437 protein-coding genes, 1 tRNA gene, 4 pseudogenes and 1 riboswitch (1 of these 443 running past the window's edge) are annotated in these 450577 nt (G+C 64.9%); of the genes and pseudogenes, 194 read left to right on the forward strand and 248 right to left on the reverse strand.

Annotated features, from left to right (window positions below; genetic code table 11):
* Positions 1-57: 57 nt before the first annotated feature.
* Together hisI and folE are read right to left on the reverse strand one after the other, a co-directional pair.
* Positions 58-480 carry a phosphoribosyl-AMP cyclohydrolase gene (gene hisI / locus IC762_RS22575; RefSeq protein ID WP_195784423.1) on the reverse strand — a complete coding sequence of 141 codons (423 nt, stop codon included), beginning with the start codon at positions 478-480 and terminating at the stop codon, positions 58-60.
* A 27-nt stretch (positions 481-507) separates the two neighbouring features.
* Entirely contained in the window at positions 508-1185 is a 678-nt protein-coding gene (gene folE, locus IC762_RS22580; protein ID WP_195784424.1) for a GTP cyclohydrolase I FolE, read from the reverse strand.
* A gap of 243 nt (positions 1186-1428) precedes the next feature.
* Here folE and IC762_RS22585 point away from each other — a divergent pair, with 243 nt between their 5' ends.
* Complete coding sequence (locus IC762_RS22585) at positions 1429-1875, forward strand: iron-sulfur cluster assembly scaffold protein (RefSeq protein WP_195784425.1); 447 nt, start codon at positions 1429-1431, stop codon at positions 1873-1875.
* Between the two features lie 225 nt (positions 1876-2100).
* On the opposite strand, the gene IC762_RS22590 is transcribed toward IC762_RS22585, so the two are convergent.
* Both IC762_RS22590 and IC762_RS22595 read right to left on the reverse strand, forming a co-directional pair.
* Positions 2101-2526: a GFA family protein gene (locus IC762_RS22590; protein WP_195784426.1), complete on the reverse strand. Its 426-nt coding sequence runs from the start codon at positions 2524-2526 to the stop codon at positions 2101-2103.
* 17 nt (positions 2527-2543) lie between these two features.
* On the reverse strand, positions 2544-3461 hold the full coding sequence (locus IC762_RS22595) for a hypothetical protein (RefSeq protein WP_195784427.1): 918 nt from the start codon (positions 3459-3461) through the stop codon (positions 2544-2546).
* Between the two features lie 310 nt (positions 3462-3771).
* Between IC762_RS22595 and yidD the strand changes: the two genes are divergently transcribed.
* Entirely contained in the window at positions 3772-4086 is a 315-nt protein-coding gene (gene yidD / locus IC762_RS22600; protein WP_195790239.1) for a membrane protein insertion efficiency factor YidD, read from the forward strand.
* 205 nt (positions 4087-4291) lie between these two features.
* Entirely contained in the window at positions 4292-4465 is a 174-nt protein-coding gene (locus IC762_RS22605) for a hypothetical protein (RefSeq protein ID WP_195784428.1), read from the forward strand.
* 21 nt (positions 4466-4486) lie between these two features.
* On the opposite strand, the gene IC762_RS22610 is transcribed toward IC762_RS22605, so the two are convergent.
* Both IC762_RS22610 and IC762_RS22615 read right to left on the reverse strand, forming a co-directional pair.
* Entirely contained in the window at positions 4487-5692 is a 1206-nt protein-coding gene (locus IC762_RS22610; RefSeq protein ID WP_195784429.1) for a hypothetical protein, read from the reverse strand.
* A gap of 2 nt (positions 5693-5694) precedes the next feature.
* On the reverse strand, positions 5695-7065 hold the full coding sequence (locus tag IC762_RS22615; protein ID WP_195784430.1) for an APC family permease: 1371 nt from the start codon (positions 7063-7065) through the stop codon (positions 5695-5697).
* Between the two features lie 312 nt (positions 7066-7377).
* Here IC762_RS22615 and IC762_RS22620 point away from each other — a divergent pair, with 312 nt between their 5' ends.
* The gene (locus IC762_RS22620; RefSeq protein WP_195784431.1) at positions 7378-8676 is read left to right on the forward strand and encodes an alpha/beta hydrolase; all 1299 of its coding nucleotides are present in this window, start codon (positions 7378-7380) and stop codon (positions 8674-8676) included.
* Between the two features lie 5 nt (positions 8677-8681).
* Here the strand turns inward: IC762_RS22620 and IC762_RS22625 are convergent, their stop codons facing one another.
* Together IC762_RS22625 and IC762_RS22630 are read right to left on the reverse strand one after the other, a co-directional pair.
* Entirely contained in the window at positions 8682-9896 is a 1215-nt protein-coding gene (locus tag IC762_RS22625) for an MFS transporter (RefSeq protein ID WP_195784432.1), read from the reverse strand.
* A gap of 28 nt (positions 9897-9924) precedes the next feature.
* On the reverse strand, positions 9925-11172 hold the full coding sequence (locus tag IC762_RS22630; RefSeq protein ID WP_195784433.1) for a hypothetical protein: 1248 nt from the start codon (positions 11170-11172) through the stop codon (positions 9925-9927).
* A 173-nt stretch (positions 11173-11345) separates the two neighbouring features.
* On the opposite strand from IC762_RS22630, the gene thrS reads away from it, so the two are divergent.
* The 6 genes from thrS (at position 11346) to IC762_RS22660 (ending at position 15201) form a co-directional block, all read left to right on the forward strand.
* The gene (gene thrS, locus IC762_RS22635) at positions 11346-13388 is read left to right on the forward strand and encodes a threonine--tRNA ligase (protein ID WP_195784434.1); all 2043 of its coding nucleotides are present in this window, start codon (positions 11346-11348) and stop codon (positions 13386-13388) included.
* A gap of 88 nt (positions 13389-13476) precedes the next feature.
* Positions 13477-14040: a nitroreductase family protein gene (locus tag IC762_RS22640; protein WP_195784435.1), complete on the forward strand. Its 564-nt coding sequence runs from the start codon at positions 13477-13479 to the stop codon at positions 14038-14040.
* Between the two features lie 137 nt (positions 14041-14177).
* Positions 14178-14420, forward strand: a complete 243-nt coding sequence (locus IC762_RS22645) for a hypothetical protein (RefSeq protein WP_195784436.1) — start codon at positions 14178-14180, stop codon at positions 14418-14420.
* 30 nt (positions 14421-14450) lie between these two features.
* Positions 14451-14657, forward strand: a complete 207-nt coding sequence (locus tag IC762_RS22650; protein ID WP_195784437.1) for a cold-shock protein — start codon at positions 14451-14453, stop codon at positions 14655-14657.
* Positions 14658-14716: 59 nt separating this feature from the next.
* Positions 14717-14872, forward strand: a complete 156-nt coding sequence (locus tag IC762_RS22655) for a hypothetical protein (RefSeq protein ID WP_349629724.1) — start codon at positions 14717-14719, stop codon at positions 14870-14872.
* Between the two features lie 98 nt (positions 14873-14970).
* A complete protein-coding gene (locus tag IC762_RS22660) occupies positions 14971-15201 on the forward strand; it encodes a DUF6894 family protein (protein WP_195784439.1) in 231 nt (76 codons plus the stop codon).
* Positions 15202-15313: 112 nt separating this feature from the next.
* Here the strand turns inward: IC762_RS22660 and IC762_RS22665 are convergent, their stop codons facing one another.
* A complete protein-coding gene (locus IC762_RS22665; protein WP_246801682.1) occupies positions 15314-15679 on the reverse strand; it encodes a response regulator in 366 nt (121 codons plus the stop codon).
* Positions 15680-15864: 185 nt separating this feature from the next.
* On the opposite strand from IC762_RS22665, the gene IC762_RS22670 reads away from it, so the two are divergent.
* On the forward strand, positions 15865-17061 hold the full coding sequence (locus IC762_RS22670) for a GAF domain-containing sensor histidine kinase (protein WP_195784440.1): 1197 nt from the start codon (positions 15865-15867) through the stop codon (positions 17059-17061).
* 91 nt (positions 17062-17152) lie between these two features.
* On the opposite strand, the gene rpsU is transcribed toward IC762_RS22670, so the two are convergent.
* Both rpsU and IC762_RS22680 read right to left on the reverse strand, forming a co-directional pair.
* A complete protein-coding gene (gene rpsU, locus IC762_RS22675) occupies positions 17153-17434 on the reverse strand; it encodes a 30S ribosomal protein S21 (RefSeq protein ID WP_195790241.1) in 282 nt (93 codons plus the stop codon).
* Between the two features lie 436 nt (positions 17435-17870).
* Positions 17871-18248: a winged helix-turn-helix transcriptional regulator gene (locus tag IC762_RS22680; protein ID WP_195784441.1), complete on the reverse strand. Its 378-nt coding sequence runs from the start codon at positions 18246-18248 to the stop codon at positions 17871-17873.
* Between the two features lie 148 nt (positions 18249-18396).
* On the opposite strand from IC762_RS22680, the gene IC762_RS22685 reads away from it, so the two are divergent.
* From IC762_RS22685 to IC762_RS22695, 3 genes are read left to right on the forward strand one after another with little or no spacing between them, the layout of a single operon-like run.
* Positions 18397-18777, forward strand: a complete 381-nt coding sequence (locus IC762_RS22685; protein ID WP_195784442.1) for a DoxX family protein — start codon at positions 18397-18399, stop codon at positions 18775-18777.
* 41 nt (positions 18778-18818) lie between these two features.
* The gene (locus IC762_RS22690; RefSeq protein ID WP_195784443.1) at positions 18819-19562 is read left to right on the forward strand and encodes an SDR family NAD(P)-dependent oxidoreductase; all 744 of its coding nucleotides are present in this window, start codon (positions 18819-18821) and stop codon (positions 19560-19562) included.
* Positions 19563-19564: 2 nt separating this feature from the next.
* Positions 19565-19954, forward strand: coding sequence for an MAPEG family protein (locus IC762_RS22695; protein ID WP_195784444.1), 390 nt, complete (start codon positions 19565-19567; stop codon positions 19952-19954).
* Positions 19955-20286: 332 nt separating this feature from the next.
* On the opposite strand, the gene IC762_RS22700 is transcribed toward IC762_RS22695, so the two are convergent.
* The 3 genes from IC762_RS22700 to IC762_RS22710 all read right to left on the reverse strand — a co-directional run bounded on the left by IC762_RS22700 (position 20287) and on the right by IC762_RS22710 (position 25271).
* Positions 20287-21360 carry a TauD/TfdA family dioxygenase gene (locus tag IC762_RS22700; RefSeq protein WP_195784445.1) on the reverse strand — a complete coding sequence of 358 codons (1074 nt, stop codon included), beginning with the start codon at positions 21358-21360 and terminating at the stop codon, positions 20287-20289.
* A gap of 163 nt (positions 21361-21523) precedes the next feature.
* Complete coding sequence (locus IC762_RS22705) at positions 21524-24019, reverse strand: putative bifunctional diguanylate cyclase/phosphodiesterase (RefSeq protein ID WP_195784446.1); 2496 nt, start codon at positions 24017-24019, stop codon at positions 21524-21526.
* A gap of 178 nt (positions 24020-24197) precedes the next feature.
* Positions 24198-25271, reverse strand: a complete 1074-nt coding sequence (locus tag IC762_RS22710; protein ID WP_195784447.1) for a hypothetical protein — start codon at positions 25269-25271, stop codon at positions 24198-24200.
* 244 nt (positions 25272-25515) lie between these two features.
* Between IC762_RS22710 and IC762_RS22715 the strand changes: the two genes are divergently transcribed.
* Entirely contained in the window at positions 25516-26577 is a 1062-nt protein-coding gene (locus tag IC762_RS22715; RefSeq protein WP_195784448.1) for a patatin-like phospholipase family protein, read from the forward strand.
* A 20-nt stretch (positions 26578-26597) separates the two neighbouring features.
* Here IC762_RS22715 and IC762_RS22720 read toward each other — a convergent pair whose 3' ends face one another.
* Positions 26598-27026 carry a CBS domain-containing protein gene (locus tag IC762_RS22720; RefSeq protein ID WP_195784449.1) on the reverse strand — a complete coding sequence of 143 codons (429 nt, stop codon included), beginning with the start codon at positions 27024-27026 and terminating at the stop codon, positions 26598-26600.
* Positions 27027-27215: 189 nt separating this feature from the next.
* Positions 27216-28013 (reverse strand): rhomboid family intramembrane serine protease, encoded by a 798-nt coding sequence (locus IC762_RS22725; protein WP_195784450.1) that lies wholly within the window; start codon positions 28011-28013, stop codon positions 27216-27218.
* Positions 28014-28227: 214 nt separating this feature from the next.
* On the opposite strand from IC762_RS22725, the gene IC762_RS22730 reads away from it, so the two are divergent.
* From IC762_RS22730 to IC762_RS22745, 4 genes are all read left to right on the forward strand, one after another.
* Positions 28228-28521 (forward strand): GIY-YIG nuclease family protein, encoded by a 294-nt coding sequence (locus tag IC762_RS22730; RefSeq protein WP_195784451.1) that lies wholly within the window; start codon positions 28228-28230, stop codon positions 28519-28521.
* 465 nt (positions 28522-28986) lie between these two features.
* Positions 28987-29541 (forward strand): PAS domain-containing protein, encoded by a 555-nt coding sequence (locus tag IC762_RS22735; RefSeq protein WP_195784452.1) that lies wholly within the window; start codon positions 28987-28989, stop codon positions 29539-29541.
* A 93-nt stretch (positions 29542-29634) separates the two neighbouring features.
* Complete coding sequence (locus IC762_RS22740) at positions 29635-31368, forward strand: adenylate/guanylate cyclase domain-containing protein (protein WP_195784453.1); 1734 nt, start codon at positions 29635-29637, stop codon at positions 31366-31368.
* 162 nt (positions 31369-31530) lie between these two features.
* Positions 31531-32124 carry a tetratricopeptide repeat protein gene (locus tag IC762_RS22745; RefSeq protein WP_246801168.1) on the forward strand — a complete coding sequence of 198 codons (594 nt, stop codon included), beginning with the start codon at positions 31531-31533 and terminating at the stop codon, positions 32122-32124.
* 210 nt (positions 32125-32334) lie between these two features.
* Here the strand turns inward: IC762_RS22745 and IC762_RS22750 are convergent, their stop codons facing one another.
* A complete protein-coding gene (locus IC762_RS22750) occupies positions 32335-33492 on the reverse strand; it encodes an acyl-CoA dehydrogenase family protein (RefSeq protein WP_195784454.1) in 1158 nt (385 codons plus the stop codon).
* Positions 33493-33630: 138 nt separating this feature from the next.
* Here IC762_RS22750 and IC762_RS22755 point away from each other — a divergent pair, with 138 nt between their 5' ends.
* Both IC762_RS22755 and IC762_RS22760 read left to right on the forward strand, forming a co-directional pair.
* Positions 33631-35988, forward strand: coding sequence for an Orn/Lys/Arg decarboxylase N-terminal domain-containing protein (locus IC762_RS22755; protein WP_195784455.1), 2358 nt, complete (start codon positions 33631-33633; stop codon positions 35986-35988).
* Between the two features lie 18 nt (positions 35989-36006).
* Positions 36007-36567, forward strand: coding sequence for a GNAT family N-acetyltransferase (locus tag IC762_RS22760; protein WP_195784456.1), 561 nt, complete (start codon positions 36007-36009; stop codon positions 36565-36567).
* 290 nt (positions 36568-36857) lie between these two features.
* Here IC762_RS22760 and IC762_RS22765 read toward each other — a convergent pair whose 3' ends face one another.
* Positions 36858-37079 carry a dodecin gene (locus tag IC762_RS22765; protein WP_195784457.1) on the reverse strand — a complete coding sequence of 74 codons (222 nt, stop codon included), beginning with the start codon at positions 37077-37079 and terminating at the stop codon, positions 36858-36860.
* Positions 37080-37431: 352 nt separating this feature from the next.
* On the opposite strand from IC762_RS22765, the gene IC762_RS22770 reads away from it, so the two are divergent.
* Entirely contained in the window at positions 37432-37770 is a 339-nt protein-coding gene (locus tag IC762_RS22770) for a hypothetical protein (RefSeq protein ID WP_195784458.1), read from the forward strand.
* A 62-nt stretch (positions 37771-37832) separates the two neighbouring features.
* On the opposite strand, the gene IC762_RS22775 is transcribed toward IC762_RS22770, so the two are convergent.
* Complete coding sequence (locus IC762_RS22775; protein WP_195784459.1) at positions 37833-38213, reverse strand: COG4315 family predicted lipoprotein; 381 nt, start codon at positions 38211-38213, stop codon at positions 37833-37835.
* Between the two features lie 202 nt (positions 38214-38415).
* On the opposite strand from IC762_RS22775, the gene IC762_RS22780 reads away from it, so the two are divergent.
* Positions 38416-39360, forward strand: a complete 945-nt coding sequence (locus IC762_RS22780; protein WP_195784460.1) for an ornithine cyclodeaminase family protein — start codon at positions 38416-38418, stop codon at positions 39358-39360.
* Between the two features lie 63 nt (positions 39361-39423).
* Here IC762_RS22780 and IC762_RS22785 read toward each other — a convergent pair whose 3' ends face one another.
* On the reverse strand, positions 39424-40032 hold the full coding sequence (locus IC762_RS22785) for a hypothetical protein (RefSeq protein ID WP_195784461.1): 609 nt from the start codon (positions 40030-40032) through the stop codon (positions 39424-39426).
* Between the two features lie 401 nt (positions 40033-40433).
* Here IC762_RS22785 and IC762_RS35680 point away from each other — a divergent pair, with 401 nt between their 5' ends.
* The 3 genes from IC762_RS35680 to IC762_RS22795 all read left to right on the forward strand — a co-directional run bounded on the left by IC762_RS35680 (position 40434) and on the right by IC762_RS22795 (position 43100).
* Positions 40434-40880: a hypothetical protein gene (locus IC762_RS35680; RefSeq protein WP_349629725.1), complete on the forward strand. Its 447-nt coding sequence runs from the start codon at positions 40434-40436 to the stop codon at positions 40878-40880.
* Positions 40881-40899: 19 nt separating this feature from the next.
* Positions 40900-41052, forward strand: coding sequence for a hypothetical protein (locus IC762_RS35685; protein WP_349629726.1), 153 nt, complete (start codon positions 40900-40902; stop codon positions 41050-41052).
* A gap of 182 nt (positions 41053-41234) precedes the next feature.
* Positions 41235-43100 carry a DUF6119 family protein gene (locus IC762_RS22795; RefSeq protein ID WP_195784462.1) on the forward strand — a complete coding sequence of 622 codons (1866 nt, stop codon included), beginning with the start codon at positions 41235-41237 and terminating at the stop codon, positions 43098-43100.
* Positions 43101-43199: 99 nt separating this feature from the next.
* On the opposite strand, the gene IC762_RS22800 is transcribed toward IC762_RS22795, so the two are convergent.
* Genes IC762_RS22800 through IC762_RS22810 form a run of 3 tightly spaced genes read right to left on the reverse strand, consistent with a single transcriptional unit; the run spans position 43200 to position 46802 of the window.
* A complete protein-coding gene (locus IC762_RS22800; protein ID WP_195784463.1) occupies positions 43200-45458 on the reverse strand; it encodes a xanthine dehydrogenase family protein molybdopterin-binding subunit in 2259 nt (752 codons plus the stop codon).
* Positions 45455-45937, reverse strand: coding sequence for a (2Fe-2S)-binding protein (locus IC762_RS22805; RefSeq protein WP_195784464.1), 483 nt, complete (start codon positions 45935-45937; stop codon positions 45455-45457). The genes IC762_RS22800 and IC762_RS22805 overlap by 4 nt, the downstream gene beginning before the upstream one ends.
* A 4-nt stretch (positions 45938-45941) precedes the next feature.
* On the reverse strand, positions 45942-46802 hold the full coding sequence (locus tag IC762_RS22810) for an FAD binding domain-containing protein (RefSeq protein ID WP_195790243.1): 861 nt from the start codon (positions 46800-46802) through the stop codon (positions 45942-45944).
* Positions 46803-47053: 251 nt separating this feature from the next.
* Between IC762_RS22810 and IC762_RS22815 the strand changes: the two genes are divergently transcribed.
* Positions 47054-48664, forward strand: a complete 1611-nt coding sequence (locus IC762_RS22815; RefSeq protein ID WP_195784465.1) for an ABC transporter substrate-binding protein — start codon at positions 47054-47056, stop codon at positions 48662-48664.
* A 45-nt stretch (positions 48665-48709) separates the two neighbouring features.
* On the opposite strand, the gene IC762_RS22820 is transcribed toward IC762_RS22815, so the two are convergent.
* Entirely contained in the window at positions 48710-50719 is a 2010-nt protein-coding gene (locus IC762_RS22820; RefSeq protein ID WP_195784466.1) for an SPFH domain-containing protein, read from the reverse strand.
* A gap of 595 nt (positions 50720-51314) precedes the next feature.
* Here IC762_RS22820 and IC762_RS22825 point away from each other — a divergent pair.
* Both IC762_RS22825 and IC762_RS22830 read left to right on the forward strand, forming a co-directional pair.
* Positions 51315-52535, forward strand: coding sequence for an ABC transporter substrate-binding protein (locus tag IC762_RS22825; protein ID WP_195784467.1), 1221 nt, complete (start codon positions 51315-51317; stop codon positions 52533-52535).
* 330 nt (positions 52536-52865) lie between these two features.
* The gene (locus IC762_RS22830) at positions 52866-56507 is read left to right on the forward strand and encodes an AIDA repeat-containing protein (protein WP_195784468.1); all 3642 of its coding nucleotides are present in this window, start codon (positions 52866-52868) and stop codon (positions 56505-56507) included.
* Positions 56508-56815: 308 nt separating this feature from the next.
* Here IC762_RS22830 and IC762_RS22835 read toward each other — a convergent pair whose 3' ends face one another.
* The 3 genes from IC762_RS22835 to IC762_RS22845 all read right to left on the reverse strand — a co-directional run bounded on the left by IC762_RS22835 (position 56816) and on the right by IC762_RS22845 (position 61210).
* Positions 56816-57955 carry an amidohydrolase/deacetylase family metallohydrolase gene (locus IC762_RS22835; RefSeq protein ID WP_195784469.1) on the reverse strand — a complete coding sequence of 380 codons (1140 nt, stop codon included), beginning with the start codon at positions 57953-57955 and terminating at the stop codon, positions 56816-56818.
* A gap of 81 nt (positions 57956-58036) precedes the next feature.
* A complete protein-coding gene (locus IC762_RS22840) occupies positions 58037-59893 on the reverse strand; it encodes a patatin-like phospholipase family protein (RefSeq protein ID WP_246801172.1) in 1857 nt (618 codons plus the stop codon).
* Between the two features lie 165 nt (positions 59894-60058).
* Complete coding sequence (locus tag IC762_RS22845; RefSeq protein ID WP_195790244.1) at positions 60059-61210, reverse strand: zinc-binding dehydrogenase; 1152 nt, start codon at positions 61208-61210, stop codon at positions 60059-60061.
* A 156-nt stretch (positions 61211-61366) separates the two neighbouring features.
* Between IC762_RS22845 and IC762_RS22850 the strand changes: the two genes are divergently transcribed.
* From IC762_RS22850 to IC762_RS22870, 5 genes are all read left to right on the forward strand, one after another.
* Positions 61367-62335: an acyl-CoA desaturase gene (locus tag IC762_RS22850; protein ID WP_210338387.1), complete on the forward strand. Its 969-nt coding sequence runs from the start codon at positions 61367-61369 to the stop codon at positions 62333-62335.
* A 127-nt stretch (positions 62336-62462) separates the two neighbouring features.
* Entirely contained in the window at positions 62463-63080 is a 618-nt protein-coding gene (locus IC762_RS22855; RefSeq protein WP_195784471.1) for a PilZ domain-containing protein, read from the forward strand.
* Positions 63081-63413: 333 nt separating this feature from the next.
* On the forward strand, positions 63414-64028 hold the full coding sequence (locus tag IC762_RS22860; RefSeq protein WP_195784472.1) for a transglutaminase-like cysteine peptidase: 615 nt from the start codon (positions 63414-63416) through the stop codon (positions 64026-64028).
* 150 nt (positions 64029-64178) lie between these two features.
* Entirely contained in the window at positions 64179-64439 is a 261-nt protein-coding gene (locus IC762_RS22865) for a BrnT family toxin (protein ID WP_195784473.1), read from the forward strand.
* Positions 64420-64701, forward strand: a complete 282-nt coding sequence (locus tag IC762_RS22870; protein ID WP_195784474.1) for a BrnA antitoxin family protein — start codon at positions 64420-64422, stop codon at positions 64699-64701. The genes IC762_RS22865 and IC762_RS22870 overlap by 20 nt, the downstream gene beginning before the upstream one ends.
* A gap of 262 nt (positions 64702-64963) precedes the next feature.
* Here IC762_RS22870 and IC762_RS22875 read toward each other — a convergent pair whose 3' ends face one another.
* Together IC762_RS22875 and IC762_RS22880 are read right to left on the reverse strand one after the other, a co-directional pair.
* The gene (locus IC762_RS22875) at positions 64964-68158 is read right to left on the reverse strand and encodes an efflux RND transporter permease subunit (RefSeq protein WP_195784475.1); all 3195 of its coding nucleotides are present in this window, start codon (positions 68156-68158) and stop codon (positions 64964-64966) included.
* 283 nt (positions 68159-68441) lie between these two features.
* Positions 68442-68852 (reverse strand): hypothetical protein, encoded by a 411-nt coding sequence (locus IC762_RS22880; RefSeq protein WP_195784476.1) that lies wholly within the window; start codon positions 68850-68852, stop codon positions 68442-68444.
* Positions 68853-68951: 99 nt separating this feature from the next.
* On the opposite strand from IC762_RS22880, the gene IC762_RS22885 reads away from it, so the two are divergent.
* The 4 genes from IC762_RS22885 (at position 68952) to IC762_RS22900 (ending at position 71993) form a co-directional block, all read left to right on the forward strand.
* Positions 68952-69566, forward strand: a complete 615-nt coding sequence (locus tag IC762_RS22885) for a TetR/AcrR family transcriptional regulator (protein ID WP_195784477.1) — start codon at positions 68952-68954, stop codon at positions 69564-69566.
* A gap of 24 nt (positions 69567-69590) precedes the next feature.
* Positions 69591-70130, forward strand: a complete 540-nt coding sequence (gene fabA, locus IC762_RS22890) for a bifunctional 3-hydroxydecanoyl-ACP dehydratase/trans-2-decenoyl-ACP isomerase (protein ID WP_433995846.1) — start codon at positions 69591-69593, stop codon at positions 70128-70130.
* 140 nt (positions 70131-70270) lie between these two features.
* Positions 70271-70756, forward strand: a complete 486-nt coding sequence (locus IC762_RS22895; RefSeq protein WP_195784478.1) for a hypothetical protein — start codon at positions 70271-70273, stop codon at positions 70754-70756.
* A gap of 424 nt (positions 70757-71180) precedes the next feature.
* Complete coding sequence (locus IC762_RS22900; RefSeq protein ID WP_433995918.1) at positions 71181-71993, forward strand: dienelactone hydrolase family protein; 813 nt, start codon at positions 71181-71183, stop codon at positions 71991-71993.
* A gap of 107 nt (positions 71994-72100) precedes the next feature.
* Here the strand turns inward: IC762_RS22900 and IC762_RS22905 are convergent, their stop codons facing one another.
* The gene (locus IC762_RS22905) at positions 72101-72616 is read right to left on the reverse strand and encodes a hypothetical protein (protein ID WP_195784480.1); all 516 of its coding nucleotides are present in this window, start codon (positions 72614-72616) and stop codon (positions 72101-72103) included.
* A 158-nt stretch (positions 72617-72774) separates the two neighbouring features.
* A complete protein-coding gene (locus IC762_RS22910; RefSeq protein WP_246801175.1) occupies positions 72775-73071 on the reverse strand; it encodes a hypothetical protein in 297 nt (98 codons plus the stop codon).
* A 72-nt stretch (positions 73072-73143) separates the two neighbouring features.
* Between IC762_RS22910 and IC762_RS22915 the strand changes: the two genes are divergently transcribed.
* The gene (locus IC762_RS22915) at positions 73144-73380 is read left to right on the forward strand and encodes a hypothetical protein (RefSeq protein ID WP_195784481.1); all 237 of its coding nucleotides are present in this window, start codon (positions 73144-73146) and stop codon (positions 73378-73380) included.
* 6 nt (positions 73381-73386) lie between these two features.
* Here the strand turns inward: IC762_RS22915 and IC762_RS22920 are convergent, their stop codons facing one another.
* Together IC762_RS22920 and IC762_RS22925 are read right to left on the reverse strand one after the other, a co-directional pair.
* Positions 73387-73917: a gamma carbonic anhydrase family protein gene (locus IC762_RS22920; protein ID WP_195784482.1), complete on the reverse strand. Its 531-nt coding sequence runs from the start codon at positions 73915-73917 to the stop codon at positions 73387-73389.
* Positions 73918-74007: 90 nt separating this feature from the next.
* Positions 74008-74337 (reverse strand): DUF6949 family protein, encoded by a 330-nt coding sequence (locus IC762_RS22925; RefSeq protein WP_195784483.1) that lies wholly within the window; start codon positions 74335-74337, stop codon positions 74008-74010.
* A 218-nt stretch (positions 74338-74555) separates the two neighbouring features.
* Here IC762_RS22925 and IC762_RS22930 point away from each other — a divergent pair, with 218 nt between their 5' ends.
* Entirely contained in the window at positions 74556-75266 is a 711-nt protein-coding gene (locus IC762_RS22930) for a hypothetical protein (RefSeq protein WP_195784484.1), read from the forward strand.
* Positions 75267-75386: 120 nt separating this feature from the next.
* Here IC762_RS22930 and IC762_RS22935 read toward each other — a convergent pair whose 3' ends face one another.
* Both IC762_RS22935 and cysE read right to left on the reverse strand, forming a co-directional pair.
* Positions 75387-75599 carry a DUF3126 family protein gene (locus tag IC762_RS22935; protein ID WP_195784485.1) on the reverse strand — a complete coding sequence of 71 codons (213 nt, stop codon included), beginning with the start codon at positions 75597-75599 and terminating at the stop codon, positions 75387-75389.
* A 131-nt stretch (positions 75600-75730) separates the two neighbouring features.
* On the reverse strand, positions 75731-76558 hold the full coding sequence (gene cysE, locus IC762_RS22940; protein ID WP_195784486.1) for a serine O-acetyltransferase: 828 nt from the start codon (positions 76556-76558) through the stop codon (positions 75731-75733).
* A gap of 225 nt (positions 76559-76783) precedes the next feature.
* Between cysE and IC762_RS22945 the strand changes: the two are divergent.
* Positions 76784-78124, forward strand: a pseudogene (locus IC762_RS22945) (hypothetical protein); the annotation flags it as partial.
* Between the two features lie 9 nt (positions 78125-78133).
* Here the strand turns inward: IC762_RS22945 and IC762_RS22950 are convergent.
* Together IC762_RS22950 and IC762_RS22955 are read right to left on the reverse strand one after the other, a co-directional pair.
* A complete protein-coding gene (locus IC762_RS22950) occupies positions 78134-78886 on the reverse strand; it encodes an alpha/beta fold hydrolase (RefSeq protein ID WP_195790248.1) in 753 nt (250 codons plus the stop codon).
* 58 nt (positions 78887-78944) lie between these two features.
* A complete protein-coding gene (locus tag IC762_RS22955) occupies positions 78945-80090 on the reverse strand; it encodes a hypothetical protein (protein ID WP_195784487.1) in 1146 nt (381 codons plus the stop codon).
* Between the two features lie 251 nt (positions 80091-80341).
* On the opposite strand from IC762_RS22955, the gene IC762_RS22960 reads away from it, so the two are divergent.
* Both IC762_RS22960 and IC762_RS22965 read left to right on the forward strand, forming a co-directional pair.
* The gene (locus IC762_RS22960; protein ID WP_195784488.1) at positions 80342-80587 is read left to right on the forward strand and encodes a zinc-finger domain-containing protein; all 246 of its coding nucleotides are present in this window, start codon (positions 80342-80344) and stop codon (positions 80585-80587) included.
* A 12-nt stretch (positions 80588-80599) separates the two neighbouring features.
* Positions 80600-81808, forward strand: coding sequence for an FAD-dependent monooxygenase (locus IC762_RS22965; protein ID WP_195784489.1), 1209 nt, complete (start codon positions 80600-80602; stop codon positions 81806-81808).
* Positions 81809-81917: 109 nt separating this feature from the next.
* On the opposite strand, the gene IC762_RS22970 is transcribed toward IC762_RS22965, so the two are convergent.
* Positions 81918-82355 (reverse strand): twin-arginine translocation pathway signal, encoded by a 438-nt coding sequence (locus IC762_RS22970; protein WP_195784490.1) that lies wholly within the window; start codon positions 82353-82355, stop codon positions 81918-81920.
* 225 nt (positions 82356-82580) lie between these two features.
* Here IC762_RS22970 and IC762_RS22975 point away from each other — a divergent pair.
* Positions 82581-82667, forward strand: a tRNA-Leu gene (locus IC762_RS22975).
* Between the two features lie 187 nt (positions 82668-82854).
* Positions 82855-83034 (forward strand): hypothetical protein, encoded by a 180-nt coding sequence (locus IC762_RS22980; protein WP_195784491.1) that lies wholly within the window; start codon positions 82855-82857, stop codon positions 83032-83034.
* Positions 83035-83173: 139 nt separating this feature from the next.
* Here IC762_RS22980 and IC762_RS22985 read toward each other — a convergent pair whose 3' ends face one another.
* On the reverse strand, positions 83174-84412 hold the full coding sequence (locus IC762_RS22985) for a metallophosphoesterase family protein (protein ID WP_195784492.1): 1239 nt from the start codon (positions 84410-84412) through the stop codon (positions 83174-83176).
* A gap of 167 nt (positions 84413-84579) precedes the next feature.
* The gene (locus IC762_RS22990; protein ID WP_195784493.1) at positions 84580-84858 is read right to left on the reverse strand and encodes a PilZ domain-containing protein; all 279 of its coding nucleotides are present in this window, start codon (positions 84856-84858) and stop codon (positions 84580-84582) included.
* 205 nt (positions 84859-85063) lie between these two features.
* On the opposite strand from IC762_RS22990, the gene IC762_RS22995 reads away from it, so the two are divergent.
* Positions 85064-85207, forward strand: coding sequence for a hypothetical protein (locus IC762_RS22995; RefSeq protein ID WP_195784494.1), 144 nt, complete (start codon positions 85064-85066; stop codon positions 85205-85207).
* 68 nt (positions 85208-85275) lie between these two features.
* On the opposite strand, the gene IC762_RS23000 is transcribed toward IC762_RS22995, so the two are convergent.
* Positions 85276-86874 carry an ABC transporter substrate-binding protein gene (locus IC762_RS23000; protein WP_195784495.1) on the reverse strand — a complete coding sequence of 533 codons (1599 nt, stop codon included), beginning with the start codon at positions 86872-86874 and terminating at the stop codon, positions 85276-85278.
* Positions 86875-87139: 265 nt separating this feature from the next.
* On the opposite strand from IC762_RS23000, the gene IC762_RS23005 reads away from it, so the two are divergent.
* From IC762_RS23005 to IC762_RS23045, 9 genes are all read left to right on the forward strand, one after another.
* A complete protein-coding gene (locus tag IC762_RS23005) occupies positions 87140-88270 on the forward strand; it encodes a M20/M25/M40 family metallo-hydrolase (protein WP_195784496.1) in 1131 nt (376 codons plus the stop codon).
* 147 nt (positions 88271-88417) lie between these two features.
* A complete protein-coding gene (locus IC762_RS23010; protein ID WP_195784497.1) occupies positions 88418-89362 on the forward strand; it encodes an ABC transporter permease in 945 nt (314 codons plus the stop codon).
* Positions 89363-89365: 3 nt separating this feature from the next.
* Positions 89366-90253, forward strand: coding sequence for an ABC transporter permease (locus IC762_RS23015; RefSeq protein ID WP_195784498.1), 888 nt, complete (start codon positions 89366-89368; stop codon positions 90251-90253).
* A complete protein-coding gene (locus IC762_RS23020) occupies positions 90250-91905 on the forward strand; it encodes an ABC transporter ATP-binding protein (protein WP_195784499.1) in 1656 nt (551 codons plus the stop codon). Before IC762_RS23015 ends, IC762_RS23020 begins: the two co-directional genes overlap by 4 nt.
* A 195-nt stretch (positions 91906-92100) precedes the next feature.
* Positions 92101-93621 (forward strand): M81 family metallopeptidase, encoded by a 1521-nt coding sequence (locus tag IC762_RS23025; RefSeq protein ID WP_195784500.1) that lies wholly within the window; start codon positions 92101-92103, stop codon positions 93619-93621.
* Between the two features lie 6 nt (positions 93622-93627).
* Complete coding sequence (locus IC762_RS23030; protein ID WP_195784501.1) at positions 93628-94800, forward strand: M20 aminoacylase family protein; 1173 nt, start codon at positions 93628-93630, stop codon at positions 94798-94800.
* On the forward strand, positions 94793-96211 hold the full coding sequence (locus IC762_RS23035) for an amidase (RefSeq protein ID WP_195784502.1): 1419 nt from the start codon (positions 94793-94795) through the stop codon (positions 96209-96211). The genes IC762_RS23030 and IC762_RS23035 overlap by 8 nt, the downstream gene beginning before the upstream one ends.
* 118 nt (positions 96212-96329) lie before the next feature.
* Positions 96330-97220: a crotonase/enoyl-CoA hydratase family protein gene (locus IC762_RS23040; protein ID WP_195784503.1), complete on the forward strand. Its 891-nt coding sequence runs from the start codon at positions 96330-96332 to the stop codon at positions 97218-97220.
* 23 nt (positions 97221-97243) lie between these two features.
* On the forward strand, positions 97244-97891 hold the full coding sequence (locus tag IC762_RS23045) for an esterase/lipase family protein (protein ID WP_195790249.1): 648 nt from the start codon (positions 97244-97246) through the stop codon (positions 97889-97891).
* Positions 97892-97971: 80 nt separating this feature from the next.
* Here IC762_RS23045 and IC762_RS23050 read toward each other — a convergent pair whose 3' ends face one another.
* The 4 genes from IC762_RS23050 to IC762_RS23065 all read right to left on the reverse strand — a co-directional run bounded on the left by IC762_RS23050 (position 97972) and on the right by IC762_RS23065 (position 100714).
* Complete coding sequence (locus IC762_RS23050; RefSeq protein ID WP_195784504.1) at positions 97972-98190, reverse strand: hypothetical protein; 219 nt, start codon at positions 98188-98190, stop codon at positions 97972-97974.
* A gap of 93 nt (positions 98191-98283) precedes the next feature.
* Positions 98284-99258, reverse strand: a complete 975-nt coding sequence (locus tag IC762_RS23055) for an NADPH:quinone oxidoreductase family protein (protein WP_195784505.1) — start codon at positions 99256-99258, stop codon at positions 98284-98286.
* Complete coding sequence (locus tag IC762_RS23060) at positions 99258-99869, reverse strand: 2-hydroxychromene-2-carboxylate isomerase (protein ID WP_195784506.1); 612 nt, start codon at positions 99867-99869, stop codon at positions 99258-99260. The genes IC762_RS23055 and IC762_RS23060 overlap by 1 nt, the downstream gene beginning before the upstream one ends.
* 140 nt (positions 99870-100009) lie before the next feature.
* Positions 100010-100714, reverse strand: coding sequence for a glutathione binding-like protein (locus tag IC762_RS23065; RefSeq protein WP_195784507.1), 705 nt, complete (start codon positions 100712-100714; stop codon positions 100010-100012).
* A gap of 100 nt (positions 100715-100814) precedes the next feature.
* Between IC762_RS23065 and IC762_RS23070 the strand changes: the two genes are divergently transcribed.
* Positions 100815-101837: a methionine synthase gene (locus IC762_RS23070; protein ID WP_195784508.1), complete on the forward strand. Its 1023-nt coding sequence runs from the start codon at positions 100815-100817 to the stop codon at positions 101835-101837.
* A gap of 4 nt (positions 101838-101841) precedes the next feature.
* Here the strand turns inward: IC762_RS23070 and IC762_RS23075 are convergent, their stop codons facing one another.
* The 3 genes from IC762_RS23075 to IC762_RS23085 form a co-directional block, all read right to left on the reverse strand.
* Positions 101842-102456 carry a hypothetical protein gene (locus tag IC762_RS23075; protein WP_195784509.1) on the reverse strand — a complete coding sequence of 205 codons (615 nt, stop codon included), beginning with the start codon at positions 102454-102456 and terminating at the stop codon, positions 101842-101844.
* Between the two features lie 112 nt (positions 102457-102568).
* Positions 102569-103096 (reverse strand): xanthine phosphoribosyltransferase, encoded by a 528-nt coding sequence (gene gpt / locus IC762_RS23080; protein WP_195784510.1) that lies wholly within the window; start codon positions 103094-103096, stop codon positions 102569-102571.
* A gap of 6 nt (positions 103097-103102) precedes the next feature.
* On the reverse strand, positions 103103-103858 hold the full coding sequence (locus IC762_RS23085) for a competence/damage-inducible protein A (protein ID WP_195784511.1): 756 nt from the start codon (positions 103856-103858) through the stop codon (positions 103103-103105).
* A gap of 235 nt (positions 103859-104093) precedes the next feature.
* Between IC762_RS23085 and IC762_RS23090 the strand changes: the two genes are divergently transcribed.
* From IC762_RS23090 to IC762_RS23115, 6 genes are all read left to right on the forward strand, one after another.
* On the forward strand, positions 104094-105512 hold the full coding sequence (locus tag IC762_RS23090; protein WP_195784512.1) for a circularly permuted type 2 ATP-grasp protein: 1419 nt from the start codon (positions 104094-104096) through the stop codon (positions 105510-105512).
* 7 nt (positions 105513-105519) lie between these two features.
* Positions 105520-106464 carry an alpha-E domain-containing protein gene (locus IC762_RS23095; RefSeq protein ID WP_195784513.1) on the forward strand — a complete coding sequence of 315 codons (945 nt, stop codon included), beginning with the start codon at positions 105520-105522 and terminating at the stop codon, positions 106462-106464.
* A 174-nt stretch (positions 106465-106638) separates the two neighbouring features.
* Positions 106639-107481: a transglutaminase family protein gene (locus IC762_RS23100; protein ID WP_195784514.1), complete on the forward strand. Its 843-nt coding sequence runs from the start codon at positions 106639-106641 to the stop codon at positions 107479-107481.
* 137 nt (positions 107482-107618) lie between these two features.
* Entirely contained in the window at positions 107619-108044 is a 426-nt protein-coding gene (locus IC762_RS23105; protein WP_195784515.1) for a carboxymuconolactone decarboxylase family protein, read from the forward strand.
* Between the two features lie 114 nt (positions 108045-108158).
* Positions 108159-108920 (forward strand): peptidase, encoded by a 762-nt coding sequence (locus IC762_RS23110; RefSeq protein ID WP_195784516.1) that lies wholly within the window; start codon positions 108159-108161, stop codon positions 108918-108920.
* A gap of 13 nt (positions 108921-108933) precedes the next feature.
* A complete protein-coding gene (locus tag IC762_RS23115; RefSeq protein ID WP_195784517.1) occupies positions 108934-109695 on the forward strand; it encodes an SDR family oxidoreductase in 762 nt (253 codons plus the stop codon).
* A 275-nt stretch (positions 109696-109970) separates the two neighbouring features.
* Here IC762_RS23115 and IC762_RS23120 read toward each other — a convergent pair whose 3' ends face one another.
* On the reverse strand, positions 109971-111194 hold the full coding sequence (locus tag IC762_RS23120; RefSeq protein WP_195784518.1) for an MFS transporter: 1224 nt from the start codon (positions 111192-111194) through the stop codon (positions 109971-109973).
* Positions 111195-111310: 116 nt separating this feature from the next.
* On the opposite strand from IC762_RS23120, the pseudogene IC762_RS23125 reads away from it, so the two are divergent.
* Together IC762_RS23125 and IC762_RS23130 are read left to right on the forward strand one after the other, a co-directional pair.
* Positions 111311-112558: pseudogene (locus IC762_RS23125) on the forward strand (NupC/NupG family nucleoside CNT transporter); the annotation flags it as partial.
* 794 nt (positions 112559-113352) lie between these two features.
* Complete coding sequence (locus tag IC762_RS23130; protein WP_195784519.1) at positions 113353-113946, forward strand: DUF2335 domain-containing protein; 594 nt, start codon at positions 113353-113355, stop codon at positions 113944-113946.
* 238 nt (positions 113947-114184) lie between these two features.
* Here IC762_RS23130 and IC762_RS23135 read toward each other — a convergent pair whose 3' ends face one another.
* Both IC762_RS23135 and IC762_RS23140 read right to left on the reverse strand, forming a co-directional pair.
* On the reverse strand, positions 114185-114739 hold the full coding sequence (locus IC762_RS23135) for a cupin domain-containing protein (protein WP_195784520.1): 555 nt from the start codon (positions 114737-114739) through the stop codon (positions 114185-114187).
* A 161-nt stretch (positions 114740-114900) separates the two neighbouring features.
* On the reverse strand, positions 114901-115191 hold the full coding sequence (locus IC762_RS23140) for an usg protein (protein ID WP_195784521.1): 291 nt from the start codon (positions 115189-115191) through the stop codon (positions 114901-114903).
* A 391-nt stretch (positions 115192-115582) separates the two neighbouring features.
* On the opposite strand from IC762_RS23140, the gene IC762_RS23145 reads away from it, so the two are divergent.
* From IC762_RS23145 to IC762_RS23155, 3 genes are all read left to right on the forward strand, one after another.
* Positions 115583-115897, forward strand: a complete 315-nt coding sequence (locus IC762_RS23145; protein ID WP_038383333.1) for a co-chaperone GroES — start codon at positions 115583-115585, stop codon at positions 115895-115897.
* Positions 115898-115941: 44 nt separating this feature from the next.
* Positions 115942-117582 carry a chaperonin GroEL gene (groL, locus tag IC762_RS23150; RefSeq protein WP_195784522.1) on the forward strand — a complete coding sequence of 547 codons (1641 nt, stop codon included), beginning with the start codon at positions 115942-115944 and terminating at the stop codon, positions 117580-117582.
* Between the two features lie 113 nt (positions 117583-117695).
* A complete protein-coding gene (locus tag IC762_RS23155) occupies positions 117696-117995 on the forward strand; it encodes a GIY-YIG nuclease family protein (protein ID WP_195784523.1) in 300 nt (99 codons plus the stop codon).
* Between the two features lie 50 nt (positions 117996-118045).
* Here the strand turns inward: IC762_RS23155 and IC762_RS23160 are convergent, their stop codons facing one another.
* The 9 genes from IC762_RS23160 to IC762_RS23200 form a co-directional block, all read right to left on the reverse strand.
* A complete protein-coding gene (locus IC762_RS23160) occupies positions 118046-119542 on the reverse strand; it encodes an AMP nucleosidase (protein WP_195784524.1) in 1497 nt (498 codons plus the stop codon).
* 125 nt (positions 119543-119667) lie between these two features.
* Positions 119668-120018: a DUF779 domain-containing protein gene (locus tag IC762_RS23165; protein WP_195784525.1), complete on the reverse strand. Its 351-nt coding sequence runs from the start codon at positions 120016-120018 to the stop codon at positions 119668-119670.
* A gap of 66 nt (positions 120019-120084) precedes the next feature.
* Positions 120085-121602, reverse strand: coding sequence for an aldehyde dehydrogenase (gene adh, locus IC762_RS23170; protein WP_195784526.1), 1518 nt, complete (start codon positions 121600-121602; stop codon positions 120085-120087).
* A 168-nt stretch (positions 121603-121770) separates the two neighbouring features.
* The gene (locus IC762_RS23175; RefSeq protein ID WP_195784527.1) at positions 121771-122727 is read right to left on the reverse strand and encodes a helix-turn-helix domain-containing protein; all 957 of its coding nucleotides are present in this window, start codon (positions 122725-122727) and stop codon (positions 121771-121773) included.
* 186 nt (positions 122728-122913) lie between these two features.
* Positions 122914-124050, reverse strand: a complete 1137-nt coding sequence (locus tag IC762_RS23180; RefSeq protein ID WP_433995847.1) for a tlde1 domain-containing protein — start codon at positions 124048-124050, stop codon at positions 122914-122916.
* A gap of 434 nt (positions 124051-124484) precedes the next feature.
* Entirely contained in the window at positions 124485-125987 is a 1503-nt protein-coding gene (locus IC762_RS23185; protein WP_195784528.1) for a glycosyltransferase family 39 protein, read from the reverse strand.
* Positions 125988-125994: 7 nt separating this feature from the next.
* On the reverse strand, positions 125995-127128 hold the full coding sequence (locus tag IC762_RS23190; protein WP_195784529.1) for a glycosyltransferase family 2 protein: 1134 nt from the start codon (positions 127126-127128) through the stop codon (positions 125995-125997).
* A gap of 245 nt (positions 127129-127373) precedes the next feature.
* Positions 127374-127583 (reverse strand): hypothetical protein, encoded by a 210-nt coding sequence (locus IC762_RS23195; RefSeq protein ID WP_195784530.1) that lies wholly within the window; start codon positions 127581-127583, stop codon positions 127374-127376.
* Positions 127584-127673: 90 nt separating this feature from the next.
* Entirely contained in the window at positions 127674-128030 is a 357-nt protein-coding gene (locus IC762_RS23200; RefSeq protein WP_195784531.1) for a hypothetical protein, read from the reverse strand.
* 128 nt (positions 128031-128158) lie between these two features.
* On the opposite strand from IC762_RS23200, the gene IC762_RS23205 reads away from it, so the two are divergent.
* Complete coding sequence (locus tag IC762_RS23205; RefSeq protein ID WP_246801177.1) at positions 128159-129058, forward strand: DUF72 domain-containing protein; 900 nt, start codon at positions 128159-128161, stop codon at positions 129056-129058.
* 30 nt (positions 129059-129088) lie between these two features.
* Positions 129089-129550 (forward strand): DUF488 domain-containing protein, encoded by a 462-nt coding sequence (locus IC762_RS23210; RefSeq protein ID WP_195790252.1) that lies wholly within the window; start codon positions 129089-129091, stop codon positions 129548-129550.
* A gap of 333 nt (positions 129551-129883) precedes the next feature.
* Here the strand turns inward: IC762_RS23210 and IC762_RS23215 are convergent, their stop codons facing one another.
* The 11 genes from IC762_RS23215 to IC762_RS23265 form a co-directional block, all read right to left on the reverse strand.
* Positions 129884-130801, reverse strand: coding sequence for a PhzF family phenazine biosynthesis protein (locus tag IC762_RS23215; RefSeq protein WP_195784532.1), 918 nt, complete (start codon positions 130799-130801; stop codon positions 129884-129886).
* 92 nt (positions 130802-130893) lie between these two features.
* Entirely contained in the window at positions 130894-131790 is an 897-nt protein-coding gene (locus tag IC762_RS23220; protein WP_246801180.1) for an amidohydrolase family protein, read from the reverse strand.
* 12 nt (positions 131791-131802) lie between these two features.
* The gene (locus IC762_RS23225) at positions 131803-133047 is read right to left on the reverse strand and encodes an MFS transporter (RefSeq protein WP_195784534.1); all 1245 of its coding nucleotides are present in this window, start codon (positions 133045-133047) and stop codon (positions 131803-131805) included.
* Positions 133048-133092: 45 nt separating this feature from the next.
* The gene (locus IC762_RS23230; RefSeq protein ID WP_195784535.1) at positions 133093-133821 is read right to left on the reverse strand and encodes a GntR family transcriptional regulator; all 729 of its coding nucleotides are present in this window, start codon (positions 133819-133821) and stop codon (positions 133093-133095) included.
* Positions 133822-133881: 60 nt separating this feature from the next.
* Positions 133882-135195 carry an adenylate/guanylate cyclase domain-containing protein gene (locus tag IC762_RS23235; RefSeq protein ID WP_195784536.1) on the reverse strand — a complete coding sequence of 438 codons (1314 nt, stop codon included), beginning with the start codon at positions 135193-135195 and terminating at the stop codon, positions 133882-133884.
* Positions 135196-135235: 40 nt separating this feature from the next.
* Entirely contained in the window at positions 135236-136417 is a 1182-nt protein-coding gene (locus tag IC762_RS23240; protein ID WP_433995848.1) for an ABC transporter permease, read from the reverse strand.
* Positions 136418-136434: 17 nt separating this feature from the next.
* On the reverse strand, positions 136435-137397 hold the full coding sequence (locus IC762_RS23245; protein WP_195784537.1) for an ABC transporter ATP-binding protein: 963 nt from the start codon (positions 137395-137397) through the stop codon (positions 136435-136437).
* Positions 137394-138179, reverse strand: coding sequence for an HlyD family secretion protein (locus IC762_RS23250; RefSeq protein ID WP_195784538.1), 786 nt, complete (start codon positions 138177-138179; stop codon positions 137394-137396). The genes IC762_RS23245 and IC762_RS23250 overlap by 4 nt, the downstream gene beginning before the upstream one ends.
* Positions 138176-138901: a TetR/AcrR family transcriptional regulator gene (locus IC762_RS23255; RefSeq protein WP_195784539.1), complete on the reverse strand. Its 726-nt coding sequence runs from the start codon at positions 138899-138901 to the stop codon at positions 138176-138178. The genes IC762_RS23250 and IC762_RS23255 overlap by 4 nt, the downstream gene beginning before the upstream one ends.
* A gap of 304 nt (positions 138902-139205) precedes the next feature.
* The gene (locus IC762_RS23260) at positions 139206-139976 is read right to left on the reverse strand and encodes a hypothetical protein (RefSeq protein ID WP_195784540.1); all 771 of its coding nucleotides are present in this window, start codon (positions 139974-139976) and stop codon (positions 139206-139208) included.
* 262 nt (positions 139977-140238) lie between these two features.
* Positions 140239-140649, reverse strand: a complete 411-nt coding sequence (locus IC762_RS23265; protein WP_195784541.1) for a DUF2000 family protein — start codon at positions 140647-140649, stop codon at positions 140239-140241.
* A 137-nt stretch (positions 140650-140786) separates the two neighbouring features.
* Here IC762_RS23265 and IC762_RS23270 point away from each other — a divergent pair, with 137 nt between their 5' ends.
* Entirely contained in the window at positions 140787-141908 is a 1122-nt protein-coding gene (locus tag IC762_RS23270) for an alpha/beta hydrolase family protein (RefSeq protein ID WP_195784542.1), read from the forward strand.
* Positions 141909-141928: 20 nt separating this feature from the next.
* On the opposite strand, the gene IC762_RS23275 is transcribed toward IC762_RS23270, so the two are convergent.
* The 9 genes from IC762_RS23275 to IC762_RS23315 all read right to left on the reverse strand — a co-directional run bounded on the left by IC762_RS23275 (position 141929) and on the right by IC762_RS23315 (position 149605).
* Positions 141929-142279 carry a DUF4189 domain-containing protein gene (locus IC762_RS23275; protein ID WP_246801685.1) on the reverse strand — a complete coding sequence of 117 codons (351 nt, stop codon included), beginning with the start codon at positions 142277-142279 and terminating at the stop codon, positions 141929-141931.
* 277 nt (positions 142280-142556) lie between these two features.
* A complete protein-coding gene (locus tag IC762_RS23280; RefSeq protein WP_195784544.1) occupies positions 142557-144161 on the reverse strand; it encodes an NTP transferase domain-containing protein in 1605 nt (534 codons plus the stop codon).
* On the reverse strand, positions 144158-144859 hold the full coding sequence (locus tag IC762_RS23285; protein ID WP_195784545.1) for an XdhC family protein: 702 nt from the start codon (positions 144857-144859) through the stop codon (positions 144158-144160). Before IC762_RS23285 ends, IC762_RS23280 begins: the two co-directional genes overlap by 4 nt.
* A gap of 2 nt (positions 144860-144861) precedes the next feature.
* Positions 144862-145185, reverse strand: a complete 324-nt coding sequence (locus IC762_RS23290; protein WP_195784546.1) for an XdhC family protein — start codon at positions 145183-145185, stop codon at positions 144862-144864.
* Positions 145186-145213: 28 nt separating this feature from the next.
* The gene (locus IC762_RS23295; protein WP_195784547.1) at positions 145214-146416 is read right to left on the reverse strand and encodes a vWA domain-containing protein; all 1203 of its coding nucleotides are present in this window, start codon (positions 146414-146416) and stop codon (positions 145214-145216) included.
* Between the two features lie 184 nt (positions 146417-146600).
* Positions 146601-147506, reverse strand: coding sequence for an AAA family ATPase (locus tag IC762_RS23300; protein WP_195784548.1), 906 nt, complete (start codon positions 147504-147506; stop codon positions 146601-146603).
* Between the two features lie 63 nt (positions 147507-147569).
* Complete coding sequence (locus tag IC762_RS23305) at positions 147570-148376, reverse strand: FAD binding domain-containing protein (protein WP_195784549.1); 807 nt, start codon at positions 148374-148376, stop codon at positions 147570-147572.
* A 90-nt stretch (positions 148377-148466) separates the two neighbouring features.
* On the reverse strand, positions 148467-148952 hold the full coding sequence (locus IC762_RS23310) for a (2Fe-2S)-binding protein (RefSeq protein ID WP_195784550.1): 486 nt from the start codon (positions 148950-148952) through the stop codon (positions 148467-148469).
* A 206-nt stretch (positions 148953-149158) separates the two neighbouring features.
* Positions 149159-149605 carry an SRPBCC family protein gene (locus IC762_RS23315; RefSeq protein ID WP_195784551.1) on the reverse strand — a complete coding sequence of 149 codons (447 nt, stop codon included), beginning with the start codon at positions 149603-149605 and terminating at the stop codon, positions 149159-149161.
* Positions 149606-149815: 210 nt separating this feature from the next.
* On the opposite strand from IC762_RS23315, the gene IC762_RS23320 reads away from it, so the two are divergent.
* Both IC762_RS23320 and pcaD read left to right on the forward strand, forming a co-directional pair.
* Entirely contained in the window at positions 149816-151171 is a 1356-nt protein-coding gene (locus tag IC762_RS23320) for a 3-carboxy-cis,cis-muconate cycloisomerase (protein ID WP_195784552.1), read from the forward strand.
* 127 nt (positions 151172-151298) lie between these two features.
* On the forward strand, positions 151299-152081 hold the full coding sequence (pcaD, locus tag IC762_RS23325) for a 3-oxoadipate enol-lactonase (protein WP_195784553.1): 783 nt from the start codon (positions 151299-151301) through the stop codon (positions 152079-152081).
* Positions 152082-152100: 19 nt separating this feature from the next.
* Here pcaD and IC762_RS23330 read toward each other — a convergent pair whose 3' ends face one another.
* Positions 152101-152415: a transcriptional regulator gene (locus IC762_RS23330; RefSeq protein ID WP_195784554.1), complete on the reverse strand. Its 315-nt coding sequence runs from the start codon at positions 152413-152415 to the stop codon at positions 152101-152103.
* Between the two features lie 13 nt (positions 152416-152428).
* Positions 152429-152776 carry a type II toxin-antitoxin system RelE/ParE family toxin gene (locus IC762_RS23335; RefSeq protein WP_195784555.1) on the reverse strand — a complete coding sequence of 116 codons (348 nt, stop codon included), beginning with the start codon at positions 152774-152776 and terminating at the stop codon, positions 152429-152431.
* Positions 152777-152817: 41 nt separating this feature from the next.
* On the opposite strand from IC762_RS23335, the gene IC762_RS23340 reads away from it, so the two are divergent.
* On the forward strand, positions 152818-153210 hold the full coding sequence (locus IC762_RS23340) for a carboxymuconolactone decarboxylase family protein (RefSeq protein ID WP_195784556.1): 393 nt from the start codon (positions 152818-152820) through the stop codon (positions 153208-153210).
* Here IC762_RS23340 and IC762_RS23345 read toward each other — a convergent pair.
* The gene (locus tag IC762_RS23345) at positions 153190-153714 is read right to left on the reverse strand and encodes a hypothetical protein (protein ID WP_195784557.1); all 525 of its coding nucleotides are present in this window, start codon (positions 153712-153714) and stop codon (positions 153190-153192) included. The two genes, IC762_RS23340 and IC762_RS23345, sit on opposite strands and share 21 nt — an antisense overlap.
* Before the next feature lie 222 nt (positions 153715-153936).
* Positions 153937-154083: a hypothetical protein gene (locus tag IC762_RS23350; protein WP_195784558.1), complete on the reverse strand. Its 147-nt coding sequence runs from the start codon at positions 154081-154083 to the stop codon at positions 153937-153939.
* Between the two features lie 347 nt (positions 154084-154430).
* Here IC762_RS23350 and IC762_RS23355 point away from each other — a divergent pair, with 347 nt between their 5' ends.
* The 6 genes from IC762_RS23355 to IC762_RS23380 all read left to right on the forward strand — a co-directional run bounded on the left by IC762_RS23355 (position 154431) and on the right by IC762_RS23380 (position 160679).
* Complete coding sequence (locus IC762_RS23355) at positions 154431-155348, forward strand: ABC transporter permease subunit (RefSeq protein WP_195784559.1); 918 nt, start codon at positions 154431-154433, stop codon at positions 155346-155348.
* Between the two features lie 10 nt (positions 155349-155358).
* Positions 155359-156684 carry a high-affinity branched-chain amino acid ABC transporter permease LivM gene (gene livM, locus IC762_RS23360; RefSeq protein WP_283816271.1) on the forward strand — a complete coding sequence of 442 codons (1326 nt, stop codon included), beginning with the start codon at positions 155359-155361 and terminating at the stop codon, positions 156682-156684.
* Positions 156681-157511 carry an ABC transporter ATP-binding protein gene (locus IC762_RS23365; RefSeq protein ID WP_195784560.1) on the forward strand — a complete coding sequence of 277 codons (831 nt, stop codon included), beginning with the start codon at positions 156681-156683 and terminating at the stop codon, positions 157509-157511. Before livM ends, IC762_RS23365 begins: the two co-directional genes overlap by 4 nt.
* Before the next feature lie 8 nt (positions 157512-157519).
* A complete protein-coding gene (locus IC762_RS23370; RefSeq protein WP_195784561.1) occupies positions 157520-158260 on the forward strand; it encodes an ABC transporter ATP-binding protein in 741 nt (246 codons plus the stop codon).
* A 168-nt stretch (positions 158261-158428) separates the two neighbouring features.
* Entirely contained in the window at positions 158429-159547 is a 1119-nt protein-coding gene (locus tag IC762_RS23375) for a branched-chain amino acid ABC transporter substrate-binding protein (RefSeq protein ID WP_195784562.1), read from the forward strand.
* A 136-nt stretch (positions 159548-159683) separates the two neighbouring features.
* Positions 159684-160679 carry a P1 family peptidase gene (locus IC762_RS23380; RefSeq protein ID WP_195784563.1) on the forward strand — a complete coding sequence of 332 codons (996 nt, stop codon included), beginning with the start codon at positions 159684-159686 and terminating at the stop codon, positions 160677-160679.
* A gap of 153 nt (positions 160680-160832) precedes the next feature.
* Here IC762_RS23380 and IC762_RS23385 read toward each other — a convergent pair whose 3' ends face one another.
* Entirely contained in the window at positions 160833-161642 is an 810-nt protein-coding gene (locus IC762_RS23385) for an EF-hand domain-containing protein (protein ID WP_195784564.1), read from the reverse strand.
* 304 nt (positions 161643-161946) lie between these two features.
* Between IC762_RS23385 and rpe the strand changes: the two genes are divergently transcribed.
* Together rpe and IC762_RS23395 are read left to right on the forward strand one after the other, a co-directional pair.
* Positions 161947-162648, forward strand: coding sequence for a ribulose-phosphate 3-epimerase (gene rpe / locus IC762_RS23390; RefSeq protein WP_195784565.1), 702 nt, complete (start codon positions 161947-161949; stop codon positions 162646-162648).
* Positions 162649-162816: 168 nt separating this feature from the next.
* A complete protein-coding gene (locus IC762_RS23395; RefSeq protein WP_195784566.1) occupies positions 162817-162957 on the forward strand; it encodes a hypothetical protein in 141 nt (46 codons plus the stop codon).
* A gap of 76 nt (positions 162958-163033) precedes the next feature.
* Here IC762_RS23395 and IC762_RS23400 read toward each other — a convergent pair whose 3' ends face one another.
* From IC762_RS23400 to IC762_RS23410, 3 genes are all read right to left on the reverse strand, one after another.
* Complete coding sequence (locus IC762_RS23400; protein ID WP_195790436.1) at positions 163034-163204, reverse strand: hypothetical protein; 171 nt, start codon at positions 163202-163204, stop codon at positions 163034-163036.
* Positions 163201-163941, reverse strand: a complete 741-nt coding sequence (locus IC762_RS23405) for a metallophosphoesterase family protein (protein WP_195784567.1) — start codon at positions 163939-163941, stop codon at positions 163201-163203. Before IC762_RS23405 ends, IC762_RS23400 begins: the two co-directional genes overlap by 4 nt.
* Before the next feature lie 76 nt (positions 163942-164017).
* A complete protein-coding gene (locus IC762_RS23410; protein WP_195784568.1) occupies positions 164018-164680 on the reverse strand; it encodes a DUF2625 family protein in 663 nt (220 codons plus the stop codon).
* A 205-nt stretch (positions 164681-164885) separates the two neighbouring features.
* Here IC762_RS23410 and IC762_RS23415 point away from each other — a divergent pair, with 205 nt between their 5' ends.
* Positions 164886-165176 carry a hypothetical protein gene (locus IC762_RS23415; RefSeq protein ID WP_195784569.1) on the forward strand — a complete coding sequence of 97 codons (291 nt, stop codon included), beginning with the start codon at positions 164886-164888 and terminating at the stop codon, positions 165174-165176.
* A gap of 40 nt (positions 165177-165216) precedes the next feature.
* Here IC762_RS23415 and fdhF read toward each other — a convergent pair whose 3' ends face one another.
* From fdhF to IC762_RS23440, 5 genes and pseudogenes are all read right to left on the reverse strand, one after another.
* On the reverse strand, positions 165217-168126 hold the full coding sequence (gene fdhF / locus IC762_RS23420) for a formate dehydrogenase subunit alpha (protein ID WP_246801182.1): 2910 nt from the start codon (positions 168124-168126) through the stop codon (positions 165217-165219).
* A 27-nt stretch (positions 168127-168153) separates the two neighbouring features.
* Positions 168154-169869 carry an NADH-ubiquinone oxidoreductase-F iron-sulfur binding region domain-containing protein gene (locus tag IC762_RS23425; protein ID WP_195784570.1) on the reverse strand — a complete coding sequence of 572 codons (1716 nt, stop codon included), beginning with the start codon at positions 169867-169869 and terminating at the stop codon, positions 168154-168156.
* Between the two features lie 123 nt (positions 169870-169992).
* Complete coding sequence (locus IC762_RS23430) at positions 169993-170238, reverse strand: sulfurtransferase TusA family protein (protein ID WP_195784571.1); 246 nt, start codon at positions 170236-170238, stop codon at positions 169993-169995.
* Between the two features lie 9 nt (positions 170239-170247).
* Positions 170248-171501, reverse strand: coding sequence for a molybdopterin molybdotransferase MoeA (locus IC762_RS23435; protein WP_195784572.1), 1254 nt, complete (start codon positions 171499-171501; stop codon positions 170248-170250).
* Positions 171502-171574: 73 nt separating this feature from the next.
* A pseudogene (locus IC762_RS23440) lies at positions 171575-171742 on the reverse strand (molybdopterin-guanine dinucleotide biosynthesis protein B); the annotation flags it as partial.
* A gap of 93 nt (positions 171743-171835) precedes the next feature.
* Here IC762_RS23440 and fdhD point away from each other — a divergent pair.
* Both fdhD and mobA read left to right on the forward strand, forming a co-directional pair.
* On the forward strand, positions 171836-172732 hold the full coding sequence (gene fdhD / locus IC762_RS23445) for a formate dehydrogenase accessory sulfurtransferase FdhD (RefSeq protein WP_195784573.1): 897 nt from the start codon (positions 171836-171838) through the stop codon (positions 172730-172732).
* A 40-nt stretch (positions 172733-172772) separates the two neighbouring features.
* Positions 172773-173348, forward strand: a complete 576-nt coding sequence (gene mobA, locus IC762_RS23450; protein ID WP_246801686.1) for a molybdenum cofactor guanylyltransferase MobA — start codon at positions 172773-172775, stop codon at positions 173346-173348.
* 116 nt (positions 173349-173464) lie between these two features.
* On the opposite strand, the gene IC762_RS23455 is transcribed toward mobA, so the two are convergent.
* The 7 genes from IC762_RS23455 to IC762_RS23485 all read right to left on the reverse strand — a co-directional run bounded on the left by IC762_RS23455 (position 173465) and on the right by IC762_RS23485 (position 177335).
* On the reverse strand, positions 173465-173659 hold the full coding sequence (locus tag IC762_RS23455; protein ID WP_195784575.1) for a hypothetical protein: 195 nt from the start codon (positions 173657-173659) through the stop codon (positions 173465-173467).
* Between the two features lie 8 nt (positions 173660-173667).
* Complete coding sequence (locus IC762_RS23460; RefSeq protein ID WP_195784576.1) at positions 173668-174036, reverse strand: hypothetical protein; 369 nt, start codon at positions 174034-174036, stop codon at positions 173668-173670.
* 129 nt (positions 174037-174165) lie between these two features.
* Positions 174166-174759, reverse strand: coding sequence for a TetR family transcriptional regulator (locus IC762_RS23465; protein WP_195784577.1), 594 nt, complete (start codon positions 174757-174759; stop codon positions 174166-174168).
* Entirely contained in the window at positions 174756-174893 is a 138-nt protein-coding gene (locus tag IC762_RS23470; protein WP_195784578.1) for a hypothetical protein, read from the reverse strand. The genes IC762_RS23465 and IC762_RS23470 overlap by 4 nt, the downstream gene beginning before the upstream one ends.
* 390 nt (positions 174894-175283) lie before the next feature.
* Positions 175284-175892, reverse strand: coding sequence for a hypothetical protein (locus IC762_RS23475; protein WP_195784579.1), 609 nt, complete (start codon positions 175890-175892; stop codon positions 175284-175286).
* Positions 175885-176574 carry a hypothetical protein gene (locus IC762_RS23480; protein WP_195784580.1) on the reverse strand — a complete coding sequence of 230 codons (690 nt, stop codon included), beginning with the start codon at positions 176572-176574 and terminating at the stop codon, positions 175885-175887. Before IC762_RS23480 ends, IC762_RS23475 begins: the two co-directional genes overlap by 8 nt.
* On the reverse strand, positions 176571-177335 hold the full coding sequence (locus tag IC762_RS23485) for a MotA/TolQ/ExbB proton channel family protein (RefSeq protein ID WP_195784581.1): 765 nt from the start codon (positions 177333-177335) through the stop codon (positions 176571-176573). The genes IC762_RS23480 and IC762_RS23485 overlap by 4 nt, the downstream gene beginning before the upstream one ends.
* 254 nt (positions 177336-177589) lie before the next feature.
* Between IC762_RS23485 and IC762_RS23490 the strand changes: the two genes are divergently transcribed.
* The 5 genes from IC762_RS23490 (at position 177590) to IC762_RS23510 (ending at position 183427) form a co-directional block, all read left to right on the forward strand.
* Positions 177590-178963, forward strand: a complete 1374-nt coding sequence (locus IC762_RS23490; RefSeq protein ID WP_195784582.1) for a sensor histidine kinase — start codon at positions 177590-177592, stop codon at positions 178961-178963.
* Position 178964: 1 nt separating this feature from the next.
* Positions 178965-179618, forward strand: coding sequence for a response regulator (locus tag IC762_RS23495; protein ID WP_195784583.1), 654 nt, complete (start codon positions 178965-178967; stop codon positions 179616-179618).
* A 367-nt stretch (positions 179619-179985) separates the two neighbouring features.
* Positions 179986-181293 (forward strand): adenylosuccinate lyase, encoded by a 1308-nt coding sequence (purB, locus tag IC762_RS23500; RefSeq protein ID WP_195784584.1) that lies wholly within the window; start codon positions 179986-179988, stop codon positions 181291-181293.
* Between the two features lie 8 nt (positions 181294-181301).
* Positions 181302-182135: a HEPN domain-containing protein gene (locus tag IC762_RS23505; RefSeq protein ID WP_195784585.1), complete on the forward strand. Its 834-nt coding sequence runs from the start codon at positions 181302-181304 to the stop codon at positions 182133-182135.
* 119 nt (positions 182136-182254) lie between these two features.
* The gene (locus IC762_RS23510) at positions 182255-183427 is read left to right on the forward strand and encodes a M20 aminoacylase family protein (RefSeq protein ID WP_195784586.1); all 1173 of its coding nucleotides are present in this window, start codon (positions 182255-182257) and stop codon (positions 183425-183427) included.
* Positions 183428-183481: 54 nt separating this feature from the next.
* Here the strand turns inward: IC762_RS23510 and IC762_RS23515 are convergent, their stop codons facing one another.
* Positions 183482-185914, reverse strand: a complete 2433-nt coding sequence (locus tag IC762_RS23515; protein WP_195784587.1) for a DUF2235 domain-containing protein — start codon at positions 185912-185914, stop codon at positions 183482-183484.
* A 115-nt stretch (positions 185915-186029) separates the two neighbouring features.
* Entirely contained in the window at positions 186030-186593 is a 564-nt protein-coding gene (locus tag IC762_RS23520) for a cytochrome b (protein ID WP_195784588.1), read from the reverse strand.
* 195 nt (positions 186594-186788) lie between these two features.
* Between IC762_RS23520 and murI the strand changes: the two genes are divergently transcribed.
* Positions 186789-187586, forward strand: a complete 798-nt coding sequence (gene murI / locus IC762_RS23525; protein WP_195784589.1) for a glutamate racemase — start codon at positions 186789-186791, stop codon at positions 187584-187586.
* 28 nt (positions 187587-187614) lie between these two features.
* Here the strand turns inward: murI and IC762_RS23530 are convergent, their stop codons facing one another.
* The 4 genes from IC762_RS23530 to IC762_RS23545 form a co-directional block, all read right to left on the reverse strand.
* Positions 187615-188052: a DUF3147 family protein gene (locus tag IC762_RS23530; protein ID WP_195784590.1), complete on the reverse strand. Its 438-nt coding sequence runs from the start codon at positions 188050-188052 to the stop codon at positions 187615-187617.
* A complete protein-coding gene (locus tag IC762_RS23535; protein ID WP_195784591.1) occupies positions 188049-188396 on the reverse strand; it encodes a DUF3147 family protein in 348 nt (115 codons plus the stop codon). Before IC762_RS23535 ends, IC762_RS23530 begins: the two co-directional genes overlap by 4 nt.
* Entirely contained in the window at positions 188393-189043 is a 651-nt protein-coding gene (locus IC762_RS23540; RefSeq protein WP_195784592.1) for a phosphatase PAP2 family protein, read from the reverse strand. The genes IC762_RS23535 and IC762_RS23540 overlap by 4 nt, the downstream gene beginning before the upstream one ends.
* A gap of 122 nt (positions 189044-189165) precedes the next feature.
* The gene (locus IC762_RS23545; protein ID WP_246801184.1) at positions 189166-190533 is read right to left on the reverse strand and encodes a carbohydrate porin; all 1368 of its coding nucleotides are present in this window, start codon (positions 190531-190533) and stop codon (positions 189166-189168) included.
* 224 nt (positions 190534-190757) lie between these two features.
* On the opposite strand from IC762_RS23545, the gene IC762_RS23550 reads away from it, so the two are divergent.
* Entirely contained in the window at positions 190758-191564 is an 807-nt protein-coding gene (locus IC762_RS23550) for an HpcH/HpaI aldolase family protein (protein WP_195784594.1), read from the forward strand.
* A 34-nt stretch (positions 191565-191598) separates the two neighbouring features.
* On the opposite strand, the gene IC762_RS23555 is transcribed toward IC762_RS23550, so the two are convergent.
* A complete protein-coding gene (locus IC762_RS23555) occupies positions 191599-191778 on the reverse strand; it encodes a DUF2934 domain-containing protein (protein ID WP_195784595.1) in 180 nt (59 codons plus the stop codon).
* Between the two features lie 189 nt (positions 191779-191967).
* Here IC762_RS23555 and IC762_RS23560 point away from each other — a divergent pair, with 189 nt between their 5' ends.
* The 7 genes from IC762_RS23560 to IC762_RS23590 all read left to right on the forward strand — a co-directional run bounded on the left by IC762_RS23560 (position 191968) and on the right by IC762_RS23590 (position 196651).
* On the forward strand, positions 191968-192360 hold the full coding sequence (locus IC762_RS23560) for a PRC-barrel domain-containing protein (protein WP_195784596.1): 393 nt from the start codon (positions 191968-191970) through the stop codon (positions 192358-192360).
* Between the two features lie 92 nt (positions 192361-192452).
* The gene (locus tag IC762_RS23565) at positions 192453-193487 is read left to right on the forward strand and encodes a YihY/virulence factor BrkB family protein (protein ID WP_195784597.1); all 1035 of its coding nucleotides are present in this window, start codon (positions 192453-192455) and stop codon (positions 193485-193487) included.
* A 122-nt stretch (positions 193488-193609) separates the two neighbouring features.
* Entirely contained in the window at positions 193610-193993 is a 384-nt protein-coding gene (locus IC762_RS23570) for a cupin domain-containing protein (protein WP_195784598.1), read from the forward strand.
* 314 nt (positions 193994-194307) lie between these two features.
* Positions 194308-194925 carry a 30S ribosomal protein S4 gene (rpsD, locus tag IC762_RS23575; protein WP_195784599.1) on the forward strand — a complete coding sequence of 206 codons (618 nt, stop codon included), beginning with the start codon at positions 194308-194310 and terminating at the stop codon, positions 194923-194925.
* Positions 194926-195026: 101 nt separating this feature from the next.
* Complete coding sequence (locus IC762_RS23580) at positions 195027-195254, forward strand: hypothetical protein (RefSeq protein ID WP_195784600.1); 228 nt, start codon at positions 195027-195029, stop codon at positions 195252-195254.
* Positions 195251-195529 carry a type II toxin-antitoxin system RelE/ParE family toxin gene (locus IC762_RS23585; protein ID WP_349629727.1) on the forward strand — a complete coding sequence of 93 codons (279 nt, stop codon included), beginning with the start codon at positions 195251-195253 and terminating at the stop codon, positions 195527-195529. Before IC762_RS23580 ends, IC762_RS23585 begins: the two co-directional genes overlap by 4 nt.
* A gap of 54 nt (positions 195530-195583) precedes the next feature.
* Entirely contained in the window at positions 195584-196651 is a 1068-nt protein-coding gene (locus IC762_RS23590) for a threonine aldolase family protein (RefSeq protein ID WP_195784602.1), read from the forward strand.
* Positions 196652-196653: 2 nt separating this feature from the next.
* Here IC762_RS23590 and IC762_RS23595 read toward each other — a convergent pair whose 3' ends face one another.
* The 4 genes from IC762_RS23595 to grxD are packed head-to-tail and all read right to left on the reverse strand — an operon-like array spanning position 196654 to position 200135.
* Positions 196654-197913, reverse strand: a complete 1260-nt coding sequence (locus tag IC762_RS23595; RefSeq protein ID WP_195784603.1) for a serine hydrolase domain-containing protein — start codon at positions 197911-197913, stop codon at positions 196654-196656.
* 1 nt (position 197914) lies between these two features.
* Positions 197915-199195: a serine hydrolase domain-containing protein gene (locus IC762_RS23600; protein ID WP_195784604.1), complete on the reverse strand. Its 1281-nt coding sequence runs from the start codon at positions 199193-199195 to the stop codon at positions 197915-197917.
* A 45-nt stretch (positions 199196-199240) separates the two neighbouring features.
* Positions 199241-199786 carry an O-acetyl-ADP-ribose deacetylase gene (locus IC762_RS23605; RefSeq protein WP_195784605.1) on the reverse strand — a complete coding sequence of 182 codons (546 nt, stop codon included), beginning with the start codon at positions 199784-199786 and terminating at the stop codon, positions 199241-199243.
* A 16-nt stretch (positions 199787-199802) separates the two neighbouring features.
* A complete protein-coding gene (gene grxD / locus IC762_RS23610; protein WP_195784606.1) occupies positions 199803-200135 on the reverse strand; it encodes a Grx4 family monothiol glutaredoxin in 333 nt (110 codons plus the stop codon).
* 307 nt (positions 200136-200442) lie between these two features.
* On the opposite strand from grxD, the gene egtB reads away from it, so the two are divergent.
* From egtB to IC762_RS23625, 3 genes are read left to right on the forward strand one after another with little or no spacing between them, the layout of a single operon-like run.
* Positions 200443-201693, forward strand: a complete 1251-nt coding sequence (gene egtB, locus IC762_RS23615) for an ergothioneine biosynthesis protein EgtB (protein WP_195784607.1) — start codon at positions 200443-200445, stop codon at positions 201691-201693.
* A 53-nt stretch (positions 201694-201746) separates the two neighbouring features.
* Positions 201747-202715 (forward strand): L-histidine N(alpha)-methyltransferase, encoded by a 969-nt coding sequence (gene egtD, locus IC762_RS23620; protein WP_195784608.1) that lies wholly within the window; start codon positions 201747-201749, stop codon positions 202713-202715.
* A gap of 29 nt (positions 202716-202744) precedes the next feature.
* Complete coding sequence (locus IC762_RS23625; RefSeq protein WP_195784609.1) at positions 202745-203137, forward strand: DUF4345 domain-containing protein; 393 nt, start codon at positions 202745-202747, stop codon at positions 203135-203137.
* 4 nt (positions 203138-203141) lie between these two features.
* Here the strand turns inward: IC762_RS23625 and IC762_RS23630 are convergent, their stop codons facing one another.
* Both IC762_RS23630 and IC762_RS23635 read right to left on the reverse strand, forming a co-directional pair.
* A complete protein-coding gene (locus tag IC762_RS23630; protein WP_195784610.1) occupies positions 203142-204323 on the reverse strand; it encodes a low temperature requirement protein A in 1182 nt (393 codons plus the stop codon).
* 23 nt (positions 204324-204346) lie between these two features.
* Positions 204347-204583: a BolA family protein gene (locus IC762_RS23635; protein WP_021077843.1), complete on the reverse strand. Its 237-nt coding sequence runs from the start codon at positions 204581-204583 to the stop codon at positions 204347-204349.
* Positions 204584-204821: 238 nt separating this feature from the next.
* Between IC762_RS23635 and IC762_RS23640 the strand changes: the two genes are divergently transcribed.
* Positions 204822-205181, forward strand: coding sequence for a DUF427 domain-containing protein (locus tag IC762_RS23640; RefSeq protein ID WP_195784611.1), 360 nt, complete (start codon positions 204822-204824; stop codon positions 205179-205181).
* Between the two features lie 111 nt (positions 205182-205292).
* Here IC762_RS23640 and IC762_RS23645 read toward each other — a convergent pair whose 3' ends face one another.
* Complete coding sequence (locus IC762_RS23645; protein ID WP_044541507.1) at positions 205293-205466, reverse strand: DUF1328 domain-containing protein; 174 nt, start codon at positions 205464-205466, stop codon at positions 205293-205295.
* Between the two features lie 188 nt (positions 205467-205654).
* On the opposite strand from IC762_RS23645, the gene IC762_RS23650 reads away from it, so the two are divergent.
* Together IC762_RS23650 and IC762_RS23655 are read left to right on the forward strand one after the other, a co-directional pair.
* Complete coding sequence (locus IC762_RS23650) at positions 205655-206842, forward strand: acyltransferase family protein (protein ID WP_195784612.1); 1188 nt, start codon at positions 205655-205657, stop codon at positions 206840-206842.
* A gap of 135 nt (positions 206843-206977) precedes the next feature.
* Positions 206978-207235, forward strand: coding sequence for a GlsB/YeaQ/YmgE family stress response membrane protein (locus IC762_RS23655; protein WP_195784613.1), 258 nt, complete (start codon positions 206978-206980; stop codon positions 207233-207235).
* A 45-nt stretch (positions 207236-207280) separates the two neighbouring features.
* Here IC762_RS23655 and purL read toward each other — a convergent pair whose 3' ends face one another.
* A complete protein-coding gene (purL, locus tag IC762_RS23660) occupies positions 207281-209500 on the reverse strand; it encodes a phosphoribosylformylglycinamidine synthase subunit PurL (protein ID WP_246801186.1) in 2220 nt (739 codons plus the stop codon).
* 160 nt (positions 209501-209660) lie between these two features.
* On the opposite strand from purL, the gene IC762_RS23665 reads away from it, so the two are divergent.
* Together IC762_RS23665 and IC762_RS23670 are read left to right on the forward strand one after the other, a co-directional pair.
* Positions 209661-210155: a PaaI family thioesterase gene (locus IC762_RS23665; RefSeq protein WP_195784615.1), complete on the forward strand. Its 495-nt coding sequence runs from the start codon at positions 209661-209663 to the stop codon at positions 210153-210155.
* Between the two features lie 108 nt (positions 210156-210263).
* A complete protein-coding gene (locus tag IC762_RS23670; protein WP_195784616.1) occupies positions 210264-211718 on the forward strand; it encodes a metallophosphoesterase family protein in 1455 nt (484 codons plus the stop codon).
* A gap of 48 nt (positions 211719-211766) precedes the next feature.
* On the opposite strand, the gene pstS is transcribed toward IC762_RS23670, so the two are convergent.
* From pstS to IC762_RS23685, 3 genes are all read right to left on the reverse strand, one after another.
* Positions 211767-212831: a phosphate ABC transporter substrate-binding protein PstS gene (pstS, locus tag IC762_RS23675; protein ID WP_195784617.1), complete on the reverse strand. Its 1065-nt coding sequence runs from the start codon at positions 212829-212831 to the stop codon at positions 211767-211769.
* Positions 212832-212904: 73 nt separating this feature from the next.
* Positions 212905-213939 carry a D-alanine--D-alanine ligase family protein gene (locus IC762_RS23680; RefSeq protein WP_195784618.1) on the reverse strand — a complete coding sequence of 345 codons (1035 nt, stop codon included), beginning with the start codon at positions 213937-213939 and terminating at the stop codon, positions 212905-212907.
* Positions 213936-214919, reverse strand: a complete 984-nt coding sequence (locus tag IC762_RS23685; RefSeq protein ID WP_246801189.1) for a putative zinc-binding metallopeptidase — start codon at positions 214917-214919, stop codon at positions 213936-213938. The genes IC762_RS23680 and IC762_RS23685 overlap by 4 nt, the downstream gene beginning before the upstream one ends.
* A gap of 232 nt (positions 214920-215151) precedes the next feature.
* Between IC762_RS23685 and IC762_RS23690 the strand changes: the two genes are divergently transcribed.
* Positions 215152-215442: a putative quinol monooxygenase gene (locus tag IC762_RS23690; protein ID WP_195784620.1), complete on the forward strand. Its 291-nt coding sequence runs from the start codon at positions 215152-215154 to the stop codon at positions 215440-215442.
* Positions 215443-215500: 58 nt separating this feature from the next.
* On the opposite strand, the gene purQ is transcribed toward IC762_RS23690, so the two are convergent.
* The 4 genes from purQ to purC all read right to left on the reverse strand — a co-directional run bounded on the left by purQ (position 215501) and on the right by purC (position 217913).
* Positions 215501-216202 (reverse strand): phosphoribosylformylglycinamidine synthase subunit PurQ, encoded by a 702-nt coding sequence (gene purQ / locus IC762_RS23695; RefSeq protein WP_195784621.1) that lies wholly within the window; start codon positions 216200-216202, stop codon positions 215501-215503.
* Positions 216199-216783 (reverse strand): hypothetical protein, encoded by a 585-nt coding sequence (locus IC762_RS23700; protein ID WP_246801190.1) that lies wholly within the window; start codon positions 216781-216783, stop codon positions 216199-216201. Before IC762_RS23700 ends, purQ begins: the two co-directional genes overlap by 4 nt.
* A gap of 13 nt (positions 216784-216796) precedes the next feature.
* On the reverse strand, positions 216797-217039 hold the full coding sequence (gene purS, locus IC762_RS23705) for a phosphoribosylformylglycinamidine synthase subunit PurS (RefSeq protein WP_195784622.1): 243 nt from the start codon (positions 217037-217039) through the stop codon (positions 216797-216799).
* Between the two features lie 106 nt (positions 217040-217145).
* Positions 217146-217913 (reverse strand): phosphoribosylaminoimidazolesuccinocarboxamide synthase, encoded by a 768-nt coding sequence (gene purC / locus IC762_RS23710; protein ID WP_016843454.1) that lies wholly within the window; start codon positions 217911-217913, stop codon positions 217146-217148.
* Positions 217914-218261: 348 nt separating this feature from the next.
* Between purC and IC762_RS23715 the strand changes: the two genes are divergently transcribed.
* Complete coding sequence (locus IC762_RS23715; RefSeq protein WP_195784623.1) at positions 218262-218585, forward strand: DUF1476 domain-containing protein; 324 nt, start codon at positions 218262-218264, stop codon at positions 218583-218585.
* A gap of 34 nt (positions 218586-218619) precedes the next feature.
* Here IC762_RS23715 and IC762_RS23720 read toward each other — a convergent pair whose 3' ends face one another.
* On the reverse strand, positions 218620-219564 hold the full coding sequence (locus IC762_RS23720) for a LysR family transcriptional regulator (protein WP_195784624.1): 945 nt from the start codon (positions 219562-219564) through the stop codon (positions 218620-218622).
* Between the two features lie 111 nt (positions 219565-219675).
* On the opposite strand from IC762_RS23720, the gene IC762_RS23725 reads away from it, so the two are divergent.
* Positions 219676-220506 carry an isocitrate lyase/PEP mutase family protein gene (locus IC762_RS23725; protein WP_195784625.1) on the forward strand — a complete coding sequence of 277 codons (831 nt, stop codon included), beginning with the start codon at positions 219676-219678 and terminating at the stop codon, positions 220504-220506.
* A gap of 59 nt (positions 220507-220565) precedes the next feature.
* Here the strand turns inward: IC762_RS23725 and cynS are convergent, their stop codons facing one another.
* The 7 genes from cynS to IC762_RS23760 form a co-directional block, all read right to left on the reverse strand.
* A complete protein-coding gene (gene cynS, locus IC762_RS23730) occupies positions 220566-221048 on the reverse strand; it encodes a cyanase (RefSeq protein WP_195784626.1) in 483 nt (160 codons plus the stop codon).
* 59 nt (positions 221049-221107) lie between these two features.
* A complete protein-coding gene (locus IC762_RS23735) occupies positions 221108-222034 on the reverse strand; it encodes an ABC transporter ATP-binding protein (RefSeq protein ID WP_195784627.1) in 927 nt (308 codons plus the stop codon).
* A gap of 2 nt (positions 222035-222036) precedes the next feature.
* Positions 222037-222870 (reverse strand): nitrate ABC transporter permease, encoded by an 834-nt coding sequence (ntrB, locus tag IC762_RS23740; protein ID WP_195784628.1) that lies wholly within the window; start codon positions 222868-222870, stop codon positions 222037-222039.
* Between the two features lie 151 nt (positions 222871-223021).
* Positions 223022-224407 carry a CmpA/NrtA family ABC transporter substrate-binding protein gene (locus tag IC762_RS23745; protein WP_195784629.1) on the reverse strand — a complete coding sequence of 462 codons (1386 nt, stop codon included), beginning with the start codon at positions 224405-224407 and terminating at the stop codon, positions 223022-223024.
* 108 nt (positions 224408-224515) lie between these two features.
* Complete coding sequence (locus tag IC762_RS23750) at positions 224516-225394, reverse strand: sulfurtransferase (protein ID WP_195784630.1); 879 nt, start codon at positions 225392-225394, stop codon at positions 224516-224518.
* Positions 225395-225442: 48 nt separating this feature from the next.
* Positions 225443-226576: an acyl-CoA dehydrogenase family protein gene (locus IC762_RS23755; protein ID WP_195784631.1), complete on the reverse strand. Its 1134-nt coding sequence runs from the start codon at positions 226574-226576 to the stop codon at positions 225443-225445.
* Between the two features lie 38 nt (positions 226577-226614).
* Positions 226615-227157, reverse strand: a complete 543-nt coding sequence (locus tag IC762_RS23760; protein WP_195784632.1) for an OsmC family protein — start codon at positions 227155-227157, stop codon at positions 226615-226617.
* Between the two features lie 254 nt (positions 227158-227411).
* Between IC762_RS23760 and IC762_RS23765 the strand changes: the two genes are divergently transcribed.
* On the forward strand, positions 227412-228074 hold the full coding sequence (locus tag IC762_RS23765; RefSeq protein ID WP_195784633.1) for a TetR/AcrR family transcriptional regulator: 663 nt from the start codon (positions 227412-227414) through the stop codon (positions 228072-228074).
* Positions 228075-228187: 113 nt separating this feature from the next.
* Here the strand turns inward: IC762_RS23765 and IC762_RS23770 are convergent, their stop codons facing one another.
* Complete coding sequence (locus IC762_RS23770; RefSeq protein ID WP_195784634.1) at positions 228188-228916, reverse strand: SDR family oxidoreductase; 729 nt, start codon at positions 228914-228916, stop codon at positions 228188-228190.
* Between the two features lie 199 nt (positions 228917-229115).
* Here IC762_RS23770 and IC762_RS23775 point away from each other — a divergent pair, with 199 nt between their 5' ends.
* Positions 229116-229790: an O-methyltransferase gene (locus tag IC762_RS23775; RefSeq protein ID WP_195784635.1), complete on the forward strand. Its 675-nt coding sequence runs from the start codon at positions 229116-229118 to the stop codon at positions 229788-229790.
* Positions 229791-229807: 17 nt separating this feature from the next.
* Here the strand turns inward: IC762_RS23775 and IC762_RS23780 are convergent, their stop codons facing one another.
* Complete coding sequence (locus IC762_RS23780) at positions 229808-230797, reverse strand: AraC family transcriptional regulator (protein WP_195784636.1); 990 nt, start codon at positions 230795-230797, stop codon at positions 229808-229810.
* A 250-nt stretch (positions 230798-231047) separates the two neighbouring features.
* Between IC762_RS23780 and IC762_RS23785 the strand changes: the two genes are divergently transcribed.
* Together IC762_RS23785 and IC762_RS23790 are read left to right on the forward strand one after the other, a co-directional pair.
* Positions 231048-232553, forward strand: coding sequence for a hypothetical protein (locus IC762_RS23785; protein WP_195784637.1), 1506 nt, complete (start codon positions 231048-231050; stop codon positions 232551-232553).
* Positions 232554-232643: 90 nt separating this feature from the next.
* Positions 232644-234131, forward strand: coding sequence for a MauE/DoxX family redox-associated membrane protein (locus IC762_RS23790; RefSeq protein WP_195784638.1), 1488 nt, complete (start codon positions 232644-232646; stop codon positions 234129-234131).
* Between the two features lie 258 nt (positions 234132-234389).
* Here the strand turns inward: IC762_RS23790 and IC762_RS23795 are convergent, their stop codons facing one another.
* Positions 234390-235589, reverse strand: coding sequence for a TrmJ/YjtD family RNA methyltransferase (locus IC762_RS23795; protein WP_195784639.1), 1200 nt, complete (start codon positions 235587-235589; stop codon positions 234390-234392).
* A gap of 318 nt (positions 235590-235907) precedes the next feature.
* Between IC762_RS23795 and IC762_RS23800 the strand changes: the two genes are divergently transcribed.
* The 7 genes from IC762_RS23800 (at position 235908) to IC762_RS23830 (ending at position 244946) form a co-directional block, all read left to right on the forward strand.
* On the forward strand, positions 235908-237635 hold the full coding sequence (locus IC762_RS23800) for an alpha/beta hydrolase (protein WP_246801192.1): 1728 nt from the start codon (positions 235908-235910) through the stop codon (positions 237633-237635).
* A 126-nt stretch (positions 237636-237761) separates the two neighbouring features.
* Positions 237762-238976, forward strand: a complete 1215-nt coding sequence (locus IC762_RS23805; protein WP_195784640.1) for an NADP-dependent isocitrate dehydrogenase — start codon at positions 237762-237764, stop codon at positions 238974-238976.
* A 46-nt stretch (positions 238977-239022) separates the two neighbouring features.
* Complete coding sequence (locus IC762_RS23810) at positions 239023-239520, forward strand: DUF3455 domain-containing protein (RefSeq protein WP_195784641.1); 498 nt, start codon at positions 239023-239025, stop codon at positions 239518-239520.
* A 261-nt stretch (positions 239521-239781) separates the two neighbouring features.
* Complete coding sequence (locus IC762_RS35615) at positions 239782-240969, forward strand: hypothetical protein (RefSeq protein WP_195784642.1); 1188 nt, start codon at positions 239782-239784, stop codon at positions 240967-240969.
* A gap of 13 nt (positions 240970-240982) precedes the next feature.
* Positions 240983-242308, forward strand: a complete 1326-nt coding sequence (locus IC762_RS23820; protein WP_195784643.1) for a hypothetical protein — start codon at positions 240983-240985, stop codon at positions 242306-242308.
* 63 nt (positions 242309-242371) lie between these two features.
* Entirely contained in the window at positions 242372-243883 is a 1512-nt protein-coding gene (locus IC762_RS23825) for a hypothetical protein (RefSeq protein ID WP_195784644.1), read from the forward strand.
* On the forward strand, positions 243876-244946 hold the full coding sequence (locus IC762_RS23830; protein WP_195784645.1) for a hypothetical protein: 1071 nt from the start codon (positions 243876-243878) through the stop codon (positions 244944-244946). Before IC762_RS23825 ends, IC762_RS23830 begins: the two co-directional genes overlap by 8 nt.
* Positions 244947-244962: 16 nt before the next feature.
* Here IC762_RS23830 and IC762_RS23835 read toward each other — a convergent pair whose 3' ends face one another.
* Together IC762_RS23835 and alaS are read right to left on the reverse strand one after the other, a co-directional pair.
* The gene (locus IC762_RS23835) at positions 244963-246216 is read right to left on the reverse strand and encodes a cyclic nucleotide-gated ion channel (RefSeq protein ID WP_195784646.1); all 1254 of its coding nucleotides are present in this window, start codon (positions 246214-246216) and stop codon (positions 244963-244965) included.
* Between the two features lie 15 nt (positions 246217-246231).
* Positions 246232-248907 (reverse strand): alanine--tRNA ligase, encoded by a 2676-nt coding sequence (gene alaS / locus IC762_RS23840; RefSeq protein WP_195784647.1) that lies wholly within the window; start codon positions 248905-248907, stop codon positions 246232-246234.
* 201 nt (positions 248908-249108) lie between these two features.
* A riboswitch (glycine riboswitch) is annotated at positions 249109-249196 on the forward strand.
* A gap of 141 nt (positions 249197-249337) precedes the next feature.
* On the opposite strand from alaS, the gene gcvT reads away from it, so the two are divergent.
* From gcvT to IC762_RS23860, 4 genes are all read left to right on the forward strand, one after another.
* Positions 249338-250483 (forward strand): glycine cleavage system aminomethyltransferase GcvT, encoded by a 1146-nt coding sequence (gcvT, locus tag IC762_RS23845; RefSeq protein WP_195784648.1) that lies wholly within the window; start codon positions 249338-249340, stop codon positions 250481-250483.
* Between the two features lie 16 nt (positions 250484-250499).
* Entirely contained in the window at positions 250500-250865 is a 366-nt protein-coding gene (gcvH, locus tag IC762_RS23850; RefSeq protein WP_195784649.1) for a glycine cleavage system protein GcvH, read from the forward strand.
* Positions 250866-250874: 9 nt separating this feature from the next.
* Complete coding sequence (gene gcvP, locus IC762_RS23855; RefSeq protein ID WP_195784650.1) at positions 250875-253748, forward strand: aminomethyl-transferring glycine dehydrogenase; 2874 nt, start codon at positions 250875-250877, stop codon at positions 253746-253748.
* Positions 253749-253881: 133 nt separating this feature from the next.
* On the forward strand, positions 253882-254319 hold the full coding sequence (locus IC762_RS23860; RefSeq protein ID WP_195784651.1) for an acyl-CoA thioesterase: 438 nt from the start codon (positions 253882-253884) through the stop codon (positions 254317-254319).
* 221 nt (positions 254320-254540) lie between these two features.
* Here the strand turns inward: IC762_RS23860 and IC762_RS23865 are convergent, their stop codons facing one another.
* Together IC762_RS23865 and recA are read right to left on the reverse strand one after the other, a co-directional pair.
* Positions 254541-255515, reverse strand: coding sequence for a hypothetical protein (locus IC762_RS23865; protein WP_195784652.1), 975 nt, complete (start codon positions 255513-255515; stop codon positions 254541-254543).
* Between the two features lie 104 nt (positions 255516-255619).
* The gene (gene recA, locus IC762_RS23870; RefSeq protein ID WP_195784653.1) at positions 255620-256708 is read right to left on the reverse strand and encodes a recombinase RecA; all 1089 of its coding nucleotides are present in this window, start codon (positions 256706-256708) and stop codon (positions 255620-255622) included.
* Between the two features lie 880 nt (positions 256709-257588).
* Here recA and IC762_RS23875 point away from each other — a divergent pair.
* Complete coding sequence (locus tag IC762_RS23875; protein ID WP_195784654.1) at positions 257589-257777, forward strand: hypothetical protein; 189 nt, start codon at positions 257589-257591, stop codon at positions 257775-257777.
* A 51-nt stretch (positions 257778-257828) separates the two neighbouring features.
* On the opposite strand, the gene IC762_RS23880 is transcribed toward IC762_RS23875, so the two are convergent.
* From IC762_RS23880 to IC762_RS23890, 3 genes are all read right to left on the reverse strand, one after another.
* Complete coding sequence (locus tag IC762_RS23880; RefSeq protein WP_195784655.1) at positions 257829-258059, reverse strand: hypothetical protein; 231 nt, start codon at positions 258057-258059, stop codon at positions 257829-257831.
* Between the two features lie 84 nt (positions 258060-258143).
* On the reverse strand, positions 258144-258431 hold the full coding sequence (locus IC762_RS23885; protein ID WP_195784656.1) for a hypothetical protein: 288 nt from the start codon (positions 258429-258431) through the stop codon (positions 258144-258146).
* Between the two features lie 72 nt (positions 258432-258503).
* On the reverse strand, positions 258504-258635 hold the full coding sequence (locus IC762_RS23890) for a peptidylprolyl isomerase (RefSeq protein ID WP_195784657.1): 132 nt from the start codon (positions 258633-258635) through the stop codon (positions 258504-258506).
* A gap of 172 nt (positions 258636-258807) precedes the next feature.
* On the opposite strand from IC762_RS23890, the gene IC762_RS23895 reads away from it, so the two are divergent.
* The gene (locus tag IC762_RS23895; protein ID WP_195784658.1) at positions 258808-260283 is read left to right on the forward strand and encodes an amidase; all 1476 of its coding nucleotides are present in this window, start codon (positions 258808-258810) and stop codon (positions 260281-260283) included.
* A gap of 34 nt (positions 260284-260317) precedes the next feature.
* The gene (locus tag IC762_RS23900; RefSeq protein ID WP_195784659.1) at positions 260318-260773 is read left to right on the forward strand and encodes a PaaI family thioesterase; all 456 of its coding nucleotides are present in this window, start codon (positions 260318-260320) and stop codon (positions 260771-260773) included.
* On the opposite strand, the gene IC762_RS23905 is transcribed toward IC762_RS23900, so the two are convergent.
* The 4 genes from IC762_RS23905 to IC762_RS23920 all read right to left on the reverse strand — a co-directional run bounded on the left by IC762_RS23905 (position 260774) and on the right by IC762_RS23920 (position 265219).
* A complete protein-coding gene (locus tag IC762_RS23905) occupies positions 260774-261067 on the reverse strand; it encodes an HdeA/HdeB family chaperone (RefSeq protein ID WP_195784660.1) in 294 nt (97 codons plus the stop codon).
* Positions 261068-261281: 214 nt separating this feature from the next.
* Positions 261282-263306, reverse strand: a complete 2025-nt coding sequence (locus IC762_RS23910) for a pyrroloquinoline quinone-dependent dehydrogenase (protein WP_195784661.1) — start codon at positions 263304-263306, stop codon at positions 261282-261284.
* 68 nt (positions 263307-263374) lie between these two features.
* Entirely contained in the window at positions 263375-264853 is a 1479-nt protein-coding gene (locus tag IC762_RS23915) for a caspase family protein (RefSeq protein ID WP_195784662.1), read from the reverse strand.
* Positions 264854-264979: 126 nt separating this feature from the next.
* Entirely contained in the window at positions 264980-265219 is a 240-nt protein-coding gene (locus IC762_RS23920) for a hypothetical protein (protein WP_195784663.1), read from the reverse strand.
* 181 nt (positions 265220-265400) lie between these two features.
* Here IC762_RS23920 and IC762_RS23925 point away from each other — a divergent pair, with 181 nt between their 5' ends.
* From IC762_RS23925 to IC762_RS23935, 3 genes are all read left to right on the forward strand, one after another.
* Complete coding sequence (locus tag IC762_RS23925) at positions 265401-265826, forward strand: hypothetical protein (protein ID WP_246801197.1); 426 nt, start codon at positions 265401-265403, stop codon at positions 265824-265826.
* 323 nt (positions 265827-266149) lie between these two features.
* A complete protein-coding gene (locus tag IC762_RS23930) occupies positions 266150-267331 on the forward strand; it encodes a GNAT family N-acetyltransferase (protein ID WP_195784665.1) in 1182 nt (393 codons plus the stop codon).
* Between the two features lie 184 nt (positions 267332-267515).
* Complete coding sequence (locus IC762_RS23935; protein ID WP_195784666.1) at positions 267516-268919, forward strand: MFS transporter; 1404 nt, start codon at positions 267516-267518, stop codon at positions 268917-268919.
* Positions 268920-268988: 69 nt separating this feature from the next.
* On the opposite strand, the gene IC762_RS23940 is transcribed toward IC762_RS23935, so the two are convergent.
* The 3 genes from IC762_RS23940 to IC762_RS23950 all read right to left on the reverse strand — a co-directional run bounded on the left by IC762_RS23940 (position 268989) and on the right by IC762_RS23950 (position 271264).
* Positions 268989-269627 (reverse strand): NIPSNAP family protein, encoded by a 639-nt coding sequence (locus tag IC762_RS23940; RefSeq protein ID WP_195784667.1) that lies wholly within the window; start codon positions 269625-269627, stop codon positions 268989-268991.
* Positions 269628-269710: 83 nt separating this feature from the next.
* Positions 269711-270376, reverse strand: coding sequence for a DsbA family oxidoreductase (locus tag IC762_RS23945; protein ID WP_195784668.1), 666 nt, complete (start codon positions 270374-270376; stop codon positions 269711-269713).
* 63 nt (positions 270377-270439) lie between these two features.
* Complete coding sequence (locus IC762_RS23950; RefSeq protein WP_195784669.1) at positions 270440-271264, reverse strand: helix-turn-helix domain-containing protein; 825 nt, start codon at positions 271262-271264, stop codon at positions 270440-270442.
* Positions 271265-271358: 94 nt separating this feature from the next.
* Between IC762_RS23950 and IC762_RS23955 the strand changes: the two genes are divergently transcribed.
* Positions 271359-271583: a hypothetical protein gene (locus IC762_RS23955; protein WP_195784670.1), complete on the forward strand. Its 225-nt coding sequence runs from the start codon at positions 271359-271361 to the stop codon at positions 271581-271583.
* 30 nt (positions 271584-271613) lie between these two features.
* Complete coding sequence (locus IC762_RS23960; protein ID WP_195784671.1) at positions 271614-272012, forward strand: hypothetical protein; 399 nt, start codon at positions 271614-271616, stop codon at positions 272010-272012.
* A 63-nt stretch (positions 272013-272075) separates the two neighbouring features.
* On the opposite strand, the gene IC762_RS23965 is transcribed toward IC762_RS23960, so the two are convergent.
* On the reverse strand, positions 272076-272573 hold the full coding sequence (locus tag IC762_RS23965) for a group III truncated hemoglobin (RefSeq protein ID WP_195784672.1): 498 nt from the start codon (positions 272571-272573) through the stop codon (positions 272076-272078).
* Between the two features lie 83 nt (positions 272574-272656).
* On the opposite strand from IC762_RS23965, the gene IC762_RS23970 reads away from it, so the two are divergent.
* Entirely contained in the window at positions 272657-273082 is a 426-nt protein-coding gene (locus IC762_RS23970; RefSeq protein WP_195784673.1) for an RrF2 family transcriptional regulator, read from the forward strand.
* 92 nt (positions 273083-273174) lie between these two features.
* Here IC762_RS23970 and IC762_RS23975 read toward each other — a convergent pair whose 3' ends face one another.
* Positions 273175-273822 (reverse strand): SET domain-containing protein, encoded by a 648-nt coding sequence (locus IC762_RS23975; protein WP_195784674.1) that lies wholly within the window; start codon positions 273820-273822, stop codon positions 273175-273177.
* Positions 273823-273976: 154 nt separating this feature from the next.
* Here IC762_RS23975 and IC762_RS23980 point away from each other — a divergent pair, with 154 nt between their 5' ends.
* On the forward strand, positions 273977-274579 hold the full coding sequence (locus IC762_RS23980; RefSeq protein ID WP_246801198.1) for a hypothetical protein: 603 nt from the start codon (positions 273977-273979) through the stop codon (positions 274577-274579).
* Here IC762_RS23980 and IC762_RS23985 read toward each other — a convergent pair.
* A complete protein-coding gene (locus tag IC762_RS23985) occupies positions 274576-275301 on the reverse strand; it encodes a TetR/AcrR family transcriptional regulator (protein WP_195784675.1) in 726 nt (241 codons plus the stop codon). The genes IC762_RS23980 and IC762_RS23985 overlap by 4 nt on opposite strands.
* 115 nt (positions 275302-275416) lie before the next feature.
* Between IC762_RS23985 and IC762_RS23990 the strand changes: the two genes are divergently transcribed.
* From IC762_RS23990 to IC762_RS24005, 4 genes are all read left to right on the forward strand, one after another.
* The gene (locus tag IC762_RS23990; protein ID WP_195784676.1) at positions 275417-276820 is read left to right on the forward strand and encodes a carotenoid oxygenase family protein; all 1404 of its coding nucleotides are present in this window, start codon (positions 275417-275419) and stop codon (positions 276818-276820) included.
* A gap of 289 nt (positions 276821-277109) precedes the next feature.
* Positions 277110-277685 (forward strand): hypothetical protein, encoded by a 576-nt coding sequence (locus IC762_RS23995; RefSeq protein ID WP_195784677.1) that lies wholly within the window; start codon positions 277110-277112, stop codon positions 277683-277685.
* 45 nt (positions 277686-277730) lie between these two features.
* Positions 277731-278285, forward strand: coding sequence for an inner membrane-spanning protein YciB (locus IC762_RS24000; RefSeq protein WP_195784678.1), 555 nt, complete (start codon positions 277731-277733; stop codon positions 278283-278285).
* An 81-nt stretch (positions 278286-278366) separates the two neighbouring features.
* On the forward strand, positions 278367-278663 hold the full coding sequence (locus IC762_RS24005; RefSeq protein WP_195784679.1) for a hypothetical protein: 297 nt from the start codon (positions 278367-278369) through the stop codon (positions 278661-278663).
* Between the two features lie 9 nt (positions 278664-278672).
* Here the strand turns inward: IC762_RS24005 and IC762_RS24010 are convergent, their stop codons facing one another.
* Positions 278673-279347: a DUF429 domain-containing protein gene (locus IC762_RS24010; RefSeq protein ID WP_195784680.1), complete on the reverse strand. Its 675-nt coding sequence runs from the start codon at positions 279345-279347 to the stop codon at positions 278673-278675.
* Positions 279344-281014 carry a fumarate hydratase gene (locus tag IC762_RS24015; RefSeq protein ID WP_195784681.1) on the reverse strand — a complete coding sequence of 557 codons (1671 nt, stop codon included), beginning with the start codon at positions 281012-281014 and terminating at the stop codon, positions 279344-279346. The genes IC762_RS24010 and IC762_RS24015 overlap by 4 nt, the downstream gene beginning before the upstream one ends.
* 218 nt (positions 281015-281232) lie before the next feature.
* Between IC762_RS24015 and IC762_RS24020 the strand changes: the two genes are divergently transcribed.
* Together IC762_RS24020 and IC762_RS24025 are read left to right on the forward strand one after the other, a co-directional pair.
* Complete coding sequence (locus IC762_RS24020) at positions 281233-281547, forward strand: Kazal-type serine protease inhibitor family protein (RefSeq protein ID WP_195784682.1); 315 nt, start codon at positions 281233-281235, stop codon at positions 281545-281547.
* A gap of 127 nt (positions 281548-281674) precedes the next feature.
* On the forward strand, positions 281675-282163 hold the full coding sequence (locus tag IC762_RS24025; protein WP_195784683.1) for a hypothetical protein: 489 nt from the start codon (positions 281675-281677) through the stop codon (positions 282161-282163).
* Between the two features lie 14 nt (positions 282164-282177).
* Here IC762_RS24025 and IC762_RS24030 read toward each other — a convergent pair whose 3' ends face one another.
* Complete coding sequence (locus IC762_RS24030) at positions 282178-282618, reverse strand: SRPBCC family protein (RefSeq protein WP_195784684.1); 441 nt, start codon at positions 282616-282618, stop codon at positions 282178-282180.
* Complete coding sequence (locus IC762_RS24035; RefSeq protein WP_195784685.1) at positions 282618-282944, reverse strand: ArsR/SmtB family transcription factor; 327 nt, start codon at positions 282942-282944, stop codon at positions 282618-282620. The genes IC762_RS24030 and IC762_RS24035 overlap by 1 nt, the downstream gene beginning before the upstream one ends.
* Positions 282945-283090: 146 nt before the next feature.
* On the opposite strand from IC762_RS24035, the gene IC762_RS24040 reads away from it, so the two are divergent.
* Both IC762_RS24040 and IC762_RS24045 read left to right on the forward strand, forming a co-directional pair.
* Complete coding sequence (locus tag IC762_RS24040; RefSeq protein WP_195784686.1) at positions 283091-283765, forward strand: methyltransferase family protein; 675 nt, start codon at positions 283091-283093, stop codon at positions 283763-283765.
* 23 nt (positions 283766-283788) lie between these two features.
* Complete coding sequence (locus tag IC762_RS24045; RefSeq protein ID WP_195784687.1) at positions 283789-284148, forward strand: GFA family protein; 360 nt, start codon at positions 283789-283791, stop codon at positions 284146-284148.
* Positions 284149-284267: 119 nt separating this feature from the next.
* Here IC762_RS24045 and IC762_RS24050 read toward each other — a convergent pair whose 3' ends face one another.
* The 10 genes from IC762_RS24050 to flgB form a co-directional block, all read right to left on the reverse strand.
* Positions 284268-284975: a glutathione S-transferase gene (locus tag IC762_RS24050; protein WP_195784688.1), complete on the reverse strand. Its 708-nt coding sequence runs from the start codon at positions 284973-284975 to the stop codon at positions 284268-284270.
* Positions 284976-285061: 86 nt separating this feature from the next.
* Positions 285062-285739, reverse strand: coding sequence for a lectin (locus IC762_RS24055; RefSeq protein WP_195784689.1), 678 nt, complete (start codon positions 285737-285739; stop codon positions 285062-285064).
* Between the two features lie 162 nt (positions 285740-285901).
* Positions 285902-286861, reverse strand: coding sequence for a Tim44 domain-containing protein (locus tag IC762_RS24060; protein ID WP_195784690.1), 960 nt, complete (start codon positions 286859-286861; stop codon positions 285902-285904).
* A gap of 174 nt (positions 286862-287035) precedes the next feature.
* A complete protein-coding gene (gene cckA / locus IC762_RS24065) occupies positions 287036-289627 on the reverse strand; it encodes a cell cycle histidine kinase CckA (RefSeq protein ID WP_195790259.1) in 2592 nt (863 codons plus the stop codon).
* 147 nt (positions 289628-289774) lie between these two features.
* A complete protein-coding gene (flhB, locus tag IC762_RS24070; protein WP_195784691.1) occupies positions 289775-290848 on the reverse strand; it encodes a flagellar biosynthesis protein FlhB in 1074 nt (357 codons plus the stop codon).
* A gap of 9 nt (positions 290849-290857) precedes the next feature.
* Positions 290858-291628 (reverse strand): flagellar biosynthetic protein FliR, encoded by a 771-nt coding sequence (fliR, locus tag IC762_RS24075; RefSeq protein WP_195784692.1) that lies wholly within the window; start codon positions 291626-291628, stop codon positions 290858-290860.
* A gap of 18 nt (positions 291629-291646) precedes the next feature.
* Positions 291647-291910, reverse strand: coding sequence for a flagellar biosynthesis protein FliQ (fliQ, locus tag IC762_RS24080; RefSeq protein ID WP_195784693.1), 264 nt, complete (start codon positions 291908-291910; stop codon positions 291647-291649).
* A 37-nt stretch (positions 291911-291947) separates the two neighbouring features.
* Positions 291948-292262 carry a flagellar hook-basal body complex protein FliE gene (gene fliE, locus IC762_RS24085; protein ID WP_195784694.1) on the reverse strand — a complete coding sequence of 105 codons (315 nt, stop codon included), beginning with the start codon at positions 292260-292262 and terminating at the stop codon, positions 291948-291950.
* A 29-nt stretch (positions 292263-292291) separates the two neighbouring features.
* Positions 292292-292717 carry a flagellar basal body rod protein FlgC gene (gene flgC / locus IC762_RS24090; protein WP_195784695.1) on the reverse strand — a complete coding sequence of 142 codons (426 nt, stop codon included), beginning with the start codon at positions 292715-292717 and terminating at the stop codon, positions 292292-292294.
* 27 nt (positions 292718-292744) lie between these two features.
* The gene (gene flgB, locus IC762_RS24095) at positions 292745-293155 is read right to left on the reverse strand and encodes a flagellar basal body rod protein FlgB (protein ID WP_195784696.1); all 411 of its coding nucleotides are present in this window, start codon (positions 293153-293155) and stop codon (positions 292745-292747) included.
* Positions 293156-293527: 372 nt separating this feature from the next.
* Between flgB and IC762_RS24100 the strand changes: the two genes are divergently transcribed.
* The 4 genes from IC762_RS24100 (at position 293528) to IC762_RS24115 (ending at position 297393) form a co-directional block, all read left to right on the forward strand.
* Positions 293528-294466: a flagellar biosynthetic protein FliO gene (locus IC762_RS24100; protein ID WP_195784697.1), complete on the forward strand. Its 939-nt coding sequence runs from the start codon at positions 293528-293530 to the stop codon at positions 294464-294466.
* Positions 294463-295215 carry a flagellar type III secretion system pore protein FliP gene (gene fliP / locus IC762_RS24105; RefSeq protein ID WP_195784698.1) on the forward strand — a complete coding sequence of 251 codons (753 nt, stop codon included), beginning with the start codon at positions 294463-294465 and terminating at the stop codon, positions 295213-295215. Before IC762_RS24100 ends, fliP begins: the two co-directional genes overlap by 4 nt.
* A gap of 86 nt (positions 295216-295301) precedes the next feature.
* Positions 295302-296189, forward strand: coding sequence for a hypothetical protein (locus IC762_RS24110; RefSeq protein WP_195784699.1), 888 nt, complete (start codon positions 295302-295304; stop codon positions 296187-296189).
* A gap of 52 nt (positions 296190-296241) precedes the next feature.
* Positions 296242-297393, forward strand: a complete 1152-nt coding sequence (locus IC762_RS24115) for an aminotransferase class V-fold PLP-dependent enzyme (protein WP_195784700.1) — start codon at positions 296242-296244, stop codon at positions 297391-297393.
* On the opposite strand, the gene IC762_RS24120 is transcribed toward IC762_RS24115, so the two are convergent.
* From IC762_RS24120 to IC762_RS24140, 5 genes are all read right to left on the reverse strand, one after another.
* Entirely contained in the window at positions 297390-298616 is a 1227-nt protein-coding gene (locus IC762_RS24120) for a YbfB/YjiJ family MFS transporter (RefSeq protein ID WP_195790260.1), read from the reverse strand. The two genes, IC762_RS24115 and IC762_RS24120, sit on opposite strands and share 4 nt — an antisense overlap.
* A 96-nt stretch (positions 298617-298712) precedes the next feature.
* Positions 298713-299423, reverse strand: a complete 711-nt coding sequence (locus tag IC762_RS24125; protein WP_195784701.1) for an SDR family NAD(P)-dependent oxidoreductase — start codon at positions 299421-299423, stop codon at positions 298713-298715.
* A 230-nt stretch (positions 299424-299653) separates the two neighbouring features.
* Positions 299654-300598 carry a LysR family transcriptional regulator gene (locus IC762_RS24130; protein WP_195784702.1) on the reverse strand — a complete coding sequence of 315 codons (945 nt, stop codon included), beginning with the start codon at positions 300596-300598 and terminating at the stop codon, positions 299654-299656.
* Positions 300599-300828: 230 nt separating this feature from the next.
* Positions 300829-301065, reverse strand: coding sequence for a hypothetical protein (locus IC762_RS24135; RefSeq protein ID WP_195784703.1), 237 nt, complete (start codon positions 301063-301065; stop codon positions 300829-300831).
* Positions 301066-301194: 129 nt separating this feature from the next.
* Complete coding sequence (locus IC762_RS24140; protein WP_195784704.1) at positions 301195-304989, reverse strand: tetratricopeptide repeat protein; 3795 nt, start codon at positions 304987-304989, stop codon at positions 301195-301197.
* Positions 304990-305185: 196 nt separating this feature from the next.
* Here IC762_RS24140 and IC762_RS24145 point away from each other — a divergent pair.
* A pseudogene (locus IC762_RS24145) lies at positions 305186-305425 on the forward strand (type II toxin-antitoxin system HicB family antitoxin); the annotation flags it as partial.
* A 74-nt stretch (positions 305426-305499) separates the two neighbouring features.
* Here IC762_RS24145 and IC762_RS24150 read toward each other — a convergent pair.
* The 7 genes from IC762_RS24150 to fliL form a co-directional block, all read right to left on the reverse strand.
* Entirely contained in the window at positions 305500-306798 is a 1299-nt protein-coding gene (locus IC762_RS24150) for a dicarboxylate/amino acid:cation symporter (protein ID WP_195784706.1), read from the reverse strand.
* A gap of 99 nt (positions 306799-306897) precedes the next feature.
* Positions 306898-308079, reverse strand: coding sequence for an aminotransferase class V-fold PLP-dependent enzyme (locus IC762_RS24155; protein WP_195784707.1), 1182 nt, complete (start codon positions 308077-308079; stop codon positions 306898-306900).
* 185 nt (positions 308080-308264) lie between these two features.
* Positions 308265-309074 carry an IclR family transcriptional regulator gene (locus IC762_RS24160; RefSeq protein WP_195784708.1) on the reverse strand — a complete coding sequence of 270 codons (810 nt, stop codon included), beginning with the start codon at positions 309072-309074 and terminating at the stop codon, positions 308265-308267.
* 47 nt (positions 309075-309121) lie between these two features.
* Positions 309122-309952 carry a MotE family protein gene (locus tag IC762_RS24165; RefSeq protein WP_195784709.1) on the reverse strand — a complete coding sequence of 277 codons (831 nt, stop codon included), beginning with the start codon at positions 309950-309952 and terminating at the stop codon, positions 309122-309124.
* Positions 309949-310416 carry a DUF6468 domain-containing protein gene (locus IC762_RS24170; RefSeq protein ID WP_195784710.1) on the reverse strand — a complete coding sequence of 156 codons (468 nt, stop codon included), beginning with the start codon at positions 310414-310416 and terminating at the stop codon, positions 309949-309951. The genes IC762_RS24165 and IC762_RS24170 overlap by 4 nt, the downstream gene beginning before the upstream one ends.
* A complete protein-coding gene (fliM, locus tag IC762_RS24175; protein ID WP_195784711.1) occupies positions 310413-311615 on the reverse strand; it encodes a flagellar motor switch protein FliM in 1203 nt (400 codons plus the stop codon). Before fliM ends, IC762_RS24170 begins: the two co-directional genes overlap by 4 nt.
* Before the next feature lie 18 nt (positions 311616-311633).
* Positions 311634-312122 carry a flagellar basal body-associated protein FliL gene (fliL, locus tag IC762_RS24180; RefSeq protein ID WP_195784712.1) on the reverse strand — a complete coding sequence of 163 codons (489 nt, stop codon included), beginning with the start codon at positions 312120-312122 and terminating at the stop codon, positions 311634-311636.
* A 386-nt stretch (positions 312123-312508) separates the two neighbouring features.
* On the opposite strand from fliL, the gene flgF reads away from it, so the two are divergent.
* The 5 genes from flgF (at position 312509) to IC762_RS24205 (ending at position 316602) form a co-directional block, all read left to right on the forward strand.
* On the forward strand, positions 312509-313273 hold the full coding sequence (gene flgF / locus IC762_RS24185; protein WP_195784713.1) for a flagellar basal-body rod protein FlgF: 765 nt from the start codon (positions 312509-312511) through the stop codon (positions 313271-313273).
* A 15-nt stretch (positions 313274-313288) separates the two neighbouring features.
* Positions 313289-314077 carry a flagellar basal-body rod protein FlgG gene (gene flgG / locus IC762_RS24190; protein WP_195784714.1) on the forward strand — a complete coding sequence of 263 codons (789 nt, stop codon included), beginning with the start codon at positions 313289-313291 and terminating at the stop codon, positions 314075-314077.
* Between the two features lie 2 nt (positions 314078-314079).
* Positions 314080-315132: a flagellar basal body P-ring formation chaperone FlgA gene (gene flgA / locus IC762_RS24195; protein WP_195784715.1), complete on the forward strand. Its 1053-nt coding sequence runs from the start codon at positions 314080-314082 to the stop codon at positions 315130-315132.
* A gap of 5 nt (positions 315133-315137) precedes the next feature.
* On the forward strand, positions 315138-315890 hold the full coding sequence (gene flgH / locus IC762_RS24200; protein ID WP_195784716.1) for a flagellar basal body L-ring protein FlgH: 753 nt from the start codon (positions 315138-315140) through the stop codon (positions 315888-315890).
* A 271-nt stretch (positions 315891-316161) separates the two neighbouring features.
* A complete protein-coding gene (locus IC762_RS24205; protein ID WP_195784717.1) occupies positions 316162-316602 on the forward strand; it encodes a hypothetical protein in 441 nt (146 codons plus the stop codon).
* Here IC762_RS24205 and IC762_RS24210 read toward each other — a convergent pair whose 3' ends face one another.
* From IC762_RS24210 to IC762_RS24235, 6 genes are all read right to left on the reverse strand, one after another.
* Positions 316603-317022, reverse strand: coding sequence for a DUF1801 domain-containing protein (locus tag IC762_RS24210; RefSeq protein WP_195784718.1), 420 nt, complete (start codon positions 317020-317022; stop codon positions 316603-316605).
* Positions 317023-317056: 34 nt separating this feature from the next.
* Complete coding sequence (locus IC762_RS24215) at positions 317057-317290, reverse strand: hypothetical protein (protein WP_195784719.1); 234 nt, start codon at positions 317288-317290, stop codon at positions 317057-317059.
* Positions 317291-317350: 60 nt separating this feature from the next.
* The gene (locus IC762_RS24220) at positions 317351-317782 is read right to left on the reverse strand and encodes an SRPBCC family protein (RefSeq protein ID WP_195784720.1); all 432 of its coding nucleotides are present in this window, start codon (positions 317780-317782) and stop codon (positions 317351-317353) included.
* The gene (locus IC762_RS24225; protein WP_195784721.1) at positions 317779-318102 is read right to left on the reverse strand and encodes an ArsR/SmtB family transcription factor; all 324 of its coding nucleotides are present in this window, start codon (positions 318100-318102) and stop codon (positions 317779-317781) included. Before IC762_RS24225 ends, IC762_RS24220 begins: the two co-directional genes overlap by 4 nt.
* A gap of 963 nt (positions 318103-319065) precedes the next feature.
* Positions 319066-319851, reverse strand: coding sequence for a 2-keto-4-pentenoate hydratase (locus IC762_RS24230; RefSeq protein WP_195784722.1), 786 nt, complete (start codon positions 319849-319851; stop codon positions 319066-319068).
* An 87-nt stretch (positions 319852-319938) separates the two neighbouring features.
* Complete coding sequence (locus tag IC762_RS24235) at positions 319939-320967, reverse strand: SDR family oxidoreductase (protein ID WP_195784723.1); 1029 nt, start codon at positions 320965-320967, stop codon at positions 319939-319941.
* Positions 320968-321067: 100 nt separating this feature from the next.
* Here IC762_RS24235 and IC762_RS24240 point away from each other — a divergent pair, with 100 nt between their 5' ends.
* The gene (locus IC762_RS24240; protein ID WP_433995919.1) at positions 321068-321496 is read left to right on the forward strand and encodes a winged helix-turn-helix transcriptional regulator; all 429 of its coding nucleotides are present in this window, start codon (positions 321068-321070) and stop codon (positions 321494-321496) included.
* Between the two features lie 176 nt (positions 321497-321672).
* Here the strand turns inward: IC762_RS24240 and dksA are convergent, their stop codons facing one another.
* Positions 321673-322038 carry an RNA polymerase-binding protein DksA gene (gene dksA / locus IC762_RS24245; RefSeq protein WP_195784725.1) on the reverse strand — a complete coding sequence of 122 codons (366 nt, stop codon included), beginning with the start codon at positions 322036-322038 and terminating at the stop codon, positions 321673-321675.
* A gap of 210 nt (positions 322039-322248) precedes the next feature.
* Positions 322249-322860, reverse strand: a complete 612-nt coding sequence (locus tag IC762_RS24250) for an NAD(P)-dependent oxidoreductase (protein ID WP_195784726.1) — start codon at positions 322858-322860, stop codon at positions 322249-322251.
* Positions 322861-322965: 105 nt separating this feature from the next.
* Here IC762_RS24250 and IC762_RS24255 point away from each other — a divergent pair, with 105 nt between their 5' ends.
* Positions 322966-323352 (forward strand): winged helix-turn-helix transcriptional regulator, encoded by a 387-nt coding sequence (locus tag IC762_RS24255; protein ID WP_195784727.1) that lies wholly within the window; start codon positions 322966-322968, stop codon positions 323350-323352.
* A gap of 25 nt (positions 323353-323377) precedes the next feature.
* Here the strand turns inward: IC762_RS24255 and IC762_RS24260 are convergent, their stop codons facing one another.
* Positions 323378-323791 carry a flagellar assembly protein FliX gene (locus IC762_RS24260; protein WP_195784728.1) on the reverse strand — a complete coding sequence of 138 codons (414 nt, stop codon included), beginning with the start codon at positions 323789-323791 and terminating at the stop codon, positions 323378-323380.
* A gap of 296 nt (positions 323792-324087) precedes the next feature.
* Between IC762_RS24260 and IC762_RS24265 the strand changes: the two genes are divergently transcribed.
* From IC762_RS24265 to IC762_RS24280, 4 genes are all read left to right on the forward strand, one after another.
* Complete coding sequence (locus IC762_RS24265) at positions 324088-325179, forward strand: flagellar basal body P-ring protein FlgI (protein WP_433995920.1); 1092 nt, start codon at positions 324088-324090, stop codon at positions 325177-325179.
* Positions 325179-325556 carry a flagellar assembly peptidoglycan hydrolase FlgJ gene (gene flgJ, locus IC762_RS24270; RefSeq protein WP_195784730.1) on the forward strand — a complete coding sequence of 126 codons (378 nt, stop codon included), beginning with the start codon at positions 325179-325181 and terminating at the stop codon, positions 325554-325556. The genes IC762_RS24265 and flgJ overlap by 1 nt, the downstream gene beginning before the upstream one ends.
* The gene (locus IC762_RS24275) at positions 325556-326050 is read left to right on the forward strand and encodes a hypothetical protein (protein WP_195784731.1); all 495 of its coding nucleotides are present in this window, start codon (positions 325556-325558) and stop codon (positions 326048-326050) included. Before flgJ ends, IC762_RS24275 begins: the two co-directional genes overlap by 1 nt.
* 160 nt (positions 326051-326210) lie before the next feature.
* Positions 326211-326594, forward strand: coding sequence for a hypothetical protein (locus IC762_RS24280; protein ID WP_195784732.1), 384 nt, complete (start codon positions 326211-326213; stop codon positions 326592-326594).
* Between the two features lie 3 nt (positions 326595-326597).
* Here IC762_RS24280 and IC762_RS24285 read toward each other — a convergent pair whose 3' ends face one another.
* The 3 genes from IC762_RS24285 to IC762_RS24295 all read right to left on the reverse strand — a co-directional run bounded on the left by IC762_RS24285 (position 326598) and on the right by IC762_RS24295 (position 328704).
* Positions 326598-326963, reverse strand: a complete 366-nt coding sequence (locus tag IC762_RS24285; protein WP_195784733.1) for a hypothetical protein — start codon at positions 326961-326963, stop codon at positions 326598-326600.
* Between the two features lie 9 nt (positions 326964-326972).
* Positions 326973-327338, reverse strand: a complete 366-nt coding sequence (gene flaF / locus IC762_RS24290) for a flagellar biosynthesis regulator FlaF (protein WP_195784734.1) — start codon at positions 327336-327338, stop codon at positions 326973-326975.
* Positions 327339-327543: 205 nt separating this feature from the next.
* Positions 327544-328704: a flagellin gene (locus tag IC762_RS24295; RefSeq protein WP_195784735.1), complete on the reverse strand. Its 1161-nt coding sequence runs from the start codon at positions 328702-328704 to the stop codon at positions 327544-327546.
* Positions 328705-329065: 361 nt separating this feature from the next.
* Between IC762_RS24295 and flbT the strand changes: the two genes are divergently transcribed.
* The gene (flbT, locus tag IC762_RS24300) at positions 329066-329497 is read left to right on the forward strand and encodes a flagellar biosynthesis repressor FlbT (RefSeq protein ID WP_195784736.1); all 432 of its coding nucleotides are present in this window, start codon (positions 329066-329068) and stop codon (positions 329495-329497) included.
* 70 nt (positions 329498-329567) lie between these two features.
* On the opposite strand, the gene IC762_RS24305 is transcribed toward flbT, so the two are convergent.
* The 5 genes from IC762_RS24305 to IC762_RS24325 form a co-directional block, all read right to left on the reverse strand.
* On the reverse strand, positions 329568-331448 hold the full coding sequence (locus tag IC762_RS24305; RefSeq protein ID WP_195784737.1) for a flagellar protein: 1881 nt from the start codon (positions 331446-331448) through the stop codon (positions 329568-329570).
* A 1-nt stretch (position 331449) separates the two neighbouring features.
* Positions 331450-333333, reverse strand: coding sequence for a flagellar hook-associated protein FlgK (gene flgK, locus IC762_RS24310; RefSeq protein ID WP_195784738.1), 1884 nt, complete (start codon positions 333331-333333; stop codon positions 331450-331452).
* 39 nt (positions 333334-333372) lie between these two features.
* A complete protein-coding gene (locus IC762_RS24315) occupies positions 333373-335181 on the reverse strand; it encodes a flagellar hook-basal body complex protein (protein WP_195784739.1) in 1809 nt (602 codons plus the stop codon).
* Between the two features lie 190 nt (positions 335182-335371).
* Positions 335372-335872 carry a peptide-methionine (R)-S-oxide reductase MsrB gene (gene msrB / locus IC762_RS24320; protein ID WP_195784740.1) on the reverse strand — a complete coding sequence of 167 codons (501 nt, stop codon included), beginning with the start codon at positions 335870-335872 and terminating at the stop codon, positions 335372-335374.
* A gap of 61 nt (positions 335873-335933) precedes the next feature.
* Positions 335934-337430 carry an NAD(P)/FAD-dependent oxidoreductase gene (locus tag IC762_RS24325; RefSeq protein ID WP_195784741.1) on the reverse strand — a complete coding sequence of 499 codons (1497 nt, stop codon included), beginning with the start codon at positions 337428-337430 and terminating at the stop codon, positions 335934-335936.
* Positions 337431-337524: 94 nt separating this feature from the next.
* Between IC762_RS24325 and IC762_RS24330 the strand changes: the two genes are divergently transcribed.
* Together IC762_RS24330 and IC762_RS24335 are read left to right on the forward strand one after the other, a co-directional pair.
* Positions 337525-338067, forward strand: a complete 543-nt coding sequence (locus tag IC762_RS24330; RefSeq protein WP_195784742.1) for a SixA phosphatase family protein — start codon at positions 337525-337527, stop codon at positions 338065-338067.
* A gap of 141 nt (positions 338068-338208) precedes the next feature.
* Positions 338209-338634, forward strand: coding sequence for a universal stress protein (locus tag IC762_RS24335; protein WP_195784743.1), 426 nt, complete (start codon positions 338209-338211; stop codon positions 338632-338634).
* Positions 338635-338705: 71 nt separating this feature from the next.
* Here IC762_RS24335 and IC762_RS24340 read toward each other — a convergent pair whose 3' ends face one another.
* On the reverse strand, positions 338706-338882 hold the full coding sequence (locus IC762_RS24340) for a DUF1127 domain-containing protein (RefSeq protein WP_246801200.1): 177 nt from the start codon (positions 338880-338882) through the stop codon (positions 338706-338708).
* 247 nt (positions 338883-339129) lie between these two features.
* On the opposite strand from IC762_RS24340, the gene IC762_RS24345 reads away from it, so the two are divergent.
* Positions 339130-340470, forward strand: a complete 1341-nt coding sequence (locus tag IC762_RS24345; protein WP_195784745.1) for a PLP-dependent aminotransferase family protein — start codon at positions 339130-339132, stop codon at positions 340468-340470.
* 76 nt (positions 340471-340546) lie between these two features.
* On the opposite strand, the gene IC762_RS24350 is transcribed toward IC762_RS24345, so the two are convergent.
* Complete coding sequence (locus IC762_RS24350; protein ID WP_195784746.1) at positions 340547-341140, reverse strand: YdcF family protein; 594 nt, start codon at positions 341138-341140, stop codon at positions 340547-340549.
* A gap of 63 nt (positions 341141-341203) precedes the next feature.
* Positions 341204-341845 carry a hypothetical protein gene (locus IC762_RS24355; RefSeq protein ID WP_433995921.1) on the reverse strand — a complete coding sequence of 214 codons (642 nt, stop codon included), beginning with the start codon at positions 341843-341845 and terminating at the stop codon, positions 341204-341206.
* A gap of 55 nt (positions 341846-341900) precedes the next feature.
* Between IC762_RS24355 and IC762_RS24360 the strand changes: the two genes are divergently transcribed.
* Complete coding sequence (locus tag IC762_RS24360; protein ID WP_195784747.1) at positions 341901-342335, forward strand: hypothetical protein; 435 nt, start codon at positions 341901-341903, stop codon at positions 342333-342335.
* A 106-nt stretch (positions 342336-342441) separates the two neighbouring features.
* Here IC762_RS24360 and IC762_RS24365 read toward each other — a convergent pair whose 3' ends face one another.
* The 4 genes from IC762_RS24365 to IC762_RS24380 form a co-directional block, all read right to left on the reverse strand.
* Positions 342442-344841: an EAL domain-containing protein gene (locus tag IC762_RS24365; RefSeq protein ID WP_195784748.1), complete on the reverse strand. Its 2400-nt coding sequence runs from the start codon at positions 344839-344841 to the stop codon at positions 342442-342444.
* A gap of 149 nt (positions 344842-344990) precedes the next feature.
* The gene (locus IC762_RS24370) at positions 344991-346997 is read right to left on the reverse strand and encodes a S9 family peptidase (RefSeq protein ID WP_195784749.1); all 2007 of its coding nucleotides are present in this window, start codon (positions 346995-346997) and stop codon (positions 344991-344993) included.
* An 81-nt stretch (positions 346998-347078) separates the two neighbouring features.
* Positions 347079-348491, reverse strand: a complete 1413-nt coding sequence (locus IC762_RS24375; protein WP_195784750.1) for an MFS transporter — start codon at positions 348489-348491, stop codon at positions 347079-347081.
* Positions 348492-348662: 171 nt separating this feature from the next.
* Positions 348663-349169, reverse strand: coding sequence for a ferritin-like domain-containing protein (locus IC762_RS24380; RefSeq protein WP_195784751.1), 507 nt, complete (start codon positions 349167-349169; stop codon positions 348663-348665).
* Positions 349170-349576: 407 nt separating this feature from the next.
* On the opposite strand from IC762_RS24380, the gene IC762_RS24385 reads away from it, so the two are divergent.
* Together IC762_RS24385 and IC762_RS24390 are read left to right on the forward strand one after the other, a co-directional pair.
* Positions 349577-350653, forward strand: a complete 1077-nt coding sequence (locus IC762_RS24385; protein ID WP_195784752.1) for a lysylphosphatidylglycerol synthase transmembrane domain-containing protein — start codon at positions 349577-349579, stop codon at positions 350651-350653.
* 75 nt (positions 350654-350728) lie between these two features.
* A complete protein-coding gene (locus IC762_RS24390) occupies positions 350729-352699 on the forward strand; it encodes a hypothetical protein (protein ID WP_195784753.1) in 1971 nt (656 codons plus the stop codon).
* A gap of 17 nt (positions 352700-352716) precedes the next feature.
* Here IC762_RS24390 and IC762_RS24395 read toward each other — a convergent pair whose 3' ends face one another.
* Positions 352717-353283: a DUF2147 domain-containing protein gene (locus IC762_RS24395; RefSeq protein WP_195784754.1), complete on the reverse strand. Its 567-nt coding sequence runs from the start codon at positions 353281-353283 to the stop codon at positions 352717-352719.
* Positions 353284-353409: 126 nt separating this feature from the next.
* On the reverse strand, positions 353410-354438 hold the full coding sequence (locus IC762_RS24400) for an NAD(P)/FAD-dependent oxidoreductase (RefSeq protein WP_195784755.1): 1029 nt from the start codon (positions 354436-354438) through the stop codon (positions 353410-353412).
* A gap of 134 nt (positions 354439-354572) precedes the next feature.
* Between IC762_RS24400 and IC762_RS24405 the strand changes: the two genes are divergently transcribed.
* A complete protein-coding gene (locus IC762_RS24405; protein WP_433995849.1) occupies positions 354573-355064 on the forward strand; it encodes an acyl-CoA thioesterase in 492 nt (163 codons plus the stop codon).
* Positions 355065-355070: 6 nt separating this feature from the next.
* Here the strand turns inward: IC762_RS24405 and IC762_RS24410 are convergent, their stop codons facing one another.
* The gene (locus IC762_RS24410; protein ID WP_195784757.1) at positions 355071-355391 is read right to left on the reverse strand and encodes a 2Fe-2S iron-sulfur cluster-binding protein; all 321 of its coding nucleotides are present in this window, start codon (positions 355389-355391) and stop codon (positions 355071-355073) included.
* A gap of 144 nt (positions 355392-355535) precedes the next feature.
* On the reverse strand, positions 355536-355916 hold the full coding sequence (locus IC762_RS24415; protein ID WP_195784758.1) for an Hpt domain-containing protein: 381 nt from the start codon (positions 355914-355916) through the stop codon (positions 355536-355538).
* Between the two features lie 379 nt (positions 355917-356295).
* Between IC762_RS24415 and IC762_RS24420 the strand changes: the two genes are divergently transcribed.
* Positions 356296-362415 (forward strand): negative regulator of septation ring formation, encoded by a 6120-nt coding sequence (locus IC762_RS24420; RefSeq protein WP_195784759.1) that lies wholly within the window; start codon positions 356296-356298, stop codon positions 362413-362415.
* 275 nt (positions 362416-362690) lie between these two features.
* Here IC762_RS24420 and IC762_RS24425 read toward each other — a convergent pair whose 3' ends face one another.
* Complete coding sequence (locus IC762_RS24425; RefSeq protein ID WP_195784760.1) at positions 362691-363263, reverse strand: hypothetical protein; 573 nt, start codon at positions 363261-363263, stop codon at positions 362691-362693.
* A gap of 601 nt (positions 363264-363864) precedes the next feature.
* On the opposite strand from IC762_RS24425, the gene IC762_RS24430 reads away from it, so the two are divergent.
* Positions 363865-371286 carry an FG-GAP-like repeat-containing protein gene (locus tag IC762_RS24430; protein WP_195784761.1) on the forward strand — a complete coding sequence of 2474 codons (7422 nt, stop codon included), beginning with the start codon at positions 363865-363867 and terminating at the stop codon, positions 371284-371286.
* A 70-nt stretch (positions 371287-371356) separates the two neighbouring features.
* Here IC762_RS24430 and IC762_RS24435 read toward each other — a convergent pair whose 3' ends face one another.
* The 3 genes from IC762_RS24435 to IC762_RS24445 all read right to left on the reverse strand — a co-directional run bounded on the left by IC762_RS24435 (position 371357) and on the right by IC762_RS24445 (position 374247).
* Complete coding sequence (locus IC762_RS24435) at positions 371357-372229, reverse strand: MlaD family protein (RefSeq protein ID WP_195784762.1); 873 nt, start codon at positions 372227-372229, stop codon at positions 371357-371359.
* Between the two features lie 108 nt (positions 372230-372337).
* Positions 372338-373111 carry an ABC transporter ATP-binding protein gene (locus IC762_RS24440; RefSeq protein ID WP_195784763.1) on the reverse strand — a complete coding sequence of 258 codons (774 nt, stop codon included), beginning with the start codon at positions 373109-373111 and terminating at the stop codon, positions 372338-372340.
* Between the two features lie 2 nt (positions 373112-373113).
* Positions 373114-374247, reverse strand: coding sequence for an MlaE family ABC transporter permease (locus IC762_RS24445; RefSeq protein WP_195784764.1), 1134 nt, complete (start codon positions 374245-374247; stop codon positions 373114-373116).
* A gap of 142 nt (positions 374248-374389) precedes the next feature.
* On the opposite strand from IC762_RS24445, the gene dgcA reads away from it, so the two are divergent.
* Entirely contained in the window at positions 374390-375400 is a 1011-nt protein-coding gene (gene dgcA, locus IC762_RS24450) for an N-acetyl-D-Glu racemase DgcA (protein ID WP_195784765.1), read from the forward strand.
* Here dgcA and IC762_RS24455 read toward each other — a convergent pair.
* Positions 375370-376569 (reverse strand): MFS transporter, encoded by a 1200-nt coding sequence (locus tag IC762_RS24455; protein WP_195784766.1) that lies wholly within the window; start codon positions 376567-376569, stop codon positions 375370-375372. The two genes, dgcA and IC762_RS24455, sit on opposite strands and share 31 nt — an antisense overlap.
* A 75-nt stretch (positions 376570-376644) precedes the next feature.
* On the opposite strand from IC762_RS24455, the gene IC762_RS24460 reads away from it, so the two are divergent.
* A complete protein-coding gene (locus IC762_RS24460) occupies positions 376645-377889 on the forward strand; it encodes a hypothetical protein (protein WP_195784767.1) in 1245 nt (414 codons plus the stop codon).
* A 113-nt stretch (positions 377890-378002) separates the two neighbouring features.
* Here IC762_RS24460 and IC762_RS24465 read toward each other — a convergent pair whose 3' ends face one another.
* From IC762_RS24465 to thiD, 4 genes are all read right to left on the reverse strand, one after another.
* Positions 378003-378992, reverse strand: a complete 990-nt coding sequence (locus tag IC762_RS24465) for a threonine ammonia-lyase (RefSeq protein ID WP_195784768.1) — start codon at positions 378990-378992, stop codon at positions 378003-378005.
* Between the two features lie 42 nt (positions 378993-379034).
* Entirely contained in the window at positions 379035-380126 is a 1092-nt protein-coding gene (locus tag IC762_RS24470; protein ID WP_195784769.1) for a glycosyltransferase family 4 protein, read from the reverse strand.
* Entirely contained in the window at positions 380123-380935 is an 813-nt protein-coding gene (locus IC762_RS24475; protein WP_195784770.1) for a UDP-2,3-diacylglucosamine diphosphatase, read from the reverse strand. The genes IC762_RS24470 and IC762_RS24475 overlap by 4 nt, the downstream gene beginning before the upstream one ends.
* Before the next feature lie 318 nt (positions 380936-381253).
* Positions 381254-382051 (reverse strand): bifunctional hydroxymethylpyrimidine kinase/phosphomethylpyrimidine kinase, encoded by a 798-nt coding sequence (gene thiD, locus IC762_RS24480; protein ID WP_195784771.1) that lies wholly within the window; start codon positions 382049-382051, stop codon positions 381254-381256.
* A gap of 187 nt (positions 382052-382238) precedes the next feature.
* Between thiD and IC762_RS24485 the strand changes: the two genes are divergently transcribed.
* Positions 382239-382484 carry an Lrp/AsnC ligand binding domain-containing protein gene (locus tag IC762_RS24485; protein ID WP_195784772.1) on the forward strand — a complete coding sequence of 82 codons (246 nt, stop codon included), beginning with the start codon at positions 382239-382241 and terminating at the stop codon, positions 382482-382484.
* A 4-nt stretch (positions 382485-382488) separates the two neighbouring features.
* Here IC762_RS24485 and IC762_RS24490 read toward each other — a convergent pair whose 3' ends face one another.
* Together IC762_RS24490 and IC762_RS24495 are read right to left on the reverse strand one after the other, a co-directional pair.
* Positions 382489-383964, reverse strand: coding sequence for a caspase family protein (locus tag IC762_RS24490; RefSeq protein WP_195784773.1), 1476 nt, complete (start codon positions 383962-383964; stop codon positions 382489-382491).
* A 7-nt stretch (positions 383965-383971) separates the two neighbouring features.
* Complete coding sequence (locus IC762_RS24495) at positions 383972-384913, reverse strand: DUF4399 domain-containing protein (RefSeq protein ID WP_246801201.1); 942 nt, start codon at positions 384911-384913, stop codon at positions 383972-383974.
* 351 nt (positions 384914-385264) lie between these two features.
* Here IC762_RS24495 and IC762_RS24500 point away from each other — a divergent pair, with 351 nt between their 5' ends.
* Positions 385265-386017, forward strand: coding sequence for a formylglycine-generating enzyme family protein (locus IC762_RS24500; RefSeq protein WP_246801202.1), 753 nt, complete (start codon positions 385265-385267; stop codon positions 386015-386017).
* Positions 386014-386466, forward strand: a complete 453-nt coding sequence (locus IC762_RS24505; RefSeq protein ID WP_195784775.1) for a hypothetical protein — start codon at positions 386014-386016, stop codon at positions 386464-386466. The genes IC762_RS24500 and IC762_RS24505 overlap by 4 nt, the downstream gene beginning before the upstream one ends.
* A gap of 7 nt (positions 386467-386473) precedes the next feature.
* Here the strand turns inward: IC762_RS24505 and IC762_RS24510 are convergent, their stop codons facing one another.
* Positions 386474-387397: a c-type cytochrome gene (locus tag IC762_RS24510; protein ID WP_195784776.1), complete on the reverse strand. Its 924-nt coding sequence runs from the start codon at positions 387395-387397 to the stop codon at positions 386474-386476.
* A 165-nt stretch (positions 387398-387562) separates the two neighbouring features.
* On the opposite strand from IC762_RS24510, the gene IC762_RS24515 reads away from it, so the two are divergent.
* A complete protein-coding gene (locus IC762_RS24515) occupies positions 387563-387985 on the forward strand; it encodes a CHRD domain-containing protein (protein WP_195784777.1) in 423 nt (140 codons plus the stop codon).
* Between the two features lie 88 nt (positions 387986-388073).
* Here IC762_RS24515 and IC762_RS24520 read toward each other — a convergent pair whose 3' ends face one another.
* Both IC762_RS24520 and IC762_RS24525 read right to left on the reverse strand, forming a co-directional pair.
* Positions 388074-388520 carry a c-type cytochrome gene (locus tag IC762_RS24520; RefSeq protein ID WP_195784778.1) on the reverse strand — a complete coding sequence of 149 codons (447 nt, stop codon included), beginning with the start codon at positions 388518-388520 and terminating at the stop codon, positions 388074-388076.
* A gap of 103 nt (positions 388521-388623) precedes the next feature.
* On the reverse strand, positions 388624-390933 hold the full coding sequence (locus tag IC762_RS24525; protein ID WP_195784779.1) for a xanthine dehydrogenase family protein molybdopterin-binding subunit: 2310 nt from the start codon (positions 390931-390933) through the stop codon (positions 388624-388626).
* A 719-nt stretch (positions 390934-391652) separates the two neighbouring features.
* Here IC762_RS24525 and IC762_RS24530 point away from each other — a divergent pair.
* Positions 391653-392144 carry a hypothetical protein gene (locus tag IC762_RS24530; RefSeq protein ID WP_433995850.1) on the forward strand — a complete coding sequence of 164 codons (492 nt, stop codon included), beginning with the start codon at positions 391653-391655 and terminating at the stop codon, positions 392142-392144.
* Positions 392145-392233: 89 nt separating this feature from the next.
* Here the strand turns inward: IC762_RS24530 and murJ are convergent, their stop codons facing one another.
* The 4 genes from murJ to IC762_RS24550 all read right to left on the reverse strand — a co-directional run bounded on the left by murJ (position 392234) and on the right by IC762_RS24550 (position 397922).
* Entirely contained in the window at positions 392234-393763 is a 1530-nt protein-coding gene (gene murJ / locus IC762_RS24535; protein ID WP_195784780.1) for a murein biosynthesis integral membrane protein MurJ, read from the reverse strand.
* Positions 393764-393907: 144 nt separating this feature from the next.
* Positions 393908-395059 carry a DegT/DnrJ/EryC1/StrS family aminotransferase gene (locus IC762_RS24540; RefSeq protein WP_195784781.1) on the reverse strand — a complete coding sequence of 384 codons (1152 nt, stop codon included), beginning with the start codon at positions 395057-395059 and terminating at the stop codon, positions 393908-393910.
* A 45-nt stretch (positions 395060-395104) separates the two neighbouring features.
* The gene (locus IC762_RS24545) at positions 395105-396121 is read right to left on the reverse strand and encodes a Gfo/Idh/MocA family protein (RefSeq protein WP_195784782.1); all 1017 of its coding nucleotides are present in this window, start codon (positions 396119-396121) and stop codon (positions 395105-395107) included.
* Positions 396122-396509: 388 nt separating this feature from the next.
* Positions 396510-397922, reverse strand: a complete 1413-nt coding sequence (locus IC762_RS24550) for a mannose-1-phosphate guanylyltransferase/mannose-6-phosphate isomerase (protein WP_195784783.1) — start codon at positions 397920-397922, stop codon at positions 396510-396512.
* 347 nt (positions 397923-398269) lie between these two features.
* Between IC762_RS24550 and IC762_RS24555 the strand changes: the two genes are divergently transcribed.
* Together IC762_RS24555 and IC762_RS24560 are read left to right on the forward strand one after the other, a co-directional pair.
* Positions 398270-399235 (forward strand): lysylphosphatidylglycerol synthase transmembrane domain-containing protein, encoded by a 966-nt coding sequence (locus IC762_RS24555; protein ID WP_195784784.1) that lies wholly within the window; start codon positions 398270-398272, stop codon positions 399233-399235.
* Between the two features lie 8 nt (positions 399236-399243).
* Positions 399244-400260: a glycosyl transferase gene (locus IC762_RS24560; RefSeq protein ID WP_195784785.1), complete on the forward strand. Its 1017-nt coding sequence runs from the start codon at positions 399244-399246 to the stop codon at positions 400258-400260.
* Between the two features lie 60 nt (positions 400261-400320).
* On the opposite strand, the gene IC762_RS24565 is transcribed toward IC762_RS24560, so the two are convergent.
* The 6 genes from IC762_RS24565 to rfaD all read right to left on the reverse strand — a co-directional run bounded on the left by IC762_RS24565 (position 400321) and on the right by rfaD (position 408330).
* Positions 400321-401265, reverse strand: a complete 945-nt coding sequence (locus IC762_RS24565; RefSeq protein ID WP_195784786.1) for an NAD-dependent epimerase/dehydratase family protein — start codon at positions 401263-401265, stop codon at positions 400321-400323.
* On the reverse strand, positions 401262-402479 hold the full coding sequence (locus IC762_RS24570) for a glycosyltransferase family 4 protein (RefSeq protein ID WP_195784787.1): 1218 nt from the start codon (positions 402477-402479) through the stop codon (positions 401262-401264). Before IC762_RS24570 ends, IC762_RS24565 begins: the two co-directional genes overlap by 4 nt.
* A 57-nt stretch (positions 402480-402536) precedes the next feature.
* Positions 402537-404450 carry a nucleoside-diphosphate sugar epimerase/dehydratase gene (locus tag IC762_RS24575; RefSeq protein ID WP_195784788.1) on the reverse strand — a complete coding sequence of 638 codons (1914 nt, stop codon included), beginning with the start codon at positions 404448-404450 and terminating at the stop codon, positions 402537-402539.
* Positions 404451-404569: 119 nt separating this feature from the next.
* Positions 404570-405850 carry an O-antigen ligase family protein gene (locus IC762_RS24580; RefSeq protein WP_195784789.1) on the reverse strand — a complete coding sequence of 427 codons (1281 nt, stop codon included), beginning with the start codon at positions 405848-405850 and terminating at the stop codon, positions 404570-404572.
* 8 nt (positions 405851-405858) lie between these two features.
* Positions 405859-407331 (reverse strand): D-glycero-beta-D-manno-heptose-7-phosphate kinase, encoded by a 1473-nt coding sequence (gene rfaE1, locus IC762_RS24585; protein ID WP_195784790.1) that lies wholly within the window; start codon positions 407329-407331, stop codon positions 405859-405861.
* A gap of 18 nt (positions 407332-407349) precedes the next feature.
* Positions 407350-408330, reverse strand: coding sequence for an ADP-glyceromanno-heptose 6-epimerase (rfaD, locus tag IC762_RS24590; RefSeq protein ID WP_195784791.1), 981 nt, complete (start codon positions 408328-408330; stop codon positions 407350-407352).
* Positions 408331-408464: 134 nt separating this feature from the next.
* On the opposite strand from rfaD, the gene waaF reads away from it, so the two are divergent.
* Positions 408465-409529, forward strand: a complete 1065-nt coding sequence (gene waaF / locus IC762_RS24595; protein ID WP_195784792.1) for a lipopolysaccharide heptosyltransferase II — start codon at positions 408465-408467, stop codon at positions 409527-409529.
* On the opposite strand, the gene IC762_RS24600 is transcribed toward waaF, so the two are convergent.
* Complete coding sequence (locus IC762_RS24600; RefSeq protein ID WP_246801203.1) at positions 409511-410557, reverse strand: glycosyltransferase family 4 protein; 1047 nt, start codon at positions 410555-410557, stop codon at positions 409511-409513. The genes waaF and IC762_RS24600 overlap by 19 nt on opposite strands.
* A gap of 132 nt (positions 410558-410689) precedes the next feature.
* On the opposite strand from IC762_RS24600, the gene galE reads away from it, so the two are divergent.
* Together galE and IC762_RS24610 are read left to right on the forward strand one after the other, a co-directional pair.
* On the forward strand, positions 410690-411703 hold the full coding sequence (gene galE / locus IC762_RS24605) for a UDP-glucose 4-epimerase GalE (RefSeq protein WP_195784794.1): 1014 nt from the start codon (positions 410690-410692) through the stop codon (positions 411701-411703).
* A gap of 100 nt (positions 411704-411803) precedes the next feature.
* A complete protein-coding gene (locus tag IC762_RS24610) occupies positions 411804-413615 on the forward strand; it encodes an ABC transporter ATP-binding protein (RefSeq protein WP_195784795.1) in 1812 nt (603 codons plus the stop codon).
* 5 nt (positions 413616-413620) lie between these two features.
* Here the strand turns inward: IC762_RS24610 and IC762_RS24615 are convergent, their stop codons facing one another.
* Positions 413621-414799 carry a dipeptidase gene (locus IC762_RS24615; protein WP_195784796.1) on the reverse strand — a complete coding sequence of 393 codons (1179 nt, stop codon included), beginning with the start codon at positions 414797-414799 and terminating at the stop codon, positions 413621-413623.
* Positions 414800-414952: 153 nt separating this feature from the next.
* On the opposite strand from IC762_RS24615, the gene IC762_RS24620 reads away from it, so the two are divergent.
* Positions 414953-415654 carry a fumarylacetoacetate hydrolase family protein gene (locus tag IC762_RS24620; protein ID WP_195784797.1) on the forward strand — a complete coding sequence of 234 codons (702 nt, stop codon included), beginning with the start codon at positions 414953-414955 and terminating at the stop codon, positions 415652-415654.
* 67 nt (positions 415655-415721) lie between these two features.
* Here IC762_RS24620 and IC762_RS24625 read toward each other — a convergent pair whose 3' ends face one another.
* Entirely contained in the window at positions 415722-415940 is a 219-nt protein-coding gene (locus IC762_RS24625; protein ID WP_195784798.1) for a hypothetical protein, read from the reverse strand.
* A gap of 268 nt (positions 415941-416208) precedes the next feature.
* Here IC762_RS24625 and IC762_RS24630 point away from each other — a divergent pair, with 268 nt between their 5' ends.
* Positions 416209-416397 carry a hypothetical protein gene (locus IC762_RS24630; RefSeq protein ID WP_195790263.1) on the forward strand — a complete coding sequence of 63 codons (189 nt, stop codon included), beginning with the start codon at positions 416209-416211 and terminating at the stop codon, positions 416395-416397.
* A gap of 13 nt (positions 416398-416410) precedes the next feature.
* Here the strand turns inward: IC762_RS24630 and IC762_RS24635 are convergent, their stop codons facing one another.
* From IC762_RS24635 to IC762_RS24645, 3 genes are all read right to left on the reverse strand, one after another.
* Positions 416411-416788 (reverse strand): SPW repeat protein, encoded by a 378-nt coding sequence (locus IC762_RS24635; RefSeq protein ID WP_195784799.1) that lies wholly within the window; start codon positions 416786-416788, stop codon positions 416411-416413.
* Between the two features lie 151 nt (positions 416789-416939).
* The gene (locus IC762_RS24640) at positions 416940-418631 is read right to left on the reverse strand and encodes an NAD-dependent malic enzyme (protein WP_195784800.1); all 1692 of its coding nucleotides are present in this window, start codon (positions 418629-418631) and stop codon (positions 416940-416942) included.
* Positions 418632-418797: 166 nt separating this feature from the next.
* Complete coding sequence (locus tag IC762_RS24645; protein ID WP_195784801.1) at positions 418798-419727, reverse strand: aspartyl/asparaginyl beta-hydroxylase domain-containing protein; 930 nt, start codon at positions 419725-419727, stop codon at positions 418798-418800.
* A 328-nt stretch (positions 419728-420055) separates the two neighbouring features.
* Here IC762_RS24645 and IC762_RS24650 point away from each other — a divergent pair, with 328 nt between their 5' ends.
* Genes IC762_RS24650 through IC762_RS24660 form a run of 3 tightly spaced genes read left to right on the forward strand, consistent with a single transcriptional unit; the run spans position 420056 to position 423814 of the window.
* Entirely contained in the window at positions 420056-421258 is a 1203-nt protein-coding gene (locus IC762_RS24650; RefSeq protein WP_195784802.1) for an ABC transporter substrate-binding protein, read from the forward strand.
* Entirely contained in the window at positions 421237-422976 is a 1740-nt protein-coding gene (locus tag IC762_RS24655) for an FAD-dependent oxidoreductase (protein WP_195784803.1), read from the forward strand. The genes IC762_RS24650 and IC762_RS24655 overlap by 22 nt, the downstream gene beginning before the upstream one ends.
* 34 nt (positions 422977-423010) lie before the next feature.
* Positions 423011-423814: an IclR family transcriptional regulator gene (locus IC762_RS24660; RefSeq protein ID WP_195784804.1), complete on the forward strand. Its 804-nt coding sequence runs from the start codon at positions 423011-423013 to the stop codon at positions 423812-423814.
* 258 nt (positions 423815-424072) lie between these two features.
* On the opposite strand, the gene ahcY is transcribed toward IC762_RS24660, so the two are convergent.
* From ahcY to IC762_RS24675, 3 genes are all read right to left on the reverse strand, one after another.
* A complete protein-coding gene (gene ahcY, locus IC762_RS24665; protein ID WP_195784805.1) occupies positions 424073-425500 on the reverse strand; it encodes an adenosylhomocysteinase in 1428 nt (475 codons plus the stop codon).
* 124 nt (positions 425501-425624) lie between these two features.
* Entirely contained in the window at positions 425625-426821 is a 1197-nt protein-coding gene (gene metK / locus IC762_RS24670; RefSeq protein ID WP_195784806.1) for a methionine adenosyltransferase, read from the reverse strand.
* A gap of 60 nt (positions 426822-426881) precedes the next feature.
* Positions 426882-428237 (reverse strand): hypothetical protein, encoded by a 1356-nt coding sequence (locus IC762_RS24675; RefSeq protein WP_195784807.1) that lies wholly within the window; start codon positions 428235-428237, stop codon positions 426882-426884.
* A 173-nt stretch (positions 428238-428410) separates the two neighbouring features.
* Here IC762_RS24675 and IC762_RS24680 point away from each other — a divergent pair, with 173 nt between their 5' ends.
* A complete protein-coding gene (locus IC762_RS24680; RefSeq protein ID WP_195784808.1) occupies positions 428411-430144 on the forward strand; it encodes a caspase family protein in 1734 nt (577 codons plus the stop codon).
* A 9-nt stretch (positions 430145-430153) separates the two neighbouring features.
* Here the strand turns inward: IC762_RS24680 and IC762_RS24685 are convergent, their stop codons facing one another.
* The 6 genes from IC762_RS24685 to IC762_RS24710 form a co-directional block, all read right to left on the reverse strand.
* Positions 430154-431272: a cobalamin-independent methionine synthase II family protein gene (locus IC762_RS24685; RefSeq protein WP_195784809.1), complete on the reverse strand. Its 1119-nt coding sequence runs from the start codon at positions 431270-431272 to the stop codon at positions 430154-430156.
* A gap of 19 nt (positions 431273-431291) precedes the next feature.
* The gene (locus IC762_RS24690) at positions 431292-432008 is read right to left on the reverse strand and encodes an ABC transporter ATP-binding protein (protein WP_195784810.1); all 717 of its coding nucleotides are present in this window, start codon (positions 432006-432008) and stop codon (positions 431292-431294) included.
* A complete protein-coding gene (locus IC762_RS24695) occupies positions 432001-432753 on the reverse strand; it encodes an ABC transporter ATP-binding protein (protein ID WP_195784811.1) in 753 nt (250 codons plus the stop codon). The genes IC762_RS24690 and IC762_RS24695 overlap by 8 nt, the downstream gene beginning before the upstream one ends.
* Positions 432750-433781 carry a branched-chain amino acid ABC transporter permease gene (locus IC762_RS24700; protein WP_195784812.1) on the reverse strand — a complete coding sequence of 344 codons (1032 nt, stop codon included), beginning with the start codon at positions 433779-433781 and terminating at the stop codon, positions 432750-432752. Before IC762_RS24700 ends, IC762_RS24695 begins: the two co-directional genes overlap by 4 nt.
* A gap of 6 nt (positions 433782-433787) precedes the next feature.
* Positions 433788-434657: a branched-chain amino acid ABC transporter permease gene (locus IC762_RS24705; RefSeq protein WP_195784813.1), complete on the reverse strand. Its 870-nt coding sequence runs from the start codon at positions 434655-434657 to the stop codon at positions 433788-433790.
* 174 nt (positions 434658-434831) lie between these two features.
* On the reverse strand, positions 434832-436013 hold the full coding sequence (locus IC762_RS24710) for an ABC transporter substrate-binding protein (protein WP_195784814.1): 1182 nt from the start codon (positions 436011-436013) through the stop codon (positions 434832-434834).
* Positions 436014-436339: 326 nt separating this feature from the next.
* On the opposite strand from IC762_RS24710, the gene IC762_RS24715 reads away from it, so the two are divergent.
* Positions 436340-436624: a hypothetical protein gene (locus tag IC762_RS24715; protein ID WP_195784815.1), complete on the forward strand. Its 285-nt coding sequence runs from the start codon at positions 436340-436342 to the stop codon at positions 436622-436624.
* Here the strand turns inward: IC762_RS24715 and purU are convergent.
* Positions 436621-437484, reverse strand: coding sequence for a formyltetrahydrofolate deformylase (purU, locus tag IC762_RS24720; RefSeq protein ID WP_195784816.1), 864 nt, complete (start codon positions 437482-437484; stop codon positions 436621-436623). The two genes, IC762_RS24715 and purU, sit on opposite strands and share 4 nt — an antisense overlap.
* Positions 437485-437620: 136 nt before the next feature.
* On the opposite strand from purU, the gene IC762_RS24725 reads away from it, so the two are divergent.
* Positions 437621-438463 carry a uroporphyrinogen-III synthase gene (locus IC762_RS24725; RefSeq protein ID WP_195784817.1) on the forward strand — a complete coding sequence of 281 codons (843 nt, stop codon included), beginning with the start codon at positions 437621-437623 and terminating at the stop codon, positions 438461-438463.
* A 113-nt stretch (positions 438464-438576) separates the two neighbouring features.
* Here the strand turns inward: IC762_RS24725 and fcl are convergent, their stop codons facing one another.
* From fcl to IC762_RS24740, 3 genes are all read right to left on the reverse strand, one after another.
* The gene (gene fcl, locus IC762_RS24730; RefSeq protein WP_283816277.1) at positions 438577-439533 is read right to left on the reverse strand and encodes a GDP-L-fucose synthase; all 957 of its coding nucleotides are present in this window, start codon (positions 439531-439533) and stop codon (positions 438577-438579) included.
* The gene (gmd, locus tag IC762_RS24735; protein ID WP_195784818.1) at positions 439514-440599 is read right to left on the reverse strand and encodes a GDP-mannose 4,6-dehydratase; all 1086 of its coding nucleotides are present in this window, start codon (positions 440597-440599) and stop codon (positions 439514-439516) included. Before gmd ends, fcl begins: the two co-directional genes overlap by 20 nt.
* Positions 440600-440743: 144 nt before the next feature.
* Positions 440744-441418 (reverse strand): Crp/Fnr family transcriptional regulator, encoded by a 675-nt coding sequence (locus IC762_RS24740; protein ID WP_195784819.1) that lies wholly within the window; start codon positions 441416-441418, stop codon positions 440744-440746.
* Between the two features lie 378 nt (positions 441419-441796).
* Here IC762_RS24740 and IC762_RS24745 point away from each other — a divergent pair, with 378 nt between their 5' ends.
* The 5 genes from IC762_RS24745 to IC762_RS24765 all read left to right on the forward strand — a co-directional run bounded on the left by IC762_RS24745 (position 441797) and on the right by IC762_RS24765 (position 447991).
* Entirely contained in the window at positions 441797-442618 is an 822-nt protein-coding gene (locus IC762_RS24745) for an ABC transporter ATP-binding protein (protein WP_195784820.1), read from the forward strand.
* Positions 442615-444543 carry a long-chain fatty acid--CoA ligase gene (locus IC762_RS24750; protein WP_195784821.1) on the forward strand — a complete coding sequence of 643 codons (1929 nt, stop codon included), beginning with the start codon at positions 442615-442617 and terminating at the stop codon, positions 444541-444543. The genes IC762_RS24745 and IC762_RS24750 overlap by 4 nt, the downstream gene beginning before the upstream one ends.
* Positions 444544-444679: 136 nt before the next feature.
* Entirely contained in the window at positions 444680-445573 is an 894-nt protein-coding gene (locus IC762_RS24755) for a branched-chain amino acid ABC transporter permease (RefSeq protein WP_195784822.1), read from the forward strand.
* A gap of 3 nt (positions 445574-445576) precedes the next feature.
* Positions 445577-446650 (forward strand): branched-chain amino acid ABC transporter permease, encoded by a 1074-nt coding sequence (locus IC762_RS24760; protein ID WP_195784823.1) that lies wholly within the window; start codon positions 445577-445579, stop codon positions 446648-446650.
* A 57-nt stretch (positions 446651-446707) separates the two neighbouring features.
* Entirely contained in the window at positions 446708-447991 is a 1284-nt protein-coding gene (locus tag IC762_RS24765; protein ID WP_195784824.1) for an ABC transporter substrate-binding protein, read from the forward strand.
* 92 nt (positions 447992-448083) lie between these two features.
* Here the strand turns inward: IC762_RS24765 and IC762_RS24770 are convergent, their stop codons facing one another.
* The gene (locus IC762_RS24770) at positions 448084-449970 is read right to left on the reverse strand and encodes an FG-GAP-like repeat-containing protein (RefSeq protein WP_195784825.1); all 1887 of its coding nucleotides are present in this window, start codon (positions 449968-449970) and stop codon (positions 448084-448086) included.
* A 250-nt stretch (positions 449971-450220) separates the two neighbouring features.
* Between IC762_RS24770 and IC762_RS24775 the strand changes: the two genes are divergently transcribed.
* Positions 450221-450577 carry the 5' portion of an ABC transporter ATP-binding protein gene (locus tag IC762_RS24775; RefSeq protein ID WP_195790265.1) on the forward strand. Its footprint extends 441 nt past the window's final position, so the window shows 357 of its 798 coding nt (coding positions 1-357); it begins with the start codon at positions 450221-450223; its stop codon lies beyond the right edge, outside the window.

Consider the following 450577-nt stretch of genomic DNA (forward strand, 5'->3'; position numbering starts at 1 on the left):
GTGTCAGAATATGTCGGGTTCAGACTGCCGCAATTATGGTTAATGCCGCGTTAACACTCACTTGCGATAGACCTGCGCCGGATCGAACAGCCGCTCGGCGTCGACAAAGGCGAGGCTCACCGCACCGCCCTCGCCTTTCACCGCGCGATAGAAGCAGGAGCGCCGGCCGGTGTGGCAGGCCGCACCGATCTGCTCGACCTTGAGCCACACCGCGTCCTGGTCGCAGTCGAGCCGGATCTCGACCACGCGCTGGGTCTGGCCCGAGCTCTCGCCCTTGCGCCACAGCGCGCCCCGGGAGCGGCTGAAGTACCAGGCCTCGCCGGTCGCGATCGTCTTGCGCAAGGCCTCGTCGTTCATATGCGCGACCATCAGCACGTCGCCGCTCACGACGTCGGTCGCGACGCAGGTCACGAGACCTGCCGCGTCGAATTTGGGCTGGAACGCCAGCCCCTCCTCGCGCTCGTGATCGTGGCTCGACACGGAAATCTTGCTCGGGAAATCGCGAGGTTACCGACCCGGTCCTCGCACCAGGGACAGGAAACGCTGCTGCTCCGCCGGATTGTCGCGGAACACGCCGGTGAAGCGGCTGGTGAAGGTCGATGCGCCGTGCTTGGCGACGCCGCGCACCGACATGCAGGTATGCTCCGCCTCGATCAGTACCGCGACGCCGCGTGGCTTCAGCACCTCGTCGATCGCGGCCGCGACCTGCGCGGTGAGATGCTCCTGGGTCTGCAGCCGGCGGGCGAAGATGTCGGTCAACCGCGCCAGTTTGGAGAGACCGACGACGCGCTCGACCGGCGTATAGGCGATGTGCGCCTTGCCGTAGAACGGCATCATGTGATGCTCGCACTGCGAGGTGAACTCGATGTCGCGCACCAGCACGAAATCATCGTAGCCGGCGGTCTCGCCGAAGGTGCGGTTCAAGACCTCGGCCGGGCACTGGTGATAGCCCTGATAGAGCTCGTCATAGGCCTCGACGACGCGGCGCGGCGTGTCGAGCAGGCCTTCGCGGCCGGTATCCTCGCCGATATAGCTGAGCAGCGTCTTCACCGCCGCTTCGGCCTCCGACCGCGACGGGCGCGGCTGGTCGGCGCGGACGGCCGCGGCCATGAATTCGGAAGGATCGAGCTCGGATTTGGCGTCCGCGGGCTTGTTGGGGCGGATCGGTTTGATCAAGGCGTCCATGTCTTCTCCGTTCGACCGGCCTTGCGGCCGGATGTGTCACCGGGCAGACGGGGCGGAGTGTGGCCGCCGGGCGCCTGAGTCCGTTATCTCTGGTCTTGCCCCTCGCTCGCGCACCGCCGGCGGAGGTGGGCCGCGGCGGCTGCATGGCCGGAGGATGTTTCGGCAGCCACGCCGTTCATATATAGGACGATGAAATCCAGCCGCCAAGTGCGGACGGCCCCGCCGGAACCAGGCATCTGCCCCATGCTGAACGACATTTACAACAAGCGGATCATCGAGTTGGCCGGCAATATTCCGCGCCTCGGCCGCCTCCCCGCCCCCGACGCCAGCGCCACCGCTCATTCCAAGCTGTGCGGCTCGACCGTGAAGGTCGACCTCAAGATGGACGGCGGCGTGGTGACCGATTTCGCCCATGACGTGAAGGCCTGCGCGCTGGGCCAGGCCTCGTCCTCGATCATGGCAAGCCATGTGGTGGGCTCGACGGCGGACGAACTGCGCGAGCTGCGCGAGACCGTGCGCAAGATGCTGAAGGAAAACGGCGCGCCGCCACAGGGCGGCAAATGGGCCGACATTGCCCTGCTCGAACCGGTGCGCGACTACAAGGCCCGCCATGCCTCGACCCTGCTGACATTCGATGCGGTGGTGGATGCGATCGGCCAGATCGAGGCGAAGGCGAAGCAGCCGGCGTAGGTGCTGGCGACCATGGCGCCCGTAAGGGCCGCGCGGACCCACACAATTGTCGTCCTGGCGAAAGCCAGGACCCATAGCCACCGAATGTGATTGTGACCGGGATCGCGGCCCCAACGCGACAACTGACAGTTGGGGTAATGGGTCCTGGCTTTCGCCAGGACGACGCCGAATGCTGCACGAATTACGATGACAGCGCTCAATTCACGCGTCAGCCGACGACGATCGTTACTCCGCCGCGCTGAACCGCAACGTCCCTGCCCGCCGGCTTGGCTTGCCGGTGTCGTTGGGGTGATTGACGCCATCCGTGACCGGCACCTCGGCGAAATCGAACGGGCTCACCCCGTCCAGGCAAGCCACGTTCACCGCATAAAGGCTCTGGTTGGATCGTCGCTGATGGTGGGTGTAGATGCCGCAGCGGGAGCAGAAGAAGTGTTGTGCTGCTCCAGTGTGGAAGCGATAGCTCGTCAGCGCATCCTCGCCTTGCAGGAATGTGATCCCGCCCATTTCCGCCATGGCGACGACGGCGCCGCGCATTCGGCAGTAGGAGCAGGTGCAGCGCAGGATCGAGTTGAAGCCGTCGCTGAGCGTCACCTCGAAGCGCACCGCGCCGCAATGGCACTGGCCTGTCCGAACGTTGCTGTCAGCAGCCATGTTGCCGGATGGCTTCCCTATTGCGCGGGCTGCACCGGCGCGGGCGCTCCCGTGCCGCCGGTCGGCACCACGGCTTCGGCGGTCTTGGTCGGCTTGGCGGGCTGCGGCGGCGCCTCGCCTTCCACCGCGCTGCTCACGAAGCGGTCGCGATCCTTCGGCTTGGCGTCGGCGACGGGCACGTTGCTGTCCTGACGCGGCAGCACGTCGGCTGCGGATTCCGTCGTGACGAGATTGGTGAGCCGCAGCTCGGCCGGCGACAATTCGTGCAAATCTTCCCAGGGCGGCACGCTGAGCGCGAGCGACAGCAGCTCGCCTCCCCCGCCCATGTCGAAGGTGTATTTGGCAAGGCGGCCGATGTCGCGCTCGACGATCATCAGGTCCTGCGCGGTGTAGCTCGCGGCGCGGGCGTCATCGGCACGGTCGCCCATCCAGATCTGGTGGACGCGGACATGGGCGGCCGGCGGCACGTAGCGCGTCTTGCCGGACAGCAGCAGGAACACGCACATCGACTCGCAATAGGCCTCCGGCATCACGCTGGCGCGGTCGCCCTGCGCGGGATCTCCGACCACGCTGGTGCCGACCGTGGTCAGCGCGCCGAGACCGCGGAAGCGGCGGCCGAGCGTGATCGCGTCGTTGACCGAGCCGCCGGAGGAATCAAGCACAATCGTGGCGCCGCCGAGCTGGCGGCCGCGGGCGAACTCGTCGAAATCCTTCGGGCTATCTGCAGTGATGATGCCGACCGCCGACACCCAGCCGCGGCAGTTCGGCTGGCAGGCAATCCAGCTGAACTTCATCGGCAGCTTGCGTTCTTCCAGGGTCGCGCTGGCATGCGCGGAGTTGCCCAGCGTGGTCACCGTGCCGGGAACTGCGATCGACAGGCCGATTGCGCCGAGCAGCGCCCAGCCGCGCAAGGAAAGCGACGTCACGAGCCTCAATTTGGTTCCTTCCCCCGAGCCCCAGGTGAAAAAATCGGCGGTGCAAAAGTCGGCAGCGGCCCCACGTCAAAAAACCATATGTCGATGCGCCATGATTCTGTCATCGGCGCGCAATCGGAACGGTAAGCTTGCTGACCTGGACCGTCCATAGGACCTTTGCTGCAGCGCCATCGCGCCGTGGGATAATTACGAACTGTGGCGTAAATATCTGCAACAGTAGGGTTCCAAGGCATTGGAACCCCCGCAAGACTACGTAGATGAGTGCGGCATGCCATCGTCAGACCATTCAACGTCACACCATCCGCAATGCATGGAGTGTGCCACGCAGATGCGCCGGCTGCCGCGCAATCTCGGCCGCGGCCTGATCTGGATCTACCGGCACGCGCTGTCGCCGCTGGTCGGCTACAATTGCCGGCATCTGCCGACCTGCTCGGTCTATGGCGATGAGGCGATCGAGCGCTTCGGGCTGTGGGCCGGCGGCTGGATGACCTTGGCGCGGCTGCTGCGCTGCCAGCCTTTCGGGACATCGGGCATCGACAATGTGCCATCGTCGAAACCTGACGGCGCGCACTGGTACCTGCCCTGGCGCTACGGCCGCTGGCGCGGCGTCAACGACAGCCATTGAGCGGTTTGCTGCGCCGCTTCCAGCCGAGAGCATTTTCCGTTCCGATGGAATCGGAACGGAGCTCTGGTTTTTGTTCTGACGCGTTTTCTTCACGCGAACCGGTATCCACGTCGCTCGAAAACGCTCTCATGGCGCATTGCAGGCGCGCGGAACCGAAGCCCATAGTCACGCATTGTTTCAGTGCCCCCTTGGGGAGGAAACAACAATGCGCTGGAAAATCAGCCACCATGATCACGGTCACGATCCCCGGCAGGTCGACCTCTTGGCCGTGCTAGCCCTGCTGGTCGTGATCGTCGCCGCCTACGGATATTTCATCCATCAGCCGAACCGGCCGAGCACGACGGCGTTCATCGTGCCGAGCCAGAGCGTGAAGTGGTGAGGCGCAGCGCGCCTGCAAAAGCTAACGCCAGAACCAGAAGCCGTCGGGCGGCGGAGGTGGTGGACGCGGGCGGCGCGGACGCGGCTTTGGTGGCGCTTCGGGGGCCGCCTCCTCCGTCGCGGCGGCCGCCTCCGCCGGCGCAGCGCCATTATCGGGCAGCCTGACCGACAGCAGCAGATTGGATTCGTGCTGCCGCCAGCGATAGCCGATGCCGAAATCGATCGGTTGCGCGCGGTGGAACAGCTCGGCGTAGGATTTTTGATAGCGGCCGGGGAATTTGTCGATCGGGCCGAGATAATGGCCGAATGGGAAGAAGCGCCACGCCTTGGCGTTGTAATAGGTCAGCGGAATGCCGGAATCGTCCTGGATCACGGTCGCGCTGTTGGCGAGGATGAAGTTGCGCACCGTCGAGAAATTGCCGGCGTGCAGCAGATAGGACGCGCTCTTGATCAGGCTGTTGCCGGGCGCGAGCGTCGCGCAGAATTTCAGGAAGCCGCTCGACTTGACGCCCGAATTGGAGAGATCGGTCGAGAAGTAATACAAGGTCTTCTCGACGCCGTCGGCGCCGGCGAAGGTGATGCGCGTGCCCGGCGTCTTGCTGTGGGCCGGCACATCGGCGCCGACCACGAGCGTGCCGTTGTCGTCGATCGCGACCGGCTTGACGTCGCGGATGGTCTTGCCGGCGCGTGCGAGGAAAACATAGAGGATCGGCAAGGTGCCGCTGACCCCGCCCGCGTGCAGGTCGGTCTTCATCTGCTTGGTGATGAAGAAGGAGAAGCTCAGGATCGATCCGAGCGAGCGTTCGACGCTGTGCAGCGACGCAGCGGCACCGCCGCGCGTCAGGTCGGGCACGGCGCCGGGCGGCTCCAGCGCGCTCAGCACGTAGGTGGTCGCCTTGCCGTAGAACGCATCGGCATAGAGGAAGTCCGGGCCCGAGAACATGTAGAACATGGTCGGCTTCGGCGCGGCGAGATTGGCGTCGGACCAGGCGCGGATCTTGGACAATTGCCGCTGCTCGAGCTGGGCGAAGGCGGAGTCGAAGAACTTCGCGTGGCGCTGCCAGACGGCATCCTTGGTCAGCGGCGCCAGCGGCGAATCGGCCGACGGCGGCATGCCGGCGAGGAAGCGCGCGGTGTCGTCGGCCGTCGCCTCGGCGGCGCGCGCCGCCGGCGCAAGCGGCAGCAGCAGCACTGCTGCCAGCGCCAATAGTCTCAACGGCAATGACATGCTCATTCGCTACCCGGGCGTTCGGTCGGGGGATGATCGGGCCGCTTGCGGAAGATCGCGTAGATCACGAGGCCTGAAACCATGATCAAGGACCCAAGCGCCGACTGCAGCGGGCGCTGCGTCAGAAGATAGTACATCATGAAGGCGGTCACGAAGAGGAAAACCAGCGGCGTGACCGGGTATCCCCAGGCCCGGTACGGCCGCGGCAGCTCGGGATGGGTGATGCGCAGCTTGATCACGCCCGCCACCGTGAAGAAGGAGCAGAACAGCAGCGCGAACTGGATGAAGTCGAGCACCGCCTCGAAGCTGCGCGTCAACAGCATCAGGCTCGCCACCGCAAGCTGGAACAGGATCGCATAGGCCGGCGCGCCGCGGCCGGAGCGCCGCGCGAACACCTTGAGCGCGGGGATGTCCTCGCCCATCGTCATCATCACCCGCGGGCCGATCCACATCATGGCGCTGATCGAGGAGATCAACCCGACGCAGATCATCGCGCCGACGATGCGACCGCCGAGCTCGCCGAAGATGTAGCTGCCGGCGATGCGGGCGACGTCGAGCTGGCCGGCGAGCTTGTCGATCGGCGCCGAGTGCAGGAACACGGCGTTGAGCGCGACATAGAGCACCAGCACGATCAGCGTGCCGGTCAGCATCGCGCGCGGCAGGTTGCGCTCCGGCATCCGCATCTCGCCGATGATGTAGGTCGCCGCGTTCCAGCCGGAGAACGAGTACATCACGAACACCAGGCTGATCGCGAACGGCGCGCTCGCCACCTGCGAGAACGCGGCCTGTGACGGCGCGAACGACACCGGTTGCGGCGTCGCGATCGCAAAGCCAGCGGCCAGGAAGGCCACGATCAGAACCACCTTGAGCACGGTCGCGACCAGCTGGAAGGTCGAGGAATGCTTCACCCCCGTGAGCTGGATCAACGACACCAGCCACACCACGCCGACGGCGAGCGCGGTCGGCGGCGCATCGGGCAGGATGGCGCGGCCATATTCGCCGAACGCCATCGCCGCCAGCGCGACCGGTGCGGCAAAGCCGACCGTCGCCGACACCCAACCGGCGAGGAAGCCGAATGCCGGATGATAGGCGCGACCAAGGAAGTTGTATTCGCCGCTGGAGCGCGGAAACATCGCACCGAGCTCGCCATAGGAGAACACGCCGCACAGCGCGACGATGCCGCCGACGGTCCATAGCAGCAGGATCGAAAAGCCGGACGGGATGTCCTTGACCTGGAAGCCGAGGCTGGTGAAGACGCCGACGCCGACCATGTCGGCGACGACGATCGCGGTCGCGGTCAGGACCGAAACGGTCGAGCCAGTGCCGGGAAGCGGGCCGCGCAGCGCCGCGCTTCCCGTGGGTGATGCCGCCATCTCGACCAGTCCTTCAAGCCGCCGAACGCCTGAGCATTGCATGGTGCAGACTCGCGTGGCGCAATTCAAGCAGTGTTAACAAGGGTTTAATTTGGCATACCAAAAAGGTATTTTGACACCGATTGGCGATCTCAAGAAAAGAACGCCCAATTGCCGCGAGTTCCGACGCGAAGGGCTCCCCACAATCAGGACATGATTGAATGGTCTTATAATGCCTTCCGGATGTGGGGAAACGCTCCGGACGCTTAACGAGACCTAAATACTGACGAGCTGAAATATGCCGCTTGTCGGTGGGTTCGAGGCAATTTGGGGATGTTCGGGGCACAGCCGAAATTGGCCAGTGATGATCGTGCGCGCTGGGTGAAGATACCCGGCGCGACACGATTTGCGCTGTCGCGCGCCCGGCTTGCAGCCGCCTGCCTCTTGATCCCGCTCACCCTGCCGCTCGCCCAGTGTGGCAAGGCGCCGAATGTCGACATGATGGCGGCCAACACCCAGCCGGCCGGCGGCGACACCTTCGAGGACCGTTTTCCGGCGCCGCAATTCAAGGACCGCTTCCCGACCGAGAAGGAAAGCTTTGCGCCGTATCAGCGGCCCGTCGTCGCGGCAGCTACCCCGCCGGCGGCAACGCCGCAGAAGCCTGCGCCCTCCCCGGTCCGCGTCGCCTCGATCGCGCCGACGCTGACGCTGCCGCGCCAGACCGAGCGCGAGGAACTGACCACGCTGGTCAGCATGAAATCATCCGCCTTCCCGTATTTCGGCAACAACCCGAAGACCGACGCGCCGTTCCTCAATGTCGGCAACGGCGACCGCCGCGGTCACCGCAGCTACTCCGGCCGCGTCTACTGGCAGAACGAAACCTACAATGACAGCCGCGTGCTGGTGCACGTGCCGGAGAGCTTCGACATCAGCAAGCCCGGCGTGATCGTGGTGTTCTTCCACGGCAACGGCGCGACCCTGGAGCGCGACGTGCGCGACCGCCAGCTGGTGCCGCAGCAGATCACCGAGTCCGGCCTCAACGCGGTGCTGCTTGCGCCGCAGATGGCGGTCGATGCCGCCGACTCCAGTGCCGGCAAGTTCTGGCAGCCGGGCGGCTTCAAGCGCTTCCTCGACGAATCCGCCAGCCAACTCGCCCGGCTCTATGGCGATCCGCGGTCGGCGCAGGCGTTCGCCAACATGCCGGTGGTGATCGTCGGCTACAGCGGCGGCTTCCTGCCGACGGCCTGGAGCCTCGACGTCGGCGGCGCCACCAACCGCGTCCGCGGCGTGCTGCTGCTCGACGCCGTCTATGGCGAGCTCGATAAGTTCGCCGCTTGGATCGAGAAGAACCGCACCGGCTTCTTCATCTCGTCCTACACCCACTACACCAAGCCGCGCGATCGCGAGCTGATGTCGATGCTGCGCAACAAGGGCATCACGGTCAGCGAGAACATGGACGCGCCGCTGCGGCCCGGCAGCGTGGTGTTCGTCGAGACGCGCGACGGCATCACCCATCGCAGCTATGTGACGCAGGCCTGGACCGAGCTTCCGATCAAGGAAGTGCTGACGAAGATGGCGGCGGCTCCCGCATTGACGCGGATCGCGAGCGCGCCGGTGCCGACGAGCCGCTGATTGCGCTATTCGGCCGCGGCCGCGGAGGCTGCCCGGCGCGGCCGCGTCGCGATCACGATCGCAAGTGCGGCGGCGACGAAGGCAGCCGCGACATAACCCGCGGTGAACAGCCATTCGCGCGCGAACAGCAGCCCGCCGATCGCCGATCCAATGGCCTGGCCGACATACAGCACCGAGGTGTTGAGCGAGACCGATGCCGACGCCAGCTGCGGCGCGGCACCGACCAGCCGCACCTGCTGCATCGAATTGGTCGAGGCGAAGCCGAGCCCCCATACCGCAACCGACGCGGCCATCAGCGCGTAGACGCCGGCGCTCAGCGCCCAGCCGGCGACGCCGGTCAGCAGCAGCGTGGTGAACAGCAGCGAGGTCCGCCACGCGCCCCAGGAATCCACGATGCGGGTCGCGACCGCGATGCCGACGAAGCCCGCGACGCCGTACAGCGCGAACACGACCACGATGGCATCGGGGCCTGCGCCGGTCAGCCGGGTCAGCAGCGGTCCCATGAAGGTGAACACCACGAACTGGCCGGACATCTGCAGCGTCGTGACCGACAGCAGCAGGATGATCAACGGATTGCGGCCGAGATCGAGCCAGGTCCGCAGATCCACCGGCGCACCATGCAATTTGCCGGGCAGCCGCCACCACAGCAGCGCGACGCTGACAAAGCCGGTCAGCGCGATCGCGCCATAGGCGGTGCGGAATCCGTAACGGCTGGCGATGAAGGTGATCAGCGGCAGCCCGACCGCGGCCGCCAGCGACCAGCCGAGGAAGATGTAGGCGATCGCGCTGCCGCGCTTCTCCGCGGGCACGATCAGCGCCGCGGTGCCGGCTGCCTGCGGCGTGTAGATCACGCCGATCGCGAGCATCACGATGCGGATGATCAAGAGGCTGTCATAGTCGGGCGCGAAGGCCGACGCCGCGTTGGTCAGCGCCAGCACCAGCAACGTCGCCGTCAACAGCGCGCGGCGCTCGATCCGGCTGGTCAGCCATGCCGTCAGCGGCGAGCCGACGCAGAGCACGATCGCGCCGAAGGTGATCAGGAGGCCCGCGGTGTGGATCGAGACGCCGAGGCCGTTGGACAACTCGGCCAGCATGCCCGCCGGCGCCATCACCGAGCAGCCGGTGACGATATTGCCGAGCATCAATGCGGTGGGAGCGAAGCGTTTCACGGGCGGCGTCTTAGCAGATGCCGAGATTAATGCAACTGCATCTAAATGCATGGCGCCGATCGGTCGCGCGGCCTCGCCCTCAGGGCTGCGGCGTTGCCGATGGTATCGCGCTCGCCGCCGGCAGGCCGGCGGGCTTCGCGGCGGCCGGCGCTGCCGGGCACGACGCCACGAGCTGCGTCCATGCCGGCGCGAGGCCGATCGTGTCGATCTCGAACTTCGTCATCGTCGCCTTGCCGTCCGGCATCGCCGCGGCTTCGCGGACCTGTAGCGATGGCGACGCCGCGATCGCCTTGACGCCGTCGGGCGCGACCGAGCCGCTCCACACCTCGTATTTGCCGAACCGCACCAGGGATCCGCCGATCTCGTCGGAATTGTCGGCGCCGGCCGCCATCACGATGGATTTCTTGCCGGCGGCAGCCTCGTCGAACTCGCGCACGAACATGAACGGCACGCGATTCCTGTTCTCGCACAGCAGCCGCCATTCCATCATCCGGAAGTTGGCGCCGTCGTCGCCGCGCCTCTCCATCGCGATCTTGCGGATGTAGGGATGCTCGCCCTTCTCCAGCGTCCACATGGTTTCAGCCAGTGGCCGCGTGTCGATGCCGAAGCGATAGAGCTCCGGCCGCGTCAGGGTGTGGTGGTCCTCGAACTTCACGGTCCGGATCAGGTCGTTGAGCTCGCGCTTGATCCCCATCGCCGCGACGAAGGCCGCGCGATCGCGATCGGCCGTCACCATCTGGCGCTTCCTGTAATCGGCGACCAGCTGCGGCGGCGGATGACCGTGGACCACCAGCGTCAGCCTGGAATTATGCACCGCCATCAGCGCGTCCGGCGCCACCGCGCGGTCGACGGCGCCGAGGAACAGGTAAGTGCAGGCCGAATTGCACATCGCGTTGCGGGTGACGAGCTCGGCCTCGATCTCGCCGGCGGCATTCTTGATCTTCAGGCATTTGGCGTCGACCTGCGATGCCGCGCAGGCCGGCACGATGCTGCGGCCGACCCGGGCGATCGCCTTGCGGGTGCGCAACAGCCGCGCGATGGCATAAGACTGCTCGACATTGCCGCCGGGCGAATGCAGGAAGATCGGACGCTGCGTGTCCTTGACGCCGGCAAGGAAGCGGCGGATCCGCGCCGCCGCGTCGCGATCGATCTCGCCTTCGATGGCGATCCAGCGGTCGCAGCCGGCACCGCAGGCGTTCGCCGCCCCTTTCGCCAGATAGATCGTGAGTTTCGGCGCATATCCGGCCTTCTCGGCCGGCGTTTCCGCCGCCAGCGACACGACAGGGATCAACAGCGCGATCAAAAGAAACAGCAGACGGACAGACATGAAACTCTAGCGTTGCCCCAGCGGAAATCGCTCGGGAAGTTAAACGATGATCGGCACGGCCGAAAGCGGCGATTTTCTTGATATTGCCGGATTGCAGGTGCCAAATCCCCTGCTATACCGCTGCTTTCCGCTTACCTGCGCTCGTTCGCAGGAGTGAGCTACAGGAGACATCGATGTCCGAGACGCCGAAATCCGAATCCGGATTCCAATACAGCCTGTCCAACCTCAAGCCCGCCGAACCCGTGCACAAGATCGCGATCACTTTCCCCGACGGGGCGACACGCGAATTCCCCAAAGGCACCACCGGCCTCGACATCGCCAAGGGCATTTCGCCCTCGCTGGCCAAGCGCACCGTCGCGATGGCGCTCGACGGCACGCTTGCCGACCTCGACGATCCGATCGAGCAGGATGCGAAAATCGAGCTGATCGGCCGCGACGACCCGCGCGCGCTGGAGTTGATCCGGCACGACGCCGCGCATGTGCTCGCCGAAGCCGTGCAATCGCTGTGGCCGGGCACGCAGGTGACGATCGGCCCGGTGATCGAGAACGGCTTCTATTACGATTTCTTCCGCAACGAGCCGTTCACCCCGGAAGATTTCGCCGCGATCGAGAAGCGGATGCGCGAGATCATCGCGCGCGACAAGCCGTTCACCAAGGAAGTATGGGACCGCGAAAAGACCAAGCAGGTATTCCGCGACAAGGGCGAGGCCTTCAAGGTCGAACTGGTGGACGCAATCCCCGGCAACGAGCCGATCAAGATCTACTACCAGGGCGACTGGTTCGATCTGTGCCGCGGCCCGCACATGACCTCGACCGGCAAGGTCGGCAATGCCTTCAAACTGATGAAGGTCGCGGGCGCCTATTGGCGCGGCGATTCCAACAACCCGATGCTGACCCGGATCTACGGCACGGCGTTCGCCAGGCAGGAGGACCTCGACGCTTACCTGAAGCAGATCGAGGAAGCCGAGAAGCGCGACCACCGCAAGCTCGGCCGCGAGCTCGACCTGTTCCACTTCCAGGAGGAAGGCCCCGGCGTGGTGTTCTGGCACCCGAAGGGCTGGACCATCTTCCAGCAGCTGATCGCCTATATGCGGCGGCGGCTGGTCGGCGACTATGACGAGGTCAACGCGCCGCAGATCCTCGACAAGGCGCTGTGGGAGACCTCGGGCCACTGGGACTGGTACCGCGAGAACATGTTCGCGGCGCAATCCGCCGGCGACGAAGCCGAGGACAAGCGCTGGTTTGCATTGAAGCCGATGAACTGCCCGGGCCATGTGCAGATCTTCAAGCACGGGCTGAAGAGCTATCGCGACCTTCCGTTGCGGCTCGCCGAGTTCGGCGTCGTGCACCGCTACGAAGCGTCGGGCGCGATGCACGGCCTGATGCGGGTGCGCGGCTTCACCCAGGACGACGCGCATGTGTTCTGCACCGAGCAGCAGCTCGCCGATGAGTGCCTCAAGATCAACGACCTGATCATGTCGACCTATTCCGATTTCGGCTTCGAGGGCGAGCTCACCGTCAAGCTGTCGACCCGGCCGGACAAGCGGGTCGGCACCGATGAGATGTGGGATCACGCCGAGCGCGTGATGGCGACGGTGCTGCACGAGATCCAGGCCAAGAACAACCACATCAAGACTGAGATCAATCCGGGCGAAGGCGCGTTCTACGGGCCGAAGTTCGAATATGTGCTGCGCGACGCCATCGGGCGCGACTGGCAGTGCGGCACCACCCAGGTCGACTTCAACCTGCCGGAACGGTTCGGCGCGTTCTACATCGATCATGACGGATCGAAAAAGGCGCCGGTGATGGTGCATCGTGCGATCTGCGGCTCGATGGAGCGCTTCATCGGCATCCTGATCGAGCACTATGCCGGCAACTTCCCGCTCTGGCTCTCGCCGACCCAGGTCGTGGTCACCACCATCACCTCCGAGGGCGACGAATACGCCAAGGTGGTCGCGGCCGCTGCGCGCCGCGCGGGCCTGCGGGTCGAGATCGACCTGCGCAACGAGAAGATCAACTACAAGGTCCGCGAGCATTCGCTGGCCAAGATCCCGGCCCTGCTCGTGGTCGGCAAGAAGGAGGCCGAGACGCATTCGGTGTCGGTCCGCCGCCTCGGCAGCGAGCGGCAGACCGTGATGCCGACCGACGAGGCGATCGCCGCGCTGGTGGACGAAGCGACCCCGCCCGACGTCAGGCGGACGCGGTCGGTCGCCTGAGCTTCACAATCGGTCTAAATTGGCTTTCGCAGGCCCGGCCGTGTCCCTATCTCGGGGACACGGCCACCCAGTTCCTGAGGACATTTTCGTGCCCGATGCCATTGAACTCCTGAAGACCCGCCGCTCGATGAAACCGCGCGAGATGACCGGGCCCGGCCCGTCGGCGGCCGAGCTCGAGACCATCTTGACGATCGGCGCGCGCGTGCCCGACCACGGCAAGCTCGCGCCCTGGCGCTTCGTCGTGTTCGAGGGCGAGGCCCGCGCCCGCGCCGGCGACGTGATCGCAAAGGTGTTTGCCCGGAAGAATCCCGGCGCGCCGGCCTCCGACATCGAGGTCGAGAAGAAGCGCCTGACCGATGCGCCGCTGGTGATCGGCGTGGTCTCCTTCACCAGGCCGCACCCGAAGGTGCCGCCGTGGGAGCAGGAATTGTCGGCCGGCGCGAGCGCGATGAACATCGTCACCGCGGCGAGCGCGCTCGGCTACGGCGCCTGCTGGCTGACCGGCTGGTTCGTGTTCGACCGCGACGTGCTCGACGGTCTCGGCCTCAAGCCAGACGAGAAGCTCGTCGCCATGATCCATATCGGCACCCCGACCAGGCCGAGCGAGGATCGCCCGCGCCCTGCGCTGTCCGACGTCGTGACGCGTTTCTAGGACGCGGAGCGCCCGAATTCGGCCTAGCAATGCCGGATGAAATCGTGCAATGTTGCAGACATTGCCGGGAACGAAACTGGGCCTCGGTACCTGAGAGATGATTGTGCTCCCGCCTTCGTGCCGCAGGAGCTGCTCTCGTGAGCAACAATGCCCGTGAATTCATAGATTTCTGGATCGCGAACAGCGTCCATGCGCGCGAGCCGCGCGGCGCCTTGGGCGCCGAACAAAGCGTGCCTGCGCTAACTCTCCGATGCGGGGAAATGGCTGCTTCCGTCGGGTTGTCGAAAGCGACCCTCGACGAGGAAGTCGGTGATCTCTCGAACTACATCGGCTCCAGGCTTGCAGCAGCCAATCAGCTGGAACGCGAACGCCCCGAATAATCGGCGGCGAACAATGTAAAGGACGCGACTATGGCAACTGGGACCGTGAAGTGGTTCAACGCCACCAAGGGCTTTGGCTTTATCCAGCCGGACGACGGCGGCAGCGATGTGTTTGTTCACATCAGCGCAGTCGAGCGCGCCGGTCTTTCCGGCCTGGCCGAGGGCCAGAAGCTTTCGTATGAGGTCACGGTAGACACCAAGCGCGGCAAGAGCAGCGCTGAAAACCTTCGGGTCTAGTGTCCAAGGCGACCGGCAGTCTGCCGTCGGCGCAGACGGCGAGAGCCGAGAAACAGCGCTTGGCGAAGGAAGAAGGCGCCCGGGCGATCGCAGACGTGGCCAAACAGGACGCCGCGATTCGCACCAACATGGCGCGCCTGCGCGAGTTGAGGTTGGCCAAGGAGTCAGCTGAGCCGATCGCCCAGCTGAAGCCGAAGCCGAGACCAAAACGGTGATCGAGCTAGCGAGCGCCAGCCGGGGCGATGCTCCGGCCTAGGGGCGCCGCCTTGCGCTCGACGGCACCCGATCGTTGGGCTCCTTCAAGCGAGCGGCCATGACGCGCTATTACTTCGACATCAAGGACGGCCAATTCCTCTATCCCGACGAGGAAGGACTGGACCTCAGCGATCAGGCCGCGGCCGCGGTCGAGGCGGCGATGTCACTCGCTGATTTGGCGAAGGATTTGACGCCGCTTGATGAGCGCCATGACATGGCGATCGAGGTGCGCACCAGCGACCGCCCGGTCTTCAAGGCCGCATTCATCTTCGATCCCTTGAAGCCATAGCGATCGGTTCCCGGCCGAACGGCCTATGCTTCCGGCCCGCATCCGAACTCCGCCATTGTCGATGACGCAGCCCTTGCAAGCCCACGGAGCTGAGTCGAACCGCAATCGCGCTTTAGCAGGCTTCGGCGATTGCCGCGGTGACCTGAGCCTGCGTGTAGGGCTTCGACAAGAACCGCCCTCCTTCGGGGATGTCCTGCAGACCCACGGTGACGTCGCCTGAGGTCGCGATGATCTTGACGGGCGGCCAACGTCCGCGGATCGTTCTTGCCAACCGCAAGCCGTCCATCGAGCCCGGCATCTGCACATCGGTAAATACGGCAACGATGTCGTTGCGGCTCTCGAGGATCAGTATGGCCTGATCCGCGTCGGTCGCCTCGATGGTGTCGAACCCGGCTTGCCTGATCATATCGACAGCGTTCAGGCGGATGAGGAATTCATCCTCGACAACCAATACGACACCCGCCTTCCTGCGCGATATGTTCACGTGGGCATGGGCTTTCCACCTTCCGGTCCTGACCATGAGCACAATATGCGGGGCGCTGGATTGTTCCACCAAGTTTCCGTCGCTATTTCCGGTAACGGTGCTTAAATGCACGCCGGTCAAATGGGCAGTCGGGACGTCCAGACCAGGGTCTTTTGTTCCGCGAGGATGTGCAAGGAAACATGGTCGACCGGACGCCAGGCGCGCCGCCTCTGTCTGAAGATCTCAGGGCCGACATTGCGGCCGTCCAGAACATTGATGCGGTTCCACGGATTCTCGATGCGGTTTGCCGTACGACGGGCATGGGGTTCGCAGCGGTCGCGCGCGTCACCGAAGATCGATGGATCTGCTGCGCGTCGTTGGACTATTTGAAATTCGGTCTTGAGCCAGGCGGCGAGCTCGACGTCAAATCGACGATCTGCGATGAAATTCGAGCCAGCCGCGAGCCGGTCGTCATCGACAGCGTTGCGGACGATGCGATCTACTGCTCGCACCACACGCCGAGGCAATACGGCCTTCAAAGCTATATCTCGATGCCGATCATCCTCGGGGACGGATCGTTCTTCGGGACGCTCTGTGCGATCGATCCCAAGCCTGCAAAACTGTCAGATCCGGGAACGATCGAAACGTTTCGGCTGTTTGCCGAACTCATCGCAACGCAGCTCGATGCGTTCGATCGATTGAAGAGGAGCGAGGCGACGCTTCTCGACGAACGAAAGACGGCCGAACTCCGCGAACAGTTCATCGCGGTCCTGGGGCACGACCTGCGCAATCCGCTCGCGTCGATTTCCGCAGGCGTGCGCATGCTTCCAAAGGCAAAGGATAGAGAGACGGAAATTCTCGCCACGATGCACCAAAGCGTCGCCCGGATGGCGAGCCTGATCGACAACATCATGGACTTCACGCGTGGCCGGCTGGGTGCGGGGATTTCGTTGAACTGCTCCAGCCAGTCCGTCGAGCCGGTGATCAATCACGTCGTCGAGGAGCTTCGCTCGATTCACCCGGGCAGGAAGATCGAGACCGATCTCAGGCTGAGCGACGACGTCTATTGCGACGGCCCGCGTATTGGCCAGCTCATCTCCAACCTGCTCGCCAACGCCATTACGCACGGCTCGTCGGAACGGCCGATCTTCGTCGAGGCGACGACGCTGGCCGGGGAGTTCGAGCTCTGCATCTCAAATTCGGGATCGGCGATTTCCCCCGAAGCCATGGCGAAGCTGTTTCAGCCATTCTATCGCGGTCACGTCCAACAATCGCTGCAAGGCTTGGGCCTGGGTCTTTTCATTTCGTCCGAAATCGCAAAAGCCCATGACGGAACGCTGACCGTCGATTCCAACGACAGCGAAACGATCTTCACGTTTCGAATGCCGTTGCGTTGAACGTTGATCGGCCAACCGCGGGTTTTCACCGCGATAGTCGCCCGGGAAATGCCTCGCTAGCTCGTCATTCCGCTCGTGACCAGGGCGCCGTTTACGCTGCGCCTACCTTGCTGGCGAGCTGCGGCAAGGCCGGCTTCCGCTCCGGGAGCTTCTTTTTCGGCGGCGCCGGAAGCAATCCTTCCCTGATCGCCTGCTTGCGGGCGAGCTTGCGTGCGCGGCGAATGGCTTCGGATTTTTCGCGGGTCTTCCGTTCCGAGGGCTTTTCGTAGGACCGCCGCTGTTTCATTTCCCGGAAGACACCCTCGCGTTGCATCTTCTTCTTCAGCACGCGAAGTGCCTGCTCGACATTGTTGTCGCGAACCAATACCTGCATCGCTTTTCCTTGCTGGGCTGCGAAACGCGACGAGTCCGGCATGGCAGCCAGCTGCGCCGGAACTTGACCAAATTGTGCGGATAAGATGACGGCGATCCTTCGCCGGCGTCGAACAAGCCGATCTATTCGCCGCGGTTCGCGCCAAACCGACGTGAACACTCCGGCGCGACCATGTCAATCGATAATGCGGTCGCACATCGGGCCTGACGCGTCAGGCCGCCTTCGACGCACGCTCCGCAAATCCGCTCGTTTCCCCGAGCCTCGCTGCTGAACAGGAAGCCCTGCACACCACGCGGCTTTGTTGGGCAGCATCGGTTTGCCGGTAAAGCGGACATCAGCCAACCGATTATCCCGGCCAAATTGGTCGAGAATGACCCATGGCGAACTTTCGAAAGCGCTGGCAGTTTGGCTTCGCTCTCGGCTTGAGTTAAAGCATTCAGACTCTGGCCTTGCGGCCACGGCCGCCCGATTTTGCTGGCACGGTCTTTCCATACTCATGCCACCATGCCGTTAGCGCCTCCATCGTGGGACCGAGCCCCCGCGCCTTTTTGGTGATTTCATATTCGACCCGGAGCGGCACTTCCGCGAATACCGTGCGCGATACGAGGCCATCTGCTTCGAGTTCGCGAAGTTGCGCCGTAAGCATGTGCTGGGTGATGCCGGGGATCGCTTTTCGAAGCTCTCCGAAGCGATAGACCCGCTGATTGAGCAGCCACATGATCTCCAGTTTCCACTTGCCTGAGAGCAGCGCGAACGCGCGCCGCATTTCCTCGTGCATGTTTACCTTGGCGTCTTTCATAGTCTGCTTCTCCATACCTACATCAGGTTATTCATCCTACTTGCGAAGAACCATCTTGATCCGCATTTTCGGCGTGCGTTGCAAGGCACAGGGAAATTGCAGCTGCAACGCAAATCAGCACGAACAGAGGAGTTGCTGTCGCATCAGCAATCACGACGACCGAATGGCTACGATTTACACCTACTGGATTAGCACGGCACTCTTGAGCCTGCTGTACCTGTCCTCCGCCCTTATGTACCTGACGAAAGGGAAATCGGTGCGGCAGGCTCTCGCCGATCTCGGATACCCGACCTACCTCGTGTCCCTCATGATCACCGTGAAGATCTTGGGCACAGCCGCAATTCTTTCGCGCGTCACCGTGGGGCTCAGCGATCTCGCTTACGCCGGCATGTTCTATCATCTACTGTTAGCCGGCTTGGCGCACGTCGCCGTTCGGAAGCCCAACGAGGCCGCGCCCGCCGTCGTGGGCCTCGCGTTGCTCATCACTTCTTTCGTTACGCAGAACGCCGCTCGCGCAATCGCGTCGCCCTACGGGCTGCTCTGACGCGAGGAAAAACGATCAACACAACAACGAAGGAAATGAACATGAATCGACTCGCAGGAAAAGTTGCCATCGTCACTGGCGCCGGTCGCGGCATCGGCCGCTCTACCGCGAAGCTGTTCGCAGCGGAAGGCGCAAAGGTCGCGGTCCTGTCACTCACACCGGCAAACGTGGATGCTGTCGTCGCGGAGATCGAAGCGGCCGGTGGTACGGCACTGAGCGTCGTCTGCGATATCAGTAAGGCTGACCAGATCAAGATCGCGGTAGATAAGGTGTTCGCTTCCTATGGCCGTGTCGACATTCTGGTGAACAACGCCTTCGACCCGTCTGCGCCTCTCTCATCCATCATTGATCTTTCAGCGGAGCAATTGCAGCGCAATTTCGAGACGGGACCGATCGCCTATCTGCGGACGATGCAGACCTGCTATCCCCATCTTAAAGCAAGCGGTGAAGGGCGCGTCATCAACTTTGGGTCGATGGCGGGAGTCATCGGTTTGCCCGGTTACGGGCCTTACAATATGGCGAAAGAGGCCGTTCGCGCCCTAACCCGGACCACGGCGCGCGAATGGGGCGCCGACAAGATCACCGTGAACAACATTCTGCCGCTCGCGGAGACATGGGATCCTGCTGCAAACGTACCCGCGCCGACAAACGCGCTTGCCCGTCACGGCTCGCCGGACAATGACGTGGCGCCGGTCGTCTTGTTCCTTGCGAGCGAGGACGCACGGTTCGTAACAGGAGCCAGCCTCACCGCTGACGGCGGCGCAATCATCGACAGCGCGCGCTAGCCATGACTGTACTTCCCATCACTTCCATATTTGTGGCAACCTTCGCTGTCGCCCTTGTCGCCCTGTCGTTTCCCATTTCGCTGCGCCGCGCAAAGGTCGGGAAGATGGTAGGCGACAGCGCCGATGAGACGCTGCGTCGGCGCATTCGCGCCCAGGGTAATTTCATCGAGTACGTTCCGCTCGGGGTGATTTCGCTGTGCCTGGTCGAGGCGCAGGTCGCCCCGGCCTGGATGGTTGTCGCCATCGGGACGACGCTTGCGTTGGGGCGGCTCCTACATGCAATTGGCATGCTTCGCGGACTGGAGGCAGTGCGCGGTTTCGGGATGCTCTTTACTTACGCAGCGCTGCTTGTTTCGGCTGGACGCCTCGTTCTGGACGCTGCCCCTTGGTAGCCCGGACGTCAGCAGATCGCCCATGAGCCATTTGTTGCGGTTGCACAACAGCGGTCGTTATTGGAGCGAAGCGGACATGGCCGAACTTATGAATACGCGCGGTCATTCAGCGGCGTGAGGGCGCTGGCGTAGGCCCAACGCCAACGCTGATGTTCGCCTCAGGAATCAGGACGCCACGGACGTTCACCATGCACCCGTGCTCGTAGGTCCAAGCTACTTCGAGAGGGCTCCGCCGCGCGCGACAACTGATCTTCGCGAACAACGGGACGACGGCGAAAATCGAGGCCGCGATGACTCCAACTCCGATCCAGAAGACCCGCATGATACGATCTTCAATCCAACGGCACGTTCAGACTGGTACCCTTGGTAATGATGCCGCCACGGTTGCCGATCTCGATCGAACCATAGCGCTGCTTGAAGCAGTCGGGCAGCGGTCGGTCGCCTTCCATGCTCAGCCAGAGCCGCAACAAATGGCGTTTCTGGCTTGCGATGGGCCAATCGCGGAACGCTGTCCGATCGTGCAACAGAGCGTGATTGTAAACGAACTGCATGTCCCCCGGCTGGAGCCGCATGCCGAAATGCAGCGCCGGGTCGTTTGCAAGCGCGTCAAACAGATCGAGGGCCTCGACATGAGCCGGCGTCAGTCGTGGCGCATCGGGAAAGCGCTGCGCACTGTCGATATACTGACGCTGATAGAAGCCGGTCAGGAACCCGGCATGCCAATTCAGCACCGGAATCTCAAGATACGGCTTCTCGTTCTCCGGCACCTCGCCTCGCCGGTCTGTCGCGATGGGATCAAACAACAGGGCGGCAAGGTCGGGACGCGCGTCAAACATCTCGTTGTAGATCGTCGCCGTACTGACAAGAAGAGAGTCGCCTCCCTCCATCGCCTCGCGAATGCACAACAGTCCGACCACGTCGGAAGAATCGGTGTGGAATGTTTGCCTTTCCGAAGTCTGGTAGATTCGGGTGTTCGGATCCTTCGCATCGGCGCCGATGTCGCGGACGTGACCAAGAATGTGACCCGCTGCGTTTTGAGACCGCGCCGATCCGAGATGCGCGCCCACCCCGCAAAATATTGCAGCGGCGAGCTCCTGGCTGTACTTGGCCACAGGCAGCCCGCGTATCAGTTCGAAACCCGGGCCAACCAGGAGCTCTCTCTTGAGCTCTTCCAGGTGCGCGCCGAAGTGAGGAAGCAGAAAGCTTTCCTTGGTGATGTCGGCGATTTTCTTGCTCTTGCCAAGATATGATTCAGCCGCGTCCTCGATCTCCGCGATCTCGCTGGCGGTGAGCGATATCAACCACCGATCGGGATTGACCTTCATCTCCGCACCTCGCCAGGCAGATACGACGTCGACCTTTCCCGGAGGGCGATCGATCCTGCTGGGCGCTGAGACCACATTCATGTTTGTTGGCTCCCGAGATGACCGGTCGTCGGACCATCGACGATATTGTGCCAACCATTCGTTTGCAACTCTGCCTGCCAAACGCAGAGGCAAACCAGAGGCAATCGTCCGCAGTGAGATGGATGCCCGGGTCAAGCCCGGGCATGACGAGCGATACCAGCGATCACGCTGCCTTCGACGCGCGCTCCGCGAAGCCGCTCAGCAGCGCCGCGATCTCGCCTGCCGGCCTCGCGGCGCTGAACAAGAAGCCCTGCACCTCGTTGCAGCCTTCAGCACGCAACCAGTCGAGCTGGTCGACGGTCTCCACGCCCTCCGCGGTCGTGGTGATGTTGAGGCTGCGGCCGAGACCGGAGATCGCGCGCACGATCGCGAGGCAGTCGGAACGCCGCGCCAGGTCCTTGACGAAGGAACGATCGATCTTGATCTTGTCGAACGGGAAGCTGCGCAGGTAGCTCAGGCTGGAATAGCCGGTGCCGAAATCGTCCATCGAGATGCTGACGCCGAGCTCGCGCAGCTGATGCAGGATCGCGAGATTGGTTTCGGTCTCCGCCAGGAACACCGACTCGGTGATCTCGAGCTCGAGCCGACGCGCCGGCAGGCCGGAATGCGCCAGCGCCGAGATCACGGCCTGCACCAGGTTGCGGCTGCGGAACTGGACAGGCGACAGATTGACGGCGATCTTGACGTCGGCCGGCCACTTCATCGCCTCCGCGCAGGCCTCGCGCAGCACCCATTCGCCGAGCGCGACGATCAGGCCGATGTCCTCGGCGACCGGGATGAACTCCGCCGGCGAGATCATGCCCTTGTGCGGGTGCCGCCAGCGCAGCAACGACTCGAAGCCGGAGATGCGATCGGCCGCGATATCGATCAGCGGCTGGTAGTGCAGCTCGAACTCGCCGGTCGTAAAGGCCGGGCGCAAATCGCGCTCCATGTCGCGGCGCTTCTGCGCCTGCTGGTCCATTTCCGGCTCGAAGAAATGGTGCACGCCGCCGCCCTCGGACTTGGCGCGGTACAGCGCCATGTCGGCGTTGCGCATCAGCTCTTCCGACGTCGTGCCGTCGCCCGGCGATAGCGCGATCCCGATGCTGGCGCCGACCACGACCTCGAGCCCGTCGATATCGTAGGGTGCGCTCAACGTGCCGATCAGCCGCTCGGCGAAGGCGCTGGCGTCGTTCGGCGAGACATCGGCCGCGAGCACGATCGCGAACTCGTCGCCGCCGAGCCGGGCCGCGACGTTGTCGCCGCGGACCTCCGCGCGCAGCCGGTCCGCCACCAGCTTGAGCAGCCGGTCGCCCATCGGATGGCCGAAGGAATCGTTGACGTTCTTGAACAGATCGAGATCGATGCCCATCACCGCGACGCGCTTGTGGCCGGACCGGCTGCGCTCCAGCGCCTCGCCCAGCCGCTCCTGATAGAAGTCGCGGTTCGGCAGGTTGGTGAGCCCGTCATGATGCGCCATGTGGGCGATGCGCGCTTCGGCGGCGCGACGCTCGGTGATGTCGACGATCGCGACCAGGTAGCCGTCGCGGCCCTCGAACGTCACCTTGCGGCCGAAGGTCAGCACGTGGATCTCGGCGCGATCGGCGCGGATGTGGCGCCAATCGCGGTTCGACTGGTAGACGTCGCCGATCTCGCGCAACGCCGCGCTGTGCACGGACCACTCATCCTCCGGCCAGATCTGGCGCAGCGTCATGCCGAGAAACTGTTCGCGGGAATAGCCGTAGTGCTGAACGGCGGCGTCGTTGACGCTGAGGAAATCCATCGTATGGGCGTCGAACACCCACATCGGCATCGGGTTGTTCTCGAACAGCAGGCGGAACGAGACCTCGCGCTGCTTCAGCGCGGTGACGTCGGACACCGTCAGCGACAGCATATCGCCGAACGCGGTGACGCCGAGCCGCAGGCAGCGATCGCCGCTGTCGATCTCGAACTGGCCGCCGGCGCCGCCGCCGACGAAGGAACGCAGTGTTCGGGTCACCTCGGACGCAGCCAGCGGATTGCCGCCGGCGCTGAGCCTGCGCCACAAAAGATCGGTCGCGGGCTGCATCAGGAGCCTGGCGGCGCCCTCGTTGAGATGCACGACCTGGAAGTCGGCCGGTTCGCCGCGCGCATCGCGGATCGCGGCGAGCGACAGCACGCCTTCATCGGTGGCGGAGAAGATCGTATCCAGGAGATTGTACTGCGCGTTGCGCTCGTTGACATAGACCCCGACCAGCATGCCGCCCCAGCGCGACCGCGTCGGCAGCGCCAGCACGTCATAGGTCCGCACCAGCCCTTCACGCACGCAATGCGCCGAGGCGAGGTAGGGACGGCAGTTCTCGCGCGCGTTCGCCGCGGCTTCGGTCAGTGCGGTGGCGCAATCCGGCGGAAGTGCTCCGAGCGGGATGTCCCAGCGATCGTCGTTCAGCCAGCCCTGGACGTAGCGGCCGGGTTGGGAAACCCGGAGCGCATCATCGACGTCCCGCAGCAGCACGATATGGTCCGCAAGCCGGCCGAGACTGCCGAGCATCACGTCCTCATAATGCGGCAACTTCTCGCCCGGACGTACGGCCGCCTGCCACTTGCGCTGCAGGACCGGCACGTCGGCGAACATCTCGGAATTGAATTTGGCCGATGTCTTTGTCGATGTCTTGGCTGATTTGTTGTTGGCCATGACCATGGCACGCCCCGCTCACGCAAACGCTTGTCCCCGCGGCATCCAACGTCCACCGGGCTTAACGTCATGTAAAAAGTGGGGCGTGCGGTGCAGCGCGGGCACGATTATGACGGCAAAAATTCGCGCGATGGTTAGTTCGGGTTAGAGACTATGACAGTCGCATGAAGGTTTCGCACGCAAGTCAGCGCGCGATGACCTCGACCTCGCCGTCGACGCCGTTGACGACGTTGAAGGGTCGCTCGAACACCTTCCCTTCGTTCTTGGCGATCGCGCGATATTCGCCCTCGGACAGCACGACGCGCGGGAACGCGCCGATCGATTCCTTGATCACGTCGCCGCCCGGCGTGATCACCGACCATGCGGTGTTGGCCAGCGCCTCGCCGCCCTTCTCGCCGACCAGCTTCAGCGTGATGACGGCGGCGCGATGGGTGACGGTGACGTCGGTCAGCTTGCCCGCCGTGACGCGGATGTCCGAGCGCACCACCGAGTTGGCGTCGCCATAATTGGACACGATGTAGTAGGTGCCTTCCGGCAGCAGCGCGACGTCGCCGGCGGCGACGCTCGGCACCAATGGGCCGCGATCCGAGCCATCGAACTGGCTGCCCTTGTAGATCGCAAACGAAATCTGGTTGCTGGGGATCTTGCTGCTGCCGACCCGGCCCTCGATGCGCAGGCCGCCGGCCGGTAGCACGAAGGATTCCTTGTCGGTCTCCGACTTCAGGCTGACGGCGCGCACCGCGCTGACCAGGCCGAGCGCGACATGGACGACGTAATTGCCAGGCGGCAGCACGATGTTCGGCGTCGCTCCGCGATCCTCCCGGATGAGCTTGAAGGTGCCGTTCTCGTCGGGCTTGTCGGCGAACACCCGCCAGACCAGCCCGCCATTGATGGGCGCCATATCCTTGCCGTAGCGCGCGGTCAGCGCCAGCACCGCCTGGCCCGCGGTCGGGGTGCCCGGTGGCGGCGTCACCGGCGGCATGGTCGCCACCGATGGCTGGACGATGGTCGGCTGGCTCAGCGGGCCCGGCAAAGTGGGGCCAGATCCGGCCCCAGAGGGCGGCGCCAGATTGAGCGCAGGCGCGGCCGGCGCCTCCGGGACTGCGGCCGGCGGCACCGGCGGCGGCCGATCGCTGAACCATTGCGCCGAGGCGGAACCGGGCATCAGGGCCGATATCACGGCCACAAGCACGACCAGCGGAAGGAGCCGCATGCTCCGCCCGCACCTGCCGATGCCATTGCCGCCCCTGGAAGTCATGGGCCCATGCTTTTCAACGAAAACGCGGCAAATTCAAGCCGTCATGGCGATCCCCGGCGGCGCCGTCCCCTGTTGGAACCAGGCGTTCAAGCCGATGTTAGCCACGACGTCGCGGTCCAGTCACAATCCCCACCTACGGCCGTCCAACCGGCATGAACCATGCCTTCAGGACTAACCATGAACATCAACGTCGCTGGCGCAGGCCCGCTGCCGGGCTTAACCTTGCGTCGGCAGGAGATTGATCGTGTTGGATAGCTGGATGGGCCGCGGCCAGAAGAGCTCCGACGGCCCCGACAAGGTGGGACTGGGACCGGTCCGCCGTCCGGTGATCGGGCTCGCGCTCGGCGGCGGCGCGGCGCGCGGCTTTGCCCATATCGGCATCATCAAGACCCTGCTGGCCCACGGCATCGTCCCCAATGTGGTGGTCGGCACCTCGATCGGCGCCGTGGTCGGCGGCGCCTATGCGGCCGGTCATATCGAGACGCTGGAGCAATGGGCGCGCGGCCTGCAGCCGCGCAGCGTGCTCGGCTATCTCGACATCCGTCTCAACGGCTCCGGCCTGATCGGCGGCGCCAAATTGGCCGCCGAGATCGAGGCGGCGCTGGGCAAGTCCATGATCGAGGACCTCGCGGTCAAGTTCGCCAGTGTCGCGACAGAGGTGCGCACCGGCCACGAGATCTGGCTGACCCACGGCCCGCTGGTCGATGCGATGCGCGCCTCCTACGCCCTGCCCGGCATCTTCGCCCCCGTCCTGATCGGCGACCGCTGGCTGGTCGACGGTGCGCTGGTCAACCCGGTGCCGGTCTCGGCAGCGCGCGCGCTCGGCGCCGAGATCGTGATCGCGGCCAACCTCTCCAGCGACGTGTTCGCGCACTCGACCACGATCTACAATCATGGTGCAGCCGCGCCGGCCCCCGAGGTCACGGTCGCGGTGACCGCCGAAGCGACATTGGAGCCGGAGCCCTCGCCCGAGCCGCCGAAGCGCCGCTTCAGCCGTTTCTTCTCCGCCGAGCGCACCATGAAGCGCGAATTCTTCGGCAGCGCGACGCGGCCCGGTATCTCGAGCGTCATGGTGGACGCCTTCAACATCATGCAGGACCGCATCACCCGCGCGCGGCTGGCCGGCGATCCGCCCGACATGCTGATCTCGCCGCGGGTCGGCCAGATCGGCTGGTTCGACTTCCACCGCGCCGATGATTTGATCGCACACGGCATCCGCGCCGCCGAACGCGCCATCGGCGCCATCGAGGAAGCGATCGATATCCTGGTGCCGCCGTCGAGCGGCACCGCCGGCAACGGCCAATAAAGATTCAGGCCGTTGAGGAGTCAGGCCGTCTTGATGTAGTCGCGCAGCGCTTCCTGCTCGTGCTCGTATTCCTGCACGCGCCGCTTGACGATGTCGCCGATCGAGATCAGCCCGACCACCTTGCCGTCCTCGACCACGGGCAAATGGCGGAATTTTCCCGTCGTCATCATCTCCATGATGCCGCTGACCGTGTCGGACTGGCGGCAGCTCACGACCTTCCTGGTCATGACTGTGCTCACCGGCTCATCGAGCACGGCAGCGCCGCGCTCGCTGAGCACCCGCACGATGTCGCGCTCCGAGAGGATGCCTTCCATCCGGCCCTGATCCATCACCAGCACCGCGCCGATCCTGCGCTCGCCGAGCAGCTTGACCGCCGCCGAGAGCTTTGCGCCGGGCTCGACGCTCATGATCTGGTGGCCCTTTGCATCGAGAATGGAACGTACCGTCATTGTCGCCTCCCTGAATCCGTTCGCGTCCCCTTGCGCTGGGGATCGAGACTGTTCGTTGAGCTATCAATCAACAGTTCCGCGCCGATTTCGGTTCCGCGGCGCGTTCAGTAGCAGGGCTGCATTTTTCAGCCCGCGTTATCTCGCGTTGCAAAGATGATGGAGGAATTCGCGTGCGCCCGCAAGCGGCGATCAGACGCGGCCGGACTGGTCCACCGATGACGCATCTGCAGCATCATCTCGCGTGCGCGGGATCGGGTCGAACAGCGCGAACAGCAGCAGCCCCGCGAGGAAACCGCCGATATGGGCCTGCCAGGCGACGCTGACGTCGTCGCCGCCGATCGCCAGCGAGCCGACGCCGAACACGATGTTGACGCCGAACCAGATCGCCAGGAATGCGAGCACGCGCCCGTTGCGCAGCGCCTGCGACAGCGACAGCGCAGGCACCCTGGCCGCCGCCTCGGCATCGCCCCGGCTGAACGAGAGGAAGCTGCCCTTGACGAAGGCAAAGCGGATCGCCGCCGCCATCGTGCCCGACACCGACGCCGACGCCCCGATCATCGGCGCGATCGCGTGCTCATGGGTCAACAGATGCGCGAGCGCCCCGGCGGCCGCCGTCACCGCCATGAAGATGAAGAAGCGCACCGCGCCGAACCGCCGCGCCAGCGCGCTGCCGAACGGCAACAGCCACAGCACGTTGAAGCCGATATGGGTGAGATTGGCGTGCAGCAGCGAATAGCTGACGAAGGTCCAGACCTTGGCGCCGTCGCCGCCCGGGAAGGTGATGTCGAGCAGCGTCGAATCGTAGCGCTTCGGGATGAAGCCGAAGACGTCGATGGTCCAGTTTTCCAATTCCGGCGGCAGCAGCACACGCAGATGGATCACCGCGAGCAGGACGATGTAGGCGGTGAGCGCCGGCGGCAAAGTGAGGATCGGCTCGCGCGGCGCCTCCGGCGGCGGCGCGGGCGGTAAGTCAGAATGGGAGTCCAAGGGGTCGCGGACCTCGCTACGGTGCTTGAGGCCCAGATAGGCGGCTTTCACCGCACTGTGCAAGTGCACAATTGGGGGCAATTGGGGCAAACTCTCCGTGTCCCGGACGCGGCGCAGCACGAAGTGTTGCGACGCTGAGCCGGGACCCACGGCAATTGGCAACGCTCGCCGAACTTGCGAAACTCTCATCTCTCTACCCTCATCCGGGTTGAAAATGAGCCCACAATTCTTCGTCTACATCCTCGCAAGCGGACGAAACGGGACCCTCTATGTCGGCGTGACCAACAACCTTGCGCGCCGTATCACCGAGCACAAAGCCAAGCTCGTTCCGGGGTTCACACGACAATACGGCGTCGATCAGCTGGTTTACTTCGAAGCGTTCGACTCCATCCTGGAGGCGCGTGCACGCGAGCACTCCCTGAAGCGGTGGCGGCGCGCATGGAAGATCAAATTGATCGAAGGGCTTAATCCGGATTGGCGGGATTTGAGCGCGAAGCTCAATTCTTGATCGCGTTTGGCATGGGTCCCGGCTCTGCAGTGCAGCGCTTTCGCGCTGCGCTGCGTCCGGGACACGAGAGAAATGAGACCCGACAAAAGAAGAAAAAGGGAGGGCGCTGAGAACGCCCTCCCTCGGTCTGCTGATCTTCTCGCGCCCCGGAGGGATTTGGGGGCATCCCCACCCCTCCCCGCGCGGTGACCAAACTGTTTGACGCCACCTGTGTACGTGTCCGACGCTGGCGCTTGGGGCAGCCGGCGTGAACGGGAATAAGCGGACCCTACGCGGGCATCGGGCGGCCGCCAAGCGCATAGTTAAATTTACGTTAACGGCACAAAGCTGCCCATAAGCCGCCCAAAACGCGGCCCCGGCATGGACGCTGCACAGGGTTCCCTGCACAACAGAGAAGGAAAGGCGCTTGCGCGAAACCGGCACAGATGTGTCCCGGCGAGACAGGTGCCGGGCAAGGTTCTTTAGATGAAGCACAGCTCCAGCCGCGAATTCTTCGCTTATTGGAATGCGAAGCGTGGCAATGCGCGCGCACCTGATCGGAGCGAGTTCGAGCCGTCCGCGGTGCGCGAGCTGCTGGCCGACATCTTCGTATTGTCCTACGACAATGAGGCCGGCCACCCCTTCCGCGTCGCCGGCACGCGGATCTCCGCCCTGCTCGGCTGCGACCTCAAGAATCAGAGCTTTTCGGCGCTGTTCAACGGCGCGAGCCGCCGCGAGGTCGAGGACATCATCACCTGCGTCGCCGAGGAGACGCTGCCGGCGATCGCCGGCCTCACCGCAATCGACGCGGCGGGCACAAAAGCATATTTCGAACTGCTGCTATTGCCCTTCACCGCCCGCGTCCACGTGCCAGCGAGCCTGACCGGGCTCCTCGCGCCGTTCGAGGACACCACCACCACGCTGCGCGATCTCACGCTGACCTCGTGGCGCTATCTGCATCCGCCGGAGCGGTTCGTGCCGCGTGCACTGCGGAAGCTCGCGGTCGCCCGCGGCCTGATGGTCTATGAGGGGCTGCGCTAGCGCCGCCCACCTGCTTGCACGGTGCCGGGCGGAACTCTATTAGCTGATTGACCGCCGGCTGGAGAGACGGCGGCGGCCGGGCTGGCGCAGGGCATGTTTCGAAAGTCGATCAGACAGAAGATTGTCGGCATTGCCACGGGGCTGATCATCCTCGCGGTGGTGACATCGCTGCTGTCGATGGTGATGGCGGGCCAGGTCGGCCACCTCCTGGACGAGCTGACCAACCGCTACATTCCGGCCTACGCACATCTCGCCCGCGTCAATGTCCGTTCGCTCGAGCGCTCGCTCGCGATGCGGCGGATGATGATGGCGAAGATGCAGGGACCGGCCGAGGACGAGACCTACACCGCCGCGCGCAAGACATTCGAGGAGATCAATCCCGTCATCACCGAGGAGGCCAATGCCGCGCGCAAGCTGATCGTCGCGATCATCGAGGATCCCTCGACGCCCTCCGACAATGCCGCGCTCGGGCGCATCGACGACCGGATCGACAATGTCCTGAACGACCTGCTGGTCCGGCTCAACAAGGAGAACAGCGAAGTCCTCGATCAGCTCGACGCCAAGGATTTCGCTTCCGCCCGCAAGACCATGCTCCACGCCGAGGTGCTGCGCGACGAGTTCAACGCCAGGATCGAAGGCATCCGCGCCGACATGCTGGCCCAGGTCGGCAACAGCGCCAAGAACGTGACGAGGGCGCAGCGCAACGCCATCATCGTCTCGGCGATCGTCACCGCGATCGCCGCGGTGCTCGGCTTCATGTTCGCGATGCTGGTCGGCAGCGGCATCACGCGCCCGGTGATGCGGCTTCTGGAAGGCACCAAGGAGGTCGAGGCCGGCCGGCTCGACGGCGCCATCACCATCACGACGCAGGACGAGATCGGCCAGCTCTCGGCCGCCTTCAACCGCATGATCGAGACGCTGCGCCACAACCAGCGCATCCGCGAGACCTTCGGCCGCTACATCAATCCGCGGATCGCCGAAGGCCTGCTCGACCAGCCGGCGATCGCCGCCACCGAAGGCCAGCGCCGCGTCATGACCGTGGTGTTCTGCGACATGAAGGGTTTTACCACCCTGAGCGAGGGCGTGACGCCGCGCGGGCTGGTCAAGATCATGAATCTCTATCTCTCGACCATGTCCGAGCCGATCCATGCCCATCGCGGCATCATCGACAAATACATCGGCGACGCCATCATGGCCTATTGGGGCGCGCCCTTTGTCGAGGAGACCGAGCAGACCCATCTTGCCGCGCTCGCGGCCATCGACATGATCGGACGCGTCGCGCAGCTGCGCAAGGATTTGCCCGAACTGCTCGGCGTGCGCGCGATCCCGGCCGACTGCGACATCCGGATCGGCATCGCCACCGGCGAGGCGCTGGTCGGCAGCATCGGCTCCGAATTCATGATGAGCTACACCGTGCTCGGCGACACCGTGAACCTCGCCTCGCGGCTCGAAGGCGCCAACAAGTTCTACGGCAGCCGCAGCCTGATCTCGGATGCGACCGCGGCCGGCTGCGCCGACAGCATCGAACTGCGCGAGATCGATCGCCTCGTCGTGGTCGGCCAGAGCCAGCCGCAGACCGTGTTCGAGATCATGGGCAAGAAGGGCGAGCTGACGCCGGCCGTGACGCAGCTCGTGCAGCACTACGCCGAGGGCCTCGCCGCCTATCGGCAGCAGCGCTGGGATGACGCGACGCGCGCCTTCGCCGCCGCGCTCGACGCGGTACCGGGCGACGGGCCGTCACTTGCGATGAAGGCCCGCGTCGAGGCTTTCCGGCAGACCCCGCCGGCAGCGGATTGGGACGGCGCCTGGCATCTCGAGCACAAATAGCCTCTCGCACCGGACCTCGACCGCGCAATCCTAACACCGATGTTAGTTTCCAACACCGATGCGAGCGCGGCCGCGAGCGCCGCAAACATTTTTTCCGACCGCACGGGAATGTCTCGCAGGGCGCGGAGTTAGACTCCACGCCAACGAAAGCGGGAGGCCATTATGACCAAGATCACGTCGCCGATGAAGCTTGCGGGGCTCGCGGCGCTCCTGACCATGCCGTTCGTCCTGAGCCCGCCGCAATCAGCAATCGCGGCAGGCGGCGGCCCCGCCGGAGGCGCGGACTACAGCACGCCGCCGGCGTCCCCTCCCCAGCAAAGGGAGAGGAGGACGACGCACAAGCCGAAGAAGCCGACCAAGCAGTCGTCGCTGTTCGACGACCCGACGTTTCGCGACGGCTACCGCACCGCCTATGCGACGATCTACGAGCGCAACGACTATGCCGCCGGGATCGATCAGCTGCATGCGCTCGGCCACGACGAGCATCCCAACGTCGCCAACCTGATCGGCTATTCCTACCGCAAGCTCGGCGACTACAAGCAATCGCAGGTCTGGTACGAGCGCGCGTTGCAGGCCGATCCGAACCATGTGCTGACCTGGAATTACTACGGGCTGTGGCAAATCGAACAGGGCAACCGCGATCAGGCCGAATATCATCTGAGCCGGATCGCCGCGATCTGCGGCACCGACTGCACCGAGTATCGCACGCTGGCGGCCGCGCTCGAGAAACCGCCGGGGACGACGCTCGTCTATTGACGCGCGAACGGAGCCACATACTCCATTGTCGTCCTGGCGAAAGCCAGGACCCATTACCCCAGCCGCTTGTCGTTGCGCGACGCAGGGGCCACGATCCCGCGCACAACTAAAAACAGTGGTTATGGGTCCTGGCTTTCGTCAGACGACGCGCGTGGAGAGGCCGTGCGCCAACATCCATCACCGTCATCTTGAGCTCGGCGCTGCCACGCGTCAGAACCGCGTGGTGCCGAGCGGCAGGCCGAGGCTGACGCGCCCCGCCAGCGTGTAGCTGTTCGCCGTCATCGCCACGTGCTTGACCGCGGCCTGGACGTCGCGGATCGACCGTTCGAGCGTGCCGCTTTCGAAGATCGCCGCCGTCCCGGCCGGCGCCGCGATCATCTCGACGATCCGGGCGGCGCCTTCGGCTGCATTGGCGCAGGCGATCCGGAACGCGATCCGCGCCTCGAACAGGCGGTCGCCGGCGCTCTCGACCGCTTCCATCAGCTCCGTCATGGCCTCGACCAATAGCGCACGGGCGGACCGCAGCACGGCCAGTGCGCGGCCGACCAGCGACTGCACCAGTTCGCCGTCGCGCAGCAGGCCGCCGCCGCCGAGCCGCGGCTTCTTGGCCGCCAGCGCGATGAAGGCATCGAGCGCGCCGCGTGCGATGCCGAGCGGCACGACCGAGACCGTCCACATGAATGCCGATAGCCCCGGCAGGCGATAGGAAATGCCGGGTTGCGTCGGTTTGAAATCGACCAGCGGATGGATGTGGCTGAAGGGTACGAAAACGTCCGTCACCTCGAAGTCGCAGCTGCCGGTGCCGCGCAGCCCGGAGACGAACCAGGTGTCGTGAATGCGCACGTCGGAGCGGTCGACATAGCAGCACAGTGGCGGTCCGTCCTTGCCGTCGGTGCCCTTGACGCTGGCGAGCCCCATGAACTTGGTGGCGTGATGCGCGCCGCTGCCGAACGGCCAGCGGCCGCTGACCCTGTAGCCGCCCTCGGCCTCGACGGCCGTTCCGACCGCGCCGGTGGCGCTACAGACGAACGTCTGCGGATCGGCGGACCAGCTCCGCGCCACATCCTCCGGCAAATAGCCGCCGAGCCGGCTCATCCCGCCGCCGTTGCCGACCAGCCAGCCGACCGAGCCATCGAGCGCGGCGGCCGCCTCGACGATAGTCATGAAATCGAGCGGCGAGAATTCCGGGCCGCCGAGCGCCTTCGGCAGATACAGGCGAAACATTCCGGCCTCGGCCAGCGCCTGGAAGACGGGGTCGGAAAGCCTGCGGTCACGGTCGAATTGCGGACGTTGCTCGGCAATCAACGGAGCGAGCCGGTCGAGCGCGGCCAGATGATCGGCAACACGGCTGGCGGCAGGCATGTCCATGGCAGTTTCCTTCCCCGGAGCGAGGCAGCCGAATTCAACCCATCGGCGCAAATTTGACCATCACGCTTCTGGTCGCACCGTCATCCAATTGTCATGAATAGTGCCGACACGTCTGCCCGATACAGCTCGGGGACCCGCATGGACTATTTCAAACGCTTCAACTTCCTGTTCGCCGCGCCGGTGTTCGAGGCCGACGACCTCGAGGGCATCCGCTTCAACCAGATCATCAGCGAAATCGAGCGCTCCGGCTTCGAAGTGGTGCGTGCCCGCAAGCTGGAAGACGCCGAGATCGCGGTGCAGACCGATGCGGCGATCGGCTGCATGGTGGTCGACTGGGGCAAGAAGGGACTTGAGGGCAAGACTGCGGCGCTGATCAATCTGATGCGCCGGCGCGGCCTCGACTTCCCGATCATCCTCTTGATTCGCCGCAAGCGCTTCGAGGACCTGCCGGTCGAGGTGCTGGATTTCATCGACGGCTACGTGTTCCTGTCCGAGGAGACCCCGCCCTTCATCGCCAAGAACCTGATCTCCAGGCTGAAGCAATATGCCGAGAACCTGAAGACGCCGTTCTTCGGGGCGCTGGTCGACTATGCCGAGGAAGGCAACCAGCTCTGGACCTGCCCGGGCCACAATGGCGGCGTGTTCTACAGCCGCAGCCCGATCGGCCGGGTGTTCGTCGAGCATCTCGGCGAAGCCGTGTTCCGCGACGACCTCGACAATTCCGTGCTCGACCTCGGCGACCTCCTCACCCATGAGGGGCCGGCGCTGCGGGCGCAGAAGGAAGCGGCGAAGATCTTCGGCGCCGAGAAGACCTATTTCGTGCTCAACGGCACCTCGACCTCCAACAAGGTGGCGCTCGGCTCGCTGGTCACCGACGGCGACCTCGTACTGTTCGACCGCAACAACCACAAGGCCGCCCATCACGGCGCGCTCTTGATCGGCGGCGGCATCCCGGTCTATGTGCCGACGGTGCGCAACGCCTGGGGCCTGATCGGGCCGATGCGCTGGGACCTGCTCGACGAAGGCGCCATCCGCGACGCTATCCGCAAGCACCCGTTGGTCAAGGACGAGAACGCCTGGAAAAAGGAGCGACCGTTCCGCGTCGCCGTGGTCGAGGAGTGCACCTATGACGGCACCATCCACTCGGCCGAGATGATCCTCAAGCGCATCGGTCATCTCTGCGACTACATCCTGTTCGACGAGGCCTGGGCCGGCTTCATGAAATTCCACCCGATCTATGCCGGCCGCTTCGCGATGGGCTTGTCCGATCTCGGCCCCGAGGCGCCCGGCATCATCGCGACGCAATCGACCCACAAGCAGCTCGCGAGCTTCTCGCAGGCCTCACAGATCCACATTCGCGATCGCCACATCAAGGGTCAGAAGCGCCGCGTCGAGCACCGCCGCTTCAACGAAAGCTTCATGCAGCACGCCTCGACCTCGCCGTTCTACCCGATCTTCGCCTCGCTCGACGTCGGCGCCCAGATGATGAAAGGCCGCTCCGGCGAAGTGCTGTGGGACGATACGATCCGGCTCGGCATCGAGCTGCGCAAGAAGATCCGCGCCGTGAAGCGCGAGTTCGAGGAGAAGGAGACGCGCGCGGAGCGCCGCTGGTTCTTCGAGCCGTTCGTGCCGGATCGCGTCAAGATTCCCGATGTCGCCCGCGACGGCGGCGTGCACAACGTCGCCTGGGAGACGATCTCGACCGACCAGCTCGCGACCGATCCGTCGTACTGGCAACTGAGCCCGGGCGAGACCTGGCACGGCTTTCCCGATCTGACCGCGGGCTTCGCCATGACCGACCCCAACAAGCTGACATTGCTCACACCGGGCTTCGATCACGCAACCGGCGCCTATGCCGACCACGGCATCCCCGCGCCGGTCGTGGCGCAATATCTGCGTGAGAACCAGATCGTTGCCGAGAAGAACGATCTCAACTCCCTGCTCTTCCTGCTGACACCAGGCGTCGAGGCCAGCAAGGCCGGCACGCTGGTGTCAGGCCTCGTCGCCTTCAAGAAGCTGCATGACGACAACGCACTGATCGAGGATGTCATCCCCGAGTTCTTCCGCCGTCGCCCGCAACGCTACACCGGGGTTCGGCTGCGCGACCTCTGCGGCGACATGCATCGCTTCTTCCGCGACGGCGGCGTCAGCACCTTGCAGGCCAAGCAATTCCTGCCCGAACACCTGCCCGAGATCGCGATGTCGCCGCGCCAGGCCGCGCAGTACCTGATCCGCAACGACGTCGACTATCTGCCGATCGACGAGATTTACGGCCGCATCGCCGCGACCCCGTTCGTGGTCTACCCCCCCGGGATCGCCACCATCGTCCCCGGCGAGCGGCTCACCGAACGCAGCAAGCCGATGATCGATTATCTCAAGATGTTCGAATCGAGCTTCAACGCGTTCCCCGGATTCGAGGTCGAGGTCCAGGGCCTCTACAAGGAGATCGACGTCGCCGGTCGCGTCCGCTTCTATACCTATGTCGTGGCCGAGTGAGCGGACGGACGGCCCCTAATGGAGAATGATCACAAGATCACCATTCGTTCCTCGCGCGACAGCGATGTCGATGCGATGCTCGCGATCTACCGCCATCACATCCGTCACGGCGTCGAGGAGAGCGTCGACGACACCGGCACGCCGGAGCCCGACGATCTGCGCGACCGTCGCAAGAATCTGCGCAACACGCGGCTGCCGCACCTCGTCGCCGTCTGCAACGGCGAGGTGGTCGGCTACGCCTATGTGGTGCTGTTCCGCAAGCGCCCGGCCTACCGCTACACGGTGAAGCACTCGATCTACATTCATCACGAGTTCACCGGCAAGGGCGTCGGCGGCAAGCTGTTGCAGGAATTGATCGACACCTGCGCGGCGGCCGGTTTCCGCCAGATGATCGGCTACATCGATAGCGACAACGCCGCCTCGCTGGCGCTGCACGACCGCTCCGGCTTCGCGCGTGTCGGGCATCTGCCCGGCGTCGCCTACCGCTACGGCCGCTGGTCCGACACCATCATGGTGCAGCGTTCGCTCGCGGCGGGCGCCACCGCGCCGCCGCCACCCGCACCACTGTCGCGGCGGTGATGGACTCCCGTGTCGTCCCGGCGAAGGCCGGGACCCATACGCCGCAGCCGATGCAGTGAACGGGACTCGTCGTTCCGCCGTTGCGTAGCAATAGCCGCCGGTGGTGATGGGTCCCGGCCTTCGCCGGGACGACACGTGTGGCAACACCGTCAATCCCGTCATCCTGAGGCGCGAGCACTGGCGAGCCTCGAAGGATCGACGGCCACCAGTCGGGCCGATTCATCCTTCGAGACGCGCTTCGCGCTCCTCAGGATGACGGGACTAGCGATATGCCCGTCGCTCGAAGCCGCCTACTCCAGCGTGAAGCCGACCCGCAGCGTCACCTGGTAGTGGCGGACCTTGCCGTCCTCGATATGGCCGCGCGTCCCGACGACCTCGAACCATTTCATTTCGCGGATCGTCTTCGAGGCGCGGCTGACCGCGTTCTCGATCGCCGCTTCGATGCTCTTGTCCGATGATCCGACCAATTCCAGGATCTTGTAGACGTGGTCCGTGTCGTGAGTGGCGGGCATGACGACCTCCTTGGCCTGTCCTCTGAAGCAGATAGCACCGGACCAACGTGCCGCGTTGCTTTTGGTGCCATCGGCGAACCGCCATCCCGGCGCCCGTCGTGCTCGGCATCTTCCTCAGCGTGATCTGATCTGCGCCGGTGTGAGCTGGATCACGATCGGCATGGCGCTGCGGCGGCGGGCGTAAGGCCTGATCGCAGAGTGGGTTAGCTGAACCGGCGCGCGCGAATCCTGTTGTCCACGGCCGTCGCTGCTTCACGTTGTCGTGCGCGTGCTCGAACCCTCATTCATCCCGCTTCGTCCAACCTCGCGAGCGAGCCATTCCGGTTTCGCCGAACCGAAGGATGGACTTTTCATGTCGATCAGATCGAGACTATCGTCAGCAGCGTTGATCGCGCTCGCGACCACGACCACGCTGGCGACGACTGCGGTGATGGTCACCGCCGTCGCCACCACGGTCCTGACCACGACCGCCGCCAATGCGTTTCAGCCCCGCATCGTTCCGCCATGCAGCTATTTCCTCTTCAACGAGGGATGCGGCGCGCCGTCTCCGCAGGTCGATTACGGCCGCGCGCGCAACCGCGACATCTCGCCCGCCTACATGAAGCAGTCCGACCCGCGCTACAATCAGGGCCTCCTCAGCGCAGGCGGAGGCGGTGGTGGTGGCGGCGGTGGTGGTGGTGGCGGCCGCTAACCGCCAGCCGGTGCGGAGCCGATGAGCACGGCGTTATCGCAGTGCTCATCGGATGCCGTGGCTCAGGGCTGCGCGAGATGCCAGGCGCCGTTGAGGAAGCCGTCGCCGGTGATGTCGCCGGGCTTCTGGTCCTTGGCGAAGGTGTAGAGCGGCTTGCCTTTGTAAGCCCATTGCTTCGAGCCGTCGTCGCGGGAGATGATGCTGTAGCCGCCGTCGGCCTTGTCGCTGGCCTCCGCCTTCAGGACCGGCCAGTTGGTCGCGCACGGGCCATTGCAGGCCGATTTGCCCTCGCTGTCCTTGTCGAACGTATAGAGCGTCATGCCCTTGGCGTCGGTGAGGACCGAGCCCTTCGGGGTCGAGCCGGTCTTGGTCGGCGGCGCCGCGAAGGCGGCCGATGCCAGTGCGAGTGACAATGCGGTGGCGAGCGCGAGTGACGTCTTCATGATGTCTCCTGTTTGAATGCAAATGGTTGCACGTATAGAAACGCGCCACGCCGCCCTCTATTCCGATCGCCGCGCGTAAAGAATTTTTCGGCGTTTTGTCGCACCGGCGGAATAAGCACCGAAGCGCGCGTCGATACCGCCCAAAGGCTTGACTGCCCCGGCCCGCGCGTTATCCATCGACGAGGCTTCGGAGGAGACCGGCGTGCAATTTGTCGACGACAGCGAAGTCAACCGCGTCCTCACCTTTCCGATCCTGATCGGGGCGATCGAAGCCGCGCACCGGCGGCCGAAGATCGCGGTGCGCGACGGCTATCTCGGCGACGACAAGGGCCAGCAACTCGTGACCCGCAGCGCGGTCGATGCCGGCCGCTTCATGATGACCAAGCTCTACACCAGCTTTCCGGGCAACCTCGCTCAGGGCAAGTTGCCGGCGGTGCAGGCAGTGTGCGTGCTGTTCGACGGCAATGACGGGAGGCCACTCGCGGTGATGGATGCCGCCGAGATCACGCATTGGAAGACGGCAGCCGACTCCGCGCTCGGCGCCAAGCACCTGGCGCGGGCGGATGCCGAGACGCTGCTGGTGGTCGGCGCCGGCGAGATGGCGCGCTGGCTGGTGCGCGGCCACCGCACCGTGCGGCCGTCGCTGCGCCGCATGCAAATCTGGAATCGCACGGTGGAGCGCGCACGTGAGCTCGCCGCGCAGCTCGCGCGCGATGGCATTGCCGCCGAAGCCGTCACCGATCTCGACGCCGCGACGCGCGAGGCCGACATCATCACCACCTGCACCCGCTCGCGCGATCCGCTGGTCAAGGGCGCGAACCTGCGGCCCGGCACTCATCTCGATCTGGTCGGCGGCTTCACCCCTGAGACCCGCGAGGCCGACGACGAGGCCGCGCGGCGCTCGCGCATCTTCGTCGACCGCCGCGAATCCGCCTTCGACGGCGTCGGCGATATTCTGCAACCGATTGCCAGTGGCGCAATCCGTGAGAGCGACGTGCTTGGTGATCACTACGATCTCGCCGGCGGCAAGGTCGTGGGCCGACTGTCGGCGGACGATATCACGTTCTTCAAGAACGCCGGCGGCGGGCATCTCGATCTGATGACGTGCGAGACGGTGTTTGCGCGGTTGGGGAGGGAGTTAAGTTGAACGGACACGGCAGCGATCGCGGCGTGTTGTAGTTTTGGAGCGGAGCCTTTCGAATAACTCAACTTATGCCATGAGTCTCGAAACCGCGATGGCCCACGCACTTCCGATCGTCCAGTTCGCCAGTCCCACCGCGACCGCAAAAATGAATATCAAGAGTAGCTTTCGCCAAGCGTGCCAACGTCCCCGATTTGCAACATCAAAATCAACGGAGGACGCCACTATGCCTGCAATCACCGAAGCAGCCATGAGGAACAATAATTTTGTCGTGTAGTCAGTTTGCACAAAGGTATAGACGTTGAGTGATCCGATTACAGGAACCTGCAGCGAACGAATCAACACACGAGGTTCCATTCCCTGAAAAATTAGAGGGCCATTGGTGGTTAACGTCTGCCATGCACATCGCTTCAGATCGGCATCATGCAAGGCCAACAACTGATCCACCCTTAGTTGAATGAGACCTCCACAATAGGCATGAGCTACTGTGAGGGCTACGGCAAGCAATGGAAAGTAGGAGATCTTCAAGGGAATATCCCAAACCTTCAACTCGTCGCGATTGACGACTCGCAGACCAACAATTGTGCCGCATAAGACGGCACCACCGATGATCACATGGTTGGTTTGTACGGCTGCGGTTACGAGAGCGTCAATAGGAAGACCTTTACAGTCAGCCATTGTCGTCACGCCTCGCGACCATTGCCTCGTTGGGATATCCGTTTCCGGACCTTCTGATAGATTTCAACGCAGAACGAGACGATTACAATCACCAGCGCCAGTAGGACAACGATTGCAAAAAGAAGTAGCGCAACTGCCACGAGACCGCTGGCTGGGACAGATTGATCCATGCTACTAAACCTATGATTGAACGCAGCATGCTATTCTTGTGCAAGCCTTAAGGTCAAGTGGCTAGCCTAGTCTCTGAAACAGGGACTCCTCGCAAAATGCCTACGGCATCGCCCGCAAACTAGGTCGATCGGATCATTCTGCCTGATGAGAAACGATGGTGAATACGCCCAAACGATTTCTCAGCGAGAGTGCATCAACGTGCGAACGAAAGCTCCGGCCCGCTGTGAGAGTTGAAGCACTACTCGCGGCGGCGCTCGGCGCCAAGCACCTGGCACGAGACGCTGCTGGTCGTCGACGCCGGCGAGATGGCACACTGGCTGGTGCGCGGCCACCGCACGGTGCGGCCCTCGCTGCGCCGCGTGCAAATCTGGAATCGAACGGTGGAACGTGCCGTGGTGCTCGCCACGCTGCTGGAGAGCGACGGCATCGCCGCCGAAGCCGTTACCGATCTCGACGCCGCCAGCCGCGAAGCCGACATCATCACCACCTGCGCCCGCTCGCGCGAGCCGCTGGTCAAGGGCGCGAATTTGCGGCCCGGCACCCCGCTCGATCTGGTCGGCGGCTTCACCCCGGAGACCCGAGAGGCCGACGACGAGGCGGCGCGCCCGCATCTTCGTCGACCGCCGCGAATCCGCCTTCGACGGCGTCGGCGACATTTTACAGCCGATTGCCCGTGACGCGATTACCGGGAACGACGTGCTCGGCGACCACTACGATCTCGCCAGCGGCAAGGTCGCGGGCCGCCTGTCGGCGGACGATATCACGTTCTTCAAGAACGCTGGCGGCGGGCATCTCGATCTGATGACGTGCGAGACGGTGTTTCGGCAGGTGGAGAAGAATTTGCGGTGAGCGTGAGCGTCAGGGCGCAGACACCGTAGAGTTACGGGATTTCCGGGCGTCTATTCTGTAAAGGCCAGTGCCGAAGTTACTTGCTCGCAGCTTCGTTAGACTTATCCTTTAGGTTACAATTTGCAATTCGCGTATTGCGTGCATGTCCAGCATTGCTAAACTGATAGCTTTTGGGGCTGTCAATGACAAAGTCTCGTCCGTTTTCGATATACCTACTTAAGCCGGGCCGCGATGCAACAAATTCTCTGAGAAATGATCACGGACTCCAACCGGCTGAAGCGGAGTCCTTGCCACCTAACGCTCGTCTCTTCATCTTGGACGCAACACCAACACCGCCGTGGTGGAAGGGCTATTTCGATGTGCAAGAAGAACTCTTACAAGAGCACAAGGGCGCCATCGTCTTTCTGCCGGTGACGAATCGCTTCTTTGCATTGTCATTCGGACAGGTCTTCCACCATCTAGACGACACTTGCTATGAGTATGATTTTGGCTTGCGCGTCACTCTCAACAGCCTTGACCCAAAAGAGTTGAAGAGCGCGGACATGGTTGAGCCCGGGGCGGCGCGTCGGAAGCGAACCCAAGTTCCTGTGTCCACAGAACTCACATATCTCGATTTCGACGGCAACAGCGAGATCATTCGTAGTCTAACTGGCAAAGTAAAGTCTGAGTATGCGGAGCTGTTTAAGAACGCGACGGGGTCATCGGCACTCAAGGTGAACCTCAAGCTCGAGGCGAACGAACTGCCGACGATTTGCGAGACTCTGTTAGAGTTGTATGGGAAAGACGACTACAAAGACGCTTTCCCTAACATCCAAAATATTGCTCCGGTAAGGGACCCCGTACACATCACAGTTCTCGACGGCTTGTTGCTGGAATCGCTCCGTGGACGAGATGGCCGCGTGACCCTAACAATTCCTGACATAGTAGATTATCGCGACAACACGTGCTGCATGTTTGCGGGAACTGGAGCAGCGAGCGAGATTTTTCCGGACATCTCGATCGAACACTTCTACGAATTCTTGGGCGCCGACTTCGACCTCGACAACCTTACGATCGATCGCCTGAAGCGATACCGCTTGTTGCTAACGGATGTCGAGGGCAATCCAAGTAAATCCTTTGGACTGCATAGAGCACTTATTTTTGAAACAGAACGAGACGATGCGATCTATCATCTTTGTGAGGGGAGTTGGTACAAGGTCGAGAAAAGCTACGTCGAGAGGTTGAACACCTATATTGATGGCAAATGCGCTGAGAGCGAACTCTGTCCCTACGATCATGACGATACAAAAGACGGAAAAGCCGTCTACAGCGAAGAAAACTACAACGCAGCGGTTTCTATGTGGAGTGACCGATACATTTGCCTTGATCAGACCGACATTAGCCCGTCAGGAAACACCACGATCGAGCCGTGCGACCTCTATTCTGTCGAGGAGGATACATTTACACCTGGTAGACATCGCGGCGTGTTGTATCACATCAAGATTTCTACGAGGTCTTCGCAACTAAGCCACTTGTTCAATCAAGGCGTCAATTCCGTTCAGCTGATTCAACTTGAGCCGTCATCACAGGAAAAGATGAGAACCTTAGTGGTGGAGAAACTAGCCGGAAATGACGAGGCGATCTATATCTCTCCCTTAAATAGCTTCGATTTCAAAGTCATATTCGCCATCATCACGCATAAGGACCCAGCACAAAAATCGCGGAACTTGCCGCTATTTTCAAAAATCAGCCTTATGCGGAATATGCAGCAGCTCGATTTAATGAAAGTGCATACAGCGCTAATCTATGTCCAAGATGCAAGCGCGAAGAAGGAAGGTCATCCGAAGCATGTACAAGTTCTAGTGGAAGTCTTTGAGGCGGCAGGAGGGAAGGTTGAGGTTCGTCCTATCCAAGGCCAGAACGGATATGATCCAACTGCCTCTATAAAAGGGTGCCCCAAAGCAGTTAGGCACAGTCCAATTGGGACGCGTTTCAGATTGTCAGTTTCTCGATCGGAGGATGGCAGTCTGAGGAGCCATCACAATTGGCCGTTCGTGCCCGTTCCTTAGCGAAGCAGAGCAAGCTAGCAGTCCGCACTAGCGTAGCAGGATGCGGACCAGCCTCCCTGAATGTGACTTCGCTCATCTGAGCTACATTGTCGAAGTAATCTACTCTGCCGCCTCTCGCACGGGCGCATCCAGCTCCGCCGACACTTTCGGCGGCGACATCGGCAGGCTGTAGAACCGCTTGCCGAGCGCGTCGTGCACGGCATTGGCGACCGCGGCCATCACAGGCACCAGCGGCACTTCGCCGACACCCTTCACGCCCTGCGGGTGCTTCGGGTTCGGCACCTCGACCAGCGCGCAGTCGAGCATCGGCAGGTCGGAGCAAACCGGCATGCGGTAGTCGAGGAAGCCGGGATTATCGACCTTGCCATCCTTGTTGTAGATGTACTCCTCGTTCAACGCCCAGCCGATGCCTTGGGCGACGCCGCCTTGCAGCTGGCCCTCGACATAGCTTGGATGGACGGCACGGCCGACATCCTGCACCGCCGTGTATCTGACGACGCGCACGATGCCGAGCTCGACATCGACCTCGACGTCGCAGATATGCGTGCCGAAGCCGCCTTCCGCGCCCTGGGTGTTGAGCTGCACGCTGGCGCCGATCGGGCCGCCCTGCGAGGGCGCCTTCTCGGCAAGCTGAGCCAGGGTCAGCGGCTCGAACTGGCCGGCATTCGGGCTCACCGGATGCGCGGCGCCGTCTTCCCACTTCACGGCTTCAGGGTCGATCTCCCAGATTTTGGCGGCGCGCTCGCGCAAGGTCGCGATCACCTTGTCGGCGGCCTGCGTCACCACCATCGAGGAGGCGAACAGCACGCGGCTGCCGCCGGTGAGGTTGGAGAAGCCGACGGTCTGGGTGTCGCCGATGATCACCGAGATGCGCTTGTAGTCGATGCCGAGCAACTCGGCGCAGATATTCGCGATGCCGGCGCGCGAGCCGCCAATGTCGGGATGACCGGTGGTGACGACGACATTGCCGTCCTCGGTGATGTTGACCTGCGCCGAGGATTCGCCGCCGGCGTTGAACCAGAAGCCTGAGGCGACGCCCCTGCCCTGCAGCTTGCCGAGCGGCGCGGCATAATGCGGATGGTTCTTCGCCGCCTCCAGCGTCTCGATGTAGCCGATGCGCGGAAACACCGGGCCGTGCGCTGCCTTGGTGCCCTCCTTCGCCGCGTTCTTCAGCCGCAGCTCGAGCGGGTCGATCTTCAGCGCCTCGGCGAGCTCGTCGATCACGCATTCCACGGCATAGGCGCCGATCGGCGCACCGGGGGCGCGATAGGCCGCGACCTTGGAGCGGTTGGAGCAGACGTCAAAGCCTTCCGACAGCACGTGCGGAATGTCGTACGGCGCAAAGCTGCAGCCGACCGCGCCGCGGATCGGTGAGCCCGGAAAGGCGCCGGCCTGCAGATAGAAGCTGCCGTGCGCGGCGACGATGGTGCCGTCCTTCTTGGCGCCGATCTTCACCGTGCTCTTCGAGCCGGAGGTCGGACCGGTCGCGCGCATCACCTCCTCGCGCGTCATCACCATCTTCACCGGGCGGCCGGATTTTTTCGCCAGCATGGTCGCGAGCGGTTCGAGATAGACGATGGTCTTGCCGCCAAAGCCGCCGCCGATCTCGGCGGGGATGGCGCGGATGTCGCTCTGCGGAATGCCTGTCAGCATCGATGTCATGGCGCGGACCATGAACTGGCCCTGGCTCGACGACCAGATCGTGGTCTTGCCGTCGGCGGCGACCGAGATCAGGCAGGCATGCGGCTCGATATAGCCCTGGTGCACCGGGCGCGTGGTGAAGGAGCGCTCGATTACGATCTCGGCGTCCTTGAAGCCTTGCGCGATGTCGCCCTTCTTGGACTCGATCCGGCCCATGATGTTGGAGGGCCTGCCGTCGAACTTGCTCCATTCATGCAGGATCGACGCGTCGGCTTTCAGCGCGTCGTCGATCTCGATCGCCCAGGGCAATACCTCGTAGTCGACCTCGATCAGCTTGCAGGCTTCCGCCGCGATCGCTTCCGATGTCGCCGCCACCGCCGCCACGGGATGGCCGGGGAACAGCGCCTTCTCGCGCGCCATCACGTTGCGGCACATCCAGCGCATGTCCTGGATGCCGAGCATCACCGCGCCCTTCGCAATCGTGAAGTCGACGATGTCGCGCGCGGTGACCACCGCCTTCACGCCGGGCAGCGCCTCGGCCTTGGCGGTGTCGATCGACCTGATGCGTGCATGCGGATGCGGGCTGCGCAGCACCTTGCCCCAGATCATGCCGGGCATCGTGGTGTCGGCGGCGAACGCCGCGCGGCCCGTCACCTTGTCGACGCCATCGGGCCGAATGGTGCGCTGGCCGATCCATTTGTTGTTGACGACGTTCATCGTGCAGTCTCCCGCATCTCGGCGGCGGTCTCCATCACCGCGCGAACAATCTTGTCGTAACCGGTGCACCGGCACAGATTGCCGGCGAGCCAGAAGCGGACTTCCTCTTCGGTCGGGTTCGCATTCTTCGCGAGCAGCGCCTCGGAGGCGACGATCATGCCCGAGGTGCAGATGCCGCATTGGAGCGCGGCATGCTCGAGGAATTTCTGCTGCAACGGATGCAGCCGGTCGCCTTGGGCCAGGCCCTCGATGGTCCTGATCTCATGCCCCTCGGCCTCGGCCGCGAGCATCAGGCAGGAGCAGACGAGACGGCCGTCGAGCGTGATCGAGCAGGCGCCGCAATCGCCGGACGAGCAGCCCTCCTTGGAGCCGGTGAGGCCGAGTTGCCCGCGCAGCGCGTCGAGCATGGTTTCGTAGGGTTCGCAGAGGAATTCGACCGGCTCGCCGTTGACCGAGGTGGTGACGTGGAGTTTCGGCATGGTGCTAACGTCCTCCCGCGCGCTGGGCGGCGATCGCGGCGGTGCGCTTGAGCAGCACGCCGGCGGTTTTGGTGCGATAGGCGATGGTGCCGCGCTTGTCGTCGATCGGACGGCAGGCAGCGCGGCAGGCTCCGGCCGCGGCTTCCAGCGCGGCATCATCCAGCTTCGAGCCGATCAACGCCTGCGCCGCAGGCTCAACCAGCAACGCAACCGGCGCCACCGCGCCGAGGCCGACACGGGCTGCGGTGCAGACACCGTCCTTCAAGGTCAGGCTGACGCCGAGGCCGACCACCGCGATATCCATCTCGGTGCGCGGGATCATCCGCAAATAGGCATCGGCGGAGCCCGCAGGCCGCGGCGGCAAGGTGAAGCTGACCAGGATCTCGCCCGGCTTCAGGTTGGTGCGACCGGGTCCGGCCGGCACGTCCTCGACCTTGAGCTCACGGCGGCCGTTCGGGCCCTGCACGGTGACGACGGCGCCAGCCGCGATCATCGCCGGCACGCTGTCGCCGGCGGGCGAGCCGTTGCAGAGATTGCCGCCGGCCGAGGCGCGGCCCTGCACCTGCTTGGAGCCGATCAGGTTGACGGCCTCGAGCACGCCCGGCCACGCCTTGCCGAAGCGCGGATGCTCCAACAACGCCATGCCGGAGGCGGCGGCGCCGATGCGAAAACCGCCGTCGGCGGTCTCGGTGATCTCGGTCATCTCGCCGATCTTCTTGATGTCGACGATTAGTCCCGGCCGCACCAGGCCGGAGCGCATTTGCACCAATAGATCGGTGCCGCCTGCCATAATGCGGGCGGCACTTCCGGCGGCAGCGAATGCGCCAATCGCTTCATCAAGCGAGCGCGGAGCTACGTATCGGATATCGGTCATGTCGGTCTTTTGGACTCCCTCGGCTGCTTGTTCCCTTGATGGGGCCTTATCTCTGGCCGGCAGGCCACAAGAGTACACGGCCGGGCGCGGTCCGAACAGCCTCCGAGGTGCGGTGTAAAGCGCGGGCTCCTATGCAGGATGGGCGCTTGCGCGGGCCGGTTGCAGCCGGGTCGGCAGATGCCGTTGCTTGCCTTGCGCGGCGGATTGGTGAAGCATGTGCCGGTCAGATCGGGAGACAGCGAATGCCCCATGTTTCGCGCAGAACGCTCCTCAAGCTTGCCGCCGCTGCGCCGCCGGCGATCACGATGCCGGCCACGTTCTCATCGCGCGCCGCGGCCGCGAGCAAGGGCAAGACCATCACCGCGGTGATGCATTCCGACCTCCGTATCATCGACCCCGGCATCACGACGGCCTACATCACCCGCGACCACGGCTACATGGTCTATGACACGCTGCTCGGGATCGATGCCGCCTTCAAGGTCCACCCGCAGATGGCGGACTGGACCGTCTCGGACGACAAACTGACCTACACCTTCACGCTGCGCGACGGGTTGAAGTGGCATGACGGCGCGCCCGTGACCGCGGGGGACTGCGTCGCCTCGCTGAAGCGCTGGAGCGCGATCGACGGCATGGCGCAGAAGCTCGCCGAGTTCACCGCGACGCTGGAAGCATCCGGACCGAAGACCATCGTGCTCAAGCTCAAGGAGCCGTACGGCCTGGTGCTGGAGTCGATCGCAAAGCCCTCCTCCTATGTCGCGTTCATGATGCCGAAGCGGATGGCCGAGACGCCGCCGGGCAAGCAGATCACCGAGCAGATCGGCTCCGGCCCGTTCAAGTTCGCCACGAGCGAATTCCAGCCCGGCGTCAAGGCGGTCTACGAGAAGAACGCCGACTATCTGCCGCGCAAGGAGAAGCCGGAATGGACCTCGGGCGGCAAGGTCGCCAAGGTCGACCGGGTCGAATGGATCACGATGCCCGACGCGCAGACCGCGATCAACGCGCTGCAATCCGGCGACATCGATTTCATGGAGCTGCCGCCGATCGACCTGCTGCCGCCGCTCGAAGCCAATTCTGACCTGACCGTCGCCGTGCTGAACAAGTTCGGCTTCCAGATCGAGGGCCGGATGAACTTCCTGCTCCCGCCGTTCGACAATCCGAAAGTCCGCCGCGCCGCGTTCCTGGCGCTGAACCAGAAGGACGTGCTCGACGCCACCGTCGGCAACCCCAAATATTACGAGATCTGCGGCGCCGCTTTCGCCTGCAATTCGCCGCTCGCCAGCGACGTCGGCGCGGAGACGCTGATCAAGGGCAACGGCCTGGACGCCGCCAAGAAAGCGCTGGCGGAATCGGGCTATGACGGCACGCCCGTCGTCATCATGATTCCTGCCGACAACGCGGTGCTGAAATCGCCGCCGATCGTGGTGGCCCAGCGCTTGCGCGAGGCCGGCTTCACCGTCGACGCGCAGACCACCGACTGGCAGACCCTGGTCAGCCGCCGCTCCCTCATGAAGCCGACCAAGGAAGGCGGCTGGAACATGTTCTTCACCTTCACGGGTGCAACCGAGGTGATGAACCCGATCGCCAACAACCAGGTGGTTGCCAACGGCAAGCGCGCCTGGTTCGGCTGGCCGGAGGACGAAAAGCTCGAAGCCTTGCGCGACGCCTTTGCGCGCTCGACCTCACCCGACGAGCAGAAGAAGCTCGCAATCGAGATCCAGAAGGAAGCCTACGAGCAGGTGATCTTCATCCCACTCGGCCAGTTCCGCTCGCCAAGCGCCTGGCGCAAATCGCTCACCGGCGTGCTGGAGGGCCCGGCACCGCCGGTGTTCTGGAACGTGGACAAGAGCGAATAAAAATCGGCGGCGCAAAGCGCCGCCGATGACGTTGTCGATTGCAGCTTACTGGCCGTTGGTCCGGCGCGCGGCCTTCGGCGCCTCGTCCTTCAGCTTCTCCAGCGCGCCGGGCATCATCTGTCCGAACATCGAGCTCAGCATCGCGGTCGGGATCAGACCGGCATTGCTGCCCTCCTGCCCCTGCGTGCCGGACATCAGGAATTGCGGCACCAGCGGCTGGTTGATCCGGGTCAGCGCGTCCGCGAACTTGGCGAAGTTCTGCTCGGCGAGGCGGAACTCCGGCCCGCCGTAGGCGTCGACGGCCAGCTTGGTCGCCTGCGCATTGGCGGCACCGACCGCGAGCACGCGGTCGGCCTCGCCCTGGCCTTCCAGCCGCGACTGCTCGCCGACCGCGGCCGCCGTGACCTTGCGGGTCTCGGCGTCCTTCTGCGCGCGCGCCAGCGCTGCGGCACCTTCGTTCTCGTTGACCTTGACCTGGATCAACGATTGCGTCAGCGCGGTCTGCGCCGCGGCCGTCGCCTTGGCCTCGTTCAGCGCGCGCTCCTGCACCGCGGCCTTCTCCTGCTCCTGATAGGTTTCGATCTGCTCGCGCGCGACCTGGCGCGAGCGGAGCTGGATCAGGATGTTCTCGATGGTGTGGTCGTTGGCGGCCGCCCGCGGCGTGCCGATCAGCACCTCCTGAAGGTCGAGCGAATAGCCCTCGAACTTCGACTTCATTTCACTCGCCGCCTCGGCCTGGACCGCGGCGCGGTTCTGCAGCAGCTCGATCAGCGTCATCTTCTGCGCGATGTTCTTGAAGAACGCAGAGACCATCGGGTCGAGCGTCTGCTCGACCAGCTTCTTCACGTCGCCGAAGCGCTGGATGATCATCGGCGCCTTCTTGTAGTCGATATGCATCACCACCGAGAGCGGCAAAGTCGGCTCGAACGCGTCCTTGGTGATCAGCGAGATCTCCGACAGGTTCTCGTCGAGCTTCATCGCGCCGACCTCGCCGCGCACCCATTTCAGGATGAAGTTGACGGTCGGGATCACCTCGATCTTGCCGGCATAGGTGTTGAACGCGTATTTGCCGGGCAGCAGCGGATCCTTCCAGACGCCGCGGCTGCCGTTGAGCACGAGCTCGCCATGGCGATACTGCTCGCCCGAGACGTCATCGGTGCGCGGGCCGGTGTAGAAGATCACGACGCCGACGTTACCGACCGGGATCACGGTCTTCGGCACCGCCTCGACGGTCGCAAACAGGCGGTTGATGTACCAGGTGCCTTCGACGATGACCTGGAGCTGGCGGCCGCGATAGCCGCCGCCGGCCAGGAATTTCTCCGGCTCCTGGAAGTTGTTGTGGAACGTCGCCTCATCGCGCAGGTCGATGCCGACCTCCGGCGCGATGATTTCGCCGGGAGGCAGCGACGGGCCGTCATGCACGGTGACGATGCCGACCAGGTCATGGTCGGCGGCCAGCACCACCGGCGCAAAGCCCCAGCGTTCGGCGATCGTGAGCTGCATGTTCTCGATCACGCTGCTCTCCTGGGCACTCAGCGCGTGGCCATAGACGCGGTCGTCGGTGATGACGGCGAACTGCGTGGTGTTGATCGCATAGGTGCCTTCACGCAGCACCTTGCGCTGCGGACCCTGCTGGCCGCCGCCAAGCAGGAAGCGCCGCACGTCCTGGAAGTCGGACTTGTCTTCGGTGTCGTTGGCGCCGAGCACCTGCGAGGAGCCGAGCGGCGCGCCGTCGCGCGCGAACACATAGGCGATCTTGCCCTGGCCGACGGTGACGAGATCCGAGCGGTGGATGCGGTACATGAAGGGGAACATCACATGCAGGCCGCCGCGCAGCACTTCAGGCTCGTAGCCGGCCTCGCCGTTCAGCGCGATGAAGCCGCCGTCGATCGAGCCCTTCGTGGTCCACAGCTTCTCGACGATGCCGACCTGATTGTTCGGAATGTAGCGAAATACGTTCGATATCCGCAGCAGGATCACACATGCGACCGCGACTGCGATCCAAATGGCATATTGGGTTAAACCCAAGCCATTAAGAAAACCAAGGAAGTCCATAGTCCATCTCCACAATTCGCAACTGGGCGGTCTGGGAAGCCAAACCGACATCCCAAAATTGCGGAGCGCGAATGTGGTGAGCGGCAGTGGCGGCGCAAGGCGGTGGACATGGTTTGCCCCGGCAATCTTTTTTTGATGACGGGATGAACCGCAGCACGAATCGCGCGACATCGATCTGCGAGAAGACGACACTGCAACTGCGCGTCATTCGCAACACGTTCAGTGGCTCGTGTGCGAACTTGGCGTGGGCTCATAAAGTCCCGCCTCTGAGAGAATGTGAGTGTATCACCCGCAAGCGTCACCAATACTCAGCGTCGTCCTGGCGAAAGCCCGGCTTTCGCCAGGACGACGGCGTGGAGAGGCCGCGCGCCAAGATCCGTCGCCGTCATCCCCGGGGTGCGGCGCGCCGTACAACAACGCGACTCGCTGATCACCGGGCGTATGTCCACGCGCCTTCGGGCAAAACGCCCTACGACATCGCAGGACGGCTTCCGCGCGCTGATGCTATGGAGTCGGCTTGCTGAACCGGCGCGTCGCGAGAACCGGCATGCGCTTGATGTCCCGTCTTCAAGACCGTCGACCCAGGAACCCCGCGATGCCCCGAAGCCCGTGCACGCCGGCAATCGGAGCTGCGATCGTCGGCCTCGGCCTGTTTGCTGCGACCGGCCTGCTCGCCGAGAACCGCAAATACGATCCCGGCGCAAGCGACGCCGAGATCAAGATCGGGCAGACGATGCCCTATAGCGGCCCGGCGTCGGCCTTCTCCGTCATCGGCAAGGTGCAGGCAGCCTATTTCCGGATGATCAACGACCGCGGCGGCATCAACGGCCGCCGGCTGAACCTGATCTCCTATGACGATGCCGCGACGCCGGCCAAGACGGTCGAGCAGGTCCGCAAGCTGGTCGAGCGCGACGAGGTGCTGTTCACGTTCCAGGGCGTCGGCAACGCCCCCAGCATCGCCGTGCAGAAATACCTCAACGACCACCATATCCCTCAGCTCTTTGCCGGTGGCCGCGCCACGCGGTTCGAGGATCCGGTCAACTTTCCCTGGACCATGGGATTCGCGCCGAACCTGCGGACCGAGATCCGGGTCTATGCGCGCTTCATCCTCAACAATCACCCGAACGCCAGGATCGGCCTGCTCTACCAGAATGACGAGAGCGGCAAGGAATATCTCGCGGGGCTGACGGAGGCGCTCGGCGCGCAGGCGCCGGCCATGCTCGCCTCCGAAGCCCCCTATGACATGATGGACCCGACCATCGACTCGCAAATGGTCCGGCTCAAGGCCGCCGGGGTCGACGTACTGATCGACATGGCCGCGCCGAAATTCGCCGCCCAGGCCATCCGCAAGGCTGCCGAGCTCGGCTGGCAACCACTGCACCTGCTCGGCGTCGGCTCGTCCTCGATCGACGCCGTGTTGGCACCGGCGGGAGTCGAGAATGCCAGGGGATTGATCTCGGCGAGCTCGTTCAAGGAGGCCGGCGACCCTAGCTGGGCTGACGATGCCGGCATGAAGCGATGGCGCGCATTCATGGACGCGTATTATCCGGAGGGCGACCGCAAGAGCCTGTTCACGGTCTACGGCTACAGCGCGGCCGAGCTGCTGGTGCAGGTGCTGCAACAATGCGGCGACGACGTCTCCCGCGACAACATCATGCGCCAAGCTGCCGGCCTCAAGAACGTAAGGCTCGACCTGCTGCTGCCCGATCTGACCATCAACACCAGCCGCACCGACTATCGCGTGATCAAGCAGTTCCGCATGATGCGCTTCACCGGCGAACGCTGGGAACCGTTCGGGCCGATCGTCACCGACTAGAGCATTTTCGAGCGAAGTGGATACCCGTTCGCGTGAAGAAGACGTGTGGCTATCACGCGGGCGATCGTGCGAAGCGTGATGCGCACTCGCATGTTTCGATCATGTCAGCTTCGTGGCCGCAGCAACTCTGGTCACGCTGTTGATAAATTTATCCAGCAATATGCACGCGTATACGCGTCACGATCTCAACAGCCGCGCGAGCATCCGTTCAAAACTTCATAAACGGTTACTTGACAGACATCTTCAGACATCGCAGTTTTAGGTTGAATAGCCCACGAATGATTTTGCTTTGCTTGTTGGATTTTGCAGACAACAACGTGGAGCACTCGTATGACGGCTATTCCTCCCGCCAGTGGCGTTACCATCCACGATGGCGACACGATGGATGTCAGCGGCGGTATTTCCGTCGATAGCACGACGATCCTGACTGGCGGCTTGCAGACGGTCGGCGGAAGTTCCACGACGAGCACGGCGACCCACACCGTCATCGACGGCGGAGAGCAGGACGTCGTGTTTGACGGCGTCGCCAGTTATACGAGCATCAACTCGGGTGGCATCCAGCGTGTAACCGGCGAATTTGTCCACGAAGGTCCGAACCCCGGCGAAGTCGATCACGCCACGATCAACAGCGGCGGCGAGCAGGACATCGACACCGGCATCGCAACGACGACGACCGTCAATTCCGGCGGTGTCCAGAACGTGACCAATGGCGGTAGCGCCAGCGGCACGACTGTCAATACCGGCGGTATTCTCAAGGTTTCGGGTGAAACCGTGGAAACGGCGCCGGTGTATCCGCCGCCGGTGATCCAGAGCGTCGCGACAGCTGCAACCATCAACTACCAGGGCGAATTTGACGTCACCGGCGGGGGGACCGCGGTAAACACGATCGTCTATGGCGGCACCATGATCGTATCAGGATCGATCCCGGATCCGTTCGCCAACGTCCCGGGCCAGCCAGCCGTCGACGCCAGCACGGCAACCGGCACCACCCTCGAAAGCGGCGGAACCCTGACGGTATCGAACGGAGCATTGGTATCCGGCACAATCGTGCAGGAGTTCAGCACGTTGAATGTCGATGCAGGCGGCACTGCGACCGGAACGACCATCAATGGTTACGCGACGATGGAACTGTCAGCCGGCGCGACGGCGAGTGGCACGACCGTCAATCAATATGGCACTTTGATCGTGCTTGGTAACGCCGATTTTTCGGGGACGACGTTCAACGCTGGCAGCGCTCTCGAGATCGGCGGCGGCACGATTGAAAGCGGATTTACTGTCGCGAACAGCTCGGCGCTCTACGTTTTGGACGGCGGTGTCCTCAATAACGGTGTCGTCGCTGCAGGCGGAACGCTGGTCGCTGAAGCAGGCGCGACCCTGTCAAATACGACCTTCGACAGCGGCGCGACGTTCATCATCGACTACGGCTACACGGAAGACGGCTTCACTGTCTCCGACGGCGTGCTGTTCAAGCTGGACGGCGGCACAGCCAACAACACGACGATATCCGCGGGTGGCAAAGAGCTCGTAGGCGGCGACTTCGGCGACGGAGGCTTTGCCACCAACACCGTTATCAATGACGGCGGCGAACAGGATGTCGGGCTGATCGCCACCGCGAGCTACACCACGATCAACATGGGTGGCGTTCAGCGGGTCAACGGCCTCTATATCCACGACGAGCCAGGTCCAGGGCAGGCAGATCACACCACCGTCAATAATGGCGGCGAGCAAGACGTCGATACCGGCATCGCAACCTCAACCACCGTCAATGCCGGCGGCGTTCAGAATGTCACCGATGGGGGCAAAGCCAGCGACACCATCGTTGAATCGGGCGGTGTCATCAATGCTTCGGGAGAGATTCTCTATTATTCGCCCGGGGCCCATTACGAGGGCGTGATCAGAAGCCAAGTCAATTCAGCCATCGTCGGCAGCGGCGGCCAATTGCACCTGTCGGGGGCGGCGACCGCCAACAACGCCACCATCGATGGTGGACTGATGACGGTTTCGGGATCGATTGCGGATTCCACCGGCGACCCGGACGTACCTCCGGTCGACGCCAGCGCGGCGAGCGGAACAATCCTCAATTCAGGAAGCCTCTCCGTCTCGGACGGCGGCATCATTACCTCTACGACTATGAACGGTGGCACGCTTGACGTGCTCGATCAGGGCACCGCGAACGCGTCGACGATCGATCATGGCGCCACGGAACTCGTCGAGGCGGGGGGCATTGCCGGCGCGACCACGATCGCCGGTGGCACGCTCGATCTCAAGGCGGGAGCGGTTTCCGACGACGCGATCACCTTCTCCGGCCAAGGCACACTCAAGATCGAGCAGGAACTGGCTTCGGGCTCATCGACCTTTGCAAGCCAGATCAAGGGCATTGCGCTCGGCGACCAGATCGATCTGTCCGGGCTGTCCTATGCAAGCGGCGCAACGGCGACGATATCCGGCTCGACACTCACGGTCAGCAACGGCGCGGCCAGCGAGACCTTCAACCTGGCGGATACATCGGTCACGGGTTTCAGCATCGCGAAAGACAGTTCCGGCGGCATTCTGCTGACGGCCGCGGCGGGACCGACCATCGCTGGAGCCGTGTCGGGACAAACGACCAGCAATGAAGCTGCGATCAATCCATTTGCGACCGTCACGATCACGGATCCAAACGCAGCAGCAATGGATAGTCTCATCATCACGCTGGCAGGCGCGGCTGGCATCCTGTCCGGGACAGGATTGACCGCGCTTGGCAACGGGACCTACGAATTGGCGGCGACCAGCGCTGCCAACCTGACCGCCGAGTTGCACGACCTCACCTTCGTGGCCTCGCCGCACGGAGACGGCAGCGCAACGACCACGTTTACCCTGAGCGACACAAGCAGCGACGGCTTGACCGTCAGCGACGCCACCACCTCCGTGATCGACACCCATCAATCCGGTCCCACTGAAATCGACGGCCCGGCATCCGGCTATGCGACCATCGAGGGCACGGCGGGTAACGACATCATCCACGCCTATGGCCTGTTCAATACCATCCACGGCAATGGCGGCAACGACACGATCTACGCCGGAACATACGGTACGGTTGACGTGTCGGGTGGCGACAGCACCGTCGATCTGCAAGGGATCGTCAACCACGTCACCGGTGGTGACGGCAACAACACGGTGACGGGATCGACCGGCGCCACCACGATTGCGCTCGGCAATGGCAACAATACCATCGACGCCGGCGGATATGGCAACATCGTCAAGCTGGGCAACGGCAACGATGTTGTCCACCCCGGTGACGGCGCGAGCCAGGTCACGGCCGGCAACGGCAACGACCACGTGACGCTCTCCGGATATGGCAACACGGTCACGCTTGGTAGTGGCGACGACGTCGTCACCGGCGGAGATGGCACCAACAGTGTCACGCTCGGCGACGGCAACAGCACCGTGAATCTCGGCGGGACGGGAAACCAGATCACCGTCGGCTCGGGAACAAACACGATCATGGCCGGCAGCGGCGTGGACAGCGTCGTTGCCGGCGCGGGCCACGATACGATCACGCTTGGCGGAAACGCCAATCACGTAACGCTCGACGGATCCCAGGCAAGTGTGACAAACCAGATCGGCCAGGACGTCATTACGGTCAATGGCGGATCGGACCAGTTCAACTTTTCCGGGTTCGGCAATCAGGCCATCATCAACGGCACGGCCCATGTCGACATCAGCGATCACAGCACGGGTCTGACCGTCTCGATCAACTCCAGCAACCAGATCGATACGATCTCCGGATTTGGTAACGACTCGCTCGGCGTCGTCGATCTTGCGAACGGCGTGGGCAATTACCACTCCGTCACCGACATCATGAGCGCGCTCACGAGCGATGGGCATGGCGGGACCCTGCTCGCCCTGGGGAGTGCGCCTGGCGCGGGATCTGTCGATTTCGTCGATACCGCGATCAGCCAGTTGCACGCATCGAACTTTTTGATCGTGTAAGTGAAGGGTTGCTAGACTCACCCATCAAGCAGCTTGTTCAACTGTCGTCCCTGCGAAAGCAGGGACCCATAACCACCGAACATTATTGTGACGCAACGCTGGAACGATGAGTCCCGTTCACCGCGTCCGCCGCGGAGTATGGGTCCCTGCTTTCGCAGGGGCGACAGTGGGTCTGCTGCGCAGCCAATGCACCATTTCGGAATATTGGAAAATAGCCCTGAGTTGCCCGACGTGTCAAGTGGCGTGTCGAACGTCCGCAGCCCCAGGCGCCTTTGCATGGGGTTGTTTTCAATGTTTTGGCAGAGCCCCTACTTCGGGTGCCACCAGCGCCCGCCGATCACGACGCCTTCGGAGACGATCTTGCGATTCCCCGTCAGGTGCTCGCCGACCACGTCGACATAGTCGAACTGCCCTTCCCTGACCGTGAGCAACGTGGCGTCGCCGACGCTGCCCGGCTTCAGGCTGCCAAGCTCGGGGCGGCGCAGCGCCATCGCGGCGTTGACGGTCGATGCTGCGATCACATCCGGCAGCGACATCCCCATGCAGAGGAATTTCGACATCGTCGTCACCTGGTCGAAGGCAGGTCCCTCGATGCAGAGCTGGTGGATGTCGGACGAGATCGTGTCCGGGTAGAAGCCGTTGGCGAGCATCGCGCGCGCCGTCTTGAACGCGAACGAGCCCTTGCCGTGGCCGATGTCGAACAGCACGCCGCGCTCGCGCGCTTCCAGCACCACCTTCTTCACCGTGCCCTGTGCGGTCGCCGGCGTATTGGGGAACGGTCGGAATGCATGCGTCAGCACGTCGCCGGGGCGAAGCCGCGCCAGCACCTCCTCATAGCTCGGCGGCGGATGGTCGATATGCGCCATCAGCGGCATGCCGACCTGCTCCGCCACTTCGAGCGCGATCTCGAGCGGCACCAGGCCCGAGGTCCCCGAGGCGAACAGGCCGACCCGCACCTTGATGCCGACGATCAGGTCGCGGTTCTCGTCCGCGACACGCGCGGCGTCGATCGGATTCATCAGCCGCAGTTCCTCGCTCTCGCCGACCATCACGCGGTCGGAGAAGCCGAAGATGCCGGCATGCGAGACGTGCAGATAGGCCAGGATGCGGACCTGGCTCGGCTCGATCACATGCTTGCGGAAGCCGGCGAAGTTGCCGGGGCCGGCACTGCCGGTATCGACCGAGGTGGTGACACCGGAGGCGCGGCAGAATTCCTCCGCGTCGATGCCGAGCGAGGTGCCGCCCCAATAGACATGGGTGTGCAGGTCGATGATCCCCGGCGTGACGATCAATCCGGAGACGTCGCGGACCTCGGTCGCGGCATCGGCCTTCAGTCCCTGGCCGACCGCGGCGACCTTGCCGCCCGCGAATGCGACATCCGTCACGGCATCGAGCTTCTGCGACGGGTCGATCACCCGTCCGCCGCGTAGAATCAGATCGAAAGGCATCGTCATCTCCGGATTCGCCCGACGCCGCACGATGGTCGACTTCGCCGGCGTTCGCAACCTTTGACGGCATGGCGTTGCCGCTCAGCGGAGCAACGTCTCCAGTGAAGTTGCCGCGGGCGCGGCGCTGTCCTCGTGATCGGCCGACGCGACGATGGCAGCGACGGCGGGATTCTTCGCCGCCTCCAGCGCGGCAATGGAGTCGCGGGCCCAGAGGTAGGACGACTGGAAAATCTCCCGATGGTGGACGAAATCCGTCACGTCGATGCCGAACGGCGTGGGCGGCCGCATCACCACGTCCGACGGCGTGGTCGGCAAGGTATCGTAGCGCTGATGCGCGACCAGGCTGCGCCACAGCACGTTGATGGCGCTCGGCGCTGCGGGAAGCGCCTTCCTGCCGAACGGCAGCAGCATCGCCGCAAGCAGCTCCAGCCGCCCGGGCAGCGCGGCATAGTCGACGTCGAACATCTCGGTGGCCGGCTCACCGAAATGAACCACCAGGTTGGGGCCGCTCTTCAGCTGCTGCATCGGCGCCAGCGGCACGTTGTCGACCAGGCATCCGTCGACCAGCATCACCCCCTCCCTTGTGTAGAACGGCGGCAGCAGCCCGGGGATCGCGCTCGATGCGCGCACCGCCTGCCACAGCAGGCCGGTACGGATCAATTCGAGACTGTGGGTCGACAGATTGGTCGCGACTGCCGCGAACGGCCGCCAGCAATCCTCGATCCGGCAATGCCGGCCGTATTGATCGGCGAGCGCGGCGTCGAAGGCCTTGTGATCCAGCAGCGCGTAGCGCGGCCAGGTCGGACGGCGGAAGCTGCGGCTGGCGACGAAGATCTCATGGGTGCCGCGTTCGAGGTGCTCGGCATCGTAGTTCTTGGCAAAGCCTGCCGCCATCGCCGAGCCGACGCTGGTGCCGACGAAGATGTCGAAGGTCACGCCGCGCTCGCGAAACGCCTTGTGGATCCCGACATGCGCCGTGCCCTGGCTGCCGCCACCGCCGGCGACAAATCCGATGGCGCGGCCGCAGAGGAAGCGGACCAGGCTGTCGATGTCGATCTGATCCTCGAGCGCGACATGATGGTGCATGAAGCACGGCAGCCGCGCCAGCCACGCCGCGGTGCCGCTGACCTCGTGGCTGCGATGATCGTGCACGCGAACCAGGCGTCGCGCCGAGACGGGATGGACCGTACAGGCGAAGCTTTCGATCTCCGTCTGCTCCGTCGCGGGAGCATCGCCGCGGCAGACCAACACAACGAGATCGGCCTGCCTGATCGCCTTGCGTGCCCATTCGGAGGCCTCGCGACCACCGAAATAGACCACCAGCGGCGCGTTGTATTCGAGCTGGTTGAGCCAGTCGGAGATCTCGGACGCATCCAGTGCGCGCCCCGGAAACATCGACTGGAGGCGTGCGAGATCGACGATCTCGGCACCGACCGCAACCAGGGCTTGGCGCAGCCGCGGCTCAAACCCCGCAGGCACCGGCTCGTGGCCGCCATCGATCAGGGCGACGGTTCGGGCCTTGGGCGACGCCCGGACCGGAACGAGGCGCGCGGATTCGCGGGCAAACCGCTGTGCAAGGGCTGCGAGCAACGCATCGACGATGGCCGGTGCTTCCTGCACCAGCGTCGCATACGCCGCGCGCGTCAACACCAGCACGCTGGTGTCGCGGATGGCAATCACATTGGCAGTGCGCGGGATGTTGGCAAAGAAACCGATCTCGCCGACCAGTTCGCCGGCGCGGAGCTCGGATATCGGCTCGGCTTGATCGCTCCGGAACACGGACAGCGCACCATGCAGCACCAGGTACAATGCATCCGCGGACGCTCCCTGCTCGACCAGCAGCTGGCCGCGCACAAGGTCCTGCCGGGTCATTGCCGCAATGGCCCTCAGCCGCTGTTCCGCGCTGAGCGTCTTGAACAGCGCAAAGTTGTCAGACACGTTTGCCCACGCAAATGTCGCGGTCGTCGCCGGCGCAGGCGGTACCCTGTTCGATTGCATGGGCTGATGTTAGCGCCGGGCAGCCGCGCTCGCGAGCAATATCAGAAGCCGCGCGGGACCGTCGCAGCGGGAGCACTTTAGAAGCACTGCAACACAACCTGAAGCTCATTCCACCAATTCCGGCCACGGCACGATGGTCGACTTCACCGTCTTCATCGCCATCGCATCCGCGACCGCCTGTCCGACGCCCTCTTCGGTGAATGGATAGATCGTCTGCATGTCGAGCCAGGGATATTTGTCACGGGTGCGATAGAGCATGTCGACGCCGAGCGGCAGGTCGTTGCCGGTGAAGCCCCAGGAACCGAGCACGTTGAGATCCTTGGTGCAGATGCGGTGCCACGACGTGTTGATCGAGCCGGCATCGGTGAACTGGCCCATTTCGACATAGGTGCCGCCGTCGCGCAGCATCTCGATGCCCTCGGGGCCGGCCGTCGGATGGCCCGAGCAATCCATCACCAGATCGGCGCCAAAGCCGCCGACGATGTCGCGCACCGCCTTGATGCGCTGCTCGGGCGTCTTGAGCTGCTCGATGTCGACGGTCGCCTCGGCGCCGAACTTGCGCGCCAGCGCCAGCCGCGGCGTCTCCGGCGCGCCGACGCAGATCACGCGCCCTGCTCCCATCTCCTGGGCGGCTGCAACCGCGAGGATGCCGATCGGGCCGGAGCCCTGGATCACCACGGTGTCGCCCCAGGTGAACCCGCCGGCCCGGGTGGCGCGGTTGAAAGCGCGGATGCAGGAGGTCAGGGGCTCCGACAGCGCGCCCAGTCTGAGCGACATGTCGTCGGGCAGTTTGTAGATCTTGGTGCCCGGCAGCATGTCGAGATCGACATAGACGTATTCGGCCCAGCCGCCCCACATGTGCGGCGCCTTGTCGAAACCGAGATAGCGGCCGTAATAGACCGGCGTCAGGCATTTGTTGGCGCTTTGCGGATAGTGAATGCAGTAGTAGCAGCGGCCGCACGGCATCAAGGGCGGGATCATCACCTTGGAGCCGACCTTGAGCGGCTTGCTCATGAAATCCTCGGTGAATTCCGCGCCGCATTCGACGATCACGCCGCCGAGCTCATGGCCGAGCGTGAACGGCCACGGCAACGGCTTCGGCCAGTGACCCTTCAGGATATGCAGATCGGTGCCGCAGACGCCGCAGGCCCCGACCTTGATCAGCGCGCCTTTCTTGCCGACCTTCGGCCACGGCACGGTGCGGATCACGGGCTTTGCGCCGGGTCCCTCATGGGTGCATACGCGGATCTGCTGCATCGGTGTTTCCTCGCTGTTGTTATCGTTGGTCACGACGATCATGTGCCGCTCGCGACAAGCTAGGTGAAGCCAACCGGGATGCCAATGTGACCTGCGACATGACGGACGTGCGCGACCGATTGACAGAGTGGGTCCATCACTCCAGCCTGCGACGCAATGCCAGGTAACGGAATCAAGCTGCAGCCCGGGTCTGAGCGGATCGTTGCGGACGACGGCACGGACCCGCTGGATGGTCGCGTGCAATGGGCGCCCGCAAAATCGCTCTGGCTCGGCAGCATGACCGCCATCGCGATCATCTTCGGGCCGCTCACGTTCTCCGGAAGCGCATTCGCGCTGTTCATCGTGACCAGCGGCATCACGTTGTGCTTCGGCCATTCGGTCGGCATGCACCGGCGATTGATCCATGCAAGCTTCGACTGTCCGCTGTGGCTGGAACGGCTCTGCGTCTATCTCGGTACGCTGGTCGGCATGGCCGGGCCCTACGGCATGGTGCGGCTGCACGATTTCCGCGACTGGGCGCAGCGCCAGGCGGCGTGCCACGATTACTCCTGTCACCGCGCCGGCTTCTGGCGCGACGCCTGGTGGCAGCTGCACTGCACGCTTGTGCTGAAGCACCCGCCGATATTCCGGCTCGAGCCGCGGCTCGCGAGCGACCGCTTCTATGCCTTCGTCGAGCGGACCTGGATGTGGCAGCAACTGCCCTGGGCCCTGCTGTTCTTTGTTCTGGGATCGTGGAGCTGGCTGGTCTGGGGCATATGCGTGCGAACAAGCGTCTGCGTCACCGGGCACTGGCTGATCGGCCATTGTTCGCATCGCAAGGGCGGGCAGAGCTGGATCATCGACGGCGTCGCGGCCCAGGGCTACAATGTCGGCATCGCCGGGCTGATCAGCATGGGCGAGAGCTGGCACAACAACCATCATGCCTATCCGAACTCCGCGAAACTCGGATTGTTGCCGGGCCAGATCGATCTCGGCTGGTGGCTGATCAAGGTGTTCGAGGCCCTTGGCCTCGCAACCAACATCAAGACGCCCGACAACCTCGCGCCAAGGCCCGGACTGCGCCGCGTCGACGGCGTGGGTGACGCCGACGCACCGAGACGGATCGGCCGTGCCCTGTTCCCGTGATACAACCACGGCGTACGCAACCGAGAGGCCCCTGCCTGTACTTGATGCACGCCACTGTAACGTCCCGTTAACCCTATGAGCCGTAGGGTCGTCGGGGCTCCGAATGGACGGTGGTCGGGTTGTCGTGATGTCGTTCGCACAGAAAAAAACTACCGTCGTCCCCGTGGCTGAGGAACGGCGGCGCTTTCAGCGCGTCAAGGTCCATCTGCTCGGCCGCTACATGCTGCCCGACCGGCGCGAGTTTCCCTGCCAGATTATCAATATGTCCCCGGGCGGCCTCGCTCTGCTGGCGCCCGGCATCGGCAATGTCGGCGATCGCGTGATCGCCTATCTCGACCATATCGGCCGGGTCGAGGGCCGCATCACCCGGATCATCGACAACGGCTTTGCAATGACGATCGGCGCCACCGCGCGCAAGCGCGACAAGCTCGCCGCACAGCTCACCTGGCTCGCCAACCGCGACATCCTCAATTTGCCCGAGGATCGCCGCCACGACCGTATCGTGCCGCGCAACCCGATCGCGCTGCTCACCCAGGAAGACGGCACGCGGATGACCTGCCGGATCATCGACCTTTCGCTGTCCGGCGCCGCCATCGCGGCCGAGAACCGCCCGCCGCTGAAATCGCTTGTCATGCTCGGCAGGGTGCAGTCACGCGTGGTGCGAAACCTCGAGGAAGGCTTTGCGCTGGAGTTCGTCCACGAGCAGGCCGCGGAAACGCTCGAAGAGAGCGTTACCGCGAGGTAAAGCGTTCGGCGCCTCAAAACCCTGATTTTCGCTCTCGAAGGCGGCCTCCGGCATCCCGGACGCCGTCTTCGACGCGTTTGGGCGGCAGCGTTTCGCAGTTAACGGCGGGAATGATTGCTGCAGCAAACCGCGATATTCCGAGGCATTCCGCGTTAATGCATAAAATTTGAATCAATTGCAGTTGTTTCAAATTTTACGAGAGTTTGAATCAAGTATTCGTCGAATTCGCCGCAGCTTTTACCAGTATTCGCGTCAAATCGACTTTGCTGACTTAGCGGCGATGCAAATCCTCTGTGCGAAACATGGTCCCAACAAGAAGAACGGGGGCCAACAATGTTTGGGATCAGGGGACAGGGGAAAGCTGTGGCGGTTGCCGCCCTGCTGCTTTCGACTGGCGTGTCGGCCAAGGCCGGCGAGATCGTCTACGCCAGCCTCGGCGACGTTGCACGTGCGCCGATCGGCTGGGTCGAATTCTGCGCCGAGAGTCCGGGCGAATGCCGCGGCGGCGCGACACAACCACGCGACATCGTGTTGTCGCAGACCGCCTGGCGCGACCTGGTACGCGTCAACAAGTGGGTCAATGAGACGGTCAAGCCGATGACCGACATGGACCATTGGGGCGTGATCGAGAAATGGTCGTTGCCGACCGACGGCTACGGCGACTGCGAGGACTACGTGCTCCTGAAGCGCAAGATGCTGATGGATGCCGGCTGGCCCCGCGAGGCGCTGTTGATCACGGTCGTCCGCGACAAGAAGGGCGAAGGCCACGCGGTGCTGACGGTGAAGACCGACAAGGGCGAGTTCGTGCTCGACAATCAGAACGAGAGCATCGTCGCCTGGACGGAGACCGGCTACCGCTTCGTCAAGCGGCAATCGCAGAGCGATCCCAATGTCTGGGTCTCGCTCGGCGACAACCGCCCGGCCGTCGCCACGGCAAGCTCACGCTAACGCAAAACAAGGATTGAGTTCGCGACCCGGTCACATCCCCACCCCTCCCCGTCCCAGACCGGTTCGCGCGCGGCCAGGCTTCCCCCAAAGCCTGGCCGCACCTTTTTTGGGGGGCTTGAACTTCCATATTTTGTAGTTACAAAATGATCAATGAAGATCATTTGGGACGAGCCGAAGCGCCTCGCCAATCTGGCGAAGCATGGAATGGACTTCGCTGATCTCAACGAAACGTTCTTCGACACCGCTTTGGCTGTGGCGACCTACCGCAACCGATGGCGCGCGATCGGCGTGAACATTCGCGGCGTCATCTCGGTCATCTTCGCGACCCGCGGCACCGAAGCGATCAGCATCGTCAGCATGCGTCCCGCAAGCAAGAATGAAAGGGCCCTCTATGAAGCGAACCGTCGTTAAGAAGGGCTACACGGCGAAGGATGTCCGCGCCGTGAGCGATAATCCCGAATGGACCAAGCAGGATTTTTCGAAAGCAAAGCCATTCAACGAGGTTTTTGCGACGATGCGCAAGGGCCGCGGCCCGAATAAGATTCCGACCAAGACCCAGGTCACGCTGCGGCTCAGCCCTGCGGTGCTTGAACATTTCAAGGCGGCAGGTCCGGGCTGGCAGAGCCGGATTGATGAAGCTCTCGTCAAGATGGTCAAGCGCAAGGCCGGTTAGAACGTTGTCGAATCAACTGGCGCGTTTCGCCCATTCAGCGGCCTCGCGCAGCGGCGCCGCCAGGCTCTGCCACCCCCAAAGCTAGGGTTGTCGACCGCCACGCATCAGCGCGGACCGCACCGGCTCAAATTCCAGCAGCGGATCTTGCATGCATGTCCGCCACCTCTCGCGGTGCCCCGCAGCCTGGAGACGGATTAGATGTATCATCCTGGCAGGGCAAGACACGGCTGGTGTGGACGTAGCGCGTGCTGAACGCCGTCGCCTATTCGGCAGCCTGCGCGCGCTGCTCATGGAGCGACGCGATCTCGGCCTCAGCCGTGTCCCGCTTCTTGTGCACCAGGCTGAACACCACGGGCACGAACATCAGCGTCGCGATGGTGGAGAACATCAGGCCGCCGATCACGGCGCGCCCGAGCGGGGCATTCTGCTCGCCGCCCTCGCCGAGGCCGAGCGCCATCGGCAGCATGCCGATGATCATCGCCAGCGCCGTCATCACGACCGGGCGGATGCGGACGAAGCCGGCTTCCAGCGCCGCGGCGCGGGGGTCGCCGAGCTCGGCGTAGCGCTCGCGGGCGAAACTGATCACCAGCACGCTGTTGGCGGTCGCGACCCCCATGCACATGATGGCGCCGGTCAGCGCCGGCACCGACAGCGTGGTTTCGGTTGCGAACAACATCCAGACGATGCCGGCCAACGCAGCCGGCAGCGCCGTCACGATCACGAAGGGATCGGACCACGACTGGAAATTCACGACGATGAGCAGATAGATCAGCACCACCGCGCCGAGCAGTCCGAACAGCAGGCCGGAGAACGAGCTCTCCATGGTCTGCACCTGCCCCACCAGCGAAATCGTGCTGCCCTTGGGCAGGTCCTTGGCGGTTTCGGCCATCAGCTTGCGGATATCGGTGGCGACCGCGCCGAGGTCACGCCCCTGCGGCGTGGCATAGATCTGGACCATCGGCTGGATGTCGTACTGGGACACGACCGCATCCGATGTCGTCCGCGTGATCTTGGCGATGCCGCCGAGCAGCACCGGCTGTCGGGTCGTGGACCCCGTGATCGGCAGCGCCTCCAGCGAACTCAGCGTGTCCAACTGATATTGCGGCGTCTGCATCACGATCGAATAGGAGACGCCGTTGTTCGGATCGAGATAGTAAGTCGGCGCGACCTGCGAGCTGCCGGCCAGATTGACCACCATGCTGTTGGTGATGTCGCGCTCGGACAGGCCGACATACTGGGCGCGCGTGCGATCGACGTCGACATTGAAGGTCGGGCTGCGCGCGGATTGCTGGATGCGGGCATCGGCGACCCCGGGAATGTGGCGCAGCTTCTCGATCAGGCCGCTTGCATAGGCGAAGTTGCCGTCCAGGTTCGGACCACGGATTTCGAGGTCGATCGGCGCCGGCGCCCCGAAATTGAGGATCTGGTTGACGATGTCGGCCGGCAGGAACGCGAAGCTGGTGCCCGGAAACAGCCGCGGCAGTTGCTCGCGCAAGGTCTTGATGTGGTCATCGGTGGGCCGGTGACCTTCCCTCAGCTTGATCTGGATATCGCCGTCCTGCGAGCCGATCACGCCGGTGTTGTTGTAGGTCATGTTGATGCCGGAGATCGGCATGCCGATATTGTCGGTCATGGTCTCGATCTCGTCGGACGGGATCAGCGTTCGGATCGCCCGCTGGATCCGGGCGAACTGATCGGCGGAGTCCTCGACGCGGGTGCCGACCTGGGTCCGCACATGCATCAGGATCTGGCCGGCATCGACCGACGGGAAGAAGTTGCGCCCGAGATAGGGCACCAGCAGGAAGGACGTCGCAACGATGCAGATGAAGCCGGCGACGAAAGTCGGTCTGTGCGCGAGCGCGAGCGCGAGAACGTCGGCGTAGCCGGCGCGAAACCGCTCGAAGCCGGCCTCGAAGCCGCGCTGGATTCGCACCAGCGGATTGCGCGAGCGCGGCGCGTCGCCATCGACGTGCTCATGCGCATGCAGCAGATATTTCGCCATCGTCGGCACCAGCGTGCGCGACAGGATGAACGACCACAGCATCGCGAACATCACGGCTTCGGCCATCGGCACGAACAGGAAGCGCGCCACACCTTGCAGGAAGAACATCGGCACGAACACGATGCAGATGCAGAGCAGCGAGACGAAGGCCGGCACCACGATCTGGTTGGCGCCGTCGAGGATGGCGCGCTCGACCTCCTTGCCCTGCTCGAGATGGTAGTTGATGTTCTCGATCGTCACGGTCGCTTCGTCGACCAGGATGCCGACTGCGAGCGCCAGGCCACCCAAGGTCATGATGTTGAGGGTCTCGCCGATGACAGACAGCATGATGATCGAGCCGAGCACGGCGAGCGGAATCGAGGTCGCGATGATGATGGTCGAGCGCCAGCTGCCGAGAAACAGCAGGATCATCACGCTGGTCAACAGTGCCGCGATGACGCCTTCGCGCGCCACGCCGGTGATGGCGCCGCGGACGAAGATCGACTGGTCGCCGACGAAATCAATCTTCAGCGCCGGCGGCAGCGACGACTTGAACTCCTCGACCTTCTTCTTGATGCCGTCGATGATGTCGAGCGTCGAGATCGAGCCCGCCTTCAGCACCATCATCAGCACCGAGCGGTTGCCGTTAACGTGGACGATGTTGGTCTGCGGCGGGTTGCCGTCGCGGATGGTCGCGACGTCGCGCACATAGACCATCGCGCCGTTGACAGTCTTGATCGGAAGATTGCCGAACTCCGCGATTTTCAGCGGCGAGTTGTTGAGGTTGATGGTGTATTCGAAATCGCCGATCTTCTCCGTCCCGACCGGCGTGATCAGATTTTGTGCAGCCAGCGTGTTGGCGACATCCTGACCTGACAGGCCGAGGGCCTGCAACGCGGTCGGGTCGAGGTCGATCTGGATCTGCCGCTGCTTGCCGCCGTAGGGATAGGGTATGGCCGCGCCCGGCACGGTGACCAGCGGCGTGCGCAGCTGGTTGATGCCGATATCGGCGAGGTTCTGCTCGGTGAGCCCCGCGCCCGACAGAGCGAGCTGGATGATCGGAACGGTGGAAGCATTGTAGTTCAGGATCAAGGGCGGCGTCGCACCGGGCGGCATCTGCTTGAGCAGGGTCTGCGAGATCGCGGTGACCTGGGCGTTGGCGGTACGGATGTCGACATTGGGCTGGAAGAAGATCTTGACGATGCCGACGCCGTTGTAGGAATTGGCGACGATGTGCTCGATGTCGTTGACGGTCGTGGTGAGCGCGCGCTCGAACGGCGTCGTGATGCGGCCGGACATCTGGTCGGGCGGCAGCCCGGTGTACTGCCAGACCACGCCGATCACGGGGATCCGGATATCCGGGAAGATATCGGTCGGCGTCCGCATCGCGGCCAGCGGCCCGATGATCAGGATGAGCAGCGCCAGCACCACGAAGGTATACGGCCGCCTCAGGGCGATCCCGACTATTTCATTCATGCACGGTGTTCGATCAAGCTAGCCAGCACGACAACGGCAGTGCAAATCTCACGCCGCGCGCTTCTGTCATCGACCGCGACAAATTTCCAATCACTAACGTCTCATCCAACAGTCGATTTGCATCACATTCCGGCAATGTTTCCGCGAGGAAACAACAACTCCACTTTCACGCCGAGATGATGTTGTTGCTCTGGCAACGATAACAATTTCGCGACCGGTCTATTCCCTCGAGCAGCGACATTCGCTCGCCACATCCGTGGCGACGCTGCGTGCCAGCAGCGCCTTAGAAGAAGCCGTCGAGGAAGGCTGCGGTCGCGTCGGTGAGACCGACGATCTTGTCCGTGGCCTGGCGGTAGAATTTGAAGTTGAGCTCGGTCTCGGGCCGGCCGTCGTCCCAGTCCTTGAAGCGCTTCAACTCATCGCGACCGAGCGGGCGCTTGGCGAGCGCGACGCGCTTGACCGCAATGCTCACGCGCGGTGTTTGCCGCTCGATGCCGGGCTTTGGTGCGACCGGCGCGGCCGAGGTGACGACGGCGCGCGCGATCAGGCCCTTGCCGCCCTCGTTCTCGCTGGCGAACACGAACACGACGTCGCCTGCCGCAATGAGCTTGCCGCGATACATGGTCTTTTGCGCCGTGAAGACCAAGGTCTTTGCCCGCGGATCCCTGATCTCGGTCTTGATCGCAAACGCCATTGGCTGCCTTCCCGGCTCGCCGGGGCCGCTCACATCCCCGCGCTTGACATTCTCGCATAACGGCGCTTGAACTGAATTCAATTCAAAACAGGAGGCAAGGTGAACGCAACCGGCTTGGGGACTCGCGACAGGCTGCTCGCCGCGGCGCAGGACGAGCTCATCGAGGGCCACGGGCACTTCGAGATGCAGGCCGTGGCGCGACGGGCACAGGTTTCGGTCGGGCTCGCCTATCACCACTTCGGTTCCAAGGCAGGGCTGATCGCCGCCGTGGTCGAGGCGTTCTACGGCCGCCTCGATGCGGCGGCCTTCGGCGGCGCCAAGCTCTCCGCCCAAAACTGGGCCGACCGCGAGCGGGAGCGGATCGGTGCCTATGTCGCCTTTCACTATGACCACCCGTTCGCATTGCTGGTGATCGGGCCGCTGAGCCGTGCGCCCGAGGTGCTCGACGTCGAGATTGCCTTCACCAACCGTCAGCTCGCCGGCGGCGCGCGGATGCTTCAGGCTGCGCAGCGCGACGGCATCATTCCCGCCGATCTCGATCCGGATCTGACCATCGCACTGATGATCGGCGGCATCCGCCAGGCCTTGATCGGCGCGCTGGGCAGCGAAGCGCGGCCCGATCCGGTCACGCTGACCAACGAGATCTGGGCCTTCATGGCCGCCGCGCTGCGGCTCTCCGTGCAGCCGAAAAGATCCGCGCGCGGTCGCAACTGAGGTTCAATCATCAAGCAAGGTTCGATGGCCATCCCGTTCAAGCCGCACGATTTTCACGCACCGCTCACATCCTACGTGAAGCAGGATCTGCTGCGTTCGAGCGAGGGCGGCTATTTCGGCCCTGATAACGCGCAGCTGCCGGCTCCGCCGATGCTGATGATGGACCGCATCACCGAGATCAGCCTGGACGGCGGCGCGTTCGGCAAGGGCCATGTCGTCGCCGAACTCGACATCACCCCCGACCTCTGGTTCTTCGCCTGTCATTTTGCCGGAGACCCGGTGATGCCGGGATGCCTGGGGCTCGACGCGATGTGGCAGATCATCGGATTCTGGCTCGGCTGGTCGGGGTCGCCGGGCCGAGGCCGGGCGCTCGGAGTCGGCGAGGTGAAGTTCAGGGGTCACATCACGCCGGAGGTCAGACGCGTCCGCTATGAGGTCGAGATGCGCCAGGTCCGGCGCGGCAGGCTGGTTCTCGGCATCGCGGACGGCCGCGTGCTGGCGGATGAGGCCTGTGTTTATCTCGCCAAGGACATGAGGGTCGGCCTGATCGCGCCCGCGGCCTGAGGCACCGGAAGCTCCGGGTTTGGCTCAAATTTTAAGGTGACCGGCGGCAACCATATCCCGATCTGCTTGAAATCCAAGGTTTTACCCTCGCCGAGGTTGTGGTATTCGGAACCTTTCAATTGATGTCCGGTTCAGGTCGCATGGTTGAGCTTGCCCCCCGGAATTCAGAGCTGAACGGACGCGGCGGCGTGCAGCCGATCGCGATCGGTGCCGTCGCGCTGGTGCTCGTGCTGTTCGGGATCGGCTCGATCGCGCTGTGGCGCAGCTTCAGCGGTAACGTGCCCGAGCTCGATCGCGTGGTCGCCGCCCGCCAGCAGTTGCAGGCAAAGACGGCGCAGGTGTCCGAAGCCCTGGTGGAGAAGACCAAGGGGATCGAGGCGACCCAGCAGGAATCGATCGACCAGCTGCAGGAGGTTCAGGACCAGATGCAGACGATGCGCCGGCAGATCGCAGCCCAGCAGGCCGACGCCAAGAAGCTCTCCGATCAGGTCACGGCCCTGACCGAGCAAGTCGAAGGTCTGCGCCAGGCCCTGGCGAATGCGCAGACCAACGAACCCGCCGCCGAGCCGTCGCCGCGCAAGCGCTCGCGCAGTGCCAATCGGAGGCACCGCCGCTCCCGCGGCTGAGCGCCGGCATGGCACGGGCCTCTTCGGGGCCTGAATTTCGCGCTTGAGGCAGTTTTCCCCGCGCCATCAAGGCAATGCACGCCCGACGGCCTTCCGGAAATGCCTGTTAGCGTGAATTAATCCGGAGTTTGTGAACTGGTTCACACATCGCCGTTCGAATCCGAGTCATCCTCCAAACACCGGATGGCGTGAGCCGATTTCAATGTCCGGGGCTGGCAAGGTCGTTGACGGTATACTACGTCGACGGCCTTGTTTTTTTGGGGCCCATTTTCCTCGCAGGCAGGTGATTTGCCACCCACCTCCTTCGTTTGCTGAATGCCGCCTCCTTGATTTCAACAGGAGGACGTTGATGAGCGCCGAACCCGTTCTGACCCAGGATATCGTCGGACTGACCAAACCCGCGCCGGTATCCCGCCGCGGCTTCATGACCGCGTCGGCCGCCGTCGCCGCCGGCTATACGCTGGCCGCCGGTCCGGTACGGGCCGACGTCATCAAGACCGATACCAGCGGGCTCAGCGCCGGCGATGCCAAGATCAAGGTCGCCGACGGCGACATGCCCGGCTATTTCGCCAGGCCTGCCGGTGCCGCCAATCCCCCGGTCGTGCTGGTCGCGATGGAGATTTTCGGGCTGCACGAATACATCAAGGACGTGACGCGCCGGCTTGCCAAGCTCGGCGCCTTCGCGGTGGCGCCCGACTACTATTTCCGCAAGGGCACCGACCTCACCAAGATCACCGAAATCCCGCAGCTGATGCCGATCGTGAACAGCAAGCCCGATGCCGAGCTGCTGAGCGATCTCGACGCGACGGTCGCGTGGGCGAAATCGCAGGGTGGCGACACCTCGCGGCTCGGCATCATCGGCTTCTGCCGCGGCGGTCGCACGGTGTGGGAATACGCGGCGCATTCAACGGCGCTCAAAGCCGGCGTCGCTTTCTATGGCCCGCCGGTTGATCCGCCGAACCCGCTCTGGCCGAAGAGCCCGATGCAGCTCGCGCCCGAGATGAAGGCGCCGGTGCTCGGCCTCTATGGCGAGGCCGACACCGGCATTCCGGTCGCGAGCGTCGAGGCATTCAAGAAGGCGCTCGCCGACAACAAGAAGACGGCCGAGTTCAAGATCTATCCCGGCGCGCCGCACGGCTTCCATGCCGACTATCGCGCAAGCTACCGCAAGGAGGCGGCCGAGGACGGCTGGAATCAAATGCAGGGCTGGTTGAAGAAATACGGCGTGCTGAGCTGACACCGCTTTGCGCGGCATCATCTTCGCCGCGCGCTCCAAACACACGAGCGGCCCCGGCGCATTCACGCCGGGGCCGTGATCTCAATCAAATCAGGTGCCGTCGAGGCTCAGTTGCAAACCTGCACCGGACGAACCTGCCAGCCATACGGCGTCCTTATGTTCTGCTGGACGACGTAGCAGCCGGCACCGGCGCCATAGTAGGCGTCGTCGTCATAGCCGTAATTGGCGTAGTAGGGATCGCCGTAATAGCCGTCATCGTAGCCGTAGGCGCCGTAGCCCAGTCCAAAGCCGATCGCCGCCGCGGCGAACGGATAACCGCGATGGCGATAGTAGCCGCCGTGCCAGCCGCGACCGGCCCAAGCGCCGCCGCGAAACGCGGGCGCACCGACCGCCGCGGCGCGGAAGCCACCGCCGCCGAAGCCGCCAGCCCGGAAGGCCGCTCCGCCGCCGCGGAATCCGCCGCCGCCGAAACCGCCACCATGGAAACCGCCGCCACCACCGTGGAAACCGCCACCACCACCGTGGCCGCCTCCACCGAAGCCGCCCCGCGCCGACGCGGCGTCGACCGTGAGCAGACTGAGCGAGGCCATCGCCATCAAGGCGATCATCGTCTTACGCAACATCACCCGTTACTCCCTTATGAAAGTTGCTAATCAACCCCTCCGACGCGTCCTTGCGTCCGACCACACCTCAACCATGTAGGCCCGCAGCTTCCCGATCGCGCGGATGTCGCACTCACTTCTGCGCGACCCGCGTGAACCAGAGCAGCGGTGCATCGATCCTAGCAGCCGCGGCAGATGCCTTTAAGTCGACGATCGACTGACTTGTTCTCGTCGGCGATGGCCTGGTCGACGCTCTTGGTCGTCGCCGCCCCGGTCGTGACGCCCTCACCGGTGTTCGGCCGGCCCGAGGACTGCGCGGTGCCCGCGCTGTTGGTGCCTAGCGGTGCCGCGGTAGCCGGCGATGACGTCGTGCCGGAGGCGCCGCCGCCGATACCGGTGGTCTGGGCGACGGTAACCGCGGGCGCCAGCAGAATGGCGATTGTCGCAAGTGCTGCGGTGGCAGATAATTTGCGCATGGAAATTTCTCCCTTGCGGAAACCAACGGAGCCGCGAGGCCACAGTTCCTGCCGGCATTGGAGCAATGCAAATTGCGCAAGCTGATCGAGTTCGACGACGACACCTTCGACAAGCTGAAGCAGCTTGGACGCGACCGCATGGCGACCTTGCAGGAGCTGGCCGACGAAGCCTTCGCCGATCTGCTCAAGAAGCACGGTATTCCGATCGACCTGAAGGACGCACTGCGCAAGAGCGCCCGGCTCGAGGACGCGTCGAAGCGAAACGCCGCGACCAAGAAGGGCGCGGCCAAGCCAGCCAAAAAGGGCTGATTGCGCTCAGCCGATCTTCTTCAGCCCCGCCTTGTACTGCGGACCGCGGATGGCATAGGACTTCGCCGGCCGCGTCATCTGCTCGATCTGGGCTGCGTCCAGCGTGCGGACCACGCGCGCCGGCGCGCCGATGATCAGCGAGTATTCCGGAAATTCCTTGCCCTCGGTGATGACCGAGCCGGCACCGACGACGCTGCCGCGCCGGATCCGCGCGCCGTTCATCACGATCGAGCCCATCCCGATCAGCACGCCATCCTCCAGCGTGCAGCCATGCACGATCGCGTTGTGGCCGATGGTGACGTCCTTGCCGATCACGAGCGGAAAGCCGGGATCGACATGCAGCGTCGAATTGTCCTGGACGTTGGAGCCCTCGCCGATTTCGATCCACTCATTGTCGCCGCGCAGCACGGCGCCGAACCAGACGCTCGTCCTCGGCTTCAACCGCACCTTGCCGATCACGACGGCGTTGTCGGCGATGAAGGTGCTGCCGTCAGCGGGAAGATCGGGCGCCTGCCCATCGAGCTCGTAGATCGCCATGAAGGTCTCCTTGTATCGGGGACGACCTTGGCACGACGACCGAGACGGATACAAGCGAGGAAGATCGAGCGCCTGATCAGGTCAACCGGATCAGGCGAGCACGCCCGCGGCACGCAGCGTCATCACGAAGAAGGTGCCGGACATCAGGCTCCAGAAGCCCGAAATGATCGTCGCCACCATCACGAATTCGAAGCGGCGGCGCTCGATGCGTGCGCCGCGCAGCGTGTTGCGCATGATGATGAAGGGCGCGGCGAATACCAGGAACGGCACCGCCGCAAATGTCTTCGGCGCGGCACCCTGCTGCAGCAGGCCGAACCCGGCCGGACGCTCCGCCATCATCTGGTAGCCGTTCGCCAATGCGCCAGCGAGCGCAAAGCCGATGAAGAGCGAGAACAGGGAATTGAGGGTATCAGGCGACATCGGAACTCGCTTACGCAACAGGCCACTACCCTGCTTCGCAGAAATGGCCGTGCGGCGCCACATCATCCTTAAGAAAAGGTTAATCGCAGGCCGCTGGTGCTGCGTTTACGCATGGCCCGGAGCCCGCGGATTCCATTGGAATCATACGGAAATCCGCGGCTGCATGGCATAGTCGGGAGATGATTCGGCTGCCTCCGACCTGACCCTGTGCCCACGCCATGACGCTCCTTTCGACGGCCCAGCATCTCGCCCGCGACACCCGCCGCGATCCGCGTGCGCATCTCGTGCCGATCATCGCCTCGGCCGTGGTCGCGGCCGGCGCGATCGCGCTGGTCGCCTATCTGCTGTGGCCGACCTACACCACCGTCTCGTCGAGCGACCCGACCCGGCTGCCGGTCAGCGTCGGCGGCACGTTGTTCAACGTGCCGACCACGGCGGTGCGGATGAATATCCAACGCCATTCCGGACCGCAGGAACGTGTCGACCTCGACTTCCTCTATCCGTCGCTGGAGGCGCCGGCGGCGCCGAAGCACTACAGCGCCGATACGATCGAGGATAAGGTGCAGCCGATCGACCGGATCTTCGTGTCGATCGCAGCTCACCACGATTCCCTCGCGCCCGAGGCGCGCCTGCGCACGATCTATCCACGTTATCTCGAGGACGCCGCTGCGACCGACGACGATCTGACGACGCGCGCATTCCGCGAAGGTTCGCCCTATGCCGGCGAGGATCTCGTCACCGCGAGCGAGCCGACGCTGACCGCGCGCTGCAGCCGCGACAAGTCGACGCCCGGCATGTGCCTCAGTGAGCGGCGCATCGAGGGCGCCGACCTGATCTTCCGTTTTCCGCGCGCCTGGCTCGCGCAATGGCGCGACATTGCCAACGCGATGGACCGCCTCTCCGCGCAGATACACAGCGCGAAGGGTTGAGCCGATATCGTGATATTCGTAGGGTGGGGCAAAGCGCAGCGTGCCCACCATCGCGTAACGTGCTCGTGAAGGTGGGCACGCTTACGCTTTGCCCACCCTACGGCATCATGCCGAACGAGCTTACTCGGCCAGATCCTCTTCCAGGATCGCCATCTGGAACTGGAACGAGCGATCATCGTCCTCGTCGTCGACGAACAGCACGCCGACAAACTCCTCGCCGATATAGACCTCGGCCGAGTCGTCCTTCTTCGGCCGCGGCACCACGCGGATCTTGGGATTGCTGAATACGCGTTTGAGATACGCGTCGAGCTTCCTGACTTCTTGAACGTCCACGGCCGGTCTCCAATCGGGTCGATGATTTTCGGGGGAGTTTTAGGACGGGACGGCCGCGACCGCCAGAGCCTTTTCAGGCTCCGGCAATGCGGGTTCGGCGCGAACACGCCGCCGTCAGAAAGCGAATGAAATCAAAGCCCGATTGCGTTGAGCATCTGGTCCATGGTGCGCGACGGTTCGGCGCAGCCGGCCTCGCCGACGATTTTCGCCGGCACGCCCGCGACTGTGACGTTGTGGGGCACGGGTTTCACCACGACCGAGCCCGCCGCGATCCGCGCGCAATGGCCGATCTCGATATTGCCGAGGATCTTTGCACCGGCGCCGATCAGCACGCCATGGCGGATCTTCGGATGGCGATCCTCGTTCTCCTTGCCGGTGCCGCCGAGCGTGACGCCATGCAGGATCGAGACGTCGTCGTCGATGACGGCGGTCTCGCCGCAGACGAATCCGGTGGCGTGATCGAGGAAGATACCGCGGCCGATCTTGGCGGCCGGATTGATGTCGGTCTGGAACACCGCCGAGGAGCGGCTCTGCAGATAGAAGGCAAAATCCTTGCGGCCCTTCTGATGCAGCCAGTGCGCCAGGCGATGGGTCTGCAGCGCGTGAAAGCCCTTGAAGTAGAGCAAGGGATCGATGAAGCGCGAGGTGGCGGGATCGCGGTCATAGACCGCGACGAGGTCGGCGCGGAAGGCGTTGCCGAGATCGGGCGCATCGCGCAGCGCCTCGTCATAGGTCTGCCGGATCAGGTCGCCCGACAGCGCGGCGTGGTCGAGACGCTCGGCAATGCGATGCACCACCGAATCTTCCAGCCGCTCATGATGCAGCACAGTCGAATAGATGAACGACGCCAGCTCCGGCTCGCGCCGGACGATGTCTTCCGCCTCGCTGCGGATGCGATCCCAGATCGGATCGAGCGCCGCAAGCTTGCTCCCCTGCGGATGGACCTGATGAACTGCCATTGCTGCTCTCGCAATTCGATTGTTCGGCCGCGCACTATAGCACGACCGGTCACACCCGTCCTCCGACGGCCCGGTACGGTAAACCCCAGCCGGACGTACCCCGACGGACGTCTAGGGCAGGTGGTCGGGATTTTGCCGAAATCAAGCCGCGGTTCTGCAACTATTGGCGGATTTCGTCCTTGACCTGCTTTTGGGCATGGTCGGCCTCAATACGGGGGGTACGTCATCAACACGCAGATTTTACGCGCGCGCCTGACCGAGGCACGGTCGGTCTGGATCGCCGCCAGCGCCATCCCCCTTTTACTGCTCGCGCCTGCCCTCTGGAACGGCTATCCGCTGCTCCAATGGGATACCGGCGGCTATCTGGCCCGCTGGTATGAAGGCTATCTGGTGCCGAGCCGGTCCACGGTGTTCGGAATCTACCTCCACGTCGGCGAGAATTCCAACTTCTGGCTCAACCTCGGCATCCAGGCGCTCGCGACGCTGTGGGTGCTGCAGCTGACGCTGCGCGTGCTCGACCTCGGCCGGCCGGTCCGGCTGCTTGCGATCAGCCTTGCGCTGATTCTCACCACCGCCCTGCCCTGGCTGGCGAGCATGCTGCTGACCGACATCTTTGCCGGGCTCGCGGTGCTGGCGCTGTTCGTGCTGGTGTTGCACGGCGGGAAGATCTCGACGCTGGAGAAGGTGGCGCTGTTCGTGTTCACGGCGTTTTCCGCCGCCACCCACAGTGCGACGCTCGGCGTGCTGCTCGGCCTGTGCTGCGTCGGCTGGATCATCCGCCCGTGGCTGCGCCGTCAGATCCCGCTTGCCGGCCTGGTGCAGGGCAGCTTCACGGCCGTCGCCGGCGCGTTGATGCTGCTGGCGGCGAATTTCGCGCTGTCGGGAGAACTCGCCTGGACACCCGGCGGCACCGGCGTCGCATTCGGCCGCATGCTGCAGGATGGCATCGTCGCGCAATATCTGCGCGATCACTGCGACAAGCAGCACTTGAAGCTCTGTCCCTATCGCGACGAACTGCCGCCGACGGCCGACGACTTCCTGTGGGGCCACAGCATGTTCAACACGCTCGGCCGCTTCCAGGGGCTGAACGACGAGATGAACTTCATCGTGGTGCATTCGCTCGCGGAATATCCGCTCTGGCAGGCCAGGGCCGCGCTCGTTGCCACTGCGGATCAGCTCGCCGATGTGGCAACCGGTGAAGGCAGCAACGGCTGGATCCCGCATACCTACGGCATCATCGAGCGCTACATCCCCGCGCAACTCGCGCCGATGCGCGCGGCACGCCAGCAGAAATGGCAGCTCGATTTCACCGCGATCAACCGCATCCACGTGCCGGTCGCGCTGGGCTCGATGCTCGTGGTCGCGGTCCTGTTCGGCCGCGGGCTATGGCGGCGGCAGCGCGACGACCTCACGCTGCTTGCCGGCACGGTGGCGCTGGCGCTGCTCGGCAACGCCGTGATCTGCGGCGTGATCTCAGGTCCGCATGACCGCTACGGCGCGCGCATCGTCTGGATTGCAACGTTCACGGTGCTGGTCGCGGCGGCGAAAGCCCTCGGCGCGCGTGACGTTGATGATCTAAGCCTGCCGGGACAGGAAGTCGATCACACCGGTCTTGTAGACCTTGTCGCCGACCGCCCGCATATGATCGCGGTTCGGGATATCGAGCACCTCGGCTCCCGGGATGATCCTGCCGAGCGCCGCCGCTGAGCCCGCGATCTCGTCGTTGCTGCCGACCGCGATCAGCACCGGCACCCGGATGCCGGCCGCCTCATCGCGCGTCATCAACCGCCGCGAGCCGCGCAGGCAGGCGGCGAGCGCGGCGCGGTCGGAGCGGGTCTGGTCGGCGAAGGCGCGGAAGGTGCGGCCGACCGGATCGGTGACGTCGTCGAGCGAGGCCGCCTCCAGCGCCTCCGCGACGTTCTCGCCGGGGCCGCCGCCCTCGATCAGCCCGATGCCGATGCCGCCCAGGATCGCCGAGCGCAGCCGCTCCGGCTGCTGGCGCGCCAGGATCGCCGTCATCCGCGACCCCAGCGAATAGCCCATGACGTCGGCGCGCGCGATGCCGAGGTGATCCATCAGCGCGATCACGTCGCTTGCCATGATCGCGATCTCGTATTCGTCGGAATCATAGAGCTTCGTCGATTCGCCATGGCCGCGATTGTCGAGCGCGATGACGCGACGGCCTGCCTTGGCCAGGTCCGACACCCAGGTCGGATAGATCCAGTTGACGTTCTTGCTCGACGCAAAGCCGTGCACGAGCACGATCGGCTCACCCTCGCCTTCGTCGATATAGGCAATTTCAACATCGCCGTGGTGGAAACTCGGCATCATCATTCCGTTGCTTTTGGGAGTTTTTGGGATTGGCGATCGAAGCCCGACCGCAAGCTTAGCCCTGGACGGTGGAACCCGCCAGCACGGGCTGGGCTGCGACCCCGAACGCAATCTGGCGCCGCAAGCGCCGCGCCTTGCTTCGGCGGAGCCACCATGAGGTGGTGCGCTCGGCAGTCGCCTTGATCGAGGACAGCAGGCCGAACAACGTGACGAGCGCTCCGAACAGCCACATCGAGAGATTGAACGCGCCGGCCGCGAGCAACAGCGCGCCACGGCCGAGCAGCTTGAAGATCGCACGGGTCTGGCCGCCCTTGGATTCCGCAATCCGCGCCGCACGCGCGATCTCCTTGGGATCCTCGGCGAGCTTCAGCGTATCGCGCGCCGCGCGCATGCCGGCCGCCTCGCCGATCCGCCCGACGTCCTTGGCGGCACGCACCAGCGCGCCGGCCTTCTCGGCACGGAACGCCGCGCGGATCGCGGTCGCGGTTTCCGCGGGCCGCAGCACCGATCCCGAAGCGACCGCGTCGCGCAGCGCCGGCTCGTCGACGACGTCGCGCGCCGAACGTCCGGCCCATGCGATCAGCCCCTCGCTCAGCCGTCCGGCCTTGCGGGTGTCCTTGACCAGCGTCAGCCCGGCGCGCACCGGCCCTGCGCCGCCGACCGAGACATAGGTCGCCGCGGTCACCGCCAGCCCCGCAGCCGCAAGCGCGAGCACCAGACGATCGGTCTCCTCGCCGGTCGCCAGATGCTTGCCCTCGCGCACGACGTCCCTGACATCGCCAAACACGAACAGATCGCCCGCGACCGTGCCGGACAGGCTCGCGACATCGTCGGCGCTGCCGGTCATAAGCCCGGTGGCAAAGCCCTTGGCGAAATGCGTGGTGGAGGCCTGCTCGGCGAGCGCCTCGTCGACGCGCCTCGTCAGGTCATCGCCGAGCGCGATGTCCTTGTCGCGGGCCAGCGCAACAAAGCTCGCCGCGAGATCGGCATCGTCGGCCGCAAGTGCTGCCTCGATATTGTCCGAGATCAACGCCGGGTTGCTGTGCAGGACCGCGTTGATCCTCAAGTCCGCGAGCGCGGCCGGATCATTCCGTGCGGCGAGCACCGCGCCGGCGTCGCGGGCATGCGGCCATACGGCTGCGCCCACGGCAGCGCTTGCTGCCATGCCCGCCACCGCCAAGCTGAGCCCCACCCGGTTCATCCGGCACAGAAACCTTTAGTTTAATTCGCCTTGTTCAGTTCGCCCTGAACATAGTGTGCCGTTTTTGCGACACAACGGCTGCGACCAAAGAAGGGCTTCTCTGGGACGACAAGATTGTGTCGAATTTGCATGAGCAAATGAGCCGCCGGGGCTCTAGAATTCAACTGTTCCCGCCAGTATGGTGCGCGGCATTTCGCGATGCCGCATGCTGTCGATTGCGTCCGTCCGTCGTTGCCATCCAAGGTGAGAATATGTCCGACCACGTCGTCCCGCACTTCCATAACGATGCCGGTGTCTCGGTGATCGAGATCGGCTCGCAGGAATTCATGTGCGTGGGCGCCAACCCGCCGTTCGACCATCCGCACGTGTTCCTCGACCTCGGCAACGACAGCGAGATCATCTGCCCATACTGCTCGACGCTCTATCGCTTCGCCTCCGATCTCGCGCCCGGCGAAGCACGCCCGCCGGAATGCGTGCTGAAGGACAAGGTCGCTTGACCTGACCGTTCCGTGGCGCTGACGCGAACCGTCATCGTTGCAGGCGCCGGAATCGGAGGCTTGACGGCGGCGCTGACACTGGCGGCACAGGGTTTTCGCGTCATCGTGCTGGAGAAGGCCGAACGGCTCGAGGAAGCCGGCGCCGGCATCCAGCTCTCTCCAAATGCCAGCCGCATCCTGGTCGAACTCGGGCTGAAGGAACGGCTGGCGCGGCGTGCGGTGACGCCCGAAGCCGTCGCCATCATGAGCGCACGCGCCGGCGGCGAGATCACACGGATGCCGCTCGGCGAGGCCGCCGCGTTCCGCGCCGGATCGCCCTATTGGGTGATCCACCGCGCCGACCTGCAGGCCGCGCTGCAGGATGCGGCGAACGATCATCCCGACATCGATCTCCGTCTCGGTTGCCAGTTCGAGGACGTGGCCAAGCATGCCAAGGGCCTGACCGTGGTGCAGCGGCGCGGCCATGCGCGGCAGGAGGAACTTGCCGCGGCGCTGATCGGCGCCGACGGGATCTGGTCGTCGGTGCGCGGGCAATTGTTTCCGGATCTACAACCGAAATTCTCCGGTCTGATCGCCTGGCGCGGCACGCTGGAGGCGACCGCCCTGCCGCGCGAATACACCGCGCCGCGAGTACAGCTGTGGATGGGACCGAATGCGCATCTCGTGGCCTATCCGATTTCGGGTGGACGCCAGATCAATGTGGTGGCGATCGTCGGCGGCACCTGGAACCGGCCGGGCTGGAGCGCGCCCGGCGACACCACCGAGATCAAGGGCGCATTCGCGGGCGCGCGCTGGCCTGCGACCGCGCGCATGCTGATCGGCGCGGTCGACGGCTGGCGCAAATGGGCGCTGTTCACTCTGCCCGACATCGGGCCGTGGAGCGAAGGCGCGGTGGCGCTGCTCGGCGACGCCGCGCATGCGATGCTGCCGTTCGCAGCCCAAGGCGCCGGCATGGCGATCGAGGATGCGGCCGTGCTGGCGAAGATGCTGAGCGGCGCGACAGGCGAGAACGTCGCGGGAATTCCCGCAGCGCTGAAACGTTACGCGCGGATGCGCCGCGCCCGCGTCGTCAAGGTGCAGCGCCTGGCGCGGCAGCAGGGCCGCATCTATCACTTGAGCGGACTGCCTGCGATCGCGCGCGATCTTGCGATTCGCGCGATCGGACCGCAGCGCATGCTGGCGCGGCAGGACTGGATCTACGACTGGCGGGCACCGGCCTAGGGCGTTTTCGAGCGAAGTGGAAACCGGTTCGCGTGAAGAAAACGCGTCAAAGCAAAAACCTAGAGCCCCGTTCCGATTCGATCGAAACGGGAAAGGCTCTTGGCTCGCGTCAATGGATCGCCGACCGCGGCGCCCGCGTGCCCTTTGCGGCGGGCGTCGGCGTAGGTGTTGGCGTCGGCGTCGCCACGGGCTCCGGCGGCGATTCATGGCACCGGTTCTTGCGCCAGGCCTCTTCGGCGAGCTTCTGCTGGGAGTGGATCGCGATCAGCTCGTTGCGATAGGTCAGTTCCGACACCACGGTGCCGCCGACGCCCTTCTCGGCTTTCGACATCAGGGATTCCTGGTCGGACGCACGGCCGGCGAGACCCTTGCGCTCGGCCTCGAGCTGCTTGCAGTCATAAAGCTCGTATTTGGCGGGGTCGGCGAACGCCGACGGCACGGCATCGCCGATCTGCGCGCAGCCGGAGACGGTCGCAGCCAGCACGAGCATCACGAGAGCGGCCGCCGCGCGCGACTGGCTCCGGCAGCAAGGGAAAGGAACGGTCATCCAGGTTTCTTAGTCGGACAATGTTGAGATTGCCTAAAGCAGCCGCCGGTGTCCGGATTGAGGCTGTATCGCGGCAGCGCGTTGCATCTATCCCGCGCCGCCTGCGCACGCAAATGGTATTGCGAGCCGCCGCGTTAAGCCATTGAAAGCGCGATCGTTCGCGCCCGATAATGACAATTCCACTTCCGCCCCAAACGCGCTAGATATCGACCCGCCTGGCGCAACGCGGACGTGGCGGAACTGGTAGACGCAAGGGACTTAAAATCCCTCGATGGCAACGTCGTGTGGGTTCGAGTCCCACCGCCCGCACCAGGAAAAGGGAGCCGGACATGTCCGACAACAACGATCTTTTCGGCGACGGCGCCGACGACGCACTTGACGACTTCGACCGGCTTACGGGGACCTGCTGTTCACCCGTATCTCGGAATTCGCCGACGCCGAAGGCATCCCGGACGAGATCGTGCCGCTATTGCTGCTTCGGCTTTCGCTGAGCACACGCATGATGGCCTACGCCACTTCGGTCGCCAAGCCTTCGGCCGGCGGGCTCAAGCTCGACCTCGACCGCTTCCGTCACGAGGCCGAAGACCTCGTTCGTCTGATGAAGAAGGACGCCGACCGTTTCATTGCACAAGCCAAGGAAGCGATCGCAGCGAGCGAATCGGAGGATGATGAGACTTGATCGGCTGAGCGGCCGAGTGCCGCGTCAGCAAAGGCGGTGCCGAACTCGATCGTCCCTGATGCTCGGTCGCGGAATTCCAGAGTGCCGCGCGCAGACGGCACCCCTTAGATCTTGGCGCCAGACGCAGTAGCGTTCCCCCTCACCGCCGCTTGCGACGACCGCCGGCCGGCGGCGGCCGGTCGATGGTGCCGTCGCGCTTCACGGTCACGCTGTCGCGGACGACGTCGTCGAACTCGCCGCCGGTGAAGGGAACACTGAACGAGTCGATGGTCAGCTTGTCCGTCGTCACGGTGACGCGCAGGAAGCCTGCGCTGTCCTGATCGTAATAGTCGAGATCGAGATCGAGGGTCTTGTCCTGGGTCGACACCGCCTTCACCGGCGCGGTCGGGTATTCGCCGGCGTCACTCTTCTGGAGCTTGTGGGCGAGCCGGTCGTTGTTGGCGTAGCCGCCGCGACCGTCGATGATGTAGGGGATCTGGCGGTTCTTGTAGCGTCGCGTGAACCGCTGCATGTTGTGGACGTGGCCCGACAGCACGGCGTGCGGGATCACGCCGGTGTGCTCCATCGCCTGGTCGAGCGACGCCACGATGTCGGGATAGCCGCCATGGGTCTTGTCCAGCGAGTATGGCGGGTGATGGACGGCGATGACGATGAAGCCGTCGCTCTTCTTGACGCTCAGCAACTGCTCCTCCAGCCAGCGCTGCTGCTCGAAGGCGCCGCGCGCATCGAGCGTGCCTTCGACGTTGGAGTAGAGGCCGATGACCGTGACCAGCGGCGCCTCCAGCATCCAGTAGACGTAGGGCTGCGTCATGGTCGCGCGATAGGCGCCGATCTGGTGGGCTTGCGGCGCGCAGAAGTTCTCCATGAAGCCGAACAGCGACGGTTCGCTGTCCGGCGTATCGCCGCTCCGCACCCGCGTATCGCCGTCATGGTTGCCCGGAATGGCGAAGATCGGCGCCGGGTAATATTGATAGGGCTCGTAGAATTGCGCGCCATAGAGCTCGCTCTGCCCGTTGAAATAGACGACGTCGCCGACGTGGTAGAGAAACGATGGCGCGTCGGCGCCGCTTGCGGACTTGATCTGGCCTTCCATGGCCTCCGCAACCGCGACCTGAACATCGTCACCGTGAATGCCGCCGGAATCACCGATCACATGAAACACCAGTTTCTTCGCCGCCGCGGCCGCAGCCGCCACGCCCGGCAAGATCACGCGCAACGGCAGCACCAGGTTGACGTTGTTGGTCAGCGGCGGCTTTTCGAAGTGCGGATTGTTCTTCGGATTCGAGATCGGCTCGAGAAACGCGCGCCTGGTCTTGGCGAAGCGGCTGGCCGGGTTTGCACCGGGATTGGGATTCGGGATGAGGTGATGCATCGTCATAATGGCCTCCCTGGGGCACGGCTCGATGGCTGCAAAATGAAAGATATGCGCTATTCATGCTCACAATTAAAGCGAGAGGTATAAGTCAGACACATCTACAAGTAAAGACGAATCCGGAAGCCGCAGATGGGGCGCGCTCGTTCGGCTCCAGACCGCCAGGCGGCGGCTCACTCGAACAGGAGCCCAAGCCGCTTCTGCCGTTTCCACACCACCTTGCAGGGCCGCCGCTCGCCGTCGACGGCGAGCACGAAATGGTCGGGAAACCACAGCGGCGAAGTGACCTCGATGCCGGCCCCCTGCGCCGACAGACTGCGCACCGTGCATGGAATGACTTCGCTGCCGAACTCGATCGTTCCCGACTTGAGGACGCGGCGCCGCGGAGCGGCGCGCCGCTCGCTGGCTGGCGATGGCCCTGACGGCGCGGGCCTGATCTCGTCTTCGGCCATGAACCTGTCGTGGCATGCAGAAGCAGGCGACCAGATTACGGCGCAAACCTGACCCGAAGCTTACAAGAAGGCAACTGCTCTCACGGTGGAATGATGCCGGGCGCCGCAAGATGCGGCCCGCCAGATCGCGCAAACCGGCCGCCGGCCCGCCCGGAACATCCGCGGGGCAAATTTGTTGTCATGCAGCAATTGGAGCATGATGATGATGAACGAGCGTCCATCCGACGAGCACGGAGCGCGCAAGCGCGATCAGCGCAAGGAGGATCGGCCAAGCCCGGATCACAACCCGCCGCCGGGCGGGCCGCCGGCCGGCGACGGTCTGGAACAGGTCCGCGACAGCCACACCTGACGAACTGCGTGAAAGAAAAATGGCCGGGCGATGCCCGGCCATTTTGTTTAGCGGCGGCAGCTCGTGCCCTACTCCGACTTGTCGATATTCCAGAAGATCGGCGTAGCCGGACCGTCGAGCACCCCGGTCAGCGACTTCCGCCACGCGCTCGGCACCGTGTACTGGCCGAGCGGAATGTAGATCACCTGGTCGTAAGCCTCGGTCTGGATCTCGGTAGCGATCTTCTTCTTTTCTTCGGCGGAGCCGGCACGCGCGAACTTGTCGCGCAGCTCCTCGATCTTGGCGTCCTCGGCCCAGCCGAACCAGCCGCTCTTCTGTCCCATCCCGGTGATCGAGGCGTTGACGATCGGATCGGAGACGTCGGCAGCGACCCAGTTGGTGAAGAACATGTTCCAGCCGCCCTCCTTCGGCGACTTGCGGCTGGCGCGGCGGGTGACCACGGTCTGCCAGTCGGTCGCCTGCAGATCGACCTTGAAGCCGGCGTCGCGCAGCTGCTGCGCCACGACGATCGGCTGGGCCTTCAGCGTGGTGACGTCGCCCGGCGCCATGATCACGACCGGGGTGCCGTCATAGCCCGAAGCAGCGAGCTCCTTCTTGGCCTCGGCCATGCCGTTGCCCTTGATCAGCGTCTCGGCGCCGACATCAGTCGCGAGCGGCGTGCCGCAGACGAAGAAGGCGCCGCAGATCTGCTGGTACTTGGCGTTGCCGACCAGCGCGTCGAGCACGTCCTTCTGATTCATCGCCAGGAAGGCGGCGCGACGAACCTTCACATTGTCGAAGGGCGGATACATGAAGTTCATGCGTCCGAGGGTCTGGAAGCCGAACTTGTTGAGCACGTCGATCTTGAGGTCCGGATTGGCCTCCAGCACAGGCAGCATGTCGAACGGAAGGTTCTCCATGAAGTCGATGTCGCCGGACTGCAACGCGTTCACCGCGGTCTGCGCGTCGGCCATCGTGATCCATTCGACGCGATCGACCTTGACGACCTTGCCGCCCGCGGTCCAGCTCGCCGGCTCCTTGCGCGGCACATAGTCCTTGTTCTTCTCATAGACCGCCTTCACGCCCGGCTGGAATTCGCTGGCGACGAACTTGAACGGGCCGGAGCCGATCTGCTCGGGGATCGGCTTGTCCGGCGGCGTCTCGGCAAGACGCTTCGGCATCATGAACGGCACGCGCGACGACGGCTTGCCGATCGATTCCAGCACCAGGCCGTAGGGCTCCTTCAGCTTCAGCGTGATGGTCTTGGCGTCGGTCGCCTCCAGGCTCTTGATGAAGTCGAACAGCTTCTGGCCCATGCCATCGACCTTGCCCCAGCGCTGCAGCGAGGCGACGCAGTCTTCCGCGGTGACCGGCGTGCCGTCATGCCACTTCAGGCCGTCGCGCAGCGTGAACGTATAGGTCAGCTTGTCGTCGGAGACCTTCCAGTCCGCCATCTGCGGCTGGATCTTGAAATTCGAATCGGTCGCCAGCAGCGTGTCGTAGACCATGTAGCCGTGATCGCGGCTGATATAGGCCGTGGTCATGATTGGATCGATGACGCGCAGATCGGAGTGCATCACCGCGGTGATGGTCTTGCCCGCGGCCATCACCGGCGGCGCAAACGACAGCGCGAGCGCAGCCAGCGCAGCCGCGAGCGTGCGGCGCTTCCAACGCGAGATAGGGGACATGCAAATCTCTCCTGACGTGAAACTGGTCAAAGCCGGCTTATTCGTTATGCACGCGGTTCGTTATTTAGGCGAACTAACATGCTGTATGGCTTGCGAAATCGAGACTTACATCAAGCGCAATGCGCGTCAATCGGTTTCGGGCGCGATCAAACGTATACGAATGAATGAGCAACGACCGCAGCGCAATTGACTTTACAAACTCGTCGCCTGAGTTTTTCGTACGCGCGCGCAGCCGACGCACGCCGAACAACAAGAGAGAAAAGACATGAACCCAGCCAATCTCCCTTTTGACTCCGAAGTGATGCTGCAGGGGCTGCGAAGCTGGGTGGAGTGCGAAAGCCCGACCTGGGATGCGAAAGCGGTCGAACGCATGCTCGATCTCGCCGCGCGCGAGATGGCGATCATGGGTGCGACGATCGAGCGCATCGCCGGACGCCAGGGTTTTGCCGGCTGTGTCCGCGCCCGCTTCCCTCACCCGAGGCAGGGCCAGCCCGGCATCCTGATCGCCGGCCATCTCGACACCGTGCATCCGGTCGGCACCATCGAGAAGCTGGCCTGGCGTCGCGAGGGCAACAAGTGCTTCGGCCCCGGCATCTTCGACATGAAGGGCGGCAACTATCTGTCGCTGGAGGCGATCAGGCAATTGGCGCGTGCGTCCTTCACGACGCCGCTGCCGATCACCGTGCTGTTCACACCGGATGAGGAGGTCGGCACGCCGTCGACCCGCGACATCATCGAGGCGGAGGCCGCGCGCAACAAATATGTGCTGGTGCCGGAGCCGGGCCGGCCGAACAACGGCGTGGTCACCGGCCGCTACGCGATCGCGCGCTTCAATCTCGAAGCGATCGGCAAGCCGAGCCATGCCGGCGCGACGCTCTCCTCCGGCCGCTCCGCGATCAAGGAGATGGCGCGCCAGATCCTGGCCATCGACGCCATGACCACCGAGGACTGCACGTTCTCGGTCGGCATCGTGCATGGCGGCCAATGGGTCAATTGCGTCGCGACCACCTGCACGGGCGAAGCGCTCAGCATGGCCAAACGCCAGGCCGATCTCGATCGCGGCGTCGAGCGCATGCTGGCGCTGTCGGGCACGGCCAACGACGTCACCTTCAAGGTGACGCGCGGCGTCACCCGTCCGGTGTGGGAGCCGGATGCCGGCACGATGGCGCTGTACGAAAAGGCAAAGCGCCTCGCGGCGGCGATGGGCCTCGATCTGCCGCATGGCAGCGCCGGCGGCGGCTCCGACGGCAACTTCACCGGCGCGATGGGCATCCCCACTCTCGACGGCCTTGGCGTGCGCGGCGCCGATGCGCACACGTTGAACGAACATATCGAAGTCGACAGCCTCGCCGAGCGCGGCCGCCTGATGGCGGCGCTGCTGGCGACGCTGGAATAGCGCGATCGTGGAATATCGCGGCGGCAGGAATGATCATCGCCCCGCCGGTTAGCTGCACCGCAAAAATCGCGGCCACGATGGCATGGGACTTGCTGAGGTGCTACCGTCCCCGCGGGACGTCATCGACCACAATCCAACGGAGCGAATTTGCTCGGCTATCTCCTTCGCCGCATCCTTGCCGCCATTCCGACGATGGGCGTGGTCGCGTTGTTCGTGTTCCTGTTGCTGCGGCTCACCCCCGGCGATCCCGCGGCGATCCTGGCCGGCGACAATGCGACGCCGGAGCAGCTTGATCGCATCCGCGCCTCGCTCGGCCTCAACGAGCCGATCTACATCCAGTTCTACACCTGGGTCGCCAAGCTGCTGCACGGCGACCTCGGCGTCTCCCTGATCTCGAACAAGCCGATCCTCGAGATGATCGGCCCGCGCCTCGAGCCGTCGATTTCAGTCGCGCTGGCCACCATCATCCTCTCGATCGTGGTCGCGGTGCCGCTTGGCGTGATCGCGGCGTGGAAGCACGGCACCTGGATCGACCGCTGCGTGATGGGGCTGTCGGTGCTCGGCTTCTCGGTTCCGGTGTTCGTGATCGGCTATGTGCTGATCCAGGTGTTCGCGATCTATCCCTTCCGCTGGGTGCCGGTGCAGGGCTTCAAGAGCATCTCGGCCGGCTTCGGTCCGTTCTTCGAGCGCCTCATCCTGCCGACCTGCACCCTCTCCTTCATCTATGTCGCGCTGATCGCGCGCATGACGCGCGCCTCGATGCTCGACGTGCTGGGTGAAGACTATGTGCGCACGGCGCGCGCCAAGGGCATCGGCGAGACCGGCGTGCTGTTGCGCCACGCGCTGCGCAACGCCGCAGTGCCCGTCATCACCGTGATCGGCTCCGGCTTCGCGCTGTTGATCTCGGGGGTGGTCGTCACCGAAAGCGTGTTCAACCTGCCCGGCATCGGCCGCCTCACCGTCGATGCGGTGCTGGCGCGCGACTATCCGGTGATCCAGGCCATGATCCTGCTCACGTCGGGCATTTATGTCGGGGTCAATCTCTTGATCGACGTTGCCTACACCCTGCTCGATCCTCGTATCCGGTACTGAGCGATGGCGATCGATACCATTCCCGAATCCTCGATGTCAGTCACCCGGCCGTTCCGCGTCAGGCTCGGCTTCCTGACGTCGACGCCGATCATCGCGGTGGCGACGATCTGCCTCGCCCTCATCATCCTGATGGCGATCTTCGCGCCGCTGCTGGCGCCGCACGATCCGCTGCTGCTGACCCCGGCGCAGCGGCTGAAGCCGGCGAGTGCGCAATATCTGCTCGGCACCGACGCCTTCGGCCGCGACCTGCTGTCGCGCGTCATCTACGGCGCGCGGATCTCGCTGGTGATCGGGCTGGGAGCTGCCGTCTGCTCGATCGCCATCGGCCTGCTGATCGGCCTCGTCTCCGGCTTCTTCCGCTGGGTCGATGCGGTGATGATGCGGGTGATGGACGGGTTGATGGCGATCCCCGCCATCCTGCTTGCGATCGCCGTGGTGTCGCTCTCCGGCGCCGGCATCTGGACCGTGATGATCGCGATCACGATTCCCGAAATCCCGCGGGTGGCGCGGCTGGTGCGCTCGGTGGTGCTGACCGCCCGCGAGGAGCCCTATGTCGAGGCCGCGATCTCGGTCGGCTCCAGCCTGCCCAAGATCATGTGGCGGCATCTGATGCCGAACACGATCGCGCCGCTGATCGTGCAAGGCACCTACGTTTGCGCCTCCGCGATCCTGACCGAGGCGATCCTGTCCTTCCTCGGCGCCGGCATCTCGCCGGAAACGCCGACCTGGGGCAACATCATGGCCGAAGGCCGCTCCTATTTTCAGATCAAGCCGACACTGATCTTCTGGCCAGGACTGCTGCTCTCGATCGCCATCCTCAGCATCAATCTGATCGGCGACGCCGCCCGCGACGCGCTCGATCCCCGCATGAAGCAGCGTGAGGGCAAGTGACCACAGCCAATTCAAGCAACGTCGTCCTCGACATCAACAACCTCGTCGTCGGACTCGGCCGCAAGGCGGACGCGCCGCGCATCATCGACGACCTCTCCCTACAGGTGCGCGAAGGCGAGACGCTGTGCCTGGTCGGCGAGAGCGGCTCGGGCAAGTCGGTGACCTCACTCACCGTCATGGGCCTGCAGCAGAAGGGCATGCTGGTGCCCTTGGCCGGCAGCGTCAAGCTGGTCGGCGAGGAACTGCTGACGGCCACCGACCGCCGCTTAAGGCAATTGCGCGCGACGCGGATGGCGATGATCTTCCAGGAGCCGATGACCGCGCTCAATCCGGTGGTGCATGTCGGCCGCCAGATCGACGAGGTACTGCGCGCCCATACCGATCTCGACGCCCGCGCCCGCCGCCAGAAGATCCTTGCGATGATGGAGCATGTGCGACTGCCGGACGTCGAGCGCATCTTCGCCTCCTACCCGCACAGGCTGTCGGGCGGGCAACGCCAGCGCATCATGATCGCGATGGCGCTGGTGCTCGAACCGAAGCTCCTGATCGCGGACGAGCCGACCACTGCGCTCGACGTGACCACGCAGAAGCAGATCCTCACGCTGATCCGCGACCTGCAGCGCGATCACGGCACCGCGGTGCTGTTCATCACCCACGACATGGGCGTGGTGGCCGAGATCGCCGATCGCGTCGCGGTGATGCGGCACGGCCGGTTGGTCGAGACCGGCCCGCTGCAGGACGTGCTGCGCAATCCCACGATGGATTACACCCGCAACCTGCTGTCCTCGGTGCCGAGCCTTGTGCCACGCCTGCCGCGCGAGGAGAGCAAGGAACCGGTGGTGCTGGAAGCCAACGAGCTCAGCAAGATCTATCGGGAGCGGTCGCTGTTCGGCAAGCCGCGCGAGGTCGCCGCAGCCAGCAACGTCACCCTCACCTTGCGCAAGGGCCGCACGCTCGGCATCGTCGGCGAAAGCGGCTCCGGCAAATCAACGGTGGCGCGCTGCATCGTGCGCCTGATCGATCCGACCTCCGGCGGCGTGCGCCTGGTCGGCCGCGAGATCTCCGGTCTGTCGCGACGGCTGCTGCAGCCGCATCGCAAGAAGATCCAGATGATCTTCCAGGACCCCTACCGCTCGCTCAATCCGCGCGTCACGGTCGGCGAGAGCATCGCGGAGGGCCCGATCAATTACGGCATGCCGCGCAGGGATGCGCTGGCGAGGGCCCGCGAGCTGCTCGAGCTGGTGCATCTGCCGCCCGACGCCATCTCGCGCTTTCCGCACCAGTTCTCCGGCGGCCAGCGCCAGCGCATCGCGATCGCCCGCGCACTGGCGCTCGACCCCGACGTGCTGGTGGCCGACGAGGCCGTCTCCGCGCTCGACGTTTCGGTGCAGGCGCAGGTGCTCGATCTGCTCGACGAAATCCAGAAGCGGCTGGGTATCGCGCTGCTCTTCATCACCCATGATTTGCGGGTCGCGGCCCAGATATGCGACGACGTCGCCGTGATGCAGCATGGCCGCGTCGTGGAACAGGGACTGGCCGCGGAAGTGCTGACCAATCCGCAGCAGGCCTACACCCGCGCGCTGCTGGACGCGGCTCCGGGGCGCGGCTGGGACTTTGCCAATTTCCGTCCGGTTTCGGAGGCCGCGGAGTAGCGCGTCCGACAAAAGTATGTAGCCCGGATGCAGCGAAGCGAAATCCGGGTTACGGATGTGGCGAGAATCCGAGCCACCTCCGACGCCCATAGGGCATGCAAATCCGGCAGTGCTCCACGCCTTGCGCTTGGCGCGACGACACGCTTAACGTCGCCGGCCAAGACTGTACGAGCAAGACTGTACCGAGATCGCTTGATGACCCGCATCGCCGTTGGCGCCTTCCTGCACGAGACCAACACCTTCGCGCCGACGAAGGCCACCTATGATGACTTCGTGCACGGTGGCGGCTGGCCGTCGATGACGCATGGCGCCGGCGTGCTCAAGGTCATGCGCAAGATCAATGCCGGCCTCGCCGGCTTTGTCGAGGCAGCGGAAGCCGATGGCTGGGAATTGGTCCCGACGGTTGCGGCCGGCGCGACCCCGTCGGCGCATGTGACAAAGGACGCCTTCGAGCGGATCGTGACGGAGATCGTCGACGGCATCGCCGCGGCCGGGCCGATCGACGCGGTCTATCTCGACCTGCATGGCGCGATGGTGACCGAGCACCATGACGACGGCGAAGGCGAAATCCTCGCCCGCGTGCGCAAGGTGATCGGCAAGGATTTGCCGCTGGTCGCGAGCCTCGACCTGCACGCCAACGTCTCGCCCGGGATGATCGAACATGCCGACGCGCTGATCGCCTACCGCACCTATCCGCATGTCGACATGGCCGACACCGGCCGCGCCTGCGCCAGGCATCTGGCCTTGCTGCTCAAGTCCGGACAGCGCCTCGCAAAGGCGTTCCGGCAGCTACCGTTCCTGATCCCGATCAGCTGGCAGTGCACCAACGACCAGCCGGCCAAGGGCATCTATCAGAAGCTCGCGGCGCTGGAGAGCGACGCGGTTCCGACGCTCTCGTTTGCCTTCGGCTTCCCGGCCGCGGACTTCCATGACTGCGGCCCGAGCGTGTTCGCCTATGGCCGGACCCAGGCCGATGCCGATGCGGCCGCCGACAGCATTGCCGCCTTGGTCGAGCGCCATGAGAACGATTTTGACGGACGTATCTACTCACCTGACGAGGGCGTCCGACATGCCATGGAACTGGCGAGATCGGCCGCAAAGCCGATCGTCATCGCCGACACCCAAGACAATCCCGGCGCCGGCGGCGATTCCGACACCACCGGCATGCTGCGCGCGCTGGTGCGCAACGGCGCAAGCGGCGCCACCGGCGCGATCTGCGATCCACAGTCGGCCAAGGCGGCGCATGCGGCCGGCGTCGGTGCGACCGTGACGCTCGATCTCGGCGGCAAGTCGGGCATTCCCGGCGACGCGCCGTATCGGGAGACCTTCGTCGTGGAGAAACTCTCGGACGGCAAGTTCGTCGCGCCGGGCCCGTTCTACGGCGGCCGCGACATGGACATGGGCCCGTCGGCCTGCCTCCGCATCGGCGATATCAGGGTCGTCGTCGCCTCCTACAAGGCCCAGCTCGCCGACCAGGCGATGTACCGCTATGTCGGCATCGAACCTTTGGCGCAGAAGATCCTGGTCAACAAGAGCTCGGTGCATTTCCGCGCCGACTTCGAGCCGATCGCCGAAAAGCTCTTGATCTGTGCCGCGCCGGGCGCAATGCCGGCGGATCCGGCATCGCTGCCCTGGAAACATTTGCGTCCCGGCATTCGTATCAAGCCAAACGGCCCCGTTTTCACGCCCACCTCCGCATCTCGCAGCAAGGGATAAAGAAAAATGCCCACAATCGAACGCATCGACAGCTTTGCCGACGAGCTCACCGCGATCAGGCGGGACTTGCATGCGCATCCCGAGATCGGCTTCGAGGAGGTCCGCACCTCCGGCATCGTCGCCGAGAAGCTCTCGAGCTGGGGCATCGAGGTGCATCGCGGCCTCGGCCGCACCGGTGTGGTCGGCGTGCTCAAGGGCAAGGGCAACGGCACCAAGAAGATCGGCCTGCGCGCCGACATGGACGCGCTGCCGATGGAGGAGAACACCAATCTGAAGTGGCGCTCGACCATTCCGGGCCGCTTCCACGGCTGCGGCCATGACGGCCACACCACGATGCTGCTCGGCACCGCGCGCTATCTCGCCGAGACGCGCAATTTCGACGGCACCGTGCATTTCATCTTCCAGCCCGCCGAGGAAGGCCTCGGTGGCGCGCGCGAGATGATCAAGGACGGGCTGTTCCAGCAGTTCCCTTGCGACGAGGTCTATGGCCTGCACAATGCGCCCGATCTCAACCACGGCGAGATCGCGATCCTGCCGGGCCCGGCGATGGCCGCCGCCGATTTCTTCGACATCAAGATTCACGGCTACGGCGCCCATGGCGCGATGCCGGAGCGATCCAAGGACGCCGTGGTGATCGCAACCACGGTCGCCCAGGCGCTGCAGAGCATCGTCAGCCGCAACGTCGATCCGCTGCAGGCTGCGGTGCTGTCGATCACTCAGATCCACGCCGGCTCGGCCTACAACGTCATCCCCGGCGAGGCCTGGCTGTGCGGCACCGTGCGCACCTTCTCCGACGATATCCGCAAGCTGATCGCCAAGCGGATGCGCGCGGTCTGCGCCGGCATGGCCGCGACGTTCGACGTCGAGATCGAGGTCGATATCCGCGACACGTTCAGCGTGCTGGTGAACCAGGAGGAGCAATCCCGCGTGGTCGAGGAAGTCGCCCGCACCGTCGTCGATCCCGCCAAGGTCATCACCCGCTCGACGCCGAAGATGGGCAGCGAGGATTTCGCCGACATGATGCAGGCTATTCCGGGCGCCTATTTCTGGGTCGGTCATGACGGCTCGGTGCCCGTGCACAATCCCGGTTACGTTCTCGACGACAAGATCCTGCCGATCGGCGCCAGCATGTTCGCCCGCATCATCGAGAAACGTCTCCCGGTAGGTGCCCATGCATAAGCCGAAACAGGACACCATCACTTCGCTGCACGATCTCTCCGCCGTCGACCTGCTCGCCGGCTATCGTGCCAAGCAGTTCTCGCCGTCGGAGGTCATCGAAGAGGTCATCGCCCATGTCGCGAGCTGGGAGCCGCACATCAAGGCGCTCTATCTCTACGACCCGGATGGAGCACGGAAAGTCGCGAAGATCTCGACCGAACGCTGGCAGCAGGGCGAGCCGGCCGGCACGCTCGACGGCGTTCCCGTCACCATCAAGGACAATGTCGCCACCAAAGGCCAGCCGGTGCCGCTCGGCGCGGCGAGCGTCAAGCTGACGCCGGCCGAGAAGGATGCGCCGCCGGCAGCGCGGCTGCGCGAAGCAGGCACTGTGATCTTCGCCAAGACCACGATGCCTGACTACGGCATGCTGTCATCGGGGCTGTCCTCGTTCCATCCCCTCACCCGCAATCCCTGGGATGTCGGCAAGAACCCCGGCGGCTCCAGCGCCGGCGCGGGCGCCGCCGGTGCGGCCGGCTACGGGCCGTTGCATCTCGGCACCGATATCGGCGGCTCGGTGCGGCTGCCGGCGTGCTGGTGCGGCCTCGCCGCGCTGAAGCCGAGCCTCGGGCGCGTTCCGATCGATCCGCCCTATGTCGGCCGCGTCGCCGGCCCGATGACCCGCACCGTCGACGACGCGGCGCTGATGATGAGCGTGCTGTCGCGTCCGGATCGCCGCGACGGCATGAGCCTGCCGGCGCTCGAGGTGAACTGGAAGGCACTGGAGAAATCGCCGCGCAAGCTGCGCATCGGGCTGATGCTCGATGCCGGCGCCGGCCAAAAGGTCGAGAAGGAGGTGCGCGAGGTCGTCGTCAAGGCGGCGAAGGCGTTCGAATCCGCCGGCGCCGTGATCACCGAGATCGACCCCATCCTGACGCCTGACATGCTCGCGGGCATCGACAGCTTCTTCCGCGCCCGGACCTGGGACGAGCTGTCGAAACTGTCGCAGGCCGACCGCGAGAAGACCCTGCCCTATATCCTGAACTGGGCCGAGGCCGGCGCCAGGCTTTCCGGCGTCGACGTGATCCGCGGCTTCAACCAGACCATGGCGATCCGTGCCGCGGCGGCAAAGCTGTTCTGCGAGATCGACTATCTGATCTCGCCGGTGTCGCCGGTGGTCAATTTCCCGGCGGAGTTCGCAGCGCCGCTCAACGATCCCCAAAAGCCGTTCGAGCACATCTGCTTTACCGTGCCGTGGAATATGTCGGAGAACCCGGCGCTGTCGATCAACGGCGGCTACGACAAGAAGGGCTTTCCGATCGGCGTCCAGATCATCGGCCGCCGCTTCGACGACGTCGGCGTGCTCGGCATGGGCAAGGCCTTCGAGGCGCTGCGCGGCCCGCAGAAGCCGTGGCCGACGCCGCCGAAGAGGTAGTATTGCCCCTTTCCGAATCGTCCTGCGCGGGCTCGACCCGCGCATCCATCTTCTTCATAAGGGATGGATTGCCGGGTCAAGCCCGGCAATGACGAATGGATAAAAGGAAGGAAACCCCATGGCGTATGAGACGATCAAGTACGAGGTCGCCGAGCAGATTCTCACCATCACGCTAAACCGGCCCGACAAGCTCAACGCCTTCAACGCCACGATGCAGCAGGAGCTGATCGATGCGTTCGACAAGGCCGATCAGGACGACGACGTCAGGGCCATCATCGTCACCGGCGCGGGCCGCGGCTTCTGCGCCGGCGCCGATCTCTCCTCCGGCGCCGATACCTTCGATCGCGACGCGCGGCGCGGCCCGGTGAAGCGCAAGGCCGACGGCAGCGTCGATTATTCTGATCCGCAGGTGCGAGACGGCGGCGGCCAGGTGACGCTGCGCATCTTCAAATCGCTGAAGCCGGTGATCGCGGCGGTGAACGGCCCTGCGGTGGGCATCGGCGTCACCATGCAGCTTGCGATGGACATCCGCATCGCCTCCGAGGCCGCGCGCTTCGGCTTCGTGTTCTCGCAGCGCGGCATCGTGCCGGAGGCCGCCTCGAGCTGGTTCCTGCCGCGCATCGTCGGCATCTCGCAGGCGCTGGAATGGTGCTACAGCGGCCGCGTGTTCCCGGCGCAGGAGGCGCTCGCCGGGCGGCTCGTCAGCAAGGTGGTGCCGCCGGACGATCTGCTGCCGACCGCGCGCGCGCTCGCCAGGGAGTTCGCAGCCAAGACCGCGCCGGTATCGGTGGCGCTGATCCGCCAGATGATGTGGCGGATGATGGGCGCCGACGATCCGATGGAGGCGCACAAGGTGGACAGCCGCGGCATCTATGCCCGCGGCCGCTCCGACGACGTCAAGGAAGGCGTGGTGTCGTTCCTGGAGAAGCGCCCCGCGCAGTTCAAGAACAAGGTGTCGTCGGATATGCCCGACTATTTTCCGTGGTGGCAGGAGCGCGAGTATAAGTGAGCGCACAGCCGGCCTCGGCGCCAATGCGTGACGGCGTGGTCATGCTGCATGGCATTGCCGGGGCGGCGCGCCTGTTGCGCAGGATGGAGCTGGCGCTCGAGGCCACCGGGTTCACCACGCTCAATCTCGATTACGACAGCCGGCGGAAGTCACTGGGCACGCTTGCCGAGGACATCCATCCGGCTGTCGATCTGTTCGCGGGCGGCCTCGACGGCTCGGTCCATTTCGTTTGCCATTCGATGGGGGGCCTGCTCGCCCGCGCCTATCTGGCGCGGCATCGCCCCGCGCGGCTCGGCCGCGTCGTGATGCTGGGCACGCCGAACGGCGGTAGCGAAATCGCCGATCGCCTGCAGCATATCCGCGCTTATCGCGCCCTGTTCGGACCGGCGGGGCAACAGCTCGTCACGCTGCGCGATGCCACCACCGCGGCGCTGCTGCCGCAGGTCGACTATCCGATCGGCGTCATCGCCGGCAGCCGCTCGGTCTATCCGATTACCTCGATCCCGCTGCCGCGGCCGCATGACGGCCGGGTATCGGTGGCCAAAACCAGACTCGATGGCATGGCCGATCACATCGTGATCCGCACCTCGCATCCCTGGCTGGTGCGCCACCGCGGATCGATCGCACAGACGATCGCGTTTTTGCGGGATGGGAAGTTCCGGCATTCGTAGGGTGGATTAGCGAAGCGTAATCCACCGCCGTTCGCCCGACATGCGGCGGGTTACGCTTCGCTAACCCGCCCTACGCACCCTTAAGCGGATTCGATCTTCGCGGCCGGCTTGGCGGCTTCGCGCGCGAGCTCCAGCGCGCGCCTGGCGACGGCGAGGCCGTGCTTGAAGTCATCGAATGACTGCTGCTCGCCGTTCCGCTGGCCGGCCCTGTTCAAGAGGTTGCCGAACAACGTCCCGAACAGGCCGCTCAGCCTGTCCTTGTAGGCTTCGTCAATGGCCTTGGCTTCCAAGTCCTTCATGTCCTGGTCCACGATCCTGACCTCCGGCTTCGACTGCCGGATTATCGACCGCAAAACCAATGGCTGCAATATGCGAGACGATCAACCAATGGATCATCGCATCAGCAACGCCACCCGCCCGATCGCCTTGCGCTCGATCAGCAACCGCATCGCCTTGGCATAATCCTCGAGCGGCAGCCGGTGCGAGATATTCGGCCGCACGCGGCCCTCCTCGGCCCATTCGCTCAGCACCTTGAACCTGACCTCGCCGAGCGCGGGATCCTTGCGCACCGCCTCGCCGGCGCGAACGCCGAGCACGCTGGCGCCCTTGATCATCAGGAGATTGGTGCGGGCAAGCCCGATGCCGCCGGTGAAGCCGACGACCAGTATCCGCGCGCCCCAGTTGATGCAGCGCATCGAGTTCTCGAACACCTCACCGCCGACCGGATCGAACACCACGTCCGCGCCACGGCCGTCGGTGAGACGCTTGACGACGTCGCGGAATGGCTCGCGGGCGTAGAGCAGGAGGTGATCGGCGCCGCGCGCTTTCGCGATCGCGAGCTTCTCCTCGGACGACGCTGCCGCGATCACGGTGGCGCCGAGCAGCTTGCCGATTTCGACCGCGGCCAGCCCCACCCCGCCGCCGGCGCCATGCACCAACAACACCTCGCCCGGCTTGATCTGGCCGCGATCGATCAGCGCGTGGTAGGCCGTGCCATGCGCGGCAAGGAAGGTCGCACCCTCCGCATAGTCGAAGGTCGAGGGCACCGGCACGAGTTGCGATGCCGTCACGACCGCCTCGTCGCAATAGGCGCCGAAGCGCATCTTGACGATGACCTTGTCGCCGACCGCAACACCCTTGGCATCGCTGACCTCGACGACATCACCGGCGGCTTCCGATCCCGGCGTGAATGGCAGCGGCGGCTTGAGCTGGTACTCGCCGGCGGCCATCAGGACATCAGGGAAATTGATCCCGGCGGCGCGGATCGCAACCCGCACCTCGCCCGGCTTCAATGGGGCCGAAGCAAAGCTCTCCAGCTGCAGACGCTCGGGCGGCCCGAGCTCGCGACAGACGACGGCTTTCGGCATCAGGCCGCGCTCGCCTTGCCGCGCGCCAACACCTCGCGGATCAGTGGCAGGCGGTCATTGCCGAAATACATGTCGGTCTTGTTGATGAAGATGGTCGGCGAGCCGAAGCCGCCGCGCGCCATCACCTCATCGGTATTGGCCTTGAGCTGGTCCTTGATCGCCTGATCACTGATGCCGGCAAAGAACTTTGCCGGATCGATCCCGACCTTGGCGCAGATCTCGGTCAGCACGGCATCCTGCGAGATGTCCTTGTCGTCGCCCCAATAGGCCTCGAAGGCCGCGCGCGCGAACGGCACCATCTGCTCATTGCCGAGCCAGATACAGCCGCGCATCGCCTTGACGCTGTTCACCGGAAACACGATCGGCGGCATCTTGATCGCAAGCCCCGCCGAGCGCGCCCAGTCGGCGAGATCCTTCTTCATGTAGCGCGCCTTCAGCGGCACCGGCGTCTCGCGCTGGGCGTAGACCGACGGATTGACGGTGTTGAAGATGCCGCCGACCAGGATCGGCCGCCAGGTGACGGGAGCACCGAACTCCTTCGCCAACGGCTGGATGTTGTGCCAGGCGAGATAGGTCCAGGGGCTGGAGCAGTCGAAGAAGAATTCGATCATGGCGTTTCCTTTGTTTGCTCATTCAATCTCGTCATTCCGGGGCGCGCCGCTTGGCGCGAGCCCGGAATCCATTTACCCACTGAACCGGTGGAAGAATGGATTCCGGGCTCGCGCTTCGCGCGCCCCGGAATGACGACAAATCATTTCTTCTCAGCCAGCTCCCTCGCCTTCTGCCCGAACATGTTCTTGCGCGCTTCCTCATCGAACGGCTCCTTGACGAACTTACCGATTGCAAGCCCCGCCTGCACCTGCGGTCGTGCACGCACGGTGGCGTACCAGCGCTTGATGTTCGGGTAATCGTCCAGCGTGAAGCCCTGCGCCTTGTGGGTCATGGTCCAGGGGAAGCAGGCGATGTCGGCGATCGAATATTCATCGCCGGCGACATAGGCGCCGGTCTTGCCGAGCTGGCGGTCGAGCACGCCGTAGAGCCGCGCCGCCTCGTCGCGGTAGCGCTCGATCGCGTAGGGAATCTTCTCCGCCGCATAGAGCGCGAAATGGCCGTGCTGGCCGAGCATCGGCCCGAGCCCACCCATCTGCCACATCACCCATTGGATGACGGTCGAACGCGCACGCAGCTCCTTCGACAGGAAACGCCCGGTCTTGTCGGCGAGGTAGATCAGGATCGCGCCGGTCTCGAACACCGAGAACGGGCCGCCGCCGTCGGCAGGCGCATGGTCGACGATCGCGGGGATGCGGTTGTTCGGGCTGATCGCGAGAAATTCGGGCCGAAACTGTTCGCCGGCGCGGATGTTCACCGGGATCACCGTGTACGGCAGCCCCAGTTCCTCCAGCATGATCGAGATTTTCCAGCCGTTCGGCGTCGGCGCGTAATGCAGGTCGATCATCGGCGTCTCTATTCCCCGTCGAAAAGACTTTTGTTGTTCTGTACGGCGACCATAGGACATGGCAGACAGGCGCTCAATCCGAACCGTCCGGGAGGCTCCCATGCTGTTTCCAACCACCGTCGCCGGCTCCCTGCCCAAGCCCGAATGGCTGGCCGAGCCGAACGTGCTGTGGGCACCCTGGAAGTCGGAGGGTGCCGAGCTGGCCCGCGCCAAGCGCGACGCCACCGTGCTCGCGGTCAAGCTGCAGGAAGATGCCGGCGTCGATATCGTCACCGAGGGCGAGCAGGCGCGGCAACATTTCGTGCACGGCTTCCTGGAAAAGATCGAGGGCATCGATTTCGCCCACAAGGTCGAGATGGGCATCCGCAAGGATCGCTACAAGGCGATGGTGCCGCAGGTGACGGCGCCGCTGCAACTCAAGGGCCGCGTCCATGAAAGCGAGGCGCGTGCGGCACGCGCGCACACCAAGAACAGGCTGAAATTCACCCTGCCCGGCCCGATGACCATCATCGACACCATCGCCGACCAGTATTACGGCGACCGCGTCAAGATGGCCTTTGCCTTCGCGGAGCTGTTGAACCAGGAGGCCAAGGCACTGCAGGCCGACGGCGTCGACATGATCCAGTTCGACGAGCCCGCCTTCAACGTCTACATGGACGAGGTCCGCGATTGGGGCATCAAGGCCTTGGAGCGCGCCGCCGAAGGCCTGACCTGCGCCACCGCCGTGCACATCTGCTACGGCTACGGCATCAAGGCCAACACCGACTGGAAGCAGACGCTCGGTGGCGAGTGGCGGCAGTATGAAGAGACGTTTCCGGTGATCGACAAGAGCGCGATCCAGCAGGTCGCGATCGAATGCCGCAATTCCAAGGTGCCGCTCGAATTGCTGGCGGCGCTGCCGAACAAGGTCGTGCAGGCCGGCGTGATCGACGTTGCCAGCGACGAGGTCGAGACCGCGGAGGATGTCGTCAAGGTGATCGAGGCGGTCACGAAATTCGTGCCGAAGAGCAACATCATCGCGACAACCAATTGCGGCATGGCGCCGATGCGACGGGATATTGCGGAAGCCAAATTGATCGCGCTCGGTTCGGGCGCTGCGCTGGCGCGGCAGCGGCTGGGGTGAACGGCTACGCCGCCGCGCTCGGGTGCAGCACCGGCCGGTAGCCGGAGCGAAACGCGCGGACCGTCGACGGCGGCGTCAGCAGCATGGCGGAAGCTGTCACGTCGGCTCTGTTGTAGCCGGCAAACGACCAGCGCCACGTCCTGCCATCGGTGACCAGATAGCTCTCGCCATCAGCCTGCACCATCGTGCCATCTGGCAGATCGGCCAGCGGTGTCGGCAACGGGTGCAGCCGCTTCTTGCCATGATCGAGCCGCTCGGCATGCAGCACCGCATCCATCGGCTTGACCTTGAGGTCGCTGACGCCGTTACCCTGCTCCCAGGCGGCGCGAAAGCGTTTTGCGTCCTCGCGGCGGCAGAAGAAGCAGGGACGGTGGCCGGCAGCGAAAGCGGTGGCTTCGTCAAGGAAGAACAGCTCGGTCCAGCTCTGCGTGCTCATCACCTGACGCCGCCGCCCCCTGAACTCGCAGACGCAGGTGAGCCAGGCCGGCGTCGACCAGCGTTTTCTCAGCAGCGTCCGCGTCGCCGGATCATGGATGATACCGCGATTGCCGGTGAAGGTGCCGCGATGGGAGGTGGCGACGATGTCGCCTGACGGTGTGACGCGGTTTTGCAGGGACATGGCACGCCTCTAACCACAATCGTCATTGCGAGGAGCGCAAGCGACGAAGCAATCCATAGTGCCGCATACGCGGGGGCATGGATTGCTTCGCTTCGCTCGCAATGACGTCAACTCAGGCCGCGCCGTCGCGGATCGGCGGCTGGAACGACAGCGCGGTGTCCCAGGGAAAGAAAATCCAGGTGTCCTGCGACACCTCGGTGATGTAGGTGTCGACCAGCGGACGCCCTTTCGGCTTGGCGTAAACGGTGGCGAAATGCGCATCGGGCAGCAGCTCGCGCACCAGCTTGCCGGTCTTGCCGGTGTCGACGAGATCGTCGACGATCAGCAGGCCCTTGCCGGTGCCACCGCCGAGTTTTGCGGTTTGCTCCGAAATGCCCTTCAGCACTTTCAGATCGCCCTGCTTGTCGTGGTCGTAGCTGGCGACGCAGACGGTATCGATGATCCGCAGGCCCAGCTCGCGCGCCACGATCGCGGCCGGCACCAGCCCGCCGCGGGTGATCGCTATCACTGCGTGGAATGGCCCAACCTCGTTGAGCCGCCAGGTCAACGCCCGGCAGTCGCGGTGGAATTGATCCCATGAGACAGGAAACGGCCTGCCGGCGCGCTCCTGTGAGGTCTGGTCTGAAGGCTTGTCAACCATCGCGTCTCAACCTACCGGCGGCTTGTTCTGCGCGGCGTGCAGCTTCGCCAGCATCTCCTTCACCTCCGCCATCGCCGCCGCGAGCTTCTGCGGATCGCGCGAGCGCACCACCAGATTGGTGTTCGGCTTCTGGTTCTCGTCCTGGAACGGATAGCTGCCGATGATGGTGTCGGGATGCGCCTCCGCGATCGCACGCAGCGGACCGCCGATATCGCCTTCGCGCGCATCGGCGCGGACCGAGTCCGATAGCATCCGCACGCCCGATTTCAACGTCGGCGCCACGATGTCCATCATCGCCTGCATGATGGTGGGGATGCCCGCCATCACGATGACATTGCCGAGTTTGAAGCCGGGCGCCAGGATCGTCGCGCTCTGGATCAGCTCGGCGCCATCAGGCACGCGCGCCATCCGCAGCCGGGCCTCGTTGAGGTCCTGCTCGCTCCAGCGCTCCCTGAACCGCGCCACCACGTCGGGGTGGTGGTTGATCGCGACCCCGAACGCCTTGGCCACGCTGTCGGCGGTGATGTCGTCATGGGTCGGTCCGATGCCGCCGGTGGTGAACACGTAGGTGTAGCGATGCCGCAGCGCATCAAGGGCGGCAATGATGTCCGCCTCCTCGTCGGCGACGACGCGGACTTCCTTCAGGTCGATGCCGATATTGGTCAGGTATTCGGCGATGAAGCCGATATTCTTGTCCTTGGTCCGGCCGGACAGGATCTCGTCGCCGATCACCAATATCCCCGCCGTGACGATCTCGCTCATGGTCATTCCCTAGCACTCGCCCTAACTTGATCCCCTGACATTGCCGGTCCAATGCCTTGATGTCACGGGGTTTTGCCGCCGAAATAAGCAGATCCCAGCCGGTTTTTCAGGCAGCGCCCCGGCTCATCCCCGGCAAATGCCGCGGGCCAATGCATATCGCGCTGGCCCGCCCCTTGCTACCACCACCTCAAGTCATGCACTGTGTGCTGCTGGCTTGGGAGGGCAGTCGGGATATATGGCAGTTGCGTTCGATGAGATGAACGGCCTCGGCGCGGATTTGCGCCCGGCCTATGAGGAGCTCTCCCGCTGGCTCAAGGAGACGCCGCCGGATGCGCTCGAATATCGCCGCCAGGAAGCCGAGCTGCTGTTTCGCCGGATCGGCATCACCTTCGCGGTCTATGGCGATGCCGAAGCCACCGAGCGGCTGATCCCCTTCGACGTCATCCCGCGCATCATGTCGGCCAAGGAATGGACGCTGCTGGAGAAGGGCCTGAAGCAGCGCGTGCTCGCGCTCAACATGTTCCTGAAGGACATCTATCACGGCCGCGACATCCTGCGCGCCAACATCATTCCCGAGGATCTGATCTTCCAGAATCCGGTGTTCCGGCCGGAGATGAACGGCCAGGACGTGCCGCACGACGTCTATGTCCACATCGCCGGCATCGACATCATCCGCACCGATCCGGAAAACTTCATCGTGCTGGAGGACAATGCGCGCACGCCGTCCGGCGTGTCCTACATGCTGGAAAACCGCGAGATCATGATGCGGCTGTTTCCGGACCTGTTCGCGCGCCACCGCGTCGCGCCCGTGGAGCGCTATCCGGACGAGCTGCTGTCCGCGCTGCGCTCGGTGGCGCCGCACTCTGCCGCAGCCGAGCCGACCGTCGCGCTGATGACGCCGGGCGTCTACAACTCGGCCTATTACGAGCACTCGTTCCTGGCCGACAAACTCGGCATCGAGCTGGTCGAGGGCCGCGACCTCATCGTCAAGAACGACGAGGTGTTCATGCGCACCACCGAGGGGTTGAAGCGGGTCGACGTGATCTACCGTCGCGTCGACGACGACTTCCTCGATCCCCTCACCTTCCGCCCGGATTCCGCGCTCGGCGTCCCCGGCCTGATGTCGGCCTACGCAGCCGGCAACATTACGCTCGCCAATGCGGTCGGCACCGGCATTGCCGACGACAAGGCGATCTATTCCTACATGCCCGACGTCGTGAAGTTCTACCTCAGCGAGGAGCCGATCCTGAAGAACGTGCAGACCTGGCGCTGCCGCGAGCCGCAGGATCTGGCTTACGTGCTCGACAACCTCGCCGACCTCGTCGTCAAGGAGGTGCATGGCTCCGGCGGCTACGGCATGCTGATCGGCCCCGCCGCCACCAAGGCCACGATCGAGGCATTCCGCGACAAGCTGAAGCGCGAGCCGGAAGGTTTCATCGCCCAGCCGACGCTGGCGCTGTCGACCTGCCCGACCTGCACCGACAAGGGGCTGGCGCCGCGCCATGTCGATCTCCGCCCGTTCGTGCTGACCGGCAGCGATCGCACCACCATCGTGCCCGGCGGTCTCACCCGCGTCGCGCTGAAAGAAGGTTCGCTCGTGGTCAATTCGAGCCAGGGCGGCGGCACCAAGGACACCTGGATACTGAGTGAGTAGCTGAAGCATGCTGTCGCGCACCGCCGAAAACCTGTTCTGGCTGGCCCGTTACGTCGAACGCGCCGAATATCTGGCGCGCACCATCGACGCGACGCTGCGCGTCACGGCGCTGCCGGCGGCCTATGTCGGCAAGACCAATGAATGGGATTCCGCGCTGCTCACCGCCGGCGTCGGCGCCAGCTTCTACGATCACTACGAGGAAGCCAACGAGCAGAACGTCGTCGAATATCTCTCCTTCTCGGCGGAAAACCCCTCCTCGATCAAGAACTGCATCGAGGCGGCACGCCTCAACTCGCGCTCGGTGCGCACCGCGCTGACATCGGAGATGTGGGACACGATCAACTCGTCCTGGATCGAGCTGCAGGCGGTCTGGAGCAAGGGCCCCGCCAACCGCGAGGAATTGGCGAAATTCCTGCGCTTCGTGCAGGAGACCTCGCTGCGCTTCGACGGCTCGGCCTACCGGACCATGCTGCGCAACGACGCCTACTGGTTCTCGCGGCTCGGCGTGCATCTCGAGCGCGCCGACAACACCGCGCGGATTCTCGACGTGAAGTATCACATGCTGTTGCCCGAGGAGGAGCATGTCGGCGGTCCGCTGGATTACTATCAGTGGACCTCGATCCTGCGCTCGGTCTCGGCAACGACGGCCTATCATTGGGTCTACCGGGAAACCCTGAAACCCTGGCTGATCGCCGATCTGCTGATCCTCAACGACACGCTGCCGCGGTCGCTGGCGAGCTGCTACAGCAATCTGGTGCGCAATCTCGACCAGATCGGCGTCGCCTATGGCCGCCAGGGCGCCGCCCAGCGCCACGCCCGCGGCATCAGGAACCGGCTCGAGCACAGCCACATGGACGACATCTTCCAGCACGGCGTGCACGAGTTCATCCAGGAATTCCTCGCGGACAATTCGCGGCTGGGTGAGATCGTCACCAAGCAGTATCTGATCTAGGACCCTGGCCGGGGCAAAGACCCATAAATCTCGTCATGCCTGGGCTTGACCCGGCCATCCACGCCTTGCTTTGAAGGGCGATAAGGAAGAAAGACTTGGATGCCCGGGTCGAGCCCGGGCATGACGGCCTTTTGATCCAGAACTCGACTGAACCCAGCTACGCTCCGGTGAGCCATGCGCCTGCGGATAGCCCATACCACCACCTATCGCTACGAGCCGGCGGCCTCGGGCGTGATCCAGATTCTGCGGATGACGCCGGGCAGCCATGACGGCCAGTACGTCGCTGAATGGCAGATCGACGTCTCGACCGATTCCAAGCTCGACATCCACGAGGACGCCTTCGGCAACGTCACCCACGTGCTGACCCATGGCTCGATCGCGGACCTCACCATTCATTGCGAGGGCCTGATCGAGACCCACGACACCGGCGGGGTGCTGCGCGGCACCGACGAGCGGTTTCCGCCGAGCCTGTTCCTGCGCCCCACGCCGCTCACCGACCTCAACCCGGCTATGACGAGTTTCGTGCGCGAGCTGCGCGCGGAGGCCGGCGCCGACGTGCTCGGCTTCCTGCACGCGGTGATGGTGCAGATCTACGAGCACATGACCTTCGACGAGGATCCGACCAACAGCGCGACTTCCGCCTCCGAGGCGTTCGCGCTGAAGCGCGGCGTCTGCCAGGACTACGCGCACATCTTCATCGCCTGCGCGCGCGCCGGCCTCGTGCCGGCCCGCTTCGTCTCCGGCCATTTCCTGCGCTCCGACGGCATGGTCAACCAGCAGGCCGGCCACGCCTGGGCGGAGGCCTTCGTGCCCGATCTCGGCTGGGTCGGCTTCGATGCCGCCAACGGCATCTGCACCACCGACGCCCACGCCCGCGTCGCCATCGGCCTCGACTATCTCGGCGCCGCCCCGGTCCGCGGCACCCGCTATGGCGGCGGCAACGAGACGCTGACGGTCGCGGTCAAGGTCGACCAGGCCGGGCGTCCCGGCCAGTGGCAGAGCCAGACGCAATCGTAAGAGCGCCGTCGCTTCGTAGGATGGGTAGAGCGCAGCGAAACCCATCGCCTTCGTGCCGCGCATCGAGATGGTGGGTTTCGCTGCGCTCTACCCACCCTACGCGGCTGTCGCTTCAAACCGCACCAGCGAGACCGATCATGGCAACCGTCAAACTGCTCTCGGACGACGAACTCTCCGCCGAAGCCCGCGCCGTCTTCGACGATATCCGCAAAACGCGGAACTCGGACTTCGTCAACAATTTCTGGCGCGCGCTGGCGCACGATCCGAAGACGCTGCGGCGCACCTGGGAGAGCATCAAGGAGGTGATGGCGCCGGGCGCGCTCGATTCCAAGGTCAAGGAGATGCTCTATGTCGCAGTCTCGGTGGCCCATGGCTGCAGCTATTGCATCCACTCGCACACCGCGGGCGCCCGCGCCAAAGGCATGACGGAGGAAGAATACCGGGAAATGCTGGCGATCGTCGGCATGGCCGCCGAGACCAACCGGCTTGTCACCGCGCTCGGCGTCCCCGTCGACGAGGCCTTTCTGGTCGACGCCCCGGCGGGACGAACGCAGGAAATGTGACGACCCGGCCGTTTCCGAAACGGGCAGCAGCCGGCGGCCAATTGGGGTTGGATGCCACCTCGAAATTGGCTACTAGTTTCCCCGCCGAGACAGTCGGACCGGTGGGGACTGGACATGACCTATTGCTGCGGAATTCTGGTGCGAGACGGCCTTGTGATGATCGCCGATACCCGCACCAATGCCGGCCTGGACAACGTCTCGACCTTCCGCAAGCTGCACATCTTCTCCGCCCCCGGCGAGCGCATTATGGCGATCGCCAGCGCCGGCAATCTGGCTGTCAGCCAGTCGGTGCTGTCGACCCTGACCGAGGGGATGGAAGATCCGCACACCGGCGAGCTCGAGACCTTGATGAACGCGCCGACCATGTTCCAGGCGGCGCAGCGCATCGGCCGCGCCATCCGCTCGGTGCATGCCACCGAGGGCGATGCACTCCGCGCCGAGGACATCTCGTTCGACGTCTCGTTCCTGTTCGGCGGCCAGATCAAGGGCTCGCGGATGCGGCTATTCATGGTCTACACCGCCGGCAACTTCATCGAATGCACCACCGACACGCCGTATTTGCAGATCGGCGAGCACAAATACGGCAAGCCGGTGCTCGATCGCGCCATGCATTTCGATGTCGAGCTCTATGAGGCGCTGAAAACGGGGCTGATCTCGATGGATTCGACGATGCGCTCGAATCTCGGCGTCGGCCTGCCGATCGACGTGCTGGTGGTGCGCACGGACGCTTGCGAGGCCGACCTCAACCACCGCATCGAGGCCGGCGAGCCCTATTTCCACGATCTGCGCTCGCGCTGGTCGGCGGCACTGCGCGCGGCGCATCAAAACATTCCGCGGCCGCCCTACAAGAACGAAACCGAAGCAAAAACCAAGTAAGAGGAAACTGAGAATGACTGAGGCCCACAGCAAGATCGCGCTCGTGACCGGTGCCGGCACCGGCGTCGGACGCGCGGCATCGCTCGCTTTGATGAACGCAGGCTACACCGTCGTGCTCGTCGGCCGCCGCGTGGAGATGCTGGAGGAGACCGCCAAGCTCGGCGTCGCCGGCAAGAGCCTGTGCGTCTCCGCCGACATGGCCAACCCGGCTTCGATCGCCGCGCTGTTCGACAAGGTCAAGGCCACTTACGGCCGGCTCGACGTGCTCTTCAACAACGCCGGCATGGGCGCGCCGCCGGTGCATTTCGAGGACCTGCCGCTGGAGCAGTGGCAGGCGGTGGTCAACACCAACCTCACCGCGCCGTTCCTGTGCACCCAGCACGCCTTCCGCATCATGAAGGACCAGACGCCGCGCGGTGGCCGCATCATCAACAACGGCTCGATCTCGGCGCATGCGCCGCGGCCGTTCTCGGCCGCCTACACCTCGACCAAGCACGCCATCACCGGCCTGACCAAGGCATCCAATCTCGACGGCCGCATGTACGACATCGCGGTCGGCCAGGTCGACATCGGCAATGCCGCGACCCCGATGACCGACCGCATGGTCAACGGCCCCGGCGTGCTGCAGCCCGACGGCACGTCGAAGCAGGAGCCGCGGATGGATGCAAAGGCGGTCGGCGACGCCGTCGCCTACATGGCCGGCCTGCCGCTCGACGCCAACGTGCTGTTCATGACTGTCATGGCGACCAAGATGCCGTTCGTGGGGCGGGGCTGATCAAAATAGCGAAAACAACCCCATGCAAAGGTGTCGGCGGCTGCCCGCGCTCGATACGGCCGCTTGACACGTCGGGCAACTCAGGGATATTCTTCCAATATTCCGAAATCGTGCAAATGGTCGGACCGGGGCTGAACTCTCGTGCCCCGGGCGCGGCGCGGCATGCAATGCTGCGCCGCTGAACCGGGGCCGATTGGCTCCGTCCGCCGTACCGTGAGATGGGTCCCGGCTCTGCGGCGCATCGCTTCGCGCTGCACCGCGTCCGGGATACGAGCCTACTCCAGCTTCTCCACATCCCGCAGCGTCGGGAACAGCTTCATCCAGAGCAGCGCGACCGCGACGGTGGCGACGCCGCCGAGCACGGCTGACGGCACGGCGCCGAGCAGCGCCGCGGTGACGCCGCTTTCGAACTGGCCGAGCTGGTTGGAGGCGTTGATGAACAGGAAATTGACAGCGCCGACGCGGCCGCGCATCGCGTCCGGAGTGGCGAGCTGCACCAGCGAGAAGCGGATCACGACGCTGATCGTGTCGGCCGCGCCGAGCACCGCGAGTGCCAGCGCCGACAGCCACATCCAGTGCGACAGCGCGAACACCACCGTCGCCACGCCGAATACGATCACCGCCTGGAACATGCGCATCCCGACGCGGCTGTTGATCGTATGCCGCGCCAGCACCATCGTCATCAACAGCGCGCCGACCGCGGGCGCGGCGCGCAGCACGCCGAGACCGAGCGGGCCGGTTTGCAGGATGTCGCGGGCATAGATCGGCAGCAGCGCGGTGACGCCGCCGAACAGCACCGCGAACAGGTCGAGCGAGATGGTGCCGAGGATCGCCGGATTGCTGCGCACGAATCTGACCCCGGCAAACAGATCGTCCGACGACGCGGCATCCTTGACCGGCGCCTGCTGGAGCCGGCCGATGCCGCCGGTGAGGATCGCGCCGAACAGCCAGAACAGCATCATCACGGCATAGGGCGCGCTCGGCATCAGCGCATAGGCGAAGCCGCCGATCGCAGGCCCCGTGATGGTCGCGATCTGCGCCGCGCCGCTCGAGATCGCGGTCGCCCGCTGCAACGAGCCTTGTGGCGCGATCAGCGGCAGCAGTGCCGCGGTCGCCGGGCTCTCGAACGCGCCGGCGATCCCGAGCACGAACGTCGCAATGAAGATCTGCACCTCCGAGATCGTGCCCGCGAAGGTGCTTGCGCCGAGCGCCAGCGCAGTCAGCGCCTCGGCGATCTGGCAGGCCTGCATCACGCGCTTGCGCTCGAAGCGGTCGGCCGCGTGGCCGGCGACGAACACCAGCAATGCCGTCGGCAGGAACTGGACCAGGCCGACCATGCCGAGATCGAAGGCGCTGCCGGTGAGATCGTAAATCTGCCAGCCGATCGCCACCGCGCCGATCTGGCTGGAAAAGCGCGACAGGCTGCGCGACGACAGAAAGAACAGGAATGGTGAGTGGCCGAGCAGATCGCGGGCGCCGACCGGCATGGTGGAGGACATGACTGAGTGCGTGGCCGAGCGCCTGCAACTTGTCAATGCTGTCGATAGCAACGGGCACCAGCATTGCGCTGCGCGCGGCCGATGCCATAATCGCGCGAAGGGTTTTCGGGGGCGTCATGCTGCAATTGCAATCGGCGTTCGGCGTGGTGGCGTTGCTTGCGATCGCTTGGACGCTCAGCGAGAACCGCCTGATGGTGTCGCCACGGCAGGCGGCGATCGGGCTCGGCGCCACCATCGTCACCGCGCTGGTGCTGCTCAAGGTGCCGCTGGTCGCAACCGCGTTCGGTGCGATCAACGATGCGGTCGGCACCATCGGCGCCGCGACCCGCGCCGGCACCGCGTTCGTGTTCGGCTATGTCGGCGGCGGCACGCTGCCGTTCGATCCCAAGCTGCCGGGCAGCGATTTCATCCTCGCCTTCCAGGCGCTGCCGATCGTGCTTGTCATGAGCGTGCTGACGACGCTGCTGTTCTATTGGCGCCTGCTGCCGCCGATCGTGCGCGGCATGGCCTGGCTGCTCGAACGCACGCTCGGTGTCGGCGGCGCGGTCGGACTGTCGACCGCCGCCAACATCTTCCTCGGCATGGTGGAAGCGCCGCTGTTCATCCGCCCCTATCTGGCGCAGCTGACCCGCAGCGAATTGTTTCTGGTGATGACCGGCGGCATGGCGGGCATCGCCGGCACCGTGCTGGTGCTCTACGCCACGCTTCTTGCTCCCCTCATTCCAGATGCGGCCGCGCATTTCGTCATCGCCTCGGTGCTCGGCGCACCGGCTGCGATCCTGGTCAGCCTGATCATGGTGCCGGAAACGTCGGACAAGCGCACCGGCGGGGCGCTCGAGGATCCCGACGTGCAGGTGTCCTCGACGATGGACGCGATCGTCAAGGGCACGACGGCCGGCCTCGAGCTGTTGATGAACATCGTCGCGATGCTGCTGGTGCTGGTGGCGCTGGTCTATCTCGTCAACGCCATCATCGGGCTGTTGCCCGAGATCGGCGGCGCCAGGATCTCGCTGCAGCGGCTGCTTGGGCTCGTGATGGCGCCGGTGTGCTGGCTGATGGGGCTGCCCTGGCCGCAGGCGATCACGGCGGGCAGCCTGATGGGCACCAAGACCGTGCTGAACGAGCTGATCGCCTATGTCGAGTTGTCGAAGCTCGGCAGCGACGCGCTCGATCCGCGCTCGCGGCTGATCATGCTCTACGCGATGTGCGGCTTCGCCAATTTCGCCAGCCTCGGCATCATGATCGGCGGCCTCGGCACCATGGCGCCCGCGCGGCGGGAGGAGATCAACGCGCTCGGATTGAAGTCGATCGTCTCGGGCACGCTGACGACGTGTCTGATGGCGGCGATCGTCGGGGTGCTGACGCCGGAGCCCAAATGGAGCGAAGCGCATACCTCGACGGCACCTGCACCAATAAGCTTGAGGTGTATTTCAGCCACCTGCGCCGTGCCGAGATCGGCATCCACGACCATACCACGGGTGCCTATCTCCTCTGGTACGCGCTGGAGTCCTCATGACGTGAGGACAACCGCCGGGTTTCGAACGGAGGTCAAGTGAACCGTATTGCGCGGCCTTGGCAACTCAAATGAGGCAGGAGCGTCGATTTCATTGGCTACTGGCAGCGCCATCTGGGACAATGATCCAGGTCACGAAATTAAATTATCAGCAAGGGTATTGAGCCAAAGTGAGTGTACGCTATATTCCAATTGCTATGTTGAGTCTGCATTCCCACCCGTAAGTAGCTGAGATGTCAGGAAAAAAATACCTATCAGGTTTTCTTTCCCATCCAGCCAACGAGGGCTGGAAGTGCGTGTGGGATGAAAACCCTGCCGATCACAGCATTTGCTGCAATCTAGTCGTCCGAGACCAGGCAACCGACCTGTGGTCGCACGTACTAAACAATGCAACAGAGCAGCAAAAGGCGGTTGACCTTATTTGTAACCATGGCGGCCGCAGCTACTTTGTTGAGCTGAAAGGCTATGTCCGCGACTATCTACAAGGCGCCGGGTCAGCGCTGAATCCGTTCCCGCAGGAGGTTCAGCACTTCTACGATTCCGATGCAGAGGCCATGATCTCTGACTGGAGTAATGCGGCGACCGATATGTACACCGTATTGAGGTCTGCCGACATGATGCGGACAGTATATGGGTCTCCAACACATGGACGAAGCAGGTCAGTCCCGCACACCGATCACTCCAGAGCCATCGAAAGAGACCGCAAGCCCGAAAGAACGTGAGCAGGGGCAGCTTCCCGAAGTTCTGCCTCCCGCCCTAGAAGGTGCCCTTGAAACTGCGGGCGTAGATGTAAGCGACCCCCAAGTAACGAAGGCCATTCAGGTAAGCGCTCGTTTCTTCGTCGCCCGCGGTTCTTTGCCGATCATGCCTCCGGATATCCTTGCTGAATATGAGCAGGAATTCCCTGGCCTCGGTCAAAAGATTATCAGTTGGACCGAACAACAACGCACTCATCGCCAGAACCTGGAGCGGCAGCGGACCGAAGGCTCCGAGCGGAGAATGGATCGCGGTCAATTGATCGCTGGCGGTGTCGCTGTATGGGGTCTTTCTCTGGCTACCCTGGCTGCCATTTTTGGCAATGCGTGGGCCGCTGGGATAATTGCAATTGTAGCTATAGGTGGCCCCACTTCGGCAATTTGGCTGGCAAGCACGATGAATGGCAAGGGAGCAGACGGCGACCGTTCGAAAACCCCGAAACTGCCGAAAGCACCTAAGCCCCCAGACGCTCCTCAATCTTAATCATCCACCGTGCCGGGTAGCCCAGCGAACCTGTTCCACGCCCTTCCCCTCATGGTTTTTGAGGCTGTGCTGTATCCCCAGCGCGATGCCTGCACGTATTCAAGGTGGCGTCATGCGCGCCATGGGCCGCCAGCACGGCCGCCGCAATCTCCGCCGCCGTCATCGGCTCCGTGCCCGCCCTGAGTACGTCCAGCGCGCGCCGTTAGTCTAGAGCGTGCCGCGTTTGAACCACGGGTAGCTAAGCCTTCAACTCCACCGTCTTGAACTCGGCCGGCAGGATCACCTCCAGCAGTTCGACGTCGTCGGAGTAATCCAGGATCATGTGCTGGATCTTCGGCGGCTGGGTCCAGGCGCTGCCCTCGCGCATCAGCGTCTCGCCCTCGCCTTCCATGTAGGTCTTCACCCAGCCCTTGAGCACGTAGACCATCTGGAATTCGACGTCGTGGAAGTGCAGCTTGGAGACCTCGTCCGGATTGCACGGGCCCTGCAACCGGATCACATGCGCCTGCGCCAGGCCGTGGCTGGCGGCCGATATGCCGAGGTCGCGGTACTTTGCGTAGGTGCGCAGGCCGTCGGCCTTGAAATCCTCTTCGCGGTGATGGCTGATCGCGACGCGCTGCTTCGGCCGCGCCTTCACTGCGGCCTTGGGCGCGCTCTTCTTGACCGCCGAGACGCGGCCCTTGGACTTGATGGTCTTGCGCGCGGCTGATTTGGCCGATGTGCCGAGCCCGGTCCATTTCTTCTTCACCGCGGTCTTGGCTGCGGGTCTTGCTGTGACCTTTTGCTTTGCCATGATTACCTCCCGTTTTTTTGGTCGGGAAAGGCTAGCACAATCCACGCTGCGTAGGGTGGGCAAAGCGCAGCGTGCCCACCATCGCGAGCAGTGGCGGTGAAGGTGGGCACAGCGCTGACGCGCCTTTGCCCACCCTACGCAACGTCACCGCTCCCATCCGCTCAGTGCAGGCGGAAGACGCCGTCGACCGCGCGCAGCTCGGTCGGCTTGATCAGCTTGGAATGCGCCACCGTCACCGCGAACAACGGGCCGTCGAGCTTCTGCTGCCAGAAGGCCAGGAAATCCTGCAGCGCCGGAAATTTCGGGAACAGATCGTAGTTCTGCCAGACATAGGTTTGCAGGAACGAGGGATGATCCGGCATCCGGTAAAGGATCTGCGCCGTCGTCAGCCCATAGCCCAGCAACTGCTTCCGGAAATCGTCCGAAACAACCCCACCAACCCGCGAGACCATGCCAACCTCCTGTGACGGAGCGCACTCACATGGCGGCCGACCCCAGCCGGACCACCGGCAATGGATGCGCTCACATGAGAGAAATGTGACGCACGCGACTAACCCATCTCAAGCCTAAATGTTTAATGGATTGTTGAAATTTCGTGCGTTGGCAGCAGCTTACCGCATCTGCTAATAGCTGCCCGGCACCCGGGCGGGCGGCATTAAGGATGCCGCGACGATCCTCTCACGATCGTGGCAGAGGGCATTCTTGAGTGCCAAATTTTCTGCTACAGGCCCTTGCCCGCCGCAACGGCTTGGCCTATCTCCAGCCCAGCCAGCTGGCACTCGCCCAGCTGGACTGCTAACACTCCAAAATCCAACAATATCTGCATATGCTTAGGAGGACTGCATGAAATTCCGTCCGCTTCACGACCGCGTCGTGGTCAAGCGCATCGACGCCGAAGAGAAGACTGCTGGCGGCATCATCATTCCGGACAGCGCCAAGGAAAAGCCCTCGCAGGGCGAAGTCACCGCCGTCGGTCCGGGCGGCCGCGACGAAGCTGGCAAGCTGATCCCGATCGACCTCAAGGTCGGCGACCGCGTCCTGTTCGGCAAGTGGTCCGGCACCGAGGTCAAGATCGACGGTGAAGACCTGCTGATCATGAAGGAAAGCGACATCATGGGCGTCCTCGACGTCCCCGCTTCCAAGAAGAAGGCGGCCTGAGCGCCTCCTCCCTCCCAAGGTAAATCATCCAAGGAAAATTTCAGATGGCAGCTAAAGAAGTCAAATTCTCGGTCGATGCGCGCGACAAGATGCTGCGCGGCGTCGATATCCTCGCCAACGCGGTGAAGGTCACCCTCGGTCCGAAGGGCCGCAACGTCGTGCTCGAGAAGTCGTTCGGCGCTCCCCGCATCACCAAGGACGGCGTCACCGTCGCCAAGGAGATCGAGCTCGAGGACAAGTTCGAGAACATGGGCGCCCAGATGGTGCGCGAAGTGGCCTCCAAGTCGGCTGACGCGGCCGGCGACGGCACCACCACCGCGACCGTGCTCGCCCAGGCGATCGTGCGTGAAGGCGCCAAGTCGGTTGCCGCCGGCATGAACCCGATGGACCTCAAGCGCGGTATCGACCTGGCGGTGGAAGCCGTCGTCGCCGATCTCGTGAAGAACTCCAAGAAGGTCACCTCGAACGACGAGATCGCCCAGGTCGGCACCATCTCGGCCAACGGCGATGCCGAAATCGGCAAGTTCCTCGCCGATGCCATGAAGAAGGTCGGCAACGAGGGCGTGATCACGGTCGAGGAAGCCAAGTCGCTCGAGACCGAGCTCGACGTCGTCGAGGGCATGCAGTTCGATCGCGGCTACATCTCGCCCTACTTCGTCACCAACGCCGACAAGATGCGCGTTGAAATGGACGACGCCTACATCCTGATCAACGAGAAGAAGCTCTCCTCGCTGAACGAGCTGCTGCCGCTGCTCGAGGCCGTGGTGCAGACCGGCAAGCCGCTGGTCATCGTCGCCGAGGACGTCGAAGGCGAAGCGCTCGCCACCCTCGTCGTCAACCGCCTGCGTGGCGGCCTGAAGGTCGCGGCCGTCAAGGCTCCGGGCTTCGGCGATCGCCGCAAGGCCATGCTGCAGGACATCGCGATCCTGACCGGCGGCCAGGCCATCTCGGAAGACCTCGGCATCAAGCTCGAGAACGTCACGCTGCAGATGCTCGGTCGCGCCAAGAAGGTGATGATCGACAAGGAGAACACCACGATCGTCAACGGCGCCGGCAAGAAGGCCGACATCGACGCTCGCGTCGCCCAGATCAAGGCGCAGATCGAGGAGACCACCTCGGACTACGACCGTGAGAAGCTGCAGGAGCGTCTCGCCAAGCTCGCGGGCGGCGTCGCGGTGATCCGCGTCGGCGGCGCGACCGAGGTCGAGGTGAAGGAGCGCAAGGATCGCGTTGATGACGCGATGCATGCGACCCGCGCGGCGGTCGAGGAAGGCATCGTCCCGGGCGGCGGCGTCGCCCTGCTTCGTGCCTCCGAGGCGCTCAAGGGCCTGCGCACCAAGAACGACGACCAGAAGACCGGCGTCGAGATCGTGCGCAAGGCGCTGTCGTCTCCGGCTCGCCAGATCGCGATCAACGCCGGTGAAGACGGCTCGGTGATCGTCGGCAAGATCCTGGAGAACAAGGCCTACGCTTACGGCTTCGACTCCCAGACCGGCGACTACGCGGACCTCGTCAAGAAGGGCATCATCGACCCGACCAAGGTCGTGCGCACCGCGATCCAGAACGCAGCCTCGGTTGCCGCGCTTCTGATCACCACGGAAGCGATGGTCGCCGAGCTGCCGAAGAAGAACGCCGGCGGCCCCGCGATGCCTCCGGGCGGCGGCATGGGCGGCATGGACTTCTAAGTCCGGCCTCTCAAGGCGATTACAAGGAATGCAAAACCCCGGCAGCGATGCCGGGGTTTCGTCATTCCGGGGCACGCGAAGCGTGAGCCCGGAATCCATTGCTCCGCGTGCTCATGGCCTATTACGTCTACCTCCTCGCGAGCGACAAGAACGGCACGCTCTATCTCGGCGTGACGAACGACATCGTGCGTCGTGTGTACCAACACAAGACCAAGGCGGTCGCCGGCTTTACCAAGCGATATGCCGTCGACAAGCTCGTCTGGTTCGAGATTTACGACGACGCCCTCACTGCGATCGCGCGCGAGAAAGAGCTTAAGAAGTGGCGGCGCGATTGGAAGATCAAATTGATCGAAGAGAAGAATCCGCAGTGGATCGATTTGTATCCGCAGATCGCCGCCGGACACATTGGATGAATGGATTCCGGGCTCGCGCTGCGCGAGCCCCGGAACGACGCGGAGACGAACTACTGGAACGCGACCTCGGCAAAGCTCCTGAGCTTGCGCGAATGCAGACGCTCGGATTCCTGCTGCTTGAGCCGCTCCAGCGCCTTCAACCCGATCTGAAGATGCTGGCCGACGCGCTGGCGGTAGAACTCGCTCGCCATGCCGGCGAGCTTGATCTCGCCGTGCAGCGGCTTGTCGGAGACGCAGAGCAGCGTGCCGTAGGGCACGCGGAAGCGATAGCCGTTGGCGGCGATCGTCGCCGATTCCATGTCGAGCGCGATCGCGCGCGACTGCGACATCCGCCGGATCACCTGCGGCCCGCTGATCTCCCAATTGCGGTTGTCGACACTGGCCACCGTGCCCGTGCGCATCAGGCGCTTGAGCTCGAAGCCCGACAATCCCGTGACCTCGTCGACTGCCTCTTCGAGCGCGACCTGCATCTCGGCCAGCGCGGGGATCGGGACCCAGAGCGGCAGCTCGTGATCGAGCACGTGATCCTCGCGGACATAGCCGTGGGCGAGCACGTAGTCGCCGAGCCGCTGCGTGTTGCGCAGGCCTGCGCAGTGCCCGATCATCAGCCAGGCATGCGGCCGCAGCACCGCGACGTGATCGGTGATGTTGCGCGCGTTCGACGGACCGATGCCGATGTTGATCAGGGTGATGCCGCGATAGCCGGGCTCGACGAGATGGAAGGCCGGCATCTGCGGCACGCGATTGGATACGGTCCCGCTGGTGCCGCCGCCGAGCCGCGCATTGCGCGTGATCAGATTGCCGGGCGCGACGAACGCTTCGATATCGGGCTCGCCCGCTGCGAGGCGCTGCTGGGCGAGTTGCGCGAAGGCGTCGACATAGAACTGATAGTTGGTGAAGATCACGAAATTCTGGAAGTGCTCCGGATCGGTGCCGGTGTAGTGATAGAGCCGGCGCAGCGAGTAATCGATCCGCGCGGCGCGGAACAGCGCGAGCGGCTCCGGCGTGCCGGGCGCAAGCGCGAAGGTCCCGTCCGCGATCGCGTCGTCCATCGCGGCAAGGTCCGGCGTATCGAAAACGTCGCGCAGCGATCGCGTGAAGGCCGAGCTGTCGGCGATGGTCAGCGCCGCTTCGATGTTGATGTCGCGCCGATAGGCGAAATGAATTGGGATCGGTTCGTTCGATTCGCCGATCTCGACCGCGACGCCATGGTTCTTGATCAGGAGGCCGATCTGCTCGGTGAGATAGGTCCGGAAGATGTCGGGCCGCGTGATGCTGGTCGCATGGATGCCGGGGCCGGCGACGAACCCGTAGGCAAGACGCGAATCCAGCCGCGCATGCGACGAGGTCGTGATGCGCACGAACGGATAATGCGCGCGCACCCGCGTCGTGAACGGAACGCCGTTGACATAGGCCTCGAACCGATTGCGCAGGAAGCCGGTATTGCGCTCGTAGATTTCTTCGAGGCGGCCGACCGCCGCAGCGGCATCGACGAACGCCTCTGTCGTGATCGACGGCGGAGTTTCGAGGGGAGGCGTTGGAGACATGTCGCTTTGCACCAGATCCGCTGTCGAGCTTCGACTCGTCGTGGATCGGCGCAGTATAGCGACAACGGCCTTCAGTTCCAGACGGCGGGCGACGGCGCGGAGATGGCACCAGCGCCCGGACCGCCCTATTCCGCCTCGCGCGGCGGCAGCGCGCACATCTCGGACCGGGTCAGGAACCTGCGTTCACGGCCATTGTCGAGCGAGAACATGCCGCCGCGGCCGGGTATGACGTCGATGATCAGGTCGGTGTGCTTCCACACGTCATATTGCGAGCCGCTGATATAGAACGGCGCGCCGCCGATCTCGCCGAGCTTGACGTCGTAGTCGCCGATGATGAAGTCGCCCTGCGGATAGCACATCGGCGACGAACCGTCGCAGCAGCCGCCGGATTGGTGGAACAGCACCGGCCCATGATCGGCCACGATCTCGGCAATCAGCGCGAGTGCAGCCGGCGTCGCGGTCACCTTGTCTGCCATGGCGGCCTCCTTGAGGGAGGCTCCGGCGGAACTCCGCCGGAGCCTGTCGTTTGCAGCCGATAGCTTTCAGAAGAAGCCGAGCTTCTTCGCGCTGTAGCTCACCAGCATGTTCTTGGTCTGCTGGTAATGGTCGAGCATCATCTTGTGGTTCTCGCGGCCGACGCCGGATTGCTTGTAGCCGCCGAACGCCGCGTGCGCCGGATAGGCATGGTAGCAGTTGGTCCAGACCCGGCCGGCCTGGATGGCGCGACCGAAGCGGTAGCAACGATTGGCGTCGCGGCTCCAGACGCCGGCACCGAGGCCGTAGAGGGTGTCGTTGGCGATCGAGAGCGCCTCCTCGTCGGTCTTGAAGGTGGTCACGGACACCACCGGCCCGAAGATCTCCTCCTGGAACACGCGCATCTTGTTGTTGCCCTCGAACACGGTCGGCTTGACGTAGTAGCCGCCCGACAGTCCGCCGCCGAGATTGTTGCGCTCGCCGCCGGCCAGCACCTTGGCGCCCTCCTTCTTGCCGATGTCGATATAGGAGAGGATCTTCTCGAGCTGCTCGGAAGATGCCTGCGCTCCGATCATCGTGGACGGATCGAGCGGGCTGCCCTGCGTGATCGCGGCGACGCGCTTCAGCGCGCGTTCCATGAAGCGGTCGTAGATCGATTCATGGATCAGCGCACGGCTCGGGCAGGTGCAGACCTCGCCCTGGTTGAGCGCGAACATCACGAAGCCCTCGATCGCCTTGTCGAAGAAATCGTCGTCTTCCGCGCAGACATCCTTGAAGAAGATGTTGGGCGATTTGCCGCCGAGCTCGAGCGTCACCGGGATCAGGTTCTGCGAGGCGTACTGCATGATCAGCCGGCCCGTCGTGGTCTCGCCGGTGAAGGCGATCTTGGCGATCCGGTTCGAGGAGGCCAGCGGCTTGCCGGCCTCGAGGCCAAAGCCGTTGACGACGTTCAGCACGCCCTTGGGCAGGAGATCGCCGATCAGTTCGAGCAACGTCATGATCGACGCCGGGGTCTGCTCGGCCGGCTTGATCACCACGCAGTTGCCGGCGGCGAGCGCCGGCGCAAGCTTCCAGGTCGCCATCAGGATCGGGAAATTCCAGGGAATGATCTGGCCGACGACGCCGAGCGGCTCGTGGAAGTGATAGGCGACGGTGTCGTGGTCGATCTCCGAGATCGAGCCTTCCTGTCCGCGGATCGCGCTGGCGAAATAGCGGAAGTGATCGATCGCGAGCGGCATGTCGGCGGCCATGGTCTCGCGGATCGGCTTGCCGTTGTCCCAGGTCTCGGCGGTGGCGAGCTTTTCGAGATTGGCCTCCATCCGGTCGGCGATCCTGTTGAGGATCAGAGAGCGCTCGGCAACGCTGGTCTTGCCCCAGGCGTCCTTGGCCGCATGCGCCGCGTCGAGCGCCGCCTCGATATCGGCCGCATCGGAGCGCGGAATCTCGCAGATCGAAAGCCCGGTGACCGGCGAGACGTTTTCGAAATACTTGCCTGAGTGCGGCTCCCGCCATTCGCCGCCAATGTAATTGCCATAGCGCTTCGCAAAGGGCGCCTTCAGCACGGACTGCATGTCGACCTTGTTCATGTGTTCCTCCGTTGGCACGCCGATGGACACGGCGTTGGGCCGGACGCTCGGTCAAATCAGGCACACAGAACAGGGGGCCGTCCCAGCGGCCGCAGGGGAACTGTCGCAAATCTGAGACAGGGTGCGCCGCAAACTGGCCGGGGCGCGCAATCCCCCATAGGCCGGCTCCTACCGGTGCAGGCCGAGCTGCTTCAGCTTGCGATGCAAGGTGGCGCGGGACATGTCGAGATCCTTGGCGGCCTTGGATACGTTGCCGCCTGCCCGCGCCAGCGCGCGTTGCAGCACGGCACGTTCCGCGGCGACCAGGCCGCCGTCGCTGCTGGTCTCGCCGATCAGATCGGCCGCCGGCAGCGGCCGCGCCAACGCCGCCGCGTTGAGCCCGAGCGCGCGGCGCGCCGCCCGCGTGGCGCCGATCACGAGGTCGTCGCGGTCGACCGCGAGCAGCGAATTGACCGCGCGTTCGCTTCGCGGCGTCAGCAGGATCCGCGCATCGGGAAACGCGCGGCGGAAATTCTCAGCTTCGATCGCCCGAGCGGCGTCGGTGACGGTGGTCGCGATCAGGCGGGAGAATCCGATCGTAAGGTCGGCGCGGCAGGAGGAGACGTCAAGCGCGGCGGCCAGTTCGCCATGCTCGTCGAAGATCGGCGCGGTGGTGCAGAACAGCCCGGAATTGCGGGTGAAGAAGTGCTGCTCGCGATCGATCGAGAGCGGCCGCTTCTCGACGATGCAGGTGCCGATCCCGTTGGTGCCCTCGTACTTCTCGCTCCAGACGGCGCCGGTCCACAGACCCCATCGGTCGAAGGTCGCGTCGTCGGCATGCGCGCCGCGCCGGTCGACGACGACGCCGTCTCTGTCCGCGAGCAAGACCGAACAGCCGACCCCGCCGACGGAAAGGAACAGCCGGTCGAGCGTCACGCGGGCGACGTTCAACAGTTCGCCGAGCCGCTGCTGCGCAGCGGCGATCTCGGCCTGGAGCAGACGATGGGACGGCGAGCGGCTGGCGGGATCGAGCGCGTGCAAATGACCGGACCGACGCCACGACGCCGACAGCTCCGAAGGCGCCCCGCCTCCGGCAAGCACATCGAGAACCTTGTCCGTGTGCACCACGCCCGGCGACCGGCTCATGTGTCCTCCCTGCTCTCCGGCCTTTCAGGATCCTGGAGAGCGTGGTTCTACTGGCGCGCCTTACCCCTGTATATCACAGAATATAGCGCCCCGGACGGGCTTTCAAGCTACACAAGGCCGCCATGGTCCGGTTGCGGGCAGTACCTTTGGAGGAGCCGAAACCCGCCGGCCCCGAGACGGCACGGTCTACTGAACGCGCGCCAGCACCGCGAGGCGGCGGATGCCCTTGTTGCGGTAGGCGTCGAGGAAGGCGTAGTAATCCTTGAACGAGACGCACCCGTTGGAGTCGCCGTTCGGACCGAGCATGAAGGTGTGCGCGAGCAGACCGACGCGGTTGAAGATCTTGCCCTCGCCGCCGATCGGGTTGAGACGCAACGCCGGTACGCCGTGGAACAGGGCTTCGCGCGGCTTCAGCTCGTAGATGTGCGGCGGTGTGACGCCGACCATTTTCATGTGCGAGGAACGCGGATCGTCGAGCCGGGAGCCGAGGCCGGAATGCGCCTCGAGCCGCGTGCCGTCAGGCAGGTACACGGTGTGCGCCGCGACGTCGTAGACCGCGGTCTGACGATCATAGGGCGGCGAACCGCCCAGCGTCGGATCCTGGTCCAGCGTGGACGGAATGCTGCCGGTGACGTTGGCGTCGGCGGACGCGAACGACAGCAGTCCGCCGTTCGACTCGCGCTTGCCCCACAGCTTCTCGACCATGGTCTGCCGTTCGTTCGACGCGATCGACATCACCGCGGCCTTGGCGCGCGCGGCCATGTCGCGCACGGTCACACCGCCGGATTTCGCGGCCGCCTTCGCAACAGCTTTTTCCGAAACCTTGGTCTCGACCGCGGCATTGGGATCGGCGAGCGCGACCTGCAGATTGGCCGCGGCTTCCTTCCTGGCATTCTCGACCGACTTCGGCGCCGGCAGCGCCTTCGAGGCTTCGGCGAGCTTGACCGTGGTCACGGCCTTCGGTGCGTCAACGATCTTCGGCGCAGCCGCCACCTTGAGCACGTCCGTCGACGGTGCCGCATCGGCGACGACGACATTGGACGGCACGCCGTCGGGCGCCGCCGCGGCAAACCTTTCGTTAAACATAATCGACGGCGACGGCGCGTCCGACTTCGCGATCTCGGCCTTGACGGTCTCCGACTTGGCGGGCGCCGACGGCGGAGGCGTCAGCGAGGCGAACACCTCGTTGAATGCCGGCGTCGGCCGCGCTGCGACCGCGGCCGCGCGCTTCACCACGGGCGCTTCATACGGGGCGTTGTTCACCGACGGATAGACGCTCGCCGCAAAGATGTTGGCGTAGATCGTCCAGGCACAGCCCAGCACCAGACCCGCGACCGCGGCGCTGCCGAGGAAATGCTGAGGGAGAATTGTTCGGGAGGACTTCCTGCGGGCCGGCGCCCCCAGAACATACGCACTCGCACTCGTACCCATACACCCGGCGCTCAAAATTGGTTCACCTTGTCCCCCGCGCAACGCGGCGCCGAACACTGTTCGGCTCAGCATCTCGCAGGAGCACAGACGGCCATTAAGGCGACTTTTAGTTAAATGCGACTTAACCGGATGCATCCCCTGCGAAGCCGGAAGTGCCTGTGGCATGGGGCTTTTTTAAGATGGCATTGGATCGGGGAAAGGGCGATTTTGTCCCATGATGGGACATCGTGGAGTACGTCTCGAGGTTGAGCCGGCTGCGCTGAATCAGCGGAGAATTTCGTTGCAGATCAGCCCGTAACCGTACGGGGATTTGACAAGAACCATCTCTAATCCAGCTCAGGCGGCAGCGAGCGATCGAACACGTCGCCCTTCGGATCTTCCAGCAGATCGAGTGCATAGGTCTCGACGACCAACTCGCCCCGCATCCGGCTGGCCTCGGCCACGGTTTCGATATGGGCAAAGCCGTCGCGCATCGACGACGGCAGGCCCTGTCCAAGCTCGTGCACATACAGCAGCTTGCCGGCGAGCTGCGCCGGGCTCGGCTCGGGCATGTTGACCCAGCGGATGCGCTGGCCGTGCTGCGCGACGCAGGTGCCTTGGGGCAAATAGAACGCAAGCCAGCCGGTGGTGCCGTAGTCGGGTGCGAGCACACAGGTCGCGCCGACGCGCGCACGCACCGCCTCGATCTCGGAGGCCAAGGCGGGCCAGCCGACGCCGACGCTGCGCACGGTGGCATCGCGGCGAAAGCCCGACAGCACGCCGGTATTGGCCTGCACGATCAGCAGCGCGAACAGCACGACGCCGCCCGGTGCCGCCCAGCGGCGACAGAAGTCGATCCGGCGCTGCACGGCCGTCGACCATTGCACCTGGATCGCCGCGACCGCGGCAGCAACCACGAAGGCCGGATAGACCGGGGCAAACCAATTGGCCTCGACCCGTGCGTGCAGCGCGTGCCAGACGAAATAGACGACGATGGTCCAGAACATCACGTTGATCAGCACGCGTGCCGGCAACGCGCCGGCGCGGCGCCGATACAGCGCATACAGGCCCATCACCCCGAGGATGAAGACCAGCGGCGTCGCAAAGGCGAACTGGGTGGGGATCAGCTCGGCGACATAGGACGGCTGGAAATCCTCGATCCGGGCGCGGCCCATCTGCTTGATGAAGGACACCCACTGATGATCGGCGTTCCAGCGCAGCACCGGCGCGAACAATCCGAGCGCAACCACGCCGCCGAGATAGAGCCAGGGTGAGAGAAACCAGTGCCGCAGCTTCGGCACCACCACGAGCCAGATCAGGATCGCAGGACCGAAGAACAACGCCGTGTATTTCGACAGCAGCGCTGCCCCCGCACTGGCGCCGACCGCGAGCCACCAGGCGCCGCGACCGCTCTCCAGCACCTTGGCGAGCGAGAACAGCAGGAAGCTCGCCGCGACCAAAAGCGGCGCATCCGGCGTCACGATCAGGGTGCCGACCGCGGCCATCAGCGTGACGTTGAGCAGGATCGCAGCGCTTGCGGCCACCCGGCTGCCGCCGAACAGGATCGCGGCGGCGCGGTAGATCGCCCAGCTCATCGGCAGCGCGAGCAGGATCGACACCAGCCGCACGCCGAACGGCGTATCGCCCGCGATCATGGTGCCGAGCCGGATCACCAGCGCCACCATCGGCGGATGGTCGTAGTAGCCGCCGGCGAGCGACTTCGACCACATCCAGTAATAGGCCTCGTCGAAGGTCAGCGGCGTCCAGGCCGCGGCCGCCAGCCGCAGCAGGACCAGCGCGCAGATCACAAGAGCGGTGTTCTGAGCGAGCCGCGCCTCGTTCGGAATCATGCCGGCGTCATCGCTTGCGCCAGACGAACAGCCCGGACATCGCGTAATTCCAGACCACGCCCATCAGCGCGCCCGCCGCGCCCGCAAGCCACCAGATCGGCTCCTGGTCGTAGACCGAGAACGCGACGCCGACATTGGCGAGCAGGCCGACGCTGCAGACCAGATAGAACAGCAAGAGGCCGCCGACGATCCCGATGCCCTTCAGCCGCTGGTCGCGGTAGGTCAGGAAGTTGTTCAGGATGAAATTGCTGGTCATCGCGACGATCGCGCCGGTGGCCTGCGCCTGCGCGAACGGGGCGTCGAACAGCTTCAGCGCGATGAACAGCGCGGCGAGATGCACCAAGAGGCCGATCGCGCCAACCATCGCGAACAGGATGAAGCGCAGCGAGATCACGTCATGCGTCAGCTTCGCCAGCACGAGGCCGAGGAAGTCGAGCGCGACCATGGAATCGAGCTTGCTCTCGCCATGCTGGCGCAAGCCGAACGTGTAGGGAATCTCGACCGCGCGCAGCTTGCCCTGTGCGGTCGCGACCACGTCGAGCAGGATCTTGAAGCCCTGGGTCGAGAGCTGCGGCGCGAGCTGCTCGAAGCGGTCGCGGCGGATCATGAAGAAGCCGCTCATCGGATCGGCGATCTCGACGTTGAGCGTGCGGCGCGCGATCTCGGTGGCGAAGGCGCTGGCGCCGGCGCGCTGGCTGTCGAAGCCTGACGCCTTGTAGCCCTCGATGTAGCGGCTGCCGACCACGAGCTCGGCCTCGCCGCTTTGGAGCAGCGCCACCATCTTCGGCAGCTGGGTCTCGTCGTGCTGCAGGTCGGCGTCGATGACGGCAGCGTATGGCGCGCTCGAGGCCAAAATACCCTCGATGCAGGCGCCCGAGAGGCCGCGCCGGCCGACCCGGCGGATGCAGCGCACCCGGGAATCCTGCCGCGCCAGGCCGCGCACGACGTCCCAGGTTCCGTCTGGCGAATTGTCGTCGACGAAGATGACTTCCCAGGGCACGTCCTTCAGCGTCGCGTCGAGCCGCCGGTACAGCACCGTGACATTGTCGCGTTCGTTGAAGGTCGGGACGACGACCGAAAGTTGCGGCAAACCGGCGGCCTGCGACGGGGTTTCGGGGCCCGGCTTGATGGCGTCATTCATGGCCGCCAGCGTATAGCCGCAGGCTTTCCCGCTGCCAAGGCAGGTGAGTCGAAACTCACCCTCAGAATGCGGGAAAAGGGCTCAGGATACCCTCAGAAATGCCAACGACCACGAACAAGGGGCGCGCGTACATCCGGCGCAGCCAATGTCGTGGTCGTCTCGGTGCCGGAGCCCGTTTCAGAGCTGCAACGTCACCGTCCAGCAACAGATGGGAAGCCTCCAGCAATCCGCAAGGGCGCGGGTGGCTAATTGTTCGGAACCTCGCGAATCACCGGCCCCCGGGGCGCCGGGGCTGCCGCCGGCGCGGCCTCGGGCGCCGCCTGCGGTTGCTGAGCCGAGGCGGGCTGGGCGGGATTGCGGATCTGGCTGGGCGACGGCCCGTAGATGAACGCCGCCGCCAGCGCGATCGCCGCGACCACGGCACCCAGAAAGCCTGCCATCGATCGTGAGTCCATGCCGGAATATCCCCTCGCCGTGTGCGCGGATTGATATCAAAAATCGGCCGGACGCAACAGGATTTGGCAACCTGGATTGAGCGTGCGGGCCTATTTCGCCGCCGCCCTGCGCCGGACGAACGCGGTCACGATGTCTTTCTGGGCAAGCTCGATGGCCCGGTTGGCGGTGGACAGATGCGCGTCGGAATTCTCCTTCGGAAACTGCAGCGACAGGAAGTCGATCAGCGACACCCGAAAATTCTGCCGCTCCGACGGACAGACGTTGGCGATCAGCGAGGTGAACTCCTGATCGGAGAGTGTCTTGTTGGAGTCGCGCGGATATTCGCGAGCAAGGCAATTCCAATAGGCGTCGCGGCCGGTGATCGCGAGTTTGTGGGCGTCGTCGACCTCGTCGGCGAGCGCGGCTGAAGACGTCAGCAAGAGGACGGCGGCGATCAGTATGCGCATTGTTGTTCTCCGGTTTTTTTCCGCATCCCAGCGAGCACCGGCAGCCACGATAGACACGGCGTCACGATCTGGCAAACTGGCCAATTGCGATTATCTCGACTAGTCTCGCTTCCTGTTCCCTCCTCACGATGAGTGCAGTCGTGGCCAAAGCTCCTTCCAAAACGACCAAGACAGAGACGACGAAGACAGAGACGACCAGGGCAGAGCCGGCCAAGCCAGCGCCGACCAAGACGGACGCAGGCAAGATCTACATCGGCGTCGGCGGCTGGACCTTCGAGCCGTGGCGCGGGGTGTTCTATCCGGAGAAGCTCACGCAGGCGAAGGAGCTTTCCTACGCCGCCTCCAAGCTGACCTCGATCGAGATCAACGGCACCTATTACGGCTCGCAGAAGCCGGAGAGCTTTCGCAAATGGGCTTCCGAAGTGCCCGACGGCTTCATCTTCTCACTGAAGGGCCCGCGCTTCGCCACCAACCGCCGCGTGCTCGCCGAGGCCGGCGATTCCGTGAAGCGGTTCTATGATTCCGGCGTGCTGGAATTGAAGGACCGGCTCGGACCGGTGCTCTGGCAGTTCGCGCCGACCAAGAAGTTCGACGGCGCCGATTTCGGCAAGTTCCTCGAACTGCTGCCGCGCAAGCTCGAGGGCCGCGCGCTACGCCACGTCGTCGAGGTCCGCCACGACAGTTTTCGCGTGCCCGAATTCATCGCGCTGATTCGCGAGCACAAGGTCCCCGTGGTGTTCGCCGAGCACGGCAAATATCCGGCGATCGCCGATGTCGCCAGCGACTTCGTCTATGCGCGGCTGCAGAAGGGCAACGACGAATTGAAGACCTGCTATCCGCCGAAGCAGCTCGATGCCTGGGCCAAGCGCTTCCAGGCCTGGGCCGGCGGCGGCGAGCCGGATGACCTGCCGCGGGTCGACAAGACGGCACCGAACAAGACGCCGCGCGACGTCTTCGCCTACGTCATCCACGAGGGCAAAGTCCGTGCGCCGGCGGGCGCGATGGAATTGATCGAACGCGTGAAATAGTAGGGAGCCGCCATGGCCCGAGCGAAGAATTTGGCGAAGGCGAAGAAGCTGTTCACGATCGGCTACGAGCAGACCCCGTCGAAGGCGGTGCTCGACGAACTCCAGCAAGCCGGCGTCAAGCTGCTCGTCGACGTCCGCGCGGTCGCCTCGTCGCGGCGCGCGGGTTTTTCCAAGAGCGCGCTCGCGGCCGGGCTCGACGAGCGCGGCATTTCCTACATCCACCTCCGCGGCCTCGGCACGCCGAAAGAGGGCCGCGAAGCGGCGCGCAGCGGCAAGTATGAGGTGCTGGAGAAGATCTACACCAAGCACCTGAAGACCGCGCAAGCCAGGGAGGAGCTGGACGAGCTGGCGGCGCTGGTGAAGACCTCCGGCCCGGTCTGCATCCTCTGCTACGAGCGCGATCACCAGCACTGCCACCGGCGCTGGATCGCCGAGATCATCGAGGACCGCGAAGGCGTCAAGATCGATAATCTGGCGGCGCCGCAGGTCTAAAGTGGAACGTGATCCCTCGGAGGCGATGTCGTCCCGGCGAAGGCCCTAAGGGGTGCACATATCACTGCTTCCATGTCAGGACGGCACCAATGGACGGGTTCCCTCCCCCCTTGCGGGGGAGGGTCAGGGAGAGGGGTAAGCCGCGCGGCCGGTGTTTGTGGCTTACCCCTCTCTCCAACTCTCCCCCGCAAGGGGGGAGAGAGCCCTTCCACCTCCCGTGCAGCCTTAAGAAAGTCGCTGAGTGAGATGTGTGCACATCTTAGGGCCTTCGCCGGGACGACACCGAATGTTTGACGTAGCTGGCGAGTCATAGATTCGCTGGACGCAGCAGGATTAGCCTCCCTCGCCTGCCACGTTCAGCGTGCCTTCCATCATCCGCACGCAGCCGCCGCCGACATGCACCGAGGTGATGGCGCCGGCCTGCTTCTTCACCCGCGTCAGCAACAGGCTCGGCCGGCCCATGTCGACGCCCTGCCCGATCCGCAATCGCAACTCGCCGTCGCGCGCGGGATCGAGGTCGGCGAGCAAAGCCGCGCAGGCCGCGGTCGCGCTGCCGGTGGCGGGATCTTCCGACAGGCCGCTCGCGCCGGGATGCAGCATGCGCGCCTGCAGGTCGAGCGGCTGCTCGCTTGCCGGAATATCGCGGGTGTAGAAATAGACGCTGTCGCGGCCGACGTGGGCCAGCAGCCTGGCGAATGCCGCAGCATCGGGCACCGCGCGCCGCAATGCCTCGCGCGAGCCGATCTCCAGCACCAGGAACGGCAGGCCGACCGAGACGAACTCCGGCCCATGGCGGTCGGTCTTCACATCGTCGGCCGACAATGACAGGCACGTGGCCGCCTCGGCCGCGCTCACCTGCTGCGTCCGCTGCAACGGCTGCGGCGCGGTCAGCTCGGCGCCGATCACCCTGCCGCCCTCGGACAGGATCTCGACCGGCACCAGGCCCGCCTTCTCCTCGAACCTCAAGCGCGCCGGAGCCTTGGCGGCCTGCGTCGCCAGCACGAAGGCGGTGCCGACATTGGGATGGCCGGCGAACGGAATTTCCGAGCGTGTCGTGAAGATGCGGACGTTGGCGTCGTTGGCGCCATCTTGCGGCGGCAGCACGAAGGTGGTCTCGGAATAGTTGAACTCGATCGCGATCGCCTGCATCTGCGCCGTCGACAGCCCGCCGGCATCGAGCACCACGGCAAGCGGGTTGCCGCCGAAGGCGCGGTTGGTGAAGACGTCGACGGTGATGTAGCGGCGCTGCATTGCTGTTGTCCTGTCATGGTCGGCCTGATGACCACGATCGTAACACAGCCGCAACGACGCCCTTCAGTGCACTCGGTACAATCGCGCGCGGGCTAGAAGCGAAACAGCGCGCGCGGTGACGCGAGCACGCGCGCGCGTTCATCTGCATCGGTCACAAGTTCATCCAGAAACTTTCGGTTCTTCGCATAGTTCTGCGTGGTTTCGAACTGCGTGTGCGGCCAGTCGCTGCCCCACAACAGCCTGTCGATGCCATAGGCGTCGCGCAGCAGCGGATAAGCCTGTTTCGCGAACGCGTCGCCGGCGGCGCCATTGCGATATGGCGCCGAGATCTTGACCCAGACTTTTCGTGAGGCGCCGAGCTTGAGGATGGACCGGAAGCCGGGATCGGCGACGCCGAGCTTCGGATCCGGCAACGCGTAGTGATCGAGCACGACGTTGACGCCGAGCTCGAGCAGCTTCGGTGCCAGCGTCGCCAGATCAGTCGCGTTGCGCTGGATCTCGACCTGCCAACCCAACGCATGGACCTGCGCGAGCAATGCCTTCCATTCCGGCAACGCCAGATCTGGCAGCGGCTGGCCGACCAGATTGAGGCGGACGCCGACCACACCGGCGCGATCGAGCGCGCCGAGCTCGTCCGCCGCGACGCTTGGGTCGACGACGGCGATGCCGCGCAGGCGGCCATTGGTCGCTTTCAGGCATTCGACCAGATAGGAATTGTCGGTGCCGAGAAAGCTCGGCTGCACCAGTACGCCGTTGGTGATGCCGTTCTGGTCGAGCTGCTGCAGATAGAGATTGAGCGGCGCGTCATAGTCCGGCGCATAGCGCCTGCCGGACGCGAGCTTCAGGCCGCGGTGAAACACATGGGAGTGGGTATCGATCGCGAGTCGCGGCACGTCAGCCCTCACCTGCTTCACCACTCCGCCCGCCGACAGCACGGCAGTCAATCCTGCGGCAAACCGGCGCCGCGTCATCCGATCCGAAGTCATCATCATCCCTCATCATCACGCACGTGTGGCGGCGGCTTGCTCGAACACCTTGCCGCGGGTCTCCGGCAGCATCAGCACGGCGATCAGCACCAGCGAATAGGCAAACGCCGCATCGATCCCGATCGCAGCACCAAGGCCGATGTGATCGCTGAGATAGCCGACCAGGAATGGAAACGCCGCCGAGACGACGCGGCCGAAATTGTAGCAGAAGCCGACGCCGGTACCGCGCACGCCGGCCGGATAGAGCTCGCTGAACAGCGCGGCCATGCTCGCCGGGATGCCGGCCGAGAAGAAGCCGAGCGGAAAGCCGAGCACCAGCATCTGCGAGTTCGAAAGCGGCGCGAAGATGTAGACCAGCACGGTCACCACGCAGGCGGCGGCGAACAATGCCGCGTTGGCGCGGCGCCCGATCCGGTCACTGACGATGCCCGACGCCACGCAGCCGCAGAAGAATGCGACGATGATCACGGCAAGGTACGCGCTGGAGCCGAGCACGGAGAGATGCCGCACCTCGCGCAGGTAGGTCGGCAGGAACGTGGTCAGCGCCGCATAGCCGCCGTGGGCGCCGATGCCGAACAGGCCGCCGATCAAGGTCGAGCGCAGCACGTCGCGGTGGAAGATGCCGGCCAGTGTCGCGAGGAACGGCGGGTCGGCAGCACGCGGTGCGCTGCGTGGCGGCTCCTTCAATCCGCGGCGGATGTAGAGGATCAGGAGCGCCGGGATCAGGCCGACCGCGAACAGGATGCGCCAGGCGATGTCGGGCGGTGCATAAGTGAACACCAGCGCCGACAGCAGCACCGCGGCGCCCCAGCCGACCGCCCAGGCGCTCTGCACGGCGCCGAGCGCCTTGCCGCGATGCTCGGCGCGGATGATCTCGGCCATCAGCACCGCGCCACAGGCCCATTCGGCGCCGAAGCCGACGCCCTGGATCGCCTTCAGGATCACGAGCTGGGTGTAGTTCATCGCGAAGGCGGAGGCGAAGGTCGCCAGCGCAAAGGTCGCGACCGTGATCTGCAACGCCTTGACCCGGCCGAAGCGATCGCCGAGCGCGCCGCCGAGCCAGCCGCCGAATGCGCCGAAGAACAATGTCACCGACCCGAGCAGGCCGGCGTCGGCCTTGCTGATCCCGAACGCCGTGATCAGCGCCGGAATCGCCAGGCTGAACATCTGGACGTCGAGCGCATCGAGCCCCCAACCGCCAAAACTTGCCCAGAAGGTGCGCCGCTCGAGCGGTGACGCGTCGCTGTACCAGTCTGTCATCGTTCCTCCCCGTGATTTCTGTTTTGTTCTATTTGATTGCCGCGCTCACCTGATCTCGGCGTGGTAGCGGAAGCGGTCCGCCGGCCCGCGCGAGCGGCGCCATTCGATCGGCCGCCGCTCCAGGTCGAACGCCAGGCGCTCGATCACGATCAACGGCGCGTTGGCCTCGAGCCGCAGCAGGCGCGACTGCATCTCGGTTGCGATCTCGACGGTGAGGATTTCATCGGCGGAGACCACGACCTGGCCGCAGCTGTTCTCGTAGAGCGGATACAGCAGATCGCCGAATTCTCCGGTCGCGAGCGACAGGATCGCCTCGAAGCGCGACCGCTCGAGCCAGATCTCCTCGGCGAGCAGCGGCAAATCGTCGATCAGGCGCAGGCGCGACAGGCTGATGACGGGCTCGCCGACGGGAATGCGCAGCGCCGAGGCGACCGCCGACGTCGCCGGCATCGCCTTCCGCCGCAGGATGCGGCTTTGCGGGACGCGGCGCTCGCCGCTCTCGGATTGGAAACGGAAGAAGCGGAACAGCGAGGAGTTGAACCGCGCCCGGCGCACGAAGGTGCCGCGGCCCTGCTGGCGCTCCAGCACGCCGTCGCTGACCAATTGATCGATCGCCTTACGCACGGTGCCGATGGCGACGCCGTAACGTGCCCCAAGCTCGGCCTCCGACGGGATCAGGTCGCCGGGACGCCATTCGTTGCGGTTGATGCGCGCGGCGAGATCGTCGCGGAGACGCTGGTAGCGCGGCAGGCGGTCGTCGATCGCTGAGCTCATCTAATCATCTATATGAGTAGTTGATGATCGGTCAACCACTACTAAATTACCTCGATTGCACTATCCGAGCTGCCAGACCGCCACCGGCCGGTCGTAGCCCCGCACCGGCACCTCGCCGCGCGACACCGCGTCGTTGCACACATCGCTCGCCGCCTCGCGCACCGCCGACGAGATCAGGAACTGGGTGCCGAGCTCCTTGTTCAGCGCTTCCAGCCGCGCAGCGAAGTTCACGGTGTCGCCGATCACGGTGTATTCCTTGCGCCGGGGCGAGCCGATATTGCCGGCGACGACTTCGCCGATATGGATGCCGATGCCCATGCGCAGCGGCCAGCTCGACGTGGCGTTGAGCCGCTCATTGGCGGCGAGCATTTCGCGCGCGGCGGCCACAGCCTGGTGCGCGGCGTCGCCGGCCTCGAAAGGCGCGCCGAACAGCGCGAGGAAACCGTCGCCCAGGAACTTGTTCACGATGCCGCCGTGGCGGTCGAGGATGTCGACCAGCACCGCGAAGGCGCCGTCGAGCCGGTCGACCACCTCCTGCGGCGAGCGGGTGCGCGCACCGGACGTGAAGCTGCGGAAATCAACGAACATCACGGCGACCCGGCGGATATCGCTCCCGGTCGAGGTGCCCTCGGCCATCAGCCGCTCGACCACCTGCGGCGAGACGTGCTGGCCGAACAGGTTGGTGATGCGGTCGCGCGCGGTGCCGGCCGCGATGCTGGACGCGAATTGCCGCCGCAACTGCATCCCGACGGCGCCGGCGAGGATGCCGCAGATCAGGATCACGACACTGCGCGCGGCGTGATAAAACAGGTCCGGCGCAGGATCCAGGGTGCCATCAGGACGATAATACATCGCCATCCAGAACAGCTCCGACGCCGCGACGAGGCCGGTGAAGGCCGAGAGCCCGAAATCCAGCCGCAGCGTCGAGGCGATGATGAAGATGAAGTAGACGAACGGCGCGACCCAGCCGAGCGCCGCGACGGGACCCATGCTGTCGATGTGGAGGCCGAGCGCAATCGTCGGCATCGAGGTTTCGATCAGCGCGCCGATATAGCGCCTGACGACCGGCAAGTCGCGGCCCTGCTTCATGTACCAGCTGATCGCGCCATGCACCCAGAGCTCGAACAGGATGAATGGCCCGATGATGGAATAGAGATAGGACGGCTTGAAATTGCCGTGCCACACCCGCACCAGCGCCTCGGGCGCGATGAGGTAGATCGCGGTGGTGATGACCGAGAACGTCGCGGCGATCCCGATCAGCACCTTGATGCGGAGCAGCTCAGTCGTCATCACCTCGCGCATCAGCGCGTGGTGGAAGCCGGGCGATACGGTGGTGTCTTGCGACGCTTTGTCTCTGTTCCAGAATCCCGGCATTCCCCGGCCCCCGTCATTGCTGACGGCATCCATCCTAGCCTCAATCCAGCGTGCGGCGGAAGCGCGTCACGGCGACCGTCATGGCGAACAGCATCAGGCCGGCCAGCGCGATCGTGTCGTATTGCAGGTTTTGCATCGCCGCGCCCTTCAGCATGATGGCGCGGACGATGCGGACGAAATGGGTCAGCGGCAGGCCCTCGCCGACATATTGCGCCCAGACCGGCATGCCCGCGAACGGAAACATGAAGCCGGACAGCAGGATGCTCGGCAGGAAGAACATCATCGAGAGCTGCATCGCCTGCAACTGGTTCTGCACGATGGTCGAGAAGGTGTAGCCGATCGACAGATTGGTGGTGATGAACAGCGTCGTCAGCAGCGCCAGCAGCGTGAGGCTGCCGAAGATCGGCACGCCGAACAGGACGACGCCGATGCCGATGATCAGCGCGGCCTGGATGAAGCCGACGATCACATAAGGCACGATCTTGCCGAACATCACCTCGACCGGCTTGATCGGCATCGACAGCAGGCTCTCCATGGTGCCGCGCTCGATCTCGCGCGTCACCGACAGCGCGGTGAAGATCAGCATGGTCATGGTCAGGATGGTGCCGACCAGGCCGGGCACGATGTTGAGGCGGGATTCCGCCGCCGGGTTGTAGCGGGCATGGGCGCGGATCTCGAACGGCATGTCCGGGGGATCGCCGATATGCAGGTCGTGCGCCAGCGCGGTCTGCACCAGCGGACCGAGCGCGCCGAGCGCCGTGCCCGACGCCACCGGGTCGGTGGCGTCCGCGGCGACCAGGAGCGCCGGCTTGTCGCCGCGCCGCACCGCGCGCTCGAAGCCGCGCGGGATCTCGACCCCGAATAGCACCTTGCCGGATTGCAGCAGCTCGTCGAACTGCTCGACGGTATGGACCTCGCGGACGAAGCGGAAATAGGCCGTGTTCTCCATCGCCTTCAGGATCGAGCGGCCGAGATCGGTGTCCTCCTGCAGCAGCACCGCGCTCGGCAGATTGCGCGGCGTGGTGTTGATGGCATAGCCGAACAACGTCAGCTGCATTACCGGCAGCATGATGATCATCGCAAAGGAGACGCGGTCGCGGCGAAGCTGGATGAATTCCTTCACCAGCATCGCGTAGCTGCGCCGCCAGAAGCCGAACGCCGGCTCCCGCGCCTCGCTGCGCGCGTTTGCCTCACTGTGGGGAATTGCGTCTGTCGCACTCATTGCATTCGCCTGGGCTGCTAGCCTTGCTGGAAATTGTCCTTGGAGCGCCCCATCAGATCGATGAAGACGTCTTCGAGCGACGGCTCGCTCGGCTGCCAATGCCATTTCGCATCATCGCGATAAGGCGCGATGGCGGCCTCGAGCGCTGCTTTGTCGCGGCCGGAGACATGCAGGCTGGTGCCAAACGGCGCCACCATGTCGATGCCGGGTTTGCCGGAGAGCTCGGCCATCAGCCCGTTGAAATCCTCGCCCGTCACCGTGTAGGTCGACAACGCGGACTTTGCGATCACCTCATCGACCGTGCCGTGCGCCAGGAGATGGCCGTAGGCGATGTAGGCGATCTCGTGACAGCGCTCGGCCTCGTCCATGTAGTGGGTCGAGACCAGCACGGTGAGGCCGTCGGCCGCGAGCGCATGGATCTCGTTCCAGAAATCGCGCCGCGCCTTGGGATCGACGCCGGCGGTCGGCTCGTCCAGCAGCAGCAATTCCGGATTGGGCAGCGTGCAGGCGCCGAGCGCGAGCCGCTGCTTCCAGCCGCCGGACAGCTCGCCGGCGAGCTGATCCTCGCGGCCCTTCAGGCCGATGCGTGCGATCATGTCGGACGCGGCGCGGTGCGCGTCCGGCATGCCGTAGAGCCGCGCCACGAATTCCAGGTTCTGCCGGACCGAGAGGTCCTGATACAGGCTGAAGCGCTGCGTCATGTAGCCGACCTTGCGCTTGATCTTGTCGGCGTCGCGCAGGATGTCGTAGCCGAGGCAGGTGCCCTCGCCGCTGTCGGGCGTCAGCAGGCCGCAGAGAATGCGGATCGTCGTGGTCTTGCCGCTGCCGTTGGGACCGAGGAAGCCGTAGATCGAGCCGCGCTTGACCTGCATCGAGAGGTCATGGACCACCTCGCGGCCATTGAACGACTTGGTCAGGCCCTTCACGTCGATGGCGATGCCGGGCGAACTGGACTGCGCGCTGGTCGGTACGCCGTTCATCTGCGATCCGCCACAGGGGTCTTCGGGTTGAGATAGACGCTGATCGGCTGGCCGACGCGCAAGCTATCCGGCCGGCTCGGCCGCGCCTGGATCAAATAGACCAGCTTGTTGCGCTCATCGAGGCTGTAGATCACCGGCGGGGTGTATTCCGCCGTGGTCGCGATGAAATAGATCTTTGCGGTGAGGTCGGCGGCGCAATTGTCGCAGGTCACCTTCACCTCTTCGCCGAGCGCGAGCTTCGGCAGCTCCGTCTCCGGCACGAAAAAGCGCAGCTTCATGTTGCCGGGCGGCATGATCGAGAGCACCGGGCGCTGCGCGGCCACCATCTCGCCCTCACGGAAATAGATCTGCTGGATCGCGCCCGCGATCGGCGCAAAGCCCTTGCGGCGGTCGAGCCGGGTCTGCGAGGTGTTGACGCGGGCCTCGGCGACGCGCAGCGCCGAGACCGCGGAATCCAGATTGGCCTGGGTGCCGGCGCCGGTGCCGCGCAAGGAGGCCGCGCGGTCATAGGTCTGCTGCGCATTCGCCAACGTCGCGTTGTTCTGGTTGAGATCGGCGCGCTGCAGATCGTCGTCGACGGTGTAGAGCTGGTCGCCGGGCTTGACCTCGTCGCCCTCGCGCACGTTGAGCTTGGTGACGCGGCCGGATTCGTCGGGGCTGACGAAGATCATGTCGGCCTCGACCCAGCCCTGGAAGCCGGGATCGCGCTTCTCCTGGCAGCCGGCGAGCGCGGCTGCGAGCGCAAGCGCGGATATCAACAGCCTTGATCGCGACGAGGTCATGTCGTCCTCCGTTCGCCAAAAATCAGATCGAGATGCACCTTGAACATCGCGATGCCGTCAAGCGGCGCGTGCCTGGCGAACAGGCTCTGCCAGATCACCGCGACGATCGCGGGCGCGACGACCAGTTGCGGAAATTGCCCGAGCTCGCGCTGCCTGATCTCGCCGCGGGTGATCGCGAGTTGGATCAGCGCGCGCATCCCGGCTAATCCCTTCGACACCACCTCGCGGAAATAGAAATCGGCGATCGCCGGAAAGCGCGGCCCTTCCGAGACGATCAGGCGGATGATGTCGCCGCGCCGGGTCGCGACGATCTCCCGCATGAAGGTCTCGGCGAAACGCTCCACCGCGTCGCGCACCGGGCCGGTGATCGGCGGCGGCGCAGCCATCCGGCTGATCAGCGGCACCAGCGCGGTGCGGATCAGCTCCTCGAACATCGATTCCTTGTCCTTGAAGTGCAGATAGAGCGTGCCCTTGGCGACGCCCGCGCGCTTGGCGATGTCGTCGAGCCGCGTCGCGGCAAAGCCGCGCGCGATGAACTCGTCCATCGCGGCCGCGACGATCGCCTCGCGCCGCTCGGCGGATTTCTCGGCGCGGTTGTTGGCCGACCGCGGCTCGGCGAGCCTGGCCGAGGCCACTTTCGGGATCTTGGCCGCGGCTGCCCTGACGGTGGTCCGGCGCCTTTTCGGCGGCGCGCGGGTCGATGTGGTCGTGCGTTTTGTCATGCTCTTATTATGACTGACTGGTCAGTCATTGTCAACGGAATGAAAATGGGTAACGGGCTTGGACGCGGAACGTTCCTGCGGGCTTCGACCGGCCGGATCCCATCACCGTGCGCCACGATACTGATGGTCGGCGGCGTACTCTTCCCGCCCGTCGGCCTGGCGAGGCCAACCGATAGCCACCGAATTTGGTTACGAACGAAATCGTAGCCCCAGCGTCGCGCAACGATTTGCAGTTGGGGTAACGGGTCCTGGCTTTCGCCAGGACGACGGTGTGGGCAGTTCTCTATTCGTCAGCCTGGCAATTCTACTCCGGCTTGACCGCCCAATAGTCGCGACCGTTGGTCTCCGGATCGGTATTGTCGCTGGACGAGAACACGAAGATCGAAGAGCTGCCTTTCCAGTGCGAGAAGCGTCCCTGGCCAAGCGTGCCGATCTGGTCGTGCGGCGTGCTGTGGGCAGGTCCGAGCAACTTGCCATCCTCATAGATCACGATGGGCGAGCTCGAGTCGTACTGCCCGGGAACGTCGGCCACCCCGGCAAACCATTTGTCCTTGGCGATGACGGCGAATGGCGACTTTCCGTAACGGGTGAACGGCCGGCGCAGATGGTGCTTTTCTCCAGGCACGTTCGGCACGATCCCCGATCCCTTGGATGGCGGCATCACCGCCCAATAGGCCCGGCCGTTGGTGCGCGGATCGGTGTTGTCGCTCGACGAGAATACGAAGACGGAAAAACTGCCCTTCCAGTGCGAGAAGCGGCCGTGGCCGAGCGTGCTGATGGTTTCGTGCGGCGTGCTGTGTGCCGGGCCAAGCGGCTTGTCATCCTCGTAGATCATGATCGGCGAACTCGAATCGAATTGCCCGGGCACGTCGGCGACATCACCGAACCAGGGATCGACGCTGATCATCGCGAAGCTGGAATGCTCGAACGGGAGGAACGGCCGCATCAATTCGTGCCGTTCGCCATTGATTTCGGGTTCCACCATGACAGGACGTGCGGCATATGACAGCCAGGTTGCCAACGCAAAATAGATCGGCACGGCACTGCCGAACATCATCCAGGTCCTTCGCCGCATATCCCCTGTCCCGCTACGCTTCCGCCACCTCCAAGAGGCGATGCGATATAACCACAACCAGGCAATCAGAACAGGGGGTTGGGCTGATACCGGTTTCGGCGTCCACGGGATCTCGAGCGACCGCGCCGCAGCCGCGCAGCGGAACCGGTCCGGACCGCGCCTGGAGCCTTCCCCGTTCCGATCGAATCGGAACGGGACTCCAGGTTTTTGTTTTGCCGCGTTTTCTTCACGCGAACCGGTTTCCACTTCGCTCGAAAACGCTCTAGCTGTGGAATTTCAGGCCGTCGAGGATCTTGTCCACCACCTTGCGCTCGGCACGGACGGCGAGACCGACCAGATTGAGGTCGGCGCGGGCGACCGCCTTCACCACCTCGCGGTTGGCCTGATCATGCGTGGTCTTGAACATGTCCTCGGTGTAGAGCGCGGGCACCACGTTGCGCGCCAGCGCGCGCTCCAGCGCCCGCGACAGCGCAGCACGATCAGCGCCGTAGATCAGGATCGGCTGGCCGATCAAGGAGAGATATTTGGTCCCCGAACCGTCCTCGTAATTCTCGCCGATGCATTCGGGAAAGGAGGCGGCGATGCCGCCGGACAGGAAGGATGCGACGTTGAGCTTCTGCCAGACTTCCAGGTCGGTGCGGATCACGACCGCGATCTTGGTGTCGAATTGCATGGGGTGAGCTTAGCCGCAAGCCGGCCGCCGGCACCAGCCCCGACGCCGTATTCCTTGCATGTCGTGCTGTCCCCGCACTCGCCTGCGCGTGCAGCGCCGTGATATGGCTCGCCTGCGGTTCCTTGCCGGAGATTGACATGCGAATCCTGCTCGCGCTGCTGCTGTCGTTCGCCACCGCCGCGCATGCCGAGGAGCGAGGCCTCCTGCCCGGCCTGATCGCCGCGCCGATGCTGCTGCCGGTGCATCTGTCCGGCAAGGACCTGACGCTCGACAGCTATGTCGTGCGTCCCGATCGTCCCGGCCGGTTTCCGCTGGTGATCATGACGCACGGCACGCCCGGCGGAATGGACGACGCGTTCTTCCGCAACATCGCGCGGCGCAGTCCGACCGGCTTCAACACCGCGGCGCTCGCGCTGGCGCAGCGCGGCTATGCTGTGCTCGCCGTCATGCGCCGCGGCTTCGGCCTGTCGGGCGGCGGTTATGCCGAAGACCTGCCGAGGCCGTGCGACTATCTCGGCGGCGTGCGAGTCGGCGCCGACGACATCGTTGCGGCGATCGCGGCGGTTCGCGGCGAGCCGTGGGTCGATCCCGATCGCATCCTGCTGCTCGGCCACTCCACCGGCGGGCTGACCATGCTTGCGGTCGCGGAGCGCAATCCAGCGGGGGTCGTGGGCCTGCTCAATTTCGACGGCGGCTATCATTCGTTCACGAAATCGGGCGAGGCTTGCGGCGCAGAACGCCTGGTCGGCACCGCAGCGATGCTCGGCCGCACCGCGCGCGTGCCCGCGCTCTGGCTGTACGCCGAGAACGACCCGTTCTACGGTCCGGAGCTGGCGCGGCGGATGCTTGCGGCCTACACGGCCAGTGGCGCGCCGGCAAGATTGCAGATGCTGCCGCCGTTCGGCGACAACGGCCATGACCTCGTCATCCGAGCCGCAGCCGGCATCTGGCTTCCCGCGGTCGAGCAGTTCCTTGCCGAGCTGAAGCTGCCGACCGCGGTCACGATCGAGCTGCCGGAGCCCGCCGCGCTGGCAGCGCCGCCTGGCCTTTCAGTCGATTGCGCGAAGCTGTTCGCGGGCTACGTCGCCTATCGCGGTGATGCCAAAGCCTTTGCCGTCAACGACGCCGGTGCGTGCGCCCAGGCCGTCGGCCGCACGGTGACGGAAGCGCGCGATGGCGCCATCGCGCAATGCCAGGGCGGCGGCGCCGGCGCACCATGTCATGTCTATGCCATCGGCCAGCACGTTGGGGAGAATTGAGCGGCCGCGAACCAATGGCGTCAGCCCTTGGCGTCGCAGGCCCAGGCGCGGATCACGCATTCCTTGCCGCCATATTCGTAGCACTTCCTGGTCGCGGCGTTGAGCGAGCTCGAGATCCTTGGCGCCACGGCATAGCCGTGGGCACCGCAGGGATTTTTCATGTCGATCGCGAACGCGGCGCAGGCGCGCTTCATGGTCACCGCCGTGCAGTCGCCCTTGCACTGCTTCAGCGCGGCGGCGCGCGCGGAGGCTTCCGCCGGATAGTCATAGGCCTGGCCATAGGCGCCGCACTTGCCGACCGCAAACGCGCCGGCCGCGTGGGCCTCCCTGACGAAATTGTCCGCAACGAAACGCGAGGCGCCGATCAGCAATGTCAGGACAAGAATGATCAGCGCGCGACGCTGCGCGGCGACGGTCGAAATGATCAAGACGGAAATCCCCCAAAGTCCGGCGCGGACTCTACAAGGGGGTCGTTTCCAGATGGTGAATGACGGGTTGATGGCGCCGAGTCTCCATCCTCTCGTCGTCCCGGCGAAGGCCGGGACTCATTGCCACCGAACTTTATTGTCGGTGGGAAGGCGGCCCCAGCTTTGCAAACCAATCCGCATTTGTGGTTGGGTCCCGGCCTTCGCCGGGACGACAGCAGGGCTAGCCCCGCCTTGCCGCTTCCAACGCCTGCGGGGTGTCGATGTCGAGGAAGGCGCTGTTGCCTTCGACCGGGACTTCGGCCACCGCCTCGGCATGCTTGGCGATCAGATGGCGGGCGCCGATGTCGCCGTCCAGCGTCATCAATTCCCTGAAGAAGCGGCGCGACCACAGCACCGGATTGCCGCGGCGGCCCTCGCTGACGGGGACCGCGATCAGGTGGCCGCGGTCGGGCGCGAAGGTCTCGATCAGGCGGTCGATCAGGTGCGCCGAGATCAGCGGCATGTCGCCGAGGCAGACGATGGCGCCGTCGGCGTTGTCGGAGACGGCTGAAATTCCCGATTTCACCGAGCTTGCGAGCCCGCCGGCGAAATCGGGATTGCGGGCGAACGTCACCTTCAGTCCCGTCAGCGCCTGCTCGACCAGATCGGCCTGATGGCCGGTGACGACGATCACTTCACTGGCCTTCGAGGCCAGCGCCTGCTCGGCCACGGCGCGCACCAGCTTCTTGCCGTCGAGCTCGGCGAGCAGCTTGTTGGGGCCGCCCATCCGGGTCGAACGTCCCGCAGCAAGCACGATCGCCGCGACGTTGCGGTTGCCCTCGGTGTCGGGGACGGTGCGCGGCTGCGGCCGCGTTACGATCTCCATCAGCAGGCCGCCGACGCCCATGCCGGTAAGATCCGATCGCGTCACCTTGATGCCGGCCAAGAGTCGCATCAGCACCCAGTCGAAGCCGTTCTCGACCGGCGAGCGCGCGCAGCCCGGCGCGCCCAACACCGGCACGCCGCCGGCGCTGCCGATCAGCAAGAGATTGCCGGGATCGACCGGCATGCCGAAATGCTCGATGGCGCCGCCGATCTCCGATATCGCGGCCGGGATGACGTCGCGCCGGTCGGCGATCGCCGACGCCCCGAACACGATCACGAGCTCGGCCCCCAGAGCGAGCAATTCCTTGATGGCGTCGGCCAGCACGGCCTCGTCATGCGGCACGCGCCGCTCCGCGATGATGGTCGCGCCGGCCGGCGCCAGCCGTTCCGCGGTGACGCGCAGCGTCTTGTCGATCACCTTCGGCGACAGGCCCGGCAGCAAGGTCGAGACCACGCCGACCTTCTTGATCGCATAGGGCGCGATGCGCAGCGCATCCTTTCCCGCGGCGGCGACAGCCGCGTCGCGCAACCTGCCCTCGACGCCGAACGGGATCAGCTTGACGGTCGCGATCATCTCGCCTTCGACCACCGGCTTGAACGCCGCGAGCGTCGCGAAGGTGATGGCCTCGTCGACGCCGTTGATGCGGTCGACCGCGGCGCGGTCCACGACCAGCACGCCGGGACGCGCAGCGAACAGATTGGCGCGGCCGGTGAAGGCGCGCTCGACATTGACGCCCTCGCCCGCCACGGCTTGCGCGATGCTGGCGGCGGCGGCGTCCTCGGAGATGTCGCCCTCCTCGAGCCGCACCACCACGACGTCCTTGACGCCGGCCCTGGTCAGCGCCGCAACCTCGTCAGGGCCGATCGTGGTGCCCTTCTTGAGCACCAGCGCGCCCTGGCGCAGCGTGTGGACGGTGACGCCGCCAATCGCGTCGGCCGGACTGGCGGGCCCGAATTTCATGCCGCTTCTTCTTTTTCTTTGGGAGGCAGTCTGAGCTGCGCGGTGATCTCGGCCATGATCGCGACCGCGATCTCCGCCGGCGACACCGCGCCGATGTCGAGGCCGATTGGCGCGTGGATCCGCCCGATATCGCTGTCTTTCGCGCCCTGCGCGCGCAGCCGCTCGCCGCGCTTGGCGTGGGTCTTCCGCGAGCCGAGCGCGCCGATATAGAAGCAGTCGCGATCGAAGGCATGCAGCAGCGCCGGATCGTCGATCTTCGGATCATGCGTCACCGCGACGAACGCCGTGTAGTGATCGACATTGAGCGGCGGCAGCGCGACGTCGGGCCATTCGGCGATCAGCGGCACGTCGGGGAAGCGCTCGGGGCTCGCGAACGCCGTGCGCGGATCGACCACGGTGACGTCGTAGTCGAGCGAGCGCGCCAGCGGCGCCAGCGCCTGGCTGATGTGAACCGCGCCGATGATCACGAGCTTTGCGGTCGGCGCGTAGACGTTGAGGAACAGCTTCTTGCCGCCGGCCTCGACATTGCCGCTCTTGCCCATCCGCAGCTGTTTTGACAACTCGGCGCGCAGCGGATCGGCAGCGATGTCCCTGGCCTTCACCAGGCGCTGCTCGCCATTGGCGGTGTCGGTGACGATGATGACCGGGCGGCGCGCGGCCCGTTCGGCATTCAGCTCTTTCAGGGTTTCGAGCTTCACGGCTAGCCGACCTTCTCGACGAAGACGCGGATAGTGCCGCCGCAGGACAGGCCGACATTCCAGGCGGTCTCGTCGGCGACGCCGAATTCCAGCATCTTGGGTTGCCCGCTCGTGATCACGTCGAGCGCCTCGGTGACCACGGCGCCCTCGACGCAGCCGCCGGAGACGCTCCCTAAGAACGTGCCGTCATCATTGATGACGAGGCTGGAGCCGGCCGGGCGCGGCGCCGAGCCCCAGGTCTCGACCACGGTGGCCAGTGCCACGCCGTGGCCCTGCTTCTGCCAGGTCTCGGCGGCCTGCAGGATGTCTTCGTCGCGGTTCAGCATGGCGGCCTCCAGTCAGTTCGGATGCATCTCAGGCTACGGAGCGGATCAGGCTGCGGTGGTGCGCGGGCGGCGCGGACGACAGCGCCTGGATCAACCCCTTGATGGATGTCAAATTATGCACCGGACGAAATTCGTCAACGTGGGGCAGCATCATTTTGATGCCCTGCGCCTTGGCCTCGAAGCCGGAATAGCGCAGCAGCGGATTGAGCCAGATCAGGCGGCGGCAGGAGCGGTGCAGCCGGTCCATCTCGAACGCCAGTTTGGCATCCGCCTCCCGTTCCAGTCCATCGGATATAAGGAGCACGATGGCGCCCTGGCCGAGCACCCGGCGGGCCCAGAGCTGGTTGAAGGAGTGCAGCGAGGTCGCGATCCGCGTCCCGCCGGCCCAGTCCTCGACCGAGGACGAGCAGTGCGCCAGCGCCTCGTCGGGATCACGCTGCCGTAATGCGCGCGTCACATTGGTCAGGCGGGTGCCGAACAGGAACACCGAGACCCGTTTGCGGGCGTCGGTGATGGCATGCAGGAAATGCAGGAACAGGCGGGTGTACTCGCTCATCGAGCCGGAGATGTCGAGCAGCGCCACGATCGGCGCCGGCTTCTCGATCCGGCCAAGCTTCCTGATATCGATGATCTCGCCGCCGGTGCGCAGCGAGGAGCGGATCGTGCGGCGCATGTCAAGCCGCAGGCCGCGCGCATCGGGCTGGTAGCGGCGGGTAACGAGCTCGGCCTGCGGCAGCCGCATCAGCGCGATCTCCCTGACGACCTCGGCGATCTCGGCCGCGGTCATCTGCGCAAAGTCCTTCTTCTGCAGCACCTCCTTGTCGGAGACCGAGAGTTTCAGCTCCTGCTCCTGGGCCTGCGGGCGCTCTTCACGCGTTGCGGGTTGCGCCAGGGCCTCCTGGACCCGGCGCGAGGCCGGCGGCGGCTTCTTCTTGGCATGGTCGGGCAGCGGCACCGAATCCAGCATGCTCTTCCACTCCTCGGCGGCGCGGAAGAACAGCTCGAAGGCCTGGCGGAAGATCAGCGCATGCTCGTGGCGCTTGACGAAGATCGCCTGCAGCGTGGCGTAGAAATCGGCGCGGTTGCCGACCTCGATCAGCTGCAGCGCATTGAGCGCATCGATCACCGAGCCCGGGCCGACGGGCAGCCCGGCCGCGCGCAAGGCACGGGCGAAGCCGATCACGTTGTCGGCCATGTGGCCGGTCGGCGGATCGAGGTGGTTGATCGGCATCGTATCTTTGCCTCGTCATTCCGGGGCACGCGAAGCGTGAACCCGGAATCCATTGATCCATGCGTGATGCGGCCCGATGGATTCCAGGCTCGCGCTAGCCAAGTCGGCTGTCGCCGACTTGGCTGCTTAAGACTTACCGAACTCGGGTAAACCCGAGTTCGGGCGGCGCGCCCCGGAATGACAGCTAGTCGCTCGTCGCTTCCTTCAATGTCTTCTGCAACGCATCGCCCTGCATGCGCGCGATGTCGTCCTGGTACTTCAGCAGCGCGCCCAGGGTGTCGCCGACCACCTGCGGGGTCAGCGAGCGGGCGTCGAGCTCGGAGAGCGCGGTCGCCCAGTCGATGGTCTCGGCCACCCCCGGCGACTTGTAGAAATCCTGGTTGCGCAGTGCCTGCACGAAGCGCACGACCTGCTGCGACAGCTTTGCGGAAATGTTCGGCACCCGCGACTTGACGATCGCAAGCTCGCGCTCGGCGGCGGGATAATCCACCCAGTGATACAGACAACGCCGCTTCAGCGCGTCGTGGATCTCGCGGGTGCGGTTCGAGGTGATGATCACGATCGGCGGCGCCGGCGCCTTCACCGTGCCGAGCTCGGGGATGGTGACCTGGAAGTCGCTGAGGATTTCGAGGAGATACGCCTCGAACGCCTCGTCGGCACGGTCGAGCTCGTCGATCAGCAGCACCGGGGGACCTGCGACATCGGGCTCGAGCGCCTGCAACAGCGGCCGCTTGATCAGGAAGCGCTCGGCGAAGATGTCGCTGGCGAGCTGGTCGCGGTCGGTTTCGCCGGACGCTTCCGCCAGCCGGATCGCGATCATCTGCGCCGCGCTGCTCCACTCGTAGACGGCCGACGCAACGTCGAGCCCCTCATAGCATTGCAGGCGGATCAGCTTGCGCCCGAGCGCCGCCGACAGCACCTTGGCGATCTCGGTCTTGCCGACGCCGGCCTCGCCTTCCAGGAACAGCGGCCGGCCCATCCGGAGCGCGAGATAGGTCACGGTCGCAAGCGACCGTTCGGCGAGATAGCCGCGCGCGGTCAACAGCTCCAGCAGCGCATCGACGGAGGTAGGTAACGCCGATGCACTCATGGAACAGCCAGTCTTCGAACAGAGGTCAGCAAGATCACGCTTTGATATCTAGTCCTTGGATATCTAGTCCTTGGCGGTCGCGGCTTCCACCGCCCGGCGCGCCAGAACGCCGATCAGATGCGCGCGGTATTCAGCACTGCCATGCAAATCGCTGTTCAGCCCCTCGGCCGGAACGGTCATGCCGTCGAGCACCTTGTGCGAGAAGCGCTTTTTCAGGGCCTCCTCGAACGCGGCGACACGGAACACGCCGTCGGAGCCGGCGCCGGTCACCGCGACCCGCACGTCCGAGGGACGCTTGGCGACGAACACGCCGACCAGCGCGTAGCGCGAGGCCTGGTTGCGGAATTTCACATAGGCCGCCTTCTTCGGCAGCGGGAACATCACCTTGGTGATGATTTCGTCGGCTTCGAGCGCGGTCGTGAACAGGCCCTGGAAATACTCCTCGGCCTTCAGCCGCCGCTTGTTGGTGACGATGGTCGCGCCCAGCGCCAGCACCGCGGCCGGATAGTCGGCGGTCGGGTCGTTGTTGGCGAGCGAGCCGCCGATGGTGCCGCGGTGGCGCACCGCGGGATCGCCGATCAGGCCGGCGAGCTCGGCGAGCGCCGGGATCGCTTCGCCCACGACCGCTGAGCTCGCGACGTCGGCATGCTTGGCAGTGGCGCCGATCACCAGCGCGCGGCCCTTCATCTCGATGGTGTCGAGGCCTTCGATATGGGACAGGTCGACCAGATGCGGCGGGCTCGCCAGCCGCTGCTTCATGACCGGCACCAGCGTGTGGCCGCCGGCGATCAGCTTGGCCTCCTCGTTCTTGACCAGCAGATTGGCGGCCTGCCGCACGGTGCCGGGACGATGATATTTGAATTCGTACATTGGGAATGTCCTGATCGCGGATGCGCGATGAAATGCTGACTTGAACGCTGACTTGGGCGAGGTCCGACGTTTTAGGCGAGGTCCGAGGTTTTAGGCGAGGTCCGACTTGGCCATGGCCTTCGCGCCGGCGGCGATCGAAGCGACGATGTTCTGGTAGCCGGTGCAGCGGCAGAGATTGCCTTCCAGCTCCTCGCGGATCACCTCGTCGGTGAGATCGTGGCCCTTGCGATGCACCAGGTCGACCGCGGTCATGATCATGCCCGGCGTACAGAAGCCGCATTGCAGGCCGTGATGCTCGCGGAAGGCCTCCTGCATCGGATGCAGCGGCGCGCCGTCCGCGGCCAGCCCCTCGATGGTCTTGACCTCGTGGCCGTCGGCCATCACGGCAAGCGTGGTGCAGGACTTCACCGCCTTGCCGTCGAGATGCACGACGCAGGCGCCGCATTGCGAGGTGTCGCAGCCGACATGGGTACCGGTCAGCCGCAGGTTTTCGCGCAGAAACTGGACCAGAAGGGTACGGGGGTCGACATTCGCGTTCACGGGGTTGCCGTTCACGATCATTGAAATCTTGGCCATCAGCACTCTCTTATCTGCACCGCCGCATATCAGCGGCGCAGGCGGTTTAAAATCATTCCAGACGGCATAATATGGGCGGGCTCGGCGATGGGCAACCTTTCGAGCCCCCCACTGAGGGCATGGCCGGACCTGAACGGGCCGGCCTGTCGGCGGGGTTAACCCTGCAAGGCCTCCAGCCCTGAACGGCCTCTGGCCTGGCACAGCCTCTAGCCCTGCACGGCTTTGGCGAAATTGGCAAAGAACTCGTCGGCCAGTTTCTTGGCGGCACCGTTGATCAGGCGCTGGCCGAGCTGGGCGAGCTTGCCGCCGATCTGCGCCTCGACATTGTAGCTGAGCAGCGTGCCGCCATCCTTGTCGGCAAGCCCGACGGTGGCGCCGCCCTTGGCGAAACCGGCAACGCCGCCCTCGCCCTCGCCGGAGATCTTGTAGCCGTTCGGCGGGTCGAGATCGCTCAAGGTGACCTTGCCCTTGAAGCGGGCCGAGACCGGCCCGACCTTCATTTTCGCGGTGGCACGGAAGCCATGGTCGTCGGTCTTCTCCAGCTCCTCGCAGCCGGGGATGCAGGCCTTCAGCACCTCGGGATCGTTGAGCTTGTCCCACACCGCCTGGCGCGACGCCGCAAGCTGGACTTCGCCGGTCATCGTCATCGCCATGGGGGACCTCCTCGATCGCTTGAAACCTTGGTTTCCCAAGTAAAGCAGCCAGCGGCCAAAGGAAAGGGCACCTTCGGAGGATGAGCGATGCATATTCGCAGCTGCAGCAAGATGCGTCAGCGGTTCACAAAATCGCGCTGCGGTTGAAAATCGGCGCAGACCGTCGGCGGGCATTGGCATCCGCCGTGCGGAATGGTTAGGTCGCGCGACATGAGCACAGCCCTCTCTCCCCTGCTTGCGCCGATGCTATCGAGCCCCGCGATGCGCGCGGCGTGCGACGATGCGGCCACCTTGCAGCACATGCTGGATTTCGAGGCCGCGCTGGCCCGGGCCGAGGCCGCCTGTGGCGTGATTCCGGGCGTGGCCGCGGGCCCGATCGGCGCCGCCTGCGCGGCCGAATCATTCGACCAGTCCGCGCTGGCGGAGGCCGCGACGCGATCCGGCAATCTGGCCATCCCATTGGTCAAGGCGCTGACCGCCAAGGTCGCGAAGGCCGATGCGGCGGCCGCCCGCTATGTGCATTGGGGCGCCACCAGCCAGGACGTGATCGACACCGCGACGATGCTGAGCCTGCGCAGGGCCATCGACACCTTGCTCGCCGACCTCGACCGCGCCGTCGCGGGCTTTGCAAAATTGGCGCGGGCGCATCGCGACACCGCCATGGTCGCACGCACCTGGCTGCAGCACGCGCTGCCGATGCCGTTCGGGCTGAAGCTCGCCGAATATGCCGCCGCGCTGCATCGCTCCCGCAAGCGGCTGCAGCGCCTGCGCCGCGAGACGCTGGCGCTGCAATTCGGCGGCGCCGCCGGCACGCTGGCCGCGCTCGGCGACAAGGGCCTGGCGGTCGCCGAGCGCCTCGCCAAGGAGCTGGACCTGCCGCTGCCCGAAGCGCCCTGGCACACCCATCGCGACCGCATCGCGGAGGCGGCATCGGTGTTGGCGATCACGGCCGGCAGCTGCGGCAAGATCGCGCGCGACGTCTCGCTGATGATGCAGACCGACGTCGCCGAGGCCTTCGAGCCGGCCGGCCAGGGCCGCGGCGGCTCCTCGACCATGCCGCACAAGCGCAATCCGGTGGCCGCGGCGAGCGCGCTCGGCGCAGCCACGATGGCCCCGAACCTCGCCGCCACGATCTTCGCCGCCCAGGTGCAGGACCACGAGCGCAGTGCCGGGCCCTGGCACGCCGAGTGGCCGACATTGCCCGCCCTGATGCTGGTGACGTCAGGCGCGCTCGCCGCCATCGTCGACCTCGCCGAGGGGCTGGAGGTCGATGCCGCGCGGATGCGCGTCAATCTCGAGGCGACCGGCGGACTGATCATGGCGGAAGCCGTGACCTTCGCGCTCGCCGAGACAATCGGCAAGAGCGCCGCACACCATCTGATCGAAACCGCCAGCAAGCAGGCGGTCGCCGAGAAGAAGCATTTGCGCGACGTGCTGGCGGCGGATGCGAAGGTCACCGCGCATCTCGATGCCGGCGCAATCGCTGAATTGTTCGAGCCGATGGCCTATCAGGGCGCCTCGCAGGCGCTGATCGACCGACTATTGGCATCGCTGAACGACAAATAGCGAAGATGTCATTGCCGGACTTGACCCGGCAATCCATCATCGTGAAGAACCTTTCTGGATGGATGCGCGGGTCGCATAAGGGAAAGACGCGCTTCGCGCTTTCGCCGCGCATGACGAGGAAACCAACATGCCCATGATCGACGCCGACGGATGCCTGCTCAACGTCCAGGTCGACGGCCGCGATGGCGGCCCGACCCTGATGCTGTCGAACTCGCTCGGCTGCACGATGAAAATGTGGGAGCCGCAGATGCCGGCGCTGACACAACTGTTCCGCGTCATCCGCTACGACCGCCGCGGCCACGGCAAATCCGGCGTGCCGGCTGGCCCCTATTCGATGGAACGGTTCGGCCGCGACGTGCTCGCGATCCTCGACGACCTCAACATCGCGAAGGCGCATTGGTGCGGCCTGTCGATGGGCGGCATGGTCGGGCAATGGCTAGGGGCCAACGCGCCGGAGCGCTTCGGCAAGCTGATCCTCGCCAACACGTCCTGCTACTATCCCGACCCGGCCAACTGGCTGAACCGCATCAAGGCCGTGAAGGAAGGCGGCATCGCCGCCGTCGCCGACACCGTGATCGCGGGCTGGCTGACCGCTGACTTCCGCGAGCGCGAGCCGCAAACCACCGCCAATATGAAGGCGATGCTGCTGGCCTCGCCGGTGCAGGGCTATCTCGCCTGCTGCGAGGCGCTGTCGACGCTCGACCAACGCGCGCTGCTGGGAAGAATCAAGAGCCCGACGCTCGTGATCGCCGGACGCCAAGACATGGCGACGCCGGTGTCTTCAGGCGAAATGATCCGTAGCCTCATCCCCGGCGCCAGCATGACGCTGCTCGACGCCGCCCACATCTCCAATATCGAGCAGTCCCACGCCTTCACCGAAGCCGTGGTCGGCTTTCTGACGCAGCGCTGATCCCGGCTACGGTTCATATCTAGCGCGACGCGACGTGAAGCTGCACTCCCGCCTGCTTCTGCAGATAACCGATCACGCCGAACAGATTTTTGGCTTGCGGGTTGCCGCGCGGTCCGAACATGCGGATCAGGCTCTTCGGCGGTGTGTCGGTCGCCGCCGCCAGCTTTTCAAAACCGACGGTGGCCTTGATATAGTCGCGAAGGATCGTCTTCCCCGTCTCGACGTCGCCCGACAGCATCGCATCGACGCCTTCACGCAGCAGCGCCTCGGCGAACTTCCGGTCGCTCTTGACCTGCCCCTGGACAAGCTCCCTGAAGCTCCTGGTCTTTGCCATCATCCGTCTCCATTCAACGCCGTTGGCGCGTTCTGATCTTGTAGTCCCGCCAGCAGGACAGCGCTTCGTCGATATCCCGCTGTTGACGCCGCTTCGTTCCGCCGGTCAGCAGGATCACGAGTGTGTCGCCGTCGCGGCCAAAGTAGATTCGATATCCCGGTCCGAAGTCGAGGCGATATTCCTGCACGCCCGCGCCGACCGATTTGACGTTGGAAAGGTTACCCTGCTCCATGCGGGCGATCGCGCGAGCAACTTTGGCTCGGGCAATGGGCTCGACATCCGCAAACCAATCCGCGAAAGGTTGGCGACCGTCATCAGCAACGTAATAGCGAATTTCGAGCGCGGCGGCAGGGTAACACAAATGTTACCCTGCTGCAAGCCGATCACCCGGAGGACACTTCAATGGACGACGATCAACGCCGCGATGCCGGCATGACGCAGCGCCGCAAGGTGCTCGGCAATGAATGGGTCGACAAGTCGCTGCAAAACCGCAACGCGTTCAACACCGACTTCCAGGACCTGATCACCCGCTACGCCTGGGGCGACATCTGGACGCGGCCGCATTTCGATCATCGCACGCGGCGGGTGCTGGTGATCGGCACCATGGTCGCGCTCGGGCAGTGGGACGAATTCCGCCTGCACGTGCGGGCGGCGCTCGCCGAGGGCGGATTTTCACCAGACGACATCAAGGAGATCCTGCTGCAGCAGGCAATCTATTGCGGCGTCCCTGCGGCCAATCACGCCGTCAAGGAAGCCAATGCGATCATTGCAGAGCTAGGGCTGCTGAAGGGATAGTTCACCGGTCGGCGCGGCCGCGTCGGTGACGGGCGTCTTGGCGGTAGGCTTCGGTGCGGTGTCGACCAGCATCACGATCGCGGTGCCGAGCAGCATCAACAGCTCGGCCGCGTGGATGCGCAACGCTTCAAGCTCGCCCGTCTTCGAGGCCAGCAGCATGCTGGCAAAGCTCAGCACGCTGCCGAGGCTGAGCGCGACCGCGAGCGCCTCGTCGGCGCCGCCGCTCTTCCGCATCGACGGAAACGCGACCATGGCGAGGAACACCGCGAAGAACGCCACGACCGTGATCCGCGCCAGCGCCAGCATCCAGGCCAGCCGCACGGTCGCGATCTTGGCAAGCTGCAAATGGTCGCTGGCATAGAGCGCGACCGACACGCTCGGCCGCTCATAGAGCCCGTGGATCGGCGACACCATGATGCTGAGCGCGATGATGGTCCAGACCGGGATGAAATAGGTCGCGAGCAGCGCGCCGTTCAATGAGCTGATCCGCCAGTTGCTGGACATGACGCTTTCCACGCTTGCGCGGCCCGATCCCGGGCGGCGGTTTTCCATCAAGCGAGGTAACGCCGTTCAACTGGCAGCGGCAATTTAAACTCTTTGTTTACCTTAACCGAGCTGGGGATTGCTGGGGAAAGCCCGACGGCCGTGCCAAAACGGCGCAAGCGAAAGGCCCCGCCTTGCGGCGAGGCCCTTCTGCCAATGCAGCCTGTTGGCTCGCTCGTTGAGCTAACGGTCCCGATCGGGATTTTGGCCCTGATGGCCCGGATCCTGCTGCTGCTGGCCCGGCTTCTGGCCGCCGCCCTGCTGCTGCTGGCCGGGCTTCTGAGCCGGCTTCTGGGTCTGCTGCCCGGGGTTCGGGTTCTGGGTACTCATCGCGAAATCTCCCTTGTATATCCCTTGGCTCGTCATGAGCCCGGGATAACGCCGACAACGCCATTTGCGGCGGCGGGGTTGCGCGGGAACACCGGTTCCGGCGTGATCATTGCAAGGCAAGGCGATGTTCGCCCTGTGACATCGGAACCGCACCCGCCAAAGTAGTTATGTACAAGCCCGCTCAGCGGCGGCCGGCGCTGTTGCCGCCGCCGGGGTTCCGCTGTTAGAAAATGACACGACGCGACGGTCAGGCTGCCGGGGGCCCTCGCCGCGTCAGCCGGGCCCTCACCGCGTCACTCTTCGATGCGTTCTTCCTCGACGCGTCCCTCCTCGAATAACGGCAGCGCATGGATTATTTCGCCCAGCAACTGATCAACGGCCTCGTGCTCGGTTCGATCTACGGTCTGATCGCGATCGGCTACACGATGGTCTACGGCATCGTCGGCATGATCAACTTCGCCCATGGCGACATCTTCATGATCGGCGGCTTCATCGCGATGATCTCGTTTCTGGTGCTGGTGTCGTTCGGGCTGACCGCGATCCCGGTGATCCTCCTGATCGTGCTTCTGGTCTCGATGGCGATCACCGCGCTCTATGGCTGGACCATCGAGCGCATCGCCTACCGGCCGCTGCGGCATTCGTTCCGCCTCGCGCCGATGCTGTCGGCGATCGGCATGTCGTTCGTGCTGAGCAACTTCTCGCAGGTGTCGCAGGGCGCGCGGGTGAAGCCGGTGCCGCCGATCATCACCGGCGGCTACACGCTGCACGAGGGATCGGAGGGCTTCGCGGTGCAGCTCTCCAACATCCAGATCGTTGTCGTCATCACGACCATCGTGCTGCTCGCGATGTTCACCTGGATCGTGTCGCGCACCCGGCTCGGCCGCGACATGCGCGCCTGCGAGCAGGACCAGACCATGGCCTCGCTGCTTGGTGTCGACGTCGACCGCACCATCTCGATGACTTTCGTGATCGGCGCAGCCCTCGCCGCCGTGGCCGGCATGATGTACCTGCTGTATTACGGCCTGGTCGATTTCTTCATGGGCTTCGTTGCCGGCATCAAGGCGTTCACCGCCGCAGTCCTCGGCGGCATCGGCTCGCTGCCCGGCGCGATGCTGGGCGGGCTCGCGATCGGGCTCATCGAAACCATGTGGTCGGCCTATTTCTCGGTCGAGTACAAGGACGTCGCCGCGTTCTCGATCCTGATCGTGGTCCTGATCTTCATGCCGACCGGCCTGCTTGGCCGTCCCGAAGTCGAAAAAGTCTGACAGGCACTTCGTGAGCGCGACACAAGCCCGCCCCTCGCACGCCGCGCAGCCTTCGGGCAGCGCCTTCATTTTCAAGAAAGCCCTGATCAGCGCGCTGGTCGCGCTGGTGCTGTTCTCACTGATGATCGGCGTACGCACCGAGGCCGGCAATCAGGGCGGCCTGATCTACTGGACCCGGTTCGACGACCTCGCGGCGATGGTCGGCGCCGTGTTCGGCGGCAGCATCATCGTCGAGCTGTTGCGGCAATGGTGGGGCCCGGTCGACAAGGATCGGGTCGTGCCGAAGCCGTTGCAGACCGCGATGTCGTTCGCGGGCCGCCTGGTCGCACCGGCGCTCTTGATCTTCGCCGTGCTCGTTCCCGTGATCTTCTACAACCAGCGCTACATTCTCGACCTCTCGATCCTGGTCCTGACCTATGTGATGCTGGGCTGGGGCCTCAACGTCGTGGTCGGGCTCGCCGGCCTGCTCGATCTCGGCTATGTCGCGTTCTACGCGGTCGGCGCCTATTCCTACGCGCTGCTCGCCACCAATTTCGGCCTGTCGTTCTGGGTCTGCCTGCCGCTCGCCGGCATCCTCGCGGCATTCTGGGGCGTGCTGCTCGGCTTTCCGGTGCTGCGGCTGCGCGGCGACTATCTGGCGATCGTCACGCTCGCCTTCGGCGAGATCATCCGTCTCGTCATCATCAACTGGCAGAGCCTGACCGGCGGCCCCAACGGCGTCTCCGGCATTCCCCGCCCGACCCTGTTCGGCATCCCCCTCGACAACAGCGATGATGGGCTCGCCGCCAAGCTCGGTATCGAATTCTCGCCGACCCACCGCATCGTGTTCCTGTTCTATCTGATCCTGGCGATGGCGTTGCTCACCAACTGGGTGACGATCCGGCTGCGGCGGCTGCCGATCGGCCGCGCCTGGGAGGCGCTGCGCGAGGACGAGGTCGCCTGCCGCGCGCTCGGTATCAACGTCACCACCACCAAGCTGACGGCGTTCGCGACCGGCGCGATGTTCGGCGGCCTCGCCGGCGCCTTCTTCGCCACCCGCCAGGGCTTCATCAGCCCGGAATCCTTCACCTTCCAGGAATCGGCGCTGGTGCTCGCGATCGTCGTGCTCGGCGGCATGGGCTCGCAGCTCGGCGTCGCGCTCGCGGCGCTGACCATGATCGGCGGCTTCGAGCTGTTCCGCGGCTTCGATCAGTACCGCATGCTGGTGTTCGGCATCGCCATGGTGCTCCTGATGATCTGGCGGCCGCGCGGACTGATCGGCCATCGCGCGCCGACCGTGTTCCTGGAGCGCAGCCAGGCGATCTCGTCCGACCTCGTCAAGGAGGGCCACGGATGAGCGAGGACACCATCCTGTCCGTCGAGCATTTGATGATGCGCTTCGGCGGCATCGTCGCCGTCAACGATCTGTCGTTCACCGCCGAGCGGCGCAAGATCACCGCGCTGATCGGCCCGAACGGCGCCGGCAAGACCACGGTCTTCAACTGCATCACCGGCTTCTACCGGCCGAGCGGCGGCGCCATCCGCCTCACCCATGACGACGGTCGCAGCATCGCGCTCGAGCGATTGGGCGATTTCCGCATCTCCAAGCAGGCCAAGGTGGCGCGCACCTTCCAGAACATCCGGCTGTTTCCCGGCATGACGGCGCTCGAAAACCTGATGGTCGCCCAGCACAATGCACTGATGCGCGCCTCGGGCCTCACTTTGCTCGGCCTGATCGGCGCGCCGTCCTGGCGCCATGCCGAGGCGCGCGCCATCGAGCTGGCGCGAACCTGGCTGGAGCGCATCGGCCTGCTGCCCCGCGCCGACGATGCCGCCGGCAATTTGCCCTATGGCGACCAGCGCCGCCTCGAGATCGCGCGCGCGATGTGCACCGAGCCCGCGCTGCTCTGTCTCGACGAGCCCGCCGCCGGCCTGAATGCGCGCGAGAGCGGCGCGCTCAACGAGCTCTTGCTGTCGATCCGCGACCTCGGCACCTCGATCCTGCTGATCGAGCACGACATGTCGGTCGTGATGGAGATCTCCGACCACGTCGTGGTGATGGACTACGGCGTCAAGATCGCCGAAGGCACGCCGCAGGCGGTGCGCGACGACCCCAAGGTGATCGCCGCCTATCTCGGCGCCGACGAGGAGGAGGCCATCGCCGTGATGGAGAGCGGCACGTGAGCGCGGCGGTGGCAGCAACATCCCCCCTGCTCGCGGTGCGCGGGTTGCGTGCGGCGTATGGCAAGATCGAGGCGCTGAAGGGCATCGATATCGAGATCAATGCCGGCGAGATCGTCGCCCTGATCGGGGCCAACGGCGCCGGCAAGTCGACGCTGATGATGACGATCTTCGGCAAGCCGCGCGCCCGCGCCGGCAGGATCGAGTACGACGGCCACGACATCACGGATGTCCCGACCCACGAAATCGCGCGGCTTCGGATCGCGCAGTCGCCGGAGGGACGGCGGATCTTTCCGCGCATGAGCGTCGCGGAGAACCTGCAGATGGGCGCGGATGCGACCGAATGCACCGAGGCCGAGCGCGAGGCGGCGCTGGAACGCGTGTTCGCGCTGTTCCCGCGGCTGAAGGAGCGCATCGCGCAGCGCGGCGGCACGCTGTCGGGCGGCGAGCAGCAGATGCTCGCGATCGGCCGCGCTTTGATGAGCCGGCCGCGCCTGTTGATGCTGGACGAGCCTTCGTTGGGCCTGGCGCCGCTGATCGCGCGGCAGATCTTCGACGCGATCCGCACCCTGAACCGGCAGGACGGCCTCACCGTGCTGATCGTCGAGCAGAACGCCAACCATGCGCTGAAGCTCGCCCACCGCGGCTATGTCATGGTCAACGGCCTGATCACGCTGGCCGGGACCGGCACCGAGCTGCTGCAGCGGCCCGAGATCCGCGCCGCCTATCTGGAAGGCGGCCGCCGCGGCTAGCGGCATCCCGCAGGGGCATCCCCTGCTGCGGGAGACTGCGGCAGTGAGCCCCGATTTGCCTGAAAATTGCCGGTGACTTCGCCGCGAAATCAGCCGACAATGGCTGCGGTTAAGGGACCCGGCGTACCCGGACCTTCCGCAAGAGGCAACGACCACGAGGGACTTCTCATGAAATCACTGAAGCTCATCGGCCTGGCAGTGGGCGCTTCGTTCGCATTATCGGCGAGCGCGTTCGCGCAAGACATCACCATCGCAGTGGCAGGCCCGATGACGGGCTCCGAATCCGCTTTCGGCCGGCAGATGAAGAACGGCGCCGACCAGGCGGTCGCGGACATCAATGCCGCGGGCGGCGTCCTCGGCAAGAAGCTGGCGCTCGAGTCCGACGACGACGCCTGCGATCCGAAGCAGGCACGCTCGATCGCGGAAAAGATCGGCAGCGCCAAGATCCCGTTCGTCGCCGGTCACTTCTGCTCGTCGTCCTCGATCCCGGCCTCGGAAGCCTATGCCGACAGCAACGTCCTGCAGATCACACCGGCCTCGACCAACCCGCTGTTCACCGAGCGCAAGCTCTGGAACGTGGCGCGCGTCTGCGGCCGCGACGACCAGCAGGGCATCGTCGCCGCCGACTACATCATGAAGGCGTTCAAGGGCAAGAACGTCGCGATCCTCAACGACAAGACCACCTACGGCAAGGGCCTCGCCGACGAGACCAAGAAAGCGCTCAACAAGGCCGGCTTCCAGGAGAAGATGTACGAGTCCTACAACAAGGGCGACAAGGACTTCAACGCGATCGTCTCGCGGATGAAGAAGGAGAACATCGAGCTCGTTTACGTCGGCGGCTACCATCAGGAAGCCGGCCTGATCCTGCGCCAGATGCGCGACCAGGGCATGCAGACCATCCTGATGGCGGGCGATGCCATGAACGACAAGGAGTTCGCCTCGATCACCGGACCGGCCGCTGAAGGCACCCTGTTCACCTTCGGCCCCGACCCGCGCAACAAGCCGACCGCCAAGGCGATCGTCGAGAAGTTCAAGGCCAAGAACATCGATCCCGAGGGCTACACGCTCTACACCTACGCCGCGATCCAGGTCTGGACCCAGGCCGCCGCCAAGGCCAAGACCACCGACGCCAAGAAGGTGATGGAGACCATCAAGGCCGGCGATTGGGACACCGTGCTCGGCAAGCTCGGCTTCGACGCCAAGGGCGACATCAAGCAGATCGACTATGTCGTCTACAAGTGGGACGCCAAGGGCAACTACACCGAGATCAACCCGAAGGGGTCTTAGGACCTCGCGTCTGATTTGAATCGGAATGCAAAACGCCCCGGTTCGCCGGGGCGTTTTTTATGCCGCGCTTGACGGTTGCCGCATCCGTCGCGGCTGCTATATCGATTCCAGCAGCAGAAGCGGACGGACCACTGCCGTGAAGAACCTTCTCACCGATATTGCCGGCGTCAGCGTCGGCCACGCCGACGACGCAAGCCTCGCCTCGGGCGTCACCGCGATCATCTTCGATCGCCCCGCGGTGGCCTCGATCGATGTCCGCGGCGGCGGTCCCGGCACCCGCGAGGACGCGCTGCTGGCGCCACACAATGTCGTCGAGGCGATCGACGCCATCACGCTGTCCGGCGGCTCCGCGCTCGGGCTCGATGCCGCAGGCGGCGTGCAGGCCTGGCTCGCCGAGCGCGGCCGCGGCTTTCGCATTCGCGATGCGGTGATCCCGATCGTGCCCGGCGCGATCTGCTTCGATTTGCTTAATGGCGGCAACAAGTCCTGGGGCCGCTTTCCGCCCTATCGCGATCTCGGCTATGCGGCCGCGGATGCGGCAGGCGGCGACTTCCGCCTCGGCAGCGTCGGCGCCGGCATGGGCGCGACCACGGCGAATCTGAAGGGCGGGCTCGGCTCCGCCTCGGCGTGGACCGATGACGGCGTCACGGTCGCAGCACTGGCCGTCGTCAACGCGGTCGGCAGCGTGACGGTCGGCTCCGGCCCCTGGTTCTGGGCCGCGCCGTTCGAGATCGACGGCGAGTTCGGTGGCCGCGGCCTGCCGCCGGCGTTCACGCCGGACATGCTCAAACCGCGATTGAAGGGCGGCGCGGACGCCACTGCTGCCGAGAACACCACGCTGGTCGTGGTCGTCACCGACGCGCAGCTGACGAAGCCGCAGGCCAAGCGCCTGGCGATGATAGCGCAGACCGGCATGGCACGCGCGATCTATCCGGTGCACGCCCCGCTCGACGGCGATGTGGTGTTTGCCGCGGCGACCGGCGCCAAACCGATCGACCCGCTGTTCGGCCTGACCAGGCTCGGCACGATCGCGGCCAACACGGTGGCGCGCGCCATCGCGCGGGGCATCTACGCCGCAACGGCGCTGCCGTTCGCAGGCGCGCTGCCGAGCTGGCAGGACAAATTTGGTTAGAGGTTGAATCGAGCGGCAGCGGAAGCGCGCCCGCTTGCCCCGTTCTCGGATTCCATCCCCGTCATTGCGAGCGAAGCGAAGCAATCCATCGCACCGCTTGCTGCGGCATGGATTGCTTCGCTTCGCTCGCAATGACAGCGGTGAAAGAACGCCTTACGCGCTCATCGACACCGAGGAGCTGGCCTTGGCGGAGATCGCCTTGGCCTGCTGCTGGATCAGCTGCTCGATGAAATTGTAGGACGAGCTCGCGCTGCTGGAGGCCGAGGATGCCGCCGGCGTCGTCATCGACACCTTTGAACCGTCGGCGTAGGTCGTGGTGGTGGTGGTCGAGCCGTCGCTGTTGGTCGAGGTCGTCGTGGTGGTGCCATCGGCCGACTGACTGGAGCTCGATCCGCCGCCGCTGGCACCGCTGCTGGAGCCGGTCCCGCTGCTGGAGCCCGAGCTGTCGCCCGATCCGCTGGCGTGATGATGGTGATGGCCGCCGCCGCCCTTCTGCAAAGCCTGCGACATCTCGTCGAGGCTCACCGAGCCGTCGCCGTTGGTGTCGAGCTTTGCGAACACGGAGTCGGCCTGCGCGGTGTTGGTGCCGCCGGCGCCGAGCGCGCTTTCGAATTCGGATTGCGTGATCTTGCCGTCGCCGTTGGTGTCGATCTGCGAGAACAGGTCCTTCAGCGCGTCCGACTGGCTGGTCGTGCCCGTGCTGGCCGAGGCCGTGGTCTGCGTCTGGCTTTGTGCGGCGAGCAGCGCGCTCATCGTCTCCGGCGAGATCTGCGTCGCACCGCTGCTGCTCGATCCGGCGCTCGTGGTGCTGCTGGTCGAGGTCGACGCCGACGGATCGAACAGGCCGGTTCCCTGCGTGAAGCCGGTCGCCTGCGCCTGCGTCGCCGCCGAAGACGACTTCGACGACATCAGCGAACTCAGGAGATCGATCGCCGACGAGGCGGCGCCAATGGCAAACAACATGGCACTACTCCAGACCCGCCGCCCATGGCGGCTCTACGTTTGCCAGTTCCCCCAAGCACGGCTGGCCGCGAGGAAAACCGGCCTCCAATTATCTGGACCATGCTCAGCAAGCGCCGTGCCATGCAAAAAACCCAATGAAATCCGGCCTTCGCACGATCACGCAGGTTCCGCGCGCCCGGCAAGAGCTGCCGCCGGCGGCAGATTTTTCCGCGCTGAACACCCTGTTCCCTCGCATTGCCCGCCGCGCCGCTGCGTGTTAGGCGGACGAACCCGTTGCCTCCTGCAAGTCTTACGGAACAGCCCTATGGCTCAGCCATTCACTCCGCGTCCCCTGGTCATCGCGCCGTCGATCCTGGCGTCGGATTTCTCGAAGCTCGGCGAGGAGGTCCGCGCCGTCGACCAGGCCGGCGCCGACTGGATCCATCTCGACGTGATGGACGGCCACTTCGTGCCGAACATTTCCTACGGCCCCGACGTCATCAAGGCGATGCGGCCGCACACCAGGAAGATCTTCGACGCGCATCTGATGATCTCGCCCTGCGACCCCTATCTCGAAGCCTTCGCCAAGGCCGGTTGCGACCACATCACCGTGCATGCCGAGGCCGGCCCGCATCTGCATCGCTCGCTGCAGGCGATCCGCGCGCTCGGCAAGAAGGCCGGGGTCTCGATCAATCCGGCGACACCGCCGAGCGCGATCGAATATGTGCTCGACCTGATCGATCTCGTGCTGGTCATGTCGGTCAATCCCGGCTTCGGGGGCCAGGCCTTCATCCGCTCGGCCATCGGCAAGATCAGCGATATCAGGGCGATGACCGCGGGCCGGCCGATCGACATCGAGGTCGATGGCGGGGTGGCGCCCGACGTCGCGGGCGAGCTCGCCGCCGCCGGCGCCAACGCCTTTGTGGCCGGCTCTGCCGTGTTCAAGGGCGGAACCACGGAGGCCTACAAGGCCAACATCTCCGCGATCCGCAACGCGGCCGCCATGGCCCGTGGCGAGGCGATCTGATCCTGGTCTGATGACGTGGTGGTGCGCCGCTGCCTGCAAGTGCGGCGCACACCAGCCTGCTGCATTGCCGCATGCATAACATTTCTGCGGAGCAACCCGTCATCGGCTCTTCACAGACTCAGCCAAATCGATGCAACATCCTCCTAAGACTTTGGGGAGGCACGCATCATGACCACGACGCTCGTCTGGTCGGGCATAGCTTTGTGGCTGGGCCTGAACGCAGCTTTCGTTGCCCGGCGTTTCTACGTCACGCGATCCGAGCGGGCGGCCAAGGCTCGCGTGATCTACATTCAGCCGCGCCGGGCCTGACCGGCCCCGCGCGAGCGAACGCGGTCAGAACATTCCGGGCGGCATCAGCCCACTAGCCGCCTGTTCCCTTGCTGCATCACCCTCGTCGGCTTCCGCCTGCGAAGCCAGCCTTGACGGTCGCACCACGGTCACCGTGCACGGCGGTGACGCTCCACAGCGTCGCCATGCCGCCGCGATGGACGCGCTCGCCGATGGTGAAGCCATCGAGCTCGGCCCCTGGCTGCATCTTCAGCGGCGCCACCCTCACCTGCCGATCAAGAGGCGGTCGGCGAGCCATTGCGGCAGGCCGGCAGCCCTGATCCGCGCCGCCGCGGTCTCGACGTCATAGGGCACGCGCACATAGGTGATCTCGCGGCTCACGGTGTCGAACATCGCAAACGACGCCGCCGGATCGCCATCGCGCGGTTGGCCGACCGAGCCGAGCACCGCGAGCCAGCGCCGCCCGGTCAGGAGCTGCACTGGCATGCCCGTGGTCGGAACGAAGCTCGTCATCTTGGCGGCCGAGGACATCGAGTAGAGGCCGGGCCGGTGGATATGGCCGCAGAAGGTGATCTGCAGCGCGGTCGCCATCATGCTGCGCGCTGCGTCCGCGGTGTCGCGGATGTAGCGCCATTTCGCCGGATCGGAGGCTTCCGAATGCACGTAGAGGCGGTTGTCCTCCTCCTGCTCCAGCGGAAGGCCGGCGAGGAACGCACGCTGCTCCGCGCCAAGCCGGTTGCGGGTCCAGTCGATCGCGGCCTGCGCAACATCATTCATGCTGTCGCTGGGCACGCCGATCGCATTGTCATGGTTGCCGCGCAGGGCGATCGCGCCCGTGCCGACGAGGTCCATCACCGTGTCGACCGCCCATTCCGGATCGGCGCCGTAGCCTATGATATCGCCGAGGCAGATCAGCCGCTCCGCGCCGCGCACCCGCGCGGCCTCGAGGCAGGCGGCGAAGGCCTGCCGGTTGGCGTGAATGTCCGAAAAGAACGCGAGCCGCATCGTGGTCAGGGTTACCTGGTCCGGTGGCCATCAAACACGCACCGCGGCGAGTGTGCAATCGGGCCAAGGGCTGCGGTCAGGCCGTCGAGAGGCCGGAAATGTCCAGGCGCGCGCGAGCGCTGTCTTCGGCGGAGATCACCCGGACGTCCGGGCGGTCTTTCCCCTCCTTTGACCAGAGATAAGGATAGAACGAATACACCTGCGTGATCGGAGGCCGCGGACGACGCTTGAAAGCATCCAGCGAAGCGAGCGGCCCATAGAATGTCAGGAGATCGCCCAGCAGGCACCATGACACGAAATCGGAATGGCCGACGCCAAGCGCCGACCATTCGGATGCATCAGCCGCGAGATGAAACACCTCGCCAACGTTTTCCGGGCCAAAGCCGCCGCCATTGAGGGCGAACAATCCACCCAGCGCATCGTCGGCAATCAACAGAACGCGCGCATCGGTGCCGTCTCCGAGCAACCCGGCCGCGCGATTGCTGTCGAGCAGCGAGCGTTGCTTTGCTGAACCGAGAAGGCGCAGCAGGCCGTCATCGACGAGGATGCCGCCGGTTTCGTAGACGATGGCGCCGAGCAGCGACCGCGTCGTCACCTGCAGGCGCAGCAGGCTGGCCTCAGCCAAGGCCCGGTCCGGCTCGAGAAAGACGGCGCCGTTGCCATCGGCACGGCCCGCCCACTCACGGACGACTGCGATACCAGGCTCATCCCGATTGATGAGTTCGTCGAGTGATCGCATCGGCAATTCCCGCCTCCTGTTGGTCTCAACGCCGGCGCGACGTTAGCAGGACCCAGCGTTTCCGTGTAGGTCCGCAGGTCCGCTCGGTCGCCAATTGCAGTCGCGAATGCTAGGTTACGACAGCACCGCTGCATACGGGTGAGCCTTGACCATCAAGCGACTTTCGCCCTCGAATTGGCCGCCCTCTCTTCTGATCATTGCGAGCTTGCTGATCCTGCCCGTGGCATTGCCTTGCGCCTGGATCAGCCACGGGTTGCGGCAACGCCGGCTGCGGGCCGCCGCGCAAGCACAGCATTGCCCGTCATGCGGCCATGAGCTCGGCCTGGCGGCGTTGCACGCGGCCGATGCGTATTTCAGCGCGCTGAGGGCCGAGCAATTCAAGGCCAATCCCGGCGTTCGCTTGCGCCTGGCCGCACGCGAGATCGACGCGATCTGCACCGCCTGCGGCGCGCATCTGCGCTTTGTGGAAGCCTCCCGCAGCTTCGTGCCGGTGTGACAACGCTGCAGCCAGGCCGCGTCGCTATGAGATCTAACGCCTATTCAGCAGCGCTCCGAAGCTCGGCTTTCTCGACGCGTACCGCGCAGAACTTGAATTCGGGAATCTTACCGAACGGGTCCAGCGCCGGGTTCGTCAGCAGGTTGGCGGCGGCCTCCGCGTAGCAGAACGGCATGAACACCATGTTCTCCGGGACGTCGCGGTCGGAACGGACCTTGACCTCCACGGCGCCGCGCCGTGTCTCCATCCGGATGAAGTCGCCGGGCCACACCTTGAGCCGCCGCATGTCCTTCGGCGACATGAAGGCGACCGCCTCGGGCTCGATTTGATCCAGCACATGGGATCGCCGGGTCATCGAACCGGTGTGCCAGTGTTCGAGCACGCGACCGGTGGAAAGCACCATCGGATATTCGTCGTCGGGCAGTTCGTCGGGCGGGATGACCTTGGCAGGCACGATCTTGCCGCGGCCGCTCTCCGTCGGAAAACCGGTGGTGAAGATGATCTCGTTGCCCGGCTTCTCCGGATCGTCGACCGGGTACGTCACAGCACCCTCGCGCACCAACCGCTCCCATGTGATGTTCTTGAGCGAGGGCATCAGTTCGGCCATCTCGGTGAACACCTCGCGGGGACCTTCGTAGTCCCACGGCAGGCCCATGCGCTTGCCGATCTCCTGGATGATCCAGAGATCCTGCCGCGCGTCCCCCGGCGGCTTCACCACCTGACGGGCCAACTGCACGCGGCGATCGGTGTTGGTGAAGGATCCGGACTTCTCGGCGAAGGCGGAAGCCGGCAGGATGACATCGGCGTGGAAGGCGGTCTCGGTCACAAACAGATCCTGTACGACGAGATGGTCGAGCATGGCCAGCGCTTGGCGGGCATGCTGCAGGTCCGGGTCCGACATCGCCGGATTCTCGCCTTCGACGTACATGCCGTTGATCTGACCGGCGTGGATCTCGTTCATGATTTCCACGACCGTCAGTCCGCGCACCGGGTCCAGCTTCTGGTCCCAGAGCTCCTCGAACGCGCCGCGCAGGTCGTCGCGGCCGACGGGCTGGTAGTCCGGCAGGAACATCGGTATCAGGCCGGCGTCGGAGGCGCCCTGCACGTTGTTCTGGCCGCGCAGCGGATGCAGCCCGGTGCCCGGACGTCCGACCTGGCCAGTGATCAACGCCAGCGCGATCAAGCAACGCGCATTGTCGGTGCCGTGCACGTGCTGGCTGATGCCCATGCCCCAGAAGATGATCGAGGACTTCGCGCGGGCGTAGGTCCGAGCCGTTTCGCGCAGGGTCTCGGCGGGAATGCCGCAGATCTTCGACATCTTCTCCGGAGGGAAATCGACGATCTTGGCCTTGAGGTCTTCGTAGCCCTCGGTATAGCCAGCGATGTACTGCTCGTCGGTCAGACCTTCGGTGATGATCGTGTGGATCATCGCGTTCAGCATCGCGACGTCGCTGCCCGGCTTGAACTGCAGATGCATCGTCGCATGGCGCGACAGGACTTGCCGGCGTGGATCCATCACGAACAGCTTCGCGCCGCGCTTGGCGGCATTCTTGATGAACGTGGCCGCGACCGGGTGATTGATGGTCGGGTTGGCTCCGATCACCCAGATGACCTCGGCATCGGCCGCTGCGGCAAACGGCGCGGAGACCGCTCCCGAGCTCAGGCCCTCGAAGAGCGCCGCCACTGACGAGGCGTGGCAGAGACGCGTGCAGTGATCGACGTTGTTGGAGCCGAAGCCCGTCCGGACCAGCTTCTGGAAAAGGTAAGCTTCCTCGTTTGATCCCTTGGCCGAGCCGAAGCCGGCCAGGGCCTTCGAGCCCTTCTCGTCGCGGATCTTGACGAGACCCTTGGCTGCAATGTCGAGCGCCTCTTCCCAGGATGCTTCGCGGAAATGCGTGAACGGGTTGGCCGGATCGACCTGGTCGTTCGGATCCTTCTTGACGCCCGGCAAACGCACCAGCGGATTGGTCAGGCGGTTGGGATGGTGGATGTAGTCGAAGCCGAAGCGACCCTTTACGCAGAGCCGGTTGTGATTGGCCGGACCGTCGCGGCCCTCGGCATAGATCACCTTCTCGTCCTTGACCTCATAAGTCACCTGGCAGCCGACGCCGCAATACGGGCAAAGCGAATCGACCTTCCTGTCCGGATACGTGACCCGGGTCTGGTTTTCATCGAGCATTACGGAAGGCATCAGCGCGCCGGTCGGGCACGCCTGGACGCACTCGCCGCACGCCACGCAAGTCGACTCGCCCATCGGATCGTCGAAATCGAACACGATCTTGGCGTCGTGGTTGCGGTACGCCATGCCGATCACGTCATTGACCTGCACCTCGCGGCAGGCGCGCACGCACAGGCCGCACTGGATGCATGCGTCGAGATTGACGCGCATCGCCGGGTGGCTGGCATCGGCTTGCCAGCGCTCGGCTGCCGGGAAGCGGCTTTCAGTGACTTCGACCTTCTCGGCCCAGTGCCAGAATTTCGAATCCGGATCGTGCGAGGTCTGGCGCGGCGGCTGGTCGGCGACCAGAAGCTCCATCACCATCTTTTGCGCCGCGACCGCGCGCGCGCTTTCCGTCTTCACCTTCATGCCGAGGCTCGGCGTGCGCTTGCACGACGCCGCCAGCACCCGCTCGCCTTCGATCTCCACCATGCAGGCACGGCAATTTCCGTCCGGCCGGTAGTCCGGCGCGGGCGAATAACACAGATGAGGAATCTCGCGGCCGCGCCGGTTCGCGACCTGCCAGATGGTCTCGCCGACGCGAGCCTCGACCTGCTCGCCGTCGAGTTCGAACGCGATCGTCTGCGGTCCGCGACCCTCGCCACCGACCTTGCCGATCGGTTCGCCATGCGAGACCGTCACGCGCCCGTCGGGCACGTTCTTGCCGCCCGACGCGCCCTTGGCGTCGTGACCATACCCTTGCGGCGGCGGTGAGTTGTTCTCGGTGCTCATGCGAACCTCGTCGAAACTCGTTTGCGCCTATTCGGCGGCCTGCTGCGGGAGCGGACGGAACTCGTCAGGAAAATACTTGATGACGGAGGTCAACGGATTCGAGGCCGCCTGGCCCAATCCGCAGATCGATGCGTCCCGCATCGCCTGGCTCAACTGGCCGAGCAGTTCCTCGTTCCAGAGCGGCTGCTGCATCAGCAGCACGGCCTTCTCGGTCCCGGCGCGGCAAGGCGTGCACTGTCCGCAACTCTCGTCCTCGAAGAACCGCATTAGATTCAACGCCGCGTCCCGGACACTATCGACCTGCGAGAGGATGACGACCGCCGCCGATCCGATGAAACAGCCGTATTTTTCCAGTGTTCCGAAATCGAGCGGGATGTTGTCCATCGCTGCCGGCAGGATTCCGCCCGACGCGCCGCCCGGCAGGTAGGCGTGGAACGTGTGGCCATCGGCCATGCCGCCGCAGAACTCGTCGATCAGTTCGCGAACGGTGACGCCCGCGGGCGCGAGTTTCATACCCGGGCTCTTGACGCGTCCGGAGACCGAATAGCTGCGCAGACCGTGGCGCTCGTTGCGGCCGTGGCCCTTCCACCAGTTCGGGCCTTTCTCCACGATGTCACGGACCCACCACAACGTCTCGATGTTGTTGATGAGGGTCGGCAGCCCGAACAGGCCGGCCTGGAAAGGAAACGGAGGTTTGTGCCGAGGCAGTCCCCGCTTGCCTTCGAGGCTTTCCAGCAGCGAAGATTCCTCGCCGCAGATGTACGCACCGGCGCCGCGGCGCAGATGCAGCTTCGGCCCACCCGGCGGCAATTTCGCGATTTCTCGATCGAGAATCTCCCGCGCAGCCGGATATTCGTCGCGAAGGTAGATATAGACCTCGGGCGCCTCGACAATGTGCGCGCCGATCAGCATGCCTTCGAGGAAGCGGTGCGGGTCGGTCTCCAGGTAGTAACGATCCTTGAACGTGCCAGGCTCGCCTTCGTCGCCGTTGACCGCCATCAGTCGCGGGCCGGGCTCGCCGAGCACGGAGCGCCATTTGCGGCCCGTTGGAAAACCCGCACCGCCAAGTCCGCGCAGCGAGGCGTCGTCGAGCGATTTCAGCAGATCCTCTTTTGGAAGCTCTCCGGATCGCAGACGCGCCAGCAACCGATAACCGCCGCCGGCGACGTAAACGTCGAAGTCGACGTAGTCGGGAAGATGAGCGTGGGTGTCGCCGGCCTTCGCCGCGGCGAGGACACCGTCGACCGTGGCATGGTCGACGAAGTTATGACCGACTTCGGCGGTCGGCGCGGTATCGCAACGGCCTACGCAGGGCGCGCGCACGACGCGGATGCTTGGGCCGGCCGCCGTTTGCAGTTCGCCCAGCAGCTTCTCCGCGCCGAGCATCGCACACGTCAGGGAATCGCAGACTCGGATGGTAACTGGCGCCACATTGGGCTGCCCTTCCTTCACGATGTCGAAATGCGCGTAGAAGGTCGCGGTCTCGAACACCTCTGCGAAGGAGAGCTTCATCTCGTCGGCCAGGGCGGCGAGATGGGCCGCTGAAATCTGGCGATACTTGTCTTGGACCAGATGAAGATGTTCGATCAGCAGATCACGCCGACGCGGACGGTCTCCGAGAAGTTGCCCGATCTCATGCGCTGCCGCCGGATCGACCTGGCGGCCCTTCGGGGTCGCCTTGGCCCGTTTCCGACCCTCGCCCGGGTGCTCGAATTGGCGGACCTTGTGGACGTCGTCTTCCATGAAATCCAAGCTCTCCGGCGCAGCGATCTGACAGACTCTAGCCCTTGGTATGCCAGAGGCAAGGGTGCATTTAGAATGGTTCGAGACGCCGCACGTCTGGTCGGACAGATCCCGCAAGCGTCGTTATGACTTGCCTATCGGGCGATCTGCTTTCTCTATCAAGAACACAACCCTGTTCTCGTCCCGTTGCAGTATTTCCACGGCATCGCCGGTCTCGCGGATCAGGTTCGGGATGTCGATAACGGAGAGCGGATCCGTGCAATGAACTTCCAGGAAGTCGCCCGGCCTGATCGACGTCAATGCCTTGCGTGTCTTCAAGGCGGGAATCGGACAGCGGCGGCCAGTCAGGTCGAGTTTCGTGGTCGTCATGGGATTGCGCTACAATAGGTCCGCATAGCCGAGAAATCCGACCTGATCGCCGGGCTCGACGCGGACGATGGATTCGCCGAGCTCTACAAGGCCGTCGGTATCGACCAGCGACGAGAGAAGTCCGGCCCCTTCGCGTGGAAACTTGACCGCCTCGAGCGTACCGTCCTCCGCTCTGCGAAGCGAGGCTCGGACGTACTCGCGCCGCTCGAGCTTCTTGTTATAGGCGAACGCAGCCCTAACCGGGATCGGCAGCATCGGCGCCGGCGTCGCTCCGGACAGCGCCATCACGGCGGGCCGAACGACGTGGACGAAGGTCACGAAACTCGCAACCGGGTTGCCTGGTAGACCGATCAGCGGCGTCCCGTCGATGACGCCCATTGCCACAGGACGCCCAGGTTTGATGGCCATTCGCCACAGGACCAGCGATCCAACGCTTTCAACCGCGGTCCTCACGTGGTCCTCTTCGCCGGTCGAAACGCCCCCCGTGGTCAGGATCAGGTCGTACCGGCCGGCGGCGGCCTTGAGGGCTTTCGCCAGCGCGGACGGTTCGTCGCGCAGAATCCCGAGATCGCCGACCTCACAGGCGAGCCTCCGCAACATCGCCATCAGCATGAAGCGGTTGGAATCGAAAAGTTGGGCTTCCTTTCGGGCAGTCCCGGGAGCAGCCAGTTCGTCGCCCGTGGAGAACACGCCCACTCGCAGCCGGCGGATCACTTCAAGGGTCGTCAGGCCGAACGCCGCCGCGACCGCGATGTCCTGGGGCCGGAGCCGCCTGCCGGCCCGCAGCGCGACGTGACCGAGGGGAATATCCTCGCCGGCGGGCCGCACGTTGGCGCCGGCCTTGAGGCCGGGCGGCAGCACCACGCGATCCGTCTCGTCGATACGGACGTCCTCCTGCATGAAAACCGTGTCGGTACCCGCGGGCATCGGCGCGCCGGTGAAGATCCGGACCGCGTGTCCCGGCCGTACCGCGGGCGCCGCAGCGCCGGCCTGCACGCGCCCCTCGACAGGGACGGCCGAAGAAGCGTCCCGCCGCAGATCGCTTGCGGGAACTGCGTATCCGTCGACAGCTGAGTTCATGAACGGTGGCAGCGGCAGGGGCGCCGCGATGTCGATGGCGAGGACGCGGCCGTCGGCGTCCATGAGGCCGACCGTCTCTTTCTCCGCGACCGCCGTCAACCGCGAGGCGATGATGCCGACGGCCTCGTCGACCGGCATCATCGGGCCACCGAAAGCGAAGCAGTCGTCGGACAATTGAGCCATCGCCTGCCCCTCAAACCGCGGCCGGAGCGGCGACGCTACCGATGGCGCGGCGTTTGAAGCCTTCGACAACTACCTGCCGGTGCACCCAAGAGTCCTTGCCGGGAACGTCGACGTCGAAATCATGATGCGCCTGTTCAATAACGGAGACGCGGAGACCGCGGCCGAGAAAGTACGGGATGACCTGCGCGAGCAAGGTCGTCTTGCCGGCGCCGCTCCACCCCGAAAGCCCGATAACCTTCATCATCGCTCCAAAAACTTCGGGGAACCCACCCCGTGCCGTTCTTTCGGCCCGGATTATATCGTTGCTCCGGCCTTGTCATGCTAACCTACCGTGATGATGAAAATGGAAAAGCCGCCGGCTCCCTTGATCGTGCCCGATCCGGACGATTTGCGCCTGACCCGGCAGGTCTCCGGGGTCGATCAAACCGGCGCGACCGTCGACATCAAGGTGCCCGTGGAGCGCCCTCTAACCCTGTACCTCAACGCTCAGGAGATCGTCACCATGATGACGATCGGCGACCACCCGGAGTATCTCGCGCTCGGCTACCTGCTCAACCAGAACATGCTCAAGTACAACGACGTTGTGACCGAAGTGGAGTACGACGACGACCTTCAGGTCGTGGTCGTGCGGACCGAGCATCACACGAACTTCGAGGCGAAGCTGAAAAAGCGAACGCAGACGTCAGGCTGCGCCCAGGGCACGGCGTTCGGTGACCTACTGGAGGCGGTCGAAAGCGTCGCGCTTCCGAAAGCCCAACTGCGCACATCCTGGCTCTACCGGATGACGCACACGATCAACACCATGCCTTCGCTCTACCTGGAAGCGGGCGCCATCCACGGGTGCGTGCTCTGTAGAGAAAGTGAACCCGTCTGCTACACCGAGGACGTGGGCCGCCACAATGCGGTCGACAAGATCGCCGGCTGGATCTATCGGCACGGCGTCGATCCGGCGGACAAGATCCTCTACACCACGGGTCGGCTCACGTCCGAGATGGTGATTAAAACGGTCCGGATGGGCATCCCGATCCTCGTGTCGCGGTCGGGCTTCACGGCATGGGGCGTCGATCTCGCGCGCCAGGTCGGCTTAACGCTGGTCGGTCGCGCGAAGGGCAAGCGATTTATCGCCTTGTCCGGAGCGGAGCGCATCGTGTTCGATCAGGACCTGGCTTACGTCGAAGAGGAGTCTGCACGCCACAAGCGCAAGGGCGAGGGCGAAGGCCGTGGCGACTGAGATTCCCTGCGTCGTGCTTGCGGGCGGCCTCGCACGCCGGATGGGCGGCGGCGACAAGCCGATGCGCGTGATCGCCGGCAAGACGATTTTGGAGCGCGTCATCGCTCGCCTCGCTCCTCAGTGCTCCGGACTGATCCTCAACGCCAACGGCGATCCGGCACGCTTCGCCGCCTTCGGCCTTCCGGTGATCGCCGACGATGTCGCCGACTACCCGGGTCCCCTCGCCGGAATCCTGGCCGCGCTCGACTGGACCGCGGCCAACCGTCCGGACGCGGAATGGCTGCTGAGCGCGCCTGGAGACTGCCCATTCCTGCCGCGAGACCTCGTCGCGCGGCTGGAGGCGGAACGTGCAGCACGAAACGCCGAGCTTGCGGTCGCCGCATCCGGCGGACAGACGCATCCCGTCGTTGGGCTCTGGAGAGTTCGGCTGCGCGAAGAGCTGCGCCAGGCCCTCGTCGTCGAAGGCCTTCGCAAGATCGACCGTTGGACCTCGCGCTATCCGCTCGCCACCGTCGAGTGGCCGGTGGCCCCACTCGATCCGTTCTTCAATGCCAACACCGTCGAGGATATCGCGGAGGCCGAACGTTTGTCCCAGCTCGACGAGCGGACCGCATGATCGGCGTCCGTTCCTAGAGCGTTTTCGAGCGAAGTGGATACCGGTTCGCGTGAAGAAAACGCGTCAAAACAAAAAACTAGAGCTTCGGTTCTGATTCAATCAGAACCGAAAATGCTCTAGTCTGCGTCGAGCATCATGGCCGCGGCGGCAGGTGCCGTGCTGGATTTCTCCGCGGTTTGCTGCAGCCAGGCGGCGGCCAGCAAATGCAGGATCAGGACCGCGATCGCGAAGACAGCGAGCAGGCCGAGATTGCTGTCGAGCGGGTTCGGCGCCGGGCGTCGCGCAGGCAGTTTCTTTGCAATGAACGGCATGTTTGGTCTCACCTGTTGCTGGAATGGCCCGCGTCCGCATCGGACAACAGGTGGCGATAACGGTGAATGATCTGCTGCGCCTGCCGGCGTCGCGAGTCGTGCAGTGCTTGCAGGATGGGCAGGAAGAATGCGCCCAGCCCGGTCTGAATCGGGCGATCAGGAGGTGCTGAGGCTTCTATCGTCTCGATCGGCAATGATGCGTGTCTCATCTTCGAACCTCCGCCGAAGCAATCGATGCGCAAAATGAGATGACCGTTGCGGCCTGTCGTCATCTCAATGGGTGAGGACGACACGTCACCCATGCTCAAGGTGAAGGCACGGCGTGGCGCCTGTTCGCGAAACACGTTGCTGGCGAAGGGAATTTGCCGCAGCGCCAAGCTTCCGCGGCTCCGCAGGTTCGGTTGCGCGGGTCGATCACAACAATGAGAGCATCGAGACGAGCTGTCGCAGCCTCGGCGAGTTCCATTTCGTCGGCTTGCGATGTGCCGTGAATCAGCCGGCCTGGCTTACTGCTTGCAGACCCGCAGGCCCTTCAGCAGCAGGGCGATCAGCGCGTCGATCCGCGACGGGCATTCCGGCTTGGCCCACTCCTCGGCATGCGCCGGATGATGATAGCGGGCGGTGGCGTCGAACACCGCGCGGGCGGTGACCTTGACGTCGTCGATCTCGAACACGCCTTGCGTCACGCCATCGGTGAGGATCTTCGCCAGCAGATCGACCTGCTTGTCCTTGTATGCCTCCACCACCTCGCGGGCCTCCTGGGCCAGCGCGAGGTAGGTGGCAAACATTTCAGGGTCGTCGCAGACCTTCTTCTGCTTGATCGCAAACATGGTGCGGAGCCATTTCTCCAGCCGCTCCGGCGCCGGGCCGGAACTTGCCGCGAGCCTGCACAGCGGCTCGTTGGCGCGGTCGAGCCAGCGTTTTGCCACCGCGTCGCGCAGCGAGGCCTTGCTGGGAAAATGGCGGTAGACGCTGCCGTGGCTGACATCCAGTGCACGGGCGACGTCGACGACGGTGGCCTTGGCGAGCCCGAAGCGCCTCAATACATCCTCGGTTGCCTCGAGGATCCGCTCGGGTGTCAAAACCACCGCCTCGTTCATGCGTTCACCGTCGTCTGGGTCTCGCCGTCAGTCCCGCGGCTGAATTTGGCGGCCTGGGCAGCCAAATGGCGGGCGACGCGAAGGTTGAGCCACTGTTGAATCTGGGCGGTCAATTGAAAGATTTCTATCGTCATGGAGGTAGTCCTTCGAGGTGGTCAAATCAGGTGTGGCTGACCCCTTCCGACGCCAAACGCGACGGTACAGCCACCGGGCGCGCCCTCCTCCTTGGCGCTGAATGATATATACACCATCGCGCTGACAGATTTCAATATCTGTCAGACAATATTTTGTGAACTGACAGCCATGGCGGCCGGCCGCGAGCAGCGGCTGGCGCGATGCTCCTTTGCATGGGGTTGAACCTCGAAAACGAAAGGGGCCCCGCTCACGCAAGGGCCCCTTCGCCGGGAAAATGGTTTCGCGATGAAAATCTAGCCCCGGATGCCCTTAGACTACACGCTTCAAGAATTTGAGGAATTCCGGATCACTACCGTCTGCTTTGCTGACCAATTCGCAGCGCCGGGAACCTATTGCTGCGCGTCCTTGGGCGGCATCTTGGGCGGCGGCAGCGGGTTGAAGACCGAGCCCTGCGCGCCCGCCGGCGGGGGCACGAACACCCCCGTGGTAGAATCGCCGCCCGAGGTCTCCAGGATGGTCTTGGGGGTGATGTACTCCCGGACCAGGTCCAGGATGGTCCCCTCGCCGCCGCCGAAATCAGCGGCCCTCCCGCCCTGCGGATGGCCGGCCTTGACCTCGGTGTCCGCGGTATGGGTCTGCTCGGCCAGGGCCTCGCTGTAGGGAATGCGGAAGGCACGCGGGATCGCGCTCGGCCGGTTGTCCTCGTCGAGCTCTTCGACCCAGAGGTAGATCGCACCTGGGTCGCCCTCCAGCGAATGCGGCTCCACGATCCGCGTCGCCAGCAGCTTGAAGTTGGCGGGCAACTGCTCGGTCGAGGCCCAGCCGAGCAGGGAGCGCATGCCGCCGAAGCTGACGAAATAGAACGCGCTGGTGACGACGATCGCGACCGCCTTCAGCGACCAGTGCAGCCGGGCGTAGACCAGCACGATCAGCAACAGCGCGCCGATCACGGCATAGGCGACCACGAGGGTGAGGATGATCTGCGAGAGGCTAGTCACGGTCCAAGTTCCTGGTTCCGGAGGCCCTCACGCCGGTTTTCGGATCGACGTCGGCGCCATTGCGCCAACCGCTGCGGAAGGTCTCGAGCAGCGATTTCGGCCGCTGGTCGACATTGATCACCTTGCCCTCGGCATCGAGACGAAACCGCACTGCGGTCTTCTCGTCGCCGGTGTGGTTGACGGTGAGCTTGTCGTCGAAGACCACCTGCGCCGTCGGGTTGAGCTTCTGCACCTTCACATTGGCCTCGACCGGCTCGCCTGTGGTGGCCGAGAAATGCGAGACGTTGACGGTGTATTCGCCGGGGACGATGCCGCGCAGCGTGACGATCTCCTCGCGGATCGGCGAGGCGATCTTCTTGCCGTTGACGACGATGAAATCGTTGGCGCCGCCGCGGTCGTCGCGGTCGAGCGTCAGGAAGCCGGCCTCTCTGTGCCGGTACCAGGCGATGTTGCCGGCGGGATCCTGCACGAACAGGTCGAGATCGTCGGGATGGTTGTCCGGCCAGTCCATCGTGATGATGAATTCCGCCTTCGATTCGATCTTGCCGTCCTTGGAGTCGGGCGACACCGCAAGCAGCGCCAGGAAGAACAGGAAGGCGACCACCTGCAGCGCCTTGAACAGCATGACACCAAGGGGATCGAACGCTTCCTCGCGCGGATAGAGCCCGAACTCGTCCATCATGACGGCGTTCCGAGGCCGCGCTCCAGTGCCGGCGTGACGTGCGTCTCGGTCAGCACGACGGTGTCGGAGAACACCCGCTGGGTCGCGGCATCGAGCATGTAGTACTGGATGCGGACCAGGATCGATCCGATCAGCCCGGCCAGCGTGGTGTACATCGCGACCGCCATGCCGTCGCTCATCAGCCCCATCGACGACTTCATCGCGACCTTGTCGGCGGCATCGAGGCTCGCGATCGGTGCCAGCATGATGATGAAGCCGATGATGGTACCGAGCAGGCCGAGCTTCATCAGCGTGTCGGAGACGAAGGCGCCGAAGCCGTTGGAGCCGCGCAGGCGATCGGCCAGGGTGCGCAGCAGCAGCGTCTGGTCGATCGGCCCCTTGACCTGCGCGGCAGCCTTCTGAATCAGACTCTTGATGTGGTCGGTGACGAGGCCGCGCGGCAATCCGCGCGCATCGGCGGCCAGTGCTGCGGCACCTTCGGGCCTGGCGAGGATCGCGCGACAGTCGCGCGCCACCTCCCCTTCGCGGGCGATCGCCCGCGTCCGCCAGAAGCAATGGACGCAGGTTGCGACGTAAAGCGCGGCAATCACGCTGGAGATGTAGGTGCGGTCGGAACGCACCATCAGCGCGATCAGCCCGTAGCGCCAGAGCAGGAACGCGGCGAAGATCGAGAGACCCGTGAAGATCATCCAGAGCAGCAGCACGCTGCGCTCCGCCGTCCCCGTGCCGGCTGATGCGGCAGCGCCGACCTTGGCACTCATGCTGCGTTAGCTCCCGTCAATCGTTCCCAGAGGTCTGGCGCCTCGCCCATCGTTAGAGCAGACGCCGCAACCGCCGTCCAAAGAGATCTGCCCAAATTCCTTTGGGCAAATTGCCCGATCTGCATGGCCTCTCACGGTTGCAATTGGCGGGGAACACGGGTGCTGTTACGCTCCGGCTTCGCCTTTGAGCACGATGCTGTCGGAAAACCGCCTCGCACCTTTCCGGATCATGCTCTAGCCGCGGAGTGGATCGCATGCGCCTCGTGCTTCAACTGGTCGCCCGCCTGCTCGTCATCGTCGCCCTGTGCCTCGGAGCTGCCACCATCTGGGCCACGATCGATGCCTATCGCAGCGTCGATCGCGCCACCTCGGCCTCCGCCGAACGGGTTTCGCAGGCGCTCGAAGCGCTGTACTGGCGCGAATTGCTGCTGCGCAGCAACCGGATGCGCGAACAATTGCTGCCGGCGCCGGACTGGCGCACCATCGAGACCATGGGGCTGATCGCGCCCGGCATCTGCGTGCAGTTCGAACCGGCCGGCGCGTTCGAGAAGCCGCTTTGCGGCCAAAGCAAGGGCATCGGCAAGGCGCCACCGCGCTGGTTCGCCGCCACCGTGCAGACGGTGCTTGGCGAGCACGCCACCATCGAGCGGCCGATCAGCGCCCGCGCAGCAACCGCGGGAACCGTCCGCGCCACCCCGGATCCGGCCGCGGCGATCGCGCTGGCCTGGCAGCACATCCTGGACAACATCCACGTCGCGCTGCTGATGGCGCTGGCGATCGCGCTGCTCGCCTCGCTCGCTATCGCACACACGCTGGCGCCGGCCCGCTCGATCGTGACGGCGCTGCAGCGCATGGCCGATGGCGAGTACCGGACACCGCTGCCGCGGATCCGCTCGATGGAGCTCGCGATGATCGGACAGGCGGTCAGCGAGCTCGGCGACCGCCTTGCGGAGGCCCAGGAGGAGCGCGCCGTGCTGACCCGGCGGCTGCTCGAGATCCGCAACGACGAACGCCGTGCGCTGGCCCGCGAGCTGCACGACGAGTTCGGCCAGAACCTCACCGCGATCCTCGCCTTCGCCACCACGATCGAGGCCAGCGCCGGCGACAAATACGCCGACGGCACCGAGATAGCGCAGGATGCGCGGATGATCTCACAGGCCACGCGCCGCATCATCGCCTGCCTGCGCGATACGCTGAACCGGCTGCGCCATCCGCCGGCAGAGGAGCTGGGGCTCGAGGCGAGCCTGGTCGATCTCGTCGATAGCTGGCGCTCGCGCGCCGCGACCCGGCCGTTGATCCAGCTCGACCTGCAGGGCGATCTCGCCGACATCAGCGGCACGGTCGCCACCACCGCTTACCGCGTCGCGCAGGAATGCCTGACCAATGCCCTGCGCCACAGCGCGGCGCGCGAGATCGTGCTGCGGATCGAGCGACGCACCGGCGCTGAGAACGCGCTGCTGGTGCGGGTGGAAGACGATGGCGGCGGCGACGCGGCCAAGGTGGCGCAATCGGCCGGCTTCGGCCTCACCGGGGTCAGCGAGCGCGTCGCCGCGCTCGGCGGCTCGCTGTCGATCGCACGCGCCAGCCGTGGCCTCTCCGTCGCGGCCACGATTCCGCTCGCCGCCTGAGATGACCGCGGCGAAAACCCGGGGCATCTCGATCCTGCTGGTCGACGACCATCCCGTCGTCCGCCAGGGATATCGCCGCGTGCTAGAGCACCAGGACGATTTTCGCGTCGTCGCCGAGGCCGACAATGCGGCCGGCGCCTATCGCGAGTTCAAGTCGCACGCACCCGACGTGGTGGTGATGGACATCTCGATGCCCGGTGCGAGCGGGCTGGAGGCGATCAGGAACATCCGCGCCCGCGACGCCGCCGCCCGCATCCTGGTCTTCAGCATGCACAGCGAGGCGGCGCAGGTGAAGGCCGCGTTCGGCGCCGGCGCCAGCGGCTTCGTCACCAAGGGCAGCGAGCCGGCCGAGCTGATCACAGCGATCCGCTCGGTGGCGCGCGGCGAGCACGCGATGAGCGACGACGTCGCCCGGGTGCTGGCGCTGGAGAGCCTGGTGCCGAGCAAGTCGGCGCTCGACCAGCTCGGCGAGCGCGAGATCGAGATTCTTCGGCAGCTCGCCGCCGGCAGCACCAAGGAGCAGATCGCCGAAAATCTCAACCTCTCGACCAAGACCGTGCAGAACTACCACTATCTGATCAAGGCCAAGACCGGGATGCGGACCGACGCCCAGCTGGTCCGGCTGGCGGTCGAATGCGGGCTGGCGAATCTGTAGCCGGCTGCGTCCCCTTGCTCTCTCTTCGCCGAAGCCTGCCTCCGGGCGAAGGCGGACGCGGCTCCGCCAAAAATGTCGAAAACAACCCCATGCAAAGGAGCTGGCGGCGGTCAGCGTCCGACCCGGCAGTGTCCGACCCGGCTGTTGACACGTCGGGCAACTCAGGGGTATTTTCCAATAATCAGAAATCATGGACCACCTCGCCCAGCGGCGCGGCGGGGGGGCGGCGACGCGCAATTCGGACCGGTTTTCCCCGCCAAATCCACCGTTTGGGTGGCCTCCGCGGCCCCGATTTGCTAAAGCACGGCGTAAAAAACAAATCGGCCGGGAGTCGCCTCGCGCGCCCCGCCCCCCTTCGGAGTTTTCGATGATCCCCCGCTACACCCGCCCGGAAATGGCCTCCATCTGGGAGCCGCAGACGCGTTTCAAGATCTGGTTCGAGATCGAGGCGCATGCCGCCGACGCGCAGGCCGAGCTCGGCGTGATCCCGAAGGAGGCGGCGCGGACGATCTGGGCCAAGGCCAAGGATGCGACCTTCGACGTGGCGCGGATCGACGAGATCGAGCGCGAGACCAAGCATGACGTCATCGCCTTCCTGACCCATCTGGCCGAAATCGTCGGCCCCGAGGCGCGCTTCGTGCACCAGGGCATGACTTCGTCCGACGTGCTCGACACCACCCTCAACGTCCAGCTCAAGCGCGCTGCCGACCTGCTGCTCGCTGACCTCGATAAAGTGCTGGCCGCGCTGAAGACGCGCGCCTTCGAGCACAAGATGACGCCGACCATCGGCCGCTCCCACGGCATCCATGCCGAGCCCGTCACCTTTGGGCTCAAGCTCGCCTACGCCCATGCCGAGTTTGCCCGCGCCCGCGCCCGCCTGGTCGCCGCGCGCGACGAAATCTCGACCTGCGCGATCTCGGGCGCGGTCGGCACCTTCGCGCAGATTGATCCGCGGGTCGAAGAGCACGTTGCCAAGGCGATGGGCCTGCGGCCCGAGCCGGTCTCGACGCAGGTGATCCCGCGCGACCGCCACGCGATGTATTTTGCCACCCTCGGCGTGATCGCAGCGTCAGTCGAGCGGTTGGCGGTCGAGATCCGCCATCTGCAGCGCACCGAGGTGCTGGAGGCCGAGGAATTCTTCTCCGAAGGCCAGAAGGGCTCGTCGGCGATGCCGCACAAGCGCAACCCGGTGCTGTCGGAAAACCTGTCCGGTCTGTCGCGCATGGTACGCGCCTATGTGACGCCGGCGTTCGAGAACGTCGCGCTCTGGCACGAACGCGACATCTCGCACTCCTCTGCCGAGCGCATGATGGCGCCCGACGCCACCGTGACGCTCGACTTCGCGCTGGTCCGCCTCGCCGGCCTGATCGAGAAGCTACTGGTGTACCCTGCGAACATGCAGAAGAACCTCGACCGTCTCGGAGGTCTCGTGCATTCGCAACGCGTGCTGATCGCGCTGACGCAAAAGGGCGCCAGCCGCGAGGACGCCTACAAGTTCGTGCAGCGCAACGCGATGCCGGTGTGGCGCGGCGAAGGCGACTTCCTGACGCTGCTGAAGCAGGATGCCGACGTGAAGAAATACATGACGGACGCCGAGCTCGAGGAGAAGTTCGATCTCGGCTATCACTTCAAGCACGTCGACACGATCTTCAAGCGGGTGTTCGGGGAAAGTTGATACCAGCCATGATCTATTGGTATTGGCGCTACATACCTTGTAGGGGCGTCAAGCTGGAGTTCGACAAATTCGCTATATACCCTGACGGCGACCCAGCTCTCGTCTATCTTTATCGGAGGGATGCCAAACAACGCATTGGGATCAAACTAAAGCACATCCGCGAAGGTCGGGAAACATTCAAGAAAATTGACGGCGTAGACTTCGAAATCGCGCTACGGAGCCCGAACGGCGATGGAACGTTTGAATTCGATCCTGTGCATGTTTTTTCATTCTTGCTTATGATCAAGACTGGCGGCTGGATTAACGCACCTGCGATTCTTAACGTCTCAATGCTCGACCAAGATTTTGAGTGCCACGACATTTTTTGCATGCCGTTTATTGAGGCCAGCCCTACTCACTATCAAGATATAGCGCTGACGAACGAGGACGCTATCTGGATCAAAGCCAACATGGCTACGGCGCTGCGTTTCACAAAGAAGGCAATGTTTCAAAATGCAATGCAAGCCCTAACGTCATTTCACTGCGTTCCCTACGCGAACGTCGCTCTTCTGCTCGCTTGGAGTGGCCTCGAGGCGCTGTTCAGGACAGAAACTGAGCTGTCTTTCCGCCTCTGCCTCTACATCGCCAATCTCCTAAAGAGTGGATCAGAGCGAGAAGAAATGTTTGAACGCCTCCGACAAAGCTACAATGCTCGTTCAAAAGTCGCCCATGGTTCAGGAGCGCGACTGGCTGAGTTGCCGGAATTGGCCTACTTCACCCGAGACGTGCTGCGTTCGTGCTTGGCAAAATGCATCGAGCTCGGTCATTTTCCAGAACCGAAGAAATTGATCTTTGGTGACTAGTCGCAGCGTGCGTGGTTGGCCGGATTTGGCTATGCGCAATCTGAGATTTGCCGTTGGAGACGCAGCGCGTTACGCTACACTAATCCGCCCTACGAATTCACAAGAAACGGACTGCTCCCATGCCGATCGTCAACCGCGTTGCCGCCCTCTCCGATGAAATGGCTGCCTGGCGCCATGACTTCCACGAGAACCCCGAACTGCTCTACGAGGTGCATCGCACCGCCGGCATCGTCGCCGACAGGTTGCGCGAGTTCGGCTGCGACGAGGTGGTGACCGGCATCGGCCGCACCGGGGTGGTCGGCGTGATCCGTGGCCGCAAGAACGGCTCGGGCAAGACCATCGGGCTCCGCGCCGACATGGACGCGCTGCCGATCGAGGAGGCCGCCGACGTGCCCTACGCCTCGAAGGTCCCCGGCAAGATGCACGCCTGCGGCCATGACGGCCACACCGCGATGCTCCTGGGTGCCGCAAAGTATCTCGCCGAGACCCGCAATTTCGACGGCACTGCGATCGTGATCTTCCAGCCGGCCGAGGAAGGCGGCGCCGGCGGCAAGGCAATGGTCGAGGACGGGCTGATGACGCGCTGGGGCATCCAGGAGGTCTACGGCCTGCACAACATGCCCGGCCTGCCCGAAGGCCATTTCGCCACCACGCCGGGCCCGATGCTCGCCTCCTCCGACACCGTGCAGATCACGATCCGCGGCAAGGGCGGCCATGCCGGTGCCGCGCCGCACCAGGCCGTCGACAGCGTCCTGATCGGCGCCCAGGTCATCAACGCGCTGCAGTCGATCGTGTCGCGCAATGTCGATCCGCTGAAGTCGGCGGTGATCTCGATCACCATGTTCGAGGCCGGCACCGCCTTCAACGTCATCCCGGAAACGGTCAAGCTCGGCGGCACCGTGCGCACGCTCGCCCCGGAGGTACGCGATCTGGTCGAGCGCCGGATCGGCGAAGTCGCCGACAGCATCGCGCGCGCCTATGGCGGATCGGCGGAGACGAAATACACAAGGCTCTATCCGGCCACCGTGAACCATCGGCGCGAGGCCGGCATCGCTGCCGAGATCGCCCGCGACGTGGTCGGCGCAGACCGCGTCGACGAGAACCTGACGCCGGTGATGGGCGGCGAGGATTTCGCCTTCATGCTGGAAGCGCGCCCTGGCGCCTTCGTCTTCCTCGGCATGGGCGAAGGCCCGATGTGCCACCACCCGGCCTACAAGTTCAACGACAACATCCTCGGCCACGGCGCCTCCTACTGGGTGCGCCTGGTCGAGAAGCAGATGCCGGCGGGATAGCCACGCGCGTCATCGTTGGCTCCGGCGAGGCATCCGACAACGGCCTCGCCGGGCTCAATTCGGCTTGAGCGCGATCGTCATGTCCGCGGTACCCTTGTTGTTCTTGTAGAAGTAATCGAGCCCGATCCAGTTGATGATCGCGTCGTTGACGTAGACGAAAACCTCGCCGCTTTGCTTCGCAGTGAAACTCGTCTTGTAGTGCGTCGGCGCTCCCGTGCATTGGCAATCGACACTTTCAAACGGCAACACCATTTCGCCGAAGCCGCTGCCGCCGATCCGGATCACGGTTGCAAGCCAGTTCGAGGCGACCAGACGTCTGTAAGGCAGGCCACTGGTCATGAGCCAGTTCGCTTTGTCGGATCCGAAGCCATTCGGCCCGGTCGCGATTCCCTTCTGTTGGGGATCGGGTCCGACATCCTCCCAAGGCTCGTTGACGGTCAGCGTGACGTCGTAGGTCTGCCCTTTCGTGACCTTCATCCCGGTCGCGGTACAAAGTGCACTGGTTGCAAACGCAGCGTGCTGAGGGTCCTTCGTCACTTCGGCGGGCGCCTTGCCGGCCGCGCAAACATGGCCGGTCGCATCATAGGCGACGAACGACACCCGGCTGACCGCCGAGGCCGTGTACCACACCAGCACCAGCAGCATGCCGAGAATGACGAGAGCGAAGACCGACGGCAGGGTCCAATGGGTGAGGACGTAGTACATCGCCTTGTAGGGTCCGGCGCTACGCAGCCGGTAGATACGGCTGTCCGGCGGCGCCGCGGCTTGGGTGTCGGGCGTCCGCCAGATCGATCGCATGCGGTCGCGGATCCGCCCCTGCATCGCAGTGCCGTAGATCGTCAACAGCCCGACGAACACCAGTCCGGCGAACAGCCGTTCCGGCCCCTCCCGGAATGCATCCAGCCACGGCTTCAGAAGACCCGGCAGGTAGTTCGCCACAACATCGACGGCCGGAATCAGGAACGCGAACGGGCTTCCCGCACCGAGCCCCGGACACCAGCGCTGCAGCAGCGGCATGCAGAACAGGACCAGCAGGCCGAACATGTTGGCGAAATAGGCGACACGCCGCTTCCAGACGAGGTCAAAGACCTCCTCCTGCCGGTTGGCCCGCCGTTGCGCCTGATCCGGCGTCTCGCGGACGTGACTGCGAATGGCTCCGGACTTGTCGGTGACGCCGTAGTCCCCCGGAATCACGATCGGCACATAGCCGTCGGTGCCATGATCGATCCGATCGAACACGCCTTGATGGATCTTGGGATCCGGCCGCGGCAGCACCTCCGCGTTCTCGTCGACGAGCTGACGTTTGACGTCGTGTTCGGTGTCGGGCTCGTTGTTGAAGAGCTGCTTGATGTGGCGCCAATCGCCTTTCACCGACAACCGGTAAGGCGCCAGGCTGTAGATGTCGGCAAGCTTGCGCGGCTTGTAGCGGTAGTATGAGCCGAACCCGCGCCGGGAGTCGTTGAGCTTGTCGAAGCGGTTGGCCAGCGGCGCGTATTGCGCGGTTTGCGCGTCGCAGAGCAGAAGCCCATAGACCCGCGCGCGAGCGATCATCCAGTCGAGCGTGAAGTAGGACAGCCCGTCCTGCGGATAGCCGCCGCCGACGTCGGAGTGGACGCCGACGAACCAGACCTGGCTGACGCGCTCCTCGTCGATCGGCGCGAGCCGTCCGTTCTCGACCCGCGGCGGCGCCCAGCCATCCATCATCGGAACGAGCTGGCGATGAGGCGCGCCGTCTTTGGCCGGCGCCTTGACGTAACGCTCGTCCCACAGCACCGGCTTGAACGCGTCGCGCTCCTCTTCGATCGCGAGCGCTTGGCAGGCGCGCTGGATCTTGCGGTTCATGAAGCGGTCGGGCAGCGAGAGCGGCCAGTACCAGTAGTCGATGGCGCGCACGATCTCGTCGATCGGTCCGCCATAGGCATCGACGGTGTCCCACACACCGAGGAATTCGATTCGGTCGACGGCAACGAACTGCTGCTCGATGTCCTGATAGCGCGGCTTGCCCATCAATGCGTGGCTGAAGAAGTCGCGGATCGCGCGCAGCACATGCAGATGGAAGCGCGCCATGGTCTTGGCCGTTCCCATCCTGCGGTATTCCCGATAGGCGACGATCGCCCACGCCCTCAGATCGGCCTCGCTGCCGTTGTACGGCGCAAGGCCGATCGTGGCGATGAAGCCCGCGACCACGCGCATGGTGAAGGATCCGCGGCTGAAACCGAAACCGAAGATGCGGTCGCCCGGCCGGTAGTTGCGGCTGCAGAAGCAATAGATGTCGAGGATGTTGCGCTTCAGGCCGATGCCGAAGATGCCGGTGATCGCCGCCCACCATTTGAACGACGAGGTGCCGACACCGTCGTCGTAGAACGCCACCTGCTTGGCGGCATCCCGCAGATCGAGCGCCTGGAACAGCCGCCAGACGTTGGTCTTGAAGATCTTTGCGGAGCTGTTTCCCGTCCCGTCGGACAGGAGGACAATATTCTTTGGCATCGATGCTTCCGCCTGAAAAATCGCAAAAGCGGCATGCTTGCCTGAAATTGCCCTGCAGGCAAGACACAATCAGAAGGAGAGCGGGCTAAATTGTCGCGGACGGCCCGGTGCCGTCTCAGCTCGCGCCGTCCGCCTGCCCGGCGCCGACCATTCGCGCCGCGACGCGGTCGCGTCTGACGAAGTGATGGTAGGCGACCGCGAGCAGATGCAGCGCGACCAGCGCCATCAGCACATAGGCGAAGAAGATATGGCGGTGCTCGAAGGCATCCGCCGCCGCCTTGTCGGGCGAGGTGATCTGCGGCACGTGGAACAGGCCGAAGAAGCTGGAATAGTCGGGCGTGCGGGAACCGGAATGAGCCCAGCCCAACAGCGCCACCAGGATGGTGACGAGATAGAGCGCGATGTGGCTGACACGCGCGGCGATGCGCTGCCAGGTGGGGATATCGGCCGGCAGTTCCGGCGTCGGATTGACGCCGCGCCAGACCAGCCGGAGCACGGTCAGGAGCAGCACCAGATAGCCGATATCGGCGTGGATCGAGCGGTAGAAGTAGCGGTCCGCCCGCGCCGGGAAATGGTTCATCCACCAGCCATAGGCCAGCATGCCGATGATGGCGATGCCGAGCACCCAATGGAACGCGCGGGCGAGCGAGCCCCAGTTCGCAGCGGTATTGCGGATCATTGGCCAGGCCCCCCTGCGGCCCTCGTTCGGATTTTGTACGCCACGGCAATGGCTTGCCCTAATAGTTACAGCTATCGGTCAAGCCTATATGAAATTCCCCGATTTCACCGCCTTGTGTCGTCGCCTTGTCGCCCCGGGCCGCCGGGAGGCCAAAAACAACTGAATGGTAACCCTGGTTCGGATAGGATTTTGCACGTGGCAGGCCCCCCAACCATCCTCGTCTTCGATTCCGGCCTCGGCGGCCTGACGGTGCTGCGCGAGATCGTTCGCGCCCGGCCGGACGCGCATTATGTCTATGTCGCCGACGACGCCTTCTTTCCCTACGGCCACCATACCGAGGAGGAGATCATCGCCCGCGTCGTGCCGCTGGTCGGCGATTTGATCGCGGCGCATGCGCCCGACCTCGTCGTGATCGCCTGCAATACCGCTTCCACGCTGGTGATGTCGCACCTGCGCGATGCCTATTCCCTGCCCTTTGTCGGCACCGTGCCGGCGATCAAGCCGGCCTGCGCCTCATCGAAGACGCGGCGCGTCTCGGTGCTCGGCACCAAGGGGACCGTGAAGCGGGAATACACCCGCAAGCTGATCTCGGATTTCGCGCAAGGTTGCGAGGTGACCTTGGTCGGCTCCGGCGAGCTCGCCTCGCTCGCGGAAGCCGCGCTCAGCGGGCAGACCGTGCGCGACGCTGACATCGCCGCCGAGCTCGCGCCCTGCTTCATCGGCCACGGTGCCGATGATCCCGCCCGCACCGACACCGTCGTGCTCGCCTGCACGCATTATCCGCTGCTTCTGGAACGGCTGACGAGGCTCGCACCCTGGCCGGTCGACTGGATCGACCCGGCGCCCGCGATCGCCCGCCGCGTCGCCGACCTGCTCGGCCCGGTTGGCGGCGAGAGCGACACGGCCGGCGCCGAGATGATCTTCACCTCGAAGCGCCCGCACGAGCTGACCGCGGCGCTGACGCCGTTTTTCGGCGGCCGCGTCCCCGCCTGAGCCATTCCAGCGGCGACCACTGCCCCCGTCACGTCCGCGGACCTGATCGGATCTTGCGCCGCACGTACCAGGCCGTCACCGAGACGATTAGCCAGGCAAGCGAGGCGCCGATGAAGGCGCCGGCGATGCTGCGTTCGACCGTGACCGAGAAGACCAACGCAAAGGCCAGCATGCCGAGTGCTCCGAGCGCGGCGCCGGCGGCGTCAAGCGCGGCTGCCTGCTGCCCGCGCCGTTCACCGTTGAGGCCGGCGTCTCGCTTGCGGCGGATTTCATGCTTCTCGATCAGGGTTGCGCTGGCGCAGAAGATCGCAGGAAGGGCAAGAAACACGCCGCCGGCGGAGGCTCCGTAACGACTGCCGACGAGGCCGGTGAAGACCGTCGCACCACCGCCGAGCACGAAACGGATCAGATATTCGTACCAACGGCCTTCCCTGAGGGAGGATGGCGAGCAGCGGATCGGCGTCATGCCCGGCCTCCGGCGAGGCTCAGGAGCCCGAAGGCAACGACCAGCCAAATGACGAGCGACAATGACGTTGCGGCCGCGGCGCGCAATCTCGTGCGAGTGAGGAGATGGCAGACGACGACGCTGTAGACGGCAAGCGCGATTGCGCCTGCCATCATCGCTCGGCCCTGCAGGCCGGCATAATCGGCGCCGTGCCGATAGACGGCGATGGCGAGCGTGGCCAGCGCCACGGACGGCGCCGCGCCGAACAGACCGGCGAAGCTCTTGGGACGCATCACGTCGCCAAGGATGGCGAAGGCCGATACGACCACGCCGCCGAGGAGAAAACGGATGACGTATTCGGTCATTTCGCTTCGGTCCGCAGTTTCGATTGCGACCTGGCCTGCTTTGCAGCGTCGGCGGGATAGCCGGTCCATAATCGCAGTGACCGTTCAAGCACCGCGCCCAGCGCAAATCCCGCCGCCACGTCGCTCGCCCAGTGCGCCAGAACCGCAATGCGAGTTAGCGAGAGCCCGACCGCAAGCGCCCGGATGACCCGGCGGGGACCGGCCGGCAACGCCCCCGCCGCGGATGCGAGCGCGCCCATGTGCAGCGCGTGACCGGATGGAAAAGCATCTTCGCGCTTGCCGGAGAAGGAGATGCCGTGGACATGGCCGACGACGGTTCGACGATCGGGTCGGGTCTGATCGAACAGGATTTTCAGGGCGTGTGGAAATAGCGACGCCGCGAGCGTCACCAGCAGCGCGTGGTTGCCGGCGCACCGCAGTTCCTCGCTGCGCCCGCGCGACGCAAGCCATCCGGCCGCGGCGAGAACGAGCAGGACCTTCTCGTCCGCGCCCCAGGTCAAGGCCCGCGCGATCTGCTCGGGAGCGGGCGCGGTATCGCGGGCAATCGTCCGTGCGATCGCGACGTCCGCGCCGGTCGGCCGGACTTTGATCGGAAAGGTTCGCCCACCGCGAGGGCGGCTTGCTCGGATACCGATGGCAGTGCGCATGGCTCTCAGGCTGAAAGTCAGGTTCCTTTCCAACGCACCAACTGCCGTCCTGATCCAACGCGCTGGAATAGAGCATCCAGCAACGCTCGGCCGCGCCGCGGTCTTCCAGGAATGGCGACCGCTTAGAATTTGACGACTGCGCGCAATCCCAGGACCGTTGCATCCCCAAGATGTTTGCCGCGCAATACGCCGAGCGGATCAGTCGCACCGCCGCCGGGACGATGGATGAACTGGACATTGGGCTGAAGCGCGAGCCCTGGCTGGACTTCATACTGATAGGCGGCAGTCAACAGGGTTTCGGAACTGCGCAGAGGCCACCCGATCCCCTCGATCGACTGAAAGTCGCGGTCGAGCGCCTGGGCACGCGGCGACACGCGTGCATAGGCCGCCGCCATCCCGAACTTGTCGTGCGGCCTGCTGTCATCGAGCCCGACGAATTCGAGACCACCATCGGCATAGACGTCGATGAGGTTGCGGTCCGGCGGACTGTAGGACGCCCGCGCGAAGATGCCGATGCCCCGGTCATTGTCCGAGCCGACACGGAACAGCTTCTGCTCGAAAACTGCGTAGACGCCGTAATCTCCGGTCAAGCCCGCGGCCGTTCCGGCGCTTGCGGGATCCGCCAGCGAAAGACCCGAGCTATCGAACCGTTCGTCCGCGAAAGCGCCAAAATGCCGCCAGCCGCCGATCTTGAATTTGCCGGCGAGGCCTGGATCGCCCTTCTTCGTATGCCACTGGAATTGAGCCTCGTAGAGCAATAAAGGTGGGTCGTTGACCCGGAAGTTCACGCCATACCTGTCGCGCAGTTGCGGATCGTTGGTGCCGGGTCCGGCGGCGTTGCCGTCGAATAGCGCGCCGATCAGGGTGAGATTGTCGGTCGCATCGGCGCGCAGGCGTGCGCCCATCGTTGCGAGCGGTGGCGATGGTCCGCCGCTCGGCAAATCGAGCGACGCGCCGGCCGGCCAGCCGAGCGAGGCATTGGTGAAAACGTCGGTGTATTTCGACGTCATGAACTCCGTGTCGGCGGCAAGCTGCCCCGCACGCAGGGCAATCTTGTCACCCCATTTTTTCTCGATCCAGACCTCGTAGAGCCGCGTCGTCGGCAGCGCCTCGATGCCGCTGACGTCCAGGTCATTGAACAGCGCTCCACGCGAGAGGCCGCCGCCGTCGATCTGAAAGACATTGGCGTGAAAGGCCAGCTGCTTGAGGCCAATCAGCTTCTCGAAATCGACATCGACCGCGAAATTGATGCGGTCCTCGTAGACGGCGCTCTGCTTCGCGCCACCGACCGGGTTGCCGAGCACTTCGCCAATGTAGGTGACCGCGAACTTGATGCCCTGCTTGCCGAACGGATTGGGCAATAGACCCAGCGTTGCTTCCTCGACCGTGCTTTCCCCTGTATCGGGATCCGCCGGCTTGAGGTCGTCGGTCTTCTTGTCCTCCTGCGCAAGCCCCGGCCCGCAGAGCAGGACCAGAGCCACGACAATCATCCAAGAGCGCATATCGCCGCCACCTCAGGAGTGGCGGTCATGTTGCAGCCTCAGGCTCGAACGCGCAATGCCGTCGATCTGACCGAACCGACGATCGGATTAACACATGATAATTTAAGGCCGGTGATTTTCCCTTTCTTCCGATTTTTCATTTTCGCGAAGCGACGCGAGCCGCGGAACCCGGCGCCTCGACAATGGAGCGCATACCGGCGCATACTGAGCCGATGCCAAGCCGCTCGGATGGAGGGTTGCATTTGACGCCGACACCGCCGACGCCGCTCAACCGCCTGCGCAAGCAGTGGCGCGAGAAGCGCCCGACCTTCGGTGCGATCGCGACCATTCCGAGCATCCAGACCGTGCAGATCATGGCGCAGTCGCTCGACTGGATCATCGTCGACCTCGAGCACGGCCCGATCGATCTCTCCGCCGCGCATGCGATGATCGTCGCGACGTCGGGCACGCCATGCGTGCCGATGGTGCGGATCGCAGCCAACGAGCCACATCTCGCCAAGGCACCGATGGATATCGGCGCGCTCGGCATCAATTTTCCGATGATCTGCAACGCGGAGGATGCGGCGAAGGCGGCCCGCAGCGTGCGCTACCCGCCGAAGGGCGACCGGCTCTGGGGCCCGTTCCACGCGCCGTTCCGCTGGGGTGTCTCCATGAACGACTACATGGCGACATCGGACGACGACATGATCTGCATGATCACGATCGAACATGTCGAGGCCGTGAACCGGATCGACGAGATCATGGCGACCCCCGGCATCGATCTCGCCGTGATTGGCCCCGGCGACCTCGCCACCTCGATCAACAAGCGCGGCCTGCCCGACGACCCCGATGTGGTGGCGCTGATGCAGCGCGCCGAGGACGGCATCCTGAAGAGCGGCGTGCCGATCGGCGGCGTCGCGCGCACCGCAGATCAGGCCAATGCGATGATCGACCGCGGCTACCTCGCGCTTGCGCTCGGCTTCGACTGGTCGCTGTTCCAGCGCGGCATCGCGGCCGCATTCGCCGGCATCAGGCGCTGAGCCAGCGTAGCGGCGGCAAAGCGGCGATGCAGGATCAAGCCGGAATCGTGCGGCTGTTTGGCTGATCCGGTTGCGTCGGTGCGTCAGGGCTCTCGCTCTCCGCGTTCAGCTCCACCTCGGCAGCGTGCCAGAACTCGGCATCCCTGCCTTCAGGTCGCCCGGCCTGGTCCCACAGTCGATACGCGTAGTCTCTGATCTGCTCTTCGGTCGCCATGCGTGATCTTCCCCTTGCGCACGGTCCCGCCTTGGGGGCTAAGGGGCTTGAAGCGGGACCGTGCAGGCAAGGTCTTCGAAAAGAGCCTCGCCGGTAAGTTAACCCGCCACCTCGACGAAGTTCCTAAATCGCAGGAACTGCGGTGCGCCACGCCGGTTGAATGATCCCAACTTCCAAGAGGAGACAACAATGAAGAAAATCGCCGCAGGAATTGCTTTCGCGTCCATCCTGTCCACCGCCGCTTATGCAGCCACCACGACGATGTCGGCGGCCCCGTCGGAGAGCTGGACGGTCAGCAACTACTACAAGCAGTCGATCTACGATCCGAAGGAAAGCAAGATCGGCGATGTCGACGACGTGCTCGTCAACAAGCAGGGACAAATCACCGGGCTCGTGGTCGGCGTCGGCGGATTTCTCGGCGCGGGCGAAAAGGATGTCATCGTGCCGTTCACCGCAGTGAAGACGCAGAAGAAGAACGACAAGTGGTGGCTCACGCTCGACCAGACCAAGGATGATCTGAAGAAGGCGCCCGGCTTCACCTACGACAAGGCGAGCACCACCTGGGTGCCCGAGAAGAAGTAAACCGAAGCACAATGGACCATCCGGAGGCCCGGCTTTCGACAGCCGGGCCTCGATGGCTGATGCCGAGGCTGGGACTCGACACAGGGTTCGCAATGGCCGCGCACCGCAACTGGCCAAACTGGCAAAGCGATCTGGCGCTGCTCGGAGCAGCCGTGCTGACCACAATCGCAATCCACCGGCATTTGACGCAAACGGCGCGAACGGCCGACGCGGGAGAGCGCGGCGAAGCTGCGAGGATCGAAAAGCCCGCCACGATCGCGGCGGTCGGCCATGGGCGCTGGTCGCGCCATCCGTTGCAGATACCGGCGGCGGGCTGGAAGGACATCCTCGTCCGCACCTATCAACAAATCAACGAAGACCGGCTGATCGCAACCGCAGCCGGGATCGTATTCTACGGCCTGCTCGCGATCTTTCCGGCGATCACGGCCCTGGTCTCGAGCTACGGCCTGTTTGCCGATCCATCGACGATTGCAGCCAATCTGCAAAGCCTGGCGCTGATGCTGCCGGATGGCTCGTTCGCCATCGTCCAGGACCAGGTTGCCCGCGTGCTCGCCAAGGGCGCATCCACGCTCGGCCTCAGCTTTGCCGTCGGCCTGTTGATGGCGATCTGGAGTGCCAATGCCGGCATGAAGGCGATCATCGATGCTCTCAATGTCGTCTACGAGGAAAAGGAGAAACGCGGCTTCATCAAGTTGAACCTGATTTCGCTCGCGTTCACGGTCGCGGCGCTCGGAGCTATTCTGGTCATGGTTGGCGCGGTGGTGGTCGTTCCGCTGCTGCTGCAGCAGATCGGCTTGGAGGCACGCGCGGCGCTCATCGTCCAGTTCGGCCGGTGGCCGGTGCTGGCTTTCTTGCTGCTGACGGCGCTGGCGCTGCTCTATCGCTACGGCCCCAGTCGAACGAGGCCGCGCTGGCAGTGGCTCAGCATCGGGGCGATTGCGGCGGCGATCCTGTGGCTGGCCGGTTCGTCACTGCTATCGTGGTATCTGTCGAACTTTGGCGACTACAATGCGACCTACGGTTCGCTCGGTGCGGCCATCGGCCTGATGACCTGGATGTGGATGTCTGCGATCATCGTGCTGTGCGGCGCCGAACTCAATTCCGAGATCGAGCGTCAAACCGTCTGACGACGCACGCGGCCAAGCGCGCGTCTGCATCCGCGACGACGGACTTCCGCGGCAACAAGACCTTCGTCCGGCTTTCCGGCCTCGTCCCACGCTGTTAGTGTTTTGCGGTTGGGAGAAAAAACATGTTCAGAAAATTACTGCTTGGATTGACCGTGGTTGCGTTTGCCGGCGCCGCGTTCGCGCAACAGAGCGGCATCAAGCGGACGCCGCTGCAGAAGGTCGATTTCCCGGCCGGCTACACCACCGTGACGGCGATCGCCGAGGTCGCCGCCGGCGGTTCGTCGGGGCGTCACAGCCATCCGGGCGTCGAAACCGGCTACGTGCTCGACGGCGAGCTCGAACTCGTGATCGATGGCAAGCCGCCGTTGAAGCTGAAAGCGGGCGATTCCTATCAGATCCCGGAGGGCGCGGTGCACGACGCGAAGGCGTCCGGCGACAAGCCGATGAAGGTCCTCGGGGTCTACATCGTCAAGGCCGGCGAGCCGCTGGCCAAGCCCGCGCCCTAGGGAGTGCCAATCGGGCTCCCGTGGGCCACAGAATTGCGCCAGAAGGTCGAAAATGGCCGGTTTTTGTGCCAAATGGGACGAAGAAGCCGGCCGTTTTGTTTGACAGAACGGCGCTTTCTCCTTAAGACCACCCTGCTCGCGGGCCGGTTTCGGCCCGCGATGCGTTTCGCGACCCGTGGTCCTTCCCCGAGCTTTCGAGGTGGATCTGTCGGTACAGGCCTTTGGGCCGGTACACAGGAGGGCGCGTCTCCTCAAACCTGAAACCAGACAAACGCCGCCGCCCGCAGGCTTGCGGCTATGCAACGAGGACCGCGATGACAAAGCGTAGTGAGGCGAAGTACAAGATCGATCGCCGCATGGGCCAGAATATCTGGGGCCGCCCGAAGAGCCCCGTGAACCGCCGGGAATACGGCCCCGGCCAGCACGGCCAACGCCGCAAGGGCAAGCTCTCCGACTTCGGCGTGCAGCTCCGCGCCAAGCAGAAGCTCAAGGGCTACTACGCCAACATTTCCGAGCGCCAGTTCCACGGCATCTATGTCGAGGCCAGCCGCCTCAAGGGCGACACCGGCGAGAACCTGGTCGGCCTGCTGGAGCGCCGTCTCGACACCGTGGTTTATCGTGCCAAGTTCGTCTCCACGATGTTCGCGGCGCGCCAGTTCATCAATCACGGCCACGTCAAGGTGAACGGCCGCAAGGTCAACATCGGCAGCTACAAGGTGAAGGTCGGCGACAGCATCGAGGTCAAGGAAGCCTCCAAGCAGCTCGCCACCGTGCTGGAGGCGAGCCAGCTTCCCGAGCGCGACGTACCCGACTTCATCGAGGTCGATCACGGCAAGATGACCGCGAAGTTCGCACGCATCCCCGGCCTCACCGACGTGCCGTTCCCGGTGCAGATGGAGCCGCATCTGATCGTCGAATTCTATTCGCGCTGATCAGTCCAGCATTGCGATATCCGAAAGGCCCCGGTTTTGCCGGGGCCTTTTTGTTTGGGGAGGAAATGCTAGTATACGGGCCAATGTTGAGAACCTCGCGGATGACCCGGTTACTCGAACAAGCGTTTGATACAGTCTCAAATCTGCCTGACGCGGAACAGGACGAACTCGCGCGAATCCTACTGCAACTGGCTGGCGTCGACCAACCACCGCTTCAGCTAACTGCTGAGGAGGAAGCTGACCTTGCCGAAGCCGATGCCGAGATTGCACGCGGCGAGTTGGCTACGGCTGAAGAAGTCCGCGCGATGTGGGCAAAGCACGGGCTGTGAACGTCCGCTATACCCGCCGTGCACTTGCCCAGATTGATCGGGCGCTTTCCTACATTGAAGAACGATCGCCTCAGGGCGCTGACCGCGTCCGCGACCGTGTCTCGGCACTTGCCGTGTTGCTGCACGATCAGCCCTACGCCGGACGTGCAACAAGTCGCCCAGGTGTCCGCCGGCTCACAGCGACGCCCTACCCCTATCTTATCGATTATCGTGTGACGCCGACCGAGGTCATCATTATGCGGTTTCGTCATGCCGCGCGAAAACCTATAGGCTAGCAGCGAACCTGAGCCGTACGTAGCAACCGCATCGCGGATTGATGAGGAACGTTCATGCACTTCACCCCTGCCCCGCCCGATCCGAAGGCTCCGCCCGTCCGCATCAACTTGTTGTCGGACACCCAGACCAAGCCGACGCCGGCGATGCGCGAGGCGATGGCGAGAGCCGAGGTCGGCGACGAGCAGGTCGGCGACGATCCGACCACCAATGAGCTCAACGCGCGCGTCGCCGCCCTGCTCGGCAAGGAAGCGGCCGTGTTCATGCCGTCGGGCACGATGTGCAACGTCACGGCGACGCTGGCTTATTGCCGGCCCGGCGACGAGATTCTGGCGCATGCGACCGCGCACGTCATCGCGCGCGAAGGCGGCGCGCACGCCGCCCTCGGCGGCTTCCAGATCACGCCGCTCCCCGGCGACGACGGCCAGTTCACGCCGGACACGTTCCGCGCCGCGCTGCATCCGCGCACCCGCTACCAGCCGCAGCAGGTGCTGGTCTCGGTCGAGCAGACCGCCAACATCGGCGGCGGCACGATCTGGAAAAAGGCTGCGCTCGACGAGATCGTGAAGCTCGCCAAGGCCCACAGGCTCGCCACCCACATGGACGGTGCGCGGCTGTTCAACGCCACCGTGGCGTCAGGCATCTCGCCGCGCGACATGACGGCCGGCTGGGATTCCGCCTGGATCGATTTCTCCAAGGGCCTGGGCGCGCCGATCGGCGGCGCGATCGCCGGCACGCGCGCCTTCATCGACGATGTCTGGCGCTGGAAACAGCGGCTCGGCGGCTCGATGCGGCAGTCCGGCGTCGCGGCAGCCGCTTGCATCTACGCGCTCGACCATCACGTCGACCGCCTCGCCGACGACCACGCCAATGCACGGGCGCTGGCGCGCGGCCTGTCGCAGATCGACGGCATCGTCGTGCAAGCGCCCGAGACCAACCTCGTGTTCTTCAAGCCGGACGGCGCCGGCGTCTCCGGCGACAAGATGGTCGCCGAGTTGCGCAAGCGCGGCGTGACGCTGGCGATGATGGACGGCAGGATCAGGGCCTGCACCCATCTCGACGTGACGGCCGCAATGATCGAGGAGACGATCGGCCACGTCAGGGACATCGTACGCGGGGCGTAGACCTACCGCCCCATCGCCCGATAGATCAGCGTCTTCAGTTCCTCCTGGATCCGACCGCGCTGCGTCGGCGTCTGCATCATCAAGATCCCGAACAGATCATCCTCGGGATCGATGAAGAAGAAGGTGCCGCCGACGCCGTCCCAGCGATATTCGCCCAGCGGCCACGACGTGTTAGTTGGTACCGAGGTGCGCACCGCAAAGCCGAGGCCAAACCCGGAGTTCGGTCCGGGATAATAGTTCTTGTCGCGGACCACGCCGGTTTCGGGGCCGATATGGTCGGAGGCCATCAGGGCGATGGTCTTCGCCTTCAGATAGCGGCGGCCTTCATAGGTCCCGCCGTTCAACAGCATCTGCGAAAACCGCGCGTAATCGCCGACGGTGCCGACCATGCCGCCGCCGCCGGATTCCCAGCGCAGCTTCTGCTTGATATCGCGCACTTCGGCGACCGGGCTGATGACGCGATCCTTCGGCATCGGCTCGGCGATCAGCTTCCATTTCGCCTTGTCAGCGACATAGAATTCCGTCTCATTCATCTTGAGCGGGACAAGGAGCCGCTCCTTCTCGAACTCAAACAGCGTCTTTCCCGTGATCACTTCGATGATGCGGCCGAGCACGTCGGTGGAGTGGCCGTAGTCCCATTGCGTGCCGGGCTGCTCGGCGAGCGGCAGCGCGGTCAGCCGCGATACCAAATCTGCATTGGAGGGGTCGTTGTTGAACAGGCCGGCATCGGCATAATCCTTGTTGACGATGCCGCCGCCGTAATAGCCGTAAGGCAGGCCCGCGGTGTGGCGCATCAGGTCCTCGATGGTCACCGGCCGCTTGAGCGGCTCCAGCGTCATCGTCTTCTTGCCGTCCTCACCCACCTTCTCGACGCCGACTTTCATGTCGACGAAGGCCGGAATGTATTTCGAGACCGGATCGTTGAGCGCGAGCTTGCCCTCCTCGACCAGCATCATCGCCGTCACCGTGGTGATCGGCTTCGACATCGAATAGAGGCGGAAGATGGTGTCTGCGCTCATCGAGAGTTCAGTAGCGATATCGCGAACGCCGAAATTCTCGTAATAGACCGGCTTGCCGTGCTGCTGCAGCAGCAGGATCGCGCCCGGGATCTTGCCGGTCGCGATCTCGTTCCTGATGTAGTCGGACACCTTCGCCAGCCCCTCCGGAGAGAAGCTGTGCGCAGGTCCTTCCGAGCCCGCTTGCGCGGCGGTCCCGCCGATCAGCAGCATGCATGCCGCGACGAGCGCGCGGCATCCACGCATCTCAATTCTCCATGGATTCATAGACGAGCTGCTTCAGCGTGCGCTGGATGCGCTGGCGTTCGGTCGGCGTCTGCTCGAGCAGGACGAAGAACATGTCCTGCTTGCGGTCGATCACGAAATAGCAGCCGCTGGCGCCATCCCACTTGAGTTCTCCGAGGTCGCCGGGCGGCGGCGGTTTGGCATTGCCGGGATCGGTGCGCACCGCGAGCCCGAGGCCGAAGCCGAAGCCGTCGCCGGGGAAATAGAAATAGTCGCGCTGCACGCCGGAGCTGGGGCCGACGTGATCGGTCGTCATTTCCTTGAAGGTCTCCGGTTTCAAAATGGTCTTGCCGTCGAACGTGCCGCCATTGAGCAGCATCTGCGCGAAGCGTGAATAATCGGCCATGGTCGAGACCATGCCGCCGGAGGCAGATTCCCATTTCTTGACCTTGGTCGGATCGTTGATCCGGCCGACCCTGAAATCGCTGTCGTTCGGCAGCGGCTCGGCCATCAGCTTCTGCTTCTCGGGGTCGGTGACGAAGAAGCCGGTGTCCTTCATGCCGAGCGGACCGAGCAGCCTTTCGCGCTCGATCTGCGAAAGCTTCTCGCCGGTCGCGACTTCCATCACGCGGGCCAGGATGTCGGTGGAATGGCCGTATTGCCAGAGCCCGCCAGGCTGGTTGTGCAGCGGCAGCTTGGCGATCCGCTCGGCGAACTCGGCGAGGTCGAAATCGCCGGCATAGATGTTGGCCTCGCGATAGGCCTTGCGGACCAGGCTGTCGCCATAGAAGCCGTAAGTGATGCCCGACGTGTGCGTCATCAGATCGAGGATCGTCATCGGCCGGTTCGGCGGCACCAACTCGAGCGTCTTGGTGCCGTCGTCGGCCTTCTTCTCGACGCCGACCTTCACATTGGCAAAGGACGGGATGTACTTCGCAACGGGATCGTCGAGTTTGTACTTGCCTTCCTGCAGCAGCTGCATCGAGACCACGGCAGTGATCGCCTTGCTCATCGAGAACAGCCGGAAGATGGTCTGGTCCGTAATCGGCGCCTTGCTGACCACGTCCTGCACGCCGAAGGATTCGTGGTAGACCGGCTTGCCGTGCTGCTGGATGAGGACGATCGCGCCGGGGATCTTGCCGGTGGCGACCTCGTTCTTGAAGAACTCGCCGATCTTGGCGAGCTTGTCCTGGTTGAAATGCGCGCCCGCCGGGATCTCGTAGGTACCCTCGGCACGCGCCAGTGGCGCCGCCAACAGCGCCACGCCGGCGGCGGCCACACGCAACAATCGCAATGAACTCATTCAATCTCTCCCCGGATATCACGGGGAAGTGTAGCGGCCGTGGCATCAGGCACAAGGGCTGCCAAAGTGGGCCAAGGCGGCCTCATGCAACTGGGCGCTTGCGGGTGAGAAGCAGCAGAAGATGACACGGGTCACACCAGACGCCGCGCCCAAGGCATCGACCACTGTCTCGATGGCGATGCCGGCAGCGCGGTCCGGTGGAAAGTGATAGACGCCGGTCGAAATGGCCGGAAAGGCGACCGAGCGAAGACTATTGGACTGGCACAACTCGACGGCGCGGCGATAGCAGGACGCGAGCAGCGCATCCTCGTTCTGGGTGCCGCCGTGCCAGATCGGACCGACGGCATGGATCACGTGTTTTGCAGGAAGCTGGTATCCGCCGGTGATCTTGGCGTCGCCGGTCTTGCAGCCATGGAGCGTACGGCACTCGGCGAGCAGCTCGGGACCTGCGGCGCGATGGATCGCGCCGTCGACGCCGCCACCGCCCAGCAGGCACGAATTGGCCGCGTTGACGATCGCATCAACGCGCAGCGTGGTGATGTCGGCGACGATGACTTCGAGCCGCGCCTTGCCGAGCTGGCGTGCGGCCACGATCGAGCCGCCAGGATCAGGCGGCAACGTCGACCGGGATGCCCTTGTCGGCGAACAGCTGCTGCAATTCACCGGCCTGGAACATCTCGCGGATGATGTCGCAGCCGCCGACGAACTCGCCCTTCACATAGAGCTGCGGAATCGTCGGCCAGTTCGAATAGACCTTGATGCCGTTGCGCAGTTCGGCGGACTCGAGAACGTTGAGGCCCTTGTAGCCGACACCGATGTGATCGAGGATCTGCACGACCTGGCCGGAAAACCCGCACTGCGGGAATTGCGGCGTGCCCTTCATGAACAGCACGACGTCGTTCGACTTCACTTCGGTGTCGATGAATTGCTCGATGCTCATTTTCGCTTCCTTGTTCGGGCGGCGCTCTCGGGCCTTGCTCAATCCTTGGCAGGCCGGCCCACCCTTCTAACCCGTGACTGTCCATATATGTAACTCAAACCATTGTGCATCCAAAGCAAAATGGCGGAAATCTGGCATGCGGCGGAAGCCGGGCGGCCTCTCCTTGAAAGGATGACCATCATCCCAAGCCCGTAATATCACGGCGGAGGAGGTCTTTTTTCCTGTAACGCAACCCCTATCTAGGACGAACTGTCCGTCTGGAACCAGTCTGCCGAAGCAACGTTCTCCCCTCGAACCGGAGACCATCGTGACGAAACCAGCCTCTGCCGCGGCGATTTCCACCGCCTCCCCGTCGCAGTCGTCCGAATCCGGGTCGCTGGCCCAGCGGCTGGTGGAAGCCTATCGCGCCGTCCGCGACGAGACCGAGCGCCGTGCGGCGCCGCTGTCCGCCGAGGACCAGCTGATCCAGTCGATGCCGGATGCGAGCCCGGCCAAGTGGCACCGCGCCCATACCACCTGGTTCTTCGAGCAGTTTCTGCTCGGCCAGCATGTCCCCGGCTACACGCCATTCCATCCCGACTACGCCTATCTGTTCAATTCCTATTACGTCAGCGCCGGCCCCCGGCATGCGCGCGCCCAACGCGGCCATCTGAGCCGCCCGACCGCTGACGAGGTCACGACCTATCGCCGCCACGTCGACGCCGAGGTCGTGAAATTCTTCCATATCGCAGGCGAGGACACGCTCACGGCGCTGGCGCCGCTGGTCGAGGTCGGCCTCAATCACGAGCAGCAGCATCAGGAGCTGATGTTCACCGACATCCTGCATGCATTCGCGCAGAACCCGATTCCGCCGGCCTACGATCCGGCCTGGCGCTTCCCGGCGGCAAGCCGCAGCGCGCAGCAATGGGTGACGCTGAACGAAGGCATCCACACCGTCGGCCACGCCGACGACAGCTTCCATTTCGACAATGAGAAGCCCGCGCATCGCGCTTTGGTCGGCCCGGTCAAGCTGGCGAAAAACCTCGTCACCAACGCCGAATGGCTCGCCTTCATCAAGGACGGCGGCTACGCCACGGCCACGCTTTGGCTGATGGACGGCTTCGCCGCCGTGAGCAACGAAGGCTGGCAGGCGCCCGGCCACTGGCGCGAGGTCGACGGCGAATGGAAGATCATGACGCTGGGCGGCCTGCAGCCGATCGATCCGGACGCCCCGGTCTGCCACGTCAGCTACTATGAGGCTGATGCGTTCGCGCGTTGGGCCGGCAAACATCTGCCGACCGAGATGGAATGGGAGGTCGCGGCGCGCGCCGGCATGCTCGACGACGCCTATGGCATCGTCTGGCAGTGGACCCGGAGCGCCTATTCCCCCTATCCGGGCTATCGCGCGATCGAAGGCGCGCTCGGCGAATACAACGGAAAATTCATGGTGAATCAGCTGGTGCTGCGCGGCTCGTCGCTGGCGACGCCGCAAGGTCACAGCCGCGTCACCTATCGCAACTTCTTCTATCCGCACCATCGCTGGCAATTCACGGGGTTACGCCTCGCCGACTACGCCTGATTGATCACTGTCGACATCAATAGCGCGCCGGTAAGCGCGTTCAGGAGAGTATCATGAATGTGCATGCGGCCGCTTTGGCCAAAGCGTATCCGTTCAACGAGGCGACCGCGGCGTTCGCCGGCGACGTGATCGGCGACCTCGCCCGCCATCCGAAACGGCTGTCGCCAAAGTATTTCTACGACGCCACCGGGTCGGAGCTGTTCGAGCAGATCACGGTGCTGCCGGAATATTATCCGACCCGTACCGAGCTCGGCATCCTGCGCGACCGCGGCGACGAGATCGCTGCGATCATCCCCAATGGCGCGGCGCTGGTCGAGTTCGGCGCCGGCGCCACCACCAAGGTGCGGCTCTTGCTCGAGCACTGCGAGTTCGACGCCTATGTCCCGGTCGATATCTCCGGCGACTTCCTCAAAGCCCAGGCCGAGGGCCTGCGGCGTGATTTCCCGGATCTCGGCATCTATCCGGTCGCGGCCGACTTCACCGCGCCGTTCGCGCTGCCCGAGGCTGTTACCGGCATGCCGAAGGTCGGCTTCTTCCCCGGCTCGACGCTCGGCAATTTCGAACCCACCGAGGCCGCCGCCTTCCTGCGCAGCGCCCACAGGATTCTGGGCCGCGGCGCCCAGATGATCATCGGCGTCGACCTCGAGAAGGACGAGCGCCTGCTGTACGACGCCTATAACGACGCAGCCGGCGTCACCGCGCGCTTCAACCTCAATGTGCTTCATCGCATCAACCGCGAACTCGGCGGCAATTTCGACCTGTCGGGCTTCACACACCGCTCGATCTACAACCGCGACCGCCATCGCATCGAGATGCACCTGATCAGCCGCAAGGCGCAGACCGTGCGCATCCTCGGCAACACCTTCTCGTTCCGCCCCGGCGAAAGCATTCACACCGAGAACAGCTACAAATACTCGCTCGAGCGCTTCACCGCACTCGCCCGCAGCGCCGGCTGGACGGTGCGGGAAAGCTGGACCGACGCCGACGGAATGTTCTCGGTGCACGCGCTGGTGGCGGAATAGTCCAGGCCGACCGAAACGGAGCAACCAACATGGGCAGGCGGCCGCTGCAAATCGCGTCCGCCCTGCTCGCGCTGGTGCCGATCGTGACCGGCCTGATCACCATGCTCGGGATCAGCGATCCCCTCTACGCATCGTCAGGCGTACCGGCATTGCCGGTGCTCGACAGCAATCTCCGGTTCTTCGGCGGGGTGTGGCTCGGCCTCGGCCTTGCGCTGCTCTGGCTGGTGCCGCGCATCGAAAGCGAGACCGTGCTGTTCCGCGTGATCTGGGGTGGCATCTTTGTCGGCGGCTTCGGCAGGCTGCTGTCGATCCTGGTGGTCGGCGCGCCGCCAATTCCGTTCATCGGCTTCACGGCGCTCGAATTGATCGGCGCGCCGCTGTTCGTCTGGTGGCAGCATCGGGTAGCGACCAGCCGACCGTGATGCGCTACGCCTCCGCCGCCGTTCCCCGCAGCGAGATCGATTCCCAGGCCGCGACCACGATCATGATCGCGGTGGTGACGATCGAGAGCAACAGCGGCGACATCTCGCTTGCAAAATAGGCCGTGATCGCGAGTGCGATGATGCCGACGCCGTGCGACAGCTGAAGGAAATTGCGCACCACGTGCTTGAACAGGATGGTGCCGACCAGGAACAGCAAGGGACCGCCGACCGAGCTCACGATGGTCTTGAGATCGGAATGCCCACCCGGGTGCTTCAGCACCAGCTCGTCGGCCACCGCGGTCAGGATGATGCCGCCGACGATCGGCATGTGCAGATAGGTGTAGGCGATCCGCGCCACCCGGCCGGATTGCTCGGATTTGGAGATCATCTCCGAGCCGGCCTCGGCGCCCTTGTGGAAATAGATCCACCACATCGCGATGCTGCCGGCCAGCGCCGAGACGAAGGCGGTGACATTCTCCGGGGTCCAGCTCAGCTCGGCAAAGGTCGCGCCGTCGACGACGATGGCCTCGCCGAGTGCGATGATGATGAATCCCGAGCAGCGCTCGGCCATGTGGCCGCCCTCGACGGCCCAGGCCTCCATCGAGGACGGGCCGAGCCGCGGCGTCCAGAACCGCGCCGCCGGCGCGACATATTCGATCGTCAGCGCCGCGATCCAGAGCGCGAGCCGCGTCTCGTGGTCGGCGAGGCCGCCGAGAATCCAGAGCACCGCCGAGCAGGACAGCCAGGTCAGGATCCGGATCGCGTTGTGACGCACCGCGGTCCGCTGCCGCGGCGTCACCAGCAGCCAGAACAGGGTGCGGCCGACCTGCATCGCCGCGTAAGCCACGGCAAACCACAGCCCGCGCCCCTCGAATGCCGTCGGGATCGAGGTCGACAGCACGAGCCCGCCCAGCATCAACACGAACAGCAGAATGCGGACCGGCGTCAGCTCGGGATCAAGCCAGTTGGTGACCCAGGTGGTGTAGACCCACACCCACCAGACCGCGAGAAACAGCAGCGTGACCTCGAGCGCGCCAAGCGGGGTGAAATGGTGCAGCAGCGTGTGCGACAGCTGCGTGACGGCAAAGACGAAGACGAGGTCGAACAGCAGCTCGGCATTGGTGACGCGGCTGTGCTTGTCCGGCTCGATGACGCGAAACATCGCACCGCGCGGATTGTCCGCCATCGCTACCGCCCCGCCGCCGGGGCCTAGCCTTCGGGCACCCCGGTCTGCAGCGCCAGCGCGTGCAGCACGCCGCCCATCTGGCCCTTCAGCGACTGGTAGACGATCTGGTGCTGCTGGACGCGGGACTTGCCGCGGAAGGATTCCGACACGACAGTGGCCGCATAGTGGTCGCCATCGCCGGCCAGATCTCGGATCGTCACCTCGGCGTCCGGGATCGCGGCCTTGATCATCGATTCGATATCACGGGCGTCCATCGGCATCCCAGTCAACCTCCATCAAGGCATTCTCATCCAGGCCGGCTCGCCGCCGGCCATTTGAATCGAGGCCGGCTCGCGCCGTGCGAATCAGGGCCGCTCGCGCCGCCGTGATCGCCAAACCTAGCGCCAGTGCTCTTCTAGGTCATCCCGGTCGACACTATATGCCCATTCCCAGCGATTTAAACCTGCATCAATCGGTCACAAGCCATCACGCCGAAATGACCAGAAAAGGCTCGGAATTATGAAGCTCCCCGGCCCCGACCATCCGATCACGATCACCCTTAACCCGAAACGCATCCGCGTCACCGCCGACGGCGTCGTCATCGCCGAGACGACCCACGCGCTGACCCTGAAGGAGGCGAGCTATCCGGCCGTGCAATACGTCCCGCGCCAGGATGCCAACATGGAGCTGATGTCCCGCACCGAGCGGACCACGCACTGCCCCTACAAGGGCGATGCCAGCTATTTCAGCATCAAGGCCAACGGCAAGACGCTCGACAATGCGATCTGGACCTATGAGGAGCCCTTCCCGGCGATGACCGAAATCGCAGGTCACCTGGCGTTCTATCCGGACAAGGTGAAGATCGAGGAAGTGGCCTAGGCGATCTCACCAACCTTCCAAGTCGCCCCGTTCTCGAGCCGCAACATGTCAATGCCCGGATCAGCCCGGGCATGACAATGGCGGTGTTCGGCGAAATCCGGCTTGGCCTCGCTACGCTCTGAATATCGTGAGCCCGAGGATCAGCAGGACCAGGAAGATCACCACGAAGACGTAGAACAGGAAGCGCGCGATGTCGGCGGATGCGGCTGAAATGCCGGTGAAGCCGAGCAGGCCCGCGATGATCGAGACCACGAGGAAGATCAGCGCCCATTTCAGAATCGTCATTGCCAACTCCTCAGCACCGCGCAGCCGCGCGACCACCAGCTTCAACGCCCGCTACCGAACACAGTTCCAAAAACGAAACAGAAGCGCAGATGACGACCGACCTCGACGCCGAAGAATCGAGGCAATTGGGCCTTGCTGAATCCGGTTCCCGATTGCAACATCCCGCCACACAACGCCCCGGGGACACCATGAAATCCGTCGCACACGTAGCTCCGCCGCACGTGGACATCCACGCGACGCCGAAGGCGCGTTCGCGCAACCTCGCGCTGGATCGCGCGCGCACCTTCCTGACGCTGGTCGTGCTGCTGCATCACGCGGTGATCCCCTACACCCATTTCGGCCACACCGACCCGACCTCGTGGATCGGCTTCGACTGCGTCGTGCTCGCCACCGACAGCTTCTTCATGGCGATGTTCTTCTTCCTGTCGGGGCTGTTCGTGTGGTCCGGCCTCGGCCACAAGGCGCTGCCCGTCTTCCTGCGCGATCGGCTGATCAGGCTCGGGCTGCCGTTTGTGATCTGCGCGCTGACCGTGATCCCGATCGCCTATTACGCGCTCGCGCTGCGCGAGACGCCGGGGCTGGGCTTCTCCGAATTCTGGCGGAAGACCGTCACCGTCGGGCCGTGGCCGAGCGGCCCGGTCTGGTTCGTCTGGGTGCTGCTCGTTTTCGACGTCACCGCGAGCCTGCTCTATCGGGTGTCGCCGAAACTGCTCGATCCGATCAACCGGCTGTCGCTGAAAGGATTTGAGAGGCCCTCGAAGTTCTGGCTGCTGCTCGTCCTGGTCAGCGCCCTCGTCTATCTGCCGATGCTGCTGTTCTACGGCCAGAACTACTGGTTCGAGTTCGGCCCGTTCTCGGTGCAGGCGAGCCGCGTGTTGCTCTATGCGTCGTATTTCTTCATCGGCGCCGGCATCGGCGCGGCAAACTTCGAGGACGGCGTGCTCAGCGCGCACGGGCGGCTGACCGAGCGGCGCTGGTTCTGGACCTTCATCACGCTGGTCCCCTACGCCGGGATGTGGATGATGATCTACATCAAGCGCGCCGTGATCGGGAATCCCAACCCGCTGCCGTCCTGGTATCTCGCGCTCTACGGCAGCTTCTTCGTGCTGTTCAGCGCCTCGATCCTGTTCGCGATCCTGGCTTATTTCCTGCAATCCAAGGCGCCGGGCCCGACCCTGCTCGACCGCATGCAGACCGACGCCTACGGCATGTTCCTGGTGCACTATCCGATCGTGCTGTGGCTGCAATATTGGCTGCTCGAGTTCGAGCTGCCGGCGATCGCCAAGGCCGCGATCGCCTTCTTCGCCACGGTCGCGCTGAGCTGGGCCGCCACCGCCGTGCTGCGCCTGATCCCCGGCTCCAAGCACGTGCTGTAGACGGCAGCGATCTCGCCACGGGCGGCTGGCAGATCGACGGCGCAGCGGCAATCTGCGCACAAGTGCCGATTGACACATGCCTGCGGGTGATTCTCGGTTATGCTGGCCGCCCTGATTGACCCTAGGGAGCCTCAGATGAACGACCCTCAAATTGGATGGATCGCCGCGATCATCGTCGGTGGATTGGCCGGCTGGCTGGCCGAGATGTTCATGAAGTCCGGCACCGGAATTCTGATGAACATCATCCTCGGCATCGTCGGCGCGGCGCTGGCGAACTGGCTGCTGGCCCTGATCGGCGTGTCGCTCGGCGGCGGCTGGATCGGATATCTCGTCACCGGCTTCATCGGCGCCTGCGTCATCATCTTCCTGTGGCGCGCGATTCGCGGCAGGTAGCGCGGTCGCATTCGCTTCTACCCGACGCCGCCTGATCCGCCCGGATCAGGCGGCGGCGCCGCGCATATAGTTGGGCAGCCAGTGCTCGAAGGCGCGCGACAAATCGTCGACTGAAACCGGCGGCTCGCCGGCCACCGCGATGGCGTCACCGCCCGTGGTGCCGATCCGCGCGCAGGGCACGCCGGCGCCCTTCATTTTGGCCAGCACGAGGCCGGCCTCGGCCGCCGGCACGGTAACGACATAGCGGGCCTGGTCCTCGCCGAACCAATAGGCATGCGGCACGATCGAGGACGGCGCAGCCAGCAGCTGCGCGCCGATGCCGCTTGCGATCGCCATCTCGGCGAGCGCGATCAGAAGGCCGCCGTCGGAGATATCATGCACCGCGGTTGCCGTGCCGGCGTGGATCATGCCGCGGACGACGTCGCCATTGCGCTTCTCGGTTGCGAGATCGACCGGCGGCGGCGCGCCCTCCTCGCGACCACAGACGTCGCGCAGATAGACCGACTGGCCGAGCCAGCCCTGGGTGTCGCCGATCAAGAGGATCGCCTCGCCCGCCGCCTTGAACGCCAGCGTCGCCGACTTGGTGAAATCGTCGAGCAGGCCGACGCCGCCGATCGAGGGCGTCGGCAGGATGCCGCGGCCGTTGGTCTCGTTGTAGAGCGAGACGTTGCCGGAGACGACCGGGAAGTCGAGCGCGCGGCAGGCCTCCGAGATGCCCTTCAGGCAGCCGACGAACTGGCCCATGATCTCGGGGCGCTCGGGGTTGCCGAAATTGAGATTGTCGGTGATCGCGAGCGGCCGGCCGCCGACCGCGGTGATGTTGCGCCAGGCTTCGGCCACCGCCTGCTTGCCGCCCTCGAACGGATCGGCCTCGCAATAGCGCGGCGTGACGTCGACAGTGAGTGCCAGCCCCTTCGGCCCATCCTCGATGCGGACGACCGCGGCATCGCCGCCGGGCCGCTGCACGGTATTGCCGAGGATGACGTGGTCGTATTGCTCCCACACCCAGCGCTTCGAGCCCAATTCGGGCGTGCCGATCAGCTTCGTCAGCGCCTCAGCGATGCCGAGCGGCGGCTTGACGTCCTGCGCACGGATCACCGGCATTGCGTTCGAGGCGACATGCGGACGGTCATAGACCGGCGCCTCGTCGCCGAGCTCCTTGATCGGCAGATCGGCCATCACGTCGCCGCCATGCTTGACGACGAAGCGCTTGCTCGGCGTGGTGTAGCCGACGATGGCGAAATCGAGCCCCCATTTGCGGAAAATCGCCTCGGCCTGCTTCTCCTTCTCGGGCTTGAGCACCATGAGCATGCGCTCCTGGCTCTCCGAGAGCATCATCTCGTAGGCGCTCATGCCGGTCTCGCGGGTCGGCACCGCGTCGAGATCGAGGTCGACGCCGAGGTCGCCCTTGGCGCCCATCTCGACCGCCGAACAGGTCAGCCCCGCCGCGCCCATGTCCTGGATCGCGACCACGCAATCGGCCGCCATGATCTCGAGGCAGGCTTCGAGCAAGAGCTTCTCGGCGAAGGGATCGCCGACCTGCACGGTCGGGCGCTTCTCCTCGGATGCGTCATCGAATTCGGCCGACGCCATCGAGGCGCCATGGATGCCGTCGCGGCCGGTCTTGGAGCCGAGATAGACGATCGGCATGTTCACGCCGGAGGCCGCCGCATAGAAGATCTTGTCGGCGTCGGCGAGGCCGACCGCCATCGCATTGACCAGGATGTTGCCGTCATAGCGGGTGTGGAAGCGCACCTGGCCGCCGACCGTCGGCACGCCGAACGAATTGCCATAGCCGCCGACGCCGGCGACCACGCCGGACACCAGGTGACGCGTTCTGGGATGCTCCGGCGCGCCGAAGGAGAGCGCATTCAGGCAGGCGATCGGCCGCGCGCCCATCGTGAACACGTCGCGCAAGATGCCGCCGACGCCGGTGGTCGCACCCTGGTAGGGCTCGATGTAGCTCGGATGGTTGTGGCTCTCCATCTTGAAGACCACGGCCTGGCCGTCGCCGATATCGATCACGCCGGCATTCTCGCCCGGCCCCTGGATCACCCAGGGCGCCTTGGTCGGCAGGCCGCGCAGATGGATGCGGGAGGATTTGTACGAGCAGTGTTCGTTCCACATCGCCGAGAAGATGCCGAGCTCGGTGAAGGTCGGCACCCGCCCGATCAGCTTGAGGATGCGCTCATACTCGTCCGGCTTCAGCCCGTGGGCGGCGACCAGTTCGGGGGTGATCTTGGGCTCGTTCTTGGACGCGTTCATGGGTCCCTTCATAGGTAGATCGAACGGCGGCGAAAAGGCCTTTTAGGGGGCATTTTGCCCCTGTCCAGAGCTTTGCGGCAGCCAGCAGGGCCTGAGCATTTGCACAATTGGGATGGATCGGATTTAAGGATCGGAACCCGACAATTGAAGGCCATTTTTCGTGAACGAGCTCGCCGAGAACGCACTCAAGACCGCATTCAATCTCCGCCCCGATCTGCACGTCGAAACCGAGGGCGAATTCGCCGGCTGGCGCACCTGGAGCCGCGACAATTTCGAGACCCATACCGGTCCGTTCTACCACCGGATGGACGAGAACGGCCGCATCGCCTGCGCCTTCCGGGTCGCCAGCAAGCACCTCAACGGCTCCGGCAACGTCCATGGCGGCTGCTTCATGACCTTTGCCGATTACTGCCTGTTCGCGCTGGCAGGTCCGGTGCTGCAGGCTCCGGGCGTCACGGTGTCGTTCGCCTCGGAATTCCTCGACGCGGCCCGCGAGGGCGATTTGGTCGAATGCACCGGCGAGGTCACCCGCGCCGGCATGTCGCTGATCTTCGTCCGCGGCATGCTGACGTCGGGCACGCGGCCGCTGTTCACCTTCTCCGGCACCATCAAGCGTGTCAGGCGCAAGCCTCCAGCCGCGACCGGCGCCGGCTAGCCGGCCCGCCACGTCCCCCGGAGAGGCGGCGGCGCTTCGCTACCCCTGGTTGCGCGATGCGCTGCGATCCCTGTAAGCTGGCCGATCGCCGGACGAGAGGAGGATTTCATGCGCGTGCAGCAGCCAGTTCGGGACCGCAATCTGTCGCTGTGGCAATCAGCCGTTCGGCAAACGCTGCTCAATCGCAGCGACCTCTCCGCCGCCGACAAGCAGGCGGCGGAATACGGCACATCACTGCGCGCGCAGTCGGCGCAACCCGGCAGCAATACCCCTCTCCCCGATCCGACCCCGCAGCCGCAAGCCGCAGTTCAGCCGCAGATGGGATCGCCGGCCAATATCGCCCACGGCTCCAAGGCGGCGTTCGATGCCCTGAAGGCGCATCAGACCAACGACAGTTCGAGCCTGGGCGGCCTCTTCGCCGCGTTGCACGACCTGGTGATGAAATATTCGAGCTGGGATATCGCGGGCTGGGTGCAGTGCGGTTGGTATTACACCAAGTACTACGTGCTGGCCCACCTGCAGCCGACCTATCAGGACTGGCAGGAGCACGCGCCCGCCGATATCAATTTCGGCGTCATCGACTACCGCCTGCCGAAGAACAGCCGGGTCCTGATCATCGGCGACTGGGGCACCCACATGCCCGACAACGCAGCGCTGCTGCGCCAGGCACTGAGGAAGTTTCCCCCCGACGTCATCATCCATCTCGGCGACGTCTATTATTCCGGCACGATCGAGGAATGCACCGCGAACGTCCTCGACGTGCTCGACAACATCATCGCCGACGTGAAGCCGAAGAAGCGTCCCGCCTTCTTCGCCATTCCCGGCAATCACGACTATTACTCTGGCGGCGCCGGCTTCTACCGGACGATCGGCAAGGTCAATTCGGGGATTGCCGGCTGCACCCAGCAGGCGAGCTATTTCTGCCTGCGCAGCGAGGACGACAAGTGGCAGTTCCTCGGCATGGACACCGGCTACGGCGACCGGAACCCCGTCGACAAGCAGGCACCCGCATTGCACATCCACGAAACAGCCTGGCATCACGACAAGTTGGAAAATTTCAAGGGAACCACGGTGCTGCTGTCACATCACCAACTGGTCTCGGCCAAGGAAGACCTCAATGGCGGGACACGGCCCTACCTCAACGAGGACCTCTACAAGGACTTCAAGAGCTATTTCGATCGTATCGCCGTCTGGTATTGGGGACACGAGCACAACTTCATCATGTTCGAGAACGATCTGAAGATCGGCAGCGGAGATTTACCCTTGAAGCGGGGACGTCTGCTCGGCTGCAGCGCCTATGAGGAGGCGGTGGACCAAAATCCCTATGCGATCAAACATCCCGAGGTGCGGTTCTCCAACGACGGCCATCTCGCTGCTTCGAAATTCCGGACCGATTCGCAGAACTTCTTCAACCACGCCTTCGCGGTCCTCGACATCGCCCCCGACAAGATCACCGCGAGCTACTATGAATACCCAAGCTGGGGAGCCGGCAATGCGCCGGCGCGCGATCCGGCGATCGGGCGGCTCTTGTTTCAGGAGCACATCGCCCCGTCGTTAAGCTGACGCTTGGCCCGTAGCGTCGCCAGACCTGCATGCGGGCCACGCCCGGCGTCAGTGCTTTGCAGCAGGCGATGCGGAGGCCGTCAGTGCTTCGAGACCTTGCTGCCAGGACTGCTCGATCTGCGCGACGAGAGCCGGCGGCAAGGGAACGTAGTTGAGCGTTTCGGCCTGCGACCTTCCGCTCTCCAGCGACCAGCGGAAGAAGTCGATCGCAGTCGCCGCCCTTTCGGCGGCTTTCGACTCCCGCGGCATCAGCACGAACGTCGTCGCCGTGATCGGATAGGCGTCATCCCCCGGCGCGTCGGCGAGGACCAGGCAAAAATCCTTCGCGGCTTTCCAGTCCGCACCTGCAGCCGCGGCCTGGAACGAAGCGGCGTCGGGGACGACGAAGTTGCCCGCACCGTTCTGCACCATGGCGAAGGAGATCTTGTCGAGCCGCTGCAACGCGTAGGCATATTCGAGGTAGCCGATCGAGCCCGGAATCATGCCGACCAGCGATGCGACGCCATCATTGCCCTTGCCGCCGAGGCCAACCGGCCACTCGACGAAGGTCCCTTCGCCGACCATCGCCTTCCATTGCGAGCTGACCTTGGAGAGATAGTTCGACCAGTTGAACGTGGTCCCGGAGCCGTCGATGCGATGCACGACCGTGATCGGCGTGTTCGGCAGTTTCAGATCGGGATTGACGGCGCGGATGGCCGGATCGCTCCACGATTTGATGTTGCCGAGGTAGATGTCCGCAAGCAGCCGTCCGGTGAAGCGGATCTGGCCGGGTTTCACGCCCTCGATGTTGACCACCGGCACGACGCCCCCGATCACGATCGGAAACTGCATCAGGCCGAGCTTTTGCAGCTCCTTCGGATCGAGCGGCATGTCGCTGGTGCCGAAATCGACGGCCGCTTTCTTGATCAGGTTGATGCCGTTGCTCGAGCCGATCGGCTGATAGCTGACGACATTTCCGGTCTTCGCCTTGTAGGCGTCGATCCATTTCGCCATCACGGGCGAAACGAAGGTCGACCCTGCACCCCTGGTCTCCGCTGCCACGGTCTGCGTGGCGAGGATCAGGGCGGTGATGATGATCGGTAGCCCAAGATACTTTCCAAGATGCTTTGTCATCCGCCGACCTTAGCGCGATGAGCGGGACGGCCATATGATCCATGTCACAAAACCGTAACATTGCCCGGAGCCCTTACCCCAGCGACACCCCGGCCTTGGCGCGGCTCATTCCCAGCACCAGGATGCGCTGCAGGAGATCCGGGTAGTCGAACCCGTCATGCTTGGCTGCCAGTGCGAACTCCTGGCTCTTCGCGATTTCCGGATTGGGATTGGCTTCGATGAAATAGGCCGTACCGTCGGCCGTCAGACGGAAGTCGATGCGGGCATAGCCATCGAGCCCGAGCGCACGGTAGATGCGCTTCGCGGTATGCTGAATGCGGGCTGACAGCTCCGGCGCGAGGTCCTTCGCCAGCCCGTCCACGATGCCGACGCGTTCCTGATAGCTGGGATCGTGCTTGGCTTTTTCGGTGGCGATGTGGCGCGCGCGTCGGCCGCCCATGCTGCCGAATTTCAACTCCCACACGGGCAGTGCGCGCAAGCGATTGTTGCCGATGACGCCGACATAAAGCTCCCGCCCCTCGATAAATTGCTCCGCGATGGCGGCCGTCCCGAGGCGCTCGTGAATGAAGGCGACGCGCTCGGCGAGTTTCTCGTCGGTGTCGACGATGGAGGCCTGCGAGATGCCGAGCGATCCATCCGTGCTCAGGCTCTTGACGATCAGCGGCAGCGCCAGACGCGTCGGCCGCTTGACCTTGCGGCGCATCGGAAACACGGCAAAGGCCGGCACCGCGATCCGCCGATGGTGCGCCAGCGTCTTGGACAGATCCTTGCCGCGCGCCAGGATCAGACCGCGCGGATTGCAGCCGGTATAGGGAATCCGCATCAGTTCGAGGAAGCTTGCGATGTGCTGGTCATACGCAACCTGGTAGTGAAACTCCTCGAGCAGGGTGAAGACCACATGTGGCTTGAAGCCTTCGATCTCCTCGCGCACCGGCTTGATTTCTTCCTGCACGCCGAGCGGACGAACGTCGTGGCCGGCCGCGCGCAGCGTGCTGACGACGTCGTATTCCGTCTTGAAGGCGTTGATCTGTTCCGCGGTCAATCCGTCGGTCGAATCCGGCGGCACAAAGTCCGGATGCATGAGCACGAGGATGCGGAGCCGCCTCATAGCGCGATCCATTTGCGCCGCGACGGACCGAACAGCGCGTGCATGGTCTTGGCGGTCAAGAGGATGGTGAAGTTGGTCACGAGCTTCTGCTCGGGGCCGACGGCACGCAGATTGAGCTCGCGGCAGCGCGCGATCATATCGTCAAGCACGGCATCGAGCGTCAGCTGGTTCTCGCCGGTCCAGCGCGCGACCAGCTCCCTGATCCGGGCGCGATGCCGCCTGATGAAGAGCGAGGCCGACTGACTTCGCACATGCCGTGGATCGGCGGAGAACAGCCGCGACAGGTCTCGGTCGTAGGTCTTCGGCGGCCTGAAAGCGTAGAACGCCTGCTTCTTTGCGTAGTGCTCGGCGAGCGTCTGCTTGAGCCTGCTCAGCGGATCGACGCGCTCGCGTGTCGTGACGAGCGGCCGCTCGCCCGCGATCTCACCCATCAGTTCGTCGACATATTCGAGCTTCCTGAGCGCCGGCCACCCCGCATAGCGCATCCGCCAGCTCGAACGTGGCCGCAGCCACACCGCGAAGGTTTCGGCGAAATCCTCGTCCGGATGGCTCTGCGCGTACCAGAGCCGGAGATGCTGGACATAACGCCGGCTGGCCGGATTGGGCCGGTAGTAGCGCGGATAGTGCCTCGAAGACGGGCCGAACAGCTGCTGCCAGCGCCGGCGGCGTTGCAACTGGTAGCCGTGCTGGATGGCATGACCTGCCTCGTGACGGAGAATGGCCATGCACTCCGACCATGTGCCGCCCTCGACATCGAGCATCATCTTCTTCTCGAGCTTCATCAGGCGGGGATGGGCGAGATAAAACGGAATGGCGATGCCCGGCACGTCCGCCGGACTGAACCATTCGCTCGATATCCATGCGTGCGGCCGCAGTCGAATTCCCCGCTCCTCCAGCTCTTCGTGCAGCGTGCTGACACAATCCGCGAGCCAGGTGCCTTCGACCGTCACCCTCAGGCTGCCGAGGCGTTGCTGCAGCAACTGCTCATCGGATAGCTTTTCCCAGGCAAATTTCCGGCTCGGCATAGGCCTCCAACATGGCAACAGCTCGAAATCGAAATGGTGTCATAGGTTTCCGTCGGCAACAACCGCCGAACTCCCACCGCGTTGGCCCTTCCCGCCGACGGCCACGCAACATTTACCCCATTGGCAGTTGACGCACCCGCGTCGCCGCGATCATTTTGCGCCGGCCACGACTCTCGCGAGGCGCCCAATGCAACTGTATTTCTTCGCCCAGTTCTACGCCGCTCCCGGCAATGAAGGGGCTGTCGAGGCCGCGCTCCACAAGGTTGCGGCCCCCTCGCGCGAGGAGGCAGGCTGCCGGCAATTTCACGTCTTCCGCGGCAGCCGCGACCGGACGAGGTTCGTCATCCATTCGATATGGACGGACGAAGCGGCGTTCGATTTCCACGCCACGCTCCCGCATACGGTCGAATTCCTCGCAACCATGAAGGGGCTCGTCGACCGTCCGCCGGACCTGTGCCGCACCGAGATCATTCTGTGACGCGCTGGGCGCGGCGGCATTGAGCTTGCCGATGATCTCGCCCGGCGCGAACGGTCCGTCACGCCGCTTTTTCGTGATGCTGGACCAGCCCGGCGAACAGGCCGCGACCGTCGGTGCAGCCCATGATCTCTTCGACGTGGTTTTCCGGGTGCGGCATCATGCCGAGCACATTGCCGCGTTCGTTGACGATGCCGGCGATCGAATGCGCGGCACCATTGAAGTTGGAAGCCTCGTCCACGGTGCCCTCGGGCGAACAGTAGCGATAGAGCACCCGCCCCTCGCCCTCGAGACGCTTCAGCGTCTCCTCATCCGCCTCGTAATTGCCTTCGCCATGGGCGACCGGCACCCGGATCACCTGGCCGGCATTGTAGCCGCGGGTGAACGGCGTATCCGAGCGCTCGACCCGCATGTGGACGTCGCGGCAGACGAATTTGATCTGCGCATTGCGCATCAGGACGCCCGGCAACAGGCCGGATTCGCAGAGGATCTGAAAGCCGTTGCAGACGCCGAGCACGAGCCCGCCCCTGGCGGCGAAGTCGCGCACCGCGTCCATGACCGGCGCGCGCGCCGCGATCGCGCCGCAGCGCAGATAGTCACCGTAGGAGAAGCCGCCCGGCACCACCACGAGATCGGTGCCTTTGGGCAGCGCCGTCTCGGCGTGCCAGACCGTCGCGGTCTCGTTGCCGGAGGCGAGTTTCAAGGCGCGCGCCATGTCACGCTCGCGGTTGATGCCGGGGAAGACGAGGACGGCCGATTTCAAGACTTCTTCTCCGATTTAATGCCGAGCGCGACCATCACCGCGACCGCAAATTGTGCGAAGTTTGTGGTGCTGTCGCGCTCGCTGCTTGCCGAGCTGATCAGGCTGGCGGAGCCCCGCGGGCCGAACAACATGCCGCTCACCTGATATTCCCTGGCTCCGTTGGGCGCGACCTGGACGCGGCGGACCTTGAACATGCGTGATGCTGCCGTGCCCTTGTCGCCTTCGACGGCGAGAATCGAGGTCTTCTGCCCCGGCACCCGCTGATCCAGGGCTTTGGCGACCTGCTCCTGGAGACCGCGGAACTGGTCCAGGGTCATCGAAGAGTTCGGCGCATAAAGGTGGTAGCTCACCTTCGAACCCGCGCCGCAGCCCGGCTGGTCGCAGGTGAATTTATGCAGATCGCGGACCGGTTGATAACGCCAGCCCTTCACCGCAACCGGCGGCGCCTGCGTCGCGGATGGCGGCGGCGGCGCCGATTGAGCGGATGCACCACCGGCTCCCGCAACCGTGAAGAGGGCGAGCAACAGCGGTGCAACGACGGCGCGACTGCGACCGGAAAAGGCGAGAGCGGCTGTTGTCATCTGGCTCGCCCGGTCAGCTCAGAACCTCGACCCGGTAGTTCTCGATCACGGTGTTGGCGAGCAGCTTGTCGGCGGCGGCCTTCAGCGCCGCCTCCGCCTTGGCCTTGTCGGTCGCCGAAAGCTCGATGTCGAACACCTTGCCCTGGCGAACGCTGGCGACGCCATCGACGCCGAGCGACTTCAGCGCACCCTCGATCGCCTTGCCCTGCGGATCGAGGATGCCCGACTTCAATGTGACAGTGACACGTGCTTTCATTTCAACCTCGTCATTCCGGACGAGCCGCGAAGCGGGTCGATCCGGAATCTCGCGCAAGCAATCTCTGGATTCCGGGTTCGTGCTGCGCACGCCCCGGAATGACGTATTAGCTCTTGACCAGCACCGGGCCGCTTCCGGCCGGCCGCTCATTCTCGATCAGGATGCCGAGCCGCTTCGCCACCTCGGTATAGGCCTCGAGCAAGCCACCGAGATCGCGGCGGAAACGATCCTTGTCGAGCTTCTCGTTCGACTTGATGTCCCAGAGCCGGCAGGAGTCCGGCGAGATCTCGTCGGCGACGATGATCCGCATCATTTCGTTTTCGAACAGCCGCCCGCACTCCATCTTGAAGTCGACCAGGCGGATGCCGATGCCGAGGAAGAGGCCGGTGAGGAAGTCGTTGACGCGGATGGCGAGCGCCATGATGTCGTCGATCTCCTGCGGCGTGGCCCAGCCGAAGGCGGTGATGTGCTCTTCCGACACCATGGGGTCGTTGAGCTGGTCGTTCTTGTAATAGAACTCGATGATCGAGCGCGGCAGCTGGGTGCCCTCCTCGATCCCGAGGCGCTGCGACAGCGAGCCGGCGGCGACGTTGCGCACGACGACCTCGAGCGGCACGATCTCGACCTCGCGAATCAGCTGCTCGCGCATGTTGAGACGGCGGATGAAGTGGGTCGGCACCCCGATGTCGTTGAGGTGCTGAAACAGGTACTCCGAAATCCGGTTGTTGAGGACGCCCTTGCCCTCGATCACCTGGTGTTTCTTGGCATTGAACGCGGTGGCGTCGTCCTTGAAGTGCTGGATCAGGGTACCCGGCTCCGGACCTTCATACAGGACCTTGGCCTTGCCTTCATAAATACGGCGTCGACGGCTCATTGGGATGTACCGTGTTTTGTTGAAATCCATTGATTTGGGTGCTCCGGATGACTTGGGTTACGACCCACGACGGAGCTGCCGCGGAGGCCTGGAACCTGGACATTCCAACTGGAAACAGAACAAGAACCGTGCCTGCTGGCAACCTATCTGATTGGCCCATCCAGCACAATCGATACCGCCCCCTTCGGGGCACTTATACCAGCCCTGTCGCAGGGGCCGGATTCCGCCTGTTTTGCCTGCGGCTTAACGGCTCGTTGTCCTGTCATTTCCGCCTGCTTATTTAGGCAGGCATCGGGGCTGCCGCAACCGACACCGCGGCAGCGCCATTTCAGCAGGGGAACTTCAGCCATGAACGAATTCAACAAGCGCGAGGAAGGTTTCGAGAAGAAATTCGCCCTCGACGAAGAGCAGAAGTTCAAGGCTGAAGCCCGCCGCAACAAGCTGCTCGGCCTGTGGGCTGCCGAGAAGCTCGGCATCTCCGGCGATGCCGCCAATGCCTATGCCAAGGAGGTGGTGGCCGCCGACTTCGAGGAGGCCGGCGACAGCGACGTGCTGCACAAGGTCCTGAAGGACCTCACCGCCAAGGGCCAGGCCGTCACCGAGCGCGATGTCCGCGCCAAGATGGACGAGCTATTGGCCGTGGCTGCGGCGCAGGTGAAGGCGGGGACCTAAGCCGTCGGCGACGCCTTCGCATCAATCCTCGTCTCTACGCGCGCCGGACCCCGTTCCGGCGCGACGTGCTTGTGGGCCTCGTCTTGCCGAAATCGGCGCGGAGGATTTCGAGCAGGCGTCGCGACGCCGCACTGAGGAAGCCACCGCGCCGGGTCACGGCCACGATCTCGTGGCTTGCGGCGAGGTTGCCGACGCGGATGGTCGCGATCGTCGCCGCGCGCATCTCCTCCGCAGCATGGCTTTGCGCGAGCAGCGCAATCCCAAGCCCGGCCTCGACCAGGCGCTTTTGCGCCGTCAGGCTGTCGACCGCCGTCCAGTCGATCTCGCCGAGCCCATGGGTCAGGAACAACGCAAAGACGTGCGCGGCCGTGATGTCGCGGCGCCCCGGCACCTCGGGAAAGGCGATCCAGCGCTCATCCCGGAGATCGGCTAGCCTTGCGACCCGGCGCCCCGCGAGCCGGTGGTCGGGCGCGCAGACCACTTGCAACGTCTCGGCTGACAACACCTCGCAGTCGAGCTCGCCTGAGCGGTCGCGATCGTAGCGCAGCCCGATCGTCGCCTCGCCGCGCCGGATCAGGTCGCTGACTTCGCCGCTGGTCGCGGTGCGCAGCGTCAGGTCGACATCCGGATGCTGCCGGGCAAAGCGCTTGATGACCTTCGAGAGCCGCCCGCCGGCCAGCGTGCCGGTCACGGCAAGCGCGACCGGACCGGAATTGTCGCGCAGCAGCGCGCGCACCGCATGCTCGGCGTCCTGCGCCGCCGCCACCGCGCGCTCGGCATAGGGCACCATCACCCGCCCGGCATCGCTGAGCCGGGCCCTGCCCGCGATCCGCTCGAACAAGGGCACGCCGAGCTCCTCCTCGAGCAATGCGATACGCCGCGAGATCGCCGGCTGCGAGCGATGCAGAACCTTTGCCGCATTGGAGATCCCGCCGCGCCGATGCACGACCAGGAAGGTGTTGAGCGCGTCGCTGTCCATTCTCGCTCCATGCAAAAAGCTGATGATATCTAGCAAAATAACAAATTTGGCTGATGGGCGAAACCGCCCTAGCCTTGCGGCCGATCGATGCCCAAGCAGACAGGAGCCGACATGCGCACCCAGGCGGACAAGGCGGCACGCTTTCGCGAACTGCACCAGCGGCCAAACGCCTTCATCATTCCAAACCCGTGGGACGCCGGCACGGCAAAACTGCTCGCGGCGATGGGCTTCGAGGCGCTGGCCACCACGAGCCTCGGGCTCGCCAACACCCTGGGACAGGCGACCGTCTCGCTCGATGCCGTCATCGAGAATTGCCGGGTGATCACCGGTGCCACCGACCTGCCGGTCAATGCCGACCTCGAGAATTGCGGCGCCGACGATCCCAAGACCGCGGCGCAGGCGATCACCCGCGCGGCCGAGGCAGGTTGCGTCGGCGGCTCGATCGAGGACTCCACCGGCGATCGCGAGCATCCGATCTACGAATTCTCGCTCGCGGTGGAGCGGGTGCAGGCCGCGGTCGAGGCCGCGCGCGCCCTGCCATTTCCGTTCACCCTGACGGCGCGGGCCGAAAACTTTCTCTGGGGACGCAAAGACCTCGACGACACCATCAAGCGGCTGCAAGCCTTCGAGGCCGCAGGCGCCGACGTGCTCTATTCGCCTGGTCTTTATGACCTCGCCACCATCAAGACCGTGACATCGGCCGTGCAGCGGCCGTTCAACCACGTGATGGGCTTTGCCGACCCGACCTTGACGGTCGACCAATTGTCGGCCGCCGGCGTCAAGCGCATCAGCGTCGGCGGCGCCATGCAGCGCCACGCGCTGGCCGCGTTCTTGCGCAGCGCCCGCGAGATGAAGGAGAACGGCGCATTCACCTTCGTCCGCGACATGGCGGTGGTGAAGGACGTCAGAGAGGCGTTTGCGGAGGCGCGAAGCGAACAATGAATGGCGAGTAGCGAATCGAGGAAGACTCTGTTCGCCATTCGCGACCCACTATTCGCGCCCTAACCTTCCTTGAAGCCGTATTCCGGCACGTTGCCGCTGGCGCCGTAATACTTGTACGGCAGGAATTTGCCTGACATCGTGATCTTGACGCGGTCGCCCTTCGGGTTCGGCAGCCGCTCCATCACCATGTCGAAGTCGATCGCCGACATGATGCCGTCGCCATACTCTTCCTCGATCAGCGCCTTCCAGGCCGGGCCGTTGACCATCACCAGCTCGTAGAAGCGATAGATCAAGGGATCGGTCGGCGGCATCGGCATGCCGCGCATCGGCGTCTCGTTCAGCATCGCGGTCTCGGCCTTCGACAGGCCGAACAATTCAGCCGCGTTGGCGGCCTGCGGTTTTGTCAATTTCATCTGGCCGAGAATGGCGCCTGTTATCAGCACCTCGGAATAGCCGCCGATCTTTTCGCAGATGTATTTCCAGGTCCAGCCCTTCTCGCGCTTGATGTCGAGCAGCTTCTCGGTGAGGTCTTCGCGTTTCATGTCCGTCTCCCTCGTTCGTCATGCCCGGGCTTGTCCCGGGCATCCACGTCTTGGTTGGCTCAGATAGACGTGGATGGCCGGGACAGGCCCGGCCATGACGTCTGTGGGTGTGGCTCGGCTCCGGATGCTAGCACCAGATCCGGCAGCCCCGGCCGTACCGTCGGCACGTCGCGCGGATCGTGATCGGTCACGTCAATCGCAAAGCTCTTGCTGCGGCTGACCAGGAAGTCGACGATATGGTTGCGCAGCGCATAGTAGTAGGGGTGGCGATGCAAATCGATGCGGCCACGTTCCTTCGGCAGCGGATTTTCGACGATCTCGGCCAGCACGGCGCCGGGTCCGTTGGTCATCAGGAAGATCTTGTCGGCGAGGAAGATCGCCTCGTCGACGTCATGGGTGATCATGAAGGTGGTCTGCCCGGTCTCGACGCAAATCCGCCGCACCTCGTCCTGCAATGTACCCCGGGTCAGCGCGTCGAGCGCCGAGAATGGTTCGTCCATCAGCATGATCTTCGGCGTGATCGACAGCGCGCGTGCGATGCCGACCCGTTGCTTCATGCCGCCCGACAGTTCCGAGGGATGCTTGTGCTCGGCGCCGGTGAGGCCAACGAGATCGATGAACTTCTGCGCATGCGCCCTCACCCGCGCGCGATCCCATCTGCGCCATTTCGAGCTGACGGCGTAGGCGACGTTGCCCAGCACCGTGCGCCACGGCAGCAGCGCATGGCTCTGGAAGATCACGGCGCGGTCGAGGCTGGTGCCTTCGATGCCCTGCCCGTCGACGATGACGGTGCCCTCGCTCGGCTCGTCGAGGCCGGCCAGGATGTTCAGCACGGTGGTCTTGCCGCAGCCGGAATGCCCGATCACGCAGCCAAACTCGCCGCGCGCCATCGACAGCCACAGATTTTCGAAGATCGTCGTGCTGCCACCAGACGCCGCCGGATAGCGCCGCGCGATGCCTTCGATTGAGATGAACTTGTCGGTCATCGTCACTCCGGAAACGTCACCATGCGCGTGAAGCGCGCCAGCACCTGGTCAAGCAGCATACCGACGACACCGATCAGGAGAATCGCGATGATCACATTGGTGATCGAGAGATTGTTCCATTCGTTCCAAACGAAGTAGCCGATGCCGGTACCGCCGACCAGCATCTCGGCGGCGACGATGACGAGCCAGGCGATGCCGATCGAGATCCGCATGCCCGTCAGGATCGTCGGCGCCGCGGCCGGCAGGATCACCGTGAAGGCGCGCCTGACGGTGCCGACCTCGAGCGTGCGTGCCACGTTGATCCATTCCTTGCGCACGCTGGCCACCCCGAACGCGGTGTTGAGCAGCATCGGCCACACCGAGCAGATGACGATGACGAAGATCGCCGAGATCGAGGAATCCTTGATGGTGTAGAGCGCAAGCGGCATCCAGGCCAGCGGCGAGATCGGCTTCAATATTTGGATGAACGGGTCGATCGCCTTGCTGATCAGGGGCGACATCCCGATCATGAAACCGAGCGGGATCGCGACGATGACGGCGATCAGATAGCCGAGCCCGACGCGGCCGATCGAATAGCCGAGCTGGATGCCAAGCCCCTTGTCGTTCGGCCCGTTGTCATAGAACGGCCGCTTCAGATGCTCCCAGAGTTTGGCGCCGACATCGAGCGGACCTGGCATCGCCGACTTGCCCTGGGTCGCCGTCAACCCCATCAGCTTGGCGTATTCGGGAGACATGTTGGCGGCAGCGCCCGTGCTGCGGGTCGCAAGATGCCAGGCGCCGAGGAAGGCGGCGAGCAGCACGAGCGAGACGATCGCGGCGCGGAGACGGAGGGTCATCGCAACAGCTCCCTCAACCCGTCGTCCCGGCGAAAGCCGGGACCCATACGCCGCGGCTTCGCAATCGGGCACGCGGGGAGACGCCGTGCCTGATCGCCGACAGCCGTGGTTATGGGTCCCGGCCTTCGCCGGGACGACGGACAGCGTTTTCTCACGTCAGCTTCCTGATCTTGAAGCTCGCCAGATAATCATCCGGCTTGGCCGGATCGAACGTCTTGCCCATCACCGCAAAGGATTTGTAGCTCGCCTCCGGCGGCGTCAGCCCCATCTCGGCCATCACCTTCGCCGTGTCGGTGGCGAGGTAGACTTGCTCGGCGACCGCCTTGTAATCGACATCGCCCTTGATCTGGCCCCAGCGCTTCATCTGCGTCAGCATCCACACCGCGAACGACTGCCAGGGGAACGGATCGAAATCGACGCGTTTTGCATCCGTCTTCACGCCGCCGAGGCCGTCAGCATAGGTGCCGGTCAAGACCTGCTCCAACACCGTCACCGGCGCGTTGATGTAATTGGCCGGCGCGATCGCTTCCGCGATCTGCCTGCGGTTCTCGGCCTTGGCGGCGTAGCCGGTCGCATCGACGATCGCGCGGGTCAGCGCGGCGAATGAGTTCGGCGCCGTCGTGATGAACTCGCGGCTCGCCGCAAAACTGCAGCAGGGATGGCCGTCCCAGATCCCCTTGGACAGGATGTGCAGGAAGCCTGCGCCGTCATAGATCGCGCGCTGGCAGATGTTGTCGGGCGCGAGGAAGCCGTCGATGTTGTCGGCGCGCAGATTGGCGACCATCTCCGGCGGCGGCACCGAGCGGAGCTGCACGTCGGTATCGGGATCGAGGCCATGCTCGGCCAGATAATAGCGCAACAGATAATTGTGCATGGAGTAGTCGAACGGAATGGCGAACTTCATGCCCTTCCAGTCTTTCGGATCGCGCCGATCCTTGTGCTTCATCGCGAGCGTGATGCCCTGGCCGTTGATGTTCTCGATCGCGGGCACCGTGAAGGGGATCGCATTGGCGCCAAGCCCGAGCGAGATCGCGATCGGCATCGGCGCCAGCATGTGGGCGGCATCGTATTCCTTGTTGATGGTCTTGTCGCGGATCACGGCCCAACCGGCGGTCTTCACGACGTCGACGTTGAGCCCCTGCTTGGCATAGAATCCGAGCGGCGCCGCCATGATGATCGGCGTCGCGCAGGTGATCGGGATGAAGCCGACCTTGAGATCCTTCTTCTCCGGCGCTCCCGCCTCGGCGAATGCTTCGGTCGCCGTCTTCAGCGGGAAGAATTGCGACAGCGCCGCCAGCGCCGTCGCGGCTCCCACCGACTTCAGAAAGGCACGGCGCGCGACGTCCTGGGGAAACACCGCACGCATCACGGCCGAGGCAACGATGCCTTCGTAGCGCGCCTCGTCGCTGACATCAGTCACCGCCTCGCAGCGCGGCGCGCGCTCGGCATGATCGTGCTCGGCTTTGGAGCAATGCCGGCCGCAGGCGCAGGCCGCAAGTTCACGGTCGGCATCGAAGGCATCGTCGAAGGTGGACATTCACTGCGCCCCATTGTCGCACCGAAGCGTGCAGAGCTCCGCGATCCGGTCAATCATTCACCGTCCAGCCGCGTTTTGCGCCGCTGGACGATGATAAACATGCACGTTCTATGCCGCCTTGCTTGTTGCGGGAGCTGACGTCGGCAAGCCTTCATCGATCGGCAGCGCCGGGTCGCGCGACCATTCGTTCCAGGAGCCGAAATACATCCGCACGTCTTTCACGCCGGCGTTCTTCAGCGCCAGGAAGGTGTTCGAGGCACGCGCGCCCTTGAAGCAGTAGAGATAGACCGGCGTGGTCTGCGAGATGCCGACGGTGGCGCATTCGGCGAGGATCTCGTCCTTCGACTTGAAGCGCTGGCCTTCGCCGGTCGGCTTCATCATGCGGTACCATTCGAGCCAGACCGCGCCGGGGATGCGGCCCTTGCGCGGGCAGAAATCCTTGCCGTAGGGCGAGGAGCTTTCGCCGATCCACTCGTCGACGTCGCGCACGTCGAGGATCGCGACACCGGGCTTGTCGAGCGCCGCGAGCATCGCCTTGGCGTCGATCATGATCTCCCCGGCCTCCGGCACGATCGCAAACGACGCTTTCGCCGGCGCCGGCACGTCGGTCGTGACCGGCAGGTCGGCCGCCTTCCACGCGTCGTAGCCGCCATGCAGCACCTTGACCTTGGGATAGCCGAGCATCGTCAGCAGATAGTAGCCGCGGCAGGACTGGCCGAAGCCCGAGTTCATCGACTGCTCGTAAATCAAGGCAGTCTCGGTACCGGAGAGGCCAGCGCCGCCGAACGCGTCGGCAAATTTGCTCTTGAGTTCGTGCATGCCCTCCGGCGTCGAGGTCGCCAGATAGGTGAAGACGTCATGCACATTGACCGCGCCGGGCAGATGTCCCGCCGCATAGGCATCCGGATTTCGGGTGTCGATGATGACACACGGTTCTTTGGTGACGAGCTCGGCCAGTTCGCCGGCAGTGATCAGAACGTCCGTCATGGCAGCCTCTCCTGTTGTGGTTGCAGTCTTGGTGGTCCCGAACTCTCCTCACCCGTCCGCCAGCATCTTGCGCAGCTGCTTAGTGGCAGGCGTGACGATGGCGACGAAATAGGCTTCGCGCAGCCGGCGCTGGGCGCGGTGGCTCATCAGATAGCCGCGCGCACCGCAATGGAGCATCGCCGCATGCGCGACCGCGACGCTGGCATCGCCGATCCGCAAGCGCAGCGCGACGACGCGGCGCCAGTAGCTGTCGTCGGCATTGTAGGGATCGCGCGCCAGCGTCATCGCTTCCTTCTCGAACTCGGCATACAGCTCGCGGAACTGGGTCGGCTGCTGCGGCAGATAGCGGTTGACATGACCGAGCGGCGCGTGGACCTCGTCCATGATGTTGATGCAGTCCTTCATCAGGCCGAGGCCCATGCCGACCTGCAGCAGGATGAAGCCGGCGCGGATTTTCTTGACGAACGGCGCCGCCGGTTCGGCCAGGATCAGTTCGTCAGGCACGAACACGTCGCGGAACTGGATGCCGTAGGTGCCGGTGCCGTCCATCGCCAAAAACGGCTTGCACGGCGTCAGCTTGATGGCGGGATCGGCGCAGTCGGCGAGGAACATCACGGTTTCCCCCGGCTCGCCTCTGGCGATGCCGGGCGCGTCCTCGCGCTCGAAGATGGTGCCGAAGTAATGGTCCGGGCCGAGATTGGAGACCCAGGGCAGCGCACCGCGCACGATGTAGCCGCCGTCGACCTTGCGGCCCTTCAGCTTCAGCCGCTCGATGCCGAAGAAGCTCTTCATCGGATTGGAGAGCCCGGTGCCGCCGAGCTTGCGCCCACTGGAAAAGCAGTCGCCGAACCGTGCGGCAAGCTTCATGTTGGTGGAGTTGGCCGCGTACCAGACCAGCGTGTTCTGGCACCAGGCCATGAAGGCGGTGGCGCCGCAGACCTCGCCGATCGCCGCCATCGCCTGGATCGCGCAGCGCAGGTCGGCCGGCCCTTCCTGCGGGACGTGGCTGCTCCACGCCCCGACCTCGCCGATCCGGCGCAGGAAGTCGGCGGGATAGACCGAGCCGGCATCGATTGCTGACGCAAGCGGTGCCAGCTCTTGGCGGGCGAGGCGCGCCACCTCGTCCGCAATGGTCGGTGCGGGAGCCTGAGATTCGACCCGCGATAAAGCCAATGAACCCATCGATCGTCTCCGCACCTTGCCTGATTGCCTGCCGGCGCCTAAGCGCTGACCTCGAGGTTGACGGGACGCGTGAAGGTGTTGGCGACCGGCGACCACTTCTTCACGTGCGCCACCAGCGCGTCGATCTCGTCCTGCGGGACGCCCTCGCACGCCATATCGACCTTGACGCGGACGTCGGTGAAGCCGACCGGCTTCTCGCTGACGTCGCCGGTGCCCCACACCGCGGTGATGTTGAGATCGCCCTCGAGCTCCAGCTCGAGCTTGTTGACGGTCCAGCCGCGGTGCACGGCGTTGGCGTGCAGGCCGACCGCAAGGCAGGAGCCGAGCGCGGCGAGCGAGGCCTCGGAGGGATTGGGTGCAGTGTCGTCGCCGAGCAGACCCGGTGGCTCGTCGACGATATAGGGCGCGAGGTTGCGGATGTAGTTGGCGTGGCGGAACTTGCCCTCGGCCACCGTCTTGCACTTCAAGGTCTTGATCACCTTCGGATTGGCCTTGCCGTTGGCAATCAGCTGTTCGAGGCCGCCTTTGTCGATCGGCGCGAGGCAGCCGGTCAGAGCGGTTTTCTGGGCGACAGCAGTCATCAGTTTTCTCCCTGGGAGCGGTGGATTGGTCAGGATACCGAACGGTCTGTTTCCTGCATAAGCCGTGCCAGTCCCGCCCAAAATCAAAAGGCGAAATCCGGCAGGCGCTTAGCGCCTTTGCCCGCGGATTGATCAGGCCTCTCCCTGCTCAATCGCCAAGCAAATGCCGCCGCCGTGCGATTATTTTCAGCGCATGTGGGGATGCTTGAAGATGCAACTTGATGATTTTGCCGCGGTCCGATTTACTGCCGTTCATGGCCAAATCGCTTGCGAAGAAAAAACCTGCCGCTGCGTTCGCCGCCGGCGACGACGAATCCGCGCGCGGGCGCCTGCTCAGCGCAGCGACGCATCTGTTCTGCAAGAACGGCATCAATGCCACCGGCATCGATGCGATCATCGACGAAGCCGGAACCGCCAAGACCACGCTCTACAAGCTGTTCGGCTCCAAGACCAACCTCGTCCATGCCGTGCTGGAGAGCGAAGGCAAGCAGTGGCGCGACTGGTTCATCGGCGCAATCGAGGCCGGCGGCGGCGACGCGCAGACCAAGCTGGTGCGGATTTTTCCGGCGCTGAAGATCTGGTTCGCCGAAGAGCGCTTCTACGGCTGCCCCTTCATCAACGCGGTCGCCGAGCACGACAAGGATGCAAAACAGTTCCGCAATATCGCGCTGAAGCACAAGAAGGTGGTGCTGGCGCATATCGAGAAGCTGGCCGGTGAAATGGGCGCCGCGGAGCCGGCCGTACTCGCGCATCAACTGGCGCTCTTGATCGACGGCGCGATCGTCGCCGCGATGGTGTCGTGCGACCCGGGGGTGGCCGATACTGCGGGGCTAGCGGCCGGCAGTCTGTTTGCGCCGGCGAAGGTAAAGAAGGCCAAGCGCGCCGGGAGCCAAGCAGAGCAACTCGTCGCGGTTTAGTTATTCCGTCATTGCGAGCGGAGCGAAGCAATCCATCGCGCGGCGTACGCGGAGGCATGGATTGCTTCGTCGCTGTCGCTCCTCGCAATGACGGAACTTCAGAATGAATCCGCTCAGAGATCGAAATTCGTCGGCATCATCACCACGTCGCGGATTGTCATGCCGCGCGGCCGCGTCAGCATGAACATCACGACCTCGGCGACCTCGCTGGCCTCGAGCAGGCTCCCTGATTCTTTCGCCTCCTGAAGCTTCTCCGCCGGCCAGTCCGCCAACAGCGAGGTGATCACCGGCCCCGGCGATATGGAGCCGACGCGGATGCCGTGCTTGAACACCTGGCGCCGCACGGTCTGGACGAAGCAGTTGATCGCCCATTTCGACGAGGCATAGACCGGCTCCCACGGCGTCGGGAAGTGCGCGGCCAGCGAGCTGGTCACGATGACGTCGCCGGCGCGCCGCGCGATCATATGCGGCAGCACGTCATGCACGTTCTTCATCACGACGTTGACGTTGAGATTCAGCATCCGGTCGATCGCCGCAGTATCGGCATCGATCAGGTCGCCGCCGACATAGCTGCCGGCATTGGCATGGAGAATGTCGAGCTGGCCGGCCCGCTCCAGGATTTTCGGCAGCAACGTCGCGCAGTCCTTGGGGTCGAGCAAGTCGATCACCAGCGGGATCACGGCATCGCCGTGCTTGTCGCGCAGCGCCTGCAGCGCGGCCGCGTCGCGGTCGACCATCACCACGCGCGCGCCGGCTTTCAGCATCGCCTCGCTGCTCGCCAGCCCAATGCCCGACGCCGACCCGGTCACCGCGGCGACCTTGCCTTCCAGTTCTCTTGCCATCGCTCTCACACCCGCTGAAGCCGCAACGTCTTTCATTATAGCGATTCCAGCCGACGATGTCGGGGACATGCCAATCTCTGTCGAGGACGGCCACAAAAGCGTCTGTTCCGTGGCGAACGCCCGCCGCATGCCCTAGCTTGCGCTTCACTGATCCAACGCGGTCGCTGCGGCGGCTCCAACAATCCCAGGGAGACCACCGATGGGCGTTCTGCAAGATCCAGCGCTCGAGGCCCGCCTCGCAGGCTTACATCAGTCGAGCGACGGCCAGATCGCGGCGATGCGGGCCTATTACGAAGCCCGCGGCGCGCGTGCCGACCGCGAGAACGAGGCCGACCGCAAGCAATTCCTAAGCGACAAGCTGGTGGCTCTCGATCGCGACAAGGCCGAGTTCTGCTACCAGCTCTGCCGCGCGAGCAACGCCTGCCACATCGTCGAGATCGGCACCTCCTACGGGGTTTCGACGCTCTACCTTGCCGCCGCGGTGCGCGACAATCTGCGCGGGGGCGCGGGAAGCGGCCGGATCATCGGCACCGAACACGAGCCGGCAAAGGCGGCCGCGGCTCGCAAGACCTTTGCCGAGGCCGGGCTCGACGGGCTGATCGAGCTGCGCGAGGGCGACCTCCGCGAGACGCTGAAGAGCATCGACGTGACCGTCGACTTCCTGCTGGTCGACATCTGGATCCCGATGGCGCGGCCGGCGCTGGAACTGGTGTTCCCGCATCTGCGGCCCGGCGCCATCGTGATCTGCGACAATACCGAACGGTTTCGCAACGAGTACGCGGATTATTTCGCCTTCCTCGACACCCCCGCGCACGGCTTCCGCACCATGACGCTGCCGTTCGATGGCGGTCTCGAGCTCTCGGTCCGCGGCTGATTGGCGGTCCCGTCGCTTCAATCATCGGGCGGGATTGCGGCGCCGACGTATTTCTGGCCGGCGCGCACGTCGCGCGGGGTGAGACCGAACGCACGCCTGAACCGCCGATTGAAGTAGGACAGATTGTCGAATCCTGTCTCCATCGCGACCTCCGTGATGCTGAGATGCGCATGGGAGGAATCGCCCAGCATCCGGCAGGCGCGGCTCAATCTCTCGGACGCCACGAATTGCGTGAAGGTTTCGCCGCCTTCTGCGAACAGCAATTGAACATAACGCGGGCTGATCCCGTTCCGGACGGCAACCCTGTCGATCGACAGATCGCCCCGCAGCAGATTGAGGCGGATGTCCGCCTTGAGAGCCCGCAATCTGGCGAGGCGTATGCCCGTCGAGCGCGCCTCACCCTCCTCGGACTGCGCCTCGAACATCAAGCCGAGCAGATCGTGGACGTGGGCCACGGCGGCGCGCGCGATGCAATCGCTCTTGATGTCGCGAAGCGCCGGCAAATAGTGCATCAGAAGATGAAGCGCTTCAGCATTCCGCGGCTGGCACTTCAACAGATCGGGGCTCTGAACATGGCGATCGAGCACCGCCGATGGAACCGAGATCGTCAGGACCCGCGCCGCGGGACCCAGCTGAAAATATCCCCGGGTGGTGTTGCGGACGAGCGCGCTGGCGCCGACCCGGACATCGGCTTGCAAGGGTGAAACCGAAAGCTTTCCTTTCAGCGGTATCGCAACCACGAAATCATCATTGTCGTCGCCGGCGATCAGTTCGGAGGAACGCGTCACCCGAACGGGTGAGCTTTCGATCGTCACTACGCGCAGCCCCGGAAGGCTCTGAAACTTCGACACGAAGCGAAACCGCGCATCGCCGACCGGCTCGATTTCGAGCTTGGCGCAGGCGCGCCCCAGAACCTCGCGTGTAAAGGAAATTCGGTCACGGGCGGGAAGTTGATCGCTGTCAAAATGCATAGCCGATGCCGCTTGCGGCGGTTCCAATGCAGGCATGCTGCCTCCGGCAATTCCGGAATGGAACTCCCCAAGTTCCATCCCCAATAGACATTGTTTCAATATGAATCGAAGAACTACCCAACGTTGAAATGTATAAAAACAGCAATCATTCTGCCAGAGATTTCGTTTTTGTCCAACTCTGATTCGTCGTGGTGCAAGTCTCTCGCTGGCATCCGCTGTAGTGGATGAAGCCAGGCACGGTCGTGCGGATGGTGCCGTTGGTTCATCGACGTCCACCGTCGGTGAAATGAACGAGCGACTGAGAGGGCAGCCCATGTCCCACTGGTTCGACGATCTGACCAAGGCTCTCTCGAGCGCCAGCATCACGCCGCGCCGCTCCTTCCTGCAGATACTCGGGCTGTCAGCGGCCAACCTCTCGTGGCCGATCGTCTTCAGCCAGCCGGCCCACGCGCAAGCGGCTGACGATTGTGCCTGGAAAATCACCGGCAACGTCATGTCGCGGGAGTTTGTCGCGACCGAGGGCGGCCTCAGCATCAAGCGCACCCTGAGTTACGACCGCGCCAAGAAGACGGCGGAAATGCATGGGACGCTGCTCGAAGGTGGCGCGTTGGTTGCGAAGCTCGACATCGTGGCCGCGCGCGGTGGCGCGGTGACGGCCAATGCGTCCTATGGACCGCGGGTGACGGGTGCCAAGGCGATCGCACTGAAGAGCACCGACGGCAAGGCGTTCACCGGTCAGCTCGATGGACGCACGGTTCGAAAAGTCGACAAACGCTTGGTCCAGGCCGATGGCACCGATGCGCCGCCGCTGGTTCTGGAACCGACTCTGCGCTCCGCCTTCCAGAGCCTGCAAAACCGCGCAATCCAGCGTGGCTCCGGGACATGCCGAACCGAGCGCACCCTGCACCCACATGACCCCAATAACCCGGGCCCGGGCTCCGACTGGTACGAGCCTGCGGGCGTCAGTTGGGTGTCCTGTCAGAACTGCCAGGATGGCTGCTATTCGACGTACCAGGACACAGCCCTCTCCTGGAGCTGCTACTTCCTCAGCCTGGTCTGCGAAGCCGAAGCCATCGCGCAGTGGAGTATCTGCATGGGCCTGTGCGAACTTCCCGGCAACGGGTGCTTGCCCGTTCCCTGCGGCTCGTTCACGACCTGCGCCCCCGGCGATACCTGCTTCAGCTACAAGGACGGGCGGCTGTGCTGCTCAGCGCCAAGCGCGATCTGCAACAATGTGTGTTGCGGCAAGGACGTGGCGACCTGCGCCCCGAATGGCTCGTGCGGATGCCCGACCGGCGAGCTTCAATGCGGCAACAAATGCTGCGACGGCAAGACGCAGATCTGCTCGAACGGCCTCTGCTGCCCGAAAGGCCAGCTCAATCACAACGGCAAGTGCTGCGCCGAATCCAGTCTTTGCGGCAAGGTCTGTTGCGATGAGCTTGCGACCTGCGGCGATCCCAAGAAGGGAATCTGCTGCCCATTCGAGACAACCTTCTGCGCCGGCAAATGCTGCGATCAGAACCAGGTCTGCATCAACGGCAGTTGCTGCCCGAAAGAGCGCAGTTGCGGCGGCGTCTGCTGCCCGTCCGGCCAAAGGTGCTCAGACCCCGCGAAGAAGACATGCGTCGCATGCCCGCCGGCGAAGGTGCCCTGTCTGCCGAGTTCCGGCGCCAGCCTGTGCTGCGCCCCCGACGTCGCATGCTGCCCCGGGGTCTGCTGTCAACCGGGCCAGGTCTGCAATTCGGCCGGCGCAGGAAAATTCGTCTGCGGTCCGCCACAGGTCATCAAGTGACGTAGCGAGAGCGTGTTCGAGCGAAGTGGAAACCGGTTCGCGTGAAGAAAATGCGTCAAGAATCAAGAGCTCGGCGAGAGGAATGAAGCCATGTTGTTTCTTCTGGGTGCCAATGTTGCGATCGCTGCGGTCTTCCTGGTGGCCGGCCTGTCGAAGATCGGACGCCTCGCGCCGTTTCGCGAAACCCTGGCTGCCTTCGCGCTGCCGCCATGGGCGATCAAGCCATTGGCATACGCGCTGCCGATCACCGAGATCGTCGTCGCCGCCGGCATGCTCTGGGGTGCAACCGCCTTTTTCGCGGCTGCTGCTGCCGCCGCGCTGCTGGCAAGCTTCAGCGTTGCGATTGCGCACAGCCTGAAGGCCGGACGAACACCCGATTGCAATTGCTTCGGGCGACTTCGCGCCGCGCCGATCACATGGAGCACCTGGCGACGCACGACGACGCTTGCGGTATGCACCGCAAGCGTTGCCGTCGCCGATCGCATCTATGGGGCACAGGCGGTGGATTGGGCACCTCTCGCCGATCTCACCGCGCAGTCGGGTGCGGCAATTGCCGCAGGCCTGCTGCTCGCTTTGGTCAGTCTCGTCGTGTTCCAGCTTGCGCGGCAGAACGGCCGGCTGCTGACGCGGATCGAAGCGCTCGAAGCCCGGCTCGGTCAGCAAGATAGCCCGGCGCCGGCAGCCGACTCGGCTGCGCAAGGGCTTGCGCCGGCGACCCCCGCGCCATTCTTCCAGTTGGAAAGCACGGATCAGGGACGAGTCAGCCTGCCGTCGCTGCTCGCGGCGGGCAAACCGCTGCTGCTGGTGTTTTCCGATCCCGATTGCGGCCCCTGCGACGCGCTGATGCCGGCGATCGCAACATGGCAGCGTGATCTTGCGACCACGCTCACGATCGCGGTGATCAGCCGCGGCAGCCGGGACGCCAACCTGGCGAAGGCAACGACCCACGGCCTCAAGCATGTCCTGATCCAGCAGGACCGCGAGGTAGCGGAAGCCTATCTCTGCTTCGGAACGCCCGGTGCCGTTCTGATCGGATCGACCGGCCTGGTGGCGAGCGCGCTCGCAGCCGGCGGCGACGCCATCGCAGCGCTGGTGGCCCGCGCGTCGGCGGCGCATCGCCCATTCGACGTCGCGAGCAACGCAGATGCTGGCGCAGACGCGCTGCCCGTTCTGACGCGCGGCATGTTCGCCCCCGAGCTCGAGCTCCGCGATATCGACGGACGGCAGGTTGCCTTGAGAACGCCGGAACAGACCCTGGTTCTGTTCTGGAATCCGTCCTGCGGCTTCTGCCAGCAGATGCTGCGTGACGTGCTGCAATGGGAGGCGAGCAGCGATGATGCGCCGCGCCGGGCGCTGCTGTTCGCCTCGGGCACAATCGCGGCGATCCGGGAGATGGGCCTGCGCTCGCAGGTGGTTCATGATCCCGAGTTTCGGTTCGGCCAGATGTTCGCGGCGGCCGGAACGCCGTCCGCCGTTCTCCTCGACGCCGACGGGCGCGTCATCTCCGAGATCGCCGCGGGGCGCGCGGACGTCATGGCCCTGGCCAATGGGTCCGCGGAATTGCAGCGGTTAGCCTGAAGCCTTGGCAGGCCGCGAAGTCGCCTTTGTGGAGAGGGCGGAACGAAGAGCAAGCCTCGGACAATTCATGTCGCGAGATGGCGAAGCTGCATCCCCACCCCCGCTGTCATCGCCCGATTCAATCGGGCGACCCAGTACGCGGCGGCCCATCGGCTCAATCACCGCGGCCTCTGGAATACTGGATCACCCGCATGCGCGGGTGATGACGCTGAGTTAGTGGAAGCTGTATCCACCACCATCCCCAGCGTCGTCCGCGGCTTACCGCCCCGGCTGCATCCCCGCCTCCAGCCGCGCCAGCTCGGCGTCGAGGTCACGCTCGACATCGACCGCCTGCACGTCGATCACCCGGTACTCCCGCGCCTCGAGCCAGGCGCGGCGCTTGGCGCGGTCGGCGGCGATGGCGTCGCTCTCGTTTGCGTTGACCAGTTCGAGCGCGATCCGCTGCACGAAGGAGACGAAATCGGGGATGTGGCGGCCGACCGGGGTCTGGCGCTTGAACTGGCCGGCGAAGCGGCGGTCCTTGGTCAGCGCCTGCCACAGGATCCGCTCGGCGTCGGTCGGATTGCGACGGAGCAATCGGGCGAGCCCGCGCACCGTGCTGGAGTTGTCGGCGGTGGCGCCGCCCTGGCCCTGCTCGGCGAGCAGCGCCCGCAGCCTCGTCGCCTGGGCGCCGTCGAGCACGCCACCCTTGGCCGGGCCCTTGCGCCCCTCGGCGATCGCCATCACCACCCCATGGAGGGTGTGCATGTCCTGCTTGGTCGGGTCCATCCGGGTGAAGATGTTGCGCAGATTGACCAGCATGGTCTCGCGCTTCTCGGCCGGCCTCAGGAACTCGACCTTGTCGAGCTCGGCGACCAGATTGTCGAAGAACGCCTGCATCTGGTGCTGGGAGGCCGGCTCGGATCTTTCAGGCATCGCGAACGGCAGCACGCCCGCGGTCGACAGCTTGAACCACTCATAGCCCATCAACAGCACCGCCTGCGCCAGGTTGAGGGAGGCGAAGCCAGGATTGACCGGGTAGGTGATGATGCGGTTGGCGAGCGCGACCTCCTCGTTGGTCAGGCCGGAGCGCTCCCGCCCGAACAGGATGCCGGCTCCGCCGCCGGATGCGACATGGCGGACGATCTCGCTTGCCGCCCCCTCCGGCCCGACCACCGGCTTGGCCTGGTCATGGGCGCGAGCGGTGGTGGCGAACACCAGGGTGAGGTCGGCGATCGCCTGCTCGACGGTGTCGAACAGCTCGACCGAACCGATGATATGATCGGCGCCGGCGGCGGCGCGCTGCGCTGCGACGTTCGGCCAGCCGTCACGCGGGTTGACGATGCGCATGCGGGTCAGCGCGAAGTTTCCCATCGCGCGCGCGGCCATGCCGATGTTCTCGCCAAGCTGCGGCTCGACCAGGATGACGACGGGACCAGCAAGGTCGTGCCCTGCCTTGGTCTTGTCGGTGCCGGACATCTCACTTCACTTTCTGATTCAACATCTGAAGATTCTGATTCAACTTCGGAGGCAGCTGAATCAAAGTCTCATGCGAACGGCCTGGGACCGGCTCTGCGCCGGTTTTGCCCACAGGCAATTTCTCCAAGGAGATAACAGGGTTAGCGGCGTTTGCGAATCCTCGATAGGAATCTCAGACGCGTTGGCATCGGGCCGCGCTTCGCACTGTTCCTTGCGCGCGCTTCGCCCTCGGATAGGCTATCAACCACAACCAAAGCGAAGCTGTAAAGGCACGCTTCAGACGCCGGTTTAACGGCGAAACGAGCTGGGGAGACGACGATGCGGGGCAGGTGGACACTGGCGATACTGGGCGCGGTGCTGATCGTGGCAGGCGGGCTGCTCGCCCATTTCACCCAGACCGCCGGCGGCATCCGGATCGAGGATGTCAGGTTCAAGGGCGCCAAGGGCAACACCATGAGCGCCCTGCTCTACATCCCGCCGAATGCGACGCCGCAGCTCCCGGCACCGGGCATCCTCGCGGTCCACGGCTACATCAATTCGCGCGAGACCCAGGACGGCTTTGCCATCGAGTTCGCCCGCCGCGGCTATGTCGTGCTGGCGCTCGACCAGACCGGCCACGGCTACAGCGACCCGCCCGCCTTCGCCAACGGGTTCGGCGGTCCCGATGGCCTCGCCTATCTCCGCAGCCTCGAGATCGTCGACAAGGACAATATCGGGCTCGAGGGCCATTCGATGGGCGGCTGGACCGTGCTGGCGGCGGCCGCAGCTCAGCCGAACGATTACAAGTCGATGGTGCTGGAGGGATCGTCGACCGGCAAGCCGTTCGCCGCCGAGGGCACGCCGAGTTGGCCGCACAATGTCGCGCTGGTGTTCGCCCAGTATGAAGAGTTCTCCACCCTGATGTGGGGCGTCGACCTCGCGCGCGACGTCACGGCGAGCCAAAAACTCTGGGCGCTGTTCGGCGCCAAGGCTGCGATCGAACCGGGCAAGGTCTATGGCGATCCGGCCGCCGGCACCGCGCGGGTGCTGTACACCCCGGCGATGACCCATCCGGCCGAGCACATCTCGTCCGAGGCGATCGGCTACAGCCTCGATTGGTTCGCGAAGACGTTGAAGGGTGGCACGCCCCGCCCGGTCGACGACCAGATCTGGTTCCGCAAGGAAATCGGCACCCTGGTCGCGCTGGTTGGCTTCGTGGCGCTGGTCATCGGCACCTTCGACGGACTGCTGGAGGCGGCGATGTTCTCGCGCCTGCGGCTGCCGGCGGTCGCTGACGGCACCATGCCGCCGCACGCGGCGGCGGCCGGCCGAAAGTGGACCGCGGCCTTCATCCTGTCGGCCTTCATCCCGGCGCTGACCTATTATCCGGCGTTCGCGCTCGGCGGCACGTTCGTGACGCCGTCCGCGTTCCTGCCGCAGGGCATCACCAACCAGATCCTGGTCTGGGCGATCATCAACGGCCTGATCACGCTGGCGCTGATGCGGTTCGCACCGAAGCGCGCCAGCCGGGCCGGCCTCGTCGGCCAGTCCCTCGTGATCGCGCTGGCCTCGGTCGCGGTCGGCTATGCCGCGCTGTGGCTCGTCGACTTCGCCTTCAAGATCGACTTCAGGTTCTGGATCATCGCGCTGAAGTTGATGAGCGCGAAGCAATTCCTCATCTTCCTGATCTATCTGATTCCGTTCACGGCGTTTTTCGTCGTGGCGCTGCACGTGCTGCACCGGAATTTCTCGACCATGGAGGCGCCGCGCGGCGCGCTTTATCTCACCAATATCCTGGCGCTGACGCTCGGTTTCATCGTGTTGCTGGTGCTGCAATACGGCACGCTGTGGCTGACCGGAAAACTGTTCAACCCGATCCCCGACCCCGGCTTCGTGCCGCTCTCGACCATCGTCGCGATCCAGTTCGTGCCGCTGCTTGGGATCGTCGCCGTGATCGCGACCTTCACTTGGCGGCGGACCGGATCGAGCCTGCCCGGCGCCCTGATCGCGGGCCTGTTCGTGACCTGGTACATCGTGGCCGGAACGGCCACACAGGCGGCATTTTAGGTGAAAAGATGGGCGGAAACTGCATGACCGGTGCGCTTCCGCCCGCCCCCGGGCGGTGCTATAGCGCGGTGATTATTCCACGTTAGCCCGTCAAAAGCGCGCTGTTCCCAAGAGGGCCTCTCCGTCATGGCAAAAATCAAGGTGTCCAACCCCGTCGTCGAACTCGATGGCGACGAGATGACCCGGATCATCTGGCAGTACATCAAGGACAAGCTGATCAACCCGTTCCTGGATGTCGAACTGCTCTATTTCGACCTCGGGATGGAATACCGCGATGCGACCAATGACCAGGTGACCATCGACGCCGCCCACGCCATCAAGAAGGTCGGCGTCGGCGTCAAATGCGCCACCATCACCCCCGATGAGGCCCGGGTGAAGGAATTCGGCCTGAAGGAGATGTGGAAGTCGCCGAACGGCACCATCCGCAACATCCTCGGCGGCTGCATCTTCCGCGAGCCGATCATCTGCAAGAACGTGCCGCGGCTGGTTCCCGGCTGGACCAAGCCGATCATCATCGGCCGCCACGCCTATGGCGACCAGTATCGCGCCACCGACATCAAGTTCCCGGGCAAGGGCACGCTGTCGCTGAAGTTCGTCGGCGAGGACGGCACCGTGATCGAGAAGGAAGTGTTCAAGGCCCCCGGCGCCGGCGTCGCGATGGAGATGTACAATCTCGACGACTCCATCGTCGATTTCGCCCGCTCGTCGTTTGCCTACGGCCTGATGCGCAACTATCCGGTCTATCTCTCGACCAAGAACACGATTCTGAAGGTCTATGACGGCCGCTTCAAGGACATCTTCCAGGAGGTGTTCGACCGCGAATACAAGAAGGAGTTCGACGCCAAGGGCCTGACCTACGAGCACCGCCTGATCGACGACATGGTGGCCTCGGCGCTGAAATGGTCCGGCGGCTATGTCTGGGCCTGCAAGAACTACGACGGCGACGTGCAGTCCGACACCGTGGCGCAGGGCTACGGTTCGCTCGGCCTGATGACCTCGGTGCTGCTGACCCCGGACGGCAAGACCGTGGAGGCCGAAGCCGCCCATGGCACGGTGACCCGCCACTACCGAGAGCACCAGAAGGGCAAGGAGACCTCGACCAACTCGATCGCGTCGATCTTCGCCTGGACCCGCGGCCTCGCCCATCGCGCCAAGCTTGACAACAATCCGGAGCTGGCGAAGTTCGCCACCACCCTGGAGAAGGTCTGCGTCGCGACCGTCGAGGACGGCTACATGACCAAGGACCTCGCGCTTCTGGTCGGGGCCGACCAGCGCTGGCTCTCGACCACCGGATTCCTCGACAAGGTCTCCGACAATCTCGCCAAGGCGATGGCGGCCTAAGGGCCGCCCTGTTCGGGACAACAGACAACAGCGAGCGAGCGTAGCCATGGCCCCTCTCAGGAGCGTTACGCTCGCTTTGTTGTTGCTGACCGGGTCGGCAGCCCACGCCGCCGAACCGCTGCCCGCCGCTATCGCGGTGTCGGGCGAGACCACGGTGCTCACCGTCCATGCCGAGGGCGCGCAGGTCTATGAGTGCAAGGCCGTGACCGACGGCAACCTCGCCTGGTCGTTCCGCGAACCGGTCGCAACCCTGATCGAAGGCGGCCGCACGGTCGGGCGGCACTATGCCGGCCCGAACTGGGAGGACGTCGACGGCAGCGCGGTGACCGGGCGCACCACCGGCGAGGCGCCGGGCGCCACCGCATCGGACATCCCCTGGTTGAAGCTCGCGGTGATCTCTCGTCGTGGCGAAGGCGTACTGTCCACCGTCAGCACCGTGCAGCGGATCAACACCTCGGGCGGCAAGCTCGCGGGCGCCTGCGACAAATCAGGTGAGCTGAAGAGCGCGCCCTACTCGGCGGATTACGTCTTCCTGCGCAATTGATCGCACGCAGAAGAGAATCTGTTGCGATCACGCAAATGCAACTTGAAATTTCCGAAGCTTATGCAATAATCCTTAGATAGTTCATTCTAAGGTTGCATCTCATTTCGTTTCGCCGGAAGCGGATATTTTAGCTTCCTCCCGCTTCCCAATCTCTCAACAGAATTCGCCAGCGCGTAGCGCCAGTGAATGGAGTGGACCGTTCAGCCGATCCGGCCGAGCGGAGCGATCGTTCGCGCCCACTCGAGACAAGGAACAAGGACCATGGATTATCTGGAGCGCGCGCAAATCATCGGCCACGACGTCACCCGTTTGAAGAACGGCGAGACGATCCGAAGCACGGTCCTCGTCGACAGTCTCGAGAAATTCAAGGCGATCTTCGCGCACGACCTGACGCTCGATCAGCGCGGCAAGTTTTCGGAGCAGATCGGCCACCTGCCCTGGACCTTGCAGTTCGGCTCGCTTCCCGGCGCATCGATGACACGGCTGATCAACAACGTATTCGGCCTCGGCAGCCTCGCGATGAACGACGTTGCGGTCGCCACCGCGATCTTCCCGCTGCGGGTCACCGCGGTTTCGGGATCGACCGTTACGATCAACACCGATGAGGTCTTCGGACCGAGCAGCGCACCGGTCGCGATCAACGCCGGCACGCTGATCTTCAACGGCGGCTCGATCACCACCCTCAACACCGTCATCACGGTGAGCGCGGACACTCTTCAGATCAATAGCGGCGGCTCCTTGCCTTATCATATCGGCATCAAGGGAGTGGCGGGCGCCACCGGTACCGCCGGCGCGACCGGTTCGACGACACCGGGCCAGGCCCAGGCCGGCAGAAAGGGCAACGAGGGGTCGCCCGGCGTCTGCACCGGATCGGACAGCGGCGGTACCGGAAGCGGCGGAGCCACCGGTGGCGCCGGAGGGACCGGACTGATCGGGGCCCAGGGATTGCCCTCGCTGCCGGCGACCATCACCGTCAAAGGGTTCTCGCAGAATACGAGCTTCGTGGTCTACACGCAGTCGGGCGCCGGCGGCCAGGGTGGTCCGGGCGGACAAGGCGGCGCCGGGCAGCAAGGCGGCAACGGCGGCGATGGGTGCAGCAGCGGTTGCGAAGGGACGTCCGGCGGCAACGGCGGACAAGGCGGCGCGGGAGGCGCGGGAGGCGACGGCGGGCCAGGAGGCCCTGGCGCCCCCGGATTGCCGATCAACATTAGTTTCCCGCAAGCGGCCCAATCGTTCCTGGTGATGACGCAGGACCTCGCTCCTCCGGGTGCAGGCGGCCAGGCCGGCGCCGGCGGTGCACCCGGCGGGGGCGGCGGCTCCGGATCGGGCGGCAAGCACAAGAGCGACGGTGCGGGCGGCTCGAGCGGCTCCAGCGGCGCGGCTGGAAGCGCCGGGAAAGCCGGCACTGTCGGCGGCGCTCCCGGCAACTACAACCCCACCTACACCTAGGATGACGCCCTTGATGTCCGTTGGCCTCGAAGGCGGCTTCCGAAACCGGGTCCTGGCCGCCGATCCACGCATCGACCTCCGCATGCGCGCAACTGCGCCGCTCCCGGCGCCCGGCGAAGACTGGACCGTGGGGACGCATTTCGTCGAGATCCCCACCCTCCCCGATATGCGGCGATTGCTCGGCCCGGCAGATGCCGCCATGCGGCGCGCGCGAAGCCAGGCATTCTATGGCGGCGCCCATGATCGGGCCCGCGCGCGATTGGGTCTCGGCATGCATGATCGCGGCGAGGAGTACGTCTTCGCCGATGGGCAAATCCACGCCCGCGACTTCCTCGGCCAGGCTCGGCATCTGCCCGCGCATGTCAAAGCCGTGCGGCTGCCGAGCATGCGCATCGAGAGCGGTCAAACCTGGGATCTCAGCGTCAGGCATACCGCCTGGAAAGACGTCGGCGCGCGCGAAGAGCTCTATGTCTACGTCCACGTCGATCGCCTGACGGTTGCTCCCGGCGCCCGCATCGAGATCCACGGCAACGTTTTCATTCTCGTCTGCGACGAGATCGTATTGCATGACGGCGAGGCCGGCCGCGGTCCGCACGGCCATGACGGGCTCGACATCCGCATCCTTTCGACCCCGCACGCCGCGTTCAGCCGCTTCCGCGCTGCACCGGCGCGGCCGGGACTGCCAGGCGCCGATGGCGCCAGCGGCGCCGGCAGCCGTGCAACTGCCGTGGTTGGGACGCCGTTCGGTCCGTGCCTGCAGGAATTTTCGCCCGATCGCGACGGCGAGGCCGGCCGCGATGGCGGAGACGGCAGCGACGGCACCGCCGGCGAGAATGGCGGCATGACCATGCTCGCCGATGTCAGGATCGGTGCGCTGACGGGATTCGGTCCGGAGCAGTTGCGCATCTTCGCGCAAGCCGGCGCGGGCTTCCCCGGCGGCGACGGGGGTCAGGGCGGCAAAGGCGGCGACGGCGGCAGCGGTGCCGACGGCGTCGACGGCATCGAGGGATTGAGCCGCGGCGGACATGGCGGGCGCGGCGGCGATGGTGGACGCGGCGGGAGTGGCGGACGCGGCGGCAACGGCGGGCTCGCCTCCAACATCTTTATCGAACTCCCGGCGGCGCATCGTGCGTGCCTCGAGCTGTGCTCCAAAGACAGCGAAGGCGGAGCTGGTGGCGCTGCCGGACCCGCCGGCGCCGGCGGACACGGCGGAGCGCACGGCGCATGCGCACGCCCGGACGCGCCCGTCCTCGACGGCAAACCAGGACGCTGCGGGTCTGCGGGCGCACCGGGCAAACCGCGCAGCGGTCCGAAGATGCACGTCTTCACTGTTCCATGATCAACCCCGGCGCCGCGCAGGATCGCGGCGCCTCGTGATGCAACGCTTCAATGGAGAGCGACCATGCTCAATCCACGGGATCTCAACACCTACGCCAAGACCGCCAAGCTCCAGATCGGCGGCTCGGGCAGCTCGTTCGGCACCTCGATCATCACATACGAAATCCGCAGGTATCAGGACATCCGAAATCTCGGCAACGAGTTCGCGTATCTCCTGACCTGCAAGCATCGGGTCATCATCCCGAACGCAAACAACTACCAGGTCGGCCCGACTTCCAGCACCGGATACTCGAACTATCCCGCCGCGATCTTCAACTCGGTCACGCTGGCCGCCAACAACGGCGCGACGCTGATGCTGCGCGAGATCTTTCCGAGGACGCTGAACACCTCGGTCACGACATCGGTCAACTCCAATGTCGGCGGAAACACGACGACGTCGAACCAGCACACCACGGGCTCCTCCACGTCACAGACCAACTCGTTCGGCGTGGCGGTATCCGGTGGCTTCTTCGGCGACATGCTGACCGGCGGCATCACCCTCGAGAACCAGAACGTGTGGGGATCTGGCAAGTACAGCTCCGACAGCTCGGACGCCGGGTCCGGACGGCAGTTCGATGCCTCGAGCGGCGAAACCATGAGCGTCAAGGACTGGAGCTCCTACGGCTTCATCAACGAGACCACCGGCTCGGCCAACTGGATCTGGGGCCAGTCCTATCCGTGGGACGTCATCCTCTACAATCAATCGACCAACGCATCGACCGTCAATCTGCCGTCCTTCGTGCAGGGGCGGATGAAGGACAATTACGACGCGCAGAACTATATCGTGCTGCCGCCAAGCCAGCTCTCGCTGATGGGGGTCGATTTCACGATGCGGGCGAGCTGGCTGATCGAATTTCCGAGCGGGATATCGGCAGCCGAGAGCATCACCATCAGCCACAACACGTCGTGCTTTCTCGCCAGCCATTCCCTGAACGGAAGCGCGGTGTCGGCCAGCCTGCAGACGGCGTCGGCGGCATCGAAGTCGACATTCGTCTCGCCGGCGCTGCCCCTGAGCACCTATGCGCTGGACCCGATCGCGGACGCCGGACCGAAGAACGGCGCCGCAATCGGCTTCACCGCGAACCGCTTCACCTTCCCGCCCAATGCGAACGGCGGCCCATTCCAGATCGTCTCGCCGTCCAACAATCTGAAGGTCTCGGGCGCCGGATTCGACCCGGCGATGACCAGCAACTTCGCGCAAGCCACCAGCTTCACGATCGAGTTCAAGATCCTCGACAACACCAACGAGTATTCGTTGCTGCTGATGCACTGGATCGGAGCGTCGAGCGGCGCCTGCAAGCTGACCGTCACCACCAACGGAACCTCGACCACGGTCGTCTACGTCGACTCGCCCGAAGGACAAGGCGGCCAGAGCAACGTGACCGCGATCGAGCTCCGAAACGCCGATTTCTCGTCGATCAACTATCACGATTATCTCGTGATCGGGCTGAACACGATCACGATCACGGTCGAACCGGTCAATCCGAACCAGTCCAACCTCTATACGCTGTTCGCGCTGGCGATCGGCAATGCCTAACGGGTCGTCGACCGCCCAGCCGACCGCCGCGGCCAGGTTCAAGCGCCAGCCGCCCGGCTCTCAAAGTGCGACCAGCGGCGCCGGAAAGAGGGCCAGGGCGGCGGCGACAGCGCTGAGGAAGCCGAAGAAAAACGTCCTCGGCGGCGCCAGGGTGTCGCACAGCGTGCTCAACCGCCGGGCCAAGGAGTTGGGACTGCGGGCGCGGGTGAAATTCGCTACGTTCAGCGGCCTGAGCTTCAACAAGAGCAATGCGAAGCTCAGGACCAACGTCATGAAGAACCTGATCGCGCAGGCCGCGAAGAGCAAGTCGGCCAACCCGATCGGCTCCAACTTTCCGCGGATCTGGCGCGATGCCCTGCCCGCGCATGACGAACTGGTCTCGACCTCGTTCATGCGGGAATTCCTCGCCGGCTTCTTCACCAAGTCGGATTCGCCGCTGACCGACGACCAAAAAGCGCTGATCAACAATGTGGTGGACCAGATGTCCGACATCCGGCTGCCGACCAAGTTTTCAGGCTTCGCGACGGCGAACAAGGTGATGCAGCATCCGACCAGCCGCGCCGAGGCCTTCTTCGCCGACCCCTACAAGACCGCGAGCCTTCATTCGGCGATGGACTCCTCCAGGAAGACCTATGTCACGCGCGCGATGGAACGCGTGGTGACGAACGGTGGCACCTTCAAGGAGATGATCGAGGCGGGCCTGCGTGCCGGCATCGAGTTCACCCTCAACTATTTTACCGCGCCGGTCACCGCCAGGAACGTGTTCAACTTCAGCCTGCGCAACAACACCGTCCTGACGGATCGTGAAAATCTGGAGCAGGTCGAAGCGCGCGAGCGCATGAAGGACGCCTATGAACAGCTGAGCGGCAAGTTGCGGATCGCAATCCCCGACGAGTCGGCGCAGCAGAGCCTCGAGCGCGACTGGCCTGGCCTGCCCATGCTCGGCGACGGCCAGGAGCCGCCGGAGGCGCCGCCGAGCCCGCGCCGGACCACCGTGTTCTCAAGCCAGTCATCCAACGTCAACAAGGCAGCGGACGTCGAGATGGTGGCGCTGGCGCTGTAGCGCGGCCGTGCAGCAATCAATCCCGGTTGCCGCCGTCGGTCTCCGCCGGCACGGCTGCCGCGATCTCGGTCGGCGCCACGTCGCCGCTATCGGCCGCGACGGTGTCGGCAAGCCGCGCCTCCGCGGTCTCCTTGACATGCGCGGCGAGCGCCGGCATGCGCTCGATCAGCGCGTGGAAATCCAGCGCATCGAGCACCAACAACCTGGTCTTGCGCATCGCCGTCACGGTGCCGGACCGCTTGGTCCGGCGCAGCAGCGCGATCTCGCCGAAGAAGGAGCCATCGGCCAGCCGCACGCGCTGGCTCGGCAGATCGATCTCGACCTCGCCCGCGGTGATGAAATACATCGATGAGGCCGTATCGCCGCGCCGTACCAGGACCTCGCCGGGCTCGATGGACTGCGACCGCAGCAGCCGCATGATGTCGGCGATCTCGGCCGCATTGAGCTGCGCGAACAGCGGCACCCGCGCCAGCATGCCCCAGGTCACGACGAAATCGCGGCGCCGCACCTCCTCGGCGAACGCGGTCGAGATGATCGCGACCGGCAACGCGATCATCGCAAAGCCGACCACGATCGCGAACACGGTGACGATCCGCCCCAGCGGCGTCACCGGCACGACGTCGCCATAGCCGACGGTGCCGAGCGTCACGATCGCCCACCACATCGCCTGCGGCATGGTGCCGAACTTGTCCGGCTGCACCTTGTGCTCGATCGCATAGAGCAGCGAGGCAAACAAAAGCACCGCGCCGGTCAGGATCACGACACAGCCGAACAGCGTGCGCCGCTCGGCATGCAACGCGGCCAGAAGCGAGCGCAGCGCCGGCGAATAGCGCACCAGCTTGAGGAACGGCAGCATGCCGAACAGCACCAGCGCGGTCTTGTCGCCGATCGCGAGTGCGATTGCCGACGGCAGGAAGGCCAGCAGATCGATCACGCCGAGGGTCGAGAAGGCGTATTCCAGCCGCGCGCGCGATGGCGTCATGTCGCGCAGCGAGTGGCCGACCACGCTCCAGAGCCGCGCGGCGTATTCGAGCGCAAAGGCGATGACGGCTGCGATCTCGATCGTCGACAGCAGCCCGCCGAACCGGGCGTCGATCTCGGGCACGGAGGCCAGGATCGCCGCCAGCACGTCGATAGCGATGATGGCGGAGATGAACCAGGCGAAGCGCGAGCCGCCGGAATGCGGCAGGTCATCGCGTTCGAGCAGCTCGTAGAGGCGGTCCCGCAGCTCCGGGTCACCGCTGCCGCGCTTGCCCGGAACCGTCGCCACGATGATGCCTCTCCGTCAGGCGTTGGCCATCGCCTGTTCGATCGCGGTCAATGCCGCGTCGGCCTTGGCGCCATCGGGACCGCCGGCCTGCGCCATGTCGGCCCGGCCGCCGCCGCCCTTGCCGCCGAGCGCTTCGGAGCCCTTGCGCACCAGCTCGACCGCGTTGAAGCGCGAGGTGAGATCGGCGGTGACGCCGACCACGATGCCGGCCTTGCCGTCCTCGGTGACGCCGACGATCGCAACCACGCCGGAGCCGATCTGCTTCTTGCCGTCGTCAACAAGACTCTTCAGGTCCTTGGTCTCGACGCCCTCGACCGCGCGGGCCAGCAGCTTGACGTCGCCGACCTCGCGGACGGCCGAGGCTGCGCCGTTCGATCCACCGCCACCGCCGCCCATCGCGAGCTTCTTGCGGGCGTCCGACAAATCGCGTTCGAGCTTCTTGCGCTCATCGAGCAGCGTGGTGATGCGGGCCGGCACGTCCTCGACCGTGGTGCGCAGCTCGGCCGCCGCGGTCTTGGCCAGCGCCATGGTGTCGTTGGCGTGCTTGCGGGCATAGCGGCCGGTCAGCGCCTCGATGCGGCGCACGCCGGAGGCGACCGCGCCTTCGCCCGTCACCGAGATCAGGCCGATGTCGCCAGTGCGCCGGACATGGGTACCGCCGCACAATTCGACCGACCAGCCCAGCGCGTTCTGGCCGTGCTCGCGGTCGGCGTTGCCCATCGAAACCACGCGGACCTCGTCGCCATATTTTTCGCCGAACAGCGCGCGGGCGCCGGCCTCACGCGCGTCGTCAACGCCCATGATGCGGGTCGAGACCTCGGCATTTTCGAGCACGACGTCGTTGGCGATGTCCTCGATGCGGGCGAGCTCTTCCGGCGTGATCGGCTTCGGATGCACGAAGTCGAAGCGCAGCCGATCGGGCGCGACCAGCGAGCCGCGCTGCGCAATGTGGTCGCCGAGCACCTGGCGCAACGCCTCGTGCAGGATGTGGGTCGCGGAATGATGCGCGCGGATCGACGACCGCCTGGTGTGATCGACCTCGAGTTGCAGCGCGGTGCCGGCCTTCAGCGTGCCCTGTTCCACGGTGCCCAGATGCACGAAGAGATCGCCGGCCCTCTTCTGCGTGTCGGTGACGCGGAACGTGACGCCCTCACCCGTCAGCACGCCGATGTCGCCGACCTGGCCGCCGGACTCGCCGTAGAACGGCGTCTGGTTCAACACGATCGCGCCGCTCTCGCCCGCCTTGAGGCTATCGACCTCGGCGCCGTCCTTGACCAGCGCCGCAACGACGCCTTCCGCGCTCTCGGTCTCATAGCCGAGAAATTCGGTGGCACCGAGCTTCTCGCGCAGCGGAAACCAGACGCTCTCGGTCGCCGCCTCGCCTGAGCCTGCCCAGGAGGCGCGCGCCTTCTCGCGCTGCCGCTCCATCGCGTCGGTGAACGAGGCCTGATCGACGCTGATGCCGCGCGACTTCAGCGCGTCCTGCGTCAGATCGAGCGGGAAACCGTAAGTGTCGTAGAGCGTGAAGGCGGTGTCGCCGTCGAACATGTCGCCCTTCTTGAGGCCGGCGCTCTTCTCGTCGAGGATCGACAGGCCTCGCGCCAGCGTCTTGCGGAAGCGGGTCTCCTCCAGCCGCAGCGTCTCCTCGATCAGCTTCTCGGCGCGCACCAGATCCGGATAGGCCTGGCCCATCTCGCGGACCAGCGCCCAGACCAGGCGGTGCATCAGCGGCTCATGGGCGCCCAACAGCTGCGCATGGCGCATTGCGCGGCGCATGATCCGGCGCAGCACGTAGCCGCGGCCCTCGTTGGAGGGCAGCACGCCGTCGGCAATCAGGAAAGCCGACGAGCGCAGATGGTCGGCGATCACCCGGTAGGATGCGACGTTCTGCTTGCTCGGCCCGTGGCCGAGCGCGGACGAGGCCGCATCGATCAGGTGACGGAACAGGTCGGTCTCGAACACGCTCTCGACGCCCTGCATGATGGAGGCCATGCGCTCCAGCCCCATGCCGGTGTCGATCGAGGGACGCGGCAGCGCCACGCGCTCCTCCTTCGTCACCTGCTCGTACTGCATGAACACTAGGTTCCAGAATTCGAGGAAGCGGTCGCCATCCTCCTCCGGGCTGCCCGGAGGGCCGCCCCAGATGTGCTCGCCGCGGTCGATGAAGATCTCCGAGCACGGGCCGCACGGGCCGGTGTCGCCCATCGCCCAGAAGTTGTCGGAGGTCGGGATCCGGATGATGCGATCGTCGGTGAAGCCCGCGATCTTCTTCCAGAAGCCGGCCGCCTCGTCGTCGGTGTGGTAGACGGTGACGAGCAGCTTGTCCTTGTTCAGCCCGAAATCCCTGGTGATCAGGTTCCAGGCAAGCTCGATCGCACGCTCCTTGAAGTAATCGCCGAACGAGAAGTTGCCGAGCATCTCGAAGAAGGTGAGATGGCGCGCGGTGTAGCCGACATTGTCGAGGTCGTTGTGCTTGCCTCCGGCGCGCACGCATTTCTGCGAGGTGGTGGCGCGCTGATAGGGCCGCTTCTCGACGCCGGTGAAGACGTTCTTGAACTGCACCATGCCGGCATTGGTGAACATCAGGGTCGGGTCGTTGCGCGGCACCAGCGGCGACGAGGAGACGATCTCGTGGCCGTTCTCCTTGAAGAAATTCAGAAAAGTCGACCTGATGTCGTTGACGCTGCTCATGTTCATCCAACCGGAAAAAGGGCCGGTCAGGCGCAATTTCGCGCCCTTTTCCGGCCGAACGCTTTTAGACATTGCGGGCGACGGTGTCCAGAAACTGTGCAGGCAGATCATGGGCTTGCCGCGACAGCACAAAGCCCGTTGGATAGTAGCGAGAGCTGCGTTGACAGTCCTGGTGGTGCCGTGTTTCTTACCATCCTGTTACTAGTCACGTCGGGAGAGACCGGCCTTGCGCCGGCGCCGAAGGAGCAACCGCCCCGGAAACTCTCAGGCAAACGGACCGCGTGACGTCTGACATCTGGAAAGAGGCGCTGGGGTTCTCCCCTATGCGTCCGCCGACGGGATAATACTCTCAGGCACAGCGACAGATGGGGCTTTCTGCAGGTTTCCTGGGGGAAATAGGTCCCCGGCGGGAACCCGCGAGGGCCTCTGGATGCTTGCGCGCGAAAACTCCCCGCTGAAACAGACCCCGCTGCATGCGCTGCACTTGGCGCGCGGCGCCAGGATGGTGCCATTCGCCGGCTATGACATGCCGGTGCAATACACGGCTGGCGTGCTGAAAGAACACCTGCACACCCGCAAGGACGCCGGACTGTTCGACGTCTCGCATATGGGCCAGCTCGTGCTGAAGCCGAAGTCCGGCAAGGTCGCCGACGCGGCGCTCGCGCTGGAAAAACTGGTGCCGCAAGACGTTCTCGGCATCGCCCCGGGACGGCAGCGTTACGCGCAATTCACCAATGCTGACGGCGGCCTGCTCGACGACCTCATGGTCGCGAATTTCGGAGACCATTTGTTCCTGGTGGTCAACGCCGCCTGCAAGGATGAAGACGAGGCACATCTGCGCGCGCAGCTCTCCGATACCTGCGACATCGTTTCGCTGGCCGACCGCGCGCTGATCGCGCTGCAGGGACCGAAGGCTGAATCGGCGCTGGCGAAACTTTGTGCAGATGTCAGTTCGATGAAATTCATGGATTCCGGCCCGCGCCGCATCGGCGATATCGACTGCTTCGTCTCGCGCTCCGGCTATACCGGCGAGGACGGCTTTGAGATTTCCGTCCCGGCCGACAAGGCGGCAGCCCTGGTCAGCACCCTCCTCGACAATCCGGACGTGCTGCCGATCGGGCTCGGCGCCCGCGACAGCCTGCGGCTCGAAGCCGGACTCTGCCTCTACGGCCACGACATCGACACCACGACGACGCCGGTCGAAGGCGCGCTGGAATGGTCGGTGCAAAAAGTCCGCCGCGACGGTGGCGTCCGCGCCGGCGGCTTTCCGGGAGCCGACAAGATCCTCGCCCAGTTCGCGCAAGGCGCGTCGCGCCGCCGCGTGGGCCTGAAGCCAGAAGGCCGCGCGCCGGTGCGCGAGGGCGCAGTCCTGTTTGCCGATCCGACCTCGACCGAACCGATCGGAAAAGTGACCTCGGGCGGCTTCGGCCCGAGCCTCAATGCGCCGGTGGCGATGGGCTATCTGCCCAACTGGTTGACTGCCATCGGCACCACCGTTTTTGCCGAGGTGCGCGGCCAGCGGCTGCCGCTGAAGGTCGCCGCCACGCCGTTCGTTCCCAACACCTACAAACGCTAAACGCCAGAGGTTTTCCATGACGACGCTGTACACGTCCGACCACGAGTGGCTCCATATCGAAGGCGACGTCGCCACCATCGGCATCACCGATTACGCGCAGTCGCAGCTCGGCGACGTCGTGTTCGTCGAACTGCCCAAGGTCGGCCGCAGCCTGAAGAAGGCCGAAGCTGCCGCCGTCGTCGAGTCCGTCAAGGCGGCCTCCGACGTCTATGCGCCGATCACCGGAGAGGTGGTCGAGGTGAACGAGGACCTCGCAGCCGAGCCCGCGCTGGTCAATTCGGATGCCGCCGGCAAGGCCTGGTTCTTCAAGCTGAAGATTGCAGACAAGAGCGAGCTCGGCGGCCTGATGGATGAAGCCGCCTACGCCGCGCACATCGCCTGAGGTGTTCCCATGAACGCGCCCTTCAAGCCGACCAACGACGCCGCCACCGATTTCGTCCGCCGCCACATCGGCCCCTCGCCGCGCGACATCGACGCGATGCTGGAGACGGTCGGGGCTGCAAGCCTGCAGGCGCTGATGGGCGAGACGCTGCCGTCTTCGATCCGCCAGAAGATGCCACTCGAGCCCGGCCGCGCGCTGAGCGAGACCGAGGCGCTCGCCCACATGAGCGAGCTCGCCGCGCAGAACCAGGTGTTCACCTCGCTGATCGGCCAGGGCTATTCCGGCACCATCCTGCCCGCGGTGATCCAGCGCAACATCCTGGAGAACCCGGCCTGGTACACCGCGTATACGCCCTATCAGCCGGAGATCAGCCAGGGCCGGCTGGAGGCGCTGTTCAACTTCCAGACCATGATCTGCGATCTCACCGGGCTCGACGTCGCCAACGCCTCGCTGCTCGACGAGGCGACCGCGGCGGCGGAGGCGATGGCGCTCGCCGAGCGCCATTCGCAGGTGAAGGCAAAGGCATTCTTTGTCGACAAGGAGGTGCATCCGCAGACGCTCGCGGTGATGCGCACCCGTGCCGCACCGTTGGGCTGGGCCCTGATCGTCGGCGATCCCCTGACCGAGCTCGACAAGACCGACGTGGTCGGCGCGCTGCTGCAATATCCGGGCACGACAGGCGCAGTGCGCGACCTGCGCCCGGCCATCGCAGGTCTGCGCGCCAAGGGTGCGCTGGCGATCGTCGCTGCCGACCTGCTGGCGCTGACGCAGATCGCCTCGCCCGGCGAGCTCGGCGCCGACATCGCGGTCGGCTCGGCACAGCGTTTTGGTGTGCCGATGGGCTATGGCGGGCCGCATGCCGCCTACATGGCGGTGCGCGATGCGCTGAAGCGCTCGCTGCCCGGCCGCATCGTCGGCCTCTCCGTGGATTCACGTGGGCAGCCGGCCTATCGGCTGGCGCTGCAGACCCGCGAGCAGCATATCCGCCGCGAGAAGGCGACGTCCAACATCTGCACTGCGCAGGTACTGCTGGCGGTGATCGCCTCGATGTATGCGGTCTATCACGGCCCCGAGGGCCTGACCCACATCGCACGGAGCGTGCATCGTCGCGCCGCCGTGCTCGCCGCTGGCCTGCGCAAGCTCGGCTTCGCGCTGACGAGCGAGGCCTTCTTCGACACCGTGACCGTCGAGGTCGGCACGAAACAGAGCGAGTTCACCACCCGCGCGTTTGCCGAGCGGATCAATCTCCGCATCGGCGCGACCACGCTCGGCATCGCGCTCGACGAGACCACCACGGCGGAAACCGTCGAGGCTGTGTGGCGCATCTTCGGCGGCAAGCTCGCCTATGCCGAGATCGAAGCCACCACACGCGACGCGCTGCCGAAGGAACTCAAGCGCACGAGCCCGTTCCTCACCCATCCGGTGTTCAACACCCATCGCTCGGAGACCGAGCTGTTGCGTTACATGCGCAAGCTGAGCGACCGTGACCTGGCGCTCGACCGCGCGATGATCCCGCTCGGCTCCTGCACGATGAAACTCAACGCGACGTCGGAGATGATTCCGCTGACCTGGCCGGCGTTCGGCCATCTGCATCCGTTTGCGCCAGCGGATCAGGCCAAGGGCTATTACGCGCTGTTCAAGCGGCTGGAGGCGTGGCTGTGCGACATCACCGGCTATGACGCGGTGTCGCTGCAGCCGAATTCCGGCGCGCAGGGCGAATATGCCGGGCTGCTCGCGATCCGGGGCTATCACCTCGCGCGCGGCGAGCCGCACCGCAAGGTCTGCCTGATCCCCTCCTCCGCGCACGGCACCAATCCGGCCTCGGCCGCGATGGTCGGCATGAATGTCGTGGTGGTCGCCTGCGACGCGCGCGGCGACGTCGATGTCGGCGATCTCCGCGCCAAGGTGGAGAAGCATTCCGCCAATCTCGCCGCCGTGATGATCACCTACCCGTCGACCCACGGCGTGTTCGAGGAGCACATCAGCGAGATCTGCGACATCGTGCATGCCCATGGCGGACAGGTCTATCTCGACGGCGCCAACATGAATGCGCAGGTCGGGCTGTCGCGGCCGGGCGATTACGGTGCCGACGTCAGCCATCTCAACCTGCACAAGACCTTCTGCATTCCGCATGGCGGCGGCGGCCCGGGCATGGGCCCGATCGGCGTCAAGGCGCATTTGGCGCCTTACCTGCCCGGCCATCCCACGACTGATGACGCGACCGTGCATCCGGTTGGCCCGGTCTCGGCCGCGCCGTTCGGCTCGGCGTCGATCCTGACCATCTCCTACATCTACATCCTGATGATGGGCGGCGAAGGGCTCACGCGTGCCACGGAGGTTGCGATCCTCAATGCCAACTACATCGCCGCGCGGCTCGAGCCGCATTTCCCGGTGCTGTATCGCAATGCCAAAGGCCGCGTCGCGCATGAATGCATCATCGACCCGCGACCGCTGAAGACGACGAGCGGCGTCACCGTCGACGACATTGCCAAGCGCCTGATCGACTACGGCTTCCACGCCCCGACCATGAGCTTCCCGGTCGCGGGCACCTTGATGATCGAACCGACCGAATCGGAGTCCAAGATCGAGATCGACCGCTTCTGCGACGCCATGATCGCGATCCGCAACGAGATCGCCGAGGTCGAGAAGGGCCGCTGGACCATCGAGGTCTCGCCGCTGCGCCACGCGCCGCACACGGTCCACGATATCGCCGACGATGCGTGGAACAGGGCCTATAGCCGCGCCGAGGGCTGCTTCCCCGCCGGCGTCTCGCGATCAGACAAATACTGGAGCCCGGTCGGCCGCGTCGACAACGTCTATGGCGACCGCAACCTGGTGTGCTCGTGCCCGCCGGTCGAGGATTACGCCGAAGCCGCGGAGTAACGCTCTCGTAGGATGGGTGGAGCGCAGCGATACCCATCATCTCGCCACGCGCACAAAAGTCGATGGGTATCGCTGCGCTCCACCCATCCTACAGACTACGGTCTGCTATCGTAAGACCGCGGCAGGAGGTGACATGCGCGAGGCGTTCTGGTTTCACTTCCCGTTTCGCGTCCGCTATTCCGAGGTCGACGCGCAGGCCGTGGTGTTCAACGCCCACTATCTGACCTACTTCGACACGGCGATCACCGAATATTTCCGCGCCGTCGGCTATGACTATCTCGGCGAGGTCGCGCGATCAGGCATCGACTTCCACACGGTGAAGTCGGTCGTCGAATACAAGGCGCCGATCCGGTTCGACGAGGACATCGACGTCTGCGTCCGCGTCGCAAAGATCGGCCGCTCCTCGATCACACTGGCACTCGCGATCTTCGCCACGGGCTCGGACGACCTCCGCGCCACCGGCGAGATCATCTGGGTCGCGACCGACCAGACGACGCATCAATCGGTCGCGGTGACGGAGGAATTGCGGGCACTGATTGCTGGCCGGGAGAAGGCGCTGGCGCAGGGGTAAGGCTTGCTCGCGCGCGGCTGGTCAGCTCATGGACTTCACTCGGCATCCTTTGGCGTTGCCGGTTTCTCCGGGAGCACATCCCAATGCATCGTGAAAATGACGAGCATGGAGACGAGCAGAAACAGCGCAAAGATCATCAGGATTGAATATTTGCGCGTGCGCGTTGCCCGCCCGGTCTGAACAAGAAACATCGCCTGCCCCGCTTCGTTTCTGTGCCGGCGCTACGGTCCCGTGAGCGTGAGATCGGAACGCCAGAGATTGTCGTTGGTGAGATGCGTGCAGCCCCACCAGCGATCGATTGGGTTGTGACGCGAGAAGTCTTCCTTGTGCGCCAGCACTGCCTTGCCGAATTCTGTGACTGACAGGCGGCTGCGCTGATAGGCAGCAAGGCGGTCTCGCAGATTCCCATGGTCGATGACGCGCAACTCATCGTCCAATCCCGATATCGCCGGTCTCGGACCGTGTGCGAGCCCTTCGAGCAGGGTGCCGATTTCCCAGTCGTTGAACACATCGCATTGCCGGAAACCGCGAAGGTAGAACAGCACGTTCGTGCCCATGAACCCTGCCCCGATCAGCTCGAGCAGGCGCATTTCGGTCGCGCCCAGTCCCGACGACGCCCAGGGAAGCTCCTGAAGCAGGTCGAGCAGAGCCGGCCGCAGCAAGGGAAACGCGCTCAGGTCACGCTGGAGCACGTCAAAGCAGGCCTCGGGTGTCGAGGTGCCATACGCCCGCCAGACCTCGCTTGCGGCCGCGACATGCGCCGGTCGGACGTTGACAAGAGGCACCTCCTTCCATCCGGACCACGTCGGTTCGACGGTGATCAGATGGAAGCCGACCAGGCGCAATTCGAGCTTGGCCATCGTCTCCGAATGAGACCGAACATAATCGAGCAGGCAAGCCAGTTGCAATTGATCGTTCGGCTCGGGATCGAACCACAGTTCGATGCGATCGAACGATTCGCAATATTCGATGAAGGTAAGATGCTTCACGGCATCGCGGTCCCGCCGCCGGAGCAGCCAGTCGGACCAGTGATCGCCCGGGTCCTGGTCCAGCCGCACGCCGAAATAAGCATCGAGCTTCTGCGGCAACGGTAACGGCCCCCAGACGAACCGAAACCTAAACGACAGGACGCTCTCAGCCAGCCCCGCGCGCTCCAGGTCGGTACCGGACGAACCTGTCAAAATCAAACGCTTCATCGACTCGCTCACTCAACATCATCAAGCGAAACGGGCACTGAGAACGTCGGCAACTCAACGTCCTCAGCGCCCGCTTGCAGCGACATCGTATCGGCCGCGAGGGCTTACTCGTCGGCAGGCTCCTCGCCTTCGGCGTCACGCTCGGGCGTGCCGGCGAGAATCTGCTCGGAGATCAGTCCGGAATTCTGCCGGATCGCGGCTTCGATCTTGGCGGTGATGTCGGGGTTCGCTTTCAGGAACGCCTTGGAATTCTCGCGGCCCTGGCCGAGCCGCTGGCTGTCATAGGAGAACCAGGCGCCGGACTTCTCGACCAGGCCGGCCTTGACGCCGAGGTCGAGGATCTCGCCCATCTTGGAGACGCCCTCGCCGTACATGATGTCGAACTCGACCTGCTTGAACGGCGGCGCCAGCTTGTTCTTCACCACCTTGACGCGGGTGGTGTTGCCGACCACCTCGTCGCGCTCCTTGATCGCGCCGATCCGGCGGATGTCGAGGCGGACCGAGGCATAAAACTTCAGCGCATTGCCGCCGGTGGTGGTTTCCGGCGAGCCGTACATCACGCCGATCTTCATGCGGATCTGGTTGATGAAGATCACCATGGTGTGGGACTTGTTGATCGAGGCGGTGAGCTTGCGCAGCGCCTGGCTCATCAGGCGCGCCTGCAGGCCCGGCAGCGCGTCGCCCATCTCGCCCTCGAGCTCGGCCTTCGGCACCAGCGCGGCGACCGAATCGATCACCAGCACGTCGATTGCACCCGAACGCACCAGCGTGTCGCAGATCTCCAAGGCCTGCTCGCCGGTGTCGGGCTGCGAGATCAGGAGCTCGTCGATGTTGACGCCGAGCTTGCGGGCATAGACCGGATCGAGCGCGTGCTCGGCGTCGATGAAGGCGCAGATGCCGCCCTTCTTCTGGCCTTCGGCCACCGTGTGCAGCGCCAGCGTGGTTTTCCCCGAGGATTCCGGCCCGTAGATCTCCACGACGCGGCCCTTCGGCAGGCCGCCGACGCCGAGCGCGATATCGAGCCCGAGCGACCCCGACGACACCGTCTCGACGTCCATCGAGCGGTCGTTCTTGCCGAGCTTCATCACCGAGCCCTTGCCGAACTGACGCTCGATCTGGGAGAGCGCAGCTGAGAGCGCCTTGGACTTGTCCATGGAGGATCCTTCGACGATACGCAGGGCAGTGGCAGACATTGGGATGTGCTCCTTATGGCGGGGATTCGCTAGCGGGACAAACGGGTGACGAAGGCCGGATCGTATGCGTTGTTAATTGGGAACGATGTACCATGTTTGTTCTATGTTCGCAATATGTTCTTTCCAACAGGTAAATCCCGTTCACGATAAAGGCCGCCTAAGCCGTGGCCGGCGAAGTCGAATCCCGGCGCTGCTCGCGTCCAATTAAGTCAGTCGTAACCGTGCCTTACTACGTTCTCAGTAGGACTACCGAAGCGGCCGGCGCGATGTTCTCCTGGAATGGATCGACGCCGAAATTGCCGTGGGCTTCGTCGTCCCTGATGGGGTGATCAAAGCCGTGCGCGGGATGACAAGAGTATCGCGATCGCGCCCCGATGCGCCGCTCGCCTTCGGCCTCGGCATCCGAATCGCATCGGCGCTTGTCGCCTGATGCCGCCGATGCCGATGATCATTCAGCGCACCCATGCGTCCGTAGTTCTCCGGGCCAGAACAAAGTTCCGGGCTTGCGGATGGACGTCACCCCCGCTCGGCCTTCTTTCGCGAAATCAGGCAGTTAGAAATAGTTTTCAAGTACGGCCGGCGCTTCCCTGCAAGGGTTCGGCTCCATCCGCATACGACCTTGGTCCCTCTCCTGAGCCCCAAAAAAATTCGTAACCTTCCGCGGAAGAGCTAAGTTCCATCGGTGTTCCCTTAGCAATGACCGATGCTGCAAGGCCGATCGCGCCCTGGCAGTCCGCCGCGAACCGCGATCAGGGTTCACAATAAACTGAGGCCCGAACAGCGGGCAGCATCATATTAGCGTTTGACGTGTTTTAATTATTGATACAACTTTTGGTTTAAAATTCGACTATCGGTTCGAGTCGCCGCGGGGCCTCGATCAATGATCCACAAGGGCATCGAATTCAGCGTCACCGAGATCGTGGCCGGCGTCTGGCAATGGCGCTTCCAGATCGGAACGCGCGTCTACACGGGCAGGACCGAGGCCAAGCTCGATCTTTTGGCGATCCGAAGGGTGCAATTGAAGATCAACCGCGAGCTGAAACGGCTTGGTCAGGGCCGGAACGACTGACGCCCGGATCCGGACGAACTGCGACACCGCATTTGCGTCCTCGTCCCGCTTTCAGTCCGCGGTGGCCAGCCGCCGCATCGTAAATTCGATGTCGCCGCCGGGCAGTTCGCGCCAGCTCTCCACTGCGCTCATATAAGCGGCCTTCGGATAGCGGCTAAGGAACGCGCGGGCCCGTGTGCGAGCCTGGTCACGCGGCAGTGTAAAGGTCTCGCGCAGATAGCCGTCACCGGCCTTCCGCCGAGCGGCCATCCGGCTGGCAAGATCGCGCGGCCGAGACACCATCTGTCGCAACTCCGGACCAACTGACGACGCCCTCCAATATAGGGCCGATGTCGGCGGAATCCGAGTCCGCAGCGATGTGAGCGGCTACTGGCTTTGCTGGGCGGTGCTGCCAGTCTTGGTCTTCGGCTTGGCGGAGGGATGGGCCGCCTGTTTGGGCGGATCGCTGCGCACCGCCCCCCAGGGGTCGGACGACGTCTTGGCGTCTGGAATCTTGCGCAGCGAATCCTTGTAGGCCTTGTCGTTGACCGCGTCCTGGTCCTTCTGCTCCTGGGTCTTGCTCTGGACCTCGGGCATCAGGTTGATGTTGGGCATCTGCGCATAGGCCGGCGCCGACAGCAGCGCCGCAACCGCAACCGCGCATAAAACTCTCATGAGAAGGCTCCCTTGTCTTTGGTCAGGGGTATATCACCGCCGAGCGCGCCTGCCCTAGGCCCCGTCATGTTTCTAGAGATTGTCCGACTTGCAGGATTTCGGCGAGTGCATCCAGTCGTCCCAGATCGGGCCGCACCTGGTGCAGCCGCTGAGTGCAAGCCCGATCGCAATCACGCTGCCGAGCATCAGAAGTCTGCGAAACATGAGCGGCCCATCCCCTCGCGCATATCCCCGTGCACGTCCCCTTGGCGAGCGTGCGATAAAGCCCCAAAACTGGGGCATTTTCAAGCCGGCGACCCACCGCGGGCCGGGGTGAATTGACCCTGCATGACGGCAAATTACAGTGCGAAACAAAGGGACATAAGGAATCGACGGCATGACTTTAGCGATGAGCTGGGACGAATGGGCGCAGCATGATGGAACGGCGCTCGCCGCCCGCGTCAGGAGGGGCGAGCTCACGCCGAAGGAGCTGGCAGCGCAGGCCGCCGCCGGGGTCGCCAGGGTCGATGGCGCGCTCTCCGGCGTCGTCGAGCTGTTCGACGACGTGATCGCCGATCCCGCCCGCGACGGCGTCAACCTCGACGGCCCGTTCGCCGGCCTGCCCTTCCTGATGAAGGATCTCGGCCCGACGCTGAAGGGGCGGCTGCAGGAGATGGGCTCGCTGATGATGCGCGGCAATCGCGCCAAGGAAGATACCTTCCTGACGACGCAGCTGCGCAAGGCCGGCCTCAACCTGATCGGCCGCACCACGACGCCGGAATTCGGGGTCTGCAGCTCTGCGGAAAATCCCGCCGTCTATGTCACGCGCAATCCCTGGAATACCGACTACACCACCTGCGGCTCGTCGGCCGGCAGCGCGGCGATGGTCGCCGCCGGCGCAGTCCCGATCGCGCACGCGACCGACGGCGGCGGCTCGATCCGCATTCCAGCCGGGGTCAACGGCAATATCGGGCTAAAAGTGTCGCGCGGCGTGTTCTCGCTTGCGCCGCATCTGTCCGATCTCTCCGGCCTGGTCTCGATCCAGGGCTGCCAGTCGCGCACGGTGCGCGACACCGCCGCCTTTGTCGACGCCTGCCGCGGGCCCGCGCCCGGCGAGTTCATCCCGTTCTGGAGTTCGAGCGAGCCATACACGGCGATGATCGCGCGCGATCCCGGCCGTCTCAGGATCGCACTGTCGCACCAATGGGGCGACCATCGCGCGACGCCGCACATCGCAGCCGAGCTCGAACGGGTCGGACGCTTCCTCGAAGGCCTCGGCCATCAGGTCGACTACGCCCTGCCCGCGATCGACTACCAGGCGGCGTTCGCCGCCCAGACCACCTGCTACATCAGCAATTTCGCGGTCGTGATCGGCAACATGCTGGCGGCGCGCGAGATGGAGCGTCCGCCGGCGGATTTGATCGAGCCGATCAACATCCGGATCTGGGAGCATGGCAAAGACACGAGCTTCGCCGATCGCGCCCGCATGCAGGCGGTCTTCAACACGACATCGCGCGGCTTCGGCGCTTTCTTCGAGGACTGGGACATCATCCTGACGCCGGTCACGGCGCTGCCGACGCCGAAGGTCGGCACCACGGAGTATCTCACCATCAGCGACAATCCATCGGTGCTGGACTGGTTCGGCAATCTCTGGCGCAATTTCGCATTCACGCCGCTTGCCAATCTCTGCGGCATCCCGGCGATCTCGCTGCCGCTCGCAACCAACGAGCACGGCCTGCCGCTCGGCATCCAGGCGATCGCCAGGCAGGCCAATGACGGTCTGTTGCTGCAGCTCTCGGCCCAGATCGAGCGCGCCATCGGCGGCAAATGGAACGACGGCAAGTTGCCGGGCGTGCATGTCGCGCACGGCTAGGCCACGATGACATCAGCAGGGGAAACGGAACGTCATGCAGCAGGCCGGTGAGTTCGGAATCGAAGATGCGAGACGCGCGCTCGGCGAGATCTTTGCGCCGTGGGTGCTGGAGCTCAACCTGTCGCTCGAGCAGTTCGAGTTCACCCCGCCGCCCGGCAACGCGGCCGACTGGCAGCCCGGCGCCGTGCTGCGCATGCCGTTCTCCGAACGGCTGTGCCGCAGTGGCGGCATCGTCAGCGGCCAGGCGCTGATGGCCTTCGCCGACACCGCGATGGTGATCGCCAACCTCGCCGCCAACAAAGGCTATCGGCCGATGACGACGGTCGATCAGACCACGCATTTCATGCGCGCGGTGACCGCTTCCGACGTGCTCGCCGATGCGCGCGTGGTCAGGCTCGGCCGCACCATGAGCTTCGGTCGCGTCACGCTTTTGTCCGCCACCGACAACAAGCCGGTGGCGATGGTCTCGAGCGCGTTCGCGATGCTGTAACTACTTGCCGAGCACGGCCTCGGCGGCGTTGACGATGCTCATCGTCGGGTTCTTGCCGCAATAGGTGCCGAACTTCTTGGCGTTCTCGACGAACACGTCGGTGTCGATGATCGCCTCGTCGGAATCGCCCTTGTACCAGCCGTCCATCCAGGTCAGCACCATCTTGATGGTGTCGTCGCCGCCTTCGACGAACTGCTTGCAAGTCATGGTCGAGAGGTCGAGGACGACGGCATTGGCCGGCGCGGACGACAGGGCGAGCGCGGCGGCGAGCAGGATCGAGGCAGTGACCTTCATCGGAAATCTCCGTAAGCAATGTCTGAAAATGAACAGATCGCTGGGAATCCCCCGGCGACTCCGCACGCGAATTCGTAAACGAAACGTCGCGGCACCTGCAAGCATGACACCGCGCCGATCAAACCGCACGTCGTTTCGATGCGCGCGTTGAGAAATCGTGTTTCTGATTTATGACAATGCCGCGGTGCAACGGGCACGCCGGCGGATCAGAGCTTCAGACAGCGTTGACGCGGCGCGCCCTCCGCCGGCGCCGCAGCAATACGACCAACGCAACGAGGGCAATCAGCACGAGCAGCGCCTCGATCGCCTTGACTGCAAACCTCCCACCAGGACGGTCGACCAGCCGCGTCCATAGCGATGCGCCCTCGCCCGGCTGCGGCAGGCGAAATGCCACAACGCTGTCGCCGATCGAGGTACCGGCCTCGGAATGGCCGCCGGCGCCGATCGCGACATACTGCTCGCCCTTCCACAGATAGGTCATCGGATTGGCGACGCCCGGCACCGGCAGGCGGCCGAGCCACAACTCGCGGCCCGACTTCGCATCGAAGGCGCGCAGATAGGCATCCATCGCGCCCGTGAACACCAATCCGCTTGCGGTGATCACGACGCCGCTGAGCAGCGGCGTGCCGGTATGGAGCGCAATGCCGAGCGGCGCCAGATCCTCGCTGGTGCCGACCATCGAATGCCAGAGGATCTTGCCGGCCTTGAGGTCGACCGCCACCATCTCGCCCCAGGGCGGCTTGTTGCAGGGCGTGCCGAGCGGCGACACCGCAAGCCCGCGCAACATCGCGAACGGCGCACCCTCCTGCCGGCCGAAATCATGGCCCGGCGGCGGATTGAAGCCCTTGGCCTCCTCACGCGGCATCAGCTTGACGATGTGGATGGCGTGGCTGACATTGGCGTAGAGGATCTGGTTGACCGGATCGAACGCCGCGCTGCCCCAGTTCACGCCGCCGCCGGTCATCGGATAGACCACCGTGCCCTGCGTCGAGGGCGGCGTGAACAGACCCTCGTTGCGCGAAGCGGCGAGCAGCTGCTCGCAAGCTGAACGCCCAAAACCCTGGGTCACATCGTCGACGGAGACGCGTTGCGTCAACAGCGGCGGCACATGGGTCGGGAACGGCTGCGTCGGCGACAATTGCTCGCCTTCCGCGCCACCCTGTGGCACCGCGCGCTCCTCGACCGGCCACACCGGCTTGCCGGTGTCACGGTCGAGCACGAACACGAAGCCCGTCTTGGTCGGCTGGATCACGACGTCGCGCTGGCCATCGCCGGTGTCGATCCGTGCCAGCGTCGGCTGCGCGGGCAGATCGTAGTCCCAGACATCGTGATGCACGGTCTGGAACGCCCACACCAATTCGCCGGTCTCGATCCGCAACGCCACCACCGAGTTGGCGTGCTCATCATTGCCCGGTCGCTTGCCGCCCCAAAAATCCGGGCTCGGCGATGTCGTCGGCAGGAACACCAGTCCCCGCGCCTCGTCGACCGACATCGGCGCCCAGACATTGCTGTGGCCGGCGCTGACCCCGTCATGAACCAGCGGATCGAAACTCCAGCGCGGCTGCCCCGTCCTTGCGTCGAAGGCCCGCACCGCGCCGAGCGGCGCATCGGCCCGGACGTTGTCGGCGATCGACGATCCCACCACCACGACGCCGTGGCCGATCACCGGCGCAGAGGTAATCTGGAATTCGCCGGGCCACTTCAGACCGATCCCGGGATTGATCCTGATCTCGCCACCGCTGCCGAAATCCGCGCACGGCTTTCCGGTCTTGGCATCGAGCGCAATCAGCCGGACGTCGTTGGTGCCGGTGAAGATCCGCGACCGGCACGCCGCGCCTTCCGGTGCGCGGTCGTCGACCCAGTAGGCGACGCCGCGGCAGTTGTAGCGGTTGGCCGGGCGCTGCGCGGTCGAGATCTTCGGATCGAAGCGCCATTTTGGTGCACCGGTGCCGGGATCGAGCGCGATCACCTCGTTGAACGGCGTGCAGAAGATCAGGCTGTCTTCGACGAACAGCGGCGTCGCCTCGAACTTGGTGCGCTTCATCACCTCGGGCGCGCGGCTTTCGAGATCGCCGGTGCGGAAGTCCCAGGCGCGCAGCAGCGTGCCGACATTGTCAGGCGTGATCTGGTCGAGCCGTGAGAAGCGCTGTCCGCCGCGGTCGCCGCCCCAATGCTCCCAGGCCAGCGCGGGCGAAGCAACACACAGCAGCACAGTGAGCAGACGAAGCAGGGATCGCATCGCGTCCTCCGGCCGATGCGATCATTCCCGTTCGCCGCATCCGGCAGACGATGTAAGCGATCGCTGCCTCAGTATCTACCCCCGCGGCCACGTCCGCCGCCATAACCATAGCCGTACCCGCCACCACGAAAACCGCCGCCATAGCCGATGCCGACACCGACCGGCGGCCCCACCGGTTCGTAGACCACGGCCGGCGGCGGACGGCGCACCACCACGACATCGTCGTCATCGGCGGCGCGCGCCCGGCGGGTCTTGCCGCGCTTCGGCGGTTCGGTTTCGACGCGCTTTTTCTTCGCCGGGGCATAGGCTTTCTCGAGCGTCGGCGCATCGACCTTCTTCAACGGCGCCGGCGCGACGCTGCACGGACAGGTCGGGCCGGCCAGCGCGACATTGGTCGCCGGCACGATGGCGGCCATGGTGTCGGGCCGGTAGCGCAGCCGCTCGATCATCTTGCGCGCGGTCAAGGTGAGATCGCTGTCGGGATACTGCGCGAGGAAGGCGCGATAGGCCGCCGCCGTGTTGGCGAGCACGGCATTTTCCCACGCCACCATGCGGCGATGCCGGTCGAGCCAGTCACGCGCCTGCAGCCCGCGCGGCGTGCCGGCATAGACCTTGGCGAAAGCCTCATAGGCTTCATCGGTGGCGGCGCCCACGATCAGCTCGTTGGACGCTTCGACCGGCTTGCCCTGCAATTCGCGCGTCCAATCGTAGACGCTGCGCTTCGCCGCATCCGGCTTCGGCTCGACCGCGGACGCCTGCGCCTGCTCAGGCGCCGACGCCGGACCGGCGACGAAGCGGAAATCCTCGGTCAGCGACGATGAATCCCACGGCGTCTGACGGCCGTCGGTCGCCTGGTTCACGGCAAGGCGGACGCGCTTGAACGTGTCCTCGATCGGAACGCCCGGCTGCTTGGCGGTGGCCAGCAAGGCCGTCGTGTACGGGCTGTTGGCGCCGCTGCCATCTTCGGCCTCAGCGCCCGGCGAGGTCGAGAACGACACGAAGGTGCCGGGCGCGCCGATCCTGGCGTCGACGATCGCAAGCCCATGGCCCGCGGTCTTGCTGAGCTCGGGGAACGGATTGTTGCGGCAGGCATCCAGCAACAGGATCCGCATCCGGCTCGGCACCGAGGCCAGCGTGTTCAGGATGTCGTTGAGGCGCACCGCCTGGAGCGGAATGTCGGCCTCGCGCTTCGGGTCGACATCGACCGGCACCAAATAATTCTCGCCGTCGATCTGCAGGCCGTGTCCGGCGTAGAACACCAGCGCGACGGCGTCGGCGCCCTTGGCCGCGACCTCGGCGGCGAAGTCGCTGATCCGGGTGCGCATCTCGTCCTGCGACAGATCGGAGGCCGACGTCACCGTGAACCCGGCATTGGTCAGCATCTCGGACATCGCTCTCGCGTCGTTGGCGGGATTGGGCAACGCCGGCACGGATTTGTAGGCCGACTGCCCGATCACCAGCGCAAGCCGGTTCTCGGCGAGCGCCGGACCATTCGAGAGGAAGATGACGGCCGGCACGATCAGGCTGAGCAGCAAGCGTCTGAACACGGCGACCTCCCGACCACGGCATCAACAATGGGTCGGGAGTATGCGGCGAAGGTTCACGCCGATCTGTGATGCAGCTCACGGCAGTGGTCGAATTGTCGCAGCCAACGATGATCGACGCCGGCGAATCTATTTCGGCTTCTTGGCAGGATCGACCGCCGGCTTGGTGACGCCCCAGGGATCGTATTTTTCCTTGGGCGTGGGGATGCGGTCGAGCGCGGCCTTGTAGGCCTTCTCGTCGACCTTGGGCTTGGCGTCGGCCGGCTTGTCCTGGCCCTTCGCCCCGCGGTGCCCCTGCGCCAAAGCCGGGCTCAAGGCCGGACCTGCGACCAGCGCGAGAATGACGGCAGCGACCGTGACGCTCTTCATGTCTATTCCTCTCCCCTGCCGGTGATGGAAACATCCGGCAACACCCCGGGCCGATCATAACGTCTCTCTCGACATTTGTTGATCGGCAAAACTGCAACGCCGCGCGAATTAAGCACGACCAGGGGGCGCAATCTTGGCGACGGCACATTAAATGATCGCCATGGGACAGGGACAGATAAGCGTGGCAGCGCTGCTCGCCGGCTGCGCGTTGGCATTGGGCGGCTGTGGGCTCGCCGACAGCCACGCGGTGTGGCCGGAGGCGTTGCGCGTCAAGGCGAACGAGCCAGCGCCGCTGGAAGCGCCTCCGGACGTCAAGCGTCTGGTCGGCGGCAAACTGGATGCGGTGTTCACCGCGGGCTCGCAGCCGAGCCATGTGCGGGTCTCCGCCCCGTTGCACGACCCGCGCGGCATCGGCTGGACGGCTTGCGTCCGCGCCGAGCTGACATCGGTCGTCGGCAAGCCGCTCGGCACCCAGACCTACCGCGTCTTCATCGACAACGGCACGGTCTATGACCGCAAGCTCGCCGAGGCCGACGACAATTGCCTGACGGAGAACTACGAGGCGATCGAGGCCGCAGCGCCGATCGGCTCGACGGCCGCGCGATAGGAGGCGACGTGGTTGCACCGCTCGCCCAGCACGCGGCGTCGTCACCCGTGCATGCGGCTTCGTCATTCCGGGGCTCGCGTCAGCGAAAGCCTGGAATCCATAACCACGATCCTGAGTATGGATTCCGGGCTCATGCTTCGGATGCCCCGGAATAACGGCGAGAGCCCGCCATAGACCGGCACGACGGCCATGCTCAACGGCTCGTTAACATTACCGCTCAAATTGCCCGAAGGCCGCGGCGGCATTATCCATCTGTTTCCGCTAGCGTTGCCGGTGACGACGCGGGCCGGCTGGGAACCGGCTTCGCGCGGGGAAAACGGGACGTGGCCGAACTCGCTGACCAGGCAGTGCTCCACCGTGCATCGCGACGCGATGCCACGGATGCGCATGGGCTGCCGCCGCTGTCCGACATTCCGATCACGCAATGGCGCGCGGTCGCCGATCGCGCGATCGAGCTCAACGGCTACTATCAGCCGGACTGGGAATTGGCGGTCAACGCCTCCGCGCGTGGCCGCACCGACGCCTCGGCGCTGAGTGCCACCAACGACGCGGGCCAGTTGATCGGGCTGCTGCCGGTCGTCCCGATGCGGCGGATCTACAAGACGCCGCTGCCTGCGCTGGTCGGCGCCGAACCCTATGGCACGCTGTGCACGCCGCTGCTCGATCGCGATACCGCCGAGGACGCGGTTACGAAGATACTGCGGCAGGCGCGCGATGCGGGCGCGCATGCGCTGATCCTCCGCACGATGTCGCTCGAAGGCCCGGCGATGGCGGCGATCAGCGCCGTGCTGGCGCGCGACGGGCTGCACCCGCGCGTGCTGAGCGCCTGGCAGCGCGCGCAACTGGACGCGACGCGCGATGCCGACACCTTGCTGCGCGATGGGCTTGGGCCGAAAAAGTTGAAGGAGCTGCGCCGGCAGCGTCACCGCCTCGCCGCCCATGGCGCGGTGCGCTTCGAGGTCGCGCGCGGCCCGCGCGAAGTCGCATCGGCCCTCGAGACCTTTCTCGCGCTAGAAGCCGGCGGCTGGAAAGGCAGACGCGGCACGGCGCTGAGCCAACATGCCGGCGATGCAATTTTCATCCGCCGCGCCACGGTTGCGATGGCCGAGGCCGGCGGCTGCGAGCTCGTCATCCTGCATGCAGGCGAGACGCCGGTCGCGGGCGGCATCGTGGTGCGCCATCGGGACCGCGCCTTCTTCTTCAAGATCGGCATCGACGAGCGCTTCGCAAAATTCTCGCCCGGCGCACAACTGACGCTGGATCTCACCCGTCACCTCTGCGCCGATCCGGCGATCGTCTCGGCCGATTCCACGGCCGCGCCGGGCCACCCCATGATCGAGCCGATCTGGCGCGGCCGGTTCGCGATCGGCGATGTGCTGCTGCCGCTGCGTCGCAACGATCCGCTTGTTGCAATGATCCACGCCGCGGTGACGCTGCACAAGGTCGCCTACGAGCTCGCGCGTGGCGCGATCCATCTCCTCCGCAATCGGCGCGCGCCTTCCTGAGAACGAGCGAGCCACGCTCGACCCGCTGGAACGTGTGCACTGCACGTTCCCGCCCCTTCGCGTTTTGCCTCCCGAAACATTTCATCGCCGCGCCGGAACCGATCTCAGCCGGTTTGCTAAGTCGCGCCCGTGCCGCGGCAGGCGTAGGGTGCGCTCCTCACCATAAGAAAATACGGGAGGCCCAATGACGACAATTGACCAGCCCGCCCAGGGGCGCGCCGCGGACATCCTCGCCCGCCTCGACCGACTGCCGGGCACCGCGCATGTGTGGAAGCTGATCACGCTGCTCTCGCTCGGCGGCATGTTCGAACTCTACGATCTCTTCATGACCGCCTATGTCGTCCCCGGCCTGATGAAGGCAGGGCTGCTCAAGGACGTCGCCGTCAGCATTTTCGCCGGCCCGGCGCTGTTCGTGGCGGCGACCTTCACCGGCCTGTTCATCGGCACCTGCGCGTTCGGCTATGTCGCCGACAAATACGGACGCCGCACGGTCTTCACCTATTCGATGCTGTGGTACAGCGCCGCGACCTTCGTGATGGCGTTCCAGAGCACCGGTCTCGGCGTCAGCCTGTGGCGCCTGATCGCCGGCATCGGCATCGGCGTGGAGCTGGTCACGATCGACACCTACGTGTCCGAACTGGTTCCCAAGTCGATGCGCGGCCGCGCCTTCGCCTTCAACCAGGGCGTCATGTTCTCGGTGGTGCCGATCGTGGCATTCGTCGCCTACATGCTGGTGCCGATCAGTCCGTTCGGCCTGGACGGCTGGCGCTGGGTGGTGCTGATCGGCTCGACCGGCGCGCTGATCGTCTGGTTCATCCGCCGCGCGGTCCCCGAGAGCCCGCGCTGGCTGATCAACCAGGGCCGGCTCGACGAGGCCGATGCGATCACGACGGAGATCGAGACCAGGGTGCGCCGCGATCTCAACGGCGCGGCGCTGGCGGCGCCCGGGAGCCATGCGGTCGAAAAGACCGAAGCCACCGGACGGCTCGGCGAGATCTTCGAGCCGGCCTATCGCGGCCGCACCTTCATGCTGATGATCTTCCAGTTCTTCCAGACCTTCGGATTCTACGGCTTCGCGGCCTGGGTGCCGACCCTGATCGCGCAGCAAACCGGCATCAATGTCGGCGCCAGCCTGCTCTATTCGTTCATCATCGCGATCGCCAATCCGTTCGGCCCGCTGCTCGCCATGACCTTCGCCGACAAGTTCGAGCGGAAATGGCAATTGGTCGGCGCCGCCTGCGGCATCGGCATTTTCGGCATGCTGTTCTCGTATCAGACCACGATGCCGCTGTTGATCCTGTTCGGCGTATTGATCACGCTCGCGAACAACATCCTGTCCTACTCGTTCCACAACTATCAGGCCGAATTGTTCCCGGCCCGGATCCGCGCCCGTGCGGTCGGCTTCACCTACTCGCTGAGCCGGCTCAGTGCGATCTTCGCGAGCTTCGTCATCGGCTTCTTCCTGCAGACCGCGGGCACCAAGGGCGTGTTCGGCTTGATCGCCGCCGCCATGCTCATCGTGGTCGTCGCGATCGCAGGATGGGGCCCGCGCACGCTCGATCGCGAGCTCGAGGAGATCTCGGGATGAGGTAGGGCGTCGGCACAGTCGCAGAGACGGCTGGCTTCAGGCCAGCCGTTCTCCGCTGCATGAATTTCCCTACTTCAACGGCGAATGCGGCGCCGGCAGCATGATGGTGGAGTGCATCTCCTCCAGCAGCAGCGTGCCTTTGCCGAGAAACTCCTGCCAGGCCGGATCCTTCATCGCGGCACCGCGCGCCTCGGCGCGGGCATTGAGATCGGGGTAGGCCCAGATGTGGCAGACCTCGTTCGGCTGGCCGGAGTCGGTATGCCAGAGGCCCACGATCTTGGAATATTTTTCGCGCACCGGCATCACGCCGGTGAACAGGTCCTGCCACTGCTTGACGCCGCCGAGCGGCTTGGCGCGGTAGTTGCGGAATTCGTAGACGTTGCCGCTCTTGGCCGGCTTGACCGGCGGGATGATCGCATTGAGCAGACGCACGTCCTGGCGCACCAGATGCGGACGGATCGCCGGAATATACTCGCCGGTCCAGCGCGGGTTCTTGCCGAGCTCGGCGCGCAGCCGCGTCCGTTCGTTGAGATCGGCATAGCTCCACATGTGCATCACCTGGTTGAGCGGGCCGATCTCGGTGATCCAGTAGCCCTCGAGCTTGCCGAAATTGTCGCCGCGGATCTCGCGCGAGATCGTGCTTGCCGCTTTGACCATTTCGCCGACGGTGCCGGGGCGCGTCGTGTAGGTGCGCAGCTCATAGATCATGATGGTCTCCTTGATCGTTTCTGATTGATGATGTGGACAAACGAAAAAGCCCGGCGCGAGCCGGGCTTCTCGGGGATTGCGGCCTATTCCGCCGCCTGCGCGTTGATCTCCTCGGAGACCTGGCGGATGGCACGGGCGAGCTGCTCGGCACCTTGCGCGCCGGACACCGCGTATTTCTGCGCGAACACGAAGGTCGGCACGCCGGAGATGCCCTTGTCGGAGGCTTCCTGAGCCTGCGCCGACACCAGCGCAACGTCCTCGTCGGTCGCAAGGCGCTTGCGCACGTCGTCGGCATCGAGCCCGACATCTTTGGCTGCCTGCACCAGCGTGTTGACGTCGGTGAGATCGCCGCCGTCGCGGAAGTACAATTCCATCAGCCGCTGCTTCATCTCGGCCGCCTTGCCCTTGGCTTCGGCCCACTGGATCAGGCGGTGGCAGTCGATGGTGTTGGGCTGGCGCTTGACCAAGTCGGGCCGATAGCTCAGCCCCTCCTCGCCGGCGGCTGCGACGACACGGCCGGCGATGCCCTTGTAGGCCTCGACCGAGCCGAATTTGGCGGTGAGATACTCGTCCCGGCCGATGCCTTCGCGCGGGATCCAGTTGTTGAGGAAGAACGGCCGCCAGTGCACCTCGACCGGCACGTCGGCGACCTGCTTCAGCGCCTCCTCGATGCGGTGCTTGCCGATGTAGCACCAGGGGCAGACGACGTCGGAGACGATATCGAGGCGAAGCGGTTTCAAGTCGCTCATGGCGGGGCTCCCGGCGCAGAATGGAACCCCAAAAGTAGGCCGAAAGCGCCCTCAGGCAAGCCGCTATTTCAGACTGGCAGCCATCTGCCGCATCCGTTCCGCAGTGAGTTCGTCGGCCGGAAAGAAGGTTTCCAGCGCCAGTTCCTGCAAGGTGATGTCGACCGGCGTGCCGAACACCATGGTGGTCGAGATGAAGCTCAGCACCTCGCCATTGTGGCGCAGCTTGAACGGAAGCGCGACGTTGTTGTCGGCGGTGATCGGGGCCGATCGTGCCGGGATCGGATAGGATTTCAGATCCTGATAGAGCTTGATCAGCTCTGGATCGGCGGTGGCCTCGCATTGCCGGTGCAAGCGCTCCAAAAGATGCGCGGCCCATTCCGGCAAATTGACGGTGCGCGGCGCCAGGCCTTCGGGATGGAAGGCGAGACGCAGGATGTTGAAGGGCTGGCCGAGCAGCCGCTCCGGCACGCCATCGAGCAGCGGCGCCACCATGCGATTGGCGGAGACCAGATTGTAGTGCCGGTCATAGGCCAGCGCCGGATTGGGCTCATGCGCCTTCAGCACCAGGTTGATCGCCTCGCGCGCCGATTTCAGCGCGGGATCGTCCAGCGCGCGCTGCGGGAATGCAGGCGCGAAACCCGCGGCGACCAGCAGCACGTTGCGTTCGCGTAAGGGCACGTCGAGGCGCTCCGCAAGTTTGAGGACCATGTCGCGCGACGGCGCCGAGCGGCCGGTCTCGACAAAGCTCAAGTGTCGCGCCGAGATCTCGGCATCGACAGCGAGATCGAGCTGGCTGAGATGGCGGCGCTGCCGCCATCCGCGCAGGTGCTCGCCAATATGGACGGGTTTGGCGGGCTCGGCCCAAAGCGTGGATGCATGTGCGTTCATGCTGCAAAACCTACCATGCGGATTTCGTGCCTTCCATTACGCCTGAGGTAATCGAATTGGCGCGCAGGGTGGCTCATCTTCCCCGGCACAGGAGATGACCATGCTGATGCTGCCCCTCATCCGCGCTGCCGCTGTCCTGATCCCGTGGCTGATCCATCTGGCCACCTGGCTGGTCGCGCGCTCGCTCAACATGCCGCAGCCGCTCGTCCACGCGACCGGCCTGTTCGTGTTCGCGCAGGTCTACGAAGCGGAGATGAAGGTCGGCAAGGCGCTGTGTCCGCTCCGGCTGCGGCGCCAGCTGCAGTCCTGGTTCCGCTGAGAAACCCAACCCAACGAGAGGAGACCTGCCATGATCCATCCATCCCCCTTGCTGCGCCGCGCCTTGCTTGCCGACGCCGTCTTCAGCGGCCTATCGGCGATTGCAATGGTGCTCGATGCGAGCGCTCTTGCCTCGCTACTGAGCCTCCCCGAAGCGCTGTTGTACGAGACCGGCCTGTTCCTGGTCGCCTACACTGCGCTGGTCGGCTGGCTCGGCACCCGCGCCGCGATGCCGAAGCCGCTGGTGATGCTGGTGGTCGCCGGCAATGCCGCCTGGACGCTCGTCAGCATCGCGCTGCTGTTCTCGGGCGCGGTGGCGCCGAACCTGCTCGGGATCGCCGTGATCGTGGCGCAAGCGATTGCCACCGGCGTGTTCGCAGAGCTGCAATATGTCGGATTGCGAAGGAGCGCGGGTGTGGTGGCGGCGTAAGCACCGGCGTCATTCCGGGGCGCGCCATTTGGCGCGAGCCCGGAATCCATTTCGCCGCAGAGGTTATGGCCCGATGGATTCCGGGTTCTCGCCAAGAGGCGAGCCCCGGAATGACGAGGATTTTCGTCTGTATCGCTCCCCAACCCCGAGCATCACGCCCTGCCCGCTGGCGACGCCCATCTCGAGGCTGGACGCAATACGGCGGGCGCGCTCGATGAAATGTGTCGCCGCGACTGGCGGGCACAGTTCCTGCGCGGTCGTCTCGAACAGCTGGAGCCAGCGGTCGAAATGCGCGGCGTCGACCGGAAGCCGCATATGCTTGACCATCGGCGTGCCGTGATAGCGACCGGTCATCAGCGCGACCGAGGACCAGAACGCACACATCTGCGCCAGATGCGGCTCCCAGTCGGTGATCCTGGCTTCGAACACCGGCGCCAGCATCGGATCGCTGCGAACCCTGGCATAGAAGCCGTGCACCAGGCGTTCGATCATGGCCTCGGTGATCCCGGTCCGCCCGACAATCTCGGCCGTGATCTGCTCGCGGCGCTCTGCCTCCGCCATTGCGGTCTCCCTAAATGGGTATTTCAAATACCTATTTAGCCGGCTATACCGGATCTGCCAAGCCGGCATAGCGAGGGGCATCCATGCGCCTGACGTCGTTCACCGATTTTGCGCTGCGCGCCCTGATGCGGCTGGCCGGCGAGCCGGATCGCTGGTTTGCCACCGGAGAGATCGCGGCCGAGTTCGGCATCTCCCGCAACCATCTCGCCAAGGTGGTGCGCGACCTCGCGGGATCAGGCTTCATCGCGACCCAGCGCGGCGCCGGCGGAGGCTTTGCGCTGGCGCGGCCGCCACAGGCGATCACGCTCGGCGCGGTGGTGCGCGCGCTCGAAGGCGACAGTGCGCTGGTGGAATGTTTCGGAGAGGATGGCGGCGATTGCGTGCTGCTGCCGCGCTGCCGGTTGAAGGCAAAGCTCGCGGCGGCGCGCGAGGCCTTCATGCGCGAGCTCGACGGAACGACGCTGGCGGAGTGCGCTTACGTGCCGCGCAATCCGAAACGAGTTGCGTAGGGTGGGCAAAGGCGCGCAGCGACGTGCCCACCATCCACGCCGTGTTCGTGATGGTGGGCACGCTTACGCTTTGCCCACCCTACGGCATCCCGCTAAGCGTGCAGCAGCCGCGATGACGCGCGCTTCGAAGGCGCCTTCTTGGCCGATGGCCCTGTCAGGCTGTGGCCGTTGAGGTGCTTGCCGTTGGCCTTGGCACCATTGCTCGCCGCCTTGGCCTTCCGTGCCTTGGCCCGCTCCTCGGCGAGCTTTTCGGCCTTGCGCTTGGCTTTCCGCTCGGCCTTTTCCTTCAGCCGCGCCCGCTCCGCCCGCGCCTCGGCGCGCTGCTTCTTGCGCTTCCGCTCGCAGGAATCGCATTTGCAGCCGATCGGCTTCAGATAGGCTTTGAAATAGTCGGTGCCGTAGTCGTAGTTGATCTCATCGCCCGGCTCGATGTTCTTGATGGCGCGGATGAACACCTTGCGCTTGCGCGGGCGAACGTCGGATTCCGCGTTCGGCCGGCAGGAATGATTGATGTAGCGGGCAACGTTCTCGCGGACCGAGCCGTCGATGGTCCAGCGATTGGTCAGCTCGAACAGATATTTGTTCTCGATCGCGTCCTCATCCTTCTTCTTGGAATCGAGGATCGGCCCGAAATAGCGGACGATCTTGTCGCCTTTCTTGATCGGCTTGGTGGCGAAGAGGCCGAGGCCGGTCTTGGAACGGCCGACGCGATAGGGTTTGTGCGATGATATCGTGGGCATGACGATCGAGGTGACGGCACGCGAGGTGCACGCGACAAAAGTTGCGAAGGCGCCCTTCTAGGACGATTCCGCGCGGCTGTCAGGTGTTTCCCGCGTGTCCGTTGAACCTTCCCCAGATTGCATATGTCAGACACAGGTAACGTTGGGATCGGCGATGAAATACCTTGCAATTGCAACAGCAATGATGGCGCTGGCTGACGCAAGCCCAGGTCAGGCCGGTGCTGAAACAATCAGCAGCTCCTACACCTCGACCGCGCCGAAGGACTGCCGCACGATCGGCAAGCCCGACGAAGAGAGCGGCAGCAGCACCCGCCTTTGCCCGGGAAAACACAGTTTTGTGGTGCTGGTCAGCGAAGGCGATCTGCGCGAAGTGGTCTCGGTCGGCCGTAACCGTGCGGCCGCGGCCGAGGAACCGGCCGCAAAGGCCTGGTTCGGGCCGTTCAGCTCGACCGGCGACACCGTCGAATGGCGCGCGGCCGGCCAAAAGCCCTTCGCGATCATCCAGCGCTGGCTAATTGCCGACAACAGCGAGCAGGACAAGCGCGGCGGTCCCATCTCGCGGGCGATGCTCGCCGTGACGCGACTACCGCCCGGCGCGGTCTGTCACGTCGCCTATGTCGATGTCGCGGCCAATCCCAACGCCAACGAACTGGCGCGGCAGGCCGCCGACGAATTCGCCCGCGACTTCAAATGCGGCGAGGACAAGGTGAGGACGATCGGCCAGAGCGGCAGGACCACGTCGCTGGTGAAGCGCTAGCAGACGCCCGGCGGGCGCGGCATCGAACCCTTCAGCATTGCCTCGAACAGCATGTCGAGCGTGGTGCCGGGCGGCATCCGCTTCAGCACGTCGGTCAGCCGCCCGTCGAGCAGCAGCATGGTGAAGCCGTGGACCAGCGACCAGGCGCGCACGATCGCCGCGGCCTGATCGAGCGACAGCCTGCTCTCCTCGATCTGCTCCTGGCGGCTCTCGCCGATCGAGCCGGCGAGGCCGGCGAACGATGTGTTGGCCGCCTCGTGCAGCGAAGGCCGGGTCATGTCGAGCCGCTCGGTGCGGAACATCAGCCCGTACATGCCGGGATGGGCCTGCGCATAGGTGACGTAGGCTTTGGCGCGCGCCAGCCCCTTTTCCATCGCAGTCGTGCCGCTGGCGCCGGCCGCGATCATCGCGTCGTTGAACTGGCGGAAGCCGATCGCAGCGAGTTCGCTGACGAGCCCGGTGAGATCGCCGAAATGATGCGTCGGCGCTGCGTGCGACACGCCGGCCTCGCGCGCCACCGCGCGCAATGTCAGCCCCGATAGCCCGTCACGCTCGAGCACCTGCTCGGCCGCCTTCAGCAGCGCCTCGTGCAGGTCGCCGTGATGATACGGCGCATCGCTCGCCCGTCGACGCTGGACCGGGCGGTCGGCGGCCTTGCGTGCAGCCTGGCTCCGTGCCGGAGCGGGTCGGGTCGCCTTGTTTTCCCTGGATAATCTAGCCATGCGTCACCTTATATGACGCAATTTTTACACTGTAAAGATTTTGCTTGACGATCGACGAGATCGCCTCTAATGCTATCTTTACGATGTAAAGATGAAAATGGCAGGGAGACGCGGCATGCTCGACCAGGTGACATCAAACACGGCGCGGACCAACCTGGCGCCGATCTCCTTTGAAGCCGATGCGCCCTTCCTCAATATCACGGGCGAATTGCCGCGCGAGCTGAACGGCACGCTCTACCGCAACGGCCCCAACCCGCAATTCGACGTCCCGGGCGCGCACTGGTTCGTCGGCGACGGCATGCTGCACGCCTTCCATCTCGAAAACGGCCGCGCCAGCTATCGCAACCGCTGGGTCCGCACCGCCAAATGGCAAGCCGAGCACGATGCCGGCCGCGCGCTGTTCGGCGGCTTCGGCCGCAAGCTCGCCGATGCGCCGGAGACGACCACGACCGATGGCTGCGTCGCCAACACCAACATCATCTTCCACGGCGGCAAGCTGCTGGCGCTGGTCGAGAGCCACCTGCCGACCGAGATCGAGCCCGGCACGCTCAACCGCCTCGGCTATTGCGACTACAAGGGCGCAATCTCCGGCCCCTTCACCGCCCACCCCAAGATCGATCCGGTGACCGGCGAGATGGTGTTCTTCGGTTACAACGCCGCGGGTCCCCTCACCCCGGCGCTGTCATACGGCGCGGTCGACGCCTCAGGCGCGGTGACGCGGTTCGAGCGCTTCGAATCGCCCTACGCCAGCATGGTGCATGACTTCATCCTCACCGCGAACCACGTGCTGTTCCCGATCCTGCCCATCACCGGCAGCATGCAGCGCGCAATGCGGGGACAGGCGCCCTATGCCTGGGAGCCGGAGAAAGGCGCCTATGTCGGCGTCATGAAGCGCAGCGGCGCCTCGAAGGATATCGTCTGGTTCCGCGCCGAGAGCTGCTATGTCTTCCACGTCATGAACGCCTGGGAGGACGGCAACCGCATCATCGCCGACGTGATGCAGTTCGACGAGGCACCGCTGTTCAACCATCCCGACGGCTCGCCAACCGATCCGAAGAAGAACCGCGCGCGCTATTGCCGCTGGACCTTCGATCTCTCCGGCAATACCGACCGCTTCACGCAAACCTATCTCGACGACCTCACTGGCGAATTCCCCCGTGTCGACGATCGCCGCGCCGGACTCGCCAGCAATCACGGCTGGTACGCCTGCGCCAACCCTGATCTGCCGATGTTCGGCGCGCTGTCCGGCATCGTCCATGTCGACGGCCGCGGCAAGCGGCTCGGCCATTATCTGCTGCCCGCCGGAGACACCATCTCCGAGCCCGTGTTCGTCGAGCGCAGCAGCGATGCCGCCGAGGGCGACGGCTGGCTGCTCGCGGTGGTCTGGCGCGCCCGCGAGAACCGCAGCGATCTCGCCGTGTTCAATGCGACCGATGTCGAGGCCGGCCCCGCGGCGCTGGTGCATCTCGGCCACCGTGTGCCGGATGGATTTCACGGCAATTGGGTGGGCACGACGTAGCGGCCGTTCATGTCCTGACGCCCCCTCCATTCCCACCCACGCGTCATGCCCGGCCTTGAGCCGGGCATCCACGTCTCTGCGGCCGCTTACTGGTAAGACATGGATGGCCAGGGCAAGCCCGGCCATCACGACGCGTGAAAGGCGCGACTGCCCGATTACCACGATGATTCTTATGGGTTTTCTTCGTAGCTTTCACGATTTTGACACTGTAAAGATTTCGCTTGACGCCTCCACTTCCTAGCTCTAGGTTATCTTTACGGTGTAAAGATCATCAGCCCATGAGGCTCCCATGACGATCTTCCTGATCCTCGCCCCCTACGGTGCCTTCGCCGCGCTGATGACCGTGACCTCGGCCAATCTCAGCCTGCTCTGCGGCGCACTGATCTGCCTCGGCGTGATCGGCTTCGACATTGCCCGCGGCCGCAGCATCAAGATCCTCACCGTCGGCTCGGTGATCGTGTTCACCGCCGTGGGCCTCTATCTCAGCTTCGTCGATGCGACGCCGAGCGCCATCGCGGTGAAGGTCGCGGTCGATGCCGGCATTTTCCTGGTGTCGCTGTCGTCGATGCTCTCGGGACATCCCTTCACGCGGCAATATGCGCTGGAGCAGGTCGACGCCGAAACCGCGCGCTTGCCCGGCTTCGTTTATGCCAACTACCTGATCACCGGCGCCTGGACCGCCGCGACGGCTTTGATGATGGCCAGCAACATCGCGGTGCTCTACGTGCCTGCCCTGCCGCTGTGGACCGGCCTCCTGGTCGCCTTCGCCGCGCGCAACGCCGCGGTCTGCTTCACGCGATGGTATCCGCAATATCGCAAGGCCAAGTACGGCACGCCGCCGGTGAATGCGCTGCCGTCGCACTAGTCGGTGCGACAAGATCGATCCATCAAAGCAACGGAAAGCACGACGATGAAGAGCGTTTTGGCGAAGCTTGCGACCGACTTTCTCTCCACCATCGTGTTCCTGGTGGTCTATGTCGCCACCGACAATGTGGTGCTCGCCACCGGTGTTGCCATCGCCGGCGCGATCGCGCAGGCGATCTATGCCCGCATCAAGGGCGAAGTGCTCGGCTTCATGACCTGGGCGAGCCTCGCGCTGGTCGTCGTGCTCGGCACCGCGACGCTGTTGACCAACGATCCGCGCTTCGTGCTGGCGAAGCCTTCGATCGCGCATTTCGCGATCGGTGCCATCATGCTGAAGCGCGGCTGGATGCTGCGCTACATGCCGCCGCGGGTGACGGAGGTCATTCCGGAGTATGTCACGGTCGCCGGCTATGCGTGGGCGATCCTGATGTTCGCCCTCGGCGCCGGCACCATCGCGATTGCATCGACCGGCGACATGAAGCTGTGGGCCACCTATGTGGCCGTGGTGGCGCCGGGTGCCAAGATCGCCGCTTTCGCGATCCAGTACCTCGTCTTTCGCGTCATCATCACCAATCGGCTGCGCGCCACGGCCCGCGCCTGATCGCCGCAGCCCAAAACTAGGCGTGACCGATAAGATGGGCTATATCCCCGCGCACGCTTTTCATCTCGAGGGGAGACATTTATGGCGGTAGACGGAAACTGGAATCTCACCATGACGACGCCGATGGGCGAGCGCAAGGCGACGCTGTCGCTGGCGAGCTCGGGCGGCACGCTCACGGGCACGCAGGGCGCCGAAGGCAATTCCACCGAGATCTTCGACGGCACCGTGAACGGCGATGCCGTCGCATGGAAGGTGTCGATCACCAATCCGATGCCGCTGACGCTCGAATTCACCGGTACGGTTGCCGGCGACGGCATCTCCGGCGAGATGGGCATCGGCCCGATGGGCAGCTTCCCGTTCACCGGCGCGCGGGCGTAAGCACCCGATCTAGAACCAGATCTGCATCGGCAGATCGAACACGTCGCGCGGCGGCGTCCCCTCGGGAACGCTGCCACGCGGCTCACATGCGGCGATCGCGACGGCGCAGGCATCCAACACGTCATCGCGCTTGGCACCGGTGCCGATCCGCGTCTCATTGAGCCAACGATCGATCTCGCGAAAGCCTGCGCGCTTCACCAGCCTGCAGCGGAGGGCATCGCCCTCCTCCGACTTCTTGCGGGGCAACGGCTTGCCGCCGTTCAATCGCAAGAAGACAAGCTCGGGATGCACCTCGCGAATGTCGCGCGTGGGGTTCGCGCGAACATAGGCGTCGACTTCCATGATCTTCGGCCCGAGGTGCCAGAGCTGGCGCGAGACGCGGGTCTGGCCGCGGTGCAGTGCTTCCGCATTGGCTTCGTCGGGATCCGAGAATTCCTGCCACAACCAGCGCCGCGCACCCGTGAAAACGCGCGAGCTGTGTGGCCGTAGCATCGCGCGCGCCAGGAGATCGCACGCGCGCAAGCCGTCATCGGTCAGGCCGATCGGGATATCGATGCCGGCACGGTCGAATGGACGCGTCAACGCGTCCGCGATGTCGGGATGGAACGAGATGGTTCGCCGGTCGCCGTCGATACTGACGGCGACCCAGCCTTTGGAAAATCCGTCGAGGCCTATGACCCTCAACCGAGATTCAGTTCCTTGAAGAAGTCGTTACCCTTGTCGTCGATGATGATGAAGGCCGGGAAGTCGACCACGTCGATGCGCCAGATCGCTTCCATGCCGAGCTCGGGATATTCGACTACCTCGACCTTCTTGATGCAGTGCTCGGCGAGGTTCGCCGCCGCACCGCCGATCGAGCCGAGATAGAAGCCGCCGTGCTTCTTGCAGGCCTCGCGCACCGCGACGGCGCGATTGCCCTTGGCGACCATCACCATCGAGCCGCCTGCCGCCTGGAACTGGTCGACGAAGGAATCCATGCGGCCGGCCGTGGTCGGGCCGAACGCGCCGGAGGCGTAGCCGTCGGGCGTCTTGGCGGGACCGGCGTAGTACACCGGATGGTTCTTGAAATAATCCGGCAGCGGCTCGCCCTTCTCCAGCCGCTCGCGCAGCTTGGCGTGCGCGGAATCGCGGGCGACGATCATGGTGCCGGTCATCGAGACCCGGGTCTTGGTCGGATATTGCGACAGCGTCGCCAGGATCTCCTTCATCGGCTTGTTGAGGTCGATCTTGACCACCTCGCCGCCGAGCGACTGCTCGACCGCGGGCAGATACTGCGCCGGGTTGTGCTCGAGCTCCTCGAGATAGACGCCGTCTTTGGTGATCTTGCCGAGCACCTGGCGGTCGGCCGAGCACGAGACGCCGAGCCCGATCGGCAGCGAGGCACCGTGGCGCGGCAGCCGGATCACACGCACGTCGTGGCAGAAATACTTGCCGCCGAACTGCGCGCCGACGCCGAGCGACTGCGTCATCTTGAGGATTTCCTGCTCCATCTCGAGATCGCGGAACGCGTTGCCATCGGCCGAGCCGTGCGTCGGCAGCGCGTCGAGATAGCGCGCGGAAGCCAGCTTCACCGTCTTCATGCAGAGCTCGGCCGAGGTGCCGCCGATCACGATCGCAAGGTGATAGGGCGGGCATGCCGCGGTGCCGAGCGTCAGCACCTTCTCCTTCAGGAACGCCAGCAGACGGTCTTTCGTCAGGACCGACGGCGTCGCCTGGAACAGGAAGCTCTTGTTGGCGCTGCCGCCGCCCTTCGCCATGAACATGAACTTGTAGGCCGAATCTACTTCTGAAGAGCCGCCCTCGGCGTAGATCTCGCATTGCGCCGGCATGTTGTTGGCGGTGTTCTTCTCCTCATACATCGACAAGGGAGCGACCTGCGAATAGCGCAGGTTGCGGCGCAGATAGGCGTCGCGCGCGCCTTCGGACAGCGCAGCCTCATCATCGCCGTCGGTGATGACGTTGCAGCCCTTCTTGCCCATGATGATCGCGGTGCCGGTGTCCTGGCACATCGGCAGCACGCCGCCGGCGGCGATATTGGCGTTCTTCAGGAAGTCGAACGCGACGAACTTGTCGTTGTCGCTGGCTTCCTTGTCCTCCAGGATGTTGCGGAGCTGCTTCAGGTGGCCCGGCCGCAGATAGTGGTTGATCTCGCCGAACGCGGCCTCCGACAGCGCCCGCAGCGCGTCGCGCGAGACCACCAGCATGTCCTTGCCCAGCACCTTCTCGACCCGGACGCCCTCGCTCGTCACCTTCTTGTAGGGCGTGGCATCCGCGCCCAACGGGAACAGCGGCGTGTGCTTGTAGGGCGGAACGGGCTTTTGCTGATCGGGAAAGGCGCTTGGGGCGTTCATGGGCTGCTCTTTTGGCTGCGCGACGGTTGGAACGGCCGGCCCGGCCCCAAGGGGCCACCGGCAACATAGAGCCGTTCTAAGCATTTCGGGGACAAAGGAAAGAGACGCCGGCCGTCCCCAGCCATGCGCACCGCAGCAATCATTGTGGGATCAATCACAGACGTGTAATCTAAAGTTGCGTATTGATCAGAACCGATATCATTTTGAGGGAGGCAATCATGAAGACAGGACTTTTCGTCTCGTTTGCATTGGCATTGCTGATCGCGGCCCCGACAGGCGCCGGTGCGGCCGGCCAGAAGTGCGGCGGCTTTGCCGGGTTCGTCTGCGGCGCCGACGAATTTTGCCAGTTCAAGGCTGGCACATGCGGCCGCTTCGACCAGTTCGGCAGCTGCGTGCGCAAGCCGCGCTTCTGCATCAAGATCTTCAAGCCGGTGTGCGGCTGCGACGGCCAGACCTATGGCAATGATTGCGAGCGCGAAACCGCCGGGGTCTCCAAGGCCCACAACGGCAAGTGCAAGCCTTTCGCTTTCTAGGCGCTGCGGCGCCTGACCCGGCGGGCCGAATGACGATCTGTGACCGCTCCTGCGGTCACCGCACATATTGACGCGCTCCGCGGGAGCCTGCATGAACCTTCGTGCATGTCCTGCCGCGGGGGATTTCATGACTGACACATTGCGCCGACGCTTGGCCGTCGGCATTCGCTTCGCTTCGGCCGCCGCGCTGATGACGCTGAGCGCCTTCGCCGCAGCGCCGGCGCATGCCGACCCCTGCGCGGACATCGCAAAACAGCTCGCCGGCCAGATCGACGGGCTGAAGGTCAACTTCACCGCCGCCAACATCACCTATCTGACGCATCCGGCGGCGAAGGAATTGTCGCTCGGCTGCCGCGGCAAGGACTATTCGATCGAGCTCTACGCCAAGACCGACCGCAAGATGAAGCCGGAGTTCTTCAACCTGGTCGGCGCCGCCACAGCACTGGTGTTCACGCTGCCGAAAGACGACACCATGACTGGCACCTCGCGCTGCCTGAAGCGGATGGGCATCCTGCGCGGCAGCACCATCACGATGCGCTACCGCCGCCTCAACATGGAATGCACGCGCAACAGGACCGAGGCCTCGATCACCGTCCGCCGCGGCACCAGCGAGTAAGCCCCAGGGACGTGTCAGGCTTCCGCGGCGACGCGCCCGATGGCGTCGACGATCTTGCCCCAGCCCGGGCTCATCATGTCGAAGGCATAGCGGTTGCCGGGGAAGACGAAGCCGTCATGCACCATGCGGACCCGGGTGCCGGCCTCGACCGGCGTCAGCGTCCAGGTGACGACGGAGTCGAGCTTCGAGCCGTACTCCGGATTGGTGTCGGCGCCGCCCTTCCAGGAATAGCGCAGCAGATGCGGCGGGTCGCAGACGAGCACCTCGCAATGGACGACGCCGTCCCAGTCACCGATCGGCCGCGTGCGGAAATTGAGTCTGTGGCCGACGACGGCTGTGAAATCGTTCGGCATCAGCCATTTGGCCAGCAGCTCGCGCGTGGTCAGCGTCCGCCAGACCTTGTCGACGGCGCAAGGCAGCACTTTCTCCACCGTGATCGCACGCGTCTCACCCATCACTCACTCTCCTTCAACAGATTTTCCAGGTTCGCGAAGCGCTCGGCCCAGAACGTCTCGTAGTAGCCGAGCCAGTCGATCAGGGGCCGCAGCCCCTTCGGCGCGACGCGATAGTGGATGTGGCGGCCCTCGCGCCGCTCGGTGACGAGGCCGGCATCACGCAGCGCGCGCAGATGCTGCGACACCGCCGGCTGCGACACTTTCGAGCCCTGCACCAATCCGGTCGCGGCCACCTCGCCTTCCCGCGCGATGCGCTCGAACACCGCGCGCCGGGTCGGGTCCGCGAGGGTCTTCAACACACTGGTGAGCTGCATCGCCGCGGTCATGACAATATATAAGCAATTACTTATATGAATGTCAATGCCGACGCAGCGCAGGAACGCTCCGCCTGCTCCGAAAGTTGATCGCCGCGGTCGCATGTTCGCCGGAAAAAAGGTGCGATGATCGCCGACGGAATCGCGCGGAGCCCGCCATGATCGCCAAGCTCCTCCTGCAGAACACCCTGTTCGTCGCCGGCATGGCCGCGCTGCTGTTTGGCGCCGCCGGCACACTGGATTGGCCGGGTGCCTGGGCCTATCTGATCGCCTCGGCGGTGATCGGCCCGGCCTGCGGCCTGTGGCTCGCCAAGGTCGATCCCGGATTGCTCGCCGAGCGCATGCGCCTCACCGCGCGCGAGGAGCAGCCCAGGGCCGACAAGATCTTCATGCTGATCTTCGTTGCCGTCGCGGTGCTGTGGTTCGTCGTGATGGGGCTCGACCGCCGTTTTGGCGGCGGCAATGCCGGCGTCGCGCTGATGCTGCTTGGCCTTGCACTCTATCTGCTCTCGACCGTGCTGATCCTCTGGGTGTTCCGTACCAATTCCTTTGCGGCGCCGGTCGTCAAGGTGCAGACCGAGCGTCAGCATCAGGTGATCTCCGACGGCCCCTACGCTCTCGTCCGTCACCCGATGTATGCCGCCGTGATGCTGTTCTTCATCGGCGTGCCGCTGACGCTCGGCTCGTGGTGGGGCCTTGGCTTCGTGCCGTTGTACTTCGCGATGTTCGCGTTCCGCACCGGCATCGAGGAACGCACGCTGGTCGCAGGGCTGAAAGGCTATGCCGAATACGCGGCGAGGGTGCGCTACCGCCTCGTGCCGGGATTGTGGTGAGGGATGATCATGGAGAGTTGAACATGGAAGACAGCAAGACCTACACCGGCGGCTGCCATTGCGGCCAGGTCCGCTTCGAATGCACCACCGACATGGCTTTCGTCACCGCATGCAACTGCTCGATCTGCACCAAGAAGGGGCTGCACTTCGTGTTCCTGCCACCGACGAGCTTCCAGCTCCGCGCCGGACAAGAGAACCTGAAGGAATATCTGTTCAACCGCCACGCCATCCACCACCAGCTCTGCCTCGATTGCGGCGTCGACGTGTTCGCACGCGGCAAGAAGCCCGATGGCAGCGATATAGTGGCGCTCAATGTCAGCTGCATCGACGGCGTCGAGCTGTCGAAGCTCGCGATGACGCCGGTGGATGGGCGGAGCCGATAGCGAACCGCTTACGTATTTCGTCATGCCCGCGCTTGACCCGGGCATCCATCGCGCAACAACGTGGACAGCCGTGGGTCAAGCCCGGCCATGACGATCAGCGCAAGATCACGCGGCGATACTCAAACATCCAGCGCCTTGTAGCGGCGGAAGATGCCTTCCTCGTTGAATGGAATGCGGCGGTCGCTGGCGAGATAGGCCTTGATGTTCGGCCGCTCCGCGACGCGGTCGCGCAGCGCGATCAAGCGAGGCACCTTTTTCTCGAACCCCGCCATGCGCCTGGGAAATGCGTAGCGCAGGCCCTCCACGATCTGGAACAGCGACAGGTCGACATAGGTCGCGCGCCTGCCGGTGACGAAGCCGCCGCCATTGGCCTGCACAAGATCCTCGAAATAGCCGAGATATTTCGGCACCCGCGATTCCCAGAAGTCCTCGCTGCGCCGTTTCGCCGGCGCCTTCTGGTCCTCGTAATAGAGCGACGGCCCGAGCGGATGATGGGTGTCGTGGATCTCGAGCACCAGATCCGTGATCGTGAGCTGCAGCTGATGCACCCACAATTTGCCGCCCTCCGCTTTCGGCGCCAGACCGTGGCGCGCGCCGAGATAGAGCAGGATGTTGGCGGTCTGCCCGATCACGAGCTTACCTGCGGTGAGGAATGGCGGCGCAAACGGCGGCGTGCCCTCGTGCGCCTCCATCATCTTCGTCATCGCGCCCATGCCAGCCTTGCCGCGCGCGACGTCGGTGTAGGGCGCACCGGCATCCTCGAGCGCGAGCCGGACATACTCGCCGCGGCCCTGGATCATCGGCCAGTAGTAAAGCTGATAGTGCATGCGCGGACCCCTGGGTCGATGACGGCCGATATGGCCCCACAATCTTGCGGGAGCCGTCGAGCGGACGTCAACGCACCAGTTTGCGATCAGTTCGCCGCGAAGCAGTACAAGAGGCCGTCGCCGCCGGTGCTCTTCAGATCGCTTTGCGAGCAGCCGCCGTCGGGGCCGCGCGAGGGGTGCGACGAATTCCAGGATTTCGACGCATCGTCGTCGCGCAGGCCGATGCGGTCGGAATGGCCGAGCATCGCGGAGCCTTGCGTACTGCTCGTCCAGTTCTTGCAGGTGCGGTCGTCGCCGGTGGCAAAGGCGGTGCCATCGCCCTGCGATCCCGTCAGCACGTCGTGACGGTTCGGCGTGTCGCCGCGGCCATTGATCACCTCGCCCTTCTCGGACAACGCGGTCTGCTTGGTCAGATTGTTGGCGGCGCCATGCAGCTCCGTGACGTCCTTGGCGACCACGACGCCCTTCACATTCTGCCACGGTCCCTTGCCGATGCGGTCGCGCGCGTTCACCGCGGGCTTGCCGTCGGCGGCCTGCGTCGACAGATAGGCGCGCCAGGTCTTCGGCGCGCCGAAGCCTGCGGCCTGCGCCAGCTCCTGGCAGCGATTGTCTGCGCCGGCGAGGCCGCCGAGATTGCCGCCATTGCCGATACCGTTGCTGGTGACGAAGAAGCTGGTGTTCGCGGTCTGCGCCCGCACCGGCGATGTGGCGACGGCTGCGAACGCAAGACAGGCAGGAACGGCAATCCAGGCAACGATCTTCATCTCATCCTCCCGACGGTTGTGATGGTCCGCTGACATCAACCCGCGGCATCAACGGATATTCCAACGCCACGACGCGCGCATGAAGCACGCAAAACAAAAGCGCCGCGGGGTGAGCCGCGGCGCTTTGTGTTGTTCATAGCCGACAACTGGTCAGTTGGTCTCTCAGTTGGTCTCCTGGATCGCCGAGAGCTCCCAGTTGCCGCCACGCTGGCGCAGGAAGGTCCAGACGTCGGTGACCTCCTGCGGCTGCTCGCTGCCGCCGACCAGACGGTTGCTGTTGCGATCGAGCATGACGTCGACCAGCGAGTACCGCATCGCGACCGTGGCATATTCGCTGTCGCCTTCGCGCCAGGCTTCCGCGAGGTCGCCCTGCAGGAGCTTCACATTCGTCACCTTGTTGATGACGTTGCGCGCCTTGTTGTCCTGCAGATCGTTCGAGAAGTACGAAACCATCTCGGGCGTCGCCAGGGTGTGCAGCTTTGCGATGTCCTCGTTCGACCACGCGGTCTGGATCTCGCCGAGCAGTCGCTCGAACGCCTCGTAGTCGGCCGGCGTGATCTCGACCGGCGCATTATTGCCGCCGCCGAGCCCAAAGCCGAAGCCCGAGCGCGTGTTCGGCTGCGCGCCGGGGCCGACATCGGGTCCGCCGGCATAGGCCGGGGACGGCGAATTGCGGCGCTGCCACCACGACATCGCGAACCGGACCACCAGCACGATCAGGCCGATCTGCAGGATCAGGCCGAGGATCGACGACAGGCCGCCGAGGCCGGAGAACAGGCCGCCGCCGAACAGCATGCCGAACAAGCCGGCACCGAGGAAGCCCGCGGCGAGACCGCCGAGTAGGCTGCGGCCCATGCCCGGACGGCCGAACAGGCCGCCGGAGTTGGCCGCCGGCGCGCCCATGCCCGGGCCGTTGGGCTGGCTGAAGGTGCGGTTCAATGGGGCGACCGAACCCGGCGCGGTGTTGGTTGAGGGCGGCGCGGAGAAGGTTCGCGAGCCACGCGAGCCTCCGCTGCCGGCGCGCGCATCGGCCGCCGAGACGGTCATCATCACGGGCAGCGCCAGCGCCATCACGACGGCGATCGCCCGAACAATTCCACGCGTGCGGTGCGAGAAATTCATGTTGGTTTCCTCAAGGAATCCCCGGCATGGGGAACGCCCCCTAAGATGGGCATCGAACGGTAAAAGTGAAGCGGGAAAGCGGAACCGCGGCTGCGGCCCGCGGTCGCGGAGATGTGGCGATTTTGACCCTTGCGGACGCGAAAGCCGGCCCTCACGCCGGATACACCGCCGCTATTACGCCGTCATGGTCTCCTTCACCGCCGCGACCAGCTGCGTGAGCGTGAACGGCTTCGGCAGGAACGCGAACTGCTGGTTCTCGGGCAGGCTCTTCTCGAAGGCGTCTTCGGCATAGCCTGAGACGAAGATGATTTTCAGCTCCGGATTGCGGCCACGCATCTCCTTCAGCATCGTCGGACCGTCCATCTCCGGCATCACCACGTCGGAGACGACGAGATCGACGGCGCCCTGCTTCTCCTCCAGCGCCTCGATCGCCTCGACGCCGTTGGCGGCCTCGATCACGCTGTAGCCGCGCGAGCGGAGGCCGCGCGCGTTCAGCGAGCGCAGGCCGTCCTCGTCCTCGACCAGCAGGATCGTGCCCTGCCCGGTCAGATCCGGCTTCGGCTTGGCGGCTTCCGCGACGGCCGCGACCTCCTTCGCCGCACCATTGCCGGCATGGGCTTCGGGCGCCACTTCCTGCTCCGGCCGGTGCCGCGGCAGGAAGATGCGGAACGTGGTGCCTTCGCCGGGGACGGAATCGACATAGACGAAGCCGCCGGTCTGCTTGACGATGCCGTAGACCGTCGACAACCCAAGGCCGGTGCCCTTGCCCACCTCCTTGGTCGAGAAGAACGGCTCGAAGATCTTGTCGATGATCTCGGCGGGAATGCCGGTGCCGGTGTCCGAGATCTCGATCTTCACATAGTCGGCCGCCGGCATGCCCTTGTTGGCGAGCTGCGCGGCCTCGTCCGTCGGCACATTGCCGGTGCGGATGCTCAGCCTGCCGCCGTCCGGCATCGCGTCACGCGCGTTGACCGCGAGATTGACGATCACCTGCTCGAACTGCGAGACGTCGACCTTGATCGGCCACAGATCGCGGCCGTGCACCAGGTCGAGCTTGACCTTCTCGCCGATCAGCCGGCGCAACAGCATGGTGAGATCAGACAGCGCGTCGCCGAGGTCGAGCACCTGCGGCCGCAGCGTCTGGCGGCGCGAGAACGCCAGCAGCTGCCGTACCAGCGTCGCGGCGCGGGTCGCGTTCTGCTTGATCTGCATGATGTCCTGGAACGACGGATCGGTCGGCTTGTGCGCGTTCAGCAGGAAGTCGTTGGCCATCATGATGGCCGAGAGCACGTTGTTGAAATCGTGCGCGATGCCGCCGGCGAGCTGGCCGACCATCTCCATCTTCTGCGACTGGTTGATCTGGTTTTCCAGCGCCCGCCGCTCGGTGATCTCGAGCATGTAGACGATCGCGGTCTCGGCGTCGCGCTCGTTCTTCTCGACGGTCGTGACGAAGAACTGGGCGAAGCGCTCCTTGGCGCCGTCGAGCATCACCTCGACCGGCGCGATGTCGCCCTGCCCTTCGGCAGCCTGGTTGATCGCCGCGATCAGCAGGCCGCGGTCGCGCGGATTGACCGCGCGGAAGATCGATTTGGCGGCGCCGCCCTCACCGTTCAGGTTCTGCGTCAGCTTGGCGTAGCGCGCATTGGCGCCGACCACATTGCCGCCGCGGTCGACGGTGGCGATCGCCATCGGCGTGTGGTCGAAGAAGCGCATGAAGCGCACCTCGGCGGCACGCTCCGGATCGGAATGCTCGTCGCGGGCGCGGCTGATCACCAGCGTGCGCGAGGCGCCCGCCGCGCCGTCGGCGCCGAAGGCGAGCTTGTGATAGAGCCGCACCGGCACGGTCTTGCCGCCGCGCATGCGCAGATCGATGTCGAACACCTCGGTCTTGACCTCGCCCGGCACCGGCACGATCGAGGTCAGCAGCGAGGCGCCGTCGCCCGAGACGATATCGGAGAGCTTCAGCCCGCCCGAGCCGATCTCGGCGAGGTCGTAGTCCAGCCAGTTCGCCAGGGTCGCGTTGACATAGGCGATCTCGCCGGCCGCATTGACCGAGAAGAAGCCGCAGGGCGCGTGGTCGAGATATTCGATGGCGTGCCGCAGCTCCTGGAACACGTCTTCCTGGCGCTCGCGGTCGCGGGTGATGTCGGCGATCGACCACACCGCGTATTTGGACTCGCGCTTGCTCTGGCCGAGCGGACGCACCCTCAAGCGCAGCCAGCGGCCTTGCGCCCCTTGACCGGTCTGGCCGGCGTCGTGACCGGGGCCGGCAATGCGGACCTCCTCCTGCTGCCGCTTGCCTTCGCGCGCGGCCTTCAACAGGCGGAACACGGCCTCGGAGACATCAGGGTTGCCGATGAAAACGCGCTCGACGGGGCGGACATCCTGCGGCGAGGCCGCGCCGGTCAGCGCCAGATAGGCGGCATTGGAATAGACCACATGGCCGCGCTGGTCGGTGACCACGAGCCCCTCATGGGCGTGGTCGGCGATCCGCCCCATCACCGGGTCGTCGGTGGCGCGGTCGGAGAAGCGGATGATGCCGGCGGCAAAGGCGAACAGATTGAACAGCCCGACGGTGGCGAGCAGCGCCAGCACACCGAGGATATAGGGCTGGGCCTGGGTGCGGCCGATGGTCATCAGCCAGACCGCCACCGCGACGATGCCGGCCGCGATCAGGAGCACCAGGAGGATGCTGCCGCCCCGCCGCGTTGGCCCGTGGGCCACGAACGGCTCGGTCGCGGGAGGATGGTTGCTATCGGCGGTCATCTGGAGAGACATGGCTCGTCGGCATCGTTGGGGCGCCCGGAGCGGCCGCCCATCCCTGAGTGCCTGAATCGGACCCGAAAACGCAAGTCCGCCGGGCGGCAATTTCGCAAGTTACGCGCATTTCAAGCGGATTTCCGCCGGCTCCGTTCAGCTGCGCAGGCCGGACAGGCCGCGCTTGAGCCGCATCACGTAACCGATGATTTCGGCAACCGCATGATAGTGCTCGACCGGAATCTCCTGGTCGACCTCGACGGTGGCGTAGAGCGCGCGGGCCAGCGGCACGTTTTCCACCATGGGAATGTCGTGCTCCTTGGCGATCTCCCTGATCTTGAGGGCGACGAGATCGGTGCCCTTGGCGAGGCAGACCGGCGCCGGCATGCCGCGGTCGTAGGCCAGCGCCACCGCGAAGTGGGTCGGGTTGGTGATGATGACCGAAGCCTTGGGAACCTGGGCCATCATGCGCTTCTTGGCGCGCTGGGCCCGGAGCTGTCGGATCCGGCCCTTGACGTGCGGGTCGCCTTCGGACTGCTTGAACTCGTCCTTCACCTCCTGGAGCGACATTTTGTGTTTCTCGAACCAGGTCCGGTACTGGAAGAAGTAGTCGGCGATCGCGACCAGTGCGAGGAACGCGACCACGGCGGCCAGCAGATGCAACGTCATGCTAGTGATCGCGGGCAGCAGGTCCGCCGGGTCGACGCGCAGGAACGATTCCATGCGCATCCGCTCGGGCCACAGCACCATGACCATCACGGCGCCGAGCGCGATCAGCTTGAACAGGCCCTTCAGGAAATTGACCCCGGCCTGCTTGCCGAACAGCCGCTTGAGGCCTGCCGCCGGCGATATCTTGGAGAATTTCGGGATCAGCGGCTCGGCCGACCACACCAGCCGGTGCTGGATCATGTTGGCCGCGATCGCGGCCAGCGCCAGCAGCAGGAACGGCACGCCGATCGCGGCGATCACGGCGTAGCCGAGCGACTGGGCCAGCTGCAACAGGCCCGGGCCGTCGGTGCGGATCATCCAGGAATTGGCGATCAGATTGCGCAGCGGCATCGAGATCCCGCCGCCGACCGAGCCCGAGAACATCGAGAACAGCAGCGTGGCGCCCGCGATCACGAACCAGGTGTTGACCTCCTGGCTCTTGACGACGTCGCCTTTCTCGAGCGCCTCGTCGAGACGTTTTTGCGTCGGGTCTTCTGTTTTGTCGTCGGTATCCTCGGCCATTGCTGGTCCCTAGTTCATGGGGGCGAGCTGGCGCAGGACGCCGAGGAAATAATCGAGATAGGTGCCCATCATCGCGGCGAGCACGACGCCGAAGATCACGAAGCCGGCGAGGATCATAAGCGGCACGCCGACGAAATAGACCTGCATCTGCGGCATCAGCCGCGCCAGGATGCCGAGCCCGATATTGAACACCAGGCCGAACACCAGGAACGGCGCCGACAGTTGCAGGCCGATCTTGAAGGCGGCGGAGAAGGCCGATGTCGCGAGCGAAGCGACGTCGCCGGTCGGCATCACCTCGCCCGGCGAGAAGATGCGGTAGCTTTCGCTCAACGCCGCGATGACGAGATAGTGGCTGTCGGTGGCGAACAGCAGCGTAAGGCCGAGGATGGTGAGGAAGTTGCCGATGATCTGGCCCTGCTGTCCCTGGGTCGGATCGATCGCGGTGACGAAGCCGAGGCCGAGCTGCTGGGCGATCACCGAGCCCGCGACGTTGAGCGCCGACAGCGTCACCCGCGCGGTCGCGCCGAGCACGATGCCGATGATCAGCTCGTGCACCATCAACACGCCGAGCGCGGAGATCGACGTCATGTCGACGTGATAGGCGTTGCGGTGCAGCGGCAGGATGATCAACGTCAGCAGCAGCGCGATCGACAGCTTGATCTGCGTCGGGATGTTGCTCTCGCCGAAGCCGGGCAACAGCATCACCATCGCGCCCACGCGCGCGAAGACCAGCACGAACGTGGCGGCCAACGCCGGCAGGAGCGAGATATCGATGCGCATGACCGGGGCATTACTGCCTCAACCGCCGATGATTCGCGACGAAATCCGCATCATGTGGGCGTTGAGCTGGTCCGCCATGAAGGGCAGTGCCAGCAGCAATGTGACGAAGATCGCGAGAATCTTCGGCACGGCGGCCAGGGTCTGCTCCTGGATCTGCGTCAATGCCTGGAACAGCGACACCACCACGCCGACCGCGAGGCCGACCACCATCGGAGGCGACGACACCACCACGATGGTCCAGAGCGCATCGCGTGCCACGTCGAGGGTTTCAGGGCCGGTCATTGTTGTTCTCTCTTTTTTTGGAACTGCTTCGTCGACGTCAGATCGACATCTTCATGATGTCTTCGTAGGCTTGGATCACCTTGTCGCGCACCGACACCAGCGTCGAAACCGCGACGTCGGTTTCCGCGACCGCGGTCACCACGTCCATCACATTGGCCTTGCCCGAGGCCATCGCCATGGTCTGCGCGTCGGACTTCTGGCCTGCTTCCATCACGCTGCCGACGGCGTCCTTGACGAGCGCGCTGAACGAAGGGCCGCCGGCGGCGGCCTGACTTGCCTTCTCGGCGCCGCCCCGTTCCATCATCTTGGCGAGGCTGGCATAGGCGTTGGCGGCGACTGTCGGGGAAGCCATGATCTACGATCCCTGGTTTTTCTGTTGCGTCAGGATTTGAGGATGTCGAGCGTGCGCTGGATCATCCGCCGCGTCGCGCCGATGATGTTGAGGTTGGCCTCATAGGAACGCTGGGCGTCGCGCATGTCGGTCATTTCGACCAGCGAGTTGACGTTGGGATATTTGACGTTGCCGGAGGCATCCGCCGCCGGATTGCCCGGCTCGTATTTGACGCGGAACGCCGAAGAGTCGGTGCGCACCCGGCCGAGCGCCACCACCTGGGCGTCGAGCGTGCGGTCGAGCGCCGACGAGAAGGTCGGCACCTTGCGGCGATACGGATCGCCGCCCGCGGTCTGCGAAGTCGAATCCGCGTTGGCGATATTTTCCGAGATCACCCGCATCCGTCCGGCCTGCGCGCGCAGGCCCGAGGTCGCGATGCTCATAGAGCGGGTGAAGTCGCTGACGTCGTCTGCCATGATGTCCTCCTGCCGCCGTCAGCGGCCCTAGCCTTTGCCGATCGCGGTCTTCAGGAGATGCAGGCTCTTGCTGTAGAGCGAGGTGACGGCCTGGTAGTCCATCTGGTTGGCCGACACTTTCAGCATCTGGTCCTCGAGATTGACCGCGTTCCCGGCCGGCCGGGTCTGGAAGCCGCTCTTGCCGCGGTCATTGTCGAAGGTCTCCGGTGCGCCCGACGCCGACATGTGGGTGGCGCTGGTCTGCAACATCGGCAGCGTGCCCATGCCGCCGCCGACCGTGGAGCCGGCCTTGTCGAACTTCGGCTCGACCAGGTCGCGGGGGCGGAAGTTCGGCGTGTCGGAATTGGAAATGTTCTCGGAGAGCACGCGCTGGCGTTCCTGGTGCCACTGCATCTTGGTGCGCAGCGCCGACAGGATCGGGAGATCGTTCATGGACATGGCGAGCTGCTCCGTTAACCTCTTGGACGGCCGCTGGGGCTCCCGAGGTAGGCAGAATTTGCCCGGTCTATGGTTAACGGGTGGTTAAAATACCGGACTGATCCGTGGAGAACCTCCGAACCGCGGCCTGCGAGCGCATTTTCGCCACGAATGCTGCGTTAACCAGCCGAGGCCAAGTCAGCGTGGGGCGCTGAGAAGTCGTTTTGGGACAAGCGATTCTTGGTTTATTAATAGAACAGTCGGCTGCAAGCCGGTGGGAATTAAGGAATAAGGCGAATCTCGGGCGCGATTCGCTTTACGCAAACCACGTTTGTCAGTCCGCGCTCGCTGAAAGCGGAAGCTGAGGAAGGCCACATGGCCGGGGACTCCAGTATGCAGGCAGTTACATTCATCCTGGCGTTCGTCGCCGTGCTGGTGCTGATCGTGGTTGCAGCCTGGTTGGTCCGGCGCTTCGGCGGCGGCCGCATCGGCGCCAACGCCAATCGCGGACGGATGCCGCGACTCGCGGTGATCGACGCCGCCGCCGTCGACGGCCGCCGCCGGTTGGTGCTGGTCCGCCGCGACAATATCGAACATTTGCTGATGATCGGCGGTCCGACCGACATCGTCGTCGAGCCCAACATCGTCCGCGCGATGCCTGGCCGCGATCAGATGTCGACGCGTCCCGCGGTCGCGACCGACTCGGCGCCGCCGCGCGTCGCGCCGCTGCCGGATGCCGCGTGGGCCGAGAGCGAAGCCGCCCGCGCGGATAGTTTCGACCAGCCTGAACCCGAACTGCCACCGCTGCCGCGTCAGACGCGCCCTGCCTTTGCCGACGAGTTGCGCCGGCCCGCACCGGCTGCGGAGCGCCGTAGCGATCCGCTCGCGGGCCTCTCGACTGAGCGCACCGAGCCGCGACCTGATCCGATGCCGCCGCGGCTGCCGCGCGCCGAGCCGGCGATCCCGCGTCCGCCGCGCGCCATCGAGCCGAAGGCGCCGCCGCCGTTGCGCAGCCCCGAGCGTGCCGCCGTGCCGCCGCCACCTCCTGCGCCCCCGCCTGCTGCGGCAGCGCCGCCGGCGCCTCCGGCCCCGCCGGCCGCAACGAACGCCGACGCCAATCTCGCCGAGATGGCGCAGCGGCTCGAGGCGGCGCTGCGCCGCCCGACACCAGGTGGGGCAGAGACCGTCGCGCCGCCGGTCGCGCCCGAGGCGCCGCCGGTGCGTCCGGCGCGCAGCGAGCCGCCTGCCGCGCCCGCGTCGCAGAAGAGCGGGTTCGAGAATCTCGAGGACGAGATGGCGTCCCTGCTCGGCCGACCGAAGTCCCCTTCGTGAGATCAGGGGCATTTCCGCGTAGAGTTTTTTTCATCGCTGTCCTGATCGCCGCCGGAGCCTTCGCAGTTCCGGCGATGGCGCAGGATATCTCGATCAATCTCGGCGGCGGCAATGGCGGCGTCACCGAGCGCGCGATCCAGTTGATCGCGCTGCTCACGGTGCTGTCGATCGCGCCGTCGATCCTGATCATGATGACCTCGTTCACGCGCATCGTGGTGGTGCTGTCGCTGCTGCGCACCGCGCTCGGCACCGCGACCGCGCCGCCGAACTCGGTGATGATCGCGCTGGCGATGTTCCTCACCGCCTTCGTGATGGGGCCGGTGCTGCAGAAATCCTATGACGACGGCATCAAGCCGATGGTCGCCAACCAGATCGGCGTCGAGGAAGGATTGCAGCGCGCCTCGATCCCGTTGCGCGGCTTCATGCAGAAGAACGTGCGCGAGAAGGACCTGAAGCTGTTCATGGACCTCTCCGGCGAGCCGCCGCCGGCGACGCCCGACGAGATGTCGCTGCGCATCCTGGTGCCGGCCTTCATGATCTCCGAGCTGAAGCGCGCCTTCGAGATCGGCTTCCTGCTGTTCCTGCCGTTCCTGATCATCGACCTCGTGGTCGCCTCGGTGCTGATGTCGATGGGCATGATGATGCTGCCGCCGGTGACGATCTCGCTGCCGTTCAAGCTGATCTTCTTCGTTCTGGTCGACGGCTGGTCGCTGGTCGCCGGCAGCCTGGTGCAGAGCTACGGGGGGTAGCTCCGCGCAAGCGTCATGGCCTCCCGGCTGGATCGGGCACCGCATTCGACTATCATCGGCGCCGTCGCATCCCGGGAGCCGCGTTCATGCAACAGCCGTTCGACCGCGCCGCAGAAGACCTCGGCAATTCCATCCATCTCGAGCATATCAATGTGCAGGTGCCTGACCAGCGCCTCGCCACGCTGTTCTATGTCGCCGGCATCGGGCTGACGCGCGATCCCTATCTGATGGTCTCCGACGGCAACATGTGGGTGAATGCCGGCCGCAGCCAGTTTCATCTGCCGAGCGGCCGGCCGCAGGTGCTGCGCGGCCACACCGCCATCGTGATCGCGGGACGGCAGGCGCTGCTCGACCGGCTGGCGTCGGTTGCGCCGAAGCTCGAAGGCACCGCGTTCAGCTATCGCGCACACAACGATTATGTCGAGGCGACCTGCCCCTGGGGCAACCGGCTGCGCTGCTACGAGCCCGACGCCGATCGCTTCGGCCGCATCGCGCTCGGCGTGCCCTATGTCGAGTTCGAGGTGCCGCGCGGCACCGCGGAGGCGATCACAAGGTTCTATCCCGAGATCATGGGCATTCCCGCAAGCCTCGCCAACGGCGACGCGACGGTTGCGCGCGCCAAGGTGGGCAAGGATCAGTATCTGCAATTCCGCGAGAGCGACGCGACGCAGCCGGAGTTCGACGGCCATCACGTCCAGATCTACATCACGGACTTCTCCGGCCCCTACAAGCGGCTGCGCGCGCGCAACCTGGTCTCCCGCGAGGACAATCAGTACCAATACCGCTTCTGCGACATCGTCGATCCTGCCGACGGAAGGCATCTGTTCACGGTCGAGCACGAGGTGCGCAGCGCCACCCATCCGATGTATCTGCGACCGCTGATCAACCGCAACTCGGCGCAGACCAATCGCACGTTCGCCCACGGCTACGACCAGGCGCAATGGGCAATGGGGCCGGATCAATATGACGGATGACGGCGGGCACCTTGCACCGAACCCTCTTCCGCAACGCCAGCCTTGAGCCGACATGCTTCCCTCACAGCGCGATCTATTCGATGTCCCCCGCGACGTCTGCTACCTGAATTCGGCGTCCTATAGCCCACTGCCGCGGCAAACGCTGGAGGCCGGCCGCGCCGCGGTGGCGCGGAAGGGCCAGCCCTGGACGCTCGATGCGGGTTTCGCCAGCCGTCAGTATGAGCGCGCCCGCATCGCGGCGGCGCGGCTGATCAATGCCGATGCGGACGACATCGCGCTGATCCCGGCGATCAGCTATGGCGTCGCGACAATGGCAAAGGTGTTGACGATTCCGCGCGGCAGTCGCGCCATCGTGCTGGAGAACGATCATTCCTCGCCGGTGCTGGAATGGCATGCCCGCGCCGAAGCACATGGCTTCATCGTCGAGACCGTGCGCCAGCCCGCCGACGGTGACTGGACTGCGGCGGTATTGGCCGCGATCGAGCGCCCCGGCGCAGCGCCGGTCGGGCTTGCCTCGATCTCGTCGGTGCATTGGTCGGATGGCGGCATGATCGACGTCGACCAGGTGCAGGCGGCGCTGAAGCGGCACGGCGCGCTGTTCGTGATCGACGCGACCCAGAGTGCGGGCGTCGTCGCGATGGACGTCAAGGCGCTCGATCCCGACGCGGTGCTTTTTCCAACCTACAAATGGCTGGTCGGCCCCTACGGCCGAGCCTTCCTCTACGTCGCAAAGCGCCACCACAACGGCGTGCCGCTGGAGCAGACGTCCGCCGGCCGCCGCAACGTCAACTCCGAAAATGCGGTCTATTTCGGCGATCTCGGCTATGTCGACAATGCCCGGCGTTACGACATGGGCGAGCGCGATTATTTCATCTCGCTGGAGATGGCCTCGATCGGCATGGAGATGATGGCGGAATGGGGCACCGCCGCGGTCCGCGCGCGGCTTGCGATGCTGACGCAGCGGATCGCCGACGGCGTGCGCGATCTCGGTCTCAACGTGCTGGAGCGTAACTTGCGCGCGCCGCACATCCTGAGCCTCGGCATGACCGGTGGCGTGCCGAAAGACCTGATCGCACGCCTTGCCGCCGAGAACATTTACGTGGCGTTGCGCCTCGGCCGCATGCGCATCTCGCCGCATGTCTTCAACGACGAGGCAGATGCCGACCGCTTCGTCGCGGTGCTGACCCAGAAGCTGCGCAGCTAGCCGCGCTGGCGCCCGATCGCGATCGCGCCGACCAGCTCGATCGCCAGCGCCGCGACCACGGCAGCCGCGCCGATCACGAACAGCAGCGCATAGTCGCCGCCATTTTGCGCGAACAAATAGGACAGACCGTAGGCACCCGCCGCCTGGAACAGCGCGAAGGTCGTGGTCGCCTGCGCCCACGCGGCACGCTGGTTCGCGGCGGAATGCGGGATCAATTCGTGGATGCGACCGATCACCAGCGGCACGATGCCGGGCGTAAAGCCGCCGACGACGATGCTCGACACGATCAGCGCCGCCGGTGACGCCGACACGGCGGGTATCGCGACCGCAACGGCCTCGATCAGGAAAGCCGCGCGCAGCGCGGCGGCAAAGCCGGCGCGATCGGCAAGATGCCCTGATAACAGCGGACCGACCACGGCGCCGAGGCCGTACAGCACCCAGTAATACGATCCGGCGGCGATCCCCTGCCCGAGCCCACGCGCCACGAAGTCGACCAGGAACACCATGTGCGGCACCAGCGCCAGCGCGTTGAGGCCATATTCGACGCACAGCGCGATCACCAGCGGCGAACGCACGCCATGCGCTGCGGCGTGATGCTCCGCGCCGGCATGTGCAGCGGGCGTTTCGGCGGGCCACGCCTTCCAGCTGATCAAGGTCAGAACCGCCGACAACAGGCCGAGGCCGACCCACGCCTGCTTGACGCCCTGCTGCAGCAGCAGCGGCACCAGCGTGCCCGACGCCGCGATGCCGAGCCCGACCCCCGCAAAAATCACGCCGCCGATGAGCCCCCTCCTGCTCGGCGCCGTCTGCGGCAGGATCGCCGTCGCCGCCAGCACCATGATCACACCGCCGCTGACGCCGGCGAGGACGCGCAAACCGAAGAACCACACGAACGAGATCGGCACCGCGCAGGCAAAGCAGGTGACCGCGGCCAGCGCCATCGTGCCGCGTAGCGCCCACACCGAGCCGACGTGCGCGCCGAGCTCGCGGGCGATCAGCGCACCGGCGAGATAGCCGGCCAGATTGGCGGCGCCGAGATAGACCGCCTCGGCGGGCGTGAACCATTTTGCGGCGATCAGCGCCGGGATCAGCGGCGTGTAGGCGAAACGCGCCAGCCCGAGCCCGACCAGCGAGGCGCACAGCCCGGCAACCGCGGACAGCCACACCGGCCTGCCGGCATGCTGATGCGGCGCGGCGTGGTGATGATCGACATTGGCGGACATGGACATTGGCGTAGGCCCTTCGGCAGTTCGTGAAAAATGATTAGTTCCGATCGCAGCGATCACTCGCTGCGATGCCGGAACCCACACCCTTGTGCGCTAATGGCCGGCGCTCTGGCCGCCGTCGACATGGAGGATCTCGCCGGTGACGAAGCCCGCGTTCTCCAGGAACAGCACGGCGTCGACGATGTCCTTGGCTTCGCCCATCCGTCCGACCGGATGCAGTTTGGCGAGGAAGTCGTGGGTCGCGGGCGCGTGCATCGGCGTCTTGATTACGCCGGGTGAGACCGCGTTGACTCGAATGCCCTTGGCGGCATATTCGATCGCGAGCGACCTGGTCGCCGCGCTCAGGCCCCCCTTGGTCAGCGATGCCAGTACGGAAGGAACGCTGCTGTTGGCGTGATCGACCAGGCTGGTGGTGATCTGCACGATGTGCCCGGAGCCCTGCTTCAGCATCTCGCGCGCCGCGCGCTGCGTCAGATGGAAGAAGCTGCCGAGATTGATCGCCAGCACCCTAGCGTAGTCCTCGGCGGAATATTCTGTGAACGGCTTGGCGATGAAGATGCCGGCATTGTTGACCAGCGTGTCGACGCGGCCGAACCGTGCGAGCGCCTGCTTGACGACGCGGTCGGCCACCTCGGGGTCGCTGATATCGCCAGCGACCGCCAGCACGTCCGGATCGGACGACGGCTTGATGCTGCGGGAATTGGCGACCACGCGATAGTTGCGATCGCGAAAACCCTCGACCAGGCCGAGACCGATCCCCTGCGACGCACCGGTAATAATGGCGACCTTCTGCTCTGCACCCATGGCCTCTCTCCATCTGTCGGTGAGGCGGCAATCAGCACCGCCTCGATGGAGCAGAACTTAGATACATGTGCCATCCGCGCGAATGCCCACTATTCGGCAGACACTCTTCCGCGCGGCGAACGAGCGAGCATGATCCGGAAAAGTGTGAGGGCGGTTTTCCCTCGCGACAAACGCGGAACGCGTTTGCGCGGAGATCATGCTCAAACAAGAAACCAAAGCGCGATGACAATTCATCGCGCTTTGGCGCCGGCGTTGCGGCTGGCCTCGCGCGTCAGCCGCTCGAAATAGCGCTTCAGCCGCGGAGTGGCGAAATCGACGAAGGCGCGAACCTTCGGCACGTCGAGCCGCCCTTGCGGAGCGAGCATGTGGATCGGCACCGGTGGAGGCTCGTCCTTGGCGAGCAGGATCTGCAGCCGCCCGTCGCGGATCACCTCGCCAAGGTGATACGAGAACAGCCGTGTGACGCCATGCCCTTCGGCGGCCGAGGCGACCGCCGCGCGAATGGTGTTGACCACGAGGCGCGGCGTGAACTGGATCGCACGCGCGACCTTTGATTTTTTCGCCGGCGGAAAGCTCCAGGAGTCGATGCCGAAATGCGTCATCGCGATGATCCGGTGTTTCGCCAGATCTTCTGGCTCGCCGATCACAGGATGCTGCGCGAGATAGGCAGGCGACGCCGCAACCACCCGGCGCACCTCGCCGAGCTTGATCGCCACGAAATTGGAATCGGCGAGATGGGCGATGCGCAGCGCGATGTCGATGCCCTCGTCGATCAGATTGACGGTGCGGTCGAGCATCGCGAGCCGCACCGTCACCGCCGGATATTCGGTCGTGAAGGCATCGAGCAGCGGCCGCAGCACGTCCTCACCCACCACGACCGGTGCGGTGATGGTCAGCGTGCCGCGCGGCGCCGTGCGCTCGCCGCCGGCCAGGATGTCGGCCTCCTCGAGCTCTGTCAGGATGCGCCGGCAGGCCATCGCATAGCGCTGGCCGGCCTCGCTCAGCTTCAGCGACCGCGTCGTGCGATGCAGCAGCTCGGCCCCGACATGCTGCTCGAGGAACGCGATCGCCCGGCTCACTGCGGCCGGCGACCGCCGCAACCGCCGTCCCGCGCCGGCAAGGCTGCCCTCGTCGACAACAGCGACGAACACCTTCATGGCGTCGATGCGGTCCATCCGATCTCCCCGTATGCGACAATGGCTCCGGCTTACCTCGCCCCGCGTGCGGGGAGAGGTCGGAACGCATCGTCAGATGCGTTCCGGGTGAGGGGGAGCCTCCGCATAAGCAACTGTCACCATCTGCGCGTAAACAGCCCCTCACCCCAACCCTCTTCCCGTAAGAACGGGGCGAGGGAGCGCAGTGCCGTCGCCGCTACCGTTCCACCCGAGTTCATCGCGTGGCTGCCCTACCCCTTCACGTCATACTGCTTGCTGAGATGGTCGCCGATCTGCACCAGCATCGCGACGCATTCGGGATAGCCGGGCTTTGCGATCGTCGCCTCGTCGGCGCTGGCGCGGAATTCCCAGCTATCGCCGTCGCGCAGGACGGAGATATCGATGCCGTCGGGGCAGTCGGCATGCACCTTCAGCTCGGTGCGCGCCATCGCGATGAGTTCGGCTTCGGTCTTGATCGGCTTGCTCATGTGACGGCGTCCTCCCGGCTGGCCTAGCTCTTTAATTGAGCATGATCTTTTCGGAAAACCGCTTCACACTTTTCCGGATCATGCTCTGCGTAGAGGTTGCCGGTTTGATCGACGTCTGTCGAGAGGGCGCTATTGCGCCGCGCTGGCCTGCTTCTCGCCCCTGATGGCTGGCAGCGCGCTCACCGGCGCCGCTTTGGCCTTCTCAGGCAGCGATCCGGTCGCGACCGGATCGGGCAGCGGCGCGCGGGCGGTGGCGTCGGGGAAGCGGGTCTTCATCTCGCGGATGAAGCCGTCGAGCGTGTCGACGCTCGCCGCCATGCGCGCGATCTGGGCGAACTCGGGGCTCGAGGTCGCGACCGGCTTGCTGGCCGCATCGAATGCCAGTTTGTCGGCGTCTCCCGACATCAGCGGCGCGTATTTCTCGCGGAAGCGCGACAGCCCGATGGCGTCCTCGGCGAGCGCGTAGCCGACCACGGCGCGGATGATGTCGGCCTTCTCACCCGGATTGAGCGGCGTGAAGTCGCGCCAGCGGTCGGCGTAATAGAGCTCGATCTGTTCGGAGGCCTCGCGCCAGTGCCGCGACGCCCAGTAGATGTCGGCGCGCAGCCGGATCGCCTCGCGGCCGGTGATGTTGGAGATGATGTCGAGCGCGAGGTCGTGGCGGCCGACATCGCTCTGCGCGCGCGCCTCCAGCAACAGCCGCTGCTGGCGCAATTCGCCGGAGAGATCGGCGATCCTGCTCGAGCGCAGCGCGGCGATAGCGCGGTCCGGCTTGCGGTTCATCAGATAGACCATCGCCAGCCTTGCCGCGATCTGGGCCCGTGCCGCGCCTTCCAGCCGCTTGTCGACCTGGTATTGCAGGAGGTCGGCAGCCTGGTCGAGCAGGTCGACGCCGACCAGGCGATCGGAGAGGCGGCGGATCATCTCGTCGCCGCGGCGGCCGATCGGGGTCAGCTCGCGATATTCGTAGAAGGTGCCGAGCGCGTCGATCGGCGACATCTCGTCGCCCTTGGGGCCGAGGAACAGCTGCGTGAACAGCGCCGAGGCAGCATCCTGCGCCTGGCGCGATTCCGGCGCGTTCGGCTGCAGCCTTGTCGCGGCACGGGTGACCGCGAAGGCGTCGGCGTAGCGTCCGGTCTCGGCGTAGATCTTCGACAGCACGTACAGCGTCTTCAGCTCGATGGAATCACCGCGCCACAGCATCGACAGCAGCTCGAGCTCCTTGAGCACATCGTCGCGGCCGATCTCGCCGCGCTTCTGCCGCAGCAGGGTCTCGAGCAGCTTGCCCTCGGCCGCGGCCTGCCGATCGGCCGAATTTGCGGCGAAGCGGTAGGCGTCGAGCGCATCCTTCTCCTGGCCGAGTGCTTCGGCCAGCCGGCCTCGCAGCACCGCGACCGCCGGCCTGAGATCGTCGGGCACGCCGACGACGTCGAGATCGCTCTTGCGCCGCGCGGCGCCGGCATAGTCCTTGATCTCGAGCGAGGCCTTCATCGAATCCATCGTGATGATGCGCTGCAGGTCCGATGGCAGCGTCGCCACCGAAAACTCGGCATTCTTGAACTTCTCGCGCGCATCGGCCCATTTGCCTTCACGCGCCAGCGCGAGCCCCTTCCACAATTGCGAATCGTAGCCGTTGCCGATCACGGGGTTGGCGAGGTCCTTGAGGCCCTGTGCCGGGTGGCCGATCAGGATGCCGGCGACCGCATGGATCATCACGACGGCAGGCTGTTCGCTGCCGCGCTTGCTCTCGGACAGGATCAAATTGGTGACGCCATGAGCTTCCTGATACATGCCGTTTGCCATGTAGAAATCGGCAAGATCGAGCCGCGCCTGCGGCAGCTGCTCGGCATTGGCGGACGCAGCCGCCGCAATCAGGCCGTCGAGCTGCTTGAGGAAATTCTCGGACTGGTTCTTCCTCCACTCATCCGCGTCGAACAACGGCTTCACCGCGGCGGTGGCACGCTCGGCGGCAACGTCGGCCGACGACAGCGTCAGCCCGCCTGGCCGGCCCAGCATCACCTTGTCGGCGCCGACCTCGGCCTTGACGTCGTCGGCGTTCGGACGAACCACGAGACCGTGAATCGATTCCAGCAGCGACAGCTCGACGAAATCCTGCCGCTTGATGATGCCGCGGGTCGGCGGCGGCGCGGTGACGACCCAGAGCACGTCGCCGGCATCGGGATCGACCAGCCGATGCAACTGGCCCGCATTGGCGAGCGGCACGCTGACATTGGCGAGCGCGGGATCGGTGATGTTGCGCACGACGGTGAGCGGCAGCGGCGGCTTCTCGACCTTGTCGGCAAAGGTCAAGGTCCAGCTCACGCCACGCGAGCGATCGTCGCTGTCGAGCGAGGGCATCTGCGGCCGGTTGAGGCGGAAGCGGACCGCCTGGCCCTTTTCCAGCGCGATCCGGGTGATGTCGGCCATCAGCGCGCCGCCCTTGGCGCGGATCGGCTCGACGTCGATCGGATCCGATGTATCGAACACCATCCACACCGTGTCGGCACGGCGGAACAGCGCGGCCGGCGTCGCCGCCGCGAAGGAGAATGTCACGCGCAGTCCGTCACTGTCGCGCTGGGCGTCGACGGCGGGCTTGCCGCTCGCGGATGACCGCGACGGCGTCGCGGCCGGCTTCGGCGACGGCAACGCCGGCGCCTCCGCAACCGGGGCCGCCGGTTTCGGCGGGTCGATGGCGGCTTTCTCCGCCGCCGGTGCACCACCTTCACGCGGCATGGCCGGTGCCGGCGCGCTCTCGACGGCGGGTGTCATCTCCGCCGCGGCGGCCGCGATCTTCGGCAGCTCGGCGTTGGGCAGTTCCGACCGCGGCTGCTCCGGTTTGGCCGGTGCAGCGGCTGGCTGTTCGGACCCGGCTGACCCAGCCTTCATCGGCTCGGGTTGTGATTGCTCCGCCCTCGCGGCCTCTTTCGCTACCTCGGGCTTGATCGCAATCTTGGCCTCGCGCGCAATGCTCTCCGAGGTCACGGGCGCGAGCGGCGCCGCGGCGCCCTTCGGCTTGCCGCGCGGCGCGGGCATCAGCGCGGAGAGCTCCGGCTTGGCCGGGGTCTGCTGATCGTTCTGCTGGAAGGCGATATCGACGATGTAATTCCGCTCCTCGCGGAACGAATGCACGTCGACGTCGCCGATCAGCGTCACGTCGACCGCGGACGTATCGGTATCGGTGCGCGCGGTGATCGAGGCGACGTTCGGCGGTGCGGCGATCTTGGCGTCGGCGAGGTCGAAGGTCAGCGGCGTGTTGAAGGACAGCGTCAGCTTCGGCTCGTTCAGCACCGAGGAGACGCCGACGCCGTCGGGCACCTCGAACACGAAGCGGACGAAGGTCGGCTGCACCAGCGCGCGGACGCGCACCGGCGGCCGCTTCTTGGCGGCATCGGCGGCGCGTTGCTGGCGCAGCAGCCGCTCGGCGGCGCGGGCGCGCTCGGCGAGCTCGCGGATCACCTCCTGCGGCAGCGGCGGCGGCGCGCCCTTCCAGTCGTCGGGCAGGAAATCGACGAAGATGCGCTCGCCCGCGCTCATGGTGTTGATGGTGGCGCGGCGGGCCAGCGACAACCGGATCGCCATCCCGTCCGGATCGCGCCGCGCCGCGCCGACATAGTCGGGCACCGCGTCGCCGATCTGATCGACCGAAATGTCGACCGGACGCTTGAAGCGGATCACGATGATCGAGCCGGCGGTGGTCACCTCGGACTCGACATCCTCCTTCAGCTTCAGCACCAGCCGGGCATAGCCGTTGGCGGCGGAGAACGTCGCCTCACCCGGCACCGGTGGCGGCGGGTCCTCGGCCCGCGCGACGGTCGGGAATGTGAGGGTCGGGAGCGCAAGACCGGCGGCAATTAGGCACAGACGGGCGAGCCGCGCAAAGGCGCGGCCTAGCGACCATGTTCCAGCGGCAGCCGTTCGCGCCATCTCGAAACGTCTTCTCGGGACCTCAGCAGACACGCGCGAAGCGCCCTCGCCCACGCCGGTACGATCTTGGCCGGGCGGCGTTAAGGAGCTGTTAACGTCAACGGATTGCGAACTCGGTCGGCAGGCATTATCAAAGCGCTAAGGGCCACAAGTGGGACCAAACGCTTCGAAGGGCAGCTGGCAGCGAGGACATCCAATGCGGCATTACATCGCGCTGGTCCACAAGAACCCCGATAGCGACTACGGTGTTTCGTCTCCCGATCTGCCCGGCGTGATCACCGCAGGTACTGATCTTGACGACGCGCGCGCGATGGCGGCTGAGGCCTTGGCCCTTCATCTCGAAGGCCTGGCCGAAGATGGTGAAGCTGGACCTGAACCCTCTTCTCTCGAAGAAATTATGGCCAAGATCGAGAACTGGGACGGCATCGCTAGCTTGGACGTGTCAAACGAACAGCTCGGCGAATGATCCTCCGCGAGAGCACTGCCCGATCGCAAGCGCTAAGCCCGCGGCTATCCAGCCGCAGCCGTTGACATCAATTCGGCCACCTCCTCGGCCGGCTCGCTCAGTTCATCCTCCCATTTCGCAACGACGGCGGTTGCGACGCCATTCCCGATGACGTTCGTCATCGTCCGTCCCATATCGAGGAAGGCGTCGATCCCGATCAGCAGGACCAGGCCGCCCGCCGGCAGGCCGAACGTCGGCAACGTCGCCGCGGCGACGACGAGCGAGGCACGGGGCACGCCCGCGATGCCCTTGCTGGTGACCATCAGCAGCAGCAGCATCGCGATCTGGGTGGTGATCGGCATTTCGATATTGAAGGCCTGGGCGACGAACAGCGCCGCGAAGGTCTGATACATCATCGAGCCGTCGAGATTGAACGAATAGCCGAGCGGCAGGACGAAGCCGGTCATGCGCTCCGAGATACCGAATTTCATCAGCTGCTCGATCATCTTCGGGAAGGCCGCCTCGCTGCTGGAGGTCGAGAAAGCGATCATCATTGGCTGACGAAGCAACCGAAGCAGGGTCTTGATCCGGCCGCCGAGCACGACGCTACCGGCGCCGATGATGATCGCCCATAGCACCACCAGTCCGAAGTAGAAGGCACTGACGAACTTTCCGTAGGTCACGAGAACCCCGAGCCCCTGCGTGGTGACGACAGCGGCCATGGCGGCGAACACGCCGACCGGCGCGAACCGCATGACGTAATCGGTGAACTTCAGCATCACGGGAACGATCTGATCGATCGACTTCGCGACATCGGGGGCGAGCGTTGCCTTGACGGCGCTCAGCGCGAAGCCGAAGAACATCGAGAAAACGAGAATCTGCAGCACTTCGTTTCCTGCCATCGCCTGGACGACGCTGACCGGGAAGACGTGGGCGGCGAAGTCCTTGATGTTCAGGCTGCTGGTCTGGACGTTGGTCGTGGTATTCGCCTCGGGCAGCGCAAGACCGAGCCCGTGGCCCGGCTGCAGCAGGTTTGCGAGCACGAGCCCGACCAAGAGCGATACCAGCGACGCGATGATGAACCAGGCCAGCGACTTGATGGCGATGCGCCCGACGGCACCGCCGCTTGCACCCAAGCTGGATATTCCGGAGACGATGGTGGCGAACACCAATGGCGCGATGATCATCTTGATCATGCGCAGGAAGATATCCGACAGGATGGCGAAATAGCCGGCAATCGCCTTGGCCTGTTCCGGGCTCGCGAGTGTATTGCACGCGTAACCTGCGGCGATGCCGAGCACCAGGCTGACCATGATGGCGCGGGTCAGCCGGTTCGGATTTTGAGTCTTGCTGACTGCCTGCATGACACGATCCTTCGCGCCACCTTGGATTTGCAGCATCCGAGCTGTGGCGCCTTGGGCGTCTCGGGATGCCGCTTCGGAGAAGCTAGAAGCGCACGGCGGCTACCCGAGCTTGGACAAGACGGCCGTGCGGGCCTGGACGGACGGCGCATTGCGCGCGCGGATGGCCTCGATCAGCCGGTCGATGTCGGCCTTGGTGTTGAACATGCCGAGCGACACCCTGATGCCGTCGCGCTCGGGTGAGACACGGATGCCGTTCTGCGTGAAATAGTCGAGCCAGTCGGTTGCCGGCAATGCAATGACATAGATGTGCGGCGCCCGGTGCTGCCGCTCGCGGGGGCCGACCAGGCCGACGTCGAGCCGATCGAGATGATCGATCAGATAGTCGCCGAGATCGAAGCAGTGGCGCTGAATGTTCTCGATACCGACCGCGTCGATGAAATCGATCGCCGCGCCGAGGCCATGGACCGCCGGAAGGTTGAAGTTGCCGAGTTCGAACCGGCTCGCCGTCGCCGGCAGGGCCATGTTGTCCGGGCTGGCAATGAAATCCTGCGGCGGTTCGGCAAGGCTGGCGGCCGCCAGATAGGCCGGCTCCAGCTCAGTCCGCATCGCGTCCCAGTAGAGCAGACCGAGCCCTTGCGGGACCAGCAGCCCCTTGTGCGTGCCGGATCCGATAAAGGTGGCCTTCACGGCCTTGGCGTCGATCGGCACCACGCCGATGCCCTGCATCGCATCCACGATGAAGTAAAGCAAATGTTGCGCGCAGAGTTCGCCGACGCTTTCGACGTCGAACCGGTGTCCGGCATGGAACGTGACATGCGACATCGAGATCGCACGCGTCTTGTCGTCGATATGCGGCCGGAAGCTCTCGGCGTCCACTACCTCGGTCATCGGGATGAAGACGATCTCGACACCTTTCTTCCGCAGGTTGAGGAAAGCGTAGGCGTTGTTGGGATGATCGCCATGGATCATCAGAACCTTGTCGCCGGCACGAAGCGGCAGTGCGTTGGCCGCGATGTTCATGCTCTCGGACGTGTTCTTGGTGAATGCGATTTCGTTCGGCTTGGCGCCCAGCAGGGTCGCGACCTTGCCGCGCGTCTCTTCGAGACGGTTGAGCCAGATCTGTTTGGGACCGGCAGTCTCGAAGCCCTCGCACAGAAACCGCTCATAGGCTTCCTTCACGGGACGGGAGAGCGGCGTCTGAAAACCGCTGTCGAGATAGACGACGTGCTCGGCGGCCGGAAACGCCTTGCGAACGGCGGCGACGTCGTAATGCTGGCTCATGATCGCTCCAGTCAATTGGGCACGGCGAGGCCTTCCGCCGGATGGCCCGGCGGCAGTTTGAACAGTCAGGCGTTGGCGACGTGGACTTGCAGAGAGCTGGCCGTACATCCGGCCAAGCTCTGATCTGCCGGAGGGTACACAAAGCTTGCGCGAAATCGAGATGTCTATTCGAAAAACGAGAGCATTTATTCCGAAAATTGAGAATCAACTAGATCGTCGTCATGATCCTGCAAGATCGTCTGCGACAGCAGGGACGCTGCTTCCTGGAGCGGCGCAATGAAGGCATCGAGGCCTGCAAAGCCGACGCGTGCGGCGGGAACGGACACGCCAAGGCAGGCGATCAAGTCACCCTCCGGGGAGACGATCGGCACGGCGCATCCCACCACGCCGCGAACGAACTCCTCATTCGTCTTGGCCCAGCCCCTGTGCCGCGTCTCTTCGAGCAGCGCCAACAACGCCTCGGGATCATCCACCGTGGTCGGGGTGAAACGGACGAGCGGGAGTGAACGGACCAGTCGTTGCCGGACCTTGATCGGCAACCGGCTCATGTAGATCTTGCCGGTCGAGGTGCAGTGCAATGGCGCGGCTTCGCCCGGATTGAACTGCAAGCCTTGATGCTGCTTGGATCGCACGCTGTCGACATAGACCACGACATTGTCGCGGACCACGCCGATCTCGCACTGTTCGCCGATGCGATCGGCCACGGCACTCAGGACCGCGTGGCGCCGCACGGTCCGGAATGCGGCGCCGATCGTCTTCGCCGCCAGCGTGACCAGTCTGCTGCCCACGGTGTAGCGCTTCGTCCCGAGGGCCTTCTGGATCAGCCCCCGGCTTTCGAGATTGCCGATCAGGCGGTGCGCGGTCGGTAGCGGCAGATCGAGCGCTGTGGCGATCTCGGCGGCCGTGAGCGCCTTCTTCTGCTCGGCGACGAAGGTCAGGATCGCGATGGCGCGATCCAGAGGTCCGTCATTGGCATTTTCGGGTTGCTTGGCCACAAGGCATTTCTATGGGAAGCCCTGCCTGCGCGTCCAGAGCGGTGCCCTCAATTCCCCTTCGGCGTCAGCATCCGGCCTTCGATCTTCGGCAGATCGTCGGTCGACGCCGACTTGTCACCGCCTGCCCTGCGCGCGAGCTCGACCGTCAGCCGTTCGGCGGCTTCCGGGTTCATCAGGCCCAGGATATCGGACATCTTGCGCGGCTGGATCTGCGAGGCGATCTGGTAAAGCACGCCCATGTCGAGGCGGTCGAACACCTTGGCGGCGTCCTTCGGCTTCATGTTCTCGTACATCGTGACGATGCCCTTGAAGCGGGCGGCCTCGGCGGCGGCCTGGGCCTGCGCGTCGGCGGTCGCCTTGGCATCGTTGGCCTTGGCCTCCTCGACCTTGGCCGAGATGCGCTTCTCGGCGGCCTTCAACAGGCTCTCGCGGATCTCGACCTCGCGCGCGCGCTGCTCGAGCTCCTGGCGGCGCGCCTGCAGCCGTTCCAGGATCGCGCGCTCGGAGGCCGACACCGGCGCGGGCTGATCCAGATTGACCACGACGCCATCGGGCTTGGCGGCCTCGGCCGCGGGAGCCGCCGGCTTCGGCGCCTCCTCCTTCTTCGCGTCCTTTTCCTTGTCCTTGCCCTCGACCGAGCCGGTGATGTCGCCGGGATCGCCCTTGGCCCTACTGTCGACGGCCTTGCTGCCGCCGGGGAAGTTGAAATTCTCCTGCGCCCAAGAAGGACCAGGCGGACCCGCCGGCCCGGCGGCCTGCGCCTCGCCGCCGAACACATAGCCGCCGTCGAGCACGAGGCCCGCAACCTTCAGCACCATCAGGCCGAAGATCGCAACCAGCACAACCGGAATAACTCTGATGTCACGAAGCAACTTCATGCAGCGAGGCCGTTGGCCCTCCGGCGTTCGGTGAAGGCCTCAGCCGCCGCGGCCACAGCGCGGGCAGCGGAGACCCTGGGTGCCGGAGCCACCGGCACAGGTGCCGGCACCGGCGCCGCGGCGACGGGTTCGGAGGGCCGCGCGGCGAGCGCGATCTTGGACAGGCGGCGCACCACGTGATCGCCCTCGAGCAACTGGTTCTTCAGATGCGCGGTCATCTGGGTTGCCGCCTCGAGCTGGTTGCCGAGGTTCTCGTTGACGTCGCGCACCGCGTGCTTCAGCCCGCCGATCGCGCGCTCGGCGATCTCTGTCGCGGTGATCAATTCGGCGATCGTCGCCTTCAGCGAATGCTCGTCCGCCTTCAGCCGCTGCAGGCGCTTGTTGAGCAGCCAGCAATAGCCGATCGTCAGCATCAGCAGCACGGCCACCAGACTCTCTATCGCCAGTCCCAGCACATGACTCATGGTGCCTCCATCATCTTGGTCTGCTCGTCCGCCTTCTCGAACATCGCGAAGGTGGTTTGCGGCTTGCGCAAATTCTTGGTGACGCGGATCGCGACGCGGTCGCCGACCCGGCCCATCCGGCCTTCGGTCAGGGTGACATTGCCGCAACGGACCGAGACCAGCGCGTCGGCGCCGATCTCGAGCGGCAGCGTGTCGCCGACCTTGAGCTTCATCAGCTGCTTCAGCGGGATGTCGGCCTCGTAGAGCACCGCGTCGACCGCAATCTCGGCCTGCGCCACTTCCGTGGCGAAGTGGCCTTCCCAGATCGGGTCGCGGCCGAATTTCTCGCCCATGAACATCTGCAACAGCACGTTGCGGATCGGTTCGATGGTGGCGTAGGGCAGCAGCAATTCGACATTGCCGCCGCGGTCTTCCATGTCGATGCGCAACCGCACCAGGATCGCGGCGTTGGCGGGCCGCGAGATCGCGGCGAAGCGCGGATTGGTCTCGAGCCGGTCGATCGTGAAGGTCACCGGCGACAGCGGCCGGAACGCCTGCTCGGCATCGGCCAGCACCACCTCGACCAGCCGCTTCACCAGATTGGTCTCGATCGTGGTGTAGGGCCGGCCCTCGATGCGCAGCTGGGTCTGGCCGCGACGGCCGCCGAGCAGCACGTCGATCATCGAATAGATCAGGCTGGAATCGACGGTGGCGAGCCCGAAGTTCTCCCACTCCTCGGCCTTGAACACCGAGAGCACCGCGGGCAGCGGGATCGAGTTCATGTAGTCGCCGAAGCGAACCGAGGTGATGCGGTCGAGCGAGACCTCGACGTTGTCGGAGGTGAAATTGCGCAAGGAGGTGGTCATCAACCGCACCAGGCGGTCGAACACGATCTCGAGCATCGGCAGACGCTCGTAGGACACCATCGCGGAATCGATGATGGCGCGGATGCCGGAATTGTCGTCGAGATTGACGTCGCCGACCGTGAAGCCGAGCAGGTTGTCGATCTCCTCCTGCGACAGCACGCGCTCGCCATTGGCGTTCTTGCCGCCGAAGTCACGGCTGCCGTCCTCGACCATGGCCGCCCATTGCAGCGACATGCTCTCGGTGAGCTCGTTCTTGGCAGCTTCCGCCGCGGCCGCCGCGGGATCCTCGGAATCGAGCGAGGCTTCCCACTGCGCCGCAATGGCGTCCTGGTCCATCTGGTCGTTGCCGGCCATGGCTTTACATCCACCCCGTCACTGGATCACGACTTCCTTGAACAGCACCGCGTTCACCTGGTTGGGTGCGAGCGCGAGATTGACCCGCTTGGTCAGCTCTTCCTTGAGGCGGAACAAACCGGCCGAGCCGTTGAGGTCGCTCGGGCGCAGCTCGCGCATGTAGGTCTGGAACAGGTCGGTGACCCGCGGCAGCGCCGGCTTGATGGCCTCGGCCTGCTTCTCTTCCTTGACCTCGAGCACGAGCTTCAGCTTGAGATATTGCACGCGCTCGCCGGGTGCGCCGACCAGATTGACCAGCATGTCCGGGATATCGACGAAGGACGGCGGCTTCGGCGGCGGCGCCGCCTCCGCGTGCTGCTCGTCGCCATGGCCGCGCATGAAGAAGAACCAGCCCGCGCCGCCGCCGACCACGACGAGGATACCCACCGCGGCAATGATCAGCTTCAGCTTGCTCTTTTTTGGAGCCGGCGCTGCGCCCTCGCCTTCCGTCTTGTCCCCGTCCGCCATCGTCCGCCCGCTTCACCCTGAGAGGGATGCGAACGCGATTGCCACCAGCCTTGGCTTTAAGACGCGATACAAATGCCGCCGGCGCACACGCGCCCCAATGACGTCAACGCTACGGTAACAATGGTTAACGGAAACTTAGGATTACCCTTCAAGTAGGAAAAAACTGCCGGGCAAACATGGTCAACAAGACCTTTCTGCCGCCCCTCGGATCGCCCGGCCAAACACCTAATCCTTTCAGATATCTGCATATTCCGGTTTGGCACGGCTTTCGCTGAGGAGACGGCGTGACCTTGCGGGCTTGGGAGAGCCCGAGAGGTGACCGACGGTCCGACGTGAAGGCTTGGGAGAGCCGAAGCATCGGACCACCTCACAGGGGAGAACCACCGATGCAGAACACCCTTCTGGTCGGACTATCGAAGCAGATGGTGCTGGAGCGGCAGATCGATGTCGTCGCCAACAACATCGCCAACATGAACACCAACGGCTACAAGGCCGACCGGTCGCTGTTCCAGGAATATCTGGCCTCGAACGCGCATGAGGACAATTTCGTGTCCGCCGACCGCCGCGTGTCCTTTGTGCAGGACCGCGCGACCTACCGCGATCTGTCGCAGGGCCCGACCGAAGAGACCAAGAACCCGCTCGACGTCGCGATCGACGGCGCCGGCTATCTGGTGGTGCAGACCCCCGCCGGCGAGCGCTACACCCGCGACGGCAATCTGCAGATCAACAACCGCGGCCAGCTCGTCACCTCGGACGGCTACCAGGTGCTCGGCGATTCCGGCCCGATCGTGTTCCAGCAGACCGACCACGACATCAACATCGCCGCCGACGGCTATGTCTCGGTGCTCGAGGGCACCGCCACCCTCGACTCGGTGCGCGGCAAGCTGCGCCTGGTGTCGTTCGCGCAGGCGCAACGCCTGCTGAAAGAGGGCTCCAACCTCTATTCGCAGGGCGAAGGCAACGCGCCGGTCGCCGACACCAAGTCGTCGCTGCGCCAGGGCTTCATCGAGAAGTCGAACGTCAATTCCGTCACCGAGATGAGCCGATTGATCGAGATCAACCGGACCTACACCCAGATTGCAACCATCCTGCAACAGCAGAGCGACCTGCACAAATCGGCGATCGAGAAGCTCGCCGACGTGCCGACCTGAGCGGAGGGCTGATCCATGCGCGCACTTTATACCGCAGCGACCGGGATGGCGGCCCAGGAGCTCAACGTCCAGGTGATCTCCAACAACATCGCCAACCTGCAGACCACCGGCTACAAGAAGCAACGCGCCGCGTTCCAGGACCTGATCTACGACCACGTGAAACGCGTCGGCGCCCAGGCCTCCGCCCAGAACACCATCCTGCCGATGGGCATCGACCTCGGCGGCGGCGTCAAGACGGTCGGCACGCCGCGCATGATGACCCAGGGCACGCTGTCGCCGACCGGCAACGACCTCGACATCGCGATCCGCGGCGAAGGCTTCTTCAAGATCCTGATGCCGGACGGCACCTTCACCTACAGCCGCGACGGCTCGTTCCAGATGGACAACCAGGGCCGCATCGTCAACGCGCAGGGCAACCCGGTGCAGCCGACGATCACGATCCCGCAGAACGCGTCGGGCATCACCATCAACGCCCAGGGCCAGGTCTCGGTGACGCTGCCGGGCCAGACCGCCTCGACCACGATCGGCCAGATCGGCCTGACCCGGTTCATCAACAAGGCGGGCCTCAACCCGATCGGCGACAATCTGTTCACGGAGACGCCGGCGTCCGGCCAGCCGCAGGACGGCACCGCCAACACCGACGGTTATGGCGACATGCAGCAGGGCAACCTCGAGCAGGCCAATGTCGAGGTGGTCAGCGAAATCTCCAATCTGATCGCGGCGCAGCGCGCCTACGAGATGAACTCCAAGGTGGTCTCGGCCGCCGACCAGATGATGCAGACCACCTCTCAACTGTTCCGCTGAGGATGATGTCGATGATCGCCCGCCCGCTCCTGATCGCCGCCGCGCTGGTCGCGCTCACCGTGACGCCGCTCGCCGCGCAAAGCCGCAGCGAGACCATCGCGGTGCCCGTGCTGCGCGCCAGCGTCACGGTCGCGGACGACATCGTGCGGGTCGGCGATCTCATCGACAATGCCGGGTCTGCCGGCAACATCGCGATCTACCGCTCGCCGGATCTCGGCACCACGGGCACGCTGCCGGTGGCGCAGGTGCTCAACGTGCTGCGCGCCCATCAGGTGATCGGCGTCGACACCCACGATCTCAAGGAGATCACGGTGACGCGGCAGGCCCGCACCATCGACGGCAAGGAGCTCGAGCAGCAGGTCGCGCGCGCGCTGGAGAACCGCCATGGCCTCGGCAGCGCCGCCAACATCGCGCTGACCTTCGACCGCGACCCCGGCGATCTCAGGCTGGAGGCAACCAATTCCGGCGCGCTGCAGCCGGTCGCGGTGCGCTACGAGCCGCGCTCGACGCGGTTCGACGTCACCTTCGAGATCGGCAATGCCGCCGGCACCGCGCCGCTCAAGCTGCGCTTCACGGGCACTGCGATCGAAACCGTGGAGGCCGCGATCCTGACCCGCAGCGTCGAGCGCGGCGACGTGCTGAAGGCCTCCGACGTCGTAATCGAGCGCCGCCCGAAGGTCGAGGTCGGCGCCGATGCCGCTGTACGCGACAGCGCGGTCGGCATGCAGGCCCGCCGCCAGCTCGGCGCCGGCCGCGCGCTGCGGGTGCTTGATCTCGCCAAGCCCGATCTCGTCACCCGCGACCAGAACGTCACGCTGATCTACCAGAACGGCGGCCTCTATCTCACGATCCGCGGCAAGGCGATCGATGGCGGCGCCGAGGGCGACGTCGTCAGCGTCATGAACACCCAGTCCAAGCGCGTCGTCAGCGGCGTCGTGTCCGGCCGCGGCGAGGTCACGATCTCGGTCGCGACGCCGCGCCCGGCGCCGTCGGCCGACGCATCCCCGTCAACGTCAGCTCCCGTCAAGCTCAGTTCAGTCGCTCCAACCGAGTAAAGTTCATGTCGCAGTCACGTATCAATCGCCTCGTCCTGGCCAGTGCGCTGCTCGCCCTCGGCACCGTCGCCAGCGGTTGCTCGGCGATCGATCGCCTGACGCAGATCGGCGAACAGCCGAAGCTGTCTTCGATCGACAACCCGACCACGCAGCCCGGCTACAAGCCGGTGCAGATGCCGATGCCGAAGCCCGAGGTCGCCTCCTACAGCCCGAACTCACTGTGGCGCAGCGGCTCGCGCGCCTTCTTCAAGGACCAGCGCGCCGCTCGCGTCGGCGACATCCTGACCGTCACGGTGAACTTCACCGACAAGGCCGCGATCGCCAACGAGACCCAGCGCAGCCGCACCAATTCGGAAGACTCAGGGGTCACCAACTTCCTGGGATCGCAGACCATCACCCAGGCCAACAAGGTGCTGCCCGGCCGGCTCTTGACCGCGGACTCCTCGTCGAACAGCGACGGCAAGGGCTCGGTGAACCGCCAGGAAGCCTTGCAGACCAACGTCGCCGCCGTCGTCACCCAGATTCTGCCGAACGGCAATCTGGTGGTCGAGGGCAAGCAGGAGATCCGGGTCAATTTCGAGGTCCGCGAGCTGATCGTGGCCGGCATCGTGCGCCCGGAGGACATCCAGAGCGACAACACCATCGACTCCTCGAAGATCGCCCAGGCCCGCATCGCCTATGGCGGCCGCGGCCAGATCACCGACGTGCAACAGCCGCGCTATGGCCAGCAAGTGCTCGACGTGCTGCTGCCGTTCTAGCTTTCTTCAGAGCTCCCACATCTCGTCGCGAACCTAGGCGCGGCGCGGTGTACCGACACGGCCCTCGCCAGCTCCCCTGGCGAGGGCCGTGGCTTTTTATGACCGGTCGCATGCGCTCGCGCGAATCGCGCACGGCAGCAGCGGATGACCTCCTCGCGCAAGTTGCACGATTGCCTTCTCGCTTCGTTAACTGTCGCCGCAACGCGCAGTAGCAGTCCCGCCGCTTGCAACGTAGGGAAAGGACAACGCAGGGTTTCTGTTCGTGACGTCCATGCAACGAGATGGTCAATATGCAGCCTGGTTCCGGACGCCGCGCGGCGAAGGCACCGGAATAGTCTATCTCGCAAACGGCACGATCTCCGGCGGCGACTGCATGTTCGCCTATGGCGGCTCCTATCAGCTCGTCGATGACCGCTTCACCGCGACCTTGACGACGCGCCGGTTTGCCGATGGCCCGACCACCGTGTTCGGCTGCGACGAGGTCGAGGCGGAGCTGATCGGCCAGTTCAACGGCAATCGCGCGGTGTGCACGGGTACCGCGAGGCAGGCGCCCGGCGTGCGCTTCGAGGCGACACTGTTCCTGCAGCAGCACGAGACGGACCCCGCGCCCCGACCGCGCGAAGCGCCGACACGCGCCGAGCTGGCTCGGCTGCCGACATTCCCCATCAACCGCCGCAGCGCAAAGCCGTTCGCCGGAAAGCGCGTCGGCTGATCACGGCTTGGCCGCCGCCTTTTTGGCCGCCTTCTTTACCGGCTTTTTCTCCGGCTTCTTCTTGGCCTGGTTGAATGCGATCGCGGCGCGGATCATCGCCTTCAGCGCGCGCTCGTTGATCTTGTCGCCCTCGAACAGGTCGATTGCACGGCGCTCATTGCCTTCGAAGCCGGCATTGAACAGTTTGTCGGGATCCGGCAGCTTGGCGCCGTACATGAAGGTCAGCTTGACCTTGCCCTTGTGGGGATTGCCGACCGCGATGATGCCGTCGCGTTCCCAGACCGGGCTGCCCATCCACTTCCATTCCTCTGTTATTTCAGGATCGGCGGCGAGAATGATCTTGCGCAGGCTGGCGAGCGTCGTGCCGCGCCAGTCACCGGTTTCGGCGATCATCCGGTCGATCTGTTCTGACGGGGTCATGGCTGCCTCATGTTTTGCCGTTCGTGCCATGCAATCACATCTGCGATGCCGGCGTCGATCCCCTCGCCATCCGCCGCGGCGCCAGATAGGGCAGCGCGAACATATAGAGGCCGGTGAGCAGCAGCGGAATCAGCGGGACCAGTGCCAATAGTCCGATCCAGACGGCCGGCACCTGCAGGATCATGGCGACGATATTGGCGATCACCGCCAGCGTGAAGGCGATCGAGAGCCAGCGGTGGAGCTGGCGGATTGCATTGTTCCAGTTCAATGGGACCTCCTTGTTCGATAGTTCTGAACACTTGCTTCGGTCATGGCGAGGAGCCGCGCCTCACTTCTCCCGCGCCACGACCTGCTCGAGCTTCTCGAAGAACTGCTTCCATCCGGCATGCGCGCCGCCAAAGGCCTGCTTGTGATGCGGCTGGAAGCCGGCCTGCTCGACGCGCAGATGGGTTCCGGTCGCCGTCGGCGTCAGCGTGAAGGTCACCACGCTCTCGATGTGGAAAGCCGGATCGTCGTTGGCGTGATTCCAGGTGTAGGACAGCGTCTTGTGCGGCTCGACGGCGAGCACCTTGCAGTCCAGCACGGCGCCCCACTCACCGCGCAGATTGAAACCGTGCCCGACCTCGGGCTTGAAGTCGTTCTTCATCAGCCACTCCTCGATCAGATGCGGTTGCGTCAGCGCGCGCCAGAGCTTTTCCGGCGAATGGGGAAATTCGCGCTCGACGATCGCGGAGCGCGTTTCAACGGTTGGCTTGCTCATTGGTCCATCCTTTTGAGGAGATCTTCGAGGTGGTCGAACCGGCTCTCCCAGAAGCCGGCCATCCGGCTGGTCCAGTCGATCAGCGGTGCCAGCGCGCCAAGCTGTGCGCTGTAATGAGTCTGACGCCCCTCATGGCGATCGCGCACCAGCCCGGCCTGCTTCAGCAGGCCGAGATGCTTCGAGACCGCCGGCTGCGAAATCCCGGCCTGGGCCGTCAGCGCCCCGACCGTCTGCTCGCCGCCGCGGCACAGTCGCTCGAAGATCGCCCGGCGGGTCGGGTCGGCGAGCGTTCGGAACAGTGCGTCGTGGGCGCTGGACATGGTTGATAAATAACCCGCTGGTTATGGATTAACTCATAACCTAACGGTTATAGATCAGTCAAGCCCCTCTGCTCGTCATTCCGGGACGTGCCTCTTGGCGGGAGGCCGGAACTATATTCACGATGGTGGTTATGCTTCGCATGCTCCGAAATGACGGAGAGTGACGTGCTGTGTGACTGCCCGACGGGCAACTCAGCAAAACCTGTCAATCCCGCTGCAAGAAAATAATTCGTTTTATCGGAAGAGCGAATTGGTGTATAGATGTCGCGTCTCACCCGATCGAGGGGCGCTTCGCGGTCGTCATTAGTGTTGCGGTGAGATGCGGTGGACGCCGAGTGCGCGAAGACGTAGCGCGCGCAAGGCGGACGGTGAAGTCGTGCAGGCCTGACGCCCTAGTGGCAGGTGTTGATTCCAGTGATGCGAAAGCGTTGCGGATGACGGTGACACAAAAGCCCAGTCTCGCCGGGGCGAGCACGTATAAGCCGTAACCCATCGCGCAGGGAAAGCCGGGTTGTTCCGGTTACACCTGTGGTCCTACCCCGGTGCTTTTTGTTGCACCGGGCCCATGGGTGCAATCGGCACCCGGCTTTCCCTGCGCCCTCTGCTAACCGAGGGCGGAACGACAAGCAAAGCTCGGGCAAAACATGTCGCGAGATGGCGAAGCTGTACCCTCATCCACACCTGTCATCGCCCGATTTAATCGGGCGACCCAGTACGCCGCGGCCTCTCGGCTCAAGCACTGCTGCCTCTGGAATACTGGATCGCCCGGTCAAGCCGGGCGACGACACCGAGTAGGCTGTTTGACATGTGAATCACAATCGACGTCGTCCTGGCGAAAGCCAGGACCCATTACCCCAACGGCCTGTTGGTGCGCGACGCTGGGGCCGCAGTCCCGTTCACAATCACATTCGGTGGTTATGGGTCCTGGCTTTCGCCAGGACGACGAAGAGGAAACAGCGAGCGCTACGTGAACGTCGCCTCCACCTTGCCGAGCCCGTCGAGCTCCATCAGCACGGTGTCGCCCGCCTTCAGCCAGATCGTTTTCACCAGGCTGCCGGTCAGCACGATCTGGCCGGCATGCAGGCCTTTGCCTTCGGCGGCGAGATGATTGGCGAGCCAGGCGAGTGCGTTGTGGGGATGGCCGAGCACGTCGGCGCCGCTGCCGCGTCCCTCCTCCTTGCCGTTGACGATGGCGCGCCCGGTGACGCGCAACAGATCCGGCGCGGTGATGTGCGGCACGGCCGCGCCGAGCACGCAACCGGCAGCGAAGAAATCGTCGGCGATCAAAGTCGGCGCGCCCAGCGTCTCCCATTTGACGTAGCGGTCGTCGACGATCTCGATCGCGGGATGATAGGCCTCGATCGCCTCGGCGACCCACTCGGCGGTGAACGGCGCTTCGCCGGGCGCGAGGTTGCGCTTGAGCCGCACCGCGATCTCGCATTCGACACCTACATGCACAAAGTCTGCCGCCGGCAGGCTCACGCCACTCACGTGCACCACCTTCTCGAACACGCCGCCGCCACAGGGATGGGTGATGCCCATATAGTCCTGCATCACCGCGCTGGTGCAGCCGATCTTGTAGCCGACGAGATCGCCGACTTGGCCGCGCAACAGGTCGTGCAGCGCGCGCTGCACCTGATAGCCCTCGGCCTCGTCGCGCGGAACGGCGTCCTTCGGCAGCGCCTTCAGCGGCGCGCGGCTGCGGCGCCCGGTGGCGATTGCCTTTGCGGCCGCGAGGATTCTGTCCATAGCCGCAGCCTCCCTGTTGTTCTGCTTGCTCGATGCAATTCAGCACTCAGGGACGCCGCTGGCAAGCGGCGCAGAGGACGCTGCGACTCACGCCTTGACGAGGCCGAGCCGGATCAGGCTCTCGGCGGTCGCAACCAGCATCTCCTCGTTGCTGCGCGGACGCCAGCCGAGCAGGTTTTGCGCCTTGGCGCTGGTGGAACGCCTGACCTTGCCGAGCAGCGGCAGCGCCGCGCGGGCCAGCGGGTTGCGCAGCGCGGCGAGCCGTATCAGCCAGTCGGGCGCCTGGAACCGGGGCACGCGCCGCGCCTTGCTGCCGAGTTTTGCGCGCAGCACGCGGCCGACCTCGAGGATCGACAAGGTTTCACCGGAGACCGCGAGGAAGCGCTCGCCTTTGGCTTTCGGCGACATCATCGCGCGCAAATGCAGGTCGGCGACGTCGCGGACATCGACGAGGCCGAAATGGATCCGCGGCACCGCCGGCATCGCGCCGTCGAGCAGCGCCTTGATGATGCCGATCGATTCCGAGAAGTCCGGCCCCAGCGCCGGGCCGAACACGGCGGTCGGATTGACCACGGCGAGCTCGAGCCCGCCTCCCTCGCGCGCAACAAAATCCCAGGCGGCGCGCTCGGCCAACGTCTTGGATTTCGGGTAGGCCTGCACGTCCGCGCTGTCGAGATTGGACCAGGTGGTTTCGTCGAACGGCGTCGTGCGCTCGGGATGGCCGTAGCCGATCGCGGCAAACGACGAGGTCACGACGACGCGCCTGGCGCCGGCGTCGCGCGCGGCGCGCAGCACGCGCAGGGTTCCTTCACGTGCCGGGATGATCAGCGCATTGTCGTCCTCGGGCACGTTGTTGATCAGCGGCGACGCCACATGCATCACGTAGTCGCAACCGGCCGCCGCCTCGCGCCAGCCATCGTCGCGCAACAGATCGGCGGTGATGAAGCCGATCCTGTCAGGCGTGGCAGCGCCGCCCTCGCGCAGCATCGCGATCACGTCCTTGGCGCGATCGGGATTGCGCACGGTGGTGCGCACCTCGTGCCCGGCAGCGAGCAGCTGCAGGATGACATGCGCGCCGATAAAACCAGATCCGCCGGTGACCAAAACCGTGCTCATGCCGTTCCGCCCTCTCCCATGGTTCGGGCGCGGCGCGGAGATCGCGCCGCCCACCCTGCACAGGCCGCATCTGGTCACTATCTCAGTCGGGACAAGTAGGATGAAATTGGGGACCAGTATGGAAATCAATACCACCCATCCATGCGACTGCGACGACAGCGAGAGCTGCCCGACCGATCCGGCGATCCTGATCGAGTTCAAGCATGCGATCCACACGCTGAGCGGCAAATGGAAGCTGGAAATCCTGTTTCTGCTGATGCAGGGCGGCGTGCGGTTCGGCGCGCTGCGCCGCGCGCTCGTGCCGGTCACCCAGCACATGCTGACCGCGCAGCTGCGCGAGCTCGAACGCGACGGCCTGGTGTCGCGAAAGGTGCTCGCCGAGAAGCCGCTGCAGGTCGAATACGAGCTGACGGATTCGGCCTGGGGCCTGCTGCCGGCGTTTCGCGAATTGCTGACGTGGTCGAAAGCTTACGGCCCGCGGCGCGGTGTGGCGAGCAGCGAGACGATACTCGGAGTTGGCATGAGCTGAATGATGCCGAGCTCCCGAAGCACCGGAATTGCGCGCCCCTCTCCCGCTTGCGGGGAAAGGGAAGCGCGATCAGCCCAGGAATAAAGACCGAAGCGATGTCGAGAGTACGCGTCATCTTGGCGACGCAGAGCTGCAGCCGGCGCGCGCCGGAATCAATCTGTGGCGGTTCACCGCCACTATTCGTCGCGATAGACCTTCTCGCGCTTCTCGTGGCGTTCCTGCGCCTCGACCGACAGTGTTGCGATCGGACGGGCTTCGAGCCGTTTCAGCGAAATCGGCTCGCCGGTCTCTTCGCAATAGCCGTAGGTGTTGTCTTCGATGCGCTGCAGCGCCGCGTCGATCTTCGAGATCAGCTTGCGCTGACGGTCCCGGGCACGGAGTTCGATCGCGCGGTCGGTTTCGGAGGATGCGCGGTCGGCGAGGTCCGGGTGGTTGACGTTCTCTTCCTGCAAGGTCTGCAGCGTGATCTTCGATTCGCGGAGGATCTCGTCCTTCCAGGTCAGGAGCTTGACGCGGAAATAGTCGCGCTGCCGCTCATTCATGAAAGGCTCTTTTTCAGTCGGCCGGTAGTTCTTCAGCTTTTCCAAAGGCAGCCATGTCCCTGTCAGGCGGAGGGAACAACCCCCCTCCGCGCGGCGCCTTATATAGCTAGGTCTTGTGACAGACAATATCTGCAACCAGGAAACGCGGGCGACCCCCAACACCTTGCACAGGCAAACTTATCCGCGCCGGCCGGGGGCCCCCCGAACCGGTCAATAACCGACCGTAAAACGCTTGCCGAGGTGCGCCGGACGCTCGATTTCGTCGGCGAGTGCAACTGCGAAATCCTCGAACGAGATCGAGCTCTTTCCGGCCGGATCGGTCAGGAGCTGGTCGGTGCCGAGGCGGAACTTGCCGGTCCGCTCGCCGGCCACGAACAGCGCCGAGGGCGACAGGAAGGTCCAGTTCAACTCCTTCTCCTGGCGCAGCAGATCGAGGAATTCGGCGCCTTTGCTGGCCTCGGCCTTGTATTGGGCGGGGAAATTGGGGGTGGTCACCAGCCGGACACCGGGCGCCACTTCGAGGCTGCCGGCCCCGCCGACCACGAGATAGCGGCCGACCTTGGAGGCTTTCGCCGCCCCGATCAGCTTGGCCGGATCGCTCACCGTGAAATGGACCGAAGAGATCGCAGCGTCATGGCCGGCCCACAGCGCGGCAAGCGCGGCCTGGTCGTTGACGTCGCCCTTCCGGGCGGTGACGCCGGGCAGATCGGCGATCTTCTCCGGATTGCGGGCGATGGCGGTCACGGTGTGGCCGCGGCGGGCGAGTTCCGCAGTGATGCGCGAGCCGGCCTGGCCGGACGCGCCGGCGATGGCGATCTTCATCTCAAGTCTCCGTTTGATGGTTTCCAATAGTGACTAGATAGCCAAATGGATGTAAGTGTGAAGAACGCACTTACGCGTCACCTGATTACGCGGGAGTAACCAGCGATGAAAGCCGCCAGCCCGAAACCGGACGCCTATGCCGCGAATTGTCCGACCCGCCAGATCCTCGATCGGGTCGGCGACAAATGGGCGGTGCTGATCCTGCTGCTGCTGCGCGGCGAGCCAATGCGGTTCAACCAGCTGCGCCGCGCGATCGAGGGCATCTCGCAGAAGATGCTCTCGCAGGTGCTGAAGAGCCTCGAGCGCGACGGGCTGTTGCGCCGCCGCGCCATCGCGACCGTGCCGGTCACGGTGGAATATTCGATCACGCCGCTCGGGCTGACGCTCGCCGAGGCGGTCGATCCGCTGCGCGACTGGGCTGAGGCCAATCTGAAGGAAGTGCTGGCGGCGCAACGCCGCTACGACACGCAGCGCAAGGCGCACGCAGCATGAGATGAGTTAGTCGATGGCGGAAGGATCAGTACTGGCCGGCCTTGGCGAGCTCGACCTCGACGCGCAGCTCGATCTCTCCGAGCACGGCATCGAGGCCGGGATCGCCGGAGGATTCCTTCAGATTTGCGGCGGCGGTGCGCAGCCGGCTCACCGTCGCGGCATCGAAGTTGCCGGAGAGCAATCCGAGCTTGAGATCGTCGAGCACATCGAGCGCGCCCTTGCCGCGCGCCACCGAGCGCTTGCGGCGTTCGGTCGGATCCTCGATGCCTTGCAGCGCCATCAGCGCATCGAGACTGGCTGTGGCCTTCGGCGCGGTGGTGGCGCGGACCTCGTCCTGCGCGGACGCAGCATCCGGCAGCGAGAAGCCGCTCGACGAGGTGCGGCGGGTCGAGCTGGTGGACGTGCCAATCGTGGTGCCGTTCGGTCCGGTGATGCGCATCGCATTGATCTCGCAGACTTGGGTAGCGCGAGCATCGCCGCCTTATGGTTAACGATGCGTAAACGACCCGGCAATTTCTGCCGTCGTCCGGCAGTTTCGCGCGGGCTGACAAACCGGAGAGAAATAGCGAGCCGACAATTTCGATAAAGCTATCAATACATTGCGCTGACGAAACGATATGGCACGCGACTGGCATGGTTAATGGCGGATCACCGTCATGGGAGTGTCGCGTGGTCCAAGAGTAGATTGAGGGGAGCATCGGGATGCCCGGCATCCGCAACGCGAGATTATTGGCGATGGGGGTCGCTGCGATGGTGGCGCTGGCGGCATCCGTCATGCCCGCAGCCGCGACGTCGCGGATCAAGGATCTCGCCAATATCGAAGGCGTGCGCCAGAACCAGCTGATCGGCTACGGCCTCGTGGTCGGCCTCAACGGCACCGGCGATACGCTCAACAACATCCCCTTCACCAAGCAGTCGCTGCAAGCGATGCTCGAGCGCATGGGCGTCAACATCCGCGGCGCCACCATCCGCACCGGCAACGTCGCCGCCGTGATGGTCACCGGCAATCTGCCGGCATTCGGCACCCAGGGCACGCGGATGGACGTCACGGTGTCCGCGCTCGGCGACGCCAAGGATCTGCGCGGAGGCACCCTGCTCGTCACCCCGCTGCTCGGCGCCGACGGCAACGTCTACGCGGTGGCGCAGGGCACACTGGCGATCTCCGGCTTCAACGCCGAGGGCGAAGCCGCCAAGGTGGTGCGCGGCGTGCCGACGGTCGGCCGCATCGCCAACGGCGCCATCATCGAGCGCGAGATCGAGTTCGCGCTCAACCGCCTGCCCAATGTCCGCCTCGCGCTGCGCAACGCCGACTTCACCACCGCCAAGCGCATCGCGGCCGCGGTCAACGACTATCTCGGGGTCAAGACCGCCGAGCCGATCGATCCCTCCACGGTGCAACTCTCGATCCCGCCGGAGTTCAAGGGCAACGTCGTCGCCTTCCTGACCGAGATCGAACAATTGCAGGTCGAACCGGATCTGGCGGCCAAGATCGTGATCGATGAACGCTCCGGCATCATCGTGATGGGTCGCGACGTCCGCGTCGCCACCGTCGCGGTCGCGCAAGGCAATCTCACCGTCACGATCTCGGAGAGCCCGCAGGTCAGCCAGCCCAATGCGTTATCGCGCGGCCGCACCGTGGTGACGCCGCGCAGCAATGTGCAGGTCACCGAGGACGGCAAGAAGTTCGCGGTGGTGAAGGACGGCGTCTCGCTGCAGCAACTGGTCGACGGCCTCAACGGACTCGGCATCGGCCCGCGCGACCTGATCAGCATCCTGCAGGCGATCAAGGCCGCCGGCGCGATCGAAGCCGACATCGAGGTGATGTGATGGCGAGCCTGATCAACAGCTCCGGCAGCAGCATGCCGAACAATGCGGCGATGCCGATCTACAAGGGCCGCCCCGATCCGGTGCTGCAGGATGCGCTGACGAAAGTTGCGCCGGACGCACAGGCCAAGGCGAAGAAGACGGCAACCGATTTCGAATCGATGTTCCTGAACACGATGTTCTCGCAGATGACCTCCGGGCTGAAGGGCGAAGGCCCGTTCGGCGACACCGTCGGCACCGGCGTGTGGCGCTCGATGCTGACCGACGAGTATGCGAAGAATTTCGCCAAGGCCGGCGGCGTCGGCATTTCCAACGAGGTGTTCCGCTCGCTGATCCTGCAGCAGGCGAACCAGGCGCATTCCGTCAAGGGAGCAGCGTGATGAATCAGCGTCCACAGCAGCGGCCAGTCAGCACCACCGCCAGGCCCGTGGCGTCGACGCCGCCCGACGTCGCACGGCTTGCCAACGAGTTGATCGAGGTGATGAGCGGGCTGCTCGTCGTCGTCGAGCAGGAGACCGCGCTGGTGCGCGCCGGCAAGGTCGCAGACGGCATGCGGCTCGAGGCGCAGAAGTCGGAACTGTCGCGGCGCTACATGGTCGCGGTGGAGCATCTGAAGGCGATGCAGAAGATGCTGTCGCAGACCGAGCCCGAGATGCTCGCGACGCTGAAGCGCCATCACGAGACGTTCCGCGCCATGCTGCAGGTCAATCTCACCGTGCTGGCGACCGCACACGCGGTCTCCGAGGGTATCGTGCGCGGCGTCAATGCCGAGGTGCAGCGCCGCAACATCCCGAACACCTACACCGCGAGCGGCCAGCGCGCCGCACCCGGCCCGCGCAACATGCGGCCGATCGCGATCAGCCGCACGCTCTGAGGCAATCGCGTACAATTTGCCTCAATTCGGCGCGCCGACGTCAGTGCGCCGTTCAGCGTGTTCTCTAACATGCTGTTGAGGGGTTCCCCGTAGAGTTGCGGACGGGAGTGGGTTGGGATTTGACTCAAGCAAACGAGTGCTAGCGCACTACGAGGCTGCCATGAGTACGGATTTCAACATCAAGCCGGTGGGTGCACCGGTTGCCGCGCCGATGGTCTCGCCCACCAGCCAGACCGCGCAGAAGGCGGTGCAGACCGAGTTGCCGGCGAGCCAGAGCGTGACCGCTCCAGAGCCGAGCGTGCGCGTCAGCATCGACCAGGATGCGCTCAACGCGTCGCTCGCAGATCAGGCCGCAACGAAGGACCAGGTGATCATCGACCGCGATGCCGGCACCGTGGTCTATCAGATGATCGACAGCCGCACCAACCTGGTGGTGCGGCAGTATCCCGAGGACGTGGTGCTGCGCCGCCGCGCCTATTTCCACACGCTCGACCTCGGCAAGGACGCGCCGACGCGGACCCGCGCGACCGATCGCAGCGCCTGAGTCTCAGGTCTTCTGCGCGGCGTAGGCCTTGTCGAGATAGGTCGATCCGGTCGCGGGATCGGTGACGACATTGGCGATCAATGCGGTGCCCTGCTGCACCAGCGAGAACTTGGTGTCGCCGATCCGGAAGGAGCCGTCCTTGATCAGCACGTCCTGGTACTTGCTGGTGCCCTCGCTCTGGTAGTGCACCTTGGCGCGGAAGCCCTGGACGTTCGACACCTCGATGTTGAACGACTTGTTGTTGGCGTACTTGCCGCCCCAGCTGCCCTCATAGAGGTCCGGATCGACCGCCACATAGGGCGTCTTCGAGGGGACAGTCAGCCCTGCGGCCTTGTAGTTGGCCGACAGGATGCTCATCAGGTCGGCCACGTCGCGGCCTCAACCGCGGCCGGACAGGCCGGCGGCGAGATGGCAGTTGATGTCGATCAGCGACTTCAGCTTGGCCGGATCCGGATTCATCTGGATGTCGACGGTCTGCTTCATCACGAACACGCCGATATTGGCGATGTTCTGCCGGACCTCGAGTGGCTGCGGATTGTCGTCGCCCTGCGCCGCGCTCAGGAAGATCGACCACAAACGGCGGTTGAACAGCAGCGCGTGATCGAGCGCCTTGTCGGCGCCGTTCCAGTTGCTCTGGACTTCCTGCAATTGCCGAGCAGCCTTCAGCAGCGCCTGCGCTTCGATTTCACGTGGGGATGCGGTCGTCGTCGACGTGCGAGCGTAGGCTTGGGCAGCATTGGACATTCATGACCTCGATGGTGCGGATTTCTCGAGCCGCGGACGCGCAATTCTAGCGCCCGGTATTTATGCGCCGCCTGCCTTTAAATATGGTTAGCAGCCGTTACGACATGCGCCCTTCCCGTGGCATGGAAAGACCCCGTAATGCTGCGGAAGCAAACGGAAAACGGCGGGGTCTCCCCCGCCGTCCGTGTCGCGTTCGTCGTCGTGCTCAGCGCAGCAGTTGCAGCACGCTCTGCTGGCTCTGATTGGCGAGCGCAAGCGCGGAGACCGCGATCGACTGCCGGGTCGACAGCGCCTGGCTGTTGGCCGCTTCCTCGTTGGTATCGGCCAGCGTCAGGTTGGACGAGCCGGTCTGCAGCACGTTGATCAGGTTCTTGGAGAAATCCTGACGGATCTGCACGATCGACAGGTTCGAGCCGAGCGTCGAGGCTTCGCTGCGCAACGCGGAGCTCGCCGAGCTCAGCGACGAGATCACGCTGTTCGCCGAGTTGTTGTCGAGGAAGTCGGTGCCGGCGGCGAGCGATTTCAGACCGAGGCCCGCGGCATCGAAGCTGACCCCGGTGATGCTGAGCGTCGACTTGCCGGTTTCGTTGAAGGTCAGCTTCAGGCTGTCGCCGCTCAGCAGGTTGATGCCGTTGAACGAGGCGTCCTGGGCCGTGGTCGTGATCTGCGCGATGGTGTTGTTGTACTGGGTCACCAGCGCGGCGCGCGCCGACTGCGAGGCCGCATCGGCGACCGGAGCGGTGGCGGCGCCGAACGTCGCGGTGCCGGTGCCGGTCAAGGTCACCGCACCGATCGTCGAGGACGCGGCATCGTTGGTCGTGGTGATGACGATCTTGTTCGAGCTGTCGAGGCTCGCCGTCAGATTGCTCGCGGCAAGCGACGAATTCAGCTGCGCCAGCGAGGTAGAGGCACCGAAGGTGAAGCTGAAAGCCGGCTGGCCGGCCGAGGCCACGATCGCCAGAACGTCACCGCTCTTGATCGTGGTGCCGTCGACGAGGTTCGCCGCCGTGCCACCGACGGCTGCCGCGGAGCTGGCGGTCGATCGCGAGGTATAGCCGGTCGGGCTCTGCAACACCTGGTTGGCGATCGACTTCGCGGTATCGACCAGCTTCTGCAGCGAGGTGATGCCGGTGTTGGCGGACTGCAGCACCTGCACGCCGTTGCCGATGCCGTCGAGCAGATTGTTGATGTCGCTGGCACGATTGTCGAGCGACTGCGCGGTGAAGAAGTTGGTCGGGTTGTCGAGCGCGGTGTTGACCTTCTTGCCGGTGGCAAGACGGTTCTGCGTGGTGGAGAGCAGATCGGCGGTGGACTGGAGGGAGAGCAGGTTCTGGCGAACCGACGAGGAGAGAACGATATCGGACATTTTCATACCTTTCTGGTGTGAAACTGAGAGAAACAGCCGCGGCGATCCTTTCTGACCGGGCGGATGCGGACATCGTTGCGGACAAGCCGCGAAGGAAAAAGAAATCTTCGCGACGGCATTTTAGGCAAATGCGGGAGAATAAATGATCGCCGCCACACGAAGTCCGTCCCGAAAACTACTGAGGTCACGGCGATTCCCCTGCGCCATCGGCGGCCCGGATGGCCCGTCTTCACCAACCGTTAACCATCATGGGAAAGGATCGCAGCCGCATCGGCCCCGAGCTGCAACGGCGGTTGCTAAGCAGTGCCGAATTCAATCCGCTGCGACGACGTCACGCGACTGCCGGCAAAGGAGAACGGGCATGGCCTTGAAGGTCGAACTCAAACCGAACGAGCGCATCATCGTCGGCAATTGCGTGATCACCAACACCGACCAGCGCGCCCGCCTGCTGATCGACGGCGACCGCATCCCGATCCTGCGCGAAAAGGACATCCTGACGCCGGAGACATCAGACACGCCGGCGAAGCTGATCTATCTCGCCGTGCAGCTGATGTATCTGTCGCCCGATCCGATGGCGCATCACCCGACCTATTTCAGCCTGGTGCGCGACATCATCACGGCGATGCCGAGCGCCTGGCCGTTCATCGAGACCATCAACAACTTCATCCTCAACGGCGATCTCTATCACGCGCTGAAGGAATCCAAGAAGCTGATCGCGCATGAGGAGAAGCTGCTGGAGACCGCGCGGAGCCTGCAGAGCTCCGGACAAGCCGACGCGCGCAAGAGCGCCTGAGCGGCCCTCGCCCCGAAGAAAAGGCCTCCGCGAGGAGGCCTTTTGTGTTTCGGGGCCTGGTGCCGCGCGATCAGCCGATCGGCAGATATTTCAGCAGCGTCGTCTGGTACAGCATCGACGTCGTCTGATACGACGCCTGCAGGCTGGTCTGCAGCGCCAGTATCTTGGTCGCGACCTCGTCCTGATTGATGCCTTCGACCTGGTCGAGCATCGTCTCCGCCATGCCCTTGAGCTGGGTCTGGCGATCGGTCGCCGCCTTGGTCGCGGTCTGCGCGCCGGCGAACTCGGCCTGCACGTCCTGGATCTGCTGCTGGCCGTTCTGCGGCGCAAGGTTTGCGGCAACGCGCTGCGCCAATGCCGTCACCTGCGCACTGGCATTCGGGTTGCTGGCGTCGATCGTCACCGCCGCATAGACCGCGACGTTTTGCAGCATGTAGCGGAACGCCTGCTCATTGGCGCGCGCGCCATATTGCACCGAGATCGACTGATCGACCTGTGCCACCGCGGTGCCGCGCGCCGAGCCCGCGCCGTTCTCGCCGGTGTACCAGGTGACCGTATTGGCCGGCGTGCCCGCGACCAGATTGGCTGCAGTGTCGAACGGCGGACCGCCGACCCGCAACGGCGCCGCGGTCGCGGTGGTGTTGTTGGCAATGCCGAGTGCGCCGAGCGCCGCCGTGTTGGAGCTCGAAATCGACAGATCCGCGCCGTCGGCGCCGTGCAGCGTGATCGCACCGTTGCTGACGGTCGACGGATTGGTGCCGCTGATCTCGTCGATCTTCGAAAGCAGCGTCTGCACACTGTCGGTGACGTTGAGCTGGTTGCCGGTCGCGCCCGAGGCCACGAAGGTGATCGGCGTGCCGTTCACCGTGATGGTGTCGCCGGCCGCGAAGCTTGTGGAGAGCGAGTCGGTGCCAACAGCCCCTGACAGCGCCGTCGCGCCGGTGATCGGCGCCGGCGGCGTATTCTGGTTGTTGACGGCCGCACCCGAGACGGTCGCGACTGGATTGAAGAAATTGTTCGACGCCGCGACCGCGGAGGCCGCGACCAGCGAGGTGTCGCTCAGCGTCTTGATCGACGACGTCAGCGTCGATTGCAGGTTCGCCGTCGTCGCCGCGGTATCGGCGCCGATCAGGAACGAGCCCGCTGGCGGCGGGTTGGTCGTGGTCGCGGTCAGCTCGATCGCTTCGGTGCTGCCGTCGGGCAGCGCGAAATTGAACTTGATCTTGTCGCCGTCCTTCGGATTGACGGCGCCGAGATCGACCGACGCCGTCTTCGGCGTGCCGTTTGGCTGCGTCACGCTGGCGCCGCCGGTCAGCGAGGACTGCACCGACAACAGCTTGAGCCCGAACGGCGAGCCGTCCTCGGCGACATCGGTCACCGTCGTGGTCGCCGGCGGCGACGACACGGTCAGGCGGCCCATCTTGGCAGTGCCTTGATCGGCCTGCTTGCGCTCATCAATCAGCTGCGTGAGGCCGGCCTGCGTCGCCGTGCCGTGCAGCATGGTGTTGGCGGATACCGTGGCCGGCGTATCCATGGCGCGGCCGGAGAACAGATAGCGGTCGCCGGACTGGCTGTTCAGCATCGACACCGCGTTGGAGAAGGCGGCCTGCGCCGTGATCTGACCCGAGGTCTGGCCGTTCTGGTTGAGCGTCAGCGTCGCCGTGGTCGCTGCTTTCTTCACCTGGGCGTTGATGTCGGACAGACCTTGCAGGGCGAGATTGGCGACGCCGAGGCGCGTGTTGAGGTTGGTCGCGGTGTCGGCGAACGCGTTGATGCTGCTGATCTGCGCCCGCAGGCTGAGCCCGAAGCCGCGGTCGAGCCCCTGCCCTGCATAGGTCGTCGACACCTTCCCGGTAGCAAGCTGCGTCGTCAGGTCGTTGAGCTGATCGCGCAGGTTGGTGATCGTGGTGCCGATATAGGAAGTCCGGCCGCTGACGCCTGAGATCGTCATGTTAGCCTCCGATCTGCAGCAGCGTGTCGTACATCTGCTTGATCGACGACATCACGCGCGCATTGGCGGAGTATGCATTCTGCAGCGACAGCAGATGCGCCATCTCGTCGTCCATGTTGACGCCGGAGACCGCATCCATCTTGCTTTGAAGCGTGTTCAACACGACGTCCTGGCCGTCGGCGAGCTGCTTGGCGGCGGTCGCCGCCTCGCCCTGCTGGCTGATGAACTGCTTGGCGAAATTCAGCAGCGTGCCGGTGAACGGCGCGCCGGTGGTGCCGAGGCCGGTCTGCGGCGAATAGCTGTACGACGTGGTCGACAGCTGCTTCAGGATCAGGTCGGAGCGCGTGGTGTCGCCGGCCGGCGTCTGCGGATTGGTCGAAAACAGCACCATGCGCGAGGGATCGCCGACCAGGGCAGTATTGACGCTGATGCGCGCGGCAAGCCCCGTGCTTTGCGAGCCGCTGGCAGTGATCGCGCCGGTGTAGAGCCCGCCATTGTCGGTGAACAGCGGCAGTTGCGGATCGCCCGAGGTCAGCGACGACACCGTCGTGGTGACGGAGGCCGCGGTCACGTCGGCGCGGTTGCCGACGCCGTCGTCGAGCACGCGCAAGGTCGATCCCGACGGATTGGAGAATTGCAGCCCCGTGGTCGCACCGAGCGCGCCGTTGAGCTGCGCCAGCACCGAACTCATGCCACCGGAGAAATCGACGCCGAGCACCTCGTCGTTCGGATCTGTTGTCGCGTTGTTGCTCAGCGGCAGCACGCTTGGATCGTTGACCCGGACGATCGACAGATTATGCGTCAGGCCGGTGCTGTTGTCCTTGTAGCTGACATGGATGACGTTGCCGTTCTGCAGCCCGGACAGGTCGAGGTCGTAGCCGGACTGTGCGCCTGACGTGGCGGCAGTGCCCGCGGATGTCTTGTCCGACAGCGCGCTCGCCATCGAGGCGGCGAACTGGTCGATCTGCGTCTGCGCCTTCACCAGCGTGTTGTCGCGCAGCTCCAGATACGCTGCGATCTTGCCGGAGCGGATCGAATTGGTCGACACCATGTCATAGCTGCCGCCATGCGGGAAATTGATGGTGATGGTGCCGACCGAGCTCTTGGTCGGATCGGAATTGTACTGCGTGTTGGGCGTCATCGTGCCCTGGGCATTGAAGCTGAGCGTCGCCGCCTCGGTGCCGACCAGCTGCACGCCGGAATTGGTGAACACGGTCACCTGGTTCTGGCTGTTGGTGACGGTGCGGATGTCCATCAACTGCGACAGCTGGCTGATGTACTGATCGCGCTGGTCGAGCATCGCCGCGGTCGAGGCGTCGGTCTGGCCACTGGTGGCCTGCAGCTGGACGTTGATGCGGGCGATCTGCTGCATCGCGTTGTTGGCGGTGTTGACGGAGTCGTTGATCCCTGCCTCGGCGTTGGCGCGCAGGGTCTGGATGCCCTGCGATGTCGCGTTGAGCTGCTGCGCCAGGGACTGCGCGGCATTGACGGCGCCGATCCGCGCCGACTGCGATTCCGGGCTGGTCGACAGGCCCTGCAGCGCGGTCAGGAACTTGTTGTAGGAATCCTCGATCGTGCCGGTGGAGTCCGGGTTGCCGTAGACGCCCTGCAGATTGGTCAGGAAGTCGGAACGGACGTCGGCATAGGCCGCGCCCGAGGTCTCGGTACGAAGCTGGGTCTGCAGGAACTCGTCGAGCTGGCGGTTGACGCCCGATATCAGCACGCTGGAGCCATAGGCGCCGGTGGTGCCGGCGACCTGGTTCAGCGTCTTCTTGACGTAACCGGGCGTCTCCGCATTGGCGACGTTCGACGACACGAGCGACAGCGAAGCCTGCGTGGCGCGCAGGCCCGACATCGCGGTGGAGAGGGCTTGGCTCAAACCCATGATCTGCTACTCGCCTTTACCAGGTATCGGCATCGTCGATCAGCGCATCACGTTCAGGAGATCCTGAACCATCGAATTGGTCGTGGTGATGACCTTGGTGTTGGCCGAATAGGCCTGCTGGGTGACGATCAGCTTGGTGAACTCGTCGGCGATGTCGGTGTTCGAGCTCTCCAGCGATGACCCCACGATGGTACCGGCCTTGCCGAACAGCGCCGCGCCCGATTCGTCGGTCGCCTCGAAGGCGCCGCCGTCGATCCGCTTGAGGAAATTGGTGCCGTTGAAGGTCGCCACCGATATCTCGGCGAGGTCGATATTGCGGCCGTTGGTGTAGTTGCCGACGATCCGGCCGTTGGTGGAGACGCTGACCGATTGCAGCTGGCCGGCCGGGAAGCCGTCCTGCTGGATCTGGTTGACCTGGACGTTGCCGTTGGAATCCGCGAACTGGGTCACGCCGCCGGACCCGAAATTGATCACGGGGCTGCCGAGCGAGACGCCGTTGACGACGGCATTGTCGAGCGTGACGGAAGAGATCGCCGGCGACATCTGGCCGTTCGCCCCGAAGGTGAAGTTGACGTTGACGTTCTGCCAAGCAACTTGCGTGCCGGTCGCGTTGGGATTGACCTGGTAGAACAGGTTCCAATTGTCGGTATGCCCGGAGCCGAGCGACGAGCTGTCGGTCTTGGCCCAGCGGAGCTGGAGATTCACCGGGGCGCCCGACACATCGTAGGCGGTGACCGCGCCACCCGAGACCGACTCGTCCAGAAAGGTCGAATTGTCGTTGCCGACGACCTGGCCGGTCCCGACCGTGCCGCCGCCGCCGCGATTGGCCGCCGCCGAGCCGGTGAAGCCGAGCGCCTGCAGCGCGGTCGAGTTCGAGCTGGTGACCAGCAGGTCGGCCGAGGTGCCGGAATGCAGCGTGATGGCGCCGTTGCTGGCGATCGAGGATGCCGTGGCCGTCCCGGAGATCGAATCGATCTTGGCGAGCAGCGTGCCGATGCTATCGGTGATGTTGAGCTGGTTGCCGGTCGCGCCCGAGGCCACGAAGGTGAGGACGGTGCCGTTGACCGTGATGGTGTCGCCGGCGACGAAATTGGCCGAGATCGAGTCGCTGCCCGCGGTGCCGTTCAGCTTGGTGGCCGATGTGTTGGCCACCGACGGTGTCGCCTTGTTGTTCTGCGCAGTGCCGCTGACCGCGGCATCGGTGTAGGGCGCGGCCGGCGTGCCCAGCGTCAGCGGATTATGGCCGTTGCTGAACGAGCCCGGCCGCAGCAGTTCTGAGCCCGGCACCGAGGTGTCGTGCTGGGTGGTCAGGGGATAGGACGCGAGGTTGGCGCGATAGTCGATCTTGGTGGTCCGCTGCGCCGGCAGGAAGTCGTTCTTGAAACGCAGCACCTGCGGCGAAGAGCCCGAGGGGTTGCCGGTGGTCGGGTCGATCGGCACGCCCTCCAGATAATAGCCCGCGCCGTTGACGAGGTAGCCGTCCTTGTTGAGCTGGAAGTCGCCGCGGCGGGTGTAGCGGTCGACGCCGTCGAACACCGGGGAGCCATCGGTGAAGCTGCCGGGCTTCTGCACCGCAAAAAAGCCGTTGCCGTTGATCGCCATGAAGGTCGCGACCTGGGCCGACTGCACGTCGCCCTGCACCGAATTGGTCGAGCGCGACTGCGCGGTGACGCCGCCGGCGAGCTGCGCGGTCACCGCGGTCTGCGGAATCAGGTCAAGGAACGAGGTATCGATGCGCTTGAAGGCCGTGGTTTGCGAATTGGCGATGTTACCGGAGACGTTTTCGAGCGCGTACGACTCCGCGCGCAAGCCGCCGACCGCCGTCGTGAGAGCGCCGAAGATACCCATGACATGTTCTCCAATTCGATTCCCGCGCGGCTGGCCAGCTGGCCGCGTCGGTGGAACATGTCGCAAGGGTCGTGCCAAGAAATCAGGGGAAACAAAATGTAACAAAATCATCCGCTTGAAAACGCGACCCCGATCGTTAAAGCGGGGTCGCATTTGCCGGCCGGCAACAATTGCCGGGAAGGAAGCGTCGTCAGGTCGCCGACGGCGCGGCCGGGTGGAACACCAGCGCAAACCCGTCCATGCAGTAGCGCAGGCCGGTCGGTTTCGGGCCGTCGTCAAAGACGTGGCCGAGATGGCCGCCGCAGCGGCGGCAATGGATTTCCGTGCGCAGCATGCCGAAGGTGCGGTCCTCGGTCTTGCCGACCGCGTTCTCCAGCGGCTGATAGAAGCTCGGCCAGCCGGTGCCGCTCTCATACTTGGTCTCGGACGAGAACAGCGGCAGGTCGCAGCCGGCGCAGGCGAAGATGCCCTTGCGGTGTTCCTTGAGCAGTGGACTCGACCCCGGCCGCTCGGTGCCCTCCTTGCGCAGGATCTCGTATTGCTGCGGCGTCAGCTGCGCACGCCATTCGGCGTCGGTCTTCTCGATCTCGAACTTCTCGGCGGCCTGGGCCGGCGAGGCGCGCAGCCAGCGGAACGCGGCGAGGCCGAACAGGCTGGCGACGGAAGCAAGCAGGATGCGGCGGTCGATCATCGATGGTCTCCGATGCAAAATTGTCCGTGTCGCCAATAGGTACGAACCCCGCGATGAGACGTTACATCCGCCCGTCGGAGATCCGCTCACTTTCTTGCGAGGCGTGAGGATACGGCTCACCGCCGTCCTCGGGCTGCCGCGGCGCCGGCGGCGGCACCGGACGGACCGCGCCCGGTGGCGGCGGACGGCGCGGCGGCGGACGCCTGGCTCCGGCCTTGAGATTGGCCTCGGCGAGCCGCGCCTCGCGGGCCCGCTCTTTCGCACGTGCCCCCTCGCGGTAGCGCGCCAACGCACCCGCCGCGGACGAGACACCCCTCGCCCACAGGCCGATGAAATGGCCGGCGACCCGGCCGGTGGCGCCGCCCGCCCAAACCAGCTCGAACGGCGAAAACAGCCGCCAGCGATCGTCGCCCCACAGGATGCTGCGCGCGATGATCTGGCCGGCAATCGCCGAGTTGCTGAGCCCGTGCCTGCCGAAGCCGCTCGCGACCCACAGGCCCCGGCGCAGCTGGCCGATCTGCGGCATGCCGTGCACGGTCACGCCGACCGCGCCGCCGAACACGTCGGCGATCGGCACCTTGCCGAGCTGCGGGAACACGGTGGCGATCCGCCGCTGCACCGCCGCGCCGAAACGCTTCGGCCGCGCCGCCCACGTGGTTTCCGGGCTCGCCCATAACAGGCGGTCGCCATCGACGATGCGGAAATGGTCGATGCCGTCGCTGTCGGTCACCGAACCGGAGAACGCGATCGCCTCGGCAAGCCGCTCGCCGAGCGGCTCGCTCAGCGCCGCATAGCGCCAGACCGGCAGCAACGTATCCGACAACCGCCGCAGCGGCGCACCGAGATGGATGTTGCCGGCGAGCACGATGTGGGTGGCGCGCAGCCGCGCCGACGGCGTCACGATGCGCTTGCGGATGCCCGAGAAGTCGATGCTGACGACCGGCGTCTCCTCGAAGATCCGCGCACCCGCGCGCGTCGCCAGCGCGGCAAGGCCATGGACATATTTGCGGCCGTCGACCTGCAACGCCTTCGGATAATAGATGCCGTGGAAGTAGCGAGGCGTCCTGAGCACGCTGCGCACGCGATCGACCTGCCAGCCCTCGACATCGGTCGCAAAATCCTCGCCCAGGGTCTGCAGCCGGCCGATCAGGGCCTCGCCGGCATCGACATTGGAGACTTCGAGCACGCCCTCGCTCGGATTGATGCCCGGCATCAACTCCTCGGTGGCGGTGGCGCGGACATAGTCGACGCCTTCGTTCGACAGCGCCCACAGCGCGCGGGCATGATCGCGCCCGACCCGCTCGATCAGGTCGGTGACCGGCAGGCCAAAGCCCGGCATCACGGTACCGAGTTGATGACCGGACGCGTTCCAGCCGACCTGACGGCCTTCGAGCACGGCGACACTGGCGCCAAGCCGCGCCGCTTCGCGCGCCACCGTCAGGCCGGCGAGCCCGGCCCCGACCACGCAAATGTCGACATCGAGATCGAACGCCAGGCGGTTGCGGAACGGCGAACCGCCATTGGGGCCGTCCGCCGCACTTGTGGAAGTCTCGCTCATGGCGTTTCTTACGAACCGCTGCGGCGCTTGTCACCTTGTCCAGGGCATGAGCCTGTAGAATTAATGCCACCTGACCGAATCGAGATCGACATCCATGCGCCGTTTGCTGCTGCTGCGTCATGCCAAGACCGAACCCGACGCACCGTCCGGACAGGACCAGGACCGTCGGCTCGACGAGCGCGGCCACCGCGATGCGGCGGAGATCGGCGGCTGGATCGCCGCGCATCCGCCCCTCCCCAACCTCGCACTGGTGTCGCCCGCTGTCCGCACGCGCGAGACCTGGGAGATCGTGCGCGATGCGATGAAGAGTGCCGGACCGCAGCCGAAAGTCGAATTCCTGCCGGAACTCTATGGTGCCGATCCTGCGCAATTGCTGACCGCGATCCGGATGGCATCGGTGACCGATCCGAAGCGGCTGATGCTGATCGGGCACAATCCCGGCATGCACGAACTCGCGCTGACCTTGACCGGCAGCGGCGACGAGGCCGCCCAGCGCGCGCTCGGCGATAACCTGCCGACCTCGGGGCTAGCCATCTTCGAGTTCGCGACCGACGACTGGAATGAGGTGTCGTTCCGCCGCGGCAAGCTCGTCCAGTTCGTCAGCCCGAAACTGTTGAAGCAGGCCTCGCGCAACTGACGCGGGCGGACATTGCGGTTCCGCCGTGATATATTGCCGTCGCGCGACAGGGGACTGGTTCGCGTCGACACAAGAAAAAGAGGGCGCGTCCTGACACCAGGGACACAACGGCTCCAGACCAATCGCGGACAGGAGGCGCCGATGTACAAGTCCATTCTCGTGCCGATCGACCTCGCCGATACCGATCTGGCGAAGGGAGCGATCGCAACCGCTGCGACGCTGTCGCAGACCTGGAGCGGCTCGGTCCGCCTGCTCAACGTGCTGCCGATGACGCCGGTGATGCTCGCCGAATATGTGCCGGCGGATTTCGACAGCCAGCAGCGCGAAACTTCGGAAGAGGCGCTTGCAATCGTCGCGCGCGAATCCGGCATCGAGCATGCGCGCATCTCGGCCGTCGTCCGCCAGGGCGGCATCTATCATGAGATCCTCGAGGAGGCTGCTGCGATGAAGGCCGACCTGATCGTGATGACTTCGCACCGCCCGGCGATGCGCACCTACTTCCTCGGCTCCAACGCCGGGCATGTCGTGCGCTACGCCAAATGCTCGGTGCTGGTGGTGCGGCACTAGCGGCAGCGGAAGTCCACCTCTCCCGTGGGAGAGGTCAACCAGGCGCACGTGGCGCAGCGTCCCTTACTGTCTCAGCGGGTTCGGATCCGCACCAGCTCGAGATCGAGATCGCCGGTCACGGCGCGCTCGATATGGCAGCGCGAGATCCCGATGTCGCGCAGCATGCGGTCGTCGAGCTGACGCAGCGTCTTGATCGCGTCGTGGCGCATCCAGTGGGTCACGAGGGCATCGCCCCATGCTCGGATCAATCGGAGCAATCCGTTTCCGATTCTAGGCCGCGCGGGGGCCGCCCCGGCCGAATAGATCGTGGTCATCGTCATCTCCTTCGGAGCCCGCGTGGCAACACTATATCTTTGGCGCAAATGCCGTTTTCAGCATTGCGCCTTGACGACTTCGGATTGCTTGCGCACTCCTCAGTGCAATCGCGGGCTTGTTCCTCTCTAAATGATCCGGTACACTTCTCGGAGCAAGTGAAACATTGCTCTCGGTGCAATAATGTCGAGATTCGAATATCTGAAGCTGGCGGATGTGGTGGCTGCCGAGATTGCGTCCGGGGCGCTGAAGGCCGGCGACCGGCTGCCGCCGCAGCGGCATTTCGCCTATGACCGCGGCATCGCGGTCTCGACCGCGAGCCGGGTCTACACCGAGCTGCTGCGGCGTGGACTCGTGGTCGGCGAAGTCGGCCGCGGCACCTTCGTTTCCGGCGAGACGCGCCGCGCCGCGCCGCCAAACGAACCGCGCGGCGCCCGCATCGACCTCGAATTCAACTATCCGCTGCTGCCGCACCAGGCGACCATGATCGCAAAAAGCCTCGAAGGGCTGGAGCGGCCCGAAGTGCTCGAAGGCGCGCTGCGGCCGGCGACCAGTTTTGGCACCCGCGCCGCGCGCACCATCTCGGCGGAATTTTTGGCGCGCAAGAGCTGGCAGCCCAATCCCGACCAGATCGTGTTCACCGCCAACGGCCGGCAGAGCATTGCCGCGGCGCTCGCGGCGGTCGTGCCGCCCGGCGGACGCTGCGGCGTGGAGGCGCTGACCTATCCCTTCGTCAAGGGCATCGCCGCGCGGCTCGGCGTAGCGCTGGTGCCGCTCGCGATGGACGAGCACGGCGTGCGGCCGGACGCCGTGCAGAGGGCGCATCGCGAGGCGCATCTGTCCGCGATCTACATCCAGCCGACGATCCAGAATCCGCTGAGTATCACCATGCCGGCCGAGCGCCGCGCCGAATTGCTGCGCCTGGTCGAGAAGCTCGACCTCACAATCATCGAGGACAGTGTGTACGGCTTCCTCGACGACGAGGTGCCGCTGGCCACGCTGGCGCCCGAGCGCTGCATCGTACTCGACAGCCTGTCGAAGAAGGTTGCGCCCGGCCTCGCGCTCGGCTTCCTGATCGCGCCGCCGCGGCTGCGCGAGAGCATCATGGCCGCGGTGCGCTCCGGCGGCTGGACCGCATCGGGCTACGCCTTCGCGGCGGGACAGCGGCTGATGGCCGACGGCACCGCCGCCGAACTGTCACGGCTGAAGCGGATCGATGCCGGACGCCGCCAGCAATTGGCGGCGAAGCATCTGGCCGGCTTCGAGGTCCAGACCAACGCAAAATCCTATCACCTCTGGCTGACCTTGCCGCCACACTGGCGCTCGCAGACGCTGGTCGCGGCCGCCGCGCGCCGCGACATCGCGCTGACGCCGTCGACGACCTTTGCGGCCACGCCGGGCCACGCGCCCAACGCGGTGCGGCTCGCGCTCGCCGCGCCGCCGATGGAGCAGCTCGACATCGGCCTGCGGACGCTGGCGGGCATGCTGAGCGCGACCGAAGAGGATTTCGACACGACGGAGTGACGTAGCGTTTTCGAGCGAAGTGGATTTCGGTTCGCGTGAAGAAAACGCGTCAAACAAGAAAGCCTGATTGCGCTCCTCAAGCGACCGGCCACTCCGCGATAAATCCCTTGGCCCTGTACGGCTCGATCTTGTCCCATTCGCTGAGCACGCGGCGGCGGAATTCCGGATCGGTGTGCCAGCGTGCCCGCGGGACCGCAAAACTGTCGACCATCACCAGCATCTTGGTCACCTCCGGCCAATGCCGCTGCAGCGTCATCGGATAGCGCCGCGCCGTCCAGGTGTTGCCGAGGCAGATCACGCTTTTGACATTGGCGCGGCCGAGCGTGGCCTCGATCACCGGCAGCGAGAAGATCACGTTCTCGCCGGTGTTTAGTGCGCGATGCTCCTCGAGAATGCGGTCCGCCGGCACGCCGCGCGCGACCATCGCAGCCTTGATGATCTCGCATTCGGAACGGTGATCGCCGGCCGTCACGCCGCCGCTCACGATCGACCAGCGCGCAAAGCCGTCGCGCCACAGCCGCACCGCCGCCTCGACCCGCTCGGCGACATCGACGCGGGTGCCGAACACGAACAGCAAATCGGCTGATACAAGCGGCGTCTCGATCAGATGTTGCGCATTGATCGCGGCGATCTCGTCATCCGACGGCATCCGCAGACTTCGATCGTCCAAACCCCTGCTCCCCGGCCCCGACTTCGCGTGCCAACGATGCCGTGCGCGGGCGCGCGCACGAAGTCACGTTTCATTGCTCTTGATTGCGGGCGGCAACAGCGCATCAGGCAGTTGATCGAAACCGTAGCGCCGCGGCCGGTTGCGGGTCAGGAAGCCGCCGACCTGCCAGGCGAACAATGCGGCAAAGCCGACCAGGAACAGCGCGCCCGTCCAGTTCGCGGTGAGCAGCGCCCGCAGCAGCAGGCCGAGCATCGCAACCGCGAGGCATGCCAGCAGCGCAAGCGCAGCAGTGTAGGTCTTCGGCCCGAGGCCACCGGTCAGCACGGCGCGGCTGCCCGCCGCCTGCATCCGACGATGCAGCGCGACGATGAAGTCGCGATAGAGATCGCCCTGCGGCGCCACCAGCGTCGCGGTCTGCCAGCTCGTCGAGAGGATCGCGATCCGGCCGCCTTTGGCGTTGTCGATGTCGGCGCGAAAGCGCTGCCGCTGCATCGACACCGGCCGATAGGACAGCTTCACAGCCGAGATGTCGGCGTAGTTCCATACGCCCGACCTGCCCGCGATCCGCCATGACAGCCCGCGATCGGTCAGCTCGAACTGGTGCGCGGAGCCGACCAGGGACGCCCGGTACGCGTAGCGCACCGTAGCGCCCTCGCCCGCTTCCGACCGATCCTGCAATGGTGTTGGCAATCCGCCGATCCGCATCCCTGATGCGCGCACGCGCTTGCGCGGCACATGGCGGCTATCCTACAAGCGGGCCATGCCCGAGACGACCACTTTTCCGCGTTATCTGATCCTTGGCGGCGCGATGGTGACAGGCGTGCTGCTGGCGCTCGCCGTCCACATGCTCGGCGCCCGCTACGGGCTCGATCTCGGCGGCCTCTGGCGGTCCGATACCCACGAATTCATGCCGGCGGGCGCAGCGATTGCGTGGTGGCTGATCGCGTCGGTCGGATTCTCGGGCGGCTATTTCACCGCCAACCTGATGCACAGCGCGGCGGCCGGCCAGATCCCGCGGCGGATGCGCCAGTTCCTGATCGTGATCGGCGTGCTGATCCTGGCCGGCACCGGCCAGGCGGCCGCGGCGCCGAGCACGGGGTCGACGATCTCAGCCGTGCTCGCCGGCCTTGCCGCGCTCTGCCTCGGCGCCGTGATGGCGTTCTGCGGCGCCTATTTCGCTTTGCGCAAGGGCTAGAGCATTTTCGGTTCTGATTGAATCAGAACCGAAGCTCTAGCTTTTTGTTTTGACGCGTTTTCTTCACGCGAACCGGTATCCACTTCGCTTGAAAACGCTCTAACCCTCACGCCACCGAACGTTTCGGCGTCCAGAGCAGCATCTTGGCGACCTCGGAAGCCGGCCGCGGCGGGCTGAACAGATAGCCCTGTGCCTGGGTGCAGCCCTCCTGCCGCAGCAGGTCGAACTGGGTATCGGTCTCGACGCCCTCGGCCGTGGTCACGATGCCGAGGCTCTTGCCGAGGCCGGTGACCGCGCGCACGATCGCCATCGACTCCTCGCGCGTCGCGAGGTCCATGACGAAGGAGCGGTCGATCTTGATCTTGTCGAACGGGAAGCTGCGCAGATAGCTCAGCGACGAGTAGCCGGTGCCGAAATCGTCGAGCGATATCCGGATACCAAGGGCGCGCAGCTCGTGCAGCACGGCCAGCGTCCCCTCGCTGTTCTGCAGCAGCACCGATTCGGTGATCTCGAGCTCGAGACGCGCCGCCGTAAGGCCGGAGTCCTCGAGTGCCGCCTTCACCGATGCCACCAGGTTCGGATTCTTGAACTGCACCGCGGACAGGTTGACGGCGACCGCGATCTCCTCGGGCCAGCCCGCGGCATCCCTGCAGGCCTTGCGCAGCACGATGTCTCCGAGCGGCACGATCAGTCCGGTTTCCTCGGCGACGGGAATGAAGTTGTTCGGTGCGATCAGGCCGCGCAGCGAGTGATTCCAGCGCGCCAGCGCCTCGAAGGCGACGATGCGATCGCCCTCGACGTCGCGGATCGGCTGGTAATAGACCGCGAACTCGTCGCGCTGCAGCGCCAGCCGCAGGTCGCGCTCGAGCATCCGGCGCGCCTGGGCGCGCGCGTCCATGCCGGTCTCGAAGAAGCGGTAGGTACCGCGGCCGTCGGCCTTGGCGCGGTACAGCGCGAGGTCGGCCTTCTGCAGCAGTTCGTCGGGATCCATGCCGTCCGCGGGGGCCAGCGCAATGCCGATGCTGACGCCGATCACGAGCTGATGGTCGCCGACCTCGTAGGGCGCGGCGATCCGCTCGACCACCCGGCTCGCCAACGCCGATATGGTGGAGGCTTCGCTGTTGCTGCAGAATTGCACGATCGCGAACTCGTCGCCGCCGAGCCGCGCCACGGTATCGTGCTCGGTCGCGCATTCGCGCAGCCGGCGCGCGACTTCGCGCAACAGCCCGTCGCCGATCGGATGCCCCAGCGTATCGTTGATTTCCTTGAAATGATCGAGATCGAGGCAGAGCACCGCGATCTGGTCGGAGCGCTTGGCAAGCCGCAGCGCCTTCTCGAGCTGCTCGCGGAACAGCGTCCGGTTCGGCAGGTTGGTCAGCGCGTCATGCCGCGCCATGTGCGAGATCTGGTCCTGGGCCTGCTGCCATTCGGTGATGTCCTCGAAGGTCGCGACCCAGCCGCCGCCCTTCATGGGCTGGTCGACGACGCGGATCGCGCGACCGTTGCGATTGATGATCCGCGTCGCGGTGTTGCCTGCCTTCGCTTCCGATATCAGGCTGGCGCAGAATTCCTCGGGATCGCCGTCCCACTCACCAGTCGAGCGCAGGTCCTGCAGCACATCGATCAGAAGGCGCCCGTGCAACGACACTCCGCCGCCCATCATCTCGTTGTAGCGCTCGTTGAACAGCATGATGCGGCCGTTGGCGTCGAACATGCACAGTCCCTGCGACATGTTTTCGAGCGCGGTGTCCAGCACCACCTTCTGCTTGTGCAGCTCAGTCTTGGCGCGGCGATCCAGCACCGAGGCGATCAGCGAGATGCCGAGGATGGCGAAGGCCGCAACCGCGGTCATGAACGAAAGCACGCGCGGCGAGATCGAGAGCCCGTCGGGGACGATCGTCGGATCGGGCACCAGCGTCACCGCACCCATCGCGGTGAAGTGGTGCGAAACGATCGCGATCGTCAACAGGCCGGTGGCCATCGCGGTGCTGCGAATGTGTTCGCTGCGCGTGGCGACGACGAGCGCAAGCGCGCCGAACAGGCTTCCGAACAGCACGGACGCCGCCACGATGCCGGGCGACCAGACGATCCGCGCCGGCAGCTCGAGCCCCAGCATGCCGGTGTAATGCATCGCCGCGACGCCGACACCGACGATTGCGCCACCGGCCGCCGCCGTCCACCAGCGCGTGTCGAGCAGGGCGACGGCGAGGCCGACGGCGAGGATCGCGACCGCGAGCACCAGCGACACGAACGTGATGGGGATGTTGTATCCGGCCTCGATGCCGGGGTCATAGGCCAGCATGGCGACGAAATGGGTGGCCCAGATGCCGCAGCCGCCAACCGTCGCGTCAAGCCCGATCCAGATCTCCCGGGAGCGGCCGTGCGCAGCGCGGGCACGGTGAAACAGGCTGATCGCAACTGCGCTGGCGAGCATGCAGATGACGCCGCCGAGGACGACCAACCGCCAGTCATGTTCCAATGTGAGACAAGTCAAAACGCGATACATTATAGGCCCCTGTTATGGACCTATAAAAACGACCCCATTCTTGTACGAACGGTTACCGGCCACGGCCCGGTTCCACGCATGGTGAAAAAGCCTTGAATGGAAAGCGAGGCCGCCGAAAAAAGCGACGGCCTTCCAAGCCGCCACGCACTTTATCCACGCAACCCCGGCACCAATTCGCCGCCGGTCTCGATCTTCAGCGACGAGCCGGCGAAGTCATTTCCGATCGGCTGACAGCGGCCACCAAGGTGCTTGGCGAGGAAGGCTTCGGTCACGCCGTAGCAGGCAAGCCGGTTCTCCGGACGCACGAAGCCGTGCCCTTCATCGGGGAACGTGATGTAGGTCACAGGCACGCCGCGCTGCTTCAGCGCGTTGACCATCTGCTCGGACTCGGCGGCCACCACCCGGACGTCGCGCATGCCCTGCGCGATCAGGATCGGCTTGGTGGCGCGCGCGATATGGGTCAGCGGCGAGCGATCGACCAGGAAGGCGCGGCCGGCCTCGGTGTCGGGATCGCCGAGCCGGTTCTTCCAGACGCTGATCCACGGTCCCCAATAGGGCGGGATCGTCGCCACGAAGGTGACGAGGTTGGAGATGCCGAACAGGTCGACGATGCAGGCGAACACGTCCGGCGTCCTGGTTGCCGCCATCAGCGCCGAATAGCCGCCATAGCTGCCGCCGAAGAAGCCGACGCGTTTGGGATCGGCGATGCCCTGCGCGACCGCCCAATCGACCGCGTCGATCAGATCGTCGTGCATCTTGCCACCCCATTCATGGTCGGCAGCGGTGATGAAGGCTTTGCCGAACCCAGTCGAGCCGCGATAATTGACGCTGAGCACCGCATAGCCGCGGCTGGCGAGCCATTGGTGGACCGGGTTGAAGCCCCAGCTGTCACGGTAGTAAGGGCCGCCATGGATCACGAGCACCAGCGGCACGCGGCCGCCTTCGGCTTGCGCCGGCCTGGTCAGATAGCAGTTGAGATGCAGGCCATCGCGCGCGGCGATGACGACCGGCTCGAGCTTGCGTAAGCTGAGACCGTCGAGCGACTTGCGCTGGGTGAACAGCTTTTTCACCTCGCGCGTCTTGCGGTCGAGCAACGCGTACTCGCCGCTTGCATTGTCGCGCTCGAAATACACGCTGCCAAGCCTGAGGTCGTCGCTGTTGCTGACGAAGGTGATGTCGCCTGAACCATGACGGGTCAGATCGGCGAGATCCTGCGTCACCAACGGATCGACGGCATGCCAGCGCATGCGCGTGGGATTGGCCATCGCCGCAAGCGGCCGGCGGTGTTCGTTGAAGATGGCGAGCGCAATGTCGGCATCGTCGTCGGCGGCAAGCAGCGTCGTCTGGCGCGTCGCCATGTCGAGGGCGAACAACGCCGCCATGTCGCGGCCGCGTGAGTCGATCAGATAGAGCGTCTTGCCGTCCTCACTGAAGTCGAGCAGGTTGGTGGTATCGACCTCGGCGATCGGCACCGTCATGAACGGAGCCCAGCTGCCGTCCGGACGACGTTCGAAGACCTCGGCCGAGCCATCGGCGATCAGACGCGATGCCAGCCGCAGCTTGAACGTGCTGTCGGTGATCAGGCCGGTATAGTCGTGGTTCTCATAGACAAGATCGCTGCTGCCGGTCACGATGTTGACCCGGTACATGTCGAAATAGCGCTTGTCGCGCTGGTTGTGCCGCAGCAGCATCTCCTCGGGAAACTTGCGATCGGATTCCTGCAGGAACGACTTGACGTCGGACTCCGGTGTCAGCGCAACGACCGCGCCGCTCGCAATATCGACGCTGGCCGCGCGGAAATTCTCATCGCCGGCGCGATCGCGAAAGAACACCACGTGACGGTTGGTGTGGCCCCAGCGATGCTCATTCGAGATATTGCGGTCGGTGACGCGGGTGATCGGCCGCGCCGCCTTGAGATCGGCAAGCGGCGCGACCCAGAGGTTGTTCACGCCGTCGACCGGCGCGATGTAGGACAATTGGGTGCCGTCCGGGCTCAGCCGGACATTGATGTAATCGGGGTTGTCGAAGAACACCCGCCTAGCGACCAGATCGGGCGTTTGCGCGCGCGCTGCGCCGATCAAGCCCGGAAATTGCAGCGAGACGCCGAGCGCGGCGGAACGGCCCAGGAAGCGGCGACGATCGATTCGCACGTGCATCTGATTGGCCCCCATCGGCGGAGCTGCCGACGGGGGCAAAGGTTAGATGCAGCTCGATCCGCCTGCAATCTCCGGCATCGATCATTGCCGCGCTTGTGATGGCATGCCGAGCCAGATCGCAGCACCGGCGGCAAGCAGCACGGCAGCCGAGATGACGAGCGAGACGTGCAGGCCGGCGATGAAGGCCGAGGAGCTGCCGACCAGCGAGCCGAACAGTGCGACACCGAGCACACTGCCGGTCTGCCGCGTCGCGTTGAGCACGCCGGCGGCGATCCCGGCGCGCTGCGGCTCGACGCTGCCGAGCAGCGTCGACGTCAGCGGCGGCACCAAGAGGCCGAGGCCCGCGCTCATCGCGATCAGTTGCAGGCAGATCGCGAGATAGCTGGTGTCGCGATCGACGAACAGCGCCGCCAGGCATCCGGCTGCCGTGATCGCGGTGCCGATCGCAATGGTGGCGGGCGGACCGATCCGTTCGGCGACGCGCGGCGCGATCAAATTGACCGGCAGCACGGCGCCCATCATCGGGACGAAAGCAAGACCGGTCTGGAACGCCGACAGTCCGTTGACCTGCTGGAAGTAGAGGCTGAACACGAAGATCAGGCCGTAGAATGCGATATTGACGAGCAGGCCGACCAACGAGCTCAAGGCAAAGCTGCGCTGCCGGAACAGCGACAGCGGCAGCATCGGCTGCGGCGCGCGGGCCTCGCGCCAGACGAACAGCACCGCAAAGCTCGCCGCGAGCGCGAAGCCTGCGAGAACGAACGGACTGCGCCAGCCGAGCGCGCCGCCTTCGATCAGCGCGCCGGCGAGCGTGCCGAGCGCGGCGATCGCCGCCAACTGGCCCGGCAGGTCGATCTCGCGGCTCCGATGTCGCGAGGTCTCGCCGGCGAAGCGCCAGGCGAGCCACAGGCCAGCGAGACCGATCGGCAGATTGACCAGGAAGATGGCGCGCCAGCCGACCAGCGTGATCAGTCCGCCGCCGACGAACGGGCCGGCGGTCAGCGCGAGGCTGGCGCCCGCCGCCCAGACGCCGACGGCGCGTCCCCGCGCCTTCTCGTCGGCATAGGCATGACGCAGCAGCGCCAGCGAGTTCGGCACCAGGATGGCGGCTCCGAGCCCCTGCACGCAGCGCGCCACGATCAACGTCACCGGATCGGGCGCGATGGCGCAGGCCAGCGACGCGGCGGTGAAAAGCACGAACCCGGTCATGAAGACGCGCTTGGCGCCGATGCGGTCCCCGAGCGCGCCGGCGGTCAGAATGAAGGCGGCAAACGTGATGGTGTAGGCGTTGACCACCCATTGCAATCCGGCGACGCCGCCGCCGAGCGACGTGCCGATGGCATTGAGCGCGGTGTTGACGATGGTGACGTCGAGCTGCACGACGCCGTAGCCGAGGCTCATCGCGGCAAGCGTCAGTGTGCCGGCAAGCCCGGCGGGCTCGGGGCGCAACGCCACCGGCCGGCCGGAGAGCGTGTTCTGAAATGTCTGATGCATCGGTTCACTCCGTTGCTTCCTGGGAAACCAATGCGAGAGATAGGCCTCCGTTGCGATCTGACACTTCGCTATGGATCGAACTGTGATATCGGCCTATCGCGCTCCCGATCGACAGCAGGACGCCGCGCGCGAGGCGGTCGCGCGCGGCGTTTTGTCTCATAGACCTAGTGACTAGCCCGCGGCGCGCAGATTGACCTGGCCTTCCGCCAGCGAGGTCAGCTTCTGGTCGGTCTTGCGCTCCTCGTCGAGCGTCTTTTGCAGCACCGAGGCGCAATCGTTGCGGCCGAGCTGGCGCGCCCATGCGATCAGGCTGCCGTAGCGGGTGATCTCATAGTGCTCGGCGGCCTGGGCCGCGTTGATCAATGCGGCATCCAGCACATTCTTGTCGGCGACCTCTCCGGCCACCTCGTCGGCTTCCTCGATGATGCCGTCGATCGCAGGGCAGTTGACCGCCTTGATCTCGGCATTGTGCATCTTGAAGACCTGCTCGAGGCGCTCGACATGAATCTTGGTCTCGTCGAGATGCGTCAGAAAACCCTGTTTGAGCTGCTTGTCGGTGGCTTTGTCGGCCATCTTCGGCAACGCCTTCACGAGTTGTTTCTCGGCGTAATAGATGTCCTGCAGCTGGTGCACGAACAGGTCGTTCATGGTTTTGATGTCTTTGGTAAACAGTCCCATCGCGGGTCCTTTCCGTCATGGGAACAAGGCCGGCACGCGCTTCCTCACCCCTACGCGCGGTTGAAAAATCCGGGCTCAAGTCCGATTGTCGATGCCGGGCTAACAGGCGCCTGCGGCCGGCGTTCCTGTGAAACCGGTGAAATCCGGGAAAAACAAATTAGGAACGCACCGAGCTGCGACGAATGGACGATTTGGGAATGGCTGGGCTGCGACTCGCGATGGGCAAGGCCTCACCATATGTAGGCTGTATGACAACGACGTTCGACGGGGGCTCAAGGTTGGCTTGTCAAGGGCTGCACAAGGCGCGCGTTTTGCCTTATGGGTCATCGCGCACGGTGCGTTTGCCCGTCGCCCGTCATCGTCCGTGACCGGGTCTCATTGATATCGCCGTCCCTCCGGGAGGATGAATGCATCGGCTGCTGACCGCGCTCGGGCGTGGCTTCAAGGGAAAGATCGGCTGGAAACGGCTCGGGATCGCTGCGAGTGTGCTGATCATCGTGTTCGCGGTCACGTCGCTGGTCCGGACGCTGAAGGGCGTCGATACCGGCATCATCCTGAGCGCGCTGACCGACATCGCCCCGCACCGGATCGCGATGGCCGCGCTCTGCGTGGTCGGGGCGTTCTGCACGCTGACCTTCTACGATTTCTTCGCGCTGCGCACGATCGGCAAGAACCACGTGCCTTACCGCATTGCAGCGATGTCGAGCTTCACCAGCTACACGATCGGCCACAATATCGGCGCCACGGTCTTCACCGGTGGCGCCATCCGCTTCCGGATCTATTCCGACTACGGCCTGACGGCGATCGATGTCGCAAAAATCTGCTTTCTGTCCGGGCTGACATTCTGGCTCGGCAATTTGTTCGTGCTCGGCATCGGCATGGCCTGGCACCCGGCCGCGGCGTCGGCGATGGACCTGCTGCCGCCGGCGATGAACCGCCTGATCGCGATCGGCTGCCTGGCCGGCATCGGCGCCTATTTCGTCTGGCTCTCGACCGGCGAGAAGCGCCGTGAGCTTGGCCAGAACGGCTGGAAGGTGGTGCTGCCCTCGGCCCGGCTGACGCTGCTGCAGATCCTGATCGGCGTGGTCGACCTCGGCTTCTGCGCGCTCGCGATGTATCTGCTGATGCCGACCGAGCCGCATATCGATTTCATCTCGCTGGCTGTCGTGTTCATCCTGGCCACCCTGCTCGGCTTCGCCAGCCATGCGCCCGGCTCGATCGGCGTGTTCGACGCGGCGATGCTGGTGGCGCTGCCGGAGTTCAGCAAGGAGCAGCTGCTGGCGACCCTGGTGGTGTTCCGCATCCTGTATTTCCTGATCCCGTTCGGGATTTCGATCTCGATCATGGGCATGCGCGAGCTCTGGCTCAACGTGGTCCAGCCCTGGCAGGAACGAAAGCGACTTAGCTCCGCCTGCACGGCATCGGCGACCGTGCGGCAACCGATCGAGAGCCGGCAGCAACGGATCAGGCAGCTGAAACGGTAACAGCGACGTTATCAAGCCGCCTCCGCGAGAGCCGCCCTCTCTTATTTTCGCCTTACCGCTGACGTCAAACGCGCCATGCTTGGTTTTTTGGCCCGATCATCGTTTCGTTTGACAGTTTGCGGGGCGCTGCTCGCCGGCGCGTTGGTCGCCGTATGGAGGACGGCCGCGCAGGCGCAGGACGCCAATGCGCTGCAGATCTCCTGGGAGGTCCGCAACCGCTTCCGCCTGTTCCGCGAGGAACGCGACTTCAAGCTCCATGTCGAAAGCGGCCTCGGGCGCAGCGTGCTGGCGTCCGAGCAGGCGCTGGAATTGCAGAGCGACGGCCGCGGCTGGGCCCGCAACGTGGTCAACCGGCTCTGCATCGACATGCTGGGCCGGGTCAGCGAGCCCTGCACCCGCGACAACGTCAAGGAAAGCTACCTGACGCCGATCGACCACCCGATCGTGGTCCGCCTCACCGGCGCGGTGCCGGTCGGCGCCACCTGCGCGTGGTCGTTCGACGACGGCGACGGGCCGCAAACCTCGACCTTCGATTGCGCCGAGCCGGTCAATCTGCGCGTCCGCTACGGACGCACGACGGTCGCGACCGTCGACGTTTCGAGCGCGGAAGCCAACCAGCGCGTCACCACCGAGATCGCGGTGCGCGATTTCCTCGTGGCAGGTCTCGGCGACAGCATCGCCTCCGGCGAGGGCAATCCGGATCGTGCGGTCGGGCTCTCGGACGAGGGATTCTGCTTCCGCTCCTATCTCGGCGGCGCGCAATATTACCGGCCGAGCCGTGCCGGCTACAAGGGCGGCCGCGCCTGCGAGGCGCCGGACACGTTGGCGAACTGGCAGCGCTACGGCGCGCTGTGGTTCAATGCAGCCTGCCACCGTTCACTCTACAGCTACCAGACCCGAACGGCGCTGGCGCTCGCCGTGCAATATCCGCATATCGCGGTGACCTATCTGCCGCTGGCCTGCACCGGTGCCACCATCGCCGACGGCCTGTTCGGCTCGCAGCAGGCGCGGGAGTGCCCGCCGGCGAAGTCGGGCGGCACCTGCTCCGGCACGGTCAACGGCCAGCTCGCCGAGCTGCGCACCGCGCTCGCGGCAGCCAAGCGCCGCCAGCCGGACCGCGCGCTCGACCTCGTGCTGCTGTCGATCGGCGCCAACGACATCTACTTCTCGGGTCTTGTCGCCAACGTCATCGTCGATACGCCGACCGAGCGTACGCTGTTCAAAGGCAGTTCGATGGCCAGCGTCGACGACGCCCGCTCGGCGCTGGCGCGCGATCTGCCGTCCGGCTTCGCCAAATTGCGCGATGCGCTGAAGCCGCTGGTCGGCGGCGACCTCTCGCATGTGATCTACACGGCCTATGCCAATCCGGCCTTGAGCAATGGCGGCGCGCCCTGCCCCGGCGGCCGCGCCGGCTTCGATATCCATCCCTCGTTCAACGCCGATCCGCAGCGGCTCGCCTCGGTCTCGAACTTCGTGCAGAACGAATTCCTGCCGCAGCTCAAGGCGCTCGCGCAGTGCCAGTCCGGCATCATCTGCCGCGATCCGCGCGCCGACCGCATGACCTTCGTCGATGCGCATCAGGATGCGTTTGCCAGCCACGGCTTCTGCGCGCGCGCCGCGACCGATCCGGAGTTCGACCGCGACTGCTTCGCCGCCAATGGCGACAGCTTCGTCTCCGACATCGTCAGCGCGGCCAACCAGCCGCTCAAATGCGGCCGCAGCGCCGGCGAGTATCGCGCCTATCTGCCGCGCGCCCGCTGGATCCGCGATGCCAATGACAGCTATTTCGCGGCGATGACTTATCCGCAGGGCCTGCCGGCCTCGATGCAGCCGACCGACATCCATGATGCGACCTGGGGAATTCTCTCGGCGGTCTATGGCGGCGCGGTGCATCCGAGCGCCGAAGGCCACGCGGCGATGGCGGATGCCGCGGTGCCCGCAGCCGCCAGCGTGCTGCAGCTCGACACCGGCGTCGGAGAGGTGATTTCGCAGCCGGTCGCGCCGCTGCCGACCGCGCCACCGCAGGCCGTGCCGGAGCAGCGCTAGCTCTTTTATTTATTTATTTAGTGCTTCTTCACAGGCGCCATCGGCGCCGCCGGCTTCACAGCCGCGGCCTGCGCCGGCAGGTATTTGGCGATGATCCCGGGATCGAGCTGCGCGATCGTGCTGTCCGGCAGCCGGGTCCAGACCTCGTCCTTGCCGAACAGCGAGATGCCGAGATAGCCGCGCATCGTCAGCGTCTGCCCGTCCGCACTCAACGTCATCTTGGCCTTGTAGATCTTGCCGTCGCGCGGATCGAGCACGTTGCCGTTCTCGTATTTCAGGCCGTCGCGCTTCATGTCGCGAATGAAGGACAATCCGAGCCACGGCGCGTTCTTGCGATCATCGGTGCATTTCGAGCAGATCGGGTTCGGCGGATCGCCGGGATCGGAAAAGATCTTGGCGAGCACGCCTTCGAAGATGCCGTTGTGGTCGACCACCAGAAACCAGCCTTCCGGCTTGCCGTCCTCGGTCTTCTGCCACAGGCCGGCGGCCGACACATCGGCTGCCGAGGCTGCAAGCGGAGCCGCGAGCACGAAGGCCGCGGCGATCGCGAAGATCAGCCGAAATCTGGAGAGCGTGTTTCGCATCATCGTCACCTGATCAATCGACAAATGGAATGGCGCGACTCTACGGCCATTTCACGACGTATGAAAGTACCTGCGCCACGGCGGCAACACGCCATGGCGCATGGCTTTGTCGCAATTTGGACGAAATCAGTTCACGCCGAGCTTCTTCTGCAGACTCGATGACGAGGTCGTGTACTGGAACACCAGTCGTTTGTCTGGATAGACATATCGGTGCGCCTTCTGCGCCATCAGCGCACCCTCGTGGAAGCCTGATAGAATCAGCTTCAGCTTGCCCGGATAGGTGTTGATGTCGCCGATCGCGAAGATGCCGGGAATGTTGGTCTCGAACGCGGCAGTGTCGACCGGCACCAGATTGTTCTCCAGCGCGACGCCCCAATTCGCGACCGGACCAAGCTTCATGGTGAGCCCGAAGAACGGCAAGATCGTATCGCAATCGACCTTCGACATCGCATTGTCGTTGCCCTTGACGTGGGCGCCGGACACCTGGCCGCTGTCGCCTTCGAGCGCGGTGACCTGGCCGATCTTCAAATCCATCTTGCCGCTGCCGACCAGCGCGCGCATCTGCTCGACGCTGTGCGGCGCCGCGCGGAAATCGTCGCGCCGGTGCAGGAGCGTGATGCGCTTGGCGATCGGATGCAGATTGAGCGTCCAGTCGAGCGCGGAATCGCCGCCGCCGACGATCAGGATGCTCTTGTCGCGGAATTGCTCCATCTTGCGCACGGCGTAGTGCACCGAGGTGCCCTCATAGGCCTCGATGCCGGGCACCGGCGGCCGCTTCGGCTGGAACGAGCCGCCGCCGGCGGAGATCACCACGACCTTGCATTCGAACACCTGCCCGGCGTCGGTCGTCACGCGAAAGCCGGGATCGCCGATCTTCTCGATCGTCTCCACCATCTCGTTGAGATGGAACGTCGGGTTGAACGGCTTGATCTGCTCCATCAGTTGCTCGGTGAGGCCCTGGCCGGTGACGAAGGGAATGCCGGGGATGTCGTAGATCGGCTTCTCCGGGTAGAGCTCCGCGCACTGGCCGCCGATCTTGTCGAGGATGTCGACCAGATGTGTCTTCATGTCGAGCAGGCCCAGTTCGAACACGGCGAACAGTCCGCAGGGGCCCGCGCCAATAATCAGCACATCGGTTTTGATCACTTCGCTCATATCCGCTTCTTTTCGTTTGAAATCGACTGCGACGGCTCGCGCCAGTCCAGCCAGGGGACGCCGGATCGGGACATGCATAATAGGGGCAGAGGGCGGCGCGGCAACCCCTTGCCGAGGCTGGACAAGTCGGCTGTATGGACGGCGAACCGACGGAGATCCCCCTCGTGAATGACGCTGCCCGCGCCGACGATACGCCGCGCCTCGAAGACTTCCCCTACCGCTTGTCCGACAACGTGCGCTTCGCCGATCTCGATCCGAACGGCCACGTCAACAACGCGGTCTATGCAACCTATTTCGAGACCGGCCGCGTCACGCTGGTGAAGGACATGAGCCACGGATTGATGCCGCCGGGGCTCGCCTGGATCATGGTGCGGCTCGACATCCATTTCCGCGCCGAGCTGCACTGGCCGGGACGGATCGAACTCGGGCTCGGCCTCGTCAGGTTCGGCCGGACCTCGACCGCATTCGACCAGGTGGTATTTTCCGAAGGACGTTGCGTGGCGTCGGCACGCTCGATCACCGTGATGATCGACGAAGCGACACGTCGGCCGACGCCGCTGCCGGCCGAGGTCAGGGAGAAGTTTCGACGCTGGGTCCGGCGCGGCGTCGATCCGGAGGCGGGTTGAGAAAGCTTAAGCCTGCCGCTCCGGCGTCGACACCACGAGGCCGTCGAGTTCGTCGGTCACCTTGATCTGGCAGGACAGCCGCGAATTCGGCCGCACGTCGAAGCCGAAGTCCAGCATGTCTTCTTCCATCGGCGAAGGCGCGCCGACCTTCTCCTTCCAGGCTTCATCGACATAGACATGGCAAGTTGCGCAGGCGCAGGCGCCGCCGCATTCGGCTTCAATGCCGGGAATCGCATTGCGGATCGCGCCTTCCATGACGGTCGCGCCGTTCTCGATCTCGATGATGCGTTCCTCGCCGGAATGGTCGATAAAGTGGATTTTGGCCATGATCGCTCGTATGCCGGAATAGCGCCGGACTATGGATGGATAAGGTCCCCGGCAGTCCTATAACGGGTCGGTCCGCACAGCGCTAGCGCCCGGGGGGCGAAATCCCGGGTCTGGCAGGCTCCCCTCCAGAGGCGCCCTGACGCGTCAGGCGCGGCGGAGAATCAGCTCGATGGCGGAGCGCGCTTCGGCAATCGCCGCGCCGAGCGCGGCGAGCGGCTGGGACGGGTCGGAACCGCCCGTCAACGCCGTTTCCAGTCGGGCGGCAGCATCCGCCACGCCAAAGGCCCCGATCGCACGGGACGATCCCTTCAGGGTGTGGGCGTGGGCAGCCGCGTCAGTCGGCAAGGCTGCCAACTCGCCGAGGATCCTGGCCGACTGGGTCGCGAACATCGCCAGCACCTCGCGCTCGAGGTCCGGGTCGCCCAGCGTCATGCGCTGGAGGTGGTCGAGATCGATCGGACCGTCGCCGGGCGCGAGCGGCGGCGATTGCGTCCATTCGACTCTTTCGAGATGCAGCGGCGGCATTGGCCTGTCCCCGTCGTCCCGCCGGGTGGGCCGCGGCGGATTTGTTCGCCCAGCCAATCACGAAACTGGTTAACGGATTGTTGCCGCGATCGTCTGCAAATTCGCCCGATTCCGGACAATTTCCCGTCACAATCGGCCTGATCTGGCAGGAATTTCGAGTACCCATAAGGCCTTATGGCGCGAAGCTGTTAACGATGATTAAGAAAGTATTAATCGGAAGCATTTCATTCGCTTCGCTCAGCCAATAGGATGTTTGAGGATGTAGCGGACAAGCCGCCGAGGGGGCGCTTGCGCTCCGCTGTGGGCACCGGCTTCGAACTTGCGGGGGGACAATCGCAAGCTCGCCGACGCGTAAATAGTGAGAGGGCTCAGACTGAACATGGCGAACACTCCCAAGAAGGTCAAAGATCCCACCGAAGTCGCGCTTTCTGCGATTCAGGAAGCCCTCAACATCAGCGAACAGGGCGCGGACAACCGCGGCGCCATCAACGAGAGCGCCACGCCGCCGAACCTGCCGCCGGCCACACCTGACTTCTCGGCCTCGTTCGAGACCCATCCCGCCGCGGACCGCCCGGTGTTCGAACCGATCGAGGAACCGCGCAGCCCGCGCCGCGCCGCCAACGACGATCGCGCCAATATCGGCCAGATGCTGCAGGACCTGCAGCGCGGCCGCCCTGCCCGCAACACGTTCACGCTGTTCGCCATCTGCTCCGGCGTCTGGCTGGTCGGCTGCTTCATCCTCACCGCCGCGTTCTGGTCCTCGGTGCACGCCGCAATGGCGGAAGGCTCCGGCGTGCTGGTGCTCGCCGGCCTCGCCGCGCTGTTCGTCGCGCCGATCCTGTTGTTCTACTTCGTCGCGACGCTCGCCACCTACGGCCAGGACATGCACAAGATCGCGCAATCGATGGCGCAGGTCGCGATGCGCTTCTCCGAGCCGGAACATGCCGCTGCCGAATCCATGGTGACGGTCGGCCAGGCGATCCGCCGCGAGGTCGCGGCGATGGGCGACGGCGTCGAGCGCGCGATCGCGCGCGCCGGCGAACTCGAAACCCTCGTCGCCAACGAGGTCGCGGCACTCGAACGCGCCTATTCCGACAACGAAGTGCGCATCCGCGCGCTGCTGCAGGACATCGCCCATCAGCGCGACAATTTGGTCGGCCAGGCCGAGCAGGTGCGCAGCGCGATCTCCGGCGTGCAGATCGACCTGCGCCACGACATCGCGCTGATCTCGGACGCCATCGCCTCGCGCGTCGACGAGGTCGCCAAGAGCATCACCGGTGCGCTGGAAGAGCGCGGCCAGCACATCACGACCGCGCTGAGCCATGCCGGCGACAACATGATCCTGGCGCTCGGCGAGCGCGGCGGCGACCTGCTCGACCGCCTCGAGGAAGCCAGCGCCGAGACCACGCGCGCCGTGATGGACGCCTCCGAGCGGCTGACCACCAGCCTTAATTTCAAGACCGGCCACGTCCACGACGAGTTCGTCGACCTCGCCGACCGCGTCCACGAGATGCTGAACGAGCGCATCGACCGCATCACCGGCGAGTTCGAGCAGCGTTCGTCGAGCATCGTCGAGGGGATTTCCGACCGCACCGAGCAGGTCCACGACTCCCTGAAGAACTCCGGAGACTCGCTGCTGCTGGAGCTCGAGCTGCGCAGCAACGACCTGATCGGCAAGATCGACGACGCCGGCAACCGCCTCGCCGGCCAGATCATGACCTCCGGCGACAAGGCGAGCGAAGCGCTCGACGTCACCGTCAACTCGCTGGTCGCCAAGGTGGTGAGCCAGACCGAGACCGCGCACGATTCGCTGTCGCTGCAGATGAGCGCGTTCGACGAGCTAGTGAAGAACCACGGCAGCGAGCTCGCCGAGAAATTCGCCCGCGACTCGGGCACGCTCGGCGCGTTGATCACCCGCCACATCTCCGAATTCGACCGCACGGTGAAGACCTTCGGCGGCGATATCGTCGAGCGCATGGGTCAGCGCACCCAGGACATCGCCGACAGCCTGAAGACCTACGTCGACACTTTCGATCACCGCGTCTCTTCGAACGGCGGCGAGATCACCGCCTCGCTCGACCAGCGCCTGCTGCAGTTCGAGACCACGCTCGGCAGCCGCGTCACCAACCTCGACGCCTCGCTGGACGACAAGCTCTCGAGCTTCGACAGTTCGCTCGGCAGCAAGATCGGCTCGCTCGACAGCACGCTCAACGGCCATCTCTCGACGCTCGACAATTCGCTCGCGACCCAGATCGGGTCGCTCGACGGCCGGCTGCAGTCGCTCGACGAGGTGATCGACGGCCGCATGAAGACGCTCGAAGTCACTTTCGAGGGCCGCGCGAAGTCGGTCACCGACACCATCGACGGCCACCTCGGCACGCTGGCTGCTCAGCTCACCGAGGGCGCCGCCCAGGCGATCCAGTCGATCGATTCCCGCCTCGGCCTGCTCACCACGACCCTCACCGAGGGCACCGTGCAGGCAATCGCCGCGGTCGACCATCGCATCAACAACGTCACCGAGACGATCAACGGCCACAGCGCGCGGCTCGCCGACACCATCAACGGCCACAGCGCGCACCTGACCGACACCATCACTGGCCACAGCACGCACCTGACCGACACGGTCTCGGCGCGCTTCATCGACATCCGTCAGGGCATCGAGACCCATGTCGGCGCTATCGCCAGCGACATCGACACCCGCGTCGCGCAGTTCGAGGACCTGCTCGGTTCGCGCGTCGAGGCGGTCGCCGGCCGCATCGAGAGCTCGGGCCGCCAGGCCAGCGAGGACCTGATGTCCCGCGCCGAGCTGCTGTCGTCCAGCATCAGGTCGCATGTCGAGGACGCCGAGCGCTCGCTCACCAACCTCGTGGTCAACACCAGCGAGACCATCCAGACCGGTGCGCGCACCGCGCAACAGGCGATGCTCAGCGTCTCGAGCGACGTCGGCGCCCAGCTCAAGCTGACCTCGGCCGAGGTCGAAGGCGTGCTGACCGCGGTCGGCACCAGCGCCGCCAACTCGATCCTCACCAGCGCCCGCGACGCGCAGGCCTCGCTGGTCACGGCCTCAGGCGACGTCACCACCCAGATCAAGTCGCTGTCGGAAGATGTCGAACGCACGCTGCAGGCGGCCGGCAGTGCCACCGCGGCCTCCGTGCTGTCCGGCGCCCGCGAAGCGCAGACCACGCTGGTCTCGGCTTCGGCCGATGCCGCAAGCCAGGTCAAGTCGCTGGCCGCCGACGTCGAGCGTTCGCTGTCGATGGTTGGCTCCGCCACGGCCGAAGCCATCATGACCGGCGCCCGCGAGGCCCAGACCACGCTGGTCGCGGCCTCGACCGAGGCCGCAAGCCAGGTCAAGTCGCTGGCCGCCGACGTCGAGCAGTCGCTTTCTATGGCTGGCTCCGCCACCGCGGAAGCCATCATGACCGGCGCCCGCGAGGCCCAGACCACCCTGATCTCGGTTTCGACCGACGTCACCAGCCAGGTGAAGTCGCTCACCAGCGATGTCGAGCGCTCGCTCTCGGTCGCCGGCACCGCCACCGCCGAGGCCGTCGTGGCTTCCGCCCGCGAGGCCCAGAGCACGCTTGCCGGCACGTCCACCGATGCCGCCAACCTCGTGCGCACGCTTGCCGCCGACATGCAGCACTCGCTGTCCACCGCCGGCACCGCCACTGCGGAAGCCATCGTCGCCGGTGCCCGCGAGGCCCAGACCACGCTGGTCGGCGCGTCCACCGAAGCCTCCAACCTTGTCCGGACGCTGTCGGCCGACATGGAGCGCTCGCTCTCGATGGCCGGCTCCGCGACCGCCGAGGCGATCACCTCAGGGGCGCGCGAGGCCCAGACCACGCTGGTCAACGCGTCCACCGAGGCCACGACCAAGGTGGCGGCGCTTGCTGCCGACATCCAGCGCGCGCTGTCGATGGCCGGCGCCGGCACCGCCGAAGTGCTGACGGCCGGCGCCCGCGAGGCGCAGACCACGCTGATCAGCGCATCGACCGAAGCCGCCAACCACGTCAAGTCGCTGGCGGCCGATGTCGAGCGCACCCTGACCTCGGTCGGCACCAGCACGGCGCAGACCATCCTCGGCAGCGCGCGCGAGGCCCAGAACTCGTTCGCGGCGACCTCCAGCGAAGCGGCAAGCCAGATCCGCGAGATCTCCGCCGAGATCGAGCGCACGCTGACCGCCGCGGGTGCGGAAACCGCACAAAACATCATCGGCAGCGCCCGCGAGGCCCAGGGTTCGTTCGTGGCAACCTCGAGCGAGGCGGCCAACCAGATCCGCGCGATCTCCGCCGACATCGAGCGCACACTGACGACTTCCAGCGCGGAGACCGCGCAGACCATCCTGGGCAGCGCCCGCGAGGCCCAGAGCTCGTTCGCGGCGACCTCCGCCGATGCCGCCAGCCAGATCCGCGCACTCTCGACCGACATCGAGCGCGCGCTCGGCGCCGTCACGGCCAAGACCACCGACAATATCCAGACTTCGGCGCAGAACGCCCAGGCTGCGCTGATCACGATGTCCAACGAGGTCTCGACCAAGGTCAAGACCACCTCGGCCGACATCGAGCGTTCGGTGCTGTCGGCGTCAAGCGCCTTCGGCTCGGCGATGACCGGCAAGACCGACGAGATCGTCACCTACGTGCAGCAGCAGGCCGAACGCCTGTCGCAGATGGTCGACAGCCGCCGCGGCTCGCTGGTCGAGGCACTCACCGCCAAGACCACGCAGCTTGCGACCGACATGGATCGCGCCACCGCGGACGCGCTGAAGGCGATCGAAACCCGCGGCCAGGCGTTCTCGCAGTCGATGTCGGCGCATGGCAGCGATGTCGCGCGCAACATCACCTCGGCCGGCGATCAGGCGACCGGCGCGGTGGCGAAGTCGCTCAAGGACCTCGAGCAGGCCTCGCGGGCGGCGATCGATCAGTCCCGGCAGGTCTCGATCTCGGCCGTCACCGAGATGCAGGAGACCAGCAAGATCCTGCGCACCGACACGGTCGCCCTGTTCGAGCGGCTGCGCGAGGGCAACATCCTGCTGCAGGAGGTCTTGACCGGCGCCCACGACAACCTCAACTCGCTGGAGCGCGCGCTGGTGACCCGCGTCGCCGACTTCGTGTCCGCCATGAACGACGTCACCTCGCGCAACGGCGTGGCGACCCAGACGCTGGAAGACCAGCTCACGGTGTTCAACAGCAAGACCGGCAAGGCGCTGGAGGATCTCGGCGAGCTCTCGGGCCAGTTCGAGACCCATGGCAAGGCGCTGATCGAGGCGGCTGCCGTGGTCGAGCAGGCTAATCGCTCGACGACGACTTCCGTCAGCGAGCGCAAGACGGCGCTGGAATCGCTGGTCACGACCATCGACCTGCGCACCACCGATCTCGACCAGCGGCTGTCGCGCTTCACCGGCCTGCTCGATGAATCGCTGGCCGCCGCCGAGGAGCGCGCCCGCGACATCGCGCGCGTGGTCGCGGAGACCGCAGGTGCCGGCTCGGCGGCGATCAGCCGTCAGTTCGAGGCGGTGCGGCTTGCGGCCGAGAACGAGCGGCAGCAGACCGTTGACGCCATGAACGACCTGTACCAGCAGAGCAACGCCGAGACCGATGCGATGTTCAAGGAATCGACGGAGAAGTTCTCCGCGATGGTCACGGCGATGAAGCAGATGGCATCCGAGATGCACAACGAGCTCGAGGCCACCCGCAACGAGCTGCGCCGCGGCGTGCTGGAAATGCCGCAGGAGGCCGCCGAGAACACCGCTCAGATGCGCAAGGTGATCGTCGACCAGATCGAGGCGCTGGCCGAACTCAACCGCATCGTCGCCCATCATGGCCGCGGGCTCGACGTGGTCTCCACCACCGCCAACCGCAGCACCGTCCGCCAGGAGGAGCCGATGATGGCTGTCGCCTCCGGCGGCCGCACCGAGGCGCGCGTCCGCGATACCGGAATGCGCGACACCGTCATGCGAGACAACGGCAACAGCGCCTCCACGCTGCCGCCGCCCGATCTCGGCATGCCGGCGCCGCGCCGCACCGAGGCGCCCCCTGTGGCGCCGGCAAGCTCCGACAATGGCCGCGGCGACGGCTGGCTGTCCGACCTGCTCAACCGCAGCGACGCGCCGCCGCCCCCGCCGAACCGCGAGCCGCAGCGCCCGCGTCCGCAGCAGGCCGCCGCCAATCCGCTGGAATCGCTGTCGCTCGACATCGCCCGGCTGATGGACCGCAACCTCGCCGCCGAGATGTGGGACCGCTACCAGCGCGGCGAGAACAAGGCGTTCAGCAAGCGCCTCTACACGCCGGCCGGCCAGAAGGCGTTCGACGAGGTGGCCCGCAAGTACCGCTCCGACCGCGGCTTCAAGCAGACGGTCGACCGCTACATCGCGGAGTTCGAGCGCCTGCTCGACGAAGTCGCCCGCGACGGCCGCGGCCAGCAGGAGCTGCAAAGCCACCTGACCTCGGAGACGGGACTGGTCTACACCCTGCTCGCGCATGCGGCCGGGCGGCTGGGATAACGGCAAGGTCGATTGCAGACGAGAAACGGAGGCAGCGATGCCTCCGTTTTGCCTTTGGCCGATGCATGAATCACTTCACCCGCAAGCGCCGTCGCAGGGGCGCGCTACCAAAACACCGAAAACAACCCCATGCAAAGGCGCCGGCGGCGGACGGCATTCGAGCAAGCCGGCAACTTGACACGTCGGGCAAATCAACGATATCATTCTAATATTCCGAAATCGCGCAGTGCAGCCCCCGCAAGCGGGAGAAGGCCTTGGCGGCCGACGTCTTGCTTTCACGGCTCCGATGCCCACGGTGGCATCTGCTGCCAACGTGTCCAGGCGGTCCGCAGCTGGCTCGGAAACACGAAACGCAGCAGCCACAGCCCCGGCAGCACGACCACAAACAGGGCGATGCCGGCGATCAGGCCAGCCTTCGCCAGAGCCGGATCGGCAGCCAGACGGGGCTGGAAGGCGTAGGCGACGAACAGAGCCTCGACCACGTAGAGCGGCGTCGACGACAGGCCGGGGTTGGGACGGTAACCCAACAGGTGCGGCAACGCGTGAGACACCAGCGTGTCGGACAATCGCGCGCCGATCAACATGCCGAGCGCAAACGTGCTGCACGCCGGCCCGAGCGCACCGAAGATGCCGACGACGCCGATCGCCGACATCGTCAATGTCAGCGCCACGGTGAAGATCAGAAAGCCCCACCGGTCAGGGATCTTGAGGCCAACGATGGCGCCGAAATTGCGCCAGAGCGGCGCGCCCTCGCCCTTCCACTCCTGTAAGGAATGGTAGCAGGTGATCGCAATGTCGAGCACCAGGATCAGGACAAGAAACGGCATCGAGATGCGCGCAACATCCATGTGATGCATCCCCCAAAAGTTCGGCCGTCGGACGTCGCATCAGGATTTTGGCGAGCGAGCGTTTGCGGGTGCAAAGCGCCCGAGACGGCAGCCCAGCCTATATCAGGATCGTGGCACGCGGAAGTTGCATTATGCGCGAGCGCCGCCCGCGCCACAGTTGCTGCCGCCGAAGATCACTCCGGCTCGCCCATGCAGCGGCCCGGCTGGGTGAGTTTGATAGGTGAAACGGCCAATAGAAAACGGACGCCGAGCTGCCTCCGTTTTCATTTGATGCATGAGATCGAAGGCTTCCACCCAACCGCTGGATGCAACTCAAAAACACCAAACGCTTTCGTTGCGCAGGGAACAAAAGAGCGAGGGTTGGAACCGGTTTAGCTTCCATTTACCACCGATATTTGCTGTGCTAGGCAAGATGACATGACACGCGGATGACAGTGGGCAGCCGCGCGAAAATGTTGATTTGACGCCTGTGCCGTCCCCTTTTTCGGGATGCAGTTTTTCATTTGCGCGCGCCTTGGAGCGATCACGCTCGATCTTGGTGCGCAGACCGATTTTCGAGATGGCGGTTCCATACCGCCAGCAGTGCATTTGAAAGTATCAGATGACCGATTTGAATTATTGGCGCGGCGAATTTCTTGCAAACACCACCACAAACGGAGATCAGCGCTTCGCCACCGTTGCGGAGCTTTCCGATGGCGGGTTCGTCGTCTCCTGGACCGACTACGGGGCCAACGCCGGTGATACCGATCACACCGCCATTCGGATGCAAATCTACGATCCGAACGGCAGCAAATATGGCTCGGAAATTCTCGTCAACACGGCAACGGCAGGCGACCAGCTCGACTCGCGGATCGTTCAGCTGAACAACGGCAACTTCGTCGTCGTCTGGGGAGATGGAAGCGACACCGGAGGCGACACCAGCGGAGCCTCGGTACGCGGACAGATCTTCACGGCAGCAGGCGCGAAGGTCGGCGGCGAATTTCTCGTCAATTACCCGACCTTCGGAGATCAATACGATCCCGATGTCGTCGCACGGCCGGACGGCGGATTTGCCGTCGTCTATCGCGACGACAATCTGGACTACAATGGAAGCACCTACGGCACGAGCCTCGTTGCCGCGTTTTTCGATGCCAACGGGGTATCGACGAACACAAGCGGCTACTATCCCCTCAATGCCTCCAGCGGAACGAACCTCGATGCACATCAGGATGCGGTCGTCACGTCGCTGACCAACGGCAACACGGTGATCGCATATACCGAGTCGAACCCGTCGCTTAGTGACGGCAGCGGCTCCGCGATCAAAGCGGTCATTCTCGACGGCACCAAGAACTATCTGCAGACCACAGACGTCTACTTCACCGTCAACACGACGACCGCAGGGATCCAGAAGACGCCGGCGATCACCAGTCTGACGGGCGGCGGTTTCGTCGTCACCTGGGTCGACGGCAGCGACACCGGCGGAGATACCGATTCATGGGCGATCCGCGGGCAAGTTTATGCCGCAGACGGCACCAAAGTCGGCGGCGAATTTCTCGCCAACACGACGACTGCGGGCGCCCAGATCAACCCGACCGTGACATCCACGTTGGATGGCGGTTTTCTGGTCTCGTGGGAGGACCACAGCCAGGATGCCACGAACAGCGGCGACATCTTTGCGCAGCTGTTCGACGCCCATGGCGTCAAGGAGGGCATTGAATATCACCTGAATACCTTCACGGCCGGCGCGCAAGCCCTGCCCGACTCGGCGATGCTGGTCGACGGTCGCCTCGTCGTGGTGTGGGAAGACAGCAGTGGCGCCGGCGATCCGGGCAGCTATGGCATCCATCTGACGATGCTGGACCCGCGCGACGGCGTCCAGACCGGTCCCGCGAAGATCAGCGCATTCGACGCCGGCACGACAGGCATCGACTTCATGGGGTCGATCACGTCAGTGCTGCAAAGCGCGACGTCATTCCAGGGACTTCAATCCTCGGTTTTCGAAGTGACCAGCGGCAGCAACGCGCTGTTCTTCTTCGGATACGGCATCAACTACGACAACAATGGTGCTCCGACCAGCGGCACGGTCACCAATTTCGGATACTATGCCGGAACGACCGAGCTTTTCGTCGGCATGAACATGACGCTCAATGCCGTCGACGTTTACAACGCCGTCGCCGCGGCCGACGGCGGCAATACCGCACCGGTCACGGCGTTGCTCGATGGCTTTTCTTACAATCTCACCGGCGGCGCCGGCAACGACACGCTGGTCGGACACGGCGGCGACGACACATTCATCGGCGGCGCCGGAAATGACACCATCGTTGGCGGCGCCGGTAACGACACGGCCCAGTTCAGCGGAGCATGGCTCGACTACACGATCACCAAGAACGCCGACGGCAGCTACAAGCTCGTCGACCACCGCGCCGGCTCGCCCGACGGCACGGATACGGTCTCCGGCGTCGAGCAGTTCAAGTTCTCGAACCAAACCGTTGCGGCCGCGAACCTGCTGAATGCCGCACCGACCGACATCACACTCAGCAGTTCGGTGGTGGTCGACCATGCTCCTGCGGGAACGATCGTCGCCAATTTGAGCGCGACCGACCCGAATGCGATGGATGCGTTCACCTATTCGATCGTATCGGACCCTGCCGGCTATTTCGTGATCTCCGGCAACGAGCTTGCGGTCAGGAGCGGCGCAACCGTCAGCATTTCAGCCGGCACCGTGAACGTCGGCATTCGCGTCACCGATGCTGCCGGCGCGACCTACACCGAGACGGACACGATCCAGGTCGTTCCCGCGATTCCGACGTCAGGCAGCGAGTTTCGTATCAACACGACGACGTCGAATTTTCAGGGCTCCGCCTTGACCACGACGTTGAGCAACGGCCAGATCGTCGTGATCTGGGAAGACTATAGCCGAACCGGAGGCGACACCAGCGGCGGCGCCGTCCGCGGGCAGGTCTTGAACTCCGATGGAACGAAGTCGGGCGCAGAATTCCTGGTCAATACCGTCACCGCCAACGATCAATACCCGCTCGGCGTGGCGGCACTCCCCGGCGGCAAATTCGCGGCCATTTTCACCAACGCAATTTCCGCCAATGAACAGGATATTCGCGGGCAGATCTTCAATGCCGACGGCACGAAATCCGGCAGCGAATTCATCGTCGACAGCCTGCCCGGCGGATATGTCTATGGCGGCCAGGTCTATGCGCTGAGCAACGGCACGTTTTTGGTTTCGTCCGAGCACGCCGCGTCGCCATTCACGATGAACGGTCAGGTCTTCAACGCGGACGGGACGAAATCGGGATCGCCAATTCCGCTGACGCCGTCAAGCAGCTACACCACGTTTACGTCGGCGCCGACGGCGAACGGTCTGCTGCAGTTGTGGACGCATCAAGGCGCCGAATCGCAAACCCAGGCCCACGTCTACGACTACCTGATCCAGGGACGCTATCTCGACAATTCAGGCGTGCCAACCGGGGCGACCTTCCAGTTTCATGTGAACACGGGCGGCATCGTCAATCCAAGCGTCACGCAGCTCACAAACGGACAGGTTGTCGTTACATGGGATGACTACAATTATTCGCCGGCCGCGGGCAGCTCGAACGACACGATCAAGGCGCAGATCATCAATGCCGACGGCACCCTTGCAGGTCCGGAATTGAACGTCAGCACGGCCAACGTCGTCTTTCAGTCGTCTCCCGTCGTCACCGCGCTGTCCAATCAGGAATTCGTCGTCTCCTGGCTGGTTCCGAATGAATACAAGATTCATTCCCAACTGTTCGGCAATGACGGCACCAAGATCGGCTATGAGTCCTACCTTGGAATGATCACGGATTCCGGCGTGTCGTCGGCTGCCACGGCGGACGGGCGCTATCTCGTCACGTTTACCGAGCGCAATGCCGGGCTGGGCGACACCGACCAGGGCGCCGTCCACGGGCAATTCTACGACATCCGGACCGCACCGATTACCGTCCAGGGCACCGCCGCGGACGATCACATCGTCGGGACGCCGTTTGCCGACACGATCGGCGGCGGAGCCGGGAGTGACACACTGACCGGCGGCGCAGGTGCCGATACATTCGTGTTCGCGAGCGGCTACGGCGCGGACACAATCCTCGACTTCAAGCACGCCGAGGGCGATAAGATCGATGTTTCCGGTGTCGCCGGCATCTATTCGCTCGCAGATATCACCGCGCATGCCACCCAAAGCGGCGCGAACACCATCATCGACTTCGGCAATGGCGACACACTGACGCTGAACGGCGTGACGAAGACGAATCTCGTTGCGTCGGACTTCGTCTTCGCGGGTCCGCCCAATCAGGCGCCGAGCGCCGTTTCGCTGAGCAACACGACACCCACGATCGCCGAAAATACGTCGACCGCGACCCACATCAAGGTTGCCGACATCACCATCACCGATGACGGCGTCGGAACGAACGTGCTCGGCCTCACAGGTCAGGACGCCGGTTATTTCGAGATCGTCGGAAACGCGCTTTATATCAAGGCCGGAACCGTTCTCGATTACGAGACCAAGGCGAGCTATTCGGTTGCCGTCACCGTCGACGATGCTTCGGTCGGCGCCACCCCCGATGCGACCAGCTCCATCTATACGTTGCAACTGACGGACGTGAACGAGAAGCCGACGGCGGTGACGCTGTCGAACGCGACGCCTGCCCTGGCCGAGAACACCTCGACAGCGACGCACATCAAGGTTGCCGATATCGCTGTCACAGACGACGCGCTTGGAACCAACGTGCTCGGACTCACCGGCGCCGACGCGAACTATTTCGAGATCGTCGGAAACGCGCTGTACCTCAAGGCCGGCACCGTTCTCGACTACGAGACCAAGGCGAGCTACGCCGTTGCGGTCACCGTCGACGATGTCTCGGTTGGCACCACGCCGGATGCTACCAGCTCGATCTATACGCTGAACGTCACCGACGTGAATGAGAAGCCCACCGCGGTCACGCTGTCGAATGTGACGCCCTCGATCGCCGAAAACACGTCAACGGCCACGCATATCAAGGTTGCCGATATCGCTGTCACAGACGACGCGCTTGGAACCAACGTGCTCGGCCTCACCGGCAGCGACGCGAACTATTTCGAGATCGTCGGCAACGCACTTTATATCAAGGCCGGCACCGTTCTCGACTACGAGACCAAGGCGAGCTACGCCGTCGCGGTCACCGTCGACGATGCCTCGGTCGGCACCACGCCGGACGCCACCAGCTCGATCTATACGCTGAGCGTCACTGACGTGAACGAGAAGCCCACCGCGGTGACGCTGTCGAATGCGACGCCGTCGCTGGCCGAAAACGCGTCAACGGCCACGCATATCAAGGTCGCCGACATCTCGGTCACCGATGACGCGTTGGGGACCAACGTGCTCGGCCTCACCGGCAGCGACGCGAGTTATTTCGAGATCGTCGGCAACGCGCTTTATATCAAGGCCGGCACCGTTCTCGACTACGAGACCAAGGCGAGCTACGCCGTCGCAGTCACCGTCGATGATCCTTCCGTGGGCACCACGCCCGACGCCACCAGCTCCACCTACACACTGCAAGTCACGGACGTTAACGAAAAGCCGACGGCGGTGACGCTGTCGAATACGACGCCGTCGCTGGCCGAAAACACGTCAACCGCTACGCATATCAAGGTCGCCGACATCTCCGTTACCGACGACGCGTTGGGCACCAACGTGCTCGGACTCACCGGCAGCGACGCGAGTTATTTCGAGATCGTCGGTAATGCGCTCTATATCAAGGCCGGAACCGTTCTCGATTACGAGACCAAGGCGAGCTATTCGGTTGCCGTCACCGTCGACGATGCTTCGGTCGGCGCCACCCCCGATGCGACCAGCTCCATCTATACGTTGCAACTGACGGACGTGAACGAAAAGCCGACAGCGGTGACGCTGTCGAACGCGACGCCTGCCCTGGCCGAGAACACCTCGACAGCGACGCACATCAAGGTTGCCGATATCGCCGTCACAGACGACGCGCTCGGAACCAACGTGCTCGGACTCACCGGCGCCGACGCGAACTATTTCGAGATCGTCGGCAACGCGCTGTACCTCAAGGCCGGAACCGTTCTCGACTACGAGACCAAGGCGAGCTACGCCGTTGCGGTCACTGTCGACGATGTCTCGGTCGGCACCACGCCGGACGCCACAAGCTCGATCTATACGCTGAGCGTCACTGACGTGAACGAGAAGCCCACCGCGGTCACGCTGTCGAATGCGACGCCGTCGATCGCCGAAAACTCGTCAACCGCCACGCATATCAAGGTCGCCGACATCTCGGTCACCGATGACGCGTTGGGAACCAACGTGCTCGGCCTCACCGGCGGCGACGCGAGCTATTTCGAGATCGTCGGCAACGCGCTCTATATCAAGGCCGGAACCGTTCTCGATTACGAGACCAAGGCGAGCTACGCCGTCGCAGTCACCGTCGATGATCCTTCCGTGGGCACCACGCCCGACGCCACCAGCTCCACCTACACGCTGCAAGTCACGGACGTTAACGAAAAGCCGACGGCGGTGACGCTGTCGAATACGACGCCGTCGCTGGCCGAAAACACGTCAACCGCTACGCATATCAAGGTCGCCGACATCTCCGTTACCGACGACGCGTTGGGCACTGACGTCCTGGGACTCACCGGCAGCGACGCGAGTTATTTCGAGATCGTCGGGAACGCGCTTTATATCAAGGCTGGAACGGTTCTCGACTTCGAGACCAAGGCCAGTTATGCGGTTGCCGTCACGGTCGACGATGTCTCGGTGGGCACCACGCCCGATGCCACCAGTTCGGTCTACACGTTGCATCTGACCGATGTGAACGAGAAGCCGACCGCGGTGACGCTGTCGAACACGACGCCTTCGCTCGTCGACAGCACCTCGACCGCCACTCACATCAAGGTAGCCGACATCGCCGTCACCGATGACGCGCTTGGGACCAACGTGCTCGGTCTCACCGGGGCCGACGCCAGTTATTTCGAGATCGTCGGAACGGCGCTCTATCTCAAAGCCGGCACGACCTTGAATGCGGCGACGAAGGACAGCTACGCGGTCGCGGTGACCGTGGACGATGCTTCGGTCGGCACCACGCCTGACGCGACCAGCTCGGTTTTCACGCTGCATGTCACGCATCCACGCGTGTCGATCAACGATTTCAATGCGGACGGCCATAGCGATCTGGTCTGGCACAGCGACGACGGCGCCGCTTCCATCTGGAACAGCGGCCAGATCGCCAGCGCGCATCTGATCGCGGCAGCCGGTGTGGTGCCCGCGAGTTGGAATATCGTCGGCAAGGGCGACTTCGACGGCAACGGACACAGCGATCTGCTCTGGCAGAACAGCAACGGCGCCGTTTCGATCTGGGGCAATGGCGACATCAGCAACGCCCATGTCATTGCGCAGGCGGGCGCGGTGCCGTCGAGCTGGCACATCGCCGGCGTCGCGGATTTCGACGGGAATCTCAAGGACGACATCCTGTGGTGGAACGACAATGGCGCCGTGTCGATCTGGAACAATGGGGACATCAACCAGGCGCATGTCGTTGCACCGGCGGGAGCCGTTCCCGCCGGCTGGCACGTCGCCGGCACGGGTGACTTCGATGCCGACGGCAAAGCCGATATCCTCTGGCGCAACGACAACGGCGCACTATCGATCTGGGATGGCGGCCAGATCGGAAGCGCCCACATCGTCGCGGCGGCAGGCGTAGTGCCGACGGACTGGCACGTGGTCGGTACCGGCGATTTCGATGGGAATGGCCACACCGACATTCTCTGGCAGAACGACAACGGTGCCGTTTCGATCTGGGATAACGGTACGATCGCCGGCGCTCATGTCATTGCCGCAGCCGGCACCGTCGCCACCAGTTGGCATGTCGCAGGCACCGGCGATTTCGACGGCAACGGCCACAGCGATATCGTTTGGCGCAACGATAACGGCATGGCATCGATCTGGGACAACGGAAACCTGGCCAACGCGCACATCATCGCGGCGGCGGGGGCTGTTCCTGCGGGGTGGCACATCGTCTAGGCGAGCCGCTTATCCACCAATTGCAGGTTGGCGCGTCCCTAACGAACTCTCGGTCGACGCGCCCGGACCGTCACTGCCGCCGTCGCGGCCCCGGAGCGGCGGGGGCCTGGGCTGGCGCGGGCTCCGGTGTGCTGTTGTTGCTGCCGCCGAAGATCACCCGGCTCGGATTGCGGTCGAAATTGTTGACGGCGCGGCTGATGTCGCCGAGCGTCCTGCGACCGTCGGTGATCAGCAGGTTGGAGCGCTTGTCGAGATCCTCGGCCAGCTCGCGGATCGACTTCACCATCAGGTTGAGCTCGCTGCCATTGCTGCCGCCGGCGATCGCGTTCAGCCCGAGCATCAGATTGTCGGCCTTGCCCATCACGCCGTCGACCTTGAGCATGACCCCGTCGATCTTCTCGGAGTTGCGCGCCAAGGCCTGGGTGAAGGTCTCGAGGTTCTTCAGCGAGTTCTTCACCGACTGCTGGTTGTCGGCGACGATGCGGTTGACGTTCTGCAGGGTGGCGCGGATCGCCTCGGTGACGTCCTGCAGCGCGTTCGGGTCGGCGGTCAGGACCGGGATGCCGTCCTCATCGAGCGGCACCGGCGGGGCGGCCTCCTCGCCGCCCTTGAGCGAGATCGCGGCGACGCCGGTGAGGCCCTGGAATTCGAGGCCGACCACGGTGTCCTTGCGCAGCGGCGCGTTGTTCTCGATCATCGCCAGCGCGACCACGCGCCTGGGGTTGTCGAGCTTGACCGAGACGACTTCCCCTATCCGAATACCGTTGAAATTGACGTTGCCACCGTTGCGCAGGCCCGACGCCGGGCCCTCGAAGATCACCCGCAGCGGGCTGCGCTGCTTGGTGGTGTGCAGGCTCTGAAACCACAGCACGAAGCCGAACGCCGCGGCGATCACCGCCAGCGTGAAGGCTCCGATCAGGACGTAGTTCGCCCGCGTCTCCATCGATTACTCCCAGGCCCTCGCGCAGCTCGGCTGCATCAGGGCCCGTCGAACTCCCGGTTGGCGCATGATTTCGTCCGGAAACCGGTCTCCAAGGTTCAGGATCATGCGCTAGGCCACAACGGCGCGGGCGCGCTTGCCGTTGAAATATTGCTGCAGCCAAGGATGCTGCGATGCCTTCATGTCGGCGATCGATCCTGCAGCAATGATCTTACCGTTCCCTAAAACGGCGATACGGTCGCACGCGGTATAAAGGCTGTCGAGGTCGTGGGTTACCATGAAAACGGTCAGCCCCAAAGTGCGCTGCAGGGTGCGCACCAGCTCGTCGAAGTCGCCGGCGCCGATCGGATCGAGGCCCGAGGTCGGCTCGTCGAGGAACACGAGCTCGGGATCGAGCGCGAGCGCGCGCGCCAGCGCGACGCGCTTGATCATGCCGCCCGACAGCTCCGACGGATAGCGATCGGCGACCTCCGGCTTCAGGCCGACCATCACGAGCTTCGCCACCATGATCTCGTCCATCAACCGCTGCGAGACCCTTAAGTATTCGCGCACCGGAAACTGGATGTTCTGCCGCACCGTGAGCGAGGAGAACAGCGCGCCTTGCTGGAACAGGATGCCCCAGCGCCGTTCGACGCCGCGGCGCTGCGAGGAGCTCGCGGCATCGAGATCGACGCCGAACACCTCGATGCGGCCGGCGACCTTCGGCACCAGCCCGATGATGGTGCGCGTCAGGACCGACTTGCCGGCGCCGGACGGGCCGACGAAGCCGAGGATCTCGCCGCGCTTGACGTCGAGGTTGAGACCGTCGAGCACCCGCGTCTTGCCGAACTGCACGGTGACATCGCGGACCCGGATGATGGCGTCGACCTCTTGCTGTTCCGCCATGGTCACATCCCGATCGCGGCGAAGAAGATCGCGAACACGCCGTCCATCACGATCACGAAGAAGATTCCCTTCACCACCGATGCGGTGGTGTGCTGACCGAGCGATTCCGCCGAGCCCTGCACGGCAAGGCCCTCGACACAGGCGACGATGCCGATCACCGCGGCCATCACCGGCGCCTTGACCAGGCCGACGATGAAATGGTTGATCGATATGGCATCACGAAGGCGCAGCAAAAACGCTTCCGGATCGACGCCACCATAGAGCCAGGCCACCAGGCCGCCGCCATAGAGCGCGGCCATCGCACCGAGGAAGGCGAGGATCGGGAGCGCCAGCACCAGTGCCAGCATGCGCGGCAGGATCAAGACCTCGATCGGATCGAAGCCCATGGTGCGCAGCGCGTCGATCTCCTCGCGCATCTTCATCGAGCCGAGCTCGGCGGTGTAGGCCGAGCCCGAGCGGCCCGCGACCATGATCGCGACCAAGAGCACGCCGATCTCGCGCAGCACCAGCACGCCCAGCATGTCGACCACGAAGATGTCGGCGCCAAATTGCCGGAAATGGAAGATGCCCTGCTGCGAGATGATGCAGCCGATCAGGAAGGTGATCAGCACCACGATCGGCACCGCGCGCCAGCACACCTGCTCGAGGTGGTGCACCGTCGAGGCGAGACGGAAGCTGCGCGGACGGATCAGCACCGCGCCGGTCGCGGCCAGCACCGCGCCGAGCATGTCGAGCAGGCTGACGATGGTGCCGCCGATCCCGACCACGGTGCGGCCGATCTGCTCCAGCATCCCTAGGATCGACAGCGGATCGCTGACGACCCTGGGTGCCACGCCGACGCGGCTCACCTCGTCGACCAGGCTGGAATAATTGGCGGAGAGGCCCGCGATCTTGGCCTCCGCCGTGGCGTCGCTGAGGCTGCGGCGCAGCCGCTCGATCAGCCAGGCACCGAAGGTGTCGAGGCTTGCGACCTGCGACACGTCGATGAAGATGTGCGGGCGGCTGCCGCGCAGCTTCTCGGCATCGGAGACGATCCGCTCCAGCGCGGGTGCAAAGCGGGCGGTCCAGTTGCCCGCCGCGCACAATGCCAGTCCTTCGCCCTGGGCTATCCGCTCCAGTGTCGGGTCGCCGCTCACGTCTGCCTACCCCTCCAAGCCCGGTTGGCGGTTCGAACGCAGGTCTCCGGCGCGGCCGGATCGGCTTGTCGAATCTGTCACCAACCAGTCATAGTTGGTTTCGCCGTGCAAGCATACGGTTCAGGAAATAGTAGACTTTAAAATGACTTCCACCCCTTTCCGAACAGTTTCTGCCCGAACGCTTTCCGCCGGTATCGAGCGCTGGCCGATCGCAGGCTCCTTCACGATCAGCCGTGGTGCCAAGACTGAGGCGGTTGTCGTGGTGGCCGAGATCCGCCAGGGCAACCTGATCGGGCGCGGCGAATGCGTGCCTTACCCGCGCTATGGCGAGACCCCGGAGGCGACGCTGGCGGCGATCCAGGCGATGCTGGGGCCGCTTGCCGACGGCATGGACCGGACCACCCTGCAGGCAAAAATGCCCGCCGGTGCCGCGCGCAACGCGCTGGATTGCGCGCTGGCCGATCTGGAAGCCAAGACGGCCAGCGACCGCATCTGGAACCTGCTCGGACGGCCCGCGCCGGAGCCGCGCACCACCGCCTACACGATCTCGCTCGGCACGCCCGAGGCGATGGCCGAGGCGAGCGCGAAGGCCTCGCACCGTGCGCTGCTCAAGATCAAGCTCGGCGGCGATGGCGATGGCGAGCGCATCAAGGCGGTGCGCAAGGCGGCGCCGGCGTCCGAATTGATCGTCGACGCCAATGAGGCCTGGACCGAGGACGACCTCGCGGCCAATCTTGCCGCCTGCGCCGACGCCGGCGTCACCCTGGTCGAGCAGCCGCTGCCCGCGGGCAAGGACGCGGCGCTGGCGCGGATCAAGCGGCCGATTGCGGTCTGCGCCGACGAGAGCGTGCATGCGCGCGCCTCGCTCGAGGGCCTGCGCGGCCGCTATGACGCCGTCAACATCAAGCTCGACAAGACCGGCGGGCTGATGGAGGCGCTGGCGATGGCGGAGGAAGCCCGCGCGCTCGGCTTCGAGATCATGGTCGGCTGCATGGTGGCGACCTCGCTGTCGATGGCACCGGCGATGCTGGTCGCGCAAGACGCACGCTTCGTCGATCTCGACGGTCCGCTGCTCCTGGCGCGCGACCGCGATCGCGGCCTGCGCTACGAGGGCAGCCTGGTCTATCCGCCGGACGCCGCGCTCTGGGGATGATGGATGAAGCGCTTGCGCGACAGCCACATCACGAGCCCGCCGGCCGCGCCCATCGCCGCCATCATGTAGTAGGCGCCGAGCCCGTAACGCGCATAGACCATGCCGCACAGGATCGAAGTGGTGCTCGCAAAGATTCCGCTGCAGGCCGAAAGATAGCCCTGCGCGCGCGCCATCACATGGCCGGGCACGTGATGCACGATCAGCCCCATGATGCCGACCTGCGTCAAACCGAACGTCAACCCGTGGCCGAGTTGCACCACGGCGAGGATCGCAAGCGGCGGGTCCTGGGCGGTGACGGTCCAGCGCGCTACCGCGCTCGCCGCCGCGATCACCACCAGCACGGCCGACGGCAGCGTGAAACGCGGCGACAGCGCGAACAGCACGATCTCGGCGAGGACGCCGAGCGTCCAGAGGCCTGCGATCGTCAACCCGCTCAAGCCCGCCTGCTGCCAGGCGATCGAGGCGAAGGTGTAGTAGGCCGAATGGCTGCTCTGGATCAGCGCCGACGACACCATGATGGCGAGGAAGGCCGGATCGCGCAGCAGTTTCCGCGCTCCGCTCGTCGGCGCGGACGCGGCCACCGGATGATGCAGCGGCCGCAGCGCCAGGCTGACGATCGCGCCGAGCAGGGTCACGGCCGTGATGATCCAGATCAGATGGATTTCGGCGACGTAGCCGAGCAAGAACCCGCTTGCGAGCGCGCAGGCCATGAAGGCGGCCGAACCCCATAGCCGCAACGGCCCGTAGTTGAGGCCGTATTGCCTGACGCCGCGCAGCGCATAGGCGTCGGTCAGCGGCACCATCGGCGTCCAGACGCAGCAGGTCAGCGCATAGGCCACCAGCAGCGCAAGCGGCAAATGCTGGGTGCCGACCACGGCAAATCCGCACGCGGTGGCAAAGCTCGTCGCGATGATCGCGCCGCGCAGCATCTGGCGCCGTTCCGCCGCTGCGGTGACCAGCGGCAACACCGTGAAGCGTGTCACCGGCGGCACCGCAGTGATGAAGCCGATCCAGGTGGCATCGATGCCGACGGCCTTCAGCCATACCGTGAAGAACGGCAGCTGCACCCCGGTCACGCCGAACAACGTGGCATAGAATGCCGCAACGGGACCCGCGAATCGCCGCGATGCAACCTTTGCTGCAATGGGGATTTGTGATTCGGAAGACATCAATTCAATTGCGATTCGCCTGAGATCGTGGTGATCGTTAGCGTAACGCGCAGTGATTTGCGCGAAGAGATTGTGATGGCCGAAGAAGCATTCGCCCTGTCGCCGATTTCCGCCCGCGCGGCCCAGCCGAGCGAGGAGGACTATGCTGCGATCAGCGAGGCCTTCATGGAGACCTCGCGCGGCCGCTGGTTCCTCGGCGAATACGCCAAGCGCAACCGCAATGCCGACACGCGCATGGTGCTCGATGCCGTGGCGCGGATCGAGCAGAGCCTCGCCGAGCAGCGGCAGGCGACCGTCGAGGCGATCCGGGACGAGCAGCTGGAGGCGGCGCTGACGGTGCTCCGCGGCGCGGTCGAGGCCGCCCAGGCCTCCGCGCTCGCGGCGCTCGACGGCGTCAGCTTCGAGCCGCAGCTCGCGCCGGTGCGCAAGGGCGTGCGCGTGATCCGGGAGATCTCCTGGCGGTTGCGCGAGATCGGCAACGACGGCCGGATTTGCGACCTCATCGATTCGCAGGCCAGCGCCATCGAGGCCGGCGCGGCCCAGCTTTCGATGGACGACGCCAGGGCCGTGCTGGATGCCGCCTTTGCCGGGCTGGCCCGACGTCTTGGCGAACTTGATGCGAATGAAGCGGTGACGCCTGCAGCGGCACCGACCGCGGCTGAAACACCCGCGGACGCGCCGGCAGCGGCCGCCTCGCCGCCACCGATAGCCGAAACCGCCGCCGCCGAGGTCGTGGCCACCGAGCCGTTGCCTGCTTCAGAGACGGCCGCGACTCCTGCCCCCGAACCGGCCGTGGCCGAGACGCCGCAGCCGGATCAAACAGCGCTGGCGAAGGCGGAGGCGGCATTGGCCGAGGCGGAGGCCGCCGAGCTCGCCCGTGCCGCCGACGAGGCAGCTGCCGACGCCCACGACGAAGCCATGCTCGACCTGATCGCGGCGGAGATGGGTGCGCCCGATCCGATCGACGATGAGGAAGCCGCCATCGCCGAGGAGATCCGCGTCGCCGAAGCGATGGCCGAGCCCGAAATGGCTCCGCCTGCGCCCGAGCCTGCATTTGCCCCGGCACCCGAACCGGTCGCGCCGCCAGCACCGCTGACCGCGCCCGCACCGGTGGCCGAGTTGCGGATCGCCGAGACACAGGCGACCCCGCCAGCGCGGCCGCTTTACGTCGAAGCGGCGCCCGCTCCTGTTGCCGAGGTGTCGCTCGGCTCGACCATCATCGCAAGCGGCCTGGTGAAGCGGCCGAGTGCCGCGGCGAACGATCCGCTGGCACCGATCCGGCGAATGAGCCAGGTCGAGAGGATTGCGTTCTTCTCGTAACTTGCACCGTCATTGCCGGGCTTGCCCCGGCAATCCATCAATCCAATGATTCTTTTGCGATGGATGCGCGGGTCAAGCCCGCGCATGACAGGTTGAGTTTTGCGATCAATCGCTCAGGCGACCAGCTTCGCAAACAGGTCGGCGTCGACATTGCCGCCCGAGAGCACGATCACGACGTTCTTGCCCTTGACGTCGATCCGACCGGCCAGCAAGGCGGCGAGGCCGATTGCGCCGCCGGGCTCGACCACGAGCTTCAGCTCGCGATAGGCAAAGGCAACGGCGGCGCCGACTTCCTCATCGGTGGCGGCGACGCCGGCCGCGAGCAGCTTGCTGTTGATGGCGAAGGTGAGCTCGCCCGGCATCATCGCCATCAGCGCATCGCAGATGGTGCGCGCCGCGACCGGATGCGCCTCGCGGTGCCCGGCCTTCAGCGACAGCGCGTGATCATCATAGCCGGCGGGCTCGGCCACGATCACCTGGGCTAACGGAAATTTCGACTTCACCGCGGTGGCAACGCCTGCGATCAGGCCGCCGCCGGAGGCCGGCGCCACGACGATGTCGGGGGTGAGCCCGAGCGCGGCCATGTCGTCGGCGATCTCGCGGCCGGCGGTGCCCTGCCCTGCGATCACGAAGGGATCGTCATAGGGACGCACCAGGGTGGCGCCGCGCTTGCTCGCGATGCCGTTCGAGATCGCCTCGCGGTCGTCGCGGTCGCGATCGTAGAGCACGACCTCGGCGCCGTAGGACTTGGTGCGCTCGCGCTTGGTCAGCGGCGAGTCCGCGGGCATCACGATGGTCGCCTGCATGTTGAGGATCTTTGCCGCCGCCGCGACGCCCTGGGCATGGTTGCCGGAGGAGAATGCGACCACGCCGCCGCCGCGTCTGTCTTGCGGGATCGAGGCGAGCTTGTTGAAGGCGCCGCGGAACTTGAACGATCCGGTCCGCTGCAGCATCTCGGGCTTCAGGAAGACCTGCGTGCCCGCGCGCTCGTTGAGCACGGGGAAGCTCAGGAGCGGCGTGCGCACCGCGAACGGCGCGACCACCCTGGCGGCCGCGTCGATATCAGCGGCGGCGACGAGTGGGGTTTGGGCGATGTCCGTCATCCCCAGTTTGTATCGCGGCGGCCGGCGACCCGGCAAGGCGCTTTAGCGTGATGTGGACTGGGTCGCCGGCAGCGCGGCGAAATGGTGTTCGCCGGCGCCGAGCTCGATCGCCTCGCCCTCGCCATCCGGCAGCACCGGGCGGACATTCAGGCAGCGATCGATGAAGACCCGCGCCGAGGCCTGCCAGGTGTGGAGCGCGGCGAAATCGACACAGACCTGCCGGGGAATGCTGAGCGCCTCCAGGCAGGCCTGCTGCAGATCCTCGTCGAGCACCCCGACGGGCGCCGCGCCGATCACGTCCTGAGGGCCGGTGACCGGGAAAGCGGCAACCGGCAGGCCGCTCGCCAGCGCTTCGAGCAGCACCAGGCCGAACGTATCGGTCCGGCTCGGGAACACGAAGACATCAGCGGCGGCGTAGATCTCGGCAAGTTCCTCGCCATGGCGCGCGCCGAGGAACACGGCCTCGGGAAACTTGCGCTCCAGCGTCGCGCGCGCCGGACCGTCGCCGACCACGACCTTGGTGCCGGGCAGATCGAGCGCGAGGAACGCCTCGAGATTCTTCTCCACCGCGACGCGGCCGACACTGAGATAGACCGGCTGCGGCAGGCAGAGATCGACGTCACGTGGATGGAACAGCGCCGTATCGACGCCGCGCGACCACAGCACCACGTTGCGGAAGCCACGCTGGCGCAGCTCGCTTGCCAGCGCCGGTGTCGCCGCCATCACGGCCTGGCTCGATTTGTGGAACCAGCGCAGCGCGCGCCAGACCCAGCTTTCCGGGATCGGCGTCCGCGCCGAGACGTATTCGGGAAAGCGGGTGTGGAAGCTGGTCGTGAACGGCAGGCCGCGCCTGTGGCAGTAGCGGCGCACCGACAGCCCGATCGGGCCTTCGGTGGCAATATGGATGCTGTCAGGCCTCGCCGCCTCGATCAGCGCCGTGACCTTGGACTGAACCGGCAGCGCCAACCTGAGATCGCGATAGCTCGGCATCGCAAAGGTGCGGAAGGAATCCGGCGTCAGGAAGCTCACCTCGACGCCGAGCGATTTGGCGGCCTGCGCCATCATGGTCAGCGTGCGGACAACCCCGTTGACCTGGGGATGCCACGCATCGGTCGCGACCAGGATATGCGTCATGCAGCGCGTGCCGTGACCCGCGGAACCGGCGCGATGCGGCGTACCGGATCGGTCCAGGTGATGATCTCGAAGCGGCCGTCCTCGTGCTCGGCGAGCGCAGTGCAGCTCTCCACCCAGTCGCCGCAGTTCATGTAGCGGATGCCGTGCTCGTCATGGATCGTGGCGTAGTGGATGTGGCCGCAGATCACACCGTCGCAGCCGTGGCGCCGCGCCTCGCCGGCCAGCGTGGACTCGAAGGCGCCGATATAGTTCACCGCCTTCTTGACCTTCAGCTTGGCCCATTGCGACAGCGACCAGTACGGCACGCCGAACATCTTGCGGAAGAAGTTGACGAAGCGATTCATCTGGATCGCGAAGTCGTAGGCCTTGTCGCCGAGATGGGCGAGCCAGCGCGCGTTCTGCACCACGAGATCGAAGATGTCGCCGTGGATCACCAGATAGCGCTTGCCGTCGGCGCCGGTGTGCACGGTGTTCTCCACCACGTCGATGCCGCCGAAATGCGTGCCGTAGAAATTGCGCAGGAACTCGTCGTGGTTGCCCGGGACGTAGATCACCTTGGCGCCCTTGCGCGCCTTGCGCAGCATCTTCTGCACGAAGTCGTTGTGGGTCTGCGGCCAGTGCCAGTTCGACTTCAGCGCCCAGCCGTCGACGATATCGCCAACCAGATAGATCGTGTCGGCATCGTGAGAGCGGAGGAAGTCCAGCAGGCGGTCGGCTTGCGAACCGCGGGCTCCGAGATGGACGTCGGAGATGAACAAAGTGCGAAAGCGCCGCTCGGGGCTTTCTTCACTCAAGGAGTCGCTTCCCATGCCGTGCACCTAACAGATTCCTGTGACAAGGCGATGACGATTCCCGTGACGCAAGGCCCCACAATCAGTTAACGAGAATCAGTCGCATGCCCCTTCATCCGCGATAACAGCGCGATGCGACAATCTGGCGACATCGGCCGCCGCAGGTGTGGGCAACAGCGATGTGTTGCCGCTGTGTCGCGACGGAACAGGTGGCAATCTCTCGTCATTGCGAGCGAAGCGAAGCAATCCATCCACGCATGCGGGCAAATGGATTGCTTCGTCGCTATCGCTCCTCGCAATGACGGGGATCGCGCGAAGCCTAGGCGCTGCGGCGTTTCAATAATACTTGTGGAAATGATGCACGGGTCCGTGGCCGTGGCCGACGGCGAAGCGATCGGCTGCGGCGATGGCTTGCGTGATCCACGCCTTGGCGTCGCGCACGGCGGTCTCGGTGTCACAGCCTTTGGCAAGCCCTGCTGCGATCGCCGAGGACAGCGAGCAGCCGGTGCCGTGGGTGTTTGCTGTCGCGATGCGCGGCGCGCGAAGGGCGATGCTGCGTTCGCCGTCGATCAGATAGTCGATGCTCTCGCTGCCGTGGCCATGGCCGCCCTTGACCAGCACCGCGCGGCATCCCGTCGCCAGCAACTGCCTGCCCTGACGTTCGACGTCGGCCTCGCTTGCCGCAACCTCCTCGTTCAGCAGCGCCGCTGCCTCCGGCAGGTTCGGCGTGATCAGCGCTGCCTGCGGAAACAACTTCGTCTTCAGCGCCTCGACCGCCTCGGCCGCCAGCAGCCGATCGCCTGAGGTCGCGACCATCACGGGATCGAGCACGACATGACGCGGCGACCAGCGCGCGAGAGCGGCGGCGATCGCCGCAATCGTCTCGACCTGGGCCACCATGCCGATCTTCACCGCGCCGACCGCGAGGTCGGAGAACACCGCGTCGATCTGCGCGGTGACGAATTCGGCGGGCACCGGATGAATGCCGCTGACGCCCGTGGTGTTCTGCGCCGTCAGCGCCGTGATCACGGAGGCGCCGTAGACGCCGAACGTGGCAAAGCTCTTGAGATCGGCCTGGATGCCCGCGCCGCCGGACGAATCCGAACCGGCGATGGTGAGCGCGATCGGCGTCATGCTGCCGCGCCAGCGATTAGGACGTATCGGACCATAGCCTGTCCTAGCGCGGCAGCCCGTTGGCAGCAAGTTCGCCTTGATTTGCCGTGACTTGCCGGGCGATTGATCGTCGTCCGGCGTTGCCCCGACCTTGCCTTCGCCGCCGGTTTTTGGCCTATAGTCGGAAAAATCCCCGGAGACGACTTCGATGGTTCCCTTCTTCGTCCAGATCAAATGCAAGCTCGGCCAGTCCTACGCCGTCGCCAACGCGCTGGCGGAGGCCGAGATCGCGTCGGAGATCTATTCCACCGCGGGCAATTACGATCTCCTGGTCAAATTCTACGTCGATAACGAGACCGACATCGGCCACTTCATCAACGAGAAGGTGCAGGTGATCCCGGGCATCCAGGACACGCTGACCATCATCACCTTCAAGGCATTCGGGGCGAGGTAGCGCCTCAGAGACCGAGACTTTCGCGCAGCCGCTGCAGCTGCGGCCGGATATGCTCGCAATCGATCTCCTGCTCGAACCTCCTGAACGCCTCGACGCTCGGCTCGCGGCGTAGCTCGGCGAGCCGCGCGGCATCGCGCGCACAGACGTCGGCGGCCGACGCCTGCGGAGCAGGCGCCTGACGTTGAGCCTGCTTGGACGCCGCGGCAGGCGCAGTCGGGGCCGGAACGGCTTGCGCCGGAGCAGCCTGGGTGGGTACGGCTTGGGTGGGCGCGGCGGCGACCGGCGCGGCCTGAGCAGGCGCGGCCTGCGGCTGCGGATCGATCGACACGCTTTCCAACAAGCGCTGCACCTGCGCCCTGAGCCGCTCGCACACCAGCTCGCGCCGGAATTTGGCGATCTCGCCCGGTGACGGATCGGAGCGCAACCGCGCCAGGCGCTGTTCGTCGCGGCTGCAGGCCACCGCGGGATCGACCGTATCGCGTACCGCGGGCTGAGCTGGCGGCGGATTGGGCGCAAGCGCCACGCGTGCCGACGGTGAAGTTGCGGCGGGCTTCGGCGAAGCCGGTGCCGCCGGCGGCGGACTGCCGGGAGCCGCGGCGACGGGCGCCTGTGCTGGCCGCGACGCGGCCGGAGCGGCAGGCTTCGACGCCGGGGACGGATTGGCGGCCGGGGCCAACGCGATCGGCTCCGCCGCCTTCGGTGGGCCGTTCGACACCAGCGAGATCGTGGCACCGCCGAGCGAGCCATAGATGAAGGGCTCCTGCCGGCCGCCGGTCATGCTGATGACATCATCGCGCACCCGGCCAAGCGCGATGCGGATGTCGACGCCGGGCTCGGTCAGATGACGCAGCAGCGCGGTCGCATAGGGGCTGTTGACGCCGTCGCCGTCATAGGACACCGAGCCCGCTTTCGCGGCGTAGGCCACCAGCGTGTCGGCGCTGACGTCCTCCAGCTTGCCGAGACCACCCTTCATGTTCGAGCGCAAGCCGGCCGAGCGGACCCGCGTCGGGAACGGATTGTCGCGGCAGGCATCGAGCAGGATCAGACGCAACCGCCGTACCGGCTGCAATGCCCAGATCAACCGGTCGAGCGCGACCGCCTCATCGTCGATGTCGTAGTCGCGGCTCAATTTCGCATCGACCGGGATCAGATAGTTCGTGCCGCCGATTTCGACGCCATGGCCCGCGTAGTAGACCACAGCGACATCGGCATTTTCAGCGGTGAGCAGGAACTCACGCACGGCACGCTTGAAGTCGACGACGCCAAGATCGTTGCGCGAGATCACGACTTCGAAGCCGGACGACTTCAGCAGGCCCGCGATCGCGGTTGCGTCGCTGATCGTGTTGCTGAGCGTCGGCGCGCTCTTGTAAGCCGAATTGCCGATCACCAGCGCCACGCGTCGATCCGCGGCTGCGACGCTCCCTACGGTCGCGACAAGCATCGCGACTGTGAGGCAGAAGGCGTGGATGGTTCGGCTCAACTGCATCTCAGTAGCGGTAGTAGTGTCGCCAGTGATGTCTCTTCCGGCGATACGGAGGACGGCCATCGGCGGTCACGTTAACGGTGATGACTTCGGAGAACACCGCCGGATCATGCGGCGTGTGGCTGAAGTCGGCGAACAGCAGCCGCAGCTTGTGCTGGCCAAGCGGCAGCGTGATCTTGGCCTCGGTCTGGCCGGCGCCGAAATGCAGATGGTTGAAGTCGCTCGGAATCGGCTGGTCGAGCGGCGGCAGATCGGTGTCGACGAGCAGATGGTGATGCCCGGTGTTCGGCTTGTCGAAGCCGGCCGGTGCGACGCCCATGTTGAGCAGGCCGAAACGGATCACCGGATTCGGCGGGATGTAGCCGCCGTCCTTCGGATAGATGAAATAGACCTTGGCGTCCTTCGGCGAAGGCCGGCGGCCGGCCGGCGGCGCTGCAGCGGCCGGCGGAGCAGCTACTGTTGGTGCCGGCGCGGCCTGAGGCGCAGCGGCCTGCGGCGTCGCGGCCGCATCGACGACCTTGACCTTGATGCGCTCGGAGATCACCGGCGGCGAGTGCGGAACGTGGTTCTTGTCGCCGAACACGAGCTGCAGCGTGTGCTCGCCGGGCGGCAGCGCGAGCTCGGTCTCGGTCTGGCCGGCGCCGAAATGCAGATGCTGGAAATCGTTCGGGATCTCCACATTGAGCGGAGGCGTCGGCGAATCGATGATGAGGTGATGGTGACCCGAATTGGCGCGGTCCGAGCCGGCCGGCGCCACGCCCATGCCGCGCAGGCCGAAATGGATGGTCGACTTCGGCGGGATGGTGTCGCCGTCCTTGAGGCCGATGAAGTAGACGGCCGCATTTGGCGGCGACGCCGTCGGCCCTCCGGTCTGCGCCTGCGCAGGCGCGGTGAATGCGAAGAGAGCAAGGAGCGGCACCATGGCCAGCGGGAAACATCTACGCATCATTGCAATTCCCCAATCTCGGCCGCCTTTCGCGCGGCCAATGCATCATCAAAAATTGCGTTCAGTCTCGTCTGCGCGGAAACTCAGCTTGCGCGGACACTGCTACTTGCCCGCTTCCGACCTCGGCTTGCCGATCATCGCTGAATGGAGCATTCTCGCGTCGCTCTATTGTATCTTTGCACTGACGATAATTGGCACTTTGGCCGGAAACGATAGATGAAATTACATTCCCTGTTTGTGATATCCATCACAGCAATGGCCGCAACACTCGGCGCCAGCGCCGAAGCCATCAACCTGAAACAGGATAACGAAACCGGCCCAGACCGTCCAGCGCCTCCGGGATACCAGGCCGTGGCGCAAGCCCAGGCGCAGCCATCGACGCTGGAGCCGGGTGACGTGTTCAAGGATTGCACAGAGTGCGGGGAACTCGTCGTGGTGCCTGGCGGGGAGTTCGTGATGGGCTCCAACGACTCGCCCTACGAGAAGCCGGAGCGCACCCTGACCATCCCGCGGCCGTTCGCGATCGGCCGTCGCGAAGTCACATTCGCCGAGTGGGATCAGTGCGCCGACGCCGGCGCCTGCAAGTACCGGCCCGACGATCACGGCTGGGGCCGTGGCAATCAGCCCGTCATCAATGTGAGCTGGGAGGACACCAAGCCCTTCCTCGCCTGGCTGTCGCAGAAGACCGGGCAGAAGTATCGCCTGCCGACGGAAGCCGAGTGGGAGTACGCCGCGCGTGCGGGAACCAAGACCGCGTTCTGGTGGGGACGCGACGCCGGCACCGGGCGCGCCGAGTGTTCCACCTGCGTCACTCCGCCGCCCCAGAAGATGGCGGCGGCCGGCTCCTTCCGTCCCAACGGCTTCGGCCTGTACGACACCGCGGGCAACGCCGCGGAGTGGGTCGAGGATTGCTGGAATGACAACTACCGCGGCGCGCCGAAGGATGTGTCGGCCTGGACCGCCGGCGATTGCCGGCTGCGTGGCTTGCGCGGCGGCAACTTCACCAGTCCCGCGGCCGCGGTGCGCTCGGCGGCCCGGTTCCGCTACGACATCGACGTGCGCTATTACGGCAACGGATTCCGCGTGGTGCGGGAGCTGCAATGATGCGACGGCACTCGCACCGGCTGATCGCGCCGGCGCTGCTCGCCGCCTGTGTGATCTGCGCCGGGTGCGGCCTCGCGCTGGCGCAATCGCAGTCCGCCAATGGCCAGATCGGCTACCTCGGGGAATGGGAGATGAAGGCGGATCTGACGACGTCAGCGAACGGCGCCGGCCCCCTGTATGCCGGCCCGATCACCTTGCGGCATGTCGGCCTCTGCAGCGTCAACGGCGTCGAGGAAAAATCCGGAACGCTCGAGCTGAGGATCTCGACCAGGGCACCGGGCGTCGAAGGCACGCTGACATTGGCCGACGACAAATGCCACGTCACCGTATCCGGCACGCGGGCCTATTCGGGGCTGCTGCGATGCCACGACGGCAACGACGTCCCGATCAACTTCTCGATCGATCCGATGCGCAGCGCCGAACACGTCGCATTGCCCGTCGGGAAATAGCGCTGCGTCAGCTATCTTTCTTCTTCGGCTTCGGCGGTCCCTCGACCGGCGGCAGCGACTTGATGTAGTCGGCGATCGCATCGCGATCAGCGGCGGAGAGCTGCGAGGTGTTGCGGATCACGCGCCCCATCGAGCCGCCGGCACTGTCGCCGTCCGGCGTCTGCCCGCTCTCCAGGAAATACGCGATATCCTTCGCGCTCCAGTCCGACAGGCCCTTCTGCGTGATGTTCGGTACCCAGCCCTCGCCTTCCGGGTTGGGTCCGCCGGCGAAGCGTTGCGCGGCGATGATGCCGCCGAGCAGATTGCGCGGGCTGTGGCACTCGGCGCAGTGGCCAAAGCCGTTGACGAGATAGGCGCCGCGATTCCACTGCGCCGATCGACCGGCATCGGCGACGAGCGGTTTGCCGTCCATGAACAGGAATTTCCAGACCCCGATGTCGCGGCGGATGTTGAACGGGAACGGCACGTCGTGGTCGCGGACCTTGGCGGCAACCGGCGGCAACGTCTTCAGATAGGCAAAGAGGTCGCGCACATCATTGAGCCTGGCGTGCTGGTAGGATGTGTAGGGGAACGCCGGGAAATAATGCGTCCCCGCCGGCGAAGTGCCCTTCATGACGGCGGTGACGAAATCGGCCTCGCTCCAGCGGCCGATGCCGTCGTTCGGATCGGGCGAGATGTTCGGCGCGTAGAAGGTGCCGAACGGCGACGGAATCGCGAGCCCGCCGCCGAGCTTCAGGCGGTCGTCCTGCTTCGGCACGGCATGGCAGGAGGAACATCCACCTGCATTGAACGTTGTGAGCCCGTTCGCCAGGTCAGGCTGATAGGCGGGCAGCGCACTTGCAGCAATCGTTGCGGGGATCGTCAGCCACCAGAACACACCGCAGCCGGCGATGCAGGCCACCAGGGCCAGAAGGAGAATTCGTCGCAGCATTCACCGATCCGTCATTGGGCGTCTCAACGCATCGACCAGTATGATGGCAAGCGGTGGCATGCGCTCGCATGAAATTTGTGGCCCTCACGATCATTTTGGGAATAAATCCGCGAAGCCGCTGTTTGAAGACTGAAACCGTCCTGTGACGTCAAAGGGGAGAAAACCATGTCGAACAAGACCCTGCTTGCCACGCTGACGCTCGGCGCCGCGATCGCCTTCGCCGGCCCCGCCTTCGCCGAGAAGCTGAAGGCGACCTTGAGCGGCAAGACCGAAGTACCGCCGAACACCAGCGCCGGCACCGGCACCGCTGATATCGACTACGATGCCGCCTCCAAGAAGCTCACCTGGAAGCTGACCTATTCCGGCCTCTCCGGCCCCGCCACCGCGGCACATTTCCACGGTCCCGCCGAGACCGGCAAGAATGCCGGCGTCGCGGTCGCGATCCCGAACGCCACCTCGAGCCCGGTCGACGGCAGCGCGACGCTGACCGACGCGCAGGCCGCCGATCTGTTGGCCGGCAAGTACTATGTCAACGTCCACACTGCAGCCAACCCGGGCGGCGAGATCCGCGGCCAGGTGACGAAGTAATTTCAACAAGAAAAGGCCGACACAAAAAGGGCGGACGCTTCGCGGCGTCCGCCCTTTGCATTGATGCTCGCAGCGTCGGAAACCGCGATCAGCCCTTCTTGACGCGATAGGTCTCGTGGCAGCCGCCGCACTGCTTGCCGATGATGCCGAGCTCGGCCTTCAGCGTGTCGACATCCTTGATCTTGCCCTTGGCGTCGCCGACGGCCTTGGTGAAGCTCGCGATGTGCTGCTCGAAGCCGGCCTTGTCTTCCCAGATCTTCGGCGAGGCCGAGTAGTCGCCATCGGGCTTGAGGCCCTTGGTGCTCTCGGGGAACAGGGTCGGCAGCTTCTTGGCGGTGTCCTCGAACTTCGCCAGCGCGGCATCGACGGTCGCCTGGTCATAGGGCTTCTCGCCCTTGATGATCGCGCCGAGCGCGCCGGCGTTCTTGCCGGTCTCCTTCATCTGGGACTGGGTCTGATTGACCCGGTCCTGCTGGGCGACGACGGCACCGGCACTCAACGCAAGCATCGCTGCAACCACGACGATCCGCTTCATCGGCAAAATCCCCTCAATCCCGGTTGTGCCGTTCCACGGTCTGTGGCCGGCCTGTGTTTTGCGAACACCGCGCGCGGAGCTTCATTCCGCCCGCGGCAGTTTGTCAGAGCTTGTGCAGGCGCTGGGCCTCGCGGATCGCGATCCAGACCCGTTCGGGCGTTGCCGGCATGTCGATGTGGCCGATCCTATACTCGCGATGTAACCCCTCGATGATCGCGTTGACCACCGCCGGGCACGAGCCGATCGCGCCGGCCTCGCCCGCGCCCTTCACCCCGAGCGGATTGGTCGTGCAGGGCACGTTGTGGGTCTCGAACACGAAGGACGGTCCGTCCGCGGCGCGCGGCATCGCATAGTCCATGAACGTGCCGGTGACGAGCTGGCCGTCGGCGGGATTGTAGACGCCCTGCTCCATCAGCGCCTGGCCGATACCCTGCATCGCGCCGCCATGCACCTGGCCCGCCAGCATCAGCGGATTGAGCGTGACGCCGAAATCGTCGACGATGACGTAAGAGACGATCCTGATGATGCCGGTGGCCGGATCGATCTCGACCTCGGCGAGATGGGTGCCGTTCGGATAGGTGCCGTCGGCGCTCGCAAATGTCGCGCTGGCGTTCATCTTCGATGTGTCGCCACCGGGACGCTTGGCGAGATCGGCAAAGCTGACCGAGCGGTCGGTGCCGGCGATACGGATGCGGCCATCTGCAATTTCGAGGTCGCCGGCGCCGGCCTCCAGCGCCTGCGCCGCCAACTCCTTCAGCTTGGTGCCGAGCTCGTGCGTGGCGCGCTGCACGCTGACGCCGCCGGACGGAATCGACGCCGACCCGCCGGTGCCGAGCCCGGTCGCGATCCTGTCGGTGTCGCCCTGCAGCACATGGACGCGCTCCGGCGGCACGCCGAACTGCTCGGCGACGATCTGGGCATAGGCGGTCTGGTGGCCCTGCCCGCTCGACTGCGTGCCGATCAGGATCGAGATATCGCCATTGGCATCGAGCGCCACATTGGCGGTCTCCTCGCCCATCGTGCCGCAGACCTCGACATAGCTCGCCATCCCGATGCCGCGCACCAGACCGTCCTTCTTGGCAGCCTTGGCGCGCTTCGGAAACTCCTTCCAGTTCGCGATCTCCATCGCGCGCTTCATATGCGCGGCGAAGTCGCCGGAGTCGTAGACCTTGCCGGTAGCGGTCGTATAGGGCAGCGACTTCGGCGGAATGAAATTCTTCCGCCTGATGGCGTCAGGCGTCGTGTCGAGTTTTCGTGCGCAAGCGTCGACCAGGCGCTCGATCACGTAGGCGGCCTCCGGGCGGCCGGCGCCGCGATAGGCATCGACCGGCACCGTGTTGGTGAAGACGGTGCGGACACGGCAGTGGAAGGCCTTGATGTCATAGAGGCCCGGCAGCATGCCGGCGCCGCCATGCGGGATGTAGGGCGCAAACGTCGAGAGATAGGCGCCCATGTCGCCCATCAAATCGACGTCCATGCCGAGGAATTTGCCGTCCTCGGCCAGCGCCATCTTCGCGGTGGTGAGATTGTCGCGGCCCTGCGCGTCGCCCATGAAGTGATCGGAGCGCTCGGCGGTCCACTTGACGGACTTCTTGAGCTGGCGCGCCGCAACCGAGATCAGCGCGTATTCGCGGTACGGGAACAGTTTGGTGCCGAAGCCGCCGCCGACGTCGGGGCAGATCACCCGCATCTTCTCTTTCGGCATCTTCAGGATCATGTCGCAGAGGATCTCACGCAGGCGATGGCTGCCCTGGCTGCCGATCGTCAGGGTCAGATGATCCTTCTTGGCGTCATATTCAGCGACCGCCGCGCGGGTCTCCATGAAATTGGTGATGACGCGCGGATTGACGATGGTGATCTCGGCCACGGCATGCGCCTTGGCGAAGGCGTCTTCCGCGGCCTTCTTGTCGCCGATCGAGACGTCGAACAGCACGTTGCCAGGTTTGTCCGGCCAGACCTGCGGCGCGCCCTTCTTGACGGCATTGACGAGGCCGGCCACCGCCGGCAGCGGCGTCCATTTGACGTCAACAGCCTCGATCGCGTCGCGGGCGTGGTCGAGCGTGTCGGCCACCACGAAGGCGATGGCATCGCCGACATGGCGCACCTCGTCCCTGGCGAGGATCGGATAGGGCGGCGCGGTGAACGGATCGGTCTCGAGGTTGAACAGGCACGGCAGGCCGCCGAGTTCGGCGACATCGGCCGCGGTCAGGATCAGCGCCACGCCGGGCATGCCGCGGGCCTTGCCGGCATCGATGGTATAGCTCGCATGCGCATGCGGCGAGCGCAGCATCAGCGCGTGCAACGCGGGAGACGGGGCGACGTCGTCGGTGTAGCGGCCCTTGCCGCGAATCAGGGCGTCATCCTCCTTGCGCCGCACGCTTTGTCCGACGCCGAACTTGATGGGAGCTGCCATCGTCTCTCCAATTGGCTTGGTTGTTTGGCCGCATATTGGCGTGGTTGGCGGGGAAGCGCAAACGCCTTTCTCGGGTGATTTCGGCACTTGCGAAACCGGCCGCGATCACTATCGCGGGACCGGGCGCAGCGGCCTTGGATCGATCGTTTGCCGGTAGAATTCGATCGCCCTTCCGGCCTCATCGAACCGCAGCCAAACGGGCTGACACCCTTCGAAGGTGCGCGGCGCCAAAACATGCAAAACAACCCCATGCAAAGGAGCCGGCGGGGGCCTCGACAGGCAACTTGACATGTCGGGCAAATCAGGAGCACACTTCCATTATTCCGAACTCACGAAAGCAGGCCCCGTAGCCGCAAGCCAAACAGCGCGCCTTGATGGTCGCAGCTCATCTAGGGCGTGCGCCTAAAAGCCCGGCAGTCGCCATGCGACTTGTGACGGCGTCCACTTTGCTTCCCATAGCGACCATGTTTGTGGCTGCGCACTCCGTCGCGATGGGCCAGAAGCAGACACTGACAGGGAATGGCATTCTGGTGCTGGAGTCCGTTAGGGACACTCATCGCATGTTAGGAGCAATGCCAATTGAGTGCACTGCGGCCTAATTCGGAAATGTAGCGATTGTGTCACGGTCGTCAGATAGAAAATTTGCCTCAAGCGTTGGCGGCGAGCCATATTAACGAACTTCATGACGCAGCAACGCGAGATCATGGAAGCATGCGATCGTGGCAGAGTCGCTAAACGGCCAACCCCGAACTGCTAATCTCGCGACGGCCGCAGTACGAATCCTGTCAGTTGCAATCCTGTCAGTTGCGTCAGTGTCGGTGCATGCCGCTCAATCCGACGAAAGGCTAATGACCATCCACACCGGCGAACTCCTCGGCCGCTGGGGCCTCGCCTCGTTCGAAATCCCGGCCGATCGTGTCCGTACCGAAAGCGCCGCGCGCGGCCAGTGCCGGACGCCTTATGTGATCCGCGCCGGAAAGTCCGGCGGCGTCATGATGCATCAGGCCGATCGGACTATCCCGCAGGAATTGTGGCTAAAGGGGGGGCCGGGTGGCAGGAAGTATATCGGCCCGCGCGGTCCGACGCCCGGCGAGCAAGATCGCGAGATCGTCTGGTACGATGGCCAAGTCATGATCACCCGTTTCGTCGAAAAGAGCGCCGCCACCCGCTACGGCAACATGGTCTACGTCCGCTGTGAGACGGGGACGTAAGGGTTTCTATCTAACCTCAGCCGAATGGATTGCCGTGAAGCTCATGAGGCCGAGCAAGCCGCGCTGCTCGCGCGCTACGAGTCCGCTCCCTACCCGCGCCGGAGCGCGAACAGCCAGCCGCGGCCGAACAGCGTCAGGACCAGGAAGGCGTAGACGAAGCCGCCGACTGCCATCAGCAGCAGCAAGATCAATTCGTCGCGGAAATGCTGCATCGGCGCGAACCAGATCGCCGCGAAATGCGAGGTCAGCCACAGCGTCACTCCAAGCACGATGCCGCAGACCGCAAACGTGCCGAACGAGCGCAGCAGCGCGCGGTCGAGCGCGAGATAGCCGCGGCGTATCGCGAAGAACAGCACCAGCAGCAGGTTGATCCAGGCGCCGATCGCAGTCGCAAGCGCGAGCCCGACCTGCGCCAGCGTGCCCATCAGGACAATCTTGAGGAGAACGTTGACGGTCAGTCCCGTCAGCGACGCCTTGACCGGCGTGGCGGTATCCTTGCGGGCATAGAAGGTGGCGACTGCGCTCCTGATCATCACGAACGGAATCAGGCCGACGGCGTAGGCGGCGAGCGTCGCGGCAGCCGCCGACGCGTCGGCCGTGGTGTAGGCGCCGCGCACGAACACCGCGCGCACGATCGGATCCGGCACCGCGATGAAGGCCGCGACGAACGGGATGGTGGCAAGCAGCGTCAAGTCGAAAGCACGGCGCTGCGCGTGCGCGGCGCCGGCGATGTCATCCGCCGACAGCCGCCGCGCCATCTCCGGCAGCAGCACGGTCCCGACCGCAATGCCGATCACACCGATCGGCAGCTGATAGAGCCGCTCGGCATAATAAAGCGCGGCCAGCGCGCCTGACGGCAGGAAGGTCGCAATGATGGTGTCGGCGAACACCGCAACCTGCGTCCCCATCGAGCCCAAGGTCGCGGGGCCGATCGCGCGGAAGAAGGCCTTCACGTCCTCGTCGAGCCGTGGCATGGCGAAGCGCGGCAAGCCGCCATGCCGCGCCAGATCGCCGGCGAGCAGAAAATATTGCAGGAAGCCCGAGATCAGCACGCCCCAGGCGGCGGCATGTCCGGCGGTGGGAAAGAACGCCGCGAGCGCCAGCGTCGCCATCATCGACAGATTGAGGAAGATCGATGCGGCGGCGGCGGTCGCGAAGCGCTGCATCACGTTGAGGATGCCGCCATAGAGCGTCACCATCGTGATCAGGAGCAGATAGGGGAATGTGATCCGCGTGAACTCGATGGCGAGCCCGCGCTGCACCGGTTCATCGGTGAAACCGGGCGCGAGCAGGCGCAGCGCCTGCGGCATGAACACCCAGGCCAGCACCAACAGCCCGAGCTGGGTCAGGAACAGCAGCGTGAAGATACGGTCGGCGAACAGCCGCGCCGACGAGCCGCCGCCCCTGCCATGGACATGGGCATAGGCCGGGATGAAGGCGGTGTTGAACGCGCCCTCGGCGAAGATCGCGCGAAAATTATTGGGCAGCCGCCAGGCGACCAGGAAGGCGTCGGCGATCGGTCCGGCGCCGAGGATCGCCGCGAGCATGATGTCGCGCGCGAGCCCGGTGAGCCGCGAGAGAAGCGTATAGCCGCCGACCGTGAAGATGCGCCCAAGCATGCGGTGCTTCTAGAGCCTTTTCCGTTCCGATGGAATCGGAACGAGGCTCTAGATTCTTTTTTGACGCGTTTTCTTTATGCGAACCGGTATCCACTTCGCTTGAAAACGCTCCGCCGCATGCTCGCCATACGTCAAACTGGCGTATCAGGCCGACAGCGCGCCGCGCACAGCCGCGATGACGCGGTCCTGGGCCGCCTCGTCGAGATAGGCGTGCATTGGCAGGCTGATGACGTCCTCCGACAGGCTTTCGCTGACCGGCAGGCCGCCGTCGGCGACCGGGAAGTCGCGATAGGCCGTCTGCTGGTGCATCGACTTCGTATAGTAGATCGCGGTCGGCACGCCCTGCGCCTTCAACGCCGCGGCGAAGGCGTCGCGATCGGTGCCCTTGGGCAGGCGGATGGTGTATTGCGCCCACACCGAGCTGCAGCCGGAGGCGAGCCGCGGCACGGTGACGAGGTTGCCGAGCCCGCGGGCATAGCGATCGGCCACCACGTTGCGCGCGGCGATCTCGTCGTCAAAGATCTTCAGCTTCTCGATCAGGATCGCGGCCTGCATGGTGTCGAGCCGGCCGGTGAGGCCGAGGCGAACGTTGTCGTATTTGTCGGAACCCTGGCCGTGGACGCGGATGCTGCGCAGCGTGTTGGCGAGCTCGTCATCATCGGTGAAGATGGCGCCGCCGTCGCCGAAGCAGCCGAGCGGCTTTGCCGGAAAGAAGCTGGTCGCGGTCGCAAGCCCGAAGGTGCCGAGCTTGCGGCCCTTGTAGCTGGCGCCAAAGCCCTGCGCGGCGTCGTCGAGCACGAACAAACCTTCGGCCCTGGCAACGGCGGCCACCGCGTCGTGATCGGCGCTCTGGCCGAACAGGTCGACCGGGATGATGCCGACCGGCTTCAGGCCACGCGCCCTCGCGGTCGCGACGCCGCGCTTGATCGACGCCGTGTCGATGTTGAAGGTCGCCTCGTCGACGTCGACGAAGACAGGCGTGGCACCGGTCAGCGCCACGGCCTCGCCGGTCGCGCAGAAGGTGAAGGACGGGCACAGCACCGCGTCACCCGGACCGACGTTCTTTGCCATCAGCACCATCAGCAGCGCGTCGGTGCCGCTGGCACAGGTCACCACGTGCTTGGCACCGCTGTAGGCGGCGAGGGCCTGCTCCAGCGCGGTGACTTCCGGGCCGTTGATGAACTGACAGTGATTGAGCACGCGGGCGACGGCTTCATCGATCGATTTGCCGAGGCGCTGGCGCTGCGCGGAGATGTCGATGAAGGGAATCGATTCAGGACGCATGTGCTGGTTCATGGAGTCTTTCGCGCGTGATTTGCAACGTGACTTGAAGGGTGTCGATCAGCCGACGACGCGGCGCGGACCCTTGCGTGCCGTCGAGGCGGCGGGCCTGGCGGGCGATTCCAGGCAGCGAATCGCAATCTCGAGGCTCGCAACGCCCTGGTCGCCGGACACGGCCGGCAGCTTGCCGCTGCCGACCGCATCGAGGAAGGCGATCAGCTCGGCGCGCAGCGGCTCGTCGTGGCCGACGGGCAGATGGCGCATCGAGTAGCTGCCGTCCGGCTTGAAGCCGAAGCATTCGGTGACCTGGCGCGTCAGCAAATCACCCATCACATATTTGCCGCGGGTCGCGACCGTGACGTTACGCGCCTTGAACGGCGTCAGCCAGTTGGTGTTGATGTGGGCGAGCACGCCGGAGGCGGTGCGGAACTGGAGCAGCGCAATGTCCTCGCGCTCGGCGACCGCGCTCGAAAGCTGCGGCTGCACCTCGACGATATCGGACTCGGTGAACCAGCGGATCAGATCGATGTCGTGCACGGCGAGGTCGATGACGACGCCGACATTGGACATCCGCGGCGGGAACGGGCCGACCCGGGTGATGCCGATCGACAGGATATCCTCGCCCGAGATCGCCTGCTTGATCGCGGCGACCGCCGGATTGAAGCGCTCGACATGGCCGACCATCAGCGTCACGCCGGCGCGCTCTGCGGCGGCGACGATCTCGCGGCCCTCTTCGACCGTAGAGGCGATCGGCTTCTCGACCAGGATGTGGATGTTGCGCGCAAGACATGTCAGCGCGATCTCGTGATGCAGATGGGTGGGGGCGGCGATGGTCACCGCATCGACGCCCTCGGCGAGCAGTTCGTCGAGGGTCTCGAACGCGCGGCAGCCGACCAGCTCGATGGCGCGCGTGCGGTGTTCCGGCAGCGGATCGACAATCCCGATCAGCACCACACCGGGCAGTCCGGCCAGCACGCGGGCATGGTTGCTGCCCATCACGCCGGCGCCGATCACGCCGACGCGCAAGGCGCGCTTGATGTCGGCCTTGGCGCCCGATGCGGACACTTTTGCATTCATTTCATTGACCCCAATTGACGTTCTGGCGGTTGTCCCGGCTGCTTGCAGCGCCACCCCCGGCTCCGCGGGAATCAGCGTGAGAGGCTATCCCCGTTCGGCGCTCTTGGCGCGCACCACGACCCGCTTCGTTGGCAGCCGCTATAGCACGGCGTCACAAATGTGGCGAATGCCAACAACGAATTCCGGACACGTTTTGATTCAAAGAGTTACATCGACCGGCGGCTCGTTTTGGGCACGGGAACCGGCGTCAGCTCTATCCCGTCATTGCGAAGATCGACAGTGACGACTTGTCCGCCAAAGCTTTGGCGAAGGCGGAAGCAATCCATGTTTCCACGTATGCGGAACGATGGATTGCTTCGCTGGCGCTTGCAATGACGAACTGGGGCGCTCACGTCCGCTGGTAATCATCCTCGATGCGGATGATGTCGTCCTCGCCGAAATAGCTGCCGGTCTGCACCTCGATCAGCTCGAGCTGGATCTTGCCGGGGTTTTCCAGCCGGTGCACCGCGCCGATCGGGATGTAGATCGATTCGTTCTCGTGCACGGTCTTGATCAGCTCGTTGACGGTGACCTGCGCGGTGCCGCGCACCACGATCCAGTGCTCGGAGCGGTGGTGATGCTTTTGCAGCGACAACCGCCCGCCGGGCTTGACGATGATGCGCTTGACCTGGTGACGGTCGCCATTGTCGACCGACTGGTAGGAGCCCCAGGGACGGTGGACCTTGATGTGGCTCTCGGTGACTTCGGGCGCAGTCACCTTGAGCTTGGCGACCAACCGCTTCAGCCCGTTGGCGTCCTTCTGGCGTGACACCAGCACGGCGTCCTGGGTCGCGACCACGACGAGATCGTCGACGCCTTCGAGCGCAACCAGCGCACGGTCGGTGGTGACGTTGCAGTTGCGGGAGTCCTCGAACACCGCAGCGCCGCGCGCCGCATTGCCCTGGCTGTCCTTGTCGGAGAGCTCCCAGACCTGGCGCCACGAGCCGATGTCGGACCAGCCGCAGGCCACCGGGACGACAGCTGCATGCGAGGTCTTTTCCATCACCGCATAGTCGATCGAGATCGCCTTGGCCGCGCCGAACGCCTGCGCATCGAGCTTGACGAAGCCGAGATCGCGCGCCGCGTTCGACACGGAGCCTTCGATCGAAGCAATGCTCGCGTCATCGACGTTGCGATATTCATCGAGCAGCATGCTGGCGCGGAACATGAAGTTGCCGCTGTTCCAGAGATAGCCGGCATCGATATAGCCGGCCGCGGTCTGCGCATCCGGCTTCTCGACGAATTTTGCAACCGCCCTCACCTCTCCCGCGACGGCCTCGCCCGGGTTGATGTAGCCGTATTCGGTCGCAGGTCGCTCCGGCTTGACACCGAAGGTGACGATGCGGCCCTGCTCCGCCGCCGCGAGCCCTTCGCGGCATGCGGCGACGAAGGACGGCGTGTCCCGCACCAGATGGTCGGCCGCGAGCGCCAGCACGATCGCGCCGCTCTCGCGGCCTTGCGCGAACGCCGCACCGGCCGCGATCGCCGGGCCCGAATCGCGCCGCATCGGCTCCAGCAGCACGTCCGCCTCGCGGCCGATCTCGGCCAGCTGCTCCAGCACCATGAAGCGATAGGCCTCGTTGGTGATCACGATCGGACGCTCGAACAGGCTCGCGTCCGCGACCCGCAGCAGCGTCTCCTGGAAGGTCGAGCGGGCCCCGAACAGCGACAGGAACTGCTTTGGATGCACCTCGCGCGAGGCCGGCCACAGCCGCGTCCCCGCGCCGCCGCACATGATCAGGGGAATAATTCGTCGGTCCATCGATGCCTCTAGGATGCCTTCAGTCTTTGCCGTATCCGCTGGCTCATACATCAAAATTGCGTCAAGGCCGCCGCCCGCGACGGCCCTGTTGCCGGGAAGCCCTACCACGGAGCAGTATCACGCGACCCCGCATGTCGGTCCGGATTTTACCGGTATTGTAAACTCCCGGTGCTGGCAGGTCCCCGTTCGGGCCTCTTTAGCCGGCCCCTCAACCCTGCCGCAATAGGCCGGCGCAACGCCCTATTGCCAGATCGTCGCGGAAACCATACCAAGGCGGCAAATTTGGGCGCGCGAACGCGTTTTGCGCTGTTTTCGACACATTCTGAAACCTGGCAAGCGCGGTCAAAATGCGCCGAATCCTGCTCTCTACCCTGAAGATCCTGGTCTCGGTCGCGCTGCTCTATCTGTCGTTGCGCAAGGTCGACCTGCATGAGTTGCTCTCGCGGATCCGGGTCGAGAGCCTGGGCTGGCTGGCGCTGGCGATCGCGGTGATGATGCTGCAGATCTTCCTCGGGGTGCTGCGTTGGCAGGATGTCAGCGAGGAATGCGGCGCGCCGCTCGGGCTTGGGCAGGCGATGCGCTTCAACGTCATCGGCACCTTCTTCAACCAGACGCTGCCGTCCTCGATCGGCGGCGATGCGGTGCGGCTGTGGCTGGTTGCGCGCAGCGGCGCCGGCTGGCGCGCGGCAACCTACTCGATCTTCGTCGACCGTGCGATCGGGCTCGTCGCGCTCGCCGTCGTGATCGCCGCGACCCTGCCGTGGAGCTACCGGCTGATCACCGATCCCCATGGCTGGACGGCCCTGCTGCTGCTGGATCTCGCCGCGCTCGCCGCCGGTTTCGGCTTCCTCTTGATCGGGATCCTGCCATGGCCCTGGCTGAAGAGATGGTGGGCGACCCATCATGTGCATGCCTGCGCCGTCATCGCCAACAAGGTGCTGTTCAGCCGCAAGTACGGACTGCGCGTAGCGACGCTGTCGCTGGTGATCCACGTGGTGACCGCCGTGATCGGCTGGTGCGTGGCGCAGTCGATCGCGGCCCCGGTCACGTTTGGCGAGGTCCTTCAGCTGGTCCCGCCGGTGATGCTGATCACGATGGTGCCGATCTCGATCGCGGGCTGGGGGGTGCGCGAGGCCACGATGGGATTGGCCTTCGGCTATGCCGGACTGGCCGCCAATGAGGGCGTCAACATCTCGCTGCTGTTCGGCGCGGTGTCGTTCCTGGTCGGCATTTTCGGCGGTCTGCTGTGGATCCTGAGCCCGGAAAAGGCCGCCCAGGGCGCGGAGCCGATCGAAGTCCCGGGATCGCAATAGCCGAACCGATGAGCAGTTTCGAGATTCTCCTGTCATTCATCGCGGCCGGCCTTGCCGCTGCGATCTCGGCGGTCCTGATCGGCGCGACGCGGCCGATGCTGCTGCGCGTGGCGCTGGCGAAGCCGAATGCGCGCTCCTCGCACCGGGTTCCGACGCCGCAAGGCGCCGGCATCGCGGTCACCGCGGCGACGCTGCTTGCCGGTGGCATCGTGATCGTGATGGCGGGGTCGCCGGCGCTCACCGTCCCGTTCACGGTGTTCGCGGCGAGCCTGTTCATCGCCGCAGTCGGCTTTGCCGACGATGTCCGCCCGCTGCCCGTGGTGCCGCGGCTGCTGCTGCAGGCCGCCGCGGTGGCGGCCGTGCTGTTTGCCGCGCCGGGCGATCTGCGCATCGTGCCGGCCTGCCCGTTATGGCTGGAGCGTGCGTTTCTCCTGGTCGCCGGCCTCTGGTTCGTCAACCTCGTCAACTTCATGGACGGGCTCGACCTGATGACGGCGGCGGAAGCCGTGCCTGTTGCCGTGGCGGTCGCCCTGCTCGGCAGCACCGGCCACGTCCTTCCCGTGACGACCATCGTCGCCGCCGCGCTGTGCGGGGCGCTGCTCGGCTTCGTGCCGTTCAACCGGCCGGTGGCGAAGATCTTCCTCGGCGATGTCGGCAGCCTGCCGATCGGGCTGTTGCTCGGCTGGTGCCTGCTGGAGCTCGCGCTGCATCAGCACGTCGCCGCCGCATTGCTGCTGCCGCTGTACTATCTGGCGGATGCGACCGTGACGCTGCTGCGCCGGATGGCGCGGCGCGAGCCGTTCTGGGCCGCGCACCGCTCGCACTTCTATCAGCGCGCCACCGACAACGGCTTCTCGGTGTGGCGCGTCATAGGCGAGGTGTTTGTGCTCAACGTCGTGCTGGCGCTGCTCGCATTCGCATCCGTCGCGCTCAATTCGCCGGCTGCCGACATCGTGCTGCTGCTGGCCGGCGCGCTCGCCGTCGCGGTCGTGCTGCGCCGGTTCTCACGGCCGCGCAGGTCTTGATGAAGAAGGTCTTGATGAAGAAGGTCCTGATCAAGAAGGTCTTGATCAAGAAGGTCCCGATCAGGCCAGGGGCGGGCCAAGCGCGAGCTTCAAACCATCGTCGAGGCTGATCGGCGGCTGCCATCCGCTCGCGGCAACCTTCGACAGATCGAGCTCGAGCGAGCCGAGCAGGCTGTCATTGGCTTCATTGCGGCCGCTGATCCTGAGCAATGTGCTCAGCACCGGGGTCGGCAACCGGAACAGCCGTGGCGAGGTGTGCGCAGCATGGGCGAGCCGCTCGATGAATTCCGGCGTCGACACCTGCTCGCTGTCGGCGACCAGGAACACGTCGAAATCCTTCCCCGGATGCGACAGCCGATGCAGCACGAAGGCGGCCAGGTTCTGCACCGACAGGAACGCACGGCGGTTGCTGACATTGGCGAGCGGCAGCGGAACGCGGAGCTTCACCGCCTTTTCCAGCAGCGCGAAATTGCCCTTGGCGCCGGCGCCATAGATCAGCGGTGGCCGGACCACGGTCACCCGCATGCCGGTGCCCGGAACCAGCTCCTGCAACCCCGCCTCGGCGGCGGCCTTCGACATGCCGTAGAGGCCACGCGGCGTCAGCACATCGTCCTCGCGGAACGGCGGACGCCCGCTGTTGCTGCGGCCGTGCACCAGGATCGTGCTGACGAAGATGAAATCCCGCACCCCCGCCGCGATCGCGCCGCGCGCCAGGTGCAGCGTGCCGCCAACATTGACGTTGTGGTAGAGCTCGATCGCGTGCTCTTCGTCCTGGTGATGGACGCGGGCGGCGAGATGGACCACGGCATCGACGCCGGCGAGCGCGGCGCTCCAATCGGTGGTCGCCCCGAGCGACTCGATCCTGACGTCGTTGGCGTCGCGCGGCGGGGTTCGCACCGCGCGCCGCACCACCCAGCCGTTCTGGGCGAGCAAAGGCACGACGTGGCGGCCGACGAAACCGCTCGCACCGGTCACCAGAACCGTCGGTCGACGCGCCTCACTCATGCCATCCGCTCCCCATCGCGGTTGCATAGTAGCTCATTCACCAGCGCGGCATAACTGCCGAGCGCCCGTTCCGGGCTGAAGGTTCGTGCGGTCGCGATCGCCCGTTCGGCCATCGCGGCGTCCTGCGAGTGCGCGGCCTGGCGGATGGCGTCGGCGAGCTGGTCGGGCCGGCCCGGGGTCACGACCCAGCCGAGCCGGTTCTCCTTCACGGTGAGCGCTGCCTCGGCCTCCGGCTCGGAGACCAGGATCACGGGGCGGCCGGCGGCGAGCAGATTGTAGAACCGGCTCGGCACCGACACGCCGGCGACGTTCTTGCGATAGGGAATCAGCCAGACGTCGGCGCTGGACAGCAGCGCGTCCAGATCGCGGTCGGCGACGCGCTCGACCAGCGTGACATTAGCGAGCTCTGCCTCGGCCTGCAGCTCCTTCAGCCGCGCAAAGCCCATGCCCCAGCCCGACAGCAGGAAATGGATGTCGGCGTCGCCGCGCATCAGCCGCGCCGCCTCGAACACGATGTCCGGATCATGGGTGAAGCCGAGATTGCCCGACAGCCCGACCAGGAAACGGGCCGCGATCTGCCTGCGGAACGGATTGTCCGGGCTGACCGGACGGTTGCCGGGCACCAGCGTGGTCCAGTTCGGGATGAACCTGATCTTGTCCTGTGTCATCCCGCCATAGCGCAGCAGCAGCCGCTCGGCGTCGCGCCCGATCACGATGACGGCGTTGAGTGCGCGGAACATCAGCGCGTTGATCGCGCGCAGCGCGCGCGCCGCAAGCGAGGTCGGCTTCAGCAGCCCGGCCATCACCAGCACGTCGGGAAACAGATCGTGCAGGATCAGCACCGACTTCGCACCCTTCAGCCTTGCTGCGGCGGCAACCGCATAGGGCAGCACGAACGGCGCGGTCACCGTCAGCGCCACGTCGCCGCGCTTGAGCCGCACCAGCAGCGCAAAGAAGATCCGCGCCGTGAACAGCACCTCGGCGAGCGCACGCTTGATCAGCGCCGCCTTGCCCGGCAGCCAGTTCCTGATCTCGACGACGACGGGGCGCCCCGGCGCGCCATCCTGCGCCGAGCCCGGCATGCCGGAGACCACCACCACCTCGGCATCGCCGGCGATCCGCTCGGCGATCGCGGCCATGATCGCGGCGGTCGTCGAGTGATCCGGCGGATAATGCTGGCTGACGACGACGACTTTGTGGGACTTGCCGGTCATGGCTTTCGAGACTGGCTTCGGAAATGCTTCTGCCGCGCGCGCCGCGGAACGGCGCGATCAGGCGGCATTCGAGCCGAATTCGGGCACTGCGTCCTGCAGCACGGCGCGGATGGTCACGCGGTCGTCGCGCGCGATCGCGTCCTCGAGCGAGGCCAGCCATTTGCGCAGCGTCGACATCGGCGGCTGGTTCGGCTTGGCCGCCATGATGCCGGCGACGCCGATCTCGATGGTCGGCTCCTGGCTCGCGAACAGGATTTCGTTCAACCGCTCGCCGGGACGGATACCGCTGAACACCACCTCGACGTCGACGCCCGGCTGCAGCCCGGACAAGCGGATCATCCGCTCGGCGAGATCGACGATCTTGACCGGCTGCCCCATGTTCAGGACGTAGACCGAGACGTCGGGCCGCGCCGGCGTCACCGCATGGGTCGCGGCCGTCAGCACCAGGTCGCAGGCCTCGCGGATGGTCATGAAATAGCGGACCATGTCCGGATGGGTGACCGTGATCGGGCCGCCGGCCTCGATCTGGGCCTTGAACTTCGGCACCACCGAGCCGTTCGACGCCAGCACATTGCCGAACCTGACCGAGATCAGGCGCATATGCGCCTTGCTGGCCGCCTGCGCCATCAGGTCATGGTCGAGCGCCTGGCAATACATTTCCGCGAAGCGCTTGGTCAGGCCCAGCATCGACACCGGCTCGATCGCCTTGTCGGTCGAGATCATCACCATGGCGCTGGCGCCGGCGGCGAGCGCGGCATCCGCGACGTTCACCGAGCCGAAGATGTTGGTCTTGACGCCCTCGCTCCAGTCGCGCTCGAGGATCGGCACATGCTTGAGCGCGGCGGCATGGAAGACGATGTCCGGCTGGAACTCGCTCATCAGGCGGATGATGCGCTCGCGATCCCTGATATCTGCGATGCGGCCTTCGATCGCAGCGCCGGTGTCGCGGGCGGACAGCGCCTCGGTGACCGCGTAGAGCGCCGGCTCCGAATTCTCGATCACCAGCAGGCGCGCCGCGCCGAAGGTCGCGACGCGGTCGCAGATCTCCGCGCCGATCGAGCCGCCGCCTCCGGTCACGATCACCGACTTGCCCTTCACCAACGTCTCGAGCCTGGCATAGTCGATCTTCTGGGTCGGGCGCAGCAACAGGTCCTCGACCGCGACATTGGTGAGCCGGGGCGCGTCGCCGCCCTCCAGCGACGGCAGGCGGCTGACGATCAGGCCGAGCCGCTTGGCGCGCATCAGCACGCTTTCCGGATGCGCCTCCGGCTCGAACGCCGAGGGCGTCATCACCACCCGCTTGATCGGACGCTTGCGGCTCTCGAAATCGCCGATCACCGCCTCGATGTCGTCGACCCCGCCAACCACGGGGATGCTGCGGATCATCTGGCCCTGGTCCGCGGCCGACGGCGACAGCACGCCGACCGGCCAGAGCCGCTTGATGGCCCCGTTCTCGATGCCGCGCAGCACGACCTCCGCGTCGGCGGCGCGTCCGATCAGCAGCGCGGGCGCGGCGCTGTCGGAGCGGGCATGCAGGCGCGTGCGCGAATAGCGGAAATAGCGGTAGCCGAGCCGCAGCGTGCTCAGGCTCGCCACTTCGAGGAAGAAGAACAGCACGATGGTGACGCGGCCGAGGAAAACGAAGCCATGCGAGCTCACCCCGACGAAGATGTAGGCATAGTCCAGCACCACCAGCGCCAGCGTCAGGATCGACGCGACGCGCAGGATGTTCAGCGCGTCCGGCAGCGACGTGAAGCGCCATTTCGCCGTGGTCAGGTTGCAGAAATAGCTGACCACGACGCTGAACAGCACGAACCAGGGCAGGATCCGCAGCAGTTGCGGCAGCCGATCGGCGAGCAGATTGCCCTCGAAACGCAGATAGAAGCTCGCCACCAGCGCGAACGCCGTCGCGAGCGCGTCATGGACCAGAATCAGGAAGTTGCGCAGCGAAAATTGTGAAAGGCGCGTCATGTAGCGTGCGGATCAGCGACAACCGGGAATTTTGAGGCGAGACGTGTTTTGCGAGCGAGGCATGTTTTGCGAGCGAGGCATGCAGGCTGATAGCGTATCTGTCGCGCGCATGCCAGCGATCATGGATGAATTGGGCGTTCAGGTTCCACGGCGGCGATCGAACGCCCCTTCAGCACCATGCCGCCGGCAACACCGACACCCAGGACGTACATCCAGCCTTCGTGAAAATCAAAGATGTGCGAATTGAACAATGACGTAAAAACATTCTGCACCACGACGAGGAGCCCGATCCAGTTGGCCAGCCCGCTGCCGCGGAACAGCAGCAGGTGCAGGATCCACATCGCATACAGGATCGCGACGCCCATAATGCCCCACTGCACGGCGACGTTCAACGTTTGATTGTGCGGATTGCCGATCACCTCGCCGGTGGCCTGGTTGACGCCGCCGATCGCGACGCGTTCGAACAGGCCGCGCGTCGCTCCGGTGCCGTGGCCGACCAGCGGCGCCTCGGCAAAGAAGCCGAGCGATTTGCGCCAGAACTCGAGCCGGAGCCCGATCGAGGTCGGCATATTGCGCAGCTTGTAGAGCTCGTAATCGCGGTTGAACGACTCGGCGGTGGTGCGCAATTGCGGCGAGGCATACCACGCCACCGTGGAGAACGCGGCGACCGCGCACAGGATCAGGGCGATGGCGCGCCAGCGCAGATGCAGCAGCGCAAACACCGCAAACATGATCGGGACCGTGACCAGCGCGGTGCGTGACACCACGACGAACGCCATGTTGGCGAAGAAGCTCACCGCGATCACGACCAGCAGCGCGGCCAGCACGAATCGCCTCGACCGCAGCAGCATCACGACCGGATAGGCCAGCGCGACCGCGCACAGGGTGAATTCCTGGCTCTGGTTGATGTGGTCCTTGACGAAGATGCCGCGCTCGGCGGTTGCCGGCGGCTTCATCGTCAGGCCGGGATAGCGCACGACCAGCCAGGACATCACCATCAGCAGCGTGCAGGAAATCAGGAACGCCGCAAACACCCAGGTGCCGCGTGCGGAGCGCTGGAAGTGATAAAACAGCAGCGGCAGCACCAGCAGCTTCGCGGTCGGCTCGACGGCATAGAACCGCGTGCCCCAGGGGGCGTCCGACCACAGCGTGCCGATCAGCGCGAGGCCGAACAGCGCGACCGGCACCGCACAGATCGGCCGCATCAGCAGGGTCCGGAATGCCCGCAGCTCGATCGTTGGCGCGATCGCGATCAGGAGCAGCACGCCGAAGATGCCGACCAGCGAGGTCGACCACGGCAGCGACAGCGCGATCAGCACCGCGACCACGTCGCTCGTGGTCGCCCAGCGCGCCGGATCGCGCCAGGCGGGCAGCGTCGCGGCCGATGGTGCGGAGGCCATGCTCGCGCTCACGCCTTGCCCCCGCGGGCCCGGTCGACCAGCGACGTCGTGCTGTGCCCGGGCAGGATGTCGACCAGCACCACCTCGCCGCCGGCGGCCTCGACGATCTCGTGACCGACGACCTGCTCGCGGGTGTAGTCGCCGCCCTTGACCAGCACGCTCGGCCTCGCCCTGGTGATCAGGTCGATCGGCGTGTCCTCCGCGAAGATCGCGACGAGATCGACCGCCTCGAGCGCCGCCAGCACCTCGGCGCGCGCCCGCTCGCTCTGCACCGGACGCCCCTCGCCCTTCAGCCGCCGCACCGAGGCGTCGCTGTTGAGCCCGACGATCAGGCGGTCGCAGGCGCCGCGCGCCGCGGTCAGCACCTTGACGTGGCCGGGATGCAGGATGTCGAAGCAGCCATTGGTGAAGCCGATGCGCAGATCCTGCCGGCGCCATTCCGCAAGATGCGCGTCGATGTCGCCGCCGACCGGGACGATCTTGTCCTCCGCCGCCAGCGAGGCATGCGGCAGGATCCGCCGCCGCAGCTCGGCCGACGTCACCGTCGCGGTGCCGGTCTTGCCGACCGCGACGGCGGCCGCGGCGCTAGCGATCCGCAGCGCGCCTTCCCAGTCGGCGCCGGCCGCGAGCGACAGCGCCAGCGCGGCCGCGACCGTATCGCCGGCGCCGGAGACGTCGCGCACCTTGACCGGCAGCGCCGGCACATGGATCGACTGGCCCTCCCGCGTCACCAGCGTCATGCCCTTTTCGCCCTGCGTCACCAGCATCGCCTCGCAATCCGCAAGGACCATCGCGTCGGGCGCGGCCTGCGCGATCGCGTCCTCGGTATCGGCGCGGCTGCGGGTCGCCTCGGCGAATTCCTTGCGGTTCGGCGTCAGCACGCTGGCGCCGCGGTAGATCGCAAGATTGGCGCTCTTGGGGTCGACGATCACGCGCTTCTTGGCCTGGCGCGCGGCGTCGATCACGTTGCGGATCACGCGCGCGGTCAGCACGCCCTTGGCATAATCCGACAGCAGCACGATGTCGGCGCGGGCAAGCTGCGGCAGGATCGCATCGATCAGTTGCTGCTCGATGTCGGGCGCGGCCGGTGCCGCGAGCTCCCAGTCGGAGCGCAGCATGTGGGTCGAGAAATGCTCGGAGACGAAGCGGACCTTGCGCGTGGTCGGACGGCCGGCATCGCGCACCAGCACGCAGTCGATCCCGTCTTGCTTCGACAGCTCCGCGGTCAGCGCCGCGCCGGCGGCATCCTCGCCGATCAGGCCGACGAAGATGCAGCGGCCGCCGAGCGAGGCGATGTTGCGCGCGACGTTGCCGGCGCCGCCGACATTGCTCTCGCTGCGCCGGACCGCGATGACAGGCGCCGGCGCCTCCGGCGAGATCCGCGACACCTCGCCATAGACGAACTCGTCGAGCATCAGGTCGCCGACACAGAGCACGGTCTGGCCGGACATCGCACGCGAGATCGCTTCAAAATCGAACATCTGTGACCGTGACCTGCTTCAGCGATAGCGATCGGCGCGGTTGAGGTAACCCCCAACATAGTCCGCGACAGCGTCTTCGAGCGTGGTGAAACCGCCATTATATCCGGCGTGCCCGAGACGATCGACCACGCTCTGGGTGAAATACTGGTAGCTGCCGCGAATCTGCTCGGGCATCTCGACATAATGGATGTTCGGCTGCATCTTCAATGCGCTGTAGGCCGAGACGATCAGGTCCTTGAAGCTGCGCGCGGTGCCGGTACCGACATTGAACAGCCCGCTGACACCGGGCGTTGCCACGAGCCACATCATCACCCGCACGACGTCGTCGACATAGATGAAATCGCGGCGCTGATCGCCGTCGGCGATACCCTCGCGATGCGACTTGAACAGCTGCACCGGCCGGCCCGCTTTGACGTCGTCGAAGCGGCGCGCCAGCACGCTCATCATCGTGCCCTTGTGGTATTCGTTCGGTCCGAACACGTTGAAGAACTTCAGCCCTGCCCATTGCGGCGGCAGCCTGTCCCCCTTGGCCGCGCGCTCGGCGACCACGAGGTCGAACAGCTGCTTGCTCCAGCCGTAGAGGTTCATCGGACGCAGCCGCTTCAGCGCCGCGACCGATTGATCGTCGTCGAAACCTGCTTCGCCATCGCCATAGGTGGCGGCCGACGAGGCATAGATGAACGGCGTGGCGTTTTCGGTGCACCAGTCGAGCAGCCGCAGCGAGAAGCGGAAATTGGTTTCGACCACGAGATCGCCGTCGGTGGCGGTGGTTTCCGAGACGGCGCCGAGATGGAGGACGGCCTCGAGCCGCCGCCCCTTCAGCCAGGCGCCGAGCTCGGCCGGCGGCACGAGATCGGCGAGCTGGCGCTTGGCCAGGTTCCGCCATTTGCCGTCATGGCCAAGGCTATCGGAGACCACGACGTCGCTACGCCCGGCGTCGTTCAACGCGGCCACGACGTTTGAGCCGATAAAACCGGCACCCCCGGTCACCAGAAACATCAAGAAATCCCAACCAGATCCACTGCGGCTGCAGCTTTGCCCCACTCCCGCGTCACAGGCAACGACGGCTTTACCTCTTGCCGCGAACCGGTTACCGACGCGACACAAATCGGTCCGGCCTTGCCGCTTTAGCTATGAATATGGATTCAGTATTAGGGATTGAGACCGAGGACGCGGCGGACACACGCCCGATTCTCATTGTTCCCTATATGTGGATTGGCGATTTCGTCCGTGGCCACACCGTGGTCAGGGTGCTGCGCAAGCGCTGGCCGAACCGGCCGGTCGACATCCTGGTCAGCCGCCTCTGCGCTCCGCTGGTCGACTACATGCCGGGTGTCCGTGCCGGAATCGTCTTTGACCTGCCACGCAGCCGGCTGGCGCCGAAAAAGCAGTGGGCGCTTGCAGCCGAGCTGCGGTCGCGGAACTACGCCACAGCGCTGGTGCTGCCGGGAACCTGGAAATCCGCCATCGCGCCAGCCCTGGCCGGCATCCCCGAGCGCGTCGGATTCTTTGGCGAGGGCCGGTTCGGCCTGATCAACGCGATGCGCTGGGGCGAGAACAAGCTGCCGCGCTTCATCGACACCAATGCCGTGCTGGCGCTGCCCAAGGACGCAGCACGGCCGCCGGAATGGCCGGTGCCGCAGCTCCGCGTCCCCACCGAGGCGGTCGCGCAATGGCGGCAGGCCAACGGATTGGGCAGCGGCCCCGCCATCGCACTCGGACCGGGCTCGGTCGGCGAGTCGAAACGCTGGACCTATTATCCGGAGACTGCGCGGCTGTTCGCCGAGCGCGGTTTTGACGTCTGGGTGGTCGGCGGTCCCGGCGAGAAGGCGCTGGCCCAGGAGATCACAGCGGTCGGCGGCGCGCGGGTCCGCGATCTCACCAGCAACGACCTGCGCAACGGCGTGCTGGCGATGGCCGCGGCCAATGTCGCAATCTCCAACGATTCCGGGCTGATGCATATCGCCGCAGCGATCGGCACGCCGACCATGGGCATTTTCGGACCGACCAGCCCCTATCTCTGGGCGCCCCTCAACGGCCTCGCCGCGACCGTGCTGCAGACCAAATCCAGGCTGCCGTGCCAGCCGTGCCAGCGCACGATCTGCACCATGAACGACCACCGCTGCATGCGCGACATCGCGGCAGCGGAAGTGGTCGGCATCGCCCGGAGCGTGCTGGCTCAGGTCAGCGTGCGATAAACCGCGGCGATCGCGTTGGCTTCGGCATCGAGACTGAACTTATCCACAACTCGTTGTCTTGCGCGCGCCCCCATCGCCGCGGCCGATGCCGGATCGCGCATCAGCGGTTCCAGCGCGGCGACCAGCGCGTCGGCGTCGCCGGGCGGCGTCAGCACGCCGGTGACGCCGTCCTCGACGACGAACTCGGCAGCGCCCGCGCGCGCGGCCACCAGCGCCGCACCGGCCGCCATCGCCTCGATCAAGGTGAGGCCAAACCCCTCATTGCGCGAGGTGAAGGCATAGATGGTCAACCGCTGATACCAGCGCACCACGTCCTCGATCGGCAGCTCGCCGGTGATGATGATGCGCGACTGCAGGCCCGCGGCTTCGATGCGCCGCTTCAACTCATTGGCAAAGCCCTGCTGCTCCGCCACCACGGCGCCGACGACGACGGCGGTGAAATCCGGATAGCGCGGCAGCAGCCGGCACATCGCATCGACGAACACGTCGCTGCCCTTCTGCGCGCGCACGCGGCCGAAGCAGCCGATCGCGTAGCGCCCCGGCAAGCCGCTTTCGGCGAACGCCGCGGCGCGGTCGGCCGGTGGCGCGTAACGGTCGGTGTCGACGCCGTGCATCACGACGGTCGCTTCGCGCTTCAGATACGATGCAGATAGCGGGCTGGTCGCGATGATCGCGTCCATCTTGCCGATCAGCCAGCGCGTCAGCCGCTTGTGATGACGCTGCCCGGCCGAGGTGAACAATAATCTCAGCGGCCAGCCGAGGCCACGCAGCAACAGGCCCGCGATCATCTCGTCGTTGCGCCGCGCATGCCAGATCACGGATCGCGGCCGCCGCCACAACCGCATCAGGCCGGACAATCCGAGCGCATCGATGCCGTCGGGCCGGTGCGAGCCGAACCAGGCCGCGCGAAACATCTTTGCGAGCTTCGGCGCGACCATGCGGTTGGTCGCGGTGACGCCGGAATAGCGTCTGTGCAAATTCGGCACGATGAGCGCAAGCTCGCCTTCGGATTCGTTCTCGATCGGCACGCAAGTCTCCGTTTCGCGCCAGTTCCTATACGCAACATTAAGCATAGTGGCCAGTTCGGCCGCGGCGAAACCCCCTCTTCACCCGGCACCCGCTAGCATCGCCCGTTAAAGAGAAACGGGAGAGCCCTGTCCATGACCGTGCTTGTAACCGGCGGTGCCGGCTATATCGGAAGTCACATGGTGCATGCGCTGGTCGACGCCGGCGAGAGCGTCGTCGTGGTTGACAATCTCTCCACGGGTTTCTCCGCATTCCTCCCCGAGGGCGTGCCGCTGTTCATCGGCGATGCCGGCGACGAGAATTTGATCGAGGGCGTGATCGCCCAGCACGGCATCGACAGCATCATCCATTTTGCCGGCTCGATCGTGGTGCCGGACTCGATGCGCGATCCGCTCGGCTATTACCGCAACAACACCATGACGACGCGCAGCCTGCTCAATGCTGCCGTGAAGGGCGGCATCAGCCGCTTCATCTTCTCCTCGACCGCGGCCGTCTACGGCAATCCGGACCAGGTGCCGGTGCCCGAGATCGCGCCGACCCGTCCGCTGTCGCCCTACGGTTCGTCGAAGCTGATGACCGAGATCATGCTGCATGACGTCGCCTCGGCGCACGGCATGGACTATGTCGTGCTGCGCTACTTCAACGTCGCCGGCGCCGATCCGCAAGGACGCTGCGGCCTCGCCACGGTCGGCGCCACGCATCTGTTGAAGATCGCGGTCGAGGCCGCGACCGGCCAGCGCGCCAAGATCGACGTGTTCGGCACCGACTATCCGACCCAGGACGGCAGCTGCGTCAGGGATTTCATCCATGTCAGCGACCTCGTCGAGGCGCATCGCGCCGCGCTGTCCTATTTGCGCGCCGGCGGGCCATCGACGACGCTGAATTGCGGCTATGGCCGCGGCTATTCCGTGATCGAGACCATCGAGGCGGTGCGCCGCGTCTCGATGCGCAATTTCGCCGTCGCCTACGCGCCGCGCCGGCCCGGCGACATCATGACCATGGTCGCCGACACCAGCCGGATCCGCACAGCGCTCGACTGGACGCCGCGCTACGACGACCTCGAGACCATCGCGAGCCACGCGCTGGCCTGGGAGGAGAAGCTGTTCCGGGATCGCGGCGGCCTCCGCCAGCAGGCAGAATCGGCCTGAAAATCAAGCGTTTATTGGGCTTGAAAAAGCCCCGCCAAGCAGGCAAGGAGACTCCCGCAAGGCCTGACGGCTGGCCGATGCCGCCGTCGATGGAACGCGGATGGCTCAGTTTCCAAAGAAAATCACCGACGATCCCTATGGCGCAGCGATCCTGATTCGCCGCCTGGTCATGGAACAGGGCATCGTCTACTGGCGGCGCTATCTGACCGCGCTCGCATGGATGGCCGTTGCCGCCGGCGCGACGGCCGGCTCGACCTATGTGCTGGGCCAGGTCATCAACCAGGCCTATGTCGACAAGAACGTGGCCGGCATCGCGATGTTCGCCGGTATCACGGTCATTCTGCTGTTCATCAAGGGTGTGGCGACCTACGGCCACATGGTGATCCTCAACAAGATCTCCAACGCCATCCTCGCCAACAACCAGCGGCAATTGTTCGCCAAGCTGATGAACGAGAGCATCGGCTTCTTCTCCGAGCGGCATTCCTCCGAATTCCTGGCGCGGCTGACCGCCGGCGCCAAGTCGATCACCGACGTGCTCAACATGCTGGTGAACGCGATCGGCCGCGACTTCCTGATGCTGATCAGCATGCTCGCGGTGATGATCTGGCAGGATCCGCTGATGTCGATCATCGGGCTCGTCGCGGTGCCGCCGGCGATGCTGGTGCTGCGCAAGCTGGTCAAGCGCATCAAGGGCCTCGCCTACAACCAGTTCACCGGCACCGCCGACATCCTGGAGACGATGCAGGAATCGCTGCAGGGCATCCGCACCGTGAAGGCGTTCACGCTGGAAGGCGCGATGCAGGAGCGGATCGACGAGCACATCGCGACCGTCGAGCGCAATGCCAACAAGATGGCGCGGGTCGCCAACCGTTCCAATCCACTGATGGAGATGCTCGGCGGCTTCGCGGTCGCCGGCTGCCTGCTCTATAGCGGCTACCGCGTGGTGGCGCTCGGCTCCTCGCCGGGCCAGTTCTTCACGTTCCTGACCGCTTTCCTGATGGCGACCGAGCCCGCGAAACGGCTGGCGCGGCTCAACATCGATCTCAACAGCCAGCTGGTCGGCGCGCGCATGCTGCTCGAAGTCGTCGACAGCCCGGCCAGCGAGCAGGCCGACGACGACAAGCCGGCGCTGAAACTGTCGGACGCGCGGATCGAATTGCGCGACGTCTCCTTCGCCTATCGGCCCGGCGAGCCGGTGCTGAACCGCATGAGCTTTACAGCCGAGCCCGGCAAGGTCACCGCGCTGGTCGGCCCCTCCGGCGGCGGCAAGTCGACGGTGCTGGCGCTGCTGCTGCGCTTCTATGAAACGCAACAAGGCCAGATCCTGATCGACGGCCAGTCGATCTCATCCGTGTCGCGCAAATCGCTGCGGCAGCAGACCGCCTATGTCGGCCAGGACGTCTACCTGTTCCGCGACACCATCCGCGCCAACATCGCCTTCGGCAAGCAAGGCGCGACCGAAACCGACATCGTCGAGGCGGCAAAGGCGGCCTGCGCGCACGATTTCATCATGAGCTTCCCGCTCGGCTACGACACCCCGGTCGGCGAGCACGGCACGCAACTCTCCGGCGGCCAGCGCCAGCGGATCGCGGTCGCCCGTGCGCTGATCAAGAACGCGCCGATCATCCTGCTCGACGAGGCCACCGCGGCGCTCGACTCCGAATCTGAGAAGCAGGTGCAGGAGGCGATCGAGCATCTCTGCCAGAACCGCACCACCATCGTGATCGCGCATCGCCTTCACACCATCATGCATGCCGATGCGATCCTGGTCGTCGAAGGCGGCGAGATCGTCGAGCGCGGACGCCACGAGGACCTGTTGCGCCGCGGCGGCCGCTACGCGTCGTTCTTCCGGTTGCAGCATCGCCACGACGCGCCGGCGCTCGAGCTCGCGCCGATCAGCGCCAGGGCGTAAGCGTCTCATCCCTTCGGCGCCAGGCCCGCGTGGAGCACGCGCAGCACGTTGCCGCCCATCACCTTGCGGATGTCGTCCTCGGAAAATCCTGCCGTCATCAAGGCCTGGGTCACCGCGACGACCCCGCTGGCATCGAACCCCGTGGTGGTCGAGCCATCGAAGTCCGAGCCGAGACCGACATGATCGATCCCGACGAGGTCGCGGACATGGGCGATCGCCCGCGCCACATTCTTGGGATCGAGCGAGCAGACCGCGCCCTGCCAGAAGCCGATCCCGATCACGCCGCCAGTGCGCGCGACGCCCCTGATCTCGTCGTCGGTGAGGTTGCGGTTGACCTTGCAGGTCGCCTGCACGCCGCCATGGCTCGACACCACCGGGCGCGTCGCCATCGCCAAGACGTCGGCGACCGTGGCGTGGCTGGCATGCGCGAGGTCGACGACCATGCCGATCGCCTCCATCCGCTGCACCACCTGCCGCCCCAGCGGCGTCAGTCCGCCCTTGGCGACGCCATGCATCGAGCCCGCGATATCGTTGTCGAAGAAATGCGCCAGCCCGGCCATGCGGAAGCCCGCGGCATAGAGCACGTCGAGATTGTCGATCTTGCCCTCGAGATCGTGCAGCCCCTCGATCGACAGCATGCCGCCGACCACGGTGGCGCCGCCCTTGCGGTCGGCCAGCAGGCGGTCGATGTCGTCAGGCGTCGCGATCACGCGCAGCCGTCCGCCGGACTCCGTGGCGAAGCGATGCAGCTTCTCGGCATGCCACAGCGAGCGCTGCAGCAGCGAGAACCAGGTCCGTGGCGGCTGCAGGTCGACGATGGCGAGGTTGGTGACGGTGTCGCTGTCATCAGGGTTGGAATCGTAGTTCTGCCCCTTGGGCGATTTGGTGAACGAGGAGAATACTTGCAGCGCGTAGTGCCCCTCGATCAGGCGCGGCAGATCGATATGGCCGTGGTTGGCCCGCGCGAGCAGGTCGCGCTTCCATGCCAGGCTGTCGGCATGCATGTCGGCGACGTCGAGCGTCGCCTGCAGGGCATGCGCGGCCGGCGTAACATCGAACGCAATATGCTTCACCTTGTTCTGGGCGCGGTCGATCTTTTCCGGGGTGACCGCGAAGAACCTGATGGCGCCGACGATCAGGACGGCGGCGACCACGGCAATGCCGATCCGAAGCCATTTCCTCATCGAGGCCGCCCTTCCCGCAGAACGGCACCAGCCCGGCTCATCCGAAAGGAGGCCTCACATCTGCGCGCCGCGCAGCCGCAGCCCCTAGCCCGGAGCCCGGCGACCGCGTAAAAACGGGCCGCATTCCCGCCCTCAACCGTCCGAGACCCGTTCATGAACGCCGCCTCCACCGTCATCCCGCTTCCCCCGCAAGCCTCGCTTCCCGTCGTCGGCGAAGCCGGCGTCTACCCGGTGCGCCGCATCTGGTGCGTCGGCCGCAACTATCTCGAGCATATCAGGGAGATGGGCAATGACGAGCGCGCGCCGCCGTTCTTCTTCGCCAAGCACGCCGACATGCTGGTCGCCGACGGCGCCACCATCCCCTATCCGCCGCTGACCAAGGACCTGCATCACGAGGTCGAGCTGGTGGTGGCGATGAAGAGCGGCGGGCTGAACATCCCGGCCGACAAGGCGCTCGAGCACGTCTACGGCTACGCGGTCGGCATCGACCTGACCCGCCGCGACCTGCAGATCGCCTCGCGCAAGAAGGAGCGCCCGTGGGAAATCGGCAAGTCGTTCGATTATTCCGCGCCCTGCTCGGCGATCCAGCCGGCCGCGAAGATCGGCCACCCGACCGCGGGCAAGATCTGGCTCACGGTGAACGGCAAGGAAGCCCAGAAGGGCGACCTCACCGAGCTGATCTGGAACGTGCCCGAAATCATCTGGCAGCTGTCGCAGCAGGTGAAGCTCGCCGCCGGCGACATCATCATGACCGGCACGCCCGCCGGCGTCTCGCAGCTGCAGCCCGGCGACAAGCTCGAATGCGGCGTCGACGGCGTCGGCACGCTGAAGGTTTCGATCGGCAAGCCGGAATAATCTGGCCACGCTTTTGCGGACGTGACAAAGCCCCGGGCATCGCGCCCGGGGCTTTTTGCCGTGCGTGTCAGCGCATCGTGCCGGGCATGCAGGGCGGCTCGGTGAAGGGCGCGGTCGCGAACGATCCGACGTTCGGTGCGCGCACGCAATTGGTCTTGCCGGCGCTCGCCGTCGTCGCCTGGGCATGAGCGCGCCGCACCGCGGCATTATTGCCAGCCGCCAGGGCCTGCGCCGAATATGCAGCTGCTGCGACCAGGGCGGCCGCCATAAAGGTCAATTTGGTCATCGATGCTCTCCGCGCGATGGACGAAGCCCGAACAAGCTCGGCTTCTGAGACCAAGTGCGGCGAACGGCCGAAAACATTTCATCACGCGCGATCACCGAAGCGCGAGCACGTCGGTGAATCCTGGCGTGACGCCCATCGCCGGCGGCAGCGGGAATACGACCGCGGTCAACGGAATCATCCATCGGAGCCGCACGAAGCACGGTGACGGCGGCACGGAGATTCCCAAATGATCGCATTCAAGCGACTTGGCGGAACTACTCTTCTTGTTATGACGATCGTGGCCGCCCCAGCCTTCGCATCGAACGAAACCGCGACCAGGCCATGGTCGGCGCCGGTCGGCCATCGTCAGCCGCGCGCGGCCGACATCCCCGCATCGATGTCGACGCCGCAGCAGATCATCGACCAGGAGGACGCGATGGTCGACCGCAAGATCAGGGGCATTTGCCGCGGCTGCTAGATGCTCCCCGCTCTCAATGCCGCTCCACCGCCTGCGCTGCGGCCGGGCCGAGATGTGTCTTCTCGTATTCGAGGAACAGCTCGATCAGAGCCATGAAGGCAACCACAGCACCGGCCGCGATGGCAAAATGCATCGCGCGGGTGTGGGTGAAGCCGAGCAGCCAGGGCGAGACGATCAACCACGCCGCCACCAGCAGGTTGATCCACTCCTCCCAGACCGAGAACGCGAGGATCGCCGCCAGCGACAGCAGCCCGATCACAGCGCCGCTCATCCTGAGATCGACCGCCGCCGCAGGATTGTTGCCGGCAAACATCCAGGGTGCCGCCAGCAGGAAGATCGCCGCCGCCAGATTGTAGAGATCGAGCGCGGATTCTTTTCGCCAGTTCGTCATGCCGGGTCCTCCCTTGCTGCTCGAGCCGGTCGACCACGTCGATCGCAAGCCCCATCGTGGACCGGATCGTTTGATCACAAACGACACCGGCCCGGCGCGGGTTCCAATCGGACCAGGATATTGCGGCTATAACTTTAGTCGGCCTCCGCCGTCACGCCGCTCCCGCGCGCCGATACGGCACGTATTGCGGCGACCACATCTTGGCGCGGATGCGCGCCTCGATCTGGTCGACCGGAACGTCTTTGGCGAGCCCTTCCTTGTGCGCCTGCACGGCCACGGCCATCGCGACGGTGACGGCGACGTCGCGCAGCGCGCTGACCGGCGGCAGCAGATTGTGCTTCGGGTTGCTGCGCGCCGGCGAGGCGCTGGCAAGCGCCGTTGCCGCCGCCATGAACATGCCGTCGCTGATGCGGGGCGCACCGACCGCGAGCGCGCCGAGCCCGACGCCCGGGAAGATGTAGGAATTGTTGGTCTGGTCGACCTTGAAGCGGGCGCCATCGCGGGTAATCGGCGGGAACGGGCTGCCGACGCCGATCAGCGCCCGTCCCTCGGTCCAGGCCTCGATGTCAACGGGCGTCGCCTCCTCGCGCGAGGTCGGGTTCGACAGCGGGAAGATCACCGGGCGCTTGTTGCATTCGGCCATGGCGCGGACGATCGGCTCGGAGAATGCGCCGGCCTGGCCGGAGACGCCGATCAGCACCGTCGGTTTGGCGTTGCGCACCACATCGAGCAGCCCGATCTTGTCGGGATGGCCGACCTTCCAGTTCGCGATCGCCTCCTTCTTCTGCAGGAACGGCAACTGGAACGGCGCGAGCCCGGTCATGCCCTCGAGCAAGAGCCCATCGCGGTCGACCATGAAGAAGCGTGTCGCCACCTCCGCTTCGGAGACGCCGGCGTTGCGCATCGCCGCGCGGATCAGGCTGGCGATGCCGCAGCCGGCGGAGCCGGCGCCGAGCACCGCGACGCGCTGCTCGGTCAGCGGCACGCCGGTGACGTTGATGGCCGAGAGCAAGGCGCCGGTCGCCACCGCCGCGGTGCCCTGCACGTCGTCATTGAAGGTGCAGAGCCGGTCGCGATAGCGATCGAGCAGCCGCGTCGCATTGTTCTTGGCAAAGTCCTCCCATTGCAGCAGCACGCGCGGCCAGCGCTTCACTACCGCCGAGACGAAGGCCTCGATGAAATCGTCGTAGTCCTGGCCGCGCACCCGCTCGTGGCGCCAGCCGATATAGAGCGGATCGGCAAGGCAGTCTGGATTGTCGGTGCCGACGTCGAGCATGATCGGCAGCGTCGTCGCCGGATGCAGGCCGCCGCAGCCGCTGTAGAGCGCAAGCTTGCCGATCGGGATGCCCATGCCGCCGGCGCCCTGGTCGCCGAGGCCGAGGATGCGCTCGCCGTCGGTCACCACGATCGCCTCGACGGAATCGAAACGCGGATGGGCGAGGATGCGGTCGATCCGGTGCTTGTGCGGCACGCTGAGGAACAGCCCGCGCGGCTTGCGGAACAGCCGGCTGAATTTCTGGCAGCCCTCGCCGACGGTCGGCGTGTAGACGATCGGCAACAGCTCTTCCAGATTGCCGACCAGCAGCGCGTAGAACAGCGTTTCGTTGGTGTCCTGCAACTCGCGCAGGAAGGCGTAGCGCTCGAGATCGGTCTCGAAGCCGCGCAGCGCCTCGAGCCGGCGCGACACCTGCTCGTCCAGGGTCAGGATATTGGGCGGCAGCAGGCCGTGCAGATCGAACGCCTCGCGCTCGGCATCGGAGAACGCGGTGCCCTTGTTGAGCTGTGGATCGGCCAATAATTCGTATCCGCTCATTGCGGTGGTGGCGAAAGATGTATCGGCCATGACAAGGGTCCCCTCAATGCGAAACGGCAGGATGGACTGTAGCACTTCAGTGCGACGGATCGAGCGTGAAGGCGCCGTGCCGCGCAGAGTTGAACGTCGCCGGACCAGACAAAAAGCCCCGGAGCTCGCTCCGGGGCTTCTGAATTCCGAAAAGTTACAGGGCCGATTACCTGAGTGCCGACATCACGATCAGGCCGAGGATCAGCGCGGTCACCGAATATTTCAGCGTGTAGTACACGTTGCGATTCCACGCCTTGACCTTGCGACTCCCGAGGTGAAGCTCGTAGAGCTTGCCGAACACCTTGTTCAGCGCGCCGACATGCTCGCCGTCGACGTTCTGCGTCGCCGACGCCTTGACGATGTTGTGGCTGACCCAGCGGTTGATCCGCGTCATGAAACCATACTTCATCGGACGCTCGACGTCGCAGAACAGGATGATGCGGTTGACGTCGGTCTTGTTCTCGGCGCTGTGGATGAAGGTCTCGTCGAACATGAAGGCCTCGCCGTCACGCCAGACGCATTCGACGCCGTCGACCAGAATGCGGCACTGGTTCGAGTTCGGCGTGACGAGGCCGAGGTGATAGCGCAAGGAGCCGGCGAAGGGATCGCGGTGCGCCCCGAGCTTGCCGCCGGGCGGCAGCATCGCGAACATCGCGCCATGCACGTTCGGGATCGAGTTCAACAGCTCGACGGTCTTCGGGCACAGCGTGCGCGCCGACGGCAGGAAGTCGTCGTACCATTTCAGATAGAAGCGCTTCCAGCCGCTCTTGAAGAATGAATAGAAGCCCCAGTCGTTGTTCTTGGCCGCGGCGCGGATGAAGCCCTCGTCGAACAGCCGCGTCGCCTCGTCGCGGATCGTCTCCCAATTCTCCGAAAGCTTGTTCAACTCCGGAAACTGCTCGACCGGGATCACCGGCGTGTTGGGCACCGCCGAGCCTGCATACATCAGCACGTTGTAGGGCGCGAGATAGGTCGAGTGATCGCCGATCTGGCGCGCGAACCGCAGCCGCTGCTTGCCGCGGAAATGGACGTAAAGCGTGGAAGCCACCAGCACGTAGAGAATGACGAGCTGCGGTGCGAAAAGCTGTCTCAACATGATCGATCTCAGATCGCGGCCGGTCGACGCTATCCCGTCCGTCCTGGTCGCCCAGAACCGACGAAGGCTTGGAGCGCCTCGCGGGCGTGCGAAAATTCCCCTTGTTTCACAACGACTTGGTACCTCAGCCGGGTCCAGAGCCTAAGGCCTGCCGAGGTACCGTCCGAAAGCATCTTTGTAAGCGTTTGCTCACCGAAAGTGAAGGGTGGCGCAATCAGTGGAAACAATCGTGTGACCTTCTTGCATCATTCGCCATTGACAAATTGATTAGATAATTCCTAATCAAGCAATATCCGCCGGAGAATGCGGGACATCCAGAGGAGGAACGATGAGACATTTGTTGGCGGTGGCAGCCATGCTTGCGGCCATGACCGCAGCCGCGCAGGCGCAGATTTCCGACGGCGTGGTGCGGATCGGCGTGCTGACCGACCTCTCGAGCTGGGGCCGCGACAACTCCGGGCCGGGCTCGGTGGAAGCGGCCAAGATGGCGGTCGAGGAATTCGGGCCGACCGTGCTCGGCAAGCCGATCGAGATCATCGCGGCCGATCACCAGATGAAGACCGATGTCGGGGTCCAGATCGTCCGCGACTGGTTCGACAACGGCAAGGTCGACGCCGTCGCCGACATCCCGAATTCCGGCATCGCGATCGCCGTGCACAACATGGTCCGCGAGCGCAACAGGATCGCGCTGCTGTCCGGTCCCGGCGCGAGCTCGCTGACCGACGAATTGTGCAGCCCCAATACGGTGCATTTCTCCTACGACACCTATGCGCTCTCCAAGGTGACGGCCTCCGCCGTGATCAAGGAAGGCGGCAAATCCTGGTTCTTCATCACCGCCGACTACGCGTTCGGCCAGCAGCTCGAGAAGGACGCCACGCGCTTCATCAACGAGATGGGCGGCAAGGTGCTCGGCGGCGTGCGGCATCCGACCAATACCGCCGACTTCTCCTCCTTCGCGCTGCAGGCGCAGAGCTCGAAGGCCGACGTGGTGGCGTTCGCCAATGCCGGCCAGGACACCGACAACGCGATCAAGCAGGCCGGCGAGTTCGGCCTCGCGCAAGGCGGCCAGAAGCTGGTCGGCCTTTTGATGTTCGACACCGACGTACATGCGGTCGGGCTCAACGCCGCGCAGGGCACCTACATGACGACGGCGTCGTACTGGAATATGGACGACAAGACCCGGGCGTGGTCGCAAAAATTCTTCGCCCGCGCCAAGGTGATGCCGACCATGATCCACACCGGCGTCTACGGCTCGGTGCTGCATTATCTGAAGGCGATCCAGGCCGCCGGCACCGACGATCCGCAGAAAGTAATGGCCAAAATGCGCGAGCTGCCGATCGAGGACGTCTTCGTGCACGGCGGCAAATTGCGCGAGGATGGCCGCGTGATCCGCGACATGTATCTGGCGAAGGTCAAGAAGCCTTCGGAATCCAGGGAGCCGTGGGATTATCTCGACATCGTCAAGACGGTGAAGGGCGAAGACGCCTTCCGTCCCGTCTCCGAGTCCAAATGCCCGCTGTTGAAGAAATAGGATCGCTTCACGTGGCCAGCGAAGAAACGTATGAATGCGACGCGCTCGTCATCGGCTCCGGCTGCGCCGGGCTGTCGGCGGCGGTCACCGCCGGCCATCATGGCCTGAAGGTGCTGGTGGTCGAGAAGGAGCCGAAATTCGGCGGCACCACCGCGCGCTCCGGCGGCTGGCTGTGGATCCCCGGCACCTCGCTGGCGAAGGCTTGGGGCATCGAGGAGAGCACGGACCAGGCCAAGACCTATCTGCGCCACGAGGCCGGCAACAGTTTCGATGCCGCGCGCGTCGATGCGTTCCTGACCGAAGGGCCGAAAGCGGTCGACTTCTTCACGACCAAGACCGCGGTGCGTTTCGACATGCCGCTGACCTTCCCGGACTATCATGCCGAAGCGCCCGGCGGCGCGCAGGGCGGCCGCTCGATGGTGACGCGGCCGTTCGACGGCCACGAGCTCGGTGAGGCCATCAAGGATCTCGGCAGCCCCCTGCCCGAGCTCACCGTGTTCGGCATGATGCTCGGCTCCGGCAAGGAGATCGTCCATTTCATGCGCGCGACGCGCTCGCTGACCTCGGCGGCCTATGTCGCGAAACGGCTGTCGAAGCACGCCATGGACGTCGCGCGCAGCGGCCGCGGCATGACCTTGACCAACGGCAACGCGCTGGCCGGCCGGCTGGCGAAATCCGCGTTCGACCTCAATATCCCGCTGTGGCTGTCTTCGCCGGTGCGCGAACTGATCGTCGAGGGCGGCGCGGTGACCGGCGCCATCGTCATGCGCGAGGGCCGCGCGGTCCGCGTCAACGCCAGGCACGGCGTGGTGCTGGCCTGCGGCGGCTTCCCGCACGATGTCGCCCGGCGGCAGAAGATGTTTCCGCACGCGCCGACCGGCAAGGAGCACTATTCGCCGGGTCCCATCGGCAACACCGGCGACGGCCTGCGGCTCGCCGAATCCGCCGGCGGCCGCGTCGAGGATACGCTGCCGAATGCGGCGGCCTGGGTGCCGGTCTCGGTGACGACGCGCAAGGACGGCTCGAAAGGCGTGATGCCGCACTTCATCGATCGCGCCAAGCCGGGCGTGATCGCTGTCACGCGCGACGGCAAGCGCTTTGCCAACGAAGGCAATTCCTACCACGACTTCGTGCGGGCGATGATGAAAGCCGCAAAGCCCGGCGAGGAGATCGCAGCCTTCCTGCTCTGCGATCACCAGACGCTGCGCAAATACGGCCTGGGCTGCGTGCCGCCGCGCCCGATGCCGCTCGGCCATCATCTCAAAAGCGGCTACCTCAAGCGCGGTGCGACCTTGGGCGAGCTTGCCGCACAAACCGGCATCGACGCCAAGGCGCTCGAGGCCACCGTCGCCGAATTCAACGCGGCCGCAGCCGAAGGCCGCGATCCCGCCTTCGGCAAGGGTTCGCGTGCCTACAACCGCTACCAGGGCGACGCGCTGCATGGCCCCAATCCCTGCGTTGCGCCGGTCCAACACGGCCCGTTCTATGCCATCAAGATGGTGGTCGGCGATCTCGGCACCTATGCCGGCATCCGCACCGACGCCAATGCCCGCGCGCTCGATGCCGACGGCCGGCCGATCCAAGGCCTCTATGCCGCTGGCAACGACATGGCGAGCATCATGGGCGGCAACTATCCCGGCGCCGGCATCACGCTTGGCCCTGCGCTGACCTTCGGCTACATCGCGGGCAAGCACATCGCGGGCGCGGCTGCGACATAGCCGAGCGAGAGCCGGCACGAGTTGACGGGACCACATGACGAAAGAGAGCCGCGGCATCCAGTCGATCGAAGTGGGCGGCGAGCTGTTGCGTGCGCTTGCCCGCAACGGCGAGCCGATGATGCTGCGCGACCTCGCGCGCGAAGCGGGCATGCCGCCGGCCAAGGCGCATCCCTATCTCGTCAGCTTTTCCCGCATCGGCCTGATCGAGCAGGACGAGAGCACCGGCCGCTACGAGATCGGCGCGCTGGCGCTCGAGCTCGGCCTGATCAGCCTGCGCCGGCTCTCGGCCGTGCGCATCGCCACGCCGCGGATCGCCGCCCTCGCCGACAGCGTCAACCACGCCGTGTCGCTCTCGGTCTGGGGCACGCACGGGCCGACCGTGGTGCGGCTCGAGGAGCCGAGCCATCCCGTGCATATCGCGATGCGCGTCGGCTCGGTGGTCGCGCTGCTGGAGACCGCGACCGGCCGGGCGTTCGCCGCCTTCATGCCGCCGAACGCGGTGAAGGCCGCGCTCGATAGCGGTCTCGACCGGCTCGGCGTCGGCTACAATCCGAAACGTGCGCCGGCGAGTGCGAAGACGGTACAGATGTTGGCCGAGGTCCGCAGCCACCGGCTCGCGCGCGCGATCGGCGACCCCCTGCCCGGCGTCAACGCGTTCGCCGCGCCGGTGTTCGACCATGCCGGCCATGTCGCGCTGGTGATCACCGCGATGGGACCGGAAGGCACCTTCGACGCCAACTGGGACAGCCCGATCGCAGCCGCGCTACAAGCCTGCGCCGGCGATATCTCGCGGCAGTTGGGCCACAGCCTATCGCCGTCGGATCCGCGGGGCGGCTGAGGCCGACACAGCGACGCATCCGCGGTCGACGACACCGCGTTGTTTGCAACGTTCTCACGGTCGTCCTGGCGAAAGCCAGGACCCATTACCCAAATTGCCAATTATCGCGCGACGCTGGGACCACAATCCCGTTCACAATCAAATTCGATGGTTATGGGTGCTGACTTTCGTCAGGACGACGTTGGAGAAAGCGCCGCACCCGGCAAAAAGCCCCGGACAATGCCGGGGCTTTTCACAATCTCTCGCAGCAACAGCGGATCAGTAGCGGTAGTGGTCGCTCTTGTACGGACCTTCCTGCTTGACGCCGATATAGTCGGCCTGGTCCTTGCGCAGCTCGGTCAGCTTGACGCCGATCTTGGCGAGATGCAGGCGGGCGACCTTCTCGTCCAGCGACTTCGGCAGCACGTAGACTTCCTTCTTGTACTTTCCGTCCCTGTTGTTGGCGAACAGCTCGATCTGCGCCAGCGTCTGGTTGGTGAACGACGCCGACATCACGAAGGACGGATGGCCCATGGCGTTGCCGAGGTTCACCAGGCGGCCTTCCGACAGCATGATGATGCGGTGCTTGTCGGGGAATTCGATCTCGTCGACCTGCGGCTTGATGTTGGTCCACTTCAGATTGCGCAGAGACGCGATCTGGATCTCGTTGTCGAAGTGGCCGATGTTGCAGACGATGGCGCGGTCCTTCATCGCGCGCATGTGCTCGATCGTGATGATGTCCTTGTTGCCGGTCGCGGTCACGAAGATGTCGGCACGAGGCGCGGCGTCTTCCATGGTCGTGACTTCATAGCCCTCCATCGACGCCTGCAGCGCGCAGATCGGATCGATCTCCGACACCATGACGCGGCAGCCGGCCTGGCGCAGCGAGGCGGCCGAACCCTTGCCGACATCGCCGAAGCCCGCGACCATTGCCACCTTGCCCGACATCATCACGTCGGTGCCGCGGCGGATGCCGTCGACCAGCGATTCACGGCAGCCATAGAGGTTGTCGAACTTCGACTTGGTGACACTGTCGTTGACGTTGATCGCCGGCCACAGCAGCGTGCCGGCCTTTTGCATGTCATAGAGACGATGCACGCCCGTGGTGGTCTCTTCGGAAACGCCCTTGATGCTCTTGGCGATCTCGGCGAAGTAGCCCTTCGGCTTTTCCTTGAGCTGCTTCTTCAACAGCGCGAAGAAGACTTCCTCTTCTTCCGAACCCGGCTTGTCCAGGAAGGCGGCGTCGCCGTTCTCGGCGCGCAGACCGAGATGGACGTACATGGTGGCATCGCCGCCGTCGTCGAGGATCATGTTTGGATGACCGCCACCGTGCCAGTCGAACAGCTTGGCGGTGTAGTCCCAGTACTCGGTCAGCGTCTCACCCTTGACCGCGAACACCGGAATGCCAGCCGCGGCGATCGCGGCAGCGGCGTGGTCCTGGGTCGAATAGATGTTGCAGGAGACCCAGCGAATGTCGGCGCCGAGCGCTGCCAGCGTCTCGATCAGCACGCCGGTCTGGATCGTCATGTGCAGCGAACCCGCGATACGCGCGCCCTTCAGCGGCTGTTTCGGGCCGTACTCTTCGCGGGTGGCCATCAGGCCGGGCATCTCGGTCTCGGCGAGCGAGAGCTCCTTGCGGCCGAAATCGGCCAGCGAAATATCCTTGACGATGTAGTCGGTGAAGCCGGGCTTCGTGGGGGCGTTCATGTGAGCGTCCTGTTGTTGTATCGGTCATTCCGGGACGCCTCGGCGGCGAACCCGAAATCTGGAGGTGATGGAGGAGGATTCCGGGTTCGCTCGCTCGCGCGAGCGCCCCGGAATGACGCGGGGATCAGAGCGCGCGCTTCAGCGGCTCGACGAGATCGGTCTTCTCCCAGGAGAAGCCGCCCTCATTGTCGGGCGTGCGGCCGAAATGGCCGTAGGCCGAGGTGCGCGCGTAGATCGGACGGTTGAGGTCGAGATGGCTGCGGATGCCGCGCGGCGTCAGGTCCATCGCCTTGGCAACCGCCTTCTCGAGCTCATCCTCCGACACCTTGCCGGTGCCGTGGGTGTCGATGTAGATCGACAGCGGACGCGCCACGCCGATCGCGTAGGCGAGCTGCAAGGTGCAGCGGTCGGCGAGACCGGCCGCGACGACGTTCTTGGCGACGTAGCGCGCGGCATAGGCCGCGGAGCGGTCGACCTTGGTCGGATCCTTGCCGGAGAACGCGCCGCCGCCATGCGGGGCCGCGCCGCCATAGGTGTCGACGATGATCTTGCGGCCGGTCAGGCCGGAATCGCCGTCGGGACCGCCGATGTAGAACTTGCCGGTCGGGTTGATGTGCCAGATCGTCTTGTCGCTGATCCACTCCTTCGGCAGCGCCTGACGCACATAGGGCTCGACGATGTCGCGGATCTGCTTGGACGAGATGTCCTCGACCAGATGCTGATGCGAGACCACGATCTCGCGGACGCCGACCGGCTTGCCGTTCTCGTACTGCACGGTGACCTGGCTCTTGGAGTCCGGGCCGAGCACCTTCTCGCGGCCGGAGTGGCGGGCTTCCGAGATCAGCCGCAGAATCTTGTGGGCGTAGAAGATCGGCGCCGGCATCAGGTCGGGCGTCTCGTTGGTGGCGTAGCCGAACATGATGCCCTGGTCGCCGGCGCCCTCTTCCTTGGTCTCGCCGGGCTGCAGCGCGTCGACGCCCTGCGCGATGTCGGCCGACTGCGGATGCAAGAGGATCTCGATGTCGCACTTCTCCCAGTGGAAGCCGTCCTGCTCGTAGCCGATGTCCTTGATCGCGGAGCGAACCACGCCCTCGATCTGGTCATTGGTGACCGAGGCCGGGCCGCGGGTCTCGCCGGCGATCACCACCTTGTTGGTGGTGGCGAGCGTTTCGCACGCTGCTCGGATGGCCCACGGATCGATGCCGGCCTTCGGCCCTTCGCGGTAGAACAGGTCTACGATCTCGTCCGAGATGCGATCGCAGACCTTGTCCGGATGGCCTTCGGAAACCGACTCGCTGGTGAACAGATAGGACGCGCGCATCAGCAAAACCTCTTAATGATCGCCATTCCGGCGGTGGTTGTTATGGTGTGTCATGGAATGTCAGTCGCGACGACGCGAGATGACGTAGGATTCGTCGTAAAACCAAAGCCCGTTGTGTCGGCGCAGCACCTCTCTGGTTGCATCGAGGGTCCGCGCGCTATCAGTCATGTCGGTCAACCGGTCGTCTTCAATCTGCGCGACATACACCGCCGCGTTCCAGGCTGCAAAGGCCGTGGAGGTTCCGATCGAGCCGGTCACCTCGTTGGGCAGCGCCTCCATATCATATCGAAAGATCGAGCGGTTATCCGCATACGCATTAAAGTTAAGCTCGCGTCCGGCCGCGCCGAGCTCGTATTTGACAGCGCGCAATATCTCATGGCGGCTGACCGCGAAAGGGTGTTCTCCGGGCCAGACCGCTTGAATGATTTCAAGCCCGGGATCGTGTCCGTGGGAGTGGATTCCTATCAGCCGGCCGCCGCCGCGCAGCGCGCGGGCGAGCGGCGCGATGATGCGCTTGGCACGGAAATTCACCGAGGATTTGGCGCGGTAGGGCTGCGAGGCGATCACGAGATCGAAATTCGCCTCGGTCTTACCCGCCCGGGGGATGATGGAATCGAGCAGGAACCGATGGTCGTCGCGGTATAGCACCAGCGCCACCGGCCGGTCGTAGATCGGCATCGAGGTCCGCGGGCTGACATTGGCGCGCCAGTTCTGCTCAAGGAACGGGCCAAGCTCGGCGATCTGGGTTTCGAACTCGCCCGAGGATGTGCCACGCAGCGGCACCTCGTGCCAGACCATGCTGGCAGCCGCCGTGGACGACTTGGGCGTCAGCCAGGGCGCTTCGGCGTAGTACATATTGGTGAAGACGAAGACGCTCGCCGGATGCTCCAGCAGGCGATCCGACACCTTGTCGAGGGTCAGGCGAAGGTCTTCCAGGCTCAGTTCCTTGCCCGCGACATAGAACGGCATATGCGGAAAGCGCACATGCATGGCGCGCAACACGCGCGCCAGCACGGTGCCGTCGCCCATCCCGGCGTCGAACACCCGCATCGCCGGCGGCCGCGGCTGGATCGCGGACAATTCCAGCGCGACCCGGTCGGCGATCACCCGCTTCTCGCTGCAGGTATGCACGAACAGCAGATAGCGCTGGCGGTTCTCGAAGAAGCGGAAATTGCCCCTGGGATCGCGCTTCTCCGGCGGCACCACGAGGCCGCGCGGCGGCGCCACCCCGCCCGGCGTGGCGGCCGCGATGAAGGCGTTGATGCGGTCGAGCGTGTCGATGGTGATGCGCTTGCCCTCGCGCAGCCGGTGCACGAGCTTGCCGTCGTTGACCGAGCGACGGCCGAACGTCGTCTCCGCCATGTCGGAACGGCGGCAGAAATCCGTGATCTGGCTGAGGATTTCGTCGTTCTTCATGAGGCCAGGGATGGGCGGCGGCGAGTGGGACAAAAGTGGGCAGAAACTGAGATGCGCGGGGTCTTACCACTGTTTTCCCACCAGTTGAACCCCTTTCTGGGGTTCGACCACAAACAATCTATCGACCGCCTCGCCGTCACCCGATTGTCACAACCACCGCCCCTGGATGCTCCATGCGCCGCCTGCTCCTGATCCCCTGCCTGCTTGCCGCCGTCCTGTGGGCAGTGCCCTGCTTTGCCCAGTCACGCGCGCAGCTTGGCCCACTCTGCACCACCGACACGACGCCGGCGGACCAGATGGTCGATGCCTGCAGCAAGATCATCGCGCTGAAAGCGTTCACCGGCGAGAAGCTCGCCACGGTCTATTTCTGGCGCGCGGTCGGCTGGAACAAGAAAGGCAATTACGCGCAGGTGATCGCTGACGCCACCGAGGCGATCCGGCTCAAGCCCAGCACCGCCGTCTACAATCTGCGCGGCTCGGCCTACTACGACAAAGGCGAGTACGACATCGCGATCGCCGACTTCAACGATGCGCTGCGCATCGGGCCTGCGAACGGCATCGTCTACCACAATCGCGGCAATGCCTGGCGCGGCAAGGGCGACTACGCCAAGGCGATCGCCGACTACGATGCCGCGATCAAGGCCGGGCCGAAATCGGCGTTCTCCTATCAGAACCGCGGCATCTGCCGGCTGGCGCTCGGCGATCTCGACGCCGCGCTCGCCGACATCAACGACGCCATCAGGATCGATCCGTCGCTGCCGCAGCCGCTGATCAACCGCGGCGTGATCTGGCGCGCCAAGGGCGACATCGACCGCGCGATATCAGACACCACGGAAGCGATCCGGCTGGCAAAGGCAAAAGCCCCCGCCAACATCATGACGCCGCCCGGCAGCGTGTTGATCTCGGCCTACACCCAGCGCGGCCTCGCCCATGAAGCCAAGGGCGACGCCGAGCATGCCAAGCAGGATTACGCGACGGTGCTCGAAGGTCGGGCCTCCGACGCCGGGAGCAAGGCCAACCAGGCCACCGCCAAGGTACGTCTCTCGCTATTGCAGGAAGCGGCTACTGCGCCGCGCAAGGCCGCCGAGGCGCCTGCTGCCGCGCCGGCAAGCGCTGCGCCGACCACCGCCGCCACGGCTGCTCCAGCCGCACCGGCACCGGCCGCGCCAGCGGAGGCCGCAACAAGCGTGCGGCGGGTTGCGCTGGTGATCGGCAACGGCGCCTACGCCCATGTCAGGGCGCTGCCCAATCCGACCAATGATGCGCGCGCCGTCGCAAAGAGCCTGCGCGAGATCGGCTTCACGGTCTCCGAGGGCCTCGATCTCGATCGCGACGCGATGCAGCGGACGATCCGTGACTTCCTGCGCGAAGCGGCGCGCGCGCAGGTCGCCGTGGTCTATTATGCCGGCCATGGCGTGCAGATCGACGGCCGCAACTATCTGGTGCCGGTCGACATCGATCTCACGCCCGGCAGCCGCATCACCGATGCAATGGTCGACATGGACACCATCATGGCCGGCCTCGACGATCAGATCCGCACCAACATCCTGATCCTCGATGCCTGCCGCAACAACCCGATGGCATCGCAGCTGGCGTCCGCCGGTCCGAGCCGCGGCATCGAGGCCAGTCCCGGCCTGGCCGCGCCGACTTCGCTCGGCTCAGGCTCGACGCTCGGCGCCGGCACGCTGATCGCATTCGCGACCGCGCCGGGCCAGATCGCGCTCGACGGCGAAGGCGTCAACAGCCCGTTCTCGGCAGCGCTGTCGCGCCACATCGGCACGCCCGGCCTCGAAGTGCAGCAGATGCTCACACGGGTGCGCGCCGAAGTGGTCGCCGCGACCAAGGGCAAGCAGGTGCCATGGTCGAATTCCTCGCTGCTCGGCGAGGTCTATCTGGCGGAGAAGTGACGGGTAGGCTTATCGCCCCCACACCTCTTCCGCGACCTCGACGGCGAGCCGCAACTTCGCCCACTGCTCCTCCTCGGAGAGGATGTTGCCCTCTTCGGTCGAAGCAAAACCGCATTGCGGCGACACCGCGAGCTGCTCGAGCGGCGCGAACTTCGCCGCCTCCTCCAGCCGCCGCTTGATGGCGTCCTTGCTCTCGAGCTCGCCGAACTTCGAGGTGATGACGCCGACCACCACGACCTTGTTGCCCTTCGGCAGGAAGCGCAGCGGCTCGAAGCCGCCGGCGCGGTCGGAATCATATTCGAGGAAGTAGCCGTCGTAGTTGGTGCCGGCCAGCATGGTCTCGGCGACCGGCTCGTAGCCGCCGGAGGAGATCCAGGTCGAGCGGAAATTGCCGCGGCAGACATGTGTCGATATCACCATGTCGGACGGACGCTCGGCGATCGCGTAGTTGATGATGCGGGCGTAGATCTCCTGCAGGCCGTCGGGATTGTCGCCGCGCTCGCGCGATTTCTGCAGCTCCTCCTGCGAGCACAGATACGCCCACACGGTGTCGTCGAACTGCAAATAGCGGCAGCCGGCGTCGTAGAACGCCTTCACCGCTTTCCGATAGGTCTTGCCGAGATCCTCGTAGAATTCCTCGAGATCCGGATAGACCTCCTTGGAGATCAGCTTGCGGCCGCCGCGGAAATGCAGCACCGCCGGCGACGGGATCGTCATCTTCGGCGTGACATGGGCCTGGTCGGCATATTTCTTCAGGAAGCGGAAGTGATCGAGCATCGGGTGCTGATCGGAGAAGTCGAGCTTGTCGATCACCCGGATGGCATCGTGCCGGGTCTGCACGCCCGCGAACTGGATGCCGATGTCGGGATGGAACAGCTCACAGCCGGTGAGGTGGCTGAGGAAATCGAAGTGCCACCAGGAGCGGCGGAACTCGCCGTCGGTCGCGAGCTTGAGCCCGATCGAGGCCTGCTTGTGCACGACCTTCTCGATCTCCATGTCCTCGATCTTGCGCAGCTCGTCGGCTGCAATCTCGCCCTTCTCCAGCCTGGCGCGGGCCTCCTTGATCTTCGGCGGCCGCAACAGGCTGCCGACCTCGTCGGCGCGGAACGGAGGCTTGGTTCGCTGCATGATCAACTCCCGAACATTTCTAATGTGCTTTGGCCCCGGAGACGCCGAGATGGCGCTCCAGGATGGACGGATCGGCCTTCAGCGCCCGGCTCTCGGCGTCGTGCACGATCGTGCCGCGCTCCAATATCACAACGCGGTCGGCGAGCCCCAGAATCTTTTGCGCGTGTTGTTCAACGATCACAGAGCAGATGCCGCCGGCCCGTGTGATGGTTCCGATCGCCCTGAGCAATTCCTCGACGATGATCGGCGCGAGCCCCTCGGTCGGCTCGTCGAGCAGCAGCACCTTCGGGTTCAAGGTCAGCGCGCGGCCGATCGCCAGCATCTGCTGTTCGCCACCGGAGAGCTGATTGCCGAAATTGCTGCGCCGCTCCTTGAGCCGCGGGAACATCTCATACACCCGCTCGACCGTCCATGGTCCCGGCTGCGCCACCGCGGTCATGTTCTCCTCGACGGTGAGCGAGCGGAAGATATTGCGCTCCTGCGGCACCCAGCCGATGCCAGCGCGGGCGCGCTGGTCCGGCCGCAGCGCCGTGATGTCGTGACCCGCGAGCGCGACCGTGCCGCCAAAACGCCTGACGATGCCGACGATCGAATTGATCAGCGTGGTCTTGCCGGTGCCGTTGCGCCCGAGCAGCGCCAGCACCTGGCCTTCGGCCAGCGACAGCGACATGTCGGGCAGCACCACCGCCTCGCCATATCCGGCGCGCAGGCCCTCGATGGTGAGAAGATCAGGCATCGGCGGCCTCGCCGAGATAGACTGCCTTCACCTGCGGATCGCGCGCGACCTCGTCGGGCGCGCCTTCGGTCAGCAGCCCGCCATTGACCAGCACCGAGATGCGGTCGGCAAAGGAGAACACCAGGTCCATGTCGTGCTCGATCAAGAGCACCGTGACATCGCGCGGCAACGCAGCGACCGCAGCCAGGATGTCATGACGCTCGCTCTCGGGCACGCCGGCGGCGGGCTCGTCGAGCAGCAGCACCCGCGGCTTGGCTGATATCGCGACCGCGATCTCCAGCAGCCGTTGCTTGCCATAGGCCAGCGTCGCGGTCGGCTCGGTCATGACGTCGAGCAGATGGAAGCGCGACAGGATCTCGGCGATCTCGCCGTTGACGTCGTCGCGCGTCCCCATCCGTCGCCACCAGTCGCCGCCGCGGCCCATCCGCTCGGAGACCGCAAGGCCGATGGTCTCGAGCGGGGTCAGGTCGGCATAGAGCTGGTTGATCTGGAAGGTGCGCGACAGCCCGCGCAGCACCCGCTTGTGCACGGGAAGATCGGTGATGTCGCTGCCTTCGAGCAGGATGCGGCCGCTGTTCGGCTTCAGCACGCCGGTGAGCTGGTTGATGACGGTGGTCTTGCCGGCGCCGTTCGGCCCGATCAGCGCATGGCGGGCGCCCTGCGCCACCTTCAGCGAGAGATCGCGGGTGACGCGCAGGCCGCCGAACGATTTCTCGAGATTGCATGTTTCGAGCGCGATCGTCATGACGCGTCACTCTCCGGCACCACGACGACGGCCTTGCGTCCCGCGAACTGGCGGATCACGAGGTTCGGCAAGAACAGCACCCAGCGATGGATGCGGGCGCGGCCGACCAGCACGATCACGACCAGCACGAGGCCGATCCAGAACAGCCAGTATTGCGGGGTGAGGCTCTGAAACAGCTCCTGTAGCATCTTGAACACGACCGCGCCGATCAGGCCGCCATAGAGATAGCCGGTGCCGCCGATCACGAGCACCAGCATCAGGTCGGCAGAGCGCTCGAAGGCGAACACGTCGAGCGAGGCCAACGCCGTGGTCTGGGTGAACAGCGCGCCGGCGATGCCGGCATAGAACGCGGCGAACGTATAGATGGCGATCAGGCGGCGATTGACCGGGATGCCGATCGCGGCCGCGCGCAGCGGATTGTTCCTGATTGCGCGCAGCGACAGGCCGAACGGCGAATGCACCACGCGGCGCGCCAGCAGGAACAGGATGAACAGCACGATCAGCGAATAAAAGAAGCCAACCTTGCCGAACATGTCGAAGCTGAACAGCCCGAGGATCGGCTGCATCTCGATGCCCTGCAGACCGTCGGTGCCGCCGGTGATGTCAGCGAAGCGCTCGGCGAGCGCCTCCAGCAGCAGCGCAATGCCGAGCGTCACCATCAACCGCGTCAGGTCGACGCCGCGGATGACGAGAAAGCTGGTCAGGAAGCCGAGCACCGCCGCAACGAGGCCTGCGGCGACCAGCGCGACGACGGGCTCATTGATGATGCCGTGCAACGCCAGCAAGCCGGCCGAATAGGCGCCGACGCCGAAGAAGGCCGCATGGCCGAGCGAGACGATGCCGGCATAGCCGAGGATCAGATCGAGCGACAGCGCGAACAGGCCGAGCCGCACGATGTCGGTCATGATCAGATAGCGCGACGGGAACAGGATGCCGCAGGCCAGCGCCAGCACCCAGAACGCGACTTCGCTGATCCGCCAGCGTGCGCCGGCGATGGCGTGAGAGGAGACGTCGGAGCGCGCGGTCATCGCAGCTCACCGTGCAGCTGGGCGGCCGAACAGGCCGTTCGGGCGCCAGAGCAGGATCACGATCATGACGGTGTAGATCACGAACGGGCCCATCTTCGGCACGTAATATTTGCCGGCGACGTCGGCGATGCCGAGCAGCAGCGAGGCGAGGAACGGCCCGGTGATCGACGAGGAGCCGCCGACGGTCACGACGATCAGGAAGTAGATCATGAACTTCAGCGGGAAGTACGGATCGAGCCCGAGGATCTCCGCACTCAGCGCACCGCCGAGGCCGGCGAGGCCGCAACCGAATGCAAAGGTGAAGGCGAACACCTGCGGCACGTTGATGCCGAGCCCGATCGCGGCGCGCGGATCGTCGACCGCGGCGCGCAGCCGGCTGCCGAATCTGGTCTTGGCCAGGATCAGTTGCAGTGCCAGCGTCAGCAAGCCGCAGATCACGACGAGCATCAGCCGGTAGCGGCCGATGCCGACGCCGAACAGATCGATCTGCCCTTCCAGCGCCGCGGGAAGCTTGATGAACACCCGCGACGATCCCATGATGTAGTCGACCGCGGCCACCGACATGAAGACCAGCCCGATCGAGAACAGCACCTGGTCGAGATGGCTGCGGGTGTAGAGATGGCGGTAGAGGGCGCGCTCCAGCACGACGCCGATCGCGGCACTTCCGACAAAGGCGAGCGGCAGCGCGGCAAAGAACGGCCAGCCGAGATTGTTCGCCAGCACCGCGCAGATGTAACCGCCGGCCATGGCGAAGGCGCCATGCGCGAGGTTGACGAAGTTCATCAGCCCGAGCGTCACCGCGAGCCCGCAGGCGAGCACGAACAGCAGCATGCCGTAGGCGACACCGTCGAACAGGTTGGTGAGGATGGAAGCCATGAGGTCAGCTTATCGAGAGAAGGCCACGACGCGAATGCCGAACAGACCGTCACGGCCGGGCTTGTCCCGGCCATCCACGTCTTTCCCGCCGCGGGGACGGGCGTGGATGCCCGGGTCAAGCCCGGGCATGACGTGGAAAGGGCGGAGCTCAGACCGGGAGAGCGCCCTCGCCTATCATTTCTTTGTCTTGCCGGAATCCTTGACGGCCTCGAAGGTCTGGAACTCGACATTGTAGAGCTCACCGTCGACCTTCTCGACCTTGCGGATGTAGATGTTCTGGACGATGTCGCGGGTTTCCGGGTCGATCGAGATCGGGCCGCGCGGGCTTTCCCACTTCATGCCCTTCATCGCCTCGATCAGCTTGTCGCCGTCCGTCACGCCGCCCGTCTTCTTCAGCGCCTCATAGATCAAATGGATGCCGTCATAGCCGCTGACGGCCATGAAGCCCGGGCGGTTGCCGAACGCCTTCTTGTAGGCGGCGACGAAGTCCTTGTTCATCTGCGAGGGGTGCGCTGCCGAATAGAGATGCGCGGTGACGGCGCCGAGCGCGGCATCGCCCATGTTGTTGAGCAGGTCGTCGTCCATGACGTCGCCCGGCCCGATCACCTTGATGCCGCTCTTGTCGAGCCCGCGCTCGGCATATTGCTTCATGAAGTTGCCGCCCTGCCCGGCCGGCACGAACACGAACATCGCGTCCGGCTTGGCGTCCTTCATGCGCTGCAGGAACGGCGCGAAGTCGGGATTGGCCAAGGGCACCTTGACCTCCTCGACGATCTCGCCGCCGCCGGCGGTGAAGTGCTGCTTGAAGGACGCCAGCGCGTCATTGCCCGGCGCATAGTCCGAGGTCAGCGTCGCCACCTTCTTGATGCCGTTCTTGACCGCCCAGTCGCCGATGATGGTGGAGGATTGCGCCAGCGTGAAGCTGGTGCGTACGATATAGGGCGAGCGCTCGGTGATGATCGAGGTGCCGGCCGCCATCACCACTTCCGGAATCTTGGCCTGCGTCGCCAGCGGCGCCGCCGCCAGCGCAGCGGGCGTCACGCCGAAGCCGGCGATGAAGTTGACCTTGTCGTTGACGATCAGCTCCTGGGCGAGGCGCTTGGTGTTGTCGGGAATTGCCGCGTCGTCCTTCAGGATGACCTCGATCTTCTTGCCGGCGACGGTGTCACCCTTCTGCTGCATGTAGAGCTTGACGGCGTTGTCGATCTGCTTGCCGGTCGAGGCCTGGCCGCCGGTCATCGGCAGGATCAGGCCGATCTTCACGGTATCTTCCGCGCGCGCCGGCGCGATCGCACACAGGCCCGCGAGCGAGGCCGTCGTGGCGGCCCACAGCAACATTTTGCGACGATTATACATCAACGTCCCTCCCCCTTCCGGTCTTCTGCCTCGAACCGATTGCCCCGGTCCCTGTCTGCCGCTCGCTTGCATTGCTTGCCGCGGCAACACAACGCGACATGGCGTCTTCCAACGCCCGGTTGTCAATCGGACGATGGGCGTGTGCCTCTCGCGACGCGACAAATCCCGTCGCGACATTTGGTATCAAAATACCGCAATAGATTGGTCGGCGCCGTTTGTACGATTGTACAAATCAAACGTGGCCGTCAACAAAGAAGCACAATTGAAGCCGATCGGTCGCGCCCTAAATCCATCATCGTTAAAGGTTACGGCTGTACCCTTCGCCCATGCCGATCGTCGCCCGCCATATCCGCGCTATCGCCGCCCTCGCGCTCACAGCCTGCGCACTGGGAGGCTGCGGCACGATCAACGAGAAGCTCGCGGGCGGCATGGCCGACGCCATTCCTGCCTGGGCCGGCGGCCTGCCCTCGGACGCGCCGCCGCGCCAGGGCACGCCCGAATACGACGCGTACATGAAGGAACGGGAACGCAAGCGCCTGATGCCGGCCGCCGAGCGTGGCGACGATCCGGCCAAGCCCGCAGCTTCGACATCACAGGACGCCGTGCATTAATCGACGAACACCACGGTCTTGCGGCCGTTGAGGATGACGCGGTCGGCGAGATGGTAGCGGATCGCGCGCGCCAGCACGCGGCGCTCGATGTCGCGGCCCTTGCGAACGAGATCATCGGGCGTGTCGCGGTGGCTAATCCGCTCGACGTCCTGGTCGATGATCGGCCCCTCGTCGAGATCGCTGGTGACGTAATGCGCGGTGGCGCCGATCAGCTTGACGCCGCGCTCATGTGCCTGGTGATAGGGTTTTGCGCCCTTGAAGCCCGGCAGGAAGGAGTGATGGATGTTGATGCAGCGGCCGTTGAGCCGCGCCGACATCTCGTCCGACAGGATCTGCATGTAGCGCGCCAGCACGACGAGATCGGTCTGCGTCTCCTGCACCAGCTTCCACACCGCATCTTCATGCTGGCGCTTGGTCTCCCTGGTCACCGGCAGATGGTGGAACGGGATGTCGCCGAAATCGAGCGAACCGTAGACCTCGCGCGGATGGTTGGAAACGATGGCGGTCGGTATCATCTCGAGCTCGCCGGTACGCCAGCGGTAGAGGATATCGACCAGGCAGTGGTCGGACTTCGACACCAGCAGCATCACGCGGCGGCGGCTGGCGCGGTCGCGCATCTGCCAATCCATGGCGAAGCGCTCGGCGATCGCGGCAAAGCCGGTCTGCAGCGCCGTGAGTTCGACCGCGAGGTCGGCCGCGGTGAACACCACGCGCATGAAGAATTTGCCGGTCTCGATGTCGTCGAACTGCTGGGCATCCAGGATGTTCTGCCCGTTGTGGGCCAGGAAAGTCGACACCGCGGAGACGATGCCCGGGCGATCCGGACAGGACAGGGTCAGAACGAATTGATGGTCGGGCATGCGAGTTGACCAAAGCTTGAGCAGGAACGCGGGATCGCGATTTCGGGCCCCCGTCTATCACCGCCCGCGCCCTTGCGCCAATCCTGCGGAGTGTTCAAATCGAACCAATGACGGCAACGTTTGTTAGAGCACCATCATGGCTGACCGGCTGAACGGCTACCGCATCCTGATCCTGGAGACGCGCGAGGAGGCGCAGTTCTCCCGCCTGCTCACCGAGCAGGGTGCCGACGTCGTGCAATGCCCGATGTTCACCATCCACGATGCGCCGGATCCGGCGCCGATCGAGGCCTGGATCCGCCATGCCATCGAACGGCCGCTCGACGACCTCGTGCTGATGACCGGTGAAGGCCTGCGCCGCCTGATGGCGGTGGTGCGGCGGCTCAGCCTCGAGGCAGAATTCGTCGGCAGTCTCTCCCAGACCCGCAAATTCGCCCGCGGGCCGAAGCCCGGCCGCGCGCTGCGCGAGATCGGGCTGGAGCCGCAGGTGACGACGGAGAAGCCGACGTCCGAGGGTGTCATCGAGATGCTCTCAAAGCTCGACCTGAAGGGACATCGGCTCGGCCTTCAGCTCTATCCGGACAAGGACCATGCGGCGCTGATCAACGCGATCAAGGCCCAGGGCGCAGAGGTCGATACCGTGCTGCCCTATGTCTATGACGCGCAGGCCGCCGATGCCAATATCGTCACCGCGATCGAGGAGATGGCGCGGGGCCGGATCGATGCGATCGCGCTGACCAGTTCTGGCCAAGTGCGTCGGCTGATCGACGTGGCGAAGGCGCATGGTTGCGAGGCGGAGCTGCGCGAGGGGTTGAAGCAGACCCCGATCGCTTCCGTCGGGCCCGTCGTCTCGGACGAGTTGCAGGCCCATGGCCTGCGCACGGACATCGCTCCGGCGGATGGTGCCTTCTTCATGAAGCCGCTGATCTCGGCGATGGCGACTGCGCTGGCGAGCAGTCCGCCGCGGGCGGGAGCGCGGTAGTCGCCACAGCCGTCATTGCGAGCGAAGCGAAGCAATCCATCTGTCCACATATGCGGCGCGATGGATTGCTTCGTCGCTTCGCTCCTCGCAATGACGTTGGAAAGAGCGATACCCTACTCCGCCGCCTGCTTGGTCTCGTTCAGATAGGCCTGGTACGCGCGCCGGATGCCATCCTCCAGCGACGTCGCCACATGCCAGCCGAGCTTGGCCAGACGGCTGACGTCGAGCAATTTTCGCGGCGTGCCATCGGGGCGCGAGGTGTCGAAACCGATCTCGCCGCGATAGCCGACGGCGGCGGCGACTACGCGGGCAAACTCGGCGATCGTGATGTCCTCGCCGGTGCCGATATTGACCAGTTCGGGCGAGGAATAGGTCTTCATCAGATGGATGCAGGCGTCGGCGAGATCGTCGACATAGAGGAATTCGCGGCGCGGCGTGCCGGTGCCCCAGACCACGACATTGCTCGCGCTGGATAGCTTCGCCTCGTGGAAGCGGCGGATCAGGGCGGCGACGACGTGGCTGTATTCGGGATGGTAGTTGTCGCCGGGACCGTAGAGGTTGGTCGGCATCACGCTGATGAAGTCGGAGCCGTATTGAGCGCGATAGGCCTCCGCCATCTTGATGCCGGCGATCTTGGCAATGGCATAGGGCTCGTTGGTCGGCTCCAGCGGGCCGGTCAGCATCGAATCCTCGCGCAGCGGCTGCGGCGCCAGCCGCGGATAGATGCAGGACGATCCGAAGAACATCAGCTTCTCGCACCCATTGGCATGGGCGGCCTGGATCACGTTGGTCGAGATCGCGAGGTTGTCGTAGAGAAACTCGGCGCGCAGCGTGTTGTTGGCGACGATGCCGCCGACCTTTGCCGCGGCGAGGAACACCGCCTGCGGCCGCTTCGCTGCGAACCACGCATTGACCGCGGCCTGATCGCGCAGATCGGCCTCGCTGCGCGACAGTGTCTGTAGCTGCACGCCTTCGCTTCCCAGCCGGCGCACCAGCGCCGAGCCGACCATGCCGCGATGGCCGGCGACGAAGACCGTCTTGCCCTTCAGTTCATACGGAGTGCTTGCCATTGGCGGCGTCCTGTCTGGCTTCGGCGAGATCGCCGGCGACCATTTCCTTCACCAGCTGCGCGAACGGGGTCTTCGGCTTCCATCCAAGCTTGGCGTGCGCCTTGCTGGCGTCGCCGATCAAAAGATCGACCTCGGTCGGGCGGAAATAGGTCGGATCGATCTTGACCAGCGTCTGGCCCGAGGCCTTGTCGACGCCGATCTCGTCGACACCCTTGCCGCGCCACTCGATGCTGCGGCCGACCTCGCCGAAGGCGAGCTCGACGAATTCGCGCACCGAGCGGGTCTCGCCGGTCGACAGCACGAAGTCGTCGGGGGTGTCGGCCTGCAGGATCATGTGCATGCCCTCGACATAGTCGCGGGCATGGCCCCAGTCGCGCTTGGCCTCGAGATTGCCGAGGAAGATGGTCTGCTCCAGCCCGGTCTCGATGCGGGCGACGCCGCGGGTGATCTTGCGCGTCACGAAGGTCTCGCCGCGGATCGGGCTCTCGTGATTGAACAGGATGCCGTTGCAGGCGAACATGCCGTAGGCCTCACGGTAGTTCACCGTGATCCAGTAGCCGTAGAGTTTCGCGACGCCATAGGGCGAGCGCGGATAGAACGGCGTGGTCTCCTTCTGCGGCACTTCCTGCACCAGGCCGTAGAGCTCCGACGTGGAGGCCTGGTAGAACCGGGTCTCCTTCTCCATGCCGAGGATGCGGATCGCCTCCAGCATGCGCAGCACGCCCACCGCGTCGGCATTGGCGGTGTATTCCGGGCTCTCGAAGGAGACCGCGACGTGGCTCTGGGCGGCCAGGTTGTACACCTCGGTCGGCCGGATCTGCTGCATCAGCCGGATCAGATTGGTCGAGTCGGTCATGTCGCCGTAGTGCATCAGGAACGGCACGTTGCCGACATGCGGGTCCTTGTAGAGGTGATCGACGCGCTGGGTGTTGAACGAGGACGACCGGCGCTTGATGCCATGCACGGTGTAGCCGAGGCCGAGCAGATATTCGGCCAGATACGCGCCGTCCTGCCCGGTGACACCAGTGATCAGCGCCACGCGCCGCTTGGAATCCTGAACTGCCATATCGTCTCCAGAGGGCGCACGAAGCGCGCGGTCCAAACCGGGCCGGTCTGTAGCATCCGACCCGGCTCAAGTCTAATGTCCCGGCGGTCCGGAACAGGGGCTTTTGGGCTCGCAAAAGCGCCCCCTCGGGAGCTCCGGCCCGGCTCATTCGCCGTAGTGGCGGAGCCGCTCCAGCTCGATGATGGTCACCCCGCCATATTCGAGCCGGAGCAGCCCCTCCCGCTCCAGCCGCTTCAGGCACTGGTTGGCGTTCTGCCGTGAGATCCCCGACAGCGCGCCGATCTCCTCCTGGGTGATCTCCAGATGCCGCGTCAGGTCCGGATAGAGGATCGGATTGAACAGCGAGGCGATCGAGCGCGCCAGCCGCGCGGTCGCATCCAGCGTGCGGCCATATTCGAGCAGAGCGATGAACTGGCCGAGCCGCTCGTTGAGCTGGCCGACCAGGAAGCGGTTGAAGCCGACGCTGTTCTCGAACAGCCAGACGAAGGTCCGGCGGTCCATCAGCGCGAGCCGCGTGTCTCGGAGCGCGACGACGTCGTAGCGGCGGAGCTCGTTCTTGAGCACGGTGCCCTCACCGAACCAGGCACCGGCGGTGAGACCGGCAAAACTCGCGGCCTTGCCGCCGCGCGAGACGATGCCCATCCGCGCCAGCCCGGTGACGATGCCGGTCCAGTACTGGAAATTGTCGCCGCGCGCGAAGATGAATTCGTTGGCACGGTAGGATTTCTCGGAGATGCCGGCACGCGCGATCTCGATCTCCTGCTCGGTCAGCTCGCGCGACCAGGCCGCGATGCGCTTCAGGTAATCAGCAGCAATCATGCGAGCGACGGCACTCCACCCCAGCCAATATTGCACCGCAACAGCACGGCGCCGATCAGAACCCCGAGGCCTGGAATGCCAGCAAAATTTCCTGACCAATTGTCGGGCACATGACAATCCAGCCTATCGCTTTCCCGTATGGAGAGCCACCTCGCGTCACGCCGCGCGCAACCCCTTGTGGATTGCCGACGGCTGATGATGCGAGACTGGGTTTGCAGTCGGGTGCGGCGTTACCGCGCATGAGGTCGGTGGTCTCTCCGCGGCCTCGTTAGTCGGATGGTCACCCCACAGCGGCCCATGTAAGGTCGAAGCAAGATCGAATTGGTCTTTGGAATGAAGATCAAGAGCGCGCCAAGCGCCTGATCTGGAGGGAACAGGGTGGGCTATAGTCTCGAGGTGCGCGGAGTCTCATTGCGCTTCGGCGGCGTCCGCGCGCTGACCGAGGTGAGCTTCGGCGTCAACGAGGGCGAGCTGTTCTCGATCATCGGCCCCAACGGCGCCGGCAAGACCTCGATCGTCAACTGCATCTCCGGCCGCTACCGGCCAACCGAAGGCCAGCTGTTCTATCGCGGCAAGGACATCACCGGCCTCAACCCCAATGCGCGACCGCGGCTCGGCATCGGCCGCACCTTCCAGAATCTGGCGCTGTTCCACCATATGAGCGTGCTCGACAACATCATGGTCGGCCGCCATCACCTGCTGAAGAACAACTTCATCACGGGATCGCTGTACTGGCTGACCGGCGCGCGCCGCGAGGAGCTCGAGCATCGCCGCAAGGTCGAGGAGATCATCGACTTCCTCGACCTGCAATCGGTGCGCAAGGCGACCGCCGGCACCCTGCCCTACGGCCTGCGCAAGCGCGTCGAGCTCGCCCGCGCCATGGCGCTGGAGCCGCAGCTGATCCTGCTCGACGAGCCGATGGCCGGCATGAACTTCGAAGAGAAGGAGGACATGGCGCGCTACATCGTCGACCTCAACGAAGAGTTCGGCATGACGGTGATGATGATCGAGCACGACATGGGCGTCGTGATGGACATCTCCCACCGCGTCATGGTGCTGGATTTCGGCCGCAAGATCGCCGAGGGCGATCCGGCATCCGTGCTCGCCGATCCCCACGTCAAGCGCGCCTATCTCGGCGAAGAGGACGAGGTGCTGGTCGACCCCGACGACAAGCCTGCGGTGACGGAGAGCGCCGCATGATGGACTATGCCGGACGCGCCGCGCAGGCCGACACCTATCCGAAGCTGCTGCGCCTCAACGCGAAGCAGCACGGCAGCGAGATCGCGTTGCGTGAAAAGGATCTCGGGCTGTGGCGCGAGTTCTCCTGGAATGACTACCAGACCCGCGTGCATGATTTCGCGCTCGGCATGGTCGCGCTCGGGCTCGGCCGCGGCGACGTGATCGGCATCATCGGTGACAACCGGCCGGACTGGGTCGCCGCCGAGATCGCGGCGCATGCGATCGGCGGCATGAGTCTCGGCCTCTACCGCGACGTGCTCGACGAGGAAGCGGCCTATCTGCTCAATTACGGCGAAGCCCGGCTGGTGTTCGCGGAGGACGAGGAGCAGGTCGACAAGCTGCTGACGCTTGCCGATCGCGTGCCGCATCTGGCGCACATCGTCTATTCCGATCCGCGCGGCATGCGGAAATACGATGATCCGCGGCTGATGGAAGCGAGCAAGCTCGTCGCACTCGGCCGCGAACGTGCGGCGCGCGAGCCAGGACTCTACGACAGCCTGGTCGATGCGACCAAGGGCGAGGACGTCGCGATCCTCTGCACGACGTCGGGCACCACGGCCAATCCGAAACTTGCGATGCTCGCGGCGGGGCGCGTGCTGCGGCATTGCGCGACCTATCTCGCCTTCGACCCAAAGGGGCCGGACGACGAATACGTCTCGGTGCTGCCGCTGCCCTGGATCATGGAACAGGTCTACGCGCTCGGCAAAGGACTGCTCTGCCGGATGAAGGTCAACTTCGTCGAAGAGCCCGACACCATGATGAACGATTTCCGCGAGATCGCGCCGACCTTCGTTCTGTTTGCTCCCAGAGTGTGGGAATCGATCGCCGCCGACGTCCGCGCCGGGGTGATGGATGCCTCGCCACTCAAGCAGCGGCTCTACGACCTCGGCATGAAGACCGGACTGGCCGCGCTCGCCGGCGGCAAGCGCTCGCTGTTCGCCGACCAGCTGCTGTTCCGCGCGCTGCGCGACCGGCTCGGATTTACGCGGCTGCGCTCGGCGGCGACCGGCGGCGCGGCGCTTGGCCCTGAGACCTTCAAGTTCTTCCAGGCGATGGGTGTGCCGCTGCGCACGCTCTACGGCCAGACCGAGCTGCTCGGCGCCTACACACTGCACCCCGAAGGCAAGGTCGACCCTGATACCACCGGCATCCCGATGGACGACAGCATCGAGATCCGGGTCGATAACCCCGACGTCAATGGCGTCGGCGAGATCGTGGTGCGCCACCCCAACATGTTCCTCGGCTATTACAAGAATCCCGAGGCGTCGGTCGCCGACATCAAGGACGGCTGGATGCATTCCGGCGATGCCGGCTATTACAACGACAACAAGCAGCTGGTCGTGATCGACCGCATCAAGGATCTCGCCGAGACCGCGCGTGGCGAGCGCTTCTCGCCGCAATATATCGAGAACAAGCTAAAATTCTCGCCCTATGTCGCCGAGGCCGTGGTGCTCGGCGCCGGCCGCGATGCGCTCGCCGCCATGATCTGCATCCGCTACTCGATCATCTCGAAATGGGCGGAGAAGAGCCGGATCTCGTTCACGACCTACACCGACCTCTCCTCGCGCCCCGAAGTCTACGCGCTGCTGAAGCAGGAGGTCGAGACCGTCAACGCCACCTTGCCGCCGGCACAACGCATCTCGCGCTTCCTCCTCCTCTACAAGGAACTCGACGCCGACGACGGCGAGCTGACCCGGACCAGAAAAGTCCGCCGCGGCGTCATCAACGAGAAATACGCCGAAATCATCGAAGCGATCTATCGCGGCAAAGCCAACATCCCCGTCGACACCGTGATCCGCTTCCAGGACGGCACCACGCAGCGGGTGCGAACGACCTTGCAGGTGGTGGATCTCGGCCGTGCCGTCACCGCGGAGGCTGCGGAATGAGCGCAACCGCGGCATATTCCGTCGTCATGCCCGGGCTTGACCCGGGCATCCATCCCGTTCGCGAAAATGCCTTTCTTGCGCGATGGATCGCCGGGTCAAGCCCGGCGATGACGAATGGCACACCTGGCAGCACCTCATGAACACCGCATTCCTGATCCAGCTCATCGTCAACGGCCTCGTGGTCGGCACGCTCTATGGCGTGGTCGCGATGTCGTTTGTGCTGATCTACAAGGCGACCCAGGTGGTCAACTTCGCGCAGGGCGAGTTGCTGCTGGTCGGCGCCTGGGTGTGCTGGGCGCTGTTGACGAAGTACCAACTGCCGTTCTGGATCGGGATGCCGATCACACTCGTCTTCATGTTCGTCTTCGGCATCGCGATCCAGGTCGTGATCCTGCGGCCGATGATCGGCGAACCGATCATCTCCGTCATCATGGTGACGATCGGCCTCTCGACCGTATTCCAGGCCGCGCTGAAGTGGATCTTCGGCGTCAACCCGCAGCCGTTTCCGCGCGTGTTCGAGAGCCAGGCGATCCATCTGTTCGGGCTGCAGATCCAGACCGTCTATGTCATGAGCCTCGTGGTCTCGCTCGCCATGATGGTCGGCATGGCCTGGTTCTTCCGGGCTTCCAAATATGGCCTTGCGATGCGTGCCACCGCGTTCAACCAGCAGGTCGCGCAGTCGCTCGGCATCTCCGTCAAGAGCGTGTTCGCGATGGCCTGGGCGATCTCGGCCACCGTCTCGGCGGTCGCCGGCGTCGTCGTCGCCGTGGTCAACGGCGTGTCGTCGGGCCTCTCCGCCTACGGAATCAAGGTGTTTCCCGCCGCCATCCTCGGCGGGCTCGATTCGGTCGGCGGCGCCGTGCTCGGCGGCATCATCATCGGCCTCCTGGAGAACGTCGCCCAATATGTCGACAGCGAGTATCTGCATTGGGGCAATCTCTACGAGATCGCGCCGTTCTACGTCCTGATCATCATCCTGATGATCAAGCCCTATGGCCTGTTCGGCACCAAGGATATCGAGCGGATCTGATCGATGGCAACAAGCACTCTCATTCCGTCGGGCGACTTCCGCACCTCCTACGCGGCCGACACCACGATCTTCCCGACCACGACCAGCCGCAATTTCGCGATTGTCGGCATCGCGCTCGCCTGCTTTGCGCCGATGCTGCTCTCCAATTACGGGCTCTCGATCGCAATCCAGATCGGCATCTTCGCGATCGCGGCGCTCGGCCTCAACATCCTGGTCGGATTCACCGGCCAGATCTCGATCGGCCATGCCGCGTTCTTCCTGCTCGGCGCCTTCACTTCGGCCTACATCTCCAACAACGCGCCGATCCCGGTGTTCTTCGCGATCCCCCTCGCCGGCCTGATCACGGCGCTGGTCGGGCTGGTGTTCGGCGTTCCGGCGGCGCGGCTGAAGGGGCTCTACCTGGTGATCGCGACGCTCGCCGCGCAATACATCCTGCTCGACTTCTTCTCGCGCGCCGAATGGTTCTCCGGCGGCTCGGTGCCAGCCAGCGCCAACCCGTTCTCGATCTTCGGTTATACTTTCCGCGGCGATAGGCAGTATTTCTACGTCGTGCTCGCCTATGTCGTGATCTGCTACCTGCTCGTCACCAATTTGATGCGCACGCGCGACGGCCGCGCGCTGGTCGCGATCCGCGACCATTATCTGTCCGCCGAGATCATGGGCATCAACCTGACGAAATACCGGACGCTGTCGTTCGGGCTTGCCGCCTTCTTCGCCGGCATCGCCGGCGCGCTCTACGCGCACTACCAGCTCGTGGTCTCGCAGGAAGGTTTCGGCATCGAGCGCTCGGTGCTGTTCCTCGCGATGGTGATCATCGGCGGCACCGGCTCCGTCATGGGCACTTTGATGGGGACCGCGTTCGTGGTGCTGCTGCCGGAATCGATGGAATGGCTGAGCGCCGCACTGAAGGGCGGCGCGATCGACAAGGCGCTGCAGCTCAACAACAACATCACCTTCCTGCGCGAGATCGCGATCGGCCTGATCATCATTGGCTTCCTGATGTTCGAGCCTGATGGCCTCGCGCATCGCTGGCGCCAGATCAAGGCCTATTGGAAGCTCTACCCGTTCTCGCATTGAGGCAGGCACGAAACACACTACAAATTCGGTTCAACGAATAAGCAAGGAGGAAACAAGATGACGATTAGATCCCTTTTGAGCTCGGTCTCCCTCGCGCTGCTGATCGGCGGCGCGGCCACCGCCGCGCAGGCCCAGATCGCGATCGGGCATCTGGAGGACCTCTCCGGCGGCACGTCCGACGTCGGCACGCCCTACGGCCAAGGCGTCGCCGACACCCTCGCCTGGGTCAACAAGAACGGCGGCGTCGGCGGCAAGCAGCTCAACGTCGACAGCACCGATTATGGCTATCAGGTGCCGCGCGCGATCGCGCTGTACAAGAAATGGTCGGCGCCCGACGGCAAGGTCGCGGCGATCATGGGTTGGGGCACCGCGGATACCGAGGCGCTGACCGGCTTCCTCGCGCAGGACAAGATCCCCGACATCTCCGGCTCCTATGCCGCTGCCTTGACCGATCCCGAGGGCACCAGCGGCAAGGCCAAGCCCGCGCCGTATAATTTCTTCTACGGCCCGAGCTACTCCGATGCACTGCGCGCCGAATTGACCTGGGCCGCCGAAGACTGGAAGGCCAAAGGCAAGCCCGGCAAGCCGAAATTCGTCCATATGGGCGCCAACCACCCCTATCCGAACGCGCCGAAGGCCGCCGGCGAAGCGCTCGCCACCGAGCTCGGCTTCGAGGTGCTGCCGCCACTGGTGTTCGCGCTGTCGCCCGGCGACTATTCGGCGCAGTGCCTCAGCCTGAAGAGCTCCGGCGCCAACTACGCCTATCTCGGCAACACCGCGGCCTCCAACATCTCGGTCATGAAGGCCTGCAAGACCGCCGGCGTCGACGTCCAGTTCCTCTCCAACGTCTGGGGCATGGACGAGAACGCTGCCAAGACCGCGGGCGATGCCGCCGATGGCGTGATCTTCCCGCTGCGCACGGCAGTCGGCTGGGGCGGCAATGCACCCGGCATGAAGACGGTGATGGAGATCTCGAAGATGTCGGACCCGTCGGGCAAGATCTATCGCCCGGTGCACTACATCGCCGCTGTCTGCAGCGCGCTCTACCTCAAGGAAGCGCTCGACTGGGCCGCCAAGAACGGCGGCGCCACCGGCGAGAACGTCGCCAAGGGCTTCTACCAGAAGAAGGACTGGGTGCCGGCCGGAATGGAGGGCGTCTGCAATCCCTCGACCTGGACCGAGAAGGATCACCGCCCGACCACCAAGGTCGACCTCTACCGCTCCAAGATCTCAGGTGCGACCGACGGCGACATCAACGACCTGATGGGCAAGGGCACGATCAAGCTCGAGAAGGTGAAGACCGTCGACCTGCCGCGCAAGCCGGAATGGTTCGGCTGGTGAGCCAGCAATTCGCTGACGCGCGAATATGGTCACCGGGCCCGTGGGCCCGGTGACGGAAAGTAAACAAGCACGCCGCTCGCGGCGCGCTTCGCTCACACGATATGCCAGCTGTCGGGGACGACACCCGCGGCGGCGGCAGTATGGGCGGTGGTGGGCTGGGCACCATCCCAGATCGTGAGCGTGCCGTTGCTGCTGTCTTGCAAGAGGATATCGTCGTGGCCGTTGCCGTCATAGTCGCCGATACCGACGATGTACTGGGAACTCGTCACCGTTCCCTGGCTGGCGACCCAGTGGGCGGCGTTGATATTGCCGTTGTCCCAGATCGAAACCGCGCCGTTGTCGTTCTGCCAGAGAATGTCGTCCTTGCCGTTGCCGTCGAAGTCACCGACGCCGACGATATGCCAGCTCGATGGCACCTCGCCGGGATTGGCGATCAGGTGCGCACTGTTGATGTTGCCGTTATCCCAGATCGACACCGAGCCATTGTCGTTCTGCCACAGGATGTCGTCCTTGCCGTTGCCGTCGAAGTCGCCGGTGCCGACGATGTGCCAGCTCGACGCCACCTGGCCCGGATTGGAGATCCAGTGTGCGCTGTTGATGTTGCCGTTATCCCAGATGGAGACCGTACCGTCGGTGTTCTGCCAGAGAATGTCGTCCTTGCCGTTGCCGTCGAAATCGCCGGTGCCGACGACCTTCCAGCTGTCCGGCACGACGCCGGCCGCGGCAAGCGTTTGCGTGCTGCCGGACTGACCGGCATTCCAGACGAAGACCGCGCCGTCGTCATCCTGCCAGAGGATATCGCTGGTGCCATTGCCGTCGAAATCGCCGATGCCGACCACGTGCTCCGAGCTCTGCACGACGCCGGGGTTGGCGATCCAGTGCGCGCTGTTGATGCTGCCGCTGTTCCACACCGACATGGTGCCGTCGTCGTTGCGCCACAGGACGTCGTCCTGACCGTCGCTGTTGAAATCCGAGGGCACCAGCAAATCCACGGGCGGTGCAGGCGGCGGAGGCGGTGGTGGCGGCGGCACAAAGGCCGTTCCGGTGAAGCCGTGCTGATGCCCTTGGCTATCGTCGTAGTACCCGAATATCTCGCCGGAGCCCGTGACGCCGCCGATGCCGGTGTCGGTCGCACCGGGCACGTCGACCGTCGCGAGGACGCCGTCGATGTCCGTGAAGCCGTGAAGATGTCCGGAGCCGTCGAGGTAGTTTCCGACGATCTCGCCGGACGGGTTGATCGCGGTAATCTCGGTGTAGCTCGAGCCTGGGACATCGAACGGGCTGATGCCACCGTTGCTGTAGTAGACATAGCCGTGGCTCTGCGAGGAAGGGTCGGTGTAGTTGCCGACCGCCATGCCGGCGTCGCTGATCCCGATCAGGCTGCTCGTGTAGGCGCCCGGCCCGTCGACCGTGGTGGTGACGCCGTTCTGCATGATGAAGCCGTGATTGTAGTAGTCGGCGCCGGAGTAGGAGCCGACGATCTCGCCGGAGGCGTTCATGGCGGAGGCCGATGTCGCGCTCGATCCGCTGACATCGACGAGGGAATACACATTGTTGATCACGGCGAAGCTCGCGACCCCTCCGTAACCGCCATAGAAACTGCCGAGCATGTTGCCGGAATCGTCGAGATACGAAATGACGGTGTATTCATTCGGCGCGAAATTGTACTGCGTCACGCTGCCATTGTTGTCGATGAAGCCGTCCTGCCGATTGTATTGATCGACATAATCGCCGTAGATCACGCCGCCGGCGGTAATGTAGACGCCGTTGGTGTTGCTCGATCCCGGAGGATCGAACGTGGTACCGACCGAGCTGCCGCGCGCTGCGGTGAAGCCGTGGAAATACGAGTCATCGTCACCGTCGGTGTAGCCGTAATAACCGACCGCATCGCCGGATGCGTCGACTCCGCTGACGCCAACATAGGTGTAGGTGCCGGCCGCTGCCGGAACGTCGATCGACTGGAAGGTGTAGGTCGTCATCTCAAGGCTCCGAGGTCACCGCCGCATCGCACCGAACCTGTGTCGTCCGGCATTGGCTGGACGTTCGACCGCCGCCGCCGCCGAGCGCGATCCGCAGCGTTAAATTTTGCCAAGGTTGGACGGCCGGTGATGCAAAGCCACGCCGCGCCTGCACGCGGCGCATTTCAAAACATTTCAAGTGAATCGCCCCGGCAACGGAAGGACGTTACCCGTGCAAGTCTCCGCATCTGAACCGCACGCGCGCCCCGAGATGGTCACGACGCAATTGCTCAGCGTGAACAACATCGAGGTGGTCTATGACGACGTCATCCTGGTGCTGCGCGGACTGAGCCTCGAAGTGCCGAAGGGCGCGATCGTCGCGCTGCTCGGCGCCAACGGCGCCGGCAAGTCGACCACGCTGAAGGCGATCTCCGGCCTGCTCAAGACCGAGGACGGCGAAGTCACCCGCGGCGAGATCCTGTTCGAAGGCCAGCGCATCAACGGCATCGATCCCGACAAGATCGTCCGTCGCGGTATCTTCCAGGTGATGGAGGGCCGCCGCATCGTCGCCGACATGACCTCGCTGGAGAACCTGCGGCTCGGCGCCTTCACCCGCCGCGACAACGAG

The sequence above is a fragment of the Bradyrhizobium genosp. L genome, from assembly GCF_015624485.1.
Classification (GTDB): Bacteria; Pseudomonadota; Alphaproteobacteria; order Rhizobiales; family Xanthobacteraceae; genus Bradyrhizobium.

What these genes read in the sequence shown, in the direction of transcription:
- folE (WP_195784424.1), bottom strand. Translation starts at nt 1,185, where the DNA reads ATGGACGCCTTGATCAAACCGATCCGCCCCAACAAGCCCGCGGACGCC.
- IC762_RS22585 (WP_195784425.1), top strand. Translation starts at nt 1,429, where the DNA reads ATGCTGAACGACATTTACAACAAGCGGATCATCGAGTTGGCCGGCAAT.
- IC762_RS22590 (WP_195784426.1), bottom strand. Translation starts at nt 2,526, where the DNA reads ATGGCTGCTGACAGCAACGTTCGGACAGGCCAGTGCCATTGCGGCGCG.
- yidD (WP_195790239.1), top strand. Translation starts at nt 3,772, where the DNA reads ATGGAGTGTGCCACGCAGATGCGCCGGCTGCCGCGCAATCTCGGCCGC.
- IC762_RS22605 (WP_195784428.1), top strand. Translation starts at nt 4,292, where the DNA reads ATGCGCTGGAAAATCAGCCACCATGATCACGGTCACGATCCCCGGCAG.
- IC762_RS22610 (WP_195784429.1), bottom strand. Translation starts at nt 5,692, where the DNA reads ATGTCATTGCCGTTGAGACTATTGGCGCTGGCAGCAGTGCTGCTGCTG.
- IC762_RS22615 (WP_195784430.1), bottom strand. Translation starts at nt 7,065, where the DNA reads ATGGCGGCATCACCCACGGGAAGCGCGGCGCTGCGCGGCCCGCTTCCC.
- IC762_RS22620 (WP_195784431.1), top strand. Translation starts at nt 7,378, where the DNA reads ATGTTCGGGGCACAGCCGAAATTGGCCAGTGATGATCGTGCGCGCTGG.
- IC762_RS22625 (WP_195784432.1), bottom strand. Translation starts at nt 9,896, where the DNA reads ATGCATTTAGATGCAGTTGCATTAATCTCGGCATCTGCTAAGACGCCG.
- IC762_RS22630 (WP_195784433.1), bottom strand. Translation starts at nt 11,172, where the DNA reads ATGTCTGTCCGTCTGCTGTTTCTTTTGATCGCGCTGTTGATCCCTGTC.
- thrS (WP_195784434.1), top strand. Translation starts at nt 11,346, where the DNA reads ATGTCCGAGACGCCGAAATCCGAATCCGGATTCCAATACAGCCTGTCC.
- IC762_RS22650 (WP_195784437.1), top strand. Translation starts at nt 14,451, where the DNA reads ATGGCAACTGGGACCGTGAAGTGGTTCAACGCCACCAAGGGCTTTGGC.
- IC762_RS22660 (WP_195784439.1), top strand. Translation starts at nt 14,971, where the DNA reads ATGACGCGCTATTACTTCGACATCAAGGACGGCCAATTCCTCTATCCC.
- IC762_RS22670 (WP_195784440.1), top strand. Translation starts at nt 15,865, where the DNA reads ATGGTCGACCGGACGCCAGGCGCGCCGCCTCTGTCTGAAGATCTCAGG.
- rpsU (WP_195790241.1), bottom strand. Translation starts at nt 17,434, where the DNA reads ATGCAGGTATTGGTTCGCGACAACAATGTCGAGCAGGCACTTCGCGTG.
- IC762_RS22680 (WP_195784441.1), bottom strand. Translation starts at nt 18,248, where the DNA reads ATGGAGAAGCAGACTATGAAAGACGCCAAGGTAAACATGCACGAGGAA.
- IC762_RS22685 (WP_195784442.1), top strand. Translation starts at nt 18,397, where the DNA reads ATGGCTACGATTTACACCTACTGGATTAGCACGGCACTCTTGAGCCTG.
- IC762_RS22690 (WP_195784443.1), top strand. Translation starts at nt 18,819, where the DNA reads ATGAATCGACTCGCAGGAAAAGTTGCCATCGTCACTGGCGCCGGTCGC.
- IC762_RS22695 (WP_195784444.1), top strand. Translation starts at nt 19,565, where the DNA reads ATGACTGTACTTCCCATCACTTCCATATTTGTGGCAACCTTCGCTGTC.
- IC762_RS22700 (WP_195784445.1), bottom strand. Translation starts at nt 21,360, where the DNA reads ATGAATGTGGTCTCAGCGCCCAGCAGGATCGATCGCCCTCCGGGAAAG.
- IC762_RS22705 (WP_195784446.1), bottom strand. Translation starts at nt 24,019, where the DNA reads ATGGTCATGGCCAACAACAAATCAGCCAAGACATCGACAAAGACATCG.
- IC762_RS22710 (WP_195784447.1), bottom strand. Translation starts at nt 25,271, where the DNA reads ATGACTTCCAGGGGCGGCAATGGCATCGGCAGGTGCGGGCGGAGCATG.
- IC762_RS22720 (WP_195784449.1), bottom strand. Translation starts at nt 27,026, where the DNA reads ATGACGGTACGTTCCATTCTCGATGCAAAGGGCCACCAGATCATGAGC.
- IC762_RS22730 (WP_195784451.1), top strand. Translation starts at nt 28,228, where the DNA reads ATGAGCCCACAATTCTTCGTCTACATCCTCGCAAGCGGACGAAACGGG.
- IC762_RS22735 (WP_195784452.1), top strand. Translation starts at nt 28,987, where the DNA reads ATGAAGCACAGCTCCAGCCGCGAATTCTTCGCTTATTGGAATGCGAAG.
- IC762_RS22740 (WP_195784453.1), top strand. Translation starts at nt 29,635, where the DNA reads ATGTTTCGAAAGTCGATCAGACAGAAGATTGTCGGCATTGCCACGGGG.
- IC762_RS22745 (WP_246801168.1), top strand. Translation starts at nt 31,531, where the DNA reads ATGACCAAGATCACGTCGCCGATGAAGCTTGCGGGGCTCGCGGCGCTC.
- IC762_RS22750 (WP_195784454.1), bottom strand. Translation starts at nt 33,492, where the DNA reads ATGGACATGCCTGCCGCCAGCCGTGTTGCCGATCATCTGGCCGCGCTC.
- IC762_RS22755 (WP_195784455.1), top strand. Translation starts at nt 33,631, where the DNA reads ATGGACTATTTCAAACGCTTCAACTTCCTGTTCGCCGCGCCGGTGTTC.
- IC762_RS22760 (WP_195784456.1), top strand. Translation starts at nt 36,007, where the DNA reads ATGGAGAATGATCACAAGATCACCATTCGTTCCTCGCGCGACAGCGAT.
- IC762_RS22765 (WP_195784457.1), bottom strand. Translation starts at nt 37,079, where the DNA reads ATGCCCGCCACTCACGACACGGACCACGTCTACAAGATCCTGGAATTG.
- IC762_RS22770 (WP_195784458.1), top strand. Translation starts at nt 37,432, where the DNA reads ATGTCGATCAGATCGAGACTATCGTCAGCAGCGTTGATCGCGCTCGCG.
- IC762_RS22775 (WP_195784459.1), bottom strand. Translation starts at nt 38,213, where the DNA reads ATGAAGACGTCACTCGCGCTCGCCACCGCATTGTCACTCGCACTGGCA.
- IC762_RS22785 (WP_195784461.1), bottom strand. Translation starts at nt 40,032, where the DNA reads ATGGCTGACTGTAAAGGTCTTCCTATTGACGCTCTCGTAACCGCAGCC.
- IC762_RS22795 (WP_195784462.1), top strand. Translation starts at nt 41,235, where the DNA reads ATGACAAAGTCTCGTCCGTTTTCGATATACCTACTTAAGCCGGGCCGC.
- IC762_RS22800 (WP_195784463.1), bottom strand. Translation starts at nt 45,458, where the DNA reads ATGAACGTCGTCAACAACAAATGGATCGGCCAGCGCACCATTCGGCCC.
- IC762_RS22805 (WP_195784464.1), bottom strand. Translation starts at nt 45,937, where the DNA reads ATGCCGAAACTCCACGTCACCACCTCGGTCAACGGCGAGCCGGTCGAA.
- IC762_RS22815 (WP_195784465.1), top strand. Translation starts at nt 47,054, where the DNA reads ATGCCCCATGTTTCGCGCAGAACGCTCCTCAAGCTTGCCGCCGCTGCG.
- IC762_RS22820 (WP_195784466.1), bottom strand. Translation starts at nt 50,719, where the DNA reads ATGGACTTCCTTGGTTTTCTTAATGGCTTGGGTTTAACCCAATATGCC.
- IC762_RS22825 (WP_195784467.1), top strand. Translation starts at nt 51,315, where the DNA reads ATGCCCCGAAGCCCGTGCACGCCGGCAATCGGAGCTGCGATCGTCGGC.
- IC762_RS22830 (WP_195784468.1), top strand. Translation starts at nt 52,866, where the DNA reads ATGACGGCTATTCCTCCCGCCAGTGGCGTTACCATCCACGATGGCGAC.
- IC762_RS22835 (WP_195784469.1), bottom strand. Translation starts at nt 57,955, where the DNA reads ATGCCTTTCGATCTGATTCTACGCGGCGGACGGGTGATCGACCCGTCG.
- IC762_RS22845 (WP_195790244.1), bottom strand. Translation starts at nt 61,210, where the DNA reads ATGCAGCAGATCCGCGTATGCACCCATGAGGGACCCGGCGCAAAGCCC.
- IC762_RS22850 (WP_210338387.1), top strand. Translation starts at nt 61,367, where the DNA reads ATGCCAGGTAACGGAATCAAGCTGCAGCCCGGGTCTGAGCGGATCGTT.
- IC762_RS22855 (WP_195784471.1), top strand. Translation starts at nt 62,463, where the DNA reads ATGTCGTTCGCACAGAAAAAAACTACCGTCGTCCCCGTGGCTGAGGAA.
- IC762_RS22860 (WP_195784472.1), top strand. Translation starts at nt 63,414, where the DNA reads ATGTTTGGGATCAGGGGACAGGGGAAAGCTGTGGCGGTTGCCGCCCTG.
- IC762_RS22865 (WP_195784473.1), top strand. Translation starts at nt 64,179, where the DNA reads ATGAAGATCATTTGGGACGAGCCGAAGCGCCTCGCCAATCTGGCGAAG.
- IC762_RS22870 (WP_195784474.1), top strand. Translation starts at nt 64,420, where the DNA reads ATGAAGCGAACCGTCGTTAAGAAGGGCTACACGGCGAAGGATGTCCGC.
- IC762_RS22875 (WP_195784475.1), bottom strand. Translation starts at nt 68,158, where the DNA reads ATGAATGAAATAGTCGGGATCGCCCTGAGGCGGCCGTATACCTTCGTG.
- IC762_RS22880 (WP_195784476.1), bottom strand. Translation starts at nt 68,852, where the DNA reads ATGGCGTTTGCGATCAAGACCGAGATCAGGGATCCGCGGGCAAAGACC.
- fabA (WP_433995846.1), top strand. Translation starts at nt 69,591, where the DNA reads ATGGCCATCCCGTTCAAGCCGCACGATTTTCACGCACCGCTCACATCC.
- IC762_RS22895 (WP_195784478.1), top strand. Translation starts at nt 70,271, where the DNA reads ATGGTTGAGCTTGCCCCCCGGAATTCAGAGCTGAACGGACGCGGCGGC.
- IC762_RS22900 (WP_433995918.1), top strand. Translation starts at nt 71,181, where the DNA reads ATGACCGCGTCGGCCGCCGTCGCCGCCGGCTATACGCTGGCCGCCGGT.
- IC762_RS22905 (WP_195784480.1), bottom strand. Translation starts at nt 72,616, where the DNA reads ATGTTGCGTAAGACGATGATCGCCTTGATGGCGATGGCCTCGCTCAGT.
- IC762_RS22910 (WP_246801175.1), bottom strand. Translation starts at nt 73,071, where the DNA reads ATGCGCAAATTATCTGCCACCGCAGCACTTGCGACAATCGCCATTCTG.
- IC762_RS22920 (WP_195784482.1), bottom strand. Translation starts at nt 73,917, where the DNA reads ATGGCGATCTACGAGCTCGATGGGCAGGCGCCCGATCTTCCCGCTGAC.
- IC762_RS22925 (WP_195784483.1), bottom strand. Translation starts at nt 74,337, where the DNA reads ATGTCGCCTGATACCCTCAATTCCCTGTTCTCGCTCTTCATCGGCTTT.
- IC762_RS22930 (WP_195784484.1), top strand. Translation starts at nt 74,556, where the DNA reads ATGACGCTCCTTTCGACGGCCCAGCATCTCGCCCGCGACACCCGCCGC.
- cysE (WP_195784486.1), bottom strand. Translation starts at nt 76,558, where the DNA reads ATGGCAGTTCATCAGGTCCATCCGCAGGGGAGCAAGCTTGCGGCGCTC.
- IC762_RS22950 (WP_195790248.1), bottom strand. Translation starts at nt 78,886, where the DNA reads ATGCCGAGTTTCCACCACGGCGATGTTGAAATTGCCTATATCGACGAA.
- IC762_RS22955 (WP_195784487.1), bottom strand. Translation starts at nt 80,090, where the DNA reads ATGAACCGGGTGGGGCTCAGCTTGGCGGTGGCGGGCATGGCAGCAAGC.
- IC762_RS22960 (WP_195784488.1), top strand. Translation starts at nt 80,342, where the DNA reads ATGTCCGACCACGTCGTCCCGCACTTCCATAACGATGCCGGTGTCTCG.
- IC762_RS22970 (WP_195784490.1), bottom strand. Translation starts at nt 82,355, where the DNA reads ATGACCGTTCCTTTCCCTTGCTGCCGGAGCCAGTCGCGCGCGGCGGCC.
- IC762_RS22980 (WP_195784491.1), top strand. Translation starts at nt 82,855, where the DNA reads ATGATGGCCTACGCCACTTCGGTCGCCAAGCCTTCGGCCGGCGGGCTC.
- IC762_RS22985 (WP_195784492.1), bottom strand. Translation starts at nt 84,412, where the DNA reads ATGACGATGCATCACCTCATCCCGAATCCCAATCCCGGTGCAAACCCG.
- IC762_RS22990 (WP_195784493.1), bottom strand. Translation starts at nt 84,858, where the DNA reads ATGGCCGAAGACGAGATCAGGCCCGCGCCGTCAGGGCCATCGCCAGCC.
- IC762_RS22995 (WP_195784494.1), top strand. Translation starts at nt 85,064, where the DNA reads ATGAACGAGCGTCCATCCGACGAGCACGGAGCGCGCAAGCGCGATCAG.
- IC762_RS23000 (WP_195784495.1), bottom strand. Translation starts at nt 86,874, where the DNA reads ATGTCCCCTATCTCGCGTTGGAAGCGCCGCACGCTCGCGGCTGCGCTG.
- IC762_RS23005 (WP_195784496.1), top strand. Translation starts at nt 87,140, where the DNA reads ATGAACCCAGCCAATCTCCCTTTTGACTCCGAAGTGATGCTGCAGGGG.
- IC762_RS23015 (WP_195784498.1), top strand. Translation starts at nt 89,366, where the DNA reads ATGGCGATCGATACCATTCCCGAATCCTCGATGTCAGTCACCCGGCCG.
- IC762_RS23025 (WP_195784500.1), top strand. Translation starts at nt 92,101, where the DNA reads ATGACCCGCATCGCCGTTGGCGCCTTCCTGCACGAGACCAACACCTTC.
- IC762_RS23030 (WP_195784501.1), top strand. Translation starts at nt 93,628, where the DNA reads ATGCCCACAATCGAACGCATCGACAGCTTTGCCGACGAGCTCACCGCG.
- IC762_RS23035 (WP_195784502.1), top strand. Translation starts at nt 94,793, where the DNA reads ATGCATAAGCCGAAACAGGACACCATCACTTCGCTGCACGATCTCTCC.
- IC762_RS23040 (WP_195784503.1), top strand. Translation starts at nt 96,330, where the DNA reads ATGGCGTATGAGACGATCAAGTACGAGGTCGCCGAGCAGATTCTCACC.
- IC762_RS23045 (WP_195790249.1), top strand. Translation starts at nt 97,244, where the DNA reads ATGCGTGACGGCGTGGTCATGCTGCATGGCATTGCCGGGGCGGCGCGC.
- IC762_RS23050 (WP_195784504.1), bottom strand. Translation starts at nt 98,190, where the DNA reads ATGAAGGACTTGGAAGCCAAGGCCATTGACGAAGCCTACAAGGACAGG.
- IC762_RS23055 (WP_195784505.1), bottom strand. Translation starts at nt 99,258, where the DNA reads ATGCCGAAAGCCGTCGTCTGTCGCGAGCTCGGGCCGCCCGAGCGTCTG.
- IC762_RS23060 (WP_195784506.1), bottom strand. Translation starts at nt 99,869, where the DNA reads ATGATCGAATTCTTCTTCGACTGCTCCAGCCCCTGGACCTATCTCGCC.
- IC762_RS23065 (WP_195784507.1), bottom strand. Translation starts at nt 100,714, where the DNA reads ATGATCGACCTGCATTACGCGCCGACGCCGAACGGCTGGAAAATCTCG.
- IC762_RS23070 (WP_195784508.1), top strand. Translation starts at nt 100,815, where the DNA reads ATGCTGTTTCCAACCACCGTCGCCGGCTCCCTGCCCAAGCCCGAATGG.
- IC762_RS23075 (WP_195784509.1), bottom strand. Translation starts at nt 102,456, where the DNA reads ATGTCCCTGCAAAACCGCGTCACACCGTCAGGCGACATCGTCGCCACC.
- gpt (WP_195784510.1), bottom strand. Translation starts at nt 103,096, where the DNA reads ATGGTTGACAAGCCTTCAGACCAGACCTCACAGGAGCGCGCCGGCAGG.
- IC762_RS23085 (WP_195784511.1), bottom strand. Translation starts at nt 103,858, where the DNA reads ATGAGCGAGATCGTCACGGCGGGGATATTGGTGATCGGCGACGAGATC.
- IC762_RS23090 (WP_195784512.1), top strand. Translation starts at nt 104,094, where the DNA reads ATGGCAGTTGCGTTCGATGAGATGAACGGCCTCGGCGCGGATTTGCGC.
- IC762_RS23095 (WP_195784513.1), top strand. Translation starts at nt 105,520, where the DNA reads ATGCTGTCGCGCACCGCCGAAAACCTGTTCTGGCTGGCCCGTTACGTC.
- IC762_RS23100 (WP_195784514.1), top strand. Translation starts at nt 106,639, where the DNA reads ATGCGCCTGCGGATAGCCCATACCACCACCTATCGCTACGAGCCGGCG.
- IC762_RS23105 (WP_195784515.1), top strand. Translation starts at nt 107,619, where the DNA reads ATGGCAACCGTCAAACTGCTCTCGGACGACGAACTCTCCGCCGAAGCC.
- IC762_RS23110 (WP_195784516.1), top strand. Translation starts at nt 108,159, where the DNA reads ATGACCTATTGCTGCGGAATTCTGGTGCGAGACGGCCTTGTGATGATC.
- IC762_RS23115 (WP_195784517.1), top strand. Translation starts at nt 108,934, where the DNA reads ATGACTGAGGCCCACAGCAAGATCGCGCTCGTGACCGGTGCCGGCACC.
- IC762_RS23120 (WP_195784518.1), bottom strand. Translation starts at nt 111,194, where the DNA reads ATGTCCTCCACCATGCCGGTCGGCGCCCGCGATCTGCTCGGCCACTCA.
- IC762_RS23130 (WP_195784519.1), top strand. Translation starts at nt 113,353, where the DNA reads ATGGACGAAGCAGGTCAGTCCCGCACACCGATCACTCCAGAGCCATCG.
- IC762_RS23135 (WP_195784520.1), bottom strand. Translation starts at nt 114,739, where the DNA reads ATGGCAAAGCAAAAGGTCACAGCAAGACCCGCAGCCAAGACCGCGGTG.
- IC762_RS23140 (WP_195784521.1), bottom strand. Translation starts at nt 115,191, where the DNA reads ATGGTCTCGCGGGTTGGTGGGGTTGTTTCGGACGATTTCCGGAAGCAG.
- IC762_RS23145 (WP_038383333.1), top strand. Translation starts at nt 115,583, where the DNA reads ATGAAATTCCGTCCGCTTCACGACCGCGTCGTGGTCAAGCGCATCGAC.
- groL (WP_195784522.1), top strand. Translation starts at nt 115,942, where the DNA reads ATGGCAGCTAAAGAAGTCAAATTCTCGGTCGATGCGCGCGACAAGATG.
- IC762_RS23155 (WP_195784523.1), top strand. Translation starts at nt 117,696, where the DNA reads ATGGCCTATTACGTCTACCTCCTCGCGAGCGACAAGAACGGCACGCTC.
- IC762_RS23160 (WP_195784524.1), bottom strand. Translation starts at nt 119,542, where the DNA reads ATGTCTCCAACGCCTCCCCTCGAAACTCCGCCGTCGATCACGACAGAG.
- IC762_RS23165 (WP_195784525.1), bottom strand. Translation starts at nt 120,018, where the DNA reads ATGGCAGACAAGGTGACCGCGACGCCGGCTGCACTCGCGCTGATTGCC.
- adh (WP_195784526.1), bottom strand. Translation starts at nt 121,602, where the DNA reads ATGAACAAGGTCGACATGCAGTCCGTGCTGAAGGCGCCCTTTGCGAAG.
- IC762_RS23175 (WP_195784527.1), bottom strand. Translation starts at nt 122,727, where the DNA reads ATGAGCCGGTCGCCGGGCGTGGTGCACACGGACAAGGTTCTCGATGTG.
- IC762_RS23185 (WP_195784528.1), bottom strand. Translation starts at nt 125,987, where the DNA reads ATGATTCCGAACGAGGCGCGGCTCGCTCAGAACACCGCTCTTGTGATC.
- IC762_RS23190 (WP_195784529.1), bottom strand. Translation starts at nt 127,128, where the DNA reads ATGAATGACGCCATCAAGCCGGGCCCCGAAACCCCGTCGCAGGCCGCC.
- IC762_RS23195 (WP_195784530.1), bottom strand. Translation starts at nt 127,583, where the DNA reads ATGGACTCACGATCGATGGCAGGCTTTCTGGGTGCCGTGGTCGCGGCG.
- IC762_RS23200 (WP_195784531.1), bottom strand. Translation starts at nt 128,030, where the DNA reads ATGCGCATACTGATCGCCGCCGTCCTCTTGCTGACGTCTTCAGCCGCG.
- IC762_RS23205 (WP_246801177.1), top strand. Translation starts at nt 128,159, where the DNA reads ATGAGTGCAGTCGTGGCCAAAGCTCCTTCCAAAACGACCAAGACAGAG.
- IC762_RS23215 (WP_195784532.1), bottom strand. Translation starts at nt 130,801, where the DNA reads ATGCAGCGCCGCTACATCACCGTCGACGTCTTCACCAACCGCGCCTTC.
- IC762_RS23220 (WP_246801180.1), bottom strand. Translation starts at nt 131,790, where the DNA reads ATGATGACTTCGGATCGGATGACGCGGCGCCGGTTTGCCGCAGGATTG.
- IC762_RS23225 (WP_195784534.1), bottom strand. Translation starts at nt 133,047, where the DNA reads ATGACAGACTGGTACAGCGACGCGTCACCGCTCGAGCGGCGCACCTTC.
- IC762_RS23230 (WP_195784535.1), bottom strand. Translation starts at nt 133,821, where the DNA reads ATGAGCTCAGCGATCGACGACCGCCTGCCGCGCTACCAGCGTCTCCGC.
- IC762_RS23235 (WP_195784536.1), bottom strand. Translation starts at nt 135,195, where the DNA reads ATGCCGGGATTCTGGAACAGAGACAAAGCGTCGCAAGACACCACCGTA.
- IC762_RS23240 (WP_433995848.1), bottom strand. Translation starts at nt 136,417, where the DNA reads ATGAGTGCGACAGACGCAATTCCCCACAGTGAGGCAAACGCGCGCAGC.
- IC762_RS23245 (WP_195784537.1), bottom strand. Translation starts at nt 137,397, where the DNA reads ATGAACGGCGTACCGACCAGCGCGCAGTCCAGTTCGCCCGGCATCGCC.
- IC762_RS23250 (WP_195784538.1), bottom strand. Translation starts at nt 138,179, where the DNA reads ATGACCTCGTCGCGATCAAGGCTGTTGATATCCGCGCTTGCGCTCGCA.
- IC762_RS23255 (WP_195784539.1), bottom strand. Translation starts at nt 138,901, where the DNA reads ATGACAAAACGCACGACCACATCGACCCGCGCGCCGCCGAAAAGGCGC.
- IC762_RS23260 (WP_195784540.1), bottom strand. Translation starts at nt 139,976, where the DNA reads ATGCGGCGAAGGACCTGGATGATGTTCGGCAGTGCCGTGCCGATCTAT.
- IC762_RS23265 (WP_195784541.1), bottom strand. Translation starts at nt 140,649, where the DNA reads ATGCAATTCGACACCAAGATCGCGGTCGTGATCCGCACCGACCTGGAA.
- IC762_RS23270 (WP_195784542.1), top strand. Translation starts at nt 140,787, where the DNA reads ATGCGAATCCTGCTCGCGCTGCTGCTGTCGTTCGCCACCGCCGCGCAT.
- IC762_RS23280 (WP_195784544.1), bottom strand. Translation starts at nt 144,161, where the DNA reads ATGAAATTCGGGCCCGCCAGTCCGGCCGACGCGATTGGCGGCGTCACC.
- IC762_RS23290 (WP_195784546.1), bottom strand. Translation starts at nt 145,185, where the DNA reads ATGCTGAACCGCGACGAAGACATCCTGCAGGCCGCCGAGACCTGGCAG.
- IC762_RS23295 (WP_195784547.1), bottom strand. Translation starts at nt 146,416, where the DNA reads ATGCCGATCAACCACCTCGATCCGCCGACCGGCCACATGGCCGACAAC.
- IC762_RS23300 (WP_195784548.1), bottom strand. Translation starts at nt 147,506, where the DNA reads ATGAGTGCATCGGCGTTACCTACCTCCGTCGATGCGCTGCTGGAGCTG.
- IC762_RS23305 (WP_195784549.1), bottom strand. Translation starts at nt 148,376, where the DNA reads ATGTACGAATTCAAATATCATCGTCCCGGCACCGTGCGGCAGGCCGCC.
- IC762_RS23310 (WP_195784550.1), bottom strand. Translation starts at nt 148,952, where the DNA reads ATGGCCAAGATTTCAATGATCGTGAACGGCAACCCCGTGAACGCGAAT.
- IC762_RS23315 (WP_195784551.1), bottom strand. Translation starts at nt 149,605, where the DNA reads ATGGCGATGACGATGACCGGCGAAGTCCAGCTTGCGGCGTCGCGCCAG.
- IC762_RS23320 (WP_195784552.1), top strand. Translation starts at nt 149,816, where the DNA reads ATGAGCACAGCCCTCTCTCCCCTGCTTGCGCCGATGCTATCGAGCCCC.
- pcaD (WP_195784553.1), top strand. Translation starts at nt 151,299, where the DNA reads ATGCCCATGATCGACGCCGACGGATGCCTGCTCAACGTCCAGGTCGAC.
- IC762_RS23330 (WP_195784554.1), bottom strand. Translation starts at nt 152,415, where the DNA reads ATGGCAAAGACCAGGAGCTTCAGGGAGCTTGTCCAGGGGCAGGTCAAG.
- IC762_RS23340 (WP_195784556.1), top strand. Translation starts at nt 152,818, where the DNA reads ATGGACGACGATCAACGCCGCGATGCCGGCATGACGCAGCGCCGCAAG.
- IC762_RS23345 (WP_195784557.1), bottom strand. Translation starts at nt 153,714, where the DNA reads ATGTCCAGCAACTGGCGGATCAGCTCATTGAACGGCGCGCTGCTCGCG.
- IC762_RS23350 (WP_195784558.1), bottom strand. Translation starts at nt 154,083, where the DNA reads ATGAGTACCCAGAACCCGAACCCCGGGCAGCAGACCCAGAAGCCGGCT.
- IC762_RS23355 (WP_195784559.1), top strand. Translation starts at nt 154,431, where the DNA reads ATGGATTATTTCGCCCAGCAACTGATCAACGGCCTCGTGCTCGGTTCG.
- IC762_RS23365 (WP_195784560.1), top strand. Translation starts at nt 156,681, where the DNA reads ATGAGCGAGGACACCATCCTGTCCGTCGAGCATTTGATGATGCGCTTC.
- IC762_RS23375 (WP_195784562.1), top strand. Translation starts at nt 158,429, where the DNA reads ATGAAATCACTGAAGCTCATCGGCCTGGCAGTGGGCGCTTCGTTCGCA.
- IC762_RS23385 (WP_195784564.1), bottom strand. Translation starts at nt 161,642, where the DNA reads ATGTTGTTTGCCATTGGCGCCGCCTCGTCGGCGATCGATCTCCTGAGT.
- rpe (WP_195784565.1), top strand. Translation starts at nt 161,947, where the DNA reads ATGGCTCAGCCATTCACTCCGCGTCCCCTGGTCATCGCGCCGTCGATC.
- IC762_RS23395 (WP_195784566.1), top strand. Translation starts at nt 162,817, where the DNA reads ATGACCACGACGCTCGTCTGGTCGGGCATAGCTTTGTGGCTGGGCCTG.
- IC762_RS23405 (WP_195784567.1), bottom strand. Translation starts at nt 163,941, where the DNA reads ATGCGGCTCGCGTTCTTTTCGGACATTCACGCCAACCGGCAGGCCTTC.
- IC762_RS23410 (WP_195784568.1), bottom strand. Translation starts at nt 164,680, where the DNA reads ATGCGATCACTCGACGAACTCATCAATCGGGATGAGCCTGGTATCGCA.
- fdhF (WP_246801182.1), bottom strand. Translation starts at nt 168,126, where the DNA reads ATGAGCACCGAGAACAACTCACCGCCGCCGCAAGGGTATGGTCACGAC.
- IC762_RS23425 (WP_195784570.1), bottom strand. Translation starts at nt 169,869, where the DNA reads ATGGAAGACGACGTCCACAAGGTCCGCCAATTCGAGCACCCGGGCGAG.
- IC762_RS23430 (WP_195784571.1), bottom strand. Translation starts at nt 170,238, where the DNA reads ATGACGACCACGAAACTCGACCTGACTGGCCGCCGCTGTCCGATTCCC.
- IC762_RS23435 (WP_195784572.1), bottom strand. Translation starts at nt 171,501, where the DNA reads ATGGCTCAATTGTCCGACGACTGCTTCGCTTTCGGTGGCCCGATGATG.
- fdhD (WP_195784573.1), top strand. Translation starts at nt 171,836, where the DNA reads ATGATGAAAATGGAAAAGCCGCCGGCTCCCTTGATCGTGCCCGATCCG.
- mobA (WP_246801686.1), top strand. Translation starts at nt 172,773, where the DNA reads ATGGGCGGCGGCGACAAGCCGATGCGCGTGATCGCCGGCAAGACGATT.
- IC762_RS23455 (WP_195784575.1), bottom strand. Translation starts at nt 173,659, where the DNA reads ATGCCGTTCATTGCAAAGAAACTGCCTGCGCGACGCCCGGCGCCGAAC.
- IC762_RS23465 (WP_195784577.1), bottom strand. Translation starts at nt 174,759, where the DNA reads ATGAACGAGGCGGTGGTTTTGACACCCGAGCGGATCCTCGAGGCAACC.
- IC762_RS23470 (WP_195784578.1), bottom strand. Translation starts at nt 174,893, where the DNA reads ATGACGATAGAAATCTTTCAATTGACCGCCCAGATTCAACAGTGGCTC.
- IC762_RS23480 (WP_195784580.1), bottom strand. Translation starts at nt 176,574, where the DNA reads ATGATGGACGAGTTCGGGCTCTATCCGCGCGAGGAAGCGTTCGATCCC.
- IC762_RS23485 (WP_195784581.1), bottom strand. Translation starts at nt 177,335, where the DNA reads ATGAGTGCCAAGGTCGGCGCTGCCGCATCAGCCGGCACGGGGACGGCG.
- IC762_RS23490 (WP_195784582.1), top strand. Translation starts at nt 177,590, where the DNA reads ATGCGCCTCGTGCTTCAACTGGTCGCCCGCCTGCTCGTCATCGTCGCC.
- IC762_RS23495 (WP_195784583.1), top strand. Translation starts at nt 178,965, where the DNA reads ATGACCGCGGCGAAAACCCGGGGCATCTCGATCCTGCTGGTCGACGAC.
- purB (WP_195784584.1), top strand. Translation starts at nt 179,986, where the DNA reads ATGATCCCCCGCTACACCCGCCCGGAAATGGCCTCCATCTGGGAGCCG.
- IC762_RS23505 (WP_195784585.1), top strand. Translation starts at nt 181,302, where the DNA reads ATGATCTATTGGTATTGGCGCTACATACCTTGTAGGGGCGTCAAGCTG.
- IC762_RS23510 (WP_195784586.1), top strand. Translation starts at nt 182,255, where the DNA reads ATGCCGATCGTCAACCGCGTTGCCGCCCTCTCCGATGAAATGGCTGCC.
- IC762_RS23515 (WP_195784587.1), bottom strand. Translation starts at nt 185,914, where the DNA reads ATGCCAAAGAATATTGTCCTCCTGTCCGACGGGACGGGAAACAGCTCC.
- IC762_RS23520 (WP_195784588.1), bottom strand. Translation starts at nt 186,593, where the DNA reads ATGATCCGCAATACCGCTGCGAACTGGGGCTCGCTCGCCCGCGCGTTC.
- IC762_RS23530 (WP_195784590.1), bottom strand. Translation starts at nt 188,052, where the DNA reads ATGACGCCGATCCGCTGCTCGCCATCCTCCCTCAGGGAAGGCCGTTGG.
- IC762_RS23535 (WP_195784591.1), bottom strand. Translation starts at nt 188,396, where the DNA reads ATGACCGAATACGTCATCCGTTTTCTCCTCGGCGGCGTGGTCGTATCG.
- IC762_RS23540 (WP_195784592.1), bottom strand. Translation starts at nt 189,043, where the DNA reads ATGCGCACTGCCATCGGTATCCGAGCAAGCCGCCCTCGCGGTGGGCGA.
- IC762_RS23545 (WP_246801184.1), bottom strand. Translation starts at nt 190,533, where the DNA reads ATGATTGTCGTGGCTCTGGTCCTGCTCTGCGGGCCGGGGCTTGCGCAG.
- IC762_RS23550 (WP_195784594.1), top strand. Translation starts at nt 190,758, where the DNA reads ATGCCAAGCCGCTCGGATGGAGGGTTGCATTTGACGCCGACACCGCCG.
- IC762_RS23555 (WP_195784595.1), bottom strand. Translation starts at nt 191,778, where the DNA reads ATGGCGACCGAAGAGCAGATCAGAGACTACGCGTATCGACTGTGGGAC.
- IC762_RS23560 (WP_195784596.1), top strand. Translation starts at nt 191,968, where the DNA reads ATGAAGAAAATCGCCGCAGGAATTGCTTTCGCGTCCATCCTGTCCACC.
- IC762_RS23565 (WP_195784597.1), top strand. Translation starts at nt 192,453, where the DNA reads ATGGCCGCGCACCGCAACTGGCCAAACTGGCAAAGCGATCTGGCGCTG.
- IC762_RS23570 (WP_195784598.1), top strand. Translation starts at nt 193,610, where the DNA reads ATGTTCAGAAAATTACTGCTTGGATTGACCGTGGTTGCGTTTGCCGGC.
- rpsD (WP_195784599.1), top strand. Translation starts at nt 194,308, where the DNA reads ATGACAAAGCGTAGTGAGGCGAAGTACAAGATCGATCGCCGCATGGGC.
- IC762_RS23580 (WP_195784600.1), top strand. Translation starts at nt 195,027, where the DNA reads ATGACCCGGTTACTCGAACAAGCGTTTGATACAGTCTCAAATCTGCCT.
- IC762_RS23590 (WP_195784602.1), top strand. Translation starts at nt 195,584, where the DNA reads ATGCACTTCACCCCTGCCCCGCCCGATCCGAAGGCTCCGCCCGTCCGC.
- IC762_RS23595 (WP_195784603.1), bottom strand. Translation starts at nt 197,913, where the DNA reads ATGCGTGGATGCCGCGCGCTCGTCGCGGCATGCATGCTGCTGATCGGC.
- IC762_RS23600 (WP_195784604.1), bottom strand. Translation starts at nt 199,195, where the DNA reads ATGAGTTCATTGCGATTGTTGCGTGTGGCCGCCGCCGGCGTGGCGCTG.
- grxD (WP_195784606.1), bottom strand. Translation starts at nt 200,135, where the DNA reads ATGAGCATCGAGCAATTCATCGACACCGAAGTGAAGTCGAACGACGTC.
- egtD (WP_195784608.1), top strand. Translation starts at nt 201,747, where the DNA reads ATGAATGTGCATGCGGCCGCTTTGGCCAAAGCGTATCCGTTCAACGAG.
- IC762_RS23625 (WP_195784609.1), top strand. Translation starts at nt 202,745, where the DNA reads ATGGGCAGGCGGCCGCTGCAAATCGCGTCCGCCCTGCTCGCGCTGGTG.
- IC762_RS23630 (WP_195784610.1), bottom strand. Translation starts at nt 204,323, where the DNA reads ATGGCGGACAATCCGCGCGGTGCGATGTTTCGCGTCATCGAGCCGGAC.
- IC762_RS23635 (WP_021077843.1), bottom strand. Translation starts at nt 204,583, where the DNA reads ATGCCGATGGACGCCCGTGATATCGAATCGATGATCAAGGCCGCGATC.
- IC762_RS23640 (WP_195784611.1), top strand. Translation starts at nt 204,822, where the DNA reads ATGAAGCTCCCCGGCCCCGACCATCCGATCACGATCACCCTTAACCCG.
- IC762_RS23645 (WP_044541507.1), bottom strand. Translation starts at nt 205,466, where the DNA reads ATGACGATTCTGAAATGGGCGCTGATCTTCCTCGTGGTCTCGATCATC.
- IC762_RS23650 (WP_195784612.1), top strand. Translation starts at nt 205,655, where the DNA reads ATGAAATCCGTCGCACACGTAGCTCCGCCGCACGTGGACATCCACGCG.
- IC762_RS23655 (WP_195784613.1), top strand. Translation starts at nt 206,978, where the DNA reads ATGAACGACCCTCAAATTGGATGGATCGCCGCGATCATCGTCGGTGGA.
- purL (WP_246801186.1), bottom strand. Translation starts at nt 209,500, where the DNA reads ATGAACGCGTCCAAGAACGAGCCCAAGATCACCCCCGAACTGGTCGCC.
- IC762_RS23670 (WP_195784616.1), top strand. Translation starts at nt 210,264, where the DNA reads ATGCGCGTGCAGCAGCCAGTTCGGGACCGCAATCTGTCGCTGTGGCAA.
- pstS (WP_195784617.1), bottom strand. Translation starts at nt 212,831, where the DNA reads ATGACAAAGCATCTTGGAAAGTATCTTGGGCTACCGATCATCATCACC.
- IC762_RS23680 (WP_195784618.1), bottom strand. Translation starts at nt 213,939, where the DNA reads ATGAGGCGGCTCCGCATCCTCGTGCTCATGCATCCGGACTTTGTGCCG.
- IC762_RS23690 (WP_195784620.1), top strand. Translation starts at nt 215,152, where the DNA reads ATGCAACTGTATTTCTTCGCCCAGTTCTACGCCGCTCCCGGCAATGAA.
- IC762_RS23700 (WP_246801190.1), bottom strand. Translation starts at nt 216,783, where the DNA reads ATGACAACAGCCGCTCTCGCCTTTTCCGGTCGCAGTCGCGCCGTCGTT.
- purS (WP_195784622.1), bottom strand. Translation starts at nt 217,039, where the DNA reads ATGAAAGCACGTGTCACTGTCACATTGAAGTCGGGCATCCTCGATCCG.
- purC (WP_016843454.1), bottom strand. Translation starts at nt 217,913, where the DNA reads ATGAGCCGTCGACGCCGTATTTATGAAGGCAAGGCCAAGGTCCTGTAT.
- IC762_RS23715 (WP_195784623.1), top strand. Translation starts at nt 218,262, where the DNA reads ATGAACGAATTCAACAAGCGCGAGGAAGGTTTCGAGAAGAAATTCGCC.
- IC762_RS23720 (WP_195784624.1), bottom strand. Translation starts at nt 219,564, where the DNA reads ATGGACAGCGACGCGCTCAACACCTTCCTGGTCGTGCATCGGCGCGGC.
- IC762_RS23725 (WP_195784625.1), top strand. Translation starts at nt 219,676, where the DNA reads ATGCGCACCCAGGCGGACAAGGCGGCACGCTTTCGCGAACTGCACCAG.
- cynS (WP_195784626.1), bottom strand. Translation starts at nt 221,048, where the DNA reads ATGAAACGCGAAGACCTCACCGAGAAGCTGCTCGACATCAAGCGCGAG.
- IC762_RS23735 (WP_195784627.1), bottom strand. Translation starts at nt 222,034, where the DNA reads ATGACCGACAAGTTCATCTCAATCGAAGGCATCGCGCGGCGCTATCCG.
- ntrB (WP_195784628.1), bottom strand. Translation starts at nt 222,870, where the DNA reads ATGACCCTCCGTCTCCGCGCCGCGATCGTCTCGCTCGTGCTGCTCGCC.
- IC762_RS23745 (WP_195784629.1), bottom strand. Translation starts at nt 224,407, where the DNA reads ATGTCCACCTTCGACGATGCCTTCGATGCCGACCGTGAACTTGCGGCC.
- IC762_RS23750 (WP_195784630.1), bottom strand. Translation starts at nt 225,394, where the DNA reads ATGACGGACGTTCTGATCACTGCCGGCGAACTGGCCGAGCTCGTCACC.
- IC762_RS23755 (WP_195784631.1), bottom strand. Translation starts at nt 226,576, where the DNA reads ATGGGTTCATTGGCTTTATCGCGGGTCGAATCTCAGGCTCCCGCACCG.
- IC762_RS23760 (WP_195784632.1), bottom strand. Translation starts at nt 227,157, where the DNA reads ATGACTGCTGTCGCCCAGAAAACCGCTCTGACCGGCTGCCTCGCGCCG.
- IC762_RS23765 (WP_195784633.1), top strand. Translation starts at nt 227,412, where the DNA reads ATGGCCAAATCGCTTGCGAAGAAAAAACCTGCCGCTGCGTTCGCCGCC.
- IC762_RS23770 (WP_195784634.1), bottom strand. Translation starts at nt 228,916, where the DNA reads ATGGCAAGAGAACTGGAAGGCAAGGTCGCCGCGGTGACCGGGTCGGCG.
- IC762_RS23775 (WP_195784635.1), top strand. Translation starts at nt 229,116, where the DNA reads ATGGGCGTTCTGCAAGATCCAGCGCTCGAGGCCCGCCTCGCAGGCTTA.
- IC762_RS23780 (WP_195784636.1), bottom strand. Translation starts at nt 230,797, where the DNA reads ATGCCTGCATTGGAACCGCCGCAAGCGGCATCGGCTATGCATTTTGAC.
- IC762_RS23785 (WP_195784637.1), top strand. Translation starts at nt 231,048, where the DNA reads ATGAACGAGCGACTGAGAGGGCAGCCCATGTCCCACTGGTTCGACGAT.
- IC762_RS23790 (WP_195784638.1), top strand. Translation starts at nt 232,644, where the DNA reads ATGTTGTTTCTTCTGGGTGCCAATGTTGCGATCGCTGCGGTCTTCCTG.
- IC762_RS23795 (WP_195784639.1), bottom strand. Translation starts at nt 235,589, where the DNA reads ATGTCCGGCACCGACAAGACCAAGGCAGGGCACGACCTTGCTGGTCCC.
- IC762_RS23800 (WP_246801192.1), top strand. Translation starts at nt 235,908, where the DNA reads ATGCGGGGCAGGTGGACACTGGCGATACTGGGCGCGGTGCTGATCGTG.
- IC762_RS23805 (WP_195784640.1), top strand. Translation starts at nt 237,762, where the DNA reads ATGGCAAAAATCAAGGTGTCCAACCCCGTCGTCGAACTCGATGGCGAC.
- IC762_RS23810 (WP_195784641.1), top strand. Translation starts at nt 239,023, where the DNA reads ATGGCCCCTCTCAGGAGCGTTACGCTCGCTTTGTTGTTGCTGACCGGG.
- IC762_RS35615 (WP_195784642.1), top strand. Translation starts at nt 239,782, where the DNA reads ATGGATTATCTGGAGCGCGCGCAAATCATCGGCCACGACGTCACCCGT.
- IC762_RS23820 (WP_195784643.1), top strand. Translation starts at nt 240,983, where the DNA reads ATGTCCGTTGGCCTCGAAGGCGGCTTCCGAAACCGGGTCCTGGCCGCC.
- IC762_RS23825 (WP_195784644.1), top strand. Translation starts at nt 242,372, where the DNA reads ATGCTCAATCCACGGGATCTCAACACCTACGCCAAGACCGCCAAGCTC.
- IC762_RS23830 (WP_195784645.1), top strand. Translation starts at nt 243,876, where the DNA reads ATGCCTAACGGGTCGTCGACCGCCCAGCCGACCGCCGCGGCCAGGTTC.
- alaS (WP_195784647.1), bottom strand. Translation starts at nt 248,907, where the DNA reads ATGAGCAGCGTCAACGACATCAGGTCGACTTTTCTGAATTTCTTCAAG.
- gcvT (WP_195784648.1), top strand. Translation starts at nt 249,338, where the DNA reads ATGCTTGCGCGCGAAAACTCCCCGCTGAAACAGACCCCGCTGCATGCG.
- gcvH (WP_195784649.1), top strand. Translation starts at nt 250,500, where the DNA reads ATGACGACGCTGTACACGTCCGACCACGAGTGGCTCCATATCGAAGGC.
- gcvP (WP_195784650.1), top strand. Translation starts at nt 250,875, where the DNA reads ATGAACGCGCCCTTCAAGCCGACCAACGACGCCGCCACCGATTTCGTC.
- IC762_RS23860 (WP_195784651.1), top strand. Translation starts at nt 253,882, where the DNA reads ATGCGCGAGGCGTTCTGGTTTCACTTCCCGTTTCGCGTCCGCTATTCC.
- IC762_RS23865 (WP_195784652.1), bottom strand. Translation starts at nt 255,515, where the DNA reads ATGAAGCGTTTGATTTTGACAGGTTCGTCCGGTACCGACCTGGAGCGC.
- recA (WP_195784653.1), bottom strand. Translation starts at nt 256,708, where the DNA reads ATGTCTGCCACTGCCCTGCGTATCGTCGAAGGATCCTCCATGGACAAG.
- IC762_RS23875 (WP_195784654.1), top strand. Translation starts at nt 257,589, where the DNA reads ATGATCCACAAGGGCATCGAATTCAGCGTCACCGAGATCGTGGCCGGC.
- IC762_RS23880 (WP_195784655.1), bottom strand. Translation starts at nt 258,059, where the DNA reads ATGGTGTCTCGGCCGCGCGATCTTGCCAGCCGGATGGCCGCTCGGCGG.
- IC762_RS23885 (WP_195784656.1), bottom strand. Translation starts at nt 258,431, where the DNA reads ATGAGAGTTTTATGCGCGGTTGCGGTTGCGGCGCTGCTGTCGGCGCCG.
- IC762_RS23890 (WP_195784657.1), bottom strand. Translation starts at nt 258,635, where the DNA reads ATGTTTCGCAGACTTCTGATGCTCGGCAGCGTGATTGCGATCGGGCTT.
- IC762_RS23895 (WP_195784658.1), top strand. Translation starts at nt 258,808, where the DNA reads ATGACTTTAGCGATGAGCTGGGACGAATGGGCGCAGCATGATGGAACG.
- IC762_RS23900 (WP_195784659.1), top strand. Translation starts at nt 260,318, where the DNA reads ATGCAGCAGGCCGGTGAGTTCGGAATCGAAGATGCGAGACGCGCGCTC.
- IC762_RS23905 (WP_195784660.1), bottom strand. Translation starts at nt 261,067, where the DNA reads ATGAAGGTCACTGCCTCGATCCTGCTCGCCGCCGCGCTCGCCCTGTCG.
- IC762_RS23910 (WP_195784661.1), bottom strand. Translation starts at nt 263,306, where the DNA reads ATGCGATCCCTGCTTCGTCTGCTCACTGTGCTGCTGTGTGTTGCTTCG.
- IC762_RS23920 (WP_195784663.1), bottom strand. Translation starts at nt 265,219, where the DNA reads ATGAAGAGCGTCACGGTCGCTGCCGTCATTCTCGCGCTGGTCGCAGGT.
- IC762_RS23935 (WP_195784666.1), top strand. Translation starts at nt 267,516, where the DNA reads ATGACGACAATTGACCAGCCCGCCCAGGGGCGCGCCGCGGACATCCTC.
- IC762_RS23940 (WP_195784667.1), bottom strand. Translation starts at nt 269,627, where the DNA reads ATGATCTATGAGCTGCGCACCTACACGACGCGCCCCGGCACCGTCGGC.
- IC762_RS23945 (WP_195784668.1), bottom strand. Translation starts at nt 270,376, where the DNA reads ATGAGCGACTTGAAACCGCTTCGCCTCGATATCGTCTCCGACGTCGTC.
- IC762_RS23950 (WP_195784669.1), bottom strand. Translation starts at nt 271,264, where the DNA reads ATGAACGCACATGCATCCACGCTTTGGGCCGAGCCCGCCAAACCCGTC.
- IC762_RS23955 (WP_195784670.1), top strand. Translation starts at nt 271,359, where the DNA reads ATGACCATGCTGATGCTGCCCCTCATCCGCGCTGCCGCTGTCCTGATC.
- IC762_RS23960 (WP_195784671.1), top strand. Translation starts at nt 271,614, where the DNA reads ATGATCCATCCATCCCCCTTGCTGCGCCGCGCCTTGCTTGCCGACGCC.
- IC762_RS23965 (WP_195784672.1), bottom strand. Translation starts at nt 272,573, where the DNA reads ATGGCGGAGGCAGAGCGCCGCGAGCAGATCACGGCCGAGATTGTCGGG.
- IC762_RS23970 (WP_195784673.1), top strand. Translation starts at nt 272,657, where the DNA reads ATGCGCCTGACGTCGTTCACCGATTTTGCGCTGCGCGCCCTGATGCGG.
- IC762_RS23975 (WP_195784674.1), bottom strand. Translation starts at nt 273,822, where the DNA reads ATGCCCACGATATCATCGCACAAACCCTATCGCGTCGGCCGTTCCAAG.
- IC762_RS23980 (WP_246801198.1), top strand. Translation starts at nt 273,977, where the DNA reads ATGAAATACCTTGCAATTGCAACAGCAATGATGGCGCTGGCTGACGCA.
- IC762_RS23985 (WP_195784675.1), bottom strand. Translation starts at nt 275,301, where the DNA reads ATGGCTAGATTATCCAGGGAAAACAAGGCGACCCGACCCGCTCCGGCA.
- IC762_RS23990 (WP_195784676.1), top strand. Translation starts at nt 275,417, where the DNA reads ATGCTCGACCAGGTGACATCAAACACGGCGCGGACCAACCTGGCGCCG.
- IC762_RS23995 (WP_195784677.1), top strand. Translation starts at nt 277,110, where the DNA reads ATGACGATCTTCCTGATCCTCGCCCCCTACGGTGCCTTCGCCGCGCTG.
- IC762_RS24000 (WP_195784678.1), top strand. Translation starts at nt 277,731, where the DNA reads ATGAAGAGCGTTTTGGCGAAGCTTGCGACCGACTTTCTCTCCACCATC.
- IC762_RS24005 (WP_195784679.1), top strand. Translation starts at nt 278,367, where the DNA reads ATGGCGGTAGACGGAAACTGGAATCTCACCATGACGACGCCGATGGGC.
- IC762_RS24015 (WP_195784681.1), bottom strand. Translation starts at nt 281,014, where the DNA reads ATGAACGCCCCAAGCGCCTTTCCCGATCAGCAAAAGCCCGTTCCGCCC.
- IC762_RS24020 (WP_195784682.1), top strand. Translation starts at nt 281,233, where the DNA reads ATGAAGACAGGACTTTTCGTCTCGTTTGCATTGGCATTGCTGATCGCG.
- IC762_RS24025 (WP_195784683.1), top strand. Translation starts at nt 281,675, where the DNA reads ATGACTGACACATTGCGCCGACGCTTGGCCGTCGGCATTCGCTTCGCT.
- IC762_RS24030 (WP_195784684.1), bottom strand. Translation starts at nt 282,618, where the DNA reads ATGGGTGAGACGCGTGCGATCACGGTGGAGAAAGTGCTGCCTTGCGCC.
- IC762_RS24035 (WP_195784685.1), bottom strand. Translation starts at nt 282,944, where the DNA reads ATGACCGCGGCGATGCAGCTCACCAGTGTGTTGAAGACCCTCGCGGAC.
- IC762_RS24040 (WP_195784686.1), top strand. Translation starts at nt 283,091, where the DNA reads ATGATCGCCAAGCTCCTCCTGCAGAACACCCTGTTCGTCGCCGGCATG.
- IC762_RS24045 (WP_195784687.1), top strand. Translation starts at nt 283,789, where the DNA reads ATGGAAGACAGCAAGACCTACACCGGCGGCTGCCATTGCGGCCAGGTC.
- IC762_RS24050 (WP_195784688.1), bottom strand. Translation starts at nt 284,975, where the DNA reads ATGCACTATCAGCTTTACTACTGGCCGATGATCCAGGGCCGCGGCGAG.
- IC762_RS24055 (WP_195784689.1), bottom strand. Translation starts at nt 285,739, where the DNA reads ATGAAGATCGTTGCCTGGATTGCCGTTCCTGCCTGTCTTGCGTTCGCA.
- IC762_RS24060 (WP_195784690.1), bottom strand. Translation starts at nt 286,861, where the DNA reads ATGAATTTCTCGCACCGCACGCGTGGAATTGTTCGGGCGATCGCCGTC.
- cckA (WP_195790259.1), bottom strand. Translation starts at nt 289,627, where the DNA reads ATGACCGCCGATAGCAACCATCCTCCCGCGACCGAGCCGTTCGTGGCC.
- flhB (WP_195784691.1), bottom strand. Translation starts at nt 290,848, where the DNA reads ATGGCCGAGGATACCGACGACAAAACAGAAGACCCGACGCAAAAACGT.
- fliR (WP_195784692.1), bottom strand. Translation starts at nt 291,628, where the DNA reads ATGCGCATCGATATCTCGCTCCTGCCGGCGTTGGCCGCCACGTTCGTG.
- fliQ (WP_195784693.1), bottom strand. Translation starts at nt 291,910, where the DNA reads ATGACCGGCCCTGAAACCCTCGACGTGGCACGCGATGCGCTCTGGACC.
- fliE (WP_195784694.1), bottom strand. Translation starts at nt 292,262, where the DNA reads ATGGCTTCCCCGACAGTCGCCGCCAACGCCTATGCCAGCCTCGCCAAG.
- flgC (WP_195784695.1), bottom strand. Translation starts at nt 292,717, where the DNA reads ATGGCAGACGACGTCAGCGACTTCACCCGCTCTATGAGCATCGCGACC.
- flgB (WP_195784696.1), bottom strand. Translation starts at nt 293,155, where the DNA reads ATGTCCATGAACGATCTCCCGATCCTGTCGGCGCTGCGCACCAAGATG.
- IC762_RS24100 (WP_195784697.1), top strand. Translation starts at nt 293,528, where the DNA reads ATGCAGGCAGTTACATTCATCCTGGCGTTCGTCGCCGTGCTGGTGCTG.
- IC762_RS24110 (WP_195784699.1), top strand. Translation starts at nt 295,302, where the DNA reads ATGCAACAGCCGTTCGACCGCGCCGCAGAAGACCTCGGCAATTCCATC.
- IC762_RS24115 (WP_195784700.1), top strand. Translation starts at nt 296,242, where the DNA reads ATGCTTCCCTCACAGCGCGATCTATTCGATGTCCCCCGCGACGTCTGC.
- IC762_RS24120 (WP_195790260.1), bottom strand. Translation starts at nt 298,616, where the DNA reads ATGTCCGCCAATGTCGATCATCACCACGCCGCGCCGCATCAGCATGCC.
- IC762_RS24125 (WP_195784701.1), bottom strand. Translation starts at nt 299,423, where the DNA reads ATGGGTGCAGAGCAGAAGGTCGCCATTATTACCGGTGCGTCGCAGGGG.
- IC762_RS24130 (WP_195784702.1), bottom strand. Translation starts at nt 300,598, where the DNA reads ATGGACCGCATCGACGCCATGAAGGTGTTCGTCGCTGTTGTCGACGAG.
- IC762_RS24135 (WP_195784703.1), bottom strand. Translation starts at nt 301,065, where the DNA reads ATGAGCAAGCCGATCAAGACCGAAGCCGAACTCATCGCGATGGCGCGC.
- IC762_RS24140 (WP_195784704.1), bottom strand. Translation starts at nt 304,989, where the DNA reads ATGGCGCGAACGGCTGCCGCTGGAACATGGTCGCTAGGCCGCGCCTTT.
- IC762_RS24150 (WP_195784706.1), bottom strand. Translation starts at nt 306,798, where the DNA reads ATGCAGGCAGTCAGCAAGACTCAAAATCCGAACCGGCTGACCCGCGCC.
- IC762_RS24155 (WP_195784707.1), bottom strand. Translation starts at nt 308,079, where the DNA reads ATGAGCCAGCATTACGACGTCGCCGCCGTTCGCAAGGCGTTTCCGGCC.
- IC762_RS24165 (WP_195784709.1), bottom strand. Translation starts at nt 309,952, where the DNA reads ATGAAGTTGCTTCGTGACATCAGAGTTATTCCGGTTGTGCTGGTTGCG.
- IC762_RS24170 (WP_195784710.1), bottom strand. Translation starts at nt 310,416, where the DNA reads ATGAGTCATGTGCTGGGACTGGCGATAGAGAGTCTGGTGGCCGTGCTG.
- fliM (WP_195784711.1), bottom strand. Translation starts at nt 311,615, where the DNA reads ATGGCCGGCAACGACCAGATGGACCAGGACGCCATTGCGGCGCAGTGG.
- fliL (WP_195784712.1), bottom strand. Translation starts at nt 312,122, where the DNA reads ATGGCGGACGGGGACAAGACGGAAGGCGAGGGCGCAGCGCCGGCTCCA.
- flgF (WP_195784713.1), top strand. Translation starts at nt 312,509, where the DNA reads ATGCAGAACACCCTTCTGGTCGGACTATCGAAGCAGATGGTGCTGGAG.
- flgG (WP_195784714.1), top strand. Translation starts at nt 313,289, where the DNA reads ATGCGCGCACTTTATACCGCAGCGACCGGGATGGCGGCCCAGGAGCTC.
- flgA (WP_195784715.1), top strand. Translation starts at nt 314,080, where the DNA reads ATGATGTCGATGATCGCCCGCCCGCTCCTGATCGCCGCCGCGCTGGTC.
- flgH (WP_195784716.1), top strand. Translation starts at nt 315,138, where the DNA reads ATGTCGCAGTCACGTATCAATCGCCTCGTCCTGGCCAGTGCGCTGCTC.
- IC762_RS24205 (WP_195784717.1), top strand. Translation starts at nt 316,162, where the DNA reads ATGCAACGAGATGGTCAATATGCAGCCTGGTTCCGGACGCCGCGCGGC.
- IC762_RS24210 (WP_195784718.1), bottom strand. Translation starts at nt 317,022, where the DNA reads ATGACCCCGTCAGAACAGATCGACCGGATGATCGCCGAAACCGGTGAC.
- IC762_RS24220 (WP_195784720.1), bottom strand. Translation starts at nt 317,782, where the DNA reads ATGAGCAAGCCAACCGTTGAAACGCGCTCCGCGATCGTCGAGCGCGAA.
- IC762_RS24225 (WP_195784721.1), bottom strand. Translation starts at nt 318,102, where the DNA reads ATGTCCAGCGCCCACGACGCACTGTTCCGAACGCTCGCCGACCCGACC.
- IC762_RS24230 (WP_195784722.1), bottom strand. Translation starts at nt 319,851, where the DNA reads ATGGACAGAATCCTCGCGGCCGCAAAGGCAATCGCCACCGGGCGCCGC.
- IC762_RS24235 (WP_195784723.1), bottom strand. Translation starts at nt 320,967, where the DNA reads ATGAGCACGGTTTTGGTCACCGGCGGATCTGGTTTTATCGGCGCGCAT.
- IC762_RS24240 (WP_433995919.1), top strand. Translation starts at nt 321,068, where the DNA reads ATGAAATTGGGGACCAGTATGGAAATCAATACCACCCATCCATGCGAC.
- dksA (WP_195784725.1), bottom strand. Translation starts at nt 322,038, where the DNA reads ATGAATGAGCGGCAGCGCGACTATTTCCGCGTCAAGCTCCTGACCTGG.
- IC762_RS24250 (WP_195784726.1), bottom strand. Translation starts at nt 322,860, where the DNA reads ATGAAGATCGCCATCGCCGGCGCGTCCGGCCAGGCCGGCTCGCGCATC.
- IC762_RS24255 (WP_195784727.1), top strand. Translation starts at nt 322,966, where the DNA reads ATGAAAGCCGCCAGCCCGAAACCGGACGCCTATGCCGCGAATTGTCCG.
- IC762_RS24260 (WP_195784728.1), bottom strand. Translation starts at nt 323,791, where the DNA reads ATGCGCATCACCGGACCGAACGGCACCACGATTGGCACGTCCACCAGC.
- IC762_RS24265 (WP_433995920.1), top strand. Translation starts at nt 324,088, where the DNA reads ATGGGGGTCGCTGCGATGGTGGCGCTGGCGGCATCCGTCATGCCCGCA.
- flgJ (WP_195784730.1), top strand. Translation starts at nt 325,179, where the DNA reads ATGGCGAGCCTGATCAACAGCTCCGGCAGCAGCATGCCGAACAATGCG.
- IC762_RS24275 (WP_195784731.1), top strand. Translation starts at nt 325,556, where the DNA reads ATGAATCAGCGTCCACAGCAGCGGCCAGTCAGCACCACCGCCAGGCCC.
- IC762_RS24280 (WP_195784732.1), top strand. Translation starts at nt 326,211, where the DNA reads ATGAGTACGGATTTCAACATCAAGCCGGTGGGTGCACCGGTTGCCGCG.
- flaF (WP_195784734.1), bottom strand. Translation starts at nt 327,338, where the DNA reads ATGTCCAATGCTGCCCAAGCCTACGCTCGCACGTCGACGACGACCGCA.
- IC762_RS24295 (WP_195784735.1), bottom strand. Translation starts at nt 328,704, where the DNA reads ATGTCCGATATCGTTCTCTCCTCGTCGGTTCGCCAGAACCTGCTCTCC.
- flbT (WP_195784736.1), top strand. Translation starts at nt 329,066, where the DNA reads ATGGCCTTGAAGGTCGAACTCAAACCGAACGAGCGCATCATCGTCGGC.
- IC762_RS24305 (WP_195784737.1), bottom strand. Translation starts at nt 331,448, where the DNA reads ATGACGATCTCAGGCGTCAGCGGCCGGACTTCCTATATCGGCACCACG.
- flgK (WP_195784738.1), bottom strand. Translation starts at nt 333,333, where the DNA reads ATGGGTTTGAGCCAAGCCCTCTCCACCGCGATGTCGGGCCTGCGCGCC.
- IC762_RS24315 (WP_195784739.1), bottom strand. Translation starts at nt 335,181, where the DNA reads ATGGGTATCTTCGGCGCTCTCACGACGGCGGTCGGCGGCTTGCGCGCG.
- msrB (WP_195784740.1), bottom strand. Translation starts at nt 335,872, where the DNA reads ATGATCGACCGCCGCATCCTGCTTGCTTCCGTCGCCAGCCTGTTCGGC.
- IC762_RS24325 (WP_195784741.1), bottom strand. Translation starts at nt 337,430, where the DNA reads ATGAGCGAGACTTCCACAAGTGCGGCGGACGGCCCCAATGGCGGTTCG.
- IC762_RS24330 (WP_195784742.1), top strand. Translation starts at nt 337,525, where the DNA reads ATGCGCCGTTTGCTGCTGCTGCGTCATGCCAAGACCGAACCCGACGCA.
- IC762_RS24335 (WP_195784743.1), top strand. Translation starts at nt 338,209, where the DNA reads ATGTACAAGTCCATTCTCGTGCCGATCGACCTCGCCGATACCGATCTG.
- IC762_RS24345 (WP_195784745.1), top strand. Translation starts at nt 339,130, where the DNA reads ATGTCGAGATTCGAATATCTGAAGCTGGCGGATGTGGTGGCTGCCGAG.
- IC762_RS24355 (WP_433995921.1), bottom strand. Translation starts at nt 341,845, where the DNA reads ATGCGGATCGGCGGATTGCCAACACCATTGCAGGATCGGTCGGAAGCG.
- IC762_RS24360 (WP_195784747.1), top strand. Translation starts at nt 341,901, where the DNA reads ATGCCCGAGACGACCACTTTTCCGCGTTATCTGATCCTTGGCGGCGCG.
- IC762_RS24365 (WP_195784748.1), bottom strand. Translation starts at nt 344,841, where the DNA reads ATGTATCGCGTTTTGACTTGTCTCACATTGGAACATGACTGGCGGTTG.
- IC762_RS24370 (WP_195784749.1), bottom strand. Translation starts at nt 346,997, where the DNA reads ATGCACGTGCGAATCGATCGTCGCCGCTTCCTGGGCCGTTCCGCCGCG.
- IC762_RS24375 (WP_195784750.1), bottom strand. Translation starts at nt 348,491, where the DNA reads ATGCATCAGACATTTCAGAACACGCTCTCCGGCCGGCCGGTGGCGTTG.
- IC762_RS24380 (WP_195784751.1), bottom strand. Translation starts at nt 349,169, where the DNA reads ATGGGACTGTTTACCAAAGACATCAAAACCATGAACGACCTGTTCGTG.
- IC762_RS24385 (WP_195784752.1), top strand. Translation starts at nt 349,577, where the DNA reads ATGCATCGGCTGCTGACCGCGCTCGGGCGTGGCTTCAAGGGAAAGATC.
- IC762_RS24390 (WP_195784753.1), top strand. Translation starts at nt 350,729, where the DNA reads ATGCTTGGTTTTTTGGCCCGATCATCGTTTCGTTTGACAGTTTGCGGG.
- IC762_RS24395 (WP_195784754.1), bottom strand. Translation starts at nt 353,283, where the DNA reads ATGCGAAACACGCTCTCCAGATTTCGGCTGATCTTCGCGATCGCCGCG.
- IC762_RS24400 (WP_195784755.1), bottom strand. Translation starts at nt 354,438, where the DNA reads ATGAGCGAAGTGATCAAAACCGATGTGCTGATTATTGGCGCGGGCCCC.
- IC762_RS24405 (WP_433995849.1), top strand. Translation starts at nt 354,573, where the DNA reads ATGGACGGCGAACCGACGGAGATCCCCCTCGTGAATGACGCTGCCCGC.
- IC762_RS24410 (WP_195784757.1), bottom strand. Translation starts at nt 355,391, where the DNA reads ATGGCCAAAATCCACTTTATCGACCATTCCGGCGAGGAACGCATCATC.
- IC762_RS24415 (WP_195784758.1), bottom strand. Translation starts at nt 355,916, where the DNA reads ATGCCGCCGCTGCATCTCGAAAGAGTCGAATGGACGCAATCGCCGCCG.
- IC762_RS24420 (WP_195784759.1), top strand. Translation starts at nt 356,296, where the DNA reads ATGGCGAACACTCCCAAGAAGGTCAAAGATCCCACCGAAGTCGCGCTT.
- IC762_RS24425 (WP_195784760.1), bottom strand. Translation starts at nt 363,263, where the DNA reads ATGGATGTTGCGCGCATCTCGATGCCGTTTCTTGTCCTGATCCTGGTG.
- IC762_RS24430 (WP_195784761.1), top strand. Translation starts at nt 363,865, where the DNA reads ATGACCGATTTGAATTATTGGCGCGGCGAATTTCTTGCAAACACCACC.
- IC762_RS24435 (WP_195784762.1), bottom strand. Translation starts at nt 372,229, where the DNA reads ATGGAGACGCGGGCGAACTACGTCCTGATCGGAGCCTTCACGCTGGCG.
- IC762_RS24440 (WP_195784763.1), bottom strand. Translation starts at nt 373,111, where the DNA reads ATGGCGGAACAGCAAGAGGTCGACGCCATCATCCGGGTCCGCGATGTC.
- dgcA (WP_195784765.1), top strand. Translation starts at nt 374,390, where the DNA reads ATGACTTCCACCCCTTTCCGAACAGTTTCTGCCCGAACGCTTTCCGCC.
- IC762_RS24455 (WP_195784766.1), bottom strand. Translation starts at nt 376,569, where the DNA reads ATGTCTTCCGAATCACAAATCCCCATTGCAGCAAAGGTTGCATCGCGG.
- IC762_RS24460 (WP_195784767.1), top strand. Translation starts at nt 376,645, where the DNA reads ATGGCCGAAGAAGCATTCGCCCTGTCGCCGATTTCCGCCCGCGCGGCC.
- IC762_RS24465 (WP_195784768.1), bottom strand. Translation starts at nt 378,992, where the DNA reads ATGACGGACATCGCCCAAACCCCACTCGTCGCCGCCGCTGATATCGAC.
- IC762_RS24470 (WP_195784769.1), bottom strand. Translation starts at nt 380,126, where the DNA reads ATGACGCATATCCTGGTCGCGACCGATGCGTGGCATCCCCAGGTCAAC.
- IC762_RS24475 (WP_195784770.1), bottom strand. Translation starts at nt 380,935, where the DNA reads ATGGGAAGCGACTCCTTGAGTGAAGAAAGCCCCGAGCGGCGCTTTCGC.
- thiD (WP_195784771.1), bottom strand. Translation starts at nt 382,051, where the DNA reads ATGACGCCGATCGCGCTCACCATCGCCGGTTCGGATTCGTCCGGCGGC.
- IC762_RS24485 (WP_195784772.1), top strand. Translation starts at nt 382,239, where the DNA reads ATGGTTCCCTTCTTCGTCCAGATCAAATGCAAGCTCGGCCAGTCCTAC.
- IC762_RS24495 (WP_246801201.1), bottom strand. Translation starts at nt 384,913, where the DNA reads ATGCGTAGATGTTTCCCGCTGGCCATGGTGCCGCTCCTTGCTCTCTTC.
- IC762_RS24505 (WP_195784775.1), top strand. Translation starts at nt 386,014, where the DNA reads ATGATGCGACGGCACTCGCACCGGCTGATCGCGCCGGCGCTGCTCGCC.
- IC762_RS24510 (WP_195784776.1), bottom strand. Translation starts at nt 387,397, where the DNA reads ATGCTGCGACGAATTCTCCTTCTGGCCCTGGTGGCCTGCATCGCCGGC.
- IC762_RS24515 (WP_195784777.1), top strand. Translation starts at nt 387,563, where the DNA reads ATGTCGAACAAGACCCTGCTTGCCACGCTGACGCTCGGCGCCGCGATC.
- IC762_RS24520 (WP_195784778.1), bottom strand. Translation starts at nt 388,520, where the DNA reads ATGAAGCGGATCGTCGTGGTTGCAGCGATGCTTGCGTTGAGTGCCGGT.
- IC762_RS24525 (WP_195784779.1), bottom strand. Translation starts at nt 390,933, where the DNA reads ATGGCAGCTCCCATCAAGTTCGGCGTCGGACAAAGCGTGCGGCGCAAG.
- murJ (WP_195784780.1), bottom strand. Translation starts at nt 393,763, where the DNA reads ATGCTTGGGCGCATCTTCACGGTCGGCGGCTATACGCTTCTCTCGCGG.
- IC762_RS24540 (WP_195784781.1), bottom strand. Translation starts at nt 395,059, where the DNA reads ATGAACCAGCACATGCGTCCTGAATCGATTCCCTTCATCGACATCTCC.
- IC762_RS24545 (WP_195784782.1), bottom strand. Translation starts at nt 396,121, where the DNA reads ATGAATGCAAAAGTGTCCGCATCGGGCGCCAAGGCCGACATCAAGCGC.
- IC762_RS24550 (WP_195784783.1), bottom strand. Translation starts at nt 397,922, where the DNA reads ATGGACCGACGAATTATTCCCCTGATCATGTGCGGCGGCGCGGGGACG.
- IC762_RS24555 (WP_195784784.1), top strand. Translation starts at nt 398,270, where the DNA reads ATGCGCCGAATCCTGCTCTCTACCCTGAAGATCCTGGTCTCGGTCGCG.
- IC762_RS24560 (WP_195784785.1), top strand. Translation starts at nt 399,244, where the DNA reads ATGAGCAGTTTCGAGATTCTCCTGTCATTCATCGCGGCCGGCCTTGCC.
- IC762_RS24565 (WP_195784786.1), bottom strand. Translation starts at nt 401,265, where the DNA reads ATGAGTGAGGCGCGTCGACCGACGGTTCTGGTGACCGGTGCGAGCGGT.
- IC762_RS24570 (WP_195784787.1), bottom strand. Translation starts at nt 402,479, where the DNA reads ATGACCGGCAAGTCCCACAAAGTCGTCGTCGTCAGCCAGCATTATCCG.
- IC762_RS24575 (WP_195784788.1), bottom strand. Translation starts at nt 404,450, where the DNA reads ATGACGCGCCTTTCACAATTTTCGCTGCGCAACTTCCTGATTCTGGTC.
- IC762_RS24580 (WP_195784789.1), bottom strand. Translation starts at nt 405,850, where the DNA reads ATGGCCTCCGCACCATCGGCCGCGACGCTGCCCGCCTGGCGCGATCCG.
- rfaE1 (WP_195784790.1), bottom strand. Translation starts at nt 407,331, where the DNA reads ATGTTCGATTTTGAAGCGATCTCGCGTGCGATGTCCGGCCAGACCGTG.
- rfaD (WP_195784791.1), bottom strand. Translation starts at nt 408,330, where the DNA reads ATGTTTCTGGTGACCGGGGGTGCCGGTTTTATCGGCTCAAACGTCGTG.
- waaF (WP_195784792.1), top strand. Translation starts at nt 408,465, where the DNA reads ATGAATATGGATTCAGTATTAGGGATTGAGACCGAGGACGCGGCGGAC.
- galE (WP_195784794.1), top strand. Translation starts at nt 410,690, where the DNA reads ATGACCGTGCTTGTAACCGGCGGTGCCGGCTATATCGGAAGTCACATG.
- IC762_RS24610 (WP_195784795.1), top strand. Translation starts at nt 411,804, where the DNA reads ATGGCTCAGTTTCCAAAGAAAATCACCGACGATCCCTATGGCGCAGCG.
- IC762_RS24615 (WP_195784796.1), bottom strand. Translation starts at nt 414,799, where the DNA reads ATGAGGAAATGGCTTCGGATCGGCATTGCCGTGGTCGCCGCCGTCCTG.
- IC762_RS24620 (WP_195784797.1), top strand. Translation starts at nt 414,953, where the DNA reads ATGAACGCCGCCTCCACCGTCATCCCGCTTCCCCCGCAAGCCTCGCTT.
- IC762_RS24625 (WP_195784798.1), bottom strand. Translation starts at nt 415,940, where the DNA reads ATGACCAAATTGACCTTTATGGCGGCCGCCCTGGTCGCAGCAGCTGCA.
- IC762_RS24630 (WP_195790263.1), top strand. Translation starts at nt 416,209, where the DNA reads ATGACGATCGTGGCCGCCCCAGCCTTCGCATCGAACGAAACCGCGACC.
- IC762_RS24635 (WP_195784799.1), bottom strand. Translation starts at nt 416,788, where the DNA reads ATGACGAACTGGCGAAAAGAATCCGCGCTCGATCTCTACAATCTGGCG.
- IC762_RS24640 (WP_195784800.1), bottom strand. Translation starts at nt 418,631, where the DNA reads ATGGCCGATACATCTTTCGCCACCACCGCAATGAGCGGATACGAATTA.
- IC762_RS24645 (WP_195784801.1), bottom strand. Translation starts at nt 419,727, where the DNA reads ATGTTGAGACAGCTTTTCGCACCGCAGCTCGTCATTCTCTACGTGCTG.
- IC762_RS24650 (WP_195784802.1), top strand. Translation starts at nt 420,056, where the DNA reads ATGAGACATTTGTTGGCGGTGGCAGCCATGCTTGCGGCCATGACCGCA.
- IC762_RS24655 (WP_195784803.1), top strand. Translation starts at nt 421,237, where the DNA reads ATGCCCGCTGTTGAAGAAATAGGATCGCTTCACGTGGCCAGCGAAGAA.
- IC762_RS24660 (WP_195784804.1), top strand. Translation starts at nt 423,011, where the DNA reads ATGACGAAAGAGAGCCGCGGCATCCAGTCGATCGAAGTGGGCGGCGAG.
- ahcY (WP_195784805.1), bottom strand. Translation starts at nt 425,500, where the DNA reads ATGAACGCCCCCACGAAGCCCGGCTTCACCGACTACATCGTCAAGGAT.
- metK (WP_195784806.1), bottom strand. Translation starts at nt 426,821, where the DNA reads ATGCGCGCGTCCTATCTGTTCACCAGCGAGTCGGTTTCCGAAGGCCAT.
- IC762_RS24675 (WP_195784807.1), bottom strand. Translation starts at nt 428,237, where the DNA reads ATGAAGAACGACGAAATCCTCAGCCAGATCACGGATTTCTGCCGCCGT.
- IC762_RS24680 (WP_195784808.1), top strand. Translation starts at nt 428,411, where the DNA reads ATGCGCCGCCTGCTCCTGATCCCCTGCCTGCTTGCCGCCGTCCTGTGG.
- IC762_RS24685 (WP_195784809.1), bottom strand. Translation starts at nt 431,272, where the DNA reads ATGCAGCGAACCAAGCCTCCGTTCCGCGCCGACGAGGTCGGCAGCCTG.
- IC762_RS24690 (WP_195784810.1), bottom strand. Translation starts at nt 432,008, where the DNA reads ATGCCTGATCTTCTCACCATCGAGGGCCTGCGCGCCGGATATGGCGAG.
- IC762_RS24695 (WP_195784811.1), bottom strand. Translation starts at nt 432,753, where the DNA reads ATGACGATCGCGCTCGAAACATGCAATCTCGAGAAATCGTTCGGCGGC.
- IC762_RS24700 (WP_195784812.1), bottom strand. Translation starts at nt 433,781, where the DNA reads ATGACCGCGCGCTCCGACGTCTCCTCTCACGCCATCGCCGGCGCACGC.
- IC762_RS24705 (WP_195784813.1), bottom strand. Translation starts at nt 434,657, where the DNA reads ATGGCTTCCATCCTCACCAACCTGTTCGACGGTGTCGCCTACGGCATG.
- IC762_RS24710 (WP_195784814.1), bottom strand. Translation starts at nt 436,013, where the DNA reads ATGTATAATCGTCGCAAAATGTTGCTGTGGGCCGCCACGACGGCCTCG.
- IC762_RS24715 (WP_195784815.1), top strand. Translation starts at nt 436,340, where the DNA reads ATGCCGATCGTCGCCCGCCATATCCGCGCTATCGCCGCCCTCGCGCTC.
- purU (WP_195784816.1), bottom strand. Translation starts at nt 437,484, where the DNA reads ATGCCCGACCATCAATTCGTTCTGACCCTGTCCTGTCCGGATCGCCCG.
- IC762_RS24725 (WP_195784817.1), top strand. Translation starts at nt 437,621, where the DNA reads ATGGCTGACCGGCTGAACGGCTACCGCATCCTGATCCTGGAGACGCGC.
- fcl (WP_283816277.1), bottom strand. Translation starts at nt 439,533, where the DNA reads ATGGCAAGCACTCCGTATGAACTGAAGGGCAAGACGGTCTTCGTCGCC.
- gmd (WP_195784818.1), bottom strand. Translation starts at nt 440,599, where the DNA reads ATGGCAGTTCAGGATTCCAAGCGGCGCGTGGCGCTGATCACTGGTGTC.
- IC762_RS24740 (WP_195784819.1), bottom strand. Translation starts at nt 441,418, where the DNA reads ATGATTGCTGCTGATTACCTGAAGCGCATCGCGGCCTGGTCGCGCGAG.
- IC762_RS24750 (WP_195784821.1), top strand. Translation starts at nt 442,615, where the DNA reads ATGATGGACTATGCCGGACGCGCCGCGCAGGCCGACACCTATCCGAAG.
- IC762_RS24755 (WP_195784822.1), top strand. Translation starts at nt 444,680, where the DNA reads ATGAACACCGCATTCCTGATCCAGCTCATCGTCAACGGCCTCGTGGTC.
- IC762_RS24760 (WP_195784823.1), top strand. Translation starts at nt 445,577, where the DNA reads ATGGCAACAAGCACTCTCATTCCGTCGGGCGACTTCCGCACCTCCTAC.
- IC762_RS24765 (WP_195784824.1), top strand. Translation starts at nt 446,708, where the DNA reads ATGACGATTAGATCCCTTTTGAGCTCGGTCTCCCTCGCGCTGCTGATC.
- IC762_RS24770 (WP_195784825.1), bottom strand. Translation starts at nt 449,970, where the DNA reads ATGACGACCTACACCTTCCAGTCGATCGACGTTCCGGCAGCGGCCGGC.